Origin of the sequence: Bacillus sp. TH17 (genome assembly GCF_016651125.1) — a bacterium.
GTDB lineage: Bacteria > Bacillota > Bacilli > Bacillales > Bacillaceae_G > Bacillus_A > Bacillus_A mycoides.
In genome coordinates, this window is sequence record NZ_JAEKEN010000001.1 from 4380945 (window position 1) to 4842317 (window position 461373).

The 461373-nt window shown below is 36.3% G+C and carries 428 protein-coding genes, 1 tRNA gene, 1 other RNA gene, 15 pseudogenes, 4 riboswitches and 3 other annotated features (1 of these 452 cut by a window edge); of the genes and pseudogenes, 127 read left to right on the forward strand and 318 right to left on the reverse strand.

All coding sequences use genetic code 11. The annotated features are described in order from the left end of the window. Positions 1-89: 89 nt before the first annotated feature. Positions 90-197: riboswitch (SAM riboswitch) on the reverse strand. A gap of 125 nt (positions 198-322) precedes the next feature. From JFT95_RS22660 to JFT95_RS22685, 6 genes are all read right to left on the reverse strand, one after another. Further along, on the reverse strand, positions 323-667 hold the full coding sequence (locus tag JFT95_RS22660) for a hypothetical protein (RefSeq protein WP_088040374.1): 345 nt from the start codon (positions 665-667) through the stop codon (positions 323-325). 152 nt (positions 668-819) lie between these two features. Continuing rightward, complete coding sequence (locus JFT95_RS22665) at positions 820-1128, reverse strand: thioredoxin family protein (RefSeq protein ID WP_002015940.1); 309 nt, start codon at positions 1126-1128, stop codon at positions 820-822. 3 nt (positions 1129-1131) lie between these two features. Then, the gene (locus tag JFT95_RS22670; RefSeq protein ID WP_000640865.1) at positions 1132-1476 is read right to left on the reverse strand and encodes a toprim domain-containing protein; all 345 of its coding nucleotides are present in this window, start codon (positions 1474-1476) and stop codon (positions 1132-1134) included. A 559-nt stretch (positions 1477-2035) separates the two neighbouring features. Continuing rightward, positions 2036-2419: a glycine cleavage system protein GcvH gene (gene gcvH, locus JFT95_RS22675; protein WP_000026895.1), complete on the reverse strand. Its 384-nt coding sequence runs from the start codon at positions 2417-2419 to the stop codon at positions 2036-2038. Positions 2420-2460: 41 nt separating this feature from the next. Then, on the reverse strand, positions 2461-2826 hold the full coding sequence (locus tag JFT95_RS22680) for an arsenate reductase family protein (RefSeq protein WP_002129756.1): 366 nt from the start codon (positions 2824-2826) through the stop codon (positions 2461-2463). Positions 2827-3246: 420 nt separating this feature from the next. Beyond that, entirely contained in the window at positions 3247-3774 is a 528-nt protein-coding gene (locus tag JFT95_RS22685) for a hypothetical protein (RefSeq protein WP_201053297.1), read from the reverse strand. A gap of 144 nt (positions 3775-3918) precedes the next feature. Between JFT95_RS22685 and JFT95_RS22690 the strand changes: the two genes are divergently transcribed. Further along, a complete protein-coding gene (locus JFT95_RS22690; protein ID WP_002143641.1) occupies positions 3919-4566 on the forward strand; it encodes a phosphatase PAP2 family protein in 648 nt (215 codons plus the stop codon). Positions 4567-4619: 53 nt separating this feature from the next. Here JFT95_RS22690 and JFT95_RS22695 read toward each other — a convergent pair whose 3' ends face one another. The 11 genes and pseudogenes from JFT95_RS22695 to JFT95_RS22745 all read right to left on the reverse strand — a co-directional run bounded on the left by JFT95_RS22695 (position 4620) and on the right by JFT95_RS22745 (position 16208). Continuing rightward, entirely contained in the window at positions 4620-5633 is a 1014-nt protein-coding gene (locus JFT95_RS22695; protein ID WP_002143642.1) for a PTS sugar transporter subunit IIC, read from the reverse strand. 22 nt (positions 5634-5655) lie between these two features. Then, entirely contained in the window at positions 5656-6606 is a 951-nt protein-coding gene (locus JFT95_RS22700; protein ID WP_420481300.1) for an L-lactate dehydrogenase, read from the reverse strand. A gap of 247 nt (positions 6607-6853) precedes the next feature. Beyond that, positions 6854-7102 carry a spore coat protein gene (locus tag JFT95_RS22705; RefSeq protein ID WP_002034620.1) on the reverse strand — a complete coding sequence of 83 codons (249 nt, stop codon included), beginning with the start codon at positions 7100-7102 and terminating at the stop codon, positions 6854-6856. Positions 7103-7115: 13 nt separating this feature from the next. Beyond that, complete coding sequence (locus JFT95_RS22710) at positions 7116-7301, reverse strand: hypothetical protein (protein ID WP_001180552.1); 186 nt, start codon at positions 7299-7301, stop codon at positions 7116-7118. A 143-nt stretch (positions 7302-7444) separates the two neighbouring features. After that, positions 7445-8158, reverse strand: coding sequence for a CPBP family intramembrane glutamic endopeptidase (locus JFT95_RS22715; protein WP_201053298.1), 714 nt, complete (start codon positions 8156-8158; stop codon positions 7445-7447). A 463-nt stretch (positions 8159-8621) separates the two neighbouring features. Continuing rightward, a pseudogene (locus tag JFT95_RS22720) lies at positions 8622-9187 on the reverse strand (permease). A gap of 98 nt (positions 9188-9285) precedes the next feature. Continuing rightward, positions 9286-9843 carry a TetR/AcrR family transcriptional regulator gene (locus tag JFT95_RS22725; RefSeq protein WP_201053300.1) on the reverse strand — a complete coding sequence of 186 codons (558 nt, stop codon included), beginning with the start codon at positions 9841-9843 and terminating at the stop codon, positions 9286-9288. A 3-nt stretch (positions 9844-9846) separates the two neighbouring features. Next, positions 9847-10569, reverse strand: coding sequence for an MBL fold metallo-hydrolase (locus JFT95_RS22730; RefSeq protein WP_002143649.1), 723 nt, complete (start codon positions 10567-10569; stop codon positions 9847-9849). 139 nt (positions 10570-10708) lie between these two features. After that, the gene (locus tag JFT95_RS22735) at positions 10709-12493 is read right to left on the reverse strand and encodes an acyl-CoA dehydrogenase family protein (protein ID WP_201053301.1); all 1785 of its coding nucleotides are present in this window, start codon (positions 12491-12493) and stop codon (positions 10709-10711) included. A 139-nt stretch (positions 12494-12632) separates the two neighbouring features. After that, entirely contained in the window at positions 12633-13805 is a 1173-nt protein-coding gene (locus JFT95_RS22740; RefSeq protein WP_001206332.1) for an acetyl-CoA C-acetyltransferase, read from the reverse strand. A 21-nt stretch (positions 13806-13826) separates the two neighbouring features. After that, positions 13827-16208 carry a 3-hydroxyacyl-CoA dehydrogenase/enoyl-CoA hydratase family protein gene (locus JFT95_RS22745; RefSeq protein ID WP_063218092.1) on the reverse strand — a complete coding sequence of 794 codons (2382 nt, stop codon included), beginning with the start codon at positions 16206-16208 and terminating at the stop codon, positions 13827-13829. 237 nt (positions 16209-16445) lie between these two features. On the opposite strand from JFT95_RS22745, the gene JFT95_RS22750 reads away from it, so the two are divergent. Further along, complete coding sequence (locus tag JFT95_RS22750) at positions 16446-16592, forward strand: YuzL family protein (RefSeq protein ID WP_088040379.1); 147 nt, start codon at positions 16446-16448, stop codon at positions 16590-16592. 97 nt (positions 16593-16689) lie between these two features. Beyond that, on the forward strand, positions 16690-17529 hold the full coding sequence (locus JFT95_RS22755; protein ID WP_033707936.1) for a D-alanyl-D-alanine carboxypeptidase family protein: 840 nt from the start codon (positions 16690-16692) through the stop codon (positions 17527-17529). 22 nt (positions 17530-17551) lie between these two features. On the opposite strand, the gene JFT95_RS22760 is transcribed toward JFT95_RS22755, so the two are convergent. From JFT95_RS22760 to JFT95_RS30240, 4 genes are all read right to left on the reverse strand, one after another. Beyond that, positions 17552-18469, reverse strand: coding sequence for a proline dehydrogenase family protein (locus tag JFT95_RS22760; protein WP_002034609.1), 918 nt, complete (start codon positions 18467-18469; stop codon positions 17552-17554). A gap of 311 nt (positions 18470-18780) precedes the next feature. After that, complete coding sequence (locus JFT95_RS22765) at positions 18781-19026, reverse strand: YusU family protein (protein ID WP_201053302.1); 246 nt, start codon at positions 19024-19026, stop codon at positions 18781-18783. A 48-nt stretch (positions 19027-19074) separates the two neighbouring features. Beyond that, complete coding sequence (locus tag JFT95_RS22770; protein WP_001018862.1) at positions 19075-19377, reverse strand: MTH1187 family thiamine-binding protein; 303 nt, start codon at positions 19375-19377, stop codon at positions 19075-19077. Positions 19378-19454: 77 nt separating this feature from the next. Beyond that, a complete protein-coding gene (locus JFT95_RS30240) occupies positions 19455-21455 on the reverse strand; it encodes a methyl-accepting chemotaxis protein (RefSeq protein ID WP_201053303.1) in 2001 nt (666 codons plus the stop codon). A gap of 208 nt (positions 21456-21663) precedes the next feature. Here JFT95_RS30240 and JFT95_RS22780 point away from each other — a divergent pair, with 208 nt between their 5' ends. Continuing rightward, a complete protein-coding gene (locus JFT95_RS22780; protein WP_002034606.1) occupies positions 21664-22422 on the forward strand; it encodes a TrmB family transcriptional regulator in 759 nt (252 codons plus the stop codon). Positions 22423-22852: 430 nt separating this feature from the next. Here JFT95_RS22780 and JFT95_RS22785 read toward each other — a convergent pair whose 3' ends face one another. Both JFT95_RS22785 and JFT95_RS22790 read right to left on the reverse strand, forming a co-directional pair. Next, entirely contained in the window at positions 22853-24037 is a 1185-nt protein-coding gene (locus JFT95_RS22785) for an MFS transporter (RefSeq protein ID WP_201053304.1), read from the reverse strand. A gap of 110 nt (positions 24038-24147) precedes the next feature. Further along, on the reverse strand, positions 24148-25461 hold the full coding sequence (locus JFT95_RS22790) for an APC family permease (RefSeq protein ID WP_201053305.1): 1314 nt from the start codon (positions 25459-25461) through the stop codon (positions 24148-24150). A gap of 65 nt (positions 25462-25526) precedes the next feature. Further along, positions 25527-25763, reverse strand: a binding site (T-box leader). A 165-nt stretch (positions 25764-25928) separates the two neighbouring features. Between JFT95_RS22790 and JFT95_RS22795 the strand changes: the two genes are divergently transcribed. Beyond that, a complete protein-coding gene (locus JFT95_RS22795; protein ID WP_201053308.1) occupies positions 25929-26153 on the forward strand; it encodes a hypothetical protein in 225 nt (74 codons plus the stop codon). Between the two features lie 244 nt (positions 26154-26397). Here the strand turns inward: JFT95_RS22795 and JFT95_RS22800 are convergent, their stop codons facing one another. The 3 genes from JFT95_RS22800 to JFT95_RS22810 all read right to left on the reverse strand — a co-directional run bounded on the left by JFT95_RS22800 (position 26398) and on the right by JFT95_RS22810 (position 28588). Continuing rightward, entirely contained in the window at positions 26398-27363 is a 966-nt protein-coding gene (locus tag JFT95_RS22800; RefSeq protein ID WP_201053309.1) for a hypothetical protein, read from the reverse strand. A gap of 129 nt (positions 27364-27492) precedes the next feature. Further along, positions 27493-28275 (reverse strand): membrane protein insertase YidC, encoded by a 783-nt coding sequence (gene yidC / locus JFT95_RS22805; protein ID WP_002015966.1) that lies wholly within the window; start codon positions 28273-28275, stop codon positions 27493-27495. A 28-nt stretch (positions 28276-28303) separates the two neighbouring features. Further along, positions 28304-28588: a hypothetical protein gene (locus JFT95_RS22810; protein ID WP_002015967.1), complete on the reverse strand. Its 285-nt coding sequence runs from the start codon at positions 28586-28588 to the stop codon at positions 28304-28306. A gap of 274 nt (positions 28589-28862) precedes the next feature. On the opposite strand from JFT95_RS22810, the gene JFT95_RS22815 reads away from it, so the two are divergent. Next, entirely contained in the window at positions 28863-29756 is an 894-nt protein-coding gene (locus tag JFT95_RS22815) for a YitT family protein (RefSeq protein WP_000530031.1), read from the forward strand. 340 nt (positions 29757-30096) lie between these two features. Next, complete coding sequence (locus tag JFT95_RS22820; protein WP_002034640.1) at positions 30097-30483, forward strand: DUF3938 domain-containing protein; 387 nt, start codon at positions 30097-30099, stop codon at positions 30481-30483. Positions 30484-30708: 225 nt separating this feature from the next. On the opposite strand, the gene JFT95_RS22825 is transcribed toward JFT95_RS22820, so the two are convergent. From JFT95_RS22825 to JFT95_RS22845, 5 genes are all read right to left on the reverse strand, one after another. Next, positions 30709-30849 (reverse strand): DUF3985 family protein, encoded by a 141-nt coding sequence (locus JFT95_RS22825; RefSeq protein WP_000404757.1) that lies wholly within the window; start codon positions 30847-30849, stop codon positions 30709-30711. 85 nt (positions 30850-30934) lie between these two features. After that, positions 30935-31987 (reverse strand): site-2 protease family protein, encoded by a 1053-nt coding sequence (locus JFT95_RS22830; protein WP_063218142.1) that lies wholly within the window; start codon positions 31985-31987, stop codon positions 30935-30937. Between the two features lie 42 nt (positions 31988-32029). Further along, positions 32030-32737: a DUF3169 family protein gene (locus JFT95_RS22835; protein ID WP_033713416.1), complete on the reverse strand. Its 708-nt coding sequence runs from the start codon at positions 32735-32737 to the stop codon at positions 32030-32032. Then, positions 32727-32972 (reverse strand): helix-turn-helix transcriptional regulator, encoded by a 246-nt coding sequence (locus JFT95_RS22840; protein ID WP_002067963.1) that lies wholly within the window; start codon positions 32970-32972, stop codon positions 32727-32729. The genes JFT95_RS22835 and JFT95_RS22840 overlap by 11 nt, the downstream gene beginning before the upstream one ends. Positions 32973-33374: 402 nt before the next feature. After that, positions 33375-33989, reverse strand: a complete 615-nt coding sequence (locus JFT95_RS22845; RefSeq protein ID WP_002129815.1) for a DedA family protein — start codon at positions 33987-33989, stop codon at positions 33375-33377. Between the two features lie 414 nt (positions 33990-34403). Between JFT95_RS22845 and JFT95_RS22850 the strand changes: the two genes are divergently transcribed. From JFT95_RS22850 to JFT95_RS22870, 5 genes are all read left to right on the forward strand, one after another. After that, positions 34404-34847, forward strand: coding sequence for a DUF3978 family protein (locus JFT95_RS22850; RefSeq protein ID WP_002034632.1), 444 nt, complete (start codon positions 34404-34406; stop codon positions 34845-34847). Between the two features lie 30 nt (positions 34848-34877). Beyond that, positions 34878-35339, forward strand: a complete 462-nt coding sequence (locus JFT95_RS22855) for a L,D-transpeptidase (RefSeq protein ID WP_002015973.1) — start codon at positions 34878-34880, stop codon at positions 35337-35339. Positions 35340-35703: 364 nt separating this feature from the next. Next, positions 35704-36369 (forward strand): response regulator transcription factor, encoded by a 666-nt coding sequence (locus JFT95_RS22860; protein WP_000148832.1) that lies wholly within the window; start codon positions 35704-35706, stop codon positions 36367-36369. Next, positions 36347-37786, forward strand: a complete 1440-nt coding sequence (locus JFT95_RS22865; RefSeq protein ID WP_012261947.1) for a sensor histidine kinase — start codon at positions 36347-36349, stop codon at positions 37784-37786. Before JFT95_RS22860 ends, JFT95_RS22865 begins: the two co-directional genes overlap by 23 nt. 138 nt (positions 37787-37924) lie before the next feature. Then, entirely contained in the window at positions 37925-38827 is a 903-nt protein-coding gene (locus tag JFT95_RS22870; RefSeq protein ID WP_002015976.1) for an EamA family transporter, read from the forward strand. 190 nt (positions 38828-39017) lie between these two features. Here the strand turns inward: JFT95_RS22870 and metG are convergent, their stop codons facing one another. After that, positions 39018-40652, reverse strand: a complete 1635-nt coding sequence (metG, locus tag JFT95_RS22875) for a methionine--tRNA ligase (protein ID WP_201053311.1) — start codon at positions 40650-40652, stop codon at positions 39018-39020. A 50-nt stretch (positions 40653-40702) separates the two neighbouring features. Further along, positions 40703-40973: a binding site (T-box leader), on the reverse strand. Between the two features lie 113 nt (positions 40974-41086). Between metG and JFT95_RS22880 the strand changes: the two genes are divergently transcribed. From JFT95_RS22880 to JFT95_RS22895, 4 genes are all read left to right on the forward strand, one after another. Next, positions 41087-41905: a class I SAM-dependent methyltransferase gene (locus JFT95_RS22880; protein ID WP_201053313.1), complete on the forward strand. Its 819-nt coding sequence runs from the start codon at positions 41087-41089 to the stop codon at positions 41903-41905. 416 nt (positions 41906-42321) lie between these two features. Continuing rightward, positions 42322-44016: a methyl-accepting chemotaxis protein gene (locus JFT95_RS22885; RefSeq protein ID WP_002129822.1), complete on the forward strand. Its 1695-nt coding sequence runs from the start codon at positions 42322-42324 to the stop codon at positions 44014-44016. A 227-nt stretch (positions 44017-44243) separates the two neighbouring features. Beyond that, entirely contained in the window at positions 44244-45935 is a 1692-nt protein-coding gene (locus tag JFT95_RS22890) for a methyl-accepting chemotaxis protein (protein ID WP_201053315.1), read from the forward strand. 118 nt (positions 45936-46053) lie between these two features. Next, positions 46054-46371 carry a metal-sulfur cluster assembly factor gene (locus JFT95_RS22895; RefSeq protein WP_002015982.1) on the forward strand — a complete coding sequence of 106 codons (318 nt, stop codon included), beginning with the start codon at positions 46054-46056 and terminating at the stop codon, positions 46369-46371. Positions 46372-46415: 44 nt separating this feature from the next. On the opposite strand, the gene JFT95_RS22900 is transcribed toward JFT95_RS22895, so the two are convergent. The 7 genes from JFT95_RS22900 to JFT95_RS22930 all read right to left on the reverse strand — a co-directional run bounded on the left by JFT95_RS22900 (position 46416) and on the right by JFT95_RS22930 (position 52490). Further along, entirely contained in the window at positions 46416-48065 is a 1650-nt protein-coding gene (locus JFT95_RS22900; protein WP_002129824.1) for a M4 family metallopeptidase, read from the reverse strand. A gap of 207 nt (positions 48066-48272) precedes the next feature. Continuing rightward, the gene (locus JFT95_RS22905; protein ID WP_201053316.1) at positions 48273-48971 is read right to left on the reverse strand and encodes a pirin family protein; all 699 of its coding nucleotides are present in this window, start codon (positions 48969-48971) and stop codon (positions 48273-48275) included. A gap of 51 nt (positions 48972-49022) precedes the next feature. Beyond that, positions 49023-49433 (reverse strand): MarR family winged helix-turn-helix transcriptional regulator, encoded by a 411-nt coding sequence (locus JFT95_RS22910; protein ID WP_201053317.1) that lies wholly within the window; start codon positions 49431-49433, stop codon positions 49023-49025. A gap of 113 nt (positions 49434-49546) precedes the next feature. Further along, positions 49547-49981 (reverse strand): DUF3920 family protein, encoded by a 435-nt coding sequence (locus JFT95_RS22915; RefSeq protein ID WP_002015986.1) that lies wholly within the window; start codon positions 49979-49981, stop codon positions 49547-49549. Between the two features lie 136 nt (positions 49982-50117). Further along, positions 50118-50711 carry an undecaprenyl phosphate transporter UptA gene (gene uptA / locus JFT95_RS22920; protein ID WP_000900199.1) on the reverse strand — a complete coding sequence of 198 codons (594 nt, stop codon included), beginning with the start codon at positions 50709-50711 and terminating at the stop codon, positions 50118-50120. Between the two features lie 81 nt (positions 50712-50792). Then, on the reverse strand, positions 50793-51992 hold the full coding sequence (locus tag JFT95_RS22925) for a cation:proton antiporter (protein ID WP_061690055.1): 1200 nt from the start codon (positions 51990-51992) through the stop codon (positions 50793-50795). Then, positions 51993-52490 carry a cation:proton antiporter regulatory subunit gene (locus JFT95_RS22930; RefSeq protein ID WP_001026068.1) on the reverse strand — a complete coding sequence of 166 codons (498 nt, stop codon included), beginning with the start codon at positions 52488-52490 and terminating at the stop codon, positions 51993-51995. Positions 52491-52899: 409 nt separating this feature from the next. Here JFT95_RS22930 and JFT95_RS22935 point away from each other — a divergent pair, with 409 nt between their 5' ends. The 3 genes from JFT95_RS22935 to JFT95_RS22945 all read left to right on the forward strand — a co-directional run bounded on the left by JFT95_RS22935 (position 52900) and on the right by JFT95_RS22945 (position 55579). Further along, positions 52900-54333, forward strand: coding sequence for an alanine/glycine:cation symporter family protein (locus JFT95_RS22935; RefSeq protein WP_002184697.1), 1434 nt, complete (start codon positions 52900-52902; stop codon positions 54331-54333). A 239-nt stretch (positions 54334-54572) separates the two neighbouring features. After that, positions 54573-55013 (forward strand): Dps family protein, encoded by a 441-nt coding sequence (locus tag JFT95_RS22940; protein WP_201053318.1) that lies wholly within the window; start codon positions 54573-54575, stop codon positions 55011-55013. Between the two features lie 368 nt (positions 55014-55381). Next, positions 55382-55579, forward strand: coding sequence for a hypothetical protein (locus tag JFT95_RS22945; RefSeq protein ID WP_000656312.1), 198 nt, complete (start codon positions 55382-55384; stop codon positions 55577-55579). 105 nt (positions 55580-55684) lie between these two features. On the opposite strand, the gene JFT95_RS22950 is transcribed toward JFT95_RS22945, so the two are convergent. Further along, on the reverse strand, positions 55685-56188 hold the full coding sequence (locus tag JFT95_RS22950) for a DinB family protein (protein ID WP_088040397.1): 504 nt from the start codon (positions 56186-56188) through the stop codon (positions 55685-55687). Between the two features lie 344 nt (positions 56189-56532). Then, complete coding sequence (locus JFT95_RS22955) at positions 56533-57111, reverse strand: TIGR00730 family Rossman fold protein (protein ID WP_207192381.1); 579 nt, start codon at positions 57109-57111, stop codon at positions 56533-56535. A gap of 73 nt (positions 57112-57184) precedes the next feature. On the opposite strand from JFT95_RS22955, the gene JFT95_RS22960 reads away from it, so the two are divergent. From JFT95_RS22960 to JFT95_RS22970, 3 genes are all read left to right on the forward strand, one after another. After that, positions 57185-57508: a MazG nucleotide pyrophosphohydrolase domain-containing protein gene (locus tag JFT95_RS22960; RefSeq protein WP_002089472.1), complete on the forward strand. Its 324-nt coding sequence runs from the start codon at positions 57185-57187 to the stop codon at positions 57506-57508. A 53-nt stretch (positions 57509-57561) separates the two neighbouring features. Next, entirely contained in the window at positions 57562-58068 is a 507-nt protein-coding gene (locus tag JFT95_RS22965) for a ferritin (protein WP_002034655.1), read from the forward strand. A gap of 147 nt (positions 58069-58215) precedes the next feature. After that, a complete protein-coding gene (locus JFT95_RS22970) occupies positions 58216-59385 on the forward strand; it encodes a DUF418 domain-containing protein (protein WP_088293145.1) in 1170 nt (389 codons plus the stop codon). A 43-nt stretch (positions 59386-59428) separates the two neighbouring features. Here the strand turns inward: JFT95_RS22970 and JFT95_RS22975 are convergent, their stop codons facing one another. The 4 genes from JFT95_RS22975 to JFT95_RS22990 all read right to left on the reverse strand — a co-directional run bounded on the left by JFT95_RS22975 (position 59429) and on the right by JFT95_RS22990 (position 65649). Beyond that, the gene (locus JFT95_RS22975) at positions 59429-60610 is read right to left on the reverse strand and encodes a NupC/NupG family nucleoside CNT transporter (RefSeq protein ID WP_000706851.1); all 1182 of its coding nucleotides are present in this window, start codon (positions 60608-60610) and stop codon (positions 59429-59431) included. 352 nt (positions 60611-60962) lie between these two features. After that, on the reverse strand, positions 60963-62144 hold the full coding sequence (locus JFT95_RS22980) for a NupC/NupG family nucleoside CNT transporter (protein ID WP_002089478.1): 1182 nt from the start codon (positions 62142-62144) through the stop codon (positions 60963-60965). Between the two features lie 299 nt (positions 62145-62443). Further along, positions 62444-63886, reverse strand: coding sequence for an alanine/glycine:cation symporter family protein (locus JFT95_RS22985; RefSeq protein ID WP_016093527.1), 1443 nt, complete (start codon positions 63884-63886; stop codon positions 62444-62446). A 332-nt stretch (positions 63887-64218) separates the two neighbouring features. Continuing rightward, on the reverse strand, positions 64219-65649 hold the full coding sequence (locus JFT95_RS22990) for an alanine/glycine:cation symporter family protein (protein ID WP_201053319.1): 1431 nt from the start codon (positions 65647-65649) through the stop codon (positions 64219-64221). Positions 65650-65950: 301 nt separating this feature from the next. Here JFT95_RS22990 and JFT95_RS22995 point away from each other — a divergent pair, with 301 nt between their 5' ends. Continuing rightward, the gene (locus JFT95_RS22995; protein ID WP_201053320.1) at positions 65951-66589 is read left to right on the forward strand and encodes an NAD(P)-dependent oxidoreductase; all 639 of its coding nucleotides are present in this window, start codon (positions 65951-65953) and stop codon (positions 66587-66589) included. Between the two features lie 44 nt (positions 66590-66633). Here JFT95_RS22995 and JFT95_RS23000 read toward each other — a convergent pair whose 3' ends face one another. The 5 genes from JFT95_RS23000 to JFT95_RS23020 form a co-directional block, all read right to left on the reverse strand. Continuing rightward, positions 66634-71052 (reverse strand): putative mucin/carbohydrate-binding domain-containing protein, encoded by a 4419-nt coding sequence (locus JFT95_RS23000; RefSeq protein ID WP_201053322.1) that lies wholly within the window; start codon positions 71050-71052, stop codon positions 66634-66636. A 520-nt stretch (positions 71053-71572) separates the two neighbouring features. Next, on the reverse strand, positions 71573-72040 hold the full coding sequence (locus JFT95_RS23005; protein ID WP_201053324.1) for a GNAT family N-acetyltransferase: 468 nt from the start codon (positions 72038-72040) through the stop codon (positions 71573-71575). Between the two features lie 122 nt (positions 72041-72162). After that, entirely contained in the window at positions 72163-73101 is a 939-nt protein-coding gene (locus tag JFT95_RS23010) for a thioester domain-containing protein (RefSeq protein ID WP_088040402.1), read from the reverse strand. Between the two features lie 123 nt (positions 73102-73224). After that, positions 73225-74064, reverse strand: coding sequence for an aldo/keto reductase (locus JFT95_RS23015; protein ID WP_002068247.1), 840 nt, complete (start codon positions 74062-74064; stop codon positions 73225-73227). Positions 74065-74080: 16 nt separating this feature from the next. Next, positions 74081-75244 carry an MFS transporter gene (locus JFT95_RS23020; protein WP_201053689.1) on the reverse strand — a complete coding sequence of 388 codons (1164 nt, stop codon included), beginning with the start codon at positions 75242-75244 and terminating at the stop codon, positions 74081-74083. Positions 75245-75638: 394 nt separating this feature from the next. On the opposite strand from JFT95_RS23020, the gene JFT95_RS23025 reads away from it, so the two are divergent. The 3 genes from JFT95_RS23025 to JFT95_RS23035 all read left to right on the forward strand — a co-directional run bounded on the left by JFT95_RS23025 (position 75639) and on the right by JFT95_RS23035 (position 78080). Continuing rightward, on the forward strand, positions 75639-75986 hold the full coding sequence (locus JFT95_RS23025) for a winged helix-turn-helix transcriptional regulator (protein WP_000760478.1): 348 nt from the start codon (positions 75639-75641) through the stop codon (positions 75984-75986). 430 nt (positions 75987-76416) lie between these two features. Beyond that, a complete protein-coding gene (locus JFT95_RS23030; protein WP_002089494.1) occupies positions 76417-76857 on the forward strand; it encodes a DUF1641 domain-containing protein in 441 nt (146 codons plus the stop codon). Positions 76858-76901: 44 nt separating this feature from the next. Beyond that, on the forward strand, positions 76902-78080 hold the full coding sequence (locus JFT95_RS23035) for an NAD(P)/FAD-dependent oxidoreductase (RefSeq protein WP_002016002.1): 1179 nt from the start codon (positions 76902-76904) through the stop codon (positions 78078-78080). 266 nt (positions 78081-78346) lie between these two features. Here the strand turns inward: JFT95_RS23035 and tyrS are convergent, their stop codons facing one another. From tyrS to JFT95_RS23060, 5 genes are all read right to left on the reverse strand, one after another. Then, a complete protein-coding gene (gene tyrS, locus JFT95_RS23040; protein ID WP_201053326.1) occupies positions 78347-79609 on the reverse strand; it encodes a tyrosine--tRNA ligase in 1263 nt (420 codons plus the stop codon). Between the two features lie 53 nt (positions 79610-79662). Then, positions 79663-79879, reverse strand: a binding site (T-box leader). A gap of 107 nt (positions 79880-79986) precedes the next feature. Next, positions 79987-80904 carry a UDP-N-acetylmuramate dehydrogenase gene (gene murB, locus JFT95_RS23045; protein ID WP_061673699.1) on the reverse strand — a complete coding sequence of 306 codons (918 nt, stop codon included), beginning with the start codon at positions 80902-80904 and terminating at the stop codon, positions 79987-79989. A gap of 386 nt (positions 80905-81290) precedes the next feature. Continuing rightward, entirely contained in the window at positions 81291-81686 is a 396-nt protein-coding gene (locus JFT95_RS23050) for an SET domain-containing protein (RefSeq protein ID WP_000573650.1), read from the reverse strand. A gap of 108 nt (positions 81687-81794) precedes the next feature. Next, positions 81795-83297, reverse strand: a complete 1503-nt coding sequence (locus JFT95_RS23055) for a DUF4077 domain-containing protein (RefSeq protein WP_201053327.1) — start codon at positions 83295-83297, stop codon at positions 81795-81797. 34 nt (positions 83298-83331) lie between these two features. Next, positions 83332-84390, reverse strand: coding sequence for an endonuclease/exonuclease/phosphatase family protein (locus JFT95_RS23060; RefSeq protein WP_002068235.1), 1059 nt, complete (start codon positions 84388-84390; stop codon positions 83332-83334). A gap of 219 nt (positions 84391-84609) precedes the next feature. Further along, positions 84610-84669: riboswitch (Fluoride riboswitch) on the forward strand. A 54-nt stretch (positions 84670-84723) separates the two neighbouring features. Here JFT95_RS23060 and crcB (JFT95_RS23065) point away from each other — a divergent pair. Together crcB (JFT95_RS23065) and crcB (JFT95_RS23070) are read left to right on the forward strand one after the other, a co-directional pair. Next, the gene (gene crcB, locus JFT95_RS23065; RefSeq protein WP_002139199.1) at positions 84724-85128 is read left to right on the forward strand and encodes a fluoride efflux transporter CrcB; all 405 of its coding nucleotides are present in this window, start codon (positions 84724-84726) and stop codon (positions 85126-85128) included. Next, positions 85125-85481 (forward strand): fluoride efflux transporter CrcB, encoded by a 357-nt coding sequence (gene crcB, locus JFT95_RS23070; RefSeq protein ID WP_201053328.1) that lies wholly within the window; start codon positions 85125-85127, stop codon positions 85479-85481. Before crcB (JFT95_RS23065) ends, crcB (JFT95_RS23070) begins: the two co-directional genes overlap by 4 nt. A 195-nt stretch (positions 85482-85676) precedes the next feature. Here crcB (JFT95_RS23070) and JFT95_RS23075 read toward each other — a convergent pair whose 3' ends face one another. The 4 genes from JFT95_RS23075 to psiE all read right to left on the reverse strand — a co-directional run bounded on the left by JFT95_RS23075 (position 85677) and on the right by psiE (position 87541). Continuing rightward, a complete protein-coding gene (locus JFT95_RS23075) occupies positions 85677-85943 on the reverse strand; it encodes a DUF3947 family protein (protein WP_201053690.1) in 267 nt (88 codons plus the stop codon). Positions 85944-86113: 170 nt separating this feature from the next. Continuing rightward, positions 86114-86323: a DUF3955 domain-containing protein gene (locus JFT95_RS23080; protein ID WP_002129860.1), complete on the reverse strand. Its 210-nt coding sequence runs from the start codon at positions 86321-86323 to the stop codon at positions 86114-86116. Positions 86324-86477: 154 nt separating this feature from the next. Then, positions 86478-86999: a spermidine N1-acetyltransferase gene (gene speG, locus JFT95_RS23085; RefSeq protein WP_002112781.1), complete on the reverse strand. Its 522-nt coding sequence runs from the start codon at positions 86997-86999 to the stop codon at positions 86478-86480. 137 nt (positions 87000-87136) lie between these two features. Then, positions 87137-87541, reverse strand: coding sequence for a phosphate-starvation-inducible protein PsiE (psiE, locus tag JFT95_RS23090; RefSeq protein WP_016121029.1), 405 nt, complete (start codon positions 87539-87541; stop codon positions 87137-87139). A 116-nt stretch (positions 87542-87657) separates the two neighbouring features. On the opposite strand from psiE, the pseudogene JFT95_RS23095 reads away from it, so the two are divergent. The 3 genes and pseudogenes from JFT95_RS23095 to JFT95_RS23105 all read left to right on the forward strand — a co-directional run. Next, positions 87658-87858, forward strand: a pseudogene (locus JFT95_RS23095) (nitroreductase family protein); the annotation flags it as partial. A gap of 134 nt (positions 87859-87992) precedes the next feature. After that, positions 87993-88232, forward strand: a complete 240-nt coding sequence (locus JFT95_RS23100) for a DUF896 domain-containing protein (protein WP_033729536.1) — start codon at positions 87993-87995, stop codon at positions 88230-88232. Positions 88233-88514: 282 nt separating this feature from the next. Beyond that, a complete protein-coding gene (locus tag JFT95_RS23105) occupies positions 88515-89072 on the forward strand; it encodes a cysteine hydrolase family protein (RefSeq protein WP_033713130.1) in 558 nt (185 codons plus the stop codon). A gap of 45 nt (positions 89073-89117) precedes the next feature. Here JFT95_RS23105 and JFT95_RS23110 read toward each other — a convergent pair. Continuing rightward, positions 89118-89546, reverse strand: a pseudogene (locus JFT95_RS23110) (Lrp/AsnC family transcriptional regulator); the annotation flags it as partial. A 429-nt stretch (positions 89547-89975) separates the two neighbouring features. Between JFT95_RS23110 and JFT95_RS23115 the strand changes: the two are divergent. Continuing rightward, a complete protein-coding gene (locus JFT95_RS23115) occupies positions 89976-90941 on the forward strand; it encodes a DUF4822 domain-containing protein (RefSeq protein ID WP_201053329.1) in 966 nt (321 codons plus the stop codon). A gap of 269 nt (positions 90942-91210) precedes the next feature. Here the strand turns inward: JFT95_RS23115 and JFT95_RS23120 are convergent, their stop codons facing one another. Then, positions 91211-91642, reverse strand: coding sequence for an Lrp/AsnC family transcriptional regulator (locus JFT95_RS23120; RefSeq protein WP_201053330.1), 432 nt, complete (start codon positions 91640-91642; stop codon positions 91211-91213). A gap of 167 nt (positions 91643-91809) precedes the next feature. Between JFT95_RS23120 and JFT95_RS23125 the strand changes: the two genes are divergently transcribed. The 3 genes from JFT95_RS23125 (at position 91810) to JFT95_RS23135 (ending at position 94280) form a co-directional block, all read left to right on the forward strand. Beyond that, on the forward strand, positions 91810-92391 hold the full coding sequence (locus JFT95_RS23125) for a beta-class carbonic anhydrase (protein WP_002129867.1): 582 nt from the start codon (positions 91810-91812) through the stop codon (positions 92389-92391). Between the two features lie 31 nt (positions 92392-92422). Beyond that, positions 92423-92872, forward strand: coding sequence for a cyanase (gene cynS, locus JFT95_RS23130; protein WP_001081567.1), 450 nt, complete (start codon positions 92423-92425; stop codon positions 92870-92872). Positions 92873-92999: 127 nt separating this feature from the next. Then, the gene (locus tag JFT95_RS23135; RefSeq protein WP_061690034.1) at positions 93000-94280 is read left to right on the forward strand and encodes a purine/pyrimidine permease; all 1281 of its coding nucleotides are present in this window, start codon (positions 93000-93002) and stop codon (positions 94278-94280) included. Between the two features lie 51 nt (positions 94281-94331). Here the strand turns inward: JFT95_RS23135 and alo are convergent, their stop codons facing one another. From alo to JFT95_RS23200, 13 genes are all read right to left on the reverse strand, one after another. Next, a complete protein-coding gene (alo, locus tag JFT95_RS23140; RefSeq protein WP_201053332.1) occupies positions 94332-95870 on the reverse strand; it encodes an anthrolysin O/cereolysin O family cholesterol-dependent cytolysin Alo in 1539 nt (512 codons plus the stop codon). 567 nt (positions 95871-96437) lie between these two features. Continuing rightward, positions 96438-97190: an iron ABC transporter ATP-binding protein gene (locus JFT95_RS23145; protein ID WP_000590058.1), complete on the reverse strand. Its 753-nt coding sequence runs from the start codon at positions 97188-97190 to the stop codon at positions 96438-96440. Next, the gene (locus JFT95_RS23150; RefSeq protein WP_002129871.1) at positions 97187-98251 is read right to left on the reverse strand and encodes an iron chelate uptake ABC transporter family permease subunit; all 1065 of its coding nucleotides are present in this window, start codon (positions 98249-98251) and stop codon (positions 97187-97189) included. The genes JFT95_RS23145 and JFT95_RS23150 overlap by 4 nt, the downstream gene beginning before the upstream one ends. After that, positions 98248-99264, reverse strand: coding sequence for an ABC transporter permease (locus JFT95_RS23155; protein ID WP_201053334.1), 1017 nt, complete (start codon positions 99262-99264; stop codon positions 98248-98250). The genes JFT95_RS23150 and JFT95_RS23155 overlap by 4 nt, the downstream gene beginning before the upstream one ends. Positions 99265-99283: 19 nt before the next feature. Next, entirely contained in the window at positions 99284-100297 is a 1014-nt protein-coding gene (locus JFT95_RS23160) for a siderophore ABC transporter substrate-binding protein (RefSeq protein ID WP_002129874.1), read from the reverse strand. Between the two features lie 431 nt (positions 100298-100728). Next, a complete protein-coding gene (locus JFT95_RS23165) occupies positions 100729-101406 on the reverse strand; it encodes a response regulator transcription factor (RefSeq protein WP_002034688.1) in 678 nt (225 codons plus the stop codon). A gap of 382 nt (positions 101407-101788) precedes the next feature. Next, positions 101789-102143, reverse strand: a transfer-messenger RNA (tmRNA) gene (gene ssrA, locus JFT95_RS23170). Between the two features lie 125 nt (positions 102144-102268). Continuing rightward, complete coding sequence (gene smpB, locus JFT95_RS23175; RefSeq protein ID WP_002034685.1) at positions 102269-102736, reverse strand: SsrA-binding protein; 468 nt, start codon at positions 102734-102736, stop codon at positions 102269-102271. A 92-nt stretch (positions 102737-102828) separates the two neighbouring features. Next, positions 102829-105249, reverse strand: a complete 2421-nt coding sequence (gene rnr, locus JFT95_RS23180; protein ID WP_370458377.1) for a ribonuclease R — start codon at positions 105247-105249, stop codon at positions 102829-102831. Between the two features lie 222 nt (positions 105250-105471). Next, entirely contained in the window at positions 105472-106212 is a 741-nt protein-coding gene (locus JFT95_RS23185; RefSeq protein WP_162836430.1) for an alpha/beta hydrolase, read from the reverse strand. Between the two features lie 161 nt (positions 106213-106373). Then, positions 106374-106607: a preprotein translocase subunit SecG gene (gene secG, locus JFT95_RS23190; RefSeq protein ID WP_002016062.1), complete on the reverse strand. Its 234-nt coding sequence runs from the start codon at positions 106605-106607 to the stop codon at positions 106374-106376. 94 nt (positions 106608-106701) lie between these two features. Then, positions 106702-107394 carry an LrgB family protein gene (locus tag JFT95_RS23195; RefSeq protein ID WP_002129877.1) on the reverse strand — a complete coding sequence of 231 codons (693 nt, stop codon included), beginning with the start codon at positions 107392-107394 and terminating at the stop codon, positions 106702-106704. Then, positions 107391-107768, reverse strand: coding sequence for a CidA/LrgA family holin-like protein (locus JFT95_RS23200; protein ID WP_170935229.1), 378 nt, complete (start codon positions 107766-107768; stop codon positions 107391-107393). The genes JFT95_RS23195 and JFT95_RS23200 overlap by 4 nt, the downstream gene beginning before the upstream one ends. A 286-nt stretch (positions 107769-108054) precedes the next feature. On the opposite strand from JFT95_RS23200, the gene JFT95_RS23205 reads away from it, so the two are divergent. Then, the gene (locus tag JFT95_RS23205; protein WP_201053336.1) at positions 108055-109005 is read left to right on the forward strand and encodes a nucleoside hydrolase; all 951 of its coding nucleotides are present in this window, start codon (positions 108055-108057) and stop codon (positions 109003-109005) included. Positions 109006-109055: 50 nt separating this feature from the next. On the opposite strand, the gene eno is transcribed toward JFT95_RS23205, so the two are convergent. From eno to JFT95_RS23260, 11 genes are all read right to left on the reverse strand, one after another. Then, positions 109056-110351: a phosphopyruvate hydratase gene (eno, locus tag JFT95_RS23210; protein WP_002034740.1), complete on the reverse strand. Its 1296-nt coding sequence runs from the start codon at positions 110349-110351 to the stop codon at positions 109056-109058. A 30-nt stretch (positions 110352-110381) separates the two neighbouring features. Continuing rightward, a complete protein-coding gene (gene gpmI / locus JFT95_RS23215; RefSeq protein WP_201053338.1) occupies positions 110382-111911 on the reverse strand; it encodes a 2,3-bisphosphoglycerate-independent phosphoglycerate mutase in 1530 nt (509 codons plus the stop codon). Further along, positions 111908-112663, reverse strand: coding sequence for a triose-phosphate isomerase (gene tpiA, locus JFT95_RS23220; protein ID WP_002016069.1), 756 nt, complete (start codon positions 112661-112663; stop codon positions 111908-111910). The genes gpmI and tpiA overlap by 4 nt, the downstream gene beginning before the upstream one ends. A gap of 32 nt (positions 112664-112695) precedes the next feature. Next, positions 112696-113880: a phosphoglycerate kinase gene (locus tag JFT95_RS23225; RefSeq protein ID WP_002016070.1), complete on the reverse strand. Its 1185-nt coding sequence runs from the start codon at positions 113878-113880 to the stop codon at positions 112696-112698. A 139-nt stretch (positions 113881-114019) separates the two neighbouring features. Next, the gene (gap, locus tag JFT95_RS23230; RefSeq protein ID WP_002016071.1) at positions 114020-115024 is read right to left on the reverse strand and encodes a type I glyceraldehyde-3-phosphate dehydrogenase; all 1005 of its coding nucleotides are present in this window, start codon (positions 115022-115024) and stop codon (positions 114020-114022) included. Between the two features lie 26 nt (positions 115025-115050). Continuing rightward, positions 115051-116079, reverse strand: coding sequence for a gapA transcriptional regulator CggR (gene cggR, locus JFT95_RS23235; protein ID WP_002089545.1), 1029 nt, complete (start codon positions 116077-116079; stop codon positions 115051-115053). A 135-nt stretch (positions 116080-116214) separates the two neighbouring features. Then, complete coding sequence (locus JFT95_RS23240) at positions 116215-116460, reverse strand: glutaredoxin family protein (RefSeq protein WP_002089547.1); 246 nt, start codon at positions 116458-116460, stop codon at positions 116215-116217. Positions 116461-116469: 9 nt separating this feature from the next. Then, positions 116470-117777, reverse strand: coding sequence for an RNA polymerase factor sigma-54 (gene rpoN, locus JFT95_RS23245; RefSeq protein WP_002129881.1), 1308 nt, complete (start codon positions 117775-117777; stop codon positions 116470-116472). A 510-nt stretch (positions 117778-118287) separates the two neighbouring features. Next, positions 118288-118554 carry a hypothetical protein gene (locus JFT95_RS23250; protein ID WP_016121040.1) on the reverse strand — a complete coding sequence of 89 codons (267 nt, stop codon included), beginning with the start codon at positions 118552-118554 and terminating at the stop codon, positions 118288-118290. A gap of 400 nt (positions 118555-118954) precedes the next feature. Further along, positions 118955-119030 (reverse strand) — tRNA-Arg (locus JFT95_RS23255). A 356-nt stretch (positions 119031-119386) separates the two neighbouring features. After that, on the reverse strand, positions 119387-119587 hold the full coding sequence (locus JFT95_RS23260; RefSeq protein WP_002129884.1) for a hypothetical protein: 201 nt from the start codon (positions 119585-119587) through the stop codon (positions 119387-119389). Between the two features lie 910 nt (positions 119588-120497). Between JFT95_RS23260 and JFT95_RS23265 the strand changes: the two genes are divergently transcribed. From JFT95_RS23265 to clpP, 8 genes are all read left to right on the forward strand, one after another. Beyond that, positions 120498-120704 carry a DUF1657 domain-containing protein gene (locus JFT95_RS23265; protein ID WP_000216167.1) on the forward strand — a complete coding sequence of 69 codons (207 nt, stop codon included), beginning with the start codon at positions 120498-120500 and terminating at the stop codon, positions 120702-120704. Positions 120705-120810: 106 nt separating this feature from the next. After that, entirely contained in the window at positions 120811-121299 is a 489-nt protein-coding gene (locus JFT95_RS23270; protein ID WP_002167400.1) for a YhcN/YlaJ family sporulation lipoprotein, read from the forward strand. Between the two features lie 28 nt (positions 121300-121327). After that, positions 121328-121804, forward strand: coding sequence for a stage V sporulation protein AC (gene spoVAC / locus JFT95_RS23275; protein WP_002129887.1), 477 nt, complete (start codon positions 121328-121330; stop codon positions 121802-121804). Next, positions 121805-122821: a stage V sporulation protein AD gene (gene spoVAD, locus JFT95_RS23280; protein ID WP_000938981.1), complete on the forward strand. Its 1017-nt coding sequence runs from the start codon at positions 121805-121807 to the stop codon at positions 122819-122821. Then, a complete protein-coding gene (gene spoVAE / locus JFT95_RS23285) occupies positions 122818-123168 on the forward strand; it encodes a stage V sporulation protein AE (protein ID WP_000575919.1) in 351 nt (116 codons plus the stop codon). Before spoVAD ends, spoVAE begins: the two co-directional genes overlap by 4 nt. Before the next feature lie 9 nt (positions 123169-123177). After that, positions 123178-123384 (forward strand): DUF1657 domain-containing protein, encoded by a 207-nt coding sequence (locus JFT95_RS23290; protein ID WP_002167398.1) that lies wholly within the window; start codon positions 123178-123180, stop codon positions 123382-123384. A gap of 20 nt (positions 123385-123404) precedes the next feature. Continuing rightward, a complete protein-coding gene (locus JFT95_RS23295; RefSeq protein ID WP_002016080.1) occupies positions 123405-124274 on the forward strand; it encodes a DUF421 domain-containing protein in 870 nt (289 codons plus the stop codon). Between the two features lie 240 nt (positions 124275-124514). Continuing rightward, positions 124515-125096, forward strand: a complete 582-nt coding sequence (clpP, locus tag JFT95_RS23300) for an ATP-dependent Clp endopeptidase proteolytic subunit ClpP (protein WP_001049156.1) — start codon at positions 124515-124517, stop codon at positions 125094-125096. A gap of 251 nt (positions 125097-125347) precedes the next feature. Here the strand turns inward: clpP and JFT95_RS23305 are convergent, their stop codons facing one another. From JFT95_RS23305 to JFT95_RS23420, 24 genes and pseudogenes are all read right to left on the reverse strand, one after another. Then, positions 125348-125596: an HPr family phosphocarrier protein gene (locus JFT95_RS23305; protein WP_002016081.1), complete on the reverse strand. Its 249-nt coding sequence runs from the start codon at positions 125594-125596 to the stop codon at positions 125348-125350. Between the two features lie 23 nt (positions 125597-125619). Next, a complete protein-coding gene (whiA, locus tag JFT95_RS23310) occupies positions 125620-126570 on the reverse strand; it encodes a DNA-binding protein WhiA (RefSeq protein ID WP_002016082.1) in 951 nt (316 codons plus the stop codon). An 88-nt stretch (positions 126571-126658) separates the two neighbouring features. After that, positions 126659-127612 (reverse strand): gluconeogenesis factor YvcK family protein, encoded by a 954-nt coding sequence (locus tag JFT95_RS23315; RefSeq protein WP_002016083.1) that lies wholly within the window; start codon positions 127610-127612, stop codon positions 126659-126661. Positions 127613-127615: 3 nt separating this feature from the next. Beyond that, positions 127616-128497, reverse strand: coding sequence for an RNase adapter RapZ (gene rapZ / locus JFT95_RS23320; protein ID WP_002016084.1), 882 nt, complete (start codon positions 128495-128497; stop codon positions 127616-127618). A 20-nt stretch (positions 128498-128517) separates the two neighbouring features. Further along, positions 128518-128976 carry an NUDIX hydrolase gene (locus JFT95_RS23325; protein WP_088044948.1) on the reverse strand — a complete coding sequence of 153 codons (459 nt, stop codon included), beginning with the start codon at positions 128974-128976 and terminating at the stop codon, positions 128518-128520. Positions 128977-129191: 215 nt separating this feature from the next. Then, positions 129192-129998 (reverse strand): DUF368 domain-containing protein, encoded by an 807-nt coding sequence (locus JFT95_RS23330; RefSeq protein WP_002016085.1) that lies wholly within the window; start codon positions 129996-129998, stop codon positions 129192-129194. Positions 129999-130159: 161 nt separating this feature from the next. Further along, positions 130160-131116, reverse strand: a complete 957-nt coding sequence (gene trxB / locus JFT95_RS23335; RefSeq protein WP_002089563.1) for a thioredoxin-disulfide reductase — start codon at positions 131114-131116, stop codon at positions 130160-130162. Positions 131117-131200: 84 nt separating this feature from the next. Continuing rightward, the gene (locus tag JFT95_RS23340) at positions 131201-132712 is read right to left on the reverse strand and encodes a tetratricopeptide repeat protein (RefSeq protein ID WP_002129890.1); all 1512 of its coding nucleotides are present in this window, start codon (positions 132710-132712) and stop codon (positions 131201-131203) included. Positions 132713-132857: 145 nt separating this feature from the next. Continuing rightward, positions 132858-133364 carry an acyltransferase gene (locus JFT95_RS23345; protein WP_002129892.1) on the reverse strand — a complete coding sequence of 169 codons (507 nt, stop codon included), beginning with the start codon at positions 133362-133364 and terminating at the stop codon, positions 132858-132860. Between the two features lie 54 nt (positions 133365-133418). After that, a complete protein-coding gene (gene ppaX / locus JFT95_RS23350) occupies positions 133419-134066 on the reverse strand; it encodes a pyrophosphatase PpaX (RefSeq protein WP_002089567.1) in 648 nt (215 codons plus the stop codon). A 66-nt stretch (positions 134067-134132) separates the two neighbouring features. Next, positions 134133-134945, reverse strand: coding sequence for a prolipoprotein diacylglyceryl transferase (gene lgt / locus JFT95_RS23355; protein ID WP_002034719.1), 813 nt, complete (start codon positions 134943-134945; stop codon positions 134133-134135). A 24-nt stretch (positions 134946-134969) separates the two neighbouring features. Continuing rightward, positions 134970-135899, reverse strand: a complete 930-nt coding sequence (gene hprK, locus JFT95_RS23360) for an HPr(Ser) kinase/phosphatase (RefSeq protein WP_002016091.1) — start codon at positions 135897-135899, stop codon at positions 134970-134972. A 155-nt stretch (positions 135900-136054) separates the two neighbouring features. Further along, a complete protein-coding gene (locus tag JFT95_RS23365; RefSeq protein ID WP_002089574.1) occupies positions 136055-136435 on the reverse strand; it encodes a phage holin family protein in 381 nt (126 codons plus the stop codon). Positions 136436-136621: 186 nt separating this feature from the next. After that, positions 136622-139492, reverse strand: a complete 2871-nt coding sequence (gene uvrA / locus JFT95_RS23370; protein WP_002016096.1) for an excinuclease ABC subunit UvrA — start codon at positions 139490-139492, stop codon at positions 136622-136624. 5 nt (positions 139493-139497) lie between these two features. Beyond that, positions 139498-141474 carry an excinuclease ABC subunit B gene (gene uvrB / locus JFT95_RS23375; protein WP_002016097.1) on the reverse strand — a complete coding sequence of 659 codons (1977 nt, stop codon included), beginning with the start codon at positions 141472-141474 and terminating at the stop codon, positions 139498-139500. A 151-nt stretch (positions 141475-141625) separates the two neighbouring features. Continuing rightward, positions 141626-142058: pseudogene (locus tag JFT95_RS23380) on the reverse strand (DUF4362 domain-containing protein). A 47-nt stretch (positions 142059-142105) separates the two neighbouring features. Beyond that, positions 142106-142726 (reverse strand): hypothetical protein, encoded by a 621-nt coding sequence (locus JFT95_RS23385; protein ID WP_201053340.1) that lies wholly within the window; start codon positions 142724-142726, stop codon positions 142106-142108. Then, on the reverse strand, positions 142723-143484 hold the full coding sequence (locus tag JFT95_RS23390; protein WP_002129901.1) for a MerR family transcriptional regulator: 762 nt from the start codon (positions 143482-143484) through the stop codon (positions 142723-142725). Before JFT95_RS23390 ends, JFT95_RS23385 begins: the two co-directional genes overlap by 4 nt. Positions 143485-143584: 100 nt before the next feature. Then, positions 143585-143812, reverse strand: coding sequence for a hypothetical protein (locus tag JFT95_RS23395; protein WP_002034710.1), 228 nt, complete (start codon positions 143810-143812; stop codon positions 143585-143587). 16 nt (positions 143813-143828) lie between these two features. After that, positions 143829-144221, reverse strand: a complete 393-nt coding sequence (locus JFT95_RS23400; protein WP_002129904.1) for a hypothetical protein — start codon at positions 144219-144221, stop codon at positions 143829-143831. Next, on the reverse strand, positions 144218-144439 hold the full coding sequence (locus JFT95_RS23405; protein ID WP_002089582.1) for a hypothetical protein: 222 nt from the start codon (positions 144437-144439) through the stop codon (positions 144218-144220). The genes JFT95_RS23400 and JFT95_RS23405 overlap by 4 nt, the downstream gene beginning before the upstream one ends. 17 nt (positions 144440-144456) lie before the next feature. Next, positions 144457-144847 (reverse strand): annotated as a pseudogene (locus tag JFT95_RS23410) (hypothetical protein). Positions 144848-144858: 11 nt separating this feature from the next. Beyond that, positions 144859-145056, reverse strand: a complete 198-nt coding sequence (locus tag JFT95_RS23415; RefSeq protein ID WP_002016109.1) for a helix-turn-helix transcriptional regulator — start codon at positions 145054-145056, stop codon at positions 144859-144861. A gap of 80 nt (positions 145057-145136) precedes the next feature. Further along, positions 145137-146159 (reverse strand): YeiH family protein, encoded by a 1023-nt coding sequence (locus tag JFT95_RS23420; protein WP_002129908.1) that lies wholly within the window; start codon positions 146157-146159, stop codon positions 145137-145139. Positions 146160-146311: 152 nt separating this feature from the next. Between JFT95_RS23420 and JFT95_RS23425 the strand changes: the two genes are divergently transcribed. The 4 genes and pseudogenes from JFT95_RS23425 (at position 146312) to abc-f (ending at position 150073) form a co-directional block, all read left to right on the forward strand. After that, the gene (locus JFT95_RS23425) at positions 146312-147205 is read left to right on the forward strand and encodes a LysR family transcriptional regulator (protein WP_201053342.1); all 894 of its coding nucleotides are present in this window, start codon (positions 146312-146314) and stop codon (positions 147203-147205) included. A 50-nt stretch (positions 147206-147255) separates the two neighbouring features. After that, positions 147256-147624: a MerR family transcriptional regulator gene (locus JFT95_RS23430; RefSeq protein WP_002016114.1), complete on the forward strand. Its 369-nt coding sequence runs from the start codon at positions 147256-147258 to the stop codon at positions 147622-147624. Positions 147625-147628: 4 nt separating this feature from the next. Beyond that, a complete protein-coding gene (locus tag JFT95_RS23435; protein ID WP_201053344.1) occupies positions 147629-148174 on the forward strand; it encodes a flavodoxin family protein in 546 nt (181 codons plus the stop codon). Positions 148175-148438: 264 nt separating this feature from the next. After that, positions 148439-150073, forward strand: a pseudogene (gene abc-f, locus JFT95_RS23440) (ribosomal protection-like ABC-F family protein). 133 nt (positions 150074-150206) lie between these two features. On the opposite strand, the gene JFT95_RS23445 reads toward abc-f, so the two are convergent. The 10 genes from JFT95_RS23445 to JFT95_RS23490 all read right to left on the reverse strand — a co-directional run bounded on the left by JFT95_RS23445 (position 150207) and on the right by JFT95_RS23490 (position 162877). Continuing rightward, positions 150207-150518 carry a heavy metal-binding domain-containing protein gene (locus JFT95_RS23445; RefSeq protein ID WP_002068307.1) on the reverse strand — a complete coding sequence of 104 codons (312 nt, stop codon included), beginning with the start codon at positions 150516-150518 and terminating at the stop codon, positions 150207-150209. A gap of 65 nt (positions 150519-150583) precedes the next feature. After that, positions 150584-152299 carry an ABC transporter ATP-binding protein gene (locus tag JFT95_RS23450; RefSeq protein WP_201053346.1) on the reverse strand — a complete coding sequence of 572 codons (1716 nt, stop codon included), beginning with the start codon at positions 152297-152299 and terminating at the stop codon, positions 150584-150586. Positions 152300-152427: 128 nt separating this feature from the next. After that, entirely contained in the window at positions 152428-153612 is a 1185-nt protein-coding gene (locus JFT95_RS23455) for a PDZ domain-containing protein (protein ID WP_172798714.1), read from the reverse strand. Between the two features lie 95 nt (positions 153613-153707). Next, positions 153708-155144, reverse strand: a complete 1437-nt coding sequence (locus JFT95_RS23460; protein WP_483862088.1) for a S41 family peptidase — start codon at positions 155142-155144, stop codon at positions 153708-153710. A 118-nt stretch (positions 155145-155262) separates the two neighbouring features. Beyond that, positions 155263-156156: a permease-like cell division protein FtsX gene (gene ftsX / locus JFT95_RS23465; RefSeq protein WP_002089596.1), complete on the reverse strand. Its 894-nt coding sequence runs from the start codon at positions 156154-156156 to the stop codon at positions 155263-155265. Beyond that, on the reverse strand, positions 156146-156832 hold the full coding sequence (gene ftsE / locus JFT95_RS23470) for a cell division ATP-binding protein FtsE (RefSeq protein WP_002016128.1): 687 nt from the start codon (positions 156830-156832) through the stop codon (positions 156146-156148). The genes ftsX and ftsE overlap by 11 nt, the downstream gene beginning before the upstream one ends. Before the next feature lie 323 nt (positions 156833-157155). Beyond that, a complete protein-coding gene (gene cccB, locus JFT95_RS23475) occupies positions 157156-157479 on the reverse strand; it encodes a cytochrome c551 (RefSeq protein ID WP_002016129.1) in 324 nt (107 codons plus the stop codon). A gap of 456 nt (positions 157480-157935) precedes the next feature. After that, positions 157936-159034 (reverse strand): peptide chain release factor 2 gene (gene prfB, locus JFT95_RS23480; RefSeq protein ID WP_100248371.1). Its coding sequence is split into 2 segments (ribosomal slippage): positions 157936-158961 and positions 158963-159034, totalling 1098 coding nucleotides; the frame shifts between segments, so codons are not numbered across the junction. 143 nt (positions 159035-159177) lie between these two features. Then, positions 159178-161685, reverse strand: a complete 2508-nt coding sequence (gene secA / locus JFT95_RS23485) for a preprotein translocase subunit SecA (RefSeq protein ID WP_002034761.1) — start codon at positions 161683-161685, stop codon at positions 159178-159180. Between the two features lie 253 nt (positions 161686-161938). Continuing rightward, positions 161939-162877, reverse strand: coding sequence for a helix-turn-helix transcriptional regulator (locus tag JFT95_RS23490; protein ID WP_201053348.1), 939 nt, complete (start codon positions 162875-162877; stop codon positions 161939-161941). Between the two features lie 82 nt (positions 162878-162959). Here JFT95_RS23490 and JFT95_RS23495 point away from each other — a divergent pair, with 82 nt between their 5' ends. Then, a complete protein-coding gene (locus JFT95_RS23495) occupies positions 162960-163403 on the forward strand; it encodes a VOC family protein (RefSeq protein ID WP_002192279.1) in 444 nt (147 codons plus the stop codon). Between the two features lie 103 nt (positions 163404-163506). On the opposite strand, the gene hpf is transcribed toward JFT95_RS23495, so the two are convergent. The 7 genes from hpf to JFT95_RS23530 all read right to left on the reverse strand — a co-directional run bounded on the left by hpf (position 163507) and on the right by JFT95_RS23530 (position 169788). Continuing rightward, the gene (gene hpf / locus JFT95_RS23500; RefSeq protein WP_002034758.1) at positions 163507-164049 is read right to left on the reverse strand and encodes a ribosome hibernation-promoting factor, HPF/YfiA family; all 543 of its coding nucleotides are present in this window, start codon (positions 164047-164049) and stop codon (positions 163507-163509) included. A 319-nt stretch (positions 164050-164368) separates the two neighbouring features. Further along, a complete protein-coding gene (cspC, locus tag JFT95_RS23505) occupies positions 164369-164566 on the reverse strand; it encodes a cold shock protein CspC (protein WP_001990088.1) in 198 nt (65 codons plus the stop codon). 126 nt (positions 164567-164692) lie between these two features. After that, positions 164693-165397 carry a ComFC family protein gene (locus JFT95_RS23510; RefSeq protein WP_078175854.1) on the reverse strand — a complete coding sequence of 235 codons (705 nt, stop codon included), beginning with the start codon at positions 165395-165397 and terminating at the stop codon, positions 164693-164695. Next, positions 165397-166746, reverse strand: a complete 1350-nt coding sequence (gene comFA, locus JFT95_RS23515; RefSeq protein ID WP_193652142.1) for an ATP-dependent helicase ComFA — start codon at positions 166744-166746, stop codon at positions 165397-165399. The genes JFT95_RS23510 and comFA overlap by 1 nt, the downstream gene beginning before the upstream one ends. A gap of 130 nt (positions 166747-166876) precedes the next feature. Next, positions 166877-168193, reverse strand: coding sequence for a C40 family peptidase (locus JFT95_RS23520; protein WP_201053350.1), 1317 nt, complete (start codon positions 168191-168193; stop codon positions 166877-166879). 264 nt (positions 168194-168457) lie between these two features. Next, a complete protein-coding gene (locus JFT95_RS23525) occupies positions 168458-168772 on the reverse strand; it encodes a winged helix-turn-helix transcriptional regulator (RefSeq protein WP_002089608.1) in 315 nt (104 codons plus the stop codon). A 173-nt stretch (positions 168773-168945) separates the two neighbouring features. Then, positions 168946-169788, reverse strand: coding sequence for a DegV family protein (locus JFT95_RS23530; RefSeq protein ID WP_002016143.1), 843 nt, complete (start codon positions 169786-169788; stop codon positions 168946-168948). A 238-nt stretch (positions 169789-170026) separates the two neighbouring features. Between JFT95_RS23530 and JFT95_RS23535 the strand changes: the two genes are divergently transcribed. Together JFT95_RS23535 and JFT95_RS23540 are read left to right on the forward strand one after the other, a co-directional pair. Beyond that, the gene (locus tag JFT95_RS23535) at positions 170027-170662 is read left to right on the forward strand and encodes a YigZ family protein (protein WP_002143754.1); all 636 of its coding nucleotides are present in this window, start codon (positions 170027-170029) and stop codon (positions 170660-170662) included. Between the two features lie 74 nt (positions 170663-170736). After that, positions 170737-171864 carry an LCP family protein gene (locus JFT95_RS23540; protein ID WP_201053352.1) on the forward strand — a complete coding sequence of 376 codons (1128 nt, stop codon included), beginning with the start codon at positions 170737-170739 and terminating at the stop codon, positions 171862-171864. A 53-nt stretch (positions 171865-171917) separates the two neighbouring features. Here the strand turns inward: JFT95_RS23540 and wecB are convergent, their stop codons facing one another. Next, a complete protein-coding gene (gene wecB, locus JFT95_RS23545) occupies positions 171918-173033 on the reverse strand; it encodes a non-hydrolyzing UDP-N-acetylglucosamine 2-epimerase (protein WP_002034751.1) in 1116 nt (371 codons plus the stop codon). 75 nt (positions 173034-173108) lie between these two features. After that, positions 173109-174479, reverse strand: coding sequence for a UDP-glucose dehydrogenase family protein (locus tag JFT95_RS23550; protein ID WP_201053354.1), 1371 nt, complete (start codon positions 174477-174479; stop codon positions 173109-173111). Positions 174480-174930: 451 nt separating this feature from the next. On the opposite strand from JFT95_RS23550, the gene JFT95_RS23555 reads away from it, so the two are divergent. The 3 genes from JFT95_RS23555 (at position 174931) to JFT95_RS23565 (ending at position 179733) form a co-directional block, all read left to right on the forward strand. After that, on the forward strand, positions 174931-176004 hold the full coding sequence (locus JFT95_RS23555; protein ID WP_000378307.1) for a glycosyltransferase family 4 protein: 1074 nt from the start codon (positions 174931-174933) through the stop codon (positions 176002-176004). Positions 176005-176212: 208 nt separating this feature from the next. Continuing rightward, positions 176213-176950 (forward strand): polysaccharide deacetylase family protein, encoded by a 738-nt coding sequence (locus JFT95_RS23560; protein WP_201053356.1) that lies wholly within the window; start codon positions 176213-176215, stop codon positions 176948-176950. Positions 176951-177054: 104 nt separating this feature from the next. Continuing rightward, complete coding sequence (locus tag JFT95_RS23565) at positions 177055-179733, forward strand: sigma-54-dependent transcriptional regulator (RefSeq protein ID WP_002034748.1); 2679 nt, start codon at positions 177055-177057, stop codon at positions 179731-179733. A 73-nt stretch (positions 179734-179806) separates the two neighbouring features. Here JFT95_RS23565 and exsM read toward each other — a convergent pair whose 3' ends face one another. Continuing rightward, positions 179807-180220 (reverse strand): exosporium regulatory protein ExsM, encoded by a 414-nt coding sequence (gene exsM / locus JFT95_RS23570; RefSeq protein ID WP_002166452.1) that lies wholly within the window; start codon positions 180218-180220, stop codon positions 179807-179809. Between the two features lie 189 nt (positions 180221-180409). Here exsM and JFT95_RS23575 point away from each other — a divergent pair, with 189 nt between their 5' ends. Beyond that, on the forward strand, positions 180410-181591 hold the full coding sequence (locus JFT95_RS23575; protein WP_201053358.1) for a chromate transporter: 1182 nt from the start codon (positions 180410-180412) through the stop codon (positions 181589-181591). A 40-nt stretch (positions 181592-181631) separates the two neighbouring features. Here the strand turns inward: JFT95_RS23575 and chbG are convergent, their stop codons facing one another. From chbG to JFT95_RS23600, 5 genes are all read right to left on the reverse strand, one after another. Next, complete coding sequence (gene chbG, locus JFT95_RS23580; RefSeq protein ID WP_201053360.1) at positions 181632-182336, reverse strand: chitin disaccharide deacetylase; 705 nt, start codon at positions 182334-182336, stop codon at positions 181632-181634. Positions 182337-182387: 51 nt separating this feature from the next. Further along, on the reverse strand, positions 182388-183713 hold the full coding sequence (gene celF / locus JFT95_RS23585) for a 6-phospho-beta-glucosidase (RefSeq protein WP_078177887.1): 1326 nt from the start codon (positions 183711-183713) through the stop codon (positions 182388-182390). A gap of 3 nt (positions 183714-183716) precedes the next feature. Further along, positions 183717-184040: a PTS lactose/cellobiose transporter subunit IIA gene (locus JFT95_RS23590; protein WP_000989054.1), complete on the reverse strand. Its 324-nt coding sequence runs from the start codon at positions 184038-184040 to the stop codon at positions 183717-183719. 183 nt (positions 184041-184223) lie between these two features. Further along, a complete protein-coding gene (celB, locus tag JFT95_RS23595) occupies positions 184224-185531 on the reverse strand; it encodes a PTS cellobiose transporter subunit IIC (RefSeq protein WP_002034742.1) in 1308 nt (435 codons plus the stop codon). Positions 185532-185547: 16 nt separating this feature from the next. After that, complete coding sequence (locus JFT95_RS23600; protein ID WP_001023565.1) at positions 185548-185850, reverse strand: PTS sugar transporter subunit IIB; 303 nt, start codon at positions 185848-185850, stop codon at positions 185548-185550. A 419-nt stretch (positions 185851-186269) separates the two neighbouring features. Here JFT95_RS23600 and JFT95_RS23605 point away from each other — a divergent pair, with 419 nt between their 5' ends. After that, entirely contained in the window at positions 186270-187397 is a 1128-nt protein-coding gene (locus tag JFT95_RS23605) for a polyamine aminopropyltransferase (RefSeq protein WP_201053363.1), read from the forward strand. Positions 187398-187424: 27 nt separating this feature from the next. Next, the gene (speD, locus tag JFT95_RS23610; protein WP_201053364.1) at positions 187425-187796 is read left to right on the forward strand and encodes an adenosylmethionine decarboxylase; all 372 of its coding nucleotides are present in this window, start codon (positions 187425-187427) and stop codon (positions 187794-187796) included. Between the two features lie 110 nt (positions 187797-187906). Here speD and JFT95_RS23615 read toward each other — a convergent pair whose 3' ends face one another. From JFT95_RS23615 to JFT95_RS23625, 3 genes are read right to left on the reverse strand one after another with little or no spacing between them, the layout of a single operon-like run. Continuing rightward, complete coding sequence (locus tag JFT95_RS23615) at positions 187907-188224, reverse strand: PTS sugar transporter subunit IIA (protein ID WP_002016162.1); 318 nt, start codon at positions 188222-188224, stop codon at positions 187907-187909. 9 nt (positions 188225-188233) lie between these two features. Further along, positions 188234-189535 (reverse strand): PTS cellobiose transporter subunit IIC, encoded by a 1302-nt coding sequence (gene celB / locus JFT95_RS23620; RefSeq protein WP_002016164.1) that lies wholly within the window; start codon positions 189533-189535, stop codon positions 188234-188236. A 14-nt stretch (positions 189536-189549) separates the two neighbouring features. Continuing rightward, a complete protein-coding gene (locus JFT95_RS23625) occupies positions 189550-189852 on the reverse strand; it encodes a PTS sugar transporter subunit IIB (RefSeq protein ID WP_201053366.1) in 303 nt (100 codons plus the stop codon). Positions 189853-190076: 224 nt separating this feature from the next. On the opposite strand from JFT95_RS23625, the gene JFT95_RS23630 reads away from it, so the two are divergent. From JFT95_RS23630 to JFT95_RS23640, 3 genes are all read left to right on the forward strand, one after another. Further along, the gene (locus JFT95_RS23630) at positions 190077-191294 is read left to right on the forward strand and encodes a dicarboxylate/amino acid:cation symporter (RefSeq protein WP_002016167.1); all 1218 of its coding nucleotides are present in this window, start codon (positions 190077-190079) and stop codon (positions 191292-191294) included. Positions 191295-191461: 167 nt separating this feature from the next. Next, positions 191462-192619, forward strand: a complete 1158-nt coding sequence (locus JFT95_RS23635; protein ID WP_201053367.1) for an acyltransferase — start codon at positions 191462-191464, stop codon at positions 192617-192619. A gap of 42 nt (positions 192620-192661) precedes the next feature. Beyond that, the gene (locus tag JFT95_RS23640) at positions 192662-193042 is read left to right on the forward strand and encodes a VOC family protein (protein ID WP_002034775.1); all 381 of its coding nucleotides are present in this window, start codon (positions 192662-192664) and stop codon (positions 193040-193042) included. Positions 193043-193095: 53 nt separating this feature from the next. On the opposite strand, the gene JFT95_RS23645 is transcribed toward JFT95_RS23640, so the two are convergent. After that, positions 193096-195096: a YhgE/Pip family protein gene (locus tag JFT95_RS23645; protein ID WP_078205044.1), complete on the reverse strand. Its 2001-nt coding sequence runs from the start codon at positions 195094-195096 to the stop codon at positions 193096-193098. A gap of 135 nt (positions 195097-195231) precedes the next feature. On the opposite strand from JFT95_RS23645, the gene JFT95_RS23650 reads away from it, so the two are divergent. Beyond that, positions 195232-196116, forward strand: coding sequence for a LysR family transcriptional regulator (locus tag JFT95_RS23650; protein ID WP_201053368.1), 885 nt, complete (start codon positions 195232-195234; stop codon positions 196114-196116). A gap of 67 nt (positions 196117-196183) precedes the next feature. On the opposite strand, the gene JFT95_RS23655 is transcribed toward JFT95_RS23650, so the two are convergent. Together JFT95_RS23655 and JFT95_RS23660 are read right to left on the reverse strand one after the other, a co-directional pair. Next, positions 196184-197269, reverse strand: a complete 1086-nt coding sequence (locus JFT95_RS23655) for a transcriptional regulator (protein ID WP_201053369.1) — start codon at positions 197267-197269, stop codon at positions 196184-196186. 89 nt (positions 197270-197358) lie between these two features. Further along, positions 197359-197508 (reverse strand): hypothetical protein, encoded by a 150-nt coding sequence (locus tag JFT95_RS23660; RefSeq protein ID WP_002016173.1) that lies wholly within the window; start codon positions 197506-197508, stop codon positions 197359-197361. Positions 197509-197760: 252 nt separating this feature from the next. Here JFT95_RS23660 and cydA point away from each other — a divergent pair, with 252 nt between their 5' ends. From cydA to JFT95_RS23675, 3 genes are all read left to right on the forward strand, one after another. Then, positions 197761-199116, forward strand: coding sequence for a cytochrome ubiquinol oxidase subunit I (gene cydA, locus JFT95_RS23665; RefSeq protein WP_002034780.1), 1356 nt, complete (start codon positions 197761-197763; stop codon positions 199114-199116). Continuing rightward, positions 199109-200134 carry a cytochrome d ubiquinol oxidase subunit II gene (locus tag JFT95_RS23670; RefSeq protein WP_002089640.1) on the forward strand — a complete coding sequence of 342 codons (1026 nt, stop codon included), beginning with the start codon at positions 199109-199111 and terminating at the stop codon, positions 200132-200134. Before cydA ends, JFT95_RS23670 begins: the two co-directional genes overlap by 8 nt. A gap of 219 nt (positions 200135-200353) precedes the next feature. Further along, positions 200354-201712, forward strand: coding sequence for an arsenic transporter (locus JFT95_RS23675; protein ID WP_050000986.1), 1359 nt, complete (start codon positions 200354-200356; stop codon positions 201710-201712). A 254-nt stretch (positions 201713-201966) separates the two neighbouring features. On the opposite strand, the gene thiC is transcribed toward JFT95_RS23675, so the two are convergent. Together thiC and lldP are read right to left on the reverse strand one after the other, a co-directional pair. Beyond that, positions 201967-203727 (reverse strand): phosphomethylpyrimidine synthase ThiC, encoded by a 1761-nt coding sequence (gene thiC / locus JFT95_RS23680; RefSeq protein ID WP_201053370.1) that lies wholly within the window; start codon positions 203725-203727, stop codon positions 201967-201969. Positions 203728-203839: 112 nt separating this feature from the next. Then, positions 203840-203955, reverse strand: a riboswitch (TPP riboswitch). A 71-nt stretch (positions 203956-204026) separates the two neighbouring features. Continuing rightward, a pseudogene (lldP, locus tag JFT95_RS23685) lies at positions 204027-205687 on the reverse strand (L-lactate permease). Positions 205688-205973: 286 nt separating this feature from the next. Between lldP and JFT95_RS23690 the strand changes: the two are divergent. Next, on the forward strand, positions 205974-206291 hold the full coding sequence (locus JFT95_RS23690; protein WP_002191186.1) for a magnetosome magnetite crystal formation protein family: 318 nt from the start codon (positions 205974-205976) through the stop codon (positions 206289-206291). A gap of 172 nt (positions 206292-206463) precedes the next feature. Here the strand turns inward: JFT95_RS23690 and JFT95_RS23695 are convergent, their stop codons facing one another. Continuing rightward, a complete protein-coding gene (locus JFT95_RS23695; RefSeq protein ID WP_002089644.1) occupies positions 206464-206955 on the reverse strand; it encodes a metal-binding protein in 492 nt (163 codons plus the stop codon). Between the two features lie 50 nt (positions 206956-207005). After that, entirely contained in the window at positions 207006-207371 is a 366-nt protein-coding gene (locus tag JFT95_RS23700; protein WP_002016186.1) for a YkvA family protein, read from the reverse strand. A gap of 550 nt (positions 207372-207921) precedes the next feature. Here JFT95_RS23700 and JFT95_RS23705 point away from each other — a divergent pair. The 6 genes from JFT95_RS23705 (at position 207922) to JFT95_RS23730 (ending at position 217161) form a co-directional block, all read left to right on the forward strand. Then, the gene (locus JFT95_RS23705) at positions 207922-209832 is read left to right on the forward strand and encodes an LTA synthase family protein (protein ID WP_002192267.1); all 1911 of its coding nucleotides are present in this window, start codon (positions 207922-207924) and stop codon (positions 209830-209832) included. 592 nt (positions 209833-210424) lie between these two features. Next, a complete protein-coding gene (locus tag JFT95_RS23710; protein WP_002016184.1) occupies positions 210425-211309 on the forward strand; it encodes a D-amino-acid transaminase in 885 nt (294 codons plus the stop codon). A 211-nt stretch (positions 211310-211520) separates the two neighbouring features. Then, a complete protein-coding gene (locus JFT95_RS23715; RefSeq protein ID WP_002167372.1) occupies positions 211521-213266 on the forward strand; it encodes a C40 family peptidase in 1746 nt (581 codons plus the stop codon). Positions 213267-213629: 363 nt separating this feature from the next. Next, a complete protein-coding gene (locus JFT95_RS23720; RefSeq protein WP_201053372.1) occupies positions 213630-214841 on the forward strand; it encodes a NupC/NupG family nucleoside CNT transporter in 1212 nt (403 codons plus the stop codon). A 266-nt stretch (positions 214842-215107) separates the two neighbouring features. Continuing rightward, the gene (locus JFT95_RS23725; RefSeq protein WP_201053373.1) at positions 215108-215863 is read left to right on the forward strand and encodes a diguanylate cyclase domain-containing protein; all 756 of its coding nucleotides are present in this window, start codon (positions 215108-215110) and stop codon (positions 215861-215863) included. Next, complete coding sequence (locus JFT95_RS23730) at positions 215860-217161, forward strand: glycosyltransferase family 2 protein (RefSeq protein ID WP_201053375.1); 1302 nt, start codon at positions 215860-215862, stop codon at positions 217159-217161. The genes JFT95_RS23725 and JFT95_RS23730 overlap by 4 nt, the downstream gene beginning before the upstream one ends. Positions 217162-217316: 155 nt before the next feature. On the opposite strand, the gene JFT95_RS29910 is transcribed toward JFT95_RS23730, so the two are convergent. Continuing rightward, positions 217317-217451, reverse strand: coding sequence for a hypothetical protein (locus JFT95_RS29910; RefSeq protein WP_002068447.1), 135 nt, complete (start codon positions 217449-217451; stop codon positions 217317-217319). Positions 217452-217757: 306 nt separating this feature from the next. Next, on the reverse strand, positions 217758-219272 hold the full coding sequence (gene opuD / locus JFT95_RS23735) for a glycine betaine transporter OpuD (protein WP_088040446.1): 1515 nt from the start codon (positions 219270-219272) through the stop codon (positions 217758-217760). A 665-nt stretch (positions 219273-219937) separates the two neighbouring features. On the opposite strand from opuD, the gene JFT95_RS23740 reads away from it, so the two are divergent. After that, positions 219938-220828: a cell wall-binding protein EntA gene (locus tag JFT95_RS23740; RefSeq protein ID WP_483862089.1), complete on the forward strand. Its 891-nt coding sequence runs from the start codon at positions 219938-219940 to the stop codon at positions 220826-220828. 85 nt (positions 220829-220913) lie between these two features. Further along, entirely contained in the window at positions 220914-221216 is a 303-nt protein-coding gene (locus JFT95_RS23745) for a DUF3910 family protein (RefSeq protein ID WP_201053380.1), read from the forward strand. A 194-nt stretch (positions 221217-221410) separates the two neighbouring features. Here JFT95_RS23745 and JFT95_RS23750 read toward each other — a convergent pair whose 3' ends face one another. From JFT95_RS23750 to JFT95_RS23760, 3 genes are read right to left on the reverse strand one after another with little or no spacing between them, the layout of a single operon-like run. Next, positions 221411-222790 carry a zinc ribbon domain-containing protein gene (locus tag JFT95_RS23750; RefSeq protein WP_201053381.1) on the reverse strand — a complete coding sequence of 460 codons (1380 nt, stop codon included), beginning with the start codon at positions 222788-222790 and terminating at the stop codon, positions 221411-221413. A gap of 13 nt (positions 222791-222803) precedes the next feature. Then, the gene (locus tag JFT95_RS23755) at positions 222804-224357 is read right to left on the reverse strand and encodes a zinc ribbon domain-containing protein (protein WP_201053382.1); all 1554 of its coding nucleotides are present in this window, start codon (positions 224355-224357) and stop codon (positions 222804-222806) included. 5 nt (positions 224358-224362) lie between these two features. Next, the gene (locus JFT95_RS23760) at positions 224363-224851 is read right to left on the reverse strand and encodes a zinc ribbon domain-containing protein (protein ID WP_002034798.1); all 489 of its coding nucleotides are present in this window, start codon (positions 224849-224851) and stop codon (positions 224363-224365) included. Between the two features lie 158 nt (positions 224852-225009). On the opposite strand from JFT95_RS23760, the gene JFT95_RS23765 reads away from it, so the two are divergent. Further along, complete coding sequence (locus tag JFT95_RS23765; RefSeq protein WP_201053383.1) at positions 225010-226629, forward strand: SWIM zinc finger family protein; 1620 nt, start codon at positions 225010-225012, stop codon at positions 226627-226629. Next, positions 226613-229369 (forward strand): DEAD/DEAH box helicase, encoded by a 2757-nt coding sequence (locus JFT95_RS23770; RefSeq protein ID WP_201053384.1) that lies wholly within the window; start codon positions 226613-226615, stop codon positions 229367-229369. The genes JFT95_RS23765 and JFT95_RS23770 overlap by 17 nt, the downstream gene beginning before the upstream one ends. A gap of 99 nt (positions 229370-229468) precedes the next feature. On the opposite strand, the gene JFT95_RS23775 is transcribed toward JFT95_RS23770, so the two are convergent. Then, complete coding sequence (locus tag JFT95_RS23775) at positions 229469-229954, reverse strand: VanZ family protein (protein ID WP_001080696.1); 486 nt, start codon at positions 229952-229954, stop codon at positions 229469-229471. A gap of 111 nt (positions 229955-230065) precedes the next feature. On the opposite strand from JFT95_RS23775, the gene JFT95_RS23780 reads away from it, so the two are divergent. Continuing rightward, positions 230066-230290, forward strand: coding sequence for a DUF1659 domain-containing protein (locus JFT95_RS23780; protein WP_002016256.1), 225 nt, complete (start codon positions 230066-230068; stop codon positions 230288-230290). Positions 230291-230311: 21 nt separating this feature from the next. Next, a pseudogene (locus tag JFT95_RS23785) lies at positions 230312-230525 on the forward strand (DUF2922 domain-containing protein). Positions 230526-230545: 20 nt separating this feature from the next. On the opposite strand, the gene JFT95_RS23790 reads toward JFT95_RS23785, so the two are convergent. Further along, positions 230546-230944, reverse strand: coding sequence for a DUF4359 domain-containing protein (locus JFT95_RS23790; protein ID WP_002034805.1), 399 nt, complete (start codon positions 230942-230944; stop codon positions 230546-230548). Positions 230945-231139: 195 nt separating this feature from the next. Here JFT95_RS23790 and JFT95_RS23795 point away from each other — a divergent pair, with 195 nt between their 5' ends. After that, entirely contained in the window at positions 231140-231616 is a 477-nt protein-coding gene (locus tag JFT95_RS23795) for a competence protein ComK (RefSeq protein ID WP_242487618.1), read from the forward strand. Positions 231617-231704: 88 nt separating this feature from the next. Here JFT95_RS23795 and JFT95_RS23800 read toward each other — a convergent pair whose 3' ends face one another. The 52 genes and pseudogenes from JFT95_RS23800 to nuoA all read right to left on the reverse strand — a co-directional run bounded on the left by JFT95_RS23800 (position 231705) and on the right by nuoA (position 283810). Next, on the reverse strand, positions 231705-232175 hold the full coding sequence (locus tag JFT95_RS23800) for a sigma-70 family RNA polymerase sigma factor (protein WP_201053385.1): 471 nt from the start codon (positions 232173-232175) through the stop codon (positions 231705-231707). A gap of 231 nt (positions 232176-232406) precedes the next feature. Continuing rightward, positions 232407-232577, reverse strand: coding sequence for a hypothetical protein (locus JFT95_RS23805; RefSeq protein WP_201053386.1), 171 nt, complete (start codon positions 232575-232577; stop codon positions 232407-232409). A gap of 81 nt (positions 232578-232658) precedes the next feature. Next, entirely contained in the window at positions 232659-233327 is a 669-nt protein-coding gene (gene yknW, locus JFT95_RS23810) for a YknW family membrane protein (RefSeq protein WP_201053388.1), read from the reverse strand. A 15-nt stretch (positions 233328-233342) separates the two neighbouring features. Further along, complete coding sequence (gene yknW / locus JFT95_RS23815) at positions 233343-234041, reverse strand: YknW family membrane protein (protein ID WP_201053390.1); 699 nt, start codon at positions 234039-234041, stop codon at positions 233343-233345. Positions 234042-234168: 127 nt separating this feature from the next. Beyond that, positions 234169-235368, reverse strand: coding sequence for an ABC transporter permease (locus JFT95_RS23820; protein ID WP_002139075.1), 1200 nt, complete (start codon positions 235366-235368; stop codon positions 234169-234171). Then, on the reverse strand, positions 235365-236045 hold the full coding sequence (locus tag JFT95_RS23825) for an ABC transporter ATP-binding protein (RefSeq protein ID WP_002130002.1): 681 nt from the start codon (positions 236043-236045) through the stop codon (positions 235365-235367). The genes JFT95_RS23820 and JFT95_RS23825 overlap by 4 nt, the downstream gene beginning before the upstream one ends. Then, positions 236042-237226 (reverse strand): efflux RND transporter periplasmic adaptor subunit, encoded by a 1185-nt coding sequence (locus JFT95_RS23830; RefSeq protein WP_201053392.1) that lies wholly within the window; start codon positions 237224-237226, stop codon positions 236042-236044. Before JFT95_RS23830 ends, JFT95_RS23825 begins: the two co-directional genes overlap by 4 nt. Positions 237227-237475: 249 nt before the next feature. Then, positions 237476-238810 (reverse strand): MFS transporter, encoded by a 1335-nt coding sequence (gene pgtP, locus JFT95_RS23835; protein ID WP_002184617.1) that lies wholly within the window; start codon positions 238808-238810, stop codon positions 237476-237478. A gap of 19 nt (positions 238811-238829) precedes the next feature. Further along, positions 238830-239864: an ABC transporter substrate-binding protein gene (locus JFT95_RS23840; protein WP_201053394.1), complete on the reverse strand. Its 1035-nt coding sequence runs from the start codon at positions 239862-239864 to the stop codon at positions 238830-238832. Next, the gene (locus JFT95_RS23845) at positions 239861-240643 is read right to left on the reverse strand and encodes a DUF3919 family protein (protein WP_201053395.1); all 783 of its coding nucleotides are present in this window, start codon (positions 240641-240643) and stop codon (positions 239861-239863) included. The genes JFT95_RS23840 and JFT95_RS23845 overlap by 4 nt, the downstream gene beginning before the upstream one ends. A 66-nt stretch (positions 240644-240709) precedes the next feature. Beyond that, positions 240710-242140 (reverse strand): HAMP domain-containing sensor histidine kinase, encoded by a 1431-nt coding sequence (locus tag JFT95_RS23850; protein WP_201053694.1) that lies wholly within the window; start codon positions 242138-242140, stop codon positions 240710-240712. An 11-nt stretch (positions 242141-242151) separates the two neighbouring features. Continuing rightward, a complete protein-coding gene (locus JFT95_RS23855; RefSeq protein WP_201053397.1) occupies positions 242152-242823 on the reverse strand; it encodes a response regulator transcription factor in 672 nt (223 codons plus the stop codon). A gap of 120 nt (positions 242824-242943) precedes the next feature. Next, complete coding sequence (gene galE / locus JFT95_RS23860) at positions 242944-243936, reverse strand: UDP-glucose 4-epimerase GalE (RefSeq protein WP_201053399.1); 993 nt, start codon at positions 243934-243936, stop codon at positions 242944-242946. Positions 243937-244026: 90 nt separating this feature from the next. Continuing rightward, positions 244027-244857, reverse strand: a complete 831-nt coding sequence (locus JFT95_RS23865) for an SGNH/GDSL hydrolase family protein (RefSeq protein ID WP_113936216.1) — start codon at positions 244855-244857, stop codon at positions 244027-244029. 99 nt (positions 244858-244956) lie between these two features. Beyond that, positions 244957-245871: a polyisoprenyl-teichoic acid--peptidoglycan teichoic acid transferase TagU gene (tagU, locus tag JFT95_RS23870; RefSeq protein WP_016102283.1), complete on the reverse strand. Its 915-nt coding sequence runs from the start codon at positions 245869-245871 to the stop codon at positions 244957-244959. A gap of 219 nt (positions 245872-246090) precedes the next feature. Then, positions 246091-247374, reverse strand: coding sequence for a nucleotide sugar dehydrogenase (locus JFT95_RS23875; RefSeq protein ID WP_159147298.1), 1284 nt, complete (start codon positions 247372-247374; stop codon positions 246091-246093). A 205-nt stretch (positions 247375-247579) separates the two neighbouring features. Continuing rightward, positions 247580-248701, reverse strand: a complete 1122-nt coding sequence (locus JFT95_RS23880; RefSeq protein WP_159147300.1) for a glycosyltransferase family 4 protein — start codon at positions 248699-248701, stop codon at positions 247580-247582. Positions 248702-248722: 21 nt separating this feature from the next. Then, positions 248723-249520, reverse strand: coding sequence for a glycosyltransferase (locus JFT95_RS23885; RefSeq protein ID WP_159147302.1), 798 nt, complete (start codon positions 249518-249520; stop codon positions 248723-248725). 149 nt (positions 249521-249669) lie between these two features. Further along, positions 249670-250878 carry a transcriptional regulator gene (locus JFT95_RS23890; RefSeq protein ID WP_201053402.1) on the reverse strand — a complete coding sequence of 403 codons (1209 nt, stop codon included), beginning with the start codon at positions 250876-250878 and terminating at the stop codon, positions 249670-249672. Between the two features lie 129 nt (positions 250879-251007). Further along, the gene (locus tag JFT95_RS23895; protein ID WP_159147307.1) at positions 251008-252198 is read right to left on the reverse strand and encodes a glycosyltransferase family protein; all 1191 of its coding nucleotides are present in this window, start codon (positions 252196-252198) and stop codon (positions 251008-251010) included. A 120-nt stretch (positions 252199-252318) separates the two neighbouring features. Beyond that, positions 252319-254547 carry a heparinase II/III family protein gene (locus JFT95_RS23900; RefSeq protein WP_159147309.1) on the reverse strand — a complete coding sequence of 743 codons (2229 nt, stop codon included), beginning with the start codon at positions 254545-254547 and terminating at the stop codon, positions 252319-252321. A gap of 54 nt (positions 254548-254601) precedes the next feature. Next, positions 254602-255756 (reverse strand): annotated as a pseudogene (locus JFT95_RS23905) (lipopolysaccharide biosynthesis protein); the annotation flags it as partial. A gap of 118 nt (positions 255757-255874) precedes the next feature. After that, the gene (locus JFT95_RS23910) at positions 255875-256855 is read right to left on the reverse strand and encodes a glycosyltransferase family 4 protein (protein WP_159147313.1); all 981 of its coding nucleotides are present in this window, start codon (positions 256853-256855) and stop codon (positions 255875-255877) included. Positions 256856-257040: 185 nt separating this feature from the next. Next, positions 257041-257721: a sugar transferase gene (locus tag JFT95_RS23915; RefSeq protein ID WP_159147315.1), complete on the reverse strand. Its 681-nt coding sequence runs from the start codon at positions 257719-257721 to the stop codon at positions 257041-257043. Between the two features lie 18 nt (positions 257722-257739). Then, complete coding sequence (gene galU, locus JFT95_RS23920) at positions 257740-258621, reverse strand: UTP--glucose-1-phosphate uridylyltransferase GalU (protein WP_201053404.1); 882 nt, start codon at positions 258619-258621, stop codon at positions 257740-257742. 243 nt (positions 258622-258864) lie between these two features. After that, a complete protein-coding gene (locus JFT95_RS23925; protein WP_151304999.1) occupies positions 258865-259632 on the reverse strand; it encodes a tyrosine-protein phosphatase in 768 nt (255 codons plus the stop codon). Between the two features lie 109 nt (positions 259633-259741). Beyond that, entirely contained in the window at positions 259742-260446 is a 705-nt protein-coding gene (locus JFT95_RS23930) for a CpsD/CapB family tyrosine-protein kinase (RefSeq protein ID WP_016102294.1), read from the reverse strand. Beyond that, positions 260436-261179 (reverse strand): YveK family protein, encoded by a 744-nt coding sequence (locus JFT95_RS23935; RefSeq protein WP_201053405.1) that lies wholly within the window; start codon positions 261177-261179, stop codon positions 260436-260438. The genes JFT95_RS23930 and JFT95_RS23935 overlap by 11 nt, the downstream gene beginning before the upstream one ends. 275 nt (positions 261180-261454) lie before the next feature. Continuing rightward, a complete protein-coding gene (locus JFT95_RS23940; protein ID WP_201053408.1) occupies positions 261455-262132 on the reverse strand; it encodes a CpsD/CapB family tyrosine-protein kinase in 678 nt (225 codons plus the stop codon). Between the two features lie 365 nt (positions 262133-262497). Continuing rightward, the gene (gene fabZ / locus JFT95_RS23945; protein ID WP_000931959.1) at positions 262498-262932 is read right to left on the reverse strand and encodes a 3-hydroxyacyl-ACP dehydratase FabZ; all 435 of its coding nucleotides are present in this window, start codon (positions 262930-262932) and stop codon (positions 262498-262500) included. Positions 262933-263347: 415 nt separating this feature from the next. Then, positions 263348-264349, reverse strand: a complete 1002-nt coding sequence (gene mreB, locus JFT95_RS23950; RefSeq protein ID WP_002130035.1) for a rod shape-determining protein — start codon at positions 264347-264349, stop codon at positions 263348-263350. Positions 264350-264510: 161 nt separating this feature from the next. Next, positions 264511-264783 (reverse strand): sporulation transcriptional regulator SpoIIID, encoded by a 273-nt coding sequence (gene spoIIID / locus JFT95_RS23955; protein ID WP_002089714.1) that lies wholly within the window; start codon positions 264781-264783, stop codon positions 264511-264513. A gap of 309 nt (positions 264784-265092) precedes the next feature. Next, entirely contained in the window at positions 265093-265227 is a 135-nt protein-coding gene (locus tag JFT95_RS23960; RefSeq protein WP_002016211.1) for a hypothetical protein, read from the reverse strand. A gap of 293 nt (positions 265228-265520) precedes the next feature. Then, the gene (gene spoIIQ / locus JFT95_RS23965) at positions 265521-266576 is read right to left on the reverse strand and encodes a stage II sporulation protein SpoIIQ (RefSeq protein WP_201053410.1); all 1056 of its coding nucleotides are present in this window, start codon (positions 266574-266576) and stop codon (positions 265521-265523) included. A gap of 161 nt (positions 266577-266737) precedes the next feature. Then, positions 266738-267445: an ABC transporter permease gene (locus tag JFT95_RS23970; protein ID WP_002130038.1), complete on the reverse strand. Its 708-nt coding sequence runs from the start codon at positions 267443-267445 to the stop codon at positions 266738-266740. Beyond that, a complete protein-coding gene (locus tag JFT95_RS23975; protein WP_201053411.1) occupies positions 267445-268287 on the reverse strand; it encodes an ABC transporter ATP-binding protein in 843 nt (280 codons plus the stop codon). The genes JFT95_RS23970 and JFT95_RS23975 overlap by 1 nt, the downstream gene beginning before the upstream one ends. A 179-nt stretch (positions 268288-268466) precedes the next feature. Next, entirely contained in the window at positions 268467-269474 is a 1008-nt protein-coding gene (locus JFT95_RS23980; protein ID WP_087996336.1) for a LytTR family transcriptional regulator DNA-binding domain-containing protein, read from the reverse strand. 105 nt (positions 269475-269579) lie between these two features. After that, on the reverse strand, positions 269580-270599 hold the full coding sequence (gene spoIID / locus JFT95_RS23985; RefSeq protein ID WP_201053413.1) for a stage II sporulation protein D: 1020 nt from the start codon (positions 270597-270599) through the stop codon (positions 269580-269582). Between the two features lie 253 nt (positions 270600-270852). After that, complete coding sequence (gene murA / locus JFT95_RS23990; RefSeq protein ID WP_002068497.1) at positions 270853-272157, reverse strand: UDP-N-acetylglucosamine 1-carboxyvinyltransferase; 1305 nt, start codon at positions 272155-272157, stop codon at positions 270853-270855. 39 nt (positions 272158-272196) lie between these two features. After that, positions 272197-272901 (reverse strand): YwmB family TATA-box binding protein, encoded by a 705-nt coding sequence (locus JFT95_RS23995; protein WP_201053415.1) that lies wholly within the window; start codon positions 272899-272901, stop codon positions 272197-272199. A 51-nt stretch (positions 272902-272952) separates the two neighbouring features. Next, on the reverse strand, positions 272953-273189 hold the full coding sequence (locus tag JFT95_RS24000; protein WP_002016201.1) for a DUF1146 family protein: 237 nt from the start codon (positions 273187-273189) through the stop codon (positions 272953-272955). Between the two features lie 208 nt (positions 273190-273397). Continuing rightward, positions 273398-274912, reverse strand: a complete 1515-nt coding sequence (gene nuoN, locus JFT95_RS24005) for an NADH-quinone oxidoreductase subunit NuoN (RefSeq protein ID WP_374101547.1) — start codon at positions 274910-274912, stop codon at positions 273398-273400. A gap of 7 nt (positions 274913-274919) precedes the next feature. Further along, on the reverse strand, positions 274920-276422 hold the full coding sequence (locus JFT95_RS24010; protein WP_201053417.1) for an NADH-quinone oxidoreductase subunit M: 1503 nt from the start codon (positions 276420-276422) through the stop codon (positions 274920-274922). Further along, on the reverse strand, positions 276419-278281 hold the full coding sequence (gene nuoL, locus JFT95_RS24015; RefSeq protein ID WP_201053418.1) for an NADH-quinone oxidoreductase subunit L: 1863 nt from the start codon (positions 278279-278281) through the stop codon (positions 276419-276421). The genes JFT95_RS24010 and nuoL overlap by 4 nt, the downstream gene beginning before the upstream one ends. A 29-nt stretch (positions 278282-278310) precedes the next feature. Further along, a complete protein-coding gene (gene nuoK, locus JFT95_RS24020; RefSeq protein ID WP_000100081.1) occupies positions 278311-278625 on the reverse strand; it encodes an NADH-quinone oxidoreductase subunit NuoK in 315 nt (104 codons plus the stop codon). After that, positions 278618-279142 carry an NADH-quinone oxidoreductase subunit J gene (locus JFT95_RS24025; RefSeq protein ID WP_001012819.1) on the reverse strand — a complete coding sequence of 175 codons (525 nt, stop codon included), beginning with the start codon at positions 279140-279142 and terminating at the stop codon, positions 278618-278620. The genes nuoK and JFT95_RS24025 overlap by 8 nt, the downstream gene beginning before the upstream one ends. Beyond that, positions 279139-279558 carry an NADH-quinone oxidoreductase subunit NuoI gene (gene nuoI / locus JFT95_RS24030; RefSeq protein WP_002016193.1) on the reverse strand — a complete coding sequence of 140 codons (420 nt, stop codon included), beginning with the start codon at positions 279556-279558 and terminating at the stop codon, positions 279139-279141. The genes JFT95_RS24025 and nuoI overlap by 4 nt, the downstream gene beginning before the upstream one ends. 25 nt (positions 279559-279583) lie before the next feature. Further along, positions 279584-280585, reverse strand: a complete 1002-nt coding sequence (gene nuoH, locus JFT95_RS24035; RefSeq protein WP_002068471.1) for an NADH-quinone oxidoreductase subunit NuoH — start codon at positions 280583-280585, stop codon at positions 279584-279586. Beyond that, complete coding sequence (nuoD, locus tag JFT95_RS24040) at positions 280585-281685, reverse strand: NADH-quinone oxidoreductase subunit NuoD (RefSeq protein ID WP_033731107.1); 1101 nt, start codon at positions 281683-281685, stop codon at positions 280585-280587. Before nuoD ends, nuoH begins: the two co-directional genes overlap by 1 nt. Before the next feature lie 3 nt (positions 281686-281688). Further along, positions 281689-282936 (reverse strand): NADH-quinone oxidoreductase subunit C, encoded by a 1248-nt coding sequence (locus tag JFT95_RS24045; RefSeq protein ID WP_201053419.1) that lies wholly within the window; start codon positions 282934-282936, stop codon positions 281689-281691. Then, positions 282933-283451, reverse strand: a complete 519-nt coding sequence (gene nuoB / locus JFT95_RS24050; protein ID WP_002089729.1) for an NADH-quinone oxidoreductase subunit NuoB — start codon at positions 283449-283451, stop codon at positions 282933-282935. The genes JFT95_RS24045 and nuoB overlap by 4 nt, the downstream gene beginning before the upstream one ends. Further along, positions 283442-283810, reverse strand: a complete 369-nt coding sequence (nuoA, locus tag JFT95_RS24055; RefSeq protein WP_000179270.1) for an NADH-quinone oxidoreductase subunit NuoA — start codon at positions 283808-283810, stop codon at positions 283442-283444. The genes nuoB and nuoA overlap by 10 nt, the downstream gene beginning before the upstream one ends. 306 nt (positions 283811-284116) lie before the next feature. Between nuoA and JFT95_RS24060 the strand changes: the two genes are divergently transcribed. After that, positions 284117-286846, forward strand: coding sequence for an EAL domain-containing protein (locus tag JFT95_RS24060; protein WP_201053420.1), 2730 nt, complete (start codon positions 284117-284119; stop codon positions 286844-286846). 17 nt (positions 286847-286863) lie between these two features. Here JFT95_RS24060 and JFT95_RS24065 read toward each other — a convergent pair whose 3' ends face one another. The 19 genes from JFT95_RS24065 to JFT95_RS24155 all read right to left on the reverse strand — a co-directional run bounded on the left by JFT95_RS24065 (position 286864) and on the right by JFT95_RS24155 (position 301474). Continuing rightward, positions 286864-287517: a DUF975 family protein gene (locus JFT95_RS24065; RefSeq protein ID WP_201053422.1), complete on the reverse strand. Its 654-nt coding sequence runs from the start codon at positions 287515-287517 to the stop codon at positions 286864-286866. A gap of 44 nt (positions 287518-287561) precedes the next feature. Further along, entirely contained in the window at positions 287562-288347 is a 786-nt protein-coding gene (locus JFT95_RS24070) for a DUF975 family protein (RefSeq protein ID WP_033731118.1), read from the reverse strand. 317 nt (positions 288348-288664) lie between these two features. Then, the gene (gene atpC, locus JFT95_RS24075) at positions 288665-289066 is read right to left on the reverse strand and encodes a F0F1 ATP synthase subunit epsilon (RefSeq protein WP_002016279.1); all 402 of its coding nucleotides are present in this window, start codon (positions 289064-289066) and stop codon (positions 288665-288667) included. Positions 289067-289086: 20 nt separating this feature from the next. After that, positions 289087-290496, reverse strand: coding sequence for a F0F1 ATP synthase subunit beta (gene atpD, locus JFT95_RS24080; protein WP_002016281.1), 1410 nt, complete (start codon positions 290494-290496; stop codon positions 289087-289089). A gap of 245 nt (positions 290497-290741) precedes the next feature. Then, entirely contained in the window at positions 290742-291602 is an 861-nt protein-coding gene (atpG, locus tag JFT95_RS24085; RefSeq protein WP_002016283.1) for a F0F1 ATP synthase subunit gamma, read from the reverse strand. 214 nt (positions 291603-291816) lie between these two features. Continuing rightward, positions 291817-293325 (reverse strand): F0F1 ATP synthase subunit alpha, encoded by a 1509-nt coding sequence (gene atpA / locus JFT95_RS24090; RefSeq protein WP_002016284.1) that lies wholly within the window; start codon positions 293323-293325, stop codon positions 291817-291819. Positions 293326-293336: 11 nt separating this feature from the next. Then, on the reverse strand, positions 293337-293879 hold the full coding sequence (atpH, locus tag JFT95_RS24095; protein WP_002130060.1) for a F0F1 ATP synthase subunit delta: 543 nt from the start codon (positions 293877-293879) through the stop codon (positions 293337-293339). After that, a complete protein-coding gene (gene atpF / locus JFT95_RS24100; protein WP_002016287.1) occupies positions 293876-294382 on the reverse strand; it encodes a F0F1 ATP synthase subunit B in 507 nt (168 codons plus the stop codon). The genes atpH and atpF overlap by 4 nt, the downstream gene beginning before the upstream one ends. Positions 294383-294511: 129 nt before the next feature. Further along, positions 294512-294730 (reverse strand): F0F1 ATP synthase subunit C, encoded by a 219-nt coding sequence (atpE, locus tag JFT95_RS24105; RefSeq protein WP_000052064.1) that lies wholly within the window; start codon positions 294728-294730, stop codon positions 294512-294514. A 56-nt stretch (positions 294731-294786) separates the two neighbouring features. Continuing rightward, positions 294787-295506: a F0F1 ATP synthase subunit A gene (gene atpB, locus JFT95_RS24110; RefSeq protein ID WP_000399874.1), complete on the reverse strand. Its 720-nt coding sequence runs from the start codon at positions 295504-295506 to the stop codon at positions 294787-294789. 7 nt (positions 295507-295513) lie between these two features. Then, positions 295514-295906: an ATP synthase subunit I gene (locus JFT95_RS24115; RefSeq protein WP_002016288.1), complete on the reverse strand. Its 393-nt coding sequence runs from the start codon at positions 295904-295906 to the stop codon at positions 295514-295516. Then, entirely contained in the window at positions 295906-296130 is a 225-nt protein-coding gene (locus tag JFT95_RS24120) for an AtpZ/AtpI family protein (RefSeq protein WP_002089742.1), read from the reverse strand. Before JFT95_RS24120 ends, JFT95_RS24115 begins: the two co-directional genes overlap by 1 nt. Positions 296131-296156: 26 nt before the next feature. Further along, positions 296157-296270: a DUF4024 domain-containing protein gene (locus tag JFT95_RS24125; protein WP_000232963.1), complete on the reverse strand. Its 114-nt coding sequence runs from the start codon at positions 296268-296270 to the stop codon at positions 296157-296159. Between the two features lie 378 nt (positions 296271-296648). After that, positions 296649-297278, reverse strand: a complete 630-nt coding sequence (gene upp / locus JFT95_RS24130; protein WP_000517533.1) for a uracil phosphoribosyltransferase — start codon at positions 297276-297278, stop codon at positions 296649-296651. Positions 297279-297550: 272 nt separating this feature from the next. After that, a complete protein-coding gene (gene glyA, locus JFT95_RS24135; RefSeq protein ID WP_002143868.1) occupies positions 297551-298792 on the reverse strand; it encodes a serine hydroxymethyltransferase in 1242 nt (413 codons plus the stop codon). Positions 298793-299045: 253 nt separating this feature from the next. Continuing rightward, complete coding sequence (locus tag JFT95_RS24140) at positions 299046-299618, reverse strand: TIGR01440 family protein (protein ID WP_002130064.1); 573 nt, start codon at positions 299616-299618, stop codon at positions 299046-299048. Positions 299619-299684: 66 nt separating this feature from the next. Continuing rightward, entirely contained in the window at positions 299685-300128 is a 444-nt protein-coding gene (gene rpiB, locus JFT95_RS24145) for a ribose 5-phosphate isomerase B (RefSeq protein ID WP_000869917.1), read from the reverse strand. Between the two features lie 96 nt (positions 300129-300224). Further along, positions 300225-300665 carry a low molecular weight protein arginine phosphatase gene (locus JFT95_RS24150; protein WP_002143871.1) on the reverse strand — a complete coding sequence of 147 codons (441 nt, stop codon included), beginning with the start codon at positions 300663-300665 and terminating at the stop codon, positions 300225-300227. 311 nt (positions 300666-300976) lie between these two features. Continuing rightward, positions 300977-301474 carry a PTS sugar transporter subunit IIA gene (locus tag JFT95_RS24155; protein ID WP_002016294.1) on the reverse strand — a complete coding sequence of 166 codons (498 nt, stop codon included), beginning with the start codon at positions 301472-301474 and terminating at the stop codon, positions 300977-300979. Between the two features lie 387 nt (positions 301475-301861). Between JFT95_RS24155 and JFT95_RS24160 the strand changes: the two genes are divergently transcribed. After that, entirely contained in the window at positions 301862-302248 is a 387-nt protein-coding gene (locus tag JFT95_RS24160) for a DoxX family protein (RefSeq protein WP_201053424.1), read from the forward strand. A 166-nt stretch (positions 302249-302414) separates the two neighbouring features. After that, the gene (locus JFT95_RS24165; RefSeq protein ID WP_201053425.1) at positions 302415-303026 is read left to right on the forward strand and encodes a flavin reductase family protein; all 612 of its coding nucleotides are present in this window, start codon (positions 302415-302417) and stop codon (positions 303024-303026) included. Positions 303027-303339: 313 nt separating this feature from the next. Here JFT95_RS24165 and JFT95_RS24170 read toward each other — a convergent pair whose 3' ends face one another. The 15 genes from JFT95_RS24170 to spo0F form a co-directional block, all read right to left on the reverse strand. Continuing rightward, positions 303340-303618 carry a DUF3935 domain-containing protein gene (locus tag JFT95_RS24170; RefSeq protein WP_201053426.1) on the reverse strand — a complete coding sequence of 93 codons (279 nt, stop codon included), beginning with the start codon at positions 303616-303618 and terminating at the stop codon, positions 303340-303342. 81 nt (positions 303619-303699) lie between these two features. Beyond that, positions 303700-303831, reverse strand: coding sequence for a hypothetical protein (locus JFT95_RS29915; RefSeq protein ID WP_002139014.1), 132 nt, complete (start codon positions 303829-303831; stop codon positions 303700-303702). 19 nt (positions 303832-303850) lie between these two features. After that, complete coding sequence (locus tag JFT95_RS24175; protein ID WP_002016298.1) at positions 303851-304399, reverse strand: manganese efflux pump MntP; 549 nt, start codon at positions 304397-304399, stop codon at positions 303851-303853. 77 nt (positions 304400-304476) lie between these two features. Continuing rightward, positions 304477-305517 (reverse strand): L-threonylcarbamoyladenylate synthase, encoded by a 1041-nt coding sequence (locus JFT95_RS24180; RefSeq protein ID WP_201053427.1) that lies wholly within the window; start codon positions 305515-305517, stop codon positions 304477-304479. 108 nt (positions 305518-305625) lie between these two features. Then, positions 305626-306084 (reverse strand): GNAT family N-acetyltransferase, encoded by a 459-nt coding sequence (locus JFT95_RS24185; RefSeq protein ID WP_002034898.1) that lies wholly within the window; start codon positions 306082-306084, stop codon positions 305626-305628. Between the two features lie 49 nt (positions 306085-306133). After that, positions 306134-306970, reverse strand: a complete 837-nt coding sequence (gene spoIIR, locus JFT95_RS24190; RefSeq protein ID WP_201053428.1) for a stage II sporulation protein R — start codon at positions 306968-306970, stop codon at positions 306134-306136. Positions 306971-307464: 494 nt separating this feature from the next. Then, positions 307465-308316 carry a peptide chain release factor N(5)-glutamine methyltransferase gene (gene prmC, locus JFT95_RS24195; protein ID WP_201053429.1) on the reverse strand — a complete coding sequence of 284 codons (852 nt, stop codon included), beginning with the start codon at positions 308314-308316 and terminating at the stop codon, positions 307465-307467. Then, entirely contained in the window at positions 308316-309383 is a 1068-nt protein-coding gene (gene prfA, locus JFT95_RS24200) for a peptide chain release factor 1 (protein ID WP_002113060.1), read from the reverse strand. The genes prmC and prfA overlap by 1 nt, the downstream gene beginning before the upstream one ends. Positions 309384-309614: 231 nt before the next feature. Next, on the reverse strand, positions 309615-310199 hold the full coding sequence (locus JFT95_RS24205; protein WP_000281086.1) for a thymidine kinase: 585 nt from the start codon (positions 310197-310199) through the stop codon (positions 309615-309617). Between the two features lie 110 nt (positions 310200-310309). Then, complete coding sequence (locus JFT95_RS24210) at positions 310310-310555, reverse strand: type B 50S ribosomal protein L31 (protein WP_000643447.1); 246 nt, start codon at positions 310553-310555, stop codon at positions 310310-310312. 448 nt (positions 310556-311003) lie between these two features. After that, entirely contained in the window at positions 311004-312275 is a 1272-nt protein-coding gene (gene rho, locus JFT95_RS24215) for a transcription termination factor Rho (RefSeq protein WP_002016308.1), read from the reverse strand. A 504-nt stretch (positions 312276-312779) separates the two neighbouring features. Then, positions 312780-313745: a class II fructose-bisphosphatase gene (gene glpX, locus JFT95_RS24220; RefSeq protein ID WP_002016310.1), complete on the reverse strand. Its 966-nt coding sequence runs from the start codon at positions 313743-313745 to the stop codon at positions 312780-312782. A 183-nt stretch (positions 313746-313928) separates the two neighbouring features. Beyond that, positions 313929-315218 carry a UDP-N-acetylglucosamine 1-carboxyvinyltransferase gene (murA, locus tag JFT95_RS24225; RefSeq protein WP_002034893.1) on the reverse strand — a complete coding sequence of 430 codons (1290 nt, stop codon included), beginning with the start codon at positions 315216-315218 and terminating at the stop codon, positions 313929-313931. 347 nt (positions 315219-315565) lie between these two features. Then, positions 315566-316423: a class II fructose-bisphosphate aldolase gene (locus JFT95_RS24230; protein ID WP_002016312.1), complete on the reverse strand. Its 858-nt coding sequence runs from the start codon at positions 316421-316423 to the stop codon at positions 315566-315568. Positions 316424-316634: 211 nt separating this feature from the next. Continuing rightward, a complete protein-coding gene (spo0F, locus tag JFT95_RS24235) occupies positions 316635-317003 on the reverse strand; it encodes a sporulation initiation phosphotransferase Spo0F (RefSeq protein WP_000398592.1) in 369 nt (122 codons plus the stop codon). A 202-nt stretch (positions 317004-317205) separates the two neighbouring features. Here spo0F and JFT95_RS24240 point away from each other — a divergent pair, with 202 nt between their 5' ends. Next, the gene (locus JFT95_RS24240) at positions 317206-317730 is read left to right on the forward strand and encodes a DUF2529 domain-containing protein (RefSeq protein WP_002143880.1); all 525 of its coding nucleotides are present in this window, start codon (positions 317206-317208) and stop codon (positions 317728-317730) included. 32 nt (positions 317731-317762) lie between these two features. On the opposite strand, the gene pyrG is transcribed toward JFT95_RS24240, so the two are convergent. From pyrG to JFT95_RS24280, 8 genes are all read right to left on the reverse strand, one after another. Then, entirely contained in the window at positions 317763-319370 is a 1608-nt protein-coding gene (pyrG, locus tag JFT95_RS24245) for a CTP synthase (protein WP_002016314.1), read from the reverse strand. Between the two features lie 257 nt (positions 319371-319627). Further along, positions 319628-320152 (reverse strand): DNA-directed RNA polymerase subunit delta, encoded by a 525-nt coding sequence (gene rpoE / locus JFT95_RS24250; RefSeq protein ID WP_201053431.1) that lies wholly within the window; start codon positions 320150-320152, stop codon positions 319628-319630. Positions 320153-320317: 165 nt separating this feature from the next. Beyond that, complete coding sequence (locus tag JFT95_RS24255; protein ID WP_002034889.1) at positions 320318-320947, reverse strand: TetR/AcrR family transcriptional regulator; 630 nt, start codon at positions 320945-320947, stop codon at positions 320318-320320. A gap of 64 nt (positions 320948-321011) precedes the next feature. After that, complete coding sequence (acdA, locus tag JFT95_RS24260; protein WP_201053433.1) at positions 321012-322151, reverse strand: acyl-CoA dehydrogenase AcdA; 1140 nt, start codon at positions 322149-322151, stop codon at positions 321012-321014. A gap of 22 nt (positions 322152-322173) precedes the next feature. Then, the gene (locus JFT95_RS24265) at positions 322174-323304 is read right to left on the reverse strand and encodes an acyl-CoA dehydrogenase (protein ID WP_002034888.1); all 1131 of its coding nucleotides are present in this window, start codon (positions 323302-323304) and stop codon (positions 322174-322176) included. 72 nt (positions 323305-323376) lie between these two features. Then, positions 323377-324228 (reverse strand): 3-hydroxybutyryl-CoA dehydrogenase, encoded by an 852-nt coding sequence (locus JFT95_RS24270; RefSeq protein ID WP_002016322.1) that lies wholly within the window; start codon positions 324226-324228, stop codon positions 323377-323379. Between the two features lie 49 nt (positions 324229-324277). Beyond that, positions 324278-325561, reverse strand: coding sequence for an acetyl-CoA C-acetyltransferase (locus JFT95_RS24275; RefSeq protein ID WP_201053435.1), 1284 nt, complete (start codon positions 325559-325561; stop codon positions 324278-324280). Between the two features lie 9 nt (positions 325562-325570). Continuing rightward, entirely contained in the window at positions 325571-327682 is a 2112-nt protein-coding gene (locus tag JFT95_RS24280; RefSeq protein WP_201053438.1) for a (Fe-S)-binding protein, read from the reverse strand. Between the two features lie 365 nt (positions 327683-328047). On the opposite strand from JFT95_RS24280, the gene cls reads away from it, so the two are divergent. The 3 genes from cls (at position 328048) to JFT95_RS24295 (ending at position 333032) form a co-directional block, all read left to right on the forward strand. Further along, entirely contained in the window at positions 328048-329241 is a 1194-nt protein-coding gene (cls, locus tag JFT95_RS24285) for a cardiolipin synthase (protein WP_002068559.1), read from the forward strand. 33 nt (positions 329242-329274) lie between these two features. Continuing rightward, positions 329275-330228: a UV DNA damage repair endonuclease UvsE gene (uvsE, locus tag JFT95_RS24290; protein ID WP_016093645.1), complete on the forward strand. Its 954-nt coding sequence runs from the start codon at positions 329275-329277 to the stop codon at positions 330226-330228. A 107-nt stretch (positions 330229-330335) separates the two neighbouring features. Next, complete coding sequence (locus JFT95_RS24295) at positions 330336-333032, forward strand: DUF4084 domain-containing protein (protein ID WP_483862094.1); 2697 nt, start codon at positions 330336-330338, stop codon at positions 333030-333032. 17 nt (positions 333033-333049) lie between these two features. Here the strand turns inward: JFT95_RS24295 and JFT95_RS24300 are convergent, their stop codons facing one another. Next, on the reverse strand, positions 333050-333196 hold the full coding sequence (locus tag JFT95_RS24300) for a quorum-sensing peptide PapR (protein WP_002034882.1): 147 nt from the start codon (positions 333194-333196) through the stop codon (positions 333050-333052). 87 nt (positions 333197-333283) lie between these two features. Then, a complete protein-coding gene (plcR, locus tag JFT95_RS24305; protein WP_002089781.1) occupies positions 333284-334141 on the reverse strand; it encodes a transcriptional regulator PlcR in 858 nt (285 codons plus the stop codon). A 170-nt stretch (positions 334142-334311) separates the two neighbouring features. Here plcR and JFT95_RS24310 point away from each other — a divergent pair, with 170 nt between their 5' ends. Further along, positions 334312-336072 (forward strand): M4 family metallopeptidase, encoded by a 1761-nt coding sequence (locus tag JFT95_RS24310; RefSeq protein WP_201053442.1) that lies wholly within the window; start codon positions 334312-334314, stop codon positions 336070-336072. A 39-nt stretch (positions 336073-336111) separates the two neighbouring features. On the opposite strand, the gene JFT95_RS24315 is transcribed toward JFT95_RS24310, so the two are convergent. From JFT95_RS24315 to JFT95_RS24330, 4 genes are read right to left on the reverse strand one after another with little or no spacing between them, the layout of a single operon-like run. After that, the gene (locus JFT95_RS24315; protein ID WP_044438293.1) at positions 336112-336714 is read right to left on the reverse strand and encodes a response regulator transcription factor; all 603 of its coding nucleotides are present in this window, start codon (positions 336712-336714) and stop codon (positions 336112-336114) included. Next, positions 336711-337841, reverse strand: coding sequence for a sensor histidine kinase (locus tag JFT95_RS24320; RefSeq protein WP_201053444.1), 1131 nt, complete (start codon positions 337839-337841; stop codon positions 336711-336713). Before JFT95_RS24320 ends, JFT95_RS24315 begins: the two co-directional genes overlap by 4 nt. Next, positions 337842-338576 carry an ABC transporter permease gene (locus JFT95_RS24325; RefSeq protein WP_016093649.1) on the reverse strand — a complete coding sequence of 245 codons (735 nt, stop codon included), beginning with the start codon at positions 338574-338576 and terminating at the stop codon, positions 337842-337844. Next, positions 338573-339475: an ABC transporter ATP-binding protein gene (locus JFT95_RS24330; RefSeq protein WP_201053446.1), complete on the reverse strand. Its 903-nt coding sequence runs from the start codon at positions 339473-339475 to the stop codon at positions 338573-338575. Before JFT95_RS24330 ends, JFT95_RS24325 begins: the two co-directional genes overlap by 4 nt. Positions 339476-339632: 157 nt before the next feature. Here JFT95_RS24330 and map point away from each other — a divergent pair, with 157 nt between their 5' ends. The 4 genes and pseudogenes from map (at position 339633) to JFT95_RS24350 (ending at position 353624) form a co-directional block, all read left to right on the forward strand. After that, a complete protein-coding gene (gene map, locus JFT95_RS24335; RefSeq protein ID WP_080001788.1) occupies positions 339633-340427 on the forward strand; it encodes a type I methionyl aminopeptidase in 795 nt (264 codons plus the stop codon). A gap of 786 nt (positions 340428-341213) precedes the next feature. Beyond that, positions 341214-351209, forward strand: coding sequence for a SpaA isopeptide-forming pilin-related protein (locus JFT95_RS24340; RefSeq protein ID WP_201053448.1), 9996 nt, complete (start codon positions 341214-341216; stop codon positions 351207-351209). Positions 351210-351703: 494 nt separating this feature from the next. Further along, positions 351704-353104: pseudogene (locus JFT95_RS24345) on the forward strand (M28 family metallopeptidase). 145 nt (positions 353105-353249) lie between these two features. Beyond that, a complete protein-coding gene (locus JFT95_RS24350; protein ID WP_201053450.1) occupies positions 353250-353624 on the forward strand; it encodes a hypothetical protein in 375 nt (124 codons plus the stop codon). A gap of 26 nt (positions 353625-353650) precedes the next feature. On the opposite strand, the pseudogene JFT95_RS24355 reads toward JFT95_RS24350, so the two are convergent. The 3 genes and pseudogenes from JFT95_RS24355 to JFT95_RS24370 all read right to left on the reverse strand — a co-directional run. Continuing rightward, positions 353651-353809: pseudogene (locus tag JFT95_RS24355) on the reverse strand (anti-sigma factor); the annotation flags it as partial. A 390-nt stretch (positions 353810-354199) separates the two neighbouring features. Beyond that, positions 354200-355870: an arginine--tRNA ligase gene (gene argS, locus JFT95_RS24365; protein ID WP_002138988.1), complete on the reverse strand. Its 1671-nt coding sequence runs from the start codon at positions 355868-355870 to the stop codon at positions 354200-354202. Beyond that, complete coding sequence (locus JFT95_RS24370) at positions 355870-356307, reverse strand: YwiB family protein (RefSeq protein ID WP_002089794.1); 438 nt, start codon at positions 356305-356307, stop codon at positions 355870-355872. The genes argS and JFT95_RS24370 overlap by 1 nt, the downstream gene beginning before the upstream one ends. A 148-nt stretch (positions 356308-356455) precedes the next feature. Here JFT95_RS24370 and JFT95_RS24375 point away from each other — a divergent pair, with 148 nt between their 5' ends. Next, positions 356456-357496: a S66 family peptidase gene (locus JFT95_RS24375; RefSeq protein WP_201053451.1), complete on the forward strand. Its 1041-nt coding sequence runs from the start codon at positions 356456-356458 to the stop codon at positions 357494-357496. 25 nt (positions 357497-357521) lie between these two features. Here the strand turns inward: JFT95_RS24375 and JFT95_RS24380 are convergent, their stop codons facing one another. After that, entirely contained in the window at positions 357522-357884 is a 363-nt protein-coding gene (locus JFT95_RS24380; RefSeq protein ID WP_201053452.1) for a YxeA family protein, read from the reverse strand. A 234-nt stretch (positions 357885-358118) separates the two neighbouring features. Here JFT95_RS24380 and JFT95_RS24385 point away from each other — a divergent pair, with 234 nt between their 5' ends. After that, complete coding sequence (locus JFT95_RS24385; RefSeq protein ID WP_002016349.1) at positions 358119-359156, forward strand: PTS sugar transporter subunit IIC; 1038 nt, start codon at positions 358119-358121, stop codon at positions 359154-359156. A 274-nt stretch (positions 359157-359430) separates the two neighbouring features. On the opposite strand, the gene speB is transcribed toward JFT95_RS24385, so the two are convergent. The 4 genes from speB to JFT95_RS24405 all read right to left on the reverse strand — a co-directional run bounded on the left by speB (position 359431) and on the right by JFT95_RS24405 (position 363112). Then, positions 359431-360303 carry an agmatinase gene (speB, locus tag JFT95_RS24390; RefSeq protein ID WP_002016350.1) on the reverse strand — a complete coding sequence of 291 codons (873 nt, stop codon included), beginning with the start codon at positions 360301-360303 and terminating at the stop codon, positions 359431-359433. 218 nt (positions 360304-360521) lie between these two features. Next, on the reverse strand, positions 360522-361349 hold the full coding sequence (gene speE / locus JFT95_RS24395; RefSeq protein ID WP_201053453.1) for a polyamine aminopropyltransferase: 828 nt from the start codon (positions 361347-361349) through the stop codon (positions 360522-360524). 186 nt (positions 361350-361535) lie between these two features. After that, positions 361536-362699 carry an MFS transporter gene (locus JFT95_RS24400; RefSeq protein WP_002016352.1) on the reverse strand — a complete coding sequence of 388 codons (1164 nt, stop codon included), beginning with the start codon at positions 362697-362699 and terminating at the stop codon, positions 361536-361538. A 5-nt stretch (positions 362700-362704) separates the two neighbouring features. Further along, the gene (locus JFT95_RS24405) at positions 362705-363112 is read right to left on the reverse strand and encodes a MerR family transcriptional regulator (protein ID WP_002016353.1); all 408 of its coding nucleotides are present in this window, start codon (positions 363110-363112) and stop codon (positions 362705-362707) included. 150 nt (positions 363113-363262) lie between these two features. Between JFT95_RS24405 and JFT95_RS24410 the strand changes: the two genes are divergently transcribed. Continuing rightward, positions 363263-363988 (forward strand): glycerophosphodiester phosphodiesterase, encoded by a 726-nt coding sequence (locus JFT95_RS24410; protein ID WP_201053454.1) that lies wholly within the window; start codon positions 363263-363265, stop codon positions 363986-363988. A 100-nt stretch (positions 363989-364088) separates the two neighbouring features. Then, positions 364089-366140, forward strand: coding sequence for a transglycosylase domain-containing protein (locus JFT95_RS24415; RefSeq protein ID WP_201053455.1), 2052 nt, complete (start codon positions 364089-364091; stop codon positions 366138-366140). A 32-nt stretch (positions 366141-366172) separates the two neighbouring features. Here JFT95_RS24415 and JFT95_RS24420 read toward each other — a convergent pair whose 3' ends face one another. Then, complete coding sequence (locus tag JFT95_RS24420; RefSeq protein WP_002016357.1) at positions 366173-366682, reverse strand: YwhD family protein; 510 nt, start codon at positions 366680-366682, stop codon at positions 366173-366175. 25 nt (positions 366683-366707) lie between these two features. Further along, positions 366708-367382, reverse strand: coding sequence for a site-2 protease family protein (locus JFT95_RS24425; RefSeq protein ID WP_002016358.1), 675 nt, complete (start codon positions 367380-367382; stop codon positions 366708-366710). A 112-nt stretch (positions 367383-367494) separates the two neighbouring features. Here JFT95_RS24425 and JFT95_RS24430 point away from each other — a divergent pair, with 112 nt between their 5' ends. Beyond that, positions 367495-367680 (forward strand): 2-hydroxymuconate tautomerase, encoded by a 186-nt coding sequence (locus tag JFT95_RS24430; protein WP_001147171.1) that lies wholly within the window; start codon positions 367495-367497, stop codon positions 367678-367680. A 39-nt stretch (positions 367681-367719) separates the two neighbouring features. On the opposite strand, the gene JFT95_RS24435 is transcribed toward JFT95_RS24430, so the two are convergent. From JFT95_RS24435 to JFT95_RS24460, 6 genes are all read right to left on the reverse strand, one after another. After that, positions 367720-369024, reverse strand: coding sequence for an HD domain-containing protein (locus tag JFT95_RS24435; RefSeq protein WP_002143908.1), 1305 nt, complete (start codon positions 369022-369024; stop codon positions 367720-367722). A 145-nt stretch (positions 369025-369169) separates the two neighbouring features. Continuing rightward, positions 369170-370108: an ABC transporter substrate-binding protein gene (locus tag JFT95_RS24440; RefSeq protein ID WP_002138981.1), complete on the reverse strand. Its 939-nt coding sequence runs from the start codon at positions 370106-370108 to the stop codon at positions 369170-369172. Between the two features lie 201 nt (positions 370109-370309). Next, positions 370310-371122 carry an ABC transporter ATP-binding protein gene (locus tag JFT95_RS24445; RefSeq protein WP_000212073.1) on the reverse strand — a complete coding sequence of 271 codons (813 nt, stop codon included), beginning with the start codon at positions 371120-371122 and terminating at the stop codon, positions 370310-370312. Positions 371123-371137: 15 nt separating this feature from the next. Beyond that, positions 371138-372154, reverse strand: coding sequence for a FecCD family ABC transporter permease (locus JFT95_RS24450; protein ID WP_201053456.1), 1017 nt, complete (start codon positions 372152-372154; stop codon positions 371138-371140). Further along, on the reverse strand, positions 372151-373206 hold the full coding sequence (locus tag JFT95_RS24455) for a FecCD family ABC transporter permease (RefSeq protein WP_000388282.1): 1056 nt from the start codon (positions 373204-373206) through the stop codon (positions 372151-372153). Before JFT95_RS24455 ends, JFT95_RS24450 begins: the two co-directional genes overlap by 4 nt. Positions 373207-373443: 237 nt before the next feature. Further along, positions 373444-373668 (reverse strand): YuzB family protein, encoded by a 225-nt coding sequence (locus JFT95_RS24460; protein WP_000526075.1) that lies wholly within the window; start codon positions 373666-373668, stop codon positions 373444-373446. Positions 373669-373957: 289 nt separating this feature from the next. Here JFT95_RS24460 and JFT95_RS24465 point away from each other — a divergent pair, with 289 nt between their 5' ends. Further along, positions 373958-374653, forward strand: coding sequence for an RsfA family transcriptional regulator (locus JFT95_RS24465; RefSeq protein ID WP_002016365.1), 696 nt, complete (start codon positions 373958-373960; stop codon positions 374651-374653). A 127-nt stretch (positions 374654-374780) separates the two neighbouring features. Next, positions 374781-375626, forward strand: coding sequence for an octanoyl-[GcvH]:protein N-octanoyltransferase (gene lipL, locus JFT95_RS24470; protein WP_201053458.1), 846 nt, complete (start codon positions 374781-374783; stop codon positions 375624-375626). A 69-nt stretch (positions 375627-375695) separates the two neighbouring features. Here lipL and pta read toward each other — a convergent pair whose 3' ends face one another. Continuing rightward, on the reverse strand, positions 375696-376667 hold the full coding sequence (gene pta, locus JFT95_RS24475) for a phosphate acetyltransferase (RefSeq protein WP_201053460.1): 972 nt from the start codon (positions 376665-376667) through the stop codon (positions 375696-375698). 278 nt (positions 376668-376945) lie between these two features. On the opposite strand from pta, the gene hemQ reads away from it, so the two are divergent. The 4 genes from hemQ (at position 376946) to gerQ (ending at position 380234) form a co-directional block, all read left to right on the forward strand. After that, a complete protein-coding gene (gene hemQ, locus JFT95_RS24480; protein WP_001287592.1) occupies positions 376946-377689 on the forward strand; it encodes a hydrogen peroxide-dependent heme synthase in 744 nt (247 codons plus the stop codon). A 195-nt stretch (positions 377690-377884) separates the two neighbouring features. Continuing rightward, complete coding sequence (locus tag JFT95_RS24485) at positions 377885-379162, forward strand: serine hydrolase (protein ID WP_201053462.1); 1278 nt, start codon at positions 377885-377887, stop codon at positions 379160-379162. A 175-nt stretch (positions 379163-379337) separates the two neighbouring features. Continuing rightward, complete coding sequence (gene cwlJ, locus JFT95_RS24490) at positions 379338-379760, forward strand: cell wall hydrolase CwlJ (protein WP_000538158.1); 423 nt, start codon at positions 379338-379340, stop codon at positions 379758-379760. 27 nt (positions 379761-379787) lie between these two features. Further along, the gene (gene gerQ / locus JFT95_RS24495) at positions 379788-380234 is read left to right on the forward strand and encodes a spore coat protein GerQ (protein WP_002034928.1); all 447 of its coding nucleotides are present in this window, start codon (positions 379788-379790) and stop codon (positions 380232-380234) included. Positions 380235-380265: 31 nt separating this feature from the next. Here gerQ and JFT95_RS24500 read toward each other — a convergent pair whose 3' ends face one another. The 3 genes and pseudogenes from JFT95_RS24500 to JFT95_RS24510 form a co-directional block, all read right to left on the reverse strand. Further along, a complete protein-coding gene (locus JFT95_RS24500) occupies positions 380266-380634 on the reverse strand; it encodes a DUF423 domain-containing protein (protein WP_002016371.1) in 369 nt (122 codons plus the stop codon). 63 nt (positions 380635-380697) lie between these two features. Beyond that, entirely contained in the window at positions 380698-380985 is a 288-nt protein-coding gene (locus tag JFT95_RS24505; RefSeq protein WP_001198367.1) for a YwdI family protein, read from the reverse strand. Positions 380986-380991: 6 nt separating this feature from the next. Further along, positions 380992-381285: pseudogene (locus JFT95_RS24510) on the reverse strand (cation:proton antiporter regulatory subunit); the annotation flags it as partial. A 241-nt stretch (positions 381286-381526) separates the two neighbouring features. Here JFT95_RS24510 and JFT95_RS24515 point away from each other — a divergent pair. The 3 genes from JFT95_RS24515 (at position 381527) to JFT95_RS24525 (ending at position 384337) form a co-directional block, all read left to right on the forward strand. Continuing rightward, positions 381527-382810, forward strand: a complete 1284-nt coding sequence (locus JFT95_RS24515) for a purine/pyrimidine permease (protein WP_201053463.1) — start codon at positions 381527-381529, stop codon at positions 382808-382810. Between the two features lie 205 nt (positions 382811-383015). Beyond that, positions 383016-383837 (forward strand): Cof-type HAD-IIB family hydrolase, encoded by an 822-nt coding sequence (locus tag JFT95_RS24520; RefSeq protein WP_201053465.1) that lies wholly within the window; start codon positions 383016-383018, stop codon positions 383835-383837. A gap of 209 nt (positions 383838-384046) precedes the next feature. Continuing rightward, the gene (locus JFT95_RS24525; RefSeq protein WP_002191320.1) at positions 384047-384337 is read left to right on the forward strand and encodes a DUF3817 domain-containing protein; all 291 of its coding nucleotides are present in this window, start codon (positions 384047-384049) and stop codon (positions 384335-384337) included. Between the two features lie 44 nt (positions 384338-384381). Here the strand turns inward: JFT95_RS24525 and JFT95_RS24530 are convergent, their stop codons facing one another. From JFT95_RS24530 to JFT95_RS24550, 5 genes are read right to left on the reverse strand one after another with little or no spacing between them, the layout of a single operon-like run. Further along, positions 384382-385059 (reverse strand): uracil-DNA glycosylase, encoded by a 678-nt coding sequence (locus JFT95_RS24530; RefSeq protein ID WP_061690324.1) that lies wholly within the window; start codon positions 385057-385059, stop codon positions 384382-384384. Positions 385060-385078: 19 nt separating this feature from the next. After that, positions 385079-386071: an ABC transporter permease gene (locus JFT95_RS24535; RefSeq protein WP_002089839.1), complete on the reverse strand. Its 993-nt coding sequence runs from the start codon at positions 386069-386071 to the stop codon at positions 385079-385081. Continuing rightward, positions 386064-386981 carry an ABC transporter ATP-binding protein gene (locus JFT95_RS24540; RefSeq protein WP_002089840.1) on the reverse strand — a complete coding sequence of 306 codons (918 nt, stop codon included), beginning with the start codon at positions 386979-386981 and terminating at the stop codon, positions 386064-386066. Before JFT95_RS24540 ends, JFT95_RS24535 begins: the two co-directional genes overlap by 8 nt. Next, on the reverse strand, positions 386978-387859 hold the full coding sequence (locus JFT95_RS24545) for an SGNH/GDSL hydrolase family protein (RefSeq protein WP_002034946.1): 882 nt from the start codon (positions 387857-387859) through the stop codon (positions 386978-386980). The genes JFT95_RS24540 and JFT95_RS24545 overlap by 4 nt, the downstream gene beginning before the upstream one ends. Before the next feature lie 10 nt (positions 387860-387869). Further along, positions 387870-388847 carry a LacI family DNA-binding transcriptional regulator gene (locus JFT95_RS24550; RefSeq protein WP_002089844.1) on the reverse strand — a complete coding sequence of 326 codons (978 nt, stop codon included), beginning with the start codon at positions 388845-388847 and terminating at the stop codon, positions 387870-387872. A gap of 98 nt (positions 388848-388945) precedes the next feature. Between JFT95_RS24550 and JFT95_RS24555 the strand changes: the two genes are divergently transcribed. After that, complete coding sequence (locus tag JFT95_RS24555; RefSeq protein WP_002089845.1) at positions 388946-389572, forward strand: YczE/YyaS/YitT family protein; 627 nt, start codon at positions 388946-388948, stop codon at positions 389570-389572. Between the two features lie 29 nt (positions 389573-389601). Here the strand turns inward: JFT95_RS24555 and JFT95_RS24560 are convergent, their stop codons facing one another. The 3 genes from JFT95_RS24560 to JFT95_RS24570 form a co-directional block, all read right to left on the reverse strand. Beyond that, positions 389602-390897, reverse strand: a complete 1296-nt coding sequence (locus JFT95_RS24560) for a homoserine dehydrogenase (RefSeq protein ID WP_201053467.1) — start codon at positions 390895-390897, stop codon at positions 389602-389604. Between the two features lie 138 nt (positions 390898-391035). Continuing rightward, positions 391036-391941, reverse strand: a complete 906-nt coding sequence (gene metA, locus JFT95_RS24565) for a homoserine O-acetyltransferase MetA (RefSeq protein ID WP_002191327.1) — start codon at positions 391939-391941, stop codon at positions 391036-391038. After that, positions 391925-393223, reverse strand: coding sequence for a bifunctional O-acetylhomoserine aminocarboxypropyltransferase/cysteine synthase (locus JFT95_RS24570; protein WP_002068601.1), 1299 nt, complete (start codon positions 393221-393223; stop codon positions 391925-391927). The genes metA and JFT95_RS24570 overlap by 17 nt, the downstream gene beginning before the upstream one ends. Positions 393224-393457: 234 nt before the next feature. Beyond that, positions 393458-393562: riboswitch (SAM riboswitch) on the reverse strand. Positions 393563-393881: 319 nt separating this feature from the next. On the opposite strand from JFT95_RS24570, the gene JFT95_RS24575 reads away from it, so the two are divergent. Next, positions 393882-395111 (forward strand): chloride channel protein, encoded by a 1230-nt coding sequence (locus JFT95_RS24575; RefSeq protein WP_061673832.1) that lies wholly within the window; start codon positions 393882-393884, stop codon positions 395109-395111. Between the two features lie 196 nt (positions 395112-395307). Here the strand turns inward: JFT95_RS24575 and JFT95_RS24580 are convergent, their stop codons facing one another. Next, a complete protein-coding gene (locus JFT95_RS24580; RefSeq protein ID WP_044438384.1) occupies positions 395308-396003 on the reverse strand; it encodes a YjjG family noncanonical pyrimidine nucleotidase in 696 nt (231 codons plus the stop codon). Positions 396004-396110: 107 nt separating this feature from the next. On the opposite strand from JFT95_RS24580, the gene JFT95_RS24585 reads away from it, so the two are divergent. Continuing rightward, positions 396111-396782, forward strand: coding sequence for a transcriptional regulator YeiL (locus tag JFT95_RS24585; RefSeq protein ID WP_061673833.1), 672 nt, complete (start codon positions 396111-396113; stop codon positions 396780-396782). Between the two features lie 59 nt (positions 396783-396841). Here JFT95_RS24585 and JFT95_RS24590 read toward each other — a convergent pair whose 3' ends face one another. From JFT95_RS24590 to JFT95_RS24600, 3 genes are all read right to left on the reverse strand, one after another. Beyond that, a complete protein-coding gene (locus JFT95_RS24590; RefSeq protein ID WP_002167303.1) occupies positions 396842-397468 on the reverse strand; it encodes an FMN-dependent NADH-azoreductase in 627 nt (208 codons plus the stop codon). Between the two features lie 190 nt (positions 397469-397658). Then, positions 397659-398306 (reverse strand): response regulator, encoded by a 648-nt coding sequence (locus JFT95_RS24595; RefSeq protein ID WP_201053470.1) that lies wholly within the window; start codon positions 398304-398306, stop codon positions 397659-397661. A gap of 20 nt (positions 398307-398326) precedes the next feature. Further along, a complete protein-coding gene (locus tag JFT95_RS24600; protein WP_201053471.1) occupies positions 398327-399898 on the reverse strand; it encodes a GAF domain-containing sensor histidine kinase in 1572 nt (523 codons plus the stop codon). A gap of 134 nt (positions 399899-400032) precedes the next feature. On the opposite strand from JFT95_RS24600, the gene pdxK reads away from it, so the two are divergent. Further along, a complete protein-coding gene (gene pdxK, locus JFT95_RS24605; protein ID WP_002016397.1) occupies positions 400033-400857 on the forward strand; it encodes a pyridoxine/pyridoxal/pyridoxamine kinase in 825 nt (274 codons plus the stop codon). Positions 400858-400968: 111 nt separating this feature from the next. Here the strand turns inward: pdxK and JFT95_RS24610 are convergent, their stop codons facing one another. From JFT95_RS24610 to JFT95_RS24645, 8 genes and pseudogenes are all read right to left on the reverse strand, one after another. Then, positions 400969-402024 carry a diguanylate cyclase gene (locus tag JFT95_RS24610; RefSeq protein ID WP_201053472.1) on the reverse strand — a complete coding sequence of 352 codons (1056 nt, stop codon included), beginning with the start codon at positions 402022-402024 and terminating at the stop codon, positions 400969-400971. A 147-nt stretch (positions 402025-402171) separates the two neighbouring features. Beyond that, positions 402172-402375 (reverse strand): YbdD/YjiX family protein, encoded by a 204-nt coding sequence (locus JFT95_RS24615; protein ID WP_002130134.1) that lies wholly within the window; start codon positions 402373-402375, stop codon positions 402172-402174. Beyond that, positions 402368-404443: a carbon starvation protein CstA gene (cstA, locus tag JFT95_RS24620; RefSeq protein ID WP_002089870.1), complete on the reverse strand. Its 2076-nt coding sequence runs from the start codon at positions 404441-404443 to the stop codon at positions 402368-402370. The genes JFT95_RS24615 and cstA overlap by 8 nt, the downstream gene beginning before the upstream one ends. A gap of 122 nt (positions 404444-404565) precedes the next feature. Further along, the gene (locus JFT95_RS24625; RefSeq protein ID WP_002089871.1) at positions 404566-405282 is read right to left on the reverse strand and encodes a LytR/AlgR family response regulator transcription factor; all 717 of its coding nucleotides are present in this window, start codon (positions 405280-405282) and stop codon (positions 404566-404568) included. Between the two features lie 208 nt (positions 405283-405490). Then, a complete protein-coding gene (locus JFT95_RS24630; protein ID WP_201053473.1) occupies positions 405491-406690 on the reverse strand; it encodes an MFS transporter in 1200 nt (399 codons plus the stop codon). A gap of 155 nt (positions 406691-406845) precedes the next feature. After that, positions 406846-407586, reverse strand: a complete 741-nt coding sequence (locus JFT95_RS24635) for a WecB/TagA/CpsF family glycosyltransferase (protein WP_002016406.1) — start codon at positions 407584-407586, stop codon at positions 406846-406848. Between the two features lie 21 nt (positions 407587-407607). After that, a pseudogene (locus tag JFT95_RS24640) lies at positions 407608-408716 on the reverse strand (glycosyltransferase family 4 protein). Between the two features lie 96 nt (positions 408717-408812). Continuing rightward, positions 408813-410264 carry an O-antigen ligase family protein gene (locus JFT95_RS24645; protein ID WP_201053474.1) on the reverse strand — a complete coding sequence of 484 codons (1452 nt, stop codon included), beginning with the start codon at positions 410262-410264 and terminating at the stop codon, positions 408813-408815. Between the two features lie 495 nt (positions 410265-410759). Between JFT95_RS24645 and JFT95_RS24650 the strand changes: the two genes are divergently transcribed. The 3 genes and pseudogenes from JFT95_RS24650 to JFT95_RS30155 all read left to right on the forward strand — a co-directional run bounded on the left by JFT95_RS24650 (position 410760) and on the right by JFT95_RS30155 (position 412812). Continuing rightward, the gene (locus JFT95_RS24650; protein ID WP_002034964.1) at positions 410760-411392 is read left to right on the forward strand and encodes a trimeric intracellular cation channel family protein; all 633 of its coding nucleotides are present in this window, start codon (positions 410760-410762) and stop codon (positions 411390-411392) included. Positions 411393-411631: 239 nt separating this feature from the next. Then, positions 411632-412011: pseudogene (locus tag JFT95_RS30150) on the forward strand (protoglobin family protein); the annotation flags it as partial. A gap of 99 nt (positions 412012-412110) precedes the next feature. Then, complete coding sequence (locus JFT95_RS30155; protein WP_002184479.1) at positions 412111-412812, forward strand: methyl-accepting chemotaxis protein; 702 nt, start codon at positions 412111-412113, stop codon at positions 412810-412812. Between the two features lie 91 nt (positions 412813-412903). On the opposite strand, the gene JFT95_RS24660 is transcribed toward JFT95_RS30155, so the two are convergent. Then, positions 412904-414217: an ArnT family glycosyltransferase gene (locus JFT95_RS24660; RefSeq protein WP_201053475.1), complete on the reverse strand. Its 1314-nt coding sequence runs from the start codon at positions 414215-414217 to the stop codon at positions 412904-412906. Between the two features lie 366 nt (positions 414218-414583). Between JFT95_RS24660 and JFT95_RS24665 the strand changes: the two genes are divergently transcribed. From JFT95_RS24665 to JFT95_RS24695, 7 genes and pseudogenes are all read left to right on the forward strand, one after another. Further along, positions 414584-415096, forward strand: a complete 513-nt coding sequence (locus tag JFT95_RS24665; protein WP_000412118.1) for an acyl-CoA thioesterase — start codon at positions 414584-414586, stop codon at positions 415094-415096. Positions 415097-415314: 218 nt separating this feature from the next. Next, on the forward strand, positions 415315-416043 hold the full coding sequence (locus tag JFT95_RS24670; protein ID WP_000021472.1) for a glycosyltransferase family 2 protein: 729 nt from the start codon (positions 415315-415317) through the stop codon (positions 416041-416043). 6 nt (positions 416044-416049) lie between these two features. Next, positions 416050-416394, forward strand: a complete 345-nt coding sequence (locus tag JFT95_RS24675) for a DUF2304 domain-containing protein (RefSeq protein WP_002016417.1) — start codon at positions 416050-416052, stop codon at positions 416392-416394. 231 nt (positions 416395-416625) lie between these two features. Continuing rightward, positions 416626-417606: a glycosyltransferase family 2 protein gene (locus JFT95_RS24680; RefSeq protein ID WP_002034967.1), complete on the forward strand. Its 981-nt coding sequence runs from the start codon at positions 416626-416628 to the stop codon at positions 417604-417606. A 93-nt stretch (positions 417607-417699) separates the two neighbouring features. Next, complete coding sequence (locus JFT95_RS24685) at positions 417700-419121, forward strand: flippase (protein WP_002034968.1); 1422 nt, start codon at positions 417700-417702, stop codon at positions 419119-419121. A 321-nt stretch (positions 419122-419442) separates the two neighbouring features. Beyond that, positions 419443-422114, forward strand: a pseudogene (locus JFT95_RS24690) (YfhO family protein). Between the two features lie 92 nt (positions 422115-422206). Next, positions 422207-423145 carry a glycosyltransferase family 2 protein gene (locus JFT95_RS24695; RefSeq protein WP_201053478.1) on the forward strand — a complete coding sequence of 313 codons (939 nt, stop codon included), beginning with the start codon at positions 422207-422209 and terminating at the stop codon, positions 423143-423145. Positions 423146-423186: 41 nt separating this feature from the next. Here the strand turns inward: JFT95_RS24695 and JFT95_RS24700 are convergent, their stop codons facing one another. Further along, positions 423187-424131 (reverse strand): SDR family NAD(P)-dependent oxidoreductase, encoded by a 945-nt coding sequence (locus JFT95_RS24700; protein WP_201053480.1) that lies wholly within the window; start codon positions 424129-424131, stop codon positions 423187-423189. 58 nt (positions 424132-424189) lie between these two features. Beyond that, the gene (locus JFT95_RS24705; protein WP_002130146.1) at positions 424190-424762 is read right to left on the reverse strand and encodes a TetR/AcrR family transcriptional regulator; all 573 of its coding nucleotides are present in this window, start codon (positions 424760-424762) and stop codon (positions 424190-424192) included. Positions 424763-424931: 169 nt separating this feature from the next. Here JFT95_RS24705 and JFT95_RS24710 point away from each other — a divergent pair, with 169 nt between their 5' ends. Further along, complete coding sequence (locus tag JFT95_RS24710; RefSeq protein WP_002130147.1) at positions 424932-426485, forward strand: ABC-F family ATP-binding cassette domain-containing protein; 1554 nt, start codon at positions 424932-424934, stop codon at positions 426483-426485. Positions 426486-426508: 23 nt separating this feature from the next. Here the strand turns inward: JFT95_RS24710 and JFT95_RS24715 are convergent, their stop codons facing one another. Next, positions 426509-427390: a TetR/AcrR family transcriptional regulator gene (locus JFT95_RS24715; RefSeq protein ID WP_002167294.1), complete on the reverse strand. Its 882-nt coding sequence runs from the start codon at positions 427388-427390 to the stop codon at positions 426509-426511. Positions 427391-427689: 299 nt separating this feature from the next. Between JFT95_RS24715 and JFT95_RS24720 the strand changes: the two genes are divergently transcribed. Beyond that, complete coding sequence (locus JFT95_RS24720) at positions 427690-430806, forward strand: efflux RND transporter permease subunit (RefSeq protein WP_201053482.1); 3117 nt, start codon at positions 427690-427692, stop codon at positions 430804-430806. A gap of 25 nt (positions 430807-430831) precedes the next feature. Here the strand turns inward: JFT95_RS24720 and msrB are convergent, their stop codons facing one another. The 6 genes from msrB to lytS all read right to left on the reverse strand — a co-directional run bounded on the left by msrB (position 430832) and on the right by lytS (position 437047). After that, complete coding sequence (gene msrB, locus JFT95_RS24725) at positions 430832-431797, reverse strand: peptide-methionine (R)-S-oxide reductase MsrB (RefSeq protein ID WP_201053484.1); 966 nt, start codon at positions 431795-431797, stop codon at positions 430832-430834. 101 nt (positions 431798-431898) lie between these two features. Next, positions 431899-432933, reverse strand: coding sequence for an AI-2E family transporter (locus JFT95_RS24730; RefSeq protein WP_002016425.1), 1035 nt, complete (start codon positions 432931-432933; stop codon positions 431899-431901). 334 nt (positions 432934-433267) lie between these two features. Beyond that, on the reverse strand, positions 433268-433960 hold the full coding sequence (lrgB, locus tag JFT95_RS24735; RefSeq protein ID WP_201053485.1) for an antiholin-like protein LrgB: 693 nt from the start codon (positions 433958-433960) through the stop codon (positions 433268-433270). A gap of 34 nt (positions 433961-433994) precedes the next feature. Continuing rightward, entirely contained in the window at positions 433995-434426 is a 432-nt protein-coding gene (gene lrgA / locus JFT95_RS24740; protein ID WP_201053486.1) for an antiholin-like murein hydrolase modulator LrgA, read from the reverse strand. A 133-nt stretch (positions 434427-434559) separates the two neighbouring features. Then, positions 434560-435300: a LytR/AlgR family response regulator transcription factor gene (locus tag JFT95_RS24745; RefSeq protein WP_002130151.1), complete on the reverse strand. Its 741-nt coding sequence runs from the start codon at positions 435298-435300 to the stop codon at positions 434560-434562. Beyond that, positions 435278-437047: a two-component system sensor histidine kinase LytS gene (gene lytS, locus JFT95_RS24750; RefSeq protein WP_002130152.1), complete on the reverse strand. Its 1770-nt coding sequence runs from the start codon at positions 437045-437047 to the stop codon at positions 435278-435280. Before lytS ends, JFT95_RS24745 begins: the two co-directional genes overlap by 23 nt. Before the next feature lie 328 nt (positions 437048-437375). On the opposite strand from lytS, the gene JFT95_RS24755 reads away from it, so the two are divergent. Beyond that, entirely contained in the window at positions 437376-438674 is a 1299-nt protein-coding gene (locus tag JFT95_RS24755; protein ID WP_201053487.1) for an MFS transporter, read from the forward strand. A 119-nt stretch (positions 438675-438793) separates the two neighbouring features. Here JFT95_RS24755 and JFT95_RS24760 read toward each other — a convergent pair whose 3' ends face one another. Beyond that, complete coding sequence (locus JFT95_RS24760) at positions 438794-440362, reverse strand: BCCT family transporter (protein WP_012262083.1); 1569 nt, start codon at positions 440360-440362, stop codon at positions 438794-438796. A gap of 361 nt (positions 440363-440723) precedes the next feature. Further along, positions 440724-441794, reverse strand: a complete 1071-nt coding sequence (locus JFT95_RS24765) for a nitric oxide synthase oxygenase (protein ID WP_012262084.1) — start codon at positions 441792-441794, stop codon at positions 440724-440726. Between the two features lie 218 nt (positions 441795-442012). On the opposite strand from JFT95_RS24765, the gene sodA reads away from it, so the two are divergent. Next, positions 442013-442639, forward strand: coding sequence for a superoxide dismutase [Mn] (gene sodA / locus JFT95_RS24770; protein WP_201053488.1), 627 nt, complete (start codon positions 442013-442015; stop codon positions 442637-442639). 88 nt (positions 442640-442727) lie between these two features. Here sodA and JFT95_RS24775 read toward each other — a convergent pair whose 3' ends face one another. Then, positions 442728-443672 (reverse strand): NAD-dependent epimerase/dehydratase family protein, encoded by a 945-nt coding sequence (locus tag JFT95_RS24775; RefSeq protein ID WP_201053490.1) that lies wholly within the window; start codon positions 443670-443672, stop codon positions 442728-442730. 43 nt (positions 443673-443715) lie between these two features. Next, complete coding sequence (locus JFT95_RS24780) at positions 443716-444306, reverse strand: AmiS/UreI family transporter (protein WP_061673851.1); 591 nt, start codon at positions 444304-444306, stop codon at positions 443716-443718. 523 nt (positions 444307-444829) lie between these two features. Between JFT95_RS24780 and JFT95_RS24785 the strand changes: the two genes are divergently transcribed. Both JFT95_RS24785 and pelG read left to right on the forward strand, forming a co-directional pair. Continuing rightward, positions 444830-445231 (forward strand): hypothetical protein, encoded by a 402-nt coding sequence (locus tag JFT95_RS24785; RefSeq protein WP_201053491.1) that lies wholly within the window; start codon positions 444830-444832, stop codon positions 445229-445231. A gap of 107 nt (positions 445232-445338) precedes the next feature. Continuing rightward, the gene (gene pelG / locus JFT95_RS24790; protein WP_201053492.1) at positions 445339-447159 is read left to right on the forward strand and encodes an exopolysaccharide Pel transporter PelG; all 1821 of its coding nucleotides are present in this window, start codon (positions 445339-445341) and stop codon (positions 447157-447159) included. 43 nt (positions 447160-447202) lie between these two features. Here pelG and galE (JFT95_RS24795) read toward each other — a convergent pair whose 3' ends face one another. Together galE (JFT95_RS24795) and trhA are read right to left on the reverse strand one after the other, a co-directional pair. Next, positions 447203-448219, reverse strand: coding sequence for a UDP-glucose 4-epimerase GalE (gene galE / locus JFT95_RS24795; protein ID WP_201053493.1), 1017 nt, complete (start codon positions 448217-448219; stop codon positions 447203-447205). 183 nt (positions 448220-448402) lie between these two features. After that, complete coding sequence (trhA, locus tag JFT95_RS24800; protein ID WP_201053494.1) at positions 448403-449050, reverse strand: PAQR family membrane homeostasis protein TrhA; 648 nt, start codon at positions 449048-449050, stop codon at positions 448403-448405. Between the two features lie 164 nt (positions 449051-449214). Here trhA and JFT95_RS24805 point away from each other — a divergent pair, with 164 nt between their 5' ends. Continuing rightward, a complete protein-coding gene (locus JFT95_RS24805; RefSeq protein WP_201053495.1) occupies positions 449215-449775 on the forward strand; it encodes a DUF1836 domain-containing protein in 561 nt (186 codons plus the stop codon). A gap of 42 nt (positions 449776-449817) precedes the next feature. Here JFT95_RS24805 and JFT95_RS24810 read toward each other — a convergent pair whose 3' ends face one another. The 3 genes from JFT95_RS24810 to JFT95_RS30160 form a co-directional block, all read right to left on the reverse strand. After that, entirely contained in the window at positions 449818-451263 is a 1446-nt protein-coding gene (locus JFT95_RS24810; RefSeq protein ID WP_002191358.1) for a DEAD/DEAH box helicase, read from the reverse strand. Positions 451264-451452: 189 nt separating this feature from the next. Continuing rightward, complete coding sequence (locus JFT95_RS29670) at positions 451453-451869, reverse strand: hypothetical protein (protein WP_242487620.1); 417 nt, start codon at positions 451867-451869, stop codon at positions 451453-451455. 1 nt (position 451870) lies between these two features. Next, positions 451871-452044 (reverse strand): hypothetical protein, encoded by a 174-nt coding sequence (locus tag JFT95_RS30160; RefSeq protein ID WP_242487621.1) that lies wholly within the window; start codon positions 452042-452044, stop codon positions 451871-451873. A 307-nt stretch (positions 452045-452351) separates the two neighbouring features. On the opposite strand from JFT95_RS30160, the gene guaC reads away from it, so the two are divergent. Together guaC and pepF are read left to right on the forward strand one after the other, a co-directional pair. After that, positions 452352-453335 (forward strand): GMP reductase, encoded by a 984-nt coding sequence (gene guaC / locus JFT95_RS24825; protein WP_087983463.1) that lies wholly within the window; start codon positions 452352-452354, stop codon positions 453333-453335. A 138-nt stretch (positions 453336-453473) separates the two neighbouring features. Further along, positions 453474-455291, forward strand: a complete 1818-nt coding sequence (gene pepF, locus JFT95_RS24830; protein WP_002143954.1) for an oligoendopeptidase F — start codon at positions 453474-453476, stop codon at positions 455289-455291. 36 nt (positions 455292-455327) lie between these two features. Here the strand turns inward: pepF and JFT95_RS24835 are convergent, their stop codons facing one another. From JFT95_RS24835 to walK, 8 genes are all read right to left on the reverse strand, one after another. Next, positions 455328-456206, reverse strand: a complete 879-nt coding sequence (locus JFT95_RS24835) for a radical SAM/SPASM domain-containing protein (RefSeq protein ID WP_201053497.1) — start codon at positions 456204-456206, stop codon at positions 455328-455330. Positions 456207-456386: 180 nt separating this feature from the next. Beyond that, positions 456387-456866: a 23S rRNA (pseudouridine(1915)-N(3))-methyltransferase RlmH gene (gene rlmH, locus JFT95_RS24840; RefSeq protein ID WP_002130178.1), complete on the reverse strand. Its 480-nt coding sequence runs from the start codon at positions 456864-456866 to the stop codon at positions 456387-456389. A 59-nt stretch (positions 456867-456925) separates the two neighbouring features. Continuing rightward, positions 456926-457111 carry a CxxH/CxxC protein gene (locus JFT95_RS24845; RefSeq protein ID WP_002035001.1) on the reverse strand — a complete coding sequence of 62 codons (186 nt, stop codon included), beginning with the start codon at positions 457109-457111 and terminating at the stop codon, positions 456926-456928. A 53-nt stretch (positions 457112-457164) separates the two neighbouring features. Then, positions 457165-458352 carry a S1C family serine protease gene (locus JFT95_RS24850; RefSeq protein WP_201053498.1) on the reverse strand — a complete coding sequence of 396 codons (1188 nt, stop codon included), beginning with the start codon at positions 458350-458352 and terminating at the stop codon, positions 457165-457167. 63 nt (positions 458353-458415) lie between these two features. Next, positions 458416-459210 (reverse strand): MBL fold metallo-hydrolase, encoded by a 795-nt coding sequence (locus JFT95_RS24855; RefSeq protein ID WP_002143955.1) that lies wholly within the window; start codon positions 459208-459210, stop codon positions 458416-458418. Further along, entirely contained in the window at positions 459194-460030 is an 837-nt protein-coding gene (locus JFT95_RS24860) for a two-component system regulatory protein YycI (RefSeq protein ID WP_002143956.1), read from the reverse strand. Before JFT95_RS24860 ends, JFT95_RS24855 begins: the two co-directional genes overlap by 17 nt. Continuing rightward, entirely contained in the window at positions 460011-461348 is a 1338-nt protein-coding gene (locus tag JFT95_RS24865) for a YycH family regulatory protein (protein WP_201053499.1), read from the reverse strand. The genes JFT95_RS24860 and JFT95_RS24865 overlap by 20 nt, the downstream gene beginning before the upstream one ends. After that, positions 461345-461373 carry the final stretch of a cell wall metabolism sensor histidine kinase WalK gene (walK, locus tag JFT95_RS24870; protein WP_002166370.1) on the reverse strand. 1807 nt of this gene lie beyond the right edge of the window, so 29 of the gene's 1836 nt are visible here — the last part of the coding sequence; its start codon lies beyond the right edge, outside the window — the gene reads right to left on this strand; its stop codon occupies positions 461345-461347. Before walK ends, JFT95_RS24865 begins: the two co-directional genes overlap by 4 nt.

The following is a 461373-nucleotide window of genomic DNA, read 5'->3' on the forward strand; positions in this document are numbered from 1 at the left end:
AATTTCCTCCGCATTCAAACAACAAAAAACCTTTCCGCTTCTAGAGAAGCAGAAAGGTTTATATGCGTATATAACAACATTATCCCTCTCTCTCATCTCTCAAAGCATTTGCTTTGCAGGAATTGGCACCATTTCAACATAAGTTGACGGTTGCCGGGCTTCACAGGGCACAGTCCCTCCACCTCTCTTAATAAGAGAAATCAGATTAAATTTTCGTCTGATTTAAAATTTATGAAATTGTCTATATTTTATGAATTGAATTGTATCAATATCCACACGCTCTGTCAACAGAAATTTTCACAAAAAAAGAAACTTCAGAATTTTAAGCTCCGACTGACATCGGTTTACATATATGAAACATCGATTCAACTAATAACATCGTTCGATACGTTCCAGAATATTGTACCCGTCCATCACTCATTAACTTTTGCAGCCTCATATTTCCAGTCACTAATTTTTGTACATCCTCTTCCTCTAAACAAACGATTTGTTCCGTTCCTCTCGTCTCTTTCAAAAGTTCTATATAATCTCTTGAAATTTGTAACGAACAGCATTCATTTCCAAAACGAAAATTAACAGTTCTTTCTCCTTGCCTTAAAAGCGGTTCTAAATGATATTGACCATTAGCGTAATTTACAAATGATTGAAGCAAAGAATATAATTTCATCCTAAACCACATCCCTCATATCACTTTCTATTACATACCATTCCCTCTTATTAAAGGACAATCCTGTTGCTTTCGCTCGACAAATACTGTATCTATCACGCATGTCGACATATTTCCCAAGAAATATGTCGAGGCGGCAAAAACTTTGCCGCCTACTTTAATTCCGTATATAAATATTCAACCGAATGAAATGCATATATTTTCTTCATCAGTGTCCCATTTTCAAAAATAAGTAAACACGGTACACTTTCTATCCCATACTCTTTCGCTAAATGCGGGGCATAATTTAAATCTAACATTCCAATTTTCAAATCTTCAATCGTCATCTCAACGACCGTTAACATCTTCTTTGCCAATTGGCATGTTCCACACATTGGTGTATACACATATAACACTGTTTTTTCTTCATTTCCTATTAGGGCTGTAGCTTCGGCACCTGTCCAATCAATCACTTCTATCATTCCTTACCGTAAATATTCTGTATAAACGTCAATGTCTGCTCCCCATAATACATTTGCTAAATGTGAAGAAGGTGCAGTCGCCACCTCGCGATACGAGCGATCAATATAAATATGCTCTGCTTGCGGAAATTCTTTTCGGAATTGTTTCCTTAACTTTTCTCCTGCATCATCAGCATCCACTAGCACATATACGTCCTTATCAAAAAATTGATCAATGAGCTCATCCATTTTCGACAAACCAATTGTACCATTTGTACAAACAATTTCCACTGGTTCACGAATAATAGATTCAATCTTTCTTCTATCCGATTTACCTTCTACAATAATGACTTTTTCCACATAAATCATATGTCATCACCCGATCACCATATACTATACAACCTTTAACTTAGTATATAGTATATTCGTTATTTTCATGTTGTTTCCTGTTTATTTTTGCAAAAGAAAAGCGCAAGCGGCTCGCTCAGATTGTGAGGGGGATGGAGCTTCTGACGTAAAGGCGCTTTTTGCCTTGTAGGAAGAAGCGAAGCCACCGAACAATCTAGCCGTTGGAGCTGGACAATAACGAAAAGCGTCTTCTCGTACGGAAGGTTCTTAGACATGAAGGGCTAGGAGGTGGAGCTAGACAATGAAAAGCGCAAGCGGCTCGCTCAGAACAAGAGGGCATTGGAACTCCTGAACTAGAGGCGCCCTTTGCCTCAAGTGAAGGAGTGAAATGACCGACTGTTCTAGCCGCTGGAGCTAGACAACGAAAAGCGCAAGCCGCTCACTCAGCATGAAGCCTCCATGAAAAAAGTTTTTCAAAAACGTTCTCCTACATAATAATTAATATATATGTTTTTAAATTCATTATGTACACAACATAAAAAAGGACAGCACAAAGGCTGTCCTTTTTCTTCGACTATAATTAGTCTTGGTTTGTCATTTCTGCATATTTTTCTGCAGTTAATAACTTCTCAACTTGGCTTGCATCAGAAAGTTCAACTTTAACCATCCATGCACCCTCGTATGGAGATTCGTTAACTAGTTCTGGTTGGTCACTTAATTCTTCGTTTACTGCTACAACTTTACCACTTACAGGTGCGTATAGTTCAGAAACTGTTTTAACAGATTCTACGCTTCCGAATGGCTCGTCAGCTTGGATTGTTGCACCTACTTCAGGAAGTTCAACGAATACGATATCGCCTAACTCACCTTGCGCAAAATGAGTAATACCGATAACAACCGCATTACCTTCTGTTTTTACCCATTCGTGTTCTTCAGAGTAACGTAAATTATTTGGAATGCTCATGACTGTACCTCCAGTGAATGTATTAATTATGTAAAAATACCTTATTGGTACTTTTTCCACACACTTTCAAACTGCTCTTCGTTAAAACCAAGTGTTACACTCGTTCCATCTGTTACAATTGGACGTTTAATTAACATGCCATCAGATGCTAAAAGCTCATACATTTCGTCTTCGCTTGCATCCTTTAACTTATCTTTTAAACCAAGTTCGCGGTAACGCATTCCACTTGTATTAAAGAATTTTTTTAATGGTAATTCACTTTTCTCATGTAAATTACGTAAATCTTCTTTTGACGGTGGATTTTCAACAATATGAATCATCTCATATGCTACATCGTTTGCCTCAAACCATTTCTTTGCTTTTTGACATGTGCCACATTTTGGATATGAATAAAATGTTACTGTCATAAATTCACCTACTTTTTTACTAACCTTTACCTTTATCATATAGAAAACATTTTATTATTTCAAACGATTATTCGCTAAACTTTTACTTATTTCGTGATAATTTTTAATAATCCTGCTAATTTTTCTTATTTTTCCGCCATTTATTAAGAAAAAATAAATATATAATTTTTTCAAAATTTTTTCTCATCCCACGCCGAACATATATCTTAAACAAACGTTTGATTAATTTCATATTTTTCTACCTCAACCTTCGGAATACGTAGATTCTTTTATACCGAACATATACCTTAAACAAACGTTTGATTAATTTCATGTTTTTCTACCCCAACCTTTGGAATACATAGGTTTTTCCCTACCGAACATACCTCTTAAACAAACGTTTATTTAAAAATAAAAAGAGCCCTTTTACAGGCTCCTTCATCATCGACTTAAATAGTCCGAAATTGTTTGAAATACTATGATATACATATTATGAATATTTTGATCGGAAACAGTATCATTATATAACCCCATACCCCAATACTGTCCTTCAGGGCTTCCCATGTTTACAAACCCTTGCGTATACATCATCGCTCTATCTCTTGGCGTATTGTCATAATCTAAATCTTTTTCAGTAAAAATCAAATATGGTCTATCCTTTAAACCGATAAAAAACACTGGTTTCTTTAATGATAAAAATAAGTCCGTATACGGTTCCTTTGATGCTTCTTGAAAATATTCTTTCATGACGAGAAAACCATCAACCTTTGCTGATTTCTCCTGCATCTCCTCTAACTTCACATTTTCAAACTTTATATTTCTAAACGTATCTTTCGGCTTTTCACCAACAACTCCAATTACGAGTGCTCTCCCGTTATATTCTAATTTCTCTCCTTCTTTATCCTTTGCACACCCAGTACTCACTAGGCATAACAATATAAAAACTAAGAAATAAAATGAACGCTTCATATAGCACCCTCCCCCTCTTTTAAGTCAAGTGACAAAAATGTAAGGTGAATTCAAGAAAATGTAAGCAAAATCGATAGCCCAATTGGATTTTCTATATTATAATCAATTGAATTTATTTACATTACTAAAACATAGGAGATTATCATGAAGAAATTTAAACTTTCATCTCTTCTTCCGTTAAGTTATATACTTCTACTCGTACTCGTAAGTCCCCTTTACGATGTATTAAATAAATCTACTGTTCACGCAGTAGATGTCACAACTGTAGTAGATGATTGGATTCCATTTGTGAAAGCATTTATTATTCCTTACTTACTTTGGTTTCCATACTTATACGGTGCACTTATTTATTACTGTTTTGCTGATCGAAAGCAATATTATGTCACTTTAAGTAGTGTAATTCTTGGAAAACTTGCTTGTTTTTCGATTTATTTTTTTTGGCAGACAACTGTACCACGCCCAACCGTCGTTGGAACAGACGTATTTTCCGAACTAGTCCGCTATATTTATAGTATTGATCATCCAGTAAACTGCTTCCCAAGCATTCATGTCCTTACGACATTTGTAATTATGTTAGCTGCCTTTAAGCGCAAGGAACAGCATACTTTGGAATATTACATCCTTACTTTCTTCGGTACGCTTATTATTTTATCAACATTATTTACGAAGCAGCATGCATTTGTAGACGCCATTTCTGGAATGACGCTTGCAAGCGTACTTTACTTCGGCGTTCAGTTGTTATTAGCAAAAGAAACCGTACGTGTTCCAGTAAAACAAAATCAAAAAATGTAAAAAGCAGACTGTGGCTTCAGTCTGCTTTTCTCTATATTAAGGAGATTTTCAAATTAAGATTGTGGTACAGTCATGTCACCAGAATGAATACGACCTGCTTTTTTAAGAGCAATGTACAGTATATAAGAAACAGCTACTGGAATGATGATATAAGTGATTACCATCGCTGGGACAACTTCCCATCCTTGGCTGGAAATTAAATTAATTGGTGCGATAAGAGAGCTTAATCCAAGACCTGCAATTTCTTTTCCTGCTTCCAGTTGGAAAATTAATGCTGATACTGGGCCCACTATAGCACTGGCGACGACAGTTGGGATGAGAATCATTGGATTTTTAGTAATGTTCGGCAACTGTACTTTTGGAGTACAAAGTGCCTGAGCTAATATGCCACCTAAATTATTCTCTTTCGCTGAAATAACAGAGAATCCGATAAACTGAGCAACACATCCTGCAAGTGCTGCACCGCCTGCAACACCATCTAAGCTAAGCGCTATCGCTAACGCAGCTGATGAAGCTGGAGAGATAAGTAACAATCCCCAAACTACAGCAATCACGATAGAAGCGATAAACGGGCTACCAGCTGAACTATCTTTAATGAATGCTCCAACTGTATTTAAAACTGGGCTAATATTTTGAGCTAACCAAATACCGACTAAACCAGAACCTAATATTGCTGCAAATGGAACGAGCATCATATCTAAAGCAGTTTTTCCACTTAATCGTTTACCAATATAAACTGCTAAAGTCGCTGTTAATAATGCACCGATTGGTTCACCTGTTTTAATGATGAGACCAGCTTCAGTAATTGAAATGGAACCTGCTCCAATTGCTCCAGCTACCATTGCTGAGAAAATTACGAGTCCGTTTGCACCGAGCATAAAGGCAATCCCGGCTCCAATTGCTGGTGCCATAAGTGATTTTGCAACAACTCCGATTGTAATAAGTAATGGGATATCAACAATTCTTCCTATATTTTCGATTAGTAAACCAATTCCAAGGGATACGAAAATACCCTGTGCGATTCCGGCAGAAGCTTTAAACACACGAGACATTATATATTCCTTCATTTGTTTCACCTTCTCCTATAATTTAGTAACCAATTGTTTTCATATAATCGCGTAAAACATCGTTTGATTTTGCAAAGCGACTTTCTTCATCTTCTGATAAGTTTAGTTCTACCACTTCTCTTACACCGTCTCTAGTAATAATTGCTGGTACTCCTGTACAAATATCGTATTCGCCATATTCACCATCTAAAATAGCTGAAACAGCGATAACACGGTGATCATCATTGAAAATTGAGCGCGCAATATAAGCTAAAGAATTTCCGATTCCGTAATAAGTAGTTCCTTTGCGCTTATAAATTTCCCATCCAGCTTTTGCAGTCTTCTCAACAATTTCATCTAAATCTATTTCACCAAATTGGTCTTTTTTCTCTTCTAAAATTTGTAAAATCGACTTTCCACCAACAGTTACGTGAGACCAAGCAACCATTTGAGAATCACCATGTTCTCCTAATGAATACCCATGAATACTACGAGGGTCTACATGTAACATTTCAGATAAAATTGTTCTTAAGCGAGAAGAATCTAGTGATGTACCTGTACCAATCACACGATTTCTAGGTAATCCAGATAGCTTCCACACTTGATATGTAATAATGTCAACTGGGTTCGATGCGAGTAAGAAAATACCATCAAATCCACTTTCCATTACGCCGCCAACAACACCCTCCATAATCTTAGCGCTGGCTCCTAAAGTGTCTAAACGACTTTGTCCAGGCTTCGGCGCTGGTCCTGCTGTAATAATGACAATGTCCATATCTTTGCAGTCTTCATAACTTCCTGCATATACTTTTGTTCTTGTATTTGTAAAGTTAATGCAGTGGGATAAATCCATCGCTTCTCCAACTGCACGTTCATGATTTATATCAATTAACAATAACTCTTCGCAAATCCCTTGGTTTACAATGGAATACGCACAGCTTGATCCAACTAATCCAGTACCGATAATTGCAATTTTTCTTGTGTTTCTATTCATAGCAATCTCTCCTAATTGATCATGTAGTCTATTTCTTTCGTTCTTTACACCCCTAATTATAGAGGTTCTCACGATAGAAACCATGGATGCTTTGTGAAATGTTGAGCAAAGTTTTTGTCCTTTTTGTGAATTGTCATATTACATTTTCGTCATATTTGTTACAACCGGAAAAATATTTTTTATGTATTTATTGACATATACCAAACAAAAAAACGAGCGAATCCATTCGCTCGTTTTTTTCATCACACTATTCCGCACTTAATTGACTTTTCAATTGCTGTACAATCATTGGATTAGCAGGCGCTGCCGGCTTATAATAACTTTTTTGCTTTGCGTATTCATACATATTACGTTGACGGGATTCATCTTGATTACGAATTTGAATTAACGTTTGATGTAACTGTTCATTATCAGACTGAGAAATATAATTTGCATAACTTGTTAAACTTGAGTTTAACCCTGCTAAATAATCATTTACCATATCTTTTTCATTCATTTCTCTCTTCCTCCTATCCTAGAAAAGTCATTAATTGTTGTTTCGTATTTCGTGCATCTTGTGCATCCTTTTGTAGCATTTGCTTTAGCTGTGGGTCTGTACAAGCCTGTGCATACTGTTCCAATTTGTTAATAATCGTCGCATGTCCACCAATTAAATGACGTAAGTTTTCAACTTCAAGCTCTGTTAAATTTTGCATATAACATACCCGCCTTTCTTTGTTCATTCATCATTAGTATTTGGTTCTTTTTGGATTGTATTCATTAACTTTTCCCACATATAAACAAAATAAAAGATGAATAGCTAGGCCATTCATCTTTTCTACTAAATATTCATTCAATTTTATAAAGAAACAATCATACTTATACTCACAAGTAGGTTCCATACAATATGTAAAATGATGCTAGGTACAATAGATTGTGTTTTCTTATATAACATAGCAAATACAATCCCCATAATCATTGCCGTAATCGGAAAACCACCATGAAGAATCCCAAAGATGAAGGAAGAAATAATGGTACCAACTAGAAAACTATATTTCTTTTCAAAAAATTGATACAAAATACCTCTATATAAAATTTCTTCTTTAATTGGTGTAATTATAGCAACACTTAACACATATATAATACTTTGTAGACTATTTTGAAGTCCTAAGCTCCCTAATTGATCTCGTTGCTGCTCTGCACTTTCAAAGTTAAACAACTCTAACATTACATACTGAGTTAATGCAATGATGATAAAACCTATTAATAAATACAAGTAGGTTTTCCCATTTTTTAAAACAGATACATCCCAAATGTTCTTAATAAAATGAAGCACTGGTTTATAAGCAAATAAAACAATAGTAACAACAGCTGCATCAAATAGAAGTAAATAATATCCCTCTAAATTAGCACGTAATACCTCTTCTCCAAAAATTCCAAGGGCTAAAGTAAGGAATAATCCCCCTAAGAGTGAGAACCCTAGAATGCTTGCAATCGTTACAACTAGATTTTTATATGTTATGTTATCTACTTCTCTTTCTGCATTATACGCGTCTAACACTGTTTTTCTCATACTATTCCTCCATTTGTTTTCATTCCCTTAACAAAAAACTATTAATACAAATATATAGATAATATAACAATATTTTCAAAAAGAATAATATGCAATTTTACATATTATGAAAGCTTTGTATTATATAGTTTTTGGAACTAGATTACTATAGAATAATTATTAGATGGAATTCCAAAAATTTCTTATCTATCCACCATAACCCTCGCATCATATAAAACTTATTAATTAAAGGAGAAATGAACATGAAAACACATGACTTCCTTACAGAAATCCAGAAGGGCTCTGAACCTAATCCCTATCAAGACCCTATCGCATTTATTTTCGTTTGCTTTTCCTTAGCCATATACACATTTTTCAAACCTGCAAGATAATATCATTTAATGAGAAAAAGCCTACCGTTCTTTTGGAATCATATGCACTAAAAAACCTTAGAATCGCTTCTAAGGTTTCTGACTATTCATACTCAAAACGCCATACTTATAAGTAACGAAAGAATTAATAATATAACTACCAATCCGCCGGTTACTCTTGCTATAAATTTCTTTTGTTCGCCCGCACTGGAAACGGTAAATCTGAAGTATCATATGCCACCCACCGCAATAAGAATACATTCCAATATGATACTAATAGCCGGAAATCGCCACAACCCAAAACCTAGCATAGGTAAGTCTCCGAAATTCCCTGGAAGTAGCGGCAAATCAGCACGGTGCACAAGTAAATCAAGAATCCAATGACTAAAAACTACAGCCCCAACAACAAAGCCACTCCGCTTGCCCCAAACATCATACCCACCATTCCTGCAACAAAAGCAATAAACAGTGCTCCTATTAAAGAGTGTGAATAATCCGCGTGAATGATCGCTTCACCATAACCATTACTATTAATAGGTTCAATTGTCTCTACTCCTAAAACATAAAGCGGTAAAAAAATGACATCCAATAATTGTGTGCTTAACATGAGAGCCCAAAGTGGTAGTTTAGGTGACTTTGTTTTCACTACTGCCGCTAAGCCAAAATGTCCTGCAAACAGTTCACTTCACATCCTTTTGTAATCTTGTCTCCAGCAAACCGCAGCCTACTATACAAAAAGCATGATCAGTAACAAATTCACGTTTTTTTGCTTCCTATTCAATCTCTCATTACATGTAATCCTTTAATAAACGTTTCCAATAATACATGTAAACTTGTATCTAAATCTAGCGGCAAACCAAATCCACCTTGCTGTTCAATCGACGCAAATCCATGACAAATACTTCTGAATCCACGTGTCGCATGAAGTGCATTCTCTCCTTCTAAGCCGTATTGTTGTAAAACATGAAGACAAAGCTTTACAATTCCATCACCTGCTTTTCTTACTTCTTCCTCTCGTAAAAAAGTTGCTTCATATAATCCAGGATGTTTGCGTACGAATGCGACATACGCTTCTCCTAAAGCATGAATTGCTTCGTCCATACATTTACCCTCAGCAGCTTCTTCCAGTCTGTTATGCAGCTGTTTTATTCCGTACATACCAAGACTTTTCCGTACATCTTGTAAACCTTTCACATGATTGTATAGCGAGGGTGAACGTACCCCTAATGTTTGCGCTAATGAAGCTAACGTTACTTCTTGTATTCCATTTATATCTGCAATCTCTGCCGCTGTTTCTACAATTTTCTGTAATGTAAGTCCGATTCTCGGTGACATAAATTAACCTTCTTTCCTACTTTCTATATTCCGCTTAGCTTCCTTAATAGCAAGTTTTATGACAGTGCCTGGATCCTTTATCATTTTCCCATGTCCTGCCGCAAGTAAGGAAGGCTCATATTCGCTTAGCTTCTCTGCACTTTGTAATGATATTTCTTTGCTCCACGTTGCCATTGCAGGAAACGGAAACCAAAATTTCATTTGCCCCGAAACAGCCATACCCCCTCTTGTTTGGAAGGCATCCCCGACAATAAGAGCTTTATTTCGTACATCAAGAAGCGACATGGATCCTGGCGTATGTCCCGGTGTCATAATCGCAAGAAGCGATCCAACTCGGTCGCCATCTTCCAATAAAACATCAGGTACCGTTTTTACCTTTTTAGGTACACCGCCTTTTATCGGTATATTCGGTTCATCCTTTTGTAACGTCGTATCTCCTTCTAACAGCTTTGCGTCCCGCTTAGAAATATAGACTGGAACATTAGGAAGTACTTCCTTTAACGCGTCTAATGCACCGATGTGATCATCATGCGCATGTGTTAATACAATCTTAGTAATTGGCTTCCCTATTTTCTCAGCCGCCTGTAAAATACCTTTTGTGCTATATGGCAAAGCCGCATCAATTAAAGTTAAACCATCTTCTTCCTCCACAAAGTAACAATTCACAGGAAACACTCTTGGCAAAAATGACAATTGATATACCGTTTTTTCATGCATCATTCTCATATTTCCATCTCCCTTTTCACGAAAACTAATACCATTAGTTTTATTATACTAATGGTATTAGTTTTGTGTCACTAAAAATTTCATTTTTACAAAAAAAAAGAAAAGTAGCCGTTTATACGACTACTTTTCTTTACAGCTATTAAACTGTGTAACGCTCATCTTCTAAAATTTTCGCAGCAATTTCACGTTTCTTCGGAATTACATTAAGTGGTGTGTGGCGAGTTAATTTACGTAATGATGATAACATCATGCGCAGCATGTCGCCATTTTCAACTGCGATAAGTGTTTCTTTCGCATCTGCTTCGATTTCGTTGAATGCTTCTTGGCAGAATACTTCAGTGTATAACACTTTTTGTTTATTCTTTTCAAGACCAGTTGTTTTAATTGCTTTCTCTGTACGAAGAACAGCTGACTCCATTGCGTATAGGTTGCTTACGATGTCAGCGATATTCACAAGAATTTCTTGCTCTTTATCTAATGCTTTACCGTATTTTTGAGCAGCTAATCCAGCTACCATTAAGCCTATTTTCTTCGCGTTAGTTACTAAATATTTTTGAAGCGCTAATGGCTCATCGCCTACTTCTTCTGGCATCATCATCATTAACTCTTCTTGTAATTTTTGTGCTTTTTGAAGAAGTGGTAATTCACCTTTCATCGCTTTACGTAAGAACGTACCTGGTACGATTAGGCGGTTAATTTCGTTCGTTCCTTCGAAAATACGGTTAATACGAGAATCGCGGTACATTCTTTCAATCTCGTACTCTGCCATAAATCCGTAACCACCGTGAATTTGAACACCTTCATCTACTGTATAATCTAGTACTTCAGAACCGAATACTTTATTTAAAGAGCACTCGATTGCATATTCAGCGATAGAAGCTGCTACTGCTTTGCCGTCCTTTACTTCCTCTTCAGATAATGTGCTCATGCGGCTTTCGAATAAACCTACTGTACGGTATACAGAGCTTTCAGCTGCATATGTTTTCGCTGCCATATTCGCAAGTTTCTCTTGAATTAATGGGAAGCGAGCGATTGGTTGTTTGAACTGTTGACGTTGATTTGCATATTGTGCTGAAATTTCTACTGCACGTTTCGCAGATCCAACTGTACCAACACCTAATTTATAACGGCCGATATTTAAAATGTTGAACGCGATAATATGACCTTTACCGATTTCACCAAGTAAGTTTTCTTTCGGTACTAATGCATCTTCTAAAATTAACGTACGAGTTGAAGAACATTTAATACCCATTTTCTTTTCTTCTGGGCTTGTAGATACACCAGCATATTCTTTCTCTACGATAAATGCTGAGAAGTGCTCTCCATCAATTTTTGCATATACGATAAATACGTCAGCGAATGCAGAGTTTGTAATCCATTGCTTTTCACCATTTAATACGTAATGTGTACCTTCTGCATTTAAACGTGCCGTTGTTTTTGCACCTAATGCGTCAGATCCTGAACCTGGCTCTGTTAATGCGTATGCAGCTAATTTTTCACCAGTTGCAAGTAATGGTAAATACTTTTTCTTTTGCTCTTCGTTACCGAATAATACGATTGGTAAAGATCCGATACCAACGTGAGCACCGTGAGTGATTGCAAAACCACCAGCGCGCGAGAATTTCTCTGCGATTAACGCTGAGCTTACTTTATCAAGACCAATTCCGCCGTACTCTTCTGGTACGTCAGCGCCTAGTAAACCAAGTTCACCAGCTTCTTTTAAAAGACGAACAGAACGATCAAACTCGTGTTTCTCTAAATATTCAAGCTCCGGAAGAACTTCATTTACGATAAAGTCCTCTGTCGTTTTTGCAATCATTTTATGCTCAGATGAAAAATCTTCTGGCGTAAACACTTGATCAATTGTAATTTCCTCTACTAAAAAGCTACCGCCCTTAACCGCATTTCCTACTGTTTTTTCCATGAAAATTTCCTCCTTCATATTTTCATAAGCCGCTTCTCTCATTTTGAAAGAAGCTGGCTCTCATTTTTTTTATAAACCTTTGTTGCTTCCATTCTTTGCTTTAGCGTCCTCTTGTTCTGAGCGAGCCGCTTACACTTTTTTATAGTAATTCAAACACTCCCGCTGCTCCCATTCCGCCGCCGATACACATTGTTACGATACCGAATTGTTGGTTGCGACGTTTCATTTCGTGAATAAGAGATAGTGTTAGTTTTGCTCCTGTACAGCCAAGTGGATGTCCAAGTGCGATTGCACCGCCGTTTACGTTTACTTTTTCTTCATCTAGACCAAGTTCACGAATAACTTGGATAGATTGAGAAGCGAATGCTTCATTTAGTTCAAATAGACCGATATCAGATAGCTCTAAACCAGCTAATTTTAACGCTTTCGGAATTGCAGCAATTGGGCCGATTCCCATTACTTCTGGTGGTACTCCAGCTACTGCGAATGAACGGAATTTTGCAAGTGGCTTCATGCCATCGCTCACTGCTTTTTCACGATCCATTAATAGTACAGATGCTGCACCGTCACTCATTTGTGAAGAGTTACCAGCCGTTACAGAACCGCGAACGTTAAATGCTGGACGTAATTTACCTAAAATGTCTAGCGTTGTCTCTGCTCTTACACCTTCGTCTTGTGCGAAAATGATTGTTTCTTCTTGCAGTTTGTTGTTTGATCCAACCGAGCGTAACGTCACATCTACAGATACTGTTTCATCCGCAAAGTTCCCTGCAGCTAATGCTTTCGCAGCACGTTGATGACTTCTTACTGCAAATGCATCTTGTTCTTCACGAGAAATTCCATATTTCACAGCAACTTGCTCTGCTGTATGTCCCATACCCATATAATATTCTGGAGCAGCTTCTACAAGGCGACTGTTCGGACGAACAACGTGCCCCATCATTGGAACTAAACTCATTGATTCCGCTCCGCCTGATAATACAGCTTCAGAGTGACCAAGCATAATGCGCTCTGCTCCGTAAGCGATACTTTGTAAACCTGAAGAACAGTAACGGTTAATTGTAATAGCTGGAACATCGTAAGAAAGTCCTGCTAGCCCGCCGATATTACGAGCCATATTTAAACCTTGCTCTGCTTCTGGCATCGCACAACCGAAAATTAAATCATCAATTGGTCCTTCATAATTCGCACGCTTTAACGTTTCTTTTACTACTAACGCCCCTAGATCGTCAGGACGAACTGTTTTTAATGAACCCCTCTTTGCTTTTCCAATTGGTGTTCTTGCTCCCGCAACAATGACAGCTTCTCTCATGAACGATATCTCCCCTCGTTATTAGTTACGTAATGGTTTTCCTTTTACAAGCATGTGCTGCATTCTTGCTTGTGATTTCATCTCACTTACTAAGCTAATAAATGCTTCACGTTCTACATCTAATAAATACTGCTCATCAACTTCTGTTCCGTACGGTACTTTTCCGCCCGCAATGACATATGCCAGTTTCTTCGCAATGTGCAGATCATGTTCAGAAATGTAACCTGATAAATGCATTGCCTCTGCACCAAGTACAAGCGCTGCATATCCTGTCTCACCAACAACTGGTATCTTTTTGCGGATAGGTGCTTTATAACCTGCTTCATATAAAGAAAGTGCTTTTTGTTTCGCATCATATAGTAAGTGATCACCATTCACACTAATACCGTCTTTATCGCCTAAGAAGTTGTTCGATACAGCTTCTTGTGCTGATGTAGAAACTTTCGCCATCGCTACAGATTCGAATACTTTATTCGCAACTTTTTGTAAGTCAAATTCTACACCGTTTGCCATTTTGTTTAAGTGTTTAATGTATAACTCTTTGTTACCGCCTCCGCCAGGGATTAAGCCAACACCTACTTCTACTAAGCCCATATATGTTTCGCTAGAAGCTTGAATGCTCGCTGCTGGTAAACAAACTTCTGTACCGCCGCCAAGCGTCATACCATATGGCGCCGCTACAACTGGCTTAGAAGAGTACTTAATTTTCGTCATTGCATCTTGGAAGTTTTTCACAACCCACTCAATTTCAAAGTAGTTGTCGTCTTGTGCTTCCATTAAGATCATTGCAAGGTTCGCACCAACGCAGAAGTTCTTCGATTGGTTTCCGATAACAAGACCTTTATAATTTTTCTCTACTTCATCAACAGCGTAGTTAATCATTTGCGTAATATCCATACCGATTGCATTGCTCTTCGAATGGAATTCTAAGCAAAGGATACCATCGCCTAAATCGATTAAGCTCGCTCCGCTATTTTTCTTTAATACGCCATTTTTCGCTTTTAATTGTTTAAGAGAAATTGCCTTTTTATTACGTTCGATTAGCTTATATTCACCATTGTCGTAATAGTAGCTATCGCCGTTATCATGTTTATAGAAAGTAGTGAAACCTTTCTCTACCATTTCTTTCACCCAAGTCGGAACAACTACGCCGTTTTCTTCCATCTTTTGAACGGACTTTTCAACGCCGATTGCATCCCAAACTTCAAATGGCCCTTGCTCCCAGCCGAAGCCCCACTTCATCGCTTGGTCAATTGCAACGATATCGTCAGCAATTTCTTTATGAAGTTTTGCAGAGTATAAAAGAGTTGGTGTGATGATGTTCCATAACAACTCTCCTGCGCGGTCTTTCGCGTATACAAGCGCTTTCAATTTATTCGATAAACCTTTTTCTTGTTTACTTAACTCGATAGATGCAGCTTTTAATTTCTTGCGAGCTTCGTATTCCATCGTTTCAGGATTTAGTTCTAAAATTTCTTTTCCTTGTTTTAAGAAGAAGCCTTGACCTGTTTTGCTTCCAAGCCATTTTTTATCAAGCATGTCATGCATAAAAGCAGGTACTTTAAATACATCACGCTCTTCTTCTTGTACATTTTCATATACGTTATTTGCAACGTGTACAAATGTATCTAAACCAACAACATCTAATGTACGGAACGTTGCGCTCTTCGGACGACCAATTAATGGACCTGTTACAGAGTCAACTTCTCCAATGCTATAGCCACGCTTAATCATTTCTTGAAGCGTTACAAGCAAGCCATACGTACCGATGCGGTTTCCAATAAAGTTTGGTGTGTCTTTTGCGATAACAACGCCTTTTCCAAGAACGTCTTCGCCAAATAGTTTCATGAAGCTTAATACTTGTGGATCAGTTTCTTTCGTCGGTATTACCTCTAGAAGTTTTAAATATCGTGGTGGGTTAAAAAAGTGTGTTCCTAAGAAGTGTTTCTGGAAGTCGTCTGAACGACCCTCTGCCATTTTTTCAACGGAAATGCCTGATGTATTTGAGCTCACAATTGAGCCTGGTTTACGAACAGCATCTACTTTTTCAAATAGTTTCTTCTTTATATCTAAGTTTTCAACTACTACTTCAATAATCCAATCTACATCACCTAGACGCTCAAGATCATCTTCTAAGTTACCTGCTTCAATCAGTGCTAAATTTCCTTTCACTGTCAGAGGAGCTGGTTTTTGCTTTAATAGTTTTTGCACAGCCGTATTACTAAAACGATTTCTCACACTTTTATGTTCTAATGTAAGTCCCTTCGCCTCTTCTTCTTTCGTAAGCGCAGGTGGTACAATATCAAGCAATAATGTCGGAATACCAATATTAGCTAAGTGTGCCGCAATCCCTGAACCCATTACGCCTGAACCTAGAACAGCAGCCTTTTTAATTTGGAACATCCATTTCTCCCCCTATTCTTGAATGAATGCTCATTCAATTTTTCGACATAAGTCGCAATCAATGAGTGAGCCTCTACTAATAAATATATGATACAGTTTGAATTTTCGCAATATATTTATTGATAAAATTTTCTGAAATAAGTATATTTCTTTCATTTGGCTATGCTATACATGTGTATTTTCTTCATCAAAATGCACTTTTCCTTTTTATAATCTGACGAAACTGGAGGAATATATATGGCAAAATTTAAGAAGAACCCTTCAAAAGCTGGAATTAGCGCAGCAAGTGTAACTGGAAATGCAGGTCCGCATAATCACGGTGTTGAAAAAGGGCGTCAAAGTAATAACCAACAATATAAGAAGCATAATATGGGCGAAAAATAACGGTATATTTTTGGGCAGAGAACGTGGCATAATGATTAATGGCTGCTTTTTCTGCCCAATTTATTTGTACATATGGAAAACAAAAGAGGGAACGACGATGAAACGAACAATAATTATGATTGTAATGATTGCCACACTATTTACAGGGATGATTTTCTTCTCTTATGCACAAAGGCAACAAGTTGTAAGAGCAGATCAGCCTAACATTACTGGGCAATACGGGATTACAATCGATGCAGACACAGGTGAAATTTTGTATGGAAAACGGGAAGATGAACGCTCTTATCCGGCTAGTATAGGGAAAATGATGACTACCTTACTCTTACTAGAAAATGTGAAAGAAGATGAAGAAATTACGGTTACAGAGAATGCGATTAAAACGGAAAGTCAAAGTAAGAAGATTAAGCTTCGCGCGGGTGAAAAATTAAAACGTGATGAGGCATTAAAACTTATGCTTATTATTAGTGCAGACCCAATCGCTGAGTCAATTGCAGAACATATCGCAGGATCAAAAAATGAGTTTGTGAAAATGATGAACGCTAGGGCGAAGGAACTTGGGACAAAACATGCGACTTTCAAAAACGCAAGCGGTGCTGATGCACTTGGAAATAAAGTATCACCATATGACATTGCTATTATTACGAAAGAATCCTTGAAGTATCCGATCGTTTTAGAATATATGAATTCAATACATACAACACTACATACTTCAGAGCGTTCTCCGAAAATCGCAAACTATGGACGGGAAGAACTATATGATGATCCATATGCGATTGGAAGTAAAAGCGGTTTATCAGCACTCGGAAAATACACAGTCGTAACAGTTGATGAAAAAGACGGTAAACGCGTCATTAACGTCGTGTTATCTTCTACTCGTACGCAGCTATATCCTGATACGAAGAAAATGGCGCACTACGCATTTCAGCAATTAAAATAACCAAGGAGTATTTTCTCCTTGGTTATTTTTTGATCATACCTTTTAATACGAACGCAACGTTTGCTGGACGTTCTGCTAGACGGCGCATGAAATAGCCATACCAGTCGTTTCCATAAGGCACGTAAACGCGCATTTTGTAACCTTCTTTTACTAGCTCAAGTTGACGCTCTGTACGAATACCAAATAACATTTGGAATTCAAATTGATCCCTTGGAATGTTGTGTTCTTCCGCAAGTTTTTTCGTATATTCAATAATCGCTTCGTCATGTGAAGCAATTGCAGTGTAATTTCCATTTAATAAGTGCATTTTAATAATTTTTTTATAATTGTCATCTACATCTTTCTTATCCGGGAACGCTACCTCTTCAGGTTCTTTATAAGCTCCTTTTACAAGACGTAAATTAGGACTATAAGCATTTAATTCTTCCATATCTTTTTCTGTACGATATAAGTAAGCTTGAATAACTGTACCAATATTATCGTATTCAGATTTTAATTGTTTAAAGATATCAATTGTTTTTCCGCAGCGCGTATAGTCTTCCATATCAATTGTAATAAACACACCGTTTTCTTTTCCAGCTTCTAAAATACGGCGCATATTGTTCATTACGATTTCATCAGAGATATCTAATCCCATAGAAGTCATCTTTAAAGAAAGCTGCGAATTAAGACCTTCTCTTCCAATTGCACGAATCGCTTCAATCGATTCGCTAGCCATTTCATTTGCTTCCGCTTCGTTATCAACGAATTCACCTAAATAATCGATCGTTACACAAAGACCTTGCTTATTTAATGCTTTAATTGCAGCTGTCGCTAATTCAATCGTTTCCCCTGCGACGAAGCGACCTGCACCAAAGCGTAAACCGTACTTTTTAGCCAGTTTTGTTAGCGCTTTATTTTTAGATAAGAAAAGAAACGAATTTCGCATTAATTGTTCCATGTAATTCACCCCTACGACTATAATTTATCTGTTTTTTACCCCTCTTCGAAATTATATCACTGTTTAAAATTATTTGATACAAATAATTATTTAGATAATTTATAAAATACTATCAAAACATTTAAAACTCTATATTCTCGTTTGTAAATATGAAGAAACTATTTTTCGACATTCAGAAAAAACGGGTTTACTAGGGGAAAAAATGAGCATGCCGAAAATATTCGACATGCTCACAAAACCATTTATATTTCCTGTAAATTATATAAGGATATTAATAACAAAAACTTGAGGTAACATTATCTCAAGCCTTCTTACTTCTCATTTTGCTTCTCATCATTCAGCTTTTTAATATTCGTAATTAACTGTACCATCTCTTCTTTTGCATCTGGATACGTCTCATTCCAATGTTTCACTAAAGCTGGCATCGTCTTAGCCATATAAGAATAAAGTGCCCATTTCTGTACCTGCTCTTTTCGCTCTTCGTTGCTCTCTCCAAGTAATAGTTCCGTGTATTTCTCTAGCAAGCCATCAAACTGCTCATTAAACTTTTCACTCATCTTATTTTCCTCCTATATGAAAAAAGCAGCGAAAATCGCTGCTTTTTCTTATAATTTTGATCGAACAGAGTTTAATTTCTTCTCCATCGTACTTACTTTATCACGGCGATCATCGATACGAATTGTTGTCGCAACGCGCTGTGCACCTTTCGTGTATGGAACTTCATGCATTTGTTGAATGACTTCTAAAATGACAGGAAGATCTCCTTCAATTACTGTATTCATCGGTGTTAATTGATACTTCACGCGATCAGCATTTTTCTCTAGTACCTTTTGTACTTCTGCTACATATTCACTAACACTTGGATTACCTGTTCCTACTGGAATAATCGATACATCAACAATTGCCATAATAATCTTCCTCCTATTACTGCTTCTTATATATCCATTGTCTATTTTACCGAAATTCTCATCATTTTACTAATACGTTACTCTTCTACTTTAAACTGCTCAACCAATCTTTCTAAGTCCTGCATATTCTCTGTCAAACTTTCCATCGTATGAGCTACTTTTTCTAAATGATTCACTTGTGACTCAGTTGCTGCATTTACCTCTTCAGAAACAGCCGCACTCTCTTGACTCGTGCTAGCAATTGTTTGCATAACTTCTGTAATTTCTTCTTGCTCGTGACCTATGTTATTTACCTCTTCTACAATTTTTTCAACTGAGGTACTAATAGTATTTACAACTGACATAATTGTACGGAATTCTGTCTCCGCCTCTGTCGTAACTTTATTTTGTATATCCGCAATGTCTTTCAATTTACTTACAACTTCTACAACTCGTTTTACTTCTAACTGCACATCGCTAATCATTATTGTAATCTCACCCGTTGCCTCTTTTGATTGTTCAGCTAATTTCCGAACCTCTTCCGCAACAACAGCAAAACCCTTACCTTGCTCACCTGCACGCGCTGCTTCAATTGAAGCGTTTAAAGCCAGTAAATTCGTTTGATCCGAAAGACCTTTTATAAGTTCTACCACATTTTGAATCGATCCAACCCTTTGCTCTAACTTACCGGACGCTTCTTCCGTATGAACAACGATAGAAGATGATTGTTCTCTTGTACGAACTAAATTACGCATCGTATTGAGTCCCTGCTTAGATGCCTCTTCAGCTTTGCCAGCCACTCCTTTTATTTCACCAACGGAGTTATTCATTTGTTCCACTGACTGCGCCATATTCTCGAGCTGTTCTGAAACTTCATCTACACTATTAGCAAGAGTAGACGCGCCTCCGCTCACATCATCCATTGCACCTGAAACTTCTCTACTAGCTGCTACAGTTTCATTCGTTAAATAATGCAGATTGTGAGTCGATTTCTGTACTGTCGATACACTATTTTTAATTTTACTTACCATTTCATTCATTTGCTCAACCATATCATTAAAGTGAGTCGTAAGCATACCAACCTCATCTTTACTTGTCACCTTCATTTGTAGTGTTAAATCACCTTCCGCTACTTTTTGAACGTGATTTGTTAATAGTTGTAATGGTCTTGCTAATCTTCTTGAGAATAAATATGATGCTACTATTCCAACCAATAAACTAATACACGCCATTATAATAACTGTATTTCTCGTACTACTTAACAATCCATCAATCGTTTGTTTCGGATAAAAGATTCCTATCTTCCATTTCATCGCATCAAATGACTGACTATAAACAACTACATCTTCACCTTTTAATGTAGTGACAGCATATTTTGTTACCTCTTTATTTAAACTCTTCATAAGTGGCTCTTTAGAAACATCTTTCCCTACTTTTTCTGGATAAACAAGAGCCATATTTTTATCATTTATAATAAACATTTCTCCGTCATTATTGTATTGAATATTGTGAAGCAATTTCTGAATTGTTCCGAGCGATACATCCATCGCAACAACGCCTAATACAGATCCATCTTGAGCTGTAATTGCTTTAGAAACCCCTACACTTAACTTTCCTGTCGCAATTTCATAAGAAGGTTGTCCCCAATGAACCCTTTTCACATCAGCCTCTGAATCTTTATACCACGTTCTTGTCGTTGGATCATATCCTTCTGGCACTTGCCCACCTTCAGCAAGATTGGCACTTAATGTTTTTTTATCTTTCGTACTAATATATAAATCTAAAATACCGGGATGATTCTTTTTATACTCTGCAAACTCTTTCGTTAAAAACGCTTCCTCTTCTGGAGTAACCCCATCTTGAATCATATTACGAATCATCTCACTGTTCGCGTAATACCCCATATCTTCATCAGTTCTTTGAACAAATGTCGTAAGTTGCTCTGTCACAAGGTCCATCGTATTTTGAGAATACTGGTCTAAGGAACGCACTTCCTTTTCTTTCTGTAATTGATACATAGCTGTACCTAATATTACGAACATCATAGAAATAAGTACCGAAAATACTACTGCAATTTTCAAACGTAAACTTCTCAACATATTCCCTCAAGCATCCCCTTCTCGGTAAAATTCAATCGTATTAATCACTATATTAAGTATAATAGATAAATTAGAAAGCTCAATCCATATAGTTTAAAAAATTGAAATTTATTCTCATTTCAATCAACTTACTTGTTATCTCAACACTTGTGTAAAAACAAATAGTTCATTATCCTTAACATATAATCTCATTCGTTCGGAGGGAACTATGCTACAAAAATTCGGTTTCTCACAATATGAAAGCCAAGCTTATGAAGTTGTCGTATCAAGCAATGACCCATTAGATGCAACAACTATCGTTAAACATTCAGGTGTTCCAAAAGCAAAAATATACGAAGTGTTAGCACGACTCATTGATAAAGGGATGGTAATGGATTCTGTTTCTGAAAAGAAAAAATTGTATACAGCATTACCACTCAAGCTAGCAATTGAAAAGTTAACGACAGAATTCCAATCTAATATTAAAGAACTTGAAAATAATATTTCTAAAAAATCATTTACAGATGACCGCGTTTGGAGTTTAAAAATGCAGTCTTCTATTAAAGTACAAAGTAGGCAACTTATAGAAGATGCGAAAGAATCCATACGCATCTCCGCATGGAACGATACCCTTTTAGAATATCTTCCTTTACTAGAACAAAAAGAAAAACAAGGCGTCCAAGTCGAGTCCCTCATAGTTGGAAAAGTGGAAACTGACTTAGAAAACATGCATTTTTTAATCCCAGCTCAAGAACCTAACGCATTAGAGCGTTATTTACTACTCATCGTTGACGATAGTGAAATTTTATTTGCTGGTGTAGAGCAAGAATCATGGCAAGCGATGAAAACAATGTCACAACCTTTCGTGAAGTTCTTTACGGAGTTCTTCTATCATGACGTTGCACTTGCGAAGATTACAGAGAAGCACCATGATCTCTTTATGCAGGATGAGGAAATTAAGGAATTGTTGATGAAGTTGAGATATTAACAAATCCCAAAATCGATTCTACCATTTGAATAGATAATATAATTTTTTATACAAAAAAGCTGTACCAAACGGAGTTTTACATACTCATTTGGTACAGCTCTTTTTTACGCTTTCGCTAATTTAATTTTATGTAGTTGGTTTTTCTGATGGTTTTGATTTGTAAATACAGAACGTTCATTTTACGATTTTTTTTGCTCCTTTATCTCCATCAAAAGCTCAATAATCTTCTCATTTTGCTCTACTTGTTTCTCAGAATTTTGATAGATGAAACGAATCCATCTAAATACAAAAATAATAAGAAATAATGGGACTAAAGAAATTAGAAAACCAATAATTGAAAAATTAGACTCCATATACTATCACCTCGCTATATACTCCCTTCTCCATTTCTCTACTAACCCCTGCAATTTTTCACACAAAAAAGAACCTATCAAATGATAGATTCTTCTTTCGTAAGCTGATTCGAGCGTCCTCTCGTAATAGAGAAAATCGCACAAAGCAGTGCCAATATAATGAAAACGCCGCCTACCCAAGCGTTATATATAACAGATGATTTCTCAATAACAACTCCGCCCACTGTTGAGCCAAGTGCAATTCCTAAATGAAGTGCAGAGTTATTTAAACCTTGCTGAATACCAGCTGATTCTGGCGCAATTTCAATTAAATAGTTTTGCTGTGCTGGCGAAATTGCCCAGCTCAGCATACTCCAAAGCCCCATCATAATAATGAAAAGCGGGAATGAGAATGTCATCATCGGCAACATAAAGATTGCACATGCAAATACGATAATGATGGAAATAATACTTTTCTTCGATCCCCATTTATCAGCAAGCCAGCCGCCAAGGCCACCTCCAAGTACCGCTGCAATTCCGAAAATGAAGTAAAACACACTAATCCAATTTGCTTCAACATGCATCACATCTTTTAGAAACGGCGTTAAATATGCGTATAACGTTAAATGACCTGTTAAAAATAAAAATGATGTTAACTGTGCACTTACAATTTTTTTATCCTTTAACGTAGCAATTTGTTCTCTTATTGATAATACCGATGTCGCTGGTACTTTCGTTAAGAATAATGAAATACAAGCAATCGCCATAACCGTTAATACCGAAATTAATACAAATGGTGCACGCCATCCATATGCATTTCCGAGCACAAGACCTAGTGGTACTCCAAGTACGAGTGATCCACTAATACCCATGAAAATGATTCCAATTGCACGCGCACGAAAATGCGGCTCTACTACACTAGAAGCAAGTGTTACCGATAGTGCAATAATAAGCGAACCACTCGCTGCACAAATTACTCTCGAGAACATTAACATCTCGTAATTCACACTAAATGCCGAAATGATATTTCCAATTAAGAAAATTGATAATGCCACAACATACAATTTCTTTCTTTCAAACTTGCCTGTTAATGCTAATAAAACCGGCCCTGATAGAGCGAATACTACTGAAAATATTGTAATAAGCTGACCAGCTGCACTAATCGACACACCTAAATCATTAGCAACTAAATCAAGCGTTCCTCCTATAATTAGCTCAACCGTTCCGACTACGAAAGCCGCAATAGCTAAAATATATACACGAAAATTCAAGCCTTCCCCCACACTTTCTCTTTCGGTTACTACCATTATAGTAACCAAAAGAGAAAGTGGACGCAAGTACAAATTTTTTTACAGCAAAAAAGCAGGCATATTATACGCCTGCCCTTCAATCATTAAACTCCAGTTTTTTTCTTCTTATTTAAGTACCAATACACCGGAAGTCCAGTAAATACCATTCCAATTGATAAGAAACAACTTACCGGATCGTTAATAATCGCACTTCCAAGTACAAACAGTGACCCTAAAATCGCAACGATTGGTACAATCGGGAATAACGGTACACTATATGCACGCTCTTTATCCTTGTTACGTCTTCGTAAAATGAAGACACCAATAAACGTCATTACGTAGAAAATATAAATAATGAATACGGAAATCTCAGATAGCTTATTCGGATCACTAATAAGCATTAAAATAATTCCTAAAATGATTTCAACAGTAATCGCATTTGCTGGTGTTTTAAATCTCGAATTTTCTTTTGCAATAAACTTAGAAAACGGAAGGTGTCCACGCTCTGCCATCGACATCGGAATACGTGGGAACGTTAAAATCTTTCCATTTAAACAACCGAAAATAGAAATGATAATACCGATACTAATAATTTTCCCGCCATATTCTCCAAGTAACATACCCGCAGCTGTCGCTGTTGCATTTTCTCCAAGGTCTACAATTTTCGCTGCTGGTAATACATTTAATAACGCTAAGTTAATTAACACGTAAGCAGCTGTTACAATTAAAATCCCAACTGTCATTGCCTTCGGTAATAACTTTGTTGGATTCTTCATTTCTCCGCCAATAGAAGCAAGCAAAATCCAGCCATCATAGGCAAATAAAGTTGCTAAAATTGCCATCCCGATACTTTGATTTTCTGATATCGGTACAACTACGTTGAAGATATCACTATTCCCTTTCCAAAACCCTAGCACAACAATTAATATAATTGGAATCATCTTCCCAACTGTCGTAACCGTTTGGACGATGCCCCCATATTTTGTTCCCAAACTATTTATAACGCCTAGGAACACAACTGTTCCAATTGCGATTGGTAAATTCCAGACTTTATCTAAGTAGAAAAAATTGATCATTAAAGAACTAAAATACAAACCTAACGTTCCAATAATAGCTGGTCCATAAACAATTGTTTGCATCCAGCCAGATAAATACCCCCAAAAACTTCCGTAAATCTCCTCTAAATACGTATACAACCCACCATTTTTCGGAATTTGCGCTCCAATTTCGGCTACTGTTAAACCACTTGCTAACGTCAACAGACCACCAATTACCCAAGCAAGAATAGCCATATTAGAACTCCCTGAGTAATCTAATACGCTCCCTGGTTTCATAAACACACCAGACCCAATAATAGTTCCTACTACGATAGAAAGTGCTACTGTTAAACCAATTTTGTTTTTCTCATCATGATGCATGCTGCGTATCCTCCTTCCAATTCTAGTGTGATGCAAAAATGAAATAAAAAAACACTCCTCCCTAAAAAAGGGACGAGTGTTGTATTCGTGGTTCCACCCTTGTTTCAATTAGTAAAGTGACACGCTTCACCAATTTCTCAAGTCTAAATAACGGTTTTTGCCGGCATGCAATTACTAGATATACGTTCACTGCTGCAGTTCAGAGGTGGTAATCGATTTTCCCGTATTAGGAAGCTCACAGCCAAAGGCCTCCCTCTCTGATAATCGTAAAAAACTGATCATATCCTCATCATCACTTCTTGATGTCGAATTTTGTAGTTGTTTCCCATTATATTGAATTGTTAGAAAAAATCAATATATTTTTTATATAACATAAGAAACATTTCTCTTCTTATATTATAACAGAAGTTCCGACACTTCTCTAATTCCCTAAAAATGGTACAATTCATGTAGGAGGTGTACTAATAATGATTGCTATTTTTTGTATCAACGCTACGGTTCTTTCTTTTATATTCGCTATCATGTATCGATATAAGTATCCTGGTTATAGCATTTTAGCGGTAGCTATTATACCAGCTGCTTCCTTCTACGTATTAGGTAAATACCAATATACTGAAGTGTTTATCGGTTTTGCAATCGTCTACTGCATCTTTGGATACATACTAACAATGAAAAGGATTTCGATAAAGTGAAACTTTAATCAATGGGGGTTTTCCATCTCCCACTGATTATTAGCCTTCACCAATCGGGCGTTTACGGGCAGTTGATCTCCCACCTAACTTCTTTGCTCTAATCCAATTTTGAGGTGGGTGTCTTACTGCCCGTTAATGCGGGATGAATCATTAAAAGGGACCGATTTCTGCTTACAGAAATCGGTCCTCGCATTTGTCGTATGTACCTTTCGGTTGCCCACACGAAAGATACTACATAGTTCAATTATTTATCATCTTTTTTCATAAAAAATTTATGATTTGGAAGATCCACATTTAAATCTGTTAATTGTTTCTTTTCCTTTTCTAGAATCGCTTTCGCTTTTTCTTTTGTCACCTCATCTAAGTTTGCAAAGATGTCTTCATGCTTCCCTTTCTCTGGAAGATTCACACCTAGTTTTGTCAATTCTTCTTTCGCTTGCTCGCGAGTTAATTTCCCGGACTTTTCTTGCTCAAAAATAGACTTCGCTTTTTCTTTTGTCGCCTCATCTAGATTCGCGAACATATCACCGTGCTTCCCTTTCTCTGGGAATTTCACACCTAGTTCTTTCAACTTCGCTTTCGCTTGCTCATGAGTTAGTGTTCCAGACTTTTCTTGCTTCAAAATTGCTTCCGCTTTTTCTTTTGTCGCCTCATCTAAATTCGCGAATATGTCACCATGCTTCCCTTTCTCTGGAAGCGTTACTCCTAATTCTTTCAATTTCTCTTTCACTTGCTCATGCGTTAATGCTCCGGACTTCCCTTGCTCAAAAATGGACTTCGCTTTTTCTTTTGTCGCCTCATCTAAATTCGCGAATATATCTTTGTGCTTACCTTTCTCTGGGAATTTCACGCCTAGCTTTGTTAATTCCTCATTTGCTTGTTCGCGAGTTAATTTCCCGGATTTTTCTTGCTCTAGAATCGACTTTGCTTTTTCTTTCGCCTGATCATCTAGTCCTGCAAACATTTCCTTGTGCTTACCCTTCTCTGGGAATTTCACACCTAATCCCTCTAACTGTTTCTTTGTATCATCCATAATCGTTTTTACTTTTTGTTTTGTTGCTTCATCTAAATTCTTCTTCGCAGTTCCTTTTGTAACTTGCTCAGCTGCTGGAGTATTAGTTGCCGCAAACGCTGGTATACCAGCTCCTCCTATAATTCCAAATGATAAAGCACCTGCAATTGCTAAATATCCAACTGTTTTCTTCTTCATAGGAAATTTCCTCCTTCATATTTCTAAAGCATGTACACTTTCGTATACAATGCCAATAGTAATGTTGGTTTCTTAAAATTTCCTTAACGATTTAAATAAAAAACACCGCTCATCACGAGCGGTGTTTTTCTAAGCTTTTTGTAATTGTAATTCTTCACGTTCCATTACTTTTCTTAATACAATTGTTTGTGTCATTGTAAATAAGTTACCTGTAATCCAATACAGCACCAGTCCTGATGGCGCCGCAAATCCCATAAATAGAATCATTGCAGGCATCATAATTTGCTGTATTTTCAGCATTTGAACTTGTTCTCCAGGCGTTACATTTGATTGGAACACCTTCATTTGAATAAATGTTGTTAACGCTGCGATAATCGGTAATATATGATATGGATCTGCATGTCCTAGGTTCACCCATAAAAATGAAGATGTACGAATCTCTTCAGTTCGGCTAATCGCATAATACAAAGCAGAGAAAATGGGCATTTGTATAAAGATTGGCCAGCACCCAGCTAACGGATTCCAACCGCCTGATTTCATTAGTTCTGACATTTCTTTTTGATACTGCTTTTGTTTTTCAAGATCTTTACCCACATCACCGTATTTCTGTTTCAGCTTCTGTAATTCAGGTTGCATTTTTTTCATTTTCGCTTGGCTACGATATTGCGAAACAGCTAATGGAATCATTGCTGAACGAATAACGAGCGTCATGATAATGATGGCAATCCCGAAGCTAGCTCCAGGTATATGATGAGCAACAAATTGAATCATAAATGAGATTGGATATACGAAATAATGGTTCCAAATTCCCGTACTATGTGAATCAATTGTACCTGCATTGCTGCAGCCAGATAAAACAAAAACAAGTAATAATGATAAACTAATGAGCCTAGCTCGGTATGATTTTAACATGTTCATTCCTCCAATGTTTCGTAATTAATTAGCGAAACATTGGTGTATACGGACCTACCTCGTCACTCTCTCCACTCGATTCTTGTCTGCGGACAGAACGAATCATTCCATATTTATAAAAAATAGAAAATAGCGGTACATTTCTTGTACCCTCTTCACACGTATCTACTAGTTTAAAAGCTCTCTGTCTACCGCTCGATGCTTGCTGACGCACAAAGCGAGAAACGTTAGCAAGAAAAAAGACTTCTAATACACAAAGCGCTGTCGTTACAAACGATATATATAGAATTGCATCCTGCAATAAAAATTCCATCGCTTCACATCCTTAATAAAGTCATTTTAGCATATTCAGCAAACATTCTCTATTTCCTTTTGTTCTCAAAAGTTTTTTTGCATATTTTCTCAAAAAATTATGCTAGAAAACCAATGTATTCGCTTTCTTTAGTATATTCACACGTATCTTTGAATAGGTTTAATTTGTTAGAAATTTATAAAATTTTTGCATTATAATAAAACTATTGCCAGTTTTTGAAAAAAGCTTTATTCTCTTCTTGTAATCAAAAATGAATATGGAGATGAAACATACTATGGGTCAACTAGGAGACGCCGATTACGTTCCCGACACCGCCTTTTTATCCTTCCCAGCAGCTAAAACATTTCATTTAGAATTTATCATACAGTTAGTTGTTATTTTTATAGCTTCTATTTTGTATGCAATTTCTATGAATATGTTTTTTATCCCGCATAATATGATTAGCGGTGGGTTCGCTGGTGTAGGGATGATTATCGGTTATTTAATGCACTACAATATCGGAGCACTTATCTTTTTACTAAACATTCCGCTTCTTATTTTAAGTCACTTTTACTTAGGAAAGAAGACAACCTTTTTAACGGCATACTTTGTGGCTGTATCATCTTTAGCGATGAACATTATCCCAGTACACCAAGTTTCAGACGATATTTTACTGTCTTCTGTATTCGGTGGTGTCATCTGCGGTGCTGCCTCAGGAATCATATTCCGATTTGCTTCTTCAACAGGTGGTTTTGATGTTGTTGGATTGATTGTAGCGAAACATCGCGATGTTTCAATTGGAGCAATCATCTTTGGATTCAACTTAATCTTACTTGTTGCAGCAGGATTTATTTTCGGATGGGATATTACGCTTTATACGTTAATTAGTCGGTTTGTAGTCAGCAAAGTAATTGATGCCGTGCATACAAAACATATTAAATTAACGATAATGACAATTACAGAAAAAGGTGAGGAAATAAAAAGCTCACTATTACATCACGGCATACGTGGCGTAACAATGGTAGATGCTGTCGGCGGCTATACAAACCATAAGAAAAAAATGATTTACACTGTCGTAACTCGCTACGAGTTGGGCGAAATGAAACGTATTATCCGCCAAGTGGATAATAAAGCATTTATGAACATTACTGAAACAGTTGAAATTGTCGGCCGTTTCAAACGTATATAAAAAGGCGCAAGGAACTACAATTCCTTGCGTTTTTTATTTTTTACACTTATTACAAAATCAGATAATTCTATTATTGTATCACTAAATATGTTATAATAAAAATAGACTTACAAAAAAGAGTATATAGACTTGGAAGTTTCTCTTATTTTTATAAGCAAAAAGAAACGAGCAGTCGGGTATATTTCAGACACCATACACGTAACGGTTTAAAAAAACCGATCATCTTAGTTATTCTTCACTGATCTTTTTATAAAAGATACGTACAACTAAAATTCACTTCAATATACTATACCTACCTTTTTGACTTCCAAATCATCTTATTACATAAGGAGATGAACATATGAATCAATATATACGATACACACTAGCTGTCCTATTTGCCATCGTCGGCGGCGTGATCTGTTTCTGGACAAACACAGAGCTTGGAGAGAATATCATTTTTAATGGAATCGAAACCCTTGTAAGCGCTTCAATTTTAGGCGGATACATTTTCTTCCTCTTCAATCCAGAAGAAAATGCTCAAAAAACAATGTTATTAACAATGATCGGAATCGTTGGTGGATGTATTTCCTACTCAATGACAAACTATACATTACCACTTCAATTAAGCTCAGCTTTCTTCCACGGTCTATGGACTTGGTTTATCGCATTCTGCCTAGCAGACGTATTCAATCTATTACAGGACACTGAAGAAGAAAATGGTCGTCAAATTGAAAGTAACTCGTAAGCTGGAAGAAATTCTTCCAGCTTTTTTGTTTACTGTTCTTTCCTGTTCATACCCCATCACCAAAATAAAAAGAAGTTACCTCCGCGGCAACTTCTTTCCCATATACCCCACTTAGTATTCAATTAAATATATCGACGATTTTTAAAATATATCGATCGTTTCTCCACTTATATCAGCGATTTTTTCATTATATCGACGGTTCGACACTCAAAACGCACAACATGCCTATCCCCCAAGTAACTTACTGCCGAACTCAACGATTAAAAAGATAATTAATAGGATCGCGAGTATCTTTAATGCTACATACGCCACTTTAAAAACAGCATAAATGAGCAAGACTATCAAAATAATCGATAAAATTTCCATATGTATCTCCTCCTATCTCTTTTATTCTACCTGTACTTCGTTTTTTATGAAATCGAATAAGATGACATATAAAAAAGAGGATACCTCACCCATCGTAAGATACCCTCGCCTGTAGCTGCTCAAACCATTCTCTCTCTACTTGTAAATATCCCATTCCACTCTTCTCAGCACTCTCTAATTCCTTATCAGCTTTCTTCATATAACAGCGGGAAGCTTCCATATCGTCCTCTAAATATTTAATAATTCCTTGTGTACGGTAATATCCGTTTAAATCCATTTTGGTAATGGCCTTTGCATGTTCCTTTGCTTCTTGCAGAGAAAGGCTATCCATCTGATAAAGAGCTTTATATAAAAGATACCAACTATGAAAACTACCAACGAAAAATTTATTTTCCTTCGTTACAGATAGCTGAACAATTTGTTCTATATACGGTATCGCTCTTTCCATTCCCTTTTGATCAGCTCGGGCATAAAAGACGAGCATAAGTCCGCTCATTATCTCTCTTATACTTTTATCCTCTTTTAATTTTTCCTCACTAAGTTCTACTAATCTCTCATCCCAATCTTTCGGTCTTTTATAACTAAATAACTCACTCGATATTTGAATCGTATATAAATGCTGCTTAGCTTTTTCATCATCTTTAATTAAAATGAGAAATTGCATGCCATCACTCAGAAGCGTTCCTTTTATCGGCACGATTGTAACTGCAAAAATCACAAAGTGGAAAACGGAAAAATATAAAAGATATTGATAATAGCTCACCATGTATATGTAACCTGAAGTAATACCGAATAATAAACTCATAATTGGTCCGCCTAAAGTCATCCACGCCCATTTCTTTGAAAGGTTCGGTGTCTCTATAGAAGACGGTGCTAACATCACCACACCACCAAAGTACGCCCATAATTTATTTTCTCGAATGCGTAATTTCCCCTTTTCTTTTTGAACAGTGATAGGTCCTACTGTCATAAATTTAAAATTCAAACCACCTATCAAACCAAATACTACGTGCCCTAGCTCATGAATGGCTAACACTAATAATACAATTCCAAATACTGCCCATATATTCAACATTACTTCTAATTTCCCAGTTCGAATTACTCCGTATAAAATGGACAGAACTAGCGCCGCCGTCATGGAACCAGCTGGCCTTCTTAAAATATCCACCTTTTTCTCCCCTTAATAAATCATTTTTCTCTGCATTTCGTACATGAATTTTCCGAGATGCAATATCCAAATAAATGAGATTAAGCCAATTAATACAAAATCGATATCACTAGCCGCTGTATATATAACGGCAGCCCACCATACATATGCCAATATTGTATTCGTAAATTCATATGCTTTATATCCAGCCTCATGCACAATGTGCTTTAATCCTTCATCTGCGTTTTTCGTCCACATTTTCATAGATTCCATATATGTTACACCTTGTTCAGGATATAGCTTATTATAACGATTTTTTGTTATGAGCCCGATAACCACTACAATAGTTAAACAGACAATAGAAGCTACTAAATTCCACACTGCAAATGACACATTTGTATCCTGTAACAGTGCACGTCTACATGTAATAACTGCATATACAAACCATGCCTGCGTAACTATATCACCTACACGTAAATATATACTTATAATGCCTAATTTTCTGCCTTGTACGCTCTCTTCTTCATCGCGTGCCTCCGCTAACATACGTGTATTCTTCCAAGTGTAGTACATCATTAAGATTCCAAAAATAGTACATACACCTATAAATGTATTAGATGATAATTTTCTCGGTTCATTCGAGAGTAAATTTAAAGCTATATAGGATGTTAAAAAACCACCCATCATACTTAATGCTATTTTCCCCACAAAATCAAATTGTTTTTTTCGTTTACTCTTCATCTTCATCGTCCTCTTCCCCCTCCACTAACATAAATATCTCCTCCACCGGCGCTCCAAAAATTTGTGCGATTTTTAGCGATAACACAATAGATGGTGCATAATCTCCGCGCTCAATTAAACTAATGGTTTGCCGTGATGAGCCAATCGCTTTCCCTAAATCCCCTTGTGATAAACGATGCTTTGCTCGAAATTCCCTCACTCGATTTTGAAGCTTCATGTCTTCCCTCTTTTTCATTTATTTAATTAAAATTGTAAATAATATCCTTATATTTGTCAATTATAATTGTCATTTTGACGTAGATACATGTCAAAAACGAATATATATTATACTAAACATAACGTATATAATAATCTTCAAGAACTACATAATTGAGGTCAACGTAAACTTCCTTATTACTGAAAATAGCACCTACCAAGGTTATAGCACTGGCTTTTCTAGTGAATTTAATAAATATGAACCCCTTTCCGAACTAAGCGACGATACGTATGAACTTTCACCTAATAGAACGGGAACGCATTATATACCAGCCACCGGTGACGGTATCGATGGAAAAATAAAAGCAAACTGGAAAATACAATAAAAAAGGCAGTGCTTTTGCACTGCCTCCCTAAAATCTGACATAGAATGGATTCCATATTAACTTGCGTTTTGTAAAAATACTCGTTTTAGTTGTTTGCGGAAACGAACGCTTAACGTAATTGCTACAATGACAATCGCTCCGAAAATGATTTTGCCGATATGATCTCCCAGTAATCCGAAAATATCATGTAAGTTACCACCTAACCAGTAGCCGCCAATTAAGAAGAACGATACCCAGAATAAAGCACCTGAATAAATTGTAATTGCAAAGCGGCGAAACGGTAAGTTAATGATACCTGCAAAGTATCCTGTAAAATGACGTACACCAGGAATGAAGAAGCCAATAAAGATAAGGAAATATCCATATTTATCGAACCACATTCTCGTTAAATCAATTTTTCTTTGTGTTAAAAATACGTACTTCCCGTATTTTTGAACAAAAGGCATACCAAGCTTATTACCTAAAAAGTATTGAATCGTCATTCCTACACTTGTCCCAATAAAGGATAGGATAATTAAAATAGGTAAACTTAGATCACCCTTCTGTGCTAAAAACCCCGCATATGCTAATGTTGGCTCTCCCGGAAACGGAAGTGCAATATATTCTAACAGCAGGCCTACAAGTACTACATAATACCCATATTGCTGAAATAATTCATGAACCCATTCCATGTCATCTCCCCTTTCATTCACGTACAACTTGTTACTATTATTGTATAAAAAAATTGTCGAAATAACTATCACAATAGCTTACATTTTTATTACATTTTTGTAAGGCTCATTCTAAAGTTTTTTGTTCTCTATTTACTTATATCTATTAGCATTTAAAAACAAGCTAACAACTATATACCACGCGAAGGAAATCCATTAATATACATTTTTCATCCGGTTTTTAACACTCAAAAACCACCTTATTTTGTTCTCTATAAAAAACCACCACAAACTCATATGAACTTCATATTAGCTTCATATACGTATTGTAAGATTATATCGGAATTTGTTGAAAAATTTAGCTAATATATGACTAAACATTAAACTGAATAAATATAAGTCGCTTTTCGAAATTGAAAAAAGGGTGAATAAGAAATGGAAGCTTATAAAATGCACGATTTTATTAATACAAATGTTGAATCTCATCAAAACGAAACCGTTTTTAATTTACAAATATGTGAAACAAATGAATTTGACGTAAGTTTAACAAAATCTACAACGCTGTCTTTTATCGTTTCAAAAAAGAACATTAAGATCGTCACGAGAAAATGGGTTAATTCAAATCAAGAAAGCATGATTGGCAAAAGCTACATCATTCCAACGAAAGCTTTTCACTATTTCTTACCGATTATTTCTGAAACTGAAGATGAACTAAATATTCGAGTTCAAAGTTTTGGACTACATGGTGAGCTTTTATTAAATGAAAGATTACTTATTGATAAAAACAACAAATGCAATACAAAGATTACTACCTTCTTTGAAACATTAGATGAAAATGTCAATCAAGCATTACGAGGATTACAAATTCATTGTATGTAAGACTACTACAATAAGTAAAAGGAGAATATAATGAAAAAACTATTATTAAGTGCGCTATTATCATTAGGATTTTTAACTCTTCCATTCACTACTGCAGAAGCAGCTACGACGAAAGATCAGCTTATCGTAAACACAAAAATAAATAAAATGGATTATTATCAAGATGGAAAATTCATAAAAAGTTTCACTGTCGCTACTGGAAAAGCAGCAACACCAACACCTAAGGGTACTTTTCAAATCGTAAATAAAATTAAAAACCGTCCTTACTATACAGGAAAAATTAAAGGCGGCGATCCACGTAATCCACTTGGGGACCGCTGGCTCGGATTAAATATGGCAGGAACTTACGGAACAACGTATGCGATTCATGGAACTAACAATAATCAAGCAATCGGGAAAGCAACAACACTTGGTTGTATTCGTATGTTTAACAATGATATTCACTGGTTATTTGAGCGCGTTCAGCAACAAGCTACTGTCACTGTAAATTAGCCTAAGAACAAGATTTATGTGTAGCCAAGAATTTTATGTCTTGGCTTATTTTATTTATTCATTTACAGTAGCAAAACAACTGTATTTACATATATAATAAAAATAGATTGCATTCAACATCATCGTAACATTGATAAACATAGATATTAAAATTATACAGTTATAATATTTTATAAATTTTACAATACATACTATAATAGAACTACTGTAATTCTGAACTATTCAGTGACACTAAACAATCCCCCTTGCTACTTTCATTACTATTTTATAGCGGGGGCTTATTATATGTATAAACAATCTGAGTCATCCAAAAAATGATGAATTCGAATATTGCAGTAAAAAGCGTTATTTAGGAGGTGTTACTATGACGCATATACTGGTGATTGAAGACAACCCAGATATACAAGAACTTATTCGTGAATTTCTAATGGCACAAAACTTTACTGTTGATGTAGTTGGTGCTGGAACAGAAGGCATTCTTCTTTTCCAAAAAAATTCATACGATCTTGTCCTCCTCGATGTAATGTTACCAGATATAGATGGCTATAGTATTTGTAAAATTATGAGAGGACAATCTGATGTACCAATCATTATGTTAACAGGCTTACATAATGAAGAAAGTGAAATTAAAGGATTTGAGTTAGGTATTGATGACTATATTACAAAACCGTTCCATTACACCGTATTTATAAAACGTGTAGAAGCTGTATTAAGAAGGGCAGCAACAAAGGAAGCAGAAGCTGCAACTATACTACAATTCCATGAATTGATGTTAAATTCTACAGCATATGCCGCTTATGTTCATGGTAATCAAATTGAATTGACCACAAAAGAATTTGAAATTATATATACTTTACTGCAAAATCGGGGAAAAGTACTATCAAGAAGTGATTTGTTGAATAAGGTATGGGGCTATGAACATTATGGTGATGTGAGGGTTATAGATACACATATTAAAAACTTACGAAAAAAATTAGAAATTCCTTATATTAAAACGGTGAAAGGCATTGGCTACAAAATCGAATCGTAGCAAAGACAACATCACCAAAAATATATTCATCAAAACCTTATTATTTTGTATTCTGTTATCACTTTGTCTTTATCAAATTATTTATTTTCTAGCCTCGAATTACGATAAAGATCGTTTGAAAGCTTCTGGAACGCAAACTGCGGAACAAGCGGAATCAGACAAACAAAACGACCAAAGTAAAACAAAGCAAAATAAAGCTGTGTCAGAGAGTAGCATCTCTAATTTTCAATCTTCTCAAATAGACATGAAAGCACTCTCTACAGCCATCAATCATCTTTTGCAGCCTAGCCAAACTGCAAAAGCAAAAGAACATGCACAAAATATTCCGGGGAAAAGTAACACAACGTCTTCACTTACAGAAGCGGAAAAGCAAGTTACTAACAATGATGCCTTACATACACAAAATGCAGCAAGTAAAGCAAATGATACACATGATAATCCAAAGTTAACAGATGTGTTGCAGCAGTTAGCTCCACATATTGGGGCGACAATGCTAGCATTATCTCTGCTTGGATCTTTAATCTACGCAAAAATAATCGCCAAACCTTTCCGATATATGAGCGATGCTTTAAAAGATATTATGAATCTTGATTTCTCAGATAAAAAGCTACTTAACAAAAATACAGATCAAACAGATTTTAATTTGCAAGTAGCTGCCTCACAAGTACCTACTATTGTGAAAAATTTACATGAAAGCAATCAAGATTTAAGAAATGAACTCAAGAAGGAACAACAGTTAGAACAATCTCGTAAAGAATTTATGTCTATGATATCCCATGAATTAAAAACACCAATCGCAGCCGTTATGGGACAACTCGATGGCATGATTCACGGAATTGGCGCTTATAAAGATAGAGATAAATATTTAAAACGTTCATATGAGATGATGCAAGATATTAACATATTAACGGAAAAAGTGTCAGAATTATCCAAAATACAAAACCCTCAATTTAAACCAAATTTAAAAGTTATCTCATTAACTAATATTATTGAGGACGTTATAAAGAAAGTAGATTATTTTGTATCTGTAAAACAATTAAATGTTCAATCTAACATTAAACAAGATGCACAAATTTTAGCTGATCCTAAATTTATGCAAACTGCTATTTTTAACATTATTTCAAATGCAATTCATTATACAATTGACCATCAGCATGTATATATAAAACTTTATGAAAAGCCAAACGGTTACGCATTAGAAGTATTAAATACAGGTTCTCAAATTGATGAAGATAAACTTGCCCATTTATTTGAACCATTCTATCGCGCAAATCCTGACAAACATGGCTTAGTACAAGGTAGTGGTCTTGGGTTATATATTGTAAAACAAATATTAGATAAACATCAGTTTCCTTATGGAATACAGAACACACCTCAAGGTGTAAAATGCTCCATTGTATTCCCAAAAGCAATGTAAAACCTACTCTAATTTCATACCCCAAATTCATACTTCGTATGAATGGCGGAATTTTGTAGAGTATCTTACTCTGTTTCGTTCGCCCGTTATCCTTATTTGGATAGCGGGCGTTTTTTATTATTTAAAAGGAGGATTTTTATGGAGAAATTTAAGTATTCATTACTAGTTTTATTCGGCGCTTGTAGCTACGGCGTACTTTCAACTATTTTTAAACTCGGATTCATTGACGGATTTTCCGCACACCAACTACTAGGAGGGCAATATGTCTTCGGATGGATTGGGCTCCTTTTACTCGTTCTGTTCTTTTCACGTCATAAAGTATCAAAAAAACAATTCTTTTCGTTACTAACAGTCGGCACAACAATGAGTATGACAGGTATTTTCTATGCTATTTCCGTAGAAGAATTGCCAGCCTCTATCGCTGTCGTTTTACTCTTTCAGTTCACTTGGATTGGTGTAGTCATCGAAGCAATTGCCAACCGGACATTCCCAAGCCGTGAGAAAGTTATATCTATTATTATTTTATTTACTGGTACATTGTTTGCTGGTGGAGTATTTGAAGGTCTTGGACAAAACTTTTCTACGAAAGGTATTATTTTCGGACTATTAGCTGCCGTCTCTTTCTCATTCTATGTATTTGTAAGCGGGCGCGTTGCTACAGATGTTCCGCCTTATACGAAAAGCTTTCTTATGACAACGAGTGCTACTCTTATTGTATGCTTATTTTTCCCGCCTACCTTTTTAACGGACGGCGCTTTACAAGCAGGCCTATGGAAATATGCTTTCTTCCTTGGACTGTTCGGGGTTATTATACCTGTCATTTGTTTTTCAATTGGTGTACCAAAAGTCGGAACGGGACTTGGTACAATATTAGGTGCAGCTGAATTACCAACAGCAATTATCGCTTCTATTACACTTGTTCATGAAGTTGTATCGCCAATGCAGTGGATTGGTATTGTGGTTATATTACTCGGTATTTTCACACCACAACTACTTACTGCTAGGAAAGAAAAAAAACATAATCGTGTGCATAGTGCGTGACAACATCAACTTGTATATAAATGTGAATAAAGTTACGATATGTTAAACTTTATTACTCAAAATAACATATGATATTGCGGCTATTATTCTCGTAATCCTTGCTGTGCTTTTCTTTTTGAAAGATAAGAAAGAGGGTTATACAGCATAACAAAAGACCTTTCATTTATTTGAAAGGTCTTTTCCTTATATTTCACTTTACCGCTCCATATAACTTCTCTACCTCATGTTCAATTTGTTTTACATCGATTCGCTCAAATAATGGCTGTACATTATCAATTCGGTTTGGCAACGTATTTTGAGGTTCCCAATTTACTTTAACACTCGATAATGTATTTCTAACTCTTTCACTTGAAAACGGTAAAAACGGTTCAAGCAGTTGTGCAAAGTTTGCTATTAGGTAAACACAATTATAAATTGTTTCCTCACATGAAACTGGGTCGTCTTCTCTTTGTTTCCAAGGCTGCTTTTCATCAAAGTATTTATTTGCAAAGCGTACTGCATCAAATATTGTTTCTAGTGCCACCTTAAATTTAGTTTGTTCAATCGCCTCTCCTACACTTTTATATAATCCTTCTACTTTATCTTTCAGCTCTAAATCAATACTTCCCTTCGGTACAGCACCACCATAATATTTTTCAATAAACTTTAATGTCCGGTTCACAAAGTTCCCGTATGCACCTAACAATTCACTATTATGACTGTAAATGAATTCACGCCATGAAAAATCAGTATCACGATTTTCTGGTGCGTTAACTGTTAAAAAGTAACGAATAGAATCGGGATTGTAGCGTTCCAATATATCAGGTACCCATACTGCCCAGTTTTTACTTGTCGATAATTTTCTTTTTTCTACTGTTAAATACTCATTCGAAACGATATGACGCGGGATCGCTTCTTCTCCTATTCCAAGTAATACCGCTGGCCAAATGATTGAATGAAACGGAATATTATCCTTACCATGTACATAATATGTTTTCGCTTCTTTATCCCAAAACTCTTGATCATCTTTCCCTGTTTCTTCAGCCCAATTTTTACTCGCCGAATAATATCCTGTCACTGCTTCAATCCATACGTAAATTTTCTTATCTTCATATCCTGCCACCGGAATTGGTACCCCAATTGGTAAATCACGTGACACTGCCCTATCTTGTAATCCTTCCTTTAAATATCTCTCTGTTAATTGAATTGCATTGTCGCGCCATGTTCCTTTCTGCTTTGCAATTTCTACGACCTCTTTAATTTGCTGCTGAAATTTATGCAATGCAAAATAGAAATGCTCTGTTTCCTGTACTGATGGCGTACTACCACATAACTTACACTTCTTTTCTAACAAATCGAGTGGATCTAAGATGGCAGAACAAGCATCGCATTGATCTCCTCTTGCTGCCTCATGACAATGTGGACAAAGGCCTTCTACATAACGATCTGGTAAAAATTGCGTACACGTTTCGCAATAAGCTTGTTCAACTACTTTTTTATAAATATAGCCTTCTTCTAATAAACGCAAAAAGACTTTTTGAACAGTTTCATGATGATGCTCACTATCTGTACGTGTATAGCAATCATAAGTAAAACCAAGGCTACGAAAACATCGCTCAAACTCTTCGTGATACTTATCAGCAATTTCTTTCACCATCACACCGTCTTGCTTTGCTCTAATTGTAATCGGTGTTCCATTACAATCACTTCCTGAAACATACAACACATGCTCACCTTTTGCCCTGTAATAACGTGCTAAAATATCTCCTGGTAACAAACTAGCAATGTGTCCAAGGTGTAACGAACCATTTGCATACGGCCAAGCGCCTCCAATAAAAATACTCATCTTATATTCCTCCTTTAAAATATAAAAAGCCCCGCCCTTATCTTAAAAAAGATAAGGGCGGGGCTGTATAAACAGTCGCGGTACCACCTTATTTCGTCAGTCATTCGCATAACTAACCTTAACAAGTACGGAGCTATATGCTCTTATACTGTGGTTTTGATAACGAGTACCAACTCTCGTCGCCGCCTACTATTATCATCTGATAAGTTCAGGACGAAGCTCAAAGGCCATTGTTCAAATGAATATTCTTGCTTCTTCTCAGCTACCGAAGCTCTCTGGAAAGAATGGTTCCATTCTACTTTTCCTTTTCAACGCTTTTATGTATAAAACGTATTTTACGACTTAACAACAGAAAAATCAAACTTTTATTCAAAAAAACAGGAAATCCTACTCATTCACCGAATAACTATACGTTCACAAAAGGAGTGAAAAAATTGAATCAAAAACAACTAAGTACTATTAATGAAAAAAGCTGGAACGCAGCTGCTTATGAAGCTTGGACAAATCGCCACGGGGCGCCAGAGGATTATGCGAAAAAGCTCATGGAAGATCCCATGCGCGAGGTAAATCATTATTTACCTTACATACAATCTCCAAAAGGAAAGCGTATTATTAATTTACTCGGATCAAAAGGAAATAAAGCAGTTGCTCTTGCTCTTTTAGGAGCCGATGTAACAGTTGTAGACATTTCAGCAAGTAATGAAAAATATGCAACCGAACTAGCCGAAGCTGCTGGTGTCTCTATTCAATATATCATTTCCGATGTACTAGATTTAAATCTATCCCAATCATTTGATATCGTGTTACTGGAACTTGGCGTGCTCCATTACTTTTTAGACTTAAAGCCACTCTTTCATATAATCTCTCACTTACTAAAACAAGATGGGACCTTTATACTACGTGACTATCATCCCGTTTATACAAAATTATTAGGAGTAGATCATCCATCATTTCGAGCAAATGGAAATTATTTCGACGAGGAACTTATTGAAGATGACGTAGCTTATAGTACTCTCCTTACGGGATCACAGAAATACGCTTTACCGAAAACAAAAATTAGGCGCTGGATACTAGGAGAAATCATTACATCAATGGCAGAAACAAATTTCAAGGTTGAAAAATTGATTGAAGAACACGGATCTCATCAAAAGTGGGTTTTCCCTTCTACTGCACCAGAGGGCATTGAAGAGCGTATACCTGGTCTATATACATTAATTGCGACAACATGCAAAAAAGGATCCCTTCACGGATAGGATCCTTTTTTTGCATGCTTACGCATATAAGTTGAGGTTGGAGATTACCATAATTCTGTAGAATAGGACACAAGATATTTCAACATTCGTCTCTGACTTACGTCGTCAAAAAGGGGTATGACCAACATAACGAAGAGTAATGTTTAGTTGATAGTGATAATCGTTATCAACTAATTAGAAGTATACAGGATGTTATTTCAAATTACAATACCATTTCTGATTTTTATTTATGAATTTTTTGATATACAAATGTATACATTTTAAGAACATTTACTCACATTAATCTGCCATATTCCATTATCTGCTATAATTTTCATTGAACAGATTAATAACTTCTTAATTATGTTTTTATTAGTTTCGTTCTCAATATTTATAAATTACAATAAATAGTTTTTTCAAAAAAGGTAGGGGTAACAATGAAATATGTTAGCATTCGAAAAAAACTACTGTTCACACTCTTAAGCATTTCTTCCTTATTTAGCATTGCTCTTATTGTTATTCTTTCATTCGCGATGAATCAAGCAAGTGAAATCGAAACATTAAAGAATGATGTATCGAAAAGAGCAACGATTTTAAAAGAACGTGGCGATTGGTTCCAAGCGCAGGTCGCTGGTTTACAAGAATATTTACTATCACATGACCAAAAAGGATTGGATAAATTCAACCGGGAAGGAAAAAAACTAGCTGATACTAGGGAGAAAGTAACAAGTGATAAAAAACTCCCAGAAGGAATGAAAGAGGCCATTTTAATGGGAGCAAAATGGCGCAGCGTCGTAGATAATGAAGTCCTCCCTCTTGCACGGGAAGGAAAATGGGATGAAGCATCCAAAATTGCTCTTGCTCAAACAGATTATGTAAATGATCTTTTAAGTCGTTTTACTAAATATGCAAATGAAGAAAATGACAAACGGGACGTATTAATTGCTGACGTAGAGTCTTCTTCATCCCTTATTCAATATATTATTTTCTTCTCACTCATTACATGTACATTAACGTCTATTCTATTGGCATGGTGGTTCTCTGGTAAACTCGTTAAACCGATTCGACAAATTGATGCGAAGTTAAAAGAATTAGCTTCTCAAGATGGCGATTTAACCGCTAGATTACACGTAACGAGTAAAGATGAAATTGGTGACATCGCAAATTCCTTTAATCAAATGCTTGCTAACTTACAGCGTATAATAAAGCAAGTTCAACAAACATCAACAAGTGTAAAAGAAGCTTCTGAAAATGTGTTTATCGAAACAACTGCTTCTATGGAAAATACCGCAAAAACTAAAGAGACTATGAATGCTCTTGAGCACAATATTCGTTCACAAGTTTCTAGCATTGAAGAAAGTTCAACCGCAATGGATGATATGGCAACGAGTGTTCAGCGCATTGCACAAGCTGCCTCTTCTGCCGCTAGCCTAGCTGTTACAACTTCTGAAAAAGCAGATGATGGAAATAAAGTCATTGAAAAATCTATTACACAAATGCATACAATTAACGAAGCTGTTAACGCTACATCACAAGTGGTAGAGCGACTCATTACACATACGAATCATATTGATACTGCACTTCAATCTATTTCTAATATTGCCGAGCAGACGAATTTGCTCGCTTTAAATGCTTCTATTGAAGCGGCCCGTGCTGGTGAACACGGAAAAGGATTCGCTGTTGTTGCCGATGAAGTACGAAAACTTGCTGAACAATCTCAGCTAGCAGCAAATGACATTAACCATTTACTTCATCAAATTCAAGCGGACACAAAAATAGCAAATGACATGATGACACAAGGTCAGTCAGAAGCTTCTGAAGGAATTACAGTCATTCGTACCGCTGGATCTTCATTCTCAGAAATTGTTAATCACATTAACAATTTCTCTACACAAATACAAGAAATGTCTGCAACTGCTGAAGAAATGGCCGCAAGTTCTGAAGAAATGAATGCAGCTTTAAATAATATCGCTTCTATTTCAAATGAAGTTGCTGCCGAAACATCGAAAACAGCAACTTCAGCTGGTGACCAAGTAAACAAAATGAGTGTCGTTGCTAAAAAATCATCAGAAATGAAAACAATTGTGCAAGAACTTGAAGTGCTCGTTTCTCATTTCAAAACAAATAGTTAAAATGAAAATTTCATTTATACTTCTACGAACTCTAAATTGTTAGAAAGAGCGATTTAGAGTCTCTCTTTTTCACGCTAAAATATCTCTTTCTATCTCCCATTCTGTCTGCTATAATTCCTAAAGGAAAGAAGAAAGCTTTATTCCAGATGGAGTAAAGCTTTCTTTCAATTTTTTACATTAATTAATTAATTCTAATACTAAGATTTTACAAGGAGGATTTTTATCATATGAATTTTATTAGCATTCGAAAAAAACTAATGTTCATGATGGGAATGATTTGCGCTTTATTCGGCATCGCCTTAGCTTTTATTTTATTCTTTACCATGGATCAGTCTCATAAAGCTGAAACATTACAAAAAGAAATTTCTCCTCTTGCAACAGAATTGAAAGAGCGCGGAGACGCTTATCAAGTACAACTTTCTGCTTTAAGAGGTTATTTACTACAACATGATCAAGTCGAATTAGACAAGTTTAATGAGATGAGTAAACGTCTTGAAGATACAAAAGGGCAACTTCTTTCTAACCCTAACACTTCTCAGTCCGTGAAAAGCACAATGGAATTAGGATCCACTTGGAGAAAGTTCATTGAAGAGAAAGTATTCACTCTTGCAAAAGAACAAAAATGGGAAGAAGCTTTACAAGTAGCTTCTACAGAGAATGGCACTGTTTATAAAGTAATCGGTGATTTCACAAATTACAGTAATGAACAAGCTAAATTACGTGAACAATCTATTGAAAAAATTGATCAATCTTCACTACGAATTGAATATGTTGTCTTCTTATCACTTGTTATTTGTATTGTAACTGCAATTATTCTTGCATGGTGGTTCTCTGGTAAGCTTGTAAAACCAATTCAACAAATTGATACTAAACTAAAAGAATTAGCCTCTCAAGAAGGCGACTTAACAGCCCGTCTACAAGTAAATAGCAATGATGAAATCGGTGCAATTGCATCATCGTTTAATAAAATGTTAGAAAACCTGCAACATATCATTAATCGTGTTCAAAAAACATCTGTAGAAGTACAAACAGCTTCTGAAAATATGCTAGAAAAGACTAATACATCACGCGAGGCAACAATAAGAGTTCAAAGCTCGATGTCCAACTTAAATTCAAGTATTCAATCGCAAACTTCTAGTATGGAAGAAAGCTCGACTGCGATGGATGATATGGCAATAAGTGTTCAGCGTATCGCTGAATCTGCTTCATCTGTAGCCGAACTTGCTGTAGCTACATCTGAACACGCTAACGACGGAAGTACTGTTATCCAAAAATCTGTTTCACAAATGACAACGATACATGAAGCTGTAAATGCTACATCAGAAGTAGTCGAACGTCTAATCACTCATACAAAATATATTGATACCGCTGTACAATCTATTTCTAATATCGCTGAACAAACAAATCTACTTGCTTTAAATGCTTCTATTGAAGCTGCTCGTGCCGGTGAACAAGGAAAAGGATTTGCTGTCGTAGCTGATGAAGTTCGTAAACTTGCTGAACAATCAAAAACAGCGGCAAAAGATATTAACCAATTGCTGCACCAAATTCAAAATGATACTGAGACCGCTAGCTCTATGATGTCCCAAGGCCGCTCTGAAGCATTTGAAGGCATTACTGTCGTTCGTGAGGCTGGTACTTCTTTCACAACAATTGTTGAACAAGTAAATAAAGTATCAACTCAAATGCAAGACATATCAGCAACTGCTGAAGAAATGGCTGCAAGCGCTGAAGAAATGAACGCTTCACTTAATAACATCGCTTCTATTTCAAATGAAGTATCTAGTGAAACAGCCGCAACGGCACAATCTGCTGAACAGAAAGTCATCGTGATGAATGAAATGACTCTCACTGCAAAACAAATGAAACAAACAGTTGAAGAATTAGATCAGCTTGTATCTCATTTTAAAACTGAATAGCTTTTCAAAAAAATATTCCTCTCAGGGAGGAATATTTTTTTGAGCTCATTTCCTGCACTTATCCCGCATATCCGTTATAATGAGAACCGATATCATTAATATTTAGGGGGTGCTACACATGTCACAACAAGCATTTGAAGAAAAGTTATATGCAAACTTAGAAGCTGTTATTGACCCTGAGCTAGGTGTTGATATTATCAATCTCGGATTAGTTTATGACGTTACAGCAGATGAAAATAATAATGCTGTCGTTACAATGACGATGACTTCTATCGGTTGTCCAATGGCTGGCCAAATCGTATCAGACGTTAAAAAAGTATTATCAACGAACGTACCTGAAGTAAATGAAATAGAAGTAAACGTTGTATGGAATCCGCCATGGACGAAAGAACGTATGTCGCGTATGGCGAAAATCGCACTAGGTATTCGTGATTAAATAAGGAAAAGACCTGACAATCCAGTCAGGTCTTTTTTCTGTTATTATTTTACTCCTACAGCGTCATAAGCTTTCGTTACAGCTTGTACCTCTTTAGAGTTTTTACCGAATAAATCTTCTGCTGATTGAAGTGCAGCTTGACGCATCATTTTGAAATCAGAGTTTGCAGTTAAATATTTTGTAAGAGCACGATAGTAAATTTTTTCTGTTGCTTCACGGCCCACTCCAGTTACTTTCACATTGTAATGCGTGCCGCCCTCAGAAACTAAATACGCCGCCTTATTGTTAATACTACTGTTAATATGAACGCCGCCATTATCAGCTGTTCCAGTATAACGTTTATTGTAGTGATCTGGGTAACCTTCACCTGGTTTTAATGGGTTTGGAATAGATGCTGGATCCTTCAGAGAACGAAGTGCATCTCCAGGTTTACCAGGTGTATAAATATCAGCACCTAAATCCCAGCTCTTCTTCTCAACCATGACGCCCATAATATCAGATAACGATTCATTTAACGCTCCTGATTCATTTTTATATACAAGGTTTGCTGTATGTTCAGTTACAGCATGCGTTAATTCGTGGCCAATAACGTCTAGGCCAGCTGATAATGGAATAAATGTCTTACCATCTCCATCACCATACATCATTTGTACACCGTTCCACGCTGCGTTATTCCAAGATTCACCTACGTGAACAGCAGAAATAAGTTTTGCACCTTTATCATCGAAAGAGTTACGGTTAAATGTCTTTTTATAATAATCATATACTTTTCCTGCATTCACATGCGCATCAACTGCCGCTTTATCTTCGAAGAACTTAGATTTACTTCCAATTTCTTCTCCTGTATATCCAAGAATTTGTGAGAATAAATTAAACCAGTCTTCGTTCATATTCTCTGCATCAAATGTATGGACACCTTGTCCTCGTGTACCATCAAATAAGTTGAACGCTCCTGTTTTCGTATCTTGAGCAATTTCAAATGATTGTCTAGCACCTAATACTCCGTAACCAAATCCAGTAATGTTATCTACAGCATTATATTTCTCAATAACATTTCCATTTGTTGCATCAACAAAGTAATGCCAATATCCTGGAGCTGGTTTCGAAACCGACGCTTTTACAAGATATGCAAGATAGTATTGACCATCTTTTTCATACACATATAAATCTTTTTTCACACCATCATAATTCTTTACTTTACCAATTTCTTTCTCAATATTAGCTTTTGCAATCGTTTCTGCTTGTTCCGCACTAATACTTGCAGATGTAGGAATATTTTTATCATCTAAACTCGGAATAACTTGTCCGAAAAATGCTTTTACATTGTTCTCTTTATCAAGCGTAACCGTTTGATCTGAACCATACACAGGAATGTTATTATGCTTCTCAACTAACTTCACATGTGTTGTACCAGACTCAGCATCTTTTTCTTCACCAACGATATTGAAATGTTTGTCAATATTTCCCGCTAGTTTAAACATATCCTTTTTACTCTCTAAATATTGAAAGACCGTCTCTTTTTTATCTAATCCTTCCGGCGCTTTCCATTCTTCACCTATGTAAGCTGGTGTTTTAAACTCTTGGTGATACTGGATTTTTTGCTCTTCTGCTTTCGTCGTAGTTGCTCCAAATGCCCCAAACCCACTTGCGATAACAGTTAATGCTAATGCTGATGAAATTACTTGCTTTTTCAATCTAACACTCCCCATTTCCCTAAAAGTTTTTAACACCTTTATAAATATTCTGAATAATCTTTCCAATACCTGCTCTCAAAAATTGAGAAAGTTTTTTCTGTTAATTTAACTCACACAAAAAAGGATATCGTTTTCGATATCCTCTTCCCTATAACTTTTCATCTCACTATTCACATACTTAAAACCGCCATGGGTTAAAGTTTCACTTTATTCCATTTTCATTTCAATCGCTAAGTAGTGAGAGTTTTCTTTCGCTTGAATGTGAATATCTTCTTCTACAGCCTCCGCTGCATCACGCATTACGAGTGTTTCACCGTTTACAACGCTGCTACCTTCAATTTGTACAAGGTACAATTGACGTCCTTCTTTAACAGGAAAATGAATTTCTTTACCAGCTTCTAATGATAAAGAATATAAATTTGCATCTTGGTGAATATGAATTGGTGCATCTCCATCAGAAGGAGATACCATATGGAACCACTCATTTTCACGTTTACTCCAATCAAATTTAAACTCACCATAGTTTGGTTTATGACCGTCGCGGTCTGGTAAAATCCAAATTTGCAATAAACGTAATGTTTCACTTCCTAAGTTATGCTCACTGTGAAATACACCAGTACCTGCACTCATATATTGAACATGCCCACGCTCAATTGTCCCGCGGTTCCCCATACTATCTTCATGTGTTAATTCACCATCTATAACGTAAGAGATAATCTCCATATCACGGTGCGGATGCATATCAAAACCAGTTTGTGGCGCTATTAAATCATCATTCATAACACGTACTGCTCCAAAATTCATGTTGTTTGGATTATAATAATTTGCAAAGGAAAAATGAAAATGTGTATTTAACCACCCATGATTTGCTCTTCCCATATTTTTATGATCAATTTTTCTAAACATATCCTTCACCTCATATTATCTCGAAATCGAGATAATTATTTTTAATTTTTATCACTGCAACTTCTTCAGTAATTCTAATAATTGTTTTTGTTCTTCTCTATTTAACTTATCAAATTGCTCTGCTTGAAATGTTTCTTGCGGCGGGACTATTTCTTCATATAGAACCTTTCCCTTTTCTGTTAATGAAATATATTTCGTAGTACCTTCTTGTCCACGCTGAATCCAATCTAGTTGCTCCATCTTATTTAAAAGTTGAGTAACATTTCCTTTCGTAACAAACAACTTATTTCCAAGTTCTTGCTGCGTTAAACGATCGTTTCCTCCAATTTGAACTAATACATCAAACTGAGCGGCAGATACATTCCACTTTTTCAAATGCTGATTCTTCTCACGAATACTTCTATTATAAAAGCGTGATAAACGAAACCATAATAGTACTCCAAGTCTTTCCCCTGCTTTCATTCCATCACCTCGCTCATTTGATACTATTAGTTTAGAACTAAACTTATTAAAGGTCAACTACTTATTTTTAATTAGCAATAAATAAAAGCACAGTGATTTTTCTCCACTATGCTTCAGATTAAATTTCTATTTTTATATTCATCTAGCTTCCTCTCCGCGAAATGCCTCGCATCTTTCTCAATCCATCTTTCTTCGTATAGTTCATTTCCAACATATAGTACATCGTCCTTATGCTGCATCGCATGCCTGAATTCATGCAATAGCGTTTTGAGCACTTGCTCATACTCTTCCCACATACAAACGAAAATTAATTGTTTTTCTTTATGATAAAAACCACCTACTGGGAATAAAAACTCCTCTTCTTCTTCTCCTAATGATAAAAGTACATGATTCGCATCACACGTATCACAAAAAATAACTGGCGTTGCACTTACTTCAATAAGAGAAAACAAATCATTTCTTAACTTTTTGACATCCCAAGGAAGCTCCGAATCCAACACATACCAATTCTCAACTTGTTGATATACATTTTGAAACTGGAGTTCCATTTCTCAATAATCCCCTTCCTAAACTCCCTTTCCCTATATATATGCCACAATATGGTAAATATTAAACATACACTTTCATCCTTTAAAAAATGACAATAAAAAAGAATCTATGTCGGCATAGATTCTTTTTCCGTAATCACTTTTTTTTCATCATTTTTTTTAATATAAAATAACCAATTGCACAAACAATAGCAGCAAGTGCAAAGTATTTCACATATGGCCCAGCTACTTTATTAATACTTTCCCACTCTGTTCCTAATTTAAAACCTAAATATACAAATACAATTGACCATGGAATAACAGCTAGTGTAGTTAGCGTAATAAACTTAGCATGTGACATTTTCGCAATACCCGCTGGTATCGAAATAGCATGACGCACAACAGGAATAAAACGCGCTGTAAAAATAACACCAGTTCCGTAACGATTAAACCACGCTTCAGCATAATCAATATGTTTCTTCTGAATCAAAATATATTTTCCATATCGCTCAAGAACAGGTCTTCCTCCGTATCGACCGATCCAATAAATGAATAGTTGTGCGATTACACCACCAATTGTACCGAACGCGACAGCCCCCCAAAATGTAATGCTTCCTGTTGATACTAAATAACCTGCATAAGATAATACGATTTCACTTGGGATAACCTCTATCATTAATCCCAGCATAATTCCCCAATAACCAAGTCCTTCTAGAAAAACTAAAACTGAATGAATCAACTCTCCTAACATCATTTACCTCTCTTTACTGTTTTCATTGCAAAAAATAAAAGTACAAGCAGTAAATATCTTGTACTTTTATTTTTTCAAAATTTATCTAGTCTTCGTATCCCACTTAAAGATTTTATTTAAAAATTTATATACATTCTTTGACTCTTTCGTCAGAAGTGGACCTAAGATCGATAGTATAAGCACGTATAGTGCTGAGAATGGTTTCAGTACTGACATTAAACCACCGGCGATGCCGATATTAGCCATAATGATGGAGAATTCTCCTCTTGAAACGATTGTTAATCCAATATTTGTTGATGCTTTATGAGATAATCCAGCTTGTCTTCCTGCAATCATCCCTGCAACAAAGTTTCCGACGATTGTAAGAAGGACAGCACCTAACGTTAACCATATCGCCCCGCCTAATGAAAACGGATCGATACTTAATCCGAAACTGAAGAAGAAAATAGCTCCGAAGAAGTCTCTAAATGGAACAACAAGATGTTCAATTCGATCACTATGCTCTGTCTCAGAGAAAACTAACCCTAAAAGAAGTGCCCCGATTGCTTCTGCAACGTGAATTGTTTCTGAAAAACCTGCAATAAAGAATAACGAAGCAAATACTACAATAATGAAAATTTCATCTGAACTAATATTGAGCAATTTATTTAATAACGGCGTCGCCTTTCTAGCTACAATAAAGAAGAGAAGCATGTATCCTAAAGCAATTCCAATTGAAGTAAGAGCACCTAAGAAGGAAGCATGATCCCCAAGAACTAAGCCTGAAACGACTGATAAATATACAGCAAGGAATATATCTTCAAACATAATAATTCCTAAAATTAATTCGGTTTCATTATTACCAGTTCTTCTTAAATCAACTAATACCTTTGCAACGATAGCACTAGAAGAAATCGTAATAATACCCGCAATAATTAAGATTTCGAGTAACGGGAATCCCATTATAAATCCGTATAATAATCCTAGTGAAAAGTTAATCAAGATATAGATTGTTCCGCCAATTGCGATAGAACGTCCAGATTTAATTAGTTTTTTCATCGAAAACTCTAATCCCAGATAGAAAAGAAGGAACAGAACACCAATCCTTCCAAGGAAGGATATCACACTTGCACTTTCAATAAATTTGAGATCGATAACACCTATTGTCGGCGCGTGCGGACCTACTAACATGCCAAGAACGATTAGAAAAGGAATTACTGAGAATTTAAACTTTCCAGCAATTACCGCCGCAATTGCTACTAAAACTAAAGCTGTACCAACTTCAAAAATTAAAGTATCCATCTAGTCAGTCCCCCTATTCGAAAGTAATTCATTAATTATCTTTTTAATTTCTTCTCTCTCACCAGAAACTACAAGCATATCTCCTTCTTCAATCACCGTGTCTGGACCTGGATTAAATAGCTTTTTCATATTCTTTTTCATAACTGCAATTATCGTTACGCTATATGTTTTTCTTATTTCAAGGTCGCCAATTGTTTTTCCGATTGCCGGAGCTGCATTCTCCACTTTAAACCACTCAATTGCTAAACCTTCAAAGACCATCTCAACATTTTCTAGTGCCCTAGGCTTATATACCATCCCACCTAATATTGCTGCAATTTGTCTCGCCTCTGAGTCACGTAATGAAATACTTGAGATGCTTTCTTCATGATCTGAATCAAAATGATACATTTCTCTACGCCCATCATCATGAATGACGATCACCATCTTTTCGTTACCTTTCGTAACGATTTGAAATTTATAACCAATACCCGGAAGTTCACTTTCTCTAATATTCATATTTAGCTCCTCCATAACTTCTTTATTTTAATTTTCTGTTTTTCTGTCTTTTGTTCATCCAATCAATTTTAGAAATTCTAACCATTCAGGATACCTATGACTTGGAAATCTTTTATTGTAATAATAAGTGGCTCCTAAAAAGATACTTAAAGATGTAATGATAAAAAATAAATTACTTCTTATTTTCAAACTCTTAAGACTTACTTTCAATAAAGATTCTTCTTTCAAATTATCCCCTCTTTTTCGCTTTAAATTTAGTTTTTTAAAATGTAAATAATTCTAAAAATATTACGATGTAACATAATCATAACACAAAACACATTTAAGTAACATGATTTTTTAGAAAAATTGATTCTGGTATATTTTTTGCATATAATTTTCTTATTATGAAAAAAAGGAAGTGTATTATATGGTTGATATCTTTAGCAGATTCCTTGAGGTAACGAATAATATTTTATGGTCATATATTCTTATTGCAATGTTAATCGGCTTCGGTCTTTATTTCTCTTTCAAATTAAAATTTGTCCAAATTACTCATTTCCGTGAGATGGTCAGTTTAATTAGTAAAGGATTTAATCGAAAAGAAAAAAAGAAAGATAGCATCTCTCCATTCCAAGCATTTTGCTTAAGTGCAGCAGCACGTATTGGTATCGGGAACTTAGCTGGTGTAGCATTAGCCATTTCAATGGGTGGACCTGGCGCAATATTTTGGATGTGGTTTATCGCTATCCTTGGAGCAGCTACTAGTTTTGTAGAATGTACGCTCGCGCAAATTTATAAAGTAAAAGATGGAAGCAGATTCCGTGGTGGACCAGCGTATTACATGGAAAAAGGGTTAAACAAACGCTGGATGGGTGTTTGGTTTTCACTTCTTATTACAGTTGCGTACGGATTAATTTTCAATTCTGTACAAGCAAACACGGTAACAATAGCATTTGAAAATGCTTTTGGACTAGAGCGAACGATCGTAGGAGCTCTATTAGCTTTATTAGTTGCAGTTATTATTTTTGGTGGTATCAAGAGCATTTCACGTATTACAGAAATGATTGTTCCTCCAATGGCAATCATTTATATCGGCGTAGCTGTTTTTGTCGTAATTAACAACTTCACTATGTTACCAAGCATTTTTACAGAAATATTTAACAGCGCATTTGGTTTAGACCAAGCTATCGCTGGTGGTATTGGAGCAGCAATCAAATTCGGAATTCAGCGCGGTTTATTCGCGACAGAAGCAGGTATGGGTAGCTCTCCTAATGCAGCAGCAACATCAGATGTATCTCACCCTGTAAAACAAGGACTTGTTCAAGCATTAGGTGTTTTCGTAGATACATTCTTAGTATGTACATCAACAGCGTTTATCGTATTATGTTCTGGACTTTACAAAGGATCGAATTTAGAAGGTATTGAATTAACACAACAAGCATTAAGTTCACAAATTGGACCGTGGGCAAGCACTTTCTTAGCGATTATTATTTTCCTATTCGCTTTCAGTTCTTTACTAGGAAACTACTATTATGGTGAAACAAATATCGCATTCATTAAAGAAAGCAAAACATGGTTACTGATTTATCGTGTTGCAGTTGTCGGAATGGTGTTCTTCGGATCTATCGCTGCCCTTCAAACAGTTTGGAGTTTAGCTGATTTCTTTATGGGACTAATGGTATTCACAAACTTAATTGCCATCTCATTCCTTAGCAAGTTCGCCTACGCAGCATTAGTAGACTATATTAAACAAAAGAAACAAGGAAAAGATCCTGTCTTCGTTGCAAGTTCTATCCCTGGCTTAAAGAATACAGAGTGTTGGGATGGGCAAGATTTAGAAGAGAAGAAACAAGTTGGATAACAACTAAAAGCGGAAGAGGCTCGCAGGAAAAAGCGAAGCCACCGAATATTCTAGCCGCTGGAGCTATATAATAAAAAATCCCTATTACTTCATAGTAATAGGGATTTTTTATTTACAACCGTTCATAATTTGTTCAAATTAATTCCAGCAAAAGGGTTGATTTATACAAATTACTAGATTATAATAATTATAAATTAGTAATTCGTATAAAATAATAACTCAAGAGGAGATTGATCATAATGAATACACAAGTAATCGAAGCATTAAACAAACAAGTAGCAAACTGGAGCGTTTTATTTACAAAACTACACAACTTCCATTGGTACGTAAAAGGACCTCAATTCTTCACACTACATGAAAAATTTGAAGAGCTTTACACAGAATCAGCTACTCACATCGATGAAATCGCAGAACGTATTTTAGCAATTGGCGGCAAACCAGTAGCAACAATGAAAGAATACTTAGAACTATCTTCTATTCAAGAAGCAGCTTACGGAGAAACTGCAGAAGGGATGGTCGAAGCAATCATGCAAGACTACGAAATGATGCTAGTCGAACTAAAAAAAGGCATGGTAATCGCTCAAGAATCTGACGACGAAATGACATCTGACCTACTACTAGGCATCTACACAGAACTAGAAAAACACGCTTGGATGCTACGTGCGTTCTTGAATCAATAATAGAACTAAAAGCGGAAGCGGCTCGTTCAGAACAGGAGGGTGTTGGAACTCCTGATTCCGAGGCGCTTTTTGCCTCGAATGAAGGAGTGAAACAACCGACTGTTCTAGCCGCTGGAGCTGGATACCACTTAAAGCGGAAGCGGCTCGCTCAGAGGCGCTTTTTTTATGAAGTAATCGCACTAAAATTATATCAGCGATTTTCCTAATTCACCGATAAAACACGACAATATCAGCACTCACCTTTTCTACTTTTATCAATATATTACAATCTCTTTTATGTTAAAATATAGGAAACACCCTTTAGTAATTAGATCCAAAAACCTTGTCCAAGTTCATCATTTACTACTTAAATGACGGGAGTGGTTCAGTTGAAAGACTACTTAATTAGAGCATTTTTTGCGTTAATAACAGTTGGGATTCTCTTACTCATAGCTAATATTTTCAATATACGTGTCGAGGTTAAAGACTATGCTTTCCTCGTTGTTGTAGCTATTGGTGGCGGTTGGGGTGGCTGGTACCTGTATAAAAAACAAAGTAATCAAAATGATAAAGGCATTCCGAAATAATATGGAATGCCTTTTTTCTCTAATACATAATTAAGCTTAAACCACTAATAAAAGCAGTCCCCAAAAACATCATTCAACCCATATTCTATAGTAAATAAAAAGAATTCATTTCGAATATAGAAATAGTCCAAAATCTTGCATAACAGAGGTATGCCCCATTTGCCGCAACATTGTGGCTATATTCCCACGGTGATATGCTCCGTGGGTGACGACGTGTAGTATTGTTTCAGAAACCGTCGTATCCAGGAGCCCAGCATACGGATTATCAACCTCAAACACTTTTTCATAATCTTGTTGACTACTTAAAAGTTCTTTATATCGTTTAGATAATTCATAAAAACTAGTTTCCATTTCCTCAATATTTTTTGTTTCTAGCTGTTCTTTCAATTGTTCTGTGTGTACCATTGCATCACTCATACTTTTGCCAGAAATGATCTCGAGCCAGGCTAAATCTGTGAGGTATATGTGAGACATTACTTTTGCCACCGAAGAAAAACCACTCTTAACTTCCTTATGGAAAATGTCTTGCGGCAGTTCTTTTAAGCGATTTAAAATAACTTCATTTGCCCATAAGTGGTAGCTATACATTTTTAATACAGAACGCCCCATGCTCATTTCTCCTCCAATTTTCATTTTAATGATTAGATTATGATACATAGCTGATTAAAAATTCATAAGGATTACATCTATAAAATTTATTCTGATTTCGATTAAAAAAACCTCTATTAACTTCATAAAAAACATTCCCTATCTTCCACAATCTTCCCCTTTAACGGAACGGTTCTATGTCACTCAATAATTCCTTACTCACCTTTTATTCAGATATTCTTTTTTTTAGTCATCAAAATATCCCTCCATCTACTTCCCCTCTTCGAAGGATTTCACATCTCACTATCAATATATTTAACCAAATTAAAAAGACATGTGTTTCCAAAATCCACTATAAAAATGTACTATGATAACTGCTTCCACTTTGTCCCCAAAACAGGACGCTCATAATTTTGTATTTCATGAATTAATTTATCTGCCGTCTCAGCTGAAACGATCAACTCTTTATTCGATGGGTTCATAAAGCCTTCTTCCGCTGCGCGATCAACCATTTGCAGAATTGGTCCGTAGAAGTCTTTAATATTTAATAAACCAACTGGCTTATCATGTATACCAATTTGTGACCAACATACAACTTCAAATAGCTCTTCAAATGTTCCGTATCCGCCTGGTAATGCAATGAAAGCATCCGCAAGCTCTGCCATTTTTGCTTTACGTTCGTGCATCGTTTCTACTTCAATTAATTCTGTTAATCCTGTATGAACGATTTCACCACGGAATAAACCACGCGGCATAACACCTGTTACACGTCCACCTAAACGAAGAACTTCGTTTGCTACTTCTCCCATTAATCCAACGCATGAACCGCCGTATACAAGCTCATAATCGTTCTCAACAAACATTTTCCCTAACTCTATTGCCTGCTCTTTAAATTTTGGTCTTCCCCCTAAATTTGAACCTGCAAACACACAAATCTTTCTCATTCCTACACCCCGAAACTATATATTGTTATGATACAATGAGTATTGTACAACATATTGAAGGGATGAGGAAGAAATGGATATCGTCGCATTTCAAAGATGGGTGGAGGAATTTTACGAAAAACGAAGCTGGTCACAGTACAACTCCTTTATTCGCTTAAATTTCTTAACTGAGGAAGTTGGGGAAGTTTCACGCGTTGTTCGCGCAATTGAAATCGGTCGTGATCGCCCTGATGAACAAACGAAAACACAAGAAGAGCTAAAACAAGAACTAAAAGAAGAACTTGGTGATGTACTATCTAATCTTATTGTTCTTTCACAAAAATATGATTTGGATTTACAAGACATTATGGAAACACACGTCACAAAGCTTTCAAAAAGATTCGAAACATCTAAATGAGAACATTATCAGTTGTGATATAATGTTCTTGTCAAAATAATAAGGGGGATTTTATGTTATCTAAAAAATTGCACGACGCACTAAATGAACAAATGAATTTTGAATTTTATTCTGCCCACGCTTATATGGCAATGGCTGCTTACTGTACAGCGGAAAGCTACGATGGATTCGCTAACTTTTTCCTTGTACAAGCTGAAGAAGAGCGTTTCCACGCAATGAAGCTTTACAACTACATTAATGACCGCGGCGAGCGCGCTATTATTACTGGATTTGATCATCCTAATAACGAATATGATTCTGTATTGAATGCTTTTGAAGTAGCACTTGAGCACGAGCGTGAAGTAACGAAGCGCATTTATCACTTATCTGATATCGCTTGGGATGAGCGTGAACACGCAACAATTACCTTCTTAAAATGGTTCGTTGACGAGCAAGTAGAAGAAGAAGCTTCATTTGATAGCATCATCCAAAAATTAAAACGTATTACAAGCGATTCAAACGCATTATTTATGCTAGATGCTGAATTAGAGAAACGTACATTTACGCCTCCAGCTGAATAATATTTCAATCACCTTAATGAATGTATTAAGGTGATTTTTTATTTTCTCTTTAGCTTAAAATCACCTTAAATTTCCTTGTATTTGACATAGTACCAACTATAAAATGGTATTATTTTCAATATAAAATGATATAAAGGGAGAGAAAAAATGAATCAACGTGTAGAAGTTGTTGATGCAATGCGTGGTTTTGCTTTATTTGGTATTTTACTTGTTAATATAACATTAATTCAATTCGGGTTCTTCGCTAATGAAAAACCATCCTATATATTTGGCGGACTCGATAAAGGTGCTAATTGGTTTATTCAATTTTTTGGCACACAAAATTTCATTTCTTTATTCTCTTTTTTATTTGGTCTTAGCATTATTTTGTTACAAAAAAGCATTGTCGCAAAAGGAAAAAAGTTTTCCCCTACATATTTACGTCGTATTCTTATTCTTTTACTACTAGGTTTTATTCACGGCGTGCTCATTTGGTCAGGGGATATTTTATTCTCATATGGCCTCATCGGGATTTTCTTACTGATGTTTATAAACAGAAAGCCAAAAACATTATTAATTTGGGCAACTATTCTACTCGCACTCCTTACACTTATGACTTATTCAACTGACCCAAATACAAATGTTACTGATTTTGCTCCTTATATTGAAAAAGAACATAAAGTTCATGAGACTGGAAGCTATATGGATCATGTCAACTTTAGGTTAACTGAAAATCCTTTCGAATATATAGGCATTGACGGTTTCTTCGGATTAACCTTTATAACACTTTTCACACTCATTTTCCTATCTCCACTCTTCTTAATCGGTATGTACGTAGGAAAAAAAGGATGGTTATTTGAGATTGATAAGCATATCTCTGCTGTCAAAAAGGTCTGGATTCTTACTGGTATTTTCTCTTTTACAATCAAAACTTCAGCTATGTTCGTTAAACATCCTATTTTACTTATGTTACAAGACGGCCTTACACCAGTAACCATGACCTTCTTTTACGGAAGCACAATTATTTTATTATTCCATTACAAAAAAGCAACCCGTCTACTAACATATATGGCCAATATGGGAAAAATGTCGGTTAGTAATTACTTAGCCCAGTCTATTATCACAACAACAATTTTTTACGCATACGGCTTTGGCTTATTCGGTAAAATAGGATATTTCTTCGGTATTCTTTTAACGATTGGAATCTATACAATTCAATTATTTGTTAGCACATATTGGCTGCGAAAATATCGAATGGGTCCTGTTGAGTATATATGGAGGCTTGGAACTTATTTGGAGAAACCACAATTTAAAAGAGACTTAGATAGAGCAAGTTAAATAAAAAAGCAATGAGCCTACGCTCATTGCTTTTCTTAATTTATTAAAGCATAACCCCAACGATAATCGCTGATAATATACTTACTAACGTTGCACCGTATACAAGTTTTAATCCGAATGAAGATACAACGTTTGCTTGTTTGCCATCGATACTCTTCGTTGCACCTGCGATAATTCCGATAGATGAGAAATTCGCAAATGATACAAGGAAGATAGATAAAATACCTACTGTACGAGCTGATAAATCACCAGCTACTTTTCCAAGGTCAAGCATTGCAACGAATTCGTTCGTTACTAATTTCGTTGCCATAATTTGTCCTGCCGTTAGCATCTCTGATGTTGGAATACCCATTACGAATGCTAATGGTGAGAAAACATATCCTAAAATGCTTTGGAATGTGATTCCGAAAATTGAATCGAATACACCGTTAATTGCTGTAATTAATGCTACGAAACCGATTAACATTGCCGCTACTGTTACAGCGATAGAGAAACCAAGCATAATATATTCGCCTAACATTTCAAAGAATGTTTGTTTTTTATCTTCTTGTAATTCTAAAATGTCGTCTTCTTCTTTTACGTCATATGGATTAATAATATGAACGATAATGAATCCACTAAATAAGTTTAATACAAGTGCTGTTACTACATATTTTGGATCAATCATTTTCATGTAAGAACCGACGATTGACATCGATACTGTTGACATGGAAGATGCACAAAGTGTGTATAAACGATTTTTCGGTAATTTGCTTAGTTGATCTTTTACTGTAATGAATACTTCACCTTGACCAACGATTGCAGCTGCTACTGCGTTATATGATTCAAGTTTTCCTAAACCGTTAATTTTACTTAATACGAAACCGACTGCACGAATGATAATCGGTAAAACTTTAATATGTTGTAAGATTCCAATTAGTACTGCTAAGAAAATAATTGGTAATAATACTGTTAAGAAGAATGGTGCTTGTCCATCATTTGCTAGACCACCAAATACGAAATTAACCCCTGCTTCCGCAAATTTTAAAATAGCGCCAAATCCATCTGCAATCCCTTTTACTAATACAAATCCGACCTTTGTATTTAGTAAGAAATACGCAAGTACCAATTGAATGACAAGCATAAGTGCAATTGGTTTATATTTAATTTTCTTACGATCTGAACTGATAAGGAACCCTAGTACAAATACTACAAGTAAACCGACTAGAAACATTACGATTTTCATATGTGAATCCTCCACTTCTCCCACGAGTTATCGGTCGTATAACGTATAACGAATGACGTCTGACCATTGATGTTAAAAAAATTTAAAACCCCTAAATATTATTCAACTGTTTTCTAAAATCAGTAAGCATTTACATAAATTGCAATTTATAAAAGGTAGCTTCTTCTCTCCTACCATACTTGAAAGTCTGAAATTGATACCACCTACAAATCAAATTGTAAGCGTTATCTAATCGAAATGCAATATAAATTTTAAAAGATTTTTATATGTTAATATATTCCTAACTAATTGGTTTTTTCATGCAAATTTACCATAAAAAATAGCCCTAGCTATAAGCTAGGGCCATCTTTGTTTATAACATAACACCAACGATAATCGCGGATAAAAGACTTACTAATGTCGCACCGTATACAAGTCGTAATCCGAATGATGAAACAACGTTTGATTGGTTTTCATCGATCCCTTTCGTTGCACCTGCAATAATTCCGATAGATGAGAAGTTCGCGAATGATACAAGGAATACAGAAAGAATACCAACTGTACGAGCTGATAAATCACCAGCTACTTTTCCTAGATCAAGCATCGCAACAAACTCGTTTGATACTAATTTTGTTGCCATAATTTGTCCCGCTGTTACCATTTCTGCTTGCGGGATACCCATTACGAATGCTAATGGAGAGAAAATATATCCTAAAATAGCTTGGAATGTAATACCGAACACTGAATCAAACAAGCTATTGATTGCTGTAATTAATGCTACGAAACCAAGTAACATTGCTGCTACCGTAATCGCAATCGTGAAACCAAGCATAATATATTCGCTTAACATTTCAAAGAATGACTGTTTTTTCTTATTTTCTAACTTCAGTGTATCTTCTTCTTCTGTAATATCGTACGGGTTAATAATATGAATGATAATGAAACCACTAAATAAATTTAATACAAGTGCTGTTACTACATATTTTGGTTCAATCATTTTCATATAAGAACCAACGATCGACATCGATACTGTCGACATGGAAGATGCACATAGTGTATATAAACGATGTTTTGGGATTTTACTTAATTGATCTTTTACTGTAATAAATACTTCTGCTTGCCCAACAATTGCGGCCGCTACTGCATTATATGATTCTAATTTTCCTAAACCATTTACTTTACTTAGCATAGTACCAATAGCACGAATAAATATCGGTAAAATTTTAAAGTGTTGCAGAATTCCGATTAACACTGCAAAGAATACGATTGGTAATAAAGCTGTTAAGAAGAATGAAACCTCTCCTTTATTAACAAGACCACCAAATACGAAAACGATTCCAGATTCCGCGTATCCAAGAAGCGCTCCAAATCCATCTGAAATTCCTTTTACTAAAATATAACCAATTGGCGTATTTAATAAGAAATACGTTAACGCTAGCTGAATAACAAGCATAATTGCGATTGGTTTATACTTGATCTTCTTACGATCAGAACTTATAAGAAAGCCGAGTACGAATACAACTAGTAGTCCTACAAGAAACATAACAAACTTCATTAATAAAATCCTCCATTTAACTCTTCATTAACGTTGAACGTCTGACTACTCAAAACAAGGAATAATCCGAACTTTCCATTTCTCCTCCAAAACCTTCAATTGGATATGAAAAACCATAAAATCTCTTGTCTCAAAGCCATTTTCCATTCTAACACAAATTATAACTCACATCCGCATTTTTCTTAAAAAAATACATTTTATTATAAAACACTCATTAATGTTCGTATTTTCCCTCTTCCTTTAGTTTATCACCATAAAAAAAACGAGCATCAAATTTCTCTGATGCTCGTTCCTTTTTATTATACAGCTTTTTCTTTATCTGCTACTGCTGGCTTGTCCCAGCACTCTGTATTGTTTAAACCCGGAATAGACTCCGCATAAAAGACAGGATCTTTTCCTTGTTTCTTTTGTTTTACGTAATCTGATAATGCCGCGAAAGCATACTTAGAAAGGAATACAATCGCCACTAAGTTAATAATAGCCATGATACCCATGAATAAATCTGCTAAGTCCCAAACAATTTGAATTGTTGCTACAGAACCTAACATAACCATACCAAGTACCGCGATGCGATAAACATTTAGTAAAACTTTACTTCCATTTAAAAACTCAATATTTGTTTCACCATAGTAGTAGTTACCTACTAATGAACTAAATGCAAACAAGAAGATTGCAACTGCTACAAATATAGAAGCCCACGGTCCGATATGTTGACTTAATGCTTGTTGCGTTAATTGAATTCCGTTTAAATCAGCCGCTCCAGGCACATCTGATAATAAAATGATAAATGCTGTACAACTACAAATTAATAATGTATCTGTAAATACCCCTAAAGTTTGAATGAAACCTTGTTTAACTGGGTGCGTTACGTTTGCAGTCGCAGCTGCGTTTGGCGCACTACCCATACCTGCTTCATTTGAGAATAATCCACGTTTTACCCCTAGTAAAATCGCAGCTCCTAATCCCCCGCCCACTACTTCTTTAATTCCGAAAGCATGTAAGAAAATTTCTTTAAATACATATGGAATTGCCGTAATGTTTGTTACAACAACGAATAATGCCACTGCTACATATATAATTGCCATTACTGGAACAATCATTTCAACCGCACGTGCAATACGTTTTACTCCGCCGAAGATAATGATTGCAAGTAAACCAGCCATAAACAGACCTACAAACTTACCATCTGTGTTAAATGCTCCATCAAAAGCCGCCGCTACTGTGTTTGACTGCACGGCGTTGAAAATTAATCCGAAACTAACTGTTATTAGAACAGAGAAGACAACTCCTAGCCAGCGTTTCTTTAAACCCTTTTCCATATAATACGCTGGACCACCACGGAACGCATTCCCATCTTTTACTTTATAAATTTGCGCTAATGTGCTCTCTACAAATGCAGAAGCACCCCCAATTACCGCGATTAACCACATCCAAAATACCGCTCCTGGTCCACCTGCTGAGATTGCGATAGCTACACCAGCTAAGTTACCAGTACCTACACGAGAAGCTGTACTCATACAAAATGCTTGGAATGACGATACACCACTTTTTTCTTTTTGCGCTTTTCTTGTTTTTGAACTCGCTCCATCCCCAAGTAAGCGAATCATTTCACCGAAGTAACGAATTTGGACAAATTTCACACGAAACGAAAAGTAAAGTCCTAATCCAATTAACATCGCAATAATGATATATGACCAAAGGACATTATTTATATCCCCAATTACATTAGTTAAAAAATCCATAATTGCATTGCCCCCTCTTCCTAACAATAAGAAAATTATATTCTAAAAACTTTTAGTAATCAAGAACTTTATGTTAGGTTTTATTACATGGATACGTGGGGATTCCTAACATACATGTTTTTTTACGTGAAAATATAACTAGTACGTGCATTTATCCAATACTCAATCACTCATCCTATTCGAACAGTCATACTTTTAAGACAGTACGTTCCCTACAAATAACGAGAGGAATGAACAAACAAAAATTATATTAATAATTACCTCTCACCCTTTTTATCATTTACTACAACAAAAAGGCGAGCATCGAATTTATCTCGATGCTCGCCTTTTTATTATACTGCTTTTTCTTTATCTGTTACCGCCGGCTTATCCCAACACTCTGTGTTCGTTAAACCAGGAATAGAATCTGCACTGAATACCGGATCTTTTCCTTGTTTCTTTTGCCTTACATAGTCTGCCAACGCAGCATACGCAAATCGGCCAAGAAGTGTAATCGCAATTAAGTTTGTGATTACCATTAGACCCATAAATAAGTCTGCCATATTCCATACAACTTGAAGCGTCGCAACAGAGCCGAATAGTACCATTCCTACAACCGCAATACGATAAATCGTTAACCAAGTTTTACTTCGTTTAATAAATTCAATATTCGTTTCACCATAATAGTAGTTTCCTAGAAGTGAACTGAAAGCAAATAAGAAAATAATAATCGCTAAGAAGCTACTTGCCCACGAACCGATTTGTGAACTTAGCGCGACTTGCGTTAATTCAATACCTTCTAAATTTGTTGCCTTATATGCACCAGAACATAGTACGATAAATGCTGTTGATGTACATACTAAGAATGTATCTACTAATACTCCAATTGTTTGAATAAAACCTTGTTTCGCTGGATGTGTTACATCCGCTGTTGCAGCCGCATTCGGTGCACTACCCATACCTGCTTCATTCGCAAATAATCCGCGCTGAATACCAAACTTCATTGCAGCACCAATACCGCCACCTACAGCTGAATCTAAACCGAATGCACCTTTAAAGATTTCTGTAAACATATCCGGTATTAAATAATAATTTTTAATAACAACGAACACAGCTACTGCAATATAAATAATTGCCATCGGCGGAACAATCATTTCTGACATACGCGCAATACTTTTCACACCACCAAAAATAATAACCGCAACTAATGCTGCAAGTACAATCCCTACAACATAACGCTCAATACCAAATGCATTTTTAAATGCTAATGTCACTGTATTTGCTTGTACTGAGTTAAAAATTAAACCGTAACTAATTGTAATAAGGATAGAGAACCAAATTCCCATCCAACGTTTATTTAAACCTTTTTCCATATAATAAGCAGGACCACCACGGAAGCCACTGCCATCTTTTATTTTATAAATTTGCGCAAGCGTACTTTCTACGAAACTTGAAGACGCCCCAATAATCGCAATAACCCACATCCAAAATACAGCTCCAGGTCCTCCCATAGAAATAGCTAGCGCTACACCAGCTAAGTTCCCGATTCCAATACGAGCCGCTGAACTCATACAAAATGCTTGGAATGATGATACACTTCCCTTTTTACGTGTCTTTCCAGTTAAGCCATCACTCATTAATCGAACCATTTCCCCTAAATGAGTAATTTGCACGAATTTTAATTTAATAGAAAAATAAAGCCCTAAACCAATTAACATTGCAATAAGAATATATGACCAAAGAATTGTATTCGTTGATGAAACAAATTGCTCTAAAATATCCATACAATTAACCCCCTCCTTTTCTCCATAAAACGAATTATATTTAAAAAACATTTAAAAATCAACATTTTTCGACAATTTGCAATTTCCAAATATCAGCCAGACACGAAGTAACAATATCTTTATGACTCTCCTCCCTCTAACTGTGCATACTAAAACAAAAAGTAAATCTACAAACTACCCCATTGACAAAAACACCAACCTGTAACTATAATGATTACATCAGGTTGTAACAAACCTCATTACAACAAATTCATTTACTTTCAGATATACACTTTAACAAAACACTTTGGAGGGATTTATTATGAAAATCGGAATCATCGGAGCAACTGGTAAAGCAGGAAGTCGTATTTTAAAAGAAGCATTAGATCGCGGACATGAAGTAACTGCAATCGTAAGAAACGCTGCAAAAATTACAGAAGAAAATGTAAAGATTTTAGAGAAAGATGTATTCACTCTTACATCTAACGACCTACAAGCATTCGATGTAGTTGTAAATGCATTCGGTGCTCCAGCCGGACAAGAACACCTTCACGTAGATGCAGGAAACGTACTTATCGAAGCTATGAAAGGTGCACCTAATACAAAATTACTTGTTGTTGGCGGCGCTGGTAGCTTATTTGTAGACGAAGAGAAAACAACACGTGTATTTGATACACCAGGATTCCCAAATGAATATCTTGCAACAGCTCAAAACCAAGGTAAAAACTTAGAAATCCTAAATCAAACAAATGATATTACTTGGACATTCATTAGCCCTTCTGCACTATTCGCATTAGGAAAACGCACTGGCTCTTATACAGCTGGCAAAGACAACCTTCTTGTTAATGCGAAAGGTGATAGCTACGTAAGTTACGAAGACTTTGCGGTAGCAGCACTTGATGAAATCGAAAATCCAAAACATGTAAACGAACGCTTCACAGTTGTTTCTGAAGCTGAGTAATAGAAAAAAATGCGCGTAGATCCAATATCTACGCGCATTTTTTATTACAATGTCCCCTTTACTAGTTCTAATCCACTTTGAGTGATTTTAAATACAACTTCTGCTGAAGCTACTTGTTCTGCTAACTCATTCTTTTTATACCATTTCAGACGACTTGGTTCTGCATGATACACTTTTACAACATCCCCATACTCAAATGGAGTACCATTTACTTGTTCTGCAAAATTCTTTGAGGTTTCTTGACCGTCTGCTGATATATGCTTTTTCTCATTTCCATTTTGATCACAAATCGTAAAACCTAAATACTGTTCGTTCACAAAACGATAATGAATCACATCATTCGTAAATGTTGCATGTAATTTCTTTTCGTCATGATTTAACGTAACAATAGAACGTGTAACATTGGACACACCTTGATACACCAGGCTATCTCCATACGTCACTTCAATCGGTACTTCTGTTATTGTCTTATTCCCAAAACGATCTTTCGTCTCTACTTTTACTTTTTGCTCACCGAGTTTCATTGTGTCTGGTTTCTCTACAAATCCAATTACTTCTCCGTCTTTTACTTCAACAAAGTTTTTCACTTCTAACTTTTCAGCATCTGTTCCGATTACTACTTTTTGCTGTACTGCCTTTACTTCTTGTAGAGCTTCTATTCTTTCAAAACCTTTTTCTGTTACTTTAAAGAATAATTCTTTTTCTACTTTCGCCTTACCTTGACCAGTAAAGTTATTATTTTGATACCAATTAAATCGATCCGATTCTGCATGATACACTTTTACAACGTCACCGTATTCAAATTCTAAGCCGTTAATCGCTTTTGCAAACTCTTTCGTGTTTTCAACACCTTTTACAGTCGCTTTCTTCTTCTCTATTCCTTTTTGATCTAATAATGTAAATTCAAAGTACGTTTCTTCTTTAAAATAATGGTGCACCGGATTCGAATCAGCTGTCGTACTGAATTTTTTCTGATCATGTTGCAATGTTACAATCGATTTAATATCAGTACTATAATTTAGCCCTTTAAATACCAAGCTATCCCCATACGTTACTTCTAGTGATACTTCCGTTACTTTCTTATTCCCGAAACGATCTTTCGTTTCTACCTTTACTTTTTGTTCTCCGATTTTCGTTGTATTTGGTTTCTCTACAAAACCAATCACTTCTCCATCTTTCACTTGAACAAAATCTTTTGCATTTAATTTTGCATCATCTGTTCCGATTACTATTTTTTGTGGTACTGCCTTTATTTCTTGCTGAGCTTCCATTCTTTCGAAACCTTGCTCCGTAACTTTAAAGAACACTTCATGAACGCCATACTGTGCATCCACAAATTCATTCTTTTTATACACTTTAAATCTATCAAACTCTCTTTGATACACTTTTACTATATCGCCATATTCGAACGACATTCCCTTAAATTGCTCTGCGAATGCTTTCGTATTTTCAGACGCTTTTACAGATACTGCTTTCTTCTCTTTCCCATCTTTATCATATACAGTCATTCCCATATATTTCTCATCCGCAAATGAAGTATGCATTTTACCTTCTGAATCTGTTGTACCGAATTTCTTCTCTTCATGGTTCAAAGTTACAACCGATTTAATGTTTGTTCCGCCATAACTTGTACCAAAGAACATAATGCTATCTCCGTAAATTACTTCTAACGGCACTTCTGTCACTTTCTTATTTCCAAAACGATCTTTCGTCTCTACCTTTACTTTTTTCTCACCGATTTTTGATGTATTTGGTTTCTCTACAAATCCAACTACTTCTCCATCTTTTACTTCAACAAAGTTTTTCGCTTCTAACTTTTCTACATCCGTTCCGACTACTACTTTTTGTGGATTTTCTTTTACTGTTTGCTCACCGTCTAACCTTTCAAATCCATTTTCAGTAATTTTGAAGACTAATTCCTTTATCTCTTTACTATTTCCTTCTCCCACATATAAATCTTTTTGGTACCAATGTAAACGAGAAGATTCTGCATGGTATACTTTCACAACATCTCCATACTCAAATGCAAGTCCATTTACTTCCTTGGCAAAAGCTTTCGTATTCTCCAAACCTTTTACCGCTATATTTTCCTTCTCTTTTCCCTCTTTATCGTACAGTGTGAATTCAAAATACTTCTCATCTTTAAAGTAATCATGAATCAGATTCTTTGTATCTGTTGCACTCAGTTTTTTCGTATCATGATGTAACGTTATAATTGACTTCATATCGTCAGTACCATAGCTTAATCCATATACAAGTAAGCTATCTCCATATGTTACTGTTAGAGGAACTTCCGTCACTTGCTTATTTCCAAAACGATCTTTCGTCTCTACTTTTACTTTTTGTTCACCAATTTTTGATGTATTTGGTTTTTCTGCAAAACCACTCACTTCTCCATCTTTTACTTGTACGAAGTTTTTCGCTTCTAACTTTTCAGCATCTGTTCCAATTACTACTTTTTGCGGTACTGCTGTTACTTCTTGTAAACCATCTTTAAATTCGAACCCTTGCGGAGTGATTTGGAATAATTTTTCTTTTTTATTTTTAGCATTTCCTTGATCTACAAGTGCGTTATTTTGATACCACTTCAAACGGTCTGGTTCTGCATGGAATACTTTTACTACATCACCATATTCAAAATCCAATCCATTTAGTTCAAGCGCAAATCGTTTTCCATTTTCTTGCCCTTCTGCCGATACACTTTTCTTTTCAATCCCATTTCGATCATATACCGTTAAGCCCATATATTCTTCTTTTTCAAAACGGTAATGTATTTTATTATTAGTAAAGTTTACATTTAATTTTTTTTCATTGTGACGAAGCATCACTGTCGACATTACTTCATTTGAAAGTCCTTGAAAAATTATACTGTCACCATAAACTCCATTAACTTGGACAGGAATTGAATTTTTATTTCCTTTCTCATCTTCAATTTCTACTAACACTTCCTGTTTTCCATTCTCTAATTTAGGCCATATGATCTTACCTGTTACTTTTACATTCTCACCTAAATTTTGAACGAGTTTACTCGCCTCGTTTTCATCAGAATCCATACCAACTAAAAGGTTTTGTACCTCATTAGCAGGTTCACCATACGGAACCTTATACGGTTCAACTTGCTTCTCACGAATATCATTACTATCAGTAGCTTTCCATATTTCTTTTTCTAATTTAGGTAAATTTAATTTTTCTATCTTCTCTCTAGTATCATCATTTGGCGTTAATCCCCATTCCTCAAAGAAAGGAATTAAATTTTGCCCAGCCACTTTTGATGTCATATAAATAAATAGTTGCTTTTTCTCTTCATCAGAATTAGGCATTTCACTCTGAGGCAACAAACGATAAGCTTGATGTAACCTAGGATAAAAATGTTCTCCATACACTACATTTAATTGCCAAAACATTGTAAGAGGATTGATTTCATCAATGACCCTTTCTGCTTTAGGTCTCTCTAAATACTCAAATGATTCTTTATAGTGCTCATCCATTTCTAATTGATTCCCTAATGCCTTTTGAACAGCTAATGAGTAAATATTTACTGTGACTTCCCTTACTTTAGACCACTTCCAAGGTTCTTGCTGATGTAAATGTCCAACTTCATGCCATGGTCCCCAGCCATCCTTTTCAAGTACTTCTAAATCTAAAACTCTATTCATTGCCGTCGGGATATATCCTGTATGATAATTTGTCGCAAACATAAAGTTCCCTTCAGCAGGCTTCCGTTTTTCAACAAACTGAACATAATGAGTTGGAGATTTTGCAACCCCAACACCGTCCTCAGATAATCCTGCCACCGCGTTTTCCAAACGAATAATCTTATCGTGTAATTTCATTAGCTCTGTTGGATCCGTATTCTTCATATATTTCTGCACAGAATCGTAAGTAGTAGTAATTAAGCTTCGCTCACCTTTTAATTCAACTGCATAAGGATCCTTATATTTTTTTAACATTTCATCCCAATCTTTTTTCGTATGTTTACCTAAAATAAACAAAGGGAAATGGCTACCACCATTCGTAACTGAAGCTGTTACCTCTCCTTCGTTATTCATATTATAAAAATATAAAATACCGCCTCTTGGAGATGAAATAACGTTTTTCCCTGGTTTTAAATCAAACTCTTCTGGATCCTTTTCATCATAAGATCTCGTTCCTATGAAAGCTTGAATAGACTGCGTTCCTTTTATGTCAATTGTAATCTCTTCATTTGGCGCTGCATAAATTCCAGTTGGCTCATTAGCAGAAAGTTTCCAAGTAACTCTTAAACGTTTATTTTCTTCATCTACGCTACCTTTACCCGGCAACTGAAACGTCCTCTGCTCAAATTTATTCTCTTCTAAATTCCCACCCTTATTCTCTTCCAAAGGTGCCGCATATCCTTTTGATGCTTCGAAAGCTACTGGTGATAATAATGTAGATATGCATATACCAGCTACTAATACCCTACTCTTCTTTTTCTTCGACATAATCTGTGTCCCCTATTCTTTTTGTAATGCAAACCATCATAGATATATTTATTTACTGTAAAATCAAATTATCTTTATACAATCATTTAATATATACAACTCAACCTCGCGCCCCTACACCTCTTACCATCGTTCACTTTAAATGTATCCTCTTTCTTATGTGACAAATTTTTTAAAGCGAAAGTTCCTCCTCACCTTTCTCTATATTTCGTGATGAGTTCTCTTTTTCATGTCAAAATAATGATGAGAGATGGTTTTATCAAGTATTGTTGTCTATACATGAAAAATGTGTATAAAAATATTGTTTTTTACAATTCATTCATAGGCATCCATCTATGGACAGTTTTTCCAAAATGAATTGTACATGATTTCTTTCTGGTTAGATAGCCTGTTCAATTAGATTAATATTACAATTTTATGAATAAAATCCAAAAATCGTAATGTTTATATTTTAAACGTTTAATGCTATTTCAAAATAAAAACCTGTCTGAAAGATACTATTCTTTCGGACAGGTTTTTATTAATCAAGCATGCGTTTCATTATAAATCCTTTTCCGTGTAACCACTCATCCTCAATTTCACCGGTTAAATGGAACCCAATTGATTCATATAATTTTTGCGCGAGTTTGTTTTCTGGATGTATGCTTAAATACATAACTTTGCAATTATATTCTGTTGTAAAATGCTCCATTAAAAAACGCAATAATGGTTTTGCATACCCTTTTCCTTGGCATGCACTATCGATGACAAATTGATTTAAATATACAGCCTTTTCTTCTTCCTCAAACCAGCCATACATTGCATACCCAATAGGTATATCACCATCATACAGACCTACGGAAACCGCATCTTCTTTATATTTTGTTTCAGCATCAACTAAACAATTTTCAACTGTACTTTCAATAAATTTATGCTGCTGTTCTGTTACTTTTAAGTTAGCAATTTCATGCCGATTTTCTTTCGTTATTTCACGAATACGAAGTTTCATTTTTTATCTCTCTTTCTAATTTCTTGTTTCCATTATACCGTACGGATCAAAACATTAATGCTGGCGATATAAGAAATCCAAAGCATGCAAAAAAGCACTGGCAAACGCCAATGCTTTTTCCACTATCTTTTAATTTGATTCGGTTTATGTGGTTCATTTGGTGTATAGGGTTTATTTGGTTTATTATCATGACCATTTGCTTTTTTCCAACTTACCGCCAACTCTGGACTTGTTTTCTCTTCACTACGCTCTAATAATACAACTGCATTTTGAATTGTCGGTGTTCCTTTATGCGCGATTCCTTGTAGTTTCGTTAAATTCCCTGATACTTTAAAGCTAAATCCACCCGCTGGTGTTTGTTTCGGAATTAAAATGCGGAACTTTTCTCCTACATTAAATTCTGTTTTTCCCTCGCCTTTTTCATTTACGAACTTCGCGCCTTCTGGTGCACCTGTTGCTTGCACTTTATACGTTCCACTTTTTGCATTTGTTTGCACTGTGTATAAACCTGTTTCAAAAAACTCATTTTTTAATACTGCCTCTTGTTCTTCCGATGGTACTACACTCATCGTAATTTCTTGTAGTTCCTCACTAGCGCTTGCTTTTGCAACTATATCTTTCGTTACTTTTTCTACATTTTTATTACGGAAATCTAAATCGTTAATATCAATTTGTTTTAACGCATTCCACACCGCGAGCTGCGTTGCGTAATGTGCCTCTCTCCAATCGGAAACACCTAATTCTTGTGGGCTCTTCTGTGGATACCCGTTTAATAGTACACGATATACGTTAATATCTACTTTACCCATTTCAGGTAAATCTTGGCCGCTCGGAGATTTCAAATCTACATTTAAGCAAAAAGCAATTTTTCCATCCGCTGTTTTAATAAGCTCTGTTCGAATTGGTTTTTTCTTTGACTTACTATAACTCCAATCCATTTGATACTTCGTGTGATCCATAACCTCTGCGGATGCCTTTTGAAGTGGGAATAATAAGTTCGCAAATACAAATAAAACACTCAAAAAAGCGGCCATTAGCTTGAACGATCGTTTTATATTCATGTCTACAACCCCTTATAAAATAACAAATTTACTACTATGTATTATTTAGTTAGAAAAGTTTTTTATGCATAGACAAAACAAAAAAGAGTGCAAACTTTTTTGCACCCTTTGAACTTACCTCTATTAGAAATCAAAGTTATCAGGATCTGGACCAACGCGGTGGTTCTGATTTAAAGCATCAATCTTTTCCATATCTTCTTTTGTTAATTCGAAGTCGAATATATTAGCATTCGCAATAATACGCTGTTCTTTCGTTGATTTCGGAATCGTTACAACTTCATTTTGAAGATCCCAACGTAAAATGATTTGCGCTGTTGTTTTACCGTACTTATCAGCAACTTCTTGTAAAGTTTCATTATCTAATAATTGCCCTTGCATAAGTGGTGACCATGCTTCCATTTGGATTCCTTGTTCTTTACAGAAAGCTTGTAGTTCTTTCTGCGTTAAACGCGGGTGATACTCTACTTGGTTAATCATCGGCTTAATTTCCGCACCTTCTAGTACGTCTTTCAGATGATGGATTTGGAAGTTACTTACGCCAATTGCACGCACGCGTTCTTCTTTATAAAGTGTTTCTAACGCTCTCCACGAATCTTTATATTTCCCTTCAACAGGCCAATGGACAAGATATAAATCTAAATAATCTAGTTCTAATTTTTTTAAGCTCTCTTCGTATGCAGCAAGTGTCGTTTCATATCCTTGATCTGCGTTCCACACTTTTGAAGTAATGAATAAATCTTCTCGAGAAATTCCTGCTTCTTTTATACCAGCGCGAATGCCTTCTCCAACTGCTTTTTCATTTCCATAAATCGCAGCTGTATCAATGCTACGGTATCCTTCTTTAATGGCTACTTTCACAGCCTCTACAAGTTCCGGTCCATCTTCTACTTTAAATACACCTAAACCGAACCAAGGCATTTCCACACCGTTATGCAATGTTGTTTTACTTTGTAAATTTTTCATTATATTTTTCTCTCCTTTATTTTGCTTGATCTCTTTTTTCTAAGTTCATACTCCAAGCTGTTAAAATAACAGCGCCTACTACCATAATGCCGCCTACCCAAGCTGTATGAATTAATCCTAACGAGTTCGTTACAATACCGCCCAAATAAGCCCCAAGAGCAATTCCTGCGTTAAATGCTGCAATATTCATTGCTGATGCGATATCAACGGCACTCAGCACGAAACGCTCAGCCAATATAACGACATACACTTGTAGTCCTGGAACATTCATAAACGCGAATAGCCCCATAAAAATAATTGTGATAAGCCCCGCTACTTGAAACGGCGCTGTAAATGTTAATACGAATAATACAATTGCTTGAACAAAGAACATGTAAAATAGTGCTCGAATTGGATTATGATTCGATAATTTTCCGCCAATGATATTCCCAATCGCAATTGCAATCCCGTACACTAATAAAATGATTGTAACGGTACTCGATTTAAATCCTGTTACTTCTTGTAATAGCGGAGATAAATACGTAAATGTTACGAATGTTCCTCCGTATCCTAATGCAGTAATGACAAAAACAAGTAAGAGTCTTCCGTTCGTGATAAGTTTGAATTGATCACGAAATGATACTCGTGTACCCTTTTTTAAGTTAGACGGAATTAACATGCTGTTTGCGACTAAGGCAATAATTCCAATGACCACAATCACCATAAAAGATGCTCTCCAGCCAAATTGTTGACCAATAAACGTTCCAATTGGTACACCTGTAATCGTCGCAACGGTTAAACCAGTAAACATAAATGCTATTGCACTAGCACGTTTATTCTCTGGTACAAGTGCAGCCGCAATTGTGGATCCTATCGACATAAAAACGCCGTGTGCAAACGCAGATACAACCCTCGCCATAAGCAACACAGTAAAACTTGTTGCCACTGCCGCAATTCCATTACCAATAATGAAAATAATCATAATCCACATTAATAACGTCTTTCGCGACATACTAGCTGTTAATGACGTTAATACTGGGGCACCAAACGCTACCCCTAATGCATATAAAGAAACGGTTAAACCCGCTGTTGTAACAGAAACATGTAAATCTTCCGAAATAGATGGTAATAAACCGACACTAATAAACTCGGTTGTACCAATTCCAAATGCACTAATTGCTAGCGCTAATAAAGCAAACATACTTCTTCGATTCGTCTGAACAGCCGAAGATGATACTGCATATGAATTCAATTGAACTCCTCCTTAATGCGAGAAATCCAATCATAATAGTATGATAAAAAGGCCTTTTTATCTTCTACAAAAATAATGTTACTGCTGATATATGCTATTATGAATGGCTTCACTCTTTTTTTGAAGAACGCACTTTAAAGTACGATAGGTACCAAAAAGTAACATAGGCACTTTTTAGTACCGTACTACTCATTTCCCTCTTACGTATGCTATTATGGAACATATTCAACATGATAAAAAGTACGTACTTTAAAGTGCTATAGGTACTTTTTAGTAACATTTAAATTATTTGGCTTCTTTTGTTGGAGAACTGAAATCTACATTCATCAAAGGAGATTTTTATATGAAGAAATATAATATTCCCGTTGAAGCGACTTTAGAGGTTATCGGCGGAAAATGGAAAGTCGTTATTCTTTGCCACTTAACGAAAGGTACAAAGAGAACGAGTGAATTAAAACGTCTCATGCCTGGTATTACACAAAAGATGTTAACACAGCAATTACGCGAATTAGAAGAAGACGGAGTTATTCAAAGAAAGGTATACAATCAAGTACCACCGAAAGTAGAATATTCTCTTACAGACTACGGTTGGTCTTTAGAATCCATTCTTGATTCTCTTTGTACTTGGGGCGAATGCCACCTTGAAAAAAGCGGTAACACATCAATGCTAATTACAGAAGGTGAACAATAAAAAAAGGAAAAAATGAACATAAATTTGTCCATTTCCTCCTTTTTTTCTTTATATATATGTACATTTTTAAGATAGATAAAATAATTTATGCGCTTTCATGCCTTGTCAGTACTAGGTTACAGAATCAATATCAAATAATTAGGAATCATTTTTATGTTAACATACGTGTATATAGTATATAATATAGGATATATATTATATACACTTTCCGATAAGGGAACTTTCCATTATGCGGACAAGCCATGTATCGGACAGTTCATAAATAATAGGTAGGACATTATGGTTTTGGATTTATGATTTCAGCTTACTTGCTGTCATAAATTTAAAGGCATTTTATTGTGCTTTGTGAAACTTTGTATAAAGTTTCATAAGCGTTTACTATCTTACCTATAAAAAATAAGAGTATTGCTATCGTAAAGGAGAATTGGAGATGCCAGAAACTATGACTCAAACAAAGCCAGAACAAGAAACTGTACAAATTTCTGCTAGCCAAGAACAACTTGATGTACTTGATCAGTTGTTAAAACCTGAGGTACAAGAATCATTAACAACACTAGTAGAACAGCTTCCAAAATTAACTGAGCTTGTTAACATTTTAACTAAGTCTTATGACTTCGCTCAAACTGTTGCTACTGATGAAGTATTAAAAAGCGACACTGTTAGTGCAATCACAGAGCTTGTAGAACCTGTAAAAGATACAGTGAAAAGCATGGCTGCAACTGCTATCGAAGCGAAAGATCGTGCTGATGAAAGCAACGAAGTTATCGGCCTGTTCGGTCTATTAAAATTACTAAAAGACCCACAAGCACAAAAAATGTTCCGCTTTGTGAACGCATACCTTCAAATTAGTGCAGAACGTAACAATAAATAATTTAACTTATAACAACAATTAGTAAAGACGGGGGATATCATACTATGTCAAAACAAATTGTCATCTTAGGCGCTGGTTATGGCGGTCTTCTTGCCGCTTTAAACGTACGTAAATATTACAGCAAATCAGAAGCACAAGTTACAGTGATTAACCAATACCCAACGCACCAAATCATCACTGAACTACACCGCCTTGCAGCTGGTAACGTTGCTGAGCAAGCAATTGCAATGCCACTTACAAAGCTTTTCAAAGGTAAAGACATCGATCTTAAAATTGCAACAGTTGAGTCATTCTCAGTTGATAGCAAAGAAATCAAACTAGCTGGTGGCACTACTTTATCTTACGATGCACTTGTAGTTGCTTTAGGAAGTAAAACTGCTTACTTCGGTATTCCAGGACTAGAAGAAAACAGCATGGTATTAAAATCTGCTGCTGATGCAAACAAAATCTACAAACACGTTGAAGACCGTATTCGTGAATACGCTAAAACGAAAAACGAAGCTGATGCTACAATCGTAATCGGTGGTGGCGGATTAACTGGCGTTGAGCTAGTTGGTGAGCTTGCTGACATTATGCCTAAACTTGCAAAAAGCCACGGCGTAAATCCAAAAGAAGTTAAACTTCTTCTTGTTGAAGCAGGTCCAAAAATCCTTCCAGTATTACCAGACCACTTAATCGAACGTGCAACTGCTAGCTTAGAAGCACGCGGTGTTACATTCTTAACAGGTCTTCCTGTAACAAACGTTGCTGGTAATGAAATCGACTTAAAAGACGGTCAAAAAATCGTTGCTAACACATTCGTTTGGACAGGCGGCGTACAAGGTAACCCATTAATTGGTGAATCAGGTCTTGAAGTAAACCGCGGTCGTGCAACTGTTGATGCACATCTACAATCTACTTCTCACAAAGACGTATTCGTCGCTGGAGACAGCGCTGTTGTCTTCTCTCCAGACGGTCGTCCATACCCACCAACTGCACAAATCGCTTGGCAAATGGGTGAGTTAATTGGATACAACTTATACGCAGCACTAGAAGGCAAAGCATTCGAAGAGTTCGCACCTATCAACTCTGGAACACTTGCTAGTCTAGGACGTAAAGATGCTGTTGCTACAATCGGAGCAAGCAATACTCCGCTTAAAGGTTTACCAGCATCATTAATGAAAGAAGCAAGTAACGTTCGTTACTTATCACACATTAAAGGTCTATTCAGCTTAGCATACTAATCTGAATATAAGCCCGAATCATGCCCTGCATGGTTCGGGCTATTTTTATCCCGCTATTTGCGGGCTGATAATCAGTGGGGATGAACAAAATCCCCCACTGATTAAAGTTTCACTTTATCCGTAATTTTCTCTAACTTATTTATTCGGCAAAAGAATAATATAACCTCTTTAATTATCGAAATATACTGACTTTTTTTTGTGTCGAAATTGTGTATATGAAAAGAGCGGAAGTAAATATCTTCCCTACTTCCGCTCTTTCACAAGAACTATTCTCCTAATTCCACTAAGCTGTAGTTCTTCTTCCCTTTACGAATAATGATGAATCGTCCATCAAATGAATTTTCTACAGTAACATCTCTACTGACATCCATTACTTTTTCACCATTCATAGATATAGCCCCATTATTAATATCTTCACGCGCTTGACGTCTAGAAGGTTCAATTCCTAAATCAACTAGCCACTCTACGATATTTTTCGTCTCTTTTGAAGATTGGAATGTCGGCATCTCTTTAAAGCCTTGTTCAATTTCATCAGCTGTTAACGACTTAATATCTCCGCTAAATAACGCTGCTGTAATTTTCACTGCCTGTAAAAACGCTTCTTCTCCATGAACGAATTTCGTCATTTCTTCCGCTAATACTTTTTGTGCTTCACGTTTATGAGGCTCTGTTTCTACCTTCGCTGCTAATTCATCAATTCGCTCTTTCGTTAAGAACGTAAAGTATTTCAAGTATTTAATTACATCACGGTCATCTGTATTCACCCAGAACTGGTAAAATTCAAACGGTGTTGTCTTTTCCGGATCAAGCCAAATAGCACCACCTGCTGATTTACCAAACTTCGTACCATCTGATTTTAATAATAATGGAATCGTTAATCCGAATACTTTCGCTTCATGACCTTCTAACTTACGAATTAAATCTAAACCACTCGTAATATTTCCCCATTGATCACTACCACCAATTTGTAATTGAACATCTTCTTTTGTGTATAAATGATGAAAATCCATCGCTTGCAAGATTTGGTACGTGAATTCTGTGAAAGAAATCCCTGTATCTAAACGACTTGCGACAATATCTTTCGCTAACATGCTATTTATGCTAAAGTTTTTTCCGTAATCACGTAAAAACTCGATAATGTTTATTTTATGTGTCCAGTCATAGTTATTTACCATCTTCACTTCGCTATTCCCGCCAAAGTCAAATAGCTTTTTCATTTGCGCTGTTAACGCATCTACATTATGCTGCACCACTTCTAAAGTTTGCAGTTGACGCTCTGATTGACGTCCACTTGGATCACCAATTGTTCCTGTTGCCCCGCCAATTAAAATAACCGGATGATGGCCAGCTAATTGAAATCTTTTCATCATCATGAACGGAATCAAATGTCCGATATGCATACTATCACCAGTCGGATCAACTCCGCAGTATAGTGAAATCTTTTTCTCTTCTACTAACTTACGTAAACCTTCTTCATCAGTCTGCTGATTCACAGCACCGCGCCATTCTAATTCATCAATAATATTCATCTTTTGTCATCCCCTTTATTTTTTTAAAAACAAAAAAGCCCCTATGTCTACGACATAGGGACGATTATTCACCGTGTTACCACCCAGTTTGCATAAATAGCATAGCTATTCATACCACTCTTAGCAATAATATCGATTGCTAGTCCGCTTAGCGTTACCTAAGATACTCCAGAGTGTAATTCACAAGTTTGTTTGTGCTAGGTTCCAGCAACCCCTAGCTCTCTTTAATAACAGTGACAAACTGCTACTGGGCTCTTTCAACGTATATTTTATTTGTTAAATTATTAGCCATTATATTGAATCCAAATCAAATTGTCAACAATACCCAAACGTTATTTCGAAATAATTCATACTTTTATACGTTTTTTATTCAAAGATTACTGTAGATTTTCTCCAATAATCCTTACTTCTCTCTCTAATTTCACACCGAATTTTTCTTCAACAGTTGTTTGTACGAAATGAATTAAATCGATATAATCTTGTGCAGTTCCGTTATCAACATTCACCATAAATCCAGCGTGTTTTAAAGAAACTTCAACTCCGCCAATTCGCTTACCTTGCAGTCCTGATTCTTGAATAAGCTTACCCGCAAAATTATTTGGTGGACGCTTAAATACACTGCCACATGAAGGATACTCTAAAGGTTGTTTTGATTCACGCTTATACGTTAAATCATCCATCTTTTCCTTAATCTCTTCACGTACACCTTCTTCAAGTTCAAACCTCGCTTCAAGAATAATGTAATGATTGTTCGCAAATACACTCTTACGATATCCAAATTCAAATGCATCTTTCGTTAAAGTACGTAGCTCTCCATCACCTGTCATTACGACAGCTTCTGTTAGCACATATGCAACCTCACCGCCATATGCACCAGCATTCATATATAACGCTCCGCCAACTGAACCTGGTATACCACAAGCAAACTCAAGTCCTGTTAAACAGTGATCTAATGCAATTCGTGACACATCAATAATTGCTGCACCACACCCCGCAACAATCGCTGTCCCTGTTACAGTAACATTTGTAATATGAATTAAACTTACTGTAATCCCGCGCAGACCACCGTCTTTAATAATAACATTAGAGCCGTTTCCTAAAAACGTAACTGGAATATTGTATTGATTGGCATACTTTATAACTTCTTGAATTTCATCATAATTCGTAGGAGAAACGAACACATCCGCTTTCCCGCCCACTTTAATATGCGTATGATTCTTTAACATTTCATCTTGCTTCACATGACCTTCAGGCAATACTGTACTTAAATATTTATAAACCTCGTGCATATTCATTTTACGATTCCTCTATTTCTATAATCTTTTTATCCCGCTATATACGGGTCCATAATATCCCCACATAAAAATGCATTACAAAACAACAGCTAACGTGGTGAATACAGTGTACATAAAGCACACCTATAAACCTCTTAAATTATAAGAGGTTCCACTCATATTAAAATATATATCGCATAATAAAGCAACCCAAATGGGCTACTAAACTTGACATGTAACCATATAGACAACAATTTGTAAAATATATAGGCTTTTCAAAGTAATACCCTTCAATATCTTACTATACCATACGAAAGAAAAGTGGTATTTTTTTGTAATCTTTACTTTATTTTCATCAATAAAAAAGAGCACATCCCACAGAATGTGCTCTTTCTATACTTTTTAACTTATTTTTCGTTCTCTTCTTTTTCCTTATCAAACCATAATAGCTCATCGTCATCAACTTCACCATTATAATTGATTAGAATCTCTTCTCCCGCTTTTATATCTTTGTAAGCAAAGAAGTTAAACGTATGATTCTCGAAGACAATATCATACGTTGCATTCGGATTATATGCATGATTAAATAACATGCCGTATCCTAACAGGAATGCCGTATGATTTACCCCATACTCAAATGCGTAGTCAGCAAGTAACGTTTTCTCAATGTGTTCATGCTGTTCATTCGGATAAGAGATAACTGGTGCTGAGTGTATCAACTCACCCTTTTTAATATCACGAGTTGCAAATACACCTCTATTAAATTCTCCATCACTAAGTTCAGAAGTCTTAACTTCAATCATATGCGTCACCTATATATTTCTTTCTTCGAAGTATTTTTCTCCTTAAGCTTGGCAGAAATTGCGGAGAAAAGCAATTAAATTCCTACCAAGTGGTCTTTTTCATCGATATTACTTTTCTAAAATATCTTCTAGCAACTTCACTTGCTCGCTAACAGTATGTAACGTCTTCACCGATGTATCATTTCGATGCTTTTCTTCTTCAACACTCGCTAACACTTCTTCCGTAGCTGCAGAAGTTTGTTGAATTACGTTAGAAGCATGTGTAACATCCTTTACGATATTCGTCGTTTTAGCTTGGAAACTTTCTTGATGACCAACAATCTCCCTCATTACATCATTAATCGCATCAATAAACTTCCCTAAATCCGTTACATTCGTCAAAACACTTGCTAACATTTCGTTACATTCTTCTTGTACTCTTTCTGACTTCTCTACCTGCACTTCTACTTTACTTGCTTGATTACTAAACTCCTTCAAAATCCCTTGAATTCTCCCCGCAGAACGATTCGATTCTTCAGCAAGCTTTAATACTTCATTCGCTACAATAGCAAAACCTTTTCCATGCTCGCCTGCCCTTGCAGCTTCAATATTTGCATTTAAAGCTAGCAAACTCGTCTGACTTGAAATATTCGTGATTACATCTACAATTTCATTAATTTGTTTCGATTGTGTCATCAATTCTCTAAATATCGTTCCTGATTGTGAAACAACATCATTTAAACTTCTCATGTTAGCTTCAAAATTTCTTAAAGTATTTACACTACCCTTTGAGATTTCCAAACTTTTATCAACACGCATCGACACATTTCTTACTTGAGAGATGATTTGGTCAATATTTCCCTCCATATCATTTAATACTTCTACTGAACGTGACATCATCTCTGATTGCGATTGAGTTCCCACTGCTACTTCTTCAAAAGCAAAGTTAATTTCACTCATTGACTCCATCGATGTATTCATATTTTGTCTTAAATGATTGAAATTACTATCTAACTTCACAACAGTTTCCTCAATAAGCCTTTGCGTTTCTTCTAACTCCTGAGCTTTCTTCATCACCGCTTGCTTCTCATCCCTTAAACGAGCCAAAAGATTAGAACCAATCTTTGTGACACCCCACATAGCAATCGTTACAATCGCTAACAAGCTTGCGAAATTTGCAGCTTCAGATGACGCTGTATACGCAAAAAATTGATTTGGCCAATAACTACAAAGTATAAATGTAACAACAACTGCTACCCCGCCAAGAATTAAAATAAGACGTTCACTCAAATAAATAAGTGAAACCGCTAATGTAAAATAGACCATTTGAAATACAGCTGGGCTTTCATTAAATGCTTGTACCATAATGAAAGACATAATAAGTAGCATACATGTCATGATGTATTTATACATTGCTTCCATACTTTCTATAAAAGTAAGCAGCGTTCCAAATACTACGATAGAAATACCACACATCCAAAATGCTATTGCTCTCTCTGTAAAAATATATCCGTAATACCCAATCGCGATTATCCCAAGGAAGAAACTACAAATCGTGATAAACAACAATAAATGATTTTTCTGTGATTCTTTCTCAAGGTTAGAAAAACAAGTTCTCTTTAACCACTCCATATATGAAGCCCCACCTTCTACTCATACGTATCGATTACTTCAGCTTGAATACCGCACTCACTGGGTTATGATCGCTATTTTCAAACTTCAAATCTTTCCCTTGTACATTTACAATTTCAACATTCGGTGAAACGATAAAGCCATCAATAATCGTGACAAAGTTTTCACCTTCCACGTATTTCTTTACATCATCTCTCACAGTCATAACAGACGGATCTACAGCCCACTTAAAGCCACCATCAGTAAAGTCCTTCGGTAATTCTACTAACCACTCAGGACGCTCTTTCACAAACTTAGGATCGCTTAACTGAACGTTAGAAAGTAATTGATTCCAGTCTCCGCCCATTATGACATAATCACCATTTTCATAATGCTTGTTCATATATTTTTTTAAATATTCTACTTGCTGTTTTCTAATTTTCCCGCCTTCATCATAAGCAGACAAATGTAGATTTACGAGTCTAACAAATTTCCCATTATTAACAGGTATTTTATGTTCAACAATCGCTCGGTCTAAATCAAATAAACGCTTTGGCCACGGCTCCATTCCAGGAAGCTGAAATCTCTTCGCTGTTTGAACCGTATATTTAGAAAATGTACTTAATCCAGCTTCAGCATATCCCATTGGATTTGTTATTGGCACCGGAACCCATTTCGTATCGTAGTTCTTTCCGAATGACGAAGCATAATCAGGTAATCCTTTTTTCAAAAATTCATGCCCATTTACATCAAATGATCGCATTGATTTTATATCTGTTTCTTGTAATAGTGCAAAATCACTATTCTCATTTTGTAAAAACGAAAGCATATTCTTTAAGTTAGTTTCCGTTTGTTCTTTACTACTTGAACCAGACCCTTTTCCCCCATCCATAAAGAAGTCTTGATCCTTATCTAGTCCAGCATATCCAATATTAAATGTTGTAACTTTAAATTCATTTCCAGGCGCAATTACGCGCTCCTTATTGTTTTCAACCTTCAAGCTTATAACATCAGCCGGCTGTTCTTTTGTAAGTGTCATATACGCTAAAAACCCACCTACAACTCCCACCCCTACTAAAATACATATAAGTACTATTTTTAATAATTTTTTCAAACAAACGACTCCTTTTCTAAAACATACGATTTTACTTTTCTTTATTTTCAGTTAAATAAAAAAATGACAGACATACGAAACATTTTATCACACCGAAAACCTTATATCACTATATTTAGTTTATGAGTAATAATTCCCTATCTTAAACTATTAGAGAAATACAAAACACACCAACTTCTCTACTGGAAATCAAACGAAATTTTTAGTACACTATATGTAATAATCATAGGCGATGGAGTTCGCCATAACCGCTGCTTAGCTAATGACTCCTACCAGTATAACTACTGGTAGGAGTCTATTTTTTTGAGCAAGCTATTTAAAGAGGTGAGAAAATTGATTTATATTATCGTTGGCATCGCCGGCATATTAGGAGCCCTTTCCCGCTATTATTTAGGTCTTACTATTCATGTATTTTGGCATCATTCATTTCCATTAGCTACATTATTCATTAACTTAATCGGCTGTTTCTTATTAGCTTGGCTGACTACGTATATCGCTCGGCTAAACATCTTACCTTCAGAGGTTATCACAGGCATCGGGACTGGATTCATCGGTTCCTTTACGACGTTTTCAACATTTAGTGTAGAAACTGTGCAATTAATCAATCATTCTGAATGGAGCACGGCTTTCTTATATGTATCATGTAGCATACTTGGCGGTCTCATTATGTCTGGACTTGGCTATACACTAGGTGATTTCTTAATTAAGAAATCACTTACGGAAGGTGATCACTTATGATGGAAGCTTTATTAGTAGCAACTGGAGGATTTTTCGGTGCGATTACACGATTTGCAATTAGCAATTGGTTTAAAAAAAGAAATAAAACACCCTTTCCAATTGCTACATTCCTTATTAATATAACAGGAGCATTTTTACTCGGGTATATAATTGGCAACGGAGTCTCTACAGAATGGCAATTATTATTAGTAACTGGATTTATGGGCGCATTCACCACATTTTCGACACTTAAATTAGAGTCCATTCAGCTTCTCAATCGCAAAAAAATTTACACATTCCTTTTATATTTAAGTACTACTTACATAATTGGTATCCTATTCGCATTCCTTGGAATGAAGCTCGGTGGAATATAAAAAAGCGACTCTATTGAGTCGCTTTCTTTCATAAGAAGTATGTCCCGCCATATGGAATGGAAAATAAAGTGAAACTTTAATCAGTGGGGGTTTTGTTCTTACCCACTGATTATTAGCCTTCACCAATCGGGCGTTTACGGGCAGCCCGACTCCCACCTAACTTCTTTGCTCCTGCCGAATTTTGAGGTGGGAGTTTTACTGCCCGTTAATGCGGGATAAACCAGCTGGATACACATCATAATGTATACTATGTACAGGAAGCTGTGCATACGACATATACTGGCTCTGCATCATTTGTGCTACTTGTGCTTGTTTTTGCATTTGAATGGCCTGATGCACTGCCTGAATTGTCATCTGTCCCCCGGCCACTGTAATCGCTGCTCCTACTTGTCTTCCAGTGCAAAAATAAAGCGCTAAAAAATGGAATTCCTGTGATCCAAATGAACAGTACGAATGGCTTATATAGTCCCTTCAAATTTTCTGAAACTAACAATACCGCTCTTCCCGTTTCTGGCCCAATATATATGCAGAACAATAAACCAAAACATCCGCAAAGAATGATAATTAACTTTAACCATAATGACAATTCGTTTTGTTTCACAAAAATCCGCTCCTAAACTAACAGCATTTATCTATTGTTGTTTTTTCAACTTTGAAGTGATAAATCCAACTAGCAACACACCAATACCACTAAAGAACAATAGGTAGCTTACTGGTACTAGGAAAAAGAAAGGTTCTACAAGAAGCCCATTATCCGCCACTTTACTAGTTGTACCGTGCATTAATAAACAAGTAACTCCTAACGATATTAGTACGATAGCTAATAAAAATTTATTCTTCATAATATATTCTCCTTTAATTTCACAATTAATTTTTCCGCATTCCTTTTGCTACCCTCATAATAAGTCCCGACGCATTATAAGTCAACAACTTTTTATCGTTTTACGATAAAAAGTTGTTGACTTATATAACAAAAAGACTATAGACAATCATTGTCTATAGCCTCTTCACTCTAAAATATTCTTTTTGGAACATACACATTCTTATCGCATTATGGTAGTTGCCATCAACGAAGAACTCATCTTGCAACTCACCTTCTACTATAAATCCGACCTTTTTATAAACGTGTACAGCTTTTTCATTCTCTTTATCGACAACTAAATATATTTTATGCATATTTAATACGGAAAAAGCATAATCCATCGCTAAACGCGTTGCATCAGCTGCATAACCGTAACCTTGGTAACTCGGATCAATAATAATTTGGAATTCAGTTCTACGGTGAATATAATCGATTTCTACTAATTCGACTAATCCCACCATCTCATTATCTTTCTCAACGATAAATCGGCGCTCACTTTGATCATGTATATGTTTATCGTATAAATCCTGCAGCTCCACAAATGCTTCATAAGGCTCTTCAAACCAATACGACATAATATGCGCGTTATTATTAAGTTCGTGTACAAACTTTAAGTCTTCCCGTTCTAAAGGACGTAATTTCAATTCCTGACTCATTTCTATAACCTCCAAGTAAAATAACCTCTTCACTTAATTTCTCAATTTTTTTCGATTTCAAACGCCCTAATTACATTGTAAACCTTCAAGTAACTTGAAGGTCAAGGTACAAAAAGTAGTGCAAACTTATGTCTGCACTACTCTTTTCTCAAATCTCTCATATTCGATATGTATAAAGAAATAACTAAAACAAGAATTGCTCCCGCGTATAATAACGTCTCCATTGGTTCCTCATGAGACACGATAATTAAACGAATTAACGCCGTAATTCCGATATAAATAAAATAACGTAACGGAAAATGATAATTCGACTTAAAATACTTAATAATTAATGCGATGAACTCGAAGTATAGGAAATAGACGATGATACTCTCAACTAATTTATAAGATGTATACTTCTTCGCTGAAAATATGTATTGAACAAAAGTAATCGTCTCGTTAATTAAAAAGATTGATAAAACAATGGATAATATGATTAACGCTATATTTAATATCCACTGTAAAACGCTAGCTATATAATGATCGATATTAAATGACTTCATTTTCTCTTTTAGCTCCCCTTCGTGTAAGTACTTATTCATTATAGCAAAATTATACTTACAGAAATGTTAAATCATATATGATCGTCCTCTTTCACGATTACTTCACCATTCGGATATTTATGCTTGCTGCAAAAGCGAGAGGATACGATACAGTCCCAACGCTTGGCTATAACGTTGAAGAATTCCGCAAAGCATTTAACGTTCCAGAAAACTTAACTGATGTCTTAATGATTGCATTAGGCAAAGCAAAAGAGCCAGGATTCCCAACAGTACGATTAACTGTAGATGAAGTAACGTCTTGGAATGGCGAGTTTTAATCACAGTGTTTATCGTACTTTAGGAATAAAAGTACGATAAACACTATTAACGAAACTATGATGGTAGCAACCATAATCATAATGCAAAACTACAATCTAATCGAATAATACAAAAAAGAAAGGCGGAGAAAACAATGCTTGAAGTTTTAAATCGAATTAATGAATTAGCTAAAAAACAAAAAGAAGAAAGTTTAACAAAAACAGAATTAAATGAGCGCACAGAATTACGCGAGGAGTATCTTCAAATTATTCGCGGTCAAATCAACACCACTGTTACAGGATTAAAAATATTAGATCCTTTAGGAAATGACGTGACTCCTGAAAAATTAAAAGAGCAACAAAAGCTATCACTAAACACAGATAACAACGCATGAAAATACCCAGCTCCTTTGTTACTTAATGATTCATCTAATAGTACGTTTGCTTAGATGCATCATTAAGTTAATATCTACTTCCCCATCCACTTTCTGTTTCTAAATCAAAAAACCACAAACAAATTGTCCCCATCTTTTCTTTGCATCCTTTAGCTTTTTCACAATGAAACCATATACGTCAAAATCTTTTCATGACGTTATTACTTCCATATAGTTGCAATTTATATAATAACGGTACAGTACAAATAACTTGCTGTATAAATAATTGTGGGGGGATTAATGATGAACGAAGCGTTACTATTAGTCGACATACAAAATGATTACTTTGAAGGCGGCAATATGGAATTACATCAACCTGAAAAAGCCGCACAAAAAGCGAAAGAAGTCTTGAAAGTATTTCGTGAAAAACATAAAACAGTTATTCACGTACAACATATTGCGAACAATGAAGGAGCTACTTTCTTCTTACCTGAAACAGTAGGTGCTCAAATTCATGATGATGTACAGCCAATTGCTAACGAAAGAGTCATACAAAAACATCACCCTAACAGTTTTTTAAGAACCAATTTATTTGAAACATTAAAGAAAGAAAAAATAGATCAACTAGTCATTTGCGGTATGATGACTCATGTATGTATTGATGCAACAGTACGTGCTGCCAGTGATTTAGGATTTCAATGCGTTGTAATTGAAGATGCTTGTACAACAAGAGATTTAGAATTTCAAGGAAATCTGATCCCCGCAGTACACGCTCATCAATCGTTCATGAGTTCGTTAGAGTTTGGTGATATTTATGCGAAAATCATGTCGGCAAACTGTTTTATAAACAAGAGCAAATAAAGAATTACAGTTCCATATAAAAAAAGAAAGAATAAATCTCTTATTCTTTCTTTTTTCGATTGTCTTAATGACAGTATTTATACGATAATCACCATAATGTAAAACATCTGCAAGAGTCTCTTCTAATTGCTGGTGCGAAGATGTGTGAAGAATCATGATATAACACCCATCGCCACTTATACGATACATTTCAGTAATTAAGTCCGTTTTTTCAAAAAAAGTTTGAATTTGATTATGATAATGTGGTGCATGCAGAAATAGTGTAACAAACGTCATAATAGACCCTTCTAACTTAGCCCTGTCGATATCTATCGTATATTTTTGAATGACACCCGCCTCTTCTAATTTATTAATTCGTTTCCCAACAGCCTGGCCAGTCAAATGTACTATCTCTCCAATTTCCTTCCAGTTCATTCTAGCGTTTTCTTGTAGTAACTTTATAATTTTAAAATCTGTTGAATCAAACATGGACATCCCCTTCCTATAGGAATCACCTTCTATAAGATCATCATTTCCCCTACAATTCATCTTAAAAACTTTTACAATACACTCGATTAACTCTATTAAGAATTACATTACTGTTAACAGCTTTCCTTCTTCCTTTACTATGTATTTTTCGATTACTCGTAGGTATCAGAAAAAAATTGATAAGCGTTCGAAAGGGCCATCCAGTAAGCCAGCGATTGTTTTTTATAAATATGAAAATTTTTTAGGAATTAGTTTATCTTTTTTTAATGATTTATTTAGAGGGAGTTTATACTCGGGGATTAACATGATAAACGTAGTAACTAAGTTCGTTGCTCCCACCTGAATCTTTTCATATAACAAAAATTTAAAAGGACGAACTGCTACTATAATCGCAAACCGTACTAACTAAAATCATACAATAAGGAGACGATAAAAATGAATAAAAAAACAAAAGTACTATCATCCATACTGCTAGGATTCACATTAGCATTAACAGGTTGCGCTGGCACGAAAGCTGAAGAAAATCATAGTAAACAAAAACAAGAACAAGCTGCGAAAGATACTAAAAAGGAAAATAAGTTAACTAAAGGGAAAAAAATGGCTAATATTCTTAGCGAGACAAATTGGCAAGGTACAAGAGTGTATGACAAAGATAAAAATGACTTAACGAAAGAAAATGCAAACTTCATTGGTCTTGCAAAATATGATGCGAAGTCAGGAAGATATGAATTTTTTGATGCTAAGACTAGTGCAAGCCGTGGCGATAAAGGAACTTTCTTTGTCACAAATGATGGGAAGAAAAGAATATTAATTTCAGAATCAATGAAGTATCAAGCTGTTGTTGACATGACAAAGCTAAATAAAAATGTATTTACCTATAAAAGAATGGGGAAAGATGCTAACGGTAAAGATGTAGAAGTTTTCGTTGAACATGTTCCATATAAAGAAAAAGAGCTTTCTTTCACGGATCCGGATAAGCAGCTAAACTCTACTACAGGTGATATCGTTAAAAACGTGGATGGAGATAAAATTTTAGGCGGAACCCTTTGGCATGGAACAAAGGTATTAGATGAAGCCGGTAATGATGTAACGCAGTTTAATTCGAATTTTATAAGTCTAGCAAAATTTGATGACAAGTCTAATAAATACGAGTTCTTCAATAGCGAAACAGGTCAAAGCCGCGGTGATTATGGCTACTTCGATGTTGTACATGAAAATAAAATAAGAGCTCATGTTTCAATTGGAAATAATAAATATGGTGCGGCTCTTGAACTTACTGAACTGAATAATAAGAAATTTACGTATAAAAGAACTGGTAAAGACCAAGCGGGTAAAGACATAACTATATTCGTTGAACATGAGCCTTATAAAGGTGATATAAAACCACAATTTAGCTTTTAAAAACGTTTGATTACAAATCCTGTACTGAGCTGCAGGATTTTTTTAAAGAAAAATCATTTATGATTCCCTTGAAAAAAATTGTCTTATATCCCCCTCAACAATTCAGCACGATTATTGAATATAATATCTCTCATTTTTTTAACAGCTTTAAAAAGCCTTACTACACATAAATTGTAGTAAGGCTCCGACTATTTAAGATAAAAATTTTATTATCTCTATACAAATAAGGTTTAGCAAATAATGTTACTATAACCTCAAAAAAAGAAATCTTATTTTAACTTTCCTATTGATAAGTTAACACGGTAATTCCCATACTTTAATAGTCGTCCTAGAAAGTTATCCAATTCTTCATTAGAAGCAAAATGTGTTTTTAATAAATAACATCCCTCACCACTTATACGGTCTACTTCAGAAATCCCTTCTTCTTTTTGAAAGAAATTCATAAACTCTTGATGGTTAGCTGTTGTTACAAACAAAGTAACAAATGCAGTCACTACTTTTCCTAATTTGATTCGATTTATTGCGATTGTATATTGTTCAATAATCCCTAAATCCTCTAATCTTCGAATTCGATTTCCTACAGCCTGCCCTGTCATATGTATTTTTTGACCAAGTTCTTTCCATTGTATTCTTGAGTTTTCTCCTAATAATTTCAGTATCTCAAAATCTGTTTGATCAATGATATAAACCAATCCTTTCATCGTGAAAGTAGAAAGCCAGAAAGTGTTTCGCCAACTTATTCTGCTTGTCGATACAATTCACTATACTTAGTTTATCCTCTTACATCACATTGTTTATCAGTTATATTTACTTATAACACAGAGGACGCAACAAAAAAATACATCTAGATTTAAAGGAGGTTACAAATATGTTATTACAAGAGATTTTATCGTTCAATGAACAATTTGTAGAAAATAAAGAATACGCTCCTCGTGAAGCGACAAAACTGCCTAAAAAACGTATGGTTGTTGTTTCTTGCATGGACGCTCGTTTAATTGAGCTACTTCCAAAAGCTTTAGATATACACGATGGTGATGCAAAAGTTATCAGAAATGCAGGTGGTAAAATTGCTTCTGCTTTCGATAGTGTTATGCAAAGTGTTGTCGCATCAGTATATGATCTAAATGCAGATGAAATCTTCCTTATCGGACACCAAAGATGTGGTGCGAGCCAAACTAATCCAAAAGGAACACTTCAAAAAATATTAGATCGTGGAGTAGCTTCACCAGAAATTTTATCAGCGATTGAATATGCTGGTGTTGACCTTGAAAAATGGTTATTTGGATTCGATGATGTCAACGGTTCAACTCAAGCTAATGTTGATTTAGTAAGAAATCATCCACTTATTCCAAAAGATGTTCCTGTACATGGTTTAGTTATTGATCCTCACACAGGTAAATTAGACTTAATAGTTGATGGATATAAAGCATTAAATGGTATGAAAAATTAATTATTACTTAAATGAAGGGAAGTTATTAAATATGAATAGACAAGAAGCTACACAAAAAATTATGGAAGCAAAAATTGCAAAAGGTTTAACATGGGAAGAAATTTCAAAAGTAAGTGAAAACTCTGAGACTTGGGTTGTAACAGCGTTATTAGGACAAGCTACAATGACACGTCCAGAAGCAGAAAAAATCGGTAAACTATTAGAATTAGATGAAGAAGTAGTTCAAGCATTAACAGTAGTTCCACTTAGAGGTCAAGTAATGCAAATGCCTCCTACTGACCCAATCTTATATCGATTATATGAAATGATGTTACAATACGCACCGACTCTTAGAGAATTAATCCTAGAAAAAGCTGGCGAAGGTGTAATGAGTGCAATTAACTTCAATCTAGGTGTGGACACACAAGAAGATCCAAAAGGTGGCGACCCTCGTATCGTAATTACACTTAACGGGAAATTCTTACCGTTCCGTACATGGTAATTAATTAAAAATCTATCTATATAATTAAAGTGATTTTATAGATTTATAAAATCCATCCTTTTTAATCTAGCTGTATAGAAAGGATGGATTTTTACTATGAGATTCTTTTTATACAAGGGAGAATAATATGAATAAAAAATACGTCGATACGAGCTTTAGTATTCTACAGTGGTTTGTGTTTTTATTAGCAAATGCAATTGCATTGCCTATCATTATTGGTGGCATATTCCATTTATCAATAGAAGATATCTCAACATTAATGCAACGAACTTTTTTAGTTGCAGGAGTAAGTTCATTTATACAAGCATGGTTTGGGCATCGCTATCCCATAGCGGATGGGCCAGCCGGTTCATGGGTAAGTATATTTGTCATATTGGGACAAGTCGCTATGCATCAGGGACAAAGTGCAAAGGATGTATTACAACTTTTAGAAGGTGGATTAATTATTGCAGGTATATTACTCTTCACGCTTGGTATAACAGGGCTTGTTCATCGAATTCTACGTTTATTTACACCCTTGGTTACAGGCACTTTTCTTTTAATATTATCTCTTCAGCTTAGTGGTGTGTTACTAAAAGGAATGATGGGATTACAAGGAGCTGTAACTCATCCTGATTATACAACGGCTACTATTGCGCTCTTTGTTTTTGCGCTTATTACTTTCTTATCAATTAAAGGGAAAGGATGGATGAAAAGTTACGCTGTGTTACTTGGAATTTCATGTGGTTGGCTTTTGTATGCTGTATTAGGAAAATCATCTCATATACCTTCACACACACCGTTAGTTAAGTTACCAGAGCTATTTTCTTGGGGCACACCTAGATTAGATATTGGAATGGCTCTAACTGCAACTTTATTTACATTTCTTTTAGTTGCAAATACAATCGCTGCTATTTCGGCTGTAAAACAAGTGGCTCCGTTATCTAAAGAAAATGAAAAGCAAATACTGAACCGCGGCGTGTGGGCCGGAGGTATATCGCATATTATCTCGTCGTTGTTTTCTACAATTGGAATTGTACCATTACCTGCATCAGCAGGATTTATTCAACTAACAGGACAAAGAAAAGTGAAGTCGTTCCTTATAGCAAGTCTTATATTAGCAGGAATTTCTTTTATTCCTTCAATTGTAAACTTTATATCCTTACTACCAGGTCCTATTGCTAATGCCGCACTTTTAGCAACATTTGTCCAAGTAATAGGCATCTCATTTCAATCCATTTTACGTGAAGAATTAAATCAACGCCGATTAACAATATTAGGAATTTCATTATTAATCAGTTTGGGAATAATGTTTCTTCCAGAAAGTGCATTTAGCGGAATTCCTTCTTCCTTACAATATGTTTTAAGTAATGGATTACTTGTGGGTACCATGCTTGTCATTCTATTGGAACAGTTTTGGAAAGAGTAAAATTTGTGACTAAGTAAAAAAGCGCCCTGCTTACAGGGCGCCTTTTTATACCTAATGACTAATACTAGCAGTTGGGTATAATGTTGTTCCTCCAATTGAAACTTTTATTTCATTTGTTAATGGAACATTTTGTTCATTAATAATTGTTCTCCACCATTCCCATGCAAGACCAGTACATTCTCTTGCTACGATTTTTATATTTTTTGAATTTGGTGGAAGAGGGATAACTGTAGAGTAATGAGCCGTTTTGTCTTTGCCGCTACCATCCCATGTTTTATGTGTTAGTACTTCTTTACCATTTTGATCAAATGTGAATTCATCCCAAGATACATCAAATTGCGCAACGTAAGCACCGTAATGATCCAGTGTCATTTTAGCACTTGAATATTCTGTAGTTGTCGTCTCGATATAATCTGTATTGTTATGAACAGCAGCAGTTGCATTATCTTTTAAAAAAGTACTTGTATATGAAATTGGGTATGCTGGATTTTTAAGACTTAATTCAGCATTATCTTTAATGATATTTCGGATTTCATTGAAATCTTTAGTAACAACCTTGTTATGCTCTTTCGCATCTCCGCCTAATACTACAGCAGTAAAGGTACTTTCTTCAAAAATATCTTTGTACTGTCCATTCGTTTCGACGCTGTTATTCTTAAGTAAGGCTTTAAAAGCAGCTTGTACATCTTTGCTCTTAGATGTTGTTTCTAATTTTACATAAACAGTTCTACCATAAGCTACATTTGAGACCATAACAGGTGGAGCCGAATTACTTACACCTTTACGAGTTAACTCACCAAAAGTAACACTATTATCAAAAAGATCGGATGGATTGTTAGGTAGTTCAGCACTTACGGTATAAAATATTTGCTTATATGCCGCTACCATCACTTTTTTCTCTCCATTTGCAACCGCATTAAAATCAATGTTTAGACTGTTATCAAGATATTTAGCGTTAACGTTAAGGGCACTTGCGATTTGTGATTTACTATAAACCATAGATTCTGTATACTGCATTCTTGCAGGTAACGTATGTGTTTTAGAATACTTTTCATTCCAAGTAGATACTAAATCATCTACTGCTCCAGCCACATTACCATATGTCGGATTTTGGACAGTAATTGTATTTTCTTTTCTCATGCCAGGTAAGTCTATACTAATATTCAAAGGCTTTCTCTTAGCCACTAATAAACTCGGTTGATTGTCTGCAAAAGCTTTATTTGCAAGTTGTACCGCTCCTGGATACGTACGATTCACCACAGAATCAATAATCGAAATATCGACTGGTGAAGTTGTAAGTGATTTTTTCTCGCGTTCCACTACTACAAATTTACCATTTGAATTGATACTTTCTTTCGGAACAAAACTCTCTACCTTATCACCATTTACAGCTAAAACCTCTTGATTATTATATTTAAGATTTGCTATACCAGTATCAATGCCACTAGCATTTTTGGTTACATCAGTTGCATTACCTACTTGTGTTTCTGCGAAGGAAATAGATGAATAATTAATAGTGCATAGACTAACTAATAAACACGCAAGGAACTTTCTTCTTTTAGCGTTTTTCTTAATATTCAGAAAAATCACCCCGTTCTTTTTTTAGTAAGATATGATAATGATTGATAAATGATAGCTAACTAATAAACCTACATAAATGCTTTCAAAAGTTCTTGAATTAACGGGATTACGCCACCTACAAATTTCAAAACTGCCATTGCGATTTCCATATTATTTCCTCCTTTTTTATTGCTACGAAAATGTGATTTATCTTTATGCCCTCATTATAGTGACCCCTTACACTTTTATCAATACACTCTTATATGCAATATTACATACAAAAAAACAAGCTGAATTCTTATAAAAAGTTATACAGAGATAAATTTTAAGTTTGGTAAATAATTGAAAATACGAAGCGTTCTTTGCATTTCATGAGTAATTTACAAGTTTATTGTTGGAAGCATCGCAGGACCGGAAGTAATGAAATACATGCAGGACTGTTACGAGCAGCCAGAAATATTAAGAGTTATCATGGGCAACCGCATTAAAAAAAGCTGCTGCCTATAAAATACAGACAGCAACTTCAACTAGAGTAGCTGGCATGATTTACACAAGCTACAGTATTTTTTTGACATACTCATTTTTCACATTTTGTAACTAATAAACAGCGATTGGCCCATAAGGACCATTGATAATTTCAATTTTCGTTTCAAAAATATCTGTTAAAATTGTTGGGTCCATAACCTCTTCTACTGTTCCAAAAGCAGCTATTTGTCCATCTTTCATAGCACAAATTTTATCAGAATATTTAGCCGCAAAATTTATGTCATGCATAACAGTCAAAATTGTTCTTCCAAATTCATTAGCCGCACGTCTCAAATGCTCCATCATTTGAACAGAACGAGCAACATCAAGGTTATTCAGAGGCTCGTCCAAAAGTACATATTCAGTCTCTTGGCACAATACCATCGCTACATATGCCCTTTGTCTTTGACCACCAGAAAGCTCATCTAAATATCTATTCTCTAAATTAGTTAAATCTAAAAAATCGATATATTTAGAAATAATAGCTTCATCCTCTTTAGTTAATCTTCCCTTTGAATAAGGAAAGCGCCCAAATCCAACTAATTGTCTAACAGTAAGCCTAGTTACAAAATGATTTTCTTGTCGCAATATAGTCAAAACTTTTGCTAGGTCTTTTGATTTGGATTCAGAAACATCCATATTTGCTACCTGAATTTGGCCTTCATCCATATCTAAAAGTCTGCCAATCATCAAAAGTGTCGTTGACTTTCCAGCTCCATTTGGTCCAATTAAAGAAGTAAAGCCCGCTTTTGGTATTTCAATATCCAAAGGTCCTATTTTTACCTTATCAGTATAGAACTTTTTAACATTATCAATTTTTATCATAAAGCCCTCTTCCTTAAAACTATAGTTAAGAATGTTATTCCACCAAATAATTCGATAATAACTGAAACTACACCTTGAGCATGGAATACATGATACATTAAAAAGTATGCACTCGTCATTATTAAAAATCCTATTGCAAAAGCCATTGGAAAAATATATCTATGATCATACGTTGACGCCGCCTGATAACTCAAAGTTGCTACTAAAAAGCCGTAGAAAGTAAGTGGCCCAATTAGAGCTGTTGAAATGGACATCAAAATAGCAACTAATACAAGCGTATAAATTACACTAGGTTGATATTTAACTCCAAAAGAAGTAGCAACATCCTTTCCTAGTGACAAAACATTCAAATTCTTAGAATGTGCAAAAATTAATACTGCTACAATTATGATCATAGGAATTACAATAGGAAAATATGCAGGATCTGCATGATTAACAGAACCAAATAATCTCGCTTGTAAAATATCAAATTCTGAAGGCGCAAGTAGTTTCCTCATGAAAGTTGACACAGAATTTAGCCCGGTACCAATAATAATTCCAACTAAAAGCATAAGTTGTAAATTCCCGTATTTACCGGAAAGTAACCATCCATAAAGTATCAAACTCATAAAGACCATAACAACGACTTGAAATAAAAATGATCCAATTCCATTAAAATTTATCAATGCACTAGCACCAAAGAAGAATATTGTACTCGTTTGAATTGCTGAATAAAGTGATTCGAAACCTAAAAGCGAAGGAGTAATAATCTTATTATTCGTAATAGATTGGAAAGCAACTGTCGACAAGCTATGGCAAACTGCAGCAATAATCATTGCAACAATAGCTACTATCCTTCTCTTAACAACTGGGATAAAAGAAGGTGAATCTATCGGAACTGGATTGTTATAAACTAAAAGTCCATATGAAGAAAGAAGACCTAAAGCAATCAATGTTATCAGCAAAATCCAATAACGTCTTGCTTCCTTCTTAGAACGAAAAGCACTAGCTGATCTATTTTCATTATGAAGGCTAGAATCGATTTCGACATTTTCTTTATTTTTATATTCTAATGTGATCATCGTAGCCTCCTTGGTTTTCTTTGCCTCAATAAAATAGTAATAAACACGACTGCTCCCACTGTTGCAAGTATTAAAGAAACAGGTACTTCAAAAGGCTTTATAATTGTTCGAGAAATGATGTCACAGGCAGTTATTGTCCCCATTCCGATCACGCACACCCAAGGTAAATTACTCCTAAGATCATCACCTCTAAACATTGAAACAATATTTGGAACAATTAATCCCAAGAAAGGTAAGTGTCCAATAACAGCTGCAACAATTCCAACTGCAACAGAGATAAGGCCAGTCCCAAAAAGAACAATTCTATTGTAATTAACTCCAAGGCTTGTTGCGACATCTTCTCCTAGTCCAGCTAAAGTCAATCTATTAGCATACATAAAAATAAGCACAGTAATGATAACAATCAGCCATAAATATTCATATCTTCCAACCTGAACATTAGCAAATGAACCTACAAACCAAGTTTCAATACTTTGCGTCATTTGAAAAAGGAGTCCCAAAAAAGTAGACACTGCAGAAATAACTGCTCCAAGCATCAATCCAATAATCGGGACAATTAAAGACGAACGAAGTTTAACTCTTCTTAAAAATAAAAAGAAAATCATAGTTCCTATAAAAGAAAAAATGATTGCACCAGTCATTCTTTGAACTAAAGTCGGGGCAGGAAATAATAAATATACAAAAAGCAGGCCTAAGCCTGACCATTCAATAGTCCCCGTTGTAGTAGGTTCAACAAAACGATTCTGTGTAATGAGTTGCATTACGAGTCCTGCCATCGCCATTGCAGCACCAGTAAGCATTAATGCAACTGTTCTCGGAACACGAGTTATGAAAAACATCTCCATTCCGTCCTCTTGTCCGCGTATATCATAAACTCCAGTAAACAGTGATATAATCCCTAAAATTATAACAACTATAATCGCTATTATAAAAGGTTTTGTCCATAATTTATTGTGATTATAAAACTGGGGTTGAGAATTATTCTCAACCCTAGAAATTATATTTTTTGACACTGTTTCGTACTCCTTTACACTACTTAGCTAAAGTTTTTGCAATATTACCAAATAACTCTATGTAAGTCTGAATTGATTCATTTGTGTAAGTATCTTCTGGTGCATAAACAACCTGTTTTTTAGAAACAGCAGTTGTGTTTTGAAGAGCAGGTGATTTAGAAATAACATCTTTAGCAGGAGCTGAAGTAGCTGCATCAGATGTTGCAGCATCACGATCTAATACGAAAAGCCAATCAGGATTTGTTTGTGCAATAGCTTCAACAGAAACGTCATCACCTTTATGACCTGCAGTAGAATTTGAAACTTCTAGTGCTGGAACCCAACCGAAAATTTCATACATTGGTCCCCAAACACGACCAGAGTGAGGAGCAGCAAAACCAATATTCCCACCAGTAACGATAACACTCATAACTTTATCTTTTCCATTATAAGCAGATTTTGCAGTTTCAATAGATTTATCAAAATCAGCTACTAATTGTTTAGCTTCTTTATCTTTATCAAAGATTTTTCCTAAAGTAATTGTAGAACTTTTAAGTCCATCTACTAAATTTTTCCCAGGCGTAGTAGATTTCTCAGAAACATCAACATTAAGATCAATAACAGCTGCATTTGGCACTAATTTTTTGATTTCTTCGTAATGGCCAGCAAATCTTTGACCAACGATTACAAGTTCAGGGTTTGCAGCTGCTATAATTTCAAGATTTGGTTCACGGTGATTTCCAATATTTTGAACTTTACTATCCTTTACATATGCTGAATCTGCAGGCATTACATCCTTTGGAGCTGCCGCTAATTTAATTCCCCAATCAGCTAAAGTTTCAAAAGTTCTATTATCTAAAGCAACTACATTTTTTGGATTTACAGGGACTTTAACAGTTCCATGTGCATCAGTGATTTCAACCGTTTTTGGCTTATCACTACTATCACCTTTATTAGCTTTCGAAGTTTCCTTACTTGAATCTGAGCAAGCTACTAACATTAAAGTGAAAATTGCTAGAATACTTACTAATTTTAAAAGCATAGTTTTTTTCATACGTATACTCCTTATAATGTAATTTAGTTTGAAAATGATAACGTCCATAGATTAAATTAGATAGTAACTTTTATGCATCTAAATTGCTATTGATAATCATTTTCATTTGAACATCCTGTTAATAAGTATAGTCATTAATTATGTGAAAATCTTGTGAATGGTGTGAGTTAATAAAATTAAACATACATTAGATACAGTCTCATCTAATGCGCACCAGAGTCATCCCCCACACGTACTAATCAATAGATTGGGCACCTTATAAACCATGATTTCTACTGCAAAAAAAATGCCCATGAATAGCTAATTTTTTCATAATCCATTGCCTGGTAGCAATCTTCTTTTTATAGTTTCCGTCTTTTAATATTTCACAGAAACTATTTGATTATCAGGTTTAATAGAAAAAACTGTACTTTACCTATTATCTTATTTTATCATTCAATCATTGAATAGCCCCTGCCATGTATCGTTTGAATATATCTATCTCTCTTCTCGCACTTTAATTTTTTTCTTACATACCCAATATATAAATCCACTACATTGGGATTGACTACTACGTTATATCCCCAAACCTGGTTCAAAAGCATTTCACGGCTCAATATTGTGTTTTTATTCTTGATTAAAAATACAAGTAAATCGTACTCGCGCTTAGTAAGCGTGAGATTTTTACCACCTTTTTTCACAATATTGCTAGATGCATCAACAAAGAGATCTTTAAACTGAAAAAAGTTTGTCTCATTTTGCTGGATACAGTCACTTCTCCTTAAAATAGCTTGAACCCTCGCTACTAATTCTTCTTTCACAAATGGTTTTCTAATATAATCATCTGCTCCTGCTTGTAGCCCTGCTATACAATCCTTGCTAGAAATATTGTCGGTCACAATAATTATCGGTGTCGTTTTAACAAGTCGTATTTGTCTACAAATTTCTGGTCCCGATATACTTAATGAATCCCAATCCAATATGATAATATCCCAATCTTGTTCATATACTATATTTAAACCTTGGTTTTCATTGTGAAGTTTTAAAATGAAATAGCCCTCTTGCGTTAGACCGCTTACGATTTTCTTTGCAAAAGACCGTTCATTCTTAATTACTAACACCTGCTTCACCGATGGTTCACCTCTACTTCAATATAACTTAGTTGGATAAAAAGTTATCTCCAAAAAATAATTTAAGATTTATAAATATTAAATCCCTAAAAAAAGCCATTATAACAGCTTATTAGGAGAACTCTATATAATCTTACAATAGATATGGATAAAAACACAAAATATATGAAGATTTAAATACATATTATTTAATCATTAAGAGCAACTATATTATCTAGCTGCTTATTATCAATAACTATTCCCTCAGTTTCTATTTCAAGGGTACCGTCCTCAACTTAAGCATTTTATAAAACCACAAAACAAAAAGAACCATCCCCCCGCCACTCTGGCAAAGTTATGGTTCATATCATACAAAATAAAAAACCACCAAACAGTTATGTATTGGTGGAGACGGTGGGAGTCGAACCCACGTCCAAAAATATCGGCACTTAAGCTTCTACGAGTGTAGTCGATATATTAGCATTTCGCGAACTCTTCGGCCTATCGACAGGCTTCCAAGTTGCTAGTCTGATTGTTCTCTTCCTTCGCCCTCAGACGGCGAACTCCGGCGTAGTCCACTTAGTTTGAGTCCCTTACCCTACCACATGGACGATGGAGGGAGGAACCTTTAGTGCAATTAAGCAGCTAAAGAAAGATTGTTTTGTTTGCCAATTATAGGCTTTGACGTTTTAACGAGGCCGATCCCCTCGACTCGCAACCTAAGCTCGAACTATCCCTGTCGAATCCGTAACGTCCCCATGATAAAAATGGAGCATACGAAGAAATATCGTGATAGCTACTAAGAGCTGTTTTTCAATGTGCAACAATCTTACATAAGTTATTATATCATACGCGCGCCGTTTTACAAATGTAAATATCTGTATTACATCTTTTGACGATCACGGAACACGCGTGCAATTTCACGTTTAGCTTCTTTCTCTTTTAAATCGTGACGCTTATCATATTGCTTCTTACCTTTTGCTAAACCAAGTGCCATTTTCGCAAATCCATTTTTCAAATAGATTCTAACTGGAACTAATGCATATCCTGTTTCTTTTGCGTAACCTGCTAGCTTATCAATTTCTTTTTTATGAAGAAGTAACTTCCTTGTACGTAGCGGATCGTGATTGAAACGATTCCCTTGTTCATATGTATTAATATGCATATTATGAACCCATACTTCACCGTTATGTATACGTGCAAACGCATCTTTCAAGTTCACGCGTCCAGCGCGAATCGACTTAATTTCCGTTCCTTGAAGGACAAGCCCTACTTCGTATGTTTCTTCGATGAAATAATCATGAAATGCCTTTTTATTTTGCGCAATAACCTTACCTGTACCTTTTGGCATATAACGTCCCTCCTCTATTTTTACTATTGTAACAAATGTAAACCAAAAGCGAAAGTGGCTCGCTCAGAATGTAAGGCGAAGCCACTCTTTTCTTACTTGCGCTTTTTCTTTTTCTTCTTGAATCCTGGTACATTTTCAAAGAATCCTTTTTTCTTCTTACCATTACTATTACCATCTTTTTTCCCTGGCTGACTAGCGGATGTGGATGCAGATGCAGATGCTTTTCCTTTTCCTTGTCCACCACGATCAAACTTTCTTCCTGTGCCGCGTTCACCACCGCGCTCATTACTACGTTCGCTACGTCCACCGCGTTTCTTTCTGCCTGTTCTTGGCTGTTCAATCACAACTGGACGATCTTTGAACTTACGACGAGGTGTGCCTTTCATGCCAACGATTTCAAAGTCGATTGCACGCTCGTCTTTATTTACGTTAATAACACGAATTGTAATTTCGTCACCGATGCGGAATACGTTACCTGTACGTTCTCCGATCATCGCAAAATGTTTTTCGTCATAACGGTAGTAATCATCTGTTAAATAGCTAACGTGTACAAGACCTTCAATTGTATTTGGAAGCTCTACGAATAAGCCGAAGTTTGTTACAGAGCTAATCATACCGTCATACTCTTCACCGATCTTATCGACCATATACTCTGCTTTTTTCATTTCGTCTGTTTCACGCTCTGCTTCAACAGCACGGCGTTCCATATTAGAAGAGTGCTCTGCAATCTCAGGTAAGTTTTCACGCCATTTCGCTTGCGTTTCGTTGTCTACTTTACCATTAATGATGTATTCACGAATCAATCTATGAACAATCGTATCTGGGTAACGACGAATTGGCGATGTGAAATGCGTGTAGAACTCAGTTGATAAACCAAAATGTCCTAAGCTGTTCGAATCGTAACGTGCTTGCTTCATAGAACGAAGCATAACTGTTGAAATGACTATTTCTTCCGGCTGACCTTGAACCATTTCAAGAATTTGCTGCAATGCACGAGGGTGTATTTCATTCGCACGTCCCTTTACTGCATATCCGAAGTTTGTTACAAACTCGAAGAAACGCTCAAGCTTATCTTCTTTCGGATCTTCATGGACACGGTACATAAACGGTACGTTCATCCAGTGGAAATGCTCCGCTACTGTTTCGTTCGCAACAAGCATAAACTCTTCAATTAACTTCTCTGATACAGAACGATCACGCATTACAACATCAGTCGGTTTTCCTTCTTCATCTACTAGTACTTTCGCTTCTTTAAAGTCAAAGTCAATCGCACCACGGCGCATACGTTTTTCACGTAAAATTTGTGCTAACTGCCCCATTTCTTTAAACATTGGTACTAGCGGCTCGTAACGTTCAATTAGTGCTTCGTCTTCATCTTCTAAAATGCTTCTTACGTCAGCATACGTCATACGCTCTGTCGTTTTAATTACACTTTGGAAAATCTCGTGTTTTACAACATCACCTAGATTGTTGATTTCCATTTCACAAGATAGTGTCAGACGGTCTACTTTCGGATTTAATGAACAAATACCGTTTGATAAACGATGCGGAATCATCGGAATTACACGGTCTACAAGATATACACTCGTTGCTCTCTCTGCTGCTTCAACATCAATTGGAGAACCTTCTTGAACGTAATGACTTACATCCGCAATATGAACGCCAAGCTTATAGTTACCGTTCTCAAGCTTCGTTACTGTAACAGCGTCATCTAAGTCTTTCGCATCCGCACCATCAATTGTAACAATCATTTGATCACGTAAATCACGACGATCTTTTATATCTTCTTCTGAAATCGTTTCTGGTACACTGTTTGCATGCTCCATCACTTCTTCAGGGAATGCTAAAGGTAAATGATGTTTATGAATGACAGATAAAATATCTACTCCTGGGTCATTTTTATGACCTAGAATTTGAATAACTTCACCTTCTGCGCTTAAACGGTTCTCTGGGTAGCCCGTAATTTTCACAACTACTTTATGGCCTTCTACAGCGCCCATAGATGCACTTTTCAAGATAAAAATGTCACTTGTCCAGCGTTTATTATCAGGTATAACAAATCCAAAGTTCTTTGACTCTGTATATGTACCAACTAGTTCCTTCGTTCCACGCTCTAAAATACGAACAATCGCGCCTTCTTGGCGTGATCCACTTGATTGTGCGCTAACACGTGCTAATACTGTATCACCATGAAGTGCACCATTTAATTCTGTCGGCGGGATGAAAAGATCATCATCTCCTGTTTTCTTCTCTTCTGGAACGACGAACGCAAAACCACGTGCGTGCCCAATTAATTTACCGCGTACTAAATTCATTTTTTCTGGAAGACCGTAGCGGTTACTACGTGTGCGGATAACAAGCCCCTTCTCTTCCATCATTACAAGTGCCTTTACGAAATCTTTAAAGCCCTCAGAGCCTTCGATTCCAAATGCCGATTCTAATTCTTGTATCGTTAACGGTTTATACGCTTCTTCCCTCATAAATAATAACAACTTATCAATATGTTCTTGCATGATTTCTTCCAAGCAGAAATACCTCCTTTAAACCCTTATATTATTTAGTGTATCCGAAAGATGGGGGATGTATAAAGTGAAACTTTAATCATCTCCCAATGATTTTTTACAGCTTTCATAAAGTGTAACTTTAACCAGTGGTTTTTTGTCCGTCCCCACTGATTATTAGCCCACAAATAGCGGGATAAAAATTCCCTTATGAAAAAAAGAGGCAACTAGACCTTACCAATCTAGTTGCTCCAAGAAGTTATATACATCCTCATGTAGCACATCACGTTCTTTATCAAGTGTAATGACATGCGTAGAGTCTTCATACCATTTAATGTCTTTTAACGTAGATTCTACACCGTTATAAATAATGTTAGCACTATCTGTATTAATCATCTCATCATGACGTGCTTGTACAACGAATGTTGGAGCATAAATCATATCAACATTATTGCGTACGTCACGAATCAACTCCTGTAATGCTTTTAATGTATTCATTGGTGTCTGTTTAAATTCAAACATTTCCTGCTCAATTCGTTCTGGTGATTTTTGCTCACGCTTTTTATATTCGCGGGCATATGCCAATATACCTTGGTACATAATTTCTTCACTTTTAATGTACATCGGTGCACACATTGGTACAACACCTAAAATCGGTAATGTATAAGCAAGTTTTAATGAGAATACTCCGCCTAATGATAATCCAACCGCAGCTATTTTCTCGTAACCTTGATCTTTTAAATGCTGGTAGGCATTCATTACATCTTTCCACCAGTCTTCAGGGCCTGTATGAACAAGCTCTTCTGGTGGTACACCGTGTCCTTTGTAAATTGGCGCATGACAAGTATAGCCTTTCTTCTCTAAGAAACGCCCTAGCATGCGTACGTCAGCTGAGTTCCCTGTGAATCCATGTAATAATAAAACAGCGCGGTCTCCACCTTCAAATGTAAATGGTTTCGGAGATGCTAATTTCATCATGTACTTCTCCTCTTTCTCTTCTGTAATCTAGTCGTATTCTTTCTATTCTTAGTGTACCATATTTATAATTCTATAATCTAATTAGAAACTTTTTTTGAATAACAAATCAAAAAAAGAAGAACCATTAGCATAATCCGCTAACGCTTCTTCTTTTAATTTTATAAATTTAAGTACGTAACACCAATTGTTAGTACGAAGAATAGTACAGCTAAGACAACTGTAACACGGTTTAATACCGCTTCAATTCCACGTGCTTTTTGCTTACCAAACAATTGCTCTGCACCACCTGAAATAGCGCCTGAAAGGCCTGAGCTATTACTAGACTGCATAAGTACCATAACAATCATTAAAATCGATACAATAATAAGTAAAACTGATAATAACGTATGCACTTGGCGTACCTCCTACAAAGATTCAGTTATTTTAAATGTAGCATAAATCCTATAGAAAAGCGAGAGCTATAGAATCGCTCTCGCTTTTCTTCTATTACATGAACATCATTGCGAATAACGGTCCAAGCAAACATGTCAAAATTGCTGTTAATGTCATTGTTACCGATCCAATAACACCTTCATGCTCATTATTTTTCATCGCTCTCATAACACCCATAATATGAGACGCACATCCAAAGCCAATCCCTTTACCAACTGAGTTTGTAACACGGCTCCATTTTAATAAAATTGGTCCTGAAATCGTTCCAGTAATCCCTGCGATAACGACGAATGCTGCTGTTAAGGACGGGACACCACCAACTTGTTCAGATACACTCATCGCAACTGGCATTGTCACTGATTTTGGTAAAGAAGATAAAATTAAGCTTTTATCTGTTCCCATAAGTGTGGCGATAGCAAAATCACTTGCAATAGCAACTGTTGTACCTACTAATACACCACCAGCAATTGGTACAACATATTTTTGCAGAACATGACGTTGTTTATAAAGCGGGATTGCAAATGCTACAACACCTGGTCCTAATAGCTTCGCAATCCAGCCACCACCACTTTCCATATAATTTTGATATGGTATATCAAGCATTATAAATAAGAAAGCCATTAATCCTGTTGCAACAAGCATTGGAATGGTAAATGGTGTTGGAAATAATTTGTAGATTTTTTTAGATAATTGATATAATAGCACCGTAAAAAGAACCCAACCGATTCCGATTAATATTTGGCTCATTGTGTCTCTTTTTCCTTTCTATTCGCAAGATATTGTCCTGTATGTCCTGCGACAATAATAATTAAAAACGTACTCGCTACAACTGTAATGAAAAGGGAAATTCCTTTACTCATAAAAAAAGCACCGTAATTCATTAAGCCAAGCGTTGGCGGAATTAATAAAAACGGCATAATAGCAACGAGTGTTTCTGCTCCTAAATCAAACCATTTCACTGGAAGTACTTTTAGGCTAAGCAAAACAAGTAGGAGGAACATCCCAATCAAACTTCCTGGAATCGGAAGATTCAACATTTCTTGCACCCAATTTCCAACGATATAAAATACATAAAGAGCAGCAATTTGGACAAGAATCTTTGTAAGTTTCATGTTCATCATCCCTCATGTTTATACGATCTTCTGTTAATATCCTTATCATAGTATAAATTGTAAAAACCTGCAATTTATCAAATCGACAACGAAAACCCACTATATTATACGCTTACACCCTTGATATGACTGCGTTTCCTAATGTGATTTACGTCAAAAACCTTGACCTAATATATAAAGTTTATATTTTCTGAATTTTGATGGTTATTATTTTAATAAAACAAAATCCTTCACTCCATTTTTATTCTGCCTTCTCTCTAGCACACATATATATATAAAGATAGGTGGTGAACATATGTCTAAAAAAATTCTCATTTTTTGTGATCCTGGAATCGACGATGCGATAGCCCTCCTCCTCGCATTCTTTATCGATGAAATTGAAATTGTTGGGATTGTCGCTGATTACGGCAATGTTCCAAAAGAAATGGCCGTACAAAATGCTCATTTTCTTAAACAAAAATCAAGAAATAGAGATATGAAAATATTTGGTGGTTCAGACCGTCCTCTCAATGGAGGTCCACCCGCTTTTTTTACTAATATTCACGGTAAAGAAGGGTTAGGGCCAATCATCCCAAATGAAAAGTTACAAAACGGAGAAATGGAGAATTTTTTTGAAGTTATCCCTCTTATCGAGCAGTATAAAGACGAACTAATCATTGTAAGTTTAGGGCGACTCACTTCCCTAGCTACTTTATTTATTTTATGTAAAAACTTAATGCAGCAAATTAAATCTTATTATGTAATGGGTGGTTCCTTTCTGCACCCAGGTAATGTAACTCCCGTATCAGAAGCGAATTTTTATGGCGATCCAATCGCGGCTAACATTGTATTACAATCTGCATCCAACATGTACATATACCTGTTAAATGTAACTCAGTATTCCATCGTTACACCTGATATGGCTGAATATATTGAGGCGAAAGGAAAGGCTTCTCTCGTCAAACCTCTATTCGATCATTACTACTATGGATATTACGAAAAAATTTTACCACGATTAAAAGGCTGCCCTTTTCATGACACGATACCGATATTAGCTTTACTTGATAATTCTATGTTTACCTACTACAAATCACCAATTACCGTCATGACCGAGTCTTACGCTCAAGGAGCAAGCATCGGTGATTTCCGCTCTTTAGTAGGATCAAACCCATTCACCAATCGGCCCTCGCAGCAAATTGCTATCGATTTTGATTATAATCTCTTCTTTAAATACTTCATGTCACTTATGACAGACGAACAATTTTAGCAAAAAAAAACAGACCGTGATTTCTCACGGTCTGTCGTTATTTTCTACAATTATCGTTTGATATTGTAGAAAGATTGTAAACCAGCGTAAACAGCGATTTCGCCTAGCTCGTCTTCGATACGTAATAATTGGTTGTACTTAGCAATACGGTCAGTACGGCTCATAGAACCAGTTTTGATTTGGCCAGCGTTAGTTGCAACTGCGATGTCAGCGATTGTAGCATCTTCAGTTTCACCAGAACGGTGAGATACAACTGCTGTGTAACCAGCACGTTTAGCCATTTCGATTGCTTCGAAAGTCTCAGTTAAAGTACCGATTTGGTTAACTTTAATTAAGATTGAGTTAGAGATACCTTTTTCGATACCTTCAGCAAGTTTTTGAGTGTTAGTTACGAATAAATCGTCACCAACTAATTGTACTTTATCACCGATACGCTCAGTTAATAATTTGTGACCATCCCAGTCATTTTCGTCTAAACCATCTTCAATAGAGATGATTGGGAAGTCTTTGCAAAGCTCTTCGTAGAAATCAACCATTTCTGCAGAAGTTAAGCCAGTACGGCCTTCGCCTGCAAGGTCATATTTACCAGTTTCTTTGTTGTAGAACTCAGAAGAAGCAACGTCCATTCCTAAGAATACGTTCTCGCCAGCTTTGTAACCAGCTTTTTCGATAGCTTCGATGATTACTTCTAATGCTTCACGGTTAGAACCAAGGTTTGGAGCGAATCCACCTTCGTCACCTACTGCAGTGTTAAGACCTTTGTCATGTAATACAGCTTTAAGTGCATGGAATACTTCAGCACCCATACGGATTGATTCTTTGAATGTTGGAGCACCAACTGGTAAGATCATGAACTCTTGGAAGTCAACGTTGTTATCAGCGTGAGAACCACCGTTGATGATGTTCATCATTGGAGTTGGTAATTGTTTTGCATTGAATCCACCAAGGTAACGGTATAATGGAAGACCTACGAAGTCAGCTGCTGCGTGAGCTACTGCCATAGATACACCAAGGATAGCGTTAGCACCTAGTTTACCTTTGTTTGGAGTGCCATCTAATTCGATCATAGCACGGTCGATACCAGCTTGGTCAGTTACGTCGAAACCAACGATTTCTGGAGCGATTGCTTCGTTAACGTTGTTTACTGCGTTAAGAACACCTTTACCAAGGTAACGAGATTTGTCACCGTCACGTAATTCTACTGCTTCGTGCTCACCAGTAGATGCACCACTTGGTACGATAGCGCGTCCGAATGCGCCGCTTTCTGTGTAAACTTCTACTTCTACAGTTGGGTTACCACGAGAGTCAAGGACTTCGCGAGCATAAACATCAATAATTGTTGACATAATAAATTCTCTCCTTTTTATATAAGCAAATTATTTAATAATTGTTTTACCTGTCATTTCTTTCGGTTGTTCCACATTTAAAAGTGTAAGCATTGTTGGGGCGATATCTCCTAAAATACCACCTTCACGAAGCTCTACATCATTTTTTGTAACGATGAAAGGAACCGGGTTAGTTGTATGAGCTGTCATTGGTCCACCTTCAGCAGTTAACTCCTGATCGGCATTACCATGGTCAGCAGTAATAAGTGCTACACCATCTTTTGCAAGAATCGCTTCTACAACTTTTCCTAAACATTCGTCAGTTGCTTCTACTGCTTTAATTGTTGGTTCCATCATCCCAGAATGGCCAACCATATCACAGTTTGCAAAGTTAAGAATGATAACATCATGTTTATCATTTTCAATGTCATTTACTAAAGCGTCCGTTACTTCATAAATGCTCATTTCAGGTTTCAAGTCATACGTTGCAACCTTCGGTGAGTTAATTAAAATACGCTCTTCTCCTGGGAATTCAGCCTCACGACCACCGCTAAAGAAGAATGTAACGTGCGGATACTTTTCAGTTTCCGCGATGCGAAGTTGCTTTAATCCCGCTTGCGCAACAACTTCACCTAATGTGTTATCAAGGTTCATTGGCTTGAATGCCACGTAACCATCTACAGTTTCACTGAAATGTGTCATACAAACGAATTCAGGAATGTGAGGTACTTTTTCACCACGATCGAACTCACGGAAGTCTTCGTTTGTAAATACACGAGCAATTTGAATTGCACGGTCTGGACGGAAGTTATAGAAGATAACTGCATCATCATTATTGATTGTTGCAACTGGCGTGTCATCTTCGTTAACAATTACAGACGGCAATACGAATTCATCATGAATACCATTTGCATAAGAGTCTTCTACACACTCTTCTGCTGATTTATAAGTAGGGCCTTCACCATTCACCATAGCACGGTAACATTTTTCTACGCGATCCCAGCGCTTGTCACGGTCCATGGAGTAATAACGACCAGAGATAGTCGCGAATTGTCCTACTCCTGTTTCTTTAATTACTTCATTTGTTGCATCGATATAACCTTTTGCTGTTTGTGGTCCAACATCGCGGCCATCTAAGAATGCATGGATATATACTTTCTCCACGCCTTCTTTTGCTGCTAAGCGAAGAAGAGCAAACATATGGTTCATGTGACTGTGCACACCACCATCAGAAAGTAAACCGAATAAATGAAGAGCAGTACCTTTTTCTTTCACGCTTTTAATTGCATTTTGGAAAGTTTCATTCTGATCGAACTCACCTTCACGAATTGCAACGTTTACGCGTGTTAAGCTTTGATATACGATGCGGCCAGCACCGATATTTAAGTGACCAACCTCTGAGTTACCCATTTGACCTTCTGGAAGACCTACTTCCTCACCAGAAGCTGTAAGCGTTGTGTGAGGGAATTTGTTCCAGTAACCATCAAAATTAGGTTTCTTAGCTTGTGCTACAGCATTCCCGTAAGTTTCTTCACGTAGTCCGAAACCATCAAGAATGATTAAAGCTGTTGGCATTCTCATTTTACCGCCCCCAGAAGACCTAAGAACGAAGCAGGCTCTAAGCTAGCACCGCCAACTAAAGCGCCGTCGATGTCAGATTGTGCCATATACTCTTTAATGTTTTCTGGTTTTACGCTACCGCCGTATTGAATACGAACAGCTTCTGCAGCTTCTGGAGAAACAGCTTCTGCAACAACTTTACGGATGTGCGCACATACTTCATTTGCATCTGCAGAAGAAGAAGATTTACCTGTACCGATAGCCCAGATTGGCTCATAAGCGATAACAGTTACTTTAACTTGCTCTTCTGTTAAACCTGCAAGTGCTTTTGTTACTTGACCTGCTACTAGATCAAATGTTTTTCCGCTTTCGCGCTCTTCTAAAGTCTCACCACAACAAACGATTGGTGTTAAACCATGTTCAAATGCTGCAAGAGTCTTTTTATTTACTGACTCGTCTGTTTCAGCAAACATTTCACGACGCTCAGAGTGGCCAAGTACTACGTAGCCTACTTTTAAGTCGCTAAGTGCTACTGGGCTAATTTCGCCAGTGAATGCACCATTTTTTTCGAAGTGCATGTTTTGTGCACCTACTTGTAAGTCAGTTCCTTCAGCCTTTGCTACTAAGCGCTCTAAGAATAGAGCTGGCGAACAAACTACTGCATCAACAGCTGAAGCTGCTGGGATTTGACCTTTAACTTCCTCTACGAAGCTAACTGCTTCAGATAGAGTTTTATTCATTTTCCAGTTACCTGCGATAATTGGTTTACGCATGCTTTGCACCGTCCTTTTTCTTTGGCTGCTACTTATTTGTCGTTAAGACACACTACACCTGGAAGTTCTTTACCTTCCATGAATTCTAATGACGCACCGCCGCCAGTAGAAATGTGGCTCATTTTATCAGCCATACCGAATTTTTCAACAGCTGCTGCAGAGTCACCACCGCCGATAACAGAGTATGTATCTTCTGCATCTGCTAATGCTTGCCCTACTGCTTTTGTACCTTCTGCGAATGGAGTCATTTCGAATACACCCATTGGTCCATTCCATACAACAAGCTTAGAGTTTTTAATTACATCTGCATAAATTTCACGTGTTTTAGGACCGATGTCCACGCCTTCCCATGTAGAAGGGATAGAGTCGATACCAACGATTTGAGTTGTTGCAGTTTCAGAGAATTCCTCTGTGATTACAACATCAACTGGCATATAGAAGTTTACGCCTTTTTCTTTTGCAAGTTGCATAAATTCTTTAGCTAGTTCAATTTTGTCGTTTTCACATAGAGATAGACCAATTTCATGACCTAATGCTTTAACGAATGTGTAAGCAAGTCCGCCACCGATGATTAAGTTATCTACTTTGTCTAATAGATGACGAATTACACCGATTTTATCTTTTACTTTCGCACCACCGATGATAGCTGTGAATGGACGTTCTGGGTTAGAAAGTGCTTTACCTAATACATCTAACTCTTTTTCCATTAATAAACCAGATACTGCTGGTAGGTAGTCTGCGATTCCTGCTGTAGAAGCGTGAGCACGGTGAGCTGCACCGAATGCATCGTTTACGAAGATATCAGCAAGAGCTGCAAATTCTTTCGCAAGTTCTGCATCGTTCTTTTCTTCGCCCGCATAGAAACGTACGTTTTCAAGAACTAATACGTCGCCTTCGTTCATTGCTGCAACCATTTCTTGTGCAACTGGTCCGAATGCTTCGTCCGCTTTTTTAACATCTTTACCAAGAAGCTCGCCTAAACGTGCTGCTACTGGAGTAAGACGTAATTCTTCTACTGCTTGACCTTTTGGACGGCCTAAATGACTTGCTAAAATTACTTTCGCACCTTGCTCTATTAAATATTGAATTGTAGGAAGAGCTGCACGGATACGAGTTTCATCTGTAATTTTGCCTTCTTTCATAGGTACGTTGAAATCAACGCGGCAAAATACACGCTTACCTTTTAAATCTACGTCACGAATTGATTTTTTGTTCATTGGATTTCCCTCCGACTACTAGTTAGGATTGACAAAACCCATTCAAAAGCTTAACACATTTGCTTCTAAAACGAAAGAAGAGAGAGAGGGAACAAACCCTCTCCCTCGTTTTGTCATTGATTGCTTATATACTTAAGAATTAAAGACCTTTAGAAGTCATGTATGCAGCTAGGTCTACTACGCGGTTAGAGTAACCAGTTTCGTTATCGTACCAAGAAAGTACTTTAACCATGTTACCTTCCATTACCATTGTAGATAATGCATCGATTGTAGAAGAAGCTGTACATCCGTTATAGTCGATAGATACTAATGGCTCTTCGCTGTATCCAAGGATACCTTTTAATTCGCCTTCAGAAGCTGCTTTGAATGCTGCGTTTACATCTTCAACTGTTACTTCTTTGTCAAGTTCAACAACTAAGTCAACAAGAGAAACGTTAGCAGTTGGAACACGTACAGCGCCGCCGTTTAATTTACCTTTAAGTTCTGGTAATACTAATGCTACAGCTTTAGCAGCACCAGTAGATGTTGGAATCATGTTTTCAGCTGCTGCACGAGCACGACGTAAATCTTTGTGTGGTAAGTCTAAGATTTGTTGATCGTTAGTGTAAGAGTGAATTGTTGTCATCATTCCGCGTTTTACGCCGAATTTTTCGTTTAATACTTTAGCGAATGGAGCTAGACAGTTTGTAGTACAAGAAGCATTAGATACTACGTTGTGGTTAGCTGCATCGTATTGTTCGTGGTTAACACCCATAACTACAGTGATATCTTCGTCAGAAGCTGGAGCTGAGATGATAACTTTCTTAACTGATCCACCTAAGTGTTTCTCAGCGTCTGATTTTTTAGTGAAACGGCCAGTAGATTCTACTACTACTTCTACTCCGTAGTCGCTCCATGGTAATTGAGCTGGGTCACGCTCAGCGATAACTTTAATTTCTTTACCGTTAACAACGATGCTGTTTTCGTTAGCAGATACTTCTGCATTTAAAGTTCCGTGAACTGTATCATATTTTAAAAGGTGAGCTAATGTTTTAGCATCTGTTAAGTCGTTGATTGCTACTACTTCTACCTCAGAGTTGTTAAGAGCTGCGCGGAATACGTTACGTCCGATACGTCCAAATCCATTAATACCAATTTTAGTCATTTAAATTTCCTCCTTGGGGGATTATATTAAAGGGTAATACCCTTTGTTAATTGTTTTGCTGCACCTTCATCTGTAATTAGAATTGAAGTGTGCCCTTGCTTTATTACAGCCTGTATTGCTTTTGCTTTTGAAGAACCTCCAGCGACTGCGACAACGTGAGATACATGTTGTAAATCTTCAAGTTGCATACCAACTGTTCTTACTTTATGAACAACATTTCCTTGTTCATTAAAGTAGTAACCGAAAGCTTCGCCAACTGCTTCGCTTGCCTGAATCTTTAACCAATCTGCTTCTGAAGTATTTCTGCGACGTGCCATTGTTAACGCATCACCAATTCCATGAATGACGATATTGGAAGATCGAATCAACTCAAGAACTTCTTTCACGGAGGGCTCGGTTACAATAGACGCATATGCTTCGCTACTAACGTGATCTGGAACATACAATAAGCGATAATTACTCATCGTATTTTGTGCCATTTTGGCGCAAATGGTATTGGCTTCTAACTCGACACCTTCTCCAATTCCACCACGTGCTGGGACAAATAGCATATGTAAATCTTTGCAATCAAGTTGCATCATGTCCGCAGCAGCAGCTAGCGTAGTTCCTCCAGCCACAGCAACGATATTATTCACTGTCAGACGGTCTTTTATACAAGTCACACAAGCACGGCCCATCTCCAGTTTGACCCAAGGTGATTCATCACTATCACCAGGGACAACGAAAACTTCATCCAAGTCTAATGTTTCCTTAAGTTGTTTTTCTAAAACCTTTAACCCGGAAATTTCTTTCATAAAGTCTTCCAAAGCAAGAACTAAAGCTGTTCCTTCTTCTGTCAAAGTCATTCCAGAAGAAGCGACGTGAACTAAGTTTTGTTCTTTCAAAACTTGAACTTCACTTCGCAATACTCGTTCTGTCATACCGAGACTTGCAGATAAGTTTCTTCTTCCAATCGGCTGCATAAGCCTAATGTACTGAAGCACTTGCATTCTCGTTTGCATAACAGGTAGCAGATCAGGTAATAATTTTTTTGTGTTCTGAATCCATGAGCGCATATCTTTTCTCCTCACTACATCGGTTCATTTCCCTTCGTGGTCATTTTATGTCCCGTAGTGACATTTTGTGTCCCACTTAGGTTAAAAAAATAATCCCTGCTACGTGTATTATTGTAACAGGAGACAGAAACTTATTCAACTCTTAACTGCATTGTTTATATAGTTTATTATGACACCTTTGTGAATGTTACCATATTCTACTTGTCTTCCGCCTATTTCTACAACAGGAATCATTAGATGGTATTTCTCTAAAAGGTCATTATCTTCATATATATCTATTTCCTCAATTTGAAAAGAATATTCATATTGTACTTCTTTTAAAACTTGTTTCGCCTTCACGCAAAGACCACAATCTTTTTTTGTATATAGTACAACCTTCATCTTCTTCACCTATCCAATTGTTTTTCTTAGAGACGAAGCAGGAATATGCATTTGTTCTCTATACTTCGCAACCGTTCTTCGAGAAATAACGATTTCATGCTCTTCTTCTAATAATTTTGAAATCTTTTGATCCGAAAGTGGCTTTTTCTTATTTTCTGCTCCAACAAGCGTTTGAATGAATTGTTTCACACGCTTTGTAGAAACCGCCTCATCTTCCGTCGTAGAAATAGAATTACTAAAGAATGATTTCATCTCAAATAAACCGTACGGCGTTTGCACATATTTATTACGCGTTGCACGACTAATTGTAGACTCATGCACACCTAACTCTTCCGCCACCTCTTTTAATGCAAGTGGTTTTAAATACTCTGGACCTCCCCAGAAGAAATCATGCTGTTTTTCCATAATAATATTCATCACTTGTAAGAGTGTTTGTTTTCTCTGTTTCAAACTGCGCATAATCCATTGCACATGCTGATACTTCTCCGATACGTAAGAAGCCACTTCACTTTCACTATTATTTAGTAACGCACTATACTCAGAGTGAATTTCAATTCTTGGCATATTTCTCTCATTCATCTGTAAAACGAGATGATCGCCATCTTTTTTTACCGCCATATCAGGCACAATATAAAGTGGTTTATCAGAAGAAAATGCAAGACCTGGTTTCGGCTGCAATGATGTAATACAGTTCACCGCATCCTGTAATTCCTCGTTGGTACACTTCAACACTTGAACGAGCTTTCGCCAATCTTTCTTAACGAAATAATTAAAATGATCATCTATAATTTCTTCCGCTAACCCATTTCTTCTTTGTAAGCGCTTCAATTGGATTGATAGACATTCCTGAATATTACGCGCACCTACCCCTGCTGGCTCTAACGATTGAACAAGCTCCACGGAACAGTCCACTACATCAATTGGCGCAGAAAGAAGCTCTGATAACTCTTCATTTGTTTCTTGTAAATAACCATTTCCATCCATGTTCATAATAATGAAAGAAGCTGCTTTTCGCTCTTCTTCATCTATTTTATAATACTGTAGTTGATTTAATAAATGTTGCTGAATCGTTGTAGAATCCACACTGTAGATTTCCATTTGATTCTCGACTTGTTTGCGGGTACTTTTACTTGTGTTAGAGCTCTTTTTCTTCTCCCTCTCAAAACCACCTAACTCAATAAGGGGATTCTCTAACGATTGCTCATACAAAAACTCCGATAATTCTTGTACATTATACTGGAGCATTGTAATCGCTTGCCTTAACTCTTGTGTCATTGCCAAACGTAAGCTTTGTTCTTGTAAAAGACTTGCCTTCAAACTAATCTCCCCCTTGTTTCTATTGTACAATAAGTTTGGTAAAAGGAGAATCCTATCGCAGACACCCATTCCAAAATATTATTAATTTATATGTATTAATGAGATTTACATCTTACAACCTAAATTTGAATAATATTGAAAGAAAATAATAACGCATAAAAGTTATTACCACATACTAATAGTAAATCTTATTATCAGATATAACAAGTGATAATAAAAAAAGGTCTGAACTTATACTTGTAAGTTCAGACCTTTTTTACAATGGCGAGTACATATCGAATATTACACGTTTCTTCACCATTGTCGCATTTTCATTTGATAGATTAATTCCGTTCGTATCCTCTACGAGTACCACACGCACCAAATTCACAGCGTTGCGATTTGCTATAAAGATACTTTCTTGTTTATCTGCTTTGTGTAATTTTCGAATTGTGACTTGGATTACCTCTGAGTTATTTTTCCAGGGTCTATTCTTACAAGTGAACAACATTTATGACATGTACTTTTTACTTAACTGCAATAAATACCTAGCGATGCCGTTATCTTATAAACTTCATTGAAATTTTCATCTTCCATGAAGCCCTCCATGATTTCAGGTATTCCTTTTGCATACGCAACTAACATTTCGAATGCATCATCTTTCGTTATCTTGTGACGAGTCACACTACTGTTATGATGTTCCATCGTTACATAATAGACCTTTTCTCCGCACTCCTCTTCTTCAATACATGTAAGAAACGATTTTATTTCAAATAGCTTGCGAGAACCTTTTTTCATTCTTCTTCTCCTTCATAACGGTCAAGAAAGTCCGATAATGCCAACGAAAGATGATCACTTTTATTAAACTTCAGCTTACTGGCAAAGACGGCTAGCCTGTCCCTATTGCTTTGTGAATCACTACTATCTTACGTTTCATATCTTCGTTCAGCAACTTAACAATACGCTTGTGCAATATATCTCGTTACAATTTCTTTTAGTGCTAAAATCTGTTCTGATTTGAATTGCATTTCACTCTTTAATTCTTTTCATAACGAAAAACCCCCTATACACGATTATTTCTAATCACATACAAGGGGTTTCTTTAGATTTACTATTAATTTTCAACACTTTCTTCACGCTATTATGTGCTATTTACTCAATACTTTTAAATAGAACACATCACAACAACAATACATAACGCGCCCAGAGGGATTCGAACCCCCGGCAGACGTGGTACCGGAAACCACCGCTCTATCCGACTGAGCTATGGGCGCATGATTATTACGATAATATCAACGGTTTGCCTCCGTCTTCTTCCGACTTGTTCTTACCGAAAGTTAAACGTAGGATACGAACACCAACACGTAGACGTTCGCTTCTTTACATATGGATATTATATCCTGACGCTAACCTAATACGCAAGCATAAAAACCTCTTCTACACTAGCTTTAGTGCGCAGTTTTCCTTCTTTCGTTCCCCCTTAATCTACTTAAATCGAAATAGAACGCATATAGGCTCATACTTCATCATATTAAATCTAATCGTCTAGAATTGCATCTCTCGGCATCGCACTTTTCGCATATAGTCTATAAAAAAAAGACAGGCGAAGTGATGCCCGCCCATCTCCGCACTATTTTATATATTTTGATCGCAGGCTAAATATATCTTCCCCTTCACGAATGCCTGCCGATCCCTTCCTCACATTTTTTACGACAGTCCAATTCGGGTTAGTTTCATCACCGATGTTCTGTACTGTAAAGTTGCCGTCACCATATTCTCGGTGACCTTCTGCCAATTTCTCCGTTAAATCATTCTCTTTTGATCTCACCATCTTTGCGCCATCTCCCTTTTTATACAACCCTCTTAAACTGTCCAACCGATCACACGTTCAGTCAATTGGAGATCCTCGTTTTCCGCTTCGATTAATTTTAACACACTGTCGGGGGTAAGTTCCGATAACGGCTGCCCAATCGCATTAGAAACGTTATTTTCTTTGATAGTAGAAACTCGGCGAGGATTGGGTAAAAGACAATTCGCTGGGCTGCGTCAGGACTTCGCGAGAGATCAACCCCCTGATTCAAAAATCACAAATACTATCTCTAAGGGACTCCTGCGACGGCTCAGCGGGGTGGCTTGGAGGGTTCGGAAAATTTTCGTTTGGGTTGGCTTGTGGTGAATAGCGTATTCATTTTGATGAATGACGAATACAACATAAATGACTTTTGTTACTTTCGACTTTCTCTTCTAAACGTTGATTTAAAAGAATTCGCAAGACTTTCGATGAACAAAACAATTCGTAAATGTTTTATGCATTAAAAGAAACATTGATTTAATAACGTTCTTCTTTCGTGAATGACTTCGATTGAACGAATAAGATAATGAAGATATTATTTTTTTAAAACTGAACACATCCTTTTTTTTACTATACAAGAAAATTTTATTTTAAATTAAAAATAACTACAAGAATAGAAATATATATTTTATTGATATGTTTTTTGTGAATAATTAGAAATTTTACCTCGTGTAATTTTCAGTTACTTTTTAATCTTCAACAGGTAACATACCTACATCATGAATTACATATTATCCTCTTCCATCTTATAAAGCGCCACTATAACACAGAATTCATTGACGCTTGAATCAAAGCTTTAACTTCAAAAACCTAAATTTTCCAATCATAAATTCACCCCAACTCACAAATTATAATCTTTGAATTGATATTCCAAAGGGGGCTTCATTCAATGACTGTAATTACAAAACTAAAGCAAACTGTTTCTGGATTAAAAAGTGCACAAGCTAGCTTAGAGGGATTCGCTCTTGATACGGATAACCAACAAGCAAAGCAACTTTTCCAAACAGCTGCGCAGCAAACACAAACAATTATCGATTCTTTAAACCCGCGTGTTGAAGAAGTCCAGCAAGAAGAACCACAATACACACAGCAATAACCAAAGGTGCCATTGTATCTAATGGTACACAATTTGAGAAAAAGGGTGATATGCAATCATCCTTTTTTCTCAAATTACATAATGCAATAGAAATGGAATGATTATAATGCGAAAACTTGGAATCATAACCGCGTTATTTATGCTCCTATTCGGTTCACTTACCGGATGTGATAATAGCCCGTTAGATAAAAAAGTAAAGAAAGAAGAAGCTAAGCGGGCAGATGAGAAAAAGGGCCCTAAATTAACAAAAATGAGTACAGAATCCTTTAATCAATCTATATCGCAAGACGCTAAGAAAAAAGCTCTTGCTATGGAGGGAATTATAGAAGCTACCGCAGTTAATACAAATTTAGATCTTTACATAGCCGTTAAACCTGAACATCACGAAAGATTTGGTTTAAAACCTTTACGAAGTAAATTAAAAAAGAAGCTAAGTGATGAAAACCCTACTTTCGATATTCGTGTAAGTACAGACAAAAAGATTTTTATGCTCATAGAAGAACTTGAAAACAAAATTAAGAAAAAGAAAGTGAGTAAGGATGACATTAAAGAACAGTTAAAACTCATTCAATCAGAAATGGGATCTAATATTTAAGCTTTCTAAAAGAGAAGGAAGGATTCAAATGTCTAGTAAAGATAAAAATTTAACACCTGTGCAACAAGAATATAAAAAATTCGAACAACAGCGCGAACCGAAGCGCCCCGTTTTAAAAAATTGTATGAAAGCTTTTTTCGTCGGGGGATTAATTTGTCTAATAGGCCAACTGATTTCCACCTTTTATATTACGTACTTTGATTTCACTGAAAGATCTGCCGGGAACCCTACCGTTGCAACTCTTATTTTTATCTCCATGCTACTGACGGGATTTGGCGTCTACGATCGCCTCGGACAATTTGCTGGTGCTGGTACCGCAGTTCCCGTTACTGGATTTGGTAACTCTGTTATTGCCGCATGTATTGAACACCGTACAGAAGGGTTCGTTCTCGGCGTTGGTGGTAACATGTTTAAACTAGCAGGATCGGTCATCTTATTTGGCGTATTTTCAGCTTTTGTCATCGCTCTTATTAAAACGATTCTCTTTCAATGGGGAGGGCTGTAAATGTTACAAGGACACCGAACATGGGTATTCGAAAACAAACCAGTTATCATCTCAACAGGTGTAGTCGGTGGCCCATTTGAGGCAAATGGAAAAATTCCTGAAGACTTCGATACCCTGCATGAAGATTTATGGCTCGGACAAGATTCTTACGAAAAGGCGCATAAAATTTTATTTGAAGAAGCTTGTAGCCGCGCTACCGAAAAAGCAAAGCTCCGTAAAGACGATATTCAATTCGTACTCGCAGGGGATTTAATTAACCAAATAACTCCAACGAGCTTTGCATGCCGCACACTCGGAACACCTTATCTCGGTTTATTCGGCGCCTGTTCTACCTCTATGGAAGGCTTAGCACTCGGTGCAAGTATCGTAAATGCAAAAGGTGCAAAGTATTTATTAACTGGGGCATCAAGTCATAACGCTGCGGTAGAAAAACAATTCCGCTATCCAACTGAATATGGTGGTCAAAAACCTCCTACGGCTCAGTGGACAGTGACCGGTGCAGGCGCGGCTATTTTAAGCGACACTGGATATGGTCCACAAGTAACATCGGCCACCATTGGACGAGTTATTGATATGGGACTAACAGATCCTTTTAATATGGGTGGTGCGATGGCCCCAGCTGCTGTCGATACGATTGAAGCTCATTTACGCGAACGACAAATTGACGCCTCTTATTACGACTTAATCGTAACAGGTGACCTTGGACATGTCGGTCGCGAAATCGCTTACGACCTACTACATAAACATGGAACAAAGGTAAAGAGCGAGCAATTTCAAGATTGCGGAATCATCATTTATAGAGAAGGTCAACCTGTCATAGCTGGTGGAAGTGGTCCAGGCTGTTCAGCAACAGTCGTATACGGACATTTATTAAACCGAATGAAAAGAGGAGAATTCAAAAAAATACTTGTCGTTGCGACAGGTGCTTTACTATCTCCACTTACATTCCAACAAGAAGAAACGATTCCGTGTATCGCTCACGCTGTTTCGATTGAATTTGGAGGTGCAACGCAATGATTTTTTTCTGGGCTTTCGTCATTGGTGGACTCATATGCGTAATCGGACAGCTTATGTTTGATGTCGGCAAACTAACCCCCGCTCATACGATGGCAACACTCGTTGTTGCTGGAGCTATATTAGATGGATTCAATCTGTATGAACCATTAATCGACTTTGCAGGCGCTGGGGCAACTGTACCTATTACAAGTTTCGGTAATGCCCTCGTTCATGGCGCGATGGAGGAAGCAGCCAAACATGGCATCGTCGGCGTTATTACCGGCATGTTTAAAGTAACGAGTGCTGGTGTATCAGCTGCCATTATTTTCGGCTTCATTGGAGCATTGCTATTCAAACCGAAAGGATAAGGTGTTCGTATGACAGTTATCGCTAGCGTTAAAACCTGCCTTGCCAGTGTAAGGGGCGCTCAAGCAAGTTTAAGCTCCCTTTCACTAAATTCACAGGACGCGGAATCAAAACGTGTATTTCATGAATGTATGTTAGAAATGGACAGCATCATCGCTGATTTACAGAATAGGGTTTCAGTATTAGAACGTGAAGAACCTCAATATAAAGGGTTTTAAGTAGACTGGAGGAAATGACTATGTCTCACCTGCCGGAATGGACACTTGTCATTCTTCGCTCTGTATTCATATTAATTATTTTATTCGCTATTACGAAATGGTTAGGAAAAAGACAAATCTCTCAGCTCTCCTTTTTTGAATACATAGCCGGAATGACAATCGGTGACATCGCTGCCCAAGTATCTACAGGGCTTGATTCAAAATTTTTCCACGGCGTCTTTGCGATACTCATTTTCGCTGTGGTACCTTTTTTCACTGGAATCCTCTCTTTAAAGAACAAAACAGCTCGAGATTTTTTTGAAGGAAAATCTACCGTATTAATAAAAGACGGCAAAATACTTGAAGATAATTTAAAGAAAGAAAAGTATACAAGTGATGAATTACTTGAGCTTCTCAGAGGAAAAAATGCGTTCAGCGTAGCTGATGTTGAATTTGCTGTACTAGAACCGAGCGGTGAATTAAATGTATTATTAAAGAAAGATCGCCAACCACTTACAGCAAAAGATATCAGCCTAAAAGTGCCAAACGAAAAAGAACCGCAAACTGTTATTATGGATGGAAATGTACTAGATGAACCTCTTTCTGCTAGCGGACATAATCGCGCTTGGTTACATTCTGAGCTAGAAAAACTCGGTGTTGTCATTGAAAATGTCTTTCTTGGTCAAGTTGATTCATACGGACAACTTACTATCGACATCTATAATGATAAACTCCAAATGCCTTCTCCTCAAAACAAGCCTTTATTATTAGCATCCTTAAAGAAATGCAATGCTGATCTTGAATTATTCTCTTTAGAAACGAAATCAAAATCAGCGAGTGATATGTATAGTAAAAACGCAAAACAAATCGAGAAAATCTTAAATAAAGTAACCTATCTGTTAAAAGAATAAAAAATGAAAGAACGCTTCTATACAAAAGGCGTTCTTTTGCCTTTTCCACACCATTAATCACGTTTAAATTTATGTAATTCGGTTATGATGTTGAAGATACATAAGCAGGGAATTTTAAAAACATAGCGAATAAATCATGATACAACTACATATTTTTTGATTTAAAGTGGTTTCGTTTGACCTTCATTGACCATAATTGTATTATAAGACTAAGAAAGCTTTTAAAGGAGGAAATAACAGATGAATTTAATTCCTACAGTAATTGAACAAACAAATCGTGGAGAACGCGCTTACGATATTTACTCTCGACTATTAAAGGATCGCATCATTATGCTTGGTAGCGCAATTGATGACAATGTAGCAAACTCAATCGTTTCCCAGCTTTTATTCTTGGAATCTCAAGATCCAGAAAAAGATATTCACATTTACATCAACAGCCCTGGTGGTTCTATCACAGCTGGTATGGCAATTTACGATACAATGCAGTTTATTAAACCACAAGTATCAACAATCTGTATCGGTATGGCTGCATCTATGGGTGCATTCTTACTTGCAGCAGGTGAAAAAGGAAAACGTTTCGCTCTTCCTAACAGTGAAGTAATGATTCACCAACCACTTGGCGGTGCACAAGGTCAAGCGACTGAAATCGAAATCGCTGCAAAACGTATCCTATTCTTACGTGAAAAATTAAACCAAATTCTTGCTGACCGCACAGGTCAACCACTTGAAGTTCTACAACGCGACACAGATCGCGACAACTTCATGACAGCAGAAAGAGCTCTAGAATACGGCTTAATCGATAAGATCTTTACAAATCGTTAATACTTAAAAGCGGAAGCGCCCTACTACAGGGCGCTTTTTTTATTATGTACAAGGGTATCACATACCCTACCTAGTATCTAATCCAATATATCGGTGATTTTTCAATTATATCGACCACAACTTATCGACTTACCGACAATTTCCGACAAGCGCGAACCAGCTATATACCCACCGATCATTCGTTACCACACCAACCACGCACCCCACAAACAGAAAAATAAAAAAAGCTATCGCACATTCGCGATAACCCTTTATTGTACATATGCAGTTAATGCTTCCAAAGCCTCTTCTGCATCTGAACCTTCTGTTGTGATTGTAATCATGCTACCAGTTCCGATTGCTAAGCTCATAATCCCCATTATGCTCTTTGCATTCACTGTCTTTCCATCTTTCTCGATGAAGATATCCGCATGAAAGCGATTTGCCTCTTGTACAAACAACGCAGCCGGACGTGCTTGTAAGCCGTTTTTTAATGCCACTTTAACCAGTTTTTGAACCACAGCTCCATTTCCCCTTTAACCTTTTATTTTTTTGCTACTGTTTCCCCCGCGCGTAATTTCTCTGCAATTTCATCGATTTTACGCAAACGATGATTAATACCCGATTTACTAATTTTCCCTCCGGATACCATCTCACCTAATTCTTTCAATGTTACATCTTGATAATCTCTTCGTAACTGTGCAATTTCTCTTAATTTATCTGGCAAAATATCAAGCCCCACCGTCTCATCAATATAGCGGATGTTCTCAATTTGCCTTAGCGCTGCACCAATTGTTTTATTTAAATTAGCTGTTTCGCAGTTAACTAAACGATTTACTGAATTACGCATATCGCGAACAATTCGAATATCTTCAAATCTTAAAAGTGCATTATGAGCACCTATAATATTTAAAAACTCTGTAATTTTTTCAGCTTCTTTCAAATACGTAATGTACCCTTTTCTTCTTTCCAACGTCTTACTATTTAAATCAAATCCGTTCATCAGTTCACATATAGAATCATTATGTTCCTTATATAACGAAAAGATCTCTAAATGATAAGATGATGTTTCTGGGTTATTTACTGAACCACCTGCTAAAAATGCACCGCGTAAATACGATCGTTTACAACATTTCTTCTCGATTAATTCCTGCGATATATTTCGAATAAACGAAAAGTCATCTCGAACAATGTGAAGATCTGCTAATATTTCGCGAGACTTCTCAACAAGCCGCACGATATATACATTATTTTTCTTCAATCGCATTTTTTTACGAACAAGTAATTCTACCGTCACATCATATCCTTTTTTCAAAAGCGTATAAATCCTTCTTGCAATTGCTGCATTTTCCGTTTGAATATCGATAGATAGGCGACGGTTTGAAAAAGAAAGCGATCCGTTCATTCGAAGCAACGCCGATAATTCTGATTTCTCGCAGCATTCCTTCATTTCAAGGTTGGTCAACTCTTTCTTTGTTTCTGATGCAAATGACACAGTCAACACCTCCTTATACTATTACTTTGGAACAAAAATCTTGTCCTATATGAATGAGGAGCGTTACCTCAAATGAGGCAACGCACATTTATAACAATGAATATAAAATAGAAGCTAACTTTAATGTATCATGTCTTACAACACGATCATCATATTTCGCTAATCGATCTTGGATGATTTCGATATTATGTTCAGCAAAACGATTTGTATCCAGTGCCACTGGTTCCGACATCTCTTCCTCATATAACTTACGTAATTCACGAGGAATATCACGATTATTTACAATCGCAGTGTCGATAAATGGTTTACCTAAATGATCATGTAACGCCTGCACATGATCAAACGCAGTATAACCCTTCGTTTCGCCCGCTTGCGTCATAACATTACATACATATACCTTCTTCGCTTTTGCAGCAAGAACAGCGTCTCCAATTTTGTTAACAACTAAATTCGGTAATATACTTGTGTACAGACTTCCTGGACCGAAAACAAGCAAATCAGCTCTTTTAATTTCCGTCAACGTTTCACATAACGGTTCTACATCTTCTGGAGTTAAAAAGACACGATTAATCTTCTTCCCGAAATGAGGAATCTTTGATTCACCTGTTACAATTTCTCCATCTTCTAATTCTGCATGAAGTACCGCACTTTGATTCGCTGCTGGTAATACACGTCCTCTGACATTTAATACTTTACTCGTTTCCGTAATCGCGTGGTAAAAGTCTCCTGTAATCGAAGTCATACCTGCCAATAGTAAATTTCCTAACGCATGCCCTTTCAGTCCGTCTCCAGTTGTAAAACGGTGCTGAAATAAAGCCTCCACTAATGGTTCTACATCCGATAACGCAACAAGTACGTTACGAATATCACCTGGAGGTGGAATTTCTAGCTCATCACGTAGTCTACCTGAACTGCCTCCATCGTCGGCTACTGTTACAACTGCTGTAATATCAACAGGATATTGTTTTAATCCCCTTAATAAAACAGAAAGTCCAGTTCCACCTCCCATGATAACAATTTTAGGTTTTCTCTCTTTTTTCATCCCTTAATGGCCCTTTCTCTTCTCCACATCACGATGAGATACATGAACGCTATACTCTGGTTTCAAATGTTTCCCAAGGTACTCTGTAAGCGTAACAGAACGATGTTGCCCACCTGTACATCCAATCGCAATTACAAGTTGACTCTTACCTTCTCTTTTATAATGAGGCAGCATGAAAGTGATAAGATCCGTCAATTTCTCTAAAAACTTATGTGTTTCATTAAATTTCAACACATACGACGAAACTTCTTCATCCAGTCCTGTTAATGGCTTCATATGTGGAATATAATATGGATTTGGTAAAAAACGAACATCAAATACTAAATCAGCATCAATTGGAATTCCGTACTTAAATCCAAATGACATAACATTTACACGAAATGCTTGCTCAGTTTCTGTTGAGAATAAGTGAACAATTTTTTCTCGTAATTCTTTCGGTTTCAAATCAGATGTATCAAGCACAATATTCGCTCTTGCCTTCATATCAGTTAATAAACCACGCTCAGCTTCAATTCCCTTTAACGGCAAGCCAGTTGGCGCAAGTGGATGCGAACGTCTCGTTTCTTTATAACGAGTTACAAGTGTGCTATCTTTCGCATCTAAAAATAAAATATGAGGAATAATCCATGTACGTTCTGATAAATCATCAAGCGCTCCCCATAAATATTCAAAAAACTCTCGGCCACGTAAATCAATACCGAGTGCCACTTTATTCATTTTACCTTTTGAATCTGCCATAAGTTCAATAAACTTCGGCAATAACATCGGTGGTAAATTATCTACACAAAAATATCCTAAATCTTCGAAACTTTGTAACGCTACCGTCTTTCCAGCTCCAGACATCCCTGTAATAATTACCATTTTTATATCATTATTCTCTGTCATCGTATCCTCTCCTTGCAGGTTTAACTCGGATCTAATCGATATGAAAGCAACTCAAAATCTGGGGTATATACAAATGTACCGTAGATTATACCATTCCCTTTAATTAAATAATCAATAATGTGATAATCTCCTGGTGCCATTGCTAAATCATCAATTTTATCAAATGTATGCCAACCAATGATGCCTTCTTCGCTCTCTAATTTGTTTTCTCCTGCAAAATCTGTTGCTAAAAAGGAGAACATCATCCATTCAGAAACAACTTTATCACCTTCTTGGATGACAAAAGTGAAGACCCCTTTTAATGCTGGATTCTTTAAATAAATACCTGTTTCTTCACGATACTCGCGAACAACGGAATCTCTTACTGTCTCACCACGCTCCATTTTCCCGCCCGGTGCAACCCACCAATTTCGGCGAGGTTTTTGGAGTAAGAGTACTTCACTATCTCTAATTAACACACAGTTTGTCACTCTTTGCATGTTTCTTCACCTCAGCTACTTGCAGCAAAATTTCTCACTGCATACTCATTTCATTATACTATCAAAAACAGTTTGCTACAACGAAGGTGCCAGTCCCCTTTCGCCAAGCAATTGTAAAAATTCTTTCTATAACAAGCAATCAAAATACCTTACTTCCTATGAATAGCACATAAAAATCCCCTTAACGATTTTTATCGTTAAGGGGATTAAAACACTTATTTCTTACCGAAATAAGTAACAACCGCAAATCCTAAAATAAAAGTAATAATTGAACTTACAATTGAAATGCCACCAGTCGGAATACCAGGGAACACAATGACAATCGACCCGATAACGAGCCCAATAATTGCCGCAAATGTCATACTTTTATAACGATCTAACAAATAACTAATTCCTTTACTACTTACAACAAATCCGGCCATCACGCCGGCACCGATAACCACGATTAACGGTAAATTGAGTGTAGTTAAAGCGTTAATTGCTGTTGGATACACACCAATAATTAATAAAATAAACGATCCACTAATTCCAGGAAGAAGCATAGCCATACTAGCCATCCATCCTGCGAAAAATAAACCAATTGCATTTAAAATTGTTAACGTCGTAATTGGATCCGCTGCCTTATCTGGTTTAAAGAATGCTGTTATTGCAACAAGAATTGCTGCAATTATTAATAAGGCAATATGACTACCTTTAAACGTTGCCTTTGCATCAGCTTCTCTCATTAACATCGGTAATATACTAATAATTAAACCGAGGAAGAAAAATTGAGTCGGTTCATAATGATTTGCTAATAAATATTTAATAACGTGACTTAACGTTAGAAAAGCCGCCGCTACACCAGCTGCAAGTGGGATTAAAAACGCTAAATGTTTTTTCCATTCACGACTAAAGAATCCGCTAATTGCTGCGAGCAATTGTTCATAAATCCCTAACACAACAGCGATTGTTCCGCCGCTCACACCAGGAATTAAATCACTAACGCCCATACAAAATCCACGATATATATTACGCCATTCCATACTGAATAAATTCCTCATTTCTTATAGTGATTTTTTCCGTAAAGTCCAGTATATCAATAAGAAATCTTATAATCCTAATTGTTTTTGACAAAACTTTGACATTTTCACAAAAAAAAGAAAGCTCCTATCGGTAGCTTTCTTCTCAAAAGGTATATTACCCCTTATTTTTCTGTTACAGTTTTTAATTCTTCTACTAACTCTTCTATATAATGCTGTGCACTCTGCGCTGCAATACTACCATCACCTGTTGCAGTTACAATTTGACGAAGCATTTTTTCACGAACATCACCAGCTGCGAAAATACCAGGAACTTTCGTTTCCATACGCTCGTTCGTTTCAACATAACCATTTTCATTTGTAATACCTAGCTCAACAAACGGTTTTGATAGTGGTAACATACCGATGTATATGAAAACGCCGTCAGTTTTAACTTCTTGTTCTTCTCCGCTGTTTACATCTACAAGTGTTACGCTTCCTACTTTACCATTTGCGTCGTTAATTTCTTTTATAGTGTGATTCCAAATGAAATCTACTTTCTCATTTTGGAAAGCACGATCTTGTAAAATTTTCTGTGCACGAAGAGTGTCACGACGGTGAACGATCGTTACTTTTGATGCGAAGCGTGTTAAGAACACACCCTCTTCAACAGCAGAATCTCCGCCGCCAATAACAACAAGTTCTTTCCCTTTAAAGAATGCACCATCACATACTGCACAATACGATACACCGCGGCCACCAAGTTCTGTTTCACCTGGCACGCCAATTTTTTTATACTCTGCACCGCTTGCAACGATAATTGCACGTGCTTTATATTCTTTTTTACCAGCAATAATTGTTTTGTACTCTTTACCATCGATGATTGCTTTTACATCACCGTATGCATATTCAGCACCAAATTTCTTCGCATGCTCAAACATTTTATTTGATAAGTCTGGTCCTAAAATAGACTCATAACCTGGATAGTTCTCTACATCTTCTGTATTTGCCATTTGTCCACCTGGAATACCACGCTCAAGCATCAGTGTGCTTAAATTCGCACGAGATGTATATACCGCAGCTGTCATACCAGCTGGTCCTGCACCAATAATAATGACATCATAAATTTTTTCTTCTGACACACTATTCACTCCCATTCATTCATACACATTAAGTTACCCTCATTATACTGTTAGCATCATTTTTTTCCCAATGATTTGCCTACCCTACGTGTGCGTGCGCTTAACAGCCTGCACATACTTTCGTACAGTCGCTACAGATACATTATATACATCACCAAGCTCTGCCTGTGTCATCTTATTTCTTTGTTCGCCGCGCACAATATATTCAATTGCCGCTGACCAACCGTACACATTTGTAAAAGTCGCTCCAGATGTATATAAACGTATGAACGTGCAAAACCAAAAATTTAAACACTCTTCGATTAATTCATCATCTTTTTTCGTATAATTGTATAATGCATCCGCGATTCGTACGCACTGTTCAAATTGCTGTAAATCAGCTGGGATGCTTTTATGACTATTAAGTAAAAAGAAATATTTTGCAAGTTGCGATACGATTGGAACACCATTTTTCGCTTGCGTTACATCAAAGAAGAATCCAACCTTCTCTGGTGTTGACAATTCATTCATTAAATATAAAGCTAGCATTTTCTCTTCTAGCGTCGTACTTTGCTGAAATGATTTTCGTAACTCTTCAAATAAAAGATTTTGTCCTTCATCTGCTAAATTCAGTGCATTCCACGGTTCTTTTCCTTTTTTATCAGGATGCAATTCTACAACATGTTGCCACATTTTTTCAGCTACTTGCTGTTCCTTCACCATATACGCAGAGTATGCAAACCAGTAATAAAAACTGACGTCTCCTTCGTACCCTTGACGCTTTAATACTTTGAACCATTTATATGCAGGTTCAAAATGACCAATTGTTGCAAGCGTTGTTCCAAGTTTCAAACGATGCTCAAATGAAATTGGATATACCGATACTAACTGCCCCGCTAATGACTCTACTTGCTTATGCTCTCCAATTGAATATAGAAAAATAAGAGTATTACAAAGCGCATGCATATTACCAGGATTTTTCTCTAAAATCATTTCTGTTAACTTAAGCGCTTGATCTACATTACCTGATTGAAAATGTGCAATCGCTAAATTATTATGTCCTGACCAAAATTCTGGATATTCTTTCGTAACAACTTCTAGTGTAGCAATCGCCTCTTCTAATTGTCCGTTACGAATGTAGCGGTTCGCTTCTTCTTGCATAACAATTAGCTCATCTTCATCCTCAATCTCTTCCGCACCCATTGCATCTTCTTCCATAATCTCAAGCAATTCTAATGTATCTTCTACAAATTCCTTCTCTTCCGCAACTTCTAAATATCGCTCTGCATACTTCTTCGCCTGTTGAAACAAGCCCATATATGCATAATTATTTGAAATAAAATAATAGCATTGCTCAAGTTCAGGATTGGATCTAACAAGCTTTAGAAATATCTGATTCGACTCTTGATATTCACCAGATTCAGATAATGCTATTGCTAGTTGGCATAAAATAAACGGCTCCTTCTCGCTTTGTGCTGCTCTTCGAAAATATTTAATTGCATCTTGCAATTTTTGCCCTTTATAAGCCCTCATCCCTTTTTTATAAAAGAAGTCCGCTAACTGATTAAAAGAGATAACTTGTCCGTTCTCCTTATATATTCTTTGATTTTTCCCCATATATCCTCCAGTTTTTTGTTTTCTTCGTTCACACATTCTTCTATCTATAAGTATAAACGATTCCGTAAAAAACAAAACAGTATATTATAATCAATTATTTCCTTTTTATTCATAAAAAGAGAAGGGAAATGTTACATTTTTAACATCAACCTTCTCTAGTGGCCATTTCCTCTTTCGTATAAATAATACGCATCGGATTTCCGCCTACGAAAGCGCCGCCTGGTACATCTTTATGGACAAGTGTGCCTGCAGAAACGATAGCTCCATCTCCAATTGTCACACCTGGTAAAATTGTCGTATTCGCTCCAATCATAACTTCATTCCCTATGACGATTTCTCCAAGTCGATACTCACGAATTAAATATTCATGCGCTAAAAGCGTTGTATTATAGCCGATAATTGAATTTTCTCCCACAGTAATCTTTTCTGGAAACATAATATCTGGCATTACCATAAGTGCAAACGACGTTTTCTTTCCTACTTCCATCCGTAAAAACGTGCGATATAACCAATTCTTTACGGATAAAAATGGCGTGTAACGTGCGATTTGGATGATAATAAAATTTTTCATTACCTTCCAAAAAGAAACTGTTTTATACACATTCCACAATGAATTTTCTCCTGAAACAGGATAGCGCGTTGTCCGTCGCACTGAACTCTCTCCTCTACTTATATAAAAGTGACACTTTAACCGGCAGGAATCTTACTACCCGTTAATGCGGGACAAAATCGGTAGTAAATCACTCATTTTATCTAGCACATAATCTGGTTTATACGCTTCTAAATACGCTCTACCTTTCAATGTCCATGAAACCGCTACTGTTTTCGTACCTGCATTTTGTCCACCGACGATATCATGATGATTATCACCAACCATCAATGTTTCTTCTGGCTTTGCATCTAATAATTTCAATGCTTTTTGAAGTGGTTCTGGATGTGGTTTCACATGTTCCACATCATCAATCGTCACGACAACATCAAAAAACTGATCAAGTTTCGAAAGCTTTAATCCCATTTCAACCGTCTGTCTCGCCTTCGTTGTAACGATGCCGATCTTATAACCTTGCTTCTTCAATTCTTGAACCGTTTCATATACAGTTTCATACTCTTCCACTAATTCATCATGATGCTCATGATTAAATTGACGATAACATGTAATCATCTCTTCAACCTTACTTGCATCAATTTTACTAAAAGTATCATGCAAAGATGGACCGATAAATGGCAATACATCTTCACGCTTATACTGATTAGAATAATAGTGATTTAACGTATGTAAAAAAGAAGAGATAATAAGTTCATTTGTATTAATTAACGTTCCATCTAAATCAAATAACACTGTATTTATTTTCATCGTCCTTAATCCTTTCATTACCTGAATATGAAAGAAGCAGCATCTTCTATAAGATGCTACTTTTCTCTAATTTTCTAAATATCTTTTATCAGCTTGCCCCATTTTTCGTCTCACAATAATGAAAATGATAGAAATAACAACAATTCCAATAGACATTACTTGTGCAATACGAAGTGGTCCTAACATTAAACTATCTGTACGCAAACCTTCTACGAAGAAGCGTCCCACTGAATACCAAATTAAATATGTGAAGAATAATTCACCACGGCGTAAATTCACTTTTCGTAACGCGAGTAGTAAAATAACACCTGCAAAGTTCCATAATGATTCATATAAAAACGTTGGGTGATAATACACACCATCAATGTACATTTGATTAATAATGAAATCTGGTAAATGAAGACCTTCTAAAAACTGTCTCGTTACTTCATCACCATGCGCCTCTTGGTTCATAAAGTTTCCCCATCGGCCAATTGCTTGTCCTAGTAAAATACTCGGCGCAGCAATATCCGCTAACTTCCAGAATGAAAGCCCGCGTCGTTTCGCAAAAAGGATTCCTGTAATAACAGCCCCGATTAAACCACCATGAATCGCCAAACCACCTTGACGAATATTAATAATTTGACTCGGATTTTGCGAATAATATTCCCATTCAAAAATGACATAATACATTCTCGCAAAAAGAATGGCAATTGGTACTGCGATTAATACAAGGTCGATAAATGTATCTTTGTGAATACCAAGCCTTTCTCCCTCGCGAGTTGCTAGCCAAAGACCTAATAGCACACCTGTACCGATAATAACCCCATACCAATAAACAGGGAACGGCCCAAGTTGGACTGCTATACGGTCAAGCTGTGGTACAGAACCTAACAGCATGTATATGACCTCCCTCTCCAGAGTCTACTCTTGATTTCCTAACTCAATCGCACTCATTAATCGTTCAGAGAACTGTTGTGCCGCATTGACTCCCATACGTTTTAATCTGAAGTTCATCGCTGCTACTTCAATAATAACAGCCAAGTTTCGACCAGGACGAACTGGAAGTGTAATCTTCGTAAGTTCTGTATCAATAATCTTCATCTTCTCTTCATCAAGACCTAAGCGATCATAATTTTTCTTTTGATCCCAAATTTCAAGATTAATAACAAGTGTAATACGTTTATAATTTCGTACTGCCCCTGCACCGAATAACGTCATTACGTTAATGATACCTAGACCACGAATTTCTAATAAGTGCTCAATTAAATCAGGTGAGCTCCCTACTAATGTATCTTCATCTTCTTGACGAATTTCTACGCTATCATCCGCAACAAGGCGGTGACCACGCTTTACAAGTTCAAGCGCTGTCTCACTTTTCCCGACACCACTTTGACCTGTAATTAAAACACCAACACCATAAATATCTACTAGCACACCATGAACAGCTGTTGTTGGCGCTAACTTACCTTCTAAATAGTTTGTTAAACGACTTGATAATCTCGTCGTCGTTTGAGCAGAACGTAATAAAGGCACGCCTGATTCACGTGATGCTTGTAATAACTCATCCGGTACATCTTGATTACGAGTTACAATAATACAAGGCGTCTCCTCAGTACAAAGCGCTTTCATTCTCTCTTGCTTTTGCTCTGTCGTTAACGTATCAAAGAACGTAAGCTCCGTTTTCCCAAGAAGCTGCACGCGATCTGCTGGATAATATGTAAAAAATCCTGCCATTTCAATTCCAGGTCGCGATAAATCACTCGTATCAATCGGACGATGAATCCCTTCTTCACCACTTACTAACTCCAATTGAAATTGTTCAATTAAATCTTTTGTCCTTACTTTCGGCATATGTATAAACCTCCACTCCGCTGCGGGTTCAGTCTCATTTGATGTAAAATTCCATTCTATCGGATATTGTACCATTTTTTCTGGAAACAAGAAACTCGGTTTCTAATAAATAGAAAAAAACATTTCATATGAGTCATGAAATGTTTTTCTTTTTGTCATTTCCTCTTTTTTTCATGTAATGGTTCAACAATTACTTTTTCAATTATCATATTAAAAATAGAAATACAAATTGCCGCAACAATCGCTACACCAAATCCAGATATATTAAAGGCGTCCCCTAATAACGAATCCGTCATCTTTAACGTAATCGCATTAATAACAATTAAGAAGAAACCGAAAGTTACAAGAGTAATCGGTAGCGTAATTAAAATTAAAAGCGGCTTTACAAATACGTTTAAAATCGCCAATATAATACTCGCAATAATTGCAGTTTGTATATTTGCTATGTAAAATGCGTCTGGTGCAACCCCTTTTAAAAGTCCGGATACAGCGATTAACACAACGCTATTTACAAGAAGTGATACAATCCATCTCATTTCCTTACACATCCTTTTAACATATATATTTCATCATACGCTAATAGATAATAAACGCAAGTAACATGCAAACACTTATACCAATTTATTCTATTCTTTATACTTGTATACCTACTAACATTCTTACCAGTTTCCCTTAGTGAAATAAAAACCGAGTGCAATTCCCACTCGGTTTTTATTAACAACTTATTGTGATAACTCTACTTCTTTTATTTTCTCTTTCATTCTTGCTTTATCACGATCTAAAATCTCTTTTAAATACTTACCTGTATAAGAGCGCTCTTCTTTCACCACTTGCTCTGGCGTTCCCGAAGCAACAATTTGTCCGCCTTTGTCTCCGCCTTCTGGTCCAAGGTCAATAATATAATCAGCTGTTTTAATAACATCTAAATTATGCTCAATTACAAGTACCGTCTCACCACTCTCAACAAGACGTTGCAACACTTCTAGAAGGCGTGCAATATCATGTGCATGTAAGCCAGTCGTTGGCTCATCTAAAATGTATAACGTACGCCCTGTAGAACGACGATGTAATTCAGAAGCTAATTTCACACGCTGCGCCTCACCACCTGATAACGTCGTAGCTGGTTGTCCTAATTTCATATAACCAAGCCCTACATCTACAAGCGTTTGAAGTTTACGCTTAATTTTCGGGATATTAGCAAAGAACTCTACCCCATCTTCAATTGTCATCCCTAACACTTCAGAAATATTCTTATCTTTATATTTCACTTCTAACGTTTCACGGTTGTAACGTTTACCGTGACAAACTTCACATGGGACATACACGTCTGGTAAGAAATGCATTTCGATTTTAATAATTCCATCACCGCGGCACGCTTCACAACGGCCGCCTTTTACGTTAAAGCTGAAACGTCCTTTTTGATACCCACGTACTTTCGCTTCATTCGTGTGCGCAAATACATCACGAATATCATCAAATACACCAGTGTATGTCGCCGGATTTGAACGTGGTGTACGCCCGATTGGTGATTGATCAATATCAATAACTTTATCTAACTGCTCAAGACCTTTAATTTCTTTATGAGCCCCTGGCTTTGCTTTCGCTTTATATAGCTTTTGAGCTAATGATTTGTATAGTACTTCATTAATTATCGTACTTTTTCCAGAGCCAGATACGCCTGTTACTGCTACAAATGTTCCTAGGGGGAATGACATTTTCGCATTCTTTAAGTTATTTTCTTTCGCACCGACAATCTCCACTTTACGTCCGTCACCTTTACGTCTTTCAAGTGGTACCGGAATAAACTCTTTACCGCTTAAATATTTCCCAGTTAATGAATTCTCGTCTTGCATAACTTCAGCTGGTGTACCTGCTGATACAACTTGACCACCATGAATACCTGCACCAGGTCCGATATCAAGTAAATAATCAGCAGCCATCATTGTATCTTCATCATGCTCAACAACAATTAACGTATTTCCTAAATCACGCATTTCCTGCAATGTACGAATAAGACGATCATTATCACGCTGATGCAAACCGATAGAAGGCTCATCAAGAATGTAAAGTACGCCAGTAAGGCGAGAACCAATTTGTGTCGCTAAACGAATACGCTGCGCCTCACCACCTGATAAAGTTCCTGCGGCACGACTTAACGTTAAATAATCTAAACCGACGTTCACTAAGAACCCGACACGTTCCTGAATTTCTCTTAAAATTAAATGAGCAATTTTTTGTTGTTTCTCCGTTAACTCAACAGTTGAGAAGAACTCCTGTACTTCTTGAACAGAATATTTCGTTACATCGGCAATCGTTTTATCACCAACGAAAACAGCTAAACTCTCAGGCTTTAAGCGTCCACCTTTACACTTCGGACAAGCTTGCTCTGCCATATATTTCTCCATTTGCTCACGAATATAATCAGAACTCGTCTCACGATAACGACGCTCAATATTCGGAATAACACCTTCAAATAAAATCTCATTTTCCTTTACTTGACCAAATTCATTCACATAGCGGAAATAAAGCTTCTCTTCCCCGCTTCCGTACAGCACTTTATCAAATAAATCCTTCGGTATATCTTTCACCGGCATATCCATATCGATGCCGTAATGATTACACACGGATTTTAATAATTGCGGGTAATATTGTGAACTTGTCGGTTCCCAAGGAGCAATCGCATGTTCATTTAATGATACATCCCAGTTCGGAATAACAAGTTCTAAATCTACCTCTAACTTCGATCCAAGTCCATCACAAGAAGGACACGCGCCGAACGGACTATTAAACGAGAACATACGCGGCTCTAATTCTCCGATTGAAAAACCACAATGTGGACAAGCATGATGTTCACTAAATAGAAGTTCTTCCTCTCCCATTACATCGATTAAAACTCGGCCCCCGCCAAGCTTTAAAGCACTTTCTAGTGAATCTGCAAGTCGGCTTGCAATTCCTTCTTTCACAACAATACGGTCAATAACAACTTCAATTGAATGCTTCTTATTTTTTTCTAAAGTAATCTCTTCCGATACATCCAGCATCTCTCCATCAACGCGCACACGAACATAACCTTGCTTCTTAATATCTTCTAATACTTTCGCATGCGCACCTTTACGCCCTGACACGATAGGCGCTAGCACTTGCAACTTCGTACGTTCAGGATATTCAAGAACACGGTCTACCATCTGTTCCACTGTTTGTGATGTAATTTCAATTCCATGATTCGGACAAATCGGCGTACCAATTCGTGCAAATAATAAACGTAAATAATCATAAATCTCCGTTACCGTTCCAACCGTTGAACGAGGATTACGGCTCGTCGTTTTTTGGTCAATTGAAATCGCTGGAGATAAACCTTCAATCATATCAACATCCGGCTTATCCATTTGCCCTAAAAACTGGCGCGCATACGCAGATAAAGATTCCACGTATCTACGCTGCCCTTCTGCATAAATCGTATCGAATGCTAACGATGATTTCCCCGAACCAGACAATCCCGTCACAACAACAAGCTGATTTCTCGGAATGGTTACGTCAATATTTTTTAAATTATGCGCTCTAGCACCTTTTACAACAATAAAATCTTTACTCACTCTTTTCACCCTTCCGCTTTTAATTCTAATAGTAAATCTCTTAATTCAGCTGCACGCTCGAAATCTAATGCCTTTGCTGCTTCTTTCATCTCTGCTTCCATCTTCGCAATTGTATTTTCACGTTCTTTTTTCGTCATCTTCTTAGCTGGTGTTGCTTCATATATTTCCGTATCCTCAGCTGCTGTTGTCGCACGAATAACGTCACGTACTCCTTTTTGAATCGTTTTCGGCGTAATACCATGCTTTTCATTGTAAGCTTCTTGTATACTACGACGACGCTGTGTTTCTTCAATTGCAATTCCCATTGATCTCGTTATGCGATCTGCGTACATAATAACGCGGCCGTTTGCATTACGCGCCGCACGACCAATTGTTTGAATTAATGAACGCTCTGAACGTAGGAACCCTTCCTTATCAGCATCTAAAATAGCTACAAGTGATACTTCTGGAATATCTAATCCTTCTCGTAATAAGTTAATACCGACAAGTACATCAAACTTACCAAGGCGAAGATCACGGATAATTTCAATACGCTCTAATGTTTTAATTTCAGAGTGAAGATAATTCACTTTAATTCCTACATCTTTTAAATAGTCCGTTAAATCCTCTGACATTTTCTTCGTTAAAGTCGTAATTAATACACGTTCATTTTTTGCAATCCGGTCATGGATTTCTCCTAATAAATCATCTATTTGTCCTTCAATTGGTCGTATATCAATTGGTGGATCTAAAAGCCCTGTTGGACGAATAATTTGTTCTATTGCTTTCGGTGACTGCTCTAACTCGTACGGTCCTGGCGTTGCCGAAACGTAAATAACTTGATTCGTTTTCTCTTCAAACTCATCAAACGTGAGCGGTCTATTATCTAAAGCTGATGGCAGACGGAATCCATGATCAACAAGCACTTGCTTACGTGCTTGGTCCCCGTTATACATCGCTCTTACTTGCGGAACCGATACGTGCGACTCATCCATAACGATTAAGAAATCCTCTGGAAAATAATCTAAAAGAGTATACGGCGTTGAGCCTGCTGGACGAAGTGTTAAATGACGGGAATAGTTTTCAATCCCTGAACAAAAGCCCATCTCGCGCATCATTTCTAAATCATAACGCGTTCGCTGTTCTATGCGCTGCGCCTCTAACAACTTACCGTTATCATTTAATTCTTTTAAACGCTCTTCTAATTCTTTTTCAATATTTTCAATAGCGACCTTCAGCTTTTCTTCACGTGTAACGAAGTGAGATGCCGGGAAGATTGCTACATGATCACGTTCTGCTAATACTTCACCCGTTAATGCATTTACTTCTCGAATACGATCTATTTCATCCCCAAAAAATTCAATTCGAATACAATGCTCATCAAGTGATGCGGGGAAGATTTCAACTACATCTCCGCGCACACGGAATGTACCACGCTTAAAATCAATATCATTACGTCCATACTGTACATCAACAAGTTCACGAAGCAATTGATTGCGGTCCTTTTCCATACCAACTCGAAGCGAAACAACTAACTCGCGGTATTCTTCCGGAGAACCTAAACCGTATATGCACGAAACACTCGCAACGATAATAACATCATCTCTTTCAAATAAAGAAGACGTTGCCGAGTGGCGTAATTTATCAATTTCATCGTTAATTTGCGCATCTTTTTCAATAAACGTATCCGTATGTGGTACGTACGCTTCCGGCTGATAATAATCGTAATAACTAACAAAATACTCCACAGAATTGTTAGGAAAGAAATCTTTCAGCTCACTATATAACTGTCCTGCTAACGTTTTATTATGAGCCATTACAAGTGTTGGCTTCTGCACTTCTTTAATGACATTTGAAATCGTAAATGTCTTACCCGTTCCTGTCGCTCCAAGCAACACTTGCTTTTTCTTTCCACTATTTATTCCCTCTACAAGCTTCTCTATCGCTCCCGGCTGATCACCTTGCGGGGAATACTCTGAGATAATTTCAAATGGATGTTCCAACTAAAAACCGACCTCCTCATAAAAATCTGTATTATTATTTTACCACGAATGCCCATAAAAAACCTAAAAAAACGAACAGATATTCGGTAAAATTTTCGACAAGATATACATAAAAAAAAGAAGGAATAAATACTTCCTTCCTCTACTAACTCTATTTTTCAAGTACATATAATAAGTCATATCCATTGCGCCCATTTTCATTCGTACAATCTATTAACCTATATACCGTTTCTGATTCACGTTGCTCTTTAACAATCCTTTTACAACTATCTTTATGTAACCCTTTATGGTCACCAGCAAATTGATCTTGTCTATTATCTAACACATAAAGTATATCTTTCTCACTATGCTCTAACGTTTGAAAAACAGGATCACCTTCATGTGTATACTGTACAATTCTTATTTTATCAACTTTCCCTTGTTCCACATTCCAAATGAACTTCTCGAATTTATCTAGATTAGAAATTTCTCCCCCCCTTTGCAACGACATCATTCTTCTTATCAATTGCACTGTTAGGTTGTGAACATGCTACTAAACTAAAGAGAAATAAGCATATAAAACCTGTTCTTTTCCCTATTGTTATCCTCTCCTATACAAACTATTGGTATACTAGAAAAAAGCTACTTTCCTCTATGAAAGTAGCTTCTTGTTTCCTTTCTCCTTCTTCGGAAAAATAACATATGAAAATGAAATCGCAGTATCCACTAAAAGAATAATAGCCCATACTTGGCTTACACGGCTTGCTGTTTTATTTAAAACAATTCCTGACTCTAACCAATTCCCCCACTGTTCTATTGGAATAAGCCCATACATGAAGAAAAAGAATATATGAACCGCAATAAACAAAATAAGATGTAAAATCCAATTTTTTATTTCCTGCTTCGCATGCGCCATCCCTGTTACTTCAAGTGGTTCTTCGATAATAGGCGCCGGTTCATTCCGCCACTTCGCAACTAATTTTTGTGCATATATGTCTAATTTTTTCAAATCCTTTTTCCCATAAAAAACTGCATATAATAAAATGATTACCGTAATGATTTGAAAATTAGAGAACTTCCCTGTTTGATAATAGTCCAATACCCCTAAAGTTAAAATAAACACTTCATTTATGAGTAGCACAATCCCCATAATAAAGCTCGCCTTTTTCAAGCGAAATCCATACCTTAGTAAAAAGAATCCAATAGCTGATAGCCAAAATACAATCTCTGCACCAATTAAAAAGTACCATTGATATTCTGCGAGTATACTCATTTATCCCTCTCCCTTTCATCATATATACGAAAAGCCTCATCCATATATACTAGAAGCTCTTCCTCAATTGGATACATACTCATTTTCTGTGAATCTTCTTTTGACTTTCTTACTTCCCACAGTTTATCTAAAAATGCTTCATCACCATTTGCCATCTCTAAACACTTCTGCATTAATTTCTTTGTTGCGCCTTGTACTTCATCACATGATGCTTCCTTACCGTCTTTCATAAAGTTACGTAGTTGCTTCAATAAATTTACCCATTCTAAAACATTCGGATCTTCTTCACTCATGTTCGGCAAATTATGAAGCAACTTTTGTTCTCCCTTAGAAAAAACTTCATTTTGAAACATCTCACGTATTCGCGGAGACTGTTTCGAAAGCTGAATGAGTTCAAACATAACTTTCCAATCCAGTTCTCCCTCCACATCTACTGAATAAACAACTGCCTGTAAAATACGTTCCATTCGATTAAATTTTTTCTGTTCTTCCTGTACAAACCTAAGTTGCTTTTCAAGCGATACTTTTAAATTGAGCTCATCCGTTATTAACATATTCGTAATCTCTTTTAATGAAAAACCCATTTCTTTTAAAAATAAAATTTGCTGCAAACGAACAACATCTCTCTCGCTATATAACCGATGTCCTCCATCAGTTTTCCCACTCGGCTTTAATAAATCAATTTGATCATAATAACGTAACGTCCTTACTGTAACCCCTGTTTCCCTCGTTAGTTCTTGAATTGAAATCAACTCCATCACCTCTTCTCCTTCATTATAAAAGATGACGTAACGTAACTTTCAAGTGGTTTGTAAAAAAAATACAAAAAGCTGTTTATACCTTTTGTATAAACAGCTTTTATGGAAATAACCCCTTTTGTATAGCACGACCACAAAATAAAATAATTGCCCCTACAACAACACTTGTTGCTGTTTTATGATAATGCGCTAAAATTAATAAATAGTATGATAAACCTACAGCACCAATCATAATACATACACTTGGCACTGGATTACGAGAGAAGTTTTGTATTCCCCAAAACAAAGCAAAAATAGCCGTAGCGACACATAATACCGGTAATCCCATCCCAGTTCCCCTTTTTCTATCTATTCCTTGTTGCTAACACACTCGTCGATGCCATACTTATTAATAAACCAAAAATAGCAATATATAATAACTCATTTACATGTACTACTTGCCTATCTAAATACTTATTTACACAAAGATACATAATGAACAAAAAAACGCAGCTTGTAATACAAATCGTAAAATATGACTTCATATTGTTCACAACTCGCTCATCAATTGACGGTACTCTCTCTTCTTTCAAACGCTTCTGTTCTCTATATTCCGAAATGCCATATAAAATGACTAGTGCTACATTCGATATGAAGATCGTTCCCCACGAAATACTTAAAATCATTAAACTCACATTTAAAACAAGACCCGCTAAAAACAAACTTCCTATGAACCGTATAATATCTTGCTTACTCATACATGATCAGCCTCTTTTTGATTTCTATATTTCCATTTCGGCCAATAGTTCACAAAGAAATAAACAAACTGTCCTAATACAAATAAAACAAACGGCATGCCCGCATTTCCATAAACAATTAAATTATACAAACTCCATACCGCTAAACTCATTGTTAAAAACAACCCTAAATATTTAAACGCTTTATCCGACTGAAATCTCTCAAACTCATCTTGCATTTTCATTCCTCCTATCGTTATGCTCGTTTTCCCGCCATTACTCCTATGATGAGACTACCAGCAAATAAGAAACTACATACAATGAATATTTCTGGAATCGGTATAGTAATTCGCCCTATCGCTTTGCTTGCAACAATATAAACAATAAGCAAAAGAAATGCGAATATAAATGAGACATTTACATACTTTTTTATATTTTCATTTACCCGCTCATCTATATCTGGAAGTTCTTCTTTTTTGTACTTCCGCTTTTTGTAATTCGTATACAATATCAGAAATACAATTGCTAAAATGTTACTAACTATAAGCGATAACATCGGTATGGATGGGTCCATAATCCGAACTAAAACGTCCCCCTCCACATAATCCTAAGACCGTAGCGATATACAACTTTTTAGTATCGTTCATTTTCTCTCCCCTTACTCCAGCGTAAATATTTCCTCTACCTTCATTCCAAAATATTTGGCGATTTTTAGGGATAACTCTAGACTTGGGTTATAGTGGTGGTTCTCAATCGCCACTATTGTCTGCCGCGTCACTTGCATCGCCTTTGCCATTTCAATTTGCGTTATATGATGTTGTTTTCGCAATTCTTTAATTTTATTTTTCACACCCATAGGCTCCACCTTCGAAAGTAAAGATATCTTTACAAAAAAAGGTAAAAAAAAGAGACATCTATAAGATGCCTCTTTTTTTGCTACATAAATCCTAATGCATATACAAGAACGTACCCAAGAACAGATAAGCAAACCGAGCCAATCAACCCTGCCACAAATGCCCTACTTCCTAATTTGCGGAACGTTTTAAACTCTACATTTAAACCTAGCCCTGCCATTGCCATTGCAATAAGCATGTACGCAATTACTACAATATATCCGGCAACAACTTCTGGGATAATCCCAAGCGAATGCACCGCACTCATTGCTAAAAATCCGAAGATGAACCAAGGAATCGGAAGGTCGCGCCACGATCTTTTTTCCTTGCTTTCCTCGCTCTTACCAAACCATAATCCAATTAAAATCGCTACTGGCACAAGCATCGCTACGCGCGTTAACTTCACAATAACCGCGATGTCTACAGCCGTGCTACCTCCTGGCGCTGCAGCCGCGATAACGTGAGCGATTTCGTGCAGCGTCGCCCCTGAGAACACCCCGTAACCGTAGGGTGAGAAGCCAAGCACTGGGTATAATAGCGTATAAATAAGTGTAAATATTGTACCTAAAATTGCAATAATTGCTGCCCCGACTGCTGTTTCTTCATCTTTCGCTTTCACTTGCGGTGCAATTGCCACGACCGCTGCAGCTCCGCAAATTGCCGTCCCACATGCTGTTAAAATTCCAAGTTTCTGTTCTACTTTAAATACTTTCGTTAGTCCATATACAACGAAAATTGTAAATGTAATAACAACCGCTGCGATGACCAATACTTTCGGCCCCGCCTTCGCAATATCTACAAGATTTAACCTCATTCCGAGTAAGATGATCCCAAAGCGTAGCAACTTCTTACTCGCAAAGTTCGTTCCCGCTATCGCTTCTTGAGGAATCCCGATTGCCGCGCGCCAAACCATCCCGATTAGAATAGCGATTACTAATTGTCCCATAATATTTAAAAATGGAAGCTCTGCTAAATATTTCGCGGCGATTGCGATTAATAACGTAATCCCAATACCTTGCGAAAATCCAAAGCCCTTCTTCTTTTGTATAACAAGTGTTTGTTCCACTTTGTACCACCCCAATAATCGTATTGGAACATGCATGTTCTTTCTAGTTACATTATAAGAGAGTTTTAATAATAAGTTTAATATCAATATTGAATACCTATCATCAGAAATATTTATGATAAAATAAAAGCAAAAATAAAGGGGCCTAACAAATGAACGTCGACATTTTAAAGATCTTTGTTACTGTCGTTGAACAAAAACATTTTTCGCGTGCTGCGGAACTATTAAACCTTTCACAACCTGGCGTTAGTATGCACATTCGCAACCTGGAAAATGAACTTGGGACTACACTTATTCAGCGCTCCCCAAAGCACGTCCAAGTTACGGAAGCTGGAAACATATTATACATACACGCAAAGCAGATGCTCTCACTTTATGAAGATGCAAAACAGGAAATTAATGCGCTGCATAACGTCGTAACAGGGACACTTCGCATCGGCGCTAGCTTTACAATTGGCGAATACTTACTTCCAAAAATACTTGCGCGCTTTGCCAATGAAAATGCACACGTCGAAGTTCATACATTTATCTCCAATACGGAAGAAGTTTTGCAAAGCCTCCGCTCTAATCAAATTGATATCGGCTTAGTGGAAGGCCAAGTCGTATACGCTGACGTAGATGTTGAAACTTTTATGCAAGATGAAATGAAACTCGTCGTCCCGCCAAACCACCCATTGCTCCATATCAAGGGGATTAACGAAAATGCATTGCAAGACCAAGTCTGGGTATTAAGGGAGAGCGGCTCTGGCACACGTGCCTATAGCGATCGATTTATACACCAACATCATTTAAAAATGAAACGCTTCTTTACATTTAGCAGTATTCAAAGCGTGAAGGAAGCCGTTGCAGCCGGTCTTGGCATCGCTATCCTTTCAGATTGGACTGTTCGAAAAGAACTGTTGGCACAAGAAATATTCCACATCCCTGTTCCGAACGAAGAGCTAATCCGTCCATTCTCCATCGTGCGCGGCAAATATTTCATTCCATCTAAAGCCATCCAAGTGTTTTTAAATCATGTGAATTCTTTTGCGAAAAAACAAAGTTGACCTTCACATTAGTGTGAAGGTTTACAATACATGTAAAGGAGTGAAACGCATTGCGAATTGGAGAGTTATCAAAAGAAACTGGGGTTAGTGAAAGGGCACTAAGACATTATGAAGAAAAGGGATTACTCCCTTCGAAACGCCTAGCAAATGGCTACCGTGATTTTGATGAAAGTGCAATCGAAAAAGTAGAGCTGATTCAAATGTACTTGCAAATCGGCTTAAATTTAGAAGAAACAGAACGAATGCTACGTTGCCTTGAAATCGAGCCACATCTCTACGAAAATCCGTGTAGTAGTATCCTTGCACTTTACGAAGACAAACTTGATGAGGTAACGAAGCAAATCACATTACTTTCCAACATTCAAACGAATTTACAAAAACACGTTTCACTCCTAAAACAAGCAAAAGAAAAGGGATGATTACATGTTTGTTATACATGGCAGTTCAAGACAAAACGGAAATACGGAAGCTTTAACACATATGGTGATTGATGGGATTGAAACAGAACAAATTTACTTGCGTGATCATATCGTCCACCCAATCATAGATCAGCGCCATGATGTAGAAGGATTTCAACCTGTAAATGATGACTACGAGCAGTTAACCAAACGCATGCTAGAGCACGACACGATTATCTTCGCTACACCGCTATACTGGTACGGAATGAGCGGCCACATGAAGAACTTCGTTGATCGCTGGTCACAAAGCTTGCGTAATAAATCTCTTCATTTCAAAGAAAAAATGAAAGGCAAAAAAATGTACGTTGTCATCGTTGGCGGAGACAGTCCAAAACTGAAAGCATTGCCGCTTATCGCCCAGTTTCAATATATCTTTGATTTTGTTGGTTCATCATTTGAAGGATATATTATTGGGGATGCGAATGGACTGGATGAAATCAAGAACGATGCTGAGGCGCTGGTAAAAGCACAATTGTATAATAATAAATTCAAAAATAGCACACAGAAATAAGTTTGACAAATCCATTTGTATGCGCATACAATAAAAATAATATTATGAAAGGAAGGTACTTTGACCAATGAAGTTCTAATTCTCTTATTTATTTCATCCATCACAAATAGTGAACAAAAATGATGAAAACTAGCAGAGGATTAGTCTGTCCATTTGTCGATACTTTCTTTCGATACGATCATGTAAAAAATCGTTTATTTATGTACGATTTTTACATTGAAGGGCGACATTTATCCTCTCTAGTGAAACTAGGGAGGTTTTTTTATGACTATTTTAATCGCACATAATATCGAAAAGAGCTTTGGTGATCGCACCATATTTACGTTACCATCACTAGAAATTCAAGCAAACGATCGTATAGGGATTGTCGGAGTCAACGGAGCTGGAAAATCTACGTTATTACAAATATTAAGTAAAGAAATAGAAGCTGACAAAGGCACAGTAACTCATCATAGTTCTATCGCCATTATCCCACAGCTTAGCGAGGGGATACCGGAAACCGCTTCTTCCCTCGCTAAGGGCAAATGGAATATTTCAAACGTCGCAAATTCAATGAGCGGCGGTGAATGAATGCGCCTAAAGATCGCCCATGCCCTCGAACAAGATGCAGGCATTCTATTTGCTGATGAGCCAACAAGTCACTTAGATATGTTCGGTACAGAGCAATTAGAAAAGGCACTGTTATCTTATAAAGGTGCACTTGTTTTAATATCGCATGATCGTGATCTTTTAGATGCCATATGTACAAAAATCATCGAAGTTGAAGACGGTACTATTCAAGAATATAAAGGTAATTATTCAAACTATCGAAAGCAAAAAGAACGTGAGCGAATACAAAAGCAAGCAGAATATGATCAATATATACAAGAAAAAAATCGGTTAGAACAGTCAATTTCACAAAGAAAGCAACGTGCTTCTAGCATGACAAAAATCCCAACACGGTTCAGTTCATCTGAATCTAAACTTTATAAGTGCAGCGGGGCTCATGGGCAAGAAAATATTAGCAAAGTAGCGAAAGCACTAGAAACACGCCTTGAAAAGTTGGAACAGAAAGAAAAACCGAAGGACTTTTCTCAAGCTCAGTTTGACGTACAATACCACACACCAATTCATAGTAAAGCAGTTGTTCAGTTTAATAAAACAACGAAGAAAATAGGGGATCGCACACTATTTAAAAATATGAATGGAACAATTGTCCCTGGGGCAAAACTTGCTATTTTAGGGGAAAACGGAAGCGGAAAAACAACTTTGTTCAACATGCTTCTCGCGAACGAGCGTGGCATTCAGCTTTCGAAAAGTTGTAAAATTGGATACTTTGAACAAACATTATCTATTTTAAAAACAGATAAAACCATTTTAGAGAACGTTCTAGAAGAAACCAACTATACAGAAGCATTCGTTCGAACAATACTTGCACGGCTTTTATTCCGCCGTGAAGATGTTCATAAACCTGTACATGTCTTAAGTGGCGGCGAACGAATGAAGGTCGCACTCGCAAAAGTATTTTTAGGAAACTATAATATGCTTCTGCTCGACGAACCGACAAACTATTTAGACTTGGCAACGCATGAAGAATTAGAAAGCAGGTTACAAGAATACCCTGGCACAATACTTTTCATTAGCCATGACCGTGCCTTTATTCGTTCTGTTGCAAACCATATTCTACAAGTAGATGAGAGCGAACCAAGAATATTCCACGGCAATTACAAGCAATACACAAAAAGAACCACCCAAGCTTCTGTAAACGTTACTGAACAAGAATTATTACGATTACAAACAAAATTAACAGAAATCATCAGCAGGATTTCTATCCCAAATCAGCATGATGACATCACATTTCTCGAACAAGAATACGAAAAATTATTAGTTCGAATTCGGCAGTGTAAAGAAGCACTCTAATGTCTTCCCCATATATCGACGGGACCTTCCACATTTCCCAAGAAATATCGAGGCTTCGACATAGAATATCACCCTACCTATCATGTTAGACACAATAACAACAAAAAGCCGTGCACCAGCACGGCTTTTCACTTTATATACGGACAGCAGTCCCACTCACCGCAACCATTAGCATTCCTTCGCGAACTACTTCGTAGTCCACGTCGATACCAACAATGGCGTTCGCATTTTTTTGTCTTGCGAGAGTTTTCATCTCTTCCATTGCAATGTCGCGCGCTTCTTTTAGTTTACTTTCGTAGGCGCCTGCGCGACCACCGACAACGTCACGGACAGAAGCGAAAAGGTCACGCACGATATTCGCACCCATGATTGCTTCGCCATTAACGATATCGATATACTCAATAATTTCTTTCCCTTGAATTGTAGAAGTTGTTGTTACAATCATGCTTTATAGCCTCCCATATAAGATTTCCACTTACTTATGGTGCACTAATTCAGCAGAAATTATATTTACGAACTAAACTGCGCCTCATACAATCGGCTGTAACCCTCGCCTCGTTTGATTAGTTCCTCATGTGAACCTTGTTCTGCAATACCGTCTTTATTTACAACGACGATGCGATCTGCATTTTTAATAGTTGCAAGCCTGTGAGCGATAACTAATGTTGTACGGCCAACAGATAGTTCTGCAAGTGATTTTTGGATAGCAAGTTCTGTCTCTGTATCTAGCGCAGAAGTTGCTTCATCTAAAATTAAAATTGGCGGGTTCTTCAAGAACATACGGGCAATTGCTAAGCGCTGCTTTTGTCCTCCTGAAAGTTTCACACCACGCTCACCGATAACTGTATCTAAACCGTCTGGTTGCGAGTAAATTAAGTCCTCTAGCTGAGCACGTTTTACCGCCTGCCAAATTTCAGATTCTGAAGCTTTTAAGTTTCCGTAAGCGATATTTTCACGAATTGTTCCTGAGAATAAGAAAACATCTTGCTGTACAATTCCGATTTGCTTACGAAGTGACGATAACGTCATCTCTTTGGTGTCAATGCCATCAATTTGAATTGATCCAGATGATTGTTCATAAAAACGAGGTAATAAACTACATAGTGTTGTTTTCCCTGCCCCTGATGGTCCAACGAAAGCAACTGTTTCACCTGCATGTATTTTCAAACTAATATCGTTTAAAATCGGCTCTTTATTTTCATATCCGAACGTGATGTTATTGTATTGAATATCGCCGTGTACATGTTTAACTTCTATTGCACCTTTAGAATCTACAATATCCGGCTCTGTTTCCAGAAGTTCTACATATCTTTTAAAACCAGCGATTCCTTTCGGATAACTTTCAATAACCGCATTAATTTTTTCAATTGGGCGGAAGAAAATATTCGTTAATAAAACGAATCCAATAAATCCACCGTACGTTAATTCACCTTGCAGAACAAACCATGTACCACATATTAATACAAAGAGTGTTACAAGACGCATCAGCATATAACTAATCGATGAATTTAACGCCATAATTTTATACGCCATTAATTTTGTTGTACGGAAACGAGCATTATTTACAGCAAATTGCTCTTTCTCAAACTTTTCATTTCCGAATGCTTGTACAACGCGGATACCACCTACATTGTTCTCGATACATGCATTGAAATCAGCAACGTCTGAGAATAAACGTCTAAACGTACCTGTCATTTTTTTATTGAAGTAAAGTGCCAACCATAATAAGAACGGGATTACGAAGAATGTTAGAAGTGCTAACTTCCAGTTAATCATCATCATAAATGAAAATGCTCCAACTAAAGTCATAATGGCAATGAATAAATCTTCTGGTCCATGGTGAGCAATTTCCCCAATTTCCATTAAATCGTTTGTAAGACGTGAAATTAAATGACCTGTTTTATTATTATCAAAAAATCTGAATGATAGCTTTTGAATGTGATCAAATAATTTCTGCCTCATATCTGTTTCAATGTTAACCCCAAGCATATGTCCCCAATATGTAACGACATATTGCAAACCTGCATTTAACACATAAACTACGAACAAGCCGAAACAAGCCCATAAAATAAGCGTCCAGTTTTGTCCTGGTAATAACTTATCAATAAATTGATTTACGATAAGCGGGAAACCAAGTTCGAGTAAACCTGCGATAACTGCACAGGAAAAATCGAGTACGAATAAACCTTTGTACGGTTTATAGTAAGAAAAAAATTTACGTAGCATATCTTTCCTCCCTTTTCCAAATTAAAAGACTCTCTAAATGATAACCATTATCAAATAATTATTCAAGTTATCCGTCTATGAAACTAAAAAAACCTTCATCTATATTTGATGAAGGTTTCCATTTTACTTTATATAGCTTCCGAATCCCACTCGTGCTCTTGCTGAACAAATACAACACCTAATTCATGATGTCCCCCGGCGTATAATGCCGTTTGAGCAAGACGAAGCTCACCATTTGTATCTACTACTTCTAATTTACAAAACGCTCCTGTCGTCTTCGTTTGAAGCGCGTCATAAAACTCTTCGGTACTTCTTGGAATGATTCCATTTACTTTCGTAATAACTTCTCCAGGCTTTAAATTCATCTCTGCCCCAATTGTATTCGGAATTGTATCTAACACAACAAGTCCATCATTACGTGCGGCAAAGTATGCTGGTCTTTTCTCGTCTGCAATTTTCTCTTGCATCGAGATTGTAAAGCGTCCAAGCATTGCGACTCCCATCGCGATAATTGCGAGTACGTGCCACCAGTAACTTGCGATACCTAAAACGAGTACGAGCCCCGCTAAACCATAGACGCGTCTTCCTGTAAATAATAAAGCTTCCGTCGGCTCATAACTTCTAACCTTTCTCATAAATCCAATTAAAAATGGAACGAGGAATAAAGAGTATGTAGTCGAACCTATTGAAACGACAGGCCACCAAGAAATAAATCCTGTCACCGCGTCTCCTGGTATAAGAATAAATACTGGTACAAGCCATAAACGATTGGATTCATGTAGTCCAATTCGTAGCCCACGCTTACCTTTGTTAATTTTCGGCGTAGAATAACGAACTGCATTTTTAGAGATTAATAAACCCTCTACAACGAGCATAACGCCTAGTAAAATAGCAAGGGATACAATCGTACCCTCTTCACCTTCTCCAAGCTGTAAGAAGGAAACTGGCATCTTAGACGATAACAACACGAGTGCAATCGCGATTCCGAAAGTATAAGCTACAGATAAATATCGATACATAGCAGTTAATCCGAATAATAACGTCCAAAGTAAAATTGCCCATAAACTCGCTTTTGAAACAACAAGCCCAAGCCCAATCGTAATAATAGATACGATTAATCCGTACCCAATACCTGCAAATAGAGTTGTTCGTAGTTCAAACCAAATATCATATACTTTAAAAGAAAAATCTTTTCGTTCTCGTAATATACGTAAGTATCCAACGAAGATACTACTAATTAAAAATACATAGACAGCAGGGTGTAAGAAAAAACGTCCAACCGCTCGTAGTATTTCAAAAAGCCATGCCTCCACGAATTCATTCACCACCATTTATATCATTCTTTCTTTTTATCTTATCATATTTAACACATAAAAAAATACAGGCATCAAAGTGCCTGTATTCTTTCTTATTTCGCTATTAATTTCAATGCCGTCTGTAATTGTAAATCATTTTCTCCAGAACGGATTTTTTCAATGATTTTAGTTTGAATCGCTTCAGCTGTCTTTTTATTAAGTTGTCCTGTTGCTTCCATCTCATTCGCATTTTGGAATGCTTTTAGTGCTGATTCTGTCTCTTTGCTAAAGTATCCATCTTCACGTCCTGGTACATATCCTAAGCTCTTAAGCATTTCTTGCGCGTGTTTTACTTGTACATCATTTGAATTGTATGAAAGTGTCTTTTCAATTTGAATTGGTGTCGCATGATAATAATCTGGTTGCTTCACTTCTACAGTTGGCGCGATTCCTTTTTTATGAATCCAATTGCCATCTGGTGTTAACCATTTAAACATTGTTAATTTAATATTGCTGCCATCTTTAAATGGAACAGCCTGTTGAACAGTACCTTTACCAAACGTTTTTTCACCAATTAAATCGTATCCTTCTCCTTCTTTTAGCGCACCAGCTAAAATCTCTGAAGCAGAAGCACTTCCATTATCAATTAATACTGAAATTGGATATGACTTTCTCTCTTTCAGTTCCGTAGAGAATTTCTTCTTCTCACCATTTCGCTGTTCTACTTGCAGCATTGGCTTTTTATCTGTCATGATGTCTCCTAGTATATCTTCTACACTATTTAAATAACCGCCAGGATTACCACGCACGTCAATAACTAAGCCTTTTATGTTTTTCTTCTCTAGCTCTTTTAACTGATCCTTAAATTCTTTCGCAGTATTTTCAGCGAAAGAAGTAATTTGCATATAACCGATATCTTTTCCGCTATCTTGCTTTACGGAACTAAATACAGTGAAAATCGGAATCTTTTCACGCTTAATTTTAAATTCTATCGGATCAGCCACTCCTGCGCGCTTAATTTCAATTGCAACAGTCGTTCCTTTTTTACCACGAATTTTTAATACTGCTTCTTCACGTGATAAATCTTTCACACTATTTCCATCTACAGATAAAATTTGGTCATTCGGTTTAATTCCTATCTTTTCTGCTGGTGAACCTTTAATTGGCGATACGATAATAAGCTTACCGTCCGTCTTGTTCACTTCAGCTCCAATCCCTTCAAGTTCAGGATCCAGTGACTGACTAAACTGTTTTGCCGTTTCTTTATCCATATACGTGGAATAAGGGTCCTTCAGCGTAGACAACATTCCCTGTATCGCACCTTCGACTAATTTGTCGTCTTTCACGTCTTCCACATAACGTGAATCAATTAGTGCATACGCCTCATTAATCTTTACCAAATTCCCTTGCGCTGTGCCAGCATTACCATTCGATACTGTTTGCGTTACATACGCTGGGTTTATCCCAAACCAGTACATACCACCAAACATCCCGCCAGCACCAATTAAAAATGCAACAACCATTCCAATAATTGCAACTCTACGTTTCAATGCGGAATTCCCCTTTCCAGAACACACAGGTGGTGTAGCAAAAGGCATCACACGATGTGTGATGCCTTTACCTATTTCTACTATATGATAAGCTTGTACGAATTATGTTTGCAACTTTTTATACTTTTAAGAAGCGACGAATTGACATTACACTTCCCCACATACCGATTAATGCACCGATTAACATTAATAAACCAGCTAATTGGAATACGAATGGGTTGTATGGTAGAAGCTCGAAAATTGTTCCGCCAAGTTTTTCATTAAACACACCTTGCAACGAATTATACATAACTAAAATTAGACCAATTGGAATAATTGATCCTAATACTCCTAGGAATAATCCCTCTAACAAGAACGGCCAACGAATAAACCAGTTTGTTGCACCAACAAGTTTCATAATTTCAATCTCAGTACTACGAGCATAAATTGTAATTTTAATTGTGTTAGAGATTAAGAACATCGCTGTGAATAGAAGACCCGCAATTAACGCAATCCCGATGTTACGACCAGTTTTTACAGTATCAAATAATTTTTCAACTTGACCTTTACCGTATTGAACATTACTTACAAACTGCATTTTCTCAATCTTTTTCGCAATTGTTGCCGTATCTGTTGGTTCTTTCGCCTTTACAACAAATACGTTTTTCAGTGGGTTATCTTGCTCAAATAACTCGAACGTTTTTCCACTATCGCCTAAACTTTTAATTAAACGTTTCAACTCTTCTTCTTTAGAAGAATATTTAATAGAATCTACTTTCGCAATTTTACTCATATCTTCTTCTAATTTCTTTTGATCAGCTTCTTTTGCTGCTGGATCAACATGCACACGAATTTCTACATCTTGCTCTACTTTCGTCGCAAAATGGTTCATATTCATAATCGCTGTCAAAAAGACACCTACAAGTAATAATGTAACTGTTACTGCACTTACAGAAGCAAATGTCATCCATCCGTTACGGGATAGATTTTTCACACCTTCTCGCAAATGTCGACTAAGGGTTTTAGCCTTCATATCCGTATCCTCCCTCAATCTCGTCTCGAACAATTCTTCCGCCTTCAATTGCAATTACACGATGACGAATTGTGTTTACGATATCTGCGTTATGTGTCGCCATAACAATCGTTGTACCACGCTCATTAATACGTTTAAAAATCTTCATAATATCAAGAGCTGTTTCAATATCTAAGTTACCTGTTGGCTCATCGGCAATTACAACCTTTGGCTTATTTACAATCGCTCTTGCAATCGCCACACGTTGTTGCTCTCCGCCCGAAAGCTCATTTGGAAGTGCATCGGCACGCTCTTCAAGACCAACAAGACCTAACACTTCTGTAACGCGCTCACGAATCGCTTCCTTCTCTTCTTCAATTACTTCTAAAGCAAACGCAACATTCTCATATACCGTTAATTTAGGTAGTAATTTAAAATCTTGGAAAATCACGCCTAATTGACGACGGAAATATGGAACATCTCTTTCTGCTAATGTTTCAATTACAAGTCCATTTACATTAATTGATCCTGTAGATGGCTTCTCTTCACGATACATCATTTTAATAAATGTAGATTTTCCGGCTCCACTCGGTCCAACTACGTATACGAATTCACCTTGTTTAATGTTAACTGTGAGACCAGCAATGGCTTTCATACCATTTGGGTACTCCTTATAAACATTCGTCATTTTTATCATTATTTATCACCCAATACTTAATGATTTTTTTAGAAATACTTTTCTGTACATTTGAAAATAAAAGAAAAACCTTTATTTTCATTCGACCATTCTTGTTGAAGGTAGCTTCCATACATGCTTTTTATTAGCAACGCTACTCTATGTAATATATTTCATCAAAATTCTACAAACCCCATTGTAACATCAATCGGTTTCCAATTCGGATACAATTTTGTTACAGTTATGTTACATCCTAATAAAAGGTAAACGAGCTCATGTAATTACTTAACTCGAAGCACTTTTCGGTCAAGTTATACAATCAGCTCGTTTATTAATTACGTTTCTTATTTATGCTCCGCTAACCATTCAGCTACTTTTTTCGCATCTTCACCTTGAATAATTCCTGGTGACATTGAACCGCGGCCTTTTTCAATAATCTTTTCAATCTCTGCTGCGTCATATTTCTGTCCTACTTTTCGTAAATCTGGTCCAGTTGCTCCTGATAAATCTTTAGCGTGACAACCTATACAACTTTTTTGGTAAATTTGCTCTGCGCTATCTGTGCTTGCAGATTGTTTTGATGGTTTACTCTCTTCTTTATTTCCACATGCTCCTAAAGCAAAAACGACTGACGTCCCCAGCGTAATAGCCAACAATTTCTTTTTCACTTCTATCGCTCCCCATTGTTGATATTCTTTTCATTCATAACTAGGCAATAGTTTTCATAACACATTCAATATTCATTATAAGCATTATCTTTATATAGAAAAACTAAGGTGTATTTCATATTTTTCACAAATATAGTGAGAAGCCTAATAAAATAAGCTTTCATAAATTGTTTCAATTCTGTGAACACCTTAGAAAGTTCTATAAAGAGCCTTTTTCTCCAATCAAAACTGAGAAATTCTATATAAAGTCCTACTCTATTACCACTTTGTTTTACTATTCTCTACCTTTTACAAAACAATATACGGCATTGTATTCTACATATAATCTCATCAAAAAGAGAAGTTGTCGTTTCCAACTTCTCTTCCTCTTTATTTCATCAATATAAATAAGATAAGCCTCTTTATATCCTCTTGGACCTCAGCATGTGCCAACAATTCTGTTGGCTTTTTCTCTTATTAAATACGAGAACGTAAATACGCATCAATAAACGGATTAATTTCTCCATCCATAACTGCTTGTACGTTACCAACTTCTGTATTTGTGCGGTGGTCTTTCACAAGAGAATACGGGTGGAATACGTAAGAACGGATTTGGCTGCCCCATCCAATTTCTTTTTGCTCTCCGCGAATCTCATCTAATTGTGCTTGTTGTTCTTCTAATTTCTTTTGATATAATTTCGCTTTTAGCATTTTCATCGCATGCTCACGGTTTTTAATTTGAGAACGCTCTGACTGACATGTTACAACCGTGTTTGTCGGTAGATGAGTTATACGAACTGCTGAATCTGTCGTATTAACGTGCTGTCCACCTGCACCACTTGCACGATACGTATCTATTTTCAAATCTTCTGTACGCACTTCAATTTCAACTTCATCATTGAATTCAGGTACAACTTCACAAGATACGAACGATGTATGACGACGACCTGAAGAATCGAACGGTGAAATACGTACAAGACGATGTACACCTTTCTCCGCTTTCAAGTAACCGTAAGCGTTATGACCTTTAATTAATAATGTAACACTCTTAATACCAGCTTCATCGCCCGGTAAGTAGTCAACCGTTTCTACTTTAAACCTACGTTTTTCAGCCCAGCGCGTGTACATACGTAATAACATAGAACCCCAGTCTTGTGATTCTGTTCCACCTGCACCTGGGTGTAATTCTAAAATAGCGTTATTTTTATCATAAGGATCGCTTAATAGTAACTGCAGCTCGTACTCATTCATTTCTTGAATTAAAGTTTTCACTTCAGATTCTAGTTCCTCATGTAAATCTTCATCATACTCTTCTTTAAGTAAGTCATGCGTCATTTCTAAGTTTTCGAACGTCTCATCTAACTGACGGAACCTTCCAACCATATCTTTCAGCGCATTCGCTTCATTAATTACAGCTTGTGCGCCTTGTTGGTCATCCCAAAATCCTGCGCCCATCATCGTTTCTTCTAATTCTGCAATTTGTTTTTCCTTAGTAGGAAGGTCAAAGAGACCCCCTAAAAGCCGCTAATCTCTTAGCCATTTTTTCTAGTTCTTGCCTAATTTCTACTAATTCCATTTCCTTCACCTCTATGTAATTGCTGTTACTTTCATATGAAAACAAGGGAAACTCTCTCCACTTATTACGGAGAGAGTTTAAACCTTTTCATTATACATTTTTGATGTAAAAGTTTGCAAAGCAGCCTGAACTACAGTTCCCTATTACTGCCCAATGCCACAACAGTTTTTATATTTCTTGCCACTACCGCATTTACATAAATCGTTGCGTCCCATTTGGTCACCTTTTACAACCGGTTTTTTCTTCGCGTCTTCGCCATCGCTTGATGGATGAACAGCTTCACCTTGAACAACTTCTTGACGCTCTAAGTTTTGCTCAATTTCAGCTTTCATAATGTAACGAGAGATTTCCTCTTCAATAGAAGCGATCATCGACTCGAACATTGCGAATCCTTCCATTTGGTATTCACGAAGTGGATCGATTTGTCCGTAAGCACGTAAATGAATACCTTCACGAAGGTGATCCATTGCATCGATATGATCTGTCCATTTCGTATCTACAACACGGAATACAACAACCTTTTCGAATTCACGCGTCTGCTCTTCAGGTAGAAGCTTCTCTCTTTCGTTATAACGCTCTAACAATTTCGCGATAATTGATTCGCTCATTTCTTCTGGAGCAAGGCGACGTAACTCTTCTTCTTTTACATCTCCTTCTTCAAGAAGGTTTGTATTTAAGTAATCGACAAGACCTTTAATGCTCCAATCTTCTTCGATTTCTTCTTGCGTATGAAGTGCAACAGCACGTTCTATCGTAGATTTCATCATACCTTCAATAATACTGCGTAAGTTCTCTGAATCCATTACTTCTTGACGCTGTTTATAAATTACTTCACGTTGTTGACGAAGTACATCGTCGTATTGCAATAGCTGCTTACGTGCATCATAGTTATTTCCTTCCACACGTTTTTGCGCAGATTCTACCGCACGAGAAACCATTTTACTTTCGATTGGCTGTGAATCATCCATACCAAGGCGATCCATCATCGCTTTCATATTGTCAGAACCGAAGCGGCGCATTAGTTCATCTTCCATTGATAAGTAGAACTGTGTTACACCAGGGTCCCCTTGACGACCAGAACGACCACGTAACTGATTATCAATACGACGACTTTCGTGACGCTCTGTACCGATAACTGCTAGGCCAACGTTTCTAATATCGTCGCCTAACTTAATATCCGTACCACGACCAGCCATATTCGTCGCAATTGTTACAGCGCCTTTCATACCAGCTTCTGCAATGATATCTGCTTCACGCGCATGGTTTTTTGCATTTAAGATATTATGACGTACACCTTTACGTGTTAACATTTTTGAAATAAGCTCTGACGTTTCAATTGCAACTGTACCAACAAGAATAGGTTGCCCTTGCTTATGACGATTTACAATATCCTCAACAACTGCATTGAATTTACCTTCCATTGATTTGAAGATTAAATCAGCACGATCATCACGAATAATATCTTTATTCGTTGGAATTACGATAACATTCATATTGTAAATACTACGGAATTCTTCTTCTTCCGTTTTTGCTGTACCAGTCATACCAGATAATTTTTCGTACATACGGAAGTAGTTTTGGAACGTAATTGTTGCAAGCGTCATACTTTCATTTTGAATTTCTACGCCTTCTTTTGCTTCAATAGCTTGATGTAAACCTTCGCTATAACGACGACCTTTCATAAGACGACCAGTGAATTGGTCTACGATTACGATTTCGCCTTCTTGTACAACATAATCTGTATCAAGGTGCATAACAACGTGTGCACGAAGCGCCTGATTAATATGGTGAAGAAGTGCTACATGTTTTAAATCGAATAAGTTATCGATATGGAAAGCTTTCTCAGCTTTCGTAATACCATCTTCTGTTAACATTACATTTTTCGTTTTCACATCAAATGAATATTCTTTTTCATTTTCTAATGTACGAACGAATGCATTTGCAAACATGTATAGCTCTGCTGATTTTTGAGCTTGTCCCGAAATAATAAGCGGCGTACGTGCTTCATCGACTAAAATAGAATCGACTTCATCGATGATAGCAAAATTAAGTGGACGCTGAACGCACTGCTCTCTATATAACACCATGTTGTCACGTAAGTAATCGAACCCAAGCTCGTTATTTGTGCTATACGTAATATCAGCAGCATAAGCAGCTTGTTTCTCTTCACGTGACATACTATTTAAGTTAATCCCTACAGTTAGGCCAAGGAACTCATGAAGTTGTCCCATTTCGCTCGCATCACGTTGCGCTAAGTATTCATTGACTGTAACAACGTGAACACCTTTTCCTGTTAATGCGTTTAAATATACAGGTAAAGTAGATGTTAACGTTTTACCTTCACCTGTTTTCATCTCAGAGATATTTCCTTCATGTAAGGCGATACCACCCATTAGCTGTACGCCATATGGACGCATTCCAAGAACACGATTCGCTGCTTCACGAACAACCGCAAAAGCTTCAGGAAGTAGATCATCTACTGTCTCACCTTTTGTTAGACGTTCTTTAAATTCAATCGTCTTTCCTTTTAATTGTTCATCAGTTAGCGGCTTAATAGATGATTCTAATGCATCAATTTGCTCCACTGTCTTCTGCATACGTTTAATTTGGCGTTGGTTGACATCAAATACCTTTTTTAAAATACCGATCATAGGAAATACGCTCCTCTTTTATTAAAATAAAACTTCCGATTGCTTTCTTTTTCTCTTTACAATCAGTCGTTATAAAAATCAAATTTATGTTATGCCAATTTTTCTCCTAATTAAAAAACTAAAATGTATAAACCTAATGATAATTGTAACACTTGTCTTATAACTATGACAACAATCGTCCAAATGTCGAGCCATAGATTCAGAAAAAGTTTTTATTTTATTTTATTTCTTCCAACAAACTACTATCTCTTCGTTACAAATTTTGTATTAAATCTAAGTAGTATTCTTTCAAGTTCTCTTTTAAAGAAGATGGCTCAATTATTTTTATAGTTTTACCAAAACTAGCTAGATATGAAATGATAAAGTTGATTTCAGCAGGCTCATAAGTTCCTATTAAATATGTATCTTCACATTCTTCCCATAATTTCATCGAAGGATATTGTTGTTGCTTGAATATCTCTATCCCCCTCGCAGTAATTGAGCATTTAAATTGAATAGCTTGTTCAGTTGCCTTCCAAAGACTATGTGCGTTATGTATATTTATATTTTCCAAATCCAGACTACCCTGAGCATCTACCATTTCTAACGACCTAATACGATCACAGCGAAACACTCGATAAGTCGCTTTATCTAAATCGTAAGCCTGACAATACCAATAACCTTTCATTGCATAAATCGAAATCGGCTGAATACGGCGCATTGTCGTTTGTTTCGGCGTTACATAGTTTATAGTTAAAGCCCTATTTTGAACAGCAGCTAACAAAATCTCTTCTAGATAACCACATTCATGTGCTTGTTCCAAATGAAAAAAGGACACTCTTTTTTGCAAGTTTTCAATTTGCTCACGCTGTTTTGACGAAACACTATCTAAAAATTTCTTATTAATCGAACGAAACGAGATTTGAAAAGGAATACTTACAAAACTACTTAGTGCTTGCATTGCAAAATAAAGTGCAAAAACTTCATGATTTGCAAATGAAATCGGTGGTAATGTCATCGTTTTTATTAAACGATACCCTCCATACCGACCATACTCTGCAAAAAGAGGTACACTCATTTCCTCTAATGATGCAATATCACGTAAAGCTGTCCTTTTTGAAATTTGAAATTCATCCATTAAATCTTTCAATGTGAATATTTGTTTTTGATTAATAAAACGTAGCATCTGATTTAAACGCTCAACTTTTTTCATAAACTCTCCCTATAGGTGCCAATGCGTGGCACCTTATATTTGTATAGTAATAAGTGTAAACATATATGAAGGAGGCAATACAATGAACTTTGAAGTAATCCCTTTTTTATCATTAAATGGGCAAGGTGCTAAAGCAATTGCATTTTACGAACAGTATTTAGACGCAAAAGTTTTATTTAAAAAGAATTATAAAGAAATGAAAGAAATAGATCCGAATTTCACGTATAAAGAAAGCCAAGAACATTATATTACCCATTTCGTTTTACAAATTGGCACTAATAAAATTATGATTGCAGAACAGGCAGTGGATTCCACACGTCCTTGGCAATTAAGTAATAGCTCATCATTATGCATTCAATCTAAAGATTTCCAAACCATTGAAGCACTCTATCACAATCTAATTCAACATGATGAGGTTTATATTTTAACACCTTTTGAAAAAAACTCCTTCAGCCCGGGTTACGCCATTGTGCGAGATCCTTTTGGAATAGTAATACAATTGACCGTTACAAAACATGACTTCTAAATTTCATTACGAATAAGCCATTTAAATTCATATCAATATTACAAGATAGGAAGGCAAAAACATATAAAAAAAGCGCAGCCATTTCGGCTGCGCTTTTGAATGATTATTTTGTTTCGATTAAACCATATTTCCCATCTTTACGGCCATATACAACATTAGTTTCATTTGTATCAGCATTTGTGAAGACGAAGAAACTATGTCCTAGCATATCCATTTGCAAGATCGCTTCTTCAACGTCCATCGGTTTTAAATCGAATCGTTTTGTACGTACAAGTTCTAATTCATCCTCTTCTACCGCATCCAGAACAGCTACTGCTTCCGGAAGGATAAAGTTAGTTTTCACAGAACCTTTCTCACGTAATTTACGGTTTACCTTTGTTTTATGTTTACGAATTTGTCGCTCAATTTTATCAACTACTAAATCAATCGCAGCGTACATATCGCTATTTGTTTCTTCTGCACGAAGTAATAAATCTGTAAATGGAATTGTTACCTCGATACGTTGCTTGTCAGAGTATACTTTTAAATTAACCTTAATCTCTGGGAATGTATCAAAATAACGCTCTAATTTACTTAGTTTTTTCTCTACATATTCCTTTAATGCTGGAGTTACTTCAATATTTTCACCACGAATGTTGAATTTCATAGATGAATTCCTCCTTTCAAGCCTATGTACTATAATTTCGACATTGGCTTAAAAACTCCTTCTAATTTTTTTAAAAAATTAGTGGAATTGCGATTTTTTTATCGTTTTTTGTTGAAATGAAAAGATGCATCGTTTCTATCTTTATTTTATCCTATTAACATCGTGAATAACGAATGTAACTGTGGACAATTAGTTACAGAAAAGAAACAACTTTTTGACAACTCTTCCAAAACAAAAAGCCCTTGTTACGAGCAAGAGCTTTCGCCATCTATATAATGCTGCTAAAAATACAGCTCTATCTTTTCCAAAAACTTAATTTTTACAGTTTCACAACATTAGCCGCTTGTGGCCCACGTGCTCCATCAACAATATCAAACTCCACTTGTTGACCTTCTTCTAACGACTTATACCCATCTTGTTGAATAGCAGAAAAATGAACAAACACATCGTCACCATCTTCACGCTCAATAAATCCAAATCCCTTTTCTGCATTAAACCATTTTACTCGTCCTTGCATGTTCATTCCATTCCCTTCACTCTTAAAATCAGGGCATTCGCCCCATATTCTGACTATAGCGAATGACAAGACTGTAAGTCAAAGAAGACCTGTCGTCTTTTTATTACTCCTTTCGACATTCACATATTAACCTCTACAAAGCGTCAAACAAGAAACCTCTCTCGCTCCTCGATCATACAAAAGGCTTCCAATTTGCCTAACAGTAATTCCTGTCGTATACACATCATCCACGATTAAAACGTGTTGCTCATGAAACATCTCTTCTCCCTGAAAATAAAAAGGATTAACTCCCGATATCCTTTCTTTACGCTTCTTCTTACTTTGTTTTTCTGTTTCTATTCTTCTTAATGATGTACACAACATTTTGATAGGCAAACAAGAAGCTAGTAACTCCGCTTGATTAAAACCACGCTCGTATTCTCGCTCTTCACTAAGAGGAACCGGAATGGCAACTGAAACATTCGCAAAATATTTTTGAAAAAGACTTCGAAAAGGCTGATGAAAAATATGCACTAATTCAGCATCTCCTCGAAATTTAAACTGTGCTAATATTTCTTTCATCCCTTCATCATACACATGCAACGAACGATTTATGAGAGACGGAAACCCCTGCTCGTTCGTCCACCTTATGCAGTCCATACAAATATCCCCGTTTTTATATTCAGCTGGTACAAGTTCTAAAGGCCGACCACACTCCTTGCAAATATCTCCTATAATATAGGAAAGTTTTTGCTCACATCTATCACATATATACTTTTTATGAAGCTTAACAAAAAAAGTGTACCAACTAATCGCATATGAAATATACTCATCACAAAGTAGACAATGCATCAATCTATCAGTCCTTGTTCTTTAGCATTCTTATTCATACTTTGAATATGTTTTTTCGCACGAACCATCGCCTCTGTCTTTCCATAATGAAAATAGATAACATCTCCATGCGGTTCATCAGAGCTTCTGCCAGCACGCCCTGCAATTTGAACGAGAGCACTTTCTGAAAATATTTCTTCCTCAGCTCCTAAAACTGCAACTTGCAAATTTTTAACAGTTACTCCTCGTTCCAAAATCGTCGTTGTAACTAATAAAGGGATTTCTCCTTTTCTGAAAGCTGCTACCTTCTCTTTTCTCGCCGGATCTTCTGCATGCACACCGTCAATTTGATTGTTTAATGATTTTAATAACTGGCTAATTTCTTCTACATATCGCACATGAGGAACAAATAGAAAAATGGGGTATCGTTTCGATAAGTACAGATTTAACCATTGTAATAAAGCACGAGGAATTTTTTTACGTATAAGACCCTTTTTCCAATTTCCGCACCACTGAAATATCGGAACTGGCAATGGATGACGATGGTATCGCCCTGAAATAATAACCCCTTTTTGCTTACCACTTCGCAACTTACGCTTCCACTTTTCATCTGGAGTTGCAGTTAAATAAATACGTGCTGCCTTCTCTTTCATCGCTTCGTTTACTGCATACTGCAACATCTTATCTGCATGATACGGAAAAGCATCTATCTCATCTACAATCATGACATGGAACGCCCTATAATAACGTAACAATTGATGTGTAGTTGCAACGATTAACGCCGCATCTTTTTCTCGGTCTAAACTCCCTCCGTATAAAGCAGCTACATTTATATTTGGAAACACTTCTTGTAATCTTGGTGCTAATTCAAGTACTACGTCCGTTCTCGGCGTTGCAATACAAACTCTTTCTCCCTTTTGTAGCGCCTCTGCAATTCCGCGAAACAACATTTCTGTTTTTCCAGCCCCGCACACCGCCCAAATAAAAAATGATTCTTTCTGCTTAACAGCGTCAACGACACTTTGCGCAGCTAACTCCTGACCGTCAGACAAAACGCCTTCCCACTGTAACGGATTCAAATAACTTTCTCCGCTTATTTCAGCAATCCCGCGAACAAGTACAGTACATTCACTTACCCTGCCCATCGTTATACATTTCCGGCAATACGTACATACTTCATTGCACCTTTTACATAGCAATGATACAAATAGTCGCTGCTCTATATTTCCGCAGCGCTGACACATATATTTTGAAGACTTCTTAATTACCCCTTGCACACAAACGACGTCTCGATTCCTTTTCAGATGATCCAATTTATTCTGCAAATCTGAAGAGAGTTCTTCTAACAGTAACTGTCTACCAGCTAACATCATCAATAGCCACCTCCAGCACTACTATAAATCCTTCTCTTTATCTCGTAAAAACTCAAAAAAGCCGATAACCTACTTATAAAATAGTAGGCTATCGACTTTATACACGTTTTTTATTCAATTATAAATCCTATAATCTACCGTAACCTAAGAAATGCTTTTGGTTGTAGCTACTGCTTAAGCTAGCGTAAGCAATCCCTTTATCACCTGCATGAATCATCTGGTCGTTACCAACGTAAATACCGATGTGAGATGGACCTGCTTTATAAGTACCTTGGAAGAATACTAAATCTCCAGGCTGTGGGCTACTTACTTTCGAAACTGAGTTCCAGTAACCTGCAACGTCTTGACGACCTACACCATAAATGTAAGAAATAAATCCACTACAGTCAAAACCACCGTTTGATGGAGATGCACTTCCCCAAACATATGGCTTACCTAAGTATTGTTGCGCTTTACCAATTACGCCAGGAGCCGGAGTTGGACCTGGTGCTGGCTCTGGTTTTTTGTTTTCTTGTTTAGGTGTCTCTTTTTTAGGCTCTTCTTTTTTAGGTTCTTCTTTTTGAGCTTGTCCAGCATTGTTTGCTGGTGCAGCTTGTTCTGCAGGCGCTTGCGCTGGTGCAACTTGTTGAGCTTGTGCTTCTTTAGCAGCTTGTTCTGCTTGTTTTTGAGCAGCAGCTTCTTGTGCAGCTTTTTCTTGCGCTTCTTTTTCAGCGATTTGTTGTAATTTTAATGCCTGTTGTTCAAGCTCTTTCAATTGACCTTCCGTACTTGTCATTGTAGTTACAACTGTATCCATTTTACCGCTTAAATCGTTTACTGCTGTTGCTTTTTTCTCTTTTTCAACGTCAAGTTCTTTCTTAGCAGTTTCAATTTGAGCTTGTGCTTCTTTTAATTCTTTTTGTTTTTCTTTTACTGTCTCAACATCTTTTTTCACGCTCGTTTGATCTTCTTGTTGTGTTTTCATGATATCTTCGTCAGATTCCATAATTTTAGACACAGAAGCTAAACGATCAACTAAATCTGCAACGTTTTTAGAGTTTACAAGAACTTCTGTTACAATGTTCGTATTTGGCTGTTCTTGTAGTGCAACTAAACGTTTTCTTAATAACTCTTCACGTTTTGCAATCTTTGTTTGTAGTTCTGCAATATCTTTATTTTTATTTTCGATTAATTGCTCCGTATCAGAAACTTTTTTTGTTGTTTCATCAAGTTTTGAAGCGTTCTCTTGAACAGACTTATCCAAACCTTGGATTGTTTTGTTTAAGTCATTCATTTGTTTTTGTAATTCATCACGTTCTTGTTGTTGTTTATGTAAAGTATCATTTTGTGTGTTAATTTGTGATTTCACGTCAGAAATTTTATCTTCTGCAAATACATTTGGTGTTAGCCCAGAAAACATTAACCCTGCAACTAATGCGCAAGATGCCATTTTTAGCTTTTTCATTTTATTTTTTACACCGCTTTCTTTTTTTCATTTTCCGTATATAACCTATTAAAATTTATACCATAATTCGGGAGTTTTTTTGCTAATGTTACGGTTTTGTAAAATAAATGTAATATTACATTTATCTCTATAGCAAAGTATATCTAAATTTGTATATATATGTAGAATTTCAAGAGCCTTACACCGTTTTTTATAGAATTGAAAAAAAACGTAAGGGAACCCCTTACGTTTTGAAAATACTCCAATATGAATGAAATAGAAACGTTACTTCATCCATTTCTCAGCCCAATTTTGGACCTCATCCATAACACTTTCCAACGCTTTCCCTTTATCAGTTACACCGTACTCTATTCTAACTGGTACTTCTGGGTAAACATTACGAACTACAATACCTTCGCCTTCTAATTCCTTTAAACGTTCTGACAACATACGATCGCTCATATTCGGTATAATATCTGCGATTTCTCTGAAACGTTTCGGCTCTTCGAGCAAAGATTTAATAATTAAGCCAGTCCATTTCTTACTAAGCATTGTAAAAGCTGACTCAAACTTTGGACATAAACAAGAATTATGCTCCATATGTTTCACCTCTCTTCTATTATAATATAGTTTCTTGTAAAAAGTAAGTAATAAAACTTTCCTCATTATTTAATTTTACATACATTTTACCATTTCCAAATATTAACTTGTCAAATCCCCGTAAAATACCCGTAAAAAAACCCTCTTCAAGTAAGAGAGCTTTTATATCTTTATCACTTCGTATACCAACCTAAACCAAGCGCACCTTCACCTAAATGCGTCCCAATTACAGCTCCGAAATAACTCGTACGAATTGTAACATGAGGGTATATCTCTTCTAATTCTTGTTTCCATTCATTAGCTTCCTCTTCACGATTCGCATGAATAATAACAGCTTCCATAGGCACACCTTTATTTGCCTGCTCATCAAAGATTTCAACGATACGCTTTAACGCTTTTTTACGCGTACGAATTTTTTCGAATGGAATAATTACTTTATCTCTAAAGTATAATACTGGTTTTACCTGTAACAAACTACCAATGAAAGCTTGTGCACTATTTAATCTTCCACCACGTTGTAAATGATGTAAATCATCCACTACAAAATAAGCATCCATCGTTTGCTTCATTTCATCAAAGCGAGCGATAATCTCTTCTGGGGCTTTCCCTTCACTTACTAATTTTGCCCCTTCACGCACGTAAAACCCTTGTACTTCACAACTAATTTCAGAGTCGTACGTATATACATCAATACCATCTACCATCTGTCCAGCTGCCGTTGCTGTTTGATATGTACCACTAATTCCACTGGAAAGGTGAATGCTAATAACTGCATCATATTCTTTAGATAACTCTTCATATAACTCTAAAAACTTTCCAATTGCTGGTTGCGAAGTTTTCGGAAGTTCCTCTTGTTCACGTACCTTTATATAAAAATCATTTGCTGAAACTTCAGCCTCTTCTTGATAAGATTCCGTTCCAAACACAACGTTTAATGGAATCATATATATATTGAGTTCGTCACGAATATGCTTCGGTATATATGCTGTACTATCGGTAACAATAGCTGTTTTCATTTTCGTACCTGCCTTATAAAAAATTTTTATCCCCTAATTTTACACGAAAACTAGAAAAGGTGCATCCATACATAAAAATGCCGGCTAGAAACTACAATCACTCGCTCGACAAATTACAACAAAAAGATAAAATACTCACCAAAAATTTCAACATATTTGTAAAAAATGTTTGAATATAAAAACGCTCGCTTTTAAAATGTAAAGTACTAGTTATTTTGAAAGATAGGGGCGTATACCATTGTTATTACAATATTTAACAATAAAAGGCTATGGAGAGCACGAAATTGTGATTCAAAAATCAAGATTCATTTGCTATGTGAATCGCGCCACAACGGAAGAGGAAGCTCAAACATTTATACAAAAAATAAAAAAACAGCATTGGAATGCAACACATAATTGTTCCGCATATTTAATCGGCGAACAAGATCAAATTCAAAAAGCGAACGATGACGGTGAACCGAGCGGCACAGCTGGTGTGCCTATGTTAGAGGTATTAAAAAAACGAGGTCTAAAAGATACTGTCGTCGTCGTTACGCGCTATTTTGGCGGCATTAAACTTGGTGCTGGCGGATTAATTCGCGCATATGGAAAATGTACAAGTGAAGGTCTTAACCATGTAGGCGTTGTTGAACGAAAACTAATGCGCGTTATGCAAACAGAAATTGATTACACTTTACTTGGCAAAGTTGAAAATGAATTACGCAATTCAGAATATGCTATTAAAGATATACATTATCTAGAAAATGTCACATTTGATGCGTATGTAGAAGAGGACAAAAGACAACCATTCACAGATTGGATGATTGAATTAACAAACGGGAAGTGTACAATTAAAGAAGGAGATATGTTGTACTTAGAACAAGGCGTTGTCTAAGAATAGCTAACGTCTCGCCTTTAAAGATTAATGTAGTGAATTAATTCCCTACAAATGAACTAAGGAGATTATATATGGAAGAACGTTATAATCATCTCCAAAATAGCAGAATAAAAAAGAAACGTAGAAGAAAACTTTTCTTCTTTCTTATTTTCGCATTTTTATTTGGTAGCGTAGGACTTTATATGTTAAATTCCTACTCTTCTCTCATGGGGATGTACAGTGGATTTAACCGTGAAAAATCGGATTTAAGAGCCGAAGATGTAGAAATTACAAAGGAACCTTTTACAATCCTCATTATGGGGATTGAGGATTATGCAACAGACGGTCAAAATGGTCGTACAGATTCATTAATGTTTGCGACAGTCAATCCGAAAACTCAAAAGGTTTCGCTTATGAGTATTCCTCGTGATACTCGCGTTCCAATCGTTGGAAAGAACAAAGAAGACAAAATTAACGCTGCGCATGCTTACGGTGGAGAAAAAATGGCAATCAAAACTGTCGAAGATTTTCTAAAAGTTCCTGTAGACCATTATATTAAAATTGATTTCCAAGGATTTAAAGGGATCGTTGATGCTGTTGACGGTATTACCGTTGATGTCCCCTTCGATTTCTGGGAACGCTCTGACGTGGATTACTATAAAAAAATCCAATTTAAACAAGGTCAACAGAACTTAAATGGTGAAGAAGCACTCGCATACGTCCGTATGCGAAAGCAAGATCCTAACGGTGATTATGGTCGAGCTGCTAGACAAAGACAAGTACTGGCTGCTGTTGCCCAAAAGCTAAACTCTGCTTCTACCGTATTTAAAATTAAAGATTTAACAAAGGTAGTTGGAAAATATATAAAAACCGATATTCCTATTTCAGACGGACTTGCTCTTTACAATAAAATCTCTGGATTCGACCCTTCTACAATACAAACGTTAAAACTTGAAGGAGAAGACAGAAAAATTGGCGGTATTTATTACTTCCTTCCAGATCCAATCAGTGTAGAGACTGTACGTAACGAAATTGAAAAGGAAATAGGAGAAAAAGCCAAAGTTCCAACAGAGACTACGAAAAATGAGAATACAAATTCCGATTCAAATTCTAACTCCAGCGCAAAAGCAAAGAAGGAGCCGAGTGAGAACAAAACACCACCGCCTCCTCCCCCTTCTACAAATGCTCATGCAGAGTGGATTATGAGGAATCATGAATAAAAAAAGAGCCAAATCGTATACGATTTGGCTCTTTTTATTTCACGCAATTGTTGTTACTTCTTAAAGTGTTGTAAAATCGCTTCTACAATACGCTCAGATGCACGACCATCGCCGTAAGGGTTAGATGCTTTCGTCATCTTATCATGAGCTTCTTTATCAGATAACAACTCATCAGCAAGACCAAAGATTGTCTCTTCATCTGTTCCTGCTAATTTCAGCGTACCTGCTTCAATACCTTCTGGGCGTTCCGTCGTATCACGAAGGACAAGGACTGGCACACCTAGTGATGGTGCTTCCTCTTGTACACCACCAGAATCAGTTAACATTAAGTATGAACGAGCTGCAACGTTATGGAAATCAATTACATCTAACGGCTCAATTAAATGAATACGGCTATGCTCGCCTAAAATATCATTCGCTATTTCGCGAACAACAGGATTCATATGAACAGGGTATACAACTTGTACATCTTCGTGCTTATCAACAAGACGCTTAATTGCACGGAACATATTGCGCATTGGTTCTCCTAAATTTTCACGACGGTGTGCTGTCATAAGTACAAGACGATCATTTCCAAGTTTCTCTAACACCGAATGGCTATAAGTTTCTTTTACAGTTGTCTTCAGTGCATCGATCGCTGTATTTCCTGTTACGAAAATGCGTGACTCATCTTTATTTTCTTTTTGTAAGTTCGTTGCTGATTTTGTTGTAGGTGAGAAATGAAGATCCGCCATTACACCTGTTAGTTGGCGATTCATCTCTTCTGGATATGGAGAATACTTATCCCATGTACGAAGTCCTGCTTCAACATGTCCTACTGGAATTTGATTATAAAAAGCAGCTAAGCTTGCAATAAATGTCGTCGTTGTATCACCATGCACAAGTACGATATCAGGCTTCGCTTCTTTCATTACTTTATCTAAACCTTCTAAACCACGTGTTGTAATATCGATTAACGTTTGACGATCTTTCATGATATTCAAATCGAAATCTGGCGTAATTCCAAAGATATTTAATACTTGATCTAACATTTGACGGTGTTGTGCTGTTACAGTCACAATTGATTCAATCTTTTCTGGGTGCTTTTGCAACTCTAATACAAGAGGTGCCATTTTAATTGCTTCTGGTCGTGTCCCGAAAATTGTCATTACTTTTAAACGTTCAGTCATTTCATTGCCTCTTTTCTTTCACTAGTTAAAACTTCTATTATCGCATATAAAAATATGCATGTGAAAATACACTTTTTAACGCACCTGAGAAACATTACTATTACAGGCGCCTTTTCGCCCAACTGAGTAATAATCTAATCCATGCTTCTCGGCATCCCCATTAGTATAACAATTTCTCCCATCAAATAGAATAGGTTCCCTCATAAGCTGTGCATACTTTTCTAGCGGATAATTTCGAATTGATTCCCATTCTGTTACGATAAAAACTGCATGCGCCTCTCTAATCGATTCATCTATACACTCAGTGTATCGTATCGTATTTCCAAATAAACTTCTTACATTTTGAATAGCTTGCGGGTCATATAAAACCACATCCGCACCTATATTAATTAATTCCTCTATTATAATAAGAGATGGCGCTTCCCTAATATCGTCAGTATTCGGTTTGAATGCTGCACCAAGAACCGCAATTCGCTTCTTCTTCATATCTATAATTTTCTTCGCTTTTTCAACTAACAACAACTGTTGTTTATTATTCACTTCAATGACTGCTTTCAACAAGCGAAAATCATGAGAAACATTCCCTGCAATTTGCACAAGTGCTTTCGTATCTTTTGGAAAACAAGATCCTCCATATCCGATGCCTGCATTTAAAAAAGATGCACCAATTCTCTTATCCATCCCCATCCCTGTAGCTACATCTACTATATCTGCACCCACTTGCTCACATATATTAGAAATTTCATTAATAAAACTAATCTTCGTAGCTAAAAAAGCATTAGATGCATATTTAATCATCTCAGCACTTCGAATATCTGTAATATACGTTTGTAAGCTTAATTTACTGTACAAATTCTCTACTTTCCTTGCAGCTTCTTCACTACATGATCCAATTACGATACGATCACCCTGAAAAAAATCATAAATACCAGAACCTTCTCTTAAAAACTCTGGATTCGATACAATATATAATTCATGTCTACCTTGTAGTTTATCCTCAATCCATTCTCTCATTACATCATTTGTCCCTACAGGAACCGTACTTTTCGTAACAACAATAATATCGTTATTCACATATGTTCCAATATCATCACAAGCGCTACGAATATACGTTAAATCTGCTGTTCCATCTAATAAAGATGGCGTTCCAACTGCAATAAATATAAACTCTACATCATTAAATGCCGTTGATTTACTTGTTGTAAAAGTTAAATGATTATTCTCGTATGCTTCATTTATTAATTCACTTAACCCACATTCATAAATAGGTAACTCGCCTTGTTTAATCCGTTCAATTTTTTCACTATTTATATCGAAACATGTGACTGAATGTCCCAATCTCGCCAATCCTACTCCCGTAATCAATCCAACATATCCGGTACCTATTATCGTAATTTTCATTTTCCTTTCGCACAGGAATATACCTAAGAAAATATACGAATACACAGAATTCTCCCTGTGCTTCCCCCTCTCACACTAAAAATGAGAAAACTCTTTCATTTCTTTATTATATGAATTGTTTTTTTATTATTTTTTAAGATTTTGTAAAGTTAAATGATGCAATATATACAAAATGTAAATTCCCACATTTTAACACGGAACTTACTCAATTTTACGTGCAACACTTATAATACTGAAACAAAAGTCATCGCTATATGAGAGGGAAGTACAATGTCACATTACAAGCCACAATATGAGATCAACCTTCTCTAAGGACACAACATTCCATATCCAATTGTCATATATTCTATTCACTCCCCTTTACAGCCGAAAGAAAAAAAGATTGAATTCTAATCTTTTTGTGATACCATATGTTATGAGCCTGTAAATAAACATCATAATTTTCAGATAAATACAATTAGAAAAATTACGTTAAACTATAAAGGGTGGGGTATTAATGGACTCACAAGTGATTTATGCCATTTTGGCATCTTTCATCACTGTACTCGTCGTTACTCCTTTAGTTATTAAATTAGCTTTCAAAATAGGAGCAACAGACAAGCCAAATGCGCGTAAAGTACACCAAAAAATTATGCCTCGTCTTGGCGGGTTAGCAATTTTCATCGGTGTAGCCGTAGGATTTGTTGTCGGTGGATTGTACGAACAAAGAATGTTATCGATAACTTTAGGTGCTATCATCATTGTTATCATCGGGATTTTAGATGATATGTACGAACTATCTGCGAAGGTAAAATTCGGTGGACAACTATTAGTTGCCATCATGATTGTAAAAAGTGGATTATTAGTGCAAGTATTATATATTCCAATTCTCGGAGATACTGAACTCGGATGGCTTGCTTATCCAATTACTGTATTTTGGATTGTAGGTATTACAAATGCCATCAACTTAATTGATGGATTAGATGGATTATCCGCAGGGATTTCATCTATCGTACTTGCAACGCTAGCATATATGGCCTTCACTAGCCCATGGGGTACTGGAGCAGCTATTATATTACCTCTAGCACTGATTACATTAGCAAGTACAATTGGATTTTTATTCTACAACTTCCATCCAGCAAAAATTTTCATGGGAGATACAGGAGCACTATTTTTAGGATACTGTATTTCTGTTATATCGTTACTTGGATTATACAAAAGCGTAACGTTATTCAGTTTTATCGTTCCAATCATTATTTTAGGTGTACCTATATTTGATACGACATTTGCAATTATCCGCCGTATCGTAAATAAAAAGCCTATTTCAGCACCTGATAAATCGCATTTACATCACCGTTTGCTTGCAATGGGATTCTCTCATCGTAAAACGGTACTAATTATTTACGCATTGGGTATTTTCTTTAGTGTAAATGCAATTATTTTCAGTAGTGCAACATTATGGTTATCCATTATTCTTCTTTTCATTTTAATCTTCTTTACAGAAATCATTGCTGAAGTAATCGGTCTTGTACACGAACGTTACAAACCAATTATTTCCTTCTATAAAAAAGTGAAAAAACGCGAAGACTAATTGTAGTATAGCCTTTACTATTATGAAATATTCAAATAGCATCCTCTTTTCATAAGAGGATGCTATTTTTTATTTTTTAATCCTTATTCCCCATTTCCAAAATATAGATTGTTTGAGAGTGCCTCTATTGGAGAAAGATATACGTATAACGAAAAAAGTATCAAATTTTCATTTTTACATCTTGATTGTCAAACTGAGGGTGAATGTTATGATCAAGCGATTACTTCAATGTATAATTTTATTTTTAACTATTACTATGTACGCATCATCGAATACAAAAGCAACTACAGACATTCAAGTAAAAGATTACCAAAGTATTCAAACTACCTCTCCTACAACAAAAATTGCGTACTTAACATTTGATGACGGACCAAATAAATACACACCACAAATTTTAAATATTTTAAAAGAGAAGAACGGAAAAGCAACTTTCTTCGTTATTGGCGGAAAGGTGCCACATTATAAAAAAACGATGGAGCGATTGATTAAAGATGGACATTATATCGGTCTCCATAGTATGTCGCATGATGTAAAACGTCTTTATACTGGCGATCCATCTGTTTTAATTGCAGAAATGGAGCAAACCCAAAACATTGTCCAGCAAGTTACACATTTAAATACACATCTCGTTCGGGTCCCATACGGTAGCATGCCTTACTTAAAAAAGAATTACCGTGATGCACTCGTATCTGCCCAGTATAAAATGTGGGATTGGACAATTGATACATATGACTGGAAAAGCTATGATAATCCTTCCGCAATACTAGAAAGGGTACGAAATCAAAGCGATGAACAAGTAGAGGTTATTTTAATGCATGATTCTAGTGTCACAGTGCAAATACTCCCAAAAGTAATTGATTATTTACACTCACAAGGATATAAACTATTTCCCTACAATCCATCTTCCCATCTCGAAGTGAATTTTTGGAAAGACACAAGATTGTAACAGCTTTAGTGCCTATGTACTAAAGCTGTTTTATTTTTCTCTTCCCACACTTCTCATTTTTGTGTAGAATTTTAAATAGTGATGAAGTTTCGAGGTGAATAGAAATGAAACGAATAGATCTCATTTTTAACGCAATACAAAAAGGGAATTATACAGAAGGTATAACAGCATCAGAACTCGCTACACTTCTACAGCTAGACCGTGCAAATGTTAGTAGCGATTTAAACAAGCTTGTGAAAGATAATCGTTTATTAAAAACGAGTACACGCCCTGTCCGTTTTTATATAGAAACGAACACTTCATTGGAAACGCATTCAACAAAGGGCACTTCATTAGATACATTTGCTATTGAAAATACAAGCCTAAAAATTGCAATTGAAAAAGCAAAAGCTTCTATTCTTTATCCTCCAAACGGTATGCATACTTTACTACTTGGAGAAACAGGTGTCGGAAAATCGATGTTCGCTTCTTTAATGCACGAATACGCAATTGAAGTGGAACAACTTCCAAAAGATGCACCTTTTATCGTCTTTAACTGTGCTGATTATGCAAACAATCCACAACTACTACTTGGACAGTTATTTGGGATAAAAAAAGGAGCCTACACAGGTGCCAGTGATCAAAAAGGGTTAATTGAAAAAGCACATGAAGGAATCCTCTTCTTAGATGAAGTACATCGCCTTCCTCCAGAAGGACAAGAGATGCTCTTCACATTTATTGATCGCGGAGTATACCGCCGCCTTGGAGAAACGGAAAATGAACGTAAGGCACGAGTGTTGATTATTACTGCAACAACCGAAGAACCAAATTCATTTTTATTAAAAACATTTACAAGACGTATTCCGATGACCGTTACGCTTCCACCACTTCGTGAGCGAACACATAAAGAACGGTTTGCTTTACTGCAACTATTTTTCACAAATGAAGCAATTCGTCTAAGGAAAGAGATTCATGTTAGTCCAAATACAATGCGTGCTTTCGTCTTTTACAATTGTCCAAATAACATCGGTCAATTGAAAACGGACGTACAAATTGCCTGTGCGAAAGCTTATTCTGATTTCGTAACAAAAAAACGTGATTCTGTCTGTGTTTCAAGTACAGATTTACCTTGGTATATGAAAGAAGGATTATTTATTGAAAGAAAGAGCCGTCATCTATATCAAATACCAAATGAAACATTTGTATTTACAGGTGATGAAGGTTGGAGTAAACATACAATAAAACCCGAAGGAAGTCGCTCTTCTATTTACGATTATATTGATTATAAATATGAAGAACTTCAAGCACGCGGCATTGAAGAGGAAGAATTAGAATTACTAATAGAAAATGATATTCAAAGCTTTTTCGTCCAATACTTTAACCAAATATCTAAAAAAACAAGTCATGAAAATGTTTTTAAAATTGTGGATCGTAATATCGTTTCCGTATGTGAAAAAATTGCGGAACTAGCTGAAAAATATTTATCTAAAACTTTCGATGAAAAAGTATTTCTCGCTTTAAGTTTACATGTACAGACAACTCTACAACGTTTACAGGGCGGGAAACAAATTCACCACCCACAATTAAATCAAATTCGTACGAAATATAAAGAAGCTTTTTCCGTAGCTATGCAATGTATTCAGCTATTAGAAGAAGAATTACAAATAACAATACCTATTGATGAAGCTGGCTTTTTAACAATGTTCTTCGTTGTTGATCCAATTCCTGCCTCACAAACAGAAGTAAAAGTATTAATATTAGCACACGGTAATGGCATCGCAACAGAAATGGCAAACGTTGCAAACGAACTTCTCGGTATTGATGAAGTAACTGGTATCGATATGCCCTTGCATGAATCACCAAAAGACTTCTTAGAGCGTGTTAAAGTGTATATGAAAACACTTCAAAATGTAAACGGGCTTCTTTTACTTGTTGATATGGGATCTCTCGCTTATATTGGTGATATATTGGAAACTGAATTCAAAATCCCTGTACGTGTTCTTTCCATGACGAGTACACCACACGCACTAGAAGCAGCTCGAAAAGCTCAGCTTGGCTATTCATTAGATGCACTATACGAAACAGTTAAGAACTTAACGCCGTTCTATTTAAACGTACAGGAAGAAAAGAAAAAGCCACTATCGCCAATGAAATCCGTGATTTTAACAGCTTGTTTAACTGGCGAAGGAAGTGCTTTAGCAATTCAAAAAATGTTAGAGAACTATTTACGCTTTGATAAAGACTTAATTGAAATTATTCCGATTAGCATCGTTCATGAAAAAGATTTAACGAAAATGATCGAGAACATAAAAAAAGAGCGTAATATCATTTGTATCGTCACGAATTTCGATATGCAAATACCTTGCTTAACATATCATTTCCAAGACATTGTGAACTACACAGCTATTCAACCAATTCAAGAATTGATTACGTATGAAGAAACATATGCAAAAATGGCTGATATTCTTGAACAACAAATGCAGCGTAACGATGGAGCATTACTTATTAAAACAATTCGTTATGCATTAAATACAATTCAAGAATTGATTTCTTTACAGCTAACTCCCGACAGTTTAATGGGTGTGATTTTGCATATGAGCTGCATGGTTGACCGTCTTCAAAAAGGTGAAAGTCTCCTCCCTCATCCTGATAAAGAGAAACGAAGACAAGATGAGTACTGGATGTATATGAAAGTGAAAAAAGCATTGCAACCTATTGAAAATACATTTGAAATACAAATCCCAGATGACGAAGTATTTTATATAATGGACTTCTTCATTAAAAATCAGCCTGTAAAAAATTAAACTAGGCGATATTATAGCACTCTATATAATTAGAAAAGGCTGTTCCAAAATGTTTTTTGGACAGCCTTTTCGCTTACTTCTTTACTTCCCTTATTCTCCCCCTTATTTCTCCCTTTTTATTAGATTTCGTATTAACATTTACATATACATTTGCCTGCATTATTTCTTGAAACAAGCTGTCAAATGCTCTCCCCTGTAAAGGCCCTTCAAAATCCTCTACTCTAGCTACACCAGTAACGACTCCTTCATTCACACTAATTCCTTGCTCTAACGGACCAAACAAACTTAAAATAACTGGACCAATTTGATTCGCTTTTCCTAAATGAATTTGGCATGACGTGATTTTTTTTATATTTTTTAATATGACCCGATATTGCAACTTCTTTAAATCTTCACTAAAAATGAGCTCTGTTACACCGTAAGCTTCTGTATTTACAGGAGGTACTTCCCTCTTCCCTGTTAACCTAGCAAAGAAATGTGTTGTCATACGGGCATTCTCCTCATATAAATTTCCCAGCACTACTTCTACTACTTTATGGTTTAGACATAATCATTTATGACTTTTTCAAATTTTAATTACGAAGAAAAGATTCACACAATCTTTACATTAAAATCGTTTCTTTTGCTTTACTCCCTCTTGTATAATGCACTTAGAAAAACAGTCTAGGAGGAAATTTTGAAAAATAATAACTACTCTTTCCAATCATTAATAGAGATTTTTCTCGTATCATTTAAATTAGGACTTACTTCATTTGGTGGTCCCGTCGCCCATCTTGGTTATTTTCATCATGAATACGTGCAAAAAAGAAAATGGATGGATGAACGAAGTTACGGAGACTTAGTAGCGCTATGTCAATTCCTTCCTGGCCCTGCTAGCAGCCAAGTCGGTATGGGAGTTGGCTTATTACGCGGCGGATTATTAGGAGCCATTATTTCATGGATCGGATTCACTCTCCCATCTGTGCTCGTTTTAGTTTTCTTCGCTTCATTTCTTAACCAATTCGAGCTTGGAAGTACTGGCTGGATTCACGGACTGAAACTTGTAGCGGTCGCAATTGTCGCTCATGCAATATGGGGAATGGCTCAAAAGTTAACACCAGACCGAAACCGTGCAACAATCTCAATTGCAACTGCCGCAATCGCCCTATTATGGCCAAGTAGCTGGACACAAGTAATTCTCATTATAGTATCTGGTTTCATCGGTTGGTTTTTATATCGTGGCCAGCCAGTTAGCCACGCTCATAAAATAAACGTACCTATTTCAAAAATGGTAGCCATATCTTGTCTCGTCTTATTCTTCGGACTATTAATACTGTTACCGATGTTACGACCATACTCTTATTTCATCTCTTTATTTGACAGCTTCTATCGCTCTGGTGCACTTGTATTTGGCGGAGGGCATGTCGTACTTCCTCTTCTTGAAAGTGAGTTTGTACAAAACGGGCTGATGACAAAAGAACAATTTCTTGCTGGATACGGATTAACACAAGCAGTGCCAGGGCCACTATTTACATTCGCTTCTTATATAGGAGCAGCGCTAAATGGAACCGCCGGAGCAGTTGTTGCAACGATCGCTATCTTTCTTCCTGCCTTCCTGCTCGTTGTTGGCGTTTTACCATTTTGGGACAGTGTAAGGAGAGTATCTTACATACAAGGTGCACTACTTGGAGTAAACGCAGCCGTTGTCGGCATTTTACTTGCAGCTTTTTATGATCCAATTTGGACGAGTACAATTATGAATTCTGTAGATTTCGTTTTTGCTTCTCTTCTATTTTGCTTACTCGCTTTTTGGAAAACACCACCTTGGGTTATCGTTATAATCGGGGCCTTCGGTGGATATGTTCTATCCATTTTGTAAGCACAAAAAACGACGGCCCCATTTAGCCGTCGTTTTCCTATTAAAACTTCACAAGCTCCATTCCCTCAGGCAGCTCACTCTCCGTTAAAATACGCAACTCTTTCACGCGATCCATTACATAAGAAGAACGTTTCACAAGCTCTGGGTCAATATAAGCTGGATGCACCATAATTTCTACCGTTTGCTCGTCCTGCACTCTTTCCTTTAACTTCACAAAGTAATCTTCCGTCACACCGTCAGCGTAAAAGTCACTGTAAAACACATCTGAAAATGGGTGCACCGCTCGCTCTTCTTCACAACGACGAATTGGAACATTATATTTACTTGCTAATCTCTCAAGAACGTCGTGTAAAAGCGGTAATCCATGCACGTGATGATGACTATCTAAATGAGTTGGTGTTAATCCGTAAGATAAAAACTTCTCAATTTGAGCAGTCCATTCTTTTTCTACCTCTTCTGGATTTATATTTCCTTCCCATACAACACTTTGTTTATGAAACAATCCATCGCTACTTACAAGTGATGGAACGTCTTTAAGAAGCGGTTCTCCTGCCGTTAATACGAGATGAACTCCTATCCCTAACGTTTTATACTCTTTCGCTAAGCGTACGGCATGCTCTGTCCCTGGCATATTCATCATTATCGTCGTTGAATTTACAATCCCGTTTTTATGTCCATCAATAATTCCGTAATTTGTACCTTCCGTAAGACCGAAATCATCTGCATTTACAATTAGTTTAATCATCGCAATACCTCCTACTAGAATTAAAAAAAGCGGGCTAAACAGCGCCGCTTCTTATTTCTCTATCTTCTTAAAGAATTGTGGAAGATGTTCTTTATGTGCTTCCAACATTTCATCTAAAATTTGTTTTGCAACTTTATCTGATGGTACAAGTGGGTTAATTGTCATAGCAAGCAGCGCCTTATGATAATCCCCTGTAACAGCAGCTTCAATTGTTGTGCGCTCAAATGATTTAATTTGCTGTACTAAACCACGAACTGGTACTGGAAGATCTCCGACCGCAATTGGTTTTGGACCTTCTTTCGTAATAATACAGTTCACTTCAACAGCCGAATCATGTGGCAAGCTTGCAATTGTTCCGTTGTTTCGTGTATTAACAGGCTGGATATCACCTTTATTATTGTAAATAGACGTAATTAAGCTACATGCTGCGTCACTATAATAAGCTCCGCCGCGCTTTTCTAATTGTGGTGGCTTAATATCTAAATTCGGGTCTTTATATAGCTCGAATAAATCATCTTCTAATTGTTTTACTACTTCTGCACGTGTACCTTTTTCAATCGAAGCTGTTTTCTCTTCTTCCAACATTTCACGTGTTTTATAGTAGTAACGATGATATGGACACGGAATTGCACGAAGACCGCGAATAAAGTCTGGCTCCCAGTTAAGCGCAGCAATGTTTTCCATCGTAATTTGCTTTTCTGGATCTGTTACAAGTTCTAATACACGATCCATTACGCTTACGCCATCCAAGTATACATCTAATCCGTATACCATATGATTTAAACCAGCGAAATCAACGTGTACCCGGCTTGCATCTACTTCAAGTAATCTTGCAAGACCCATACGAATTCCGATTGGAACGTTACATAGACCAACTACTCGTTGAATGTTCGTGTAGCGAAGTACAGCTTCTGTTACCATACCAGCCGGATTCGCAAAGTTAATTAACCATGCATTCGGACAAAGTTCCTCCATGTCCTTACAAATATCTAAAATAACAGGAATCGTTCTCAGCGCTTTGAACAAACCACCAGGACCATTCGTTTCCTGACCAATTACATCATATTTTAATGGAATTGCTTCATCTTTTGCACGTGCTTCTAACAAACCAACGCGAAGCTGCGTTGTTACGAAGTCAGCATCTTTTAATGCCTCACGGCGATCAAGTGTTAAATGAATATCAATTGGTAAACCTGATTTTTTCACCATACGTTTCGCTAAGTCACCAACGATTTCTAACTTCTCTTTTCCTGCCTCAATATCTACTAACCAAATTTCACGAACAGGAAGCTCGTCATAACGTTTAATAAATCCTTCAATTAACTCTGGTGTATAACTAGAGCCACCGCCGATTGTAGCAATTTTAATTCCAGTCATGCTTTATTCCCCTTTCGCTTCTAGCTTTTTATAAAGGTCAATAAATTCTGCCGCTAATTCTTTTACCGTAATAGAATTCATTAAATGATCTTGCGCATGAATTAAAAGAACACTAATCTCTGTTTTTTCCCCTCTTGCTTCTGATTGTATGAGCTCTGTTTGGAAATGATGCGCTTCATTAATCGCTTCTTTCGCCTTTACCATCGCTTCATCAGCTTCTGCCATTTTCCCCTGTTTGGCAAATTGAAGTGCCTCCATTGCAAAGCTTCGTGCATTGCCACTATTTAAAATCAATTGGAATGGAATTTGTTCTGCTGTAGTCATCATAATTACCGCCCTCTCTATTATGGTTCAACCGATTTAAATACCCCTTCAGTTTGAACATTTCTATTAAATTATTATTTTATTAATGATAGTTTGGTGTTCTTGTAGATGGGTCTCATCTTTCTGAACATGATATAAAGGTGATTGTTCTCACAGATAATGTTACCTGTGAGAACAATTACTATGTTACATAGGTACAGAGTTGTTATTTCCTTGTGCTGCTGCTTTTTCAGTACGAACAACAGAACGGTCAGATAATACAACGAATGGATAGTAGATTACCATCGCAATTACAAAGTTGAATAACTGTAGAACTGCACCTGAGAAATGTCCACCCGTTACAAGATAACCACTAATAATTGGTGGTGTTGCCCATGGAATCATCACAACTGTTTTTGGTACCCAACCAATAGATATCGCTGTATAAGAAGTAATTACTAATACGATTGGTGTTATGATAAACGGTAAGAATAAAATTGGATTTAAAATAATTGGTGTACCAAAGATTACTGGTTCATTAATATTGAATGCACCTGGTCCAATTGATAAGCGAGATACACCGCGTAATTGTGCACTTTTTGCTACAAGTAATACGACCACTAAGAACGCTAATGTTGCACCAGAACCACCAAGATATACAAAAGTATCAAAGAATGGTTTTGTAATAATGTTTGGAACATCAAATGCAGATGTACCACCTTGGAATAACTTCATATTTTTCTCTAATGCCGGTAAGTATAATGGCTCAATAATACCACCAACGATATTTGGCCCATGTAAACCGAAGAACCAAAGAAGATGAACAAGGAGTACAATGACAATTGCACTTGGTAATGTCCCTGCTAAACTTTGCAGTGGTGATTGAATCGTATTAAAGATAAATTCATGAACACTTGTACCAGCTAATTTCACTGCTAATTGAATACCTGCAACTACTGTTAAGATAACAAATGCTGGAACTATAGCTGCGAAAGATCTTAAAACTGCTGGTGGTACTCCATCAGGCATTTTAAAAGTAATGTTTCTTTGTACAAAGAAACGGAATACCTCAGTAACAAGGAGTGCCACGATAATTGCTACGAATAGCCCTTGTGCCCCTGTCCAAGCTAAGTTCAATCCGCCTTCTTTCGGTGTTGTTGGCGTAAGAATAATTAACGCACCAAATGAAATAATACCTGCTGACAAACCATCAACGCCGTAAGATTTTGCTAAGTTATAACTTGTTGTAAATGCTATGATTAGTGCTAGAATTGCGAAAGAACCAGTCCACATTCCACCGCCAACTTGTTTCCACGTTTCACCAAACAAACCTTTCATGAACTCTTGGAAAGCTTCAGACGGAAAACCATTAATTAGTGATGCCAATGCACCAACTAAAATAAGTGGCATAACTGCAATAAATCCATCACGGATCGCAGCTAAGTGACGTTGCGATCCGATTTTACCAGCGACAGGAACAATATACTTCTCCATAAATGCAATAAACTTTTGCATTTCGCTTCCCCCCTAATTATTTTTTTAGTGTTAATGCGTGATCTAAAACTGCTTCTCCATTCATCATGCCGTAATGCATTGGGTTAATAACATCGACTCCAACGTTTTTCTCATCGGCAAGCGTTTTCATTGTAGAAAGCATGTAACGAACTTGCGGTCCTAATAATAGTACGTCTGCTTGATCGATATTGTTTTTTACTGCATCCCCAGATACAGCCCAAATCTTACCTTCTAGACCACGAGCTTTTGCAGCCGCTTCCATTTTTGTAACTAGTAAACTTGTAGACATCCCTGCTGAACAACATAATAAAATATTCATTTATAAATCCCCCTTGTGTGGTATAAAAAATTTATGTTTTTATTTTTCTTTACGCTATTTATTAATGCAATTACCGTGCCAACTTTTCAAAACGCCTAAAATCAGCGTTTTTTCGAGTGATTTCTTTGTGTGTTACCGCTTTCAATCAGTGTGTCCCCCAAAAAACACACAGTGTGTTATAAAACACCTCACTTTTAACACATAACTGTATGAAAATAGATTAGTGTTTAGTTGTCTAGTTGTGTTTAAAACAAAAAAACACTAATTTTTTTAAAAGTGTGAAAATATAGCACCAAAAAATATAATATTTCAAATCAAATCAAAACAAATACCTATTCAAGACACTCGTCTAGTTATTGTCCAGTCAAACTCTATTAAATTACATAGAATAAAATAAAGTATTTTGAAAGGGGATTCCAATGCCAAAGCATAGAAAAAAGAATAGAATGAAGATTTATAGAATACAGGCTCAAAATAAATGGTATAAACAAGAAGAGGATTCTGAATTAAATTCCAACACGGATACACTAGATCGACAGGACACTGAAGATAAACAAGACAGACCTGACAAACACGACGAACCAGATAAACACGACGAGGATGAAGACGATAAGCAAGTACAATCGGAAAATGTAATTATAGTACCCACAGATTCACACAGCTTAGATGTGTGGGATGAAATTTCTCTAAAGGAAATACAAGCTGGTGAACATACGAATTTATTTGAAGAAAAGAGTAATTATCAAAATATTAATTTAGTCCAAGTAAACGATGTTCGCTTATACTTGGACAAGCAACTACAATTCAGCTCCGTTGATGAGCAAATTTATCATGAAGCGCTTGTACATCCGATTATGGCAAAAGTAATTGATCCAAAACGTGTTCTCATATTAGGTGGTGGCGATGGTCTTGCCTTACGAGAAGTTTTGAAATATGAAACTGTGCTACACGTAGACCTTGTTGATTTAGACGAGGCAATGATTAATATGGCACGTAATGTTCCAGAAATAGTATCTTTAAACAAAAACGCTTTTTTTGATAATCGCGTGAACGTGCACGTATGCGATGCAAAAGAATTTCTAAATTCACCTTCATCTTTATACGATGTAATCATCATTGATTTCCCTGATCCAGCGACAGAGTTATTAAGTACTTTATATACAAGCGAACTTTTTGCTCGTATAGCTACGTTTTTAACAGAAGATGGTGCGTTTGTCTGCCAATCTAATTCACCTGCTGATGCACCTCTAGTATATTGGAGCATCGGTAACACTATTGAACATGCTGGATTAACTGTGAAAAGTTATCACGCAATCGTTCCTTCTTTCGGAACTGACTGGGGATTTCATATTGCTGCTAATTCTGCCTATGTACTCGATCAAATTGAGCAATTATATGTAATACCAACTCCTCGAACATTACCTTCTCTTCTTTCTCCTTTGTTTCAATTTAAAGAAGAACATTTAGAACAACGTAATCTCGCTCTTTTAAACTCAGAATCGAATCTTATCCTACATCAATGTTACAAAAAGGAAATGGAGTTTTGACAATATTATAGTAAGGAGTGCTACCCTATGGAATATTCTACTTTTGGTAAGCATATAATAGTAGATTTATGGGGAGTGGACTTTTCCCTATTAGATGATGTTCACTTTTTAGAATATCATTTAGTTAACGCTGCAGATTGCTCTGGTGCCCATATTTTAAACGTAAGTACAAAAGAATTCGATCCGCATGGCGTTACTGTTTTAGTTTTACTATCCGAAAGCCACCTTTCAATTCACACTTATCCAGAAAAAAACTTTGCAGCCATCGACTGTTATACGTGCGGTACGACCGTTGAACCGCAAATAGCGATTAATTATATCGTAAGTATATTAAGACCAAATGAGATGCATATAAAAAAACTAATTCGTGGTACAGGAGAGATTGTTACTGCCGATTAATTATCACTCTTACTCATCCGTAAAAAGGAGGATTGTAAATACCATCAGTGGAACAAACACTCCACTGATGGTACGGGCACATACATAAAAAAACCTCGCATAAGCAAGGTTCATTCATCCACCGACATCTTCCTATATAATTCTACAAACTCACTCGCCAATTCCTTCACTGTAATTGCGTTCATTAAATGATCTTGCGCATGCACCATCAAAAGGGTAACTTCGGTTTTTTCCCCGGCAGCCTCTTTCTGTATGAGCTCTGTTTGTAAACGATGCGCCTCTTGCAATTCATTTAAAGCTTCTTGTAGTTTCGCTTCTGCTTCCTGAAATTCACCGCGCTTTGCGCAATCAATTGCTTCCATTGAGCAGCTTCTCGCATTACCACCATGCAAAATTAAGTGAAAAGCTTTCGTCTCTATCGTATCCATTTTAGTTCTTTACTCCCCCTTTTCTTCCGCTACTTTTTGTTTATCCCATATTTTTAAGAACGGTAAGTAAATAAAGAATGCAAGTGCAAAGTTAACAAGTTGTAACACAACACCTGAAATTTTCCCGCCTGATCCTAAATATCCACTAAAAAGAATAGGTGTCGTCCAAGGTACAGCCGCTCCGCTCGGACGTGCGACCCATCCCCATTCCATTGCAAAGTAAGAAACAACCGTTAACACAACTGGTACAAGTATAAATGGAATAAGTAAAAGCGGGTTCATTACTATCGGCATACCGAAAGTCACCATTTCATTAATATTAAAAATACCTGGTGCAATCGATAATCGCCCTAAACTTTTTAATTGCTGACTTCGCGCAAATAGTAACATTCCTACAACTAAAGCGAGTGTCGCACCAGAACCGCCCATATAAATCCATAAATCAAAAAACTGTGCAGTAATCGTATTCGGTACATCTTGCCCTGCTTGGAAAGCAACTCGGTTTTGATCCATTAACGACAACCAAACGGGGCTCATTACACCACCAACAATAGTAGCACCATGAATTCCACACGACCAAAGAACATGAACGAGAATAACTGCTATTATTGCGCCCCAAAGACTAGCACCAAGTACACTAAGTGGTTCCTGTAAAATTTGCCCCACAATATTATGGATACTGCCAAAAGAAGTATTTTCTATAATTAAGCGCAAAATCCAAATAACCGTTACAACAATAAAACCTGGAACAAGTGCCGCAAATGAACGTGTCACAGCTGGTGGAACTGTCTCCGGCATCTTTATAATCATCTTTTTTTGTACAATAAACCGATAAAGTTCAGTAGATATAATTGCAATAATCATCGCTACAAATAAACCTTGGCTTCCCATTAGCGCCGCTGGGATTGCTCCATCTACAATCACACTTTCCTTCGTGCTTGGTATAATATATGCAACTTGAAATGGAGTTGCAAGTAAAAACGTCACAAGCGACAATGCTCCGGATGCTAAAGCGTCCACTTTATAATATTCTCCAAGTCTGTAAGCGATTCCAAAAACAGCTATTAAAGCCATTATATTAAAAGTTGCACTAACTGGATACCCTAAAGCCCTCTGCCAATTCTCACCAAATAAACCTGCCATAAAATCATTATATCCTGGTATTGGTAATGCACTAATAATAAGGAAAAATGATCCAATAATCAAGAAAGGCATCGTTAAAACAATTCCATCACGAATCGCTTGCAAATGTCTCTGTTCTGCAACCTTCCCTGCCACTGGCATCACATATTTCTCTAAAAACCCTATCATCTATCCCACACTCCTCATGGTTTCATTAACAAAGCTGCTTGCAAGATAGCTTCTCCATTACAAAGCCCGTAATGGACAGATTGAATGACATCAACAGGTATTCCCTTGTCCTTACATAATTCTTTCATTTTCGGTAATAAATAACGTACTTGCGGTCCAAGTAAAAGTACATCTGCAGTATCAATATGATTTCGCACTTCTGAACCTGATGCTGCCCAAATCTTTACCTGTATCCCTCTTGCCTCTGCTGCTTTCTCCATTTTTGTAACAATCAAACTGGAAGACATTCCCGCTGCACAGCAAAGTAAAATATTCATCTCGCTCTCCTCCCCCTTTTTCCAAACCTAAGTTATGGTGTAGCCCTTGCCACCACTAGGTTACAAATATATATGTCTAGATTTCTAACTGTATGCCGAGCTTAAAAACAAAAATTTCTCGGTTTTCACGCTATTCCATCTATCCGTATTTTCCTAGTAAAGAAGTCTCTAACTCGCTATAATGATTCAGTATGATTTTTTATAATCGATAGGAGGATATATTTATGAAGGCATATCGCTTTCCGCTTATTTTATTATCTTCTATCCTAATTGGTGGTTTCATTGGTTATTTCATGGGTGCCGATGCAGTTGCTTTAAAGCCGCTTGGTGACATTTTCTTAAACTTAATGTTTACGATTGTTGTACCGTTAGTGTTCTTTAGCATCGCGTCATCTATTGCTAATATGGATGGATTAAAACGTTTCGGTAAAATTATGTCTAGTATGGCTGGAACTTTCTTATTTACAAGTATTTTAGCTGCTATTTTTATGATTATTATCGTGAAAGTATTCCCGCCAGCACAAGGTGTTGTATTAGAACTAACGCAGCCTGATAAAGCTGAAAAAGCAGTTAGTGTTGCTGATCAAATTGTTGGTATCATAACAGTATCAGACTTTTCAAAGTTACTATCTCGAGAGAACATGCTAGCTCTTATTTTCTTCTCTATCTTAATGGGGGTTGCAACTTCAGCAGTTGGTGAAAAAGGGAAACCATTCGCTACATTCCTACAAGCTGGTGCAGAAATTTCAATGAAAGTCGTATCTTTCATTATGTACTACGCTCCAATCGGACTAGCTGCCTACTTCGCAGCATTAGTTGGTGAATTCGGACCACAACTTCTTGGAACTTACTTCCGAGCAGCAATGGTATACTATCCAGCTTCTCTTATTTACTTCTTTGTATTCTTTACATTCTATGCGTACCTTGCAGGTCGCAAACAAGGTGTACAAGTATTTTGGAAGAACATGGTCTCTCCTACAGTTACATCACTTGCAACTTGTAGTAGTGCCGCAAGTATTCCAGCGAACTTAGAAGCAACGAAGAAAATGGGTATTTCTTCTGACGTTCGTGAAACAGTTGTCCTTCTTGGATCTACACTTCATAAAGACGGATCTGTTTTAGGCGGGGTATTAAAAATTGCTTTCTTATTCGGTATTTTCAACATGGAATTCGAAGGACCGAAAACATTAGCAATTGCACTTGTTGTTTCTCTATTAGTAGGAACAGTAATGGGTGCTATTCCGGGCGGAGGTATGATTGGTGAAATGTTAATCGTTTCTCTATACGGATTCCCACCAGAAGCATTGCCAATTATCGCAGCAATTAGTACAATCATCGATCCTCCTGCAACAGTGTTAAACGTAACAGGAGATAACGCTTGTGCCGTAATGACAGCTCGCCTTGTAGAAGGTAAAAACTGGATCAAAAATAAATTTGCTTAATATATAGAAAGAGGATGCTCGGTGGAGCATCCTCTTTTTTGTTGTTATTTGTCGAAACGTCGATATAATCCCATCCCGCCACAATTTTGTTATAATCTTCACAAGTATTCCACATCCATTATCCATTCTCCGTACTATAATCATGTATGGAAAAGGAGATGGATACAATGACTCAAAGCACACCAGAATTCAAAGTTTTGCAAAGCATTGCATTTCTTGCTGTCGTTTTGCAAAGTTCCTTATTATATACAATGAATCAAGGAAATGTCTTACTCGAGCAATCCCTCATTATGGGCATGCTATTTAATCTTGCAAAATTTTCAGCACCTGCGTTCATATTTATCGTCGGCTTCCATTTAATTCGGCTATATACGAAGCAACTCGTTTACAGAGAATATATTTATGAAAAAGCCGCACATTTACTCATTCCTTATTTCTTCTGGTCTATTCTTTACCTATTAACAACAAACGATGTCATTACACTACAAGGCGGAATAAAAAGTTTATTACTCGGAACAGCTGCACCTCATCTTTGGTACGTTATTATGATGTTCCAAATTCACTTATTGTTCCCGTTACTATGCACACTATTTTATTGGTTTCAAAAACGAACAGAAAATAAAAAAGACATATATAAATATATGACCATTTTCGCTTGTCTATATTTCTTCTTAATGTGGTACTCTTCTCACTACATTTTTAATGGAGAGAAACTGACTAGTTCAACCATTTTACATTATACAGATCGTTCCTTCTTCTTCTACTCATTCTATTTCGTCATGGGAGGAATAGCTGCTGTATCATTAAAAACTTGGCGTATATTTGTCATGAAACATATTCCGCTTATAACAATCTTATTTTTCATCTTATTTTTATTCATCAATTATGAGTTATTTAGTTTTTACGGCGCCAATTCTATTCATTTAACGGTTTCTACTTATTTAAAACCGTCCATGTTTTTATATATTGTTTGTGAAATTATGATACTGTACGTGTTATCTATTACAGTTGTACAGCGACGTGGTTTCTTATATAAAGCTCTACGTTTTATCGGGAATTACACGTATGGCGCTTATTTAGCTCATTTTTTCTTCTTGCAACTATGTACAAAATTTCTTTCTTTATTCACACTGCAAGAAAACACAATATTATATAGCCTATTATTATTTACAATAACGGCCACAATCTCGATTTCAGCAATGGTCATTTGCAGTACACTACCATTTCATACGTGGATTACAGGGCCTTCCCCTACGACAAATATGAAATGGGCGAAGATTGCCATTCGGAAAAATCATGAAAAAGTATTTAAACCATATATTTGATATAATAGTATTTCATATAAGAAAAGAAAGTAGGACACACCTATGATTAATCAAATTGGACAAATTATGTTATATGTAAATAACCAAGATGAATCAGTACAATTTTGGACAGAAACAGTAGGATTCCAAATCGTTGCGGAAGAAAATAACGGTCAAGGATTTCGCTGGATTGAAATTGCGCCGGCAAAAGAAGCTGGAACAAGCATCGTCCTTCACGATAAGGCGTTAATTGCGAAGATGCAACCTGAATTAAACTTAAATACCCCTTCACTTATGTTCTTCTCTAATAACTTAGATCAACTGTATAAAGATCTTTCTGAGAAAAGCGTTACAGTTGGACAAGTTGTAGATTTACCTACTGGTAGAGCATTCAACTTTGCTGATAATGAAAATAACTACTTTGCAGTTATGGAAAAGAAATAAGAAAAAGCTATCCGGAAAGGTCATAATAAAACCTTTTCGGATAGCTTCTTTTATTAAGAAACTTGCTCTGCATTCGTTTCCTTATGCTGTATATGACTCGTAACCCATGTGATTCCACCAGCGACAACGAGATAGCATAATAAAATTAAAATTTGCATTCGTAATTGCGACCAATCTCCTAAAGAGATAACATCTTGTAATCCTCTAAGAGAATGAGACATTGGGAGAAACTGTCCAATTTTGCTAAGCACAGCTATATTTAACTCTCCTGGGAAAGTACCTCCGCTCGTCGCTAATTGAAGAACGAGAAGCGTTACCGCTGCGAACTTCCCAACAATGCCGAATACCGTTACTAACATAAGAATAAATGTCATGAACGTAAAGGAAATAACAATACTTGATAAAACAAAGAGTGATACACTTGCAACTTCTAATTTCATAACTCCTAACACTACCACATCTACAAGTAGTGCTTGAATGAGTCCAATTAAATATACTAATCCTAGTTTATTAATAAAATGTACTGTTCCGCTTACCTTCATATTTTGTCTACGGCCAAGAGGTAAAATATTCGATGCCATAATTCCGCCAACATAAAATGCCAGTGATAAAAAGTATGGTGCAATACCTGAACCGTAGTTAGGCACATCAGAAACTGTCGACTTCACTAATTGAACCGGCTCTGAGAACATCGTATTGCGTGCATCATCATTGCGAACATCCGCTATCTTCTCTGCGCCCTCTCCCAATTTCGTAGAAAGTTCTTTCGCACCATCGTCAAGTTTAACAAGTCCGTTCGTTAACTTATCAGCACCATGATTCAGCTCTGTTCCGCCACTCGCAAGGTGATTTACACCTTCTTGTAATGATGTAAATCCATTTCCCCACTTCGTAAATCCATCAGCTAAATTCGAAGTACCATCTGCTATCTTTTTCGTTCCAGCGGTAGCTTCGTTTAACTTAACTCCGAATGTATTCATGCCTTCCTCAATCTTATGCTGACCATCAGTAAGCTTCCGCGCACCTTGTGTCAATTGTTGTTGGCTATTGTTTAAAGTGTTTGTTGCTTTAGCTAATCCGTTAGAAGTAGCAATGATCTTTTGAAAAGCAGGATCTTGCTGCACTTCTGGATGACTTTTCACGTACTCTTCTAATTGTTGTTTTACACTATTTGCTGCATTGTCCGCTTTCACTTGCCCTTCAGCAAGTTTCTCACTTCCGTTCACCCATTCATTTGTACCAGCACTTAATTCACTAACTCCTGATTGTAAAGACTTCTCACCCTGTGCTAGCAGCTCCATACCATTATGAAGTGATGTCGCTCCCTGACTAAGCTCATTTGCTCCCCCAGTTAAGGCCGATTGACTAGAGGCAAGCTTATCACTTCCTTCTTTTAACTTCACTGTTCCATCATTTAAACGATGAATACCATCTGTAAGCTGATTCGCCCCATTTTTTGCATCCGTCGTTCCTTCATGTAACTTCTCAGCGCCATTACTTGCATCACTCAACCCTTGTGCCAAATCTTGAAACTTTGAAAAGACACCTTCTGTATAAGATTTCGTAATACTATTTGAGATTTTTGTTTTCATATTTTCAACAGCTGTCGTTCCAATTTGAGCTGCTACAAAGTTTTTACCTGGATTTACTTTATACTGCAATTGTGCCGGCTCTGGTTTCTCATCCATTAGTGTACTTACCTTTTTAGAGAACTCCTCCGGAATCGTAACCACCATATAATACTTATCTTCTTTTAGCCCTTCATCAGCATCTTTTTCTGATACGAAATGAAACGCCAATTCCTTATTCTCTTTTAAATTTTTAACAAAATCGTCTCCAGCCTGGATTGTTTTTTCATCCATCACAGCACCCTTATCTAAATTAACAACTGCAACAGGTAATTTATCTAATTTTCCGTACGGATCCCAATATCCAGCTAAGAAGAATCCTGAATAAATTAAAGGAACGATTAATAAAAAAATTAAAGCGATACGTCCATGTTTATGGTTCCACATCGCCTTCCAATCTTTAAATATAAGTTGAATTCCCTTCATGAAACATACTCCTTCTCCTAATTTAACACCCTTCGAATGGTTTAACAGATTTACTATACACGTCACTTTCCATACTGTATAATACATCTTTAATTATCAATTCATTCCTTTTGGTCTATAGAAAGGAGATTCGAAGTGGAACTTCTTCAATTAAAATACTTTCAGACAGTCGCACGACTAGAACATATGACAAAAGCAGCTGAAGAATTGCATATCGCGCAGCCTTCACTCAGTAAAACAATCGCTAGACTAGAAAAGGACTTAGGCGTCCCCTTATTTGATCGCCAAGGTCGACAGATTACATTAAACTCTTTCGGCAAAGTATTTTTAAAACGAGTAGAACGCATTTTTCATGAATTAAGTGAAGGGGAACGCGAAATTAAAGATTTAGCTGAATTACAACAAGGCTCTATTACACTTGCAGTTTCTATTCCAAGAATATTACCCGAGCTACTCGGTTCTTTTTTACTAGAACATCCTAACGTTCGATTCCAACAATTTCTCGCATCTACTCCTTCTATGAAGCGGCAACTAGATAATATGGAAATTGATTTTTGTATCTCCTCTGTACCAATTGAAGGCGAGGAAATGGTTTGGGAACCACTTATCACAGAAGAAATTTTCTTAGCTGTTCCTTCAGGAAATCGGTTATCAAACCGCGAAAGTATCTATTTGCATGAAGTAAAAGACGAATCGTTTATTAGTATGAACACTGGTTACGGATTTCGGCACTTAACAGATGAATTTTGTAAAAAAGCTGGTTTCACTCCACATATCGCTTTTGAAGTAGATGAACCAACCGTGATTAGCGATCTCATTAAGCAAGGTCTTGGCATCGCCTTTGTCCCAAGTTTAACTTTATTAAAAAACTCTACTTTAGCATCAAATAAGTTACGTATTATTGAACCTAATTGCGAACGAACTATCGGCTTAAGTTGGTCGAAGAAGCGCTATTTATCAAACACCGCCCAGCAATTTCGTGAATTCGTGATTGATTACTTCTCCAATATTAGGGCGTAAAATTATATCGCTTTACAAACAAATAACGACACAAATAAAAGGTACCATCCCCATAGGTTGGCACCTTTTATTTTTTACTCTTATCCAATTCCATTTCCGCTAAAAGCGGCAATACGTTATCGAAAATATGTGTATTATTATTCTCACCTGTTACATATCCACCATAATATCTACTAAATACATTATCATTTCGGAATGTAATCATCCGCTCATACAATTCCTTCGCAAACTTTGTATCACCTGTTTGTAGTACGTACAAAATTGTTAATCCGTAAGATGCTGGTGATTCATAGTTCACAGCTTGTTTTCCCGTTTCTAAGTTATAACGTCCATATAACTTTTCGTCTTCGCGAAATTTCTTCTTTATAAATTCCAAATAAGCATCTGATGAAAGACCGCCTAAACTACGATGATAAGCAACGTATGATTGATCAATAAGATTCACTTCTTTATCGTACGTAAATGTCCCATCATCTTTATACTCTTTCGGGAATGCCCAGCCCTGCCTTGGATAATCCGCTAAAAACTGAACAACTTCCTGATACTGCTGTGCAGAAATTTTTCCATACTTTTTCATATAAGAGAATGCATGCGGATTTATGTAAGATGTTGTTGCAAAGTTATTTTGTTTTCCTGTATCTGCATCGTAATAATCAACGTAATAATTACCTTTTTTATTATAACGAAGTACAGAATCACTCAATTGATCTGCAAGGTTTTTATAGCGATCTTCCTTGTACATTTCATAAGCACGATATAATTGTTCTATAATACGAAGATCATCGATAAGTGCATTAGTAGCTGACTGCATTTCTCCCTTTTCAGAGATTTTCCATATAACGATGCGATCCTTGTGTACAAAGTTATTTTGAATAACCTTCACTTGTTCATCAAATAAAGCTTGATCATCTTTATCAAGTGTATATTGTAGCCATAACCCTGCAGATTCTGATAAAGCTTCACGGCCCTTCGCTTCACCCTTACCTGCCTTTGTATCCTCTAAGCGATACGTTGCAAGTGTTCCATTTTCATTCACCATATGTCGTAAAATAAAATGCTCGGTACGATTTCCTTGTAAAGCTGACCAAAATACAACTCCACCTAAAGCGATTAAGAGAATAACCCCAATCCCTATATATAAACGTTTTCGCAAGCTTTTCACCTCCTTTTAAGGCTAACCTTAATTTTACCAGAACATACGCAAATATAAAAAAGACAATCCTTTAGATTGTCTCTCCCACCTTATCCTTCGCAAGCCTCTTTAGAAGGTCTATATAGCGATTCCACAAGTCGATCATATTCACGACGCGTAATTTCTTTATTATACAACTTTAATAATAAATCTCTATGCTCTCTTGAAAATGCCATCTTTTTAATGACTTCAGGATACATAAAACACCCTCTCCATTTCACATAAACTTCTTCATCCCGGAAACAGAACTTACGTTCGCATAAAAGATTATAAAAGATTCAGCCCTAAAAAACAAATAAAATATTACTAAATATCAATTTCTTTCTTTTTAGAATATTTAAACACTATATTACCGTACTCATTTTTTAAATACATATATGTTTTTGGTAGTTTTTTGAATAAATTTTCCAATTCAATCAGAAAATAATGGCAAAAAGAAGAGGAGTATACATATGGATACCGTAACATTAGCAAGGGCATTTTTTGGTTCTTCATTAGCATTCCACATTATCTTTGCAACGCTTGGAGTCGGGCTTTCTTTAATGATTTTTATAAGTGAAATACTCTATCACTGGAAGAAAGATTCCGACTATGCCATTATGGCAAAAAGATGGACAAAGGCTTTTGCTATCCTTCTCGGTGTAGCAATTCCAACTGGAACAATTGTTGGTGTACAAATTTCACTTCTTTGGCCTGGTTTCGCCAAAATTGTTGGGCAAGTTATTTCCGTTCCGTTTCAAATTGAGATTTTCGCCTTCTTTTTAGAGGCTTTATTCATGTCTATTTACGTATATGCGGCTGATAAACTACCTCCAGTTATGAGATTAATCTCGCTATTTTTCGTTATGATTGGCGCCACTGCATCTGCCGTGCTTATTACATCGGCAAACACATGGATGAATACACCTGCGGGCTTTTCAATGAATCCAGATGGCTCAGTTTTTAACGTTGATCCGTGGAAAGCTTTCTTTAATCCGAGCTTTGGCACAAGTGCATTCCACGTCGTTATTACGGCCTATACAACTGGAGCAGCTGTTATTGCTTCTATCGCTGGATTTAAATTATTAAAGAAAAATTTAAGTGCTCGTGAAATTGCTTACCATAAAAAAGGATTACTGTTAGGGCTTGTCGTTACATTTATCACAGGTGCTACGATGTGGCTTTCAGGACACGAATCTGCTATTGCCTTACATAAACATTCACCTGAAAAACTAGCATCTGCTGAAGCTTTGTTTGAAACGACATCACACGCGCCTTTATCGATTGGCGGGGTTGTGGACCCTAACACACTTGAACTAAACTATGCCCTTGAAATTCCGAACATGCTTAGCTTATTAGTGGGACTAGACCCTAACACCGTTGTAAAAGGTCTAAAGGAATTCCCGCAAGAAACATGGCCACCATTTTACACACATACACTGTTCAATTTAATGGTCGGCACCGCTGCCTTTACCTTTGCAGTTGCAGCTATTGCCCTCTTATATTGGTACTTTGTTTACCGAAAAAAAGGAGTAGAGTTACCGAAGTGGCTTCTTTGGGGAGCTGCCGCCTGTGGACCCGTTATGTTGCTCGGTATTGAATTCGGATGGATTTTTAGTTGTAGTGGTCGTCAGCCATGGACAATTTATGGCATGCAACGCACGGTAGATGCTTCTACGCGCGCTGATTTCGTCGGTCCTTTATTTGTTTTATTCATCATTTTATATATCGGACTCGGTATTTTAACAGTCTTTGTACTACGGACATTCTTTAAGAAACATCCGTTAAAGAATGATTTACATCACGAAGGAGGCGATTCTCGTGCATGAGGAAAGCATTGCAATCATCATCTTATGGGCTCTTATTTTCGTATATAGCATACTAGGGTCTATTGATTTTGGAGCTGGTTTTTGGGGCATGGTATACGCTAAACACCCGACGCTTGCTGCCAAGCTTGCTAATCGGTACTTATCACCAACTTGGGAAGTAACAAATACGTTTCTTGTCTTTGTCGTCGTTGCTTTTCTCGGTTTCTTCCCAAAAGCGGCCTTTACCCTTGCAACCGTTATGTTTGTACCAGTTATGTTAATTTTAGTACTCGTTGCGATTCGTAGTACATTTATGGTATTTGCTTACTCCCTGCCAAAATACCAACACCTTCTTCGGATTATTTCAGGTATTACCGGGCTCTTAATCCCAGCTCTATTAATTACCGTTCTGCCAGTTACAGAAGGTGCCTATATTACGATGTCTGAAGGAAAAGAAGTGCTCCTTTACGGAAAACTTCTTTCTAGTCCCGTTATTTATTGTTATATGCTCTTCGGACTAACTTCGGAACTATTTCTATCATCTCTCTTTCTTGCTGATTTTGCTAGGGAACAAGGTTCTGAAGATACGTACCGAATTTATAGAAGAAATGCCATCATACTTGGTCCTGCAACGCTCGTGACTGCTATTATCGCTCTCGTTGTAATGGACCCTGAAACACACTGGCTTATGCAAGGACTAATAAAGCAATTCCCATGGTTTACAGTCTCTATCATTTTATTTGTTATCGGATACTCTTCCCTTTGGTGGACAAATAAGAAATATGGCACACTAGGCTTTCCTCGCATTGCAGTTTTAGCTGTCGTCGCTCAATATGCATTTGCAAGCTACGCTTACGGCGTCGCCCATTTACCTTATATCATTTACCCGGACGTAACTGTATTTACAAGCTTTACGACGGTCGAAACATTCTATGCACTTCTTATTCTTTACGCAATCGGGATTGCAATTTTACTACCAGGATTTATTTTCTTCTGGAATTTATTCTTAAAAGATCGAACATTTTTAAAGGAAAAATAGTAAATTAGGGGCATTCACACATAGAATGCCCCTAATTTATTAGACTCCTCTCCTAATAGTTATTACACTACTACTTATACTTGCCTTATTGCTCAAAATACACATATTCACTAGATTAAGGTAGATGCCTAGTTCTTCTTATTTTCTTTTGAATATAATGCTATATAAACTTGAGACAAGCTACATTTGTTCAAGGGAAAATAGAAAGGTAGGTTAAATATGAGCATTGAAATATGGATTACTATTATTGTATTCTTCTTAACGATGATTGTTATCTTTTGGCGCCCTCGTGGTTTAAATGAGGCGTGGCCGGCAGCAGTCGGCGCTAGCATTATCCTCATTACTGGACTTGTATCAAAACCAGACGTCATGGACATTATAAGTAAAATCGGCGGTGCCTCTATAACGATATTAGCGACCATCGTTATGGCAGTTATATTAGAAAGCTTCGGCTTCTTCCACTGGTCCGCAGCGAAACTCGCAAATTTAGCGAAAGGTTCCGGACGACGCCTATACTGGTACATTCAATTACTATGTTTTCTTATGACTCTTTTATTTAATAATGACGGTAGTATTTTAATTACAACACCGATTTTAATTTTACTTCTGAAAAACCTTCAATTAAAACCTCATCAACAAATCCCTTATTTATTAAGCGGTGCTTTAATCGCCACTGCATCTAGTGCACCAATTGGTGTAAGTAATATTGTAAACTTAATTGCCTTAAATATCGTCCACATGACTCTTTATATGCATACTGCTATGATGTTTGTACCTGCAACACTAGGACTACTGTTTATGTCATGGCTCATGTATACAGTTTTAAAGAAAAAAATTCCAGAAAGATTGCCTGTTTCTTCATATGATATTGAAGAAATTTTCTTCACGAAAAACTTCCATCCGTTAAAAGGACAAAATTCTGTTAATACGAAACAAAAACGTACGAAATTCATGTTAAAAGTATTAGGCTTCGTCTTCCTTATGCGCTGTCTTCTATTCGTTGCATCCTTCTTATCGATTCCAATCGAAATCGTTGCCGTACTCGGTTCACTCGTTCTTCTCATCTGGAGATGGTACTACTTACGAACAAACCCAGTCGATATTTTGAAAAAGACACCGTGGCACATTTTAATTTTCGCCTTCTCTATGTACGTAATTATTTACGGGCTTCACAACGCAGGATTAACAGCGGCACTTGTAAGTTGGCTCGAACCAGTTGTAAGTCAGCATCTACTCTATGCCAGCTTTGCAATGGGCGGACTCGTTTCCCTCCTCTCTAACGTCTTCAATAACCACCCTGCACTTATGATTGGTACAATCACACTAACAGAAATGGGACTAGATCCAGTCACATTAAAAACTATCTATCTCGCAAATATCATCGGTAGTGACATCGGTTCACTATTATTACCAATCGGTACACTAGCTTCCCTCATTTGGATGTATATCTTAAGACAAAACAAAATTAAAGTGAAATGGAAAGATTATTTAAGCGTATCTCTCATCGTAATCCCACTCACAACAGTCGTCACATTATTCCTCTTATACTACTGGGTACAATTATTCTTCACCTTATAAAGTGAAACTTTATAAGGTGGGTGGGTGTTCATCCCCCACTGATTATTAGCCCGCACCAATCGGGCGTTTACGAACAGTTTATCTCCCACCTAACTTCTTTGCTCCAGCCGAATTTTGAGGTGGGAGTTTTACTGCCCACAAATAGCGGGATAGACGACAGAAGCCCCCTTTGCTACCGTCTTAGCAAAGGGGGCTTCTTCTATATTTAAGTTAGGTACTACAGTGTGATCAATCAAGTAAAGAGGTGTAACGTATTATTGGTATAAATGACTACCAGTGTCTTTAAATTCTTTCGCTTTCGCTTTCATCCCTTTTTCAATTGCTTCTGTCGTTTCTAAATCATTGTCTTTCGCATATTCACGAATATCATGTGAAATTCTCATACTACAAAACTTCGGTCCACACATTGAACAGAAATGAGCCGTTTTCGCACCTTCTGCTGGCAGTGTTTCATCGTGATATTCCATCGCACGTTCAGGATCTAAAGATAAATTAAATTGATCGCGCCAACGGAATTCAAAGCGAGCTTTTGAAAGTGCATCATCACGCTGATGAGCCGTTTTATGCCCTTTCGCAAGATCGGCTGCATGTGCAGCGATTTTGTACGTAATAACCCCCGTGCGAACATCATCTTTGTTCGGTAAACCTAAATGTTCTTTCGGGGTTACATAACAAAGCATCGCCGTTCCAAACCAACCGATCATCGCAGCACCAATCGCTGAAGTAATATGATCATAACCTGGTGCAATATCTGTCGTTAACGGCCCAAGTGTATAGAACGGCGCACCCTGACAAATATCAAGTTCTTTCTCCATATTTTCTTTAATTAAATGCATCGGTACATGCCCAGGTCCTTCAATCATAACTTGCACATCATGTTTCCAAGCGATTTTTGTTAATTCACCAAGTGTCTCAAGCTCAGAAAACTGCGCTTCGTCATTTGCATCTGCAATAGAACCTGGACGTAATCCATCTCCAAGAGAAAACGAAACATCGTACTGCTTCATAATTTCACAAATCTCTTCAAAGTGAGTATATAGGAAGTTTTCTTTATGATGGAATAAACACCACTGCGCCATAATCGAACCACCGCGCGAAACAATACCTGTCATACGCTTTGCAGTAATTGGAATGTAACGAAGTAATACACCAGCGTGAATCGTGAAGTAATCAACGCCTTGCTCCGCCTGCTCAATTAACGTATCACGATACACTTCCCACGTTAAATCCTCTGCAATTCCGTTTACTTTTTCAAGCGCTTGATAAATTGGCACAGTTCCAACTGGTACCGGAGCATTACGAATAATCCACTCACGTGTTGTATGAATGTTTTTACCTGTAGATAAATCCATAATCGTATCTGCACCCCAGCGAGTCGCCCACGTCATCTTCTCTACTTCTTCTGCAATAGAAGACGATACAGCAGAGTTTCCGATATTTGCATTTACCTTCACGTGAAAATTACGTCCAATTATCATCGGTTCCGCTTCAGGATGGTTAATGTTCGCCGGCAAAATCGCACGACCTTCTGCAATCTCCTTACGAACAAATTCAGGCTCTACCCCTTCACGAATCGCAACATATTCCATCTCAGACGTAATAATGCCATTACGCGCATAATGCATTTGCGAAACATTTGCACCTTGCTTCGCTCTAAGCGGCTTACGATCCATTTGCGGGAAAACAGGTGTATGTTTTGAAGCCACTTTCACACCGTCATCCTCAGGTTTAATTTCGCGTCCTTCATAAGCTTCCACATCACCACGCCCCAAGGTCCAAGAGTGGCGCGGCGCCTGCAACCCTTTTTCCAGCTCCACTTTATACTCTGGATCTGTATAAGGTCCACTCGTATCATACACACGGATTGGCGGATTTTGAACACCGTTCGTATCGCTTTGTTCAATCTCGCGCATTGGTACTTTCATACCTTCACGTGTTCCATCCACATACACTTTCTTACTTCCTGGTAAACTCGATTTCAATTCAATTTGCTCAGCTGAAACAGACTGTTTCATAACCTTTGTTGCCCCCCTGTTCGTGACAAGGACGAGATATGGCCAGCGCATGCCAAAATAAAAAGAGCCAGGTCCATAAAAGAATAAGGACCTGGCTCATAAAGACATAATTATGTAAAACCGTTAACTTCCCTACGCTGGTACGAGCCAGATCAGGTCCAAAGGGTTAAGAAGTTCACACGCTTCTCTCTCAGCCTACGCATACGTTAGGCACCCCTAGTTTATCACTGATTTAATTTTCAATACTTTCCCATCATACACTATAATCTGAAAAATGCAAAGTTTATTTCTTTTGTTGTTTACGGAATCATCCAAGTTAAATAATAAGCCTGCACATACGTCATAATCCCAACAATAGTAACGAAGAATAAACTATGCTTCAATGTAAAGCGGAACAAATCTGACTCTTTCCCAGCAAGTCCAACTGCCGCACAAGCAATCGCAATTGATTGCGGAGAAATCATTTTACCTGTTACACCGCCCGTTGTATTTGCTGCAACAAGAAGCACTTCAGATACCCCGACTTGCTGCGCTGTAATTGCTTGTAAATTCGAGAACAGTGCGTTCGCTGACGTATCTGATCCTGTTAAGAATACGCCAATCCATCCTAAGAATGGTGAGAAGAACGGGAATAGTCCGCCAGTTCCTGCAAGTGCTAACGCTAATGTAGAAGATAGACCAGAATAGTTTGCGATAAATGCGAATCCTAATACGAATCCAATAGATAGAATTGGCATTTTTAGTTCGTTTAACGTTTCTTTAAATGTTGCTACTGCATCTTTTGCACTCATTTTCAAAATAAAGATAGAAATGATACAAGCAATTAAAATTGCTGTTCCAGTCGCTGATAAAATATCTAATTTCAAGATTGCTTCATAAGGTGTTGGTTTATTTACAATTGGCTCTGCTTTCATTACTAAATTGTGCAAGCTTGGAACTTCAAATTTAAATACGAGACTTTCTAAAGCGCCGCCCGGAGCGAATAACGCTTTAAAGAAACTCTGGCTCCAGATGACTACCATCACAGTCAAAATAATGAACAGAGACCACGCTTTTACTACTTTTCCTACCGTTAGTTTCGGCATAGATGTCGCCGTCGTCGCCGCGGCTACTTCACTATTCGCTTGCTTAGTTTGATAAATTTCTTTCGGCTGCCAAACTTTTAAGAATAGCGATAAACTTACTAAACTTACAAGCGCTGACGTAATATCCGGAAGTTCTGGTCCTAAAAACGTCGCTGTAATAAACTGTGTAATTGCAAATGAACTACCCGCTACAAATAAAGCAGGCCACGTTTGTTTTACTCCTTTAAAGCCATCCATTAAAAATACGATAAAGAACGGAACAAATAAAGATAAGAACGGTAATTGATGCCCAGCCATTTGTCCAATTTTATGTGGATCAATGCCTGTCACTTGTCCAGCAACTGTAATCGGAATCCCCATCGCTCCGAAAGCTACTGGTGCAGTATTTGCGATTAAACAAAGACCTGCTGCATATAAAGGATTTAGCCCAAGGCCTGCCAGAAGCGCTGCCGTAATCGCTACTGGTGCACCAAATCCTGCTGCCCCTTCCAAAAATGCTCCAAATGAAAATCCAATTAAAATAACGAGTAAACGATGGTCATTCGTAATGGATAATACAGATGCACGAATGACATCAAATTGACCTGTTTTCACAGAAATTTTATATAAAAATACTGACATAATGATAATCCACGCAATTGGCCATAATCCGTATAAGAAACCGTATCCGGTCGCTGCCATTGCCATTGTGAATGGCATTTTATACGCAAATAACGCCACCAAAATCGTTAATACAACTGTAATAAATCCTGCCACATACCCCTTCATGCGGAAAACCGCTAAAGCTAAGAAAAAAAGATGATTGGAATAAGTGCGACTGCTGCCGAAATCCAAATGTTACCGAACGGATCGTAAACTTGTGTCCATGTGTTCATTGTTCTCTCCCCTAAAGAATCCCCTTTTAAATATGATATAACCTTATCAATAGACTACCAGGTCATCATACCTTTAAGTCTAAAAAATACAAAACGTTTAAGAAAACGTTTTCAATAATTTTATCACAACAATTTTCATTTAAAAAGATTTTTTCGAAAATTTCATCATTTAAAAAGGAAATCTTACAAAAGCGTCACGTTTTTGTAATGTTAATCGATAGGAAGGTTGCCAAATTTATCGCATACTAAAAGTATAACAACGGACATTACTTATGAGGTGATATATATGAACGGAAACAAAATATTAGCGGCTTTATCATACTTTAGTGTATTATTTGCACCTATCTTATTCCCTATTATCGTGTGGATTGTGGGCGATTCTGAAACAAAACCACATGCGAAACGTGCTCTATGGACACATATCGTTCCAAGCATCGCTTCATTTATTGGATTAGTTATTTTAGGAATTATGGGCATCGGATCTGATCAACCAGACGTAACACTTGGAATTGGAGCAATCATCGTCTTATGCATTTGCGGAATCATTAGCTTATACTACTTCATTTGGAATATCGTGAAAGGTATTAAAGTACTGAAAGCTTAGTTTTAAACAAGCGTTTGATTAAAAAGAAACTGTCCAAAAATTGATGTCGCATGATCGTAAATGAAATTTTATCGGCGATTCGACAAGGAATATCGACTTAACTACAAAATACGAAAAGAATTACCTATTAATAAGAAAAGACCGTCCCAAAATACCTTTTGGGACGGTTTCTTTATCTTCTGCGTTTCTTCTTTTTTCTCATCATTTTCTTTCGGCGCGTATTCGCTTTATCCGCTATAATGTGGAGCGTACTCGCCACAACAATCCCCATTACAAACGTTACAATTTCAACCTCGTGTTCCTTCGCAATTTCTATTAAATTTCCACCGAATGCGATTATATTTAATAGGAATAAAAACGGAGAAAACACGATTAACATGTATGCAATACGAATAATATCACCAATTATAATCGTATGTGTGAAGAAGGAACGATGGGGCATTACGCTCCTATATGGATACCAAAAAATACGGAGGAATCCCCATTTATTATACGCATTACTGTACGTATCTAAATCCGGTGTTAAAAATGAAGTACCTACTAAAAAGCCAATTGCAAAAGTTAATAAAAAATCAAAACTTGTTAATCCATACGAAAAGAGCATAAACAAAACAACCGGAAGGGATATTAAGTTTATTTTCGTATGCGTTCTTCCTGATGGCATAATGCACTTCCTCGCTTACGTTCGCCCTGTCATCCTATGACAGTTCTCACCTATTGATCTAATTTTTGATCGATAAATGATGTGTCTATATCCGAACCAAACCATTCTGCCAACTTCACTCGTGCCTTATCTTTCACATCTTCATTTACGTATATCGATGCTTGTAATAGTGCGGCCATTAACGCACCTAAATCATCCGTATAACCGACTCCAGCAATGAAATCTGGAATGGCATCAATCGGTGCAATGAAATAAGCAAGTGCTCCGATTACAATAATTTTCACTCGTTTTGGAACATCCGGTCTTTGCAACACGTAAAACAACAATAAACTCGCATAGATTACCGACTGCCCTGCCTGCTTCGCAACATGTTTTATTTTCTTCCAAAACGCTTCAACTGAAAATTTTTGTTTCATTCAAAAGCCTCCCTATTTTCAAAAGAAATAAGCTACAATATGTTATGTTATCAGTAAAAGTTCATCAAAATTACACATAATCTATCAATGAAATTTCATTGTAACAAACAAAACCAAAAAGAACAAGTGTTCGTTGATTTTTTCATATTTTCCTTCATATAATAGTTTTCTAGACAACCACTTAAAGATTTCTATTCCATATTTCTCAACCAAAAAACTTTCAATTCCGCTTAACATTCTTTTCTATTTTTGTTATATTTTCTAGTTGACGGGCATATAAACGAATGTTAAAGTTTTCTCTGGTAGTGACAAATCACATACAAAAAATGTAAAATGTTATAGTGTTTCTCAGAAATGAATTTTGTTGTATAATACAGAAATGACGTTATGCTTATGAGCAGCACAAGAAACCAAAAAGGGTATGCATAGTTAAAGTCGTATATGGGTGAATATAGAAGCTCTAATTATGGCCAAGAAAACTATGTATTTTTTATTTTAACATTTTTCGCTCCAAAATCGACCAAGCCTGATAGAGAAAGGGTGGAAATGAATGAAAGAAACCATGAAATCACAATTTCAAAATGTGCGTTTTACTTTATTCGTAGCTTTGGCCGTATGGCTAAAATCCTACATCATTACACGCACTAGCTTCGATTTAAAACTTGAATCTTTCATGCAAGAATTCATTTTATTCATTAGTCCATTAGCAGCATCATTACTGTTTGTGGGTCTTGCATTATTTGCAAAAGGGAAAAAACGTAACTATATAGCACTAGGAATTAACTTTATCTTAACGTTCATTCTTGTTGGTAACGTAATGTTCTACGGATTCTACAATGACTTCGTTACTTTACCAGTACTAGGACAAACGTCTAATTTCGGAAGTTTAGGTTCTAGTGTGAAAGAATTATTTAACTACAAAATCATCCTTGCATTTGCGGATATTATCGTATTCTTCGTTCTATTGAAGAAGAAGAAAGATTTTGCACCGACAGAACGTGTAGCACGTCCGATGCGTTCTCTATACTTCGTGTCAACGGTTGCTATTTTCTGCGTAAACCTAGGATTTGCAGAAGCTGAGCGTCCAGAACTATTAACACGTTCATTCGACCGCGTTATGCTTGTTAAAAACTTAGGGTTATATGTACACCAAGCATACGATCTTGGCTTACAAGCAAAATCAAGTTCACAAAAAGCGTTTGCTGATGGTAGTAAATTACAAGAAACAGAAAACTACGTGAAAACAACACAAAGTAAACCAGATCCAAATATGTTTGGTACTGCAAAAGGGAAAAACGTAATTGTTGTCTCTCTTGAATCATTACAAACATTCTTAATTGGTGCGCAAGTTAACGGACAAGAAGTTACACCATTCCTAAACCAATTTGCGAAAGAAAGTTATTACTTCGATAACTTCTTCCATCAAACTGGGCAAGGTAAAACGTCTGATGCTGAATTCTTAGTAGATACTTCAATGTATCCACTAGACCGTGGTGCTGTATTCTTCACACACGGTAATAACGAATATACAGCAACTCCAGAAATTTTGCGTCAGCAAGGATATCACACATCAGTATTCCACGCGAATAACGCAACGTTCTGGAACCGTAACATTATGTATCCGGCACTTGGTTATGATCGTTACTACAACGAGCTTGACTACAAAATTACGCCAGAAACAAAATTAAATTGGGGATTAAAAGATATCGAATACTTCGATCAATCTATCGATATGTTAAAAGAAGTGAAGCAACCGTTCTATACTCGCTTCCTTACTTTAACAAACCATTACCCATTCACTTATGATGACAGTACGAAATTAATCGATGAATACAATTCTGGTGATGGCGTATTTGACCGTTACATGGTAACTGCTCGCTATTTAGACGAAGCAATGAAACACTTTATTGAGCGTCTAAAAGCAGAAGGTATTTACGACAACTCAGTTATCGTATTCTACGGTGATCACTATGGTATTTCTGAAAACCATAACCGTGCAATGGCACAGTTCTTAGGAAAAGAAGAAATCACTACATTTGACCATATGAACTTACAAAAAACACCGATGTTTATTCACGTTCCAGGTCAAAAAGAAGGTAAAACAATTTCAAAACCAACTGGTGAAATTGACATTAAGCCAACAATTCTAAACTTACTTGGTGTAGATTCTACGAATCAAATTCAATTCGGTCATGATGTATTCTCACCAGAAAATAAAGGATTCGTTGTTCTTCGTGACGGTAGCTTCGTTACAGATAAGTACATGTACACGAACAGTACATTCTACGACCGTACTACTGGCGAAGTTGTGCAATTACCGAAAGAAGAATCTCAACCACTAATTGATCGTGCCCAAAATGAATTGAACATGTCTGACAAAATCATTGAAGGTGACTTACTTCGCTTCTCTGAAAGTAACAAGATTAAAACTGGTGAAGTAAAGACAGCTATTAAAGAATAAAAGAAGAGCGCTGAGTAATCTCAGCCTCTTTTTTTATTTTCTGCTATCCTTCCTCTCCTATTCATTAACTTTAAAATTACATAACCTTCACCTAATATTTACACCACATTAACGAAACATCTTTATAATAAAATATGTAAACAAGGTTCCACATATTTCTTATCTCTCATCTTCAATAGGATCCCTTAGAGAAATGTGTGCATCATTTGTTTTCAACTTTCTTATAATTGTCTTTCCAAGTGTTTTGTTTGCATAAATGAAGCCTTTAAAGACAATGTCCCTATGAAAGATAGCTACCCTCCTTGTGCAGCATTCCATACGAATGTTGCTTTTTTTTTTCAAAAAGCAGGATTCTTATTTCTCATTTCCGAATTTGTATATACAAAATGCTATAAAGTGAAACTTTAATCAGTGGGGGTTTTGTTCATCCCCCACTGATTATTAGCCCTCACCAATCGGGCGTTTACGAGCAGTTAATGCAGGATAAATCACCACTACTTCTCTGTGATTTACAAATACATATACGTCATATGTAGAGAATTGCTTACATAAAAATTACTATAGTGATTTTTATTCATGTACTAACGAAAGGATGGGACGAAAATTGGCATACGAAAGATTTGTACTATGGAATGATGCAGTTATTGATACAACAAAACATCGCGCGTACATAGAACTTGAAGAAAGAGGTTTACAATTTGGCGATGGCGTCTATGAAGTTATTCGCCTTTATAACGGAAACTTTCACTTATTAGACCCACATTTAACAAGATTATATCGATCCCTTGAAGAAATAGAATTATCACTTCCTTTCTCAAAAGCCGAACTCATCATCTTACTCTACAAATTAATTGAAAACAATAATTTCCACGAAGACGGAACAATTTACTTACAAGTATCTCGTGGTGTACAAGCTCGAGCACATGCATTTTCATATGACATATCTCCGACAATCTATGCTTATATTTCAAAAAAAGAAAGACCATCTTTATGGATTGAATACGGTGTACGTGCTATATCAGAACCTGATACACGCTGGCTCCGCTGTGATATTAAATCGTTAAATTTATTACCAAATGTATTAGCTTATACGAAAGCTGAACGCAAAGGTTGTAAAGAAGCACTTCTCGTACGAAATGGTATTGTAACTGAAGGTAGCCACTCTAACTTCTTTCTTATAAAAAACGGAACACTGTATACGCATCCAGCCAATCACCTTATTTTAAACGGCATTATTCGTCAGTACGTCCTTTCTTTAGCTAACACTCTTCAACTTCCTGTAAAGGAAGAGCTTTTCAGCGTTCGCGATGTTTATCAAGCAGATGAATGCTTCTTTACGGGAACGACTATTGAAATTTTACCGATGACCCATCTCGATGGAACTGCGATTCAAGATGGTCAAGTTGGCCCTATCACCAAATTACTGCAAAGGTCATTTTCTCAAAGCCTTTTAAAATCCAACAGCACATCTTCCTAAATACGAATAATCTTCTCATTTTCCACATCAAATATATGTATTTAAATGGAAATCAAGGTGCAGATTTATACCTTGATTTTTTTTTTGTAACCTTTTTGTCATATTCAGATTACCACATAAGTCTTGACAGTAATCGACATGCTCTTTAGAATTTTTAACAGTTGGTAAATATTTCTTCACTACATTACAGACAGAAAGGAATCGACAAATTATGAAAAAATACCTTGCCGGTCTTGCGGCAGTGTCTGTAGCAGGAGGAGCAGCCCCTACACTTGATAGTGTTCAAGCTGCCCCTGAACAAAATACACAAAAAGCTGCTACACAAACTGTCCAAGCTTCCGCATCAAACAATTCATCATATACGGTGAATGCTAGCGTACTACACGTTCGTGCAGGATCAAGTACTTCTCACGACGTCATCTCTCGCGTTTATAATGGTCAATCATTAAACGTAATTGGAGAAGAAAATGGTTGGTTCAAAATTAACGTTAATGGACAAACTGGTTTTGTTAGTGGCGAGTTTGTATCAAAAAACGGAGCAACGAATAACAATGTAAGCACAGGTGGAAACAATAAAGTTACTGCTGATGTATTACGTGTACGTACAGCTCCTAACACTTCTAGTTCTGTTTCAGGACGTGTATATGAAGGACAAACTTTAAACGTAATTGGAGAAGAAAATGGTTGGGTGAAAATCAACCATAACGGACAAACTGGTTATGTTAGTAGCCAATTTGTATCAGGCGCTTCTTCAAATACTGGCTCTACAAGCAATAACAACAATAGTAACAATGAAGCAACTGTTCAACCAGCAAGTGGAAACTATACAGTAAATGTATCTTCCCTTCGCGTTCGTACAGGTCCTAGCACTTCTCATCCAACTGTAGGTTCTGTTAAACAAGGACAAGTAGTACAAGTTGTAGGCGAAGTTCAAGATTGGTTCAAAATCAATTACGCAGGACAAACTGCTTACTTAAGCAAGGACTACGTAACAAAAGGCGGTTCTAACGAAAACGTCACTCAAGGTAACAACCAAGAGCAAAATAATAATGGAACTGTTCAAACTGGTGGTACTTACGTTGTTAACGCAACATCTCTACGTGTTCGTACAGGCCCTGCAGCTTACCATAGTGTAATTGGCGGCGTGTTAAATGGTACAACATTAAACGTAGTCGGATCTGAAAACGGCTGGTTTAAAGTAAACTACCAAGGAAAAACAGGCTATGTTAGTAGCGAATTTGTAAAATTCGTTAAAGGTGGCACAGCTACTCCTGAACAACCGAAACAGCCTGAACAGCCAAAACAACCTGATCAAGGTGCAATTGGCGACTACTACATTAATGCTTCTGCACTAAATGTACGTAGCGGCGAAGGTACAAATTATAGAATCATAGGCGCACTTCCACAAGGACAGAAGGTTCAAGTAATCTCTGAAAACTCTGGATGGAGCAAAATTAACTACAACGGTCAAACTGGTTACATCGGAACACGTTTCCTATCTAAAACACCAGTTGGTGGCGCAGTAGATAATAAGCCTAACGACAACCAAAATAACAATCAAAATAATAACAACAATAATAATACTAATAATAGCGGTGACAGTTCTTCTCTACTTGCATACGCGAAATCTATGCAAGGCGTACCATACGTTTGGGGCGGTACTTCTGCTAATGGTGTTGACTGCAGTGGTTACATCTACCACGTATTTAAGAAATTTGGTCATAACATTAGCCGCCAAAGTGTTGCTGGATATTGGAGCAGCTTACCACAAACTTCAAGTCCACAACCTGGAGACTTAATTTATTTCAAAGATACTTATAAAGCAGGTCCTTCTCACATGGGTATCTACCTTGGCGGGGGATCATTCATCCAATCCGGAGATAAAGGTGTAGCAATCGCTTCATTAAACAACTCTTATTGGAAAAGCCATTTCTTAGGGTATACGAAAGCACCTTAAGTTATAGTTTCAGAGCCTTCTAGTTTACTAGAAGGCCTCTTTTTAAAAGACTCAGCATAGTAATCCCCTTTCATTCTCTCTACGAAAAAATTATGCGTTCATTCTCCTATTTCATACACTATATTCTATTGAAATTGCCCAAAACGTTATCATAATGAATATATTTCAACAAAAAACATAACCTATTTCATGTCTATTCATTTTATATGTGTTTTTTCAAAGAATTTTCTTTTTATTTAAACTTTTCGTTAGACGTTTGACCTCCGATGTCCATTATGATAAGTTACTTAAGATGTTATATTCGCAAAAGTATAAACAACTGGTTTATACACTTTTTTACTATGAGGAAGGAGCATACACTGCATGAATGTTTTATGGGGAATTGGCGGCGTGATTGGAGTATTAGCAATTGCTTTCTTACTATCTTCCAACCGCAAAGCTATTAATTGGCGCACAATTTTAATCGCGCTAGCATTACAAATGACATTTTCATTTATCGTATTACGATGGGATGCTGGAAAAGCAGGCTTAAAAGTTGCTGCTGACGGCGTTCAAGGATTAATTAATTTTTCTTACGAGGGAATTAGGTTCGTTGCTGGGGATTTAGTCAACGCAAAAGGCCCTTGGGGATTTATTTTCGTTATTCAAGCACTACTTCCAATCGTATTTATTAGTTCATTAGTAGCAATCTTATATTACTTAGGTATTATGCAGAAATTCGTTAGTATCATTGGTGGTGCATTAAGCAAGCTTCTTGGAACTTCTAAAGCAGAAAGCTTAAATGCAGTAACAACTGTATTTTTAGGACAAACAGAAGCACCAATTTTAATTAAACCATACTTAGCACGTTTAACTAACAGTGAATTCTTCACTATTATGGTAAGTGGTATGACAGCTGTTGCCGGATCGGTTCTTGTCGGATATGCAGCAATGGGAATTCCACTAGAACATTTATTAGCAGCAGCAATTATGGCAGCTCCATCAAGTTTATTAATTGCAAAACTAATTATGCCAGAAACAGAAAAAGTAGATAATAACGTTCAACTTTCAACAGAGCGTGAAGACGCAAACGTTATCGATGCAGCTGCACGCGGTGCATCTGAAGGTATACAACTTGTTATTAACGTAGCTGCAATGCTAATGGCTTTCATCGCATTAATCGCTTTATTAAATGGCTTATTAGGATTGGTTGGTTCTTGGTTCGATATTAAACTTAGCCTTGATTTAATCTTCGGTTACTTATTATCACCATTTGCAATCTTAATCGGGGTTTCACCCGGCGAAGCCGTGCAAGCAGCAAGTTTCATCGGTCAAAAACTTGCAATCAACGAATTCGTTGCATATGCAAACTTAGGACCACACATGGCAGAGTTCTCTGCAAAAACAAATATGATTTTAACATTTGCAATCTGTGGTTTTGCAAACTTCTCTTCTATCGCAATTCAATTAGGTGTAACAGGAACGTTAGCTCCTACTCGCCGTAAACAAATTGCACAATTAGGGATTAAAGCAGTTATCGCTGGTACACTAGCGAACTTCTTAAACGCAGCAGTCGCAGGTATGATGTTCCTATAAACTCATGTAAAGTCTCCTCTTTTAAAGAGGAGGCTTTTTTATATAACATAAATATAATTTTCATATATATTAAATACTTTATGTATAGATGTATAGACGCTATGTTACAATAATTAGTATGTATGTCTGTTTATTTTTTCTTGTACAAGAGGGATACTACCTGATGTCGCTCGCTAAAAAAAGACTTCCAGTTACATGGTCCATTTCTTAATAATTGTGCATACTACAAATATCCAGCACGAATTAGCTTTAAGGAGGAACGTTTCGTGAAAGATAAGTCCTATAAAGTCCTCTCTATGTGGATTTTACAAATTTTATTTTATTTTACTACTGTACATGTGACGAAATATGAGCACGCGCTCATTTTTACAATTATATATGTCATCATAAATGTACTATTCCTATTTTTACCTGATAAAACAGCATTTATTTTCTTCATACTGGGAACAATCATTTCAGTATTCTATTTATTTTATCAAGCGTGGCTTCACTTATGGAGTACATCAGATCAATGGGAATATATTATTACCCACTTCCTGATGGCAGCTAACTTCTTCATTGTTTATATTTCAACCCATCTATTAAAAAAGGTTATCCTTAAAAATAAAGAGTTAACTGAACGAGTGAGAGTGCTTGAGCAATACATTGGAGAATCAAAATTATTAACAAGACAAGAATTCGAAAGACGACAAGCTTTATTAACAACTGCGATGAATCGTCGTAATGAAACAGGCATTATCATTTTCTTTGATTTCACTTCCTTTAGTAAATATACGAAGGAAAGTGTCATGGATCGTGTAGCTTCATTGTTAGTTGATACAGTCAGAGCTGACTTTGACCTTGCTGCTGAATATGACAGCAACACATTAGTTATTTTATTACAAAATACAAATGAAGCCGGTGCTGACATTGTAATGAACCGTCTACATCCAAAAATGGCGCAATGGCTTGCTGCTGAAGCAATTCAAGATATTAAAATAAAACGAGAACAAATCAATACAAAAGGACATATCACATTATGATGACACTCGTTATACTTCTTTTATTTATTTTGTTTTGTGTACTTGTTTTCTGGATCAGCATCACATTTTCAATTAAGTATGTATTGATTTTTACGGCCTTTCTATTCTCTGGTTTACTCGTTTATTACTCTTTCTTAACAATTGCGGGTTTAATTCATCGAAATAGTAAACGAAAAGATCGTACGCTAGAACATTATCCAAGTGTAGATATTTTAATACCTGCCCATAATGAAGGAGTTGTTATTAAAGATACATTAGAAGCAATGGCAAAGATTGAATACCCAGGCAAACTAAACGTTTATTTATTAAACGATAACTCTCAAGATGAAACACCTGAAATTGGCGATGATTTCGACAAAGCTTATGCTCATATTCATCACATTCGTGTACCACCTGGCGAACCGAAAGGAAAATCGCGTGTATTAAACTACGGCCTTAGCATTTCGGATGGTGAATATTTCTGTGTTTACGATGCAGATAATCAACCTGAACCACATGCACTGCGAATGCTCGTAGAACATGCTGAAACAACAAAGGATGCCGTTGGAGCAGTTGGACACGTTCGTACAGTAAATGAGAAAAGAAACTGGCTTACACGAATGATTTCATTAGAATTTCAGATTTTCCAGCTCCTTATGCAATCTGGACGCTGGCTATTATTCCAAACAGGTTCACTAACCGGAACAAACATGCTTCTTCGTCGTTCCGCATTAGAAGAACTTGGCGGCTATGATCCTTATGCAATTGCAGAGGATGCTGAATTAACATTAAGAATTACCCAAAAGGGCTATCTCTTACCAATCGTCCCGGAATCGATTACATGGGAACAAGAACCTGAACATTTAAAAATTCTTATAAAACAGCGGACACGTTGGCTTCAAGGAAACTTATACATTTTAGAAAAAATGTTTTCTTCATTAAGCTTTTTTAAAGGGAAACTTCTCGTCCATTCCTTACAACAAGTTTTAGTGTATGTCGTATTTTGGCTATTCCTAATCATTTCAAACGTTTGGTTTATAATTGGACTGCTCGGCATATTCCAAATTCAATATAGCATTCCATTACTATTTATGTGGTATGTCGCATATATTACATATGTTTCTCAATTATTTAGTGCTCAGAGCGTCGAACGAACCTTTACACCGACCAATATTTTCATAAGCGTCATTATGTACTTTACGTACGCACAGCTCTTTACGTATTTGTTTATTCGCAGTCTCATTCTTTACTTACGTGCAAAGAGCAAGAAACAAGTAATTGGTTGGGATAAAACAGTACGATTTAAAAAAGAAAAATAGATTTCATTAAAAAATAAGCACAGAGCGCCGTATGCTCTGTGCTTATTTTTTACCGTAATACTATATATATCAGACAATACCCCTTAGCTGAAAGTTATTTCACGTCCATCCCCCAACGAACGATCGACCTTCATTTATATACGAAAAAGTGATTGCTATTTTTGTAGAACCAATTGCTTCTCTTGATGCTCTTTACGAGTTTCGGTCTTTGGTTCCGTGCTTTCTTGGGCATTTCGATGTGCCACACGTTTCAAACAAATATGCTTCCACTTTCTTTCGTAACGTTTCATTATTCTAGTTGTCCCCCTTGAATGCGCTTTAAAACTATTTGAAATCGCTTACAGGAAATAATATAGCACATATACATAAAAGTGACAACACATTTCCGACATATTTTTGTCAAAAATATGAATATAACGTGTAAAATATCAGATATTGTCGAACTATATCGATTTTTCTTTTTAAATTACCGATATCTATAGTATTCCGTAACAAAGTAATGCTTTTCCTACAATAGTATAGAACAGTGAAAAAGGACTGCCGAATGTCGGCAGTCCTAATACTATTTATATATACAGAATTTTTTTCTTCTATTATTAATGTTGTTTCATACGTCCTTCTTTTTGCAACTCTTTAAATAGTGCTGCAATCATAAAGAAAATAACAAATACGAACGGGAAGGCCGCAATAATCGACGCAGTTTGCAGCGCCTCTAATCCTCCGACATACAATAAGATCGAAGCTAACGCCGCTAGAACAATACCCCAAACCATTTTAATACGATTTGGTGGGTTTAAGCTACCATGTGTCGTTAACATCGCTAGAACAAACGTAGCAGAGTCTGCCGATGTAATAAAGAATGTTGAAATAAGTAAAATGGCTAACACACATAAAGCCGGTCCCATACTACCCATTTGGTCTAACATAGCAAACAATCCTACTTCCGTGCCCATTTCTTTAATTTGTCCATATATATTTGCACCATCAAATAGCTCCATGTGAATACCTGTTCCTCCGAAAACAGAGAACCAAAGCGCACCAATTACTGTTGGTACGAGTAACACACCAACAACAAATTCACGAATTGTACGCCCGCGTGACACACGAGCAATAAACGTACCTACGAATGGTGACCATGCAATCCACCATGCCCAGTAGAAAATTGTCCATGACTGAATCCATTGATTTCCGCCTTCATTTAATGGACTTAAACGGAAACTCATACTTGGCAATTCTTGAATGTATGAACCGATTGTTGAAGTGAAATAATTCATAATAAAGTTTGTTGGACCTGCAAATAATACAATTATCATAAGTGCAAACGCTAAAATAATATTCGCATTACTTAAATATTTAATTCCTTTATCGAGTCCCGTTTGCGCAGATAGCATATAAAGAACAGTTACAATTCCGATGATTACTAGCTGTGTCGGTAATGAGTTTGGAATGGATGTTAAATAACTAACACCACCCGCAATTTGCTTTGCCCCAAGTCCTAATGATGTCGCCACACCAAATACTGTCGCAAATACAGCTAGAACATCAAACATATGGGCAATACGGCCATGTTCACCGCCTTTAAATAGCGGACCGACCGCCGCACTAATTGTACTTGCTCTTCCTTTTCTAAATGTAAAATACGCAATACATAATGCTACAAGTGCATATAATCCCCACGGATGTAATCCCCAATGGAAAAATGAGAAACGAAGTGCAAGGCGTGCACTCTCTTCAGTCGCACTCTCTCCAAACGGAGGTGTGTATAAATGGTTCATCGGTTCTGCGACACCCCAGAAAACCAAACCGATTCCCATACCGGCACTAAATAACATAGCAAACCATGTCATATAACTATAATCAGGTTCATCATCATCTTTACCTAAACGAATCGAACCGTACTTAGAAACAATTAAGAAAATAGCAATTCCTAAGAAAATAGAAACGGAAATAATATAGAACCATCCAAACTTACTAACTAACGCAGCTTGAATTACAGTCGTTACATTTCCTAAGCTACCTTTTCCAATAATAGATTCGGGAATAATCCCCCAAAGTGTAAATGCAATACATAATGTTAATGAGACAATAAATGTTTTCGTCAGTTTCCTCATCAAATCCCCCTTCGTATGTTTCATTTCTTGTAAAAATCATAAATTCCGATATGTTAAATCGGATAGAAAACCATAGTTTTTTGTGGTGATTTTCTTTCGGCTCTCTCAAGTTTGCCTTCACCAATTAGAGTTCTTATGGACAGCCTTACCTTCCGTACAACCTTTCCACTCTGCAAGAGCTACAAGATTGGAATACTACTGTCAAATTGTGTGAGAAAAATGCGGATGGGAAGAGATTTTCCCAAAAAAGGATGTGTTACAGTTTTAAAAAAGGGCAGATTTATTCTTTACAACCCTTTCTTCTTGTAACAATTATGCGGGTTTTTGCTAGTATATAGCGCGTGTTTATAACTTCACAAACGAGATGTTTATGTTTATATAACTATATTACCCATAAAACGGGAAAATACTCAAGGAATGTAACTGTATAGTAATCATTATGTAACACCTATGTAATATTTTTATTTACACCGAAAAAAATATGTTGCATTAAATATTTTGAATATAACTAGAAACCTACTAATTATATGGAATGAAAAACGCTTTCCTCTCATTCTAGCTATATTACAAAGTGTTAACGACTTATTACGAATGGTTTGTAATTGTGTGTTTTCCCAAAATCCGAAAAAATCTGTTGCTATAATGAGGACACGAAAACAAACGCAATGGAGGCTATCATGAAAAAATTAATTGGAATAGCAACAGCAGCAGTTTTTGGTCTTGGGATTTTCACCGCATCTGCTAATGCAGAAACTGTTGTAACAACAGACGTACTAAACGTACGAGAAAACCCTACTACTGAATCAAAAGTTGTCGGTAAATTACAGAATGGTCATAAATTAGATGTTCTAAATACAGAAAACGGATGGTCACAAATCAAATTAGATGGTAAAGACGCATTCGTAAGTGCAGAGTTTACAAAGAACTCTTACTATGTAACAGCTAACGTATTAAATGTACGTGCTGAAGCGAACACAAACTCAGAAATTCTTGGAACGCTTAAGAAAGACGATATGATCGAAACAACGAACCAAGTAAAAAATGAGTGGTTACAATTTGAATATAACGGGAAAACAGCTTATGTTCACGTTCCTTTCTTAACAGGTACAGCACCTGTTATCGAGAAACAAGAACAACCTGCTCCTGCTAAAACTGTAGCACCAGCTAAAGCTCAAGCACCTGCAGCACAAGCAAAACCAGCTGCTAAGCCTGCTGTGAAAGCTGCTGAGACTAGCACACCTTCTGGTGGTCGTGAGTTAACAGTTGTAGCTACGGCATATACAGCTCACCCAAGTGAAAACGGTGGCACATACGGCGGCCGTGTATTAACTGCAATGGGTCATGACTTAACAGCGAACCCAAACATGAAAATGATCGCTGTTGACCCGAAAGTAATCCCATTAGGATCGAAAGTATGGGTAGAAGGTTACGGAGAAGCTATCGCTGGAGATACTGGCGGTGCAATTAAAGGTAACCGTATCGACATCCTACTTGGATCAGATAGCGCTGCTCAAAAATGGGGACGCAAAACTGTTAAAGTGAAAATTTTAAAATAACCAATGACTGCTAAATTACAGCCGGTTCTCTTTATTGAGAGCTGGCTTTTATTTTTTATATAATACATATAAGGAGGTGACGTCCATGAATTTACAAGCTAAGGTAGACTGGGTCGGTACACCAAAGCCGTACATATATAAAAATGATGTAACATATGATGCAATCGCAATTGACTTCTCACTAACAAACGATGACAATCGCTATAAATTAATTGTGCTCAAGTCTGAAGAAAATACACATTACAAACTCGTACAATACGGAATAAAACCAGGCTCTCAAAAGCCATTCCCTATTGATATTCCATTCGAGCAAGAAATGCTACCGCTCATAAAGCAAATATTAAATGATCCATATGTACAAGCGATATTGAAGGAAGCCCGCTTCTAATTGCAAAAAAGGATATCACCTAGTAGGATTTTCCAACTAGGTGATATCCTTTTTACTTTCCCTTCATGAACACGAGTAGAGAAAATTATATCAACGGTTCAACATGGAATATCGATTTACCGTCAAAGATTGACAATAACGGCAAGCTACCTAAAGAAAGAGGCTGTTCAAAATTGAACAGCCTCTTTCTTATATTAACGAGTCGGACCAGATACTTCCTCTGATTTCAGCGTATTATTCGCTCCAAGAGAATGGTATAATATCTTTCCATTTCCATTAACAGTAACGATATGGTCATTATTAAAGCTCTTGAATTTTACAGAGCCGTCACCGTAACGAATATGATATTCTTCATATGTCGTTACTTTATATTTCGTTGCACCTTGACGTTCTACATTGCGAATATTCATTGTCAATAAATCTTCTGTAATTCCTTTTTTGTGTAGATATTGTAAGTAATCACGGTCTTCCTTATACGATTTCCCGCTCTTATCATAATCATTTTCAATTAAACTAAAATCGTTTAATGCAATTGCACGCACGTTATTATAAATATGATTTTGTACAAAATCTCCAACCGCTGAACTAGAAGCTTCTTTTGGGAACTTTAAGTAATATGTACTTTGATCTCCAACTTTAATACTTTCAGATTTCATCACACCAAATTCAGCGTTTTTCTCCAAATGTACTTCTACCGTTTCATCCGTCGGTACAGGACCAAGTTTATAACTTCCGTAATTTAACTTTCCGCGTTTCTTGCCATTAACAAATACAGTTGCATCATTTTCATCAGATGAAATGGTTACATAATTTCCTTCAAGTGATAAATTCACTTCTATTGTCCCATTCTTTTCATCTGCTAAATCCACTTCTTTTTCTGTCTCTAATTCAGCAAGTTCCGTCTTCGCCTTTGCCTTTACAACATAAGCACCCGGGAAGTATGGACCTAATTCTTTCGAAGTTTTATCACTAGAAAGCTCTGTTTCTTTTTTATCATTCACATATATTTCAGCATTCTTTGCAGTTGTGCTAACATTCATGTAATACGACTTCATGCTGAACTTATACTTCGGATACAAGAACCATTCTTTCCCGTCTTCTATAATTTTCCCATCTTTAAAAGATGCTTTATCACTTGCTAACTTTTGATCTACTGTCTCTCTTTGCAAATATGATAACAGTTCTTTATTATAAGAAGGATTCTCTTTTAAATAACGGATATACGCCTTAATATCTTCTGTCTTAACCTTTAAGGTTGGATCGTCTACTTTCAAAATCTCATCGATTGCATTCACATCTTTATTTTGGAATGCTTCAATCATTGCATTTACTTGCTTTTCCTTCGAAAACTTGCTCGCACCGAATTTATATGCGCCAAATAAAATAGCAAAAACAATGACAAAACCTATAAGTAAAAACATGTTCTTCTTACTTTTCACTGACTTTGTTTCTCTCCGCATTTCTGAGTAAGAAGAAGCTGTTTGATCAGCAATTTCTTCTACTTTACTTCCGCAATCAGGACAAAAGTTCAAATGATCCGCAACTTGTTTATTGCATGTTCCACAAAACTTCAAGTATTTCTCCCCCTTATTTTTTTACTAATTTCATACCCGCGAATGTTAATACGTAAGAAATAAGAAAACTACCTACTATTAAATATAGCGTGTTACTTTGAATAGATAATATCGGTCCAGAAATTCCAGCGAACTCCTTCATAATTTCCTTACTTCCTGAAGCTGTAATATGAATTTTTGCTAATCCATTTACACAAAGCATCATCACTGTATAAACAGCGCTAAACACTGCTATAGTTACGTACATATTTCGCATACGATATTGAGCCAATTTCATTCCAGCCCTAACTAGTAGAATACATGGTAGAAGAATTAATAATCCCCACCAATGTAAATACGAATTAAAATCATCAATATCTTTTATACGATCAGCACTAGCACCATTAGCGATTTCCAGGTCTTTTAAAGACGTACCCTGTATTGATATGCCTGACATATACGATACATGCAGTGGACCTTTTTCGACTGAATATCTATGCATTTCTCTCTCCATATTTCCCCACTCAATTTCAGTTGGAGAAAGGTGGGCCATATTCCACATGAAAGGTGTTGCTTCTAAAGAAAGTAATACTTTATACGCCTTCTCTGGAAAATCAATTGGACCCATTGATTTTGAACTACTAAATAAAATCGTAATAAGTATAATACCAAATGTAATAAGTAGTCCTTTCAAAACAGTCACTATACTATAATAAATAGACGTTACATACGGGACAAACTGACTAGTAGAAGAAAGCATACGATGTGGTCCTGCTTCAATACTCATACCAATAAAGCTGAATAATAGGCCAAATATAATACCAAACAATAAACTAACAACATGAGAATATACAACATCAATAGTCATCGTTTGATAGAAATAAGAAATAGATGTAGAAGAACTTGCCATAAAGCTTACAATACATAAGAAAATACCGTATATCATGCCAATTACACATGATGTCATGAACTTCTCTCGCCAACTAATTGAAGGTTTTTTTCTTTCAACAAAAAATCCACTTCCACCTAATATAAGTGCCGGAATAGTTACCAAGATGAATAACGGGATATGAAGAAGGAATGACATCGTGTATGCCCCGCTCCCGCTAATTTCAATACCTATTAAATGACACATTAAAATTAATGGTGCTATACCAATAAATGATTGATTAATGGTATTCATATTCAACATACCATCCGTATTTCTAACCGCTGTCTCCACTACATCATTTATAGCAGAATCTATTATTAAACTGCCAATGAAGCCTGCAATGAACATACATACAATTGCAAAAGCACCACCGAATAATCCTTTTTTCAGCATACTTCCTGATGCATTTACATGTAATTGCGCTCCTGCATTTGGTAATTTCATGTTCGATTCTTTTTGGGCGACTCCTAATAAAGAATCACCGCATTTCTCACAATATGTAGCATATTCTTTACTTTCCTGTCCACATGTTCGGCAATACTTCGAAGATTGCAGGACTAACATAACATGGCTATCTATACTATCCGTACTTGAGCCGTCATGTGTACAATAGTTTACTGCCTCAGGCTGTTCTAAACCGCAAATTTTACAATACATGTTCCTCACTCCTTACTTTGCTTCATACCACATGCTGGACAGAATGTAGCTTCCGTTGCAATTTGTTCACCACATGAAGAACATGCTTCTTTTTCAATATTTTTTGATTGAAGGAGTAACTCATTTTCTTTACCGCACTGCCCGCAAAATTTATCATTTAATGATAATGGACCACCGCAACTACACTGTCCTTTTTGTTCTTGTCTCTGTAAATTAGAAATTTGTCTGCGCGTGTTATAAATAGCAACATCAAGCTCTTGCACTGGTGCTACAATAGCTTTCAACAAATCTATTCGAACTTCATCATCACGAAGTTGCATATATACCGTTTGACCAAGTTCAAGTAAAATTTCAGTTTTTTCTTGTAACTTCTCTTGTGTAATCTTCTTTAATTGCGCCATTTCCTGTGCTACTTGCAACTTCATCTTGCCTTGCTCAATTCCCTCTTGCAACTTATTCATGCCATTACCAAACTTCGATTGTAAATCTGACAAACAAATTCTCTCCTTTTAATTACATAGTAATATACAAAATTAACATTATATATATTACCATGATTTTCTAATTGTGTAATTAGAATTTCATTTTTTCTGTTTTGAGCATTTTTTGTTTATAATGGTAAAGGAAAGAAATCTGTGTACGGAGGAATATTATGCTGCAAGACTCAATTACGAAAGATGAAATTATGATGATTGCGAATGAGTTCGTTCAAGGGCTTGATCCACAGCAAGTTGCTGATCAAGAGCATGTCGCTACAGCTCGGCAACTATATCGTAGTGGTGTTGTCTATAACGTTGACTTTGATGGCTATACGCTATCCGGAACTGTAAATGCTGAAGGCAGTGTATATAGCGTTCACATCCCGATTCGTAATGTCACTGAAAGCTATTGCGATTGCTTCGCGCCAACGCAATGTCAGCATATGCTTGCTGTGTTACTATCTGCAGCTTCTAGTTTTGGGCAAGTAGGAGATGTATTAACTTTATTCAAAAATAATACAAAACCTTCTCTTCCTCCTATTCGAACTGCACGACAAGTATTGCAATCATCAGCTTTTGAAGAAATGGATTATAAAAGTTGGCAAACATACTTTGAAAATGAATATGAATCATTTAAAAAAGAACAAGCGCGGCTCACTTATAAACAAATGTATTTTCTTATGAGTCTTTTTACAGACTTCTATACAAAATTAGAACGGAAAGCTCCGCGCATCGTTGCTATTCATGAATTATTTAAGTTGCACGCGGCACTTTATTGCTTTCAAAAATTATTAGAAGAAATTCAAGAATTTGAAGCAAACAAACTATATTCTTATCACCAACCAGTTAACGTCATTCGCCTATTCGTTGATAAAGTTGAATCTACCGTTAGGGACCTAAAAACAGAGGCGATTCCAGAAGAATCCAAACCGATTTTAGAAGAAACAGCTCGGCTCATACATGAAGCATTCTTCTCTACCGATGCCTATACACAAGAGCGATTCTTCATTTATCGTCACGTATGGGGTGAACTGTTAAGAACAGAAGAGCAGCTACAAGAAGAAAAAAAACGAATCGATACTAAAATCAATCCACTTTCCAAAGCATTAGCATCTTCTCACCTGCTCTTTTTAAACGGTGAAGATGTATCGGCAATGGAATTACTGGAAAAACAGCCTTCTTCTGTTGTGAGCCTTTACTTCTATTGGTTAGAAGAGTTATTAAGTGCGATGGAGTGGGACCGCGCTAAAGATTGGCTTTCCTTTACTTATAAGCAAGTAAAAGAAACGATAACGGAACAAGAGAATACCGTCTTCATACAAGATATCGTTCGATTATTTGTGATGATGTATGAGACATATGCAACGCATACGAATGAACAAGCGGGATTAGAAATGATTTTACAAGAACTATTACCGTATAGTTTCACAAATTATGAACAATATGTACTTGCGAAGAAACAATACCATGCATGGACGGAACTTCAGCTCTTATATGGATTCGAAGTAATCGAACTTTTGAAAGAACCATTGAAAGATATTGAAAAAGAAGCGCCCGAAGCAGCACTTCCTCTTTATCACCATGCCGCAATTGAAGCAATTGAAGAGCGAAATCGCAAATCATATAAACGTGCCGTTCGTTACTTAAAGAAATTACGTATGCTTTATAAACGACTGAAGCGAACTGATGAATGGGATGCTTTCATTATTCATATCGCTAACTTACATTCACGTCTGCGTGCACTACAAGAGGAATTACGGAGAGGAAAATTAATCGATGATCATACAAACTGAAGTAACAATTAGGCTCCAGCACGTTAGTCAAGGTTGGTTCCTTTGGGGAGAAGATGATAGCGGTACGCTCTTATCCGTAGCAACTTGGAAAAAAAATGCATTCGCATGGCACTCTACTTCTTTCTACGGAACGTTTTTAAAAGAAGCAACGTATGAGGGAAAACAAGGCGTTATGTTAACGAATGCACAGGCATTTGAATACATCGCAAATAAACCGATGAATTCATTTGCAAATATGCAAATGAACGGTCCTATTACGGCACTTACAAAGGACGCAAGTGAATTATGGGACGCTTTCGTCAGCGGCAGCTTCGCACCTGACATGAAGCATTGGTCTCAGCAGCCATCTTGGAAAGTTCAGAATACTTCAATTGAAGATGACATGTTAGCATCTCTTTTCTCTGCCGCTGTGAACGAAAGTATTTTGCAAGATGCTCGCTCAAATGACGGATGGGAAGATGCAAAGAGACTATACGAACATTACGACTTTACGAAAAGGCAATTGGAAGCAGCACTACATGAAGAAGATTGGCTTCGAAAAATTGGTTACATTGAAGATGATCTTCCATTTACAGTCGGCTTAAGACTACAAGAACCGCAAGAAGAACTTGAAATGTGGAAGCTTGAAACAATCGTTACACCAAAACGTGGTGCACATCGCATATATGTATATGAAAGTATCGATTCCTTACCAAAACGATGGCACGATTACGAAGAACGTATCCTTGAAACACAAGAAGGATTCAGTAAGCTCGTACCGTGGCTAAAAGAGGACGACAAGTTCCGAGAAGAACTCTTTGAAACGGAAGCTTGGAACTTCTTAACCGAAGCAAGTAATGAATTACTGGCAGCAGGTATTACAATTTTACTACCATCATGGTGGCAAAATTTAAAAGCAACAAAACCGAGGTTGCGTGTACAGCTGAAGCAAAGTACAGCACAAACACAGTCTTTCTTCGGCATGAATACGCTCGTTAATTTCGACTGGCGCATTTCAACAGACGGAATTGATTTATCAGAAAGCGAATTTTTCGAACTCGTTGAACAAAACAAACGTCTTTTCAATTTAAATGGTCAATGGATGAGACTTGATCCTGCCTTTATTGAAGAAGTAAAAAAACTAATGCACCGTGCCGATAAATATGGACTTGAAATGAAAGATGTGTTGCAGCAACATTTATCTAATACGGCAGAAACAGAAATTGTAGAAGACGATAGTCCGTTTACCGATATTGAAATCGAACTAGATGGATATTACGAAGAGCTTTTCCAAAAACTTCTGCACATTGGAGATATTCCAAACGTAGATGTACCATCTTCGCTACAAGCAACACTCCGCCCGTATCAACAACACGGTGTTGAGTGGTTGCTATACTTACGAAAGCTTGGATTTGGAGCGTTATTAGCCGATGATATGGGACTCGGAAAAAGTATTCAAACGATAACTTACTTACTATACGCTAAAGAAAACAATCTCCAAACAGGTCCTGCATTAATTGTGGCACCAACATCAGTCCTTGGAAATTGGCAAAAAGAATTTGAGCGTTTCGCACCAAGCTTACGTGTTCAGTTACACTATGGAAGTAACCGATCTAAGGATGAGTCATTTAAAGATTTTCTTCAATCAGCAGATGTTATATTAACTTCTTATGCATTAGCTCAGCTTGATGAAGAAGAACTTAGTACGTTATGCTGGGACGCTGTTATTTTAGACGAAGCACAAAATATAAAAAACCCACATACGAAACAGTCGAAAGCAGTAAGAAACCTACAAGCAAATCACAAAATTGCTTTAACCGGTACACCGATGGAAAACCGACTTGCTGAGCTTTGGTCTATTTTCGACTTTATCAATCATGGGTATCTCGGAAGCTTAGGACAATTCCAGCGCCGCTTCGTCACACCGATTGAAAAGGACCGCGATGAAGGAAAAATCCAGCAAGTTCAGCGGTTTATCTCGCCGTTTTTACTGCGTCGTACGAAGAAAGATCAAACGGTCGCATTAAACTTACCAGATAAACAAGAACAGAAAGCTTATTGTCCACTAACTGGCGAACAAGCTTCCTTATATGAACAACTTGTTCAAGATACATTACAAAATGTACAAGGATTAAGCGGAATTGAAAGACGCGGATTTATATTACTTATGCTGAACAAGCTAAAACAAATTTGTAATCACCCAGCCCTTTATTTGAAAGAAGAAGAACCACAAAATATCGTCGAGCGCTCTATGAAAACAAAAACGGTAATGGAGCTCATCGAAAATATAAAAGACCAAAATGAAAGTTGCTTAATCTTCACTCAGTACATTGGCATGGGGAACATGCTAAAAAGTATGTTAGAAGAAACATTCGGTCAGCGCGTCCTCTTCTTAAACGGGAGCGTACCGAAGAAAGAGCGTGACAAGATGATTGAGCAGTTCCAAAACGGAACGTATGACATCTTCATCTTATCGTTAAAGGCCGGCGGAACAGGATTAAACTTAACTGCCGCCAACCATGTCATTCACTATGACCGTTGGTGGAACCCAGCTGTAGAAAACCAAGCAACAGACCGTGCTTATCGCATCGGTCAAAAACGCTTCGTTCACGTTCATAAGCTTATTACAACGGGAACACTTGAAGAGAAGATTGATGAAATGTTAGAACGAAAACAATCATTAAACAACGCCGTCATTACAAGCGATAGTTGGATGACCGAACTATCAACCGACGAACTAAAAGAATTACTTGGCGTATAAAGTGAAGGCTTTTACGGGCAGTTAATGCGGGATAAGATGGATGTTTCTATTCCCACAAATAGCGGGATAAATGAAAAAGGAGCAAATCTCTAACTGAGATTAGCTCCTTTTTCTATGCCAAAACCAATTGCTTATTATAATTCCTGTTAACCCGCCGCACGTATCAAGCAATGAATCTTGCCACATCGGTGTACGGTCTCCCGTAAACCATTGATGAATTTCATCAAATGTTGCATACCCCGCAACGAAAAGGAGGGCGTATGCAAAGCACCTTTTTCTCGAATAACCCGATCGATGAAAAGCATAATACGTCAATGAACCGAGCATAAAGAACACCATAAAATGAGCACCTTTACGAAGGAAAAACTCAACAAATCCACCTACACCTTTATTTGCGATACTAACAGGTGTACCTCCCCCATAATCGATAGATACCCATGAAAAATGCTCTTTCACAAACTCAGCATTTACATATTGCTCAATATCCGAGCGCATATCCTGTTTTTTATATGGCTGTGCTGAAGAATAGAAAATAATCCCCATCCATAGTAATACAGGAATCCAAAATAACCATTTACGATTCATTCTCCCGAAAACTCCTCTCTTAGTCTTTTAAGAGTAACAAAAAAAAGAAAAAATTTCACGCCAAAACATGACATTTACACCCTATTTATAAAGTGAAAGGGGGTGATAAACATGGCAGTTGAAACAATCGTAATGGATTTAACTTTACGCCTTGTATTAAACGGAGGATTAGACAAAAACGGTAAAACAGTTTTTAAGAACAAACAATTCAAACGTGTGAAAACAAATGCAGATTTAGGAAAAGTACATGAAGTAGCACGTGCTCTTGCTTCACTACAACAATCATCACTTCACGCTGTACAACTTGTAAGCACGTCAGATCTTTCTAATCTATAATTAAAAAGGAGGTAATAAAACATGCAAGTACTAGAGTTAGTTTTCGTGAAAGAAGATGGAAAAACAGTTGTCTTGTCTATCGATAATCCCATTACACCAGTAAATGAACTTCGTAAATCAAGTAATGGATACCATTCTTGCTTCATCTGTATTTTCATCAATTAGTGAAAATACTCGTAAAAAAGGGGCTCGCCTCATAGAAAAAAACGTATCTGAAGTTCAAATCACTCCGTAAATCAAAAAGACGAATCTGCATTATTTTGCAGATTCGTCTTTTTTCTTCGGCATTTCAATTGGAATAAAGATGTTTGAAAAACCAACACAAACATACTTATAATTCTCTCCGCCTAAATCAAACTCTGTCGTATATGTTGAGAAGAAAATATAATCATTTCGCTTTGTATAATGCTCAATTAATAATCCAACTTGTGGTTCAACATACTTATTTGCCAATTTTTTTCCCGCCGATGCTAAGTCGCCAAGTATACCCTCTTTGTTTTCTTTCTCAACCTCTTCTAGCTTCTTACTCACATCATTACGCTTCATAAATTGTTTTGCTGCCCAATCCGTATATTCTCCCTTACCCGGATTACTGTTTGCTAAATAAACTAAGAGAACAACAGCTAGAGCCATAATAATATACTTTTTCTTCATGCTATATCACCGCCTACTCTTTTCTATTTTCATATATATGTACAAGCGATGCAAATTAGAAAGACTATCATCTATTGATTGTAAACGAACCGTAAAAATTTACAATACGAAACAAAAGATTAATAATAATTTTACATAATTCGTATATAATTATATTCGGAATAATAATTTTTTGTAAGGGAGGATTTTAGAATCATGGATAATGAGAATGATATTTTTATTTCTAGTTCTACAATGATGCTCGAACCTTGCAAACACCCTTATTACCGGACAAAAATTATCGACAGTAGCGGAAACCCTCTGTACTCTTGCCAAACAGCTATCCAACTCATAAAGAAATCTTGTCTAACACATGTTCATTCTACTTATCAAGGTAGACGTCATGCAGTCCAAATAAACTTTAAGCTCAAACAAAATGTTCCAATTCCGATTAATCACAAAGAATATATTTGCGTTTTCCCAACAGAATCTCCTTCTTCTCCAAGCTGCATTTGGTTGTTCTATAACCATATAGATGAGATAGAGTTTCCCCAAAAAACTAACAAAGCTAACATTCGTTTTTTTAACGGAACTACCATAACAATACAAATAGGTTCTCATAAGTTACAGCAACAATTTTTCAAATCTGGACATGTATTATCCCGAATGAACATGAAAGATTCATTACCTTAAAAAACCTCTTGCCACATTTACTGCCTTAAAGTAAATAGAATGGAACGCAATATTTCCTTTGCTTTGCCTTCCATTCTACTTATTATTCTTATCCCTTTACACTATCTCTCATTTTCTCAAGTGCTTGTCGATATACCCATCTCACTTGATAGTACGTCATCTCCATTTCAGAAGCTATCTCTCCCATATTTTTCCCTGTAAAAAATCGCTCTGAAATGATATGCTTCTCCCTCTCATCTAACACACTCATAAAGTCCTTCGCCCTCGTTCCCATATCTTCATACCCAAATCGTTCACCATACTCATCGGTGCATACATACCTCTCTTGCACTACGCATTCTTTCTTCAACCTCTCCAATATATAACCACGTACCGTTACAACCGCATAAGCAGGAAAACTTCCTTTCTCCTCCTCATACCTTTCATATGCATACCAAAGATCAATTAAGCCACATTGGTAATACTCTTCATGATCTTGATAAATATTTAACCTCTTTATTTGATTTATAATCATACCTTCATACAAAACAACCGTATCTGCAAAAGTCGCTGGCTTCACACAGTGCCCGTTTCTAAAAGGTATACCTCTTCAGTATTCCGCGGTACCTCTACAATATAAAATGAGAAAGGAAATTTCATTGTGGGTAATTTCAAATACTGCTGCCGTAATTTGAAATTACACTAGGCAGTATTTGAAATTCTACTTGGGGTATTTGAAATAGGGGTAAAAATAAAAAAGTTCCTCCTATACATTAGAAGGAACCTTTTGTTTATATATTTGCAAGCTACATTACTCTTTAGCTATGCTTTTAAAAAATCTATCGATCGCATATAAACCAGTAGCTAAAATACAGCTTGTAACACCAACAAATATATAAGGATTTTTATTCGGCATATATTCTACAGCTAACAACGTTACGACTAACATAAACAAAACATTTGCTAAAAATTTCTTAAGCATATTTATCCCTCCTTACAAAAAAAATGCAGCAATTATAAAAATAATTGCTGCATTTCTTTCTAGTGACGTAAAACATCACTATTATTGGAACATTCCTTTTACCGCACCAAATCCAATAGTTAAGATAAAGAAGACAACCATAAGAATTGTTGCTTTCTTTTTACTTAAACCAGCTGTAATTTGAAGACCTAACCATGTAATAACAAATCCCCAAATTGTGAACACTTCAATATTATTTGCAATACCTTTTGCAACACCACCACTTGAAGCGAAAATCGGTCCTAAACCAGTATACATTTCTTTCCCTGATCCGCCTAAAACAAGTGCTAATACTGTGTTTATTAATAAACCAAGTAATGAAATAATGCTTGAATACACACTAATCGTTAATAATTTCTTATAAGAAGTATCATTGCTCATTAACATCATTAATACTTTATACACTGCTGCACTAATAAAGAAACCTATCGCCATACCAATAGCACCAAATACTGCACCCATACCAAACGACATTATAGGTGTAACGCTAATACCCAAATCCTTATTCATCTTAATCGCCTCAGGGGTTAAAGAGTCTACATAAACAGCAAGTCCACCAACAACTGCTCCTAATAAAACAAGTATCCAAAATGCACCCCAAACTGCATTACTAGTCTTCATTCTCTCAAACTGTACACCAGGAGATGTAATCATTCCTAATAATGATGGCTTCTTCGCACCTGCATCTTGCGTATTAATATTCATTTCCATTATAACGCCTCCTTATTATATTGGCATATTAGGTAAAAACGCCGCAACTAACACAACAATTGCCGCTAAGAATACCGCTTTAATAATGAATAAAACGATAATTGGAATAGCTGCTTTCACTTTACTTAATCCAGCTGTAATTTGTAACCCCAACCAAATTAAAACGATATTCCATAAATAGAATACTTCAATCGTACTACCGATTCCGTAAGCAACTGAACCTTCCTCAAATAACGGTCCTAAACTTGTATACGCAGTTGGTCCAACACCTAATATTAAAGCTATAACACTATTAATAAGTAAACCAATAATAACAGCAATGTTCGCATATACAATAATCATTACTAATTTCTTATAAGAAGTATCATTTCCGAAGAACATCATAAATACTTTATAAATAGCTGCAATAACGAATGTTGCAAGCATAGCACCTACTGCTCCCCATATCGTACCAGAAATCACATCTGATACCAGTGAGCCCTGATCTGCAAGTTCACCTAGTTCTTTTTTCATTTTGATCATCTCAGGTGATGTATACGTAACATACGCATTCAAACCACCTACAAGTCCTTGTAACAACGCAACTAAGAAGAGCATACCCCAAACTTTTTCACTCGTCTTCATTCGCTCAAACTGTAAGCCTGGAGCAGTAATCATTCCAAATAATGATGGCTTCTCTCCGCTAACTTTTTGCGTATTCAAATTCGCTTCCATTATAACGCCTCCTTCTATTTATATAACCCGTTCTAACGGGCGGTTCACATCCTCATTTTGAGGCTACGAACCGCCCACTAGAACGGTAATGTGTAGTAGAGAACCCCTTCTCTACTACACTAACAATTTACTCATAACGAAGTGCTTCAATTGGATCTAATTTCGCAGCTTTGTTCGCTGGAATTAATCCGAAGATAATACCTAATGTCATAGAGAACAATACGCCCCCAACGACAACTTCCCATGAAACGAGCGGTGGCCACTTCGCAAATGTGGAAACGATATATGCCCCGCCATACCCAAGACCAATTCCGATTAAACCACCTAGAAGCGTTAACATAACTGCTTCAATTAAAAACTGTAATAAAATTTTACTACGCGTCGCTCCAAGTGCTTTACGTACTCCAATTTCACGCGTACGCTCCGTTACAGATACGAGCATAATGTTCATAACACCAATACCACCAACGACTAATGAAATACCAGCGATACCACCAATAATCATTGTCATAATACCGGTCATCTTTGAAATACCTTCTTGAAGTTCTTTTAAATTCATAACTTCGTATTTACCAGTTGCATCAGTCGGTTTACGACTGTTTAAGACATCAGCAGCTTTTTTACCTGCTTTTTCTAAATTATCTACATTTTTCGCTTGAACAGAAATATTTTGAATTTCATCTTTTCCATACAGTGTCGGCCATAATGAAATCGGAACTAGTGCTTCTGACGGTCCCATTCCCATAAACTCGTTATCTGATTTGTAGACACCGATAATTTGCATCGGTTGCCCCTTCATTTCAATAATTTTACCGACTGGATTGGCATCCTTAAACACCTTTTCTTCCATTTGTTTACTAATCATGACAACATTATTACCTTGATCCACATCTGATTCTTGTAAAGAACGTCCCTTTAACAACTTTACTTTATTTACTGCAAAGTACTCACTGTCTAATCCAGTAATATTCACCATTTCTATTTTATCTTCAATATCAATTGGTTCCATACTTGAATTTGTTGTTACAACATGTGCGATATCTGGAATTTTTTTAATTTCAAAAATATCTTCTTCAGTTATCTTCGGTGCTTCTACCATCGCCATACCAAAAGGATCATTCATATCGGCACTATAATGAATCGGTACCGTTTGATTACCTGATCCAACAAATTGGGATTTCAGTGCAGCTTCCCCGCCTTGCCCAATCGCAACGACGGTAATAATAGAGCCTACACCGATAATAATCCCTAGCATCGTCAAAGCTGAGCGTAGTTTATGAGCTAAAATAGACGATAAGGCAATTTTCATACTATCTAGTAAACTCATACTGCACACCTTCTATCTTCTGTAACTTTCCCATCTCGCAGTACAATGCGGCGGGAAGAATACGCTGCTACCTCTTCTTCATGCGTAACCATAACAATCGTCGTACCTTCTGCATTGAGCTTCGTGAAAATATCCATAACTTGTGCACCAGACTTCGTATCAAGTGCACCTGTCGGCTCATCGGCCATAATAAACGTTGGATTATTTGCAATCGATCTCGCAATCGCTACACGTTGCTTCTGTCCACCTGATAACTCACTAGGTAAATGATGGACTCTATCTGATAATCCAACTTTTCCAAGCGCTTCAAGGGCTCTCTGACGACGCTCTGCTTTCTTCACCCCACCATAGATGAGCGGAAGTTCAACGTTTTCCACTGCGGAAAGACGCGGCAGCAAATTAAAGTGCTGGAACACAAAGCCGATATATTCATTACGAATTAAAGCTAGTTTTGACTCGTCTGCTGTTAAGATATTCACATCATTCAACATATATTCGCCCTCTGTTGGACGATCTAAACAACCGATAATATTCATAAGCGTTGATTTACCAGAACCAGACGGTCCCATAATAGAAACGAACTCACCGCTTTGAATTGTTAAACTAATACCATGTAAAATCGGCACTGCCAATTTTCCTTGATAATATGTTTTAGCAATATTATTTAACGTAATCATTTCTCTTTCACTTCCATTCCGTCATACACGTTGTCGGAAGGATTTTTAACCACCTTTTGCCCCACTGTTACGCCTTCAACAACCTCTGTCCAATCTCCATCATTCGCACCTTTTTTCACATTTTGCTTACGAAGTTTTCCTTTGTCTTCGATATAAACAAATGCATCTTCTCCTTTTTCTACAATGCTCTTACTTGGAACAGCAATCATCGTCTTATTCTCTAAATTTACTTGCAGAGAAACGTGATAACCTGGAGATAAACCATCTTGGCTATCAAGACTTGCTTTATATGTATATTGAGACATATTTTGAGTTCCCTCACCAGCAGCTTGAGCCATCTCTGCACTCGTTGGGAATTCACTTACTTCCGTAATCTTACCTGTCCACTTTTTCTTATTATTTGCTTTCGCAGTTACAGTGAACGTTTGATCTTTTTGAATTTGTGACTTTTGAAGCTCTGTTAAAGTCCCTTGAACTTGGAACGGGTCTTTAGAAGCAACTTGTAAAAATGCTTTCCCTTGACCACCTAACGCCTGAGATGAACTTTGCGCTGCATCCTTATCTAACTTCTGTACAACACCAGTAAAATTACTATAAATCGTAAGTTCTTTCTGTTTTTTACTTAACTCTTCTTTTTGTAACTTCCCTTTTTCTTTCTCAAGGTCAGTTGTCTTTTGTGCCATTTCTAACTCACTTACTTGCTCTTCCATTGGGTCTGTTACTTCTTTCCCAGCCCCGCCATCTTTTACCTTCTTAATTTCTTTCTTCAATGAATCAATCTTCTTTTTCCCTTGATCGTAACGCATATCAGCCATCTTCTGATCAAGATCAGCTTGCTTCATTTGAAGATTAATTTCTTCATTATCATAAGAGAATAGTTTCGTTCCTTTTTCTACCTCTTGTCCTTCTTTCACTGCAATATCTTTCACTTTTCCTTTAGTCGGATCCGCATAGAAACTTTCAATATTTCCTGGCTTCACCTGACCAGAAATTAACTTCGTATTATTAAGCTTACGCTCTGTCACTTTCTCAAAACTTACAGCATCTGTATTAGCCGTACCTTTCTTCTTACCTTGCATAACAAAAATATTAACTGCTGCTACAATAACAATTAGTGCAATAACTCCGATGATAATCCATTTCTTCTTCTTGTTTGGAGTACGAACCGTATTTGGTAACATATTCTCTCTCCTTTTATATCTTAATAGTTTAATAGCTATTTAATTGTATAAAACTTTCGGAAAATTTCATCCCCACTTACATTGTTACACTCATTTTACAAAGTTTTACACAATCATTTATATTGTAACAAAAATACCAATGATTAGAAATATGACATTCTATCTTTTAAGATAGTTTTAAGGAAAGGTTTCCTTATATAAAAAAAAGCGATCCAAAATAATGATTGGATCGCTTTTCTGAATAAACTATTACGCCACTTTAGGACCTTTTCTCTCATGTCCACGTTGAACGATAAATAAGAATACTGTTGATAAAATACCGCCTGCTAATAGTAAGATGAAGCAGCCATCCCAGCCAGAACGATCAACAATAACACCAATTGCTGCGTTTGCTACAAGACTTCCGCCTACATAACCGAACAGACCACACATACCAACTGTTGTACCTACTGCAAATTTCGGTACTAATTCCATCGCACTTAAACCGATTAAAAACTGTGGTACGTAAATTAAACAACCGATAATAGAAACTGCAATACTTACAACAAGTACGCTAGATGCTTGCCAATATACAACCGTACCAACAACAACTCCGGCCATACTCATAATACATAATGGCATACGTTTTCCTTTAAATAACTTATCACTTAAAAGACCAACGATTAATGAACTTGGAATTGCCATACCTTCAAAAATCGCGTATGCAGCATGCGCTTCTGCTTTTGAAAAACCTTTAACTGTCGTTAAATAAAGCGGAACCCAGTTAATAACACCGAAACGAATTAAGTAAACAAATGCATTTGCAATACATAAATACCAAACGAACTTATTTGTCACTACATATTTCATTAAAATTTCTTTTGGTGACATCTTATTAGCATTATCTGCTTTTTCAAGATTTTCATAGTCATTACGATACTCATCAATTGGAGGAAGACCTTCAGATTCTGGTGTATCCTTCGCATTAATCCAAACAAGAACTGCAATTACCATTGCGATAATCGCTGGGAAAATAAATACCCCGCCCTGCCAATGATTTTCACCGAAAATACCTACACCAATTCCGACAAGGGGCGGCACTAGCATTCCGCCAACGTTATGTGAAATATTCCAAATACCTGTTTTCGTACCACGTTCTTTCTTCGAGAACCATTTCGTCATAACGATACTACAAGGTGGTGCTCCCATACCTTGTACAATACCATTTAAGACAAGTAATGTAACAATCATCCCAAATGAAGATGCAAAACCGAAGCAAATATTTACAAGCCCTGATAAGAATAATCCGACTGCGATAAAGCGCTGGGCGAAAGCTTTATCGGATAAATTCCCCATAAAGAACTTACTAAATCCATAAACAATTGCCATTACTGAACCTAGCAATCCAATTTCCGCTGTACTAAAACCATATTCTTGTACTAAATACGTACTTGATAACGTAAAGTTACTACGCACTAAATAATAAGCAGCATACCCAACTGAAATTCCCATTAGCACACGAATACGTAATAATTTGTATACCCTGTCAATCATATCCGCCGGCAATCTCTCAATTGCAGGTGCTGGCTTAAGCCATTTAAACATATTCTTTCGTCTCCTTTTCTCACTGCTGAGAGAGACGCTGTCTATTCCATATCTCGATTATTCCACTATTTGATATATTTTTGTTCGTCCTTCTAACTGGCTGACCTTCTATCTCTTTCTGATTCTTCGCAAACATCGTTGGTACGCCAAACGAAACTTTTTCTAAAATGTGCCCCGCTTCTTCTGATAAACAATAATCAATAAATAAGTCCGCTATAAAACCACTCGGTGCACGCTTCAGTTTCGAAATCGCATTAACAGATAAGCCTGTTTGCTCAGGTTCATTACTTACAATAGGAAAGCCTTGTTTCTGAAGCATTCTCTGATCGCCCGCAAAATTGATGCCTATCATATATTCACCGCTCGCAACCAGTTCTGCGGGCATATAACCATTCACCGTTACTTCACCAACTTGCCTTGCAAGATTCTTAACATACTCTTTCGCTTCTTCTTCACCTAAAGTATCAATAAGTGATTGAAACAAAGTATATGCTGTGCCGGAAACATTTGGATCAGGCATTGCAATCTTACCCGTATATACCGGATCTAATAAATCTTGCCACCTTGATGGATAGGGAAGACCGAGCGGCGCTATTTCTTCATTCCACCGCTCTTTATTAATCGCGATTGCCAGTTTCTCCACTTCATAACCGTACCAATAACCATCTTTATCTTTAACAGTCTTTGAAATACGATTCGCATGCTTGGTCGTAACAGGAATAGAAAGGTTCTTTTGCTTCATCATTTGATGCGCATCTACTGTACCGCCAATAATAATATCCGCCTTCGGATTTCCAGCTTCCTCTTCTACTCTCCGAAGAAGTTCTTCTGTCGATAGACGAATAAATTCATATGTACACCCGCGTTGTTTACAAAATGACGAAAGCAAAGCTTCACCAACTTCCTCGCGGGCCGCTACATACGCAACGAGATGACGATCATCCAAAATAGGGAGACCACTTTTATTATATTTAATAGAGGTTGTATCTCGAGAGCAACTAGACATCGCTCCTCCGATTACTAGCAAAAAGAAGAAAAAGGCTATCTTTCTCATGACGCACTCTCCTTTACAAGGAATTCTGCTAGGGAGCCCTTCATATACATGACATTCCCGTTATTATCACCGAGATATTGCACAACAAAGTACGATGGATACACAGAAATAGTTAGAATATCCTCCCGCTCATTCTTTACACGTTTGCCTGTTTTATAGGCAGTAATATAAGCAATCGGCTCATTCTGTGATTGTAATAATTTCTGAATTTCTCCGTAGTCTGTAATTTGCTTTGCGTATCGAATAGAATCAAATATTTGCGTAAGATCTATAGTACGTATTACATCCCCTTGCCTCACTACAACTTCCTTTGCCTCCGCAAAGAAATTACTAATGCGCTCTGGTGTATAATACAGACTTAACAAATACGTTTGAAATGCTGAGATCATCGGATCCGTGCCATTCTTTCCGTATACATTAGCCTCGTACTGGAACAAGTCACCTACTGCAAAAGTACGTTTATGTCCATTCAAGTACGTTACTTCTCCAGTAAATACTTGTTCTTGATTCCTCGCTTCTCTCGGTTCTATTCGAATTCGGTCAAAGAATGAAACAATCGTATGCAAACGAACTTCATCCGTTACAACAATTTCTCCCCACTTCTCATGCCTTATTTTCACTTCAGTAGGAAGGGATTCATTCACTCTTTGTAAAACGGCTTGTTTGTCATCCACAATTGTGATTCGATTATATATTTGCTTCTCAATAACATAAAACAAAATAAGAGAAACGATCATACAAAAGACAAACATAAGAATTTGAAATGATAGCCTTTTCATTTCTGCCTACCTCCAAGATAAAAAAACGTTGTTTCGAAAATACCGCATAATTGTTTCATAAATGTATCATTTAACCGCTTTCAAGTTTTTTATGTCTTCCATCCGTCTCGGAAGTAAAAATGTAATGCATATTGTAGTTCCCATTTCTTCACTACTCTCAATTCGCATACTTCCGCCTTGCTTCTTCATAATCTCCTGACAAATGTATAAGCCATAGCCATTCCCGTAACTTGAAGGAAGCACCTTACCTTCCGGAGACTCATTCCATTCTGCAAGCACACCTTCATCCATACCAATACCATCATCATGAACAAAAACTTTCGCTTCCTGCTCATTTATAATTACATTCATACGAACTTGCGTAGCATCACTATATTTAATCGCATTATCAAGCACATTCAAGAAAATTTGCTTCGTCTTATCAAAATCCGCAACGACGTGTACTTCCGTTAACTCATTCATAACTTCAATTTCAAACTGCTGCAACCTCAGTTTCACAATCGAAACCGCTTCTTCTGCCAATTCTTTAATATTCACGACTGTAGGTGACACTTCAAACGTACTCTTCCCGTACTTTGAAGACTTAAGTAATTCCTCTACAAGTGATAATAGACGCTCACTTTCTACAGACACATAACGGAGGCTCTCCTGCACATCCTCCTTCGATTGTAACTTCGGAATTAAATCCACATAACCGATAATTGCCGTAAGTGGTGTTTTCAGCTCATGCGTAATGCGGTCCAAGAAATCTTTCTGTTTCTCTTTCTCTTCCTTCAGCTGCTTAATATGCAGCTCAATCCCATCAGCCATCGCATTAAAGGACGCTGAAAGCTGCGCAATTTCCACATACTCATTTAGCTCAATCTTACTTTCATAATCTCCATTCGCAAGCCGATATGCCATTTGCCTTAACTGATCAATTGGTTTATGGAGAGACTTCGCCAAACGAATCGCAAAGAAAATACCAGCAGCTACTAAACAAAGCGACGTTATTAAAAACGTCCAACTCACATTTGTTAAAACTTCCTTCTCATCCGTTAACTCATTTATAAAACGAATACTCCCAATGACATCGTTTCCATAATAAACCGGACTTGAAAACAAAAGAATTGGAGCTGGGTCTCCCTCCTCGAAAACATACGATTTCTTTCCCTTCAAAGAACTCTCAATATCAATATTCCGATGAAGTAACGCTCCTTTTTGTGTATCTGCAACAACATCTCCATTCTTCCCAATCATCTGCACCCGGACATCCATTCGCTTCGCTAAATACGAAGCAATTAAAAGCGAATTAGGACCTAACGTCTCCACTTCTGCTTCCTTCTCTAAATAATTCATCGTATAAATTTGCGCTTCCACACTTAACTTTTCTAAGGAATCTGCCGCATTATGATACACATTCTTCTCCAGTGCAATATAAACAACCGCATACAAAAGAACAAGAATTGGAATCAACAATCCAACTATTCCAAACACCATATTTCGTTTTAAAGACATATCATCACCTTTTAGCAATCAAGCTTATACCCCACACCATAAATTGTCTTAATATACTCCCCGCTCGCACCGAGCTTCTTTCGCAGTCTCTGCACCATAATATCAACCGCTCTCGTATTTCCGATATACTCAAACCCCCATACCTTCTCTAATAGCTCATCCCTCATGAACACACGCTGCGGATTCGAAACAAACAACTGACATAAATTAAACTCTCGGTACGTTAACTGAATCTCCTGCCCACTCACATGAAGCTTTCGTTCCTTTGGACAAATAAGTAAATCACCAGCCCCAATCACCTCATGATTTAAAGGAACCTCCTTCTTCGTCACGCGCCGCGCCATATTCTTCACCCGAAGAATAAGCTCCGCATAATTAAAAGGCTTCGTCACATAATCATCTGCTCCAAGCTGAAGACCAAGTAACTTATCATTCATCTGACTCTTCGCTGTCAACATAAGCACCGGAATATTACGCTCCTTCTCCCTGAATAAACGTAACAACTCATACCCATCCGTATCAGGAAGCATCACATCTAAAATAAGTACATCCGGCTGCTCATTCCATCTCTCTAAAGCTTCTCTACCATCAGCCGCCGTCAATACTTCGTATCCTTCCATCTCTAACTGCATCCGAATCAAATTACGAATACTCGATTCATCATCTACTACAAGTATTTTCATCATTCTCCTCCTTCCATCCTGTATTATAGTACAGTTTAGTATAGCAAAAATAAGACAAAAAAAGAGAGGGTATTGTCGAACATATTTTGTCGACGATACCCTCTCTTTCACTTATTATATTTATTTAGCATATCCATTTGGTTGTTTTTGATGCCAATCCCACGCATGCTCAATAATTGTCTTCACATTTACATACTCAGGATTCCATCCTAACTTCTCTTTCGCCTTTTGAGAAGAAGCAACTAAACGTGCTGGATCTCCCGCGCGACGTGGTGCTATCTCAGCCGGAATCTCATGATTCGTAACTTCACGAACTGCATCAACGATTTCTTTTACACTGAATCCATTACCATTTCCTAAGTTGTAGAAATCACTCTCTCCACCATTTTGTAGGTCTTTAAGTCCTAAGAAATGAGCTGCCACTAAATCTTCAACATGAATATAATCACGGATACAAGTACCATCTGGTGTATTATAATCATCACCGAACATCATAATCTTCTCACGTTGACCTAACGCCACTTGTAAAACAAGAGGGATTAAATGTGTCTCTGGACGGTGATCTTCCCCGATAATACCACTTGGAGTTGCACCAGCCACATTAAAGTATCTGAAAATCTTATAGCGTAAATTTGAAGCTTGGCTATACCAATGAAGCATCTTTTCGATTGCTAACTTCGTCTCTCCGTATGTATTCGTCGGATTTGTCTTCGTTTCCTCAGTAATAAGATTTACATCTACCTCACCATAAGTCGCCGCAGTAGAAGAGAAAATAAACTTATCTACTTTAAACTCATCCATTACTTCTAGCAGGCAAAGTGCACCATACACATTATTATTATAATACTGAAGAGGCTTCTCCATACTAACTCCAACTAAAGAATCAGCTGCAAAATGCATAACCGCCTCGATATTTTCTTGTTTAAAAACATCTCTTAAAAATTCCTTATCACGAAGGTCACCATTATAAAACTTCGCACCTTCCGTAATCGCATCTTCATGACCAGTTTGTAAATTATCTACTACAACTACAGATAAACCTTCGTCTACTAATTTTTTAACAGCGTGAGAACCGATATAGCCCGCTCCGCCGCAGATTAGAATTGAATTCATTGTCTTCCTCCTACATATATTAGGATTTCTTACTTACTCACTTTCTTATTATAAAAGGTATACGATTGCTCGTATACCTTTTATATATCATTACTTAGCTACAAAATAATCCGTTACATATTGTGCCCAAACTTCATGTCCCTTAGCACTTGGGAAACCGAACTCTGTTTGTAAGTACGGTAAAATTGCTTTCGTTGTTGCATCAGGCCAAGCTCCCCAATGATCAACATATGTATAACCATTTTGCGTCGCAAATTGTTTTAATGCTTCAATCGCTTTCGGATAATTCTTCGCACCATACACTGGGTTTGATGGTTGAATCATAATTGTAGCGCCTTTTGCACTAGTAGAAAGTGCTTGCACAAACTTCTGTGTACTCGCTACAGAATTTCCATTACCAGTTTTTCCGTTATCGGTAATAAATGGTGGTTCAAATAAAATTACATCTGGATTGTCTTTCGCAATCTCTTTATCGCGTTTATTTGCAATTAATTCCTCTGTACTTTCACCCTTATATTCCTTTACCGTCACATTCCATAAACCTTTACCGTAAGAAGCCTCTAAATTAGCAGTGAACTTAGCTACCCAAGCATCTTTTTCAGATGAAGAAGCTTCATCACCAACAATAACAAGATTTACTGCCTTCTTATCCGCAGCAGCTTTCTTTAACTTCTCTTTCACTGCATCTGGCAAGTTCTTCGCGTATGCTTCATTAAAAGATGACTTTACATCTTGTTTTTTCTCTTCTTTTTTCTCGTCCTTCTTCGCACGGCTATCTTTCACTTCAGCCTTTGTTTTCGTTACTTCACTCGTTTGCCCTGTTGCATTCGCAATCTTCTTATTCCAATATAATTTACCGCTCACAACAGAAGCAATAAACAATACAAAAATAAATAGGACAAGTACTGCTTTCTTATTCATCGATTCACCTCATCTATTAATCTCACAATATATAATACTAATATAAATTTAAGCAAAAATAAACCCAACTCCTTCCAAAAGAGTTGGGTTCAATATATATTACTTAGTCAATTCAAGATGTGCTTTTAACTTGTTCGTTAAATCTTGTTTTGCTGCGTCTGGAACGTAGTAGTACCAAATACCGTCAGCTGCTTTGTGACCGTCACCTGGGATTTGAATTTCCTCACTGTTCTGTATGCAATCTTTATAATTCTTTTGAATATCAAACATTTGATCTTGGGTTAAACTTGTTTTGACATTTTTCTCAATTGCTTTTAATACATCACCGTAGCTTGCTAGAGAAGAAACACTAGCGCCTTGTTTAATTACTCCTTGGATTACTTGACGCTGGCGCATTTGACGTCCGAAATCACCACGTGGGTCAAGTTTTCTCATCCTAGAATAATGTAATGCCTTCGTACCATCTAAATGAATATTTCCTTTTTCAAAATGAATTCCTTCATATGTGAAATCTAAATCATTATTTACATCTACACCACCAACAGCATCTACAATATCTTTAAATCCATCCATATTTACTTCAATATAATGATCAACTGGCACATTAAGAAAATTCTCTACTGTTTTTACAGCCATATCAATCCCGCCAAATGCGTAAGCATGATTAATTTTATCCTTTGTACCTTTTCCAACGATTTCTGTATAAGAATCACGTGGAATACTAACAATTTTCATAGATTTTGTCGTAGGATTTAATGTAAATAACATTAACGAATCTGATCTCCCTTGATCTTCACCACGTTGGTCCACACCCATCATTAAAATAGATATTGGTTTTTTATCCGAAACATCTACCTTCTGATCTCGTTTTTCAGATTTCTCGCGATCTAATGGTTTATGGACAGCATCTAATGTATTAGACACATTAGAATAAACAGTATATGCATATACTCCACCACCGACAATAAGAACGCCAATAATACCCAGAATCCAGAATAAAATTTTCTTTTTCATCTTTTTAACCCTCTTTCGAAAATCGAAATCTTTTCTCAAAAAACATAGTTACAATTATATCTTAAATACATTCAAAATATCTATAACTATGGTAAGTATTCGAACTCCCTTATGCAATTAATTGCAATAATTCAAAGTTCTATATATGCATTTTATACCAAAAATCTAACTTTTCATTTAATAAAACATATTCTTAATCAGCCGTTTGCAACTAATTCATTATACTCGTACGCCTTCTAAGCTTCTTAGTTTATATAGATTATTAAAATTGTAATAAGAAATTTGTTTACTACTTATATTCATACAATTACGCGTATCAAATATAATAGCCTTTCTTGCGTTATCAATAATGATTTGTTCGTCTACTTGTTTAAATTCATTATGGTCTGTTAGTACCAAAATACATTCTGCATTTTTCACAGCATTCTCTAGACTATATAAATTAAAATGCACCTGATTTTCATGAACATGGGGATCATGTACAGCAACTTGATAACCCTGTTCTGTAAGCAAATCTACAATTGTCATAGCTGGACTTTCTCTGACATCATCAATATTACCCTTATATGTAATTCCTAAAACTGCAACTTTTGCATTTTTATCTGGAATAATTTTCGCTAATTGTTCTACAACAAATGCAGGCATAGAATTATTTATAAAGCGCGCATTAGAAATTAATTGAGATTCTTCAGGTGCCTTTTCAATAATGAAATATGGATCTACTGCTAAACAATGTCCTCCAACACCTGGTCCTGGAAGATGTAAATTTACTCGAGGATGATGGTTAGCTAGCTTAATAACCTCTAAAGCATTTACGCCAAGTTTTTCGGAAATTTTTGCTAATTCATTTGCTAATGCAATATTTACATCACGGAATGTATTTTCCATAAGCTTAGACATCTCTGCTGTTACAGCAGTAGTTTCAAGGATTTCTCCTTGTACAAAACTACCATAAACTTCGGCTGCTTTTTGTGTAGATTTCTTATTAATCCCACCAACTATTCTTGTATTTTCTACTAATTCAATTAAAATACGTCCAGGTAACACACGTTCTGGACAATGTGCAAGGTAGATTTCTTCTCCTACATCCCATCCTTGTTCCTTAAGAATTGGAGCTACTACATCATCAATAGTTCTTGGTGGAATCGTAGATTCTACAATTACAATACTTTCTTTCTGTAAGAATGGTAAAATAGACTTAGTTGCTTCTACAACGTAGTCTAAATTTGCAGTGTGATCAGCATTATGTGGTGTAGGAACAGCAATAATAAATACATCCGCTTGTGTTGGATGTACACTTGCGTTCAATTTCCCTTTTTCTACTACATCTTTAACTAATTCTCCTAGTCCAACTTCTTCAATATGAACTTTACCTTGATTAATCATTTCAATTGCAACTGGGTTAACATCTACCCCTATAACATCATACCCTGTTCTTGCAAATATAGCTGAAGTTGGTAAACCAATGTAACCTAAACCTATTACACAAACTTTTTTATTCATCTTCATCAATCCTTATCTTTTTTATTATTTAACTCATATATCAAAGTTATAATGAATATAAAATCTTAAAAAATTATACTTACTCAAATAATTTCATATAGACGCACTATACTTTATTATCCTTCCAGTTAATTAAATCCTATTATTACGTATCATTGATTATCCAGTCCTTAATTATAAACTTCTTTGCACTACCTATAATCTTTTATTTCGAATATACCCCTTCTATTGAAGATAGCATTTTTTCAATCGTAAAATTTTCCTCAAATGACCTAAAGCCATTATTAGAAAGCTTATTATATAGACTAGGATTTTTTATAATTTCTAATATTTTTTGTGTGCCTTCTTTAGCATTATCTTTATCAAAAAGATAACCATTATAATCATCAACTACTATTTCATTATTACCTACAACATCCGTTGCGATAATAGGTTTTTTATATGATAATGCCTCTATTAATGAATATGGCATACCCTCGTATAAGGAAGTAGATAAGAATATATCAAAACAAATTAATTCTATATCTGGGTTTGAATGAAATCCTTTTAATTTAATAAATTCACTTAAATTATTCTCTTTAACATAATCAGAAACTTCTTTAAAATACTCTCCATCTCCAATATATACAAATTCAACGTTTTGATTTTCCTTAATCACTTGTTCAGCTATACGAATAAATAACCATGGGTTTTTTTGATAATCCATTCTCGCAATTGTTCCCACTACCAATTTCTCTTTACAACCTTTTAAAGGAAGTTCGCTATCTGTAGAGGGTGAAGAAATACCATTATATACTACCATTGATTTATTTAATGAAATGACTTTATGCCCCAAAGCAAATGCTTCTTCACCCTTAGAAACATGAAGGACCTTCGTGGTTAAAGAACCTAATAATTTTTCAATATTCTTGTATATGAATTTTTTCTTCGCTGATAAATTCGGGTTTTGAAATACATATGCATGTGGCGTATAGTATACTTGTTTTACTCCACATATTTTTGCTGCTATTCTACCTATTGCACCTGCTTTAGAGCTATGGCAATGAACAACCTGTGGCTTAATTTCCCGTAGTATTTTTATAATTAATTTTGTAGCTCCTATGTCATTCTTAACTGATAATTCCCTCACCATTTCTGTGACTTCGTAAAAGTAGAGCCCCTTTCTCATAAGATCATTTTTTGCCGATAGAAATACATCATCTACCCGCCTAGTACCATGTATAACATGTACTTCATATTTATTTAGGTCTAAATTTGAGAGTACGTCTACTAAATGCCTTCTAACTCCTCCACCTAATGCCTCACATATAAAAACAATCTTTTTCATTCCTCACTGCCCCTTTTATCATTAGTTAGATCTGCTTAATAAAGATTTAAGACCAATAATTAGCTTATTAGGAGCTACTAGCAGGATAAAAGATTTTATTATTCCCACATAACTTTCTAAAACTAGAGGGTTAAAATATTTTTTTTGAATTTTTATTCTGCTATACAACTGTCTTTTTCGCCTACTTAATGAGATACTATTTGGATTGATTTCTTTACAAATGAGAACTTCATCTAAATTCGAAACCTCATATTTATTCATTATCCTGAAGAAAAACTCATAATCTTCTGCTGCTGGAAAATCAGTGTGATATACACCAATCTCTTCAATAATCACTGTTCTAAACATAACGGATGGGTGTGGGAAACAACTATTAATATGCATCCTCTTTTTTATCTCATCTGTTGAAAGCGGCACACGCTCTATAAACACTTCTTTACCATTCATATCCGTATGCCTCACGTTTGATCCTATCAACATGTAATTTGGATTATCTAACATATATTTTTTCTGCTTATAAAATCGATTAGGCTCAATTGTATCTCCTGCATCTATCCTGGCAACAAATGTATAGCCATTATCACAAATATACTTTAATCCTAAATTTAAGACATGCTCAATTCCTTTATTAACCTCAGACTTTATAAAAATAATATGGTGAATTCCAATAGTTTTAGGAACACAAATTGATTCCTTACTACCGTCATCAACAACTACTACATCTACCTTCTCTTTTGTTTCCTTCAATAAAGATTCTAAGGTTTGATTTAAGCCAAATTGATCGTTATATACAGGAATTAATAATGCTACTTCTGACATATACTCTCTCCAATCATTTTTCTAATATAAATAAAAAAAGGGATTACAGGAATCTAAATTAATCTGGATTCCAAAATCCCTAATTCTGCTATATATTTCTTAAATTACTCCAGTTGATTAATAGCTGCATTAAGGCTATTTGTGTTCACTCAAATCTTTTTTGAAGAATTAAGTTTAGACATTGACACCTTATTAAATGCAGCAAGTCCCCCTAGAAATATAAGCCAATAGCTTAATGAAAAATCGTAAGGTCTTTGATAAATAGATAGGAAGTAAATTATACAAAAAATCCAAACATACCTGTTTCTCATAGCAAAAGCATGTCCCATAAAGTATATGGTGTGAAGACCGAATAATAAAAAACCATTTACTACTACAAAGGTTTTCCAAGATAACGCTTCTGAACCATAAGCATTTGCTTTATAAAAATACTCTTTTTCTTTCATCCCTAACAATAAGTTACCACTTTGCAAAAATTCCTTATATATTTGTTCAAACCCTGCATTCGCTCTTTTATTTCCTTCTAATTCGTTATTCCCTAACTCCAACCTGTAAAGAATCTTTTCATATACATAAGTATCTTTAGGTACAGTATTCATTAATATTAGTAGCACACCAATTGATAGCAAAGCATATTTATACTTCTTTACCAAAAAATATAAAAATATAATTACATAAAAAGCAAATGAGAAAGAGCATATCCCTGCTACCAATAATATTTTCTCATAACCTCTACGCAAAGAAAATCCTTTAGATGCTAAGATTAAACCACTAATTGTTCCAACTACTCCCGGTTCATCAAACATTCCACAAATTCTATCAATACTTCCTCCCCAAGGGAAAAAGTACCTTTGATCTGATCCGTTAAAAAAGTGGTAGATAGATAAATTAAAGTAATTCCTATAGTAAGGTTTTGTCCAAGATGTACTAGATAACTGAGACCATTGTAAATCTAGTCCTACAAATAAAAGAATAGCTATCACTATTGCTGGGATAAGAGATATGGCAATTATTTTAATAAAATTATCATAAATCTTTAAACGCTCCTCATTCCTTATCAGCACTAATGGGATAAGCGAAACAGAATATAGCCATAGATTACGAATAATATTATCGTCCTTAAAACTAAAAATTGCTATTAATACAAAGGCTAAAAAAGCACTAAATATACTTGATTTATTAATTTTGTAATCCGATATACTAATCCATAATAAAAATACTGAGATATGAATTATTCCAAAAAGAGGTATTATGCTATTGTTCCATGTGAAAAATGGATTTAACCATAAAAACCCAAAAAATGCTGCTATAAATATATATATTTTATAAAAAAGTGAATCTATTCTACCTTTTTGCATCTATTTATATCATCCTATCTTTAATCTTACTCTATTAAATATATTTTTAATGTCGCAAGAACCCTTCCTATATTTTTAGTTAATTTATTTTCCTACGATCTTTAGTATTAATATATTTATTATTTTAAATTAATCAAGCAAGTCCATATATTTTTTAGCATTAGAGCTATAACTATAATATTCCTTTAAATCCGTATAGTTAAAGTCTACATTATCTAAACTAATTTCAAGTAATTTATCTGCAATTTGTTCCTTTTGATTATTTACATTATCAAATAGCTCAGTTAAAGTTGAACCTATATTCAAAATCCGTTTATTTGCATACAAATAATCAATAATTTTACTAGGTATTTGACTTGTACTCTTGTTATTTAGATTAATTAACAAGTCCATTTTTTTCATAATGCTAATAATTTCACTTCTATTTTTAAATGTATTTACTGTAATAGGAATTGTTTTTATATCCAATCCCTCAACTTTTAAAAATTCTTCTAATGCATTAACATTTCCAAAATAATGAAAATGCAATTTGGGATTCTTTTTACTAGCTAATACTAGACCATGGATAAACTCCACTGGACTCCTAATCCCTCTATAAAAAGACCCTGCGTACATTATATTAAATTTATTCTTATCTATCTTATAGTTACTTTCAACCTGTTCTTCTTCAAATAGTTGAGGAATAACATGAACTTTCGACCTATTTACGCCCAAATTAGTGTAGCAATCTATCGCACTTTCTGTGGGTATTACTATAGAATCTACATTATTAAGCATCCTTGATTCTAGAAATTTATCATATTTTCTTATTTTCCGATCTGGATTAAAAGAAAAAGGATCTCCATAATCTGCTATCCACTTTAAATGCGAAGCTTCTTTTTTTAATAGATGTCCTGTAATATGAGTAGAAATTGGTAAACCTATAGTCACCATAGCTGCACTGTTACTATGCAATTTGTTTTTTTTAACATAGCGATATGCATTTATGGCCCACTCAATTGTTCGATCTGGCCAAACAAATACATCATAGAGTTTTTTCAAACCTTTAATAAGAAAATTGCTATGGGAATTATTTAGTATATTTTTATTAACATCCCATCTATTTTTTTCTTTATGAAGTAAAATACCTGGCTTCACTTGATGTACAGTTATATTATCTGAGTCTCTAGTACCAATCTCTTGATACATCGTATTTCTAGGAATTATTAAATCTACATGATATCCCTCTTGTATCAACGAAGATACAATACCTTTCACATGAAATGCACGGGCTACATTTTCCGGATAATACCAATAACTGATTACCATTACTCTCTTCATATTCCGTAATAAATCCCTTCTAAAATTCATTTGATTTACATCATATAACAAAATACTATCCACTCTCTAGCCCATTAATTCACTAGAGTTATACCAAAAAATCTTATTTTTAAATGCCCTTTATTTATTTCTCATAATTCGTCCGTAACCGTTTGAATAGTAATTAAATACTTGATTAATAGTACTTGTCCCAAAATCTGTTATCACTACCTGGTTTTCAGAGATTTCTATTTTCCTATATACTTTATGACCATAACCATTATGGCATCCTATAAAACTATTTTTTTTAAATTCTAAACAACGGCTATTGGTATTATGCTCTAAGCTAAATAAACCATTCAATTCATCATAAAAATTATTTTGTTCAATATCGCCAAATTGGACTGTAAAATGTGCTTTAGTTGACCTAAATAGATTTCTTTTCTCTGGTATTGGTGTGTATAAATATGTTCCAGGATCTTTGATAATATCTTCCCCATCAATTACTAACTCGATGCCGAGTTGATCGTTATGATCATGACTTCCTTTTCCATTAGTACCTAAGTGTCCACACCTAATAGCTAAATAGAAATCCTGAGATTTAAAAATATACATACCAAAATCGGAATATGCTATTTTTCCCATTCCCTCCATCAAATTAGATTTAGATCTAAAACTGTACTGAACAAATTTTTCTTGTTCTTCTATTTTACTAATTTCATTTTTTTCCTTTTCATTTATAGAAAAATCTAAAGTATCATGCTTTAAACACCTTGGAACAGATTCCTCATTTGTTTTGATATGATTTTTAACCATACTTTTAATTAATGTATATTCTATAGAAGGTTTATTTACAAAATTAAAAAATTCCTTCCTTTTAAATAAGGCATTGATTCCTGCTACTAGAAAACGATGATCTAAAAAGTCTTCATCCCAGTAATTCTCTTTATTTCTTAATTCATTATAAGCACTTAAATTTAAATATCTTTTTTTAGCTTCCTGAACTTTTAATAAATTATAAATTGGCTGTGCCTTGAAGAATCTTCCACTATCGTTATCGCCAAATTGCGCAACTTCCCCATTAGGCTTAGTAATATCAACTGTAAATTCCGCCATTTTTTCCAATCTTTCTATATACCAATTTGGAAATAACTCCTTGCTTGAGCAACCCCAAAATTTACTTGGATTAATTCTAAATCCTATTTTTTTACAAATATCAATATGTTTCTGTAATGTATAATTATGCATTATCTTTATTTTATTTTCAGGTAATGATAGGGCTACCGCTGTTGCATAAAGCATAAGTTCAGCAGACAAACGATGATACGTAGTTGAATTTTCAAAGTTTGAACCTTCTGCATAAAATTGAAAATCCATCTCTTGAATTAATTCTTGAAATGAAAAATTCAACCATGTTGATACCTCTTTTGTAACGGGAAGATATGCGGAAATGAAGAATAATCCTACAATATTAGATAAATAATGATTATTTCTTATCCCTTTATTACGTTCTAGATGGTTAAAAATAAATTTCCCATGATCATATATAGAAAGTACAAATATTTTTTCAAATTCCTTATTAAATTCTACTCCTTGTACTTTAAATAAATCATAAACCAAAAGCCAATTAGCCGCTCGAATCGCAACGTCCATAGTGCACGTCCAATTCACTCCAAAATTAGGGGGATTTACAGAGATAAAATCAAGAATTTCATCTTGAAATTCTCTTTCATATACCTCAGGATTATCAAATTCTTTGTTTCCTTTACTCGCTAGCATATATGCCCAAACAAATTGAATTAAATGTTGCATTCTGGAAAGTTCCCAAGGTACTTTAACATCAATTCCTGGCTCTATATTAAGATTCAATTCAGAATAATGTTTTTTGGAGTCCCACGTATATCCTGATTTGAAATCGATTCGCCAATCTATAGGTACATAACTACTAGATATATGACTCCTAACATATTTACTATAATTTTGATTTTCTTTATTAATTAAGGTTTTTATCCAATCACTATTCTTATCAACTTCAATTACCTTTGAAGTATACTGATATTTTTCTAATCCCGGGCACTTCATATTATATTTAACATTCACCCACCCTGATCCCAATAAATCAAAATAATGGTTCCTATAAAGTGAAGTTAAATCTCTAATTTGTAGCACTTCGTTTTCATCAAATTCATACTCCACGATTTTTGATAAAATCTCCTCTAATTCATAATCAAAAAATTCTTTTGAGTAACTAGAAGCTATACTATCTTTCCAACATTCAATCTTTCTTGATGATTTATAAACGATTTTTCTCTTCGCCTTCTCTAGGATTTCCTTTACAGATAAACCTTCTATTTTTTGGAAATAATTCAATATGCTATCACCTGCTTCTTTACTATTAAAATCTTTCGTTTTTTGCCAAAAAACTTAAACGTGTCTTCTCTCTTTCTTTATCACTATAAAAACAAAGGCGTATTGTATAACCAGTACCAATAAAGCATTAAATACTTGCGCCCACGCTATTCCAATGATAGACAAATGTTTTCCAACAAAATAATTAATTAACAAAATAATAGGAACAGAAATAAGGTTTACTAAAAAATTCTCTTTCATTCTTCCTAAAGCAATTAGCATAATTGCTACAATTGCATAGGATGAATATATTACGTATTTAATCATTAATACACCAGTATATGTAACAGTATTTATGTAAGAGTCCCCATAAAAAATAGGAACAAATATTTTCGCCCCTAAATAAACTGTAATCCCTACAAAAATACTTACTACTAAAGCCTTTTTTTGTATATTAAAAGTCATCTGTTTTAACTTATTAATATCCTTATTGCTTTCAGTCAAATACGGCGTATAGATATTCTGTAAAGTAGCAGTAACTTGCGTTGCTCCTAATAAAAATATAGTTGCTATTGCATAGTATCCCATCTCAACTCGATTTGTAGAAAAATTATCCATAATAATAATATCTGTATAATTTCCTATACTGTTAGTGAAATTAGCCAAAAAACTAAAAAAAGCAATATTCCAAAATGTAGAGGGTATTTTTCCGGACATATTATACGATATTTTTATAGAATTTACTTCTTTAAACAGTGGAAATAATCCTATTACTAATCCTAGAACTGTCGCAATAATAAACCCCTTAATACCGAAAAACCACGTACCAAGAATAATAAATATGGCATTTTGAATTTTTATTATTGATTGTATAACAGCCATTCGTTTTACCCTTTTCAGAGCCAACAAATAATTCATCAAAATATTTGTCATAGTAAGCATTGGAATACAGAGTGTATATACCCCCCACTGAAATACAGAATATTTCGGAGATAAAACTAAAAATAAGTTGAATAATATTACAGCAATCACACAAAAAATTATGCTTCTTCGAATCGCATATGAGAGAAGATAACTTTTTTCGTTGTCCTCCCTGGGTTCTGAACAATATTTTAATATTGCTGTATCAAGTCCAAAAGTACCTATTAGAACAGCTAATATTAAATAAGTCTGCAAGCTTTTTATCTGTGCCATACTTTCAGGAGAAATAAATTTCGCAACTAAAATAACACTTCCGAACCCAACAAACTGTACTAAAAATTTTGTTAATAATAAACTAAAAAAACCTTTTTTCTTAGTTGAATGATATTATTATGGATTTTCCCTCTCAGGTTTACCAGTAGCTGCATCATGTTGATTTCTCCTTAAAATCCATATCTTCAATACATTTTTCAATATTACATACCAAATCATTTATATTTCGATTTTCGAATAATATCGTACCCTCTGGCCTATTGCAAACATTACTTGCAATCGCTCTGCAATTAAAGTAAATTGCTTCTTCAATACTTATACCATAAGCATCACTATAAGTTGGTCGAATCATTATATCCGACTTTTTAAATAGGGGCCATAGTTCTTTTTGCCCTGTAAGAAATAATATATTATCCTCTATTTTGTATTCTTTAATTTTTTCTAAAATACTTTTAAAATAATCTTCATCGCCTATTTCTGCTAAAGCAAAAACCAACCCTATTTTTGGATACTTGTTTTTTAAAATTCTTATTACCTCTATACACATATCAATTCCATACAAATCTATATTCTGATAAAATGTAATCTTTGAGGCATTGCCTATTACTATTTGTTCACGGTTATTTAAAAAACTTATAACCTCTTCGCTATACGTTGACAAAATATGCTCTTCATCCTCTAATGGAGGTGGTATAAAAGGTGATTTTACCACAACTTTTTTAGGGAGTTGTATATTATTCTTTCTATATCCATCTTTTAAATGTTCTCCAACCAACACACACTGATCTACTTTTTTTATAAATAATTTAGTCATTATTTTTTTCATATGACGAAAGGTATCTAAAATTCTTATAGAATGATTTTGTAAAATGATTCTACATTGAAATGGCCGTAATAATAAAGCGACCATAGTTAATGTATTAAACTCATTGAGGTGGAAAGTATGTTTTTGTGGTGACATTACACAATGACACACTAAAAATTTCAACTTTTCTAAATGGCCCATTTTATCAAAATCAATGAATTCTACTTCTTTACCTTGTTTTTCTAGAAATTTACTATACCTATATATATATATACTCACGCCTCCCAATGGAGGAGGATAAGGACCTATAAGAAAATATTTTTCGCTCATATTTTACATTCCCTCTTAATTCCATTAAACGTACCAGATTTAATATTTATAATGGTATATCTAACATTATTATTTAGTTTTCAAAAAATTTGATATGAAAAATAAATAGATCCCTCAGATAGAAAAGACTATAACTCTCTCAAGGAATCTATTTATGATTAATCTCAAAAAGGTGCTTATTATGTTTAATAAGCACCTTTACGTAATACAACCAATAAAACTGTTTTAAATAAGATAGTAATATCTAATTTTAAGGATTGGTTATATACATAGTATAATTCTATATCTACTCTTTCTGGATATCCTACATCACTTCTACCACTTACTTGCCAGTAACCTGTTAAACCAGGACTCACAGATAAAAAATCTGAAGTTTTAGAACCATACTCTTTTAATTCTTCGTGGATTACTGGTCTCGGACCAACTAAACTCATATCCCCTTTAAGAACATTTATAAATTGTGGTAATTCATCTAAACTTGTTTTTCGTAAAAAGCGTCCTACGCTTGTAATACGTGGATCCTCTTCTGGCTCAAGCTTATAGTTATTGTCTATATATTTCTTATATAAAATTTCATTTCCCTCTAATTTTTCTTCTGCATTAACTACCATAGAACGGAATTTATAAATACCAAATACTTTACCATCTTTACCAATTCTAGATTGTTTAAAGAAAACTGGCCCTTTTGCATCCCCACGCATATAAAGGATAGGAATTATAATGAAAAATGGCGAAAATACTATTAAACCAACAATAGCACCTATAATATCTATAGTCCTTTTTAAGAATGCATGAACAATTGATATTTTTTTAACTACATCTATTTCTTTCTCTACAGATTCGTTTATTACTCCTCTTTCTTCCAATCCTTCTTCACCTCAACTTTACACATGTACATTTTCTGTTTTTACAAGTTCATTCATATACTCTATTAATTCATCTTTTAATTCTTTATGTTGTAATGCCATTTCAATTGTCGTCTTAATAAAGCCAAACTTCTCCCCAACATCATAACGAGTGCCTTCAAAATCATAAGCAAATACACGTTGAATTTCATTTAATCGTTGAATCGCATCTGTCAACTGAATTTCGCCACCTGCACCTGTCTGTTGATTTTCAAGGAACATAAAGATTTCTGGCGTTAATACATAACGACCCATAATTGCTAAATTGGATGGTGCTGTTCCTTGTACTGGTTTTTCTACAAACTGACGTACTTGATATTGACGACCATTTTGCGTGATTGGATCAATAATTCCGTAACGATGTGTTTCATTTTCTGGTACCGTTTGTACACCAATGACAGATGAATGTGTTGCCTCGCACTCGTTCATCAGCTGTCGTAAACATGGCGTATCAGCTTGTACAATATCATCGCCTAGCAATACCGCAAATGGCTCATTTCCAATAAATTTACGCGCGCACCACACCGCATGCCCTAAACCTTTTGGTTCTTTTTGTCTTATGTAATGAATATTAATTTTTGAAGAAGCTTGTACTTTTTCCAGAACCTCATGCTTTCCCTTTTCGAGTAAGCTTTGTTCTAACTCAAAAGAGTGATCAAAATGATCTTCAATTGCACGCTTCCCTTTTCCAGTTACAATAATAATGTCTTCAATTCCTGATTCTATTGCTTCTTCTACTATGTATTGAATTGTCGGTTTATCGACAATCGGTAACATTTCTTTCGGCATTGCTTTCGTTGCTGGTAAAAACCTCGTCCCAAGCCCAGCAGCTGGGATAATCGCTTTTCTTACTTTTTTCAAATGTAGTCCTCCTTAAGATTATTTATTACAATATAGCAATAACAAAAACCCTACCTATAGATTCATTTTTATAACTCCATAGGTAGAGTTTCTGGCATAAATAAAATTATGGGCATCTAACCCATCCTCACGTCATACCCCCGACGACAAGCGTCTAAGGTAGGTTGAAATATAATTTCTACCCACAGCACAACCGAGTGCCTCCGTTGATAACGGTTAGGAGACATCACCAAGACTCTTCAATTAAAAAATACCGAACAATTTTTTACGACGAATTTGTTCTGGATCTTCTTTATAAATTGCTTTTCCGCTAATTAATAAATATGGATTTTCTTTTAAATCACTCATAACGTTCATTCCGAATTCTTTTCCGATTAATTCGTAGCTTTCCGCTAGATGAAATCCTCTTGATGTTGTGTTATGTGCATCTGATGCGATCATATGCGTTAAATTATGTTCAACGAGTTGTAGTGAGAATTTTTTTATCTTTTTGCCGAACTTTCCTAGTAAACTTCCTGCCGTTACTTGTGTTAATGCACCTTTACTTACAAGATTGTATAACTTATCTGGCCGCTCGATTAACTCGGCATTGCGTTCTGGATGAACGATAATTGGGATCATTCCTTTAACACGTAATTCATATAATAGTTGCTCTGCATAGCGAGGTACGTGATTAGATGGAAACTCAATTAATATGTATTTATTCGTTTCGTTTAAGGTAACGATTTTACTAGCTTCATAGTCTTTTAATAAATCACCATATAACCTGACCTCTTGCCCTGGTAAAATTTTCAGTGGAATTTCATTTTGTTGTAGTTCATCATTTAGTTGTTTTACTTGATGAATAATTGAAGTACGTTCATTTGTATATTTCCCGTTTTGATGGTGTGGTGTTGCGACGATTGTATGTATTCCTTCTTGGACAGCCTTTTGTGCCATGGCCAGACTATCTGTTACTGTTTGTGCACCGTCATCGATGCCAGGTAAAATGTGACAATGTAAATCAATCATTTGTTTCATCCTCCCTCTCTCATATAAAAATCTTTTTTCCTTTGAATATGAGTTATCTCATATCCAAAGGAAAAAAGGAGATATGTTCTTGCCATATCTCACTTTTTAATTAGTTTGCACCGTAGTAATAATATAAGCCTTGTTCACGTTCACGGTCGTTCAGGACAACGCCTAACAGTTTACCTTTAGCCGATTCTAACAATCCTTTTGCTTTTACCGCTGTTTCCTTTTCTGTCGATTCACTACGAACGACAAGAATAGATGCATCACATACATTCGCCATAATTTGCGCATCTGTTACAGCTAAAATTGGCGGTAAATCAAAGATGACTAAATCGTACATACTATATGCTTGCCCAAGAAGTTCTTTCATCGATTTCGAACCTAACAATTCCGCCGGATTTGGTGGGATTGGACCACACGCTAAAAAGTGTAAATTATCAACTAATGTCGTTTGTACACACTTCTCTAACCGTTCACTATGTGTTAATACATTCGTTAATCCGAAAATATTATCAACTTGGAACATTTGATGCATCGCTGGTTTACGCATATCTGCATCAATTAATAATACTTTCTTTCCTTGTTGAGCAAAAACAACTGCCATATTCGCCGTTGTCGTCGTTTTCCCTTCACTCGGGTTAGCAGACGTTACCATTAACGAATGTAAATTCGTATCAACAGATGCAAATTCGATATTCGTTCGAATATTACGATATTGTTCTGAAATTGGTGATTTCGGTTGTTGATGAGCAATTAATTGACGACGTTGACGATGATTTTGTTTCTTTTTAAATAAACTATTAAGAGCCAATTGTCTGTCCCCTCACTTTTCTTGATGATGAAGCATGTGATTTCACGTTCATTGTTTCTTCATCCATACGTGCTACAATACCTAACACCGGTAAGCCAAGTAAGTTTTCTACATCTTCTTCTTTTTTCACTGTGTTATCTAAGTATTCTAGTAAGAATGCAAGACCAACTGCAGCCATTAATCCAACAACGAAAGCAATTGCGACATTTAACATCGGGCGTGGTTTAATTGGAGATTGATTTTCCGCAACTTCTGCTTTTGACAATACAGTTACGTTATCAACATTCATAATTTTTGCAACTTCACCTTTAAATACATCCGCTGTTGCATTTGCAATATCACGAGCTAACTTCGGATCTTTATCCTCCGCTGTAACAGAAATGACCTGTGAGTCTTTTTCGTTTGCAACATTAATCTTTTCTGTTAAAGCTTGTGCAGTCATATTTAAATGTAATTTTTCATTCACTTGGTCTAAGACTACTGGACTTTTAATAATGACCTTATATGTATTCGTTAATTGAATATTTGTTTGAATTTCACCAGCTTGAATCATTGCACCCTCTTGCTTTTTCTGGTTAACAAGAATTTGCGTTGAAGATTGGTAGATTGGTGTCATGAAGAAGAAGCTAATGATAGCACTTACAATAGCTGCACCAAAGGCGATTACGAGGATCATTGCTAAACGTTTTTTTAAAATATAAAATAACTCTTTTAAACTAATTGTTTCTTCCATAAGTCCCTCCAACTTTCTAAAATTTGCACATAAGAAAAATTATAACATATAATCTTACATTTTTTTATTTTAGTCATATCTATGTTCTTTTGTTATTTGAAAACATATATAATCTTACAAAATAATCTTAAATATGACAACACATTCCATCAATTTTACAAAATTCCCATTATATCATTTTTTTTATATAATTAAATATATAATTTTAAAATAATTCAAAAAAGCTGGTAACAACACTTACCAGCTTTAAAAATTACTATTTTATATATTATTTTCTAATAATATCCATATTGCTCTTTTTCTTCTTTTTTATCATTTAAAACGACGCCAAGTAGTTTTCCAGATGCTTTATCTAATATTTGTTTCGCCTTTATCAGTTTATCTTTTTCTGTTTTTTCACTACGAGCTACTAATACAATTCCGTCGCATTTATTTGCGAGTATTTGTGCATCTGTAACGGCTAGGACAGGTGGTGTATCGATTAAAATGACATCAAACATCTTATATGCCTCTAGAAGCATTTCATCCATTTTACGGTATCCTAGTAGTTCTGCAGGGTTGGGCGGAATTGGGCCTGCTGGCATGACATATACATTATCTATATCTGTTTTTTGAATACATTGCATAAACGAAGCCTGTCCTGATAATAAATTTGTTAAACCATTTGGATTGTGAACCGCAAATAAGTTTTGTAATGTCGGCTTACGTAAGTCCGCCCCAATTAACAATACTTTTTTCCCTTGTTGACCGAAAACAACTGCTAGATTAGAAATAGTTGTTGTTTTCCCGTCTCCTGGATCTGCTGAAGTGACAATAATAGAACGAATATGGTTATCTACAGATGTAAATTCAATGTTCGTACGAATGTTACGGTATTGTTCTGTAATACGTGATTTAGGCTCTTTATGTGTAAGTAATTGTCGTAATGGTTTTCTTTTCTTTCTTCCGAACATGTTCTAGTCTCCTTTTTCAAAATGCGACCTTTTCCCTTTTTCTCTTTTATGCTCGATATGCTACGCCTATTTTTCATTTACTTCTACCGTTAAATTTCCCCATTACTTTCCTCTACAGTTCATCATAACGAATCATAATAACCTTTGTCCTATCTCATAACCTCTATAATGTGACAACGACATCTCTATTTTTGTCGCACTATCATTTATCTTAATTTCAAGATATTTACATCGCTATTATATAAAAACTTCCATTCATTTACAATAAATATTCTGATTACTTTGTATTTTTATATTTAGAACAAAAAATATAGGTAATTAAAAAAATCCTTCTGTAATATGCAGAAGGATTTTTTAATTACTCTCTATTCTTTTTTATCACCAATTGCAAATGTAATTTCAGCTTCACACGCAACTTCACCATCCACTGTTGCGATTGCTTTTCCTTTTCCGATTGGTCCACGTACGCGTGTCATTTCTACTTCTAAACGAAGTTGATCACCTGGGCGTACTTGTTTTTTGAAGCGGCAGTTGTCGATGCCTGCGAAGAAAGCAAGTCTCCCGCGGTTTTCTTCTTTCTTTAATACAGCAACTGCACCAACTTGCGCTAATGCTTCTACAATAAGTACACCAGGCATAACTGCATAATCTGGGAAGTGTCCATTAAAGAACTCCTCGTTTGCAGATACATTTTTAATTCCAACCGCTCTTTTTCCCTCATCCACTTCTAATATTTTATCAACAAGTAAAAACGGATAGCGGTGTGGAATGATTTCTTTAATTTGTTCTATATTTAGCATGTAACAATCGCCCCTTTTGCAATATTGGTCTTACCACTTGGACATATTGTTATTATCCCATTTTGTTTATTATTTGTCATTATAAAGTAACACTTTACTCTCTATTATAAAAAAATGCACACACTCTATTCCATTAAAATAGTTGCACTTCCCAGCAACTGACACGGAGGTAGAAAAGAGTGTATGCCCAAATTAGGGAAAGGCAATATGTATTTGAACATTTTTTGCCTTAATGTCGTATTCCGAATCATTATATTACATACGTTTTCAAATAAGAAAACATTAAATTTAACTGTATATACGGATATATCACCTCATTTCTTTATTTTCCTCTATTATTCTTCCGTTTTCGTAAAAAATTAGAATTAAAAAAATAAAAAAAAGAACTAAGGTTTTCCCTTAGCTCTTTCTCACTTTATTTCAATGCACGACGTGGTAATTTATCGATATTCTCTAACATAATACCTGTACCAATAGCAACACATTGCATTGGGTTTTCAGCGATTAATACTGGTACCTTTAATTCTTCTGCTAGAAGCATGTCGATACCGTGTAATAAAGCTCCACCGCCTGTTAGAATAACACCGCGGTCGATAATGTCCGCAGATAGTTCTGGTGGTGTGCGCTCTAGTACGCCTTTTGCAGCTTGTACAATGATAGCTGCGTCTTCTTTTAGTGCTTCTGTAATCTCTTCAGAGCATACTGTAATTGTACGTGGTAAACCTGTTACCATGTCACGTCCGCGAATTTCAAGCTCTTCACTACGTGCACCTGGGAATACTGTACCAACTTTAATTTTAATATTTTCTGAAGTACGTTCTCCAATTAATAGCTTATACTTACGTTTAACGTAGTTTAAGATTTCCATATCAAACTTATCGCCAGCCATTTTGATAGAGGAAGAGGTAACAATATCACCCATAGAAAGTACGGCAATATCTGTTGTACCTCCACCAATATCAACAACCATGTTTCCGCTTGGCTGGAAGATTTCCATACCAGCACCAACTGCGGCTACTTTTGGTTCTTCTTCTAAAAATACTGTTTTACCACCTGAACGTTCAGCAGCCTCACGAATTGCTTTTTGTTCTACAGATGTGATATTTGTTGGACAGCAAATTAAAATGCGAGGTTTTGAAAAGAAGCTCTTCACGTCCAATTTGTTAATGAAATACTTTAACATTGCTTCTGTAATTTCGAAATCTGCGATTACACCATCTTTAAGCGGACGAATTGCTACAATATTACCAGGTGTACGTCCCACCATACTTCTTGCTTCTTCACCTACTGCTAATACTTTTCCACTATTACGATCAATTGCCACAACAGATGGCTCATTTAATACAATACCCTTACCTTTAACATGAATTAATACGTTAGCCGTACCTAGGTCAATTCCGATATCTCGCGCAAACATTCCCGTCATTTCCTCCTCGATATTCAAAATCAGGTTACACCCGAATTCTTTTACACCTAATTTCTGATTTTATCATAAATTTAACAGAAACGTAATATTCGCAAAAAGAATTCTTCTGAAAAATATTACCGAATTCACAAGGAATGTTTGCTATTTTAGATTTATTGGCGCACAGGGTTTTCTGTATCTTCTTTTCGGTACTTTTGCTTTGTTGCTTCTCCACCTCTTAGATGACGAATAGACTTATGATAATCAAGAATTTCTTTCACTTCATTTGCGAGCTCTGGATTAATTTCTGGCAAACGTTCTGTTAAATCTTTATGGACTGTACTCTTTGATACCCCAAACTCCTTTGCGATTACACGCACTGTCTTTCTTGTCTCCACGATATACTTGCCAATCTTGATAGTTCTCTCTTTGATGTAATCGTGCACACCACTCGCCTCCCTAAATTGGATGTGAGAAGTGTGAAATGAGACTCGCTGCATACGACTATGAAGTAAATGTGAGTGCTGTTTGTAAGCGTTAAACATTCTTGGATTTATAATGAAATGATTCACGATTTCTCACCTCAAACACTCTCTTTGCATTGGTTTATACCATTGTATTGCCCGCACTACTGATATATGCTACATGTTCACTATTTTTGCGGACTAAGTTAAGAAAAATTACGTTTTTTTGTGAGAAATACGTTAAAGATGACAATTATGGCGAAAAAAAGTGACACCTCTTTATAAAAGGTGTCACTCTTCTCTTTCATATTCTTCTTCTAACAACTGATGGTGGGGGACTTCTTTCTTACCGGCAATATAATAATATAAAGCGAATAAAACAAACAATAAAATGATAGCAATCGACAGAACAGATAAAAATGACACAGTATCCCCTCCCTTTTGTAATATATATTCGAGAATCTCGTCATTTTTCCTTGTTATTGCAACTTTTTTCTCGAAATTGATTATTTTTATATGAAAATAAAGTGAAACTTTAATCAGTGGGGGTTTTGTTCATCCCCCACTGATTATTAGTTGAACCAATCGGGCGTTTACGGGCAGTTGATCTCCCACCTAACTTCTTTGCTCCAGCTGAATTTTGAGGTGGGAGTCTTACTGCCCGTTAATGCGGGATAAAAAAATCAGCTCTCCTAATGAGAACTGATTTTTTCACTTTATTATTCTTGTGAAGAAGCACCGTTAGATGATTCTGTAGAACCATTCGTTGATTTTTCTTCTTTTTGAGATTTCTCATCTTGTTTACCGTTCGTCTCTTTATCACTAGTCGAGCCGCTTGTTGATTTCTCTTCTTTTTGAGATTTCTCATCTTGTTTGCCGTTCGTCTCTTTATCACTAGTCGAGCCGCTTGTTGATTTCTCTTCTTTTTGAGATTTCTCATCTTGTTTGCCGTTCGTCTCTTTATCACTAGTCGAGCCGCTTGTTGATTTCTCTTCTTTTTGAGACTTATCTTCTGGTTTCGTGCTTGTCGACTTTTCTTCTTTTTGAGATTTGTCATCAGCTTTTTTACCAGAAGCATTTGTCGCCTTTGCAGCGCCTGCATCAGCTTTAATTTCTGCTACTGATTTATTTAAATAACGCTCAGGGTTCACAGCCACATTGTCTTTACGTACTTCAAAGTGAACGTAAGAACCTGCATCTTTATTCATTGCATTTAGACCTGATTTTCCTAACACTTCACCTTGCGCGACTCTTGCACCTTTTTCTACTTTCACACTGCCTAAGCTTTGATAAGATGCCGCTACACCATTTCCACTATCTACCGTTACAACATAACCAAGAAGTGAATCTTTTTCAGCTTTCGTTACTGTACCACTTAAAGCAGCTGTAACATCAAATTCTTTTCCGTTTTTCGCAGCAATGTCAATTCCTTTATTCGGGGAATATGTGTTGTTATAAAAGACAAGTGCTTTTTCTTGTTCCGCCTCTGATGCTGCATCTTCATAGAATTTCTTCTGTACTACTACTTCTGCATTTGCTGCAGTTGGCATTTTCACTACTTCTGAAGATTTTGTTACTGGTACTGCCGGATCTTCCGTTTGTGTATACGGTGTTGCTTGATCTTGGTTCGGAGCTTTCTTTGGATTAGCTCCCTGAAACCATAGCGCAACCATTAAGATTACCGCTGCACAAGCAATGTATAGTGCCGGAAACACCCATCTTTTTTGAAATAAATGTACTACTTTTTGCGACTTTTTACTATTTCTTCCTCGCATTCCATCATCACCTCAGCAATCATTTTGAACAATATTCACTCATCCTATACAACCTATAACTAATTACTTTTCGACAAAATCTGTAAAAATATGTATAGGAATTGCAAAATTTCCGAGGAAATGATAGAAAAAGGAAAAAACTGAGCGTTTCAGCTCAGTTTTTAGTCCATTTGTTTCTTTCTATAAATGAAGAGTGTAATAACAAGTACTGCGACTAACCAAATCGTTATGTTCAATAAGTTACTAGTAATTGCACTAAAACCTTCACCTTTTATAACACTACTAACTGCAAGACCGATATGACGAGTTGGCAAATAATCGACTATTTTTGTAACGACTTCATTCTTCACAAACATTCCAATTAAATCACCGAAAAGGAATGTCATTAATATTGGTAATCCAATTGTTGATGTTTGCGGCACATTTTGAGCTAATAATCCAATACAAGTACCAATGAGATTAAATATTAGCATTCCAAGAACAAAGATGAGTAATAATAATGCAAAATTACCTTCTAATTTACCTAAAATAAGTAGATTAATAAAACAGATTGCAACTGTAATCATACCTGTTAATGAACTTTTACCAATTAATACTTCAATAGATGATGCTGGTGATAGCATAAGAACACGAAGCGTATTTTTTTCCTTTTCTTCAGCGATGAGCATTGCCTGTACAAAGCCTCCGACCATAACTAACGCCATCGCAGTTAACGTACTTGCTCCAACTTCTCTCATATTATCTGAGCGACTAAATAATACCGAAAAGACAAGTGGCATTACCAACATAATTAAAGTTTGTGAATTCGTTTTAAAATCCTGTACCTCTTTCCGAAAAATAGCTGAAAATCGTCTCATTGAAAATGTCATTATAGTCCCCTCCCAGTAACTTCAATAAAGATATCACCTAACGTTGGCTCGTGTGAATGAATAGATAGTAATTCGCCTTTTTTCATCCATTCTGAAATGCGTTTTGCTCCTAATTCATCTTTTTGTACCGTTTCTTTTTGTTTATCTTTTAACACAACTTGTATTTGATCTTTCGCGTACTTTAATCGCAAGTTTTCTGGTGTATCAAGCGCTACAATTTCTCCGCCGCACAGAAAGGCAATACGGTTACAAAGCGTTTCTGCTTCGTCCATGTTGTGCGTCGTTAAGAAAATCGTTGTTCCTTCTTTATTTAAGTCTTTTAAGATTTTATGAATGTTTTGTATGTTTACTGGATCAAGTGCAGATGTTGGTTCATCTAAGAAGAGGATATCTGGTTTGTGAAGGATCGCTCTCGCTAGTGTGACACGCTGCTTCATTCCTTTTGACAATTTTTTTACTTGTGTTTTTTTATCATCTAATAAGTTCACTTGTGCTAGCACTTCATCGATTCGTTCTTTTTTACAATCGTATAAGTCACAAAATAGTAGTAAGTTATCATAAATGCTAAGTCTTTCGTATAGGCCGCTGTTGTCTGTCAAAATACCAATTCGCTTGTAATCGATACTACTTGGACCTGTAATGTCTTTACCTAACACTCTTACAGTTCCAACGCTATGAAGCAATTGAGATGTTAATATTTTTACTGTTGTCGTTTTCCCAGATCCACTCGGTCCGAGGAATCCAAAGATTTCTCCTTGCTTCACCTCAATATTTACATTTCGAAGGGCCGTTTTTCCATCGAAACTTTTCATTACATCTTTCATTTCAATTGCCAATTTCATTTCGTCATCCCCTTTGTTTTTCTTTTTATAGATGAAAGTCGCTTTAGCGCTTTTCGTTTGTTTGTTTCGCTTTTCTTGACTCAATCATATGAAAAACAAAGGGTAGGCGCAGTAAAATACCGGTAAAAGGAGTATTTTTACCGGTGAATGAATCGTATTTTGAGCTTATCGGAGCATTTTTATAGCCCAATTACACCTTTTAATTCATCCATTCTTCCTTTTGAAAGCGGGATTGAACTTTTTCTTTCATCATCCAAAATTAAGCTAAAACTATTCCGAGTCCACGTAATAACTTCTCGTACTCTTTGTAAATTAACGAGGTACGAGCGATGACATCTAAAAAATCCGAATCCTGTTAATCTCACTTCTAGTTCACTTAATGTTAATGCACATACAAAATCTCCTTCGCGCACATGAATATGTGTCACTCCATTTTGCGTTTCAATGAAATGAATCTCCATCGGATCCAGTAAAATGATTTTATCGTTCACTTTTGCTGGAATTCTTTCAAGTTTCATTTGCGGAATCATTTGAACTACTTTTTCTTCATCGACTTCTTCAGCTTCTTCTTGCTCTATTTCTACCTTTTTCACACCATCGTTGTTTAATATGTATACATCTTCTGTCAGCGAAAGGGCATCCGATAAAAAGGACGACGTAATAAAGATTGCTTTTCCTTGTTCTTTCATTTTCATAATCGCTTTTCGAATAATGATCGTACTCTCTGTATCGACATTTTGCTCTGGCTCTTCTAAAATAACTAAATCCGGATTGTGAATCATAATCCGCCCAATATGAAGACGGCGTTTCTCTGAAAATGATAATTTTTCTATTTTAGCGTTTAACTTATCTAGGAGACCGACATATTGTACTACCTCTTCCATACTCATATTGAATTCATACAGACCTAACAAAAACTTGAAGTACTCCTTCACCTTCAAACGATCATATGCTTCATCTTTCAAAAAACAAAAGCCAATGCGGGAATAATTCTTCTTTCCAATCGCTGTGCCTTCAAATAGTACATTGCCAGTTGAAGCTTCTTCTTCACCGATAATGATGCGGTGCAACACTTTAGCTGTATGGTTATTACACTGCAAAACAACACATTGCCCTTTTTCAACCTTTAGCTCAATTGCCGGTAACTGGTTCGTCTTCCCTACCTGTTTCAACTCCAATAACGCCATTCTGTCTCCCCCAAATGTTTTTTTATCCTATTATACCAAACAATTAATGGAAAATTATGATATTTTAAACAAAAAAAGAAGTAGGTATCAGGAACCCCCTGACACCTACTTCTTCACCATCAACTTTCCTTCATAATCATTCATCGTCTTTATTTCAACGCCTTTATAGTAATGAGCGACTATCTCCGTATATTTCTTACCTTCCCCTGCCATACCATTCGCACCGTACTGGCTCATACCGACGCCATGACCGAATCCTTTCGTCGTAACGGTGATGTTATCCCCTTCTTGTTTCCACGTAAAGTCTGAGGAGCGTAAATCTAACTTTTCACGAACTTGTTTTCCTGTTAATGTTTTCCCTTGAAACTCTACATCCTTTACTCGTTTTCCTTCCGTAAGGTCTTTAATATTACCAACCTTTCCGTTTGCTAGTACTTTCACACCGAGACGTTTTTGAAAATCCGCTACTGTGAATTTTTGCTCACTCGTAAATTTTGGAGAGGCTTGATCCCACGGACTATCTACACTCTTTAAGTACGGATAATCATTCCCCCAATAATCAGCTGCATTTTCTGTTCGTCCGTTACTCGTTGAGAAGAAGGATGCTGAAATTGGTTTTCCATCATACGTTAAAACTTGCCCTGCGGTTTTCGAAACGGCTTCCTCAATTTTCTTTAAATTATTTTCGTAGTTATTACCCCATTGTTTCTTTAATTCCTCTTTGCTTTTGTACACTTGATCTTTCACTGTATCTGTCACGTCCGCATTGTTTTTCTTACCACCGCTTAGCATACGCTGCACTACAAATGTTCTTGCTGCTAATGCCTGCGCCTTTAGCGCCTCTATTTCAAAGCTGGCATTCATCTCAGAAGCTACTACACCGGCCACATACTCCTCCATAGGTAATGTTTCTACCTTCTTCTGCTGATCACGATATACAGCAACTTGAACCGCTGTATCCACTTTCCCTGGAGCTGGTATACTTTCTATCGCTGGAGGAGTTTTAGAAGCTGCTTCTTCCCCTACTTTTGCTTTCGCAAACGGAATAACAAGAGCAGCGGGTACAATGATAACGAGCGCTGTTAAGAGCGCTACTGTAATGAAAAGTGGCTTTGAAAATTTCATCCTATTCCCCCAATATAAAGTTGGATTCCTTTCATTCTTATGGAAATACGGGATCTTTTAGAACATACTTGGGGGTATCGATATAAAGTGAAACTATAATCAGTGGGGTTTTACTGACCGCAAATAGTGGAATAAAACAAAAATTTTCTAAATATTTTCACTGAGACGTGCATAAGTATGGAATTTATTGACTATAACAGTAATAACCCAAAAAAAATAGCCCCTATGTCAAAAGACATAGAGACTACTTCAATTAAGCGTGAAGATCAGAAACTTCTTGTTCTTTCACTTCTTCTACTTTTTCGTTTACACGTTCAATAGTTGCACCTAATGCAGCTAATTTCTTATGGAAGTCTACATAACCGCGGTCAAGATGTTTTAACTCTGTTACACGAGTATAACCTTCTGATACTAAACCAGCTAAGATTAATGCTGCTGCAGCACGTAAATCAGTTGCGCCAACTTCAGCTCCTTGCAAGCTACTTGGACCGTTCATAATTACAGAACGACCTTCGATTTTAATATCAGCATTCATACGACGGAATTCTTCAACGTGCATAAAGCGGTTTTCGAATACCGTTTCTGTAATCATACTTGTTCCATCAGCATGTAGTAATAATGCCATCATTTGTGATTGCATGTCTGTTGGGAAACCTGGATGAGGCATAGTTTTAATATCAACCGCTTTTAACTTATCTGGGCCGATAACACGTACACCTTCATTTTCCTCAATAATTTTAACACCCATTTCTTCCATTTTCGCTGTAATTGAGCGTAAATGTTCAGGCACAGCATTTTCAATTAAGATGTCTCCACCTGTAATTGCCGCTGCAACCATGAATGTTCCTGCTTCAATACGGTCAGGAATAATAGGGTGGTTTGCACCATATAATTTTTCAACGCCTTCAATACGAATCGTTCCAGTTCCAGCTCCGCGTACTTTCGCTCCCATTGCATTTAAGAAGTTAGCTAAGTCAACGATTTCTGGCTCTTTCGCTGCGTTTTCAAGGACTGTTGTCCCTTTTGCTAATGTAGCTGCAGACATAATGTTTTCTGTCGCGCCTACGCTTGGGAAGTCTAAATAAATTTTAGCTCCTTTTAGTTCGCCCTCTACGTGTGCCTCAACAAATCCGTTACCAACTTTTACTTTCGCTCCCATTGCTTCGAAGCCTTTTAAATGTTGGTCAATTGGACGTGAACCAATTGCACATCCACCAGGAAGTGCAATACGAGCACGACCGTTACGTGCTAATAATGGTCCCATTACTTGAACAGATGCACGCATCTTACGTACATACTCAAATGGTGCTTCAATGTTTAATTCTTTAGAAGAATCGATTGTTACTTGGTTATTTTCAAATACGACTTCAGCATTTAAATGACGTAATACCTCGTTAATTGTGTATACATCAGATAATACTGGTACTTCAGATAGTACATTCTTTCCGTCACTCGCTAATAGGGCTGCAGCGATTATAGGTAATACAGCATTTTTTGCGCCCTCAACACGCACTGTGCCGCTTAACCGCTTTCCGCCACGGACGATGATCTTTTCCAAATTATTCCCCTCCGTGTCCTTTTTTCAGTATCTATTCACTCAATACTCAGAAGTTATGATCGGTGTGCCAACCACAATTGTATCTTTGTTGTTTGTAGAACGTATTGCTATTTGCACATTTATTTTCTCTCTATTTGTTGAAAGAGCGTCATTCCACTTTTTATTATATGCGGAGACTGATACAAATGCTCTTTCTTCTATCTGTTCGATCGCTCTTGCTGAAAGATCTTTCAAAACCTGATTGGTTTTATTTTGCAAAACACCTTCAATCTTATCATTCAGTACACCTTGAACACAAGTGTAAATTATAGGTTTTTCACTAAAAATTTTATCCATGTTCTGAACGTACTTCGGGTCCCATTTCGCCCCGCTCACTTCAAAAATAATAAAAGTGTTTTCTTTAGTATTTTCCTTACTCCAAGTTACTACTATTCGTTCTTCATGTGAAGAAGATTTTTTATAGGATGTAGCCTTATATCCATCTGGAGATTGTTCTAATTCCCAACTTTCGATGTTTGCCTCTTCCTTCACATCGTTTAACAGTTTTTGAAACGTATGTATATTAGAAATTGTTTTCGTTTCTCGCGCTAACCATGACCACCGCTCTACTTTTGCATCGTTCTTCTCTAAAGCTACAATCATGCTCTCCATTTTCTGTTCATCGCTTATAGGTTTCATCTCTTTATATCCAACCAAAAATAAAACAACACTTACGATAACAATAAGAATGGCTTTAAACTTCAATTTCATCCCCTCCTATCCCCATTGTTAACGGAGATATGAGGTTCTATACACTTACTTTACTAAATACGTTAAACTCTTTGAATAGCCTAAATAATCAAGGAAAAAGTTACTTACAGATGTCCCAATTGCAATTGTAATTAGGATAAGTAATACCCTCGTCTGCATCACTTTTCCAGACTTCATTAAGCGCTCAATGTGAATACCTTGTAAGGCCCACCACGTAATGGTAATAAACAATAAATGCGAAACAATGGCAATCAGTGCTTGTTGCCCTAAAAGATGTGCCAAAAAATCGACCCCTTTTTTTGCTTGGCTACTACTTACGCAAAATGTAAAAAACGATACCATAAATAAGTAGGAGCCACACTTTTTCAAACGCAAATAAGCATCTTACATCGTGATTTTCTCTCGGAAAACATATGCCTATAGACGTTTTCATTTGCTGTTACTCCAAAATAAAAAGCGTAGAGTACGGACTCTACACCTTTTATTTCCACTATTGTACCACGTTCCCCAAGAAGAAGAAATCCTTCATTAATGGAAAATGTTCATAAAAGAAATTGTAACCAATCATCGGCATAATCCCTAGTATTACAATTGAAATTGCGCAAAGACTCATGACAATCTTTATATTTAACGGTAATCGGAGCTTTTCTTCTGTCTCTCCCTTGCGGAAAAACATTTGCTGTAATATTTGGAAATAATATATGAATGAAATAACCGTCGTCCCCATCATAATAGAAGCTAATACGTAATGAGCAGGTTCAACATGAAGTGCCCCTAAAAAAATGTTAATTTTTCCGATGAAACCTGCTGTCCCCGGTATTCCAGCTAACGATAAAATAAAGACCGTCATCACTATAGCTGTAAAGGGGGATCTCTTATATAACCCTGTAAAAATCGTCATATTTTCCTTATCATTTTGTAAGATTAATCCGTGGATGATTGCAAATGCTCCTATATTCATAAGCATATATGCAAGCATATAAAACCACATACTATCCATCGTAAACTGCGATAGTGCTACAAGAGGGACTAGCAAATACCCAGCATGCGCGATACCTGAATAGGCAAATAGACGTTTTACGTTGTATTGCTTTAATGCTACTACGTTCCCAACAATCATCGTAATACTAGCTAGTACCGCAATGTATATACTCATACGCCCGTACAAAGATTGTGCGTCTCCTTGGATTGCCACACCTGCAAACACCATAAGAAACAAACGCGTAATGAGTAGAAAACCAGCAATTTTAGAAATCGTTCCGAGAAAAGCAGTGACAGGTGTAGCCGCTCCCTCATACACATCTGGTGCCCACATATGAAATGGCACTGTTGCAATTTTGAATGAGAGTCCAACGAGCAAAAGTAGAAATGCGAGAGCTAACAATAACTGAATGCCCCCAGCCAATCCTTGCGTAAATACCTTTTGCATTTCCACTATGTTGGTCGACCCTGTAATACCGTATAAATAACTCATTCCAAAGAGTGTAATTGCTGTTCCAATTCCTCCGTTAATGACATATTTCATTGCAGCCTCATTCGATGCGCGGTTTCTTTTTCGGATTCCTACTAAAATATAGGAAGAAAGCGAAAGCAACTCTAAACCAACGAACAATGTGATGAAATCAACGCTAGACGCCATGAACATCGCTCCAAGAAGCGCCATTAAAAACAAATAATAATATTCTCCTTTATCTTGAATAGGCTCCTTCTTGTCATCGCTTATTGCCATACATAAAACGAGAGCTGCTCCGCCTAATAACAACGTTTTAAATCCTTTTGAAAATCCATCTAGTACAAACGATCCATTTAAAATATCTCCTGCCGGTTCGCTATATAGCGTCATTAATGACACTATCGCTAACAAGGAAGCGGCAATTGCACCAATCGCAACGTACCTATGGTTCAGCTTAAAAAACAAATCACATATGGAAAGAAGGATGGCTGCCCCGAGAATAATGAATTCTGGTACCATGAGATGCCATGATAAGCTAAGTAACGTGTTCATATCCATCCTACTTCACCCCCAATGTTTTCAATGTAGTTTGAAGTGGATCCCCTAGTAGTTCTGGCATTACCCCAATTGCAATAATACAAACGATAAGCACTATAACAGGAACGTACTCCCATCCGTGTATATCAAATTTCGCTTCCCATTCTTTCTTACCAAATATCACTTGAAGTGTCGCTCTTAATACGTATACAGCGGTTAAAATAATTCCAATTACACCGACGGCGGCGATAACAGGTTTCCCTTGGAATAAACCGAGAAAGGCAAGGAATTCGCTAATAAATCCGGACATCCCTGGCATTCCAAGCGATGCCATACCGCCTGCTAGGAAGAAACCGCTAAGCACCGGAACACTTTTTGCAAGTCCACCAAGTGCTGTAATATCCGAAGTCCCGAAACGCTCTTCAATAATGCCAAGCAAGAAAAAGAGTAAGGCCGCAATTAAACCGTGAGACACAACTTGGAACAATGCCCCTTGTGTACCTGGTGCATTTAACGCCGCAAGCCCCATTAATACAATGCCCATATGCGAAATACTAGAGTAAGCAAGTACCTTTCTAAAGTCCGTTTGGATGAGTGCTAGAAAGGCCCCATACAATAAATTAATTACCCCTAAAATCGCAATTAGCGTTGCAAAATCACGAAAATATTCTGGGAATAATCCTTTCCCGAAGCGAACAATACCGTACGCGCCAATCTTCAGCAAAAGCCCTGCGTGAAGCATAACTACAGCAGGATGCGCTTCTATGTGTACATTGACCATCCAGCGATGCAAAGGGAAAACAGGGAGTTTAATCGCAAAAGCAATCATTATGGCAAGAAACAAGCCGAACTGTACGCTACTTGAGACGGCCATTCCTCTCCCAGCACCTACACTCGTTAATATTTCTTTAAGCTCCGCAATATTTGTTGTACCTGTTTTCGCAAATAAAACCGAGAAAACGATAAGTAAAATAGCTGATCCAATACCGTTATATATTAAATAACTATATGCAGCCTTTTCACTCGACAATTTCCCCCACTTGCCAATTAATAAAAACATTGGTGGCAACGTAATCTCAAAGAACATGAAGAACAACATTAAATTTTGAGCAGCGAAGACACCGAGCATACCTATTTCTAACATGAGTAACAGCATGTAGAATGCTTTCAAATTTCTTTTAATAGAAAATGCCGCAATTGCTGCAAGCATCGCTAGAAGGGCTGTGAGCACCATCATTACAAGCGATAAACCATCAATGCCGAGCTCGTAATAAATTGAAAACCACCTTTTGTCCACTGCTGTGAAATCCCCAAATTGAATCCATTTCACCTTTTCATCAAATATCGATAAGCTCTTTCCTGAAGCGTATGTACAAGCAAGGACGATAGCAATTCCAAATGGAAGCGCCGTTCCGAATAAACCAAGCGCCTGCACTGTACGCGATTCTCGTTTCGGCGTTAATAAAAGCAAGAGAATTCCTAAAAGCGGGGAAAAAATGAAGAACGTTAATAGCAATCCATTCACCGTAAATCCCCTCCCGTATATAACAAAATAATTAGGAGCACTGCGAGCGAAACTGCTGTTACAGTTCCATACACTTGTACATTCCCGTTTTGAAGCCGTGATCCTAGTCCACTCATACCTTTAACGAGTCCAGCAATTAAAACTGCGATTCCTTCTACAACGTATACTTCAAATAAGCGAAGCACATGAGCGATTCCTTTCGTAATAGGAAGTACTGCCGCATTGTATAGTTCATCCACATAATATTTTTCTTTCAAAAGGTTATAAAAAGACGTCCCTTCTCCGCCGGCCCAATCTCTAGAGATAGATTTCTTGCCATATATTAAATATGCGAGGGCAATTCCCGCAAATGAAACGAGCGTCGCAACAACCATAATCCAAACAGGTCCATGCACTTCCTTCACCTGGAATCCTATATCTTTCGTAAGCCAATCCCCAAGAAACATTCCGAACCACGGTGTATTTATATAACCTGCCACTACCGCAAGGACACCAAGGACAATCATCGGATACGTCATGGTGCGAGGCGATTCATGCACCTCTTCCTTCGTCTTCGTTTCCCCCGTAAAGACAAGAAAATATAGACGGAACATATAAAATGCTGTTAGAAATGCCGCAATTACTGCTAAAACGAATAGAAAGTAATTGCCATTCATCCAAGCCGCCGCTAAAATTTCATCTTTACTAAAAAATCCGGAAAGAAGGGGAACACCACTAATTGCAAGTGTGCCTATTAAAAATAGTGCACCGGTTACTTTCATCTTTTTCTGTAAACCGCCCATTTTATTAATGTTTTGCGTATGGACTGCATGAATTACACTTCCTGCTGCCAGGAACAATAATGCTTTAAAAAAGGCGTGTGTCGTTAAGTGAAAGATACCAGCTACATAACCAGCCGAGCCTAGCGCAAGCATCATATACCCGAGCTGACTAACTGTAGAGTAAGCAAGAACCCTCTTAATATCAGTTTGCACTAGACCGATAGAGGCCGCAAAGATTGCGGTGAAAGCCCCAACGATTGCCACAGTTTGCATCGCTACTGCACTTGCTGAAAATAGCGGGAACATCGTCGCTACTAAATATACGCCGGCTGCAACCATCGTTGCCGCGTGAATAAGCGCCGAAACAGGCGTCGGTCCTTCCATTGCATCTGGCAACCATGTATGAAGCGGGAACTGACCCGATTTCCCCATCGCACCGATAAAAATTAATATCGCCGTTATTGTAATCATAGAAGGAGAGAGGTCGCCCGTATGAATCGCTTTAAAAATCGCGTCATATTCAAAACTACCTGCGTGCCAAAAAATTAATATCATCCCAATAAATAGCCCAACATCCCCAATACGTGTCATAATAAAAGCCTTTTTCGCAGCAGCCTTCGCTTCTTCTTTAAAGAAATAAAAACCGATAAGTAAAAACGAACCAAGGCCGACTAACTCCCAAAATATATAAAGCTGTAATAAATTCGTCGATATAACTAGCCCAAGCATCGCAAAGGTAAAGAGCCCTAAATATGCATAAAAGGTTGGTAATCTAGTGTCACCTTTCATATAACCTTTTGAGTACAAATGTACAAGAAAACTCACAAGTGTAACGATAAACAACATTAAAGCCCCTAATGCGGTAACTTCAAAACCAAATGATATATCTATATCTCCTACCCTAAGCCATACCCACTTATGCTTCACTGCCTCCGATGAAAATCGTTCTATTAGTACCACTACCGCGGATATAAAGGAGAGAAAGGTAAAGAAAATACCTAGTACACTACTTCCCTCTCTAATTTTCTTCCCGAACACAATAAGTAACAAAAACGAAACAAGCGGGAAAAGCGGTATGAGCCATGCATAATCGATCATTGTTTCCTTCCCCCTTTTCGGTCACAATGCTATCCTTTGAGCGTATCCATCTCATCTACATGAACTGTCGGGCGATTACGGTACAAAGCAATCAAAATTGCAAGACCTACCGCTGCCTCCGCTGCCGCTACAGACATCGTAAACAGCGAAAAAATTTGTCCTGTTAAATTCGGAAACAAGCCTAATTTACTAAACGCTACTAGATTTAAATTGGCGGCGTTTAACATCAATTCGATACAAACTAGTACAATTACTGTATTTCGCTTTGTTAAAGCTCCAAATAAGCCGATGCAAAACAAAATAATCGCAAGTGTTAAATACGCAGAAGCCGGAACGCTACTCATGGGAATCCTCCTCTCCCTCATCCTTCTTCGCAAGGATAATCGCTCCTACAAGTGCTACAAGTAAAATAACTGAGGTTAATTCGAATGGAATAATATATTTTGAATAGAGAAGTGTACCGATTTGAAGTGTGTTATTTTCATGGAGAGGTAAACTTCCTTGTGTGCTTTGATTTGAAAAATCGATACTATTAACAGCGAAATACATAACTGCTCCAAATGCTACAACCGCAAAGAAGATAATCCATTTTCGAAGAGTAAGGCGCGATTCATTTTCCGCGTTATGTTTCGTTAACATAATGCCAAAAATCATAATAATAGTGATTGCACCAGAGTAAAGTAAAATTTGTGCCACTCCGATAAATTCGGCTGATAAGAGAAAGTACAAACCCGCAATACTAAGGAACGTAAGCACAAGGGCCAGCATCATATGCATTACTTTCGTTAAATTCAGCATAAGAACGCCGCCGATAATCGCAGACAAGGATAATATAAAGAAAGCTACAAACTCGCCGTTCATGCTTTATTCTCCTTCCTGATGTTCTCGTCGTTCTCGTCAAGCCACTGCAAATTTTTAAATAAATCATCACGTGAATACTCTGCAAGTTCAAAGTTATTTGTCATTACAATCGCCTCTGTCGGGCAAACTTCTGTACATAAATCGCAAAGAATACAAATTTCAAAATTAATATCATACGTGTCGATAATTTTCCCTTTTTTCGTAGGATCAGGATGTTTTTTTCCTGTTAATTGAATGCAATCTGTCGGACAAATGTTGGAACACTGATTACAAACAATACATTTCTCTGGATAAAACTTTTGAATACCTCGAAATCGGTCTGGTAATGGCAACGGTTGATTTGGATAATCATACGTCACCTTTTTCTTACTCAAATTACTAAGCGTATATTTTAACCCTTTAAATAGTCCTTTCATCTCTTACTGGCACCCCCTTTATAGATTAGAAGAATAGCTCCTTAATCAATGCCGTTAAGAAAATATTTGCAAGTGCGATTGGTAATAATACTTTCCAACCAAACTCCATTAACTGGTCACCTCTTATGCGCGGGAACGTAACGCGGAACCAAATCAATAGAAAGACCACACTGCTGAATTTCAAAGCAAACCATACGGCTCCTGGAATAAACCCAAGGAACATAACTGGATTCCAGCCTCCTAAAAAGAGTACTGTAATTAAAGATGACATCCCGAAGAAATACACATACTCTGAAAGCATGAAAAACGCCCAGCGAAAACCTGAGTATTCCGTATGGTATCCTGAAACAAGTTCTGACTCCGCTTCGGGTAAATCAAACGGTGTCCTATTTAACTCTGCAACTGCAGCGATTAAGAAAATGACGAAACCGATTGGCTGTGCGAAAATGTACCATACCTTTTCCTGCGCCGCTACAATTTCATTCAAGTTAAGACTACCAGCTAACAAAACGACGCCAATTACACTCATCACAAGTGGAATCTCATAAGAAATCATTTGCGCTGCCGCACGCATCCCTCCTAAAAGGGAATATTTATTATTTGATGCCCATCCCCCAGTTACGACGCCGATCGTCGTAATCCCAGAAACAGCAATGTAATACAGTAACCCTACGCCAATATCCGCGAACTGAAATTTATCAGTAAATGGGATAACCGCAAGTACCATAAATGCTGGTGCGAATGCAATAACAGGTGCTAATATAAACAACGGTTTATCAGCAGCTTTCGGAATGCTATCTTCTTTTAATAATAGTTTCAAAACATCAGCTACCGTTTGGAGTAAACCGAACCGGCCCCCAACTTGGTTTGGTCCAATCCGCCCTTGCATAAATCCCATCACTTTCCGTTCTGCCAAAATACCGTATGTAACGAAGCCAAGGACTGCAAATAATAGAAGCACCGCTAATCCGAAAAAAATGAAGAAATTCGTCCAGCTTGAAGGTGATTGTAAGAGCGTCTCAATCATTAGCCGTCAACCTCCCCAAGTACAATATCAACCCCACCTAAAATCGTAATTAAATTGGCGATGTTTTCACCTTTCAATAACTTCGGTAAGATTTGCAAATTATAAAAAGACGGTCTGCGAAATTTCAAGCGGTACGGCTCTTTCTTTCCATCACTAGCAATATAACAGCCAATCTCTCCCCGCGGTGACTCTATACGGACGAACGCTTCTCCCTTAGGTGCTTTAATAATTTTCGGCACTTTCGCCAGCACAGCGCCGTCTTTCGGGAACTGCTCGGCTGCTTGCTCAATAATTTTCAATGACTCCTCAATTTCCTCCATCCGGCAAACGTAGCGATCCCAAGCATCTCCCGAGATCCCAACAGGAATATCAAAGTCAAAACGATCATAAATAGAATACGGCTCATCTTTGCGAAGATCCCAGTGGACTCCCGTGCACCGCAAATTTGCGCCACTTAAAGAATACGAGATCGCCTCTTCCGCGCTATATACGCCAACGCCTTTCACACGATTTAAGAAAATTTCATTTCCGCTAACAAGGTCGTGATACCCTTCCAACTGCTCTCTCATATACGGAACAAACTCTTTCACCTTTTCAATCCAGCCGTCTGGTGCATCCCACTTCACGCCGCCGACTCTCATATAGTTGAAAGTAAGCCTTGCACCGCACAATTCACTTAATAAATTTATAATCATCTCTCGTTCACGAAAGGCATATAAAAATGGACTAACCGCTCCTATATCAAGCAGGTTCGTTCCCCACCAGACGAGATGGCTCGCAACTCTCCCAAGCTCCATCGCAAGCACCCGTAAATATTCAGCACGCTCTGGAATCTCAAGATCCATCATCGTCTCTACAGCGTGGCAAAGGACGTAATTATTCGTCATTGCTGATAAATAGTCCATTCGATCTGTATACGGGATAATTTGTGTATATTGCAAGCTCTCAGCTATCTTTTCTGTTCCGCGATGCAAATATCCGATAACCGGTGTAGCCTCTTTAATAATTTCTCCGTCAATCTTAATCACAAGCCGAAACACACCATGTGTACTCGGATGCTGCGGCCCTACATTTAAGAGCATCTCTTCCGTACGGATCACAAGCTACACCTCCACATCATACGGTTCATAATCCTTCCTAAGCGGATACCCCACCCAATCATCCGGCATTAAAATGCGGGATAAATTAGGATGACCTTCAAATACAATACCGAGCAAATCATACGTTTCACGCTCCGGCCAATCTGCCCCTTTCCAAAGCGGCGTCACCGATTTTACTTGCGGCGCTTCCCTATCGAGCTTTACCTTCACTGCTACTGACTGTTTCTTTCCATATGAAAATAAATGAACGTATACTTCCATATGTGTCACAAAATCTGTCGCATGTAGCTCTGACATATAATCAAAAGCAAGCCCCTCATGGAATCGTAGCAATTCCATCACTTCATAATATTTCGAAGGCTCCGCCACAAGAGTTGGAACATCTTTTGAAAGCTTATTAATATAGGAATCTACTAATGCATATCCTCCTACCCTCTCCTTAACAACCTCCACATAGCGATTTAAATATGGTTGGTTAACTGATGGTTCTTCCTGCTGCGGTTCGTCTTCTATCTTATTTACAGATCCCTTTGCCCTTGCCGCAGCAGCGGCTTTCGCTTTCGCGGCTGCAATTGCCTTTGCTTTCTCATCTCCAGAATCCCCCTCACCTTGTGAGGCTTTCTGCTTCGCTAACGCTGCTGCTTTTGCTTTTGCAGCTGCTACAGCCTTTGCCTTCGCTTTAGCTTTTTCTTCGTCCGTTACTTCTTCTGATCCTTCTCGCTTCTGCTTCGCTAATACCGCTGCTTTTGCAGCTGCTACAGCCTTTGCCTTCGCTTTAGCTTTTTCTTCGTCCGTTACTTCTTCTGATCCTTCTCGCTTCTGCTTCGCTAATACCGCTGCTTTTGCAGCTGCTGCGGCTTTCGCCTTTGCTTTGGCTTTTTCTTCGTCCGTTACTTCTTCTGATCCTTCCCGCTTTTGCTTCGCTAATACCGCTGCTTTTGCTTCGGCAGCTGCTGCAGCTTTCGCCTTTGCTTTGGCTTTTTCTTCGTCCGTTACTTCTTCTGATCCTTCTCGCTTTTGCTTCGCTAATACCGCTGCTTTTGCTTTTGCGGCTGCTGCGGCCTTCGCCTTCGCTTCTTCTACATTAATCCCCTTATCTTTTGGTAGCGCTTTCTCTTTTTCTCGATGTTCTCCTTCAAGTTTAGACATTTCCGCCCCATGTTTCGCAGCAAGACGTTTTCGCGCTTCCTCTTTCGCATGACGGGCTGCTTCTCTTTTCATACTTTCTAAGTCTTTATTTGGATCACTCATTTATTCGTCACCTGCTTTCCGGTCCTCGCCTCGTAACGAATTTTTTCTTTTAATTTATTAATTCCATAAATTAAAGCAGCAGGATTTGGAGGGCATCCAGGAATATACACATCAACTGGTACAATTTGATCTACACCTTTCACAACAGCATACGAATTCACATACGGACCACCGGCCGTTGCACAAGATCCCATCGCAATTACCCACTTCGGTTCAGGCATTTGATCATATAGGCGCCGAACAATAGGTGCCATTTTCTTCGTTACCGTTCCTGACACAATCATGACGTCCGATTGTCTTGGTGAAGTCCGAAAAAATGACCCAAATCGATCTAAATCGTAATGTGATGAGCCTACTCCCATCATTTCAATCGCACAGCATGCCAGTCCAAATGTCATCGGCCATAAAGAGTTGCTCCGCGCCCATCCCTTCAACTGTTCCAATGTAGAAAAAAAGATATTCCTTTCTAATTCCGCTCGCTCCTGTGGGTGTAATTCCTCAAAATTTATAACCATTGTAACACCTTCTTTTTCCAAGCATACGCTAATCCAACTAGCAACATCACAACAAAAATGAGCATTTCAATCAGTGCAAATAAACCAAGCTTGTCATATGCAACAGCCCATGGGTATAAAAATAAAGTTTCTACATCAAAGATGACGAACAATAAAGCGAAAATGTAATAACGAGCATGAAACCGAATATTTGCATCATGAAAAGGCTCAATTCCACTCTCATACGTCGTCGCTTTCGCTGCACTCGGTTTGTTTGGACGCAGCATTTTCCCTAATGTAAGAGCCACTACCGGCAGCAATATACCTAATAGCAAGAAAATCAAAACGATCATATAACTATTTTCATATACACTTGCCATTGTGAAACCCTCCCCCCTGAATTAAGAACAAGTTCACATAGTAAACAATATGTCTTACTTGCATTATTTATTATTTTTAAATTTTTCTAAATAATGCAACTATTTAATTCATTATAGCAAACTTCAAATTCCTATGTCGATATATTGGGAACAGAAACAACAATTAATACTTGCTGAGCAAATCTATTTTTACAACTCATTATAAATGTGTAAAATAAATATAGAAATTCTATATGTTTTCAAGCAATCATAAAAAACATAAACTACAAAAAGGTGGTTCTTATGTATATACAGTGGGTGATATAAATGAAAAAACAAACACATGTAAGTATTCTTATAAGCATTTCATTGTTGTATATAGCTATTCATTACGTATCAATGTCCTTTTTATATGAGTACGCACTCCCATTTCAAATATTAACTGGAATAAGTACCATATTAATTGATATTACAATTTGCAGTTATATATTTTATTTTTCAAATGTAAAACAAGGGTTATCTCGTTTGTTTTGGATAACATTAACTATCGGATCCTTCTCTTATTTCATCGGCGATATAATAGTTGCTTATCAACGCTTAATTCTGCATGACTACTATACATTCGTTGATCCATCAGACTTTTTTTACTTATTATTTTTAGTTAGCTTTGCATTTGCCTTTCTATATGAAATTATTTATGGCCGAGATTTATTGGAACAGCTTTTTACGATATGTGATATTTGTATTATTGTTACTGCTCAATTTACTTTAAGCTACTATTTACTTATTGAAAGAACCATTCATATTTTTACAACATCATATATCGACATGTTTGTTCAACTCACGTATCCAATGGCTGATCTACTCTTTCTTTTAATAGGAATCAACCTTTTATTCAGACCATTATCCTTACTACCAAAGCAAGTTGGTGCTCTTCTTGGCAGTGCTTTAATTTTGTATGCTACTACGGATTCTATTTATGCTTATATAAAATACTTCCAGCCTGAGCACTCTATGTTCACAGTTGCTCCATTATATCAAGTAACCTTATTATTGGTAGCAATCGCTTGTATACTTCACACAAAAGAGCCCGAAAAACAAGAACAAATATTACTAACGCCTCAATTTGGTGAATCAATCCGATTATCATTACCGTATATTTCTGTCGTGATGCTTATTGTTTTTATATTGGTCGAAAATGTTTTTGCACCTATCGTAGTAATTGGACTTATGGTAACTTTCGCCTTCGTTCTCATACGCCATACGTTAGTTCGAAGACAAAATAAAATATTATTGCTAGCACAAATGCAATTCAGTTTAGAACTCGAGAAACAAATCGAACTACGTACAGAAGATTTAGTAGAACAAAAAAATGAGTTATATCATAACCAACAAATGTTTAAATCTTTATATGAGCATCATCCAGATCCAATTTTCACATTAGATTTGTACGGTAATTTTCTCAATGTGAACAACGCTGGAACTACTTTACTCGGTTATCAAACGAATGAATTATTAAACCAACCATACTATTCACTTATGTATGAACAAGATTTGGAAGAAATCATTAATGCCTTTCATCACGTGAAAAAAGGGAAATCTATTTCTTTAGAAATACGGGCATATCATAAAAATAGAGATATTTACTACTTACATGTTACAGCTGTTCCCATCTTTTTAAAGGAACATATTTCTGGGGCCTATTTAATGATTAAAGATATTACAGAAAGCAAGCAGCAACAAGAGCAAATTAATTTCCTAGCATATCACGATACTTTAACGGAACTTGCGAATCGCCGTTCATTTCATCAACAGTTAGAAAAGGCAATTGCACGAGCAAAAATATCAAAAAGACCTTTTGCTGTTATGTTTCTCGATTTAGACCGTTTTAAAGTTATTAACGATACTCTCGGTCACCGGGTAGGAGATCTTCTTTTAATTGCTGTAGCAAAAAGACTAGAACGAATATCGACGTCAAATATGAAACTTGCTCGGTTAGCTGGGGATGAATTCACAATTCTTATAGAAGATTATAAAGAAGATAGAGATGTACAAAAAATAGCTGATATGATTGTACTATCTATGAATGAGCCATTCGAAATTGAAAATCAACATTTACAAATCTCGCCAAGTATCGGGATTGCAATATACCCAGAAGCAGGCGAAGATCCGTTATCTATTTTACAACATGCTGATATGGCCATGTACGAAACCAAAAATAAAGGAAAGAATGGTAGCTCACTTTATACGAAAGAGTTATATAAAAAAATGGAGCGAAAAGCTCGAATTGAAAAAGATTTACCACTTGCTTTAGTAAATAAAGAATTCTTTCTCGTCTATCAACCACAAGTTGACATTACAACGAATAAAATCATCGGTGCCGAAGCTTTAATCCGTTGGAAACATCCACTATTAGGTGACATTTCACCATGTGAGTTCATTCCAATTGTGGAAGAGACTCCGCAGGTCATCCCACTTGGGCATTGGGTGCTACGAGAGTCTTGTCGTCAACTAAAAATATGGCAAAGTTTTGGATACACAAACTTAAAAATAAGTGTCAATTTATCAGCGAAAGAATTTCAACAAAATCAATTAATCGAAAATATTTCACAAATACTAAAGGACGTTAAAATTGACCCGAAAGATGTAACACTTGAACTAACAGAACGAATTGCGATGATTGATGAAAAAGAAACATTATCGAGACTAAAGCAATTAAAAGAATATGGTATTCAAACGTCCATTGATGACTTCGGTACCGGCTACTCTTCTCTTGCTTATTTATCAATTTTCCCTATCGATACATTAAAAGTACCAAAAGAATTTACACAACTAGCCGATCATCGGCCTGAAGAAAGAGCCATCGTTTCCACTATCCTTTCCCTTGCAAATACTTTAAATCTCTCTGTCGTTGCTGAAGGAATTGAAACAGAAAAACAGCTTAAGTTTCTGCAAAAAAACAACTGTAAATACATGCAAGGTTACTATTTCAGTAAACCTCTAACAAGTAAACAGTTTATAAAATTCCTACAAAAAACACCCAGTATGAACCAATAGTTCACACTGGGTGTTTTTTAAAGTGTCGGAATTCTTTTTTCGTAATATTCTTCTGCAATCTCTTCGTAAAAAGCTGCTGTCGTTGTATAAAAATATGGAATCAGCCATAAAAATCCAATCCCTAATGTAATACAACTTAATATAAACCAACCAATAAAACTTAAACATAAAATGAAATACTCCATCTTATGTCCAGCCATCATACGACGACTTTCTGTAATAGCTTGATTTATTGAATACTCAGGATGATCATTTATAATAAAATACGTCATCGCATAAGAAAATGATTTAATAATGCCCGGAATAATAAATAGTAAGCACCATAAGAAAATATAAATGTTTACTACTATATATAATAAAAATGACTTTATAAACTTACTTCCTTCCGTAAACCATCTGAATATATGCCCCATACGCGCTTCTTTTTCACGAATTATATATAGTGCTAAACAATAACCACCTAGCGTTAATGGACCTACCATCAATATTGTAATAACATCTACTGAAAGTGAGTTATCTACTTCTTTCCAATCCCAAACCTGAGAGAAAATGAAATCAACACTAAAACTAAAAGCTGAAATAAGAATCGAAATAAGTAATGTTGCCCCAACAGCTAAGCCCCATTTTCCTTCTAGTGAATCTAGTGCTTCTCCTTTTAAATCACTAATCATAATTAGCCTCCAATACGTAATAATTCTATTAGTATAGCATGTTCCTACTGCAATTCACCTTTTGCAATATAGCGATAAAAATGTGCTGTCGTTGTACCTACATATGGACTAAGCCAAAGAAATCCTATTCCAAGAGTAAGAATTGCTAAAATAGCCCATCCTATGAAGCTAAGCCATAAAAGAAATAAATCTAGTTTATGCCCCTTCATAAAGTTCTTACTTTCTTTCATCGCCTGTGAAACGCTATAATCTGGATTTTCAACCATAACATAATACGTCATCGCATAAGAAAAATACATCACAATCATTACAACAATCGAAATAGCTAATAGTACAAAGAAAGCAATTGTTAACGATACATTCCCTTCCTCACCAAAAAACGCGAATACACCTAGTAACAACATCGGAATCCACGTACCTGTATATAACAAAATCGCAAGCATAGCCCACATTGTTTTCATCATTCTTTTAAAGCCACGAAATCCTTCAAATAAATAATCTACTCTAGCATCTTCTCGTTTACTAATTTGTAGCAACACATTCGTATAACCGTATGATGTAATACCATAAGATGCATTACTCAAAATGATTATTATGCAATAAAAAATTCCAAATGTAATACCTGCCCCGACTGATATCGCTTCCTCTTCAATTGAACCCGCTAAACCAACAACTAAGAAAAATATAATAATTCCTGGAATTAAAAGTATAAGCATTGCAGCCATTGAAACAACATAACTTAAAATAATATGTAAAATCGTTGATCCAACACCTAGTCCCCATTTTCCCTTTAAAGAGTACAATGCTTCTCGTTTCATTTCACCGATCATTTGTTCATCTCCTTTATGAAATATAAATTGTTATATATTTTCTACTTATACAAACAACAATATAATTATACCAATTTTGTCAGTTTATTCTATCTATTAAATTGAGTTTCAGTTTCGACATTTAAATAAAACACATCTATGCATAACAAAAAACGAACCTGCAGTTCTTTTTACTTCTTGATTTTCACTTGGCATCGGGCAAAAAAAGGCTCTGACGGCTAAATGCTCTCTCCTACCTAAAGAGAGGCATTTTTTTCCCCTTTTTATTTATATCCATAACAAAAAATCCGTAAAGGCAAGAGCCCTTACGGATTTTTTTACTTCATATCTGAAACGTTTAAACGGTTCACAGCACGCTGCAAAGCCATTTCTGCACGTCTAAAGTCAACATGCGCTTGTTTATCTTGCATACGTTGCTCAGCGCGACGTTTCGATTCATTTGCACGATGGATATCGATATGGTTTGCTTCTTCAGCAGATGATGATAACACAGTTACTTTATCTGGACGAACTTCGATAAAGCCACCGCTTACTGCTACATAATCAGTGTGCCCACCATTTTTCAGACGGACCGCACTAATTTTTAAAGGTGCAACAGTTGGAATGTGACCTGGTAAGATCCCCATTTCCCCACTCTCTGCTTTTACGCTTACCATTTCTACTTCTTTTTCGTAAACCGGTCCATCAGGAGTTACAATACTGACTGGAAATGTCTTCATAATTCGTCCCTCCTAAGGCCTTACGCCATCATTTTCTTCGCGTTTTCAATAACTTCTTCAATGCTACCAACAAGACGGAACGCATCTTCTGGAAGGTCATCATATTTTCCTTCTAGAATTTCTTTGAAACCACTAACTGTATTTTTTACAGGTACGTAAGAACCTTTTTGACCTGTAAACTGTTCAGCTACGTGGAAGTTTTGTGATAAGAAGAATTGAATACGACGAGCACGATGTACAACTAACTTATCTTCTTCAGATAACTCATCCATACCTAAGATAGCGATGATATCTTGAAGCTCTTTATAACGCTGTAAAGTTTGCTGTACTTGACGAGCTACTCCATAATGCTCTTCTCCTACGATTTCTGGAGAAAGCGCACGAGATGTAGATGCTAATGGATCTACGGCTGGGTAAATACCCATTTGTGTTAAACGACGCTCTAAGTTTGTTGTTGCATCTAAGTGAGCGAACGTTGTAGCTGGTGCTGGATCCGTATAGTCATCGGCTGGTACGTATACCGCTTGGATAGACGTGATAGATCCTTTATTTGTAGATGTAATACGCTCTTGTAATTGACCCATTTCTGTTGCAAGTGTTGGCTGGTAACCTACCGCAGATGGCATACGACCAAGAAGGGCAGATACTTCAGAACCCGCTTGCGTGAAACGGAAGATGTTATCGATGAACAATAGTACGTCTTGTCCTTGCTCATCACGGAAATGTTCAGCCATTGTTAAACCTGTTAATGCAACACGTTGACGTGCTCCAGGTGGCTCGTTCATTTGTCCGAATACCATCGCAGTTTTCTTAATTACGCCAGAATCGCTCATTTCGTGGTATAAGTCGTTACCTTCACGAGTACGCTCACCTACACCAGCGAATACAGAGATACCACCGTGCTCTTGTGCGATGTTGTTAATTAATTCCTGAATTAATACTGTTTTACCTACACCGGCACCACCGAATAGACCGATCTTACCACCCTTAATGTAAGGAGCAAGTAAGTCTACTACTTTAATACCAGTTTCAAGAATTTCTACTTTAGTAGATAACTCTTCGAATGCAGGCGCTTGACGGTGAATTGGATCACGACGTACATCCGCAGGAACATCACCATCTAAGTCAATTGCATCACCTAATACGTTAAATACACGACCAAGTGTTACATCACCAACTGGTACAGAGATTGCTTTACCAGTATCTTCTACTTCTGTGCCACGAACAAGTCCATCTGTGGAAGACATTGCAACTGTACGAACTGTGTCATCACCTAAATGAAGTGCAACTTCAAATGTTAAGTTAATGCTTGCTCCGTTTTCGTTGCTTTGTTTTACCGTAAGGGCGTTGTAGATTTCTGGTAGCTTTCCGCCATCAAACTTAACGTCTACAACCGGACCCATGATTTGCGTAACGCGCCCTTTATTCATCGGGTTCCCTCCTAGCTTTCTTTTAATTAGCCAGCTTTCTAAGAGAAGTCGGCTTTTAATTTTTATTAGTTTATAGCTTACGCGACTCTCCTGTTCTGGACGAGACGCTTCCGCTTTTTATTGAATCTAGTTCCAGCGGCTAGAACAGTCGGTCATTTCGCGCCTTCCTACGAGGCCAAAAGCGCCTCTTCGTCAGGAGCTCCAATGCCCTCCCCTTCTGAGCAAGCCACCTACGCTTTTTAATACTATTCTAACGCTGCTACTCCACCAACGATTTCCGTAATTTCTTGCGTAATCGCTGCTTGACGCGCACGGTTGAATGAAAGTGTAAGTGAATCGATAACTTCCATTGCGTTGTCTGTAGCACTCTTCATTGCTGTCATACGCGCCGCGTGCTCACTTGCTTTACCGTCTAGTAATGCACCGTACACTAAGCTTTCTGCGTATTGTGGCAATAATACTTTTAAAATTTCTTCTTCAGAAGGTTCGAATTCATAAGCTGTCGTCGGTTTATCAGACGCCACATCCGTAAGCGGTAAAATTTTATTTTCCGTTACTTCTTGTGAAATTTTACTTACATAATGATTGTAGTAAATATACAGCTCATCATAAGCACCATCTGCGAACATCGCAATTGCTCGAGAAGCAATATCTTTAATATCAGTAAATGATGGGTGGTCAGATAATCCAACTACTTCATCAATAATGTTAAAGCCGCGACGTTTTAAATAATCACGTCCTAGTCGTCCAAGCACAATAATTGAATATTGGTTTGAATCCATATTATGACGTTCACGAATTACGTTACTTACTGTACGTAATACGTTACTGTTATAACCACCTGCTAGTCCGCGATCAGATGTAATAACGATGTACCCTGTACGCTTTACAGGACGCGCATTTAGCATTGGATGATTAATCCCTTTACTTCCTTGCGCAATGCTCGCTACTACTTCTTGAATCTTTTCCATATACGGAACGAAAGATTTAGCATTTTGTTCTGCACGGTTTAACTTAGATGCAGATACCATCTCCATCGCTTTCGTAATTTGACTCGTTTTCTTTGTCGAGTTAATCTTCGCTTTTATATCGCGTAAAGATGCCACAGGTTTTCACCACCTTTTTTCCGGAAGTTGGCACGATTAGTAAGAATCCTCTTCCTAATCTACGTTGCAAGATATTCTTGCTCATGATTGAAGGAAAAGAATAGGTGCACCTACTCTTTTCCTTTACATAACCGTCAGCAATCTCAAAAGCTGAGATGCCTTTATATATTATCTAGCTTCAGCAGCCTGAACGAGCCGCTTCCGCTTTTATTTATTACTCAGAAGCTACGAATACTTTTTTAAATCCATTAATAGCTGCTGCAAATTTGTCGTCATCCGCAAGTTTCTTAGTTGTGCGAATTTCGCTTAATAAGTCAGTTGCATTTGAATCTAACCAAGCATGGAATTCTTCTTCGAAACGAGTGATATCTACTACTGGGATATCATCTAGGAATCCACGTGTTAAAGCGTAAAGAATAATAACTTGTTTCTCTACACGTAACGGTTTGTGTAATCCTTGTTTTAATACCTCAACTGTACGAGCACCACGGTTTAATTTCGCTTGTGTTGCTTTATCAAGGTCAGAACCGAACTGAGCGAACGCTTCTAACTCACGATAAGATGCAAGGTCAAGACGAAGTGTACCTGATACTTTACTCATCGCTTTAATCTGAGCAGATCCACCTACACGAGATACAGAAGTACCCGCATCTATTGCTGGACGTACGCCAGAGAAGAATAGGTCAGATTGTAAGAAGATTTGTCCATCCGTAATAGAAATTACGTTTGTTGGGATGTAAGCTGATACGTCCCCTGCTTGTGTTTCGATGAAAGGTAATGCAGTTAAAGAACCGCCGCCTCTTGCATCGCTTAATTTTGCTGCACGCTCTAATAAGCGAGAATGTAAGTAGAATACATCCCCTGGATATGCTTCACGACCTGGAGGACGACGTAATAGTAATGAAAGCTCACGGTAAGCCGCTGCTTGTTTTGATAAGTCATCATATACTACTAATACGTGTTTACCATTGTACATGAACTCTTCACCCATTGTTACACCAGCGTAAGGAGCTAGGTATAATAATGGAGCTGGTTGAGAAGCCGATGCAGTTACAACGATTGTGTAATCTAATGCACCGTGCTTACGTAGTGTTTCTACTACGTTACGTACAGTTGATTCCTTTTGTCCGATAGCTACATAGATACAAATCATATCTTCATCTTTTTGGTTAATGATTGTATCAAGTGCAACTGCTGTTTTACCTGTTTGGCGGTCACCGATGATTAACTCACGTTGACCACGGCCAATTGGTACAAGAGCATCGATCGCTTTAATACCTGTTTGAAGTGGCTCATGAACAGATTTACGATCCATTACACCTGGTGCTGGACTTTCGATTGGACGAGTGTTTGTTGTATTGATTGGGCCTAAACCATCAACTGGTTGACCTAATGGGTTTACAACACGACCGATTAGTTCTTTTCCTACTGGTACTTGCATAATGCGACCAGTACGACGAACTTCGTCACCTTCACGGATTTCTGTGTAAGGTCCTAAAATAATGATACCTACGTTGTTTTCCTCTAAGTTTTGTGCTAGTCCCATAACGCCATTAGAGAACTCTACAAGTTCACCAGCCATAACGTTATCAAGACCATGAGCACGCGCAATACCGTCACCAACTTGGATAACTGTACCAACATCACTAACTTCGATTTCAGACTGATAGTTCTCGATTTGTTGCTTTATCAGTGCGCTAATTTCTTCAGCTCTGATGCTCATGTGCTTCACCCCTATCTATTCTTCATTAATTCACGCTGAATACGTGCTAATTTTCCTTGTAAGCTTCCGTCGTAAATGCGATTTCCAATACGTACTTTAATGCCGCCTAGTAAATCTTCATCCACAACATTTTTCACGCGAATTGCATCTTTTCCTGTTTTTTTTGCAAATGCTTCTGCAATGTTAAGTTTTTCTTCTTCCGATAGAAGACGAATAGAATATACAGTTGCATCCGCTACGTTACGTTCTTCATTAGCAAGAACAACATATTCATTTGCAATTTCAGGTAGGATATCAATACGCTTGTTATCAATTAAAATATATAACGTATTTAAAATAGATTCAGAAACAGATGCGAATACGTTTGCAAGAAACGTTTTCTTCTGCTCTTTTGAAATGTTCGGTTGCGTTAAAAAGCTATGTAGTTCTCCGTTCTTTGTAAAAACGTTTTGTACAAGGCGTAATTCCTCTTCAAACATTTCTAATACGTGTTTTTCTTTTGCAATTTTGAAAAGAGCGACAGCATAACGTTTTGCTACAATCCCATTGCTCATCGCGCTTCTCCTACTTCTTTAATATAATCGCGAATTAACTTCACTTGATCTTCTTCTTTTAATTCTTTTTCAATTACTTTAGAAGCAATATGAACAGATAAAGAAGCAACTTGTTCTTGTAAAGCAGCAATCGCTTGCTCTTTTTCGCGTTGAATTTCTTGTACAGCAGATGTTTTAATTGATTCTGCTTCTTCTTTCGCAGCAGCAACAATAACATCCTTTTGATCTACAGCTTGTTTCTTCGCTCTTTCGATTAACTCTTGTGCTTCAACACGCGATTGTTTTAACATTTCACGTTGTTCTTCTACTAATTTCTTCGCTTCAGCATTACTTCTTTCTGCAGCGTCGATTTCATTAGTAACATGCTCTTCACGTTCTTTCATAATTCCCATTAAAGGACCCCACGCGAATTTGCGTAGCATTACTAATAGAAGTAAGAAAATGAACAATGTATAAGCAATCGTTCCAAATGGAATGGAAGCCCCTAATAATAAAGTTGGCACAAGGATTCACTCCCTTCAAAATATCTAAATTGATCATATGAAAAAAAAAGACATACGTTTCGTTCATAAAGCAATGGCGAAGAAAGTTCGGAAAAACACTCTTCGCCATCTATGTAAGGGGAGTCTCCCTTATTTGTTCATTACGATGAAAGCAATAACTACACCGATAATTGGAAGTGCCTCAACTAATGCAACCCCGATGAACATAATTGTTTGAAGTGCGCCTTTTAATTCTGGTTGACGAGCAACACCTTCGATTGTACGTGATACGATAAGACCGTTACCAATACCTGCACCTAATGCTGATAAACCAATTGCAATTGCAGCTGCGATTACACCTAAACTCATTTAATTTGTCCTCCTTTGTATTATAAAAAAATAAATTTTTTCTTACTTAAATTATATTAATGGTCATGGCTTACTTTATGAGCCATATAAACCATCGTTAACATTACGAAAATAAATGACTGGATTGAACCAACGAATACGCTGAATCCCATCCATGCTAACATCGGTACAAGTGCACCTAATGCTCCTAAGAATGATGCCCCGCCTAACTTAGCAAGTAATCCTAATAAGATTTCACCTGCGTAAATGTTACCAAATAAACGAAGACCTAACGTTAATGTGTTAGCAAATTCCTCAATAACCTTTAATGGGAATAAGAATTTCATAGGTTGGAAATAACCTTTAACATATTCTTTCGTACCCTTCATCTTAATTCCATAATAATGGGTGAGGGTAACTACCATCACGGCTAATGTTAATGCAACTGCTGGATCAGACGTTGGTGATCTCCACCATGCAATATGTTCGCCAGCCTCAACTGTTGAATACATGAATGGTAAACCAAGGAAGTTCGATACGATGATAAACATGATGAGCGTAACGCCAAGCGTTAAGAAACGTCCACCTGTTTTCCAATCCATCGTACTATTGATAATCCCTTTCACGAAGTCAAACACCCATTCCATGAAATTTTGCATCCCGGTTGGGCGAAGCGCTAAGCTGCGAGTTCCGATAACAGCGATTAAGAAAACAATAACTGCTGCTACAGTAACCATCATAACTGATGACAAATCGAACGTTAAACCTAGAAATTCAACTAATTTACCGTGTTCCACTAGTAATTCACCTCTCTTCCCTGCTCGTATACTCTAAATAAAGAAAATCTATGATCATGACAAGGTATCCTGTCAGCAATCCTACACCTAAGCCCCACATCGCAATTAACTCTTGATATTTGGCTGCAAATAAAATTAATAACCCAATCGTGGCGAATCTTGAATATGTACTTACCGCTGTCGCCTTAAACTTCACGTTTTCTCCATTTGTTACGCGATCTAATAGCTTGTCTGTTCTACGTGCAATGATGCGCAAACTAAGAAAACTGAAAATCGTTCCGATAATCAGCCCAAGAAATACATCCTTGTAAGAGGTAATTCCCCATCCTAGCACTAGAAGCGCAAGCAAGTAGTACATATATTTCTTTTGTCTTTGGACAAGTCCATGTACGTCTATCATCATTGCTCTCCCGAATAGTAATGTTGAATGAGTCGAATCATTGCGTATACCCCTGTTCCTAACCCGAGTAATAACCCTATAATAAGAAACAACGGAAACGTTCCAACCTTATTATCAATCCATTGCCCACCAAAGATTCCGATAAGAATAGAACCAACTAACTGAGCAAGTATTCCTGACATTAAAGCATACGCTTTTATATGGCTGCGATCGTTTTTTTGCAAGGATTCATCCCTCCAATATGTAACCCTCATTCACGATGTGTTAATAATAACTCATTTTTCTGCATAAATTCTATACAAAATAAAAAGTTTACATTTTCGTCACGGAATAGATGCATTTTTGTCACTGAAAGCCCTACCATCTATCCCCGTTGTTAGCATACAATAGGGTATTAACAGTGTCAACGAGAAATCGTAAAAAATCAAAAAATTTGAGTATTAGGCATTTCCTCCCAAAAATGAAAACGTTCCCCTTCTAAATACTGGTTAGAGATATGCAATTTCTAACAGTTTTCTCTTTATAATAGAAGAAAATGTTCACAAGTTTGTCACTATTATATTTTTAAGATATAGCGCTTTTCTTCCATAATATAGTGTCCCCGAGACGTAAGACTTCTATATTATATGTGATGTGTATATAACTTATGTTGTATATACCCTGTATATTTATCTCCCCCCTCCCCCGTTTGCTGAGGGCGAAAAAAAAAAACGAGCGGGGAATCCCCCTCTCGTCTGTTGTCTTACTTTGTTCCGAATAAACGGTCACCAGCATCACCAAGACCTGGAACTACATAACCATGGTCATTTAACTTCTCATCTAATGCCGCTACATAAATATCAACATCAGGATGCTCTTCCTGCACTACTTTTACTCCTTCTGGAGCAGCTACGATACACATTAATTTAATTTGCTTTGCACCGCGCTTTTTCAGAGAATTAATTGCTTCAGCCGCAGAACCACCTGTTGCTAGCATCGGATCTAGTACGATAAAGTCACGCTCTTCTACATCCGTTGGAAGTTTCACATAGTATTCTACCGGTTGCAATGTTTTAGGGTCACGGTATAAACCAACGTGTCCTACTTTTGCTGCTGGAATTAATTTCAGAATTCCATCAACCATTCCTAAACCTGCACGTAAAATCGGAATTAAACCAAGTTTTTTACCAGCGATCACTTTTGTTGTCGCTTTGCTTACAGGCGTTTCAATTTCAATGTCTTCAAGTGGAAGGTCACGAGTAATCTCGAAAGCCATTAAGCTTGCTACTTCGTCCACTAATTCACGAAAATCTTTCGTACCTGTATTCTTATCGCGAATATATGTAATCTTATGTTGAATTAACGGGTGATCAAATACATACAGTTTTCCCATGTGAATCTCTCCTTTAGATGATATTCATGCGTTTACACGCTTCTTTACACTATTTACGATTGTAAAGAAAACGCTACTAATATTCAAGGGCAAATTTGGCAAAATCATGATTTTGCGATGAATCTATCTAGTATCTTTACCAATTATGGGAGCTGTATCCTTCATTATATCGCCAAAATTTATTCATCATTTGTATACATACTTTAAAAATAATATATGTCCACAAAAAAGACTGCCAAAACAATTACGTTTCAGCAGTCTTTTTCAATCTATTATAGATCTGTATACATTGAGAATTTGCTCGTTAACGCTTCTACACGCTTACTTGCTTCTTCTAATGCAACTTCATTCTCATGATTTTTTAATGTATAAGCAATAAGTGCCGCAATTTCATCCATTTCTTCTAAACCGAAACCACGAGATGTTACAGCTGCTGTACCGATACGTACGCCGCTTGTTACAAATGGGCTTGCTGTTTCAAATGGAATTGTATTTTTGTTCACTGTAATACCAACTTCATCTAATACGTGCTCTGCTACTTTACCTGTAATTTCCAAGTTACGAACATCAATTAAGATTAAATGATTGTCTGTTCCACCAGAAACAAGTGTAAGTCCTTCCTTTTGAAGGCCTTCAGCTAAGCGGTTCGCATTATTAATGATATGTTGTGCATATGTTTTAAACTCATCTTGTAGTGTCTCACCAAATGCAACAGCTTTTGCAGCAATTACGTGCATAAGTGGGCCACCTTGAATACCAGGGAAGATTGATTTATCAATTTGTTTTGCAAATTGCTCTTCACATAAAATCATACCACCACGTGGACCACGTAATGTTTTATGTGTTGTCGTTGTAACGAAATGTGCATGTGGTACTGGGTTTGGATGTAAACCAGCAGCTACTAAACCAGCGATATGTGCCATATCAACCATAAAGTATGCACCCACTTCATCTGCAATCTCACGGAATCGTTTGAAATCGATAACACGAGGATATGCACTTGCACCTGCAACGATTAATTTTGGTTTATGTTCTTTCGCTTTTGCTAATACATCATCGTAATTAATACGGTGAGATTCAGCATCCACGCCATATTCTACGAAATTATATTGTACTCCACTGAAGTTAACAGGGCTTCCGTGTGTTAAGTGACCACCATGAGATAAATTCATGCCAAGTACTGTATCGCCTTGCTCTAAAATCGTGAAGTATACTGCCATGTTCGCTTGTGCACCAGAATGTGGTTGAACATTTACATGCTCTGCGCCAAAAATTTCTTTCGCGCGATCACGTGCGATATCTTCTACTACGTCTACGTGTTCACAACCACCATAGTAACGTTTTCCAGGATATCCTTCAGCATACTTATTCGTTAGAACAGAACCTTGCGCCTCCATTACTGCTTCACTTACGAAGTTTTCCGAAGCAATTAACTCGATCTTTGAACGCTGTCTTCCTAGTTCTGCCTCAATTGCAGCAAATACCTTTTCATCTTGACGTTTTAAATGATTCACCAAAATCCCCCTTTTCTGAACGAATTACATCAATTCCCAATAGTTTTTTCTCATTTATTCAGAAAAAACGAAAATTCAGGTTGTAATTCTTTCGAACCTTCATGTTTTCAACTACATTCTAACATGACTTTCTATATCATAAAAGAAAAAAAAAGACCAAAATTGGTCTTTTCTTTCTTCTATTATAAAGTCAGACCACATACCTTTTACCTTTCGATATACAGCTGTTATAAGACTTTATAATTTTTCATGTTTAACGGCAAGGAATAGCTTCTTCATTTGCCGCATAAACGGCACGTGCTCCACCTATTAGTTTCCCACGTGTTTTCGCCATCGTTACATGCGCACTTCCTATTTCCTTCACACTTGTACGAACCGGTACAGCTACATGCTTTAAATGCATACCGATAAATGTATCGCCGATATCCATTCCTGCATCTGCTTTAATAAACTCAATTACTACCGGATCTTTAAAATTGTGATACGCATACGTCGCTAATGCACCACCTGCTGATCTAACAGGCGTAACTGTTACAATTTCAAATTGATATTTCATCGCTACATCTCTCTCAACTACTAAAGCACGATTTAAATGCTCACAACATTGAAACGCCAATTCAATACCTGTTCTCTCTTGAAATTGTTTTAACTCAGAAAAAATCGCCTCTGCCACTTCCATCGTTCCTGATGTTCCAATTCTTTCACCTAGCACTTCGCTCGTGCTACACCCCACTACAAAAATTTGACCACTTTGCAGCGTGGCTTGTTCTTGGAAATCAGAAAGCGACATTTGTAGCTGTTCTCTTACCTTTACGATTTCTGTCATTACGCCTCTTCCTTTCACAGGTTGGTTCACCAAATTATATTTCATACTACTTATAGTTAGAATCTATTACTTTGTTTCGTACGTTTTAATTTTTCCTACTCGGTTTTCGTGACGGCCACCTTCATAGTCAGTTGTTAGCCAAATTTTCGCGATATCACGCGCTAGACCAGCTCCAATTACACGCTCGCCCATCGCTAACATGTTAGTGTCATTATGCTCTCTCGTCGCTTTCGCACTGAAAGTATCATGAACTAATGCACAACGAATACCATTTACTTTGTTTGCTGCGATTGACATACCAATGCCTGTCCCGCAAACTAAAATACCACGATCCACTTCACCATTCGCGACCATTTCTGCTGCTGGAAACGCAAAATCAGGGTAATCAACAGAACCAGCTTCACATTCACAACCTAAATCAATATATTCAATATTTAACTCTTCTAATAAACTTACAAGTTCTTTACGGATATTCATACCGCCGTGATCAGATGCTACTACTACTTTCATTTTTACCCCTCCGAAGTTTCAATCAATTATCTTCATTTCACACTCGCTACCTTAATGGAACAAAGTGATCTCCAATATCGTATTATACACGAAACATCAACCTTCTGAATGCTTTTTCAGTAAAGTTTGTACAAGTTTTTCCATCTCTTCTAACGTTTCTTTATAAATAGAAAGCGATCCGCCAAATGGATCTGAAATATCCTTACTTATACCCTTAGTTAATCCATATAATGTATCCAATTTCTTTTCCACGCTCGGATAATACCCAAGTACAATTTGCTTATGGTTTTCCGTCATTGTTACTACAATATCCGCCCAATCAACCAAAGTATCGTTTACCTGCTGCGCGGCATGATCGATTACAATTCCTTTTTCAGCTAAAGCTTCCTTTGCATGTATCGACACATCGCTTCCAGGATAGGCGAAAACACCAGCAGATTGCACTTCAAATTTACCTTCTCCATAATGACGAAGCAAAGCCTCAGCCATCGGACTACGGCATGTATTTCCAGTGCAAACAAATAACACCCGTTTCATCTAAACCCACCCCTTTTTTTCTGTTTCCTACATTTATCCCGATTGGTGAAGGCTAATAATCAGCGGGGGATGAACACCCTCCACTGATTAAAGTTTCACTTTATCATAGCGTACATTAGAATAGAACAAAAGAAATGTGAACATACGAAAGGCGCATTTCTCTTATATTTTTTCTAAGAAAAATGCGCCTTATCCACATATATGAAACCCTATTTCCAAGTGCCCAAAGTATTTTACCATACATAATGAACACACTACGAAACAAAATAAGGAATCCATTTCATATGAAACGGATTCCTTCTATCAAATAATTATTTCATTGTAACTTTCATTACTTCTGTTGAACCTTTTGTAGCTGTTACACCTACAGTTGTCTTAATAGACTCAGCTGCATCTGTGTTTGTAATAACGATTGGAGTAATTGTGCTTTTCGCTTTTTCACGAATTAATTCTAAGTCGAATGAGATTAATTTATCTCCAGCTTTTACAGCTTGTCCTTCAGAAACGTGAGCTTCGAAACCTTCACCTTCCATTTTTACAGTTTCTAATCCAACGTGGATTAAAATTTCTGTACCGTTTTTCGCTTTAATTCCAATAGCATGTTTCGTGTGGAATAATTGTACGATTTCACCATCAACTGGAGATACAACTACACCTTCAGTAGGATCGATCGCAACACCATCACCCATCATACGACCAGCGAATACTGGATCTGGTACTTCTTCAATATTTTTCACTGCTCCAGTTAATGGAGCTACGATTGTTTCTTCATTTGTTTTTGAACCAAAACCGAATAATTTTTTAAACATAGGATAGTCCTCCTTATAATTTACCTAAAAGTTTATAGGGCAATCTCTATTCAAGATCGAAATACACGTAAGACTTCATACTTCGAATGTTATACTGTAAAAACTCTTTCGAAATAAATCATGTCATTACTACTAGACTCTTATTGTAGCGCTTCACAAAATTCCAGTCAATTCTGATTGTCTGAATAACAATGAGAAGTTAACTTCTACTTATATTTTCTCTTTTTTTCACTTACTTGTCTAGAGGTCTTTACTACATTTTATTTTTTGTTGTTAATTTGTAAAATTCCTTTCAAATTTTTGTTGAAATCCACTTGACTAAAGTAAGTAACTATTTTATTATTACTTACATAAGGTAAGTTAATAACTTTTAGGAGGTTTTTTAAAATGATGGATATCGGTCTTCTTATTATTCGTCTTATTATAGGAATTACATTCATGGGTCATGGTGCTCAAAAATTATTTGGTTGGTTCGGCGGTTACGGCTTAAAGGGAACTGGCGGCTGGATGGAGTCAATCGGCTTACGTCCTGGTGTATTTATGGCATTTATGGCTGGCGCAGCTGAACTATTAGGTGGTTTCTTATTCGCAGCAGGTATTTTCACTGTAGTTGGTTCATTATTTATCGTAGGAACAATGTTAGTAGCAATTTTCACAGTTCACGGAAAAAATGGTTACTGGGTAACACAAAACGGATTCGAATATAATTTAATGTTAATCGCTGTCGCTATCGGTGTAGCTTTAATTGGACCTGGCGCTTACGTTTTACTTTAATATTTATCTCTATTTCAAGATATTTACCAAAAAAGAGATTACTTCAGTACAATCGAGGTAATCTCTTTTTTTACATCATCAAAAAAATATTATTTTCAGCAGGAGATTCCCATTGATATCTTGTAAAGGAACAATAAGTATTCATATTTAGAAAGGGGATTACAACATGTTATCCATTAATCCAAACGAACAAACCGAAAAAGATAATTACAAATTACTAACAGGAAGTATCATTCCACGTCCTGTTGCATTCGTTACTTCTGTAACTAAAGATGGCGTATTGAACGGTGCGCCATATAGTTATTTCAATATCGTCGCTGCCAATCCACCACTTATCTCAGTTTCAGTACAACGCAAAGAAGGAAAACCGAAAGACACTTCCAGAAACGCAATAGAAAAAGGGGAATTTGTCGTACATATTTCTGATGAATCTTACGTAAAAGCGATCAACGAAACAGCAGCGAACCTACCTCCTAATGAAAGTGAAATCGAATTAGCAAAACTAACACCGATTGACAGTGATGTCATTTCAGTACCAGGGGTTAAAGAAGCAAACATTCGAATGGAGTGCATATTAGAACGCGCTATCCCACTCGGCGGAACCGAAGACTCGCCAGCTTGTGACCTACTAATCGGCCGCGTCGTCCGCTTTCACGTCGCTGAACACTTATACGAAAACGGCCGAATTCACGCCGAAGAACTAAAACCAATAAGCCGCCTAGCAGGACACAACTACGCAAAACTAGGAGAACAATTTGAATTAGTGAGGCCCATTTAAAGGCGGAAGCGGCTCGCTCAGAATGAGAGGGGGATGGAGCTCCTGACGTAGAGGCGCTTTTTGCCTCGCAGGAAGGCGCGAAGCCACCAACTATTCTAGCCGCTGGAGCTGGATAGATCTAAAAGCGGAAGCGGCTCGTTCAGAATCGCAGGGCACTTCAAGCTCTCGACCTTGAAGCGCTTTTTGCCTCGCAGGAAGACGCGAAGCCACCGACCATTCTAGCCGCTGGAACTGGATATATCCCCTAAAAGCAGAACCGACTGCTCAAGCTTCATCACTCAAACATAACCCCCCGCTGAAAGCGGGGAATTTTTTATCGTAATTCTTCGTTCTTCTCCTCTAATGCCGGGAATTTCTCTTTTTTCGGCTTACCAAGCTTTATTACAAAGAAATATAAGGAAAGTAACGTAATAAGGAAAACAATTAAAAACGGGTACGGAGAATAAAAAGTACGCGCCGCCTCCGATTTTCCTGCAACAAACTTCAATGACTCAATATCTAAAAACTCAGCAAACATTTGTACACCGAGCATACTGAACCAAAAAACAAAAAAACTAATAATAATACCAAAAACTTGCTTCAATCTCGTCATTCATCTCATCCTTTCTATATTTGTAATTTTTTAGTGTGATTAATATAGTACAAACGAAACTATGCACAGAAAGGAACTATCTCACCATTCACGAATTAACTTAATCCAACCTAACATCGAAATTTGCAAAATAACACCCAATATTATAAGTCTTCTTAGCCATCGAGGAAAGAAGGTTAAAAGCTTAACATACCATTCCAATAGCTTGTTCATAATTCCCTCCTACATAAAATTATATAGGAAAAAGGAGATACAATCCAAACCCAACAAGAATAATACCACCTACTATTTCACCGTATGTGCCAAGTATATTTTTGGCATGGCTACCAAGCAATAAACCCATCCAAGCCAGTAACATACTTATTAGTCCGAACAATAATATCGTAATAATTGTCTCTGCTCCGTAAATTCCAAGACTAAGACCTACTGAAAAACTATCTATACTGACACCAAATGCAAATACAAATAAACTAATTCCAATTGGAGCAGTTCTAGTCTCTTCCCCTTCTAAAATAGACGAATATACGATATAGAACCCTAGCCCAATTAATAAAATAGCTCCTGCAAAATTTGCGACATCCCCATACCTCTCTGATAGAAAACGTCCTAGTACCATTCCGATAAATGGCATAATAATATGAAATATCCCAATCGTCATACCTATATAAAGGATTTGTCTTAACTTTAATGTTACCATCCCCATACCGAGGCTCACTGAAAATGCATCCATCCCCAGGGCAAATGCCATAATTATTAAAGGTATTAATTGTTCAAGTGTCATTCATATCCCCCCTCGGACGTGCTACTTCACAATATGCTTATCCGAGGAGAAATATTCTGTTTGCTAAAGGTACATTATCATTCAGTGATAATATGATGTCCCGCAGCTTTTGTTAAACGATTCATAATTGCATTTCCTATGCCTTCATTCGGGAATGATTCACTAAAAATAACATCTACTTCACTTGCATCAAACGTTCTAAGCACATCATATAACTTAGTCGCAACGCTGGCTAAATCGCTTCGCACACCACAAGACAATACAACATCTGCACTATACACATGCTGATACTCTTCTGTCGTTAATACACCTACTTTAAATCCTTCTTTCTTTTTCTCATCCACAATACGTTGAATAAACTCACGGGACCCTTCAACAATACTAAGTGGCGCTTTCGGTGCATAATGTGTATATTTCATTCCAGGTGATTTTGGTTTTTCTTTCTCATCCTTTAAAGCTGGATCTAAAGAAACATTTCCTATCACGGCCTCTAATTGCTCCTTCGTAATCCCACCTGGACGTAAAATCGTCGGAACCTCGCTCGTACAATCAATTACAGTTGATTCAACGCCTACTCCTGTTGCCCCGCCATCAACAATACCAGCAATTTTCCCATTTAAATCTTCATACACATGAGAAGCTAACGTTGGACTTGGGCGTCCTGAACGATTCGCACTCGGTGCCGCAACAGGCACGTTTGCCTCTTCAATAAGGGCGAGCGCTACTGGATGATCCGGCATCCTCACTCCGACTGTATTAAGTCCTGCCGTAACCCTCTCTGAAATCCCTTTTTTTCTCGGTAAAATGATTGTTAATGGTCCTGGCCAAAAATGCTCCATTAACTTTTCTGCAACCGGCGGAATTTCTCTTACGATACCATCTAACTGAGATTTTGTTCCTATGTGGACAATCAGTGGATTATCGCTCGGCCTCCCTTTCGCTTCAAAAATTTTCGCTATCGCTTCATCATCCATTGCGTTTGCTCCTAACCCATATACCGTTTCCGTCGGGAAGGCCACCGCTTCATTTTCTCTTAATAATCTCGCTGCTTCTTTTAATTGTGGATAATATTTTTTTCTTTCCACAACATTATCCACAACCCACATATTTGTATGCATTTTTTCCCACGTCCTTTTCTACCATGAAATACTTGTCTATTTTTAGTTTACTATGAGATTTATCCAAAAGACAAACAAGGTTTATCCACAAAATGTGGATAAACCTTGTTAATCCGTGGATAACTTTGTGAATAGCTGACAATTTAGTATTATTGCATTTAGCTCTTTTATATTTTTACAAAAGTGTTCTAACTGTCGAATTTCCTCTGGCACTTCTTCTTTCTCTACAATGACAAAGTTAAAAAACTGAAAGATGGTCACAGATTGTGGATGATTTGTGAGTAAGTACAATTGTCGAATATCTTTTTCTTTCATATACTGCAAAAACATCTCGAAAAAATATAAGAAAGTCTGTTTATCCACATTAGGTGTGAATAAACAAGAACGGATAAGTGCATTTTCTCCACTTTGTTCATATCCAATTACCGCTCGTATTTCTCCCGCCTCTTCCAAGATCATAAATTGTGCGTACAACTCATTTATTTTATCATCTTTTTTATTAGCTTGTCCGAAAAAAGAATGTAATCTTTCTACATCTGCTTTCGTAGCAAAATACACGTTCTTCATAGTAAATCCCTCCTCATTGATATATATGAGGAAGGATTTATTAATAGCACTATTTAGAGAATAAAGATGTAAAAGCTTCGACGATAAATAATTTAACCTCTGGTTTCTCTTCCTCTTCTACTGTTACATATTCATTTTGCTTTTCTTGTTTTTGCTCCACAGGTTTCTCTACTTTTTTTACAGGCTGTTCTTCTACTTGTGTTTCGTGTTTTACTACTTTCTTTTCCTGTGCTGTTACTTTTTCAGCTTTTTCCGGCTTTACTACTTTCTTTTCTTTCACCTTATCCTCTTTCTTCTCCGGTACATCCACTACTTCCTCATCTAGTTGTCTCACCTGCTCCTCTTCAGGAGATTCAGCTTTCACAACATGTTCTTCTTTCCTTACAGCTGTACCACTTGAAAAATCTAAGAAACACATCGGTGGAAATAATACACACCACCAGTTTGCACCTTCACCTTTTCCAATTGTAATAAGTACCGCTTCATATTCTCCTGCCGGATAAATAAAATTCCCATATACCTTTGTAGGAAACTTCACATTCTTACCGAATTTCACTTGAAACGCCTCTTTACTTCCTTCTCTTTTCAGTGTATTTGCCACTGTCTTTTCAATTTCAGGAATATGATTTTGAATTACTTTTCGAGCTTCTTCAAATGACGTTAAATCCGCTACCCATCCATCAATTTGCGCTTTTACTTCATCGCGTACTTTACGCTTTAACGCCTGATCTTTATCGGAATCACTATTAGCTAAAATACGTAATCGAACGGCCTCTTTCGGAATAACAGTAGGCCCTTTTGCATCAGCTTTCATATATCCAAACTGCACAAGTAACTGTGCACCAATTAATAATAAAAGAAAGTAAGCAATAACTTGTTTTTTCATTTCCTCCACCGTCCCCTCTAGAAACAGTGTGGACAGACTTTCATCTTTCTAAACTATTAAATTCAAAATCTATGTAAAAAACCAATAGAAAAGCATTTTTTTAATTGGCGAGAGGGACTGGCTATGTATAGAAGCGGTCAGGGCCTTTTCCTGCCACGCACAAAGTTTTAAAACAAAGACAGGCAACAAGGTGTATGTCCATTTTTATCCCGCATTAATGGGCAGTAAGACCCCCACCTCAAAATTCAGCGAAAGCAAAGAAGTTAGGTGGGGGATCAACTGCCCATAAAAGCCCGATTGGTTCAACTAATAATCAGTGGGGGATGAAGAAAACCCCCACTGATTAAAGTTTCACTTTATCTTTATAACAGCAATCTATAGGTAATAAGGTGCGTATTTCCGCTGAAATAATACCCCTTACCAAAATTCTAAATAAAATGTATGGCTGAGTAGTTACGAATTTTTCATACAAAAAATAGAGTAAGGCTTATGCCTTACTCCATCTCTGCAAATACCATGCGATCTTTTCCATTAATATCAAATACAACTTCAACTTGAGCGCGCGGGAAAGTTTGCTGTAATAATGCTTTGACATCTTCACCTTGCCCTACACCAATTTCAAACGCCACAATCGCCTTGTTCTGTAATACATTCGGCAATTCCTCCATAAAACGACGATAGAAATCTAGTCCATCTTCCCCACCAACAAGCGCACGCTTCGGCTCATGCTCCTTCACAACAGTAGAAAGACCACGCCAATCTTCCTCTGGTATGTACGGAGGATTGGAAACAACAACATCTAACTTCTGACCTGTTTCATAAAACGGAGACAGTAAATCGCCGTGATAGAAAGTTACATCCGCCCCTAAAGTTTTTGCATTTTCTTTTGCAACTTCAATCGACTCCTGTGCGATATCTACTGTATACACATGAAGATTTTTATTTTCTAAAGCGAGCGTAATAGAAATCGCTCCACTACCTGTTCCAATATCCGCTATGTGAAGCTCCTCATTACCGAAATGGCGCTCAATTCTCTCTAGCACTCCAACTATAAGTTCCTCTGTTTCCGGTCTTGGTATCAATACCTCTTCATTTACAAAGAATGCTCGGCCATAAAACATTTCATAACCGAGCATGTATTGGATCGGAATACCTTCTACATGCTTGTGGATAAATTGTGCAAAATTTTTCTCTTGTTCCGCAGTTATTTCTTCACGCATATTCATGAGCATTCCGGTTCTGTTCGTCTTTAATACATGACAAAGGACAATTTCTCCCGCATTTTCATCTCGTCCATTTTCCTGTAAAAAAGAAGAAGCCCATTTCAGGGCTTCATAGACACGCATTACTCAGCTGCCTCCATCTTTTGCGCCTGATCTTCCATCACTAAGGCATTGATGAAATCATCTAACTTACCTTGTAGGATTTGATCTAGCTTTTGAATCGTTAAACCGATTCGATGGTCTGTAACACGGTTTTGCGGGAAGTTATACGTACGAATACGCTCTGAACGATCTCCCGTACCAACAGCTTGTTTACGGTTTTGATCATACTCAGCTTGCGCTTCTTGTCTAAATTTATCATAAACACGTGCGCGTAATACTTTCATCGCTTTTTCTTTATTCTTAATTTGTGATTTCTCATCCTGACAAGATACAACTACACCAGTCGGTAAATGCGTTAAACGTACCGCTGACATCGTTGTATTAACGCTTTGTCCACCAGGACCACTAGAAGCAAACGTATCAACACGAACATCTTTTTCATGAATATTAATTTCTACTTCTTCTGCCTCTGGTAGTACAGCTACAGTTGCTGTAGATGTATGAATACGTCCACCAGATTCCGTTTCAGGAACACGTTGTACACGGTGAGCACCATTCTCGAATTTCAGCTTCGCGAAAGCACCTTTACCGTTAATCATAAAGATAATCTCTTTATATCCACCTAACTCTGTATAGCTCGCTTCGATAATTTCAGTTTTCCAACCTTGCACCTCAGCATAACGGCTATACATACGATATAAATCACCAGCAAATAAAGCTGCCTCGTCACCACCAGCAGCGCCACGAACCTCAACGATAACGTTTTTATCATCATTAGGGTCTTTTGGAACAAGTAAAATTTTCAGACGTTCTGATAATGTTTTCTCTTGTCCTTCTAATTCAGAAACCTCTTCTTTTACCATATCACGCATATCAGCGTCTAACTTATCTTCTAACATTGCTTTTGCATCTCGTAATTGCTCACGAACATCTTTATACTCACGGTACACCTCTACCGTGTCCTGAATATCAGATTGCTCTTTTGAATACTCACGAAGCTTATTTGTATCGCTAATAACCTCTGGGTCACTTAACAACTCATTCAACTTCTCATAACGATCTTCTACAGCTTGCAAACGATCTAACACACCATTCACCTCTACATCCTAGTATCTAATACAAATAGTATATGGTACTTAATCAAAAAAACGCAAATTATATTTAAAAGCGTAAGCGGCTTGCTCAGCTCTGACTGGCTAAGGTTCTCTCGCACAAAAGGTGCTTTTCACCTTGAGTAGCGGCGGTTCTTAGACACGAAGAGCTTGCCACCAATCTTCATCTATTTTCGAAAAAAACCCGCTCTACATAGCGAGTTTCACTTATCTTTGTTTTGTAGGTACTGCATGACAATGACGACAACGTGGTTCATACGATTCTGAAGCCCCAACTAAAATAATTGGATCATCAAATGCCGCTGGTTCTCCATCGATTAAACGTTGCGTACGACTTGCAGGAGATCCACATGCAGAACAAACTGCCTGCAATTTAGTTACATGTTCAGCAATCGCCATCAGCTGAGGAACTTGTCCAAATGGTAGACCACGGAAATCTTGGTCTAATCCAGCTACAATGACACGATAGCCACGATTTGCCAATACTTGCACCACTTCCACAATGTCCCCATCAAAAAATTGTACCTCATCGATTGCAATAACATCCATTTCTTCTGTTACATGGTTAAATATATCTTTTGAAGCTGAAACAGGAACTGCTTTAACCTTTAATCCATTATGTGATACAACATCTTCTTCACTATAACGATTATCAATACATGGTTTAAATACAATCGCATGTTGTTTCGCAAATTGTGTACGGCGTATACGGCGGATGAGCTCTTCTGATTTCCCAGAAAACATACTCCCGCAAATCACTTCAATCCAACCATTTTGATTCATTAAGTACATTGAGCTCTCCTTTCATCTACTTTCCTAATCCAAAGTAGGGTAAAGGTTTAATATTTTCGCAAAAAAAACAGACAAGCGAATACATACACTTGCCTGTTTTATGTTCTTTATTACTTGATGCCGTATTTCTTATTGAAGCGGTCAACACGTCCGTCTGCAGTAGCAAACTTCTGACGTCCAGTGTAGAATGGGTGAGAATCAGAACTGATCTCAATTTTTAGTAATGGATAAGTGTTACCATCTTCCCACTCAACAGTTTCGCTAGAGCCTTTTGTAGACCCGCTTAAGAATTTGAAGCCAGTGTTCGTGTCCATAAATACAACTTTATTGTAATTTGGATGGATTCCTGCTTTCATTCTTTTCATCTCCTTCCGCCCTGAATCATTTTCGAAACAGAGTTTTTCATCTTCAGCTGCTTACACAACTATATTGATGAAACACATATGATGAAATTATAACAAGGCTAACTCCATTTTGCAACTACCTGTTTTTGTCTTTTTAAAAATTAAAAGCACAAGCGGCTCGTTCAGAATCCAGGTCACTTCAAGCTCTCGACCAAGAGGCGCTTTTTGCCTCGTAGGAAGACGCGAAGCCACCGACCATTCTAGCCGCTGGAGATGGAACTAGATACACCTTAAAGCGCAAGCGGCTCGCCCAGAATCGTAGGGCACTTCAAGCTCTCAATCCAAATATGATTTCCATCTTAAAAAACAAATTTTTTCCATATATTACTCTCTCTAATATTCCCTTAAAAACATAAAAAACTCGCTTACTACGAAATAAGCGAGTCCCCATCTTTTCCCTTTACTTAGTGGTTACATATCTTTTTGAGTCTGCAACAATGTTTTGTAAAAATTCTTCATTTGTCTTTGTTTGACGAAGTTTACGTAAGAAGCCTTCAACAAAGTCTGGTGTATCACGCATTGTTTTACGAATACCCCACAGCTTGTCTAAATGTTCTTTCGGAATTAATAGGTCTTCTTTACGCGTACCAGAGCGACGAATATCAATCGCTGGGAAGATACGGCGCTCAGCTAATGAGCGATCTAAGTGAAGTTCCATATTTCCAGTTCCTTTAAACTCCTCGTAAATTACATCATCCATACGAGACCCTGTATCAACAAGCGCTGTTGCTAAAATCGTTAGACTACCGCCCTCTTCGATATTACGCGCAGCCCCAAAGAAACGCTTCGGTCTATGAAAAGCAGCAGGATCAATACCACCCGATAAGGTTCTACCACTTGGCGGAATAACAAGGTTGTAAGCACGCGCTAAACGGGTAATACTATCCATTAAAATGACAACGTCCCTTTTATGTTCTACAAGACGCATTGCACGCTCTAATACAAGCTCCGCTACTTTAATATGATTCTCTGGCACTTCATCAAAAGTAGAACTTACAACATCACCTTTAACAGAACGTTCAATATCTGTTACTTCCTCTGGACGCTCATCAATTAAAAGTACAATTAATTCTGCTTCCGGATGATTTGTTGTGACACTGTGTGCAATTTCTTTTAACAGACTTGTTTTACCAGCCTTTGGAGGCGCAACAATTAAACCACGTTGTCCAAATCCAACTGGTGCGATTAAATCCATGATGCGTGTCGGTAACTTTTTCGTTTCCGTCTCCAATTTCATTTGGCGATCTGGGTATAACGGTGTTAATGCAGGGAAATGTACACGCTCTTTTGCTGAGTCTGGATCATCTCCATTTACAGCTTCAACTTGTAGCAATCCAAAATAGCGCTCATTTTCTTTCGGAGGTCGTACTTTACCAGAAACCTTATCTCCATTACGTAAATCGAAACGACGAATTTGCGAAGCCGAGATATAAATATCTTCTGAGCTTGGAGAATAATTGATAGGACGTAAGAATCCAAATCCTTCTGATTGAATAATTTCTAATACGCCTTCCATGAAAAAGAAACCTTCTTTTTCTGCTCGAGCTTTTAAGATAGAGAAGATTAGCTCTTTTTTCGTTAACTTGCTGTAATACGAAATCTTAAATTCCTTCGCAAGCTCGTATAACTCTTTTAATTTCATGTTTTCTAATGCTGCAATTGACAAATTCATTCAGACACCACACTTTAACTTTATTCTCTTTTCACATGGGTAAAGGGAAAAAATACGGAAGGCAAATAAATAATAATGAAAGGCAATAAGTTCAAGTAGGATAATATTCACTATTGTAACCCTTTTATCTAGTTTTAATCAATACGTTGAAACACAAATACAAGAAGCGAAGACAAGAAAATTTGTCTTCGCCTTTTCATATTTCTTTATTTTTTCTACTCACCTGATTTTAAGGCAGAATAGATAAGGCATTTCTGCTTTTATTTAATCCAGTTCCAGCAGCTAGAATGGTCGGTGGTTTCGCTTCTTCCTGCGAGGCAAAAAGCGCCTCTTCGTCAGAAGCTCCATCCCCCTCCCATTCTGAACGAGCTGCTTACGCTTTTTACTTAATCCAGTTCCAGCGGCTAGAATCTCCGGTCATTTCACTCTCTCACTCGAAGCAAAAAACGCTTCAAGGTCGAGAGTTCCAATGCCCTGCGATTCTAAATGAGCCGCTTACGCTTTTTATTTAATAACCAAATTCGGTTTTTTATTTAAGCTATGGCGGCCGTCTACGAAACGTACTGTGCCTGATTTTGCACGCATAACAAGGGATTGTGTTGTTCCGACGCTACCTTTAAATTGAACGCCTCGTAATAGTTCTCCGTCTGTTACACCTGTTGCTGCAAAGATTGCATCGTCACCTTTTACTAAGTCTTCCATACGAAGGATACGATTGATATCTTCAATACCCATTCTTTTACAACGAGCTAGTTCAGCTTCGTTTTGAGGTAAGAGCTTCCCGTGAATTTCTCCACCTAAGCATTTTAATGCGACCGCAGCTAATACACCTTCAGGTGCTCCACCAGAACCGAATAGAATATCTACACCAGTACGGTCAAATGCTGTATTGATTGCTCCAGCTACATCTCCATCGTTAATTAATTTAATACGAGCACCAGCTTTACGAATTTCTTCGATAATTGCTTGATGACGTGGACGGTTTAAAACTGTCGCTACAACATCTTCGATATCTTTATTTTTCGCTTTCGCAACTGCACGTAAGTTGTCGATAATAGGTGCGTCAATATCAACTGCACCAACTGCTTCTGGACCAACCGCTATCTTATCCATGTACATGTCAGGAGCATGTAACAAATTGCCGTGATCTGCAATTGCAATAACAGCAAGCGCATTCCAGCCGCCAGCCGCTACGATATTTGTCCCTTCTAAAGGATCAACTGCAACGTCTACGCGTGGTCCATATCCTGTACCCAATTTTTCTCCGATATATAGCATTGGCGCTTCATCCATTTCACCTTCGCCAATTACAACTGTACCTTTCATCGGAATTGTATCAAATACATCACGCATAGCTGATGTTGCTGCACCATCTGCCTCATCTTTTTTTCCGCGCCCCATCCAACGCGCTGATGATAATGCTGCAGCCTCTGTTACACGTACTAACTCCATAGATAAACTTCTTTCCACGATAATCCCTCTCCTTTAAGCCTTTATATTTCTGCCGTATTTTGTGAACCTTATTTTTCTATAAAGTGTACTTCCGTTAGTAGTGATTCTTCGCTCCCCATTAACGGAAGTATCACCACCTTATCCTGATTGGTGAGGGTTAATAATCGACGTGGGATACCCCATACTGATTAAAGTTTCACTTTATGCATTCTTCATTTCTTCAATTTCTTGCTTTGTCATTTGTTCTCGCCAAATGTTTGCACCAAGCCCTTTAAGCTTGTCTACTATATTTTCGTAACCTCGATCAATATGATCAAGTCCCGTTACTTCTGTAATGCCATCTGCCATTAAACCCGCAATAACAAGGGACGCACCAGCTCGTAGGTCACTCGCTTTCACCTTCGCACCTTGCAATAAAACTGGTCCAGTCACAATTGCTGAACGGCCTTCTACTTTAATTTGCGCGTTCATACGGCGCAATTCATCAATATGCTTGAAACGTGCGCTGTAAATTGTATCAGTTACAACTCCTGTTCCATGCGCTTTTGTTAAAAGCGTTGTAAACGGCTGTTGTAAATCCGTTGGAAACCCTGGATATACAAGCGTTTTTACATCAACTACTTTTAACCTTCTATTGCCGTTCACTGTAATTTGGTCATCGTTCGTTTCAATTTGAACACCAGCTTCTCTTAGCTTCGCAGTAACGGATTCTAAATGCTGAGGAATAACATTATCAACTGTTACTTCTCCTCCTGACGCAGCCCCTAAAATCATATACGTACCAGCTTCAATACGGTCTGGAATAATAGTGTGGTGACAACCGTGCAGTGAATCCACACCATCAATTCGGATTACGTCTGTACCAGCACCTTTAATACGTGCTCCCATACTCGTTAACAATGTAGCTACATCAATAATCTCTGGTTCTTTCGCTGCATTTTCAATAACAGTTCTACCTTTCGCTCGTACAGCCGCTAGCATAATATTAATCGTAGCTCCTACACTAACAACATCTAAATAAATACGTGCCCCACGTAGTTCGTCTGCTCTTAAATAAATGGCACCTTGTTCATTTGTAACATATGCCCCTAACGCTTCAAACCCTTTAATATGCTGATCAATCGGTCGTGGCCCTAAATGACATCCACCTGGAAGCCCAATAACAGCTTTTTTAAAACGGCCAAGCATTGCACCCATTAAATAATAAGAGGCGCGCAATTTTTTCACTTTTCCATTTGGTAAAGGCATCGCAACCATGTTAGAAGGATCGACTACCATCTCTTCTTCCTGCCCATAAGTTACTTTCCCTCCAATTTCCTCTAGTAAGTCTCCTAACATTTTCACGTCCGAAATATTAGGAACACCGCCAATAGTTACTGGAGTATCTGCTAAAATTGTCGCTGGAATTAGTGCAACAGCACTGTTCTTTGCACCACTCACACGAATCGTTCCATTTAAAGCTCTTCCGCCTTCAATTAGCAACTTTTCCATATTGAGCTCCCTTCTTGTGAATGTATTTATCTTCTACTTCTTTATAAGAAGTAGAAGATTCCCCCTTAAGAATCTCAATCACTCTTTCCATCCTGAAACTCAATAAGTAGAAAACCATCACCTGTAGCTCCCCTGCTGTACAAATAGATGAAGATTAACTATTCATCGAATCAAATTACTCAATTCAGATACTTACCACATTTATTAATAGGACTATGCACATTATTTTCTATATTCGCAAACCAAAAATTCACTTTATAAAATCTTTAGACTTGTTCGCGCTTTCATTATACAACGAAAGGAAACCGTCTAAAAGACTAGACGGTTTCCAAAACGGAATTTTATTCTTACGCTTTACCGTTAGAACCGAACTCACGCATTTTACCAGCAACAGTTGCTTTGATAGCGTCGCGGCCAGGTCCAATATATTTACGAGGATCGTAAACTTCTTGGTCTTTGTTTAATGCTTCACGAACAGCTTTTGTAAACTCAATTTGGTTCTCAGTGTTTACGTTAATTTTTGAAGTACCTAAAGAAATAGCTTTTACGATATCAGCAGTTGGGATACCAGTACCACCGTGTAATACTAAAGGTACGCCAGTGAAGTCGCGAACTTGTTCCATTTCAGCGAATCCTAAGTTAGGCTCACCTTTGTAAGGGCCGTGTACAGAACCTAAAGCTGGAGCTAGGCAATCGATACCTGTTGCTTCAACAAGGTGCTTACACTCTGCTGGATCAGCGTAAATTACGCCTTCAGCGATGATGTCGTCTTCTTGTCCGCCAACTGTTCCAAGCTCAGCTTCAACAGATACGTTACGAGCGTGTGCGTATTCTACCACTTTTTTAGTAGTTTCAACGTTTTCATCGAATGGGTGGTGAGAAGCGTCGATCATTACAGATGTGAAACCTGCATCAATTGCTTCTTTACATTTTTCGAAGCTTGAACCATGGTCAAGGTGAATCGCTACAGGAACAGAAATGTTCATTTCTTCGATTAAAGCTTTAACCATAGCTACAACTGTTTTGAAACCAGTCATATGACGAGCTGCACCCTCAGATACACCTAAGATTACAGGAGATTTTTCTTCTTCCGCAGCAGCTAAGATAGCTTGAGTCCACTCTAAGTTGTTCATGTTGAATTGACCAACTGCGTATTTTCCTTCTAGTGCTGTGTTTAGCATTTCTTTCATAGAAACTAAAGGCATGGTGAATCCTCCTAAAAAACGTTTTTTGTATCCGATAAATTCTTATCGCTGGTAGTATGACCAGAATAAGGTAAAATATGTATATTTACATACCGGACTTCTTTCTACACTCAATAGGATAACAACTTGTACTCAAAAACTCAACTGTATTCACCTGCTCAATAGTCCATGTAAACGCTTTTTTCCATATTTTTTATAAAAAATTCATTTTTTACGCCTCTACAGCAAGCTGATCTCTCACTGCTTGACGAATCTCATCAATATCAAACGGTTTAGCAAAGTGCATTAAAGCTCCTAAATCTTTCGCTTCTTGAATCATATCCAATTCTCCATAAGCAGTCATTAAAATCACTTTAATACTCTCATCAATTTCTTTTACATGTTTTAAAATCTCTATACCATCCATACCTGGGATTTTCATATCTAACACTACTAAATCCGGATTATCTTTTTTCACGATATCTAAAGCTTGAAATCCATTCGCTGCTTGGAACGTCTGATAACCTTCTTTTTGGAACACTTCATGCAATAAAACACGAATGCCATATTGATCATCAACGATTAAAATTTTCCCTTCCATAACTCCCAACCTTTCTGTGTAAGTACAAGATTTAAAGCTTCTTATATCTTATCGGTTTATTTTCGCTACTCTTTGCCAAATCCCTTCCTATTCTTTCTTATTTTACCGTTTCCTATTTTGTTATGCCACCCTACTATTTCCCCTTTCCAAAAAAAATAAGCTATAATGAGAACCAGCTAACACGAAAGAAAGGAGCAACAACATGTTAAAAATTTTCTCGACTCAATTAAGTGGATATTTCTCCCGAATTTCTCAAAAAGAGGAAATGAATATAGAAGATAGCGCTCGTCTACTTGCCCAGGCGTTAGTTGGCGACGGCTTCATTTACTTGCATGGTACAAACGAAATGGAAGGTATTGTTTCAGAAGCATTATTTGGCGCCGAACCAATGAAACAAGCAAAACGTTTAATAGAAAACGGTGAACCGGCGGCAGTGACTTCTGCGGACCGCGTACTTCTTATTAGTCGTTTTTCGACAGATGAAGAAATTATAAAAACCGCGAAAAAACTTCATGAAGAAGGCCAATCTATCGTTGGAATCTCAGCTATTCAAGAAGGTGTTGAATCACTGGAACAATATACAGATGTACATATTGATACAAAGCTGTTAAAAGGTCTTATTCCAGATGATGAAGGTAACCGCTATGGGTTCCCAAGTTTAATTATAGCTTTATTTGCTTATCACGGATTGAAATTTACAATTGATGAAATGTTAAACGAATATTAAAAAAAGCGCCCTATTTCAGGCGCTTTTTTTTATTACTTGCTCTCTTTATTCGTAATAGAAGCACTTACGAAGTCATGGAACAATGGTTGTGGACGGTTTGGACGAGATACAAGTTCTGGATGGAACTGTGCTGCCACGAACCAAGGGTGATCTTGTAATTCAATAATTTCCACTAGACGACCGTCTGGGCTTGTACCAGAGAATACAAATCCTGCTTTTTCCATATCTGGACGGAATTGATTGTTGAACTCATAACGATGACGATGACGCTCATATACAACCGGCTCATTGTAAGCATTGTAAGCATTTGTTTCTTCAGCAAGCTTACATGGGTATAGACCAAGGCGAAGTGTACCACCTAAATCTTCTACATCTTTTTGTTCTGGTAATAAATCGATAATTGCATAAGGTGTGTCAGGATTAATTTCAGAAGAGTTAGCTCCTTCTAATCCTAATACGTTACGTGCAAATTCGATTGATGCAAGTTGCATACCTAGGCAAATTCCTAAGAATGGAACTTTGTTTTCACGAGCATATTGAATTGCAACGATTTTACCTTCTACACCACGATCGCCGAAGCCACCTGGTACAAGGATACCATCTGTGTCGCCAACTAATTCTTTTACGTTCTCTGCTGTTACGTGCTCAGCATTTACCCATTTCACTTCTACATCTGTGTCGAATGAATAACCTGCATGACGAAGCGCTTCTACAACCGAAATGTATGCATCTTGAAGCTCTACGTATTTACCAACAAGAGCGATTTTTGTTTTCTTAGAAAGGTTACGTACTTTATTAACTAGCGCAGTCCAATCTGTCATATCTGCAGCTGGATTGTCTAACTTCAAGTGATCACAAACGATTTGGTCCATGTTTTGTTCTTGAAGAGATAATGGAACCGCATATAAAGTATCTGCATCGCGTGCTTCGATAACTGCTTTTGTATCGATGTCACAGAATAATGCAAGCTTGTCTTTCATGTCCTGAGAAACAGGTAGTTCTGTACGAACAACGATAATATTTGGTTGAATACCTAAGCTGCGAAGCTCTTTAACGCTATGTTGCGTTGGTTTTGTTTTCATTTCACCCGCTGCTTTTAAGTACGGGATTAACGTACAGTGAATGTACATTACATTGTCACGACCGATGTCGCTCTTAATTTGACGAATTGCTTCTAAGAATGGTAAAGACTCGATATCACCAACAGTTCCACCGATTTCTGTAATAACAACGTCGGCATTTGTTTCGCGACCAGAACGATATACACGTTCTTTAATTTCGTTAGTAATGTGAGGAATAACTTGAACTGTTCCTCCTAAATATTCACCACGACGCTCTTTTTGAAGAACTGAAGAGTAAATTTTACCTGTTGTTACGTTGCTGTATTTGTTTAAGTTGATGTCGATAAAACGCTCATAGTGACCTAGGTCTAAGTCCGTTTCTGCACCATCATCTGTTACGAATACCTCACCGTGTTGGTAGGGGCTCATAGTCCCTGGGTCTACGTTAATGTATGGATCAAACTTTTGAATAGTTACGTTTAAACCACGATTCTTTAAAAGTCTTCCAAGAGATGCTGCTGTAATACCTTTACCTAAAGACGATACTACACCGCCTGTTACAAAAATATACTTAGTCATGAAAATACTCCCTTCTACTTCGTTGTTATATAATCACCGTTGCAAAGCGCAACGTATGTAGATAACACTGTATCTATCTTATTGTTAGGCTCTTTTTATTTTCTAAACAAAAAACAAAAAAGAAAATTGCTCCCCTCATCACATAAAGTAATAAGTAGGGAGCAATTTTCTTTTATATTTACACTTTAAAAGTATTATCGTCTTTTTTTAAAGAGCCCAAAAATGATTCTACATGGACGATAATGAAAAGTCAAGAACTACCGCTCTTCCTCTTCTTCTTCTTCAGTTTCATCATACTCAAGTTCTTCTTCTGCGAAGTCTTCATTATCTTCTTCTAAATCATCAAGATCATCATCTTCATCGTCTGCGTCTTCGTCTTCAAGAACTTTGTCCAAATCTACTACATCTTCTTCTACTTCTTCTGCTTCTTCTACATCATCTTCTTCAATGTAGTCGTCAAAACCGTCTTCTTCAACTTTGCGTTTCTTCTTCGGTTTTGGCTGAGGCAGAATTTCTTCATCAATTTGCTCATATGGGTACCAGCTACGTAGCCCCCAACGATTTTCTCCTAAATTAATGAAACGTCCATCGATGTTTAAATCTGTATAAAATTGTGCGAGTTTCGTATTAACTTGCCCTTGAGATAGTCCCAGCACTTGAGCGATTTCTTGAACCAACTCGTTGAATGTCGTTGCTTGTCTTTTATTCCCTAAAACACTATGTACAACTTCAATCATTGAACATTCTTTTAGCTCTTCTGGTGAATATTGCTTAAAACCCACTTATGCGGCACTTCCTTTCTTCAAATATAAGCTTATATATAACGGTCTGCTTAAAAAAATCCATACTATTCATTATAAACAAAAGTCGCACAAATATGCTACAAAAAAAACGGGAAACTTTTATCCCGCTATTTACGGGCAATAAAATTATAATTTGTCCATTCTTTATTTCGGAGACATATGTGCTCCTTGCAGTACATACCTAATTTGCATTTCTGTATATTCTTCGAGAGTATACAGTTTTTGTAGGGCCCAACGTCTAAATCCCCACATTTGTCCTTGTATGAAAATATTATGTGCAAGAAGCTGTATTTCCTTTTTATTTAGTGTAAATGTCCCATTTTCCGTACACTGCTCTAAAATATCCTCAAACATCCCGACCATTTGAAACTCTTTTTCTAATACATATGGAAGTGATTCTTTCGGTAAAAAACGTACCTCTTGATACATAATTAATACTTCTTCTTGCAATTCATCCATCACTTTAAAATAATTCATTATCGCTATCTTTAAGCTTTCTATACTTCCCTTCTCTGTACACACTACTTCTTCTAACCGCTCTTTTACATGTTCATAAATACTATCACAAACTAAATATAATACATCATCTTTTGTGCGAATATACTCATAAAGTGTTCCGATACTAAATCCAGCCGCTTTCGCAATTTCTCTCGTTGTTGTACGCGGGAATCCTTTTTGCTTAAACAGCTGCACCGCACCTTTAATCATTTGTTCACGTCTTAACGCAACTAATTTTTCATCTTTCACTGACGCATGTACATTATGTTTAACCATCCCTTCACCTCTCTCTATTATTTTTGGAAGTAAAAAGCGTAGGAAAATACCTACGCTTTTGTTCCTACTTCGTTAACATACGAGAAATTACAAGCCTTTGAATCTCTTGTGTTCCCTCATATATTTGTGTAATCTTTGCATCGCGCATATAACGCTCTACTGGATAATCTTTCGTATAACCATAACCACCAAATACTTGTACCGCTTCAGTCGTTACCTTCATCGCTGTATCACCTGCAAATACTTTTGACATCGCTGACTCTTTCCCATACGGAAGCCCTTCAGATTCAAGCCAAGCCGCTTGATATGTTAAAAGACGCGCTGCCTCTACATCCGTTGCCATATCCGCAAGTTTAAAGCCAATTCCTTGTTGCGCCGCAATTGGCTTCCCAAACTGATGACGTTCTCTTGCATATTCTACAGAAGCATCTAAAGCAGCTTGTGCAATACCGACTGCTTGTGCCGCAATACCATTACGGCCGCCATCTAATGTCTGCATCGCAACTTTAAATCCTTGGCCCTCTTCCCCTAGTAAATTCTCTACAGGAATACGGCAGTCTTCAAATATAATTTCAGTTGTTGGCGAAGAACGAATCCCTAGCTTACTTTCCTTCTTCCCAACCGAAAATCCTAGCGTATCACTCTCCACAATAAATGCACTCGTGCCGCGCTGCTTCGAATCAGGATCTGTTAATGCAAAAACAACATAAATATCAGCAATACCGCCATTTGTAATAAAGATTTTCGAACCATTTAAAATGTAATGGTCCCCATCTCGTTTTGCAGTCGTCCTCATTCCACCAGCATCTGATCCAGAGCTTGGTTCTGTTAAGCCATATGCACCAATTTTCTTCCCTTCAGCCATTGGGCGCAAAAACTTTTGTTTTTGCTCTTCCGTTCCAAATTTAAAAATTGGCCATCCAGCAAGTGAAGTATGTGCAGACAACGTTACACCTGTAGAAGCACAAACGCGGGATAATTCTTCAACGGCAATTACATACGCCAAGTAATCGCTTCCAATTCCGCCGTATTCTTCAGGCCACGGAATACCGGTTAAACCAAGCTCTGCCATTTGATCGAATAAAACGCGATCAAATCGCTCTTCCTCATCACGCTCTGCTGCTGTCGGTGCTACTTCATTCCTCGCAAAATCCCGAACCATTTTTCTTATCATTTCATGTTCTTCTGATAATTTAAAATGCATTCCCGTCTCCCCCTCTGCCTTTTTATAAAGCTCGACTAATTACAAGCTTTTGTATTTCGCTCGTTCCTTCATATATTTGTGTGATCTTCGCATCACGGAAAAATCTTTCTACTGGATAATCTTTCGTATAACCATAGCCACCAAATACTTGCACCGCCTCAATCGCAACTTCAACAGCCGTCTTAGAAGCAAATAATTTCGCAATAGAAGCTTCTTTACCGCATGGTAATCCTTGTGCTCTTAGCGATGCTGCTCTGTATACAAGTAATCGCGATGCTTCTACACTTGTTGCCATATCTGCAAGTTTGAATCCGAGTCCTTGCTGCGCCGCAATTGGCTTTCCGAATTGCTCACGCTCTTTCGCATAATCAATCGCACATGCAAGCGCCGCTTCCGCGATTCCTAATGCTTGCGCTCCGATTCCAATTCGCCCAACATCTAAATTCGCCATTGCCACCTTAAATCCTTGTCCTTCTTCACCAAGTAAATTCTCGGCCGGCACTTTCATATCTTCAAACGTAAGTTGCACTGTACGAGAACCAAGAAGACCCATCTTATGCTCATCTTTTCCAATGATTAAGCCTGGTGTATCTTTCTCTACTATAAATGCTGAAATCCCGCTTTTCCCCGCATCTGGATTTGTAGACGCGAAGACGATATATGTACTTGCTTCACCACCATTTGTAATAAAGACTTTCGATCCATTAATGATGTAGTGATCGTCTTTCTTTACAGCTCTTGATTTCAAACTACCTGCATCTGATCCTGCATTCGGTTCTGTTAGAGCAAATGCGCCTAAATATTCACCAGTCGCCAGTTTAGAAACATATTTCTGCTTCTGTTCTTCTGTTCCGAAGTATAAAATCGGATTCATTCCAACTGACGTATGTACAGCTAAAATTACACCAACCGTTGCACTTACCTTTGAAATTTCCTCAATTGCTAGAATGTAAGAAATAAAATCCATTTCTGCCCCGCCATATTTTGCAGGCGCTGGAATACCCATTAGTCCAAGCTCACCCATCTTTTGCAAAATCTCTTTCGGGAACACCCCTTGTTCCATACTAGGAACAAAGGGAGCTATTTCCTTCTGCGCAAAATCTCGAACCATTTTCCTCATCATTTGTTGCTCTTCAGTAAAATGAAAATTCATGTAATTCGCCTCCGTTTGCTATATATCTTCTTAACAATTTGGTCAGACCACTACTTTAATAAAGGGAGGAATTTATTCGTAAACGTAGAAACCACGACCCGTTTTACGTCCTAACCATCCTGCATTCACATACTTACGTAATAATGGACATGGGCGATATTTACTATCTCCTAATCCTTCATGCAACACTTCCATAATGTATAAACACGTATCTAAACCGATAAAGTCAGCTAACGTAAGTGGTCCCATCGGATGATTCATACCGAGTTTCATTACTTCATCAATCGCTTCTTTCGTCGCCACTCCTTCGTATAGCGTATAAATCGCTTCGTTAATCATCGGTAATAAAATACGGTTCGATACAAACCCTGGGAAATCATTTACTTCAACTGGCACTTTCCCGATTTTTTTCGTAATATCCTCAATCGTTTCGTACACTGCATCATCTGTAGCTAAACCACGAATAATTTCAACGAGTTTCATAACTGGAACTGGATTCATAAAGTGCATGCCGATTACTTTCTCAGGACGTTTCGTTACCGCTGCAATTTCCGTAATTGGTAACGATGACGTATTCGTCGCTAAAATTGCGTGTTCTGGAGCGATTTCATCTAAATTCGCAAAAATTTTCTTTTTAATATCCATTTTTTCAACAGCTGCTTCAATAATAAGATCAGCTTCTTTGACACTATTTAAATCGAGCGTCCATGTAAGACGATTTAAAGTCGCATCTTTCTCTTCTTCCTTCATACGGCCTTTTTCTACTTGGCGGGCTAAATTTTTCGAAATAACAGCTAACCCTCTATCTAATTGCTCTTGCTTTAAATCTTGCACTTTCACATCATAGCCTGCCATTGCACACACTTGTGCGATACCTGAACCCATTTGCCCTGCACCAATTACAACAATCTTTTGTACACTCATTTTTTCTTCCCCCTTAATTGTTAATAAACTATATATCTTCTAATCTTAATTAGTGAACTTCAATCATCACTGCATCACCTTGACCGCCACCGCTACAAATAGAAGCAATTCCAATTCCGCCGCCGCGCTGCTTCAGTGCATGGATAAGTGTAACGATAATACGTGCTCCGCTCGCTCCAATTGGATGCCCCATTGCTACAGCACCGCCATTTACATTCAATTTTTCCGGATCGATCCCTGCGATTTCTGTACTTGCAATTGCTACAGCCGCAAATGCCTCATTGATTTCAAATAGATCTATGTCTTCAATTGTCTTACCTGTCTTTTTCAGCAATTCATTAATTGCATAACCTGGCGTTCTTGGGAAATCCTTCGATTCTACCGCAATCGCCGTATGCGCCAAAATTGTCGCTAATGGTTTTCTTCCTTCTTGCTTCGCTCTGTCCTCGCTCATTAATACAAGTGCAGCACCGCCATCATTTAGTCCCGGAGCATTACCTGCTGTCACCGCTGACGTCTTATCAAATACAGGCTTTAATTTCGCTAATTTTTCAATCGTTGTATCCGCGCGTGGCGCCTCATCCTTAGCCACGACGATAAGATCGCCTTTTCTTTGCTGAATTGTTACTGGTACAATCTCCTCTTCAAAACGCCCTTCTTTATGTGCCGAAACCGCACGTTGATGGCTACGATATGCCCATTCATCTTGTGCTTCGCGAGAGATTCCATCTTCCTTCGCAACTTCTCCGCCATAAACACCCATGTGTATACCTGAAAATGCGCATGTTAAACCGTCTGCAACGTTTAAATCGATAACTTCGTTGTTACCCATTCTGTATCCCCATCTTGCCCCTTGTAAAATGTAAGGGCTGTTACTCATCGATTCCATTCCACCAGCTACAATCAGTGATTGATCACCAGTACGAATAATTTGATCTGCTAACGTAACTGCGCGAAGCCCTGATGCACAAACTTTATTTATTGTTTCTGTCTGCACTTCCCAAGGAATGCCGGCCGCTCTTGCTGCTTGGCGTGATGGAATTTGTCCTTGCCCTCCTTGGATAACCGTTCCAAATATAACTTCTTCAACATCACTAGCGGAAACATTCGCTCTTTCAAGCGCTGCCTTAATTGCGATTCCTCCAAGCTCTGTTGCTTTCACGTCTTTTAAGGTTCCTCCAAATTTTCCAACCGGTGTTCTTGCAGCACTTAAAATAACTGTTTTACTCATGTTTCTTTCCCCCATTTCTTTTTTTAGCACCGAGCGCTCGCTCGGTATCCTTGCGCCTAGAAGAGGTGCAATTATTGCACCTCTTTCTAAATTTGAATGCATTCCTACAAACTACATTGCTTCTTTCTTCTGTCCGATAACTGAGCGTTCTAAAATCTCTGTTACGTCCAAAGTTTGAACTGTTTCTTCAACTTCTTTCGCTTTCGTACCGTCACTAATCATCGTTAAGCAATACGGGCATCCTGTACCGATAATTGACGGCTGTACAGCTAGCGCTTGTTCTGTACGAGCAACGTTAATACGAGAACCTGTCGTTTCTTCCATCCACATTAGGCCGCCACCCGCACCACAGCACATTCCCATTTCACGGTTACGCGCCATTTCTACAAGGTTTACACCTGGAATTGCTTTTAGAATATCGCGCGGCGCTTCGTATACTTCGTTGTATCTTCCTAAGTAACAGGAATCATGGTACGTAACTGTCTCTTCAATAGAATGGACAGGTTTTAAACGACCTTCCTTTACCCACTGGGCTAGTAATTCTGTATGATGATAGACTTCTGCTTGTAAGCCAAAGTCCGGGTACTCATTTTTAAAAGTGTTATAAGCATGAGGGTCAATCGTAACGATTTTCTTCACTCCTGCTTTTTCAAATTCTTCAATATTTTTAGTCGCCATTTCCTGGAATACAAATTCATTTCCAAGGCGGCGCGGTGTATCACCAGAGTTCTTTTCCTTGTTACCAAGAATTGCGAATGAAATGCCTGCTTCGTTCATTAGCTTCGCAAATGATATCGCAATCTTCTGACTGCGATTGTCATACGAACCCATTGATCCAACCCAGAATAAGTATTCAAACTCTTCGCCAGCTTTTGATTTCTCCTTTACAGTTGGAACTGTTACTTCATCGTCACCTTGGCGCCATGTTTCACGCTCTTTACGGTTCAGTCCCCACGGATTACCTTGACGCTCAATGTTTGTCATTGCACGCTGCGCTTCCGCGTCCATTTTTCCTTCTGTTAAAACGAGATAGCGGCGTAAATCAATAATTTTGTCAACATGCTCATTCATAACTGGGCACTGGTCCTCACAGTTACGACACGTTGTACATGCCCAAATCTCTTCTTCTGTAATAACGTCTCCGATTAAACTTGGGTCGTACGCTAGCGCTGTAGCCGCTGATTCTTGTTGTCCTTTTCCAGCTGCCATCATCGCTAACTGATTTCCTTGTGTATTATTAAAAGCAACAACTGGAACCCACGGTGCTTTTGATGTTACCGCTGCTCCTTTATCAGTTAAATGATCACGAAGTTTTAAAATTAAATCCATCGGTGATAACATTTTCCCTGTTCCTGTTGCCGGACACATATTTGTACAACGACCACATTCGACGCAGGAATATAAGTCGATAAGTTGATTTTGTCTAAAGTCTTCAATTTTACCAACACCGAATGTTTCTTGTGTTTCATCTTCAAAATCAATTTTTTCAAGTTTTCCCGGATTTGAAAGACGACCAAAAAACACGTTAACTGGTCCAGCAATTAAATGCGCATGTTTTGATTGTGGAACATAAACTAAAAACGTTAACAAAATTAGTAAATGCACCCACCAAGAGAAATAGAACACTGAAATGGCTACGGTTTCATTTAATCCCGAGAAAACGTAAGCGATTGCAGAAGCGATAGGTTCACTCCATGAAAGCTCCTCGCCGTGCCATATAATTCCCATCCCATTACCAAGTAGCACAGAAATCATTAAGCCACCAATAAAGATAAGAACAAGGCCTGATTTAAAATTACGTTTCAAACGAACAAGCTTTTCAATATAGCGTCTATGAAAAGCCCAAAAGACTGCAATTAAAATAACGAGTGTGACAATTTCCTGGAAGAATGTAAATGCAGGGTATAGTGGTCCAAGTGGAAGATGCGATCCTGGTGCAAGTCCTTTCCAAACGAAGTCAATTGCTCCAAATTGGACAAGAATAAATCCGTAAAAGAACATAACGTGAATGATGCCGCTCTTTTTATCTTTCAGCAGCTTTTTCTGACCGAAAACATTGACCTTAAGAAGATCCCAACGCTCTTTAAAACGACGGTCAAATTCAATCTTTTTTCCTAATTGTATGTAGGCCATCCTTGTTCGTATAAGATATACAAACAAATACCCCGCATAAGCAATAACAGCAATGGCAGCCAGCCAATTAATGATTAGTAAGCTATTCATTTTATGCTACCCCTCTCTTTGTTTTTTAGAATCTTCGAAAATATATAATTTTCTGAATTATATCCCCTATTCCCATTATATAATGAGTGAGCATTCAGTCAACAGTTTTTTGTTATACAACAACACATTTTTTAATAAAGCTGTTTATTTCGGTGAAACTATAAAGTGAAACTTTAATCGGCGGAGAGCTATTCATCCCCACTGAGTAAAAGCCCTCACCAATCAGGCTTTTACGGGCGGCCCGAATCCCAATCAACTTCTTTGCTTTAGGTGGGCGTCTTACTGTCCGCAAATAGCGGGATACAGTGAAATTTTGATTTGTAAAAAATTGATGGTGAAAAGACCGTGAAGGAGGGAATTTACTTATGTTTTTCTTATCTCTCTTGTTATTAGGCAGCGCTCTCTGGATTACAATCGACCTTTCATATGGGAGAATTGTTCATTTAAAGCGTGTACGTTCTCGTTCTTTCCCTTTACGTCAAAGTGATTTTCGCCTTTATACATATGGAAATGATCTATACGATGCTCTCTTTACTGATATAAAACAAGCTAAACACCATGTGCACGTTTTATTTTTTATTGTAAAAAACGATGATATAAGTCGTACGTTTTTAAAGTTACTTATCGATAAAGCACAAGAAGGAATTGAAGTAAGACTTTTACTCGACCGGTTTGGAAGTCATTATTTATCAAAAGAAGCGATTTACTCCCTACAAAAACATGGTGTCTCTTTTTCATTTTGTCATAAAGTAAAATTTCCTTTTCCTTTCTTTTCTGCAAATCAAAGAAACCATAGAAAAATTACAGTTATTGACGGGAAAATTGGTTATATTGGTGGATTTAACATTGGCGAGGAATATTTAGGGCATAATCAAAGGTTAGGGTTATGGCGAGATTATCATTTACGTCTTACAGGAGAAGGGATACAAGATTTACAAAAACAATTTTTACATGATTGGCTCGACGATACAGACCAAAATTTATTAGATTCATCTCTTTATTTTCCTACGCAACAACCAGGGACCATTCTACATCGTTTCATCCCTACTGATGGTGCCTATTTACAAAATACATTTTTACATTTAATCGAAAGCGCGAAAAAAGAACTCTTTATCGGTACACCATATTTTATTCCTGGAAAAAAAATTATGAATGCATTATTAAAAGCGCGAAAACGTGGGGTTCAAATAACTATTCTCGTTCCACAAAAGGCTGATCATGCCCTCGTTCGAGAAGCAAAATTCCCATATTGCCGAAAGTTAATACAAGCTGGTTGTAATATTTACGCTTTCCAGCAAGGATTTTTCCACGCAAAAATCATTATAGTAGACGATCATATTTGTGATATCGGAACTGCTAATTTCGATATGAGAAGTTTATATATTAACCATGAAATCAATTGCCTTTTATACGATAAACATTTCATACAAGAAGTAAAAAGTAAATTCGAGGAAGATTTAGGACGCTCCTCATTACTTTCCTTTGAAGATGTCAGCCCTCTCTCCATTATCGATAGAGGAAAGGAATGGATAGGAACGATACTCGCGTTCTTTTTATAGAGAAATTTCAAGAGCCAAAGAGGTGCATCACATATGATAATTCGATTTGGATATGTCTCACATGCTACGGCATTATGGGACTGTTCGCCCGCCAAAACAATGACATTTACAAGCTGGAAAAAGCTAAAAAAACAAGAGCGTGAAGATAAATTATATAATGTTACACTGCAAAATCTAGAACACACAATACGCATCCTTCATTACAATATTGCACACGAAATTCCATTATATCGTTTATCATCTTCTATCGTTCCGCTTGCAACACATCCTGAAGTTGAATTTGATTACATTCAACTATTTGCTCCACTATGGCGTAAAATAGGAGCATTAATTCAAGAACACAATTTACGCGTAAGTTTTCATCCCAACCAATTCACACTATTTACAAGCGACAAACCACATATTACAACTAATGCTATTACAGATATGACCTATCATTATAATGTGTTAAATGCTATGGGAATTGCAGATTCTTCCTACATTAATATACATGTAGGTGGTGCGTATGGAAATAAGGAGAAGGCAATCGAACGTTTTCATGAAAACATACAAAAACTCCCTTACCATATAAAAAGACAAATGACCCTTGAAAATGACGATAAAACGTATACAACTTCTGAAACTTTGGCTATTTGTCAAAAAGAAAAAATCCCTTTCGTGTTCGATTATCATCATCACATAGCGAACCTTTGTAATGAACCGCTAGAAGAATTACTTCCTATGATATTTAAAACTTGGTCACATACAAATGTCCTTCCTAAAGTTCATATTTCTTCTCCTAAATCCGAAAAAGAATTTAGAGCTCACGCAAATTATATTGATTTAGAGTTTATTAAACCTTTTTTACACATTACAAAAAAAATTGATCATGATTTCGATATTATGATTGAAAGTAAACAAAAGGATTTAGCACTTCTTCAGTTAATAGATGAGATCTCTTCTATAAGGGGAGTGAAAAGAATAAAAGGCGCAACACTACAATGGTAAATTGTAACGTTGCCCTATTTTTTTCAAAAAGTATTTCTTATAGTAAAAAAGCTCCTGTTTTATATGCTATTATTTAAATTAGCATTTTCCACCTGTGATTCAACTTTATTGAAACGGAGCCATTATATGATCAATCAAAAAAATATGTACAATTTGTCATGATGTATATAATTATATTTTCTCTTTGGATATTCCTTATCCCTAAGGATTTAAATATAAAAGAAATTGGAATTCTCTTCTTATTTTGTTTTGCTACACTCTTTTCTTGCTATTGCTTATATAAAGCAATTAAGAAGATGAAGCACGGTGACAAACTATTTTGGGTTCTAGTACTATGCACTTGTATATGTGGATTAGCTATGGAGATAACTTTATTTCTTCATTCACTTTCTATATATGATCAAGTCATATTCTCATATAAGGCATTGCCTTTTTTCATCATACAATATATTTTGCTCTTTTCTGGCTTTGCTATAAAGTTTATAAAACATTACTCTATTAGAGGCCTTGCTCAATTTTCATTCGACAGCATCTTTATTGTTATTATGAATATTTATTTTACCTTAACCTTTATTTTAGATATTTCAAGCTTTCGTATGTTAACGAAGGAAGCGTGGATTTTGATTGGGTATTTTATTGCACAATCATTAGTAATTTACGCCGTGATTAGCCTATATAGAAGAGAACGGTATTCTTCTAGTAGAATCTCATTAATTATTGGCTTTACTATCATACTTGTGTACGGATATATACATCTATTCCAATTAAACACGGGAATGGGAACTTCTTCTGAAGTCTCTTATTTAATACATACTGCTTCGATTTTACTAATCGGTTTATCGTCCATACTGTACATTTTGGATAAACCAATGCAACATGAAACGAAAACGAAATATTATCGATTCGATTATGTACGCTTTATATTACCTTATTTTAGTATAATCATTACTTTTTCCTTTGCTGTTATTCAGCCTTGGGATGATAAGTTCATGCTAATCGGTCTAGTATTATCACTAGTCTTATTATTCCTACGACAACTTTTCATGTGGAAAGATAATCAAGTATTAATCGATACGTATGAACAGTTGACTACACAACTAGAAGGTGAAGTTGAAGAAGGCGTATCTGCCCTATCAAAAAGTGAACAACGTTATAAATCTTTATTCGAAGATCATCCTGATGCTGTTTTTTCTTTAAATATGAATGGGATTTTTCAACAATCTAATAAGGCTTGTGAAAGTTTATTTACAGCCTATTATTGTGAAGTAACAAGCTATTCTCTTCAACACTTCATTGACCCACAAGATCATGAATTATTGAAGAAATCTTTACAAATTACAAAAGAAGGTAGACCACAAACTCTAGAAATTCGTACAAAAGAAAAAGAAGGATATTATTATCACCTTCACATTACATTCATCCCTATTTTTATAAATAGAGAAGTTGTTGGGATGTTTGGTATAGCACGTGATATTACAACTTTATATGAAAAACAAAAGCAAGTAGAGCATATGGCTTTCCATGATGCACTTACAGGACTACCGAATCGACGGAAATTCGAAAAAGATTTAAAAACGATTTTAAATCTAGCTCAAAACAACACTAATGACGTTGCGGTTATGTTCCTCGACTTAGATCGATTTAAAAAAATTAATGATAGACTCGGCCATGATGTCGGAGATTTATTATTAATTGAAGTAGCAAAAAGATTACGTGGATGTTTACGTTCAAAAGATATCGTTGCCCGCCAAGGCGGAGATGAATTTACGATTCTATTACCCGATATGTACTCTGAAAAAAGTGCTTCTTTTATCGCTGAACAAATTTTAACTATTTTAAATAAGCCTTACTTTATTAAAGATGAAGAACTTTCTGTTACACCGAGTATCGGAATTGCAATGTACCCTGACTACGGAACCGATGTAACCGAATTAATGAAAAATGCAGATATGGCTATGTATCGAGCAAAGGCTAATGGAAAAAATAGATTTATTTTCTTCTCAAAAGAAATGAGTATTGCGCAAAATGAAATACACTTCCTAGAAGGTGAACTTTCAAAAGCTCTACAACAAAATGAATTTTTCCTTGAATATCAACCACAAGTAAATACAAAAACAAAACAAATTATCGGTTTTGAGGCATTAATTCGCTGGAAACATCCAAAACTCGGAATTGTATCGCCTGCCCAATTCATTCCTCTAGCAGAGGAAACAGGATTTATTATTGAACTTGGTAATTGGATTTTACGTACCGCCTGCTTAGAAGCAAAAAAGTGGCATAACCAAGGATTTTCTCACTTAAAGGTTGGTGTAAATTTATCTGTTGTTCAATTCAATCACGCAGATTTAATATCAACTATTTCAAAAGTCTTGGAAGAAACCGAACTAAAGCCGGAAGCGCTAGATATTGAGATTACAGAAAGTATCGCGATTAATCAAAATCATTCTGTAATTGCTAAACTAGAAGAACTTCAAAATCTCGGTATCCAAATTTCAATTGATGACTTTGGAACTGGTTATAGTTCTTTAGCTTATTTAACGAAATATCCAATCAATACATTAAAAATTGCTCGAGAATTTATTTGTGGAATTACAAATAGCCCTTTAGAAGAAGCGATTATCGCTTCCATTATTACGCTATCAAAAGAATTAAATTTAGAGGTTATTGCGGAAGGTGTAGAAACAGAAGAACAATGGAAGTTTTTACACGAACAAAACTGTGACCACATTCAAGGATTCCTCTTTAGCAAACCTGTTTCTAGTAAAGATGTTTGGATGTTACTCCACAAAAAAACAACCGTCTAAGTAAGACGGTCGTTTTTTTAATATTCAAAAGGTAGATCCGCAGCTAATTGTACCTCTTGATCGTTATGAGAAATTACTTGGCTTTTCTCTAAAGCTGTATCCCCTAGTGAAATACCCCATGCCATTGCTAACGTTAATAGACTACCAATAAGTAGTTTCTTCATATTCCATCACCCACGTTTTTTCTTTTAATATATCATGAAAATTTATCCATATCGTATGCAATTATGCATATCCATTTTTTAGGCTTTTTATCTACTAATTTTATTTGCGAGCGCTTCTTTATATGCATGCATTTCTAATATATCAAAAAAGAAACTTGCTTTTTTATATGCATCTTCAATCTCTGCCCCATCATACTCCAACTTCCCTAGGCATTCACCTCTTTGATAATATAGCTGTCCAATTAATGCCATACTATTAATTCGGCATGATATTTCAATCGCTTTATTTACTTGATAAAGTGACTCTTCATATTGATCATCTAAGTATAATGCTTTTGCATGATTATACCTTACCTTCACGTCAAATTCTTCATTATCATGCAATGCCTCTAATTGTTTTAATATATCTTCAAATAACTCAATGCTCTTCTTAAAATAGCTATTTTCAGCATAAATATTTGCAATTGCATTTTCTATATAAAGATTTTGATACATATCTATCCCAGTTAATTGTTGATTTAGTAGCTTTTTTAACTCTAGAATACAATATTCATAATCAATCTTCTTCAACACATACGCAGATACATGATATTGCCATTGAAGAAACTGCTGAAACTCAGGGTGATATTCTTCCTTTTTCAGCTCATTCCATACTTTATTATAAATTTCTTTATATTTCTTTTGCTTACAAAGTACAATAATTTGATCTTTAAACTGCTTTTTCTTCTCAATATTGGAATAAATGAGTACCTCATAAAAATGAATAATGGGAACTTGTAATTTTGCTGCAATACCTTGCAATATATCCATACTTGGGTATACCGCGCCCGACTCAATTCTGCTCACCTCCGATTGATGACATACATTATCGGAGAGTTGTTTCTGTGTTAATCCTCTCATTCCCCTAATTTTCTTTATTTCGCTTCCTAGTTTTTCTGCGTGCATACTTGCTCACCGTCCCATTATAACAATCTAATTTTTTAAGTTGTCATACCACTACAATAATGTGCATTCGACAATTTTTGATATGAAATAATGCATAATATATATAAAATTCGGCTAATTCCTCATACAATTCATCTCACATACACAATACAAGATTAGGAGTGTTATAGATGAATTATAGAAAACTTGCTAGTGCTTTCGTTACATTCGGTCTTCTTTGTCCTTTATCAACAGAAGCTATTCACGCTCAAGAATTAGATAAAAATGAAGTAAAAGTTGAAATTGCTCAGCCTGGTTTAACAATTGGAAAATTAACACAACCTCAAAACGATACAAAAGAGAATATTGCTAAAAAGTATTTAAAAGGTGAGGTAAATGGGGCTAAAGCTCAACAAGAGCAAGTTACTACTGAAAAGAATGTCGATTTTCAACCTACAAATAAAGAAACAAAAGAAAATCAAACCGAATTACGCCTTGCACAAACATACAAAAACTATAAAGTATATGGTCAAGATCTCATTGTAAAAGTAGATAAAAATGGAGTAATTACAACTGTTAGTGGTAAAGTTGCCCAAAATTTAGACCAACAACTTAATCTTACTATAACAAATTTTTTGTCGAAAAATGAAGTAAAATCTAAATTACGCAATATACTTCAAATTCCAAGTGATGCGACAGAAACAGAATTTTCTAGCGAAACGGTAGTTTATAAGAAAAAAGATGGCTACTATACATACGCAACGGTCCTTACATTTACTTATGAAAACAATGAACAAGTTATAAACGGAAATGCAATCATGGACTTACAAACTGGTGAAGTACTTTTCCAAGAAAAGTTTATTAAAAATAAAGAGAATAAAACTATTAATCAAGTAACAGCACCTAAACTATCACCAGCGAAAGAACAAGGAACTGGGAAGAATGCGCTACAAGAAAATGTATTATTTAATATTGCGAAAGGGTCTGATGGAAAATTTTATTTAGCTGATTTATCCCGCGGAAATGGTATTTATATTTACAACGCAAACTACGCTGATTCCCTTGGTGGCGATAGCCAAGCTGGTTATCCAGGGACACTTATTTCAAGCGATAACTCTAACTTCTTAGATAAAGAAGCAGCTGGTGTTATGAAAAATATGAGTGATATTTACGACTATTTTAAGAAAGAACATAATCTGAAAAGTTACGATAATAAAGACTCAAAAGTTGTTGCTAGCGTCCACGGATTTGATTCTACTGAAGTTAGTGATGGTCTAAAAGAAAACTATGTAAATGCATTTTGGCATCCAGGTTGGAATCAAATGGTCTTTGGTGACGGGCTAAATGGAAAATTAACCTCTGCTCTTGACGTAACAGCTCATGAATTTGGACATGCTGTATTTAGTGGTACGACGAAAAATAAAATTGTGCGATATCCAAGTGCTGAAACATCTGCGCTAAATGAAGGTCTAGCAGATTTTTGGGGTACACAAATAGAATATTACGTAAAGAAAGATAAAGGAAATTGGATTATGGGTGATACGTTAGGTGGTCTAACAATTCGTGACATCCCAGGGGAAATTGGTGACGGCGGCAACAAACTATACACAAACTTAAAAGATTTCTATAATGATGGAAATGATCAAGAATCTCACGTGAATTCTGGAATTATCAGCCATGTATTATATCAATTAGCTGAAGGTAAAACGTATAACGGTATATCTGTTCAAAGACAAGGAAATGAAAAAGTAAGTAAAGTTGTTATGCGTGCATTGCAAAATTACGCAACTTCAGCAGAAGATTTTGAATCACTTCAATCCCACATCGTACAGGCTGCAAAAGATTTATATGGCAATACAACATCGACAGAATTCGAAAAGGCTTTCCAAGCACATGGATATAAAGCACTAGCAAAAATTAGTAAAGTAGTAGAAGTACAACAAGGAAAATAAGCAAAAAAGAAGTTTACCGATTATAGGTAAACTTCTTTTTCATATCCATCCCTTTTCTTCCGCAATTGTAATTGCCTCAATCCTATTTTTCGCATCGAGCTTGGTTAATACTTCAGAAATATAATTACGCACTGTACCAGGTGAAAGATAAAGTGCCTTCGCAATTTCATTTGCTGTCTTTCCCTCTTTCGCAAGTAACAGCACTTCTTTTTCACGATCCGATAACGGATTCTGCTCTTGCCATAAGCCAAACATTAACTCTTGAGAAATCTCTCGTTTCCCTTTCATTACGTTACGAATCGCCGAAGCTAAATCCTCACTTGGGCTATCTTTTAACAAATATCCGTGCACACCAGCTTTCATTGCCCTTTCAAAATACCCAGGACGCGCAAATGTTGTTAAAATCATTACTTTACAAGATGATTTTTCTTTCTTTAAAGTTTCTGCAACATCTAATCCACTTTGAATTGGCATTTCAATATCCATAATACTTATATCTGGCTCTAACGATTCAATTAACTTTAAGGCCTCTTCACCGTTCGCCGCTTGTCCAACTACTTCAATATCATCTTCTAGATCAAGCAGGGCTCCTAATGCACCACGAAGCATTCGTTGATCTTCTGCAATAATAATTCGAATCATGCCCTCACCTCATCTTTTCCTGTTCTAATTACAATTGGAACTTTCACCGTTAACAGTGTCCCTGGATTGATCGTATCCAGTTCAACTACTCCATCAATAAGAGAAATCCGCTCCTTCATACCTCGAATACCGTTTCCATCATGACTTTGATTTTCCAAACCGACGCCATTATCTTCTACTTTCAAAATCAACTCACCTTGTGATTCTAATATAGAAACTGTACATGCCTTTGCCTTACTATGCTTCACGACATTCGTAACAGCTTCACGTAAACACATACCTAAAATATTTTGTTCAATTGGTGATAACGAGCTAGAATTAGCCTCCTGCTTTACTTCTAATTCAATATTGGCAGCTTGCAAAATCGCTTTTATTTGCTCAAGTTCTTCTTCCACTGTAATCATACGCATATCAGAAATTAATTCTCTCAGCTGTTTTAAAGCGGTGCGAGATGTTTGTGTAATTTCCTTCGCTTCCATACTTGCACGATCTGGATTTTTCACAATTAACTTCTCCACGAGCTGACTTTTCAAAGTAATAAGAGATAATGTGTGTCCTAACGTGTCATGAAGATCTCTTGCAATTCGCTGGCGCTCTTCACGTTTTACTAAGTCTTTAATTTGTTCATTTGCTTCGTTTAATTGATTTTTCAACATCTTTTTTTGATTAAAATTACGCATTCCAAATGGCGTAAGAAGCATTAAAATAAACATTGGAACTATATTCACTAAATTTGTAGTTGTTAAATGCTTAAAATATACGAATATAAAGGCCCCAAGCATTGTAATCAACAGTCCTAACAACACTCGAAATACTTTCTTACTTGGCGCAAAGCCCATCGCACTTGCCGTGAAAAAACCAAAAAATATCATAAAAGCATTATAAAATAAGGCAAATAAAAAGATGAGTACCATTTGGATACATGCCCATAAAATGAACGTCTTATTAACAAAATAAAGTTGACGGTATGTGATAATAAAAAGCACCAACATACCGCTCCCTATCCCAAGTTTCCACCCTGATACCTGCGTTAGATGGTAAATCGGAAATAACAGATACACTAACCACATATACGGGAAGAAACCCATCTGTTTCGGAAAAACTTCAAACCTCTTCTTCTCTATCATTTATACCGCTTCCTGTCTTTTTCTTATATATATTGATACTACAACAAATATAAGGAAATAACCTCCTAGTACCGCGATATTTTCCCACCCAATCGATTTTCCAGCTACAATGTCCCATGCACCGCTTCCAAAGTGGTATGTTGGTGTCCATTCACCGATAGATCTTAATATTTTCGGGAACACTTCAATTGGCATCCATAATCCACCGATTACAGCTAGACTCATATTTAAAATATTGGCTAAACCAGCTGCTGCATCCGCCTTCTTAATTGAACCTATTACTGTTCCAAGGGCTAAAAATGGTGTCACGCCTAGTAATAGCCATAATCCGGCACCAATCCATTGGCCTATCGTTAACTCAACATTATTAATTAATATTCCTGCCATAAAAATAACTAAGATTGAAAAAGCATTCACTACTGTTTGAGCAATAATTTTAGCTGCTAAATATGCCCCCTCTGGAAGCGGTGTAATTTTTAACAAATGTGTCCATCCTTGCCCTTTTTCCTGAGAAAGTCTCACACCGAAACTAAAAAGGGCAGTCCCTACAATACTGAAAGTCGCCATTGAAATTAAATAATGTGCTTTCCATGCATCTCCGTTTTGCGGGACTTGAACAACATTTGTAAAGATGTAATAAAACATAACTGGCATTAATAATGAGAAAAAGATGAATAATTTATTGCGGAACGTACGTAAAACCTCTATTTTACATTGCATCCATAATGCTCTCATGCGATTCCCTCCTTCTGATTTGCAACAAACTGTTCAAATGCTTCATCGAGGCTTCCACGTTCAACTGAAACGTCTGTTACAGGTAGATTCCTCTGATAAATTGCTTGTAAAGTGGCATCTGTATCTTCCGTCGTTAAAGTGAAGCGCCCTTCATTTGACTGTACTTCTGTTACATGCGGTAATTCCTTTAGTAAACTCTTAGGAATTTTCTCTTTCGAATAAAACGAGATTGTTTTTCGAGAAATCGTCGCTTTCATCTCATCTGGTGTGCCATCTGCGATAATCTTTCCGTTCGCAAATAATAAAATTCGATCTGCTAGCGCATCCGCTTCTTCTAAATAATGTGTTGTTAAAATAATCGTTTTCCCTTCACTTGCTAATTTTCTAATCGTTTCCCAAAACGTTTTTCGAGATGTTATGTCCATCCCTACAGTTGGTTCATCTAAAAATAACAACTCTGGATTCCCTGCAAGTGCCAGCGCAAAATTTAACCTTCTTTTTTGACCGCCCGATAATTTCTCACATCTTTGCTTTCTTTCTGGTTCTAAGTTTGACAACTGCAGTAATATTTCTTTCTCTACAGGATTCGTATAATAACTACGGAATAACTCAATTGCCTCTTCTACCGTGATACTATCAATTACACTTACTTCTTGTAGCATCGCACCAAGGCCATTACGAACATCTCTATGCTTCGGACTCTTTCCAAATATAGAGACATTCCCCTCTGTCGGATCTTTTAATCCGAGCATCATTGAAATTGTCGTTGTTTTCCCCGCACCATTTGGACCGAGTAATGCTACTATTTGCCCTTTATTTACATGAAATGAAACGTTATTTACTGCTTTTTTATGTTTAAATGTTTTAGAAACACCATTTACTTCAATAATCTTTTCCATCTCTCCACCCCCGCCGTTTCTTATATTTACATTGTATGTTCTGGAAAAGTTAGGAAACAGTATGATGCGTCATGACATCAATATGACAATTGTCATGTATTCTTTATGAGAGAAATCAACCCGCATACCGCACGCGAGTAGCAGTACAAAAATAAACATGATACAATCGGATAAGACATATATTCGAGGAAGGACAGTGGTTTTCATGATTATTCGTAATGAACAAGATTTAGAAGGTTTACGAAAAATCGGCCGCATCGTTGCACTTGCACGCGAAGAAATGAAAAAGCAAGCGAAGCCAGGTATGACAACGAAAGAGCTTGATTTAATTGGTAAAAAAGTATTAGATGAGCACGGTGCTATTTCAGCGCCTGAAAAAGAATATAAATTCCCAGGTGTAACTTGCATTAGTGTAAACGAAGAAGTTGCTCACGGCATTCCAAGCGATCGCGTATTAAAAGAAGGCGATTTAGTAAACGTAGACGTATCGGCCGCACTTGACGGATATTATGCAGATACAGGTATCTCATTTGTTCTTGGCGACGATGAAGAAAAAGAAAAACTTTGCCAAGCAGCAGTAGACTCATTTTGGGAAGCAATGAAAAAAGTAAAAGCTGGCTCAAAACAAAATCAAATTGGTCGTGCTGTTTCTAATTTTGCACATAAAAGTGGATATAACGTTATTCAAAACTTAACTGGTCACGGTATTGGTCTTAGCTTACACGAAGCTCCAAACCACATTTTAAGCTACTATGATCCAATGGATAATGCGCTTCTAAAAGACGGCCTTGTTATCGCTGTAGAACCATTTATTTCTATGAAAGCTGATCATATTATTGAGCGTGGTGATGATGGTTGGACATTCGTTACACCAGATAAAAGCCTTGTTGCACAATGTGAACATACAGTTGTTGTAACACGCGGTGAACCGATTATTCTAACAGAAATCTAAAATAAAAAACGATCGATTTGTAGATTTCTTCTACTAAAACGGTCGTTTTTTTCACTTTTGGAAAATATATGAAATGTTATTGAACTCTTTATCATTTAAGTATATAATCTTTAGCGGAGGTTATTCATCATTATCTTTAACAAAAGATGATATCACTATAGTTTGAAATACCTTCTTTTTTATTATGTAAAATAACTTCAAAAATGACCGGAGAAATGATTTAGTCGAATATTCTAAACACCTTATATTCGTCTAATATGTAAGGAACAATAATACCTAAACTTCGGTCCACTAAGCGTACAACTCTCTTTTGACAAAACAGATGACTATGTTCAAAGTACATATTGTCTTCATCCTGACCAAAATCAACCCTATCTAGATTTTTATTTCCACATAACTTTAAGGCGAAAAACTGGCCTTCACAATGGGATACATTACTTTGGTTAGCATGTATCGTAAAACTTACCTTTATAACCATTCTTTTTTACCAACTTTACATGAAAATCATCTCACATATAAAGGGCTGATATCGTTCCTTTTATCAGTGTTTTTTCGACATTTTTTGTCGAATTATGCATATTTCATTCCATATAACTGTTTGAATATGCATTTTGTTTTACGTTATACATAATATTACTTTGAACATAATTTGTTTTTATCAGAGAACGTGTATAGAAACGGAGGGATAGTAAAAACAAATAGCTTATAACAAATAACTTTTTTATATTCCATTTGTTCATATGGAATAAGTCCCCAATGGACAAATGAATGTTCAAGGGAGGAAAAATGAAAAAACTTTTAAATATATGTTTAATTGTATTTGTACTATTTTCACAGTTTATTAGTTTCCCATACAATCAAGCAAAAGCTGAAACGTTAAAGGAAACTTCTTTATTTGACACTGTTGAAATGAAAGATGCAACTGGTCATATTATTGACGAAGCACTAAATCCTAAAAACTTAATAAAGATAGGATCCACCATTCAGTTAGAATATGCTTGGTCAATAAAAGATTCTCAAGTTTTACATGCAAACGATACAGCAGTGCTTCAAATACCACTTGCATTAAAAGTATCTAAAGATACGCAAGGAGATTTGGTGGTTGATCAAAAACATATTGGTCAATATTTTGTGACAGCTAAAGATAACAAACTGAAACTAATATTTAATGATCAAGTAGAAACTTCAAAAGATGCTAAAGGTAAAATTAAACTTGAAACTGTATTTAATCCAACTTTAAAATCCGATACAAAATCAGTTCAAATTGCTTTTCCTTTAGGTACGATGATTCATTCTATATCCGTTCCTGTTCAATTGGAAGATACTAAAGATAAAGAACAACCGGTTAAAGAAGCTGAAAAAGATGTAGCTAAACCTGCTACCGGGAAGCAAGAACAAGATCCAGCTACGCCTGCTACTGAGAATCCGGAACAAAATGCAGCTAACAAATCTGCTGAGAATCCAGAACAAAACACAGCTAGCAAACCTGCTGGAAATCCAGAACAAAACACAGCTAACAAACCTGCTAAGAATCTAGAACAAGACCCAACTAACAAAACTGCTGAGAATCCGGAACAAAATACAGCTAACAAGCCTGCTGAGAATCCGGAACAAGAGTCAGTTAACAACCCTACTGAGAATCCGGATCCATCTCCAAAACAAATAACGGAGAAAATTTTAACAAGTGTAAAATTGACGGACAAGGATGGGAAACCATTTAATAACGATGATAATCGTCCGAGCACAGATTCCCCTGCCAACATTGAGTTTGAATGGGAGCTGTTAAAATCAATGAATGTAAAAAGTGGAGATTACTATATTTTTGATCTTCCGAAACATTTTAAGATTTACAATACAATTAAAAGCCCCTTATATGATGATAAAAATAATGTGATTGGGGAATTTATCGTTACAAAAGATGGGAAAGTCACCATGACATTTAACGAATATGTTGAAACCCATCCAGATGTTGTTGGTAATCTTAAATTAAAAACAGAGTTCAATAAAGACGAAATCAAAGGGACAACAACACAGGAAATTCCTTTCCCAATTAAGGATAAAGATGTTTCTATTACAATTGATTTCAAACCAAATATAGAAACAGCTACGAACAAAAAAGGATTGCCTGATAGACCAATTAATACAAATGAAATTAATTGGACAGTAGAAATGAATAAAACGAAGGATACCCTTACAAACGCTGTTTTCAAAGATAATATTCCACAAGGTACAAGCCTAAATAAAGACTCTATTAAAGTTTATCATTTAGATGTGGATATTAACGGGAACGTAAAACGTGGTGCGGAAGCTGACCCAAGTGAGTACAAAATCGTTTCATCCGATGGTTCAAAATTAGAGATTGCTTTTAAGGATAAAATCAATCAAGCGTATCAAATTGAATATGCAACAAAAATAACCGATGAAAATGCAACGAATTTCAGAAATGATGTCACGATAACAAGCGATAATCAGTCCCAACAAAAAGCAAATGCCACTGTAACTGTATCTCGTGGTACACATTTAGATAAAACAAGTAAATATGATCCCAAGACACAAACAATCGAATGGACAATTACTTACAATGGCGATCAAAGAGATATCAAAAAAACAGATGCGCTTTTAAAAGATATTTTTGACAATACACATGAACTTGATGAAAATTCTATTGTCGTAAAAAATGCTGCTTATGATGATAAAGGAAAACTTGTGACTGGTGATACTGCTAATAATTACACTGTAAACAAAAAGAACAATGGGTTCGATTTACAATTTAATGAAGATATTAACAGTGCTTATGTAATCACTTATAAAACAAAGCCAACTGATAAAGTCATAAAAGATGGAAAAGTCAAAAATACAGTTACCGCAGATAATGGTTCAAGTAAAGAAAATGAGGCTAGCTTCAAGCAGCAAAACATTATTAAATCTAATAATAAAGCTGACACAAACTACAAAGACAAAACAACAACTTGGACAATTATAGTAAATAATAACAACTATCCATTAAACAACGCGACCATTACGGATACCTTTGATCATGGTGGATTGCAATTAAAAGATAAGCAACTAGAAATTAAAGACGGAGATTATACTCTTCAAGCTGAGACTGACTATGTTTTAGATGTGACGGATAAAGGTTTCAAAATTACCCTTATAGGCACATATCAGTCTAATATGACAAAGACATTAGTCGTAAAATATACGACAGACTTTGATTATACAAAATTGGAAAGTGGTAAAACTTCCTTTAAAAATACAGGTAACATATCTTGGATAGATGCAGATTCCAAACCACAATCAAATAAAGATGAAGCAAATTTTGATCCTGATACTTTCACAAAGGCGAATGGATATAAATACGGGTCTTATAACGCCCAAACAAAAGAAATTACTTGGATAATAGGCTTTAATTATAATAATGTTGAGATTAAAGATCCTTATGTTATAGACGTAATAAAAGATAAACAAAAGTTAGTACCAGGATCCATTGAAGTGCGCGATATGATTTTAAATGGAAGTCCTGATAATGCAAGACCTGGTAATGCTGTACCAACTGAGAAATATGAACTTGAAGAACCTACAGATAAAAATAAAAACACCCTAAAGGTTCATTTCAAACAATCAATTAATTCACCTTATTATATTATCTTTAAAACAAGCCTTGATGGTGAGCTTATCCAAGGTACCTACAACAACGAGGCGGAGTTAAAAGATGGCTCTAAAATTGTTAACAATCTTAAAGGTGATGCTCAAGTAAATAAAGGTGGCAGCTTCGTTACAAAAAAAGCTGTGCAAGACGACAACTATATTAATTGGAGTATTGCAATTAACGAAAGCCAATCAACCATTGCAGACGCAGTTGTAACAGACGATCCAACAGACAATCAAGTACTTGTGGAAGATTCATTCCACTTATATCCTACAACTGTTGATCCATATGGAAATTTAACAAAAGATACAGCAAATGAATTAAAACAAGGAACAGATTATAAGTTAACGATCACAACAGACAATAATACTGGAAAGCAGCATTTCGAAATTGCTTTCTTGAAAAAAATTGATCGAGCTTATATTTTAGAATACCGCTCATTTATTAATGCGGACGATAAAGAAAAAGTGAGTAATAAAGCAAAAATCGCAGGTAATAGTTTAACAGTAAAAAATACTGAAACTACTGAAACGATTGAAGTTCGAATGTCTTCCGGTTCGGGCGGAGGATCTGCTACTAAGGGCCGCGGAAACCTTGAAATTATAAAGGTAGATAACGACAATAAGAACGCACCATTGGCCGGAGCAGAATTTACTTTATACGATCGTACAGGGAAAACCATTATCCGTAAAATAACAACAGACAAAGACGGTATCGCTAAGTTTAATAACTTAAAACGCGATAAATATTTATTAAAAGAAACGAAGGCCCCAGCAGGCTATGTAATTAGCTGGGATTTAAAGCAAGGCAGACTTGTTGAACTTGGTTCACAAGAAACGACAACATACAAACTTAGCAATAAGAAATTCGTTGGTAAAGCTGTGCTTACAAAGGTTGATGACCTGAACAATAACGAAACACTTAAAGGTGCAGTTTTCGCCTTACTAGATAGAAATAACAAAGTAATTCCTGGCTACGAAAAATTAACAACTAATGAAAATGGACAAATTACTGTAGATCCATTGAAACCTGGAACTTATCAATTAAAAGAAATCGAAGCTCCAGTTCATTATGATCTAAATAGCCAACCAATCTGGTTTACTATCTCAGAAGATCAAACAACAGTAATTAATGTAACTGCTAAAAATAGTCTGAAGAAGGGTTCAGTCATCTTAACGAAATTTGATGAGAATAAGAAACTTCTTGAAGGTGCCATTTTTAGCTTACAAGACGAAAAAGGTAAAGTAATCCCTGGCTATGAACAATTAACAACAAATAAAGATGGATATATTGAAGTAAAAGACTTACGTCCTGGCAAATATCAATTTGTTGAGACACAAGCTCCTCTTCATTACGTTACAGACCCGACACCTATTAAGTTTGAAATTGAAAAAGGACAAACAAAGGCGGTCTCTGTCAAAGCAGAAAATAACCTAATTAAAGGTGGCGTCACTTTAACGAAAGTTGACGACGTTGAAGAAAATGTAACTCTTGAAGGTGCGGTATTTAAAATTGTCAATGAAAAAGGCGATACAATTCAACAAAACTTAAAAACAGGATCAGATGGAAAGTTAATCGTTAAAAACTTAGAGCCTGGTAAATATAAATTTATCGAAACAGAAGCTCCTAAGTACTATGAATTAAATAAAGAATCGATTGATTTCACTATTGAAAAAAGTCAAACCTCCTTCGTTTCTGTTACTGCAAAGAACAGTTTAACGAAAGGTGACGCTGAATTAGTAAAAGTTGATAACGTTGATAAGAAAGAATCTCTAGAAGGTGCAGTCTTCAAGGTTATTGACGAACACGGAAAAGATGTTCGTACTGACTTAACTACAGATGCTGAAGGGAAAATTAAGGTTTCTGATTTACGTCCTGGCAAATATCAATTTGTTGAAACACAGGCTCCTGAGCATTATAAACTAAGCACAGAACCTATCAACTTCACAATTGAGAAGGGCCAAAAAGAAATCATCACTGTTACAGCAGAAAATCGTTTAGTACCGGGTAATGTTGAACTATTAAAAGTGGATGATGTGGATGGAACTGCTCTTGAAGGAGCAGTCTTCAAGATCGTTGACGAAAACGGAAAAGATGTTCATATGAACCTTATTACTAACAAAGAAGGGAAAATAGCTGTTTCTGGACTACATCCTAGTAAATATCAGTTCATCGAAACAAAAGCTCCTGAACACTATGATTTAAACAAGAAACCGATTGATTTCACTATCGAGAAAAGTCAAACTGCTACAAAATCTATTACAGCTACAAACAGCTTAACTAAAGGCGGTATCGAATTAACGAAAGTAGATTCTTTAAACGATAAAGAAAAACTTGAAGATGCCGTATTTAAAATCGTTAACGACAAAGATGAAGACGTTCATACAAACCTTACTACTGATAAAGAGGGAAAATTAGTAGTAAAAGATTTACGTCCTGGCAAATACAAAATTGTCGAAACAAAAGCTCCTATTTACTACGATGTAAATATAGAGCCTATTGAATTTACAATTGAAAAGAGTCAAAAAGAACTCCTTCCACTTACATTTAAAAATAGCTTGACGAAAGGTAAAGTCAAACTAATTAAAGAAGATGATGTGGAAAGCAATATAACTCTTGCTGGTGCGGTATTCACATTACAAGACGCAACTGGCAAGGAAATTATGAAAGATTTAACAACAGATGAACACGGAATATTAGTTATTCCTGATTTAGCACCAGGGGATTATCAATTTATTGAAACCGCAGCCCCTGAACATTATAAATTAGATCAAACACCTATTAAGTTCACGATTAAAAAAGGTAACGAGGCAGATTTACCTGTACCTGTCACTGTGAAAAATAGTTTACTTACAGGTGGCGTCACTTTAACAAAAGTAGATGACGTTGATGGCACTACACTTGAAGGTGCGGAATTTATAATCGTTGACGCTCATGACACTAAAAAGGTAATTCGCAAAGGCTTAACGACTGATGAGAACGGTATAGTTACCGCTTCTGATTTACGTCCGGGAGATTATCAATTTATTGAAGTAAAAGCTCCAAAAGACTATGACTTAAGCAAAGACCCTATTCCGTTCACTATCGGAAAAAGTCAAAATGAAAATATTACCGTTACTGCTAAAAACAGCTTAACGAAAGGTGCTGTCACTTTAACAAAAATTGATGACATCGATCGTACGATGCTGAAAGGTGCAATCTTTAAAATCGTTGACATGGACGGTAAGGAAGTTCATACAAACCTTGTTACAGACGACAACGGCGAAATTTCTGTTTCTGATTTACGTCCGGGAGACTATCAATTTATTGAAACTCAGGCTCCTGAACATTATGTGTTAGACGGAACACCGATTCCATTTACAATTGAAAGAAGTCAAACGAAAAAGATTACTGTTACAGGTAAGAACACTTTAACAAAAGGTAGCGTTGAATTAACTAAAATTGACGATATTGATATCGATACAAAACTTGCTAACGCTGTATTTAATTTATTAGATGCAGACGGAGAACTAGTTGAAGAAGGCTTAAAAACAAATGATGAAGGAAAAATTGTTGTTGAAAATCTACGTCCTGGTACGTATCAATTCGTTGAGACAACAGCTCCTGAACATTACGATTTAAATAAAAAACCTATCGTATTTACAATTAAGAAAAGCCAAACAGAAACACTTCTTGTTACGGCTACAAATGCTTTAACAAAAGGTGCTGTGGAACTTTCTAAAGTAGATGATGTTGACGGTACTACCCTTGAAGGTGCGGTATTCAAAATTGTTAATATGAACGGTGATGTAATTCGTAAAGACCTTGTTACAAATAAACAAAGTAAAATCGAAATTAACGACCTACGTCCTGGTGATTACCAATTCATTGAAACGAAGGCCCCGAAGCATTACGTTTTAGATGAAACACCTATTGATTTCACTATTGAAAAAGGACAGAAGAAAGCTATTTCTTTAACTGCTAAAAATAGCTTACAACAAGGTAGTATCGAACTACTTAAAGTTGATGATTTAAACGATCAAACAAAACTTGCCGATGCTGTATTTAATTTACTAGATCAAAATGGAAAAGTACTTAAAACAGATTTAAAAACAAACGGTGAAGGGAAAATCGTTGTTGAGAACCTACGTCCTGGTACGTATCAATTTGTTGAAACAACAGCTCCTAAACATTACGATTTAGATAAAAAACCTATCGTATTTACAATTGAGAAAAGCCAAGTAAGTATCGCTACTGTTACTATGAAAAATAGCTTAACAAAAGGCGGCGTGGAACTTTCTAAAGTGGATGACGTCGATGGCACTACTCTTGAGGGCGCAGTATTTAAAATTGTTAATATGAATGACGATGTGATTCGCAAAGATCTTATCACGAATCAACAAGGTAAAATTAGCGTTTCTGACCTGCGTCCTGGTGATTATCAATTCATCGAGACAACAGCGCCGAAACACTACGATTTAAATAAAGAACCAATTCCATTCACAATCGAAAAAGGACAAGCTGAACCTATTTCTGTTACCGCTAAAAACAGTTTAACGAAAGGTGCAGTCGAGCTTTCTAAAGTAGATGATATTGATGGTACTGTCCTTAAAGGTGCTGTATTTAAAATTGTTGATATGAACGGTAATGATGTTCGCACTGATCTTACGACAGATGCATATGGTAAAGTTGCTGTTCCTGATTTACGTCCGGGAGACTACCAGTTTATTGAAACGACAGCCCCTGAACACTATAAATTAAATGATACACCAATTAAATTTGCAGTTAAGAAAAGCCAAAAAGAACAGCTGCAAGTTACTGCTACTAACAGCTTAACTGAAGGTGCTGTAGAGTTAATTAAAGTAGATGATGTAAACCCAGATACAAAACTTTCTGGTGCTGTATTTAACATCGTTGATGCGAATGGTAAAATTGTTCGCACCGATTTAACTACTGACCAAGAAGGAAAAATTTCTGTTTCTAATTTACGCCCAGGAGATTATCAATTCGTTGAAACGAAAGCTCCGAAACATTATGATTTAAATAAAACACCGATCCCTTTCACTATCGAGAAAAGTCAACCAACTCACGTTTCTGTTACTGCTAAAAACGGCCTAACAAAAGGTGGCGCGGAATTAACAAAAGTTGACTCTGTAGATAAGAAAGAAGTACTTGAAGGTGCTGTATTTAAAATTACTGATATGAACGGTAACGACATTCGTACGAATTTAGTTACCAATAAAGACGGAAAAATCATCGCTAAAGACTTACAACCTGGAGACTATCAATTTATTGAAACGAAAGCTCCGAAACATTATGACTTAAATGAAGAACCGATTAAGTTCATAATTGAAAGAAGTCAAACAAAACATGTCTTCGTTACAGCTACGAACAGCTTAACGAAAGGTAGTGTGGAGTTAATTAAAGTTGACGATGTTGAAGAAAACACAACACTTGAAGGTGCGGTATTTAAAATTGTTAATAAGGATGGACACGACGTCCGTACTGATTTAACTACTGATAAAAACGGCCGTTTAGTTGTGGATGAATTACCACCAGGAGACTATGAGTTTATCGAAACAAAAGCTCCTAATCACTATGACTTAAACGAAACACCTATTAAATTCACAGTTAAAAAAGGACAAGAAAAAATCGCTTCCGTTACTGCTAAAAACAGCTTAACAAAAGGCGCTGTGGAACTTTCCAAAGTGGATGACGTTGACGGTTCTGTCCTTAAAGGTGCAGTATTTAAAATCGTTGATATGAACGGAAAAGACGTCCGTTCTGATTTAACTACTGATAAAAATGGAAAAATCTCTGTTTCTGATTTACGTCCGGGAGACTATCAGTTCGTTGAAACAAAGGCTCCTCTGCATTACGACTTAAATCAAAATCCTATCAAGTTTACTGTTGAAAAGAGTCAAACAGCTAAAGCTTCTGTTACCGCTACGAATAGCTTAACGAAGGGCGCTGTTGAATTAACTAAAGTCGACGACGTTGACAACTCTACTCTTGAAGGTGCTATCTTTAAAGTCGTTGATCAAAACGGCAACGATGTTCGTACTGATTTAACTACTAATAAAGATGGGAAAATTAGCGTTTCTGATTTACGTCCAGGAGACTATCAATTCGTTGAAACAAAGGCTCCTACTCATTACGACTTAAATCAAAACCCTATCAAGTTTACTGTTGAAAAGAGTCAAACGGCTAAAGCTTCTGTTACTGCTACTAATAGCTTAACTAAAGGTTCGGTCGAATTAATTAAGCTTGACGACATTGACAGCTCTACTCTTGAAGGTGCTATCTTTAAAGTCGTTGATCAAAGCGGCAATGATGTTCGTACTAATTTAACTACTGATAAAGATGGGAAAATTAGCGTTTCTGATTTACGTCCAGGAGACTATCAATTTATTGAAGTAAAAGCTCCTACTGGCTATGATTTAAGTGCTAAGCCAATTCCTTTCACAATTACGAAGGGACAATCTGGGGTTACCTCTGTTAAAGCTTTAAATAACTTAACAACAGGTTCAATTGAGTTAACTAAAGTTGATATTGATCACCGTGGAACACTTGAAGGTGCCATTTTCAATATCTTAGACCACGATGGAAAAATAATCCGAGAAGGCCTAAAAACAGACCAACACGGTAAATTAATCGTAAATGATTTAAAACCTGGTAATTATCAATTAGTGGAAACAACGGCTCCTGAAGGCTATCAATTAGATGCTTCACCGATAAGCTTTACAATTGAAAAAGCTCAAGCTACACCACTACAAATTACAGTTTCAAATAAGAAGATCGAATCTTCACCAGGTGGAGATGATAAACCAATTACTCCTCCAAATAAAGAGGAGAAACCAGGAAAAGAAACTTCCGAAGAGCTAGAAAAAGGAAATCCTGAGACTCATGGAAAAGAAACTTCCGAAGAACTAGAAAAAGGAAATCCTGAGACTCACGGAAAAGAAACTTCCGAGGAACTAGAAAAAGGAAATCCTGAAACACAGACAAACAAACAGCAAGATGATCGAAATATAGATAAAAAACTTCCAAATACAGGTCATAAAGAAGATCATACACAAGCAGCAGGTATCGTTCTTCTACTAGCTGGATTGTTAAGTATTTTAGCCACAAAACGTAAAAAACATTATAAATAATATGTTTTACAGCCAATCAATTTATTAGTTGATTGGCTGTTTTTTTGTGCAAAAAAGACGATACACAAAGTATCGTCTTTTTAACGGGGTGAGGCTGTCCAAAAGTACGGAAAACTCTTGAACAGCCTCGTATTTTCATATGGATGCCTTACATATATCACTGATGACAATTATGAAATGCGGAAACATAGTTACCATCACATGATTGAAACAAAACAAAAGAAAAGAAACCCTATAACGGATCCCTTTTCCCTACATAATCTAAAGTTTGGGTACACTAGATTCATGCAATGTAGGAGCCTTCAGAACTGAAAGCGATCCTTCATTTAAAATGATAGCATACATATATCCGCTAAAAATATGCAAATGTGCATATAGCATTTTTTATTTCTCAACATATATTTATTGAAAATTCAGACATACAAAAGTAAAATATAGTCGTTATCCGTCTTCTTTTGTCAGTCAGAGAGAATAGAAGAATGGGAGAGGAAAAAATGAGAAAATCACTGAAACAAAAAATAGTAAGCTCCTTGCTTGCTGTATCACTCGCCGTTAGCTTAGCTCCAATCGGACAAGCCAAAGCTGATTCCACGTCAGAAATCACACAGACTTCACCTATCACAAAACAAGTTGATGCAAGCCGCGCCATCGAACATATCCGTTTCTTATCCGAAACAATTGGTCCTCGCCCTGGTGGGACAAAATCAGAAGAATGGGCTTCTCGCTACGTTGGTATGCAGCTTAAATCAATGGGCTATGAAGTAGAATATCAACCATTTCAAGTGCCAGATCAATACGTTGGATTTATTGAATCACCATTATCCACAAAGCGTAATTGGCAAGCTGGCGCTGCTCCAAATGCACTAATTTCTACAGAAGCTGTTACAGCTCCGCTAATCTTTGTTCAAGGTGGTACAAAGTTGGACGATATTCCAAATGAGGTAAACGGAAAAATTGTTTTATTCGAAAGAGGTGCAACAGTAGCAGATTATAATAAACAAGTTGAAAATGCTGTTAGTAAAGGAGCAAAAGGTGTGCTTTTATACAGCTTAATTGGAGGTCGTGGCAACTACTGACAAACCTTCAACCCTCGCTTAACTAAAAAGCAGTCTATCCCTGTCTTTGGTCTTGCTTATGCTCAAGGAAATGCGTTTAAAGAAGAAATTGCTAAAAAAGAGACAACAATGCTTTCCCTAAAAGCGAGACATGAATCTAATTTAACATCCCTAAATGTCATCGCTAAAAAGAAACCAAAAAATAGTACAGGTAATGAAAAAGCTGTTGTTGTAAGTTCACACTATGATAGTGTCGTTGGAGCACCTGGGGCAAATGACAATGCTTCTGGTACAGGATTAGTATTAGAATTAGCTCGTGCTTTTCAAAATGTAGAAACTGATAAAGAAATTCGTTTTATTGCTTTTGGTTCTGAAGAAACTGGCTTACTTGGCTCTGATTATTATGTTAATAGTCTGTCCCAAAAAGAACGCGATCGAATTTTAGGTGTCTTTAACGCAGACATGGTTGCAACAAATTATGATAAAGCAAAGAATTTATATGCAATGACTCCTGATGGATCAACGAACCTTGTAACAGATGCTGCCTTACAAGCAGGTAAACAATTAAATAATGATCTCGTTCTTCAAGGAAAATTCGGCTCTAGTGATCACGTACCATTTGCTGAAGTGGGTATTCCTTCTGCACTATTTATTTGGATGGGTGTCGATAGTTGGAATCCATTAATCTATCATATCGAAAAGGTATATCACACGCCTCAAGATAATGTATTTGAGAACATTTCACCAGAACGTATGAAAATGGCATTAGAAGTTATCGGAACTGGTGTTTATAACACCCTTCAAAAACCTGTTGCTCAAACTGAACAGAAAGCTGCTTAATCATTTAAAAGACCACTGATTTAATTAGTGGTCTTTTATTGAGAAAAAATATATATGCATAAAAGCATATTTTTTCCTATTCATTATCGTATACAATATTAACTGTAACAAAAATGATTACAACTAATAAGGAGGCTTTTCTACTATGAAAAATATGATTTTAGCCGGCGCATTAACTTTAACAGGAATTACTGGCGCTACCGCGTTTATTCCTGAAACAAAAGTCGCTGCTGCCGCTCAAGAACAAAGCTTTACAAAATTTTATTCTTTGCAAACTGGAGCTAGTTCTGAAAAAGAACCTATTTTCCTTCAAAAGGGACAAGAGCTAACAATTCAACCTAACAGCAAAACTCCTAGTTACAGTGTTTATGACTCAAATCATAACCTTATTGGGCGTTATTCTGATGGTTACGGCCGAATTTTCACTGCAAAAACAGATGGAAACATGTACGTTCAATTTCATGCACCTTACGTTTACTATAGTCCTGTTAGCTTTTCTGTTACTTATACTATTCAATAGAAAAGAGGTCCTTTACAGGGCCTCTTTTATTTCTCTTTCCAATTTACTTTTACAAATCCATCTTTCACCATTACACCACTTATATTAAACACATACTTTTCATTTGCTTTTAATGTAACTGTAAAAACACCTTTTTTCGATTCACAGATCTCCTTCAACTCTTTTATCCCTTCCCCTTGTCTTTCGTTTTCGCTAATTTATAGCATAGGGAATATATTTGCTTATATATATCAATTAATTCTTCTACCTTTTCTTCCATCTTAACCCCCCTGTCATTTATATAAGAAGACGCAAATTCTCCTTTTGTTTGATAATTTTTTTATTATCTCCATACAAAAAGGCAATCACAACATCGTGTGATTGCCTTTTATTTAAAGCGAGCTCTGCCTCCTAATCCCTTCCGTCTAAGAACCTTAGCCTTTGGGACTAAACAGCCGCTTCCGCTCTTCTTTATGTCCAGCTCCAGCGGCTAGAATACTCGGTGGCTTCGCGCCTTCCTCCGAGGCAAAGTACGCCTCTCTGTCAGGAGCTCCATCCACCTCCTATTCTAAACGAGCCGCTTCCGCTCTTCTTAATTACATTTTTTCTGGTGCAGATACTCCTACGATTGCTAATGCATTTTGAAGTGTCGTGCGTACTGCTTTCATTAATTCGTAACGAGCTTTACTTAATTCTAAGTTATCTTGGTTTAATACTTTTTCTGCATTGTAGAAGCTGTGTAATGCTGCTGCTAATTCAAATGCATAGCTTGTAATGCGGTGTGGCAGACGCTTTTGCGCTGCATCCGCAACTACAGCTGGGAATTCACCAAGTTTTTTCAGTAACTCTACTTCTTTCTCAGAAGTAACAAGTTTGTAATTCACGTCTCCGCCTGTAGCTAATCCTAACTCTTCACCTTGACGAAGGATACTGCATACACGAGCATGTGCATATTGTGCATAGTATACTGGGTTTTCATTAGATTTTGATACAGCTAAGTCCATATCGAAGTCTAAATGAGAATCACCGCTACGCATTGCGAAGAAGTATCGCATTGCGTCCACGCCTACTTCTTCCATAAGCTCACGAAGTGTAACTGCTTTACCTGTACGCTTACTCATTTTCATTTTTTCACCATTTTGGTACAGTTGTACCATTTGGATGATTTCTACTTCAAGTGTTTCTTTATCGTAACCTAGTGCTTGAATAGCGGCTTTCATACGAGGAATGTAACCGTGGTGGTCAGCACCCCAAATGTTGATTAGCTTATCGAAACCACGCTCTAATTTATCACGATGATAAGCGATATCTGGCGTTAAGTATGTGTAAGAACCGTCATTTTTAATTAATACACGGTTTTTATCGTCACCGTAAGTCATTGAACGGAACCAAGTTGCTCCGCCTTCTTCAAAGATTTCGTCACGTTCTTTTAATACAGCAAGAGCCTGATCAATTTTTCCGTTTTTGTATAATGATGTTTCTGAGAACCACACATCGAAGTTAACACGGAAGCTTGCTAAGTCTTTTTGAAGTTTTGCTAACTCATATTTTAAACCGTATGAACGATAGAATTCATAGCTTTCTTCTGCATCAGCTTTTGCATAACGATCGCCAAACTCTTCAGCTAAGCGTTTACCGATTCCAATGATGTCCGCACCATGGTAACCGTCTTCTGGCATTTCTTTCTCTAAACCTAAAGCTTGCATGTAACGAGCTTCAACAGAAAGAGCTAAGTTATGAATTTGGTTACCAGCATCATTAATGTAGTACTCACGAGATACATCATATCCTGCTTTTGCTAATACGTTACATAAAGTGTCACCTACTGCCGCACCACGTGCATGTCCTAAGTGAAGATCGCCTGTTGGATTCGCAGATACGAACTCAATTTGTACTTTTTCACCTTTACCAGTATTCGTTTCACCGTATGCTTCACCAGCGTTGACGATTGTTGGGATTAAGTCTGTTAAGTAGCTATTATCCATGTAGAAGTTAATGAAACCAGGACCAGCGATTTCAATTTTTTCAATAGAAGCTTTTGCTTTATCGAAGTTTGCAACTAATTCTTCTGCAATCATACGAGGTGCTTTTTTCGCAACGCGTGCAAGTTGCATTGCCATATTTGTAGAGAAGTCACCATTTGTTTTATCTTTTGGAGATTCTAATACAACGTTTGGAATTTGTTCTTCTGTCGCTATTTCTGCCTTTAATACAGCAGCTTGAATTTCTTCTTTAATCAATCCTTTTACTTGTTCTAAAGAATTCATTATTTTGCCTCCTTCAAATTAAGTGTAATTGTATATCTGCCAGCTTCTTGTTCACTTAGAAGCAATGCGTACGTTAAGAAGAGTTGTCCTTTTTTCTTTTCATCCGACCATTTAAAAAGAACGTTATCAGTTTTCGTTTGCAATGCAAACGTACCAAGTTCACTCGTATACGTACCAGTTGTCCATTCACCTTTCACATGCGTCTGACGCATAGAAATAGCACCTGAACGCATAATGAGAACTTGTTCATCTTGAATTTTAATAATTGTTTTCACTTCGCCTTGTTCGTTCGGCTCTTGGAATGTTATATATGTACCTTGACCTTTTACATAGTATTGACCATTTGCTTCAAAAGCAACGGTTTCCTTCCTCGCCCCTTCACGGATTTCTGTTACGAAATGAACGTGTACCGGCAAGCCTGCAAGTTGTTTCTTCACGTCTTGCACACCCTTCAAATGTTATAGATATTAAATACTACTTATAATAAATCACTTTTCCTATCATATCAAAAAAAGACTCTGTCTGTCTGCTGAAAAATCAGGAAAACTCCTTTTCAAAAAATAATTCACCTTCACTTTATTTCATATGTTAAAATATTTTTTAAATCTAAATATTCTTTCATTTCGAGGGGTGAATTTGGTGCTACCAACAAAATTAAAAAAAGGTGATGAAATAAGGGTTATTTCACCATCTTGTAGTTTAAGTATTGTCTCAAATGAAAACAGAGACCTTGCTATAAAAAGATTAACCGACATAGGCTTTCAAGTTACATTCTCAAAATATGCTGATGAGATAGATCGATTCGCTTCCTCTTCTATTTCTTCACGAGTTCAAGACCTCCACGAAGCATTTAGAGATCCTAATGTAAAAACTATTTTGACGACACTTGGCGGATACAACTCTAATGGTTTATTGAAACATCTCAATTATGATTTAATTCGAGAAAATCCGAAAATTTTCTGCGGTTATTCTGATATTACCGCTTTAAGTAACGCGATTTATGCTAAAACAGGCTTAGTTACATATTCAGGTCCTCACTTCTCTTCATTTGGAATGGAGAAAGGGCTCGATTATACGACCGATTACTTTTTAAAGTGCTTAACTTCTCATGAACCTATTGAAATACTACCAGCTGAAACTTGGAGCGATGACTCTTGGTATATGGATCAAGAAAATCGAGAATTTATTAAAAATGAAGGATATGTTTCAATTCAAAAAGGGGAAGCGATGGGAGATATTATTGGTGGCAATATGAGCACATTTAATTTACTGCAAGGTACACCATATATGCCAAGCTTACAGGGCAAAATTTTATTTCTTGAAGAGGATAGTTTAACAGGAAAATCTACCCTAAAAACTTTTGATCGATATTTACATTCTCTTATGCAGCAACCTGACTTTGAACATGTAAAAGGCATTGTTATAGGACGAATGCAAAAAGGAGCAGAATGTATGATAGAGGACATTCAAGAAATGATTGCTTCAAAGCCTGAACTTGCTCATATCCCTATTATTGCGAATGCCAGTTTCGGACATACAACTCCAATCTTCACTTTCCCAATTGGCGGAAGGGCAAAAATCATTTCTAATAAAGAAAGTTCAGCTATCACCATTTTAACGCACTAAAAAAGGAGCGAACGATTCGCTCCTTTTATGGTTTTTCTATTTTTTGCAACGCTTTTTGCGGGATTGATTCTTTCGAGATTTCAGCCCATCCTTTTCCCTGCATACCTTTTGCATAAATTTTTATAAAAGCACCCGTATGCAATTCACGGTTCACCATTCTTTTAATAACTTGTAGCTTTCCATCTTCTGTATACCCTTTAAATGTATACAAATATTCATCTTCTTTTTTCTCACTTTTATCTATAACAGCATAATAATCTTGTATTTCTTTATTTGAAAAGAAGTTGTCTACAAAAGCATGCATACCTTCTGTTTTCGTGTTTAAATAATATGCTGTTCCACCTAAAATAATGGCGAACACAGCTAAAACTTTAATTACCAATTTCATAAATGCGCCTCCTGTTTGCACTGCTTTCTCACTAGCCGTATGTCTATACCTGTATTATACGAAAAAAAGCATACTATACTCTATCGAAATGCCTTACACTTTCCTTACATTATTGTAAGAGTTTTTCACCTTACAGCAATTTCCCAATAAAAAATTTTTCCGTTTAACAAACTTTTATATTATTATTGAATGATACAAATTTTTATTACAAAAATCAAAGGAGACAATTTTCAAATGGCTATCTTGCAAGGTTTAGCACTATTACTTGTTGTACTTTGTCTATTTACACTTTTCAGTTACCGTGCGCCTTACGGAATGAAAGCAATGGGCGCTTTAGCTAATGCAGCAATCGCAAGTTTTCTTATTGAAGCATTTCACCGTTATATTGGTGGAGAAATGTTTCATAATGACTTTTTACAATCAGTAGGAGTAGCTTCTGGTAGCATGAGCGGTGTCGCAGCGGCAATTTTAGTCGCATTAGCAATCGGTGTCTCACCCGTATACGCTGTTTTAATCGGTATAGCTACTAGTGGATTCGGTATTTTACCAGGATTTTTCGCTGGATACGTTTGTGCTTTCGTCGTGAAATTTCTCGAAAAGAAATTACCAGCTGGTGTAGAATTTTTAGCAATTCTATGTATTGCCGCACCAATTTCACGTGGAATGGCCATGCTTATGGATCCACTCGTTAACGCAACACTCGGTAAAATCGGTTCTATGATTTCAGTTGCGACTACAGAAAGTCCTATCATTATGGGTATTATGCTTGGTGGATTAATAACAGTTATTTCTACATCTCCATTAAGTTCTATGGCACTAACTGCAATGCTTGGATTAACTGGTTTACCAATGGCAATTGGTAGTCTTGCGGTAGCAGCTTCTGCCCCAATGAACTTCATTTTCTTTAAACGACTAAAAATCTGTTCAAAGAAAGATACAATCGCCGTGGCAATCGAGCCGTTAACACAGGCCGATGTTGTCTCAGCAAATCCAATTCCTATCTATATGACAAACTTTGTTGGCGGTGCGCTTGCCGGTATTATTACGTCGCTATTCCAGCTCGTTAATAATGCACCAGGGACAGCATCACCAATTCCAGGACTTCTCGTACTGTTCGGATTTAATGATGTAATAAAAGTAACGATTGCTGCCGTATTATGTGGAATCGTTACCACTATTGTTGGATACGTCGGTTCCATTGTGTTCCGCAAATATCCAATCCGTTCTGCTGATGAAATTCGCGGAATTACTTCGGAAGAGAAAGTTGCGTAAAGAAAGGGAGCTATTCTCATCGTTTGAGAATAGCTCTTTTTTATGTCGCTTGACGGTAAGTGAAATTATATTGAACACAACTCCGCATATATCGACTTAAATACTAAATAAGACAATAATAACCTACCTATTAATAAAAGAAGCCGGCTCAAAACACTTTTTGAGTCGGCTTCACTTTTACTTTATCCAGCTACAGCGGCTAGAATGATCGGTGGCTTCGCTTCTCGGTCGAGCGTTCCAATGACCTGCGATTCTGAGCGAGCTGCCTACGCTTTTATTTAACCCAACCGAGCAGCATTTCCCGCACGAATTTGCTTGCTGCGATTGGTGTTTGATCACTATGATCGTAGACTGGAGCTACTTCTACTAAGTCTGCTCCGACTACTTTTATATTTGAATTTGCAATTGCTACGATGGACTCTAATAGTTCTTTAGATGTGATACCTCCAGCTTCTAATGTTCCTGTTCCAGGAGCGTGAGCTGGGTCTAATACGTCGATGTCAATTGTGACATAGACTGGGCGTCCTGCAAGTTTCGGTAATACTTCCTTTAACGGTTCTAATACGTCAAATTTATATAAGTTCATACCTACTTCTTTTGCCCATTCGAATTCTTCCTTCATTCCAGAACGAATACCGAAAGAATATACGTTTTCCGGACCAATTAAATCGCACACTTTACGAATTGGTGTAGAGTGGGATAAAGGCTCTCCCTCATATGACTCACGTAAGTCAGTATGAGCATCCATATGGATGATTGCTAAATCCGGATATTTTTTTGCCATTGCCTTAAAAATTGGCCAAGACACTAAGTGCTCTCCGCCGAGACCTAGTGGAAACTTACCGGCATCTAATAGTTTTGTTACATATTCTTCAATCATGTCTATGCTGCGCTGTGGATTCCCAAATGGTAATGGGATATCACCCGCATCAAAATATTTTACCTCTTCTAGTTCACGATCTAAATACGGACTATATTCTTCAAGACCGATTGATACTTCACGAATACGTGCAGGGCCAAAGCGAGATCCTGGACGGAAACTTACTGTCCAATCCATAGGCATCCCGTAAATAACTGCCTCTGACTCTTCAAAACTTGGATGACTTTTAATAAATACTTTACCTGAATAAGCTTCATCAAAACGCATATTCTTTTCCTCCTTATGTGGAACTTAAGGTATCCCAACCTTTCACTATTTCTCAAATTTGGAGCGCATTGCTCCTCTTTCTCGATTTACCTGGGCCTTCTTGTTATCACAAGAAGACTACTTCATTTGTAGCAGTGTAAGTAACTAGCATGTTCAAGCCTTCTAGACAAACACCTTAAATGAGTTACTTACACTTTATTTATTTCAATTTAACGCTCTTACTTAATTAAATCGCCAACAAATTTCGGTAATGCGAATGCTGCATTGTGTAATTCTTTTGTGTAATATTTCGTTTCGATTTCATGGAAACGCTCTTCACTTACTTCTAATGGATCATGTTTTTTAGATCCGATTGTGAACGTCCAAAGTCCACTTGGATACGTCGGAATGTTCGCTGTGTATAGACGAGTAATTTGGAAAATCTCTTTTACGTCTTTAAACACAGTTGTAATTAGTTCTGGTGTAAACCAAGGGTTGTCCGTTTGAGCAACGAAAATACCATCTTCTTTTAACGCTTTAGAAATTCCAGCGTAGAAGCCTTTTGTAAATAGGTTTACTGCTGGGCCTACTGGCTCAGTAGAATCTACCATAATTACGTCATATTCATTTTCGCTTTCTGCGATGTGTAGGAAACCGTCTCCTACTTTTACTTCTACACGCTCATCATCTAATGCGCCTGCAATTAATGGTAAGTATTGTTTAGAGTACTCAATTACTTTTCCATCAATTTCAACAAGAGTTGCTTTCTTTACACTTGGGTGTTTTAATACTTCACGAATAACACCACCATCGCCACCACCTACTACTAATACGTTTTCAGGGTTTGGATGTGTAAATAAAGGTACGTGCGCTACCATTTCATGATAAACGAACTCGTCCTTTTCTGTTGTCATAACCATGCCATCTAAAATAAGCATGTTTCCGAACTCTTCCGTTTCAACCATATCAAGTTTTTGGAATTCTGTTTGCTCCGTATGTAATGTGCGGTTAATACGCGCCGTAATTCCAAAATGCTTTGTTTGTTTTTCAGTGAACCATAGTTCCATCGTACAATCACGCCTTTCAATGCAAATTTATAATAGGGACATCATTAATGTCCCCTAACAAAAATAAAACAAAACATCCAAAAAGTATAGTTAAAAGTACAAAAATACCGAAAATATATTTTAGTCAGAGGGTTCTAACATATATGTGAAAAGGGATTGCTCTGTAATAGGAAAGAAAACCCTTTCTTAAGAAAGGGTTTTTGTCTCTATTTCTACCGGTTTACGAATCGGAATTAAGATCATTACGCAACCAACTAACACAACAATTCCACCGACTAAAAACGGACTTTGTGGTGAAACTGTATGACCGATGACCCCTGATAAAATTGGAGCAATCGCGCCTCCTAACCAACGAACGAAGTTATAAACACCTGATGTAACAGATCTTTCATAAGGTGAAATATCCATTACATAACTAGTAAATAACGCGTTATTTAAGCCTGATGCTAATCCTGATAGAACGATTAACACGATTTGTAACCACATGATTTTAACGAAGAATAGTGCAATTAAGAAAATCGCAAATACAAGTAAACTACCTTTTAACAATGTTTTTGGTTCATATTTACCTTCTAGCTTATGCGCTAAAATTGCTGATCCGTAAGCTAATGCTAATCCCCATCCGCAAAATACAAATCCTAATTGAATAGCAGATAAATGCATAATAAGTGGTGAATATGCTAACACGACGAAAAATCCGTAGTAATATAACATCCCCGAAATGGCACCTTGCATAAACGGTTTATACTTCACCAGGTTAAGTAATTCACCTACGCCTGCTGCTTTACGCTTCACTTTTCGCTCCGGTTCTTTTACAAAAAAGAAAACTAAAATAAATGCTAAAGAAATTAAAATACTCGTCGCAAAAAATGGGTAACGCCAAGAATGTCCACCTAATATACCACCTAACAATGGGCCACCTGCCATCCCTAAACCGATAGCTGCTTCATATAATCCTACTGCTTCATGAACTTCTTTACTTAATGCAATTAATAATGTCATCGCCGTTGCGAAGAACATCGCATTTCCTAATCCCCACCCCGCGCGGAAAAGAGATAATTGAGCAATCGTTTGCGATATACCACATATAAATGCAAATACAGTTACAATCGCAAGACCGATCGTCATCATTCGTTTATCACCAAATCTTGATGCAAATATTCCAGCTGGTAACATCATAATTGCCATCGTTAGAATATAAGCTGTAAATAACATCTCGACTTGCCAATGCGAAGCACCAATTTGTTCAGCAATACTTGGTAAAATTGGGTCGACTACTCCTATACCTGAAAAGGCAAGAAAGGTAGCCACCACTGTAATCAATCTCCCTAATTTTTGTTTGCTCTCCATTTTGATTACTCTCCTTTTGTATTCTCTAAAAATGTAACTGCACGGCTTAAACTATCCTCTAGCTCTGCCTTAACACGCTGCATTTGCTCCATTTTTTCGTCTAACGTTTGCACTTGTTTTTCAAGCATCTCTTTAATTTCTTGAATCACTTCACGGTCACGCGGATTCTCACTATTTCTTCTTTGTTCCATTCTTTCTTTTAACGATAAGAAATGTTGCATTTCTTGAAGCGTAATTCCTAGTACTTCTTTCGCTTCCACAATCCTTTTAATTCTCGCAATGTCCTCGTCTGTATACAGGCGAATGTTCCCTTCACTGCGTTCTGGGGGATGAATTAAACCAATTTCCTCATAATAACGAAGTGTACGCTTTGTTAAACCAACTTGCTTTGTTACTTCATCAATTTTATACATGTGTATTCCTCCCTTCACCGATTATTACATTTTACGTTAACGTTAACTTTTGTGCAACTGTTATACTTTTGTAAATGTTTGTCATATGAATTGTATTTTTCTCAAAGCAGTTTCATAATGAAAGAAAAGAGATGATAAGGAGATTTTCACATGAATAAACCACTTATTTTCGCTCACCGCGGGGTAAAAGGAACACACCCAGAAAATACGATGATTGCCTTCCAAGAGGCTGAACGCATTAGTGCTCACGGAATTGAACTTGATGTTCATCTATCAAAAGATGGTGAACTAGTTGTTGTTCATGATGAAACGGTGGACCGCACAACAAATGGCGTGGGACTTGTTTCTGAGAAAACTGTAGAGGAATTACAAGCTTTAGATGCTGGTAGCCATAAAGATCCTTCTTTCCATGAGGCGAAAATCCCAACATTACGAGAAGTATTTATTTGGCTCTCTACAACAAATTTACAACTTAACATTGAATTAAAAACAGATGTTCTTCATTATCCAAATATTGAAGAAAAAGTTGTTGCTCTTGTTCGTGAATATCATCTATCCAATCAAATTGCATTTTCATCATTTAACCACGATTCCGTTTCATTATTAGCAGAAATTGCTCCAGAAATTCCAAGAGCGATTTTGTACGATACACCACTTGCAGATCCTATTGCTGAAGCAAAAAAACATGGGGCAACTGGATTACATCCAAACTTTCAATTATTAACGAAAGAGTTTGTCCAATTAGCACAGGGGCAAGGATACGTTTTTCGTCCTTACACCATTAATGAATATAAAGATTTACAAACTATGATTGACTATGGTGTAGATGTCATCATTACCGATTGGCCAGCACGTGCCTTTGAGCTCCTTTCTTAATTGAAGGGGCTTTTTTGTTTTCAAAATTTCATTGTTTAAAATAAACGAAAACCCTCAATACTAATACAATAATGCTTGTATTAATGAGGGGCTGAAAAAGATGGATCAAACTATGAATCCAAAACTTAAAAAATATAAACGTCTTTTCTTCACCGTAATGTTTTCTTGTGTTCTTTTTTTCGTTTTTTCCTTTTTTATTATCATTATAGCTGCAAAAATTATGGGGCCTCCCCCTGTTGCAGTGCCGCAAACGAGTGTCTTTTACGCTAATGATGACACTGTTATAGGACAAAGTAATGAAACACAAAAGCGCTATAATGTATCTCTTGATGAAATTTCTCCTTATGTAAAAAAGGCAACACTATCTATTGAAGATCAACGATTCTACAAACATCATGGATTTGATATAAAGCGCATTGTTGGTGCCATTGTTGCCGATTTAAAAGCAATGGCAAAAGTACAAGGTGCTAGTACTATTACACAACAGTATGCTCGTAACCTATACTTAGATCATGATAAAACGTGGAAGCGTAAACTATTAGAGGCAATGTATACCGTTCGCCTTGAAGTGAACTATAATAAAAATCATATTTTAGAAGGATATTTAAATACAATTTATTACGGGCATGGTGCTTACGGAATCGAAGCTGCTTCTCGCCTGTATTTCGATAAAACTGCAAAAGAATTAACATTAGCAGAAGCTAGTATGCTCGCAGGCATTCCGAAAGGACCTAGCTTTTACTCTCCCTTTTTAAAAGAGGAGCGTGCTAAAGGGCGTCAATCTCTCATACTAGATGAAATGGTAGAACAAGGTTATATTACAAAACAGCAAGCTGCCTCGGCAAAAAAGGAACCGCTAACTTTCGCCTCATTAGATACGAAAAAAGTGGCAGAGGTCGCGCCTTATTTCCAAGATGCTGTACAAGCTTCTCTTCTTCGTGATATCGGATTAGATGAGCAAGCCTTACAGCGAGGCGGCTTACGTATTTATACAACGCTAGACCCTAAATTACAATCTGTAGCAGAGCAAGCTGTAAAAAATCATATACCTGAAACAACAAACATCCAAACTGCCCTCGTCTCTATGAATCCAAAAACGGGTGAAGTGGCTGCCCTTGTTGGTGGAACTGATTATAATACGAGTCAATTTAACAGAGCTACACAAGCCACTCGTCAGCCCGGCTCTACATTTAAGCCATTCCTATATTACGCAGCCTTAGAACGAGGATTCACCCCTGCTACGCGCTTAAAAAGCGAATACACTGTATTCACTTTAGGTGACGGTGTTTCCAAATATAAACCGAAAAATTATAAAAACTATTATGCAGACGACTTTGTGACAATGGCACAAGCACTCGCTGTTTCTGATAACGTATATGCTGTGAAGACAAATCTATTTTTAGGCGAAGACATTCTTACAAAAACAGCGAAGCAATTCGGTATTACTAGCGCATTAAAAGATGTTCCGTCTCTTGCTCTCGGCACATCTCCTGTAAAACCAATTGAAATGGTCAATGCTTATAGCATGTTTGCAAACGGCGGGAAAGAAGTAAAACCAATCTTTATAAGGCGCATCGTTGATCATGAAGGAAATATGCTATACGATGCTCATTTAGAAAGTAAACAAGTTCTAGATAAAAGCAAAGCCTTTGTGATGGAAGAAATGATGGCAGGTATGTTTAATAAAAAACTAAGCAGTTATGCCGCTGTGACCGGTCAATCGATGTTATCAAAACTATCAAGAACATATGCTGGAAAGTCTGGTTCTACAGAAACTGATAGTTGGATGATTGGATTTACCCCACAACTTGTAACAGGGGTTTGGATTGGATACGATCAACCTAAATCCATTTCAAACGTAGCAGAACAAGGATACGCAAAAAAAATATGGACCGATACAATGGAAAAAGGATTAGATGGACAGCCTAAACAAGAGTTCAAACAACCAGCAGATGTTGTTGCAGTCGATGTTAATCCTGAAAACGGTAAGATTGCTACAAAAAATTGTCCCATTTCTGTGAAAATGTATTTCGCAAAAGGTACAGAGCCAACAGAGTATTGTATGGATCACGTTGATGATAAGGAAGAGTTCGAAAAGGTTAGTGAAGAGAAGAAAAAGACGGGTTGGTGGAAAAAATATCTCCCGTGGTAAAAAAATAGCTGACGGAAATCCGTCAGCTATTTTTATTCGCCTAATAATGCGTGGCGCAATTCTTCACTAGATTCGTTCCAAATTGCTTCATTATGCTCTTTTAAGAATGTACCAAGTACTTTTTTAGATGATTCATCCATATGATCAATCATGATGTGACGCTTTAGGGATTTATCCATTTTATTTACATGCTCTGGAAGTGATTTATATCCGCGGCGAATTTCACGATCAACTGTCATTTCACAGGCTGTTGCACCTGCGTAATAAGCACCGTTTGGTGTTCTTTCAATTGTTACCCAAACGAGCCAAAACGGTTTTCCGTTTGGAACTTCATCTTTATTTGTTAAAAACTTAATTCCTTTTTCTACTGTACTACGCGCATGCATCGCACCGATATCAACGAACGCAGTTTTCTCTAATACATCAACAAATACAGGAGAAATATTTTCTAAACTTAATGCCCCAACGCCAAAACCACCATGTCCATCTGTTGAATCATTTTTCACGATATTAAAACCGATTTTTTTCTTTTTCTCTGTCATATGTAAACTCCTCCTCGCTTAATGATTAAAAAAGCCTGAAAATAGGCGCAATGATATTTTGTAAAAATACTAATACATATGGAATAACAACATTGAAAATAGGTTGAATTGTGTAATTGCTAAGCGGTGTAATAACAAGAATTAATAACGCAATTGATCCATACTTTTCATACTGTGTCATTTTCGCACGAATATTTGCTGGTGCTAAATCTTCCACAACGCGATACCCATCAAGTGGCGGGATTGGTAATAAATTAAATACAAGTAAAACAATATTAAGCATAATAAAAATTTGGAAAAATTGATCCAGCGTATCTGCTACTGCAAGTGGCATCGCATCTAACACACCAAACGTTATTAAGCTATACCAAATAATTAAACCAATTGCACTTAAGATAAGATTACTTATCGGTCCCGCAATAGAAACTAATATTCCCGCAAGACGCGGTCTTTTAAAGTTATACGGATTAACAGGTACTGGTCTTGCCCAACCGAATCCAAGAATTAGTACAGCAATCATACCGATAGGATCTAAATGAGCCATCGGTGATAACGTTAAACGTCCTTGCTTTTTCGCTGTATCGTCTCCAAATTTATATGCAACATACGCATGTGCAAATTCATGCACAGATAGCGCAATAATAATTGCCATTGCTACCAATGGAATTTGTTGCAATGGGTATCTAAATAACTGATCCATAACTCATCTCCTCTTCCATATGTCAAAAAAAGAAATTATTTGTTTTTCCGATTGTTCTTCCTCATAATCCGCTATAATAAGAGTGTAACTTACATAAAAGGAGCGATTATACATGCCATACGTAACAGTGAAAATGCTAGAAGGACGCACAGAAGAACAAAAGAAAGCTCTTGCTGAGAAAGTAACAGCAGCAGTAAGCGAAACAACTGGTGCTCCTGAAGAAAACATCGTTGTTTTCATCGAAGAAATGTCTAAAAACCATTATGCAGTTGGCGGAAAACGCTTAAGCGACAAATAATTTCAAGTTTTTTCATAAGAAGCAGCTCTTAGCTGCTTCTTATTTCTTTCCTTCTAACAACTCGATAATTCTCTCTTTATATTTTCCTTTTCTTCCATCTTCATAGATTAAATCATGCGGATAGAATAGCTTTTGATCCGTTCGCTTCTTACCTGTAATCGCCTCAACAATATCCGATTCACGCGAAAGCTCTCTAAGTTCCCCGTTCGGCATAAGAAGTAAGATTGGCAGACGCTCTTCTTCTTCTCCTGCGCGGTAAAAGTCATACGGTAAATCCGATGTTGAATCCACAACTAAGTAATACTCTGGATCGAGTCCAATCTTTTTAAATAAGCTACTTAGCTCCATCCAATTATCTAAACCGTGCTTATCTGTAAACTCTACATATTTAAATAGATTTCGATTCATAAAACGGCGGCATAAGTCACTTAAAATCGGATCTTCTTCGTCTTGCCATACTTGGAAGTAATAATACATTACGTTCTCGTCTAACTTTAAATAATCCTCTACTGTCACTTCTTCTTCAAATAAAGAATAGAAATGAACAGGATGATTTTTAAACGCATAATACTTCTCATGCAGTGATTTAGCTCGGTGTAAAATCTTCGTTAAAATTACTTCTGCACTACGTGTTACCGGATGAAAATATACTTGCCAATACATTTGATAACGGCTCATAATATAATGCTCTACAGCATGCATACCACTATTTTTAATGACAACTTGATTACCGTACGGGCGCATGACACGCAGTATACGTTCCATATCAAAGTTCCCATACTTTACACCAGTAAAATATGCATCTCTTAATAAATAATCCATACGATCGGCATCAATTTGGCTCGAAATCATACTAATCGCTAATTTATTAGTAGATGTTTTCGCAATTACATCTGCTACCTTTTGCGGGAAATCCTTATCAACACGGCTTAACACACGATTAATTTCCGTATCACCAACGATAATCTTTTGCGTAAATTTCTCATGATCTAACGAAAATACTTTTTCAAACGAGTGAGAAAATGGGCCGTGACCGACATCATGAAGTAATGACGCACATAAACATAACAATCTATCTTCAGCATTCCAGTTCGGTCTGCCATCAAACACATCATCAATCATACGACGAATAATTTCATATACACCTAACGAATGAGTAAAGCGACTATGCTCTGCACCGTGAAATGTAAAAAATGTCGTACCAAGCTGCTTAATACGGCGCAAGCGTTGAAATTCTTTCGTTCCGATTAAATCCCAAATAACGCGATCACGCACGTGTACATATTTATGTACTGGGTCTTTAAACACTTTTGTTTCGCTGAGTTTGTCGTTTAAATATACCACTTTCCGACATCCCCCTTTCTTTACTGCATTCTTACTATATATTATAAACGATATAGGAAACAGAAAGAAATGAAAGACTATATTAATTCCTGTTATATGAAGAAAAATCACCTTTACCAAAGCAAAGGTGATTTTTCTTTATATATTATTTTCCTAAAATGAACTCAGTAACTTCGTCTAGGATCATTTCTTTACCTAGTGGGAAGTATCCTTTGTTTACATCTTCATTACTGATTGTAAATACATGGTTGTTTTTAACAGCGTTCATATTTTTCCAAATTGATTCTTCTTGGAATTCTTTTAGACGCTGAGAACCGTCACCAGTTGTAAATACGAATAAGTAATCTGGGTTGTAATCAATTAAAGCTTCTTTTTGTATTTGTACTAACGGTTTATCAGTTGGTGTACCTTTAACTGCTGGTAATTTTAAATCACCAAAGATTACGCTACCGTAACCGTAGTCACCGTATACACGGAATGCATTTGGATATGCAGCCATTTTCATGAATGTTGCATCGCCAGTTTTAGCAACAATTTTGTCATGTAATTTGCTTGCTTTTTCATCATACTTTTTGAACCATTCTTTTGTTTCTTTCTCTTTACCGAAGATTTGACCTACTTCTTCGAATTTTGGACGCCATTGGTCTAATGGAGTTTTTAACATAACTGTTGGTGCAATTTTAGATAATTGATCATAAATCTTTTCTTGACGATTGTTTACAATAATTAAATCTGGTTTTGCAGCAGCCACTGCTTCGATGTTAATTTTATCGCCCCACGCAGAACCAACCGGTTTTACATCTTTCAATTTCTTCTCAATATGTGAATCAATTTTTTCTTGTGTTGTATTTGCAGTAATAATCGGTTTCATACCGAAAATTAATAATTCTTCTGTTGAACCACTAAGGTCAGCAATTTTCTTTGGATTTGCAGGAATTTTAATTTCCCCTTTTGCGTGTTGTACAGTGCGCTCTTCAGTTTTCGCATCTGCTTTCTTTTCTTCTTCTTTGTTAGAACAAGCTGCAAATAGTACAGAAGTAACAACTAGTACCATTGCTAATAGTGCCATTTTAAAATTCTTCATATTCCGACTCCTTCTAGCTGTATTTCTCTTATAATTTGCATGTAACTATAAGAAACAAAACAACATTTAATTAATATATTTTTATTAATTGTTGTTTATAACCCGTTCTAACGGGCGTTCAACTTCCCATCCGTGGGTAAGAAGCTCAACGTCCATTAGAACTCCCCCTCTCACCTCTTTAAGAGGGGGAAATTCTATTAATTATGCTTTTTTACGCAATTGATTATTAATCATCGCTAAATCGTATGTTAAACAAATTGGTTTACAGTTTACTGGACATGGAACGATTTGCGCTTCAATCTCAAATACGTTACGAAGTGTTTCACTCGTCATAACTTCATCTGGCGTTCCTTGTTTCATTAACTTACCTGCTTTTAATGCAATCATATGATCAGAGAAACGAGAAGCATGATTTAAATCGTGAATAACCATAACAATCGTTCTGCCTTCTTCTTTGTTTAACTTCTTCAGTAAGTTTAATACCTCAAGTTGATGAGCCATATCTAAGTATGTTGTTGGTTCATCTAACACAAGTAAATCTGTTCCTTGCGCAAGAGCCATCGCAATCCATACACGTTGACGTTGACCACCTGATAAAGCTTCTGCTGGACGATTTGCGAATTCTGTCATCCCCGTCACTTCAAGTGCCCAATGAATGTAGCGATAATCCTCTTCTTTCAACGTTCCAAATCCTTTTTGATGAGGAAAACGTCCATATGAAACAAGTTCAAACACAGTAAGGCCTGTTGGCACTTCTGCAGTTTGTGGTAAAATCGCCATTTTCTTTGCGATTTCTTTCGTTGGCTGTTTCTCAATTGCTTTTCCATCAAGATAAACAGTACCTCGTTTTGCTTTCAAAATACGAGAAGCCGTTTTTAATAATGTGGATTTCCCACAACCATTTGGTCCAATAATCGTTGTAATTTGTCCTTCCGGAATTTCAACTGTTAATCCATCTATAATTAACCCTTCATTATACCCAACAGATACCGCATCAACTGCTAAAGTTGCCATACAAAAAGCCTCCCTTTATTTTGTCCTCATAAGTAAATATATGAAATATGGTGCACCAATTACAGAAATAACAAGACCGACCGGTATTTCTGAAGTTGGTAACACACTTCTTGAAATTACATCTGCAAATAAAAGCGAGAACGTTCCTATTAATGCAGCTGTTGGTAACATAATTTGATGTTTACCACCAACGAGGCGTCTCGCTAAATGCGGAGCCATTAAACCGATAAAACCAATGCCTCCCGCCACCGCAACAGATGCACCAGCTAAACAAACTGCAATAAATAATAATTTACGTCTTTCCTTTTCTACGTTTACACCAAGGCCAACTGCTGTAGAGTCGCCTAAATTCATTACATTTAATATGTGCGCTTTACTAATGGCAAGTGGTAAGAAAATAATCATCCATGGGAGTACACTTAGTACGAACTTCCAATCTGTTCCCCATAAACTTCCTGCCAACCAAATCGTTGCAAAACGGAAGTCGTTAGATGTCATCTTCATAGAGAAAATTAAACTAACCGCACCAAATCCGGCTGCAACAGCGATACCAACAAGAATTAATCGAGTTGATGAAACACCGTCTTTCCATGCTAGTAAATAAATAATAACCGCTGCTAATATCGCACCAACTAGCGCGAAGAATGGAAGGATAAATACAGATAAAAATGTACCAGTTCCAACTTTTCCAAAGAAAAAGTAGACGAATACAACAACTGTTAATCCCGCTCCGGCGTTAATACCTATAATACCTGGATCAGCAAGTGGGTTTCGTGATAGCCCTTGCAAAATTGCACCTGACATAGCTAATGCAGAACCAACTAATATAGCAATAACCATACGCGGCATACGAAATTCAAATAAAATAACAGATTGATCTTCTGCACCCAATCCAACTAGTGACTTTAATACATCTATTGGAGGAATTTTAAATGTTCCTGTATTTAAACTTATTAAAAATACACCAACAATTAATCCTACTAAAATCGTTAAAATAGAAACGTTCTTTTTTGTTAAGACGCTCGTCCTCACATCTTTCCTCTCCCTTCATTACGTGCTAAGTAGAGGAAGAATGGCACCCCAATTAGCGCTGTAATTGCTCCAATTGGCGTTTCAAATGGTGGATTAATAACGCGAGATAACATATCTGCACATTCAATTAGCAATCCACCTAAGACCGCAGAACATGGAATAACCCATCTATAATCTGAGCCTACAAGGAAACGAGTCATATGCGGAATTACAAGTCCAACAAATCCAACTGATCCTGCCATAGAAACCGCAGAACCTGTTAATACAAGAACAAGTACTGTTCCGATAAATTTAATTAATGTCGTATTTTGACCAAGTCCAATCGCAATTTCTTCACCAAAGCTTAAAATTGTGATATATCTCGACATCATAATTGCTATAATGAGACAAACAAGACCAATCGGTACTAACATATTAATACTTTGCCATTTCACTCCGGCAACACCGCCTGCATTCCACATACTTACCTCTTGGGCAAGGTTGAAATACAATGCAATTCCAGATGAAATTGCCCCTAATAAAGCACTAATTGCTGCACCTGCTAAAGCTAATTTTACAGGCGTTAATCCACCTGGTGAAGAAGACCCAATACCATATACAATGCTCGCTCCAAACGCAGCTCCAATAAAAGATGCGATAACAAACATTAAATAAGGTGAATTAGGGAAGAATGCATACATAATTGCAATTCCGAATACAGCACCATCTGTAATCCCCATTAACGATGGAGATGCAAGTGGATTTCGTGTCATACCTTGCATAATTGCACCTGATACCGCTAAAAAAGCACCTGCAACTACGCCCCCTATTGCTCTAGGCATGCGAAGTTCTTGAATTACGTTATGGTGCGTTATGGAACCATCAAACTGAAATACAGCTTGCCAAACGGTCTTTAAACTAATATCTGCTGCACCAAACGAAATAGAAACTGCCATACTTAAAGCTAACAAAATTGTGCCTGCTATTAAAATAATAGAAGCAACGAGCGGTCTGCTCTTAATCTCTTTAACATTCACATCTTGCTGTTCTATACTCCTTGCGCTCGCTTCCATCCCTCAACCATCCTAACCAACAACATATATTTAATAAAATGAAATTTATTCTCAAATAATAATAAAAAAATTAGGTGAATTGACCTTTTTCGTGATAATGATTATCAGAATCAGACACTTTCTATTCTACCTACCACGTCAAAAGACTGTCAACCATTATTTTGAAATACGAATTCATACAAAACGCTATCTTATGGACATAAAAAAAGAAGAGTAATCTGTTCACTCTTCTTTTTCTTACTTATTTAATTTTGCTTCAATTTTTACAATTAATTCGTCTTCTGTTGGAGCCGCAACTGGACGATTATTTACAAACGCGAATGATTTTTTACGACCAGGGCCACAGTAAGACTGACATGCAACCTCAATCGTTGCACATGAATCTACTTTTTTTAACTTCGGAATCAACGTTTTAACGTTCGTTGCCTGACAATCATCACACACACGAAATTCGTTTCCCATTATATATAACACTTCCTCTATTTTAAACTTTTCACAAGTACATTTAAAAATAAACACTAAATGGTATTTTACCGCTCTTTGAAGCTTGTTGCAAGTCTCCGGGCGTAGCTCTATTCCTATATAAAGCTACCTATTTTTTATATTTTTCCCTTCAAAAGCTTTCATCATTCATAGCCATATTTCTTCTCTTCATTGAAATCTACCATATTTTTAAAAGCTTTGTATAAAAGCTCATTTTTTTGCCCATTATAAAAATAGGAAGTTCATAAAAAGAAAGGGAGTTGAATCTATGAAAGTAAGACAAGATGCTTGGACAGACGAGGACGATTTATTACTTGCTGAAACGGTGCTTCGCCATGTTCGAGAAGGAAGTACTCAATTAAATGCTTTTGAAGAAGTAGGAGATCAGTTAAATCGCACATCTGCTGCTTGTGGTTTCCGCTGGAATGCTGTTGTTCGCTATAGCTATGAACAAGCTCTTCAACTAGCAAAAAAACATCGTAAAGATAAAATGCGTGCTGCGGGCGGTGAACAGACAAAAAAACGTTTGCTTTACACACCACCAGCTTCAGCGGCGGCGATAACTGATTATGAAGAACACGTACCGTATGAAACAGCTGTTCAATATACAGAAGCTACTCCATATCAAAAGCCGACTGTCCCTGCTCCAAAAAGCTCAATAACAATGCAAGATGTTATTTACTTTTTACAAACAGTTGGATCTTCAAATATAAAAGTAACAGCTCTTGAAAACGAGAATACGAGATTGAAACAAGAAATTAAAACGCAAATCCTGCGAAATGAAGAACTAGAAAAGAAACTAGAAAAATTAGAACAACAATCTCATACTGTACAAGAGGATTACGAAACACTTATGAATATTATGAACCGTGCTCGTAAATTAGCAGTAATGGATGATGAGGAACGCTCACAAACATCTTTCCGCATGGATCGAAACGGTAACTTAGAAAAAATTGCAGAATAAAAAGGATGCATGCAATGCATCCTTTTTATTCTTTCACCTCTAAACTCCCCTTTATATATGAGAAAACCCCTTTCTACATTTTTTGCTATAATAGAGATTGTCATTTTAAAAATAAGGGGTTAGTTATATGAGCAATTCCCGTTCGATTTTATCTCAGCCAGAGTGGCGTATTGTAGATCAGTCTAGTTTAGGACCAACTTTCCATGCACTTCAGTCATTCGCAATGGATGACACGTTATGCACGAGTATTGGAAATGGTCTATCCGCTGCAACAATGCGCTCTTGGGTTCATCACAATACAATTGTTCTTGGCATTCAAGATTCACGCCTACCACATTTAGAAGAAGGTATTTCCTTTTTAAAAGAAAACGACTTCAATGTTATCGTTCGTAATTCTGGTGGACTTGCTGTCGTACTTGATGAAGGTGTTTTAAACGTATCACTTTTATTCCAAGAAACAGAAAAGGGTATCAATATCGACCTTGGATACGATACGATGTGGCATTTAATTAAGGAAATGTTAAAAGATTACGATGTTAATATCGAAGCAAAAGAAATTGTTGGTTCTTATTGTCCTGGTAGCTACGATTTGAGCATTCGCGATCAAAAATTTGCTGGTATTTCTCAGCGTCGTATTCGCGGAGGCGTTGCTGTACAAATTTACTTATGTGCGACAGGAAGCGGATCTGAGCGTGCCACACTCGTTCGTGATTTTTACAACGTAGCAATTCAAGGCGAAGAAACAAGATTTACGTATCCTGAAATTGTACCGAGTACGATGGCTTCACTATCTGAATTACTTGGCGAAACAATTACAGTGCAAGATTTAATGATGCGCCTTTTAAAAACGTTGCAACAATTCGCGCCAAAGTTAACACCATCTCAGCTAACAGTAGATGAAGTTCCTTTATATGAGACGAATTTACAACGTATTATTGACCGTAATAATAAGGCACTTGGTTTAGAAAAATAGAAACCAAAAAGACCACCCTCATTTCAAAAGAAATAGGATGGTCTTTTTTCATATTAATTCGTTATAGAATTAAAGTGCTTGAGCTGCTGTAATTAAAGCTAACTTGTACACTTCTTCTTCGTTACATCCACGAGACAGATCATTTACAGGCATATTTAAACCTTGTAAGATTGGTCCTACTGCTTCGAAGTTACCTAAGCGTTGAGCGATTTTGTAGCCGATATTACCAGCTTCTAAGCTTGGGAATACGAATACGTTAGCATCACCTTTAATTGTAGAACCTGGAGCTTTCTTCTCAGCTACAGATGGTACGAATGCAGCATCGAATTGGAATTCTCCATCTAAAGTTAATTTAGGAGCCATTTCTTTTGCAATGCGAGTTGCTTCTACAACTTTTTCTGTTTCTGGAGATTTCGCAGAACCTTTTGTAGAGAAGCTTAACATAGCAACGCGTGGGTCAATACCGAATAGTTCAGCAGTTTTCGCACTTTCGATACCAATTTCAGCTAAATCTTGGCTGTTTGGTGCAATGTTAATTGCGCAATCAGCGAATACATACTTCTCTTCTTCACGTACCATGATGAATACGCCTGAAGTTTTTGTAACGCCTGGTTTTGTTTTAATAATTTGAAGTGCTGGACGAACTGTATCAGCTGTAGAGTGAGCTGCACCACTTACTAAACCTTGTGCTTTGCCCATGTATACAAGCATCGTACCGAAGTAGTTTTCGTCTTTAAGGATTTTGCGAGCATCTTCTTCTGTTGCTTTACCTTTACGGCGTTCAACGAAAGATGCTACCATTGCATCCATTTCTTCGTATGTAGCTGGGTCATAAATATCAACGCCTGCTAATGTTAAGTTCATGCTAGCTGCTTTTGCGCTAATTTCTTCTTTATTACCAACTAAGATTGGTTTTACTAACTCTTCTTTTGCTAAACGCTCTGCAGCGCCTAAAATTCTTTCATCAGTTCCTTCAGGAAGTACGATAGAAATGCCTTTTCCTTGAACTTTTTCTTTTACTGTTGTAAATAAGTTGCTCACGAATAAACCCTCCTACATATGTTAAAAAACTCTATCTTTAAGAATACTGCTTTTCCTCTATATTTTAAACTTATAGCTCCCAAAAAATAGATAAAATGAAAATGATTATATTTTCATAAAATTCAGCATAGAAATAAAACCCCTTTAAGCCTTATCTCCTCCTATTTTCAAGTAAATTTAAATGTGACAATTTTATGCGCTGAAACTTTATGTAGATGTTTTTAATCCTATATATGCTATAGTTAACGTGTAAAATATCATTAACTGAGGTGAATAGAATGAGTGAAGCAACAACAACGTTAGATGGCTGGTATTGTTTACATGATTTACGTTCTATTGATTGGGCAGCATGGAAAACATTATCTAGTGACGAACGCGGACAAGCAGTGTCTGAATTTTTAAATGTCGTTGAAAAATGGAACGAAGTAGCTACTGCAAAAAAAGGCAGTCATGCAATGTATACAGTTGTTGGTCAAAAAGCAGATATTATGCTTATGATCTTACGTCCAACAATGGAAGAGTTAAATGAAATCGAAACAGAATTAAATAAAACAACATTAGCTGAATATTTAGTTCCTGCATATTCTTACGTATCTGTTGTTGAACTAAGCAACTACCTTCCAGCTGATGAAGACCCATACCAAAACCCACAAATCTTAGCTCGCTTATATCCTGAGTTACCAAAAGCAAATCATATTTGCTTCTATCCAATGGACAAGCGTCGCCAAGGTGATGACAACTGGTACATGCTTCCTATGGAAGAACGTAAAAAAATGATGTACAGTCACAGTAAAATCGGTCGCCAATACGCAGGGAAAGTACGCCAAGTAATTTCAGGATCAGTCGGATTCGACGATTTCGAGTGGGGCGTAACATTATTCGCTGACGATGTTCTTCAATTTAAGAAGCTTATATATGAAATGCGCTTCGATGAAGTAAGTGCCCGTTACGGTGAATTCGGTACATTCTTCGTTGGGAACATTTTACCAGACGAAAAAGTAGAGAAATTTTTACACATATAATAATGAAAAAGGAACGAATTTCGTTCCTTTTTTTATTATCCTCTATATTTACCCACAAAAAACTTCTTTTCTCTGCAAATTTGAACAAAAATCGACAAATTCTTTTCAATTTCCTTACAAAATTGTAACCTTTCTATATCCAAATTTATGCTAAAATGGTACGAGCTATATGCTAATAACGATGCGAAGGTGATAATGTATATGAAGAAAATCTTGTCTATTTTACTAGTGTCTCTATTGTCAATTTCTTCCTTAGGAGTAACAACATCCCATGCAGAAGAAAAAATACATATAGAGGCAGCTGCTGCACTGCTATTTGATGCGGATACAGGAAAAATACTGCATGAACAAAATCCAGATGAATTACTAGCTATCGCTAGTATGTCAAAATTAATTGTTATTTATGCCGTATTAGAAGCAATTAAAGAAGGAAAAATCACTTGGGATACGAAAGTAACTATTTCTGATTACGCTTATGAAGTTTCACGTAATAATGAATTCTCTAACGTGCCGTTCGAAAAAGGACGTCAATATACTGTAAGAGAATTATACCATTCTATCGTTATCTTCTCTGCAAATGGATCTAGTATTGCTTTAGCAGAATTACTTGCAGGAAGTGAAAAGAACTTCTTAAATCTCGCAAATGAACATGCGAAAAAACTAGGGTTAAAGAAATATAAATTTGTAAACGCTACTGGGTTAAATAACGCTGATTTAAAAGGAAAACATCCTGAAGGAACTGATCCGAATGGAGAAAACTCCATGTCAGCTCGCGATATGGGTATTCTTTCAAAAACAATTATTACAAAGTATCCAGAAATGCTAGAGGATACAACACAAAGATTTAGAAACTTCCCAGATAATCATCCAAAACCAATTCGTATGGAAAATTGGAACTGGATGTTACCAGGTGCTGCTTTCTCTTATGAAGGAGCAGATGGTTTAAAAACAGGAAGTTCCGATACAGCTGGGTATGGTTTTACCATTACAGCAAAACGCGGTGATTTACGTCTTATATCTGTTATTATTAAAACGAAATCAATGGACGAACGTTTCACAGAATCTCGCGCATTAATTGAATATGGATTTAATAACTTCGAAAAACAGAAATTAAAAATAGATAAAAACAACAAAATTTCTGTAGTAAAAGGAAAAGAAGACTACGTAACAGTTGCACCAGAAAAAGAAGTGACAGTAGTTACTACAAAAGGTAGCAAATCACCTTACAAAATTTCTACTGAAGCAGATAAATCACTTGCTGAAGATGGGCATTTAGTTGCTCCTATTAAGAAAGATGCAAAGGTAGGTTCAATCGTCTTAGAACCAACTGATAAATATGGTTTCTTAGACGGAAATAAAAGTATAAAAGTTACTGCAAAAGCGACTGAAGAAGTAGAAAAAGCAAATTGGTTCGTATTAACAATGCGTTCAATTGGCGATTTCTTCTCAAACTTATGGTCTAAAGTATTTTAATGATGAAAAGCTAGCTCACGCTAGCTTTTTTTATTTTCCCCTCTAGATGTAAAACTTCGTTTGGTTGTCATATCTGCGTCCTTTTTCTCATACGTATGAACTAGTAATTGTTCCACACTTCATCTAGAAATGAACCTCTTTCTACAAGGCATTCCAAAAAGAGAGGTGACACATAATGGGTGTTATCGCGTATAACGAAGAAGATGTTAAGTTATTAGCTAGACTGATGCGTGCTGAAGCCGAAGGAGAAGGCCAACAAGGGATGTTAATGGTCGGAAACGTTGGGGTAAATCGTGTCCGCGGAAATTGTTTAGATTTCAAAAAAATACGTAATTTACGTCAAATGGTTTATCAAAATCCTGGTGGTTTTGAAGCAACTCAAAAAGGGTATTTTTATCAACGAGCGAGAGAACAAGATATTGCCTTAGCCCGCCGGACAATTCAGGGACAACGTTTTTGGCCCGCCAACTTCGCCTTATGGTTCTTTAGACCTGAAGGTCCCTGCCCACCAACTTGGTATGACCAACAAAATTCTGGTCGCTTTAAAAAACACTGCTTCTTCCAACCATCTGGTGGAGATTGTCCAGGCGTATATTAAGGAATGAAAATGAGGAGGGATTTTTGAATGACACAGCAACAAAACCCGTACTACGGAACAGGTTTTTATCAACCATCTGGAACTTATGTGCAACCGCAACAAATGACCCCACAGCAGCAGCAACAGCAACAACAGCAACAACAACAGCAAGCGATGCAACAACAAGCTGCTCAAGCTCAACTTGCAGTTTCTCAAGGGATGTTACCACTAGAGCAATCGTATATTGAAAACATCCTTCGTTTAAACAAAGGTAAACCAGCTACAGTTGTAATGACTTATGAACGCGGTAGTTCGCTTGGTACACAATCTTATACAGGGATCATCGAGGCAGCTGGCCGTGATCATATCGTAATTAGTGAGCCGAAATCTGGAAAACGCTTTTTACTACTAATGATTTATTTAGATTATGTAGAATTCCCAGGAGAAATTACGTATTTACCTGGTCAACAAGCAACTTATGCTCCAAGACCATAAAAAAAAGCTGGCGAATGCCAGCTTTTGTTTTTTATAACCCTTTTACAACTGCAGTTCCGACTAAAATCCACGCCACAATAAACGCTACACCACCAAGGGGTGTAATTGGGCCAAAGAATTTAATACCTGTTGTACTTAATGCATAAAGACTGCCTGAGAACATAATAATCCCAGCTACCATAAGCCAACCCGCAGTGCTTAAAAGTGATGATTGCATTTTATCCATTAATAGAGCAACTACGAATAAGCCACCTGCATGAAACATTTGATATGTAACGCCCGTCTTCCACACTTCTAACATTTTTGCAGAAATTTTATTTTCTAAACCATGTGCTCCAAAAGCCCCTAATGCAACAGATAGCCCCGCTGCAATACAACCTAGTAAAAAGAAAATTTTCATCTTAATTCCCCTTTTTATTTTTATCATAAGCAATTTTCACATATAATCCAAACGATTTAATCCCTAAAAATCAAATAAAGAATTACCATTTGCACCTTCTTCTTTTATATACACAGGTTCTCCAGAAACTGGCATAACCGGTTGAACTGTTGTTATAGGCTGAGATCCGATTATTTGTGATTGAACTTGTGGCTCTCTATACGTAGAAGGCTCAACTTGTTCATCTAATAATAAATCACATAATGCACGCACAACTAATAAATGCTCTTTTGATTTTTGTCCTTCACTACTTTTTGCCTTTGCAATTTCACTCGCCATTTTATTTAAAACCTTATCGCTAGATACTTGCATTCCTTGTCACCTCTTACTTTGTAGTTCTTTCTCGAATTGCCCCAGTTTCTCCACTGAACCAAATACTATTATCATATCATGTTCTTGCAGTTTTTCCTGCCCCGTTGGATTATGGATAATATCCCCATCTCTTAAAATCGCTAAAATTGTTACACCAAATTGATTTCTCACATTACTCTCTAATAACGATTTACTAGCTAAGTTAGAATCTTTACCAACTTGAATTTCTTCAATTACAAATGATTGCTCTATTCCATACAATACTGTATCAATATAATGCACTGTTAACGGATTCGCAATATCCAACCATTAATACAGTAATCATCGTCATCCAAAATGCTTAAAACAAGCTAATCTCTTCAATTGTCATAAATCATAGCATTCCTAGAATTACAACAAAAGTCATACATATAACCGCTATCCATAATTGCTTCCGTACATTCATATTATGTTTCAACTCTTTTCTCTATCTACAATCTTTGCCAGAGGAAATGAAATACGTATATACTAGAAAACGGAATCTATGAAAGAGGTTGATATAATGAAGCTATTTCTTTCTGCCTTACAATGGGCACTATTTATTTTAGCTGGAAGTCTTATTGTACCAATTAGTGTCGCAACTAGTTACGGCCTTGATGGCACTGAAGCTATCGCGTTTGTACAAAGAACATTATTTGTTCTCGGTTTTGCCGGTCTCTTGCAAGCCATATTTGGTCATAAACTTCCTATCCAAGAAGGTCCTGCAGGCCTTTGGTGGGGAATTTTCTCCTTGTATGCAAGTTTAGGCGTCGTATTATTTGGATCAAGTAATGAAACACTTAAGGTCCTTCAGTACGCTTTCCTACTAAGCGGAATTATTTGTATTATTCTTAGTGTTTTTGGACTTATCGATAAACTAGTTCGCTACTTTACACCTACAGTAATTGGAACGTATTTATTCCTTCTTGTCGCACAACTTAGTGGCTCCTTCTTAAAAGGTATGTTTGGCCTTGATGGACAACATACGGAAGTACAGCCAAAGGTATTTATTCTTTCACTCATTGTTATTTTACTATCTTTCTTCATTATGAAGCTACCTATTATTGGACGATATTCCGTTCTTTTCAGTATCGTCTGCGGCTGGATATTATTTGCGTGCTTCGGATTATCTAATCCAGTAACACCTGTGACAGATATAATTCGTCTTCCATCTCTGTTCGTTTTCGGAATGCCTCGCATTGAATGGAACATGGCAATTACGGTAGTTTTCGTCACACTACTACTTCTAACAAATATGTTAGCAAGTATTCGCGTTGTACAAAAGGTTGTTTCTAAGTATGAAGAAGATGCTGCTCCAAATCGCTTCAAACAAGCTGGCATTATAACAGGAATAAATCAATTGCTAGGCGGTCTATTTTCAGCCATTGGTCCTGTTGCCATTTCTGGATCCGCAGGATTTATTGCAACGACAAATATTTATAAGCGCCTTCCATTTATGTTAGGATCAAGCTTTATCATTCTTGTTAGTATATTCCCAAAGATTACTTCATTCTTTGCAGCCATCCCCGTTGCAGTTGGGTATGCTGCGATTTATCCTGTATTTGCAAGCATGATTGGTCTCGCTTTCCGCGAATATGACACTGTACAAAATAAAGAACAATTATTTAAAGTAGCAGGTCTTTCAATCTTTACAGGAGTCGGCGTTATGTTCGTTCCAGCAGGAGCGTTTTCTACGCTACCACCATTTTTAGCATCATTTTTAAGTAACGGTCTTGTTCTTGGATCTGTAATGGCTATCTTGCTGGAAATATTATTTTCTCGTTCGCACGAAAAACAACCATCGTAAATTGGAAAACTTCCATTATTGCACTCTATCTTTAGAGTTGTTACGATAATAATAAATTATCATGGGCAACACGCTCATGATAATTTATACTAACAATGCAGAACTTCTCCTAGTTTCATGCAAAGAAGTTCGATGTCTTACTATATATTCCCCACTATCTTCATAAAAATTTATTTCTATTTCAACAAAGAAAGGAATTTTCTATATGACTTATAAAATGATTGTTTTAGATTTAGATGATACTTTATTACGCGACGACCATACAATTTCACCTCGTACGAAAGAGGCTTTAATGACAGCACAAGAGCAAGGAGTTAAAGTTGTACTTGCTTCTGGGCGCCCAACGTTTGGTATGCGCAATGTTGCAAAAGAACTTCGTTTAGAGGAATACGGTAGCTTCATTCTATCTTTTAACGGCGCAAAAATTATTGATTGTAAAACAAATGAAGAAATCTTCAGTAGTACGCTATCTCCTGAAATCGTTCACAACCTATTTGAAATTAGTAAAACTGAAGACGTATGGATTCATACTTATATTGGTGATGATATCGTAACGGAAGAAAATAATCCGTATACTGAAATTGAGGGCGACATTACTGGTATGCCAATCGTTGTAGTAGATGATTTTAAAGCCGCTGTAACAGAACCTGTAGTAAAAGTATTAATGAATAAAGAAGCTGAACGCCTTGTTGAAGTAGAAAAGAAACTACAAAAACAACTAGAAGGTCAATTAAGCGTTATGCGCTCTAAACCATTCTTCTTAGAATTTACTGAACATGGTGTTACGAAAGGAACGAGCTTAAACCAATTAATCCAAAAACTTGGTATTAAACGCGAAGAAGTTATCGCAATGGGCGATAGCTATAACGACCAAGCAATGATTGAATTCGCTGGTCTTGGCGTTGCGATGGGCAATGCACCAGATGATATTAAAGAAATTGCAAACTATGTAACAGATACAAATATGAACGATGGCGTTGCAAAAGTTGTAGAGAAATTCGTTTTAAAAACGGAAGTACTTGTTTAATATTTTCATTCATAAAACCTATTTGAAGTCAAACACTTCAAATAGGTTTTTATTTAAATTACAACGCTTTTGTGACTATATTTTGAACTTTGCACTATTCTCGTAGTGTAAACTTTCTTTTTGTATATAATGAAACAAAATAGACTATTTCATTTTGAAAAAGAATACAAATTTACTATATACAAGCATACATTAAAGGAGGCTACTTCATGTTATCTACACCAATCGGAAGATTAAGAGCAATCGGCTTAATTGAGGGGATTTCTTTCCTATTACTATTATTTGTAGCAATGCCATTAAAATATTTTGCAGGGTTTGCAACAGCTGTTAAAATTACAGGCATGGCTCATGGCGTTTTATTTATTCTATTCATCTTTGCAGTAATTCAAGTAACAATCGTACACCGTAAATCAATTTTATGGGCACTTGGGGCATTCGTTTCATCAGTTATCCCATTTGGTACTTTTGTACTAGATGCAAAACTAAAAAATGAACAATAAACGCAAAAAAGGTAGTTAACAATTGTTAGCTACCTTTTTTGCGTTTATATATTCGGAATTTGCCAATCGATTTCTTTTTCATCCATGTTAGATAAAATCTCATTTACTTTAGAGTACGGCTTACTTCCAAAGAAACCTCGTCTTGCTGATAATGGACTTGGATGTACGGACTCGATAATATAATGATTCGTATTCGTAATTAACTTTTTCTTCGCCTGAGCATGGCGTCCCCATAATATGAAAATAACTGGCTTTTCACGTTCATTTAATAGCTCAATTACGCGATCTGTGAAATGCTCCCATCCTTTTCCTTTATGAGAATTCGCCTCACCTTGACGAACCGTTAACACAGTATTTAATAGTAAAACCCCTTGCTCCGCCCATTTTACTAAATAACCATTATTCGGAATTTCATAACCGTATTCATCTCGAAGTTCTTTGTACATATTTAGCAATGATGGCGGCGTTTTAATACCAGGTTGTACCGAAAAGCTTAAACCATGCGCTTGATTCGGTCCATGATATGGGTCTTGTCCTAAAATAACGACCTTTGTATTTTCATAACTTGTATACTCTAGAGCGTTAAAAATATCTTCTACCTTTGGATAAATCACATGCTCCTCATACTCTTCTTTTAAAAAGTTAGCTAAATTTTGATAGTATTCTTTCTCAAATTCTGGCCCCAGTAATGGTCCCCAATCATTCTGCAAAATGTTTTCCATGCCTTCACTTCCTATCCAATTAATTCACCATATCCTGCCTTGTAAATACTACAAACGAAATGATAAGAGATACTACTGCCCAAACCGTTAAATTTATTAAAGAAAATCCCATTGATAACCCTTGTAATGCAGGAAGTTTTCCTGATAAATAATCCGTTAGCGATAAGTTGACACTAAAAATGTATTTCGCACCTTCCCAAGACGTTGCGAATGAACTTAAAATGCCGCCTGCAATTAACGCAGCTAACATAACGCCCATACCAGCTGGTGTATTACGAATTAAAACAGAGACCATAAATGATATAGTTCCAACAACGATAGCAACAAACCAAGCTAGTCCGTACGCCATTAAAATGTATTGCCACTGCGGAATAAGGTGGACAAAGTTCGTATTTAACGTTTCCTTATCAATGACGAATCCTGTTAACACAGGTAAATTCCATCCAGAGTATCCAAATACAAGCCCTGATAATGCGTAAGCAAACAAACCGACAAGAAGCAATATGAGCGAAATGAAAAATAGCATCGTCACATATTTACTAAGGAGTATTTTCCAGCGCCGAATTGGCCTCGTCAGAAGCATTTTCATCGTACCATCGCTTCGTTCTCCTGAAACAATATCAATGGCGACAATCATAACGAGCAATGGAATAAATAACGTTATTCCTTGTTCAATAAACGCCCTCACAAATGTCGGTGCTCCTGGCGCAGTCGGATTAATATTATGATCTAAATAATATTGTTGTTGTTCCACTCTTACTTTTAACCAATCCCGCCATTCTTCTGGCAATCTAGAATTGTTCAAGCGGTTTTGTGAATCAACAATTTGTTGCTGTAATGATACTTTCCAATCGGTCGTACCAAGCCTTTTTTGCGTCGTTTCTATTTCACGATACTGAGCATACACAAAAAGTGGAATCAAGATTGCTAAAATAAGCATGACAACAACAATTCGTTTCTTACGATAAATCTTTTCTGATTCATTTAAAACTAGATTCGCAAATTCACGCATGTTGCTCACCCCTTGTGAGTTCAATAAATAAATCTTCTAGCGTAAATACAAGCTCTTTGACGCTATGTACATCTATCCCGTTTTCTACAAAATGCTTATTCCAAACATTAATAGACGCAACATCCATACGACATAATAAACGCTCATCTTCTACACTAACTTCCTCTATCTCTTCAGCAGCGTCTAACATGTCTTTCGCTTTGGAAATCGGTGTAACGACCCATTCCACACGATCACTCGCTGTTTTGATCAACTCTTCAATAGGTGCAACTGTTATCATTTTTCCTTTATGAATAATAGCAACACGGTCGCATATCAGTTGCACTTCACTTAGCAAGTGACTCGAAATAAATACACTCATATTTTCTTCTTTTACAAGCTTATGTATAAATTCCCTAAGTTCTCTAATCCCAGCTGGATCTAAACCATTCGTCGGTTCATCTAATATGAGCAATTTCGGGTTTCCAAGTAGCGCCTGTGCAATTCCAAGGCGCTGCTTCATACCAAGGGAATATGTTTTTACCTTATCGTGAATACGCTCATCTAAATGAACCATTTTTGCAATTTCAATAATACGTTCATCTGATATATCACCAAGCATGCGCGCAAATTGCTTTAAGTTTTCCCATCCCGTTAAATATGTATAAAGCTCTGGGTTTTCAACTATACTTCCAATTTGACGCATCGCTTCTCTGAAATTTTCCTTAATAGAATAACCACCGATAGAAATAGTACCTTCTGTCGCTTTAATCAGTCCGACTAACATTCGAATTGTTGTCGTTTTCCCGGCTCCGTTCGGTCCTAAAAAGCCAAACACTTCTCCTTGTTTTACATCAAATGAAATGTCCTCTACAAGCGTCTTCTTTCCAATTACCTTCTTCAAGTCTCGTACAGAAAGTATCGTCGTCATTTTATCCCTCCTTGCTCTAGTTTTAATTTACTTACGACGTTTTGGACTAATCGCTCTGCCATATATGTGTAGCCTACTTCATTCGGATGAAAATGATCGGAGTATAATAAATCTTTTCCACGATTTTGGAATAAATCAAATGTCGGTGTAATATATACATTTTTATCATTTAATGCCAACTTCTCTAAAGAAGCATTCCAATCCACAACAATATTTGATGAACCTCTTAAATCTTCTACATCCTCAAAAGGATTGTATAAACCTAGCCAAAAAATAGGACTATCTGTGTTTAATTTACGAATTTCTTCTATAATTTTCTTCGCTTCATTTTGAAACGTTTCCGTATCAGGACGATACGTCTCTAAATCTATCTTTCCGAGCGATTCCCATCCTGGGAATAAATCATTTCCTCCAATTGTTAAAACAATTACATCTGCTTGCTTAATTGAATATTGAGCTCCGCTACTTTCGATTTGTTTTAATAAATCAGGCATTTTCGCACCACTAACTGCCAAATTGCTTAGTGCAACTTTTTGTTTATAATCTTTTTGTAAATTCTCTTTCATTCGTCCAATATAGCCAATTCCTTCTTTATCACCAACGCCGCGCGTTAACGAATCACCTAAACTAACTACTTGTAACGTTCCCGTTTTCTTTTTCTCTTTTGCCACTACGTCAGTCTTCGTAATTAATTTTGAAGCTTTCGGATTTAATACATCATTTACACCCGAAACAAAACCGTATGCAAATAAACAGAAAGACGCAATTGTAATGAGTAGAATTACTTTTACTAATTTTGATCTCATATCAAAACCCCTTTTAGCCCCTATAGATTGTCCATAATTATACCAAACGAATTTTCGAAAAGCGATTTTCACACCTTCTCTATTATGTCGTTTCCCTATCTACCAAATCTGGTAATAACTCTACATGTTTCACATCTATTTCCTCATCATTAATCTTTTCATATAATAATTCAAATGCCTTTACACCAACATTTTTACTAGAATGCGAAATCGTCGTAATACCTAATATATTTGCCACCTCTTGATCATCACATCCGATAATCGTAATATCCTCTGGGATACGAATTCCTTGTTTTTTCGCCTCCGTTACCATTCCTGCAGCAATATGATTGCAAGATACAAGAAAAGCCGTCGGTTTTACAGACATACGAGCCCATTCCCTGACTACATTGCGCCCATCTTCCACCGTAAAACAGCCCTTAAACTTCCAGGCATCTAACGGTGTTACAACAATCTGTTGAAGTGAATCCTCATACGCCTTTTTTCGCCTCTGGCTATTAATACTATTACTTCTTCCAATGCAATATCCGATACGTGTATGACCAGCATCTATTAAGCTTTTCATCCCGCGCAAAAATACTTTGTAGTAATCAATATGTACACTCGAAATGAAATTCGAATCTATTTCTTCACACATCACAATTGGACCAAACTTCGTATACTCTTCAAGTTTTTCCTTACTATTTGTCCGTGAACATATAATTACTCCATCAAGCTTTTTCATTTTTAACATATGTAAAATTTCAAGCTCTTTTTCTTCGCTATAATTTGTCTGGCAAAGCATCATATTATAATTGTTCTTTGCGGTTTCCTTTGATATCCCCCCAATAATGGCACTGTAATATTGATCATTTACGTGCGGCAATAAAACGCCAATTACATTCGTTTTTCCTTTCACTAAATGAATCGCATTCACATTTTGCGTGTAATTTAATTCTTCAATAATCGCTAAAATCTCTTTTCGTTTCTGTTCATTCACATACGGATGATTATTGAGTACACGTGAAACAGTTGAAACAGATACCCCAGCAAGTTCAGCAATCTTTCTTATATTAGTCATCTCATTCTCCCCTTCCCCTCAAAAATTCTCGCTTGACCTGGTAAGCTTTCCACAGTATATCCTTTCTTAGCAAATACATTTTGAAAGGATATACAACTATGCTTCGATTCAAACTAGAATATATATTTTTCATTGGCGGTTTACTCATTCTCGCCATCGGTATTAATATGATGACGACAATTACTTCCTTTGGACTTAGCCCTTATGATTCCTTCTTTATTGCACTATATCAAAATTTTGGGATAAGTATTGGTTTTTGGATTTTCATGATTAACTTTGTTTTTACCCTGATCGTACTCTTTTGGGACAAAAAACAAATTACAATCGGCACAATTGTAACGATGATTCTTATTTCTCTTTTTGTTGATTGGGTTGGTTCTATTACGACCATTATGGACATTATCCGCTCTCTTCCAAAATATATAACACTTATTTGCGGAAACCTATTCGTCGGAGCCGGAATTGGTCTTTACGTCTCTACTAACCTTTGTGCAGCACCTCAAGAGGCTTTCGTTTTAACTGTTGCTGAGAAAAAGAAATGGACATTTAGAAGAACAGAAATTTCATTAGCTTTTTTATTTTTAACATTAAGCTTCTTATTAGATGGGCCAATCTATTTTGGAACAATTATCTTATCCTTTACAACAGGTTGGATTATTCAAGCTTTTATTCAAGTTGGTACGCAGATTTTAAATAGAAAAAAACCTATTAAGCAAGCCGCTTAATAGGTTTTTTCGTTTTATTAGAAGAGATACTACTTAGCATCTCCTTCAATTCGATAATTTGCTTTCACACAATCTATTTCTTCATACGATTGCAATGTATGTAGAATGTACTCATAATCCGCAAGAGAAGCACGATGCGTTACGATTACTATTTCTGCTTTCCCTTTCTCTTCAAGTGGCATTTGAATAATCTTTTCAAAACTAACACCGCGCTCAGAGAACAATGATGTAATTTTTGCAAACACACCAATTTCGTCTTTCACATGAAGTCTTAAAAACTTTTTCACAATAATTTCATCTGGCTCTTTTATTACCTTTTGATATTGCGGAACTACAGCACTATTTCCTGTTACACCTAACCTAATATTTTGCATTACAGCAACTAGATCAGAAACAACAGCTGTCGCTGTCGGTAAGCTTCCTGCTCCCGGACCATAAAACATCGTTTCTCCTACCGCTTCACCATACACATACACAGCATTATATTCATTTTGCACTGCCGCAAGAGGGTGTGCATTTGGAAGTAGCGTTGGCTCAACTGTAACCTCTAATTTCTCGCCATCTCGCTTTGCAAGACCAATTAATTTAATCGTATAGCCTAAGCTCTTACTATATTCAATATCTTCTGCTGTAATAGAAGTAATCCCTTTTACCTTCACATCTCCAAGCTCTACATTTGTAGAGAAACCGAGAGTAGCCAAAATCGTCATTTTTCTTGCTGCATCCAAACCTTCTACGTCTGATGTTGGATCTGCTTCTGCAAATCCAAGCTGCTGAGCTTCTTTTAACACGTCGTTATATGCTCTCCCTTCGTCTGACATTTTTGTCAAAATAAAATTTGTCGTTCCATTTACAATTCCCATTACTTTCGTAATAAGATCTGAAGAAAGTCCTTCTACGATGCTTCGTAAAATTGGAATCCCTCCAGCTACACTCGCTTCGTAAAATAAATCAGCCTGATTATCTTTTGCTACCGCTAAGAGTTCCGCTCCGTGTAACGCCATTAAATCTTTATTTGCAGTCACAACGTGCTTCCCGCTTTTTAAAGCTTGTAAAATATATGCTTTTGCATCATCAATGCCGCCCATTACTTCAATGACAACATCAATATTAGGATTATCTAAAATTTCATTCACATCTTGTGTTAATAGAGTAGAAGGCACGTCTACTTCTCTCTCTTTCTCAATGTTTTGCACCAATACTTTCGTTACTTTCACTGGACAACCTACTTGGTGTATAAGTCGTTCTTGATGATCTGTAATAATACGAACTACACCACTACCAACTGTCCCAAGACCTAATAACCCCACTTGAATTTCTTTCATAATACTGTCCACCCCTCAAAAATTGTGTTTAGATGCCATTATATAGACAAAAAATCTGAAAAACAATGTATTTTGAATATTGAGAAAAATAAAGGTTAATCTTTACAAATAAAACGCTACCACGTGTTATACAATCATTTACAATATATAAGGGGTTTCTTGATACACGTAATAATTCAGCCAATTAGAGAATAATAAATTCCCATGACTCCTCCACCTAACAATTGGCTTCTCATTTGGATTATTATGTTTAAAATAATTTTTTGGCACATCAATATTTAATCCTTTTTGGCAGTCCCGTTCGTATTCTTGCTTTAACGTATCACAACTGTATTCACTATGTCCGAGTGCGAAAACTTGCCTTCCCTCTTGCCCAATAGCAAGATGAACGCCTGCTTCTTCAGAATTGGCTAATAACGTTAATTCTTTCACTTTTTCAATATCGCTCTCTCGTACTTCTGTATGACGAGAATGCGGAGCAAAAAACACTTCATCAAACCCTTGTAACAATTTCACATGTTGCTCGCGAACCTCATGTTCAAATACACCAAACATTTTTTCCGCAAGAGGATACTTCGGCACACCATAGTGGTAATACAAACCAGCTTGTGCCCCCCAGCAAATATGAAGCGTAGATGTTACATTCGTTTTTGAATACTCCATAATACGTCCAAGCTCTTCCCAATAATCTACTTCTTCAAAAGAAAGAGTTTCAACTGGTGCTCCTGTAATAATGAGTCCATCAAATTTTTCATTCTCAATATCACGGAATGTTTTATAGAAGCTCGTTAAATGGTCCTGCGCTACATTGCGAGACAGATGCGATTCCATATGAAGTAAATGAACATCTAATTGCAACGGTGTATTTCCAATTAAACGAAGTAATTGCGCCTCTGTTTCTTGTTTTGTAGGCATTAAATTTAATATAGCAATTTTCAAAGCACGTATATCTTGTGTTACTGCTCGCTCCTTCGTCATTACAAAAATATTTTCCTTCTGCAATACTTTGCGAGCTGGTAAATCTTTATCAATTATGATCGGCATGTTGTTTGCCTCCGACTAGTGCCGCTTCTAAATCTGCAATAATATCAGAAACATCCTCTATACCGACCGATAAACGGATTAAATCAGATGTAACGCCAGCTAAACGCTGATTTTCTGCGCTTAATTGTCTGTGCGTCGTACTAGCAGGATGTATTACACAAGTTCTTGCATCAGCTACATGCGTTACAAGAGTTGCAAGCTTTACATTTGCGATAAATTCTTTCGCTGCTTCTAATCCGCCCTTAATACCAAATGTTAAAACTCCACTAGCACCTTTTTTCAAATACTTTTGTGCTAACGAATAATTTTCATTACTATCTAATCCTGGATAATTCACCCATTCAATGCGATCATGATTGGCAAGCCACTTAGCAACTTCGAGAGCATTTTCACTATGACGCTCCATTCGTAAATGCAATGTTTCAAGGCCAATGTTGCTAATATATGCATTGAATGGGCTCATACAGTTTCCGTAGTCTCTTAATAACTGAACGCGTGCTTTCACAATATACGCTGCTGCTCCAAAATTTTGAACATAGCTTACGCCATGATAACTCGGGTCAGGTTCGACAAGCTCAGGGTATTTTCCATTTGTCCAATCGAAGTTCCCTCCATCTATTACAATCCCACCTAGAGAACTTGCATGGCCATCAATATATTTCGTTGTAGAATGGACAATGATATTTGCCCCATGTTCAAACGCCTGGCATAAATAAGGCGTCGCCAATGTATTATCAACGATAAAAGGTACTTCTAATTCTTTTGCTGCCGCTGAAAGTTCTTTGAAATTCAAAACGTTCATTGCTGGATTTCCTAACGACTCTGCATAAACGAGTTTTGTCTTATCATTAGCAAGTGCCGCAATTTCATCTGCCGTTAAATTAGGATTAAAGAACGTAACATCTATGCCCAGCTTTCGCAAACTCACTCCAAATAAATTAAACGTTCCTCCGTAAACAGTTGAAGAACAAAGTAAATGGTCTCCACTACTGCAAATATTTAAAACCGCAAGCATAATGGCTGCCTGCCCAGAAGCTGTTGCAACAGCACCTACACCGCCTTCTAAATCTGATAACTTCTGCTCAAATGCGGCTAGAGTAGGATTTCCAATACGCGTATATATATATCCCTCTGCCTCCAAATTAAATAGTGCTGCTAAATCATCTGACGTATCGTATTTATACGTTGTACTTTGATAAAGTGGCAAAACACGCGGCTCACCATTTTTTGGCGTATAGCCACCTTGCACACAAATCGTTCCTTTCCCCCATGATTCTCCCATCTCTCATTCTCCTTTCTTTTATCCCGCTATTTGCGGGCAGTAAGACTCCCACCTCCAAATTCGGCAAATGCGAGGAAGTTAGGCGGGAGATAACTGCCCGATTGATGAAGGCTAATAATTAGCGGGGGAGGGACAAAACCCCCACTGATTAAAGTTTCACTTTATCCAAAATAAAAAACTGCCCCTTCCCTGAAAACAAGAAAGGAGCAGTTTGAAAACACGCTCTAAGGCTCTTTCTTATCTCTCAGGATTATTACCTGCAGGATTTGGCACAATTCCGTTATACGGCTGTTGCCAAGGTTTCATCGGGCCTGTCCCTCCACCTTTTCTTGATAAGACTATGCAATTACCGTTGATTTTATAGCAATAATTTCCTGATGTCAAATGGTTTTTCTGAATGTTCTAAATTAAATGCGAGGAATTTAATATAAACAACAAAAGAAATATATTCCATATTCATTTGAAAAAGACCTTTTAAAAACTCCGATCAATATATAAAATTAAATAAGTGGTTTAACCGCGTTGGTTTCAAATTTTCATGAGATTTCAATATATTGAATAAGCCAAACCCTCAAAAAGATACTATATATATTCAATTCATTTCACACTAGCATATTTAATCCTTTCTACATGAAAATTTACATAACGGAGGTACAACATGACAAATAAAAAAGACATGCACTATATACTCGTCCTATATGGCATTCTTTTAGGCTCTATAGTAGGAGCTACAGTCTGGTTATTTTTAGTTACAATAAATATCGGAATTCACTTTATTTGGGGATACTTACCTACTATTTTCTCTTCTCCGCCTTATTACACCATTTGTGTAACAATCATCGGTGGTATCCTCGTTGGTTTAACACAAAAATACTTCGGTACATATCCACGTCTTATGCCCGAAGTGATGGCTGAATATAAAAAAACAGGTAGAATCGAATACAGTTTTGTACATAAAGCTACTTTAACTGCGATTATCGTTTTAATATTTGGAGCTAGTTTAGGCCCAGAAGCAGCACTTGTTGGAATTATCGGTGGACTTTGTACATGGGTAGGAGATCGCTTTAATTTTGCTTTAAAGGGAATGAATGAACTAACAGAGGTTGGAATTGGTGCTACTTTAAGTGTAATTTTTAATGCACCATTATTCGGTTACTTAGCTCCGAATGAAAATGAGGGTGAACAAATTAATGAATTTTCGAAAGGAAAAAAAGCAATTGTATATTTAGCTACCACTTTTGCCGGTTTTTCCGTTTACTTATTGCTTAGTAAACTCGATAATCGTGGATCCTTTATTGTTGATTTTGGGGAAGGGTCTCTTGCTCTTAATGAATGGATCGCCTTTCTACCACTTGCTAGCATTGGTGCTATAGTTGGTTTCTTTTATTTCAAATTAGAATTCACATTAGAGAAATTAATCCACCCCTTCAAAGAATACAAGGTATCACTTGGAATTATAGGCGGTATTTTATTAGGAATTACAGGAACTTTTCTTCCTTACACGTTATTCTCAGGGGAACATCAATTAAAAGATTTAGTCGTTGAATGGAGCCATTTATCCTTCTGGGTACTACTTCTTTCAGGAATTTTAAAATTATGTATTACTGCCGTTTGTTTAAATACGGGTTGGCGCGGCGGACATATTTTCCCAATTATATTTGCTGGATCAAGTATCGGATATGCTATAGCTTCTATTATCCCTATAGATCCAATAGCTTCTGTAGCCATCGTCACGACAGCTATTTCAAGCTATGCATTAAGAAAACCAATAGCTATAACATTACTATTACTCATGTTTTTCCCGCTCAATTTATTATTACCGATGCTCGGGGCAGCAGCGATTGGGAATGCATTTCCGCTTCCTAAAAACAATGAAGCTACAAACTAATACATACAGGCAGTAGGGACAAAAGTTCCACTGCCTGTTTTTATCCCGCTATTTGCGAGCAGTAAGACTCCCACCTCAAAATCCGGCAAGTGCGAGGGAGTTGGGTGGGAGATAACTGCCCGTAACTGCCCGATTGGTGAAGGCTAATAATCAGTGGGGGATGGCCAAAATCCACACTGATTAAAGTTTCACTTTATTACACATGCTGCTTTAATAGCGCGTATAACGCTTCAAAACTATGCACTTCATATGTTGGCACAATCTCGCTATTATTTGGTTTCTTTTCTGAATTAAACCAACAAGTATCAATTCCCGCTACATATCCACCTTTAATATCGGCACTTAACGAATCCCCAATAATGAGCCCTTCTTCAAAAGCGAAATTAGGAATCCTTTCAAAAACATAATCAAAATACTCTTCCATCGGCTTTTGGAATCCCGTATCTTCAGAAACAAAAATATCTTTAAACAATGAATGTAATCCTGCATTACGTAAACGTTTATCTTGCGTCTTAGAAATACCGTTTGTCACTATATATAAATCATACTCATTTTGAATTTGATTTATAAATTCAAATGCACCTTGCATGAGTTGGTTTCCTTCTTCTAAGTAGCTACGATAATTATTTTCGAATAATATCCCATCTACTTCTTCCCCGTACTCTTTAAACAAAATCGAAAATCGTGTATTTACGACTTCATCACGGTTTATTTCACCTTCTTCAAAAGCATCCCAAAGACTTTTATTAATTTTTTTATACTGCGCTTCAACCTCGCTAGTTAAAGGAATCCCTTTCTCTTCAAAGAGCATACGTAACGCCACTTTCTCCGCCTTCTGAAAATCTAACAATGTATCATCTACATCAAATAGCAATGTTTTATATTTTTTCATAAACCCCTCACACTCTCTTTTCTACAAAAACAAATTTACATAAATCGTATCATTCTTCCTTGTAAAAATAATAGGAGATATCTCATACTACAAACAGGGGTGAAAATATGAAAATCAGTAAAAATGAGAAAGAAATTTATCAACACATGCAAATTCATCAATTCCATACTCTTTTTTCCTTTCATGTCTTACCATATGTAGAACTACATTCTTTTCAAAAGAAAGAGATGATATGTAAGGAGGGAGTCGACCTCCCTTATCTCTATTACTTAATTTCCGGGAAAGCAAAAATATATATGAGCCATAAAAATGGGAAAGTCTCTTTAATTAATTTTATTCAAGCACCTTCATTCATTGGAGAATTAGGATTAATTGGCGTAGAATCTGTTACGAAAGCGGTTGAGGTGATTGAAGATTGTATTTGCTTAGCGCTTCCTCTTAAAGATTGTCAGCATCTTTTATTGCAAGATGCTACCTTTCTACAGAAACTATGCAAATTTATTGGAGAAAAAACAATTATCCGAACAGAAAATTACGCCAAAAACTATAGTTATCCATTTGAAAACCGATTAGCTGCGTTCATTCTATTAACGGAACAAAATAGTTGCTATACCGAAAAACATACTGAGGCCTCAGAATACTTAAACGTCAGTTACCGCCATCTTTTATATGTATTAAACCAGTTTTGCCAGCAAAACTATTTAAAAAAAGAAGGCCGAACATATTATATACAAGATCGAAATCAATTAGAAAAACTTGCTGACGAGCTAAAAATATAAAAAAACAGCATTAACATAAAAGTTAATGCTGTTTTTTCGAGTGACGATTATATTTTTAATTAAAATTTACTTGCTACTTTAGCCGCTTCTTCAAGACCTGCTGCAATGATCTCTTCTGCTTTATCTGGGAATTGGTTATGTCCTTCAATAACTACTGTTTCCATGTTTGTTGCACCGAAGAAGCCCATCATGCTCGCTACATATTTTACAGCCATTTCCATTTCAGCTGCTGGTCCTTCAGAATATACGCCGCCGCGTGCATTTAATAATGCAATCTTCTTATCTCCAATAAGCCCAACTGGACCTTCTGGTGTATATTTAAACGTTTTACCAGCACGGTTTAAATAATCAATATACGTGTGTAATACGGCTGGAATCGTTAAGTTCCATAATGGGAAACCGAAAACTACTTTATCAGCTTCTAAGAATTGATTTAAATACTTATCAGCAACTGCTACCACTTTTGCTTCTTCTTCTGTTAAATCAAATCCTCTACCTGCTTTGAATGTACCATTAATCATATCTACGCCTACATATGGTAATTCTTCTTTATATAAATCAAGTTCTACCACTGTATCATTTGGATGCGCCTCTTTATAGTTTGCTAAAAATGCCTCGTATAATTTCACACTAACTGCTTGTTCCGCTGGGCGGTTGTTTGCTTTTACAAATAAAACTGTTGCCATTGTTTTTCCTCCTACTACTCACTCTTATGTTGTTATATATCACTTACGAAAAAGGGTACTCCCTTATAATTATTGTTGCTTACAAATACATTTTATCTTTATATCAAAACAATTACGTCCTCACATAGACGTATTTTTCCATAAAAAAAGTCCACCTTCTAAAGGCGAACTAGGTCTTACGACTTTTGTCTTATACGATTCCGTTTTTCACTGCATATAATGCTGCTTGTGTGCGATCGGATAAATGTAACTTACTCAAAATACTACTCATATGAGCTTTTACCGTTTTTTCTGTAATAACTAAAACAGAAGCAATTTCTTTATTACTCATCCCTTTCGCCAATAACTGCAATACTTCATTTTCTCTCGCTGTTAATACATCCACTTGAACGGAAGGTTCTTCTTCTTTCTCTTCCTGTGGTAATGTTTGAGAAAGAAGGGTATTTGCTATATCTGGATGTAATTGAATATTACCTTTATACGCGCTTCGAATAGCTTCAACAAGCTGATCTGGTTCGATATCTTTTAAAATATAACCGCTCGCCCCAGCTTTTAGTGCCGGCAATACATGAGCTTGATCGGAAAAACTAGTCAATACAATTACTTTCACGTTTGGATATTCTTTTTTAATACAAGCTGTTGCCTCAATTCCATCCATCTCAGGCATATATAAATCCATTAATACGACATCTGGACTTGTTTCGCCTACTTTCACTAGCGCCTCTTTCCCATTATTTGCTTCACCAACTAATTCAAAATCTTCCTGTGTGCTTAGAAAAAATGCTAATCCTTTTAAAACAACTGTATGATCATCAACTAACAATACTTTTATTTTCACAAACTTCCCTCATTTTCACATCATAATGGTACATTTACTTTTATACTCGTTCGTTTCTTACTACTTACAATTTTAATTGTTCCACCAACTAATTCTAATCTTTCACGCATCGTAGTCATACCGAGTGATTTCTTCTCTTTTATATCCTTTTCTACAAACCCATTTCCTTGATCGACTATTTCTAATGATACATTTTTCTCCGTCACTTTGAAATAAATCGTCGCTTCTCTTACATTCGCATGCTTACTTACGTTATTTAAAGCCTCTTGTCCAATTCGCCATAGCGCTTCTTCTACTACACGCGGCAAATCACGTACACCTGTAACTTGTTCCCGAATTTTCAATCCTAAACTTTCACCATATTGCTTTAAAGCTGGTAATAACCCTTTCTCTAATCCAGCCGGACGGAGCTGCCAAATTAATGTCCTCATTTCTTTTAAGGCACCTTGTGCTAATTCACGCATCTCATACAAAGACTGATCTACCTTTTCATTTTGACCCTTTAAGACAGCTTCAGCGCCTTTCGTCATAAACGTTAATGAAAACAACTTTTGTGAAACAGAATCATGTAAATCTCTAGCTAAACGATTACGCTCTTCCATTCGTACAAGTTCGCGGCGTTTTTCATTTAATCTTAAGTTCTCTATCATTAATGAAATATGATTTGCTAACGCTTGTACTACATCTATCGTATTTATATCAAATTCTCCATTATTAGAACTTACACTTAATACTCCAAATATATGATCTTGAATATGTATCGGAATAGCGATAACTGCCCTATTGGGATGCTCTATATTCCCAACCTGACGCTTTGACAAGACAGACTCTTCTTTTTCCAACGCTTCCTGTGCTGCTGCCCTCAAATCATCTTGTAGTTCACCTTTCTTATAAGAAGCCCTCACAGCTAGTTCATTTTCTTCTCTAATAAAGAATACAACTTGCTCCCATAGAAATAAGCTCCCTATTTGCATTACAATCTCTTCTGGTAATGCATTAAATTTATGAATTGTCCTTAAAGCTTGAATAAAGCGTTCTAACTTTACATAATAATGAGCTCTTCTCTTTTCATTTTCATACAGTTTTGTACGCTTTAATGCCGTTCCAATTTGAAAGGCAACTGATTGTAATAGTACTAATTCTTCTTCCGAAAAATGCGTTTTACCTGGGCTAGCTACATTTAACACGCCAAATTCATCTTCTCCCGCTTTTAGCGGTACTGTCGCATGATGTACAATCCCTTCTGTATCTCCCCAGTTGTATTCAATCGCATTATTAATTCTCTTACATTCAATAATATTAACTGCTCGCTCTAGTTTTCCTTCCACAAAGCGGTGTAAGCACCAGCAATTCCCCTCACACATCGGTCGTTTATTTTCGAATTTCAATCCCTCTGGTAATTGGTAATCAATTAATTTTGTATATCTACCATTTTCATCCGCAAGGAAAATCCATCCTGTCGTTAAACCAGTTACATTCAACAGCTTTTCCAGCACAGCTTGAAGTACGTGATATGTATCATTTGAGGTATTCAACGTTTCTGCAATCTCTTTTAATATAACTAATTCATTTGTACGATTCTCTTGAAACATAATTCGTCTCCTACATACAAGATTTTAAATAGTACTTAACATAAATCATCTACTTTTCACTTTGTACTTATTCGTAACATTGATATAATGGTGAAAACATAGTTTTCATTATATCACTTGAGGGGGCTTTCATAATGACATTGAATAAGGCACTTACTATCGCTGGTTCTGACACAAGTGGCGGTGCTGGTATACAAGCAGATTTAAAAACATTCCAAGAACTTGGTGTATACGGAATGACATCTCTTACGACAATCGTAACGATGGATCCACATAACGGTTGGGCACATAACGTATTCCCAATCCCAGCTTCTACATTAAAACCACAATTAGAAACGACAATTGAAGGCGTTGGCGTAGATGCTTTAAAAACGGGTATGCTTGGATCAGTAGAAATTATCGAAATGGTTGCGGAAACAATTGAAAAGCACAATTTCGAAAATGTAGTAGTTGATCCTGTTATGGTATGTAAAGGAGCGGATGAAGCGTTACATCCTGAAACAAATGACTGCTTACGTGACGTTCTTGTTCCAAAGGCATTAGTCGTAACGCCAAACTTATTTGAAGCATATCAATTAAGTGGTGTGAAAATTAATTCCCTTGAGGACATGAAAGAAGCTGCAAAAAAAATCCATGCTTTAGGTGCTAAATACGTACTGATTAAAGGTGGTAGCAAACTAGGCACAGAAACTGCTATTGATGTATTATATGACGGAGAAACATTCGATCTTCTAGAATCAGAAAAGATTGATACGACAAATACACACGGTGCAGGTTGTACATATTCTGCTGCAATTACAGCAGAACTTGCAAAAGGAAAAACGGTGAAAGAAGCAGTAAAAACTGCGAAAGAATTCATCACAGCTGCAATTCGTCATTCATTTAAGATTAACGAATATGTAGGACCAACACATCACGGTGCATACCGCAAATTCGTTGCACCGAAAGAACTTGTCTAACATAACGCTTTTTATTCATAAATTTAAAAATAGATTAAAACCCACAGAACATTTATTGTTCTGTGGGTTTTAATTACTTTACAGAAATCTTTTAAAGTACTCCCCGAATTCCTATGATGCTGAACTAACCTTGTTTCTACCATTTCTTTTTGAATAATATAACGCATCATCCGCTGATTGAATAAATTGCTCAGGTGATTTTTTATATTCTGAAAGCCCAACAGAAACTGTAATTTTAATTTTTTCCCCATTTTGCAGTTGAAATGAATGCTTTTCAACTGCTAGTCGAATTTGTTCCCCTATACGAGTGCCAAATGCTACTCTCTTTTTTGGTAACAACAGAGTAAACTCTTCGCCACCTTTTCGAAAGACTAAATTTGGGAATGGCGCATTCTCTAACAAAATACACCCTAGTTGTTTTAACACTTCATCTCCAGCAGGATGACCGTACGTATCATTTACATACTTAAAGTGATCAATATCGATAAGTAATAAACAAAGTGAATCATTTTTCATATGCTTACTATCAATATGACGATTCATCTCAAAATCAAACTGTCTTACATTTCCTAGATTCGTTAATGCATCTATCGTTGCATAATGCTTCATCGTTTGAAATAATTCATTGGATTGCAATATGTAACTTGCACTTACAAATGTGATGTATGCCGCTACAATACAACAAATTAAATATAATACCACTACATATATATCCTTAAATAAAATATAAAGTGGTAGTATTAAAATAGACAAACTGTACACATTAAACCATATCCATTTTGTAAATATAGAAATCTTCATCCGCCAAATGAGAGTAATGCCAATCCCTATTGCCACGATAGTATAGCAAGCTAATTCAGAGGCTAAAGAATACTCAGTAAAAAATACCCGCGTTATTAAAATAATCATAACAGTTATACTACTAGCTATCGGGCCACCAATTATAATTGCCAAAACAACAGCTAAATAACGTAAATCCAACATAATATCTTCAATATGCACACCAAAATGCATCAACAATATACTCAATATTCCAGTTAAAATACCGACCAAACATTTCTGCCAAAAAGAGAATCCTTCTTTTAATGGCTTATCTCTTAAAAGCTGAGCACCAACAAAGATAAAGGACAGAATAATTGTCATATTTACAAATAGATCTCTGAACATAAAATAATCTCCCTACTTTTTCTTTTCCATCTATCCCTTTCTATATGCTATTGTATTACGTAATCCCTATAATCCCCAATCTTTTTTGTTTTACTGTTCCACGTGGAACAGTAAAACAAAAAAGGAGACGAAATTTCGTCTCCTCCATTAACAACATCGCGATATCTTTCCGCCTTTTGCATTAAATCTAGCTTCTTGTGCCTCAGCAAAAAATTGCTTTTGACATAGAATTTTCTCTTCTGGATGATTTATTTTCATGTGATTTACATACGTTTCATAACTTGGAACTCCGACAAGTAAACTAATAAATTGCTTTCTCTTTCCCCATACGTTCCGTAAATTTTTAAGCATAGTTCCTCGACTCACTTTCATCTTTTGGAATATATGGTGCCTCTTTTAACGGCATTGGCTTATTTCTTAATACTTGAATCCAAATTCGAAGTGCAGAAATTAATACAGCAATTACAACTATCATAAAAATTCCACAAAGTGCCGCATCAATATAGTCATTAAAAATAATTTGTTTCATTTGCGCAACATTTTTAGCTGGAGCTAATACCTTACCATCATCTAATGCTCCCTGAAATACTTTCGCATGTGATAGAAATCCTATTTTAGGATTTTCATGAAATAACTTTTGATAACCAGCTGTCATCGTTACAATAAGTAATCCTATAGTCGGAATAAGCGTTACCCAAACGTATGCCTTTTTCCCCATTTTGAATAAAATTGTCGTTCCAAGTAATAATGCAATCCCCGCTAACATTTGATTTGCAATACCGAAAAGTGGCCATAGCGTATTAATTCCACCGAGAGGGTCAACCACCCCTTGATATAAGAAGTACCCCCAGCCTAATACGCATAACGTTGTAGCGACCACATTCGCTATTGTGGAATCTGTTTTCGCAAACGGCTTGTACACATGCCCTAAAATATCTTGAATCATAAATCGTCCTACACGTGTTCCAGCATCAATCGTTGTTAAAATAAATAGTGCTTCAAAAAGAATGGCAAAATGGTACCAAAATGCCATCATCGCCGTTCCACCTATTACTTGTGAAAATATATGTGCCATACCAATTGCTAATGTTGGTGCGCCACCTGTACGTGATAAAATGGTCTGTTCCCCGACGTTAACAGCAAGTTCTTTTAATTCATTCGGTGTAATAGCAAATCCCCACGAAGAAATAACTTGAGCCGCTTGTGATACATCTGTTCCGATCAGTGCTGCTGGACTATTAATTGCAAAATAAGTTCCTGGTGTTAATACACAAGCTGCAATCATAGCCATCGCTGCTACAAATGATTCCATTAACATTGCCCCATAACCAATTGGCTGTGCATGACCTTCTTGCTCAATCATTTTCGGCGTCGTACCTGATGAAACGAGAGCGTGGAATCCAGAGACAGCACCGCAAGCTATTGTAATAAATAAGAACGGAAATAAATTCCCGGAGAAGACAGGGCCTGTTCCATCAATAAACTTAGATACTGCCGGCATCTTCAAATCTGGAGCTACAATTAAAATACCAATTGCTAATCCAAGTATCGTTCCTATTTTTAAAAATGTACTTAAATAATCACGTGGTGCAAGGAGCATCCAAACTGGTAATGCCGATGCAATGAATCCATATACGATAAGCATAATAGCAATTGTTTCACCACTAAAAGTAAACATACTTGCAAGTGTTGGATTTTCTGCTACATACTGTCCACCAATAAGCGATAGGACTAGTAGAACAATACCGATTACTGATCCTTCCCCTACTCGCCCTGGTCTAATGTAACGCATGTAAACTCCCATTAAAATAGCAATTGGAATTGTTGCTGCGATTGTAAACATTCCCCATGGGCTTCCAACAAGTGCCTTCACAACTACTAAAGCTAATACTGCTAATAAAATTATCATAATACCTAAAATACCAATCATCGCAATTAATCCTGTAACAGGACCAATTTCATCTTTAATCATTTCTCCTAATGATTTACCATTACGTCTCATTGAAGCAAATAAAATTACAAAATCTTGTACAGCTCCGGCAATAACTACCCCAACAATAATCCAAATAGTCCCAGGTAAATACCCCATCTGCGCCGCCAAAATTGGTCCTACTAAAGGACCTGCCCCTGCAATCGCAGCGAAGTGATGTCCGAATAAAACCCATTTATTTGTTGGAACATAATCCTTCCCATCATTTAACGTATGAGCAGGCGTTTGCCTATTATTATCTAGGCCAAAAACTTTCCTTGCTATAAATCTACTATAAAAGCGATAAGCAATCGCATACACTGATACAGCAGCAACTAATAGCCATACAGCATTAATTGTCTCACCTTGTGATAAAGCTATTACACCAAAAGCAGATGCTCCTACCGCTGCAATAACTCCCCAGAGTAAAATTGATTTCAATGTTTTCACGTACAATCCCCCCATTACTACTTCTTAGAGGAGATTGTACTAAATTTTCTGAATATTTAATTTAAATCCTCCTTATCATGAAGGATTTCTAGGCTATTATGTTAAAATTCTCTCATTACTTGTCACAGCTCAATTTTATTTCGAAGCCGTTTTACATAATTACGGCTTACTGGAATCGGTTGCTCATCGTACCTGTCTAAATGCAAATTATACGTGCCATTATAATAAGGTTTAAGTTCTTGTACATATGACATATTAATTAAATAGCTTTTATGTACACGTAAAAAATCATATGCATTTAGTTTATTTTCTAATTCCTGAAGTGTGTATGTTGAAATATACTGATTATTCGTTGTATAAATTGAAACGGTTTTGTTTTCCTTATTTTTACTAATATATACAATATCCTCCGGGAGAATATATCTAATCCCCTCATGGCCTTCTATCGGTAGTTTACGCAGATGACTCTTTGCTTTCTCACCTTGTTCTTTTCCCATTTTATATAAAATGAATTGTAAATCTTCTTCACGAAATGGTCGTAATAAATAATAAAACGCTTGGAAACGAAAAGCTGTAATTGCCTCTTCTATATCCTCACCAATAAAAATAAATTTCGTATAACAATTCACTTCTCGTAACAAACTCGAATATTCAAAACCAGTACCATCCATTAATTGCGAATTTAAAAAAACAAAATCAGGTGTATGTTTTTTCATTATTAGCAAAGATTCTGTTCCAGTTTTCGCTTCAAAACATTCTACATTTCGAATGTTTTCAGTAAAGTTCTCAACTAATTTTCTTCGCTCTTCTGTTTCTTCCATGATAAGTAAGATTTTCATTTATCCAGCCACCTAATTCCTTTGTCCATATGTCTTGTTGTATACATTCGCTTTAGTAAGAAACATTCCCTTTTTCTTACTATACCATTATTTATCTAAAAAAACAGAAAAAAGGAAACCACTTTGGTTCCCCTGTTCTTTTATCCCGATTGGTGCGGGCTAATAATCAGTGGTTGATGGACAAAACACCACTGATTAAGGTTTCTCTTTATACTAATTCCCTCTGTTTCGTTTCTTGACCAAGTATAACTACAGCAAGTGCCCCTATTAAAATTGATCCACAGAAAATCGTAAATATTAGCGATAGTGAAGCTTGTGAAGCAACTAAATACCCTACTAATAGTGGTCCAAGAATACCACCAATACGCCCAAATGCAGCTGCCATTCCTGCACCTGTACCGCGAATAGTTGTTGGATACTGTTCCGGTGTATAAGCGTATAATGCACCCCAAGCACCTAAATTAAAGAAGGATAGTAACATACCCGCCACTATTAATGCTGTTAATGAATCCGCAATTCCGAACACATAAGCACTACATGCTGTACCAATTAAATACGTAACCAATACAAATTTACGACCAAGACGTTCAATAAACCATGCAGCTGTGAAATATCCTGGAAGTTGAGCTAAAGTCATAATGAGTACGTACTGAAAACTTTTTATTAAACTAAAGCCTTTCAGTACCATTACACTAGGTAACCAAAGGAACATTCCATAATAGGAAAAGACCACACAAAACCATAGAATCCATAACATAATTGTTGCTTTACGATATTCTACAGACCAAACCGATTTTATATTTTCAATAACAGATGGCCTTTTTGCAACCTTTTGGAACCTTAGAGAATCGGGTAAATTCCATCTTAAATATAAAGCATATAACGCTGGAACTGCACTTAATACCATAGCAACTTCCCAACCGTATTTAGGAATAACAAAATATGAGATAAGAGCTGCGATTAACCAACCACCAGCCCAAAAGCTTTCTAATAGTACAACTATTTTTCCACGTTCGTGCGCTTCAACACTTTCTGATACAAGAGTAGATGCAACTGGAAGTTCCCCGCCAAGTCCCATACCAATTAAAAAGCGTAAAACGAGGAACATCGCGAATGTCGTCGTTAAAGCAGTTAAACCACTACCGATAGAAAATAGTAATAATGTAATAATAAAGACTGATTTCCGTCCTATTTTATCTGATAGTATCCCAAAAAGGAGCGCTCCTACTGCCATACCAATTGAATTAACGCTACCTATCCAACCCATTTCTTGAGTACTTAATCCCCAATCTTTTTGGAGTGCTACGATTACAAATGAAAGCATTCCAACATCCATTGCATCAAATAGCCAGCCAAGCCCTGCTATACCAAGTAGCTTTCGCTTCGAAATTTCTTTTACCTTGCTCACAAGAAGTCCTCCTTACACAGCTGTCTTTACACATCATTTTACATGTGTGTATTGCATAAGTAAAATACTTTCTTATAAAAAATTCCCCTTCATCATTCCCAAAAAGTAAAATGTTTATCAAAAATAAACAAATAAAAAAAAGTAGCGATGTTCCGCTACTTTTTTGAACGCATTACTTCTTTTAAAAATTCAGCTAATACTAACTGACGACGCCAACGTGTTGGATTACTACATAATCTGTAAAACCACTCTAAATGAATAGATTGAATCCATTTTGGCGCACGCTTTACCTCTCCAGCCCACACATCTAAACTACCGCCTACTCCAACAGCCATTTTCGTTTCTAAACGATGCTTATTGTTTTGGATAAAGTTTTCTTGTCTTGGAAAGCCAAGTGCAACAAGTAATAGATCTGGTTTTGCCTCTTGAATACGTGAAACAATATTCTCTTCTTCTTCTTGTTTAAAATATCCATCTTGTATCCCCACGATAGATGCAGCCGAATATGTCTTCGTTAAATGATCAGCCGCGGCTTGTACAACATGTGGTTTTGCACCTAATAAGAAAACAGATACTGGTTTATTCTCTTCTGATAACTTCGCAAATAAATTACACATTAAATCAAAACCTGCTACACGTTCTTTTACAGGTGTACCAAGCATACCACTTGCTTTTACAACCCCAATACCATCAGGTGTAATTAAATCGGTATTTAGTAATGTTTTATGGAACTCTTCATCCTTTTTTGCACACATAACAATTTCAGGATTTGCTGTTACTACCTGAAAAGTATGAGTTTGCTCCAATTCTAGTTGTTCCTTTAAATATTGGACCGTTTCATCCATTGTCATTGTAGAGAAAGGAACACCTAGAATATCAACCGTTTGTACTGCCATAATTAACTATCCTCTCTATCATTAAAGGTTTTTTGCTATTAATTGCTTATATGTTTCTTTCGTATCTTCATATAATTTTTGAAGTGAGAAGTTCATAGTAGCATGCTCATAAATATGCTTGCCCATTACTGATAACTCTCCAGTTTTCCACTTATCATACGCCTCTTCTAATGCCGATGCCAATGCTTTTCCATCACCAGTTGGTACAATCCACCCATAAGTTTCATCTGCAATTAACGGTTCGATTTCTCCAGCTCTAGTCACAATTGATGGTACACGTTGATTTGCCGCTTCTAATAAAACTAATGGAAATCCTTCGCTATGGGAAGTTAACAAATTGACATGTGATGAAGCAAATAATTGTTTCACATCTTGACGATGCCCTAAAAATTCAATTTTATCATTAATCCCTTTTTCAGTAGCTAACGCCTTTAGTTCTCTTTCTAACGGCCCGTCACCAACTAATAACACTTTAATTTTCTCCAATTTTGTTTGTTGTAACGCATCGAATAAAACTTCATGTCCTTTAACAGGATGCAAACGCGCTACTTGGATTGCCGTAAACACATCTTCATCAATATTAAACATTTCCGTTTTATTATAGCCATCTGCTTTTTCCTGATCATATTCAATCCCGTTATAGATAACATGCATCTTTTCATTTGAAATACCTAATGCGGCTAAGCTTTTTTCAACCTATTCGTTACAACAAAAAATAAATCTATATTTTTTAAAGCTTTCAAATTTAATTTAGTAAAAATCCAGCCTTTTAAGCCTTGTTTAGTAAAGTCTTGAAATGGATCACTATGAATTGTCGTAACCCATTTTGCTGCGAATTTCTTCTTCATTAGAGAAACAAAGAAATTCGCCCTAGGACCGTGTGTATGAACTACATCAAATTTTTCTTTATTAATGAATTCACTTATGTTCTTTAAAATGGATAAATCATAGCGAGATTTTTGTGAAAACACATGAACTTTTATTCCTAGCTCTCTTGCTTCTTTCGCAACAATTCCATCTTCAAATACTGCTAATTCTACTTCACCATCCGGAAACTGATCGAGCAGTGAAATAATATGTGTTTTTCCTCCACCATCTTCTGCTCCTGCATTCATATGCAATATCCTCATATTTTTTTCCTCCTTTAAATCCTCGCTACATTTCCATCTATCTTTATTTTACTGTACTAAAAAATAAAAGCTAACAAAAGTTAGCTTTTATTTTTATCATTCAATTTCTAGATCTACGATTAGATAAGCTAACAACACTACAAAGTAAATCCCGACTCCTGGTGCTGTCAAAATATGTCCTGCAATATATGCAATACCTAATGCTAATACTAAGCTTGCTGTAATCATTCCATATTTTATATTAAATATCTCTTTAAATCTTGTAATAAATGCTAGCAGAATTCTTAAGCCGTAATAAATAAATGGAATCATTAGTAATGCAAAGCCAATAATTCCGAAATCATAAAACCAATCATGGAAGTCCATTTCAATTAACTTCGGATCTGGTTGCTTTTGTTCATTATACTTAAAGTTACCTGCATAACCCATTCCTAATAATTTTTGTGACGTTGGCGCTTCTTTAAAGAATTGCTTATGTCTCTCTTCATATACTTGACGTCCGCTGAAAATAAGATTTTCTTGATTTTCTTTCTTTTGCTCTTTCTCAAGCTCTTTCTTAACTTCCGCTTCTACCTTCGCCTTTTCTTCTGGTTTCTCAACTTTATGTTGTTTTTCTTCTTTTTTAATTTTCTCTTTAATTTCTTTTTCTTTTTGACCTTGCTGCGCTACATTTTGTTCTGATAAATAGTTGTTATGAATACCCATATTTTGTGCTAATGGCGTCATTTTAAACGTTCCGACAACACCAGCTAATAGGACAATAGCGATTAATCCATTAAGTACAAGAGACCTTTTGTTTGGATTTCTTCTATCAAATAATAATTGTAGTACGATAATCCCGATTGCTGCTGCTAACGTAGCACCAATTGAGCCCATCCCTACTTTCGTACCAACTTGAATTAACGAGTAAATCATTAAAAGCGATGGAATCCAATATAAAACGTTTTTCACGCTCTTTGTTTTTTGAATAGAATATAGTACCACGATAGGGAAAATAATAGCTAAGATTGACCCAAGTTCATTACCTGCATAGAACCATCCTCGGGAACCAACTTTCATCCATTCATAACTACCGAAATCTGTACCTGTCGTAATAGAAATAACCATAACAGCACTAATAATTAATGTTGAATACATAATGTTATTTCTAACTTTATCGCTAATATTTACTGTTTTCTTTAGTGATTTTAAAGCTAAAATGTATGAACCAAGCATAATATATATATACAATGCTTTTCCAATGAATTTAACTTCTTCTGCGAGTACAATAGGACTCTTGATTAACTTGTTATTAATAAACCCTATTCCTAATGCAGCTCCTAGTAATACAAGATAAATCAAAAACTTCCTATTTTCTCTTTCTTTTGCCTGAATTAAAATATAGATACCGCCCATTGCCATAATGAGGAATCTCACCATAATTCCAACTGTCGCATTTACTTTTAATAACTCAATGCTAAGAGACGTTAATAAATCTAAAACAGGCTGTAAAATAATAAAAAAGAGCAAAAAATGCTCAAATCTAACCCTAGCTTGATTTGCTAACATTCCAAGACCTCCATACAAAATCTTCACATTATCTTTTAATCATAGTTTTCTACTGTTTAAACACACCTAGCAATTATAACATAACTCATATTTAAATTGAGAACTATTTTTCATGCCGAAACTAGTCAAGTCCAGCATTATTAGTAACCGAAAACATTGTCCTTTAGCTATCCTTCCCTATCCCTATAAAAACTATCTAACACATATGCACTTACTTTCGACCGTATAGAAATATTTTTTTATCATTTTATAAAAATGTACAAATCGGACTTATCTTATTGTACTATCCCTCCAACTAAGCTACATCAAAAAACTATACTATTAATCTTTCCACACTTTTTCGCTTTACTTTATTGCTACTTATCAAGCATTTTCAAACGCTTTCTTTAGCTATTTCATCCATTTTTCTACATGTAGCGAAAAGTAATTGTTATTTCCAAAACTTTAGTGTATATTTTTTCTCTGGAACATCTTTAAGAGGAAGGAATTAAAGCCATGTTATTAATCGATATATTTACGTTTCTTGGCATTATCGCCGCTGCCATTTCTGGTACATTAGTTGGTTTAAAAAAAGATCTAGATTTATTTGGTGTCCTTTGTTTAGCTGTAGCTACTGCGCTCGGCGGCGGTATTATTCGTGATATTATGATTGGTAACCTGCCTCCTGTCGCATTTGTAAAACCCATTTACTTTTTCGTAAGTGTACTATCAGCATTATTCACATGTATGTTTTTTGAGCGCATTAATAAACTTCAAGTCGTTATTATGCTTTCTGATGCTGTTGGTTTAGGGGTATTTACAGCTATTGGTGCAAATGCAGCAATGTCACATCACGTTGACGCCTCGTTTTTAGTCGTTTCAATGGGAGTTATTACAGGTATTGGGGGCGGTATTTTACGTGACATTTGCGCTCAAGATATCCCGTATGTATTCCGAAAAGAGATATATGCAATTGCTTCTATTCTAGGAGCAGTTAGTTTCTTAATTACACATGCAATGGGGGCACACATATTAGCTTTCTATGTCTGTTTATTAGTAACATTCGTTATTCGTGTAGTCACCGTAATATATAATGTACATTTCCCAGTTTTCTTTAAAACACATGCAAAAATTAATAAAGGCCATTAAGAGAATTCTACATAGAATTCTCTTAATTTATATACAATTCCATATACTATAGAGTAATTGTATATAAAAATATATAATTACATTAGAACAAAAAATGAAAACGTTTTATAAACAGGGGGAAGAATGATGCTTGGGGTTTTTAAAAAAATAAAACAAACACCAGTATAATTGAATTAAGCAAAGGCCAACAAATCATATTTAACGTGCCTGCTAATTCTGAACTAAAAACTCAAATGGATATGCTACATATTTCAAAGGAAGATTTACAAATTGTTAAAGTATTACAGCCATTTATTTATGAGGAAATAGATTGGATAACAGAAAAATTCTACACCAACATCACAAAACAACCTAATTTAATTGCTGTTATTGAACGCTACAGCTCTATTCCCAAATTAAAAAAACTTTAAAGACACATATTAAAGAATTGTTCAGCGGGAATATGAATGAAGATTTTATTGAACAACGTGTTAAAATTGCAAAAAGGCACGTACAAATTGGTTTACATAGAAAATGGTATACTGCTGCTTATCAAGAATTATTCCGCTCCGTCATAAAGATTTTGCAAACGAAAATTTCAACGATAGACGATTTTTCTTATTCTATAAACGTAATAAATAAATTATTCACATTAGAACAAGAACTTGTTATTGCAGCTTATGAATCCGAATATGAAAGAATCCAAAAAGAACATGAAAAAGAAAAAGAACTGACAACTATGACGATTACACATATTGCAACAGAACTAGCGGCAGTATCTGAAAAAACAAGCTCTTCTATTCAACAGTTAACATCTAAATCAGAAAGTATCGTAGGAATTGCAAAAACAGGTACATCATTAGCTACGACATCAGAAGAAAAGGCCAATAAAGGAAAAGAACAATTAAATCTGCAAAACAAACGAATGGAAAGCATCCAAACGAATATGGAAACTATCATTACTGATACTCATGAACTTCTTGATATTTCTAACAAAATTAACGAAATCATTGATATTGTAAAATCAATCGCCGAGCAAACAAATTTACTAGCATTAAATGCTGCTATTGAATCTGCACGTGCTGGCGAATTTGGTAAAGGTTTTTCAGTCGTAGCGGGAGAAATCCGAAAGTTATCAGAGCAAACGAAAGAATCAATTTCCAACGTTACAAAACTCGTTGAAAAAACTAATGAACAAATTATACACGTCTCTTCTTCCGTGGAACAAATAAGCTCTCTCGTATCTGAAGGGACAGATAGTATGCATGCGACAGATCAATATTTCCAAGAAATCGTAAAAGATATGTCTAACTCTAAAGAACAAAATAAAAAAATTGAAAATGAATTAGAGACTATCTCACAAGTAATGAAGAGTATTCAAGACGATTCCTCAACAATGGCCTTAACAGCGGATAATTTACAACTAGAACTAAACCGATAAGACAAATCGATACAAAGTGGAGATTCGTCATCTCCGCTTTGCATTCATCCTTATCATCCATCTACAAAAAAAGAATCCAAAATGGATTCTTTTATTTTCTGAAAAATATTTTTTGGCAATAAAAACAACTCATATAAACACCAAAGCTTTGTAAAATAAACAAAGCTGGCATAATAATATTATAATATACCATATCTACTCGGAAGAGCCTTAACGACACGTATCCGGTAATTAATAATACAAACAACATATATCCTTCATTTTGCTTTTTCTTAATTAGAAAATGTAATAAAGCTATGGCCATAAATAATGTCACCACTATATATATAAGCTTTTCACATTTAAAAATAATAGAATTTATTCCCTCGTCTGAAAGCTGGTTAATAACTGGTTTTAACAGTTTAAATCTTTCTACTTCCATTTCTTTTAACTCTTGATCAATGTGCTCTTTTACACTTTTATTTTTGGATGTTTTTTCTTCATTTTGACTTTTTCCAATTAAAACAGATTGAACATAAGTCTGATTAGAAATCGTATACTGTGACATTCCCATCATCTTGATACCATAGCTCACACCAAAATGAGTACTATAAAACAGAATAAGTATTCCCATCATTTTTAATAGTAATTTTTGTTTCGTTGCTGATTGAAATAATTCAATTAACAGCACATATACAACTATAAAAATAGGTAAAAATAACCCCATTGGGGAAATCATATTGCTAAGCGCAAATAAAATGGCTGAAATTACCCACATATAAGGATGGTCTAATCCCTTATATAAAAATATGTAACAAGCACAATAAAATAAAAATATTGCGAGTGATTCCGCCGTTAATACAGAACTCATAAATATATTTGGAATATATAAAGCGTAAAACATTGATGCAATACGACCACACTCTTCTCCAAAGACCATTGACGCAATGCGATAAATGAAAAATGCAGTTCCTGTACAAAATAAAATATTAAATAATTGTAAAGCGAATACCGTATCACCAAATATACGAATGATGATCGATTCATAAATAATAAAAGGTAACTGTGCTATATTTTCTATATTATTGCCAATTGCAATCTGCTTTGCAGACTCATACATAGCCTTCATATCACCTATCATTGGAACATCTACAAATAGAACTGTGATAAGTCTTACAACTATAGATATGCTTATAAGAAAAACAAGAAATTGTTTATCTGTAAAACGATATTGCAAAATTGATGCTACTAACAAAATAAGAATAACAAAAATCACTAATACAATTGTTATACTTGTTGTGCTTCCTCCAAAAAATTGCTTACTTGTTTCAAAAGCCGACCAACAACTATAGACAAAAAATGCGAGCATCGCACCAATCATTATTTTACTGAAGAAAGACGAAAAATTTGTTCTTATATGATTCATATGTCCATTGCACCTCTACTTCCATTCATAACAAAACGATTCTATCATGAATAAGCACAAGGTTAATAGGGAATTTCTATGACAAATACATAGTCATTACTTTTTCACTTGCAATGTAAGCGAATCCTCTTTTACACTACATTTTATATATGATAAATTTTCTTTCAGTTACATGAATACAAATACAGAAATTTCAATAAAGTGAAACTTTAATCCACGGGGGTTTTGTTCATCCCCCACTGACTATTAGCCCGCAAATAGTGGGATAATCCTCTTTTGGAACACTTTACTTCATTAAATATCTAATATGGGTACTCCACTTACACATGTCACTCTGATTGAAAACAGAAAATAGGGGATGAATATATGGAAAAGAAATTCATGCGAGAATCAAAAGCAATTAAAACAACACGTGTTTTTCCTAACGATTTAAATAATCACCAAACACTTTTCGGGGGGAAATTATTAGCAGAAATTGATAGTATAGCTTCAATTGCAGCTGCGAGACACAGCCGCAAACATTGCGTAACAGCATCTATCGATTCCGTTGATTTTTTAACTCCAATTCACCAAGCAGATTCTGTTTGTTATGAAGCATTCGTATGTTATACAGGAAAATCTTCAATGGAAGTTTTCGTAAAAGTAATTGCAGAGGATCTACTAGCAGGCGAGCGTAGAATGGCCGCAACGTGTTTCATTACATTTGTCGCATTAAAAGACGGAAAACCTTCATCTGTACCACAAGTAATTCCTGAAACAGAGGAAGAACATTGGCTACATACAACTGGTTCAGAGCGTGCCGAAAATAGAAAAAAAGGACGTTTAAAAAGTAAAGAAATGGCTGAAGTGTTAACTTTAAGTAAGCCTTGGAATATGTAACATTAGGATTTTATCTTATACATGCACAGGTTTTTTCTTCCTTGCATGTATTTTTTATTATAATAAAGTGTTACGCCTTAGCATTTTTATTCTATGCCTGTTCCCTAAAATCACCCATCAGCTTTTCCTTTATTTTGTTATACTATTAATGGTATATTAAATAATGTTCGTTTAAAAATAACCATAATATGATTAAGTATATAAGGGATGGTGCGGTAATGTCTATTGAGGTACCAATTTCAATACCAAAAACGTTAATTATTATTCCAGCGTATAACGAGGAAGAAGCAATTGCAGATACATTAACAAGATTATTAGAACTAAAACAGCATTTTACAGCATTAAGCATTTGCGTTATTAATGATGGATCAAAAGATAAAACAGCTCAAATCGTAAAAGATTTCCCTGTTCATCTTGTTAATTTACCATATAATCTAGGTATCGGTTCAGCTGTACAAACTGGATATAAATACGCTTATGAGAACGGATATGATATTGCGATTCAGTTCGATGCTGATGGACAACATAATCCTGATGATTTATACAAAATCATACAGCCTATTGCCGAGGATCAATGCGATATGGTGCTTGGTTCACGTTTTACAGAAAAAACAGCATATAAAGGTAGTATTTCCCGAAGAATCGGTATTTTTTATTTTACCGCTCTATTGAAAGTACTAACAAAACAAACATTTATGGATCCAACTTCTGGGTATCGTGCTATCAATCGAGAAGTAATTAAGATTTTTGCACACAATTATCCAAAAGATTATCCGGAGCCAGAAGTCCTTATTCATTTAAAAAAGAAAAAACTCCGCATTAATGAAATATCTGTAAATATGCAAGAGCGACAAGGTGGACAATCTTCCATCACTCCCCTTAAATCTGCATATTACATGGTGAAGGTAAGTCTTGCTATATTGATGCAAAAAATCGTGAAAGGTTGATAATAAATGCATATAATTACCTTTTCATTTATCTTTATTTTATTACTATTCTTCTTAATTATTAATTCCATTCGTCGTGGGACTTTAGAAACAAAATATGCTATTTTATGGATTTTCGTTTGTGTTGCAATGGCTATTTTAAGTTCTACGGATAAAATTATAAATTGGATTGGAAAACTATTAAAAGTAGAATATCCTCCGTCCATTTTATTCTTATTCGGACTATTATTCTGTTTTATCTTAATTTTTGACCTGACGAGAAAAATCTCCAAATTACACCATCAACTTGTAACATTAACGCAAGATTATGCATTATTAAAACAAAAATTAAAGATAACAGATAAAGAATAACTTCCTAACTAAATAATAATATATAAAAGCTCCTGAATTTTGCTTGAAAAATTCAGGAGCTTTTATCATTTCAAATTATTTCTTTCTAATTATAAGAGATACCACAATAGAAAGTTGATTTACAAAGTTTATATGCGTTAAACTTATACAGATGTTCTTGTAGTCTTCTTCCTTTCAAAAGGCTTGTATATATGGTACAAAACATAAAAAATTTGAGGAGATAAAAACTCTATGATGGAACAAAAACAACTCGTTTCCGTTGTCATACCTCTGTATAATACGGAAAAATATATTGAAGAAACGATGCAATCAATACTAGATCAAACATATAAAAACATTGAAATTGTAATTGTAGATGATGGAAGCAAAGATCAATCACCTTCTATCGTAAAAAATCTTGTACAAAAGTACCCAGGACAAATAAAATACGTCCCTCAAGAAAATCAAGGTGTTTCTGTTGCTCGTAATACAGGAATTGAAAATGCTAGCGGAGAATATGTTGCTTTTCTTGATAGTGATGATTTATGGAATCCAACAAAAATCGAAAAACAAGTTGAAAGCATGCATAAAAACAACATGAACGCTTGTTATTGTGGCTATATGAACTTTTACGAAGAGACTGGTGAAAAAATTGAGCACACGACAAACTTTATTAAAGGTGATATGACAAAAGCTTTCTTAACGCATCAAGTTGTTGCTCAGACGAGCACTTGGATTTTCAAAAGATCTATCGTGATGGATCATAATATTCGTTTCACACCAGGATGTAGCTGGGGAGAAGACTTAGAATTTCTATTTAAATTAATGAGCGTTACAAATGTATGCTATGTAGATGAATATTTAACATATTATCGAATCTTATCAGAAGGAAATCTTTCTTCAAAGTATAAAGATTATGAATTAAAAACAGCAAAAGAATTAGAAGTGTTTAATCGAATGAAAGATTGGGTTCATAATAAATCAAAAGACTTAATCGTGAATGATTCTACAGAACTTATTGAAATCCTTGAAACTTATCTATTCCCATATACAGTCATTAACAATGCTTGTATATACATTAAAGGAAGCTCTAAGTTAGATAAATCACAAGTTCAATTAATCAAGGGCGATATAAATAAATATTGTCGCAAAATTTATTCAAAAAATGGAAAACGAAGCAAAAAGCTATACGCGATGCTTTGGTTTGTACGAATAAAGTTTATATTTTCTTAAATAAAGAATACGCTTTTAAACATACTTTCCATAAACAAATCAAATTTACAAATAGGACGAAGTGCGTCCTGAAAAATAGAAAGGTCTTGTTCCATGAAAACAAATAAAATCCTTAAAAACGCCTCCTACCTATTTGTAGGAAATATTACTGTTCGATTTGTACTTGCTATTGCGACGATTTTCTTTGCAAGATATGTTTCACCAAAGGATTATGGGATGTTTACAACTGCATTAGCAGTTTCCGCTGTTATTTGTTATTTTACAGATGCAGGTTTGACACATACGTTTATGCGTGAAGGAACGAGAAGCAACGCTAACATTAGCGTACTAATTAGTAGTTATTTACGTATTCGTTTAGTATTAGCTATCGTAATTTCTGTGCTCTTCGCTATTTTCGCTCAGTTCTTCTATCCCGATGCTTACTTACGTGCGATGGTATATTGGGTTGTACTGCCGACAATGTTTGGAGCCACTTTACAAGGTGTTGGGATGGCTTACTTCCAAGTAACAGAACGCATGCAATTTACAGCGATTATTTCTGTAATACAAGGTGTAACAGCCGCAGCTGCTCTTCTACTAGGAATGTCCTTTAAATGGTCACTTATGATGGTTGCTGCCATGTACGGGATATCTAGTCTTGTAACAGGACTTATCGCCTTTATAATGGTAATTCGCCATACAACAGTTCATAAGGGCTGGGATAAAGGCATTTTAGATCAATTGCTCATTTTCACAATCAATGGCATTATCATTATGCTCTTACCACAGTTAGGGCCTATTATATTAGAAAAAGTCTCAACATATGAGCAAGTTGGATTCTTTGGCGCTGCATCGAAAATACCTGCTGTACTTTATCAAATACCGGGCGTAATTGCAGCAGCCTTTTATCCAAAGTTATTTGCTTTTGGAAATGAAAAGAATATTGATGAACATAGAAAACTATCTCAGTTCGAATTAAAACTTATGTCTTTCTTAGGAATGGGAATTTCCATCCCATTTATCGCCGATCCAAGTTTTTGGATTGTTACTTTATTAGGTGAACAATATGCACCAGCCGGTGATGCTCTTGCAATTTTAGCCTTTATGGTTATTTTACAATCTATCAACTATCCACTTGCTGATAATTTAACAACTATTGGTCAACAGTGGAAGCGTGCGACAACGATGGGAATTGGATTAGCTGTCGCTATCGTAAGTTACATCGTATTAGGCAGCCAATTTGGAATGATGGGAGCTGCGGTCGCTGCTATCATTACTGAGGTTACTTTATTAATCGGATTTACTTTATTCGTTCGTAAAGGATTTACATTACTATTCAAAGGGATTGTATTTAATACACTAGCATTTATAATCAGTTACGCCCTATACCGCACAGTATTAATTAACTTACCACCACTGGTAGCTCTAACACTTACTGGTATATTGTACGGTATTATTGGCCTTGCAATTGATCCACAAATACGCGGGTTGATTTTAGGATTTGTAAATAAAAAATTAGTTCGTAAAAACGCTTAAAAGCCAAAAGCTTTTCCTATTAAGAATGGAAAAGCTTTTGGCTTTTTATATACCATCATTTACAGAACATAAATTCTGAAGACTGCACTTCATTATTCTCGAATTTTCAGTGGTTAAAAATGCTATATATTCCATGTCAAATTGACTTACTTTCTGAGAATGCTTTATACTAAATTACAAGTAAACTATGAAACTCAATGCTTGTAAAATATATATGATACAACAAAAATATATATTTTTTATGCTAAAACTAAAAAACACACCTTCATAATTGGTGTGTTTTTATATGTAACAACTTTCGAAGGAGGATTATAAATTTTTATGAGCATAAAGCCGAACAATAAGATTTTCTCAAAGAAAACTATAATGATTATTCCGATATTATTATTGTGTGCTTTTGCTTTTCATTATTTCTTTTTAACATCTAATCAAATCTTTTCTGGTACAGGTGATGCATTAAGCCAATTTGGTTTCTTTACATTTCTCCTGCAACATGCCTTTAAAGATGGTAATCTTTTTTGGTCTTTTGATTATGGATTAGGTGGAGATTTATTTGGAGAGTTTAGTTATTATTACAGTACAGCGCCGTTCTTCTGGATTACGCTGTTACTTCCTAAATTAAATATTGAACAAATCTATGATATGAAATTATACATGAGTATTTTAAAAAACTTTTTAGCTATGTTATTCATGTATGGTTCTTTACGTTATCATAATAAAACAATCTTCTCATCTTTTATTGCTGCTATTATGTATGGTGGATGTATTACTTTTATGCGCCATTCATTACTTTGGGATTTCATGGCTGATGCCATCGTATTTTTACCATTAGTAATATGGGGACTTGATAAATATATTATAGAAAAGAAACGTGGACTTTTCTTAGTAGCTGCTACTTTAATGTTAGCATCGAACTTTTATTTTGCTTTTATCACAAGTATTTTCATTTTCATTTACGCATTTTTCCAATACTTTGCCACACAGCAAAATAAAACAATCGTCTCTTTTCTAACCTATTATATTAAAATTGGATTATTATACGGTCTATCACTTGGCTTGGCTGCAGTTTGCTTTATTCCATCAGTCAATGCGGTATTTAGTGCGGATCGGTTAACGAAGAAATTTGATATACCTTTATTCTTTGAAGATACATTTTATAAAGATCTAATGGAAACTATCTTCTTCGTATATGATGCTGAAAATCATCAATTAGCTTTACCAGCTTTAATTTTATTCCTAATCATATTTGGAATGTTTATACGTGATAAACTTGTTAAAAATAAAGTATTCTTTACATTTTTCATGTTCATTCTGTTTATGCTTCCGTATACATACTCTGTATTTAATGGTTTCTCAGCAATGCAATATAGATGGCTTTATTTATTTGTATTTGTAATTGCTCAAACTATAGCATACATCTTAGATTGGATGATTGTTCATAAGAAAGAACATAAATTACCTTATATAATGAGTTCATTAGTATCAATAGGATTATTCATTTATGCATTTTATAGAAAAGTAAATATAAATGTAAGTGATAAACCTTTACAGGTAGTTGACAATATTTTAATCGGAACTATCGTTCTTTCTCTCATTACAGTATGTTTATGGCGTTATCTTTCTAAACCTTTCATACAATTTTTAGTTGTAGTGAACGTACTCGTTAGTACAATTTCCATGAATTACATGTATGCTAATAATATACTTAGTACCGCTTTCGGACAAAGCAATGCTACAAAAGAAGCTTTACATGTATCTGGCTATGATAACAAAGATGAGATTGCTGCCATTCGTTATATACAAGAATATGATAAGGACTTTTATCGTATTCTTAACCCAGGTAGCGCCCATAACACACCAATGTTACAAGGTTATCATGGTACAAGTACGTACCAAAGCTTGATTAATTATTATGTTCATGACTTTATGAAAAATAAATACAACGTATTCCAAGGGTTCGACACTCCTTCGATGTTCTTCCAAGTTGATAGTCGACTACTACTTGAAAATATGTTAGGTGTAAAATATCGTGTACTAAGCGCTGATACAGATCAAAAAAATATCCCATATGGATATAAACTATTAAAACAAGTAGGACCATATAATATTTACAAAAATGACTATGCTTTACCGTTAGGGTATGTATATGATTCTGGTATAAGTGAAGAAGAATTTTCTAAATTAAACTTCGCTCAGCGTGACCAATTATTATTACATGCTGTAGTCGTTAATAATGGAAAAGACTTTTCATTAACTCATTTTGATAAAAAGAACCTTAATTCAAAAGCGGTATCTATCAATATGGAAAAAGTACAACTAGAAAATATGGAAAAAGAGAATAATAAACTCATTGTCCACGGCAATGGAAATATGATTGTACCTATAAATTATCCTAATACTCCTGGAGATTTAATTGTAGAATTAAAGATAAAAAATAAAGGTTCATTCCATGCAGTGGTTAACGGGAAAGATATGGGGAAAGGTGAAGACACTGGTGCATACTCATATCCTTTAGAAAGATTTGTTTATAATTTAGGTAAAGACGATCGCCCAGACCAACTAACTATTTCTATTGATGCGCCAGGTGAATACGAACTTGAAGACTTACAAGCAAATATCGTAAATTACGAAGGTGTACAAAAAGAAACAAAAAAACTAACTGAAAATAGACTTCAAAATATTTATTATAAAAACAACTATTTAAAAGGTGAAATCAACTCAAAAAAGATGGATTACTATATTTATCTGTTCCATATAGTAAAGGTTGGACTATAAAAGTTGATGGAAAAGAAACAGAATTCACGAAAGCAAATTCTGCCTTTATTGGCGTACCAATTACAAAAGGAGCACATGTAATCGAAATGACTTATGTTACACCTTACTTTAAATTAGGTATGATTATATCAATTATTTCACTAATTATTTGTGTAGCCTTACTAGTTTTTACAAATCAAAAAGGACGCCGAAAATTGCCTTTTAAAAAGCAGCAATGAGCACTCAATAAATCATGAAGCTATCCAAAGCGGATAGCTTCATAAAAAATATTAAATAACGTTTTAACCATTATAAACAAGGAGGGTCAAAAATGACTCTTTCAATAGTCGTACCATGCTACAATGAAGAAAAGATGCTTCGAGCCTTTTATTCAGAGACTTCTCTAGAAATTCATAAATTAACTACCGATTATGAATTTGTTTTTGTAAATGATGGTAGTAAAGATGATACATTAAATATTCTACGTGATTTGGCAAATTCAGATGCAGCTGTTCATTATATATCATTTAGTCGGAATTTCGGCAAAGAAGCCGCTATGTTAGCTGGTTTAAAATACGCTACAGGTGATGCAGTTGTTATTATGGACGCCGATTTGCAACATCCTCCTACACTAATAAAAGAAATGTTAGAAGGATATAACGAAGGTTACGACCAAGTTATTGCAAAAAGAACAAGAACAGGTGATTCACCCGTTCGCTCTTTCGCTTCTCGTCTATACTATAAAGTGATGAATAAGTTTGTAGATATTGAACTAGTAGACGGCATTGGAGATTTTAGACTTTTAAGTAGAAGAGCTGTTGATTCTCTATTATCTTTAAGCGAATACAATCGCTTCTCAAAAGGTTTATTCTCCTGGATTGGATTTAATGAACTAATTATTGGATATGAAAATGTATTACGTTCTGATGGAGAAAGTAAGTGGACTTTTTCTAAATTGTTAAATTACGGAATAGATGGTGTTATCTCATTCAATAATAAACCATTAAGACTATCTATATATCTTGGATTATTAACAACTATTTTAGGGATTTTATACGTAATTACTACATTTATTCAAATTATTGTTGGTGGTGTTGAAGTCCCAGGATACTTCACTTTAATTTCCGCTATATTATTTATTGGTGGTATTCAACTCATTTTCCTAGGTGTTATGGGTGAATACATCGGTCGCATTTATTATGAAACAAAACGTAGACCACATTTTATTGTAGCTGAAAAGAAAGTTAGTGAAGTCAAACAAAAAGCATAATAAAAAAGTTACTTCTACCTAAAGAAGTAACTTTTTTTATACTAATATTTACATACCTTTTTTTGCATAGATATAATCGTTTCTTTTAGCCCGCTATAATAAGAAGTTTTAGGTATCTCACCAATATACCTCTCATATTTCTCTCCGCTTAATACAACAGGATTTTCTGTCAAATATAGCATTTCCACAAATTCTTTCATCTGCTTATCAAATAGTCCGATTAAATTTATCATACCTTTTTTTACTGTCATTACTGGTTTTGTATATCCCGTTAATTCTTGTATATGTTGAATCATCTCTTCACCTGTAATGACACCACAACCCGGTATGTTCCAATTTTGTCCATAGGCCTCATCACGTAAAGCTAATTCAACCATTGCTTTTGCACCGTCTGGTGTGAAAATATATTCACGAGCAATCTTTTTATCTCCAACAAAGCTTGATAACTTATTTGCAAGTACCCCATTTAAAGTATGATGAACAAGTGTACTTTCTGCATTTGGACCATAAAAATCAGGGAAATGTGCAATAAACATTTGTACACGAGCCTGTTTTGCCATCATTTCTAGCTGTAACCGAATTTTCCCTTTCTTCGTATGTGGTGCCTTTTTAACTTCTTCCACTACAAGTTCTTCCCCTTGCCTCCCATACGCATAAATATTATCAACTATCCCTAACTTACTGTCGTAATACATTGCTACTTCTAATATATTTTTTAATAATTTTGGTTGCTTCTTCTCCCAATCTGAATATGGAATGTTTACAGCATGAAATATAATATCAACGCCTTTCGCGGCTTCCATTATATCCTCCTGCATAAATACATCTCCCGCTACAACTTTCACATTTTCTTCTCCAGAAAATAATATCTCTAATTTCTCTTTATTCCTCGCAAAGGCCACTACATGAATTCCTCTGCTACATAATTCTTTTACAATTGCATACCCCATTGATCCAGATGCTCCTAGCACTAAAGCTTTTTTCATTATATATCCCCCCTAAATTAATTAACCGCTGTTCAATTAATATTAAAAAGAAAATCACTTACATAAGAAGTGATTTTGAAATAAACTCCACGTGTACTTTAGCTAATCCTTTTACTTCTTCAAATGTTTGATCATTCCCACAATAGTGTGCCACAAACCCATGTAATGATAGAAAAACAGACCATATTGTCATTACATTTACCTTCTCATTACACAAAGAAGATACAACAGTAGCAAATTTTTCGTAACTAACATTTGGGCCATCTGCTAAACATTCTTTTAACTCATCATCTCTAATTAAAAACATGATTTCATAATGACTTTGATTTTGCAAACCAAATTCAATAAAACCAAATAAAACAGCTTTCAATTGTTCCTCTTGTGGTAAATTTTGATCATTAATCTCATCTAATTTTTGATTTAGCAATTGAAAATCTTGCTCTACCATCGCATAGAAAAGCTCTGCTTTATTTTTAAAATGATAATAGATGGCACCATGGCTATATCCTAGTTCTGTTGCAATTTTACGCATTGAAGTATGCTGATAACCTAATTTTATAAATAAGTCTCTTGCTACATTCATAATCATTTCTCTCGTTAATTCTTGTTTAACTGCCCTTCTTGGCGACATTTTTCATACCTCACAATTTAATTGACCACTGTTCAATTAATATTATAACCTTTCCCCAAAAAAATACAATTAGTTTCTTACAAAAAGATACATTTTGAAAGGATAGCATTATACTCAATAATTTAGTATCATGATTCAAGGTACTATTTCAAGTTGGACGGAGGATACTATGAGCTTATTAACAGTAGAAAAACTAGGCCATACATTTGGCGATCGCACATTATTTAAAGATGTATCCATGCGTTTACTAGCAGGAGAACATGTCGGATTAGTCGGTGCAAACGGTGTTGGTAAATCAACATTTATGAATATTATTACTGGTCAACTTATCCATGATGAAGGCCGTGTAGAATGGACACCTGGTACAAATTACAGTTACTTAGACCAGCATACAATTTTAACACCTGGTCGCACAATTCGTGATGTATTAGCTGACGCGTTTTTACCTTTATTTGAAAAAGAAAAAGCTTTAAATGAAGTTGCAGAAAAAATGGGAACGGCAACACCGGAAGAATTAGAGGACCTTCTTGAGCAGATGGCAGAAATCCAAGATGCTCTCGAAGCAGGTGGTTTCTATTTACTAGATATGAAAATCGAAGAGGCAGCAAGAGGTCTTGGGATTGATGCAATCGGTTTAGATCGTGATGTTTCAGCACTAAGTGGTGGACAACGTACAAAAGTATTACTTGCAAAGCTATTACTTGAGCAACCAGAAGTGTTATTACTCGATGAGCCTACTAACTATTTAGACGTTGAACATATTCATTGGTTAACTAATTATTTAAAAGAATATCCACATGCATTCTTATTAATTTCTCATGATACGGAATTTATGAACAAATGCGTTGATGTTATTTTCCATCTAGAATTTACAAAAATGACGCGCTATACAGCGACATACGAAAAATTCCTAGAGTTAGCCGAAATTAATAAAAATCAACATATAAATGCTTATGAAAAACAGAAAGAGTTTATTAAAAAGCAGGAAGACTTTATTGCAAAGAACAAAGCTCGTTATTCAACGACAGGTCGTGCAAAAAGTCGTCAAAAACAACTTGATCGCATGGAGCGTATTGATCGTCCTGAAACAGCAATTAAGCCAGAGTTCTCATTTAAAGAGTGTCGTGCAAGTAGCCGTTTCGTCTTTGAAGGTGAAGATGTAGAAATCGGATATACACATCCGTTATTACCAAAACTAACAATGACAATTGAACGCGGTGAAAAAATTGCCATCGTTGGTTGTAATGGTGTTGGTAAATCAACATTACTAAAAACGATTTTAGGAAAAATTAAACCTTTAAGCGGTAAAACAAGTCTTGGTGACTTCTTAGAGCCTGCATACTTCGAGCAAGAAGTAAAAGCTGATAATATAACACCAATTGATGACGTTTGGAACACATTCCCTAGCATGGACCAACATCAAGTTCGTGCAATGTTAGCGAAATGCGGATTAAAAAATGAGCATATCTCTCGCCCGCTAAATCAATTAAGTGGTGGCGAACAAGCAAAAGTTCGTTTATGTAAGTTAATGGGTGAAGAAAGTAACTGGATCCTATTTGATGAGCCAACAAACCATCTTGATGTTACAGCAAAGGAAGAACTTCAAAAAGCTCTGAAGGCATATAAAGGGACAATCCTTCTTGTATGTCACGAACCAGAATTTTATGAAGGCTGGATTACAAAAACTTGGAATGTTGAAGAATGGTCACAAAATAATTCTTAATTATAATAGAAAATCCTTGCGTTCTATATGCAAGGATTTTTTATATTATAGTATGCCGTAAGCCTCAATCGAAACTCATTTAAACTAGGATATACCGCTAAATTAGCAAGCATACCTCTAATGACTGGAATTCTTGGATTTTGCAATCTCATTTCTGCTTCTAAAACATCTAAAGTTACAAGTAACTCATCATTTTCTAATTGATCAGCTAATGTTCGTTTAAATACAATAATTTCACTTAGAAAATGTTCCTTCACCTGTTCCTTAATAAGCTCGGAACTACAAAGAAATTCTCCTAGTCTCTCTTCATGTAGGACAGGTTCCTCCGAAGATTCTAGAAGCCCCTCTACTAAATTGTCTATCCTTTTTAAAATAAAAGCTGAGACATAGGACAAATCAATTTCTGGTGCATTTAAAATAATTAATTCTAAATACCCACGGCATATCCCTTCCACCATAATTACTAGATCTAACAAGTATGGAATAACCTTTTCACCATAAATGAACAGTAAGCTATTCCGATAAAATGCATGAGACTCTAATTTCATCCTCATCATAAACTCTTCTACTTCTTTATTAAACGGAATTGCATTTTCTCTTGCATGCATAATAATAAATTCTTTATGTTTTTGCACATCAGTAAACTGACAATATAATTGTTTTTCAAATTTTTCACGTGGTAATAAAGATTCTTTTTCAATATCCAGCATTTTCTTCTGAATCTTGTCATAATAATATCGAAGTGTGGCCAATAATAACTCGTCTTTTGATTTGAAATATAAATAAAAAGCTCCTTTTGATATACCACATGCGGTTACGATTTCTTGTACTGACGTTGCATTTACACCCTTAGTTGCAAATAACCTCATAGCCATCTCTATAATTAAGCGCTCTTTTTCTTTCATATTCTCTCTCCTAAATTTAATCTCGCATCTTATGTAAATTCAAACTTGATTTTATTCCACATTAACTGAAAATAAAACTCCCCATCTAAAATTTAATGGAGTAAATGGTTTATATAGAAGCCTTTCCATCTATAAAATCCGGTTAGTAAAAGCCAATGATCAGAAAAAGAATAGGAAACCGACTACTTACAGTTTAATTTTATTATACCATCTCTTTTCATTGACGACTGACCAATCGGTCAGTTATATTATGTATTAGACTGACCGATTGGTCAATATAATAAAAAGGGAGCGCAAACATGAACAAAATCATCAATTTCACGTTAAAAAATAAGTTCGCAGTTTGGCTACTAACCATTATTGTTACTATTGCGGGTATTTATTCTGGACTCAATATGAAGCTGGAAACAATTCCTGATATTACAACACCGATTGTAACAGTAACCACGGTTTATCCTGGTGCTACACCAGAAGAAGTAGCTGATAAAATTTCAAAACCAATGGAAGAGCAACTCCAAAATTTAAGCGGTGTAAACGTTGTTAGTTCATCATCTTATCAAAACGCATCTTCTATTCAGGTAGAATATGATTTTGATAAAAATATGGAAAAAGCCGAAACGGAAATTAAAGAATCGCTCGCAAACGTGAAACTGCCAGAAGGTGTGAAAGACCCGAAAGTCTCACGAGTAAACTTTAATGCCTTTCCTGTTATTTCATTAAGCGTAGCGAGTAAAAATGAATCTTTAGCTGCCTTAACAGAAAATGTAGAAAAAAATGTTGTTCCTGGATTAAAAGGACTTGATGGTGTCGCATCTGTTCAAATCGCAGGTCAACAAGTAGACGAAGTACAGCTTGTCTTCAAAAAAGATAAGATGAAAGAATTAGGTTTAAGTGAAGATACTGTAAAAAATATGGTTAAAGGTTCGGACGTATCGTTACCACTTGGCTTATATACATTTAAAGATACGGAAAAATCAGTTGTTGTCGATGGTAACATTACAACAATTAAAGCATTAAAAGAATTAAAAATTCCAGCTATCCCTTCATCACCGAATGGTCAAGGTAGCCAAAACACTGGTGCTGGAACACAAGCACCACAGATGAATCCGGCCAATATGAATGGCATACCAACGGTTACATTAGAAGAGATTGCTGATATTAAAGAAGTTGGAAAAGCGGAATCCATTTCTCGAACGAATGGAAAAGAAGCAATCGGTATTCAAATTGTGAAGGCTGCTGATGCGAATACAGTTGATGTTGTAAATGCAGTTAAAGATAAAGTAAAAGACCTTGAGAAAAAATATAAAGACTTAGAGATTATTTCAACATTCGATCAAGGTGCGCCTATTGAAAAATCAGTCGAAACAATGCTTAGCAAAGCTATTTTCGGTGCTATCTTTGCGATTGTTATTATTATGTTGTTCCTGCGAAACATTCGAACAACACTAATCTCTGTCGTTTCTATACCACTTTCTTTATTAATTGCAGTTTTAGTAATAAAACAAATGGATATTACCCTTAACATTATGACACTTGGAGCAATGACAGTTGCTATTGGACGCGTTGTTGATGACTCAATTGTTGTTATTGAAAATATTTACCGACGTATGTCTTTATCAGAAGAGAAATTACGTGGGAAAGATTTAATTCGTGAAGCTACGAAAGAAATGTTTATCCCGATTATGTCTTCTACAATTGTAACAATCGCTGTATTCTTACCTCTTGGGCTTGTAAAGGGTATGATTGGTGAAATGTTCTTACCATTTGCTTTAACAATTGTTTTTGCCCTACTTGCTTCCTTACTTGTGGCAGTTACAATTGTACCGATGCTAGCACATTCCTTATTTAAGAAGGAAAGCATGAGAGAAAAAGAAGTACATCATGAGGAAAAACCAAGCAAATTAGCAAACGGCTATAAACGTATACTTGAATGGGCGTTAAACCATAAAATTATTACATCAAGTATCACAGTCCTCCTATTAGTAGGCAGCCTTGCACTTGTACCAATCATCGGTGTCAGCTTCTTACCATCTGAAGAAGAAAAAATGATTATCGCAACTTACAAACCTGAGCCAGGTCAAACGTTAGACGACGTTGAAAAAATTGCAACGAAAGCTGAAAAGCATTTCCAAGATAAAAAAGACGTCAAAACGATTCAATTCTCATTAGGCGGCGAAAACCCAATGAGCCCTGGTCAAACAAATCAAGCGATGTTCTTCGTTCAATATGATAACGATAAGAAAAACTTTGAAAAAGAGAAAGAACAAGTCGTTAAAGATTTACAAAAGATGTCTGGAAAAGGTGAATGGAAAAACCAAGATTTTGGAGCAGGTGGCGGTAGTAACGAAATTAAGCTATACGTTTATGGAGATAGCTCTGAAGAAATTAAGCCTGTCGTGAAAGACATTCAAAATATCATGAAGAAAAATAAAGATTTAAAAGACATAGACTCTAGTGTTGCAAAAACATATGCAGAATATACTTTAGTCGCTGATCAAGAAAAGTTAAGTAAAATGGGGCTAACTGCTGCTCAAATTGGAATGGGACTTTCTAATCAACATGACCGCCCTGTTCTTACAACAATTAAAAAAGATGATAAAGATATAAATGTATATGTAGAAACTGAAAAACAAAACTATGAAACGATCGATGACTTAACAAATCGTAAAATTACAACACCACTTGGTAATGAAGTTGCTGTTAAAGATGTTATGACTGTAAAAGAAGGTGAAACTTCTAACACAGTAACACATCGTGATGGCCGTGTTTATGCGGAAGTTAGTGCAAAACTAACATCTGATGACGTTTCAAAAGCATCTGCCGCTGTTCAAAAAGAAGTAGATAAAATGGATCTTCCTTCTGGTATAGATGTTTCTATGGGTGGTGTTACACAAGATATTCAAGAATCATTCAAACAACTTGGCTTAGCGATGTTAGCTGCGATTGCCATTGTATACTTCGTTCTTGTTGTTACATTTGGCGGTGCCCTTGCACCATTCGCAATTTTATTCTCGCTACCATTCACAATCATTGGTGCACTCGTTGCCTTATTAATCTCTGGCGAAACGTTAAGCGTATCTGCGATGATTGGGGCTCTTATGCTAATTGGTATCGTTGTAACGAACGCAATCGTGCTCATTGACCGTGTTATTCATAAAGAAAATGACGGCCTATCAACACGTGAAGCATTATTAGAAGCTGGTACAACACGCCTGCGTCCTATCTTAATGACTGCAATTGCAACAATCGGGGCTCTTATCCCGCTTGCATTAGGATTTGAAGGTAGCGGCTTAATTTCTAAAGGACTTGGCGTAACAGTAATTGGTGGATTAACAAGTTCAACGTTATTAACACTTCTTATTGTTCCAATCGTTTATGAAGCATTAAGCAAATTTAAAAAGAAAAAAGTAAAATAAAAAAATAACCTCGCTGACTGCGAGGTTATTTTTTATTCCCAAACAAGATTAGGAAATCACCATATCCTTCTTTTTCTAAATCTTCTTTTTGAATAAAGCGTAGCGCTGCCGAATTAATACAATAACGAAGGCCGTTTTGTCCTGGGCCGTCTGGAAATACATGCCCAAGATGTGAATCTCCTTCTTTACTTCTCACTTCCGTACGCGTCATATTATGGCTAACATCCATTTTTTCTTTCAAACTAGCTGACATAACTGGTTTCGTAAAACTCGGCCATCCACAGCCGCTATCGAACTTATCGAAAGAAGTAAATAATGGTTCCCCCGAAACAATATCTACATAAAGCCCTTCTTCTTTATGATTCCAATACTCATTTTGAAAAGGCGGTTCTGTCCCATTTTCCTGTGTTACATAAAACTGCATCTCGTTTAATCTTTCTTTTAAATGAGCATTATTCTTTGGCCAATGTTGTTTAATAAAAGCATCTCGACCTGAGCCTTTACGATATAACTCATAGCGAAATGTATTCTTCTTATAATATCCTTGGTGATATTCTTCAGCTGGATAAAACGTAGCAGCTGGCAATATTTTTGTCGCAATTGGCTTCGGAAAATTCCCACTTTTCTCGAGCTCTTCTTTTGAAGCCTCTGCCTTTTTATGTTGTTCTTCATTATGATAAAAAATCACCGTTTCATAAGACTGTCCACGGTCGTGGAATTGTCCCCCTATATCAGTCGGGTCAATTTGTCTCCAATATATATTTAACAACTCTTCATACGGCATTTTATTTGCATCAAATGTAATTTGTACTGCTTCATAATGCCCAGTTGTTTCCGAGCACACTTCTTTATACGTTGGATCCTCTTTATGGCCACCTGTATAGCCTGAAACAACCTGTATAATCCCTTCCATCTCTTCAAATGGCGAAACCATACACCAGAAACACCCTCCGGCAAACGTAGCTAACTCTATCTTTTCATTTACAGCCATTATTTCACCCCTATTCTATCTTCTCCTTACAGTATGGCATAAGGAACGTCATGTTATAAAAGAAAAAGCATCGAACATCGATGCTTTTTCTTTACTTCACTTTATTTTTTTCCAACGTCCTTCTCCATTTCATCACTTGTCACATCTAAGACATCTAATAAGAAAATGAAGATTGGAATACCGATAATAAGTCCCCACACACCTAAGAAATGCTCAGAGAAAATTAATATCATAAATGTGTAGAAGATTGGTAAGTTTGTTTTTTGAGACATAAACTTCGGATTTAATACATAACTCTCAAGTGCATGAATTACTGTTACGATAACTACAATATAAACGACATACATAATACCGCCAATATTGTAAGCAATCATACAGAGTGGGAATAACGAGATAATAACACCCGCCACTGGAATTAAACCAAGCAAGAAAATCATTAACGCTAAACCTAGTAATTGCGGGAATCCTAATATCCATAATGCAATAACAGATAAAACACAGTTAACAATTGCAATTAAAAATTGTGCTTCGATTACTTTTCCAAATGAACGTGCAAATTTCTTTCCGAAATACTCTATTTCGTTATAGAAAATTGCAAGTCGGCTTTCTTTAAATTTTGAAGTAAAAGCAACGATACGTGCTTTTTCAAGTAAGAAAAATAAGCTTAAAATTACAGAAAGTAAAACTTGAAGGCCAAATTTCCCAACATTCGTAATAGATTTATACAAAATGTCTACGCCTTGCCCCACATATTTAGAAAGCTCCATATGATTAACAGCATTAACTGCATACTTAATTAATTCACTATCAGGTGGATTTCTTAAAAATACATTAAATTGATAAATCAATTGTGAAATTTGTATTGTTAATACCGGTAAATATTTAAATAGCGTAATGGCAATTCCTGCCACTAACATTACATATAAAAGCGCTATAATAATTTTTCGATTAATTGGCATGAAATGATCTAATTTACGAGAAATAAACTTTTGGAATCGATCCATTAAATACGTTAACATAAACGTAATTAAAATTAAATTTAACATACTTTGCATCCCATACAATATGAGAGCAAGTAATACTAATACGATTAACCTCTGAAATCCTTTGCTTTGAAACAGGTTTTTTATTTGCATAATCGACGAGTACTCTCTCCTGTCCTATAAAGTAAAACGTTAACAAGTAGATCTCTCTCTATTCTCTACTTATAATTATCCTTTAATATTAAAGCCATTGCGAGCAATTTATATTCAACCCTAACCACCCGTTAATTGTGCTATATATTATGTTACTTCTTATTTTACAATACAATGACCTATTTCAGAACGCATTATACGTAGTATTAATGAAGATTTAAGGAAACTTTTATCCTTCAATAGGTCTTACCACTACTGTAACATAAAAAGCAAGCTATCAGTAGAAATCCGTCCTACAAATAACTTGCTTTTATATTTTTTTTAGTAAGTTTTATCATCCAATAAACGGCATGAACATTGGAATAACCACCACCGTTACGACACCAACCACTGTCACAGCGATACTGGCCATAGCTGCTTCTACTTCACCCATTTCGATACCTACTGCAACCCCTAACGCATGTCCTGCTGTTCCAAGCGCTAAACCTTTAGCAATCGGGTGTTTCACTCTAAATGTTTTTAAGAATAACGCACCTAATGCGTATACGATAACAGCATTAAAAATAACTGCAAATGATGTAATTGCTGGAATACCACCGATACTTTCAGAGATTGGTAATGCAATTGCTGTTGTCGCTGCCTGTGGTAGCATTGAGTTCATTACAGCTGTATTTAAACCAATTACTTTTGCGACAATGAACACCACAACCACTGAACAAATAGATCCAACCACGATAGCCGATAAAATTTGCCACCAATATTTTTTTAACTTATCAACTTGTTTATATAATGGAATTGCAAACGCGATTGTTGCTGGTTCTAAGAAGAAGCTAATCATTTTTCCGCCAGTATTATATTCTTCAAAAGTAAAGTTACCTACTTTTAGAAAGAAAATCCCTAATACCATCGCTACGAATAATGGTGTGAATAAGAAGAATCCTTTTGAATGCTTAAATAATAATGTTCCGATTCCGTATGCGATTAATGAAACGACGATTCCGAAATATGGAGTCATTGTGCTTGCCATGTTCATTCCCTCCTAACAATATATACTAAATTGGTTACGCAACTTTTCCGTGCTTGCGTCCTTTATTTACTACTTTCAATTCTTTCGTATCTTCTATTTCTTTATCGTCTTTTCCTAAAATAAATTGTGCAAATAATCCTGTTACAGCGAGTAAAATAATTGTTGCGACAACAATTACAGTTAAAATTTGTATAAAATATTGTCCCATTACACCGAGAGAATTAATAACCGAAATACCTGATGGAACGAAAAGGAATCCGATAATACCTGTTAAAGCCGTTCCGAGTGATTCAACTTGTTCCGATTTAATAACTTTTAAACATAATAGGCTAAATAAAATAACTAATCCGATCACCGATGAAGGCATCGGAATTGGTAAATGCGTTGCAATAATATTAGAAACTAACATAATAGCTGAAAATATGAATGCTTGTGATAAGAAACTATATACTTTTTTCGTACTCATTTTGGCCACCTCTTTCGATTTGGTACCTTTATTGTATAAGATAAAAATAAAATTGTAAGCGTTTACATAACAGAACGTCAAATATACAAAATTAGTTACAAAAATAGGCAGACGAAATACAAAAAGCTGCTTCTTAAATACGAAGCAGCTTTTTAAGTTCTTTTGCATATGTACGGCTAACCGGGACTTTGGATCCCTCTTTCATAATTAAGTTATAAGTCGAATTAAACCACGGCTGTATCTCAGAAATATGATTAATATTAGCAACGAAACTACGATGAACACGCATAAAAATTGTTTGTGGTAATTTCTTTTCCAAAATGACAAGCGTATCATGTGTTACATATGTTTCTTTCATTGTTTTTACAGTTACTTTCCCATCTACAAGCCCTACATAAATAATATCTTCAATGTTAACAAGTACAATTGATTCCTCAATTGGTAATGCTAATTTATGCATCTCGGCCGTTACATCTACACTCTTTACATCTTGCTTTGTTTCTAACTTTATTTGCTTTTGTTTTTTATATTTCTTTAATGTCTGTACGATACGTTCTTCATCAAATGGCTTTAAAATGTAGTCTAACGCATCTACTTCAAATGCTTGCAATGCATATTGATCATAGGCAGTAGCAAACACAATTGAAGGTGGATTTTTCATTTTCTTTAATATATTTGCGATTTCAAATCCATTATCATCAGATAACTGAATATCTAGAAAAACAATATCTGGTTTGTTTTTCATTAATTCTTCTAATGCATCCTCTACACAATCCGCCTCACCAATTATCTCTACTTCTTTTGTTTTCTCTAATAAATATTTCAATTCATCCCGTGCTAACATTTCATCATCAACTACTAATACTTTTAACACTCCGTTTTTCCTCCTCTACTTTTTTCGGAATCACAAAGAGGATCTTTGTCCCTTGCTCTAATTCACTTTCAATTTGAAGCATTGTCTCTTTCCCAAATAACCCGATAAGTCGTTCATTAATATTATATAAGGCTGTTCCCGTCCCTTTCTTTGATGGAACTACCATTTTTCCTAATTGCTCTAGACGTTCACTCTCAATCCCTTGTCCATTATCCTTTACTTCAAAGTGAACCATCCCTTCTTTTTCAAACACATGTACCTCGACTTGGCACACTGGCTGCTTTTTCGGAAAAGCATGGCGCAATGCATTTTCAACTAATAGCTGAAGCACAAATGGTGGAACTAAAGTCACCTTTAGTGCCTCTTCAATGTACATCTTCACTTCATACTTATTCGGAAACCTCGCTTGCTCTAACGATAAATATGCATGTACATGATTCAGCTCTTGTTCTAATGGAATAAGTAATTGTCGTGCCCCTTGCAAATTACAACGAAAATAAACGCTAAGCTGCAATAATAATTTTCTCGCTTTCTCTACATCTGTTCGGCATAAAGCTGATACTGTATTAATTGCATTAAATAAAAAATGCGGATTGATTTGTGCTTGCAACGCTTTTATTTCGGCATCTTGCAATAACTTACTTTGTAACTCAGCTTCACCTAACTCAAGCTGTGTGGAGAATATTTTCGCTAGCCCTTCCGCTAACTCTTCTTCAACACGACTTAATTGATTAGGGTTTTTAAAATAAAGTTTTAATGTTCCTATCGTATTTCCATGTGAAGTTAATGGAATAACAACTGCCGCTTGTAATGGACACCCTTCATGTTGACAATTAATAATCTCACGTGATTTTGCCTTCATTATTTTCCCTGTTTTTAATACTTCTTTTGATAAACCTGTTATTAAACTGTGTGAAGGAATATGATGATCTGATGCTAATCCAACGTGAGCTAAGATTTCCTCTGTATCTGTTAAGGATACCGCATCTGTTCCCGTAAAGCGGTGAATAATTTGTGCCACATGTTTACAAGACTCTTCTGTTAACCCTTGGCGGAAATATGGTAACGTCTTATCAGCAATTCGTAATACTTTATGCGTTTGCAAAGCTTTTGCGTTTTCTTCTTGTCGTAAAATAGCTAGTATCATCGAAAGTAAAATGAAACTGCCAAAACTATTTACAAGAATCATCGGTAGCGCAATTGTTTTTACAACACTAAGTCCATCTTCTATAATTAATAGAATCATAAGCATTTCTAAAGTAACGATAAAAACACTTAAAATCGCAGAAAATTTAGGCGTAATTACACGATTATATTTTTTGAAAATGTATCCAATATATCCCGTTATAACACCTGCTAAAATTGATGAGATTGCACAACTGAGCGCTGTCGTCCCGCCAAGCATATAACGGTGAATACCCGCAATCGATCCCACTCCAATACCGACGATAGGACCACCAAGCAATCCACTAATTCCAACACCCATAATACGTGTATTCGCAATTGTACTAGATGACGAAACACCTTGTAGCCAATTTTCTTTCATAATTGTATTCCCGGCAATTTCAATTCCTGTGTAATTGCTGACAATTGTAAACACTGAAAAAATACAAATAAGCTTAAGCTTATCTACATACCCATCTTGTCTATGAAGAAGGCGCCTGAACGTTTTAATATGAGAAAGTAAAAATCCTAAAATAACAATAAGTCCGACACGTTCAATCATCATAAGTACTAAATTTAGCATCTGTGATTCATTCCTTTTTATATTAGTTAGTTTTATTATGGGAAAATAATGAAGTGGGCGTCAAGAAGAATGCAATATCTTTTGAAATATTTTACACATAACTATCCCCTCTTTATTTGACAATCTAACAGAAGAGTGCTAAAAATAAAGTAATATAATACAGTCCTTTAACCCAACCCCGTGAGGTTGAGAAGGAAGTCGGAATATACTATACGTATGGTTTTTTTTAGGGATACGTATGCTTTTTTGGCCTTCTCATCATATCAGGTGAGAAGGCCTTTTGTTATTCTTCCATAGCGACTGTAGAAGAAAATAAGGAGGAGTAATGATGAACGTCACTACTGATGTACAATCAACAACAGAGGAGACGAAAGAGAAAAGATATAAAACATTGTTTGGTTCTGCGCTAGGATATGCAGCAGAAGGTTTAGATATGTTGCTCTTATCTTTCGTACTCGTCTACATTTTAAAAGAATTTCATTTAAGCCCTGTTGAAGGTGGAAACTTAACATTAGCTACCACAATAGGAATGCTAACCGGGTCTTATTTATTTGGATTTATTGCTGATTTATTTGGGCGTATCCGTACGATGGCCTTCACAATCTTACTATTCTCACTAGCAACAGCACTTATTTATTTTGCAACAGATTATTGGCAATTATTAATTCTTCGCTTTTTAGTTGGAATGGGGGTTGGTGGTGAATTCGGAATTGGAATGGCCATCGTAACTGAAACATGGTCTAAAGAAATGCGCGCTAAGGCGACATCCGTTGTTGCACTTGGATGGCAATTTGGCGTACTAGTCGCTTCACTCCTTCCGGCATTTATCGTCCCGCATTTTGGATGGAGAGCTGTTTTCTTATTTGGACTCATTCCCGCTCTATTAGCTGTTTACGTCCGCAAAAGTTTAAGTGAACCGAAAATATGGGAACAAAAACAACGATACAAAAAAGAATTGTTACAAAAAGAAACTGAAGGTAATTTAACAACCACTGAAGCAGAACAACTAAAGCAAATAAAAAAGTTCCCACTTCGAAAGTTATTTGCCAATAAAAAAGTAACGATAACAACCATTGGTCTTATTATTATGTCATTTATCCAGAACTTCGGATATTATGGAATTTTCACTTGGATGCCAACTATTTTAGCAAATAAATATAATTACACGTTAGCAAAAGCGAGCGGTTGGATGTTCATCTCTACAATCGGCATGCTAATTGGAATTGCAACTTTTGGTATTCTAGCCGATAAAATTGGCCGCCGTAAAACTTTTACAATCTATTATGTCGGTGGTACTATATACTGTCTCATTTACTTCTTCTTATTCACAGACTCAACATCATTGTTATGGGGAAGTGCACTGCTTGGATTCTTTGCCAATGGCATGATGGGGGGATTCGGAGCAGTTTTAGCTGAAAACTATCCTGCTGAAGCTCGCTCGACAGCAGAGAACTTTATTTTCGGTACAGGACGTGGGTTAGCTGGATTTGGACCTGTTATTATCGGCTTACTTGCTGCAGGTGGTAATTTAATGGGAGCATTATCTCTCATCTTCATTATCTATCCAATCGGTTTAGTTACAATGCTATTATGTGTCCCAGAGACGAAAGATAAAGTATTAGAATAGATTGAAACGATACGAAATGTTTATCCAAATACTGTCCCCTCAGGAAAAGTATTTGGATAAATAGCAAAGAGGAAGCATCTCAAATGAAATGCTTCCTCTTCTTATATAAATACAATTATTTATTTTGATTTACTAGCTTTTTGGAACAAGAAGCTAGTTTTATCTTCTTCTTTTACAATACCTTGTTTTAACGCTAATTCCCCTGCGACTTTAGGCGCTAGCCATAGCATTGGGAATAACAGAATAGATACCGGAACAGCCGTCACTACAATGAAGGATTGTAAGGCGTTAATACTTCCCTCACCCATATATAAAAGAATCGCCGCAACTGCGCCCATAATAAGCGACCAAAAAACTCGCAAACTAATTCTAGGATCTCCATCTCCAGTCACTGCCATTGAAATCGAATAAGCCATTGAATCTCCTGTTGTCACTACAAATAAAATTGTTAATAAAAGAAATGCAGGTCCAATAATATTAGATAATGGCAACTGCTGCGTAATTGCAATCATAGCCGCTGGCATACCTGATTCACTTAATGCGGTCGAGATAGAACCAGGATTCATTAACTCATAAAACACACCTGATCCCCCTAGTATAGTAAACCAAAACGTTGTAATAATAGGTGCAATAATTCCAATTGCAACGATGATTTCTCGGATTGTTCTTCCTCTTGAAATTCGGCTCACTAAAATTGCCATCATCGGTCCATATCCAATAAACCATCCCCAGAAAAAGATTGTCCACGATCCTAACCAAGCTGTATCACCACGATATGTGCTCATTGGAATAAATTCATTTATATAAAATCCAAACGAAGAAACAAATGAATCGATAATAAATCCACCTGGTCCAAATAGTAATACAAATACCATTAATAGAACTGCTAACCTAACATTTAAATTACTTATAATTTGAATCCCTTTATCAATTCCTGTTACCGCAGATATAGTAGAAACAGCTACTACACAAACAATAATGGCTAATTGAGTAGTAAACACATCAGGAATGTTAAACAATGCTTGTAACCCATAACTTGCTTGTAGTCCTAAAAATCCGATTGGACCAATCGTCCCTGCAGCTACCGCAATAATGGCAAATACATCGATCATTGTTCCAAGCCAACTCTTTCGCAATTTCTCTCCAAAAATAGGATATAAAAGCGTTCGAGGTTTTAAAGGCATATCTTTATGATAATGCCCGTACATCATAACTACCGCACTAATTGTACCTAAAATCGTCCAAGCCAGGAAACCCCAGTGCATATAACTTTGTGCTAAAGCAGGCATGACTGCTTCTTGCGTTCCAGCAGTTATACCTTCATGTATTGGTGGCACCGTCATCAAATGGTACATCGGCTCTGCGGCTGCCCAAAAAACGCCACCTCCAGCAAGTAATGTAGACATAATAATAGCGAGCCATTTTGTCGTACTAATCTCAGGTTTTTCTAGCCCCCCAAGTTTAACTCTCCCATATTTTGAAAACGCCATACACATTGCAACAACAAATGTACCAATTAATAAAACCTGCCAAAAGGCACCAAAATATTTAATTGAAGCTGCAAAACTGCTATTAATGGCTCCCTCTACGTAACTTTTATTTAAAATAACTGCAATTACAAATAATAAAAGTGAGCCACCACTAATAAGAAATACAGGCCAATCCGTTTTTCGACTCTTCATCCTCATTTACACTTCCTCCTTCCTCAGCAATCTAAAAAAACAACTTTATTATGTTTTCTTGTTTACACCCAAAACACAATGATTATATAAGAATAATAATTCATCAATTTCCTACACACTTATGTTGTCCCTAAAAACATGCTAAATCCCTTATTTAAAAGAAAATTTCTATTCCTATTACATAAAAAAGCAAAACAAAAGACCTTATATTTCTATAAGGTCTTCGAAACAGAAATTTGATTATAACATAAGGAACTCCTTGGTTCAAAAAGTCCTTTCCAAAAATAACCGATAGTAAAGGCTTCCATTTGCTACGTAACAGTAATTAAAAAAATTATATTTTGCAGAAAAAAAACTATACTAGCTATTATTTATGAAAGAAATTCGGCTTCAAAATTTCATTTGGATACGGTTTATGATAAATATGAGTGGTAGCTGGCGACAACGGTGGAATGAGCCACACCCAATTACCTGTTACAACCCGTCCACATGCCGCTTCCTGCTTCTCAAATTGTTGAAATTGTTGTGCAGCTGTATGGTGATCCACAATACTAACTCCTTGTTTTTTAAAAGAATGTAAAACAGCCACGTTTAATTCAATTAGCGCCTTGTCTTTCCATAACGTACCGTTTCTCGATGTATCGAGCTTCATCATCTCCGCAACAGCCGGAAGTAAATTATAGCGATCATGATCCGCTAAGTTACGAGCCCCAATCTCCGTTCCCATATACCATCCATTGAACGGGGCTGCCGTATAAGAAATACCGCCAATTTCTAAGCGCATATCTGAAATCATTGGAACCCCATACCATTTTGCTCCAAGTGACGAAATCGGGTATTCTGGGTGTTCAATTGGCACTTCTTTTACTTCTTCTCTCGGAATTTCTTTATATATAGGTGCCTTCCCGTTTATAGAAAACACAAGTGGCAATACATCGAAATTCGTACCTTCTCCTTGCCAGCCAAGTTCCTGACAAAAATCTGTAAACGCAGTGGAATGAGAGTCACCAATCACTCCCATTTCTGTTTTATATCCTGCATACCGAATCAATTGGTGATTATAAATTCGTATATTATTTTCTTCACCTTGATATTGCTTAAAAATTGTAATTGTCGGTTTAACTTTCCCATCGTTCGTTGCATATTTAATATGATGAATTAATGCATTGTATACACCTTCCTCATCATTTACTTCACGTGCATCTAATATGTGCATCTTACTCCAAAATAGTCTTCCGATACATCGATTACTATTGCGCCATGCCATTCGTGATCCATGAACAAGTTCTTCAAATGTATGCTCATACGTCCCCGTCTTCTCTATTTCAATTTGAATTTCTTTTATTCTCTCTTCTATGAATTGTTCTTTATTAAGCTCTTTATAGCAAACCGTAATAAAATGACTCGCTTCTTCTATTAATTGTTTCGTTTTACTCATAAACGATCTCCTTCTATTTCAACAAAACGTTACTACTTTACAGTATAAGCAAAAAGAATAAGAGTCACAAATGAAAGTCGAAGTGTTACTTTTATTGTAATATTTTTCAGAAAATTAAAGAGATTACTATTGACTTGTATAAAAAATAGGTGTATTTTTGACTCAGATAAATTATTTTTACCTAGACCAACTTTTTTAATAAGAAAGGAGGGAATGTTATGTCTTCATTTCAATTGCCAAAGCTTTCATATGACTATGATGAACTAGAGCCATATATCGATAGCAACACGCTTTCTATTCATCATGGAAAGCACCATGCGACATACGTAAATAACTTGAATGCCGCTTTAGAAAACTATACGGAATTACATATTAAATCTTTAGAAGAGTTACTATGTAATTTAAAAACTTTACCAAAAGAAATTGTTACAGCTGTCAGAAATAACGGTGGTGGACATTATTGTCATAGTCTTTTTTGGGAATTAATGAGCCCGCGAGGTGGCGGTGAGCCTAATGGAGACGTTGCAAAAGTAATTGATTATTATTTCAATACCTTTGACAACTTAAAAGATCAACTTTCCAAAGCAGCTATTAGTCGTTTTGGAAGTGGCTATGGATGGCTTGTTCTGGACGGTGAGGAACTTTCCGTTATGAGTACACCCAATCAAGATACACCTTTGCAAGAAGGTAAAATTCCATTACTCGTCATCGATGTATGGGAACACGCCTATTATTTAAAGTATCAAAATCGGCGTCCAGAATTTGTTACCAACTGGTGGCATACGGTGAACTGGGACCGGGTAAATGAAAAGTATTTACAAGCAATTCAATCACAAACACATTAGTCGTGCGTATAAGGTAAATTTGGTAATGTAAAATTAGTATTGTCGAAATCCTCCAGAATCCCCCGGATTGCCACCGGGGGATTTATGATTATTTCATTGTATTTATGTAATAAAGTAAAACTTTTTCCGTCTCTAATTTCAACTCTCGGAACGGGAATCCTAATTCACGAGCCTTTCCATTATGTAACGTACAATTAATCAATCCATTATAAGGAGCTATATTATCTCCTACTTCTTGAATGAGCGCTTTTATCCCGGTATTCTCTTCTATGAAACGAATAACTTCTCTGGTAGAAACCACCCCGTTACTACAAGCATTAATTGGCCCTTCTATGTCCTTCATCCCGCACCAAGCTAAAAATTCCCCTGCTTCTTTTTCATGTATAAATGACAACTCTCCATCTACATGATCCACAACGATAGACTCTTGTTTCACAACATGTTCAACGTAAAATTGTAATCTTTTCGTATAATCGTTTTCTCCAATAACGACGGGAAATCTTACCGCAACGACTGGGAATGTTGCATGTTGAAATAAAACTGCTTCAGCTAATCGCTTACCTTCACTATAATTGAAATCATTCCTACCTCCATACGTAATTGTATACTCGTACGGATTGAAGTTTTCTTCTAACAGGCCTAGCGCAGGCTCATAGACAGCCATTGAAGATGTCATAATGTATTTCTTCGTTTTTCCTTTTAGCACTTCACATATTATCTTCGCTGCATTCGAGCTATAGCATAAATTATCGTATACGATATCATAACTTTTACCTTCAAAACGCTCTTCTAGTAGCCTCTCATCTTCTCTATCTACAATCAGTCTTTTTACTGCACTTCCAAAGGGATCTTCAGTAACTCCCCTCGTCGCAATCGTTACATCATGTCCAGCTTGCAACAGTACTTCTACTAAATGTTTACCAAAAAATCTTGTTCCCCCTAGCACCAATACTTTTTTCACCTTCATCATCCCCGTTTTTACAAATTGTAAAATACTACCTCTATTATTATAAACGCTAAAATAAAAAAACATGGAATCAGTTTAACGATTCCATGTTTTTTCTACACACGATACATTAACGTACTCGATATTTAAAAATACAATAGCAGCAATATAAAATAGAAATTACTGATACATAAACCCATAGTTCATATATGAATCCCTCGCCCCATACTCCCATAAAATAAAAGAGTGATGGCAACGTCAATGTTACCCACGATTGTACAAAAGCAATTCTGCCAAGATATTGATTGATATTCTTTTTTTGTGCATTTAATACAAAGAATAAATACCAAAGTAATGCCCACATAAACCATGTTAACGCATTAACAACATCGTGGAATTGAACAAATGAAACAACCATATAGAATAAAGCAATAATTGCTACCCAAATACAGAACCAGCCTAGTCCACTACTATCCATTCCTTTAATAAAAGTAACGCCTACATATAAATAAGTTAAACCAAATAAAAAAGTAGCTGCATATGAATATACCGTCCAATTACTTTGATCAGAAATCATAATTAAATAAAACGGTATAATAATTTGTAACGCTCCTACAAATAAATTAAAAACACCTGCACTTTTCATCTCTACTTTGCCTAATATGACAAGACTATTTAAAAATAAAGCTGCACCTGAAAGTAATAATCCTACGTAACCCATATATATTCGTGTGAAAATCTTTCCCTTTCACACTTTTAACCTCCCCACAATATAAAGTGATACTTTATCCTGCATTAACGAGCAGTAAAACCCCCACCTCAAAATTCAGCTAGAGCAAAGAAGTTAAGTGGGAGATTAACTGCCCGTAAAGCCCGATTGGTGAAAGCTAATAATCAGTGGGGATGAACAACCCCCACCCACTGATTAAAGTTTCACTTTATTATTTTTCTTCCTATTTAAAACTACATACATAATTTTTAATCTGAATAAGTTAGACTTCCTACCTTAAAAAACAACAAATTTAAAACGCTTTCAATAATAAATAACCCTATCAAAACATGAAATAGGATTCCTTGATTATAAACGTACTCTAACAATGATACAAGTGTTGGAATACTTTTCAATACTACGTTTTGAATTTCTATAAAAAATTAGTAGAATGATACATTTTCCCTATCTCATTCTATTAATTTTTTGCATAGAATATCGTACACTCATATTAATTTAGAAAGGTTTGATATTTATGCCTCTTCATTATCCAAATCATTTTGTTTTTCACTCCACAGGTGTATTAACAAGAGAGCCCGCAACTGTTTCAGCAGTAGTAAACATTGTAAATTTAGATGCATATTACACACACCATTTAACTATAGAGGTTTGGGATTGGTCTAACTATTCTAATCCTATAAAATTACCTGTACTACTTGGTGAAAATACGGAAGTAGCATTCCCATATATTTTACAAGGCAACCACTTAGCAGTTTTTTATGCTGATTTAGATGACTCTATTGATTTGTATGAAATTCGTATTTCTTATCCTGGCCACTCCAATATTGTTGCAAATTGTTTTGGGCGAAGTATCCCGCCATATACAAGCCAAGAAGGTAATACAGTATACCATAAACAACTCGTTCGAATTCATTAAATCTCCCCCTATTATGTGAAAGGGGCTGGTCAGTAATACATTTATCTTTATAAGATAATCTTATTACTGACCTAAAGCGTGATAGTCAATCTTGATAGTTTCTCATTTTGAACACTTGCTATTTATATGAAGAAAGTAGTGGATCCTTCTTAAATTACTTTTGGATGTGGAGATCTATGTTCACACCAATAATTCAAATTTTACAAATTGATTTTCCTGAATTAGATCTTATTCATTCTGTATCGACAGGGTATGGTGGATTGCTTGGTGCTGCAATTAGTGCCAAGTCCGATATACCATTTATTCTAACTGAACACGGTATTTATTCTCGGGAGCGTGAAGAAGAAATACTACAATCTACTTGGATACCAATTGAATATAAAAAAAGATGGGTTTCTTTCTTTCATCACTTGTCTCATCAAGCATATGAACAAGCCGCTGATGTAATTACGTTGTTCGGCCGAAATAGTGCATATCAAAAAGAATTAGGTGCTAAGGCCCATAAACTAAAAATCGTTCCAAATGGCGTTACTTTATCTGACTATAAAGGGTTACGTAAACCAAAATACAATTCGGATAAACTCATCATTTCCGCTATTATACGAGTTGTGCCAATTAAAGATGTAAAAACAATGATTTATGCAGCTAAATTATTATTAGAAAAAAATATTCCATTTATATTTTACTTACTAGGTCCTGATACAGAAGAAGCAGAATATGCTCAGGAATGTCGTGATTTAATTCAACAATTAGGATTAGAAGAGCATGTAATAATGACCGGCAAAGTAAATATTAAAGATTACTTAAAACAAACAGATATTCTCGTATTAACAAGTATATCTGAAGGACAACCATTAGCCTTGTATTATAAAATTGTGATGCTATTTTTATTTTTAGCTTTAAACATCATTTGGATTCAATCCATTTATTTAACAGCAGCTAAAGATTATCAGTCCATCGCTCTTGCATTTTTAATTGGTTCCATTTTCTCCTTATCTGGCATTGCGCTTATCGCTTACTGGCATCCAACACTTGGAATAGAACACGGATTGGCCCTATTACTTTTAATTTCTTTTACAATCGGGACTTTCATTACATTAGTGTGGTTAAGTATCGTTATTGTACGAATGTTTCCAAATAGTGATGCTACTGAACAATTTACCTTTCTTTCTTATTTAGATAAATATCCAGAACTATTTTGGTCAAGCTTACTTTACAATATTGGCATTTGGGTATGTAACTTTGTTATTTGGTTCGGAGAAGGGCGAGGAAATATTGAAAACACGTTTATTTATCATCAAATTTATGATACATCTGTTTTCTGGGCTTATTTAAGCATTATCCCAACCTATATTTTCTTCGTAGTATCCATTGAAACAAGGTTTTATGAACGGTATAAGAAATTCTTCGGTTCAGTTAACAATGGGGCGACATTAAATACAATTTTACAATTAAAAGAATCAATGAACTTTGTCCTAAAGCAAGAAATGGAACGAATACTTCGTAATCAAGGTATTTTTTCTTTACTTATTATTTTTATAATATGGATGTTTAGTTCACAATCTGGGAACGTAACACTTGAATACTCTATTTTGCAGCTGACTATAATTGGTGCTTATGCAAACGGGATGGTCCTTGTTATCACGTTACTACTCTTATATTTTGAAGATCGTAAAGGGGCATTTCGAACATCAGCCCTGTTCTTTTCTGCAAATTTGTTATTAAGTCTTCTTCTACTTCCATTTGGGTTCAATGGTTACGGTATTAGTTTTGCACTTGGATCTTCTATTACATTCTTATATGCTATTTCTAGACTCTTTACTTACATTAAAGATATTGATTACTATACGTTTTGTCAGTCAAATACTCCTATAAAACGGCGAACTTTCTTTACTAAATTTGCTAATAAACTTAATGGAAATAAATAAAAATGACCTTTTGCTCCCGCAAAAGGTCATTTTTATTTATTTATTAAACTTCTAGATAGCCATTTTTGTTATTTGATTGCCATCTCCAAGAGTCTGCACACATCTCTTCTAATCCGCGTTTTGCTTCCCATCCTAATTCACGCTTCGCTTTCGATGCATCTGCAAAACATACTGCCACATCACCAGGTCGACGCTCCGTAATTTTATAAGGAACTTCTTTGCCCGAAACCTTTTCAAATGCTTCAACCATTTCCAACACACTATAACCAGTACCTGTACCGAGATTGTATGCATCTATCCCAGTAGTGCCAAGTACCTTTTCAAGCGCCTTTACATGGCCATTTGCTAAGTCTACAACATGAATATAATCACGGACACCCGTGCCATCTTTTGTTGGATAGTCATTTCCAAATACACTTAATTCCTTTAGCTTACCTACCGCTACTTGTGTTACATATGGCATTAAGTTATTTGGAATTCCGTTTGGATCTTCTCCAATACGTCCACTTTCATGCGCACCAAATGGGTTGAAATAACGAAGTAATGCGATACTCCATTCTGCATCCGCAAATGCTACGTCACGCATAATTTGTTCAATCATTAATTTCGTTTGGCCATATGGATTCGTTGCACTTAATGGAAACTCCTCCGTAATTGGTGATGTTTCTGGGATACCATACACTGTTGCAGATGAACTGAAAATCATCTTCTTCACATTATGCTTCTGCATCACTTCACATAGCACTAATGTGCTTGTAATGTTGTTATGATAATACGTTAACGGAATTTCTACTGATTCCCCTACAGCCTTAAAGCCTGCAAAGTGAATAACAGCTTCAATTGTATTTTCTTCAAAAATCGTATCAAGTACTTCTCGATTTAAAATATCTTCTTTATAAAATTTAAACTGTTTTCCTGTTATCTCTGTCACTCGATTTATAGACTCTACTGAGCTATTCGAAAGATTATCTACTACTATAATTTCGTAACCGTTTTTTTGTAATTCTACGCATGTATGACTACCAATATATCCTGCTCCACCTGTTACAAGTATTGCCATAATTATAGTCCTCCATATTTCATTCATTATAAACTTCTCAAAGTATATCACATATTTCTTATCATATGTTTATTATGCGAACACAGAAACTTACATTTTATCCCATGATTTTTTGTACAATACACGATTCAAATCAGGTAATAAAAAAACGCCACATAACAGACATCGCGTGGCGTTTTTTGATCAAATTACGTAACAATATACACTTAGAAAATGCGCAAGGCTACCTAACAATACAAAAACATGAAAAATTTCATGGTGTCCCATATATTTAAACTCCAACCATTTTGGCTTCGCACCGTAAATAAACCCACCAATTGTATAAAAAATGCCTCCAAGTACTAAGAAAATAATACCTCCTGTACTTAGATTCTCAGCTAGCGGTGCAAAGAATAGAACAATTAACCAACCCATCAGAAGATAAATTGCTGTCGATAACCATCTTGGACAATTAAACCAAAACATTTTAAAAGCAATACCACAAATTGCCGTTGCATAAACTAAACAAAATAATAGTAAACCATTTGCCGAATTTAATGTAATTAAGCAAAAGGGTGCATATGTACCTGCAATTAATATGAAAATCATAGAATGATCTAGCTTCCTAAAGAAATAAATAACACGTTCACTGGCTACGACACTATGATACACAGCTGATGCCATATAAAGGACCATCATCCCGATACCGAATAAAATAACAGCTGTAATTGCAGCAACAGATGGCATCTTAACAGAAACTTTCACAAGCATAGCTAATAATGCAATAAATGATAATACAGCTCCTCCTAAGTGAGTAAATGCATTAACCGGTTCTCTTACATTAACATTCATATAAACACCCCTCATATAATTACATGTGGTTTTCATAACTACATGTAATTATATACGTATTATCCATGCGGGTCAACATTTACAATTCATTTGTTTCGTAATACCATATTTAAAGATATACTAAACATTAAGTTCCACTAAGTTATAAAAGTGAGGGGTTCTACGTGGAAAATATAAATAAATTACTTGAATCATTACATTTAGAAAAAAGTATTAAACTTGAGGATATCCCAAATGTCGACTTATATGTAGACCAAGTGGTCCAACTATTTGAGAATACTTATGCGGATACAACAAGAACTGATGATGAAAAAGTATTAACAAAAACAATGATTAACAATTACGCAAAAGGGAAATTATTCATCCCTATCAAAAATAAAAAGTATTCAAAAGAACATATGATTTTAATCAGCTTAATTTATCAATTAAAAGGAGCTCTTTCCATTAATGATATAAAAAGCTCCTTAGAAAATATAAATGCACCGTTAATAAACGACGATACATTCGAATTAAATACTCTATATAAAGATTACCTTTCTCTTACTGACACCAATGTGGAAAGCTTTAAGCAAGACGTGAATAACCGTGTTAAGGAAGTAAACGAGGTTTCTTCCTTAGAAGATCCAAAGCTAGAAAAGTTTTTATTACTAACAACCTTCGTGACTATGAGTAATATGTATAGACGTTTAGCAGAGAAACTAGTTGATGACCTCAAAGAAACTTAAACAAAAAAACTATCCACCTGTTAGAGGTGGATAGTTTTTTGTTTACTTAATTGCTTCATGAACCTTTAATTGTTTCCCTTTAATCGTTGTGTTTTTCATATTTTTTAAAACAAGTGGTCCTTTTCCATTTAATATTTCAACGTAAGAAACATTGTCTTGTATTGTAATAATTCCTATATCTTCTGCTGTAACACCTTTAATTTTAGCAATTGTACCGACGAAATCTACCGCCCTAATTTTCTTTTTCTTCCCGCCATTAAAGTACAATTTCATAATTCCTTTGTTTAGGTCTGCATTTTTATCTTTCTTTATAATTGGTTTAGCATGTATCTTTTCCTCAAATACTGCTTTCCCTTTCATAACTTCTTCTTTTGAAGGGGCAAGTGCCTTTGGAATTTCAAAGCCAATGTACTCCTCAATCTCTTCTAAAAATCTATTTTCATACGGCGTCATGAATGTAATAGCTTTCCCGTTATTACCAGCTCGTCCCGTTCTTCCCGTACGATGTACATAACTTTCTTTTTCTAATGGAATATCATAGTTAATAACATGTGTAATATTATCAATATCAATTCCTCTAGCAGCTACGTCTGTCGCTACTAAATAACGGAACTTTCCTTTTCTAAAATCGTCCATAACTTCAAAACGATCTTCTTGTACCATACCACCATGTATTTTGTCACAAGGATAGTTAACCCGCTTTAACTGCTGAAATACGTGATCTACATTTTCTTGCGTACGGCAAAAAATAATACAACTATCTGGATTCTCAATCGTTGTTACATCTTTAAGAAGTGAAAGCTTCTCCTCTTCTCTCATCTCAAAAAGTGTATGTTCAATTTTATCTGTTGTAATCCCGGTAGCCTTAATTTCAATATGCGTTGGCGAATCCATATACGTACGAGATAACTTTTCAACATCTTTTGGAAGTGTTGCTGAAAATAGCATTGTCATTCGTTTTTTAGGTAATTCGTCAATAATTGCCTCTACTTGATCGATAAAACCCATATTCAGCATTTCATCCGCTTCATCAATAACTAAATACTTCAAACACTCTAAAGAAAGGGTACCTTTTTCAATATGATCTAACACACGGCCAGGAGTCCCAACTACAATATGTGTTTTTTGCTTTAACTCTAATTTTTGACGTGCAAATGGAGATTTACCATAAACTGCAGCGGCCTTAATTCTTTTGAAACGACCTATATTCGTAATATCTTCTTTTACTTGCACCGCAAGCTCTCTCGTCGGTGTTAAAACTAAAGCTTGTGGCTTATTCTCTTCCCACTCCACCATTTCACAAAGTGGTATGCCAAATGAAGCGGTTTTTCCACTTCCAGTCTGTGATTTCACGACAAGGTCTTTCTTTTGCAAGGCAACTGGAATAACCTCTCCTTGCACTTCCGTTGGATGTTCATATCCTAAACCAGTAAGTGCTCTTACAATTTCTTTACTTAATGCATAATCGGTAAAACTTTTTTTACTCATATATTAACCTCTTTTTATTCTGTATTATTTTCTTTTTTCGCTTTTTCTATCAATGAATCATCATATACCTTATTATCACCTTATTCATTATACTTGAAAGCTCACATAAAAAGGCGAATCATTCGTGATTCGCCTGACTAAACAAAAGGATCTTCTATTTTAAAAACTTTTTAAAAATATTATTCCATATTATTCTGCCTTCTGACCGGTAATAACACTTTCTTTCTTCGGCTTCTCTTCTATTACTTTTTCTTCCTTACGGTTCTCATCTTTTGTTTTATCTACACCTACTGCCCTCGGCACACTCTGTATAATTTGTTCATTCGCATTTTGATAATATATTTTAAACTGTTCTTTCCCTTTCGTTTCCCTAATAATTACGTTAAGTTGCTCTTTTACATCCGCAAACTCCTGCTCGTTTTTCAACTCCTCTACTTTAACTAGCATTTGCTTATATTTTTCTTCCTCATCTTTTTGATTAGCTAAAACTTCTCGTTTTTCTTTTGCTTGTTTGGCTAATATAACTGAACTAGCAGAATCATTTTCAATTTCCCTCAATAACGAAATTGCTCGGTCTATATCACTTTCCTGTAATGCTTCAATCATTTTATTTATTTGTTTGATTCACCTTCAGCCTTATTTCCCGATCATCCTTCTTTTCTTTTAACGCTAATTCAAAAGATACGACTGCTCTATCGTATTCTTTATTTTCCAATGCTACATCTCCTTGTTTCTCTGCCTTATCAAATGCATCATTATTGCTACATCCGGCAGTAACCAACAAAGTTATTCCTATTATTAGTATTAACTTTTTCGTAGTATTTCCCCAGCTCCCTCGCTCAAAATAAGAAGCATACATACAATCTTATGCAATTATCGCAACTTTCCTTACCTTTTTATAAACGAACATTATGCATAATAAATCTATTTAAATTCGTTTTTAACGTTATTTTTAAAATGTATTGGCTTCTTTTCAAAAAAACGTTAAGAAAATCTTTGACTTCTTACTGAAAATGATGTAAATTATCCTATGGACGAACATTTTCAATCAATAAAAATAAAATATTCGTATTTTAGGGGTGTAAATGATGGAAAACGTATTTGACTATGAAGATATTCAATTAATTCCTGCAAAATGCATTGTAAATAGCCGATCTGAATGTGATACAACTGTCACTTTAGGAAAACATAAATTTAAATTACCTGTCGTACCTGCAAATATGCAAACGATTATTGATGAAAGAATCGCAACTTATTTAGCTGAAAATAATTACTTCTATATCATGCATCGTTTCCAACCAGAGAAACGAATTTCATTCATTAGAGATATGCAATCACGTGGATTAATTGCTTCAATCAGCGTTGGTGTTAAAGAAGACGAGTACGAATTCGTACAACAATTAGCTGCTGAGCAACTTACACCTGAATACATCACGATTGATATTGCACACGGACATTCTAATGCTGTAATCAACATGATTCAACATATTAAAAAACATTTACCAGAAAGCTTCGTTATCGCTGGAAACGTTGGAACTCCAGAAGCGGTAAGAGAATTAGAAAACGCTGGTGCTGATGCAACAAAAGTTGGCATTGGACCTGGTAAAGTTTGTATTACTAAAATTAAAACAGGCTTTGGAACTGGCGGTTGGCAGCTAGCTGCACTTCGCTGGTGTGCAAAAGCTGCAAGTAAGCCCATTATCGCTGACGGTGGTATTCGTACACATGGCGACGTAGCTAAATCAATTCGATTTGGAGCAACTATGGTTATGGTCGGTTCTCTATTCGCAGGTCATGAAGAGTCTCCAGGGGAAACAATCGAAAAAGATGGCAAACTTTATAAAGAGTACTTCGGTTCAGCTTCTGAATTCCAAAAAGGTGAGAAGAAAAACGTTGAAGGTAAGAAAATGTTCGTTGAGCATAAAGGTTCTTTAGAAGACACTTTAATCGAAATGGAACAAGATCTTCAATCCTCTATCTCTTACGCTGGTGGAACAAAATTAGACTCAATTCGTACTGTAGATTATGTAGTCGTGAAAAACTCTATTTTCAACGGTGACAAAGTATATTAATTTATAAATTTAACTAGAAGGACAAGCATTTTTTATGCTTGTCCTTCTTTTTCATATATAAAAATGTAAAATATTTTCATTTCACTGAATTTTCTAGTATCATGTTTTTAGATACTTATAATAAGGGGGATATAACAAATGAAAAATGTAATTGAGAAACGCCTTATTCGCGCGGAAGTCTCTACTGAATTGACATGGGACCTTTCTGATTTATACGAATCTGATAAAGAGTGGGAAACTGCATTACGTGTATTAACAGCCGATATAAAAAAACTTGATGCATTTAAAGGACAATTACACACTAGCCCCGCTACCTTATTAAATTGCCTACTTTTAGAAGAAGAGCTTTTAATGAAGTTAACAAAAATCGGCGCATATGCAAATTTAAAAGAATCCGCTGATCGTACAGATTCAGTTATTCAAGCGAACTCTTCCAAAATTTCCGCTCTAGGAACGAATGTACATACCGCACTATCCTTTATTCATAACGAAATTCTCTCATTTGAGGAGGGAACAATTGAAAAATATTTAACTGAGGAAATAAAACTTGAACCTTTCCGTAAATCATTACTAGAGATACTCAAAAAGAGGCAGCACACTCTCTCTCCTGAAACAGAAGAAGCTCTTGCTGCACTCGGCGAAGTTCATAGTTCACCCTACAAAATTTACGGCATGACTAAATTAGCCGATATGGATTTCCCTTCTATACAAGATGAACAGGGAAATGATTTGCCTGTATCGTTTGCATTATTCGAAAGCAAATATGAATTTTCTCCAAGCGCATATATACGTAAAAAAGCATATTCATCATTTGTTTCCACATTGAAACGATATAAAAATACAGTTGCAACAACATATGCTACTGAAGTAAAAAAACAAGTGGCGCTTTCTCGTTTGCGCAAGTACGAGTCCGTTACCCATATGCTTTTAGAACCTCAAAAGGTTCCACTTGAAATGTATAACAACCAACTAGATATTATTTATAACGAATTAGCGCCTCATATGCGCCGTTTTGCAGATTTAAAAAAGAATGTATTAGGGCTTGATCAAATGCTTTTCTGTGACTTACATGCACCGTTAGATCCTGAATTTAATCCAACAATCACTTACGAAGAAGCTGGCAAACTCATTCAAGATTCTTTAAAAGTATTAGGAAATGAATATAGTTCCATTATCGAAAAGGGCTTCAAAGAAAGATGGGTAGACCTTGCAGATAACGTAGGAAAATCAACAGGTGCCTTCTGCTCTAGCCCATACGGTTCTCACCCTTATATTTTAATTACATGGCAGGGTACGATGCGCGGGTGTTTCACATTAGCTCATGAATTTGGACATGCTGGTCATTTTTATTTAGCAAATAAAAATCAGCGTATTATGAATGTGCGTCCATCTATGTACTTCGTTGAAGCTCCATCAACGATGAATGAATTACTATTAGCCCAGCATTTACTTGCGACTACTGAAGATAAGAGAATGCGCAGATGGGTTATTCTGCAACTACTCGGCACATATTACCACAACTTCGTTACCCATCTACTTGAGGGAGAATATCAAAGAAGAGTATACGCTCTAGCAGAAGAAGGGCAAGCACTCACAGCTACAACTTTAACTGAAATAAAAACGAAGGTCCTTTCGACATTCTGGGGAGATTCCGTAGAAATTGATGAAGGCGCCGGTTTAACATGGATGCGTCAACCTCACTATTATATGGGCTTATATTCTTACACATATTCTGCGGGACTAACTGCTTCTACCGCTGTAGCTCAGATGATTAAAGAAGAGGGACAACCTGCTGTTGATCGCTGGCTTGATGTACTCCGTGCAGGCGGTACAATGAAACCACTTGAATTAATGAAACACGCTGGAGTAGACATGTCAAAACCAGATGCAATCCGTAAAGCTGTTTCTTACGTAGGTTCCTTAATTGATGAATTAGAACGTTCTTATCAAGAATAAAAATAAGCCCTCGCTTTATGAGGGCTTATTCTATATTTACTTTCCAAATCTTTTGCGGTATCCGCACTTTCTACATAGTTCTTCTACTGCAACCCTTTTTGAAAATCCATCTACAATATTGTTCGCTCTTTCACCTTCAATAATATTAGAGAATGAATCATTATTAATATTTCCAAGATTAATAATTCCCTCACCATCTAGACAACAAGGAATAACCGTTCCGTTCGCTAAGATTCCAGCCTGATTTCGAAGACCATGACAGAATCCTTTTCCATCATCCTCTTCTTCATGCAATGCCGGCCACTGGAATTCATAGTCTTGATTAATAAAGACACGTTCCGCAATTTTTATACCTTTTCCCGGTGTAAGCTTCTCTCCAATTTGATAAGATAGATCAAACTCATTTTCAATTATAGATAATAAATCCCTATTTTTTTGGATTTCAGCATTTGTTTTATTATCCTGAGTTAAATTCCATAATCTTAGTGAAACGATTAAGTCCGATTGACTTGTTGCCTCTCTAATGAAAGAAAGTATACTCCTTACATAGCCCTCTTTATCTTGCGATCCTGGGTGTCCATCAAAACTGTGCAGTGAAAAATTCATTTGTCTTAACGCAGGCTTATTTAACAGTCTATGCCTTCTCTTATTAATTAACGTTCCGTTCGTTGTAATATTAACTTTAAACCCTTTTTCATGGCTTAAATCTAATAGTTGATCTATTTTCGGATGGAGCAACGGCTCACCCTTCACGTGCAAATAAATGTAGTCTGTGTGAGGTTTAATTTGGTCTAATCTTTTAGCAAAATCCTCTACAGAAATGAATTGCTTCTGCCTTTCCGTCGGCGGACAAAAGCTGCACGCAAGATTACATACACTCGTAATCTCCAAGTAAAACTTCTTAAACTTCTTCACCTTTAATTCCTCACTTCTATGACTACTTATACTTTTTCCCTCTTCATATTACAGCATATTTTTTTAGAAATAGAAACATACTTATTTTAGGAAATCTACATACCATCTATTAATGTTTAAAAGACCATCGGTAATTTTTGTCCAATGGTCTTTTTTACTCTTTATATACAAATGAAAAATTTATTTATGATACGGTTCACCACGATTAATCCGAAACGCTCTATACACCTGCTCAAGCAATACTAGACGCATTAATTGATGTGGTAATGTCATCTTCGAAAAAGAAAGAGATTCATTTGAACGCTTCATTACTTCAGAACTAAGCCCCAGTGATCCACCAATTACAAATGTAATCTTGCTCTTTCCATATGTAGCAAGGCGATCTATACTTACCGCAAATTCTTCTGATGATTTTTGTTTTCCTTCTATAGCTAACGCAATGACATGCGTATCATCAGAAATTTTATCCAGTATACGAATACCTTCTTTTTCTTTTACAATTAACATTTCTGCTGCACTTAAATTTTCTGGTGCCTTTTCATCTGGCAATTCAATTACTTCTACTTTTGCGTAAGAAGATAATCGTTTTAAGTATTCTGCTATACCTTGTTTTAAGTATTTTTCTTTTAATTTTCCGATTGAAATAATCGAGATATTCACATTTATTCCCCACCTTACAAACACGTTATCCACAGGACTTATCCACATATCCACAAATGTTACCCACATATTGTGTGAGAATCTGTGTTCGATACAACATATGTCGCCTCATTTTGACAAAATTCACATGTTTTTTTCTCTTCTTTAGAGTTATCCACATTGTTAATAACCGGTGCGACTTCACACTCATCCACAATGATATCTAATGCTAATTCAACATGTTCTAAACAACAAGGTAAATTCATATTCTTCACCTCACTTTTCTACAATAGAAAACAGGAGGTAGGCCCTCCTGTTTTTAATACTTTTGAATGCCTAATTTCACCGTTGTTGTCGCTCGTTTTGTACCACGATAAAACGTAAGAGTCATTTTATCATTAATTTTTTTATTATATAAGGCCGTGCGGAACCCAATAATATCATGCACCGCTTTTCCATCTACCGCCACAATAACATCATGTTCTCTAAGACCTGCATCCGTACCTGGCGAAGGACTTTTCACATCTAAAATGCAGACTCCTTCTGTTACGTTACCTGGTAAGTGTAATGTTTTTGACCAATAGTAACTCGGAATCTCATTTAATGATCTTAGTTCAATCCCAACGTAAGGTCTTCTTACTTTACCGTACTTTTCTAGTTCATTCATAATAGGAACAGCTCTCGTAACTGGAATAGCTAGTCCAATTCCTTCTACTTCTTTTGCTGCAATTTTCATTGAGTTAATACCTATTAATTGTCCCGCTACATTTACAAGCGCTCCACCACTATTACCTGGATTAATTGCCGCATCTGTTTGCAATACTTCTACTTGCCAATCGTAATGTCCATCTTGATCTAAATCTACAGGAACAATACGCTCATTAGCCGAAATAATACCTTGTGTGACAGTTCCGGAAAATTGTAACCCCAGTGGATTTCCAATCGCAATAACTGGTTCTCCTCTACGAACGGTATTAGAGTCGCCAATTTCAATCACTTTCTTCACATGCTTCGCATCTATTTCTAGTACAGCTAAGTCCGTGACTACATCGGTTCCTAATACTTTACCTGGAATTTTCTTACCGTCACTTAAGCTCACTTCAATACGATTCGCCCCAGCAACAACGTGGTTATTCGTTACAATATACGCATGTCCATCTGTTCTCTTATAAATCACACCAGAGCCTGTACCAGCTTCCGAATCAGCCTCTGAAAAATTGTCTCGTTGAATATTAATAACACCAACAACAGCCTCTGAAGCACGATCAACAGCGTCTACAAAGCTAATCTGTTTAACAGGAACATTTCTACTTTGAGCTTCAGCCATATTTTTTTCACTTGCTTCAGCTTGCGGAAGCTTACCTGCATGATTTGAAAATAAAGGAGCTCCAAACGCAAATAATGAAGCCCCTACAATTGTCCCCGCTATGCTAGAAATGACAATACCTTTATGTTTCTTTTTGCCTGCACGTTTAATACGATATTTTTCTTCATCAATAAAGGACATATTTGTTCACCTATCTTCCTGAAAACAACTATATTCACCTTTATTGTTTACTAAAATGAAGAATTATACGTATTGAATTTTCGTAGGCACTTTTTGATCCGTATCATGTATTTCAAAGGATTCTCCAACCCCAAAACCTTTTTCTTCTAATACTTGTGATACAGACATACGCGCTAATTCTTTCATGTTATTATCTAAGCTTAAATGTGCTAAATAAATGTGTTTTGTCTCATCTGTAATAACATCAGCCATCGCTAATGCAGCGTCCTCATTACAAACGTGGCCAACGTCGCTTAAAATACGTCGCTTAATGCTCCATGGATAGCGTCCCATACGAAGCATTTCCACATCATGATTGCTTTCAAACACGAAAGCATTTGCTCCCTTAATAACACCTTTCATACGGTCACTTACGTAGCCCGTATCTGTAATAAGAGCTAACTTTCTATTATTGTTATGAAAAGCGTAAAACATCGGTTCCGCCGCATCATGAGAAACACCAAATGATTCAACTTCAATATCCCCAAATGTTTTCACGTCTCCTACTGAGAAAATGAATTTTTGATCAGTTGGGATATTACCTATTAAATGTTCCATTGCATTCCATGTTTTCTCGTTCGCATAAACAGGTAAATCATATTTACGCGCCAATACACCTAATCCTTTAATGTGATCACTGTGCTCATGTGTTACAAGAATACCTGATATGTCATTTATATTCAGTTCAGCTTGTTTAAATAAAGCCTCTGTCGCTTTACCACTTAAACCTGCATCGACAAGCAGTTTTTTTTCATCTGTTCCTACATATAGCATATTCCCTGTACTTCCACTTGCAAGTACACTAAAATGCATGCTCATTCTTTCTCACTCCATTATGTTCTTCCGGCACTTGAGTTTCCCCTAATTCCATAACTTGTCCTTCAATTGCATTCACAAAAAAATCCTTTTTTTGTTCTGTCTTTAAGTTCCATGTTGGAGCAAGCACTTGTATATTAGAAGAAGACTCCGCAAGAGTCGCATATCCAATCTGCGCCTCTTTCACGTGCGTATTTTCTGCAATTTTATTTTTCAAATATATATTTTCTAAAGCTGTTTGAGCAGTAATAATTTCTTGTTCTTTCGTCTTTTCACTTTCGCCCATTTCCTTCAAATCCGTTAACATTGTTTGTGTATATGAAATAAGCTCATTTTTTTCATTTAAATCTACAACAATCATCGCACGATTATTGTAGAAGATTGGTTTATCTTTATACTTTTGAAAGAAGTAAATTTTTGAGTCCTTTATTGCTCCAAACTCATATTTTTGTCCATCCAGCACATAATTTTTCAAAAACTCATTATACTTATCTTTTGACAATGATTTTGTATTTAAAAAAGGCTCTTTTAATTTACCCTCTATTTGATATTCCTCTTGCACATGCGCTGTCTGATTTTTTAAAGATTGCACATCTTCTTCTTTGAAACCCTTATTTTTTGCCATTATAAATGACTCTTTTTTCGGTTCTTTAGGGAAATTTCCCATAGTAATTTTTTCGGCTTTTAATTGTTGATCGATTTTCGTTTCCGTCACAAGTTCTAATTGATTACTATCTTGCTTTTGAATGAACTGAAAGATAAGAAAGAGGTCTAAAACAAAAAAGGTCACAATAAATATGGTTTTAATTCGATCCCAATCCATTTAGTCCCCCCTCACTCCACTCATATATTTGTTGCTTACCATCTTCTTCACATTTTACATACCATATCGGCTGTAAGACAGCGATTCTCACATCACTGATGGACGGTTCCAATGACATTTTATAACCAATACCAACATCCTGAATTGATTTTTTATCAATTTCTGGATTATTCTCTAATGATGTCATCACTGTACGACCTGATGCGAGAGAAGTTGTTTGTTGTTTACTAGGCAAAGTAATACTGAACTCAAAAAAGGGTCTTTCATACTGCATAATTTCACCTGAACCCCATACTTGTTTTAATTCCGCTATTCCATTTGCATTAAATACAGGCAAACCATCCTCATATAAACGGAATGAAGTTTTCCTCCCATTAATATAATCAAAACGATAGGACTTCAAGGATCCACTATGCCCACTTACAAAGTCAAAACTTTTTTGTAAAATTACCGCATTATCCGTAGATTTATCACCATGTACAGCGGAATTTTTATATTTCAACATTGCATCCGACTTATCAATTTCCATAGAACGGATGCCATCTGTAAATGTTTCCTTTGTTTTCTCAGAAATAGGACTTAAATAACGTGGATCACTAAATAAAGCATTTTTAAATGGATCCACTTCTAGTTTAGCTGTAATATACTCTGCCTTACTTAATTCCGTAATCCCCTCTGGTAAAAAAAGTTTTTTTGTATCATTTATTTGATACTCAAAATATGGTCTTGCTACTGTTATAAGTTGATTTTGAGCATTTATAACATCCTTTATATAAGCACCACTCAATGTTGCTTGATATATTTTATGAGGAGTATCATAGGAAACAAAGCTAACTTTAATTTCTTGGTCCTTACTTCTAGAAGGATCAATTATAATACGATTAAAACTTCTGTTACTTTCTATGTTTTTATCTTTAATATTAAACATATTTTTAATCGTATCTAACGGGATATTTGTAGGAAAAACAAATTCAATTTTTTCTTCTCCGTGTACATAAGACAGAAAATCACCTTTAGGGACTGTCCCCGTTATTTCCTCGAAATTATGTAATTCTCCGTTTTCAAGAATTTTATAGATCGAATCCACATTTTCCTTCTTTTCGCTTACATAATGATTTTTCTCTTTATGAATAACGACAGAGGATGGGCGAACAACCTCCGAAATCTTTATCGTATTTATCTCTTCGTTACCTTGAACGAACTTTGTATTTTGCATAGAAGTAGAATCAGGAACATATGTCCACAAGTTAAAAGTAAGAAATAAACTAATGACAACCAAATTAATTAGAACTATCGTTTTAAAGTTTTCCATACTCATTCCCAATCGTCCTCTTCATCTGTCG

Excerpts from the sequence above, each read along its gene's own strand:
- fabZ (WP_000931959.1), bottom strand. The coding sequence starts at position 262,932 with ATGCTAAATATAGAACAAATTAAAGAAATCATTCCACACCGCTATCCG.
- JFT95_RS24315 (WP_044438293.1), bottom strand. The coding sequence starts at position 336,714 with ATGATTCGAATTATTATTGCAGAAGATCAACGAATGCTTCGTGGTGCA.
- JFT95_RS24240 (WP_002143880.1), top strand. The coding sequence starts at position 317,206 with ATGTTAAAAATTTTCTCGACTCAATTAAGTGGATATTTCTCCCGAATT.
- JFT95_RS24680 (WP_002034967.1), top strand. The coding sequence starts at position 416,626 with ATGATGGAACAAAAACAACTCGTTTCCGTTGTCATACCTCTGTATAAT.
- JFT95_RS23240 (WP_002089547.1), bottom strand. The coding sequence starts at position 116,460 with ATGAAGGTTGTACTATATACAAAAAAAGATTGTGGTCTTTGCGTGAAG.
- rapZ (WP_002016084.1), bottom strand. The coding sequence starts at position 128,497 with ATGACAGAGAATAATGATATAAAAATGGTAATTATTACAGGGATGTCT.
- gcvH (WP_000026895.1), bottom strand. The coding sequence starts at position 2,419 with ATGAGCATTCCAAATAATTTACGTTACTCTGAAGAACACGAATGGGTA.
- JFT95_RS23020 (WP_201053689.1), bottom strand. The coding sequence starts at position 75,244 with ATGTTTGCTTTATTAGCGCTAGCAATTAGTGCATTTGGAATTGGTACA.
- JFT95_RS23540 (WP_201053352.1), top strand. The coding sequence starts at position 170,737 with ATGGAAGAACGTTATAATCATCTCCAAAATAGCAGAATAAAAAAGAAA.
- cls (WP_002068559.1), top strand. The coding sequence starts at position 328,048 with ATGTTTTTCTTATCTCTCTTGTTATTAGGCAGCGCTCTCTGGATTACA.
- spoVAC (WP_002129887.1), top strand. The coding sequence starts at position 121,328 with ATGTCTAGTAAAGATAAAAATTTAACACCTGTGCAACAAGAATATAAA.
- trhA (WP_201053494.1), bottom strand. The coding sequence starts at position 449,050 with ATGAATGTTAATGTAAGAGAACCGGTTAATGCATTTACTCACTTAGGA.
- JFT95_RS23105 (WP_033713130.1), top strand. The coding sequence starts at position 88,515 with ATGAACGAAGCGTTACTATTAGTCGACATACAAAATGATTACTTTGAA.
- JFT95_RS23270 (WP_002167400.1), top strand. The coding sequence starts at position 120,811 with ATGCGAAAACTTGGAATCATAACCGCGTTATTTATGCTCCTATTCGGT.
- JFT95_RS23100 (WP_033729536.1), top strand. The coding sequence starts at position 87,993 with ATGCTTGAAGTTTTAAATCGAATTAATGAATTAGCTAAAAAACAAAAA.
- rpiB (WP_000869917.1), bottom strand. The coding sequence starts at position 300,128 with ATGAAAGTAGTAGTAGCATCTGATCACGGCGGTATGAATATCCGTAAA.
- upp (WP_000517533.1), bottom strand. The coding sequence starts at position 297,278 with ATGGGAAAACTGTATGTATTTGATCACCCGTTAATTCAACATAAGATT.
- JFT95_RS24230 (WP_002016312.1), bottom strand. The coding sequence starts at position 316,423 with ATGCCTTTAGTTTCTATGAAAGAAATGCTAAACACAGCACTAGAAGGA.
- JFT95_RS23825 (WP_002130002.1), bottom strand. The coding sequence starts at position 236,045 with ATGATTACGTTAAATAATATTGCTAAAACATATTATCAAGGAAAATTG.
- JFT95_RS22970 (WP_088293145.1), top strand. The coding sequence starts at position 58,216 with ATGAATCAACGTGTAGAAGTTGTTGATGCAATGCGTGGTTTTGCTTTA.
- JFT95_RS24185 (WP_002034898.1), bottom strand. The coding sequence starts at position 306,084 with ATGAAGAACGTGTATTTTGCTACGAAAGCAGATGTAGAAAGATTACAT.
- JFT95_RS24445 (WP_000212073.1), bottom strand. The coding sequence starts at position 371,122 with ATGGCAACTTTAGCAGTTGATGCGGTATCTGTTGGGTATAATGAAGGG.
- JFT95_RS24775 (WP_201053490.1), bottom strand. The coding sequence starts at position 443,672 with ATGTTTTTTTATTTTAGCGTTTATAATAATAGAGGTAGTATTTTACAA.
- JFT95_RS24580 (WP_044438384.1), bottom strand. The coding sequence starts at position 396,003 with ATGAAAAAATATAAAACATTGCTATTTGATGTAGATGATACATTGTTA.
- ftsX (WP_002089596.1), bottom strand. The coding sequence starts at position 156,156 with ATGAAGGCTAAAACCCTTAGTCGACATTTGCGAGAAGGTGTGAAAAAT.
- spoIIQ (WP_201053410.1), bottom strand. The coding sequence starts at position 266,576 with ATGCGAGGAAGAAATAGTAAAAAGTCGCAAAAAGTAGTACATTTATTT.
- JFT95_RS23935 (WP_201053405.1), bottom strand. The coding sequence starts at position 261,179 with ATGGAAGAAACAATTAGTTTAAAAGAGTTATTTTATATTTTAAAAAAA.
- JFT95_RS23925 (WP_151304999.1), bottom strand. The coding sequence starts at position 259,632 with ATGATTGATTTACATTGTCACATTTTACCTGGCATCGATGACGGTGCA.
- murA (WP_002034893.1), bottom strand. The coding sequence starts at position 315,218 with ATGGAAAAGTTGCTAATTGAAGGCGGAAGAGCTTTAAATGGAACGATT.
- JFT95_RS22950 (WP_088040397.1), bottom strand. The coding sequence starts at position 56,188 with ATGGGGCGTTCTGTATTAAAAATGTATAGCTACCACTTATGGGCAAAT.
- tyrS (WP_201053326.1), bottom strand. The coding sequence starts at position 79,609 with ATGAATATTATTGATGAATTAGAATGGCGCGGTGCTGTGAATCAGCAG.
- thiC (WP_201053370.1), bottom strand. The coding sequence starts at position 203,727 with ATGAAACAGTCTGTTTCAGCTGAGCAAATTGAATTGAAATCGAGTTTA.
- pepF (WP_002143954.1), top strand. The coding sequence starts at position 453,474 with ATGAAAAATGTAATTGAGAAACGCCTTATTCGCGCGGAAGTCTCTACT.
- JFT95_RS22845 (WP_002129815.1), bottom strand. The coding sequence starts at position 33,989 with ATGGAATGGGTTCATGAATTATTTCAGCAATATGGGTATTATGTAGTA.
- JFT95_RS24615 (WP_002130134.1), bottom strand. The coding sequence starts at position 402,375 with ATGCTTAAAAATTTACGGAACGTATGGGGAAAGAGAAAGCAATTTATT.
- prmC (WP_201053429.1), bottom strand. The coding sequence starts at position 308,316 with ATGCGTGTCTATGAAGCCCTGAAATGGGCTTCTTCTTTTTTACAGGAA.
- gerQ (WP_002034928.1), top strand. The coding sequence starts at position 379,788 with ATGACACAGCAACAAAACCCGTACTACGGAACAGGTTTTTATCAACCA.
- JFT95_RS23910 (WP_159147313.1), bottom strand. The coding sequence starts at position 256,855 with ATGAGCGAAAAATATTTTCTTATAGGTCCTTATCCTCCTCCATTGGGA.
- pdxK (WP_002016397.1), top strand. The coding sequence starts at position 400,033 with ATGACATTGAATAAGGCACTTACTATCGCTGGTTCTGACACAAGTGGC.
- JFT95_RS23865 (WP_113936216.1), bottom strand. The coding sequence starts at position 244,857 with ATGAATAAGAAAGCAGTACTTGTCCTATTTATTTTTGTATTGTTTATT.
- cwlJ (WP_000538158.1), top strand. The coding sequence starts at position 379,338 with ATGGGTGTTATCGCGTATAACGAAGAAGATGTTAAGTTATTAGCTAGA.
- JFT95_RS22660 (WP_088040374.1), bottom strand. The coding sequence starts at position 667 with ATGAAATTATATTCTTTGCTTCAATCATTTGTAAATTACGCTAATGGT.
- JFT95_RS29670 (WP_242487620.1), bottom strand. The coding sequence starts at position 451,869 with ATGATTGAAGCATTACAGGAAAGTGATATAGACCGAGCAATTTCGTTA.
- JFT95_RS24755 (WP_201053487.1), top strand. The coding sequence starts at position 437,376 with ATGAACGTCACTACTGATGTACAATCAACAACAGAGGAGACGAAAGAG.
- JFT95_RS23895 (WP_159147307.1), bottom strand. The coding sequence starts at position 252,198 with ATGAAGAGAGTAATGGTAATCAGTTATTGGTATTATCCGGAAAATGTA.
- nuoH (WP_002068471.1), bottom strand. The coding sequence starts at position 280,585 with ATGATTGAGACGCTCTTACAATCACCTTCAAGCTGGACGAATTTCTTC.
- JFT95_RS23260 (WP_002129884.1), bottom strand. The coding sequence starts at position 119,587 with ATGGTGAGATCAAAAGAGAATGATTTAACGGAGAAATTGGCAGAAGGT.
- JFT95_RS24635 (WP_002016406.1), bottom strand. The coding sequence starts at position 407,586 with ATGGCAGTACAAACGGTTGATATTCTAGGTGTTCCTTTCTCTACAATG.
- JFT95_RS23645 (WP_078205044.1), bottom strand. The coding sequence starts at position 195,096 with ATGAAGGGAATTCAACTTATATTTAAAGATTGGAAGGCGATGTGGAAC.
- eno (WP_002034740.1), bottom strand. The coding sequence starts at position 110,351 with ATGTCAACAATTATTGATGTTTATGCTCGCGAAGTCCTTGACTCTCGT.
- ftsE (WP_002016128.1), bottom strand. The coding sequence starts at position 156,832 with ATGATAAAAATGACGAATGTTTATAAGGAGTACCCAAATGGTATGAAA.
- JFT95_RS23755 (WP_201053382.1), bottom strand. The coding sequence starts at position 224,357 with ATGTATTGTAAAATTTGCGGTTTAGAACAGCCTGAGGCAGTAAACTAT.
- JFT95_RS22910 (WP_201053317.1), bottom strand. The coding sequence starts at position 49,433 with ATGAAAGCAGGGGAAAGACTTGGAGTACTATTATGGTTTCGTTTATCA.
- JFT95_RS22960 (WP_002089472.1), top strand. The coding sequence starts at position 57,185 with ATGGATATCGTCGCATTTCAAAGATGGGTGGAGGAATTTTACGAAAAA.
- JFT95_RS23660 (WP_002016173.1), bottom strand. The coding sequence starts at position 197,508 with ATGTATCCTGAAGTCATTAAAAAGATGGCATTTTCAAGAGAGCATAGA.
- JFT95_RS24650 (WP_002034964.1), top strand. The coding sequence starts at position 410,760 with ATGTTATTAATCGATATATTTACGTTTCTTGGCATTATCGCCGCTGCC.
- JFT95_RS22965 (WP_002034655.1), top strand. The coding sequence starts at position 57,562 with ATGTTATCTAAAAAATTGCACGACGCACTAAATGAACAAATGAATTTT.
- JFT95_RS23050 (WP_000573650.1), bottom strand. The coding sequence starts at position 81,686 with ATGATTGAAGTTAAGACTTCTGAACTTAGTGATGGAGAATTTAATAGA.
- lgt (WP_002034719.1), bottom strand. The coding sequence starts at position 134,945 with ATGCTGTTAGGTTCTGTACCACAGCTTGACCGTATAGCAGTCCAACTT.
- JFT95_RS23700 (WP_002016186.1), bottom strand. The coding sequence starts at position 207,371 with ATGAAACAAAAATTTTCAGTTGAAGCGTTTTGGAAGAAAATAAAACAT.
- galE (WP_201053493.1), bottom strand. The coding sequence starts at position 448,219 with ATGGCAATACTTGTAACAGGTGGAGCAGGATATATTGGTAGTCATACA.
- JFT95_RS23745 (WP_201053380.1), top strand. The coding sequence starts at position 220,914 with ATGAATTTACAAGCTAAGGTAGACTGGGTCGGTACACCAAAGCCGTAC.
- spo0F (WP_000398592.1), bottom strand. The coding sequence starts at position 317,003 with ATGGAAGGGAAAATTTTAATCGTTGATGATCAATATGGCATTCGTGTT.
- JFT95_RS24665 (WP_000412118.1), top strand. The coding sequence starts at position 414,584 with ATGGAAAAGAAATTCATGCGAGAATCAAAAGCAATTAAAACAACACGT.
- JFT95_RS24555 (WP_002089845.1), top strand. The coding sequence starts at position 388,946 with ATGCTTCGATTCAAACTAGAATATATATTTTTCATTGGCGGTTTACTC.
- JFT95_RS24320 (WP_201053444.1), bottom strand. The coding sequence starts at position 337,841 with ATGATAGAGAAGAAGAGGTTTGAAGTTTTTCCGAAACAGATGGGTTTC.
- JFT95_RS22835 (WP_033713416.1), bottom strand. The coding sequence starts at position 32,737 with ATGAAGAGTAAACGAAAAAAACAATTTGATTTTGTGGGGAAAATAGCA.
- JFT95_RS24210 (WP_000643447.1), bottom strand. The coding sequence starts at position 310,555 with ATGAAAGCAGGAATCCATCCAAATTACAATAAAGTTGTATTTATGGAC.
- JFT95_RS24560 (WP_201053467.1), bottom strand. The coding sequence starts at position 390,897 with ATGAAAGAAATTCAAGTGGGGTTATTAGGTCTTGGGACAGTTGGTAGT.
- JFT95_RS22980 (WP_002089478.1), bottom strand. The coding sequence starts at position 62,144 with ATGAAGTTTGTTATGTTTCTTGTAGGACTACTAGTTGTATTCGTACTC.
- JFT95_RS23010 (WP_088040402.1), bottom strand. The coding sequence starts at position 73,101 with ATGAATATAAAACGATCGTTCAAGCTAATGGCCGCTTTTTTGAGTGTT.
- JFT95_RS24410 (WP_201053454.1), top strand. The coding sequence starts at position 363,263 with ATGAATAAACCACTTATTTTCGCTCACCGCGGGGTAAAAGGAACACAC.
- JFT95_RS22690 (WP_002143641.1), top strand. The coding sequence starts at position 3,919 with ATGAAGAAATTTAAACTTTCATCTCTTCTTCCGTTAAGTTATATACTT.
- JFT95_RS24430 (WP_001147171.1), top strand. The coding sequence starts at position 367,495 with ATGCCATACGTAACAGTGAAAATGCTAGAAGGACGCACAGAAGAACAA.
- JFT95_RS22940 (WP_201053318.1), top strand. The coding sequence starts at position 54,573 with ATGAATACACAAGTAATCGAAGCATTAAACAAACAAGTAGCAAACTGG.
- wecB (WP_002034751.1), bottom strand. The coding sequence starts at position 173,033 with ATGACTGAACGTTTAAAAGTAATGACAATTTTCGGGACACGACCAGAA.
- JFT95_RS23035 (WP_002016002.1), top strand. The coding sequence starts at position 76,902 with ATGTCAAAACAAATTGTCATCTTAGGCGCTGGTTATGGCGGTCTTCTT.
- JFT95_RS24280 (WP_201053438.1), bottom strand. The coding sequence starts at position 327,682 with ATGAATAGCTTACTAATCATTAATTGGCTGGCTGCCATTGCTGTTATT.
- JFT95_RS22990 (WP_201053319.1), bottom strand. The coding sequence starts at position 65,649 with ATGGATATTTTAGAGCAATTTGTTTCATCAACGAATACAATTCTTTGG.
- JFT95_RS24600 (WP_201053471.1), bottom strand. The coding sequence starts at position 399,898 with ATGTTTCAAGAGAATCGTACAAATGAATTAGTTATATTAAAAGAGATT.
- JFT95_RS29915 (WP_002139014.1), bottom strand. The coding sequence starts at position 303,831 with ATGAACAAGCTATTGGAATGGTATGTTAAGCTTTTAACCTTCTTTCCT.
- JFT95_RS24205 (WP_000281086.1), bottom strand. The coding sequence starts at position 310,199 with ATGTACTTAATGAATCAAAATGGTTGGATTGAAGTGATTTGCGGGAGT.
- cggR (WP_002089545.1), bottom strand. The coding sequence starts at position 116,079 with ATGCGCTCATGGATTCAGAACACAAAAAAATTATTACCTGATCTGCTA.
- JFT95_RS24180 (WP_201053427.1), bottom strand. The coding sequence starts at position 305,517 with ATGCATACAAATATGTGGGTTGTGGATAATGTTGTGGAAAGAAAAAAA.
- JFT95_RS22975 (WP_000706851.1), bottom strand. The coding sequence starts at position 60,610 with ATGAAAATCGTAATGTTTCTAGTCGGTTTACTTGTAGTATTTGTACTA.
- nuoB (WP_002089729.1), bottom strand. The coding sequence starts at position 283,451 with ATGGTTATAAATTTTGAGGAATTACACCCACAGGAGCGAGCGGAATTA.
- JFT95_RS22755 (WP_033707936.1), top strand. The coding sequence starts at position 16,690 with ATGAAACGAACAATAATTATGATTGTAATGATTGCCACACTATTTACA.
- JFT95_RS24405 (WP_002016353.1), bottom strand. The coding sequence starts at position 363,112 with ATGTATAAAATTGATGAAGTAACAAAGCAAGTTGGTTTAACAAAGCGT.
- JFT95_RS23605 (WP_201053363.1), top strand. The coding sequence starts at position 186,270 with ATGCCAAAGCATAGAAAAAAGAATAGAATGAAGATTTATAGAATACAG.
- pgtP (WP_002184617.1), bottom strand. The coding sequence starts at position 238,810 with ATGTTTAAATGGCTTAAGCCAGCACCTGCAATTGAGAGATTGCCGGCG.
- JFT95_RS23770 (WP_201053384.1), top strand. The coding sequence starts at position 226,613 with ATGATCATACAAACTGAAGTAACAATTAGGCTCCAGCACGTTAGTCAA.
- yknW (WP_201053390.1), bottom strand. The coding sequence starts at position 234,041 with ATGGAAGCGAATTTGAATACGCAAAAAGTTAGCGGAGAGAAGCCATCA.
- JFT95_RS22750 (WP_088040379.1), top strand. The coding sequence starts at position 16,446 with ATGGCAAAATTTAAGAAGAACCCTTCAAAAGCTGGAATTAGCGCAGCA.
- JFT95_RS23025 (WP_000760478.1), top strand. The coding sequence starts at position 75,639 with ATGAAGAAATATAATATTCCCGTTGAAGCGACTTTAGAGGTTATCGGC.
- nuoI (WP_002016193.1), bottom strand. The coding sequence starts at position 279,558 with ATGAAAGGACTATTTAAAGGGTTAAAATATACGCTTAGTAATTTGAGT.
- JFT95_RS23415 (WP_002016109.1), bottom strand. The coding sequence starts at position 145,056 with ATGGGTGTGAAAAATAAAATTAAAGAATTGCGAAAACAACATCATATA.
- JFT95_RS23715 (WP_002167372.1), top strand. The coding sequence starts at position 211,521 with ATGAAAAAATACCTTGCCGGTCTTGCGGCAGTGTCTGTAGCAGGAGGA.
- JFT95_RS23555 (WP_000378307.1), top strand. The coding sequence starts at position 174,931 with ATGGACTCACAAGTGATTTATGCCATTTTGGCATCTTTCATCACTGTA.
- JFT95_RS24625 (WP_002089871.1), bottom strand. The coding sequence starts at position 405,282 with ATGAAAATCTTACTTATCATGGAAGAAACAGAAGAGCGAAGAAAATTA.
- JFT95_RS23705 (WP_002192267.1), top strand. The coding sequence starts at position 207,922 with ATGAAAGAAACCATGAAATCACAATTTCAAAATGTGCGTTTTACTTTA.
- JFT95_RS23630 (WP_002016167.1), top strand. The coding sequence starts at position 190,077 with ATGAAGGCATATCGCTTTCCGCTTATTTTATTATCTTCTATCCTAATT.
- metA (WP_002191327.1), bottom strand. The coding sequence starts at position 391,941 with ATGCCGATCATAATTGATAAAGATTTACCAGCTCGCAAAGTATTGCAG.
- psiE (WP_016121029.1), bottom strand. The coding sequence starts at position 87,541 with ATGAAGTCATTTAATATCGATCATTATATAGCTAGCGTTTTACAGTGG.
- atpD (WP_002016281.1), bottom strand. The coding sequence starts at position 290,496 with ATGAATAAAGGGCGCGTTACGCAAATCATGGGTCCGGTTGTAGACGTT.
- JFT95_RS22735 (WP_201053301.1), bottom strand. The coding sequence starts at position 12,493 with ATGGAAAAAACAGTAGGAAATGCGGTTAAGGGCGGTAGCTTTTTAGTA.
- JFT95_RS22745 (WP_063218092.1), bottom strand. The coding sequence starts at position 16,208 with ATGTTCCAAATTAAAAAGGCTGCTGTTCTAGGTTCAGGCGTAATGGGT.
- nuoK (WP_000100081.1), bottom strand. The coding sequence starts at position 278,625 with ATGAGTAGCGTTCCGGCTTCTGCGTATTTAACACTTGCGATTATTTTG.
- cydA (WP_002034780.1), top strand. The coding sequence starts at position 197,761 with ATGGATACCGTAACATTAGCAAGGGCATTTTTTGGTTCTTCATTAGCA.
- JFT95_RS24415 (WP_201053455.1), top strand. The coding sequence starts at position 364,089 with ATGGATCAAACTATGAATCCAAAACTTAAAAAATATAAACGTCTTTTC.
- smpB (WP_002034685.1), bottom strand. The coding sequence starts at position 102,736 with ATGCCAAAAGGTACAGGTAAGGTTATTGCGCAAAATAAAAAGGCATTT.
- JFT95_RS23115 (WP_201053329.1), top strand. The coding sequence starts at position 89,976 with ATGAATAAAAAAACAAAAGTACTATCATCCATACTGCTAGGATTCACA.
- JFT95_RS24275 (WP_201053435.1), bottom strand. The coding sequence starts at position 325,561 with ATGCATTCAAATTTAGAAAGAGGTGCAATAATTGCACCTCTTCTAGGC.
- JFT95_RS23150 (WP_002129871.1), bottom strand. The coding sequence starts at position 98,251 with ATGATCACATTAGAATATAAAAATAAAGAAAATGTCGAAATCGATTCT.
- spoVAD (WP_000938981.1), top strand. The coding sequence starts at position 121,805 with ATGTTACAAGGACACCGAACATGGGTATTCGAAAACAAACCAGTTATC.
- JFT95_RS24265 (WP_002034888.1), bottom strand. The coding sequence starts at position 323,304 with ATGAATTTTCATTTTACTGAAGAGCAACAAATGATGAGGAAAATGGTT.
- JFT95_RS22760 (WP_002034609.1), bottom strand. The coding sequence starts at position 18,469 with ATGGAACAATTAATGCGAAATTCGTTTCTTTTCTTATCTAAAAATAAA.
- JFT95_RS23225 (WP_002016070.1), bottom strand. The coding sequence starts at position 113,880 with ATGAACAAAAAATCAATTCGTGACGTAGATTTAAAAGGTAAGCGTGTA.
- JFT95_RS23875 (WP_159147298.1), bottom strand. The coding sequence starts at position 247,374 with ATGAATAAAAAAGTTTGTGTAATAGGTTTAGGTTACATTGGTTTACCA.
- JFT95_RS30240 (WP_201053303.1), bottom strand. The coding sequence starts at position 21,455 with ATGTTGAGAAGTTTACGTTTGAAAATTGCAGTAGTATTTTCGGTACTT.
- nuoL (WP_201053418.1), bottom strand. The coding sequence starts at position 278,281 with ATGATCGATTATGCATGGCTCATACCGCTTTTCCCGCTTGTTTCGTTT.
- speB (WP_002016350.1), bottom strand. The coding sequence starts at position 360,303 with ATGCGTTTTGATGAAGCTTATTCAGGTAAAGTATTTATTAAAAGTCAT.
- pyrG (WP_002016314.1), bottom strand. The coding sequence starts at position 319,370 with ATGACTAAGTATATTTTTGTAACAGGCGGTGTAGTATCGTCTTTAGGT.
- JFT95_RS24705 (WP_002130146.1), bottom strand. The coding sequence starts at position 424,762 with ATGTCGCCAAGAAGGGCAGTTAAACAAGAATTAACGAGAGAAATGATT.
- JFT95_RS24525 (WP_002191320.1), top strand. The coding sequence starts at position 384,047 with ATGTTATCTACACCAATCGGAAGATTAAGAGCAATCGGCTTAATTGAG.
- JFT95_RS24455 (WP_000388282.1), bottom strand. The coding sequence starts at position 373,206 with ATGGAAGCGAGCGCAAGGAGTATAGAACAGCAAGATGTGAATGTTAAA.
- JFT95_RS24540 (WP_002089840.1), bottom strand. The coding sequence starts at position 386,981 with ATGACGACGATACTTTCTGTACGAGACTTGAAGAAGGTAATTGGAAAG.
- acdA (WP_201053433.1), bottom strand. The coding sequence starts at position 322,151 with ATGCATTTTAAATTATCAGAAGAACATGAAATGATAAGAAAAATGGTT.
- JFT95_RS22820 (WP_002034640.1), top strand. The coding sequence starts at position 30,097 with ATGAATCAATATATACGATACACACTAGCTGTCCTATTTGCCATCGTC.
- JFT95_RS24165 (WP_201053425.1), top strand. The coding sequence starts at position 302,415 with ATGTTATCCATTAATCCAAACGAACAAACCGAAAAAGATAATTACAAA.
- JFT95_RS24520 (WP_201053465.1), top strand. The coding sequence starts at position 383,016 with ATGACTTATAAAATGATTGTTTTAGATTTAGATGATACTTTATTACGC.
- JFT95_RS23015 (WP_002068247.1), bottom strand. The coding sequence starts at position 74,064 with ATGAAAAATTTACAAAGTAAAACAACATTGCATAACGGTGTGGAAATG.
- JFT95_RS24550 (WP_002089844.1), bottom strand. The coding sequence starts at position 388,847 with ATGACTAATATAAGAAAGATTGCTGAACTTGCTGGGGTATCTGTTTCA.
- JFT95_RS22715 (WP_201053298.1), bottom strand. The coding sequence starts at position 8,158 with ATGAGAAAAACAGTGTTAGACGCGTATAATGCAGAAAGAGAAGTAGAT.
- JFT95_RS22870 (WP_002015976.1), top strand. The coding sequence starts at position 37,925 with ATGGAGAAATTTAAGTATTCATTACTAGTTTTATTCGGCGCTTGTAGC.
- gpmI (WP_201053338.1), bottom strand. The coding sequence starts at position 111,911 with ATGAGAATGCCAACAGCTTTAATCATTCTTGATGGTTTCGGACTACGT.
- JFT95_RS24785 (WP_201053491.1), top strand. The coding sequence starts at position 444,830 with ATGCCTCTTCATTATCCAAATCATTTTGTTTTTCACTCCACAGGTGTA.
- rho (WP_002016308.1), bottom strand. The coding sequence starts at position 312,275 with ATGAATTTGTCAATTGCAGCATTAGAAAACATGAAATTAAAAGAGTTA.
- speG (WP_002112781.1), bottom strand. The coding sequence starts at position 86,999 with ATGAGTCAGGAATTGAAATTACGTCCTTTAGAACGGGAAGACTTAAAG.
- spoVAE (WP_000575919.1), top strand. The coding sequence starts at position 122,818 with ATGATTTTTTTCTGGGCTTTCGTCATTGGTGGACTCATATGCGTAATC.
- JFT95_RS24325 (WP_016093649.1), bottom strand. The coding sequence starts at position 338,576 with ATGAGAGCATTATGGATGCAATGTAAAATAGAGGTTTTACGTACGTTC.
- JFT95_RS22860 (WP_000148832.1), top strand. The coding sequence starts at position 35,704 with ATGACGCATATACTGGTGATTGAAGACAACCCAGATATACAAGAACTT.
- JFT95_RS23030 (WP_002089494.1), top strand. The coding sequence starts at position 76,417 with ATGCCAGAAACTATGACTCAAACAAAGCCAGAACAAGAAACTGTACAA.
- nuoA (WP_000179270.1), bottom strand. The coding sequence starts at position 283,810 with ATGGCAAGTGTATATGAAAATAGTTATATGATCGTTTTGATTTTCTTG.
- JFT95_RS22930 (WP_001026068.1), bottom strand. The coding sequence starts at position 52,490 with ATGAATATTAGAGAAAGTGAACTTCCGGGTATTGGTTATAAATTTCAA.
- JFT95_RS24440 (WP_002138981.1), bottom strand. The coding sequence starts at position 370,108 with ATGAAGAATTTTAAAATGGCACTATTAGCAATGGTACTAGTTGTTACT.
- JFT95_RS22915 (WP_002015986.1), bottom strand. The coding sequence starts at position 49,981 with ATGGAACTCCAGTTTCAAAATGTATATCAACAAGTTGAGAATTGGTAT.
- gap (WP_002016071.1), bottom strand. The coding sequence starts at position 115,024 with ATGACTAAAATTGGTATTAATGGATTTGGACGTATCGGACGTAACGTA.
- JFT95_RS23695 (WP_002089644.1), bottom strand. The coding sequence starts at position 206,955 with ATGCCATCAGGAAGAACGCATACGAAAATAAACTTAATATCCCTTCCG.
- sodA (WP_201053488.1), top strand. The coding sequence starts at position 442,013 with ATGTCTTCATTTCAATTGCCAAAGCTTTCATATGACTATGATGAACTA.
- nuoN (WP_374101547.1), bottom strand. The coding sequence starts at position 274,912 with ATGAACACGTTACTTAGCTTATCATGGCATCTCATGGTACCAGAATTC.
- JFT95_RS24155 (WP_002016294.1), bottom strand. The coding sequence starts at position 301,474 with ATGTTTAAAAAATTATTCGGTTTTGGTTCAAAAACAAATGAAGAAACA.
- JFT95_RS23325 (WP_088044948.1), bottom strand. The coding sequence starts at position 128,976 with ATGCAAAGAGTGACAAACTGTGTGTTAATTAGAGATAGTGAAGTACTC.
- JFT95_RS22885 (WP_002129822.1), top strand. The coding sequence starts at position 42,322 with ATGAAATATGTTAGCATTCGAAAAAAACTACTGTTCACACTCTTAAGC.
- JFT95_RS23805 (WP_201053386.1), bottom strand. The coding sequence starts at position 232,577 with ATGCTTAAGAAATTTTTAGCAAATGTTTTGTTTATGTTAGTCGTAACG.
- JFT95_RS24045 (WP_201053419.1), bottom strand. The coding sequence starts at position 282,936 with ATGAGTGATCCAAATAAAGACTTAGAAAGTATGAAAAGAGAAGCAGCC.
- JFT95_RS23000 (WP_201053322.1), bottom strand. The coding sequence starts at position 71,052 with ATGTCGAAGAAAAAGAAGAGTAGGGTATTAGTAGCTGGTATATGCATA.
- JFT95_RS22665 (WP_002015940.1), bottom strand. The coding sequence starts at position 1,128 with ATGATAGAAGTGATTGATTGGACAGGTGCCGAAGCTACAGCCCTAATA.
- speE (WP_201053453.1), bottom strand. The coding sequence starts at position 361,349 with ATGGAACTATGGTTCACTGAAAAACAAACAAAGCATTTTGGAATTACG.
- JFT95_RS24115 (WP_002016288.1), bottom strand. The coding sequence starts at position 295,906 with ATGATAGACGTACATGGACTTGTCCAAAGACAAAAGAAATATATGTAC.
- JFT95_RS23940 (WP_201053408.1), bottom strand. The coding sequence starts at position 262,132 with ATGTTCGGAAGAAAGAAAAGAAAACCATTACGACAATTACTTACACAT.
- cspC (WP_001990088.1), bottom strand. The coding sequence starts at position 164,566 with ATGCAAGGACGAGTAAAATGGTTTAATGCAGAAAAGGGATTTGGATTT.
- JFT95_RS23530 (WP_002016143.1), bottom strand. The coding sequence starts at position 169,788 with ATGAAAACAGCTATTGTTACCGATAGTACAGCATATATACCGAAGCAT.
- JFT95_RS24500 (WP_002016371.1), bottom strand. The coding sequence starts at position 380,634 with ATGAAAATTTTCTTTTTACTAGGTTGTATTGCAGCGGGGCTATCTGTT.
- JFT95_RS24610 (WP_201053472.1), bottom strand. The coding sequence starts at position 402,024 with ATGTTCAGAGATCTATTTGTAAATATGACAATTATTCTGTCCTTTATC.
- JFT95_RS24695 (WP_201053478.1), top strand. The coding sequence starts at position 422,207 with ATGACTCTTTCAATAGTCGTACCATGCTACAATGAAGAAAAGATGCTT.
- JFT95_RS24645 (WP_201053474.1), bottom strand. The coding sequence starts at position 410,264 with ATGTTAGCAAATCAAGCTAGGGTTAGATTTGAGCATTTTTTGCTCTTT.
- chbG (WP_201053360.1), bottom strand. The coding sequence starts at position 182,336 with ATGATTAAACTAATTGTAAATGCAGATGATTTCGGTCTTACGGAAGGT.
- JFT95_RS23970 (WP_002130038.1), bottom strand. The coding sequence starts at position 267,445 with ATGACATTTTCAATGAGACGATTTTCAGCTATTTTTCGGAAAGAGGTA.
- JFT95_RS23405 (WP_002089582.1), bottom strand. The coding sequence starts at position 144,439 with ATGCAAGATGAGTTTGAGAGATTTCAGTCGGATAAAGCGTTTAAATAT.
- JFT95_RS24070 (WP_033731118.1), bottom strand. The coding sequence starts at position 288,347 with ATGATCGGTGAAATGAAACGAGAAGCATTGTACTCTTTAAAGGGAAAA.
- uvsE (WP_016093645.1), top strand. The coding sequence starts at position 329,275 with ATGATAATTCGATTTGGATATGTCTCACATGCTACGGCATTATGGGAC.
- JFT95_RS22795 (WP_201053308.1), top strand. The coding sequence starts at position 25,929 with ATGATTGCTATTTTTTGTATCAACGCTACGGTTCTTTCTTTTATATTC.
- JFT95_RS22955 (WP_207192381.1), bottom strand. The coding sequence starts at position 57,111 with ATGAGAAAGATTTGTGTGTTTGCAGGTTCAAATTTAGGGGGAAGACCA.
- JFT95_RS22810 (WP_002015967.1), bottom strand. The coding sequence starts at position 28,588 with ATGGAATTTTTATTGCAGGATGCAATTCTATATATATCGTTTGTAACG.
- JFT95_RS22695 (WP_002143642.1), bottom strand. The coding sequence starts at position 5,633 with ATGAAGGAATATATAATGTCTCGTGTGTTTAAAGCTTCTGCCGGAATC.
- JFT95_RS23385 (WP_201053340.1), bottom strand. The coding sequence starts at position 142,726 with ATGAGTATACTCGCAGAATATCAATGGTACTTTTTAATTGGTGCAGAG.
- lytS (WP_002130152.1), bottom strand. The coding sequence starts at position 437,047 with ATGCTAAATTTAGTACTTATGATGATTGAACGTGTCGGACTTATTGTT.
- JFT95_RS23315 (WP_002016083.1), bottom strand. The coding sequence starts at position 127,612 with ATGAAAAAAGAGAGAAAACCTAAAATTGTTATCATGGGAGGTGGAACT.
- JFT95_RS24340 (WP_201053448.1), top strand. The coding sequence starts at position 341,214 with ATGAAAAAACTTTTAAATATATGTTTAATTGTATTTGTACTATTTTCA.
- JFT95_RS24850 (WP_201053498.1), bottom strand. The coding sequence starts at position 458,352 with ATGTCCTTTATTGATGAAGAAAAATATCGTATTAAACGTGCAGGCAAA.
- JFT95_RS24715 (WP_002167294.1), bottom strand. The coding sequence starts at position 427,390 with ATGAAAGAAAAAGAGCGCTTAATTATAGAGATGGCTATGAGGTTATTT.
- argS (WP_002138988.1), bottom strand. The coding sequence starts at position 355,870 with ATGAATTCTTTAGAACAAGTAAAAGGATTGATTAAAGAAGAAATTCAA.
- JFT95_RS24570 (WP_002068601.1), bottom strand. The coding sequence starts at position 393,223 with ATGGGAGAATCATGGGGGAAAGGAACGATTTGTGTGCAAGGTGGCTAT.
- JFT95_RS24530 (WP_061690324.1), bottom strand. The coding sequence starts at position 385,059 with ATGGAAAACATTTTGCAGAATGATTGGGGACCATTACTGGGGCCAGAA.
- JFT95_RS23885 (WP_159147302.1), bottom strand. The coding sequence starts at position 249,520 with ATGTCAGAAGTAGCATTATTAATTCCTGTATATAACGATCAATTTGGC.
- yidC (WP_002015966.1), bottom strand. The coding sequence starts at position 28,275 with ATGTTAAAATCATACCGAGCTAGGCTCATTAGTTTATCATTATTACTT.
- JFT95_RS24150 (WP_002143871.1), bottom strand. The coding sequence starts at position 300,665 with ATGAAACGGGTGTTATTTGTTTGCACTGGAAATACATGCCGTAGTCCG.
- JFT95_RS24590 (WP_002167303.1), bottom strand. The coding sequence starts at position 397,468 with ATGGCAACAGTTTTATTTGTAAAAGCAAACAACCGCCCAGCGGAACAA.
- JFT95_RS24515 (WP_201053463.1), top strand. The coding sequence starts at position 381,527 with ATGAAGCTATTTCTTTCTGCCTTACAATGGGCACTATTTATTTTAGCT.
- JFT95_RS23525 (WP_002089608.1), bottom strand. The coding sequence starts at position 168,772 with ATGGAGCATAATTCTTGTTTATGTCCAAAGTTTGAGTCAGCTTTTACA.
- JFT95_RS24425 (WP_002016358.1), bottom strand. The coding sequence starts at position 367,382 with ATGGATCAGTTATTTAGATACCCATTGCAACAAATTCCATTGGTAGCA.
- JFT95_RS23775 (WP_001080696.1), bottom strand. The coding sequence starts at position 229,954 with ATGAATCGTAAATGGTTATTTTGGATTCCTGTATTACTATGGATGGGG.
- celB (WP_002016164.1), bottom strand. The coding sequence starts at position 189,535 with ATGATAGGGTTTTTAGAGAAATATGTGATGCCAGTGGCAGGGAAGGTT.
- JFT95_RS22850 (WP_002034632.1), top strand. The coding sequence starts at position 34,404 with ATGGAAGCTTATAAAATGCACGATTTTATTAATACAAATGTTGAATCT.
- JFT95_RS24660 (WP_201053475.1), bottom strand. The coding sequence starts at position 414,217 with ATGAATCATATAAGAACAAATTTTTCGTCTTTCTTCAGTAAAATAATG.
- opuD (WP_088040446.1), bottom strand. The coding sequence starts at position 219,272 with ATGAGGAAACTGACGAAAACATTTATTGTCTCATTAACATTATGTATT.
- JFT95_RS23340 (WP_002129890.1), bottom strand. The coding sequence starts at position 132,712 with ATGGGGAAAAATCAAAGAATATATAAGGAGAACGGACAAGTTATCTCT.
- JFT95_RS24375 (WP_201053451.1), top strand. The coding sequence starts at position 356,456 with ATGTTAAAATATTTTTTAAATCTAAATATTCTTTCATTTCGAGGGGTG.
- JFT95_RS23005 (WP_201053324.1), bottom strand. The coding sequence starts at position 72,040 with ATGAAACTTCGTATTCGTGAAATAACGAAAGAAAATCGGCATGAAATT.
- JFT95_RS24535 (WP_002089839.1), bottom strand. The coding sequence starts at position 386,071 with ATGCGTGAATTTGCGAATCTAGTTTTAAATGAATCAGAAAAGATTTAT.
- secA (WP_002034761.1), bottom strand. The coding sequence starts at position 161,685 with ATGATCGGTATTTTAAAAAAGGTATTTGATGTCAACCAACGCCAAATT.
- tpiA (WP_002016069.1), bottom strand. The coding sequence starts at position 112,663 with ATGCGTAAACCAATTATCGCAGGTAACTGGAAAATGAATAAAACTCTA.
- JFT95_RS23635 (WP_201053367.1), top strand. The coding sequence starts at position 191,462 with ATGACTCAAAGCACACCAGAATTCAAAGTTTTGCAAAGCATTGCATTT.
- JFT95_RS23125 (WP_002129867.1), top strand. The coding sequence starts at position 91,810 with ATGTTATTACAAGAGATTTTATCGTTCAATGAACAATTTGTAGAAAAT.
- JFT95_RS24140 (WP_002130064.1), bottom strand. The coding sequence starts at position 299,618 with ATGACAGAAATCGTAAAGGTAAGAGAACAGCTACAAATGTCGCTTTCT.
- JFT95_RS23495 (WP_002192279.1), top strand. The coding sequence starts at position 162,960 with ATGAACTTTGAAGTAATCCCTTTTTTATCATTAAATGGGCAAGGTGCT.
- comFA (WP_193652142.1), bottom strand. The coding sequence starts at position 166,746 with ATGTTAGCTGGTAGACAGTTACTGTTAGAAGAACTCTCTTCAGATTTG.
- JFT95_RS24380 (WP_201053452.1), bottom strand. The coding sequence starts at position 357,884 with ATGAAATTGGTAATTAAAGTTTTAGCTGTGTTCGCCATTATTTTAGGT.
- JFT95_RS24025 (WP_001012819.1), bottom strand. The coding sequence starts at position 279,142 with ATGAACGGCGAGTTTGTAGCTTTCTTTATATTATCCTTGTCTGCGATT.
- lipL (WP_201053458.1), top strand. The coding sequence starts at position 374,781 with ATGAGCAATTCCCGTTCGATTTTATCTCAGCCAGAGTGGCGTATTGTA.
- celB (WP_002034742.1), bottom strand. The coding sequence starts at position 185,531 with ATGCAAAAGTTTATTGCATTTATGGAGAAGTATATTGTTCCTGTCGCT.
- JFT95_RS22680 (WP_002129756.1), bottom strand. The coding sequence starts at position 2,826 with ATGACAGTAACATTTTATTCATATCCAAAATGTGGCACATGTCAAAAA.
- JFT95_RS23890 (WP_201053402.1), bottom strand. The coding sequence starts at position 250,878 with ATGCAAAAAGGTAGAATAGATTCACTTTTTTATAAAATATATATATTT.
- JFT95_RS22710 (WP_001180552.1), bottom strand. The coding sequence starts at position 7,301 with ATGCAAAATTTAACAGAGCTTGAAGTTGAAAACTTACGTCATTTAATT.
- celF (WP_078177887.1), bottom strand. The coding sequence starts at position 183,713 with ATGACTGGAATTAAAATTGCTACAATCGGCGGTGGCTCTAGTTATACA.
- JFT95_RS24730 (WP_002016425.1), bottom strand. The coding sequence starts at position 432,933 with ATGCAAATAAAAAACCTGTTTCAAAGCAAAGGATTTCAGAGGTTAATC.
- hemQ (WP_001287592.1), top strand. The coding sequence starts at position 376,946 with ATGAGTGAAGCAACAACAACGTTAGATGGCTGGTATTGTTTACATGAT.
- JFT95_RS23780 (WP_002016256.1), top strand. The coding sequence starts at position 230,066 with ATGGCAGTTGAAACAATCGTAATGGATTTAACTTTACGCCTTGTATTA.
- JFT95_RS24685 (WP_002034968.1), top strand. The coding sequence starts at position 417,700 with ATGAAAACAAATAAAATCCTTAAAAACGCCTCCTACCTATTTGTAGGA.
- lrgB (WP_201053485.1), bottom strand. The coding sequence starts at position 433,960 with ATGGCAAGCACAATGACTCCATATTTCGGAATCGTCGTTTCATTAATC.
- JFT95_RS23265 (WP_000216167.1), top strand. The coding sequence starts at position 120,498 with ATGACTGTAATTACAAAACTAAAGCAAACTGTTTCTGGATTAAAAAGT.
- JFT95_RS22765 (WP_201053302.1), bottom strand. The coding sequence starts at position 19,026 with ATGAGTGAAAAGTTTAATGAGCAGTTTGATGGCTTGCTAGAGAAATAC.
- JFT95_RS23330 (WP_002016085.1), bottom strand. The coding sequence starts at position 129,998 with ATGGAATGGCGTAATATATATCGTGGATTTTGTATGGGCGTTAGTGAT.
- hprK (WP_002016091.1), bottom strand. The coding sequence starts at position 135,899 with ATGCCGAAAGTAAGGACAAAAGATTTAATTGAACAATTTCAATTGGAG.
- JFT95_RS23435 (WP_201053344.1), top strand. The coding sequence starts at position 147,629 with ATGTTTGTTATACATGGCAGTTCAAGACAAAACGGAAATACGGAAGCT.
- JFT95_RS24065 (WP_201053422.1), bottom strand. The coding sequence starts at position 287,517 with ATGATTAGTGATTTAAAAGGAGAAGCACTAGATTCACTAGAAGGAAAA.
- JFT95_RS24330 (WP_201053446.1), bottom strand. The coding sequence starts at position 339,475 with ATGGAAAAGATTATTGAAGTAAATGGTGTTTCTAAAACATTTAAACAT.
- JFT95_RS22995 (WP_201053320.1), top strand. The coding sequence starts at position 65,951 with ATGAAAATCGGAATCATCGGAGCAACTGGTAAAGCAGGAAGTCGTATT.
- JFT95_RS24575 (WP_061673832.1), top strand. The coding sequence starts at position 393,882 with ATGACAAATAAAAAAGACATGCACTATATACTCGTCCTATATGGCATT.
- JFT95_RS29910 (WP_002068447.1), bottom strand. The coding sequence starts at position 217,451 with ATGAAACGTTACGAAAGAAAGTGGAAGCATATTTGTTTGAAACGTGTG.
- JFT95_RS22855 (WP_002015973.1), top strand. The coding sequence starts at position 34,878 with ATGAAAAAACTATTATTAAGTGCGCTATTATCATTAGGATTTTTAACT.
- JFT95_RS23520 (WP_201053350.1), bottom strand. The coding sequence starts at position 168,193 with ATGAAAAAGCTAAAAATGGCATCTTGCGCATTAGTTGCAGGGTTAATG.
- JFT95_RS24255 (WP_002034889.1), bottom strand. The coding sequence starts at position 320,947 with ATGGTTAAACATAATGTACATGCGTCAGTGAAAGATGAAAAATTAGTT.
- JFT95_RS23615 (WP_002016162.1), bottom strand. The coding sequence starts at position 188,224 with ATGGATACGATAGAGACGAAAGCTTTTCACTTAATTTTGCATGGTGGT.
- JFT95_RS23795 (WP_242487618.1), top strand. The coding sequence starts at position 231,140 with ATGGATAATGAGAATGATATTTTTATTTCTAGTTCTACAATGATGCTC.
- JFT95_RS22700 (WP_420481300.1), bottom strand. The coding sequence starts at position 6,606 with ATGAATAGAAACACAAGAAAAATTGCAATTATCGGTACTGGATTAGTT.
- JFT95_RS22830 (WP_063218142.1), bottom strand. The coding sequence starts at position 31,987 with ATGACGGCGGCGCTAGTTCTGTCCATTTTATACGGAGTAATTCGAACT.
- JFT95_RS24855 (WP_002143955.1), bottom strand. The coding sequence starts at position 459,210 with ATGAGCATGCATTTTAGTGTACTTGCAAGTGGAAGTACAGGGAATATG.
- JFT95_RS23120 (WP_201053330.1), bottom strand. The coding sequence starts at position 91,642 with ATGAAAGGATTGGTTTATATCATTGATCAAACAGATTTTGAGATACTG.
- speD (WP_201053364.1), top strand. The coding sequence starts at position 187,425 with ATGGAATATTCTACTTTTGGTAAGCATATAATAGTAGATTTATGGGGA.
- JFT95_RS23510 (WP_078175854.1), bottom strand. The coding sequence starts at position 165,397 with ATGCATTGTCTACTTTGTGATGAGTATATTTCATATGCGATTAGTTGG.
- JFT95_RS24810 (WP_002191358.1), bottom strand. The coding sequence starts at position 451,263 with ATGAGTAAAAAAAGTTTTACCGATTATGCATTAAGTAAAGAAATTGTA.
- JFT95_RS23845 (WP_201053395.1), bottom strand. The coding sequence starts at position 240,643 with ATGAAAAGGCTATCATTTCAAATTCTTATGTTTGTCTTTTGTATGATC.
- JFT95_RS22935 (WP_002184697.1), top strand. The coding sequence starts at position 52,900 with ATGGTTGATATCTTTAGCAGATTCCTTGAGGTAACGAATAATATTTTA.
- JFT95_RS24700 (WP_201053480.1), bottom strand. The coding sequence starts at position 424,131 with ATGAAAAAAGCTTTAGTGCTAGGAGCATCTGGATCAATGGGGTATGCA.
- JFT95_RS22840 (WP_002067963.1), bottom strand. The coding sequence starts at position 32,972 with ATGAAAAAGAGGGAAGACATGAAGCTTCAAAATCGAGTGAGGGAATTT.
- JFT95_RS22740 (WP_001206332.1), bottom strand. The coding sequence starts at position 13,805 with ATGAGAGAAGCTGTCATTGTTGCGGGAGCAAGAACACCAATTGGAAAA.
- JFT95_RS23425 (WP_201053342.1), top strand. The coding sequence starts at position 146,312 with ATGAACGTCGACATTTTAAAGATCTTTGTTACTGTCGTTGAACAAAAA.
- JFT95_RS23790 (WP_002034805.1), bottom strand. The coding sequence starts at position 230,944 with ATGAAGAAAAAGTATATTATTATGGCTCTAGCTGTTGTTCTCTTAGTT.
- JFT95_RS24485 (WP_201053462.1), top strand. The coding sequence starts at position 377,885 with ATGTATATGAAGAAAATCTTGTCTATTTTACTAGTGTCTCTATTGTCA.
- JFT95_RS23880 (WP_159147300.1), bottom strand. The coding sequence starts at position 248,701 with ATGAAAAAGATTGTTTTTATATGTGAGGCATTAGGTGGAGGAGTTAGA.
- JFT95_RS23445 (WP_002068307.1), bottom strand. The coding sequence starts at position 150,518 with ATGATTGTAACAACAACTTCTACAATTCAAGGGAAAGAAATTATTGAG.
- JFT95_RS24460 (WP_000526075.1), bottom strand. The coding sequence starts at position 373,668 with ATGGGAAACGAATTTCGTGTGTGTGATGATTGTCAGGCAACGAACGTT.
- msrB (WP_201053484.1), bottom strand. The coding sequence starts at position 431,797 with ATGGCTGTAAATGAAAAGATAGAGTTAGCTACGTTTGCCGGAGGGTGT.
- exsM (WP_002166452.1), bottom strand. The coding sequence starts at position 180,220 with ATGACAACACATTTCTTTGCTAGGTTAACAGGGAAGAGGGAAGTACCT.
- JFT95_RS24270 (WP_002016322.1), bottom strand. The coding sequence starts at position 324,228 with ATGAGTGTACAAAAGATTGTTGTAATTGGTGCAGGGCAAATGGGTTCA.
- atpA (WP_002016284.1), bottom strand. The coding sequence starts at position 293,325 with ATGAGCATCAGAGCTGAAGAAATTAGCGCACTGATAAAGCAACAAATC.
- JFT95_RS22895 (WP_002015982.1), top strand. The coding sequence starts at position 46,054 with ATGTCACAACAAGCATTTGAAGAAAAGTTATATGCAAACTTAGAAGCT.
- JFT95_RS23730 (WP_201053375.1), top strand. The coding sequence starts at position 215,860 with ATGATGACACTCGTTATACTTCTTTTATTTATTTTGTTTTGTGTACTT.
- clpP (WP_001049156.1), top strand. The coding sequence starts at position 124,515 with ATGAATTTAATTCCTACAGTAATTGAACAAACAAATCGTGGAGAACGC.
- JFT95_RS24465 (WP_002016365.1), top strand. The coding sequence starts at position 373,958 with ATGAAAGTAAGACAAGATGCTTGGACAGACGAGGACGATTTATTACTT.
- JFT95_RS24400 (WP_002016352.1), bottom strand. The coding sequence starts at position 362,699 with ATGGAGAGCAAACAAAAATTAGGGAGATTGATTACAGTGGTGGCTACC.
- JFT95_RS23675 (WP_050000986.1), top strand. The coding sequence starts at position 200,354 with ATGAGCATTGAAATATGGATTACTATTATTGTATTCTTCTTAACGATG.
- JFT95_RS23640 (WP_002034775.1), top strand. The coding sequence starts at position 192,662 with ATGATTAATCAAATTGGACAAATTATGTTATATGTAAATAACCAAGAT.
- JFT95_RS23395 (WP_002034710.1), bottom strand. The coding sequence starts at position 143,812 with ATGGGATTACCGGTATTATGTGTCGCTACGGCTATTTTTGCTTTGTTT.
- JFT95_RS23625 (WP_201053366.1), bottom strand. The coding sequence starts at position 189,852 with ATGAATATTTTACTTTGCTGTGCAGCGGGAATGTCTTCCAGTTTGATT.
- JFT95_RS24310 (WP_201053442.1), top strand. The coding sequence starts at position 334,312 with ATGAATTATAGAAAACTTGCTAGTGCTTTCGTTACATTCGGTCTTCTT.
- metG (WP_201053311.1), bottom strand. The coding sequence starts at position 40,652 with ATGAGTATTTTTATTGGAGGCGCTTGGCCGTATGCAAATGGTTCGTTA.
- JFT95_RS24160 (WP_201053424.1), top strand. The coding sequence starts at position 301,862 with ATGATGGATATCGGTCTTCTTATTATTCGTCTTATTATAGGAATTACA.
- JFT95_RS23975 (WP_201053411.1), bottom strand. The coding sequence starts at position 268,287 with ATGAAATTGGCAATTGAAATGAAAGATGTAATGAAAAGTTTCGATGGA.
- JFT95_RS23160 (WP_002129874.1), bottom strand. The coding sequence starts at position 100,297 with ATGAAAAAAACTATGCTTTTAAAATTAGTAAGTATTCTAGCAATTTTC.
- JFT95_RS22905 (WP_201053316.1), bottom strand. The coding sequence starts at position 48,971 with ATGTTTAGAAAAATTGATCATAAAAATATGGGAAGAGCAAATCATGGG.
- JFT95_RS24060 (WP_201053420.1), top strand. The coding sequence starts at position 284,117 with ATGAAAAAACAAACACATGTAAGTATTCTTATAAGCATTTCATTGTTG.
- JFT95_RS22800 (WP_201053309.1), bottom strand. The coding sequence starts at position 27,363 with ATGAAGAAGAAAACAGTTGGATATTTAGCAATTGCAGGTGCTTTATCA.
- JFT95_RS22770 (WP_001018862.1), bottom strand. The coding sequence starts at position 19,377 with ATGGCAATTGTTGATGTATCGATTATTCCAGTAGGAACAGGTAATCCA.
- lrgA (WP_201053486.1), bottom strand. The coding sequence starts at position 434,426 with ATGAGTACGAAAAAAGTATATAGTTTCTTATCACAAGCATTCATATTT.
- spoIIR (WP_201053428.1), bottom strand. The coding sequence starts at position 306,970 with ATGAAAAAACAAGTTATTGCTTACTTTCTTTTATTATTAATTGGTGCA.
- ppaX (WP_002089567.1), bottom strand. The coding sequence starts at position 134,066 with ATGAAAATAAATACAGTGTTATTTGATTTAGATGGAACGTTAATTAAT.
- murB (WP_061673699.1), bottom strand. The coding sequence starts at position 80,904 with ATGAATATGCACGAGGTTTATAAATATTTAAGTACAGTATTGCCTGAA.
- atpC (WP_002016279.1), bottom strand. The coding sequence starts at position 289,066 with ATGAAGACATTTCCAGTCAGTATTGTAACTCCTGATGGACCGGTTTAC.
- JFT95_RS24780 (WP_061673851.1), bottom strand. The coding sequence starts at position 444,306 with ATGGGTTACGTAGGATTATTACTTTCAGGTGCAGCTTTATTTTTAAAT.
- JFT95_RS24765 (WP_012262084.1), bottom strand. The coding sequence starts at position 441,794 with ATGAGTAAAACGAAACAATTAATAGAAGAAGCGAGTCATTTTATTACG.
- JFT95_RS23295 (WP_002016080.1), top strand. The coding sequence starts at position 123,405 with ATGTCTCACCTGCCGGAATGGACACTTGTCATTCTTCGCTCTGTATTC.
- JFT95_RS23145 (WP_000590058.1), bottom strand. The coding sequence starts at position 97,190 with ATGATAAAAATTGATAATGTTAAAAAGTTCTATACTGATAAGGTAAAA.
- JFT95_RS23590 (WP_000989054.1), bottom strand. The coding sequence starts at position 184,040 with ATGATGACTACAGCAGAACAAATTCCATTCCAATTGATTTTAAATAGT.
- JFT95_RS23830 (WP_201053392.1), bottom strand. The coding sequence starts at position 237,226 with ATGTTACCAAATACGGTTCGTACTCCAAACAAGAAGAAGAAATGGATT.
- guaC (WP_087983463.1), top strand. The coding sequence starts at position 452,352 with ATGGAAAACGTATTTGACTATGAAGATATTCAATTAATTCCTGCAAAA.
- JFT95_RS23080 (WP_002129860.1), bottom strand. The coding sequence starts at position 86,323 with ATGAAGAATAAATTTTTATTAGCTATCGTACTAATATCGTTAGGAGTT.
- JFT95_RS24720 (WP_201053482.1), top strand. The coding sequence starts at position 427,690 with ATGAACAAAATCATCAATTTCACGTTAAAAAATAAGTTCGCAGTTTGG.
- JFT95_RS23690 (WP_002191186.1), top strand. The coding sequence starts at position 205,974 with ATGAACGGAAACAAAATATTAGCGGCTTTATCATACTTTAGTGTATTA.
- JFT95_RS24170 (WP_201053426.1), bottom strand. The coding sequence starts at position 303,618 with ATGACGAGATTGAAGCAAGTTTTTGGTATTATTATTAGTTTTTTTGTT.
- JFT95_RS23390 (WP_002129901.1), bottom strand. The coding sequence starts at position 143,484 with ATGGAGTTGATTTCAATTCAAGAACTAACGAGGGAAACAGGGGTTACA.
- cynS (WP_001081567.1), top strand. The coding sequence starts at position 92,423 with ATGAATAGACAAGAAGCTACACAAAAAATTATGGAAGCAAAAATTGCA.
- atpH (WP_002130060.1), bottom strand. The coding sequence starts at position 293,879 with ATGAGCAATGGGATTGTAGCAAAACGTTATGCTGTCGCTCTTTTCAAA.
- JFT95_RS22780 (WP_002034606.1), top strand. The coding sequence starts at position 21,664 with ATGCTACAAAAATTCGGTTTCTCACAATATGAAAGCCAAGCTTATGAA.
- crcB (WP_201053328.1), top strand. The coding sequence starts at position 85,125 with ATGATGGAAGCTTTATTAGTAGCAACTGGAGGATTTTTCGGTGCGATT.
- tagU (WP_016102283.1), bottom strand. The coding sequence starts at position 245,871 with ATGAAAAAGAAAATTTTATTCTGGATTCTGGGTATTATTGGCGTTCTT.
- JFT95_RS23840 (WP_201053394.1), bottom strand. The coding sequence starts at position 239,864 with ATGAGAAAGATAGCCTTTTTCTTCTTTTTGCTAGTAATCGGAGGAGCG.
- JFT95_RS22670 (WP_000640865.1), bottom strand. The coding sequence starts at position 1,476 with ATGATTTATGTGGAAAAAGTCATTATTGTAGAAGGTAAATCGGATAGA.
- JFT95_RS24420 (WP_002016357.1), bottom strand. The coding sequence starts at position 366,682 with ATGACAGAGAAAAAGAAAAAAATCGGTTTTAATATCGTGAAAAATGAT.
- map (WP_080001788.1), top strand. The coding sequence starts at position 339,633 with ATGATACAATCGGATAAGACATATATTCGAGGAAGGACAGTGGTTTTC.
- JFT95_RS24760 (WP_012262083.1), bottom strand. The coding sequence starts at position 440,362 with ATGAGGATGAAGAGTCGAAAAACGGATTGGCCTGTATTTCTTATTAGT.
- JFT95_RS24865 (WP_201053499.1), bottom strand. The coding sequence starts at position 461,348 with ATGAGTATGGAAAACTTTAAAACGATAGTTCTAATTAATTTGGTTGTC.
- JFT95_RS23765 (WP_201053383.1), top strand. The coding sequence starts at position 225,010 with ATGCTGCAAGACTCAATTACGAAAGATGAAATTATGATGATTGCGAAT.
- JFT95_RS22825 (WP_000404757.1), bottom strand. The coding sequence starts at position 30,849 with ATGGAAATTTTATCGATTATTTTGATAGTCTTGCTCATTTATGCTGTT.
- JFT95_RS24845 (WP_002035001.1), bottom strand. The coding sequence starts at position 457,111 with ATGAATTTACCTTGTTGTTTAGAACATGTTGAATTAGCATTAGATATC.
- atpE (WP_000052064.1), bottom strand. The coding sequence starts at position 294,730 with ATGAGTTTAGGTGTAATCGCAGCTGCAATTGCAATTGGTTTATCAGCA.
- yknW (WP_201053388.1), bottom strand. The coding sequence starts at position 233,327 with ATGGAAATGAATATTAATACGCAAGATGCAGGTGCGAAGAAGCCATCA.
- JFT95_RS23740 (WP_483862089.1), top strand. The coding sequence starts at position 219,938 with ATGGAGGCTATCATGAAAAAATTAATTGGAATAGCAACAGCAGCAGTT.
- JFT95_RS23135 (WP_061690034.1), top strand. The coding sequence starts at position 93,000 with ATGAATAAAAAATACGTCGATACGAGCTTTAGTATTCTACAGTGGTTT.
- JFT95_RS23185 (WP_162836430.1), bottom strand. The coding sequence starts at position 106,212 with ATGAAATTAGCATCTCCGAAACCATTTACATTTGAAGGTGGAGACCGC.
- JFT95_RS24585 (WP_061673833.1), top strand. The coding sequence starts at position 396,111 with ATGAAAATCAGTAAAAATGAGAAAGAAATTTATCAACACATGCAAATT.
- JFT95_RS23855 (WP_201053397.1), bottom strand. The coding sequence starts at position 242,823 with ATGAAAATACTTGTAGTAGATGATGAATCGAGTATTCGTAATTTGATT.
- JFT95_RS23820 (WP_002139075.1), bottom strand. The coding sequence starts at position 235,368 with ATGAGTTTACTAGATAGTATGAAAATTGCCTTATCGTCTATTTTAGCT.
- JFT95_RS24300 (WP_002034882.1), bottom strand. The coding sequence starts at position 333,196 with ATGAAGAAACTACTTATTGGTAGTCTATTAACGTTAGCAATGGCATGG.
- JFT95_RS22890 (WP_201053315.1), top strand. The coding sequence starts at position 44,244 with ATGAATTTTATTAGCATTCGAAAAAAACTAATGTTCATGATGGGAATG.
- JFT95_RS24670 (WP_000021472.1), top strand. The coding sequence starts at position 415,315 with ATGTCTATTGAGGTACCAATTTCAATACCAAAAACGTTAATTATTATT.
- JFT95_RS22730 (WP_002143649.1), bottom strand. The coding sequence starts at position 10,569 with ATGAGAATGATGCATGAAAAAACGGTATATCAATTGTCATTTTTGCCA.
- JFT95_RS22685 (WP_201053297.1), bottom strand. The coding sequence starts at position 3,774 with ATGAAGCGTTCATTTTATTTCTTAGTTTTTATATTGTTATGCCTAGTG.
- JFT95_RS22725 (WP_201053300.1), bottom strand. The coding sequence starts at position 9,843 with ATGTCACCGAGAATCGGACTTACATTACAGAAAATTGTAGAAACAGCG.
- JFT95_RS23250 (WP_016121040.1), bottom strand. The coding sequence starts at position 118,554 with ATGAAAAAAGGTTCTCGCAAGCTATTTGAAATAAAATCGTTTCTTACA.
- JFT95_RS30155 (WP_002184479.1), top strand. The coding sequence starts at position 412,111 with ATGACGATTACACATATTGCAACAGAACTAGCGGCAGTATCTGAAAAA.
- JFT95_RS22815 (WP_000530031.1), top strand. The coding sequence starts at position 28,863 with ATGGGTCAACTAGGAGACGCCGATTACGTTCCCGACACCGCCTTTTTA.
- JFT95_RS23560 (WP_201053356.1), top strand. The coding sequence starts at position 176,213 with ATGATCAAGCGATTACTTCAATGTATAATTTTATTTTTAACTATTACT.
- uptA (WP_000900199.1), bottom strand. The coding sequence starts at position 50,711 with ATGTTAGGAGAGTTGATTCATTCAGTTTTAGTTTTTCTAGAAGGACTT.
- JFT95_RS23195 (WP_002129877.1), bottom strand. The coding sequence starts at position 107,394 with ATGAGCCAAATATTAATCGGAATCGGTTGGGTTCTTTTTACGGTGCTA.
- JFT95_RS24350 (WP_201053450.1), top strand. The coding sequence starts at position 353,250 with ATGAAAAATATGATTTTAGCCGGCGCATTAACTTTAACAGGAATTACT.
- JFT95_RS24710 (WP_002130147.1), top strand. The coding sequence starts at position 424,932 with ATGAGCTTATTAACAGTAGAAAAACTAGGCCATACATTTGGCGATCGC.
- JFT95_RS24175 (WP_002016298.1), bottom strand. The coding sequence starts at position 304,399 with ATGACACTTGAACAATTAATACCTTTAATAATTATGGCATTTGCCCTG.
- JFT95_RS23980 (WP_087996336.1), bottom strand. The coding sequence starts at position 269,474 with ATGGCGTTATTGGAGTTGAAACAGGTAGGGAAGACGAACCAGTTACCG.
- mreB (WP_002130035.1), bottom strand. The coding sequence starts at position 264,349 with ATGTTTGCGCGAGATATCGGAATTGACCTAGGTACGGCTAACGTATTA.
- JFT95_RS23490 (WP_201053348.1), bottom strand. The coding sequence starts at position 162,877 with ATGAAAAAAGTTGAGCGTTTAAATCAGATGCTACGTTTTATTAATCAA.
- JFT95_RS23850 (WP_201053694.1), bottom strand. The coding sequence starts at position 242,140 with ATGTCTTTAAAACGAAATATGGTGTTTGGAATAGTTGGATTGTTGATT.
- JFT95_RS24505 (WP_001198367.1), bottom strand. The coding sequence starts at position 380,985 with ATGCAAGTATCTAGCGATAAGGTTTTAAATAAAATGGCGAGTGAAATT.
- JFT95_RS24385 (WP_002016349.1), top strand. The coding sequence starts at position 358,119 with ATGGCTATCTTGCAAGGTTTAGCACTATTACTTGTTGTACTTTGTCTA.
- JFT95_RS22925 (WP_061690055.1), bottom strand. The coding sequence starts at position 51,992 with ATGGATACTTTAATTTTTGAAGTTGGTACAGCTTTAGTTTTAGTAGCA.
- JFT95_RS23720 (WP_201053372.1), top strand. The coding sequence starts at position 213,630 with ATGAATGTTTTATGGGGAATTGGCGGCGTGATTGGAGTATTAGCAATT.
- JFT95_RS23205 (WP_201053336.1), top strand. The coding sequence starts at position 108,055 with ATGTCTAAAAAAATTCTCATTTTTTGTGATCCTGGAATCGACGATGCG.
- JFT95_RS22985 (WP_016093527.1), bottom strand. The coding sequence starts at position 63,886 with ATGGATTTTTTAACTAATGTAATTGGGGATATAAATAATGTCCTTTGG.
- JFT95_RS23290 (WP_002167398.1), top strand. The coding sequence starts at position 123,178 with ATGACAGTTATCGCTAGCGTTAAAACCTGCCTTGCCAGTGTAAGGGGC.
- JFT95_RS23565 (WP_002034748.1), top strand. The coding sequence starts at position 177,055 with ATGAAACGAATAGATCTCATTTTTAACGCAATACAAAAAGGGAATTAT.
- plcR (WP_002089781.1), bottom strand. The coding sequence starts at position 334,141 with ATGCACGCAGAAAAACTAGGAAGCGAAATAAAGAAAATTAGGGGAATG.
- JFT95_RS22790 (WP_201053305.1), bottom strand. The coding sequence starts at position 25,461 with ATGCATCATGATGAGAAAAACAAAATTGGTTTAACAGTAGCACTTTCT.
- JFT95_RS23055 (WP_201053327.1), bottom strand. The coding sequence starts at position 83,297 with ATGGAGTGGTTAAAGAGAACTTGTTTTTCTAACCTTGAGAAAGAATCA.
- hpf (WP_002034758.1), bottom strand. The coding sequence starts at position 164,049 with ATGAAATTCAACATTCGTGGTGAAAATATTGAAGTAACTCCAGCATTA.
- JFT95_RS24860 (WP_002143956.1), bottom strand. The coding sequence starts at position 460,030 with ATGGATTGGGATCGAATTAAAACCATATTTATTGTGACCTTTTTTGTT.
- JFT95_RS23200 (WP_170935229.1), bottom strand. The coding sequence starts at position 107,768 with ATGATGAACATGAAACTTACAAAGATTCTTGTCCAAATTGCTGCTCTT.
- JFT95_RS24675 (WP_002016417.1), top strand. The coding sequence starts at position 416,050 with ATGCATATAATTACCTTTTCATTTATCTTTATTTTATTACTATTCTTC.
- JFT95_RS23450 (WP_201053346.1), bottom strand. The coding sequence starts at position 152,299 with ATGCTACGTAAATTTTTTTCTTACTATAAACCGTACAAAGGTTTATTC.
- rnr (WP_370458377.1), bottom strand. The coding sequence starts at position 105,249 with ATGCAAGAACATATTGATAAGTTGTTATTATTTATGAGGGAAGAAGCG.
- JFT95_RS23600 (WP_001023565.1), bottom strand. The coding sequence starts at position 185,850 with ATGAATATTTTATTATGTTGTTCAGCAGGGATGTCTACAAGTTTACTA.
- JFT95_RS23365 (WP_002089574.1), bottom strand. The coding sequence starts at position 136,435 with ATGAGATGGATTGTATCACTTCTTGTAAATAGCGTTGTGTTAATCGCT.
- JFT95_RS23400 (WP_002129904.1), bottom strand. The coding sequence starts at position 144,221 with ATGAGTAAGCAAGATATTATACGGTTCATAGGAAGTTTGTTTTTAGCG.
- spoIID (WP_201053413.1), bottom strand. The coding sequence starts at position 270,599 with ATGAAATTTTCAAAGCCACTTTTCATTACAGTAGCGCTCTTAACAGCG.
- JFT95_RS24125 (WP_000232963.1), bottom strand. The coding sequence starts at position 296,270 with ATGGTAGGGCTTTCAGTGACAAAAATGCATCTATTCCGTGACGAAAAT.
- galE (WP_201053399.1), bottom strand. The coding sequence starts at position 243,936 with ATGAATTCAATTCTAATCTGCGGCGGAGCGGGCTATATCGGTTCTCAC.
- JFT95_RS23710 (WP_002016184.1), top strand. The coding sequence starts at position 210,425 with ATGGGACGAAAATTGGCATACGAAAGATTTGTACTATGGAATGATGCA.
- JFT95_RS22705 (WP_002034620.1), bottom strand. The coding sequence starts at position 7,102 with ATGAATGAAAAAGATATGGTAAATGATTATTTAGCAGGGTTAAACTCA.